Annotated in this window: 297 protein-coding genes, 11 tRNA genes and 1 pseudogene (1 of these 309 running past the window's edge); 167 read left to right on the top strand and 142 right to left on the bottom strand. The window is 38.6% G+C overall.

The genetic code is table 11. The features are described 5' to 3' along the window. The 6 genes from FEDK69T_RS06660 to clpX all read left to right on the top strand — a co-directional run. A protein-coding gene (locus FEDK69T_RS06660; protein ID WP_023573387.1) for an OmpP1/FadL family transporter crosses the window boundary here: on the top strand, positions 1-750 show its 3' portion. Its footprint begins 519 nt before the window's first position; 750 of the gene's 1,269 nt are visible here — the last part of the coding sequence; its start codon lies beyond the left edge, outside the window; it ends in the stop codon at positions 748-750. 20 nt (positions 751-770) lie between these two features. Next, a complete protein-coding gene (locus tag FEDK69T_RS06665) occupies positions 771-2,360 on the top strand; it encodes an SGNH/GDSL hydrolase family protein (RefSeq protein ID WP_023573388.1) in 1,590 nt (529 codons plus the stop codon). Positions 2,361-2,508: 148 nt separating this feature from the next. Continuing rightward, positions 2,509-2,853: a phage holin family protein gene (locus FEDK69T_RS06670; RefSeq protein WP_023573389.1), complete on the top strand. Its 345-nt coding sequence runs from the start codon at positions 2,509-2,511 to the stop codon at positions 2,851-2,853. A gap of 200 nt (positions 2,854-3,053) precedes the next feature. Continuing rightward, complete coding sequence (gene tig / locus FEDK69T_RS06675) at positions 3,054-4,379, top strand: trigger factor (protein ID WP_023573390.1); 1,326 nt, start codon at positions 3,054-3,056, stop codon at positions 4,377-4,379. A gap of 84 nt (positions 4,380-4,463) precedes the next feature. Next, positions 4,464-5,123, top strand: coding sequence for an ATP-dependent Clp endopeptidase proteolytic subunit ClpP (clpP, locus tag FEDK69T_RS06680; RefSeq protein ID WP_023573391.1), 660 nt, complete (start codon positions 4,464-4,466; stop codon positions 5,121-5,123). Between the two features lie 72 nt (positions 5,124-5,195). Further along, on the top strand, positions 5,196-6,428 hold the full coding sequence (gene clpX, locus FEDK69T_RS06685; protein ID WP_023573392.1) for an ATP-dependent Clp protease ATP-binding subunit ClpX: 1,233 nt from the start codon (positions 5,196-5,198) through the stop codon (positions 6,426-6,428). Between the two features lie 37 nt (positions 6,429-6,465). Here clpX and FEDK69T_RS06690 read toward each other — a convergent pair whose 3' ends face one another. The 4 genes from FEDK69T_RS06690 to mutS form a co-directional block, all read right to left on the bottom strand. After that, positions 6,466-6,807: a YegP family protein gene (locus FEDK69T_RS06690; protein ID WP_023573393.1), complete on the bottom strand. Its 342-nt coding sequence runs from the start codon at positions 6,805-6,807 to the stop codon at positions 6,466-6,468. A gap of 237 nt (positions 6,808-7,044) precedes the next feature. Next, positions 7,045-7,128 (bottom strand) — tRNA-Leu (locus FEDK69T_RS06695). A gap of 14 nt (positions 7,129-7,142) precedes the next feature. Beyond that, positions 7,143-7,215, bottom strand: a tRNA-Gly gene (locus tag FEDK69T_RS06700). Between the two features lie 143 nt (positions 7,216-7,358). Beyond that, positions 7,359-9,965 carry a DNA mismatch repair protein MutS gene (mutS, locus tag FEDK69T_RS06705; protein ID WP_023573394.1) on the bottom strand — a complete coding sequence of 869 codons (2,607 nt, stop codon included), beginning with the start codon at positions 9,963-9,965 and terminating at the stop codon, positions 7,359-7,361. 144 nt (positions 9,966-10,109) lie between these two features. Between mutS and FEDK69T_RS06710 the strand changes: the two genes are divergently transcribed. Both FEDK69T_RS06710 and FEDK69T_RS06715 read left to right on the top strand, forming a co-directional pair. Beyond that, positions 10,110-10,652, top strand: a complete 543-nt coding sequence (locus FEDK69T_RS06710; protein WP_023573395.1) for a DUF1573 domain-containing protein — start codon at positions 10,110-10,112, stop codon at positions 10,650-10,652. Positions 10,653-10,719: 67 nt separating this feature from the next. After that, complete coding sequence (locus FEDK69T_RS06715; RefSeq protein ID WP_023573396.1) at positions 10,720-11,250, top strand: RNA methyltransferase; 531 nt, start codon at positions 10,720-10,722, stop codon at positions 11,248-11,250. Positions 11,251-11,276: 26 nt separating this feature from the next. On the opposite strand, the gene folK is transcribed toward FEDK69T_RS06715, so the two are convergent. Next, positions 11,277-11,786: a 2-amino-4-hydroxy-6-hydroxymethyldihydropteridine diphosphokinase gene (gene folK, locus FEDK69T_RS06720; RefSeq protein WP_023573397.1), complete on the bottom strand. Its 510-nt coding sequence runs from the start codon at positions 11,784-11,786 to the stop codon at positions 11,277-11,279. A gap of 128 nt (positions 11,787-11,914) precedes the next feature. Between folK and sppA the strand changes: the two genes are divergently transcribed. Both sppA and FEDK69T_RS06730 read left to right on the top strand, forming a co-directional pair. Further along, on the top strand, positions 11,915-13,681 hold the full coding sequence (sppA, locus tag FEDK69T_RS06725; RefSeq protein ID WP_023573398.1) for a signal peptide peptidase SppA: 1,767 nt from the start codon (positions 11,915-11,917) through the stop codon (positions 13,679-13,681). Positions 13,682-13,780: 99 nt separating this feature from the next. Next, positions 13,781-16,411 carry an AsmA family protein gene (locus FEDK69T_RS06730; RefSeq protein ID WP_023573399.1) on the top strand — a complete coding sequence of 877 codons (2,631 nt, stop codon included), beginning with the start codon at positions 13,781-13,783 and terminating at the stop codon, positions 16,409-16,411. A gap of 27 nt (positions 16,412-16,438) precedes the next feature. Here the strand turns inward: FEDK69T_RS06730 and FEDK69T_RS06735 are convergent, their stop codons facing one another. Continuing rightward, a complete protein-coding gene (locus FEDK69T_RS06735; protein ID WP_023573400.1) occupies positions 16,439-17,236 on the bottom strand; it encodes a DUF2797 domain-containing protein in 798 nt (265 codons plus the stop codon). Between the two features lie 128 nt (positions 17,237-17,364). Between FEDK69T_RS06735 and FEDK69T_RS06740 the strand changes: the two genes are divergently transcribed. Both FEDK69T_RS06740 and FEDK69T_RS16145 read left to right on the top strand, forming a co-directional pair. Next, the gene (locus FEDK69T_RS06740) at positions 17,365-18,891 is read left to right on the top strand and encodes a GH3 auxin-responsive promoter family protein (protein ID WP_023573401.1); all 1,527 of its coding nucleotides are present in this window, start codon (positions 17,365-17,367) and stop codon (positions 18,889-18,891) included. Between the two features lie 3 nt (positions 18,892-18,894). Next, complete coding sequence (locus tag FEDK69T_RS16145; protein ID WP_262488002.1) at positions 18,895-19,023, top strand: hypothetical protein; 129 nt, start codon at positions 18,895-18,897, stop codon at positions 19,021-19,023. Positions 19,024-19,098: 75 nt separating this feature from the next. On the opposite strand, the gene FEDK69T_RS06745 is transcribed toward FEDK69T_RS16145, so the two are convergent. The 4 genes from FEDK69T_RS06745 to FEDK69T_RS06760 all read right to left on the bottom strand — a co-directional run bounded on the left by FEDK69T_RS06745 (position 19,099) and on the right by FEDK69T_RS06760 (position 23,420). Then, positions 19,099-19,347 (bottom strand): hypothetical protein, encoded by a 249-nt coding sequence (locus tag FEDK69T_RS06745; protein WP_023573402.1) that lies wholly within the window; start codon positions 19,345-19,347, stop codon positions 19,099-19,101. A gap of 206 nt (positions 19,348-19,553) precedes the next feature. After that, positions 19,554-21,710 (bottom strand): S46 family peptidase, encoded by a 2,157-nt coding sequence (locus FEDK69T_RS06750; RefSeq protein WP_023573404.1) that lies wholly within the window; start codon positions 21,708-21,710, stop codon positions 19,554-19,556. Positions 21,711-21,721: 11 nt separating this feature from the next. Continuing rightward, on the bottom strand, positions 21,722-22,186 hold the full coding sequence (locus FEDK69T_RS06755; protein WP_023573405.1) for a GNAT family N-acetyltransferase: 465 nt from the start codon (positions 22,184-22,186) through the stop codon (positions 21,722-21,724). Between the two features lies 1 nt (position 22,187). Continuing rightward, entirely contained in the window at positions 22,188-23,420 is a 1,233-nt protein-coding gene (locus FEDK69T_RS06760; RefSeq protein WP_023573406.1) for a 3-deoxy-D-manno-octulosonic acid transferase, read from the bottom strand. Between the two features lie 100 nt (positions 23,421-23,520). Between FEDK69T_RS06760 and FEDK69T_RS06765 the strand changes: the two genes are divergently transcribed. After that, positions 23,521-24,651 carry a DegT/DnrJ/EryC1/StrS family aminotransferase gene (locus FEDK69T_RS06765; protein WP_035630087.1) on the top strand — a complete coding sequence of 377 codons (1,131 nt, stop codon included), beginning with the start codon at positions 23,521-23,523 and terminating at the stop codon, positions 24,649-24,651. A gap of 67 nt (positions 24,652-24,718) precedes the next feature. Next, a complete protein-coding gene (galE, locus tag FEDK69T_RS06770) occupies positions 24,719-25,750 on the top strand; it encodes a UDP-glucose 4-epimerase GalE (protein WP_023573408.1) in 1,032 nt (343 codons plus the stop codon). Between the two features lie 90 nt (positions 25,751-25,840). On the opposite strand, the gene FEDK69T_RS06775 is transcribed toward galE, so the two are convergent. The 13 genes from FEDK69T_RS06775 to purT all read right to left on the bottom strand — a co-directional run bounded on the left by FEDK69T_RS06775 (position 25,841) and on the right by purT (position 40,823). Beyond that, positions 25,841-26,092, bottom strand: coding sequence for a hypothetical protein (locus tag FEDK69T_RS06775; RefSeq protein ID WP_023573409.1), 252 nt, complete (start codon positions 26,090-26,092; stop codon positions 25,841-25,843). Positions 26,093-26,203: 111 nt separating this feature from the next. Continuing rightward, positions 26,204-27,076, bottom strand: coding sequence for an ACP S-malonyltransferase (gene fabD / locus FEDK69T_RS06780; RefSeq protein WP_023573410.1), 873 nt, complete (start codon positions 27,074-27,076; stop codon positions 26,204-26,206). 234 nt (positions 27,077-27,310) lie between these two features. Beyond that, positions 27,311-27,841: a YceI family protein gene (locus FEDK69T_RS06785; RefSeq protein WP_023573412.1), complete on the bottom strand. Its 531-nt coding sequence runs from the start codon at positions 27,839-27,841 to the stop codon at positions 27,311-27,313. Between the two features lie 202 nt (positions 27,842-28,043). Further along, the gene (locus FEDK69T_RS06790; RefSeq protein WP_023573413.1) at positions 28,044-28,574 is read right to left on the bottom strand and encodes a YceI family protein; all 531 of its coding nucleotides are present in this window, start codon (positions 28,572-28,574) and stop codon (positions 28,044-28,046) included. 97 nt (positions 28,575-28,671) lie between these two features. Then, positions 28,672-29,388, bottom strand: a complete 717-nt coding sequence (locus FEDK69T_RS06795; protein ID WP_035630166.1) for a pirin family protein — start codon at positions 29,386-29,388, stop codon at positions 28,672-28,674. Between the two features lie 249 nt (positions 29,389-29,637). After that, the gene (locus FEDK69T_RS06800) at positions 29,638-30,213 is read right to left on the bottom strand and encodes a Crp/Fnr family transcriptional regulator (RefSeq protein WP_023573415.1); all 576 of its coding nucleotides are present in this window, start codon (positions 30,211-30,213) and stop codon (positions 29,638-29,640) included. A 230-nt stretch (positions 30,214-30,443) separates the two neighbouring features. Continuing rightward, a complete protein-coding gene (locus FEDK69T_RS06805) occupies positions 30,444-33,497 on the bottom strand; it encodes a T9SS sorting signal type C domain-containing protein (protein WP_023573416.1) in 3,054 nt (1,017 codons plus the stop codon). A gap of 409 nt (positions 33,498-33,906) precedes the next feature. After that, positions 33,907-34,014, bottom strand: coding sequence for a hypothetical protein (locus FEDK69T_RS16150; RefSeq protein WP_262488003.1), 108 nt, complete (start codon positions 34,012-34,014; stop codon positions 33,907-33,909). Between the two features lie 50 nt (positions 34,015-34,064). Beyond that, positions 34,065-34,136 (bottom strand): DUF6370 family protein, encoded by a 72-nt coding sequence (locus tag FEDK69T_RS16185; RefSeq protein ID WP_262488080.1) that lies wholly within the window; start codon positions 34,134-34,136, stop codon positions 34,065-34,067. 338 nt (positions 34,137-34,474) lie between these two features. Continuing rightward, a complete protein-coding gene (locus FEDK69T_RS15825) occupies positions 34,475-37,954 on the bottom strand; it encodes a T9SS sorting signal type C domain-containing protein (RefSeq protein WP_023573417.1) in 3,480 nt (1,159 codons plus the stop codon). Positions 37,955-38,344: 390 nt separating this feature from the next. Further along, entirely contained in the window at positions 38,345-38,665 is a 321-nt protein-coding gene (locus FEDK69T_RS06825; protein ID WP_035630076.1) for a DUF6370 family protein, read from the bottom strand. Next, the gene (locus tag FEDK69T_RS06830; protein ID WP_131494753.1) at positions 38,665-39,594 is read right to left on the bottom strand and encodes a hypothetical protein; all 930 of its coding nucleotides are present in this window, start codon (positions 39,592-39,594) and stop codon (positions 38,665-38,667) included. The genes FEDK69T_RS06825 and FEDK69T_RS06830 overlap by 1 nt, the downstream gene beginning before the upstream one ends. Positions 39,595-39,656: 62 nt before the next feature. Continuing rightward, positions 39,657-40,823: a formate-dependent phosphoribosylglycinamide formyltransferase gene (purT, locus tag FEDK69T_RS06835; RefSeq protein WP_023573420.1), complete on the bottom strand. Its 1,167-nt coding sequence runs from the start codon at positions 40,821-40,823 to the stop codon at positions 39,657-39,659. A gap of 159 nt (positions 40,824-40,982) precedes the next feature. Here purT and FEDK69T_RS06840 point away from each other — a divergent pair, with 159 nt between their 5' ends. Then, the gene (locus FEDK69T_RS06840; protein ID WP_023573421.1) at positions 40,983-41,927 is read left to right on the top strand and encodes a peptidase associated/transthyretin-like domain-containing protein; all 945 of its coding nucleotides are present in this window, start codon (positions 40,983-40,985) and stop codon (positions 41,925-41,927) included. Positions 41,928-41,980: 53 nt separating this feature from the next. Here the strand turns inward: FEDK69T_RS06840 and FEDK69T_RS06845 are convergent, their stop codons facing one another. After that, entirely contained in the window at positions 41,981-43,183 is a 1,203-nt protein-coding gene (locus tag FEDK69T_RS06845; RefSeq protein ID WP_023573422.1) for a pyridoxal phosphate-dependent aminotransferase, read from the bottom strand. Positions 43,184-43,214: 31 nt separating this feature from the next. Continuing rightward, positions 43,215-44,309 (bottom strand): fatty acid desaturase family protein, encoded by a 1,095-nt coding sequence (locus tag FEDK69T_RS06850; protein ID WP_023573423.1) that lies wholly within the window; start codon positions 44,307-44,309, stop codon positions 43,215-43,217. A 111-nt stretch (positions 44,310-44,420) separates the two neighbouring features. On the opposite strand from FEDK69T_RS06850, the gene rsmG reads away from it, so the two are divergent. Further along, the gene (gene rsmG / locus FEDK69T_RS06855; RefSeq protein ID WP_023573424.1) at positions 44,421-45,050 is read left to right on the top strand and encodes a 16S rRNA (guanine(527)-N(7))-methyltransferase RsmG; all 630 of its coding nucleotides are present in this window, start codon (positions 44,421-44,423) and stop codon (positions 45,048-45,050) included. A gap of 67 nt (positions 45,051-45,117) precedes the next feature. On the opposite strand, the gene FEDK69T_RS06860 is transcribed toward rsmG, so the two are convergent. The 4 genes from FEDK69T_RS06860 to FEDK69T_RS06875 all read right to left on the bottom strand — a co-directional run bounded on the left by FEDK69T_RS06860 (position 45,118) and on the right by FEDK69T_RS06875 (position 49,069). Next, complete coding sequence (locus FEDK69T_RS06860; RefSeq protein WP_035630072.1) at positions 45,118-45,477, bottom strand: hypothetical protein; 360 nt, start codon at positions 45,475-45,477, stop codon at positions 45,118-45,120. Between the two features lie 146 nt (positions 45,478-45,623). Then, entirely contained in the window at positions 45,624-47,249 is a 1,626-nt protein-coding gene (gene pruA, locus FEDK69T_RS06865; protein ID WP_023573425.1) for an L-glutamate gamma-semialdehyde dehydrogenase, read from the bottom strand. Positions 47,250-47,353: 104 nt separating this feature from the next. Next, entirely contained in the window at positions 47,354-47,740 is a 387-nt protein-coding gene (apaG, locus tag FEDK69T_RS06870; protein ID WP_023573426.1) for a Co2+/Mg2+ efflux protein ApaG, read from the bottom strand. 75 nt (positions 47,741-47,815) lie between these two features. Continuing rightward, a complete protein-coding gene (locus FEDK69T_RS06875) occupies positions 47,816-49,069 on the bottom strand; it encodes a type IX secretion system plug protein (protein ID WP_035630070.1) in 1,254 nt (417 codons plus the stop codon). Between the two features lie 176 nt (positions 49,070-49,245). Between FEDK69T_RS06875 and FEDK69T_RS06880 the strand changes: the two genes are divergently transcribed. Further along, positions 49,246-52,056 carry a M16 family metallopeptidase gene (locus FEDK69T_RS06880; protein ID WP_023573428.1) on the top strand — a complete coding sequence of 937 codons (2,811 nt, stop codon included), beginning with the start codon at positions 49,246-49,248 and terminating at the stop codon, positions 52,054-52,056. Between the two features lie 60 nt (positions 52,057-52,116). On the opposite strand, the gene FEDK69T_RS06885 is transcribed toward FEDK69T_RS06880, so the two are convergent. After that, positions 52,117-52,887 (bottom strand): class I SAM-dependent methyltransferase, encoded by a 771-nt coding sequence (locus FEDK69T_RS06885; protein ID WP_035630065.1) that lies wholly within the window; start codon positions 52,885-52,887, stop codon positions 52,117-52,119. Beyond that, the gene (gene map, locus FEDK69T_RS06890) at positions 52,887-53,705 is read right to left on the bottom strand and encodes a type I methionyl aminopeptidase (RefSeq protein ID WP_023573430.1); all 819 of its coding nucleotides are present in this window, start codon (positions 53,703-53,705) and stop codon (positions 52,887-52,889) included. Before map ends, FEDK69T_RS06885 begins: the two co-directional genes overlap by 1 nt. 128 nt (positions 53,706-53,833) lie before the next feature. On the opposite strand from map, the gene FEDK69T_RS06895 reads away from it, so the two are divergent. Next, positions 53,834-55,108, top strand: a complete 1,275-nt coding sequence (locus tag FEDK69T_RS06895; RefSeq protein WP_023573431.1) for an acetyl-CoA hydrolase/transferase family protein — start codon at positions 53,834-53,836, stop codon at positions 55,106-55,108. A gap of 41 nt (positions 55,109-55,149) precedes the next feature. Here the strand turns inward: FEDK69T_RS06895 and FEDK69T_RS15425 are convergent, their stop codons facing one another. The 4 genes from FEDK69T_RS15425 to FEDK69T_RS06915 form a co-directional block, all read right to left on the bottom strand. Next, positions 55,150-58,752 carry a T9SS type B sorting domain-containing protein gene (locus FEDK69T_RS15425; RefSeq protein ID WP_023573432.1) on the bottom strand — a complete coding sequence of 1,201 codons (3,603 nt, stop codon included), beginning with the start codon at positions 58,750-58,752 and terminating at the stop codon, positions 55,150-55,152. A 267-nt stretch (positions 58,753-59,019) separates the two neighbouring features. Beyond that, positions 59,020-59,568: a thioredoxin family protein gene (locus FEDK69T_RS06905; protein WP_023573434.1), complete on the bottom strand. Its 549-nt coding sequence runs from the start codon at positions 59,566-59,568 to the stop codon at positions 59,020-59,022. A gap of 3 nt (positions 59,569-59,571) precedes the next feature. After that, positions 59,572-61,488: a 2,3-bisphosphoglycerate-independent phosphoglycerate mutase gene (gpmI, locus tag FEDK69T_RS06910; protein ID WP_023573435.1), complete on the bottom strand. Its 1,917-nt coding sequence runs from the start codon at positions 61,486-61,488 to the stop codon at positions 59,572-59,574. A gap of 4 nt (positions 61,489-61,492) precedes the next feature. Then, positions 61,493-63,916 (bottom strand): DUF5916 domain-containing protein, encoded by a 2,424-nt coding sequence (locus FEDK69T_RS06915; protein ID WP_023573436.1) that lies wholly within the window; start codon positions 63,914-63,916, stop codon positions 61,493-61,495. 204 nt (positions 63,917-64,120) lie between these two features. Between FEDK69T_RS06915 and FEDK69T_RS06920 the strand changes: the two genes are divergently transcribed. Continuing rightward, positions 64,121-64,831, top strand: a complete 711-nt coding sequence (locus FEDK69T_RS06920; RefSeq protein WP_023573437.1) for a murein L,D-transpeptidase catalytic domain family protein — start codon at positions 64,121-64,123, stop codon at positions 64,829-64,831. On the opposite strand, the gene FEDK69T_RS06925 is transcribed toward FEDK69T_RS06920, so the two are convergent. Together FEDK69T_RS06925 and FEDK69T_RS06930 are read right to left on the bottom strand one after the other, a co-directional pair. Then, the gene (locus tag FEDK69T_RS06925) at positions 64,820-66,379 is read right to left on the bottom strand and encodes a L,D-transpeptidase family protein (protein WP_051385086.1); all 1,560 of its coding nucleotides are present in this window, start codon (positions 66,377-66,379) and stop codon (positions 64,820-64,822) included. The two genes, FEDK69T_RS06920 and FEDK69T_RS06925, sit on opposite strands and share 12 nt — an antisense overlap. A gap of 109 nt (positions 66,380-66,488) precedes the next feature. Continuing rightward, a complete protein-coding gene (locus tag FEDK69T_RS06930) occupies positions 66,489-66,926 on the bottom strand; it encodes a GNAT family N-acetyltransferase (RefSeq protein ID WP_023573439.1) in 438 nt (145 codons plus the stop codon). A 171-nt stretch (positions 66,927-67,097) separates the two neighbouring features. On the opposite strand from FEDK69T_RS06930, the gene FEDK69T_RS06935 reads away from it, so the two are divergent. Together FEDK69T_RS06935 and FEDK69T_RS06940 are read left to right on the top strand one after the other, a co-directional pair. After that, a tRNA-Gly gene (locus FEDK69T_RS06935) sits at positions 67,098-67,173 on the top strand. Between the two features lie 34 nt (positions 67,174-67,207). Next, positions 67,208-67,283: transfer RNA gene (locus FEDK69T_RS06940), tRNA-Gly, on the top strand. Between the two features lie 56 nt (positions 67,284-67,339). Here the strand turns inward: FEDK69T_RS06940 and FEDK69T_RS15675 are convergent. Together FEDK69T_RS15675 and pepE are read right to left on the bottom strand one after the other, a co-directional pair. Next, positions 67,340-68,119 (bottom strand): RMD1 family protein, encoded by a 780-nt coding sequence (locus tag FEDK69T_RS15675; RefSeq protein WP_023573440.1) that lies wholly within the window; start codon positions 68,117-68,119, stop codon positions 67,340-67,342. 75 nt (positions 68,120-68,194) lie between these two features. Then, entirely contained in the window at positions 68,195-68,902 is a 708-nt protein-coding gene (pepE, locus tag FEDK69T_RS06950; RefSeq protein ID WP_023573441.1) for a dipeptidase PepE, read from the bottom strand. Between the two features lie 375 nt (positions 68,903-69,277). Here pepE and FEDK69T_RS06955 point away from each other — a divergent pair, with 375 nt between their 5' ends. The 8 genes from FEDK69T_RS06955 (at position 69,278) to FEDK69T_RS06990 (ending at position 76,451) form a co-directional block, all read left to right on the top strand. Beyond that, positions 69,278-70,003 carry a hypothetical protein gene (locus FEDK69T_RS06955; RefSeq protein ID WP_023573442.1) on the top strand — a complete coding sequence of 242 codons (726 nt, stop codon included), beginning with the start codon at positions 69,278-69,280 and terminating at the stop codon, positions 70,001-70,003. Beyond that, entirely contained in the window at positions 69,993-70,715 is a 723-nt protein-coding gene (locus FEDK69T_RS06960; protein WP_035630059.1) for a hypothetical protein, read from the top strand. Before FEDK69T_RS06955 ends, FEDK69T_RS06960 begins: the two co-directional genes overlap by 11 nt. 390 nt (positions 70,716-71,105) lie before the next feature. Next, positions 71,106-71,858: a hypothetical protein gene (locus FEDK69T_RS06965; protein WP_023573443.1), complete on the top strand. Its 753-nt coding sequence runs from the start codon at positions 71,106-71,108 to the stop codon at positions 71,856-71,858. Then, positions 71,848-72,642, top strand: a complete 795-nt coding sequence (locus FEDK69T_RS06970; protein WP_035630053.1) for a hypothetical protein — start codon at positions 71,848-71,850, stop codon at positions 72,640-72,642. Before FEDK69T_RS06965 ends, FEDK69T_RS06970 begins: the two co-directional genes overlap by 11 nt. Positions 72,643-72,668: 26 nt before the next feature. Then, positions 72,669-73,172 carry a DUF6702 family protein gene (locus tag FEDK69T_RS06975; protein WP_023573445.1) on the top strand — a complete coding sequence of 168 codons (504 nt, stop codon included), beginning with the start codon at positions 72,669-72,671 and terminating at the stop codon, positions 73,170-73,172. Positions 73,173-73,196: 24 nt separating this feature from the next. Next, complete coding sequence (locus tag FEDK69T_RS06980; protein ID WP_023573446.1) at positions 73,197-75,476, top strand: M1 family metallopeptidase; 2,280 nt, start codon at positions 73,197-73,199, stop codon at positions 75,474-75,476. A 106-nt stretch (positions 75,477-75,582) separates the two neighbouring features. Beyond that, positions 75,583-75,882, top strand: a complete 300-nt coding sequence (locus FEDK69T_RS06985; protein ID WP_023573447.1) for a Sec-independent protein translocase subunit TatA/TatB — start codon at positions 75,583-75,585, stop codon at positions 75,880-75,882. After that, positions 75,882-76,451, top strand: a complete 570-nt coding sequence (locus FEDK69T_RS06990) for a phosphatase PAP2 family protein (RefSeq protein ID WP_035630051.1) — start codon at positions 75,882-75,884, stop codon at positions 76,449-76,451. The genes FEDK69T_RS06985 and FEDK69T_RS06990 overlap by 1 nt, the downstream gene beginning before the upstream one ends. Before the next feature lie 38 nt (positions 76,452-76,489). Here the strand turns inward: FEDK69T_RS06990 and FEDK69T_RS06995 are convergent, their stop codons facing one another. After that, a complete protein-coding gene (locus tag FEDK69T_RS06995) occupies positions 76,490-77,131 on the bottom strand; it encodes an O-methyltransferase (protein ID WP_023573449.1) in 642 nt (213 codons plus the stop codon). Beyond that, the gene (locus FEDK69T_RS07000; protein WP_023573450.1) at positions 77,132-77,692 is read right to left on the bottom strand and encodes a hypothetical protein; all 561 of its coding nucleotides are present in this window, start codon (positions 77,690-77,692) and stop codon (positions 77,132-77,134) included. A gap of 71 nt (positions 77,693-77,763) precedes the next feature. Here FEDK69T_RS07000 and rlmN point away from each other — a divergent pair, with 71 nt between their 5' ends. Further along, positions 77,764-78,807 (top strand): 23S rRNA (adenine(2503)-C(2))-methyltransferase RlmN, encoded by a 1,044-nt coding sequence (gene rlmN, locus FEDK69T_RS07005; protein ID WP_023573451.1) that lies wholly within the window; start codon positions 77,764-77,766, stop codon positions 78,805-78,807. 56 nt (positions 78,808-78,863) lie between these two features. Here rlmN and FEDK69T_RS07010 read toward each other — a convergent pair whose 3' ends face one another. Further along, entirely contained in the window at positions 78,864-79,724 is an 861-nt protein-coding gene (locus tag FEDK69T_RS07010) for a hypothetical protein (RefSeq protein ID WP_023573452.1), read from the bottom strand. Between the two features lie 191 nt (positions 79,725-79,915). On the opposite strand from FEDK69T_RS07010, the gene FEDK69T_RS07015 reads away from it, so the two are divergent. From FEDK69T_RS07015 to dnaG, 5 genes are all read left to right on the top strand, one after another. Beyond that, entirely contained in the window at positions 79,916-80,896 is a 981-nt protein-coding gene (locus tag FEDK69T_RS07015; protein WP_023573453.1) for a polyprenyl synthetase family protein, read from the top strand. A 94-nt stretch (positions 80,897-80,990) separates the two neighbouring features. Then, on the top strand, positions 80,991-81,551 hold the full coding sequence (locus tag FEDK69T_RS07020) for an RNA polymerase sigma factor (protein ID WP_023573454.1): 561 nt from the start codon (positions 80,991-80,993) through the stop codon (positions 81,549-81,551). After that, positions 81,538-82,212, top strand: coding sequence for a hypothetical protein (locus tag FEDK69T_RS07025; RefSeq protein WP_131494752.1), 675 nt, complete (start codon positions 81,538-81,540; stop codon positions 82,210-82,212). Before FEDK69T_RS07020 ends, FEDK69T_RS07025 begins: the two co-directional genes overlap by 14 nt. Before the next feature lie 34 nt (positions 82,213-82,246). Beyond that, a complete protein-coding gene (locus tag FEDK69T_RS07030; protein WP_023573455.1) occupies positions 82,247-83,275 on the top strand; it encodes a porin family protein in 1,029 nt (342 codons plus the stop codon). 118 nt (positions 83,276-83,393) lie between these two features. Further along, a complete protein-coding gene (gene dnaG / locus FEDK69T_RS07035) occupies positions 83,394-85,370 on the top strand; it encodes a DNA primase (protein ID WP_035630158.1) in 1,977 nt (658 codons plus the stop codon). On the opposite strand, the gene FEDK69T_RS07040 is transcribed toward dnaG, so the two are convergent. Then, complete coding sequence (locus FEDK69T_RS07040) at positions 85,367-85,996, bottom strand: response regulator transcription factor (RefSeq protein WP_023573457.1); 630 nt, start codon at positions 85,994-85,996, stop codon at positions 85,367-85,369. The genes dnaG and FEDK69T_RS07040 overlap by 4 nt on opposite strands. A gap of 76 nt (positions 85,997-86,072) precedes the next feature. Further along, positions 86,073-86,894 carry an NAD(+) synthase gene (nadE, locus tag FEDK69T_RS07045; protein WP_023573458.1) on the bottom strand — a complete coding sequence of 274 codons (822 nt, stop codon included), beginning with the start codon at positions 86,892-86,894 and terminating at the stop codon, positions 86,073-86,075. Between the two features lie 85 nt (positions 86,895-86,979). On the opposite strand from nadE, the gene gldB reads away from it, so the two are divergent. Further along, positions 86,980-87,942, top strand: a complete 963-nt coding sequence (gene gldB / locus FEDK69T_RS07050) for a gliding motility lipoprotein GldB (protein ID WP_023573459.1) — start codon at positions 86,980-86,982, stop codon at positions 87,940-87,942. Beyond that, positions 87,942-88,277, top strand: coding sequence for a gliding motility protein GldC (gene gldC / locus FEDK69T_RS07055; protein WP_035630046.1), 336 nt, complete (start codon positions 87,942-87,944; stop codon positions 88,275-88,277). Before gldB ends, gldC begins: the two co-directional genes overlap by 1 nt. Positions 88,278-88,304: 27 nt before the next feature. On the opposite strand, the gene yihA is transcribed toward gldC, so the two are convergent. Together yihA and FEDK69T_RS07065 are read right to left on the bottom strand one after the other, a co-directional pair. After that, complete coding sequence (yihA, locus tag FEDK69T_RS07060; RefSeq protein ID WP_023573460.1) at positions 88,305-88,922, bottom strand: ribosome biogenesis GTP-binding protein YihA/YsxC; 618 nt, start codon at positions 88,920-88,922, stop codon at positions 88,305-88,307. Positions 88,923-88,967: 45 nt separating this feature from the next. Beyond that, positions 88,968-89,723 (bottom strand): alpha/beta fold hydrolase, encoded by a 756-nt coding sequence (locus FEDK69T_RS07065; protein ID WP_023573461.1) that lies wholly within the window; start codon positions 89,721-89,723, stop codon positions 88,968-88,970. 410 nt (positions 89,724-90,133) lie between these two features. Between FEDK69T_RS07065 and mraZ the strand changes: the two genes are divergently transcribed. The 20 genes from mraZ (at position 90,134) to FEDK69T_RS07165 (ending at position 114,094) form a co-directional block, all read left to right on the top strand. Then, positions 90,134-90,604 carry a division/cell wall cluster transcriptional repressor MraZ gene (gene mraZ / locus FEDK69T_RS07070; RefSeq protein ID WP_035630044.1) on the top strand — a complete coding sequence of 157 codons (471 nt, stop codon included), beginning with the start codon at positions 90,134-90,136 and terminating at the stop codon, positions 90,602-90,604. After that, positions 90,579-91,487, top strand: a complete 909-nt coding sequence (rsmH, locus tag FEDK69T_RS07075; protein ID WP_205622824.1) for a 16S rRNA (cytosine(1402)-N(4))-methyltransferase RsmH — start codon at positions 90,579-90,581, stop codon at positions 91,485-91,487. Before mraZ ends, rsmH begins: the two co-directional genes overlap by 26 nt. A 3-nt stretch (positions 91,488-91,490) precedes the next feature. Next, complete coding sequence (locus tag FEDK69T_RS07080) at positions 91,491-91,835, top strand: FtsL-like putative cell division protein (protein WP_035630041.1); 345 nt, start codon at positions 91,491-91,493, stop codon at positions 91,833-91,835. Then, positions 91,826-93,823: a penicillin-binding protein gene (locus FEDK69T_RS07085; protein WP_023573464.1), complete on the top strand. Its 1,998-nt coding sequence runs from the start codon at positions 91,826-91,828 to the stop codon at positions 93,821-93,823. Before FEDK69T_RS07080 ends, FEDK69T_RS07085 begins: the two co-directional genes overlap by 10 nt. After that, positions 93,823-95,283 carry a UDP-N-acetylmuramoyl-L-alanyl-D-glutamate--2,6-diaminopimelate ligase gene (locus FEDK69T_RS07090; protein ID WP_117612549.1) on the top strand — a complete coding sequence of 487 codons (1,461 nt, stop codon included), beginning with the start codon at positions 93,823-93,825 and terminating at the stop codon, positions 95,281-95,283. The genes FEDK69T_RS07085 and FEDK69T_RS07090 overlap by 1 nt, the downstream gene beginning before the upstream one ends. Positions 95,284-95,287: 4 nt before the next feature. Continuing rightward, complete coding sequence (gene mraY, locus FEDK69T_RS07095) at positions 95,288-96,511, top strand: phospho-N-acetylmuramoyl-pentapeptide-transferase (RefSeq protein ID WP_023573466.1); 1,224 nt, start codon at positions 95,288-95,290, stop codon at positions 96,509-96,511. A gap of 1 nt (position 96,512) precedes the next feature. Further along, positions 96,513-97,844 (top strand): UDP-N-acetylmuramoyl-L-alanine--D-glutamate ligase, encoded by a 1,332-nt coding sequence (gene murD, locus FEDK69T_RS07100; protein ID WP_023573467.1) that lies wholly within the window; start codon positions 96,513-96,515, stop codon positions 97,842-97,844. A 72-nt stretch (positions 97,845-97,916) separates the two neighbouring features. After that, positions 97,917-99,254, top strand: a complete 1,338-nt coding sequence (locus tag FEDK69T_RS07105; RefSeq protein ID WP_023573468.1) for an FtsW/RodA/SpoVE family cell cycle protein — start codon at positions 97,917-97,919, stop codon at positions 99,252-99,254. Positions 99,255-99,329: 75 nt separating this feature from the next. Continuing rightward, positions 99,330-100,424: an undecaprenyldiphospho-muramoylpentapeptide beta-N-acetylglucosaminyltransferase gene (murG, locus tag FEDK69T_RS07110; RefSeq protein WP_023573469.1), complete on the top strand. Its 1,095-nt coding sequence runs from the start codon at positions 99,330-99,332 to the stop codon at positions 100,422-100,424. A gap of 40 nt (positions 100,425-100,464) precedes the next feature. After that, a complete protein-coding gene (gene murC / locus FEDK69T_RS07115) occupies positions 100,465-101,823 on the top strand; it encodes a UDP-N-acetylmuramate--L-alanine ligase (protein WP_023573470.1) in 1,359 nt (452 codons plus the stop codon). Between the two features lie 72 nt (positions 101,824-101,895). Next, positions 101,896-102,618 (top strand): cell division protein FtsQ/DivIB, encoded by a 723-nt coding sequence (locus FEDK69T_RS07120; RefSeq protein ID WP_035630155.1) that lies wholly within the window; start codon positions 101,896-101,898, stop codon positions 102,616-102,618. A gap of 8 nt (positions 102,619-102,626) precedes the next feature. Then, the gene (gene ftsA, locus FEDK69T_RS07125) at positions 102,627-104,024 is read left to right on the top strand and encodes a cell division protein FtsA (protein ID WP_023573472.1); all 1,398 of its coding nucleotides are present in this window, start codon (positions 102,627-102,629) and stop codon (positions 104,022-104,024) included. Positions 104,025-104,036: 12 nt separating this feature from the next. Then, positions 104,037-106,046, top strand: a complete 2,010-nt coding sequence (gene ftsZ, locus FEDK69T_RS07130) for a cell division protein FtsZ (protein ID WP_023573473.1) — start codon at positions 104,037-104,039, stop codon at positions 106,044-106,046. Between the two features lie 315 nt (positions 106,047-106,361). Beyond that, on the top strand, positions 106,362-106,811 hold the full coding sequence (locus tag FEDK69T_RS07135) for a GatB/YqeY domain-containing protein (RefSeq protein WP_023573475.1): 450 nt from the start codon (positions 106,362-106,364) through the stop codon (positions 106,809-106,811). Between the two features lie 84 nt (positions 106,812-106,895). Further along, positions 106,896-106,969: transfer RNA gene (locus FEDK69T_RS07140), tRNA-Arg, on the top strand. A gap of 243 nt (positions 106,970-107,212) precedes the next feature. Then, positions 107,213-108,013, top strand: coding sequence for a zinc-dependent peptidase (locus FEDK69T_RS07145; protein WP_023573476.1), 801 nt, complete (start codon positions 107,213-107,215; stop codon positions 108,011-108,013). Between the two features lie 108 nt (positions 108,014-108,121). Continuing rightward, positions 108,122-109,180 (top strand): efflux RND transporter periplasmic adaptor subunit, encoded by a 1,059-nt coding sequence (locus FEDK69T_RS07150; protein WP_023573477.1) that lies wholly within the window; start codon positions 108,122-108,124, stop codon positions 109,178-109,180. A 16-nt stretch (positions 109,181-109,196) separates the two neighbouring features. After that, the gene (locus FEDK69T_RS07155) at positions 109,197-112,286 is read left to right on the top strand and encodes an efflux RND transporter permease subunit (protein WP_023573478.1); all 3,090 of its coding nucleotides are present in this window, start codon (positions 109,197-109,199) and stop codon (positions 112,284-112,286) included. A 4-nt stretch (positions 112,287-112,290) separates the two neighbouring features. Next, positions 112,291-113,598: a TolC family protein gene (locus FEDK69T_RS07160; RefSeq protein ID WP_023573479.1), complete on the top strand. Its 1,308-nt coding sequence runs from the start codon at positions 112,291-112,293 to the stop codon at positions 113,596-113,598. 73 nt (positions 113,599-113,671) lie between these two features. Then, positions 113,672-114,094 (top strand): CBS domain-containing protein, encoded by a 423-nt coding sequence (locus FEDK69T_RS07165; RefSeq protein ID WP_035630150.1) that lies wholly within the window; start codon positions 113,672-113,674, stop codon positions 114,092-114,094. A gap of 32 nt (positions 114,095-114,126) precedes the next feature. Here the strand turns inward: FEDK69T_RS07165 and rpe are convergent, their stop codons facing one another. From rpe to FEDK69T_RS07220, 11 genes are all read right to left on the bottom strand, one after another. Beyond that, positions 114,127-114,792: a ribulose-phosphate 3-epimerase gene (gene rpe / locus FEDK69T_RS07170; RefSeq protein ID WP_023573481.1), complete on the bottom strand. Its 666-nt coding sequence runs from the start codon at positions 114,790-114,792 to the stop codon at positions 114,127-114,129. Positions 114,793-115,007: 215 nt separating this feature from the next. Next, positions 115,008-115,871 carry a sigma-70 family RNA polymerase sigma factor gene (locus tag FEDK69T_RS07175; protein WP_023573483.1) on the bottom strand — a complete coding sequence of 288 codons (864 nt, stop codon included), beginning with the start codon at positions 115,869-115,871 and terminating at the stop codon, positions 115,008-115,010. Positions 115,872-116,005: 134 nt separating this feature from the next. Continuing rightward, positions 116,006-116,731, bottom strand: coding sequence for a hypothetical protein (locus FEDK69T_RS07180; RefSeq protein WP_023573484.1), 726 nt, complete (start codon positions 116,729-116,731; stop codon positions 116,006-116,008). Between the two features lie 113 nt (positions 116,732-116,844). After that, positions 116,845-118,587: a hypothetical protein gene (locus FEDK69T_RS07185; protein ID WP_035630037.1), complete on the bottom strand. Its 1,743-nt coding sequence runs from the start codon at positions 118,585-118,587 to the stop codon at positions 116,845-116,847. Continuing rightward, the gene (locus FEDK69T_RS07190; protein ID WP_023573486.1) at positions 118,584-119,822 is read right to left on the bottom strand and encodes a DUF4249 domain-containing protein; all 1,239 of its coding nucleotides are present in this window, start codon (positions 119,820-119,822) and stop codon (positions 118,584-118,586) included. Before FEDK69T_RS07190 ends, FEDK69T_RS07185 begins: the two co-directional genes overlap by 4 nt. A gap of 11 nt (positions 119,823-119,833) precedes the next feature. Beyond that, entirely contained in the window at positions 119,834-121,093 is a 1,260-nt protein-coding gene (locus FEDK69T_RS07195) for a DUF4249 domain-containing protein (RefSeq protein WP_023573487.1), read from the bottom strand. 16 nt (positions 121,094-121,109) lie between these two features. Then, entirely contained in the window at positions 121,110-123,884 is a 2,775-nt protein-coding gene (locus tag FEDK69T_RS07200; protein ID WP_023573488.1) for a TonB-dependent receptor, read from the bottom strand. Between the two features lie 3 nt (positions 123,885-123,887). Then, positions 123,888-124,640: a hypothetical protein gene (locus FEDK69T_RS07205; RefSeq protein ID WP_023573489.1), complete on the bottom strand. Its 753-nt coding sequence runs from the start codon at positions 124,638-124,640 to the stop codon at positions 123,888-123,890. Positions 124,641-124,818: 178 nt separating this feature from the next. Beyond that, positions 124,819-126,969: a polyribonucleotide nucleotidyltransferase gene (locus FEDK69T_RS07210; protein ID WP_023573490.1), complete on the bottom strand. Its 2,151-nt coding sequence runs from the start codon at positions 126,967-126,969 to the stop codon at positions 124,819-124,821. Between the two features lie 148 nt (positions 126,970-127,117). Then, positions 127,118-127,387, bottom strand: a complete 270-nt coding sequence (gene rpsO / locus FEDK69T_RS07215; protein ID WP_023573491.1) for a 30S ribosomal protein S15 — start codon at positions 127,385-127,387, stop codon at positions 127,118-127,120. Positions 127,388-127,490: 103 nt separating this feature from the next. Further along, on the bottom strand, positions 127,491-127,946 hold the full coding sequence (locus FEDK69T_RS07220; protein WP_023573492.1) for a GAF domain-containing protein: 456 nt from the start codon (positions 127,944-127,946) through the stop codon (positions 127,491-127,493). Positions 127,947-128,017: 71 nt separating this feature from the next. Between FEDK69T_RS07220 and xrtF the strand changes: the two genes are divergently transcribed. From xrtF to FEDK69T_RS07255, 7 genes are all read left to right on the top strand, one after another. After that, positions 128,018-128,575: an exosortase family protein XrtF gene (gene xrtF / locus FEDK69T_RS07225; protein WP_035630148.1), complete on the top strand. Its 558-nt coding sequence runs from the start codon at positions 128,018-128,020 to the stop codon at positions 128,573-128,575. Next, positions 128,550-128,993: an exosortase F system-associated membrane protein gene (locus FEDK69T_RS07230; protein WP_035630033.1), complete on the top strand. Its 444-nt coding sequence runs from the start codon at positions 128,550-128,552 to the stop codon at positions 128,991-128,993. Before xrtF ends, FEDK69T_RS07230 begins: the two co-directional genes overlap by 26 nt. Positions 128,994-129,027: 34 nt before the next feature. Then, positions 129,028-129,885 (top strand): restriction endonuclease, encoded by an 858-nt coding sequence (locus tag FEDK69T_RS07235; RefSeq protein WP_023573494.1) that lies wholly within the window; start codon positions 129,028-129,030, stop codon positions 129,883-129,885. A 3-nt stretch (positions 129,886-129,888) separates the two neighbouring features. Then, positions 129,889-131,247, top strand: coding sequence for an MBL fold metallo-hydrolase RNA specificity domain-containing protein (locus tag FEDK69T_RS07240; RefSeq protein WP_023573495.1), 1,359 nt, complete (start codon positions 129,889-129,891; stop codon positions 131,245-131,247). A gap of 58 nt (positions 131,248-131,305) precedes the next feature. Continuing rightward, positions 131,306-131,740, top strand: coding sequence for an HYC_CC_PP family protein (locus tag FEDK69T_RS07245; RefSeq protein ID WP_035630146.1), 435 nt, complete (start codon positions 131,306-131,308; stop codon positions 131,738-131,740). A 62-nt stretch (positions 131,741-131,802) separates the two neighbouring features. Next, positions 131,803-134,049 (top strand): TonB-dependent receptor, encoded by a 2,247-nt coding sequence (locus FEDK69T_RS07250; protein ID WP_035630031.1) that lies wholly within the window; start codon positions 131,803-131,805, stop codon positions 134,047-134,049. A gap of 27 nt (positions 134,050-134,076) precedes the next feature. After that, on the top strand, positions 134,077-134,415 hold the full coding sequence (locus FEDK69T_RS07255) for a heavy-metal-associated domain-containing protein (protein ID WP_023573497.1): 339 nt from the start codon (positions 134,077-134,079) through the stop codon (positions 134,413-134,415). A gap of 356 nt (positions 134,416-134,771) precedes the next feature. On the opposite strand, the gene FEDK69T_RS07260 is transcribed toward FEDK69T_RS07255, so the two are convergent. From FEDK69T_RS07260 to FEDK69T_RS15835, 15 genes are all read right to left on the bottom strand, one after another. Continuing rightward, positions 134,772-137,219: a hypothetical protein gene (locus FEDK69T_RS07260; protein ID WP_023573498.1), complete on the bottom strand. Its 2,448-nt coding sequence runs from the start codon at positions 137,217-137,219 to the stop codon at positions 134,772-134,774. 119 nt (positions 137,220-137,338) lie between these two features. Beyond that, complete coding sequence (locus tag FEDK69T_RS15830; protein WP_023573499.1) at positions 137,339-137,482, bottom strand: hypothetical protein; 144 nt, start codon at positions 137,480-137,482, stop codon at positions 137,339-137,341. Between the two features lie 264 nt (positions 137,483-137,746). Further along, positions 137,747-140,125: a hypothetical protein gene (locus tag FEDK69T_RS07265; protein ID WP_023573500.1), complete on the bottom strand. Its 2,379-nt coding sequence runs from the start codon at positions 140,123-140,125 to the stop codon at positions 137,747-137,749. A 92-nt stretch (positions 140,126-140,217) separates the two neighbouring features. Then, complete coding sequence (gene groL / locus FEDK69T_RS07270; protein WP_023573501.1) at positions 140,218-141,849, bottom strand: chaperonin GroEL; 1,632 nt, start codon at positions 141,847-141,849, stop codon at positions 140,218-140,220. Between the two features lie 65 nt (positions 141,850-141,914). After that, complete coding sequence (locus FEDK69T_RS07275; RefSeq protein ID WP_023573502.1) at positions 141,915-142,190, bottom strand: co-chaperone GroES; 276 nt, start codon at positions 142,188-142,190, stop codon at positions 141,915-141,917. A 139-nt stretch (positions 142,191-142,329) separates the two neighbouring features. Continuing rightward, positions 142,330-142,716 carry a preprotein translocase subunit SecG gene (gene secG, locus FEDK69T_RS07280; protein WP_023573503.1) on the bottom strand — a complete coding sequence of 129 codons (387 nt, stop codon included), beginning with the start codon at positions 142,714-142,716 and terminating at the stop codon, positions 142,330-142,332. An 11-nt stretch (positions 142,717-142,727) separates the two neighbouring features. Continuing rightward, on the bottom strand, positions 142,728-143,606 hold the full coding sequence (locus FEDK69T_RS07285) for a hypothetical protein (RefSeq protein ID WP_023573504.1): 879 nt from the start codon (positions 143,604-143,606) through the stop codon (positions 142,728-142,730). A gap of 72 nt (positions 143,607-143,678) precedes the next feature. After that, positions 143,679-144,182: an LptE family protein gene (locus tag FEDK69T_RS07290; protein WP_023573505.1), complete on the bottom strand. Its 504-nt coding sequence runs from the start codon at positions 144,180-144,182 to the stop codon at positions 143,679-143,681. A 22-nt stretch (positions 144,183-144,204) separates the two neighbouring features. Next, complete coding sequence (locus tag FEDK69T_RS07295) at positions 144,205-145,470, bottom strand: sigma-54 interaction domain-containing protein (protein ID WP_023573506.1); 1,266 nt, start codon at positions 145,468-145,470, stop codon at positions 144,205-144,207. Positions 145,471-145,515: 45 nt separating this feature from the next. Then, positions 145,516-146,967, bottom strand: a complete 1,452-nt coding sequence (gene miaB, locus FEDK69T_RS07300; RefSeq protein ID WP_023573507.1) for a tRNA (N6-isopentenyl adenosine(37)-C2)-methylthiotransferase MiaB — start codon at positions 146,965-146,967, stop codon at positions 145,516-145,518. Positions 146,968-147,125: 158 nt separating this feature from the next. Then, positions 147,126-148,694, bottom strand: coding sequence for a glycerol-3-phosphate dehydrogenase/oxidase (locus tag FEDK69T_RS07305; RefSeq protein WP_023573508.1), 1,569 nt, complete (start codon positions 148,692-148,694; stop codon positions 147,126-147,128). Positions 148,695-148,811: 117 nt separating this feature from the next. Further along, positions 148,812-149,273 (bottom strand): hypothetical protein, encoded by a 462-nt coding sequence (locus FEDK69T_RS07310; protein ID WP_023573509.1) that lies wholly within the window; start codon positions 149,271-149,273, stop codon positions 148,812-148,814. Positions 149,274-149,302: 29 nt separating this feature from the next. Then, entirely contained in the window at positions 149,303-149,773 is a 471-nt protein-coding gene (locus tag FEDK69T_RS07315; RefSeq protein WP_023573510.1) for a hypothetical protein, read from the bottom strand. Positions 149,774-149,797: 24 nt separating this feature from the next. Then, entirely contained in the window at positions 149,798-150,898 is a 1,101-nt protein-coding gene (locus tag FEDK69T_RS07320; RefSeq protein WP_023573511.1) for an outer membrane protein assembly factor BamB family protein, read from the bottom strand. A gap of 424 nt (positions 150,899-151,322) precedes the next feature. Further along, positions 151,323-151,478, bottom strand: coding sequence for a hypothetical protein (locus FEDK69T_RS15835; RefSeq protein ID WP_023573512.1), 156 nt, complete (start codon positions 151,476-151,478; stop codon positions 151,323-151,325). Between the two features lie 250 nt (positions 151,479-151,728). Between FEDK69T_RS15835 and topA the strand changes: the two genes are divergently transcribed. The 7 genes from topA (at position 151,729) to FEDK69T_RS07355 (ending at position 161,346) form a co-directional block, all read left to right on the top strand. After that, positions 151,729-154,230 carry a type I DNA topoisomerase gene (gene topA / locus FEDK69T_RS07325; protein WP_023573513.1) on the top strand — a complete coding sequence of 834 codons (2,502 nt, stop codon included), beginning with the start codon at positions 151,729-151,731 and terminating at the stop codon, positions 154,228-154,230. A gap of 2 nt (positions 154,231-154,232) precedes the next feature. Continuing rightward, positions 154,233-155,381 (top strand): formimidoylglutamase, encoded by a 1,149-nt coding sequence (locus FEDK69T_RS07330; protein ID WP_023573514.1) that lies wholly within the window; start codon positions 154,233-154,235, stop codon positions 155,379-155,381. A 141-nt stretch (positions 155,382-155,522) separates the two neighbouring features. Beyond that, a complete protein-coding gene (gene porK / locus FEDK69T_RS07335; RefSeq protein ID WP_023573515.1) occupies positions 155,523-156,926 on the top strand; it encodes a T9SS ring complex lipoprotein PorK/GldK in 1,404 nt (467 codons plus the stop codon). 51 nt (positions 156,927-156,977) lie between these two features. Continuing rightward, positions 156,978-157,610, top strand: a complete 633-nt coding sequence (gene porL / locus FEDK69T_RS07340) for a type IX secretion system motor protein PorL/GldL (protein WP_023573516.1) — start codon at positions 156,978-156,980, stop codon at positions 157,608-157,610. 47 nt (positions 157,611-157,657) lie between these two features. After that, positions 157,658-159,211 carry a type IX secretion system motor protein PorM/GldM gene (gene porM, locus FEDK69T_RS07345; protein WP_023573517.1) on the top strand — a complete coding sequence of 518 codons (1,554 nt, stop codon included), beginning with the start codon at positions 157,658-157,660 and terminating at the stop codon, positions 159,209-159,211. A 41-nt stretch (positions 159,212-159,252) separates the two neighbouring features. Next, positions 159,253-160,230, top strand: coding sequence for a type IX secretion system ring subunit PorN/GldN (gene porN, locus FEDK69T_RS07350; protein WP_023573518.1), 978 nt, complete (start codon positions 159,253-159,255; stop codon positions 160,228-160,230). A gap of 66 nt (positions 160,231-160,296) precedes the next feature. Continuing rightward, positions 160,297-161,346, top strand: a complete 1,050-nt coding sequence (locus FEDK69T_RS07355) for an NAD(P)/FAD-dependent oxidoreductase (protein WP_023573519.1) — start codon at positions 160,297-160,299, stop codon at positions 161,344-161,346. Here the strand turns inward: FEDK69T_RS07355 and FEDK69T_RS07360 are convergent, their stop codons facing one another. After that, positions 161,347-161,733, bottom strand: a complete 387-nt coding sequence (locus FEDK69T_RS07360; RefSeq protein WP_023573520.1) for a DUF983 domain-containing protein — start codon at positions 161,731-161,733, stop codon at positions 161,347-161,349. 65 nt (positions 161,734-161,798) lie between these two features. Between FEDK69T_RS07360 and FEDK69T_RS07365 the strand changes: the two genes are divergently transcribed. Beyond that, positions 161,799-163,706, top strand: coding sequence for an ABC-F family ATP-binding cassette domain-containing protein (locus FEDK69T_RS07365; protein ID WP_023573521.1), 1,908 nt, complete (start codon positions 161,799-161,801; stop codon positions 163,704-163,706). Between the two features lie 251 nt (positions 163,707-163,957). Here the strand turns inward: FEDK69T_RS07365 and FEDK69T_RS07370 are convergent, their stop codons facing one another. Beyond that, positions 163,958-165,106, bottom strand: a complete 1,149-nt coding sequence (locus tag FEDK69T_RS07370) for an 8-amino-7-oxononanoate synthase (protein ID WP_035630029.1) — start codon at positions 165,104-165,106, stop codon at positions 163,958-163,960. A 63-nt stretch (positions 165,107-165,169) separates the two neighbouring features. After that, the gene (locus tag FEDK69T_RS07375) at positions 165,170-165,658 is read right to left on the bottom strand and encodes a DUF1761 domain-containing protein (protein WP_023573523.1); all 489 of its coding nucleotides are present in this window, start codon (positions 165,656-165,658) and stop codon (positions 165,170-165,172) included. 215 nt (positions 165,659-165,873) lie between these two features. Here FEDK69T_RS07375 and FEDK69T_RS07380 point away from each other — a divergent pair, with 215 nt between their 5' ends. From FEDK69T_RS07380 to FEDK69T_RS07420, 10 genes are all read left to right on the top strand, one after another. Continuing rightward, the gene (locus FEDK69T_RS07380; RefSeq protein WP_023573524.1) at positions 165,874-166,383 is read left to right on the top strand and encodes a c-type cytochrome; all 510 of its coding nucleotides are present in this window, start codon (positions 165,874-165,876) and stop codon (positions 166,381-166,383) included. Between the two features lie 61 nt (positions 166,384-166,444). Next, complete coding sequence (nosZ, locus tag FEDK69T_RS07385; protein ID WP_023573525.1) at positions 166,445-168,418, top strand: Sec-dependent nitrous-oxide reductase; 1,974 nt, start codon at positions 166,445-166,447, stop codon at positions 168,416-168,418. Positions 168,419-168,559: 141 nt separating this feature from the next. After that, positions 168,560-169,138 carry a membrane protein gene (locus FEDK69T_RS07390; protein ID WP_035630145.1) on the top strand — a complete coding sequence of 193 codons (579 nt, stop codon included), beginning with the start codon at positions 168,560-168,562 and terminating at the stop codon, positions 169,136-169,138. 1 nt (position 169,139) lies between these two features. Continuing rightward, complete coding sequence (locus tag FEDK69T_RS07395; RefSeq protein WP_051385089.1) at positions 169,140-169,592, top strand: nitrous oxide reductase accessory protein NosL; 453 nt, start codon at positions 169,140-169,142, stop codon at positions 169,590-169,592. Then, positions 169,589-170,824, top strand: coding sequence for a nitrous oxide reductase family maturation protein NosD (locus tag FEDK69T_RS07400; RefSeq protein WP_023573527.1), 1,236 nt, complete (start codon positions 169,589-169,591; stop codon positions 170,822-170,824). Before FEDK69T_RS07395 ends, FEDK69T_RS07400 begins: the two co-directional genes overlap by 4 nt. Then, the gene (locus FEDK69T_RS07405) at positions 170,821-171,543 is read left to right on the top strand and encodes an ABC transporter ATP-binding protein (RefSeq protein WP_035630026.1); all 723 of its coding nucleotides are present in this window, start codon (positions 170,821-170,823) and stop codon (positions 171,541-171,543) included. The genes FEDK69T_RS07400 and FEDK69T_RS07405 overlap by 4 nt, the downstream gene beginning before the upstream one ends. Next, entirely contained in the window at positions 171,527-172,078 is a 552-nt protein-coding gene (locus FEDK69T_RS07410; RefSeq protein WP_244875459.1) for an ABC transporter permease subunit, read from the top strand. The genes FEDK69T_RS07405 and FEDK69T_RS07410 overlap by 17 nt, the downstream gene beginning before the upstream one ends. Next, positions 172,079-172,294 carry a hypothetical protein gene (locus tag FEDK69T_RS16090; protein WP_023573531.1) on the top strand — a complete coding sequence of 72 codons (216 nt, stop codon included), beginning with the start codon at positions 172,079-172,081 and terminating at the stop codon, positions 172,292-172,294. It begins immediately after the preceding gene. 18 nt (positions 172,295-172,312) lie between these two features. Next, on the top strand, positions 172,313-172,687 hold the full coding sequence (locus FEDK69T_RS07415) for a group III truncated hemoglobin (RefSeq protein ID WP_023573532.1): 375 nt from the start codon (positions 172,313-172,315) through the stop codon (positions 172,685-172,687). Next, positions 172,684-173,127 (top strand): hypothetical protein, encoded by a 444-nt coding sequence (locus tag FEDK69T_RS07420; RefSeq protein ID WP_035630024.1) that lies wholly within the window; start codon positions 172,684-172,686, stop codon positions 173,125-173,127. The genes FEDK69T_RS07415 and FEDK69T_RS07420 overlap by 4 nt, the downstream gene beginning before the upstream one ends. Here the strand turns inward: FEDK69T_RS07420 and nadB are convergent. Together nadB and nadA are read right to left on the bottom strand one after the other, a co-directional pair. Next, on the bottom strand, positions 173,095-174,648 hold the full coding sequence (nadB, locus tag FEDK69T_RS07425; RefSeq protein ID WP_035630023.1) for an L-aspartate oxidase: 1,554 nt from the start codon (positions 174,646-174,648) through the stop codon (positions 173,095-173,097). The two genes, FEDK69T_RS07420 and nadB, sit on opposite strands and share 33 nt — an antisense overlap. Then, positions 174,648-175,577, bottom strand: coding sequence for a quinolinate synthase NadA (gene nadA / locus FEDK69T_RS07430; protein WP_023573535.1), 930 nt, complete (start codon positions 175,575-175,577; stop codon positions 174,648-174,650). The genes nadB and nadA overlap by 1 nt, the downstream gene beginning before the upstream one ends. A 116-nt stretch (positions 175,578-175,693) precedes the next feature. Between nadA and ric the strand changes: the two genes are divergently transcribed. From ric to FEDK69T_RS07445, 4 genes are all read left to right on the top strand, one after another. Next, the gene (gene ric, locus FEDK69T_RS07435) at positions 175,694-176,419 is read left to right on the top strand and encodes an iron-sulfur cluster repair di-iron protein (protein WP_023573536.1); all 726 of its coding nucleotides are present in this window, start codon (positions 175,694-175,696) and stop codon (positions 176,417-176,419) included. A gap of 28 nt (positions 176,420-176,447) precedes the next feature. Beyond that, positions 176,448-178,538 carry a ribonucleoside triphosphate reductase gene (locus FEDK69T_RS07440; RefSeq protein WP_023573537.1) on the top strand — a complete coding sequence of 697 codons (2,091 nt, stop codon included), beginning with the start codon at positions 176,448-176,450 and terminating at the stop codon, positions 178,536-178,538. A 101-nt stretch (positions 178,539-178,639) separates the two neighbouring features. After that, complete coding sequence (nrdD, locus tag FEDK69T_RS15840) at positions 178,640-178,804, top strand: anaerobic ribonucleoside-triphosphate reductase (RefSeq protein ID WP_117612548.1); 165 nt, start codon at positions 178,640-178,642, stop codon at positions 178,802-178,804. Further along, a complete protein-coding gene (locus tag FEDK69T_RS07445; protein WP_023573538.1) occupies positions 178,798-179,475 on the top strand; it encodes an anaerobic ribonucleoside-triphosphate reductase activating protein in 678 nt (225 codons plus the stop codon). Before nrdD ends, FEDK69T_RS07445 begins: the two co-directional genes overlap by 7 nt. Before the next feature lie 14 nt (positions 179,476-179,489). Here the strand turns inward: FEDK69T_RS07445 and FEDK69T_RS07450 are convergent, their stop codons facing one another. From FEDK69T_RS07450 to FEDK69T_RS07475, 6 genes are all read right to left on the bottom strand, one after another. Then, positions 179,490-181,301: a hypothetical protein gene (locus FEDK69T_RS07450; protein WP_023573539.1), complete on the bottom strand. Its 1,812-nt coding sequence runs from the start codon at positions 181,299-181,301 to the stop codon at positions 179,490-179,492. A gap of 64 nt (positions 181,302-181,365) precedes the next feature. Further along, entirely contained in the window at positions 181,366-182,697 is a 1,332-nt protein-coding gene (locus FEDK69T_RS07455; RefSeq protein WP_023573540.1) for a cbb3-type cytochrome c oxidase subunit I, read from the bottom strand. Continuing rightward, positions 182,690-183,121 carry a c-type cytochrome gene (locus FEDK69T_RS07460; RefSeq protein ID WP_051385091.1) on the bottom strand — a complete coding sequence of 144 codons (432 nt, stop codon included), beginning with the start codon at positions 183,119-183,121 and terminating at the stop codon, positions 182,690-182,692. The genes FEDK69T_RS07455 and FEDK69T_RS07460 overlap by 8 nt, the downstream gene beginning before the upstream one ends. A gap of 139 nt (positions 183,122-183,260) precedes the next feature. After that, positions 183,261-183,812 carry a fasciclin domain-containing protein gene (locus FEDK69T_RS07465; protein WP_023573541.1) on the bottom strand — a complete coding sequence of 184 codons (552 nt, stop codon included), beginning with the start codon at positions 183,810-183,812 and terminating at the stop codon, positions 183,261-183,263. A gap of 67 nt (positions 183,813-183,879) precedes the next feature. Then, positions 183,880-185,127 carry a hypothetical protein gene (locus tag FEDK69T_RS07470; RefSeq protein WP_051385092.1) on the bottom strand — a complete coding sequence of 416 codons (1,248 nt, stop codon included), beginning with the start codon at positions 185,125-185,127 and terminating at the stop codon, positions 183,880-183,882. After that, the gene (locus FEDK69T_RS07475; RefSeq protein WP_023573542.1) at positions 185,127-185,717 is read right to left on the bottom strand and encodes a Crp/Fnr family transcriptional regulator; all 591 of its coding nucleotides are present in this window, start codon (positions 185,715-185,717) and stop codon (positions 185,127-185,129) included. Before FEDK69T_RS07475 ends, FEDK69T_RS07470 begins: the two co-directional genes overlap by 1 nt. A 506-nt stretch (positions 185,718-186,223) precedes the next feature. Here FEDK69T_RS07475 and FEDK69T_RS07480 point away from each other — a divergent pair. Next, positions 186,224-186,658: an RrF2 family transcriptional regulator gene (locus FEDK69T_RS07480; RefSeq protein ID WP_023573543.1), complete on the top strand. Its 435-nt coding sequence runs from the start codon at positions 186,224-186,226 to the stop codon at positions 186,656-186,658. 204 nt (positions 186,659-186,862) lie between these two features. Here FEDK69T_RS07480 and FEDK69T_RS16190 read toward each other — a convergent pair whose 3' ends face one another. The 16 genes from FEDK69T_RS16190 to FEDK69T_RS07565 form a co-directional block, all read right to left on the bottom strand. Next, positions 186,863-187,150: a cytochrome C oxidase subunit IV family protein gene (locus FEDK69T_RS16190; protein ID WP_394330678.1), complete on the bottom strand. Its 288-nt coding sequence runs from the start codon at positions 187,148-187,150 to the stop codon at positions 186,863-186,865. Next, the gene (locus FEDK69T_RS07490) at positions 187,111-187,692 is read right to left on the bottom strand and encodes a cytochrome c oxidase subunit 3 (protein ID WP_023573545.1); all 582 of its coding nucleotides are present in this window, start codon (positions 187,690-187,692) and stop codon (positions 187,111-187,113) included. The genes FEDK69T_RS16190 and FEDK69T_RS07490 overlap by 40 nt, the downstream gene beginning before the upstream one ends. 24 nt (positions 187,693-187,716) lie before the next feature. Continuing rightward, positions 187,717-188,400: a carbonic anhydrase gene (locus tag FEDK69T_RS07495; protein WP_023573546.1), complete on the bottom strand. Its 684-nt coding sequence runs from the start codon at positions 188,398-188,400 to the stop codon at positions 187,717-187,719. 45 nt (positions 188,401-188,445) lie between these two features. Continuing rightward, positions 188,446-189,423, bottom strand: coding sequence for a DUF438 domain-containing protein (locus tag FEDK69T_RS07500; RefSeq protein ID WP_023573547.1), 978 nt, complete (start codon positions 189,421-189,423; stop codon positions 188,446-188,448). 4 nt (positions 189,424-189,427) lie between these two features. Beyond that, complete coding sequence (locus FEDK69T_RS07505) at positions 189,428-191,203, bottom strand: nitric oxide reductase activation protein NorD (protein WP_023573548.1); 1,776 nt, start codon at positions 191,201-191,203, stop codon at positions 189,428-189,430. A 64-nt stretch (positions 191,204-191,267) separates the two neighbouring features. Next, complete coding sequence (locus FEDK69T_RS07510; RefSeq protein WP_023573549.1) at positions 191,268-192,050, bottom strand: CbbQ/NirQ/NorQ/GpvN family protein; 783 nt, start codon at positions 192,048-192,050, stop codon at positions 191,268-191,270. A 107-nt stretch (positions 192,051-192,157) separates the two neighbouring features. Further along, the gene (locus FEDK69T_RS07515; RefSeq protein WP_023573550.1) at positions 192,158-193,543 is read right to left on the bottom strand and encodes a cbb3-type cytochrome c oxidase subunit I; all 1,386 of its coding nucleotides are present in this window, start codon (positions 193,541-193,543) and stop codon (positions 192,158-192,160) included. 27 nt (positions 193,544-193,570) lie between these two features. Further along, complete coding sequence (locus FEDK69T_RS07520; RefSeq protein WP_240473165.1) at positions 193,571-193,915, bottom strand: c-type cytochrome; 345 nt, start codon at positions 193,913-193,915, stop codon at positions 193,571-193,573. Between the two features lie 926 nt (positions 193,916-194,841). Beyond that, a complete protein-coding gene (locus FEDK69T_RS07530; RefSeq protein ID WP_023573553.1) occupies positions 194,842-196,122 on the bottom strand; it encodes an alginate export family protein in 1,281 nt (426 codons plus the stop codon). 9 nt (positions 196,123-196,131) lie between these two features. Beyond that, complete coding sequence (locus tag FEDK69T_RS07535) at positions 196,132-196,725, bottom strand: SCO family protein (RefSeq protein ID WP_023573554.1); 594 nt, start codon at positions 196,723-196,725, stop codon at positions 196,132-196,134. Between the two features lie 17 nt (positions 196,726-196,742). Beyond that, positions 196,743-197,480: a formylglycine-generating enzyme family protein gene (locus FEDK69T_RS07540; protein ID WP_394330680.1), complete on the bottom strand. Its 738-nt coding sequence runs from the start codon at positions 197,478-197,480 to the stop codon at positions 196,743-196,745. Positions 197,481-197,545: 65 nt separating this feature from the next. After that, the gene (locus tag FEDK69T_RS07545; RefSeq protein WP_023573556.1) at positions 197,546-197,932 is read right to left on the bottom strand and encodes a c-type cytochrome; all 387 of its coding nucleotides are present in this window, start codon (positions 197,930-197,932) and stop codon (positions 197,546-197,548) included. Between the two features lie 18 nt (positions 197,933-197,950). Continuing rightward, a complete protein-coding gene (gene nirK / locus FEDK69T_RS07550) occupies positions 197,951-199,426 on the bottom strand; it encodes a copper-containing nitrite reductase (RefSeq protein ID WP_023573557.1) in 1,476 nt (491 codons plus the stop codon). A gap of 339 nt (positions 199,427-199,765) precedes the next feature. Continuing rightward, positions 199,766-200,218, bottom strand: a complete 453-nt coding sequence (locus FEDK69T_RS07555; protein WP_023573558.1) for a KTSC domain-containing protein — start codon at positions 200,216-200,218, stop codon at positions 199,766-199,768. A gap of 128 nt (positions 200,219-200,346) precedes the next feature. Continuing rightward, a tRNA-Met gene (locus FEDK69T_RS07560) sits at positions 200,347-200,419 on the bottom strand. Positions 200,420-200,451: 32 nt separating this feature from the next. Continuing rightward, positions 200,452-200,524: transfer RNA gene (locus FEDK69T_RS07565), tRNA-Met, on the bottom strand. Between the two features lie 117 nt (positions 200,525-200,641). Between FEDK69T_RS07565 and era the strand changes: the two genes are divergently transcribed. The 3 genes from era to FEDK69T_RS07580 all read left to right on the top strand — a co-directional run bounded on the left by era (position 200,642) and on the right by FEDK69T_RS07580 (position 205,828). Next, positions 200,642-201,526: a GTPase Era gene (era, locus tag FEDK69T_RS07570; protein ID WP_023573559.1), complete on the top strand. Its 885-nt coding sequence runs from the start codon at positions 200,642-200,644 to the stop codon at positions 201,524-201,526. A gap of 117 nt (positions 201,527-201,643) precedes the next feature. Beyond that, positions 201,644-202,954: a ribosome biogenesis GTPase Der gene (der, locus tag FEDK69T_RS07575; protein WP_023573560.1), complete on the top strand. Its 1,311-nt coding sequence runs from the start codon at positions 201,644-201,646 to the stop codon at positions 202,952-202,954. Positions 202,955-203,068: 114 nt separating this feature from the next. Beyond that, positions 203,069-205,828: an outer membrane beta-barrel protein gene (locus FEDK69T_RS07580; protein WP_023573561.1), complete on the top strand. Its 2,760-nt coding sequence runs from the start codon at positions 203,069-203,071 to the stop codon at positions 205,826-205,828. Positions 205,829-205,875: 47 nt separating this feature from the next. On the opposite strand, the gene FEDK69T_RS15930 is transcribed toward FEDK69T_RS07580, so the two are convergent. The 6 genes from FEDK69T_RS15930 to FEDK69T_RS07610 form a co-directional block, all read right to left on the bottom strand. Next, a complete protein-coding gene (locus FEDK69T_RS15930) occupies positions 205,876-206,130 on the bottom strand; it encodes a hypothetical protein (protein ID WP_051385094.1) in 255 nt (84 codons plus the stop codon). Positions 206,131-206,306: 176 nt separating this feature from the next. After that, positions 206,307-207,116 carry a TPM domain-containing protein gene (locus FEDK69T_RS07590; RefSeq protein WP_023573563.1) on the bottom strand — a complete coding sequence of 270 codons (810 nt, stop codon included), beginning with the start codon at positions 207,114-207,116 and terminating at the stop codon, positions 206,307-206,309. Positions 207,117-207,135: 19 nt separating this feature from the next. Continuing rightward, positions 207,136-207,573, bottom strand: coding sequence for a TPM domain-containing protein (locus FEDK69T_RS07595; protein ID WP_023573564.1), 438 nt, complete (start codon positions 207,571-207,573; stop codon positions 207,136-207,138). A 3-nt stretch (positions 207,574-207,576) separates the two neighbouring features. Further along, positions 207,577-208,170: a LemA family protein gene (locus FEDK69T_RS07600; RefSeq protein ID WP_023573565.1), complete on the bottom strand. Its 594-nt coding sequence runs from the start codon at positions 208,168-208,170 to the stop codon at positions 207,577-207,579. Between the two features lie 64 nt (positions 208,171-208,234). After that, positions 208,235-208,564: a MerR family transcriptional regulator gene (locus FEDK69T_RS07605; protein WP_023573566.1), complete on the bottom strand. Its 330-nt coding sequence runs from the start codon at positions 208,562-208,564 to the stop codon at positions 208,235-208,237. 80 nt (positions 208,565-208,644) lie between these two features. Next, positions 208,645-209,622 carry a M23 family metallopeptidase gene (locus tag FEDK69T_RS07610; protein WP_023573567.1) on the bottom strand — a complete coding sequence of 326 codons (978 nt, stop codon included), beginning with the start codon at positions 209,620-209,622 and terminating at the stop codon, positions 208,645-208,647. Positions 209,623-209,894: 272 nt separating this feature from the next. Between FEDK69T_RS07610 and alaS the strand changes: the two genes are divergently transcribed. The 5 genes from alaS (at position 209,895) to FEDK69T_RS07635 (ending at position 216,222) form a co-directional block, all read left to right on the top strand. After that, positions 209,895-212,531, top strand: a complete 2,637-nt coding sequence (alaS, locus tag FEDK69T_RS07615) for an alanine--tRNA ligase (RefSeq protein ID WP_035630136.1) — start codon at positions 209,895-209,897, stop codon at positions 212,529-212,531. Between the two features lie 130 nt (positions 212,532-212,661). Beyond that, positions 212,662-213,453, top strand: coding sequence for a hypothetical protein (locus FEDK69T_RS07620; protein ID WP_023573569.1), 792 nt, complete (start codon positions 212,662-212,664; stop codon positions 213,451-213,453). A gap of 291 nt (positions 213,454-213,744) precedes the next feature. Beyond that, the gene (locus FEDK69T_RS07625) at positions 213,745-214,539 is read left to right on the top strand and encodes a hypothetical protein (protein ID WP_023573570.1); all 795 of its coding nucleotides are present in this window, start codon (positions 213,745-213,747) and stop codon (positions 214,537-214,539) included. Positions 214,540-214,577: 38 nt separating this feature from the next. After that, complete coding sequence (locus tag FEDK69T_RS07630; RefSeq protein WP_023573571.1) at positions 214,578-215,534, top strand: GSCFA domain-containing protein; 957 nt, start codon at positions 214,578-214,580, stop codon at positions 215,532-215,534. Positions 215,535-215,574: 40 nt separating this feature from the next. Next, entirely contained in the window at positions 215,575-216,222 is a 648-nt protein-coding gene (locus FEDK69T_RS07635; RefSeq protein ID WP_051385102.1) for a DUF4230 domain-containing protein, read from the top strand. A gap of 48 nt (positions 216,223-216,270) precedes the next feature. On the opposite strand, the gene FEDK69T_RS07640 is transcribed toward FEDK69T_RS07635, so the two are convergent. After that, positions 216,271-216,579, bottom strand: coding sequence for a rhodanese-like domain-containing protein (locus FEDK69T_RS07640; RefSeq protein ID WP_023573573.1), 309 nt, complete (start codon positions 216,577-216,579; stop codon positions 216,271-216,273). Between the two features lie 93 nt (positions 216,580-216,672). Here FEDK69T_RS07640 and FEDK69T_RS07645 point away from each other — a divergent pair, with 93 nt between their 5' ends. The 16 genes from FEDK69T_RS07645 to FEDK69T_RS07720 all read left to right on the top strand — a co-directional run bounded on the left by FEDK69T_RS07645 (position 216,673) and on the right by FEDK69T_RS07720 (position 233,790). After that, positions 216,673-217,242 carry a TetR/AcrR family transcriptional regulator gene (locus FEDK69T_RS07645; protein ID WP_035630012.1) on the top strand — a complete coding sequence of 190 codons (570 nt, stop codon included), beginning with the start codon at positions 216,673-216,675 and terminating at the stop codon, positions 217,240-217,242. Positions 217,243-217,404: 162 nt separating this feature from the next. Continuing rightward, positions 217,405-218,478, top strand: coding sequence for a 1,2-phenylacetyl-CoA epoxidase subunit PaaE (paaE, locus tag FEDK69T_RS07650; protein WP_023573575.1), 1,074 nt, complete (start codon positions 217,405-217,407; stop codon positions 218,476-218,478). A 79-nt stretch (positions 218,479-218,557) separates the two neighbouring features. Further along, positions 218,558-219,514, top strand: a complete 957-nt coding sequence (gene paaA / locus FEDK69T_RS07655; protein WP_023573576.1) for a 1,2-phenylacetyl-CoA epoxidase subunit PaaA — start codon at positions 218,558-218,560, stop codon at positions 219,512-219,514. 69 nt (positions 219,515-219,583) lie between these two features. Continuing rightward, the gene (gene paaB, locus FEDK69T_RS07660) at positions 219,584-219,868 is read left to right on the top strand and encodes a 1,2-phenylacetyl-CoA epoxidase subunit PaaB (protein ID WP_240473168.1); all 285 of its coding nucleotides are present in this window, start codon (positions 219,584-219,586) and stop codon (positions 219,866-219,868) included. 56 nt (positions 219,869-219,924) lie between these two features. After that, a complete protein-coding gene (gene paaC / locus FEDK69T_RS07665) occupies positions 219,925-220,677 on the top strand; it encodes a 1,2-phenylacetyl-CoA epoxidase subunit PaaC (protein ID WP_023573578.1) in 753 nt (250 codons plus the stop codon). Positions 220,678-220,703: 26 nt separating this feature from the next. Beyond that, on the top strand, positions 220,704-221,204 hold the full coding sequence (gene paaD, locus FEDK69T_RS07670; protein WP_023573579.1) for a 1,2-phenylacetyl-CoA epoxidase subunit PaaD: 501 nt from the start codon (positions 220,704-220,706) through the stop codon (positions 221,202-221,204). A gap of 47 nt (positions 221,205-221,251) precedes the next feature. Then, complete coding sequence (locus tag FEDK69T_RS07675) at positions 221,252-222,037, top strand: enoyl-CoA hydratase-related protein (protein ID WP_023573580.1); 786 nt, start codon at positions 221,252-221,254, stop codon at positions 222,035-222,037. A 101-nt stretch (positions 222,038-222,138) separates the two neighbouring features. Continuing rightward, complete coding sequence (locus tag FEDK69T_RS07680; protein ID WP_023573581.1) at positions 222,139-223,293, top strand: 3-hydroxyacyl-CoA dehydrogenase NAD-binding domain-containing protein; 1,155 nt, start codon at positions 222,139-222,141, stop codon at positions 223,291-223,293. A 35-nt stretch (positions 223,294-223,328) separates the two neighbouring features. Continuing rightward, on the top strand, positions 223,329-223,736 hold the full coding sequence (locus FEDK69T_RS07685; RefSeq protein WP_023573582.1) for a PaaI family thioesterase: 408 nt from the start codon (positions 223,329-223,331) through the stop codon (positions 223,734-223,736). Between the two features lie 184 nt (positions 223,737-223,920). Beyond that, entirely contained in the window at positions 223,921-225,123 is a 1,203-nt protein-coding gene (gene pcaF, locus FEDK69T_RS07690; protein ID WP_023573583.1) for a 3-oxoadipyl-CoA thiolase, read from the top strand. Positions 225,124-225,180: 57 nt separating this feature from the next. Further along, positions 225,181-227,673: a phenylacetic acid degradation bifunctional protein PaaZ gene (gene paaZ, locus FEDK69T_RS07695; RefSeq protein ID WP_023573584.1), complete on the top strand. Its 2,493-nt coding sequence runs from the start codon at positions 225,181-225,183 to the stop codon at positions 227,671-227,673. Positions 227,674-227,821: 148 nt separating this feature from the next. Beyond that, the gene (locus tag FEDK69T_RS07700; protein ID WP_023573585.1) at positions 227,822-228,571 is read left to right on the top strand and encodes an enoyl-CoA hydratase/isomerase family protein; all 750 of its coding nucleotides are present in this window, start codon (positions 227,822-227,824) and stop codon (positions 228,569-228,571) included. A gap of 85 nt (positions 228,572-228,656) precedes the next feature. Beyond that, the gene (locus FEDK69T_RS07705) at positions 228,657-229,253 is read left to right on the top strand and encodes an acyltransferase (protein ID WP_023573587.1); all 597 of its coding nucleotides are present in this window, start codon (positions 228,657-228,659) and stop codon (positions 229,251-229,253) included. A gap of 64 nt (positions 229,254-229,317) precedes the next feature. After that, on the top strand, positions 229,318-230,607 hold the full coding sequence (locus FEDK69T_RS07710; protein WP_035630010.1) for a dihydrolipoamide acetyltransferase family protein: 1,290 nt from the start codon (positions 229,318-229,320) through the stop codon (positions 230,605-230,607). Positions 230,608-230,626: 19 nt separating this feature from the next. Continuing rightward, entirely contained in the window at positions 230,627-231,700 is a 1,074-nt protein-coding gene (locus FEDK69T_RS07715; RefSeq protein ID WP_023573589.1) for a branched-chain amino acid aminotransferase, read from the top strand. Next, the gene (locus FEDK69T_RS07720) at positions 231,700-233,790 is read left to right on the top strand and encodes an alpha-ketoacid dehydrogenase subunit alpha/beta (protein WP_394330679.1); all 2,091 of its coding nucleotides are present in this window, start codon (positions 231,700-231,702) and stop codon (positions 233,788-233,790) included. The genes FEDK69T_RS07715 and FEDK69T_RS07720 overlap by 1 nt, the downstream gene beginning before the upstream one ends. A 57-nt stretch (positions 233,791-233,847) precedes the next feature. Here the strand turns inward: FEDK69T_RS07720 and FEDK69T_RS07725 are convergent, their stop codons facing one another. The 5 genes from FEDK69T_RS07725 to FEDK69T_RS07745 form a co-directional block, all read right to left on the bottom strand. Next, positions 233,848-234,897: a DUF6340 family protein gene (locus tag FEDK69T_RS07725; RefSeq protein WP_023573591.1), complete on the bottom strand. Its 1,050-nt coding sequence runs from the start codon at positions 234,895-234,897 to the stop codon at positions 233,848-233,850. 71 nt (positions 234,898-234,968) lie between these two features. After that, positions 234,969-235,355 carry a group III truncated hemoglobin gene (locus FEDK69T_RS07730; protein ID WP_023573592.1) on the bottom strand — a complete coding sequence of 129 codons (387 nt, stop codon included), beginning with the start codon at positions 235,353-235,355 and terminating at the stop codon, positions 234,969-234,971. Positions 235,356-235,449: 94 nt separating this feature from the next. Further along, positions 235,450-236,001 (bottom strand): DUF4136 domain-containing protein, encoded by a 552-nt coding sequence (locus FEDK69T_RS07735; protein WP_023573593.1) that lies wholly within the window; start codon positions 235,999-236,001, stop codon positions 235,450-235,452. A 71-nt stretch (positions 236,002-236,072) separates the two neighbouring features. Continuing rightward, complete coding sequence (locus FEDK69T_RS07740; RefSeq protein ID WP_023573594.1) at positions 236,073-238,064, bottom strand: urocanate hydratase; 1,992 nt, start codon at positions 238,062-238,064, stop codon at positions 236,073-236,075. A gap of 302 nt (positions 238,065-238,366) precedes the next feature. Then, positions 238,367-238,552: a DUF5522 domain-containing protein gene (locus FEDK69T_RS07745; RefSeq protein ID WP_023573595.1), complete on the bottom strand. Its 186-nt coding sequence runs from the start codon at positions 238,550-238,552 to the stop codon at positions 238,367-238,369. Between the two features lie 28 nt (positions 238,553-238,580). Between FEDK69T_RS07745 and FEDK69T_RS15680 the strand changes: the two genes are divergently transcribed. Then, positions 238,581-238,907: a hypothetical protein gene (locus FEDK69T_RS15680; RefSeq protein WP_023573596.1), complete on the top strand. Its 327-nt coding sequence runs from the start codon at positions 238,581-238,583 to the stop codon at positions 238,905-238,907. A 1-nt stretch (position 238,908) separates the two neighbouring features. Here FEDK69T_RS15680 and FEDK69T_RS07755 read toward each other — a convergent pair whose 3' ends face one another. The 3 genes from FEDK69T_RS07755 to FEDK69T_RS07765 all read right to left on the bottom strand — a co-directional run bounded on the left by FEDK69T_RS07755 (position 238,909) and on the right by FEDK69T_RS07765 (position 248,215). Continuing rightward, complete coding sequence (locus FEDK69T_RS07755; RefSeq protein ID WP_035630006.1) at positions 238,909-241,290, bottom strand: hypothetical protein; 2,382 nt, start codon at positions 241,288-241,290, stop codon at positions 238,909-238,911. A gap of 166 nt (positions 241,291-241,456) precedes the next feature. Beyond that, positions 241,457-247,222, bottom strand: a complete 5,766-nt coding sequence (locus FEDK69T_RS07760; protein WP_131494751.1) for a GEVED domain-containing protein — start codon at positions 247,220-247,222, stop codon at positions 241,457-241,459. Positions 247,223-248,014: 792 nt separating this feature from the next. Continuing rightward, positions 248,015-248,215 carry a hypothetical protein gene (locus tag FEDK69T_RS07765; RefSeq protein ID WP_023573600.1) on the bottom strand — a complete coding sequence of 67 codons (201 nt, stop codon included), beginning with the start codon at positions 248,213-248,215 and terminating at the stop codon, positions 248,015-248,017. A gap of 333 nt (positions 248,216-248,548) precedes the next feature. Here FEDK69T_RS07765 and FEDK69T_RS07770 point away from each other — a divergent pair, with 333 nt between their 5' ends. The 4 genes from FEDK69T_RS07770 to hemL all read left to right on the top strand — a co-directional run bounded on the left by FEDK69T_RS07770 (position 248,549) and on the right by hemL (position 253,489). Next, positions 248,549-250,369 (top strand): T9SS sorting signal type C domain-containing protein, encoded by a 1,821-nt coding sequence (locus tag FEDK69T_RS07770; protein ID WP_051385095.1) that lies wholly within the window; start codon positions 248,549-248,551, stop codon positions 250,367-250,369. Between the two features lie 80 nt (positions 250,370-250,449). Further along, positions 250,450-251,352 carry a 1-aminocyclopropane-1-carboxylate deaminase/D-cysteine desulfhydrase gene (locus FEDK69T_RS07775; RefSeq protein ID WP_023573603.1) on the top strand — a complete coding sequence of 301 codons (903 nt, stop codon included), beginning with the start codon at positions 250,450-250,452 and terminating at the stop codon, positions 251,350-251,352. Positions 251,353-251,453: 101 nt separating this feature from the next. Further along, positions 251,454-252,203 carry a glucosaminidase domain-containing protein gene (locus FEDK69T_RS07780; protein ID WP_316949029.1) on the top strand — a complete coding sequence of 250 codons (750 nt, stop codon included), beginning with the start codon at positions 251,454-251,456 and terminating at the stop codon, positions 252,201-252,203. Continuing rightward, positions 252,203-253,489: a glutamate-1-semialdehyde 2,1-aminomutase gene (gene hemL, locus FEDK69T_RS07785; protein ID WP_035629998.1), complete on the top strand. Its 1,287-nt coding sequence runs from the start codon at positions 252,203-252,205 to the stop codon at positions 253,487-253,489. The genes FEDK69T_RS07780 and hemL overlap by 1 nt, the downstream gene beginning before the upstream one ends. Positions 253,490-253,545: 56 nt before the next feature. Here the strand turns inward: hemL and FEDK69T_RS07790 are convergent, their stop codons facing one another. The 3 genes from FEDK69T_RS07790 to lysS form a co-directional block, all read right to left on the bottom strand. Next, on the bottom strand, positions 253,546-253,911 hold the full coding sequence (locus FEDK69T_RS07790; protein ID WP_023573606.1) for a hypothetical protein: 366 nt from the start codon (positions 253,909-253,911) through the stop codon (positions 253,546-253,548). Between the two features lie 86 nt (positions 253,912-253,997). After that, a complete protein-coding gene (locus FEDK69T_RS07795) occupies positions 253,998-254,423 on the bottom strand; it encodes a hypothetical protein (RefSeq protein WP_023573607.1) in 426 nt (141 codons plus the stop codon). Between the two features lie 116 nt (positions 254,424-254,539). Further along, positions 254,540-256,243: a lysine--tRNA ligase gene (lysS, locus tag FEDK69T_RS07800; protein ID WP_023573608.1), complete on the bottom strand. Its 1,704-nt coding sequence runs from the start codon at positions 256,241-256,243 to the stop codon at positions 254,540-254,542. A gap of 316 nt (positions 256,244-256,559) precedes the next feature. On the opposite strand from lysS, the gene FEDK69T_RS15435 reads away from it, so the two are divergent. Further along, positions 256,560-257,366, top strand: a complete 807-nt coding sequence (locus tag FEDK69T_RS15435; protein ID WP_131494750.1) for a hypothetical protein — start codon at positions 256,560-256,562, stop codon at positions 257,364-257,366. A gap of 6 nt (positions 257,367-257,372) precedes the next feature. After that, positions 257,373-258,065, top strand: a complete 693-nt coding sequence (gene lipB, locus FEDK69T_RS07810; RefSeq protein ID WP_023573610.1) for a lipoyl(octanoyl) transferase LipB — start codon at positions 257,373-257,375, stop codon at positions 258,063-258,065. Between the two features lie 92 nt (positions 258,066-258,157). Here the strand turns inward: lipB and FEDK69T_RS07815 are convergent, their stop codons facing one another. Continuing rightward, entirely contained in the window at positions 258,158-258,757 is a 600-nt protein-coding gene (locus tag FEDK69T_RS07815; protein ID WP_023573611.1) for a ribonuclease HII, read from the bottom strand. Positions 258,758-258,956: 199 nt separating this feature from the next. Here FEDK69T_RS07815 and FEDK69T_RS07820 point away from each other — a divergent pair, with 199 nt between their 5' ends. From FEDK69T_RS07820 to FEDK69T_RS07845, 6 genes are all read left to right on the top strand, one after another. Continuing rightward, entirely contained in the window at positions 258,957-262,031 is a 3,075-nt protein-coding gene (locus FEDK69T_RS07820) for a SusC/RagA family TonB-linked outer membrane protein (protein ID WP_023573612.1), read from the top strand. Positions 262,032-262,041: 10 nt separating this feature from the next. Beyond that, complete coding sequence (locus FEDK69T_RS07825) at positions 262,042-263,580, top strand: SusD/RagB family nutrient-binding outer membrane lipoprotein (RefSeq protein ID WP_023573613.1); 1,539 nt, start codon at positions 262,042-262,044, stop codon at positions 263,578-263,580. A gap of 23 nt (positions 263,581-263,603) precedes the next feature. Next, positions 263,604-264,380, top strand: coding sequence for a hypothetical protein (locus FEDK69T_RS07830; protein WP_035629995.1), 777 nt, complete (start codon positions 263,604-263,606; stop codon positions 264,378-264,380). Positions 264,381-264,403: 23 nt separating this feature from the next. After that, the gene (locus FEDK69T_RS07835; protein ID WP_023573615.1) at positions 264,404-265,423 is read left to right on the top strand and encodes a hypothetical protein; all 1,020 of its coding nucleotides are present in this window, start codon (positions 264,404-264,406) and stop codon (positions 265,421-265,423) included. Between the two features lie 99 nt (positions 265,424-265,522). Next, a complete protein-coding gene (locus tag FEDK69T_RS07840; protein ID WP_023573616.1) occupies positions 265,523-267,433 on the top strand; it encodes a putative porin in 1,911 nt (636 codons plus the stop codon). Positions 267,434-267,627: 194 nt separating this feature from the next. Next, positions 267,628-268,989: a pyridoxal-phosphate dependent enzyme gene (locus FEDK69T_RS07845; RefSeq protein WP_023573618.1), complete on the top strand. Its 1,362-nt coding sequence runs from the start codon at positions 267,628-267,630 to the stop codon at positions 268,987-268,989. 43 nt (positions 268,990-269,032) lie between these two features. Here the strand turns inward: FEDK69T_RS07845 and FEDK69T_RS07850 are convergent, their stop codons facing one another. Further along, positions 269,033-270,712 (bottom strand): GLPGLI family protein, encoded by a 1,680-nt coding sequence (locus tag FEDK69T_RS07850; RefSeq protein ID WP_035629992.1) that lies wholly within the window; start codon positions 270,710-270,712, stop codon positions 269,033-269,035. A gap of 65 nt (positions 270,713-270,777) precedes the next feature. On the opposite strand from FEDK69T_RS07850, the gene FEDK69T_RS07855 reads away from it, so the two are divergent. From FEDK69T_RS07855 to FEDK69T_RS07960, 22 genes are all read left to right on the top strand, one after another. Then, positions 270,778-272,046 carry a DUF2851 family protein gene (locus FEDK69T_RS07855; protein ID WP_023573620.1) on the top strand — a complete coding sequence of 423 codons (1,269 nt, stop codon included), beginning with the start codon at positions 270,778-270,780 and terminating at the stop codon, positions 272,044-272,046. Between the two features lie 13 nt (positions 272,047-272,059). Beyond that, a complete protein-coding gene (locus tag FEDK69T_RS07860; protein WP_023573621.1) occupies positions 272,060-272,287 on the top strand; it encodes a hypothetical protein in 228 nt (75 codons plus the stop codon). 11 nt (positions 272,288-272,298) lie between these two features. After that, positions 272,299-273,183: a helix-hairpin-helix domain-containing protein gene (locus tag FEDK69T_RS07865; protein WP_023573622.1), complete on the top strand. Its 885-nt coding sequence runs from the start codon at positions 272,299-272,301 to the stop codon at positions 273,181-273,183. A 46-nt stretch (positions 273,184-273,229) separates the two neighbouring features. Beyond that, on the top strand, positions 273,230-274,402 hold the full coding sequence (locus FEDK69T_RS07870) for an acyl-CoA dehydrogenase family protein (RefSeq protein WP_023573623.1): 1,173 nt from the start codon (positions 273,230-273,232) through the stop codon (positions 274,400-274,402). Positions 274,403-274,604: 202 nt separating this feature from the next. Further along, positions 274,605-274,799, top strand: coding sequence for a 30S ribosomal protein S21 (rpsU, locus tag FEDK69T_RS07875; RefSeq protein ID WP_023573624.1), 195 nt, complete (start codon positions 274,605-274,607; stop codon positions 274,797-274,799). Positions 274,800-274,867: 68 nt separating this feature from the next. Beyond that, entirely contained in the window at positions 274,868-275,764 is an 897-nt protein-coding gene (locus FEDK69T_RS07880; protein ID WP_035630126.1) for a tyrosine-type recombinase/integrase, read from the top strand. Between the two features lie 31 nt (positions 275,765-275,795). Further along, positions 275,796-276,098, top strand: coding sequence for a ribosome hibernation-promoting factor, HPF/YfiA family (hpf, locus tag FEDK69T_RS07885; protein WP_023573626.1), 303 nt, complete (start codon positions 275,796-275,798; stop codon positions 276,096-276,098). 96 nt (positions 276,099-276,194) lie between these two features. Then, positions 276,195-276,268: transfer RNA gene (locus FEDK69T_RS07890), tRNA-Thr, on the top strand. A gap of 33 nt (positions 276,269-276,301) precedes the next feature. Then, positions 276,302-276,383, top strand: a tRNA-Tyr gene (locus tag FEDK69T_RS07895). Positions 276,384-276,498: 115 nt separating this feature from the next. Continuing rightward, positions 276,499-276,570, top strand: a tRNA-Thr gene (locus FEDK69T_RS07900). A gap of 52 nt (positions 276,571-276,622) precedes the next feature. Further along, positions 276,623-277,810: an elongation factor Tu gene (gene tuf / locus FEDK69T_RS07905; protein ID WP_023573627.1), complete on the top strand. Its 1,188-nt coding sequence runs from the start codon at positions 276,623-276,625 to the stop codon at positions 277,808-277,810. Between the two features lie 53 nt (positions 277,811-277,863). Then, positions 277,864-277,934: transfer RNA gene (locus FEDK69T_RS07910), tRNA-Trp, on the top strand. A 15-nt stretch (positions 277,935-277,949) separates the two neighbouring features. Beyond that, positions 277,950-278,150: a preprotein translocase subunit SecE gene (gene secE, locus FEDK69T_RS07915; protein WP_023573628.1), complete on the top strand. Its 201-nt coding sequence runs from the start codon at positions 277,950-277,952 to the stop codon at positions 278,148-278,150. Positions 278,151-278,160: 10 nt separating this feature from the next. Then, positions 278,161-278,712, top strand: a complete 552-nt coding sequence (nusG, locus tag FEDK69T_RS07920) for a transcription termination/antitermination protein NusG (protein WP_023573629.1) — start codon at positions 278,161-278,163, stop codon at positions 278,710-278,712. A gap of 66 nt (positions 278,713-278,778) precedes the next feature. Then, positions 278,779-279,216, top strand: coding sequence for a 50S ribosomal protein L11 (rplK, locus tag FEDK69T_RS07925; RefSeq protein ID WP_023570837.1), 438 nt, complete (start codon positions 278,779-278,781; stop codon positions 279,214-279,216). Positions 279,217-279,235: 19 nt separating this feature from the next. Then, positions 279,236-279,925, top strand: a complete 690-nt coding sequence (gene rplA, locus FEDK69T_RS07930; protein WP_023570838.1) for a 50S ribosomal protein L1 — start codon at positions 279,236-279,238, stop codon at positions 279,923-279,925. 22 nt (positions 279,926-279,947) lie between these two features. Further along, positions 279,948-280,445, top strand: a complete 498-nt coding sequence (rplJ, locus tag FEDK69T_RS07935; RefSeq protein ID WP_023573631.1) for a 50S ribosomal protein L10 — start codon at positions 279,948-279,950, stop codon at positions 280,443-280,445. A 54-nt stretch (positions 280,446-280,499) separates the two neighbouring features. Beyond that, on the top strand, positions 280,500-280,871 hold the full coding sequence (gene rplL / locus FEDK69T_RS07940; protein ID WP_023573632.1) for a 50S ribosomal protein L7/L12: 372 nt from the start codon (positions 280,500-280,502) through the stop codon (positions 280,869-280,871). Between the two features lie 262 nt (positions 280,872-281,133). After that, positions 281,134-284,946: a DNA-directed RNA polymerase subunit beta gene (rpoB, locus tag FEDK69T_RS07945; protein ID WP_023573633.1), complete on the top strand. Its 3,813-nt coding sequence runs from the start codon at positions 281,134-281,136 to the stop codon at positions 284,944-284,946. A gap of 253 nt (positions 284,947-285,199) precedes the next feature. Beyond that, positions 285,200-289,504, top strand: a complete 4,305-nt coding sequence (rpoC, locus tag FEDK69T_RS07950; protein WP_035629989.1) for a DNA-directed RNA polymerase subunit beta' — start codon at positions 285,200-285,202, stop codon at positions 289,502-289,504. Between the two features lie 89 nt (positions 289,505-289,593). Then, complete coding sequence (locus FEDK69T_RS07955; protein WP_023573635.1) at positions 289,594-289,905, top strand: DUF3467 domain-containing protein; 312 nt, start codon at positions 289,594-289,596, stop codon at positions 289,903-289,905. A gap of 237 nt (positions 289,906-290,142) precedes the next feature. Next, a complete protein-coding gene (locus tag FEDK69T_RS07960; protein WP_023573636.1) occupies positions 290,143-293,502 on the top strand; it encodes a T9SS sorting signal type C domain-containing protein in 3,360 nt (1,119 codons plus the stop codon). A 55-nt stretch (positions 293,503-293,557) separates the two neighbouring features. Here the strand turns inward: FEDK69T_RS07960 and FEDK69T_RS07965 are convergent, their stop codons facing one another. Beyond that, positions 293,558-293,773, bottom strand: a complete 216-nt coding sequence (locus tag FEDK69T_RS07965; RefSeq protein WP_035629987.1) for a hypothetical protein — start codon at positions 293,771-293,773, stop codon at positions 293,558-293,560. A 62-nt stretch (positions 293,774-293,835) separates the two neighbouring features. Then, a complete protein-coding gene (locus FEDK69T_RS07970; protein ID WP_023573638.1) occupies positions 293,836-295,425 on the bottom strand; it encodes a peptide chain release factor 3 in 1,590 nt (529 codons plus the stop codon). A gap of 250 nt (positions 295,426-295,675) precedes the next feature. Here FEDK69T_RS07970 and FEDK69T_RS07975 point away from each other — a divergent pair, with 250 nt between their 5' ends. The 3 genes from FEDK69T_RS07975 (at position 295,676) to FEDK69T_RS07985 (ending at position 300,083) form a co-directional block, all read left to right on the top strand. After that, the gene (locus FEDK69T_RS07975; RefSeq protein ID WP_035630125.1) at positions 295,676-297,643 is read left to right on the top strand and encodes a peptidylprolyl isomerase; all 1,968 of its coding nucleotides are present in this window, start codon (positions 295,676-295,678) and stop codon (positions 297,641-297,643) included. 44 nt (positions 297,644-297,687) lie between these two features. Further along, the gene (locus FEDK69T_RS07980) at positions 297,688-299,052 is read left to right on the top strand and encodes a peptidylprolyl isomerase (RefSeq protein ID WP_023573640.1); all 1,365 of its coding nucleotides are present in this window, start codon (positions 297,688-297,690) and stop codon (positions 299,050-299,052) included. A gap of 77 nt (positions 299,053-299,129) precedes the next feature. After that, positions 299,130-300,083, top strand: coding sequence for an AAA family ATPase (locus FEDK69T_RS07985; protein WP_023573641.1), 954 nt, complete (start codon positions 299,130-299,132; stop codon positions 300,081-300,083). 31 nt (positions 300,084-300,114) lie between these two features. Here the strand turns inward: FEDK69T_RS07985 and FEDK69T_RS07990 are convergent, their stop codons facing one another. Beyond that, positions 300,115-301,257: a hypothetical protein gene (locus tag FEDK69T_RS07990; protein ID WP_023573642.1), complete on the bottom strand. Its 1,143-nt coding sequence runs from the start codon at positions 301,255-301,257 to the stop codon at positions 300,115-300,117. A gap of 33 nt (positions 301,258-301,290) precedes the next feature. Between FEDK69T_RS07990 and FEDK69T_RS15440 the strand changes: the two genes are divergently transcribed. The 6 genes from FEDK69T_RS15440 to FEDK69T_RS08020 all read left to right on the top strand — a co-directional run bounded on the left by FEDK69T_RS15440 (position 301,291) and on the right by FEDK69T_RS08020 (position 311,081). Then, positions 301,291-302,472: an acyltransferase family protein gene (locus FEDK69T_RS15440; protein ID WP_023573643.1), complete on the top strand. Its 1,182-nt coding sequence runs from the start codon at positions 301,291-301,293 to the stop codon at positions 302,470-302,472. A 200-nt stretch (positions 302,473-302,672) separates the two neighbouring features. Beyond that, on the top strand, positions 302,673-305,444 hold the full coding sequence (locus tag FEDK69T_RS08000) for a bifunctional aconitate hydratase 2/2-methylisocitrate dehydratase (RefSeq protein ID WP_035630120.1): 2,772 nt from the start codon (positions 302,673-302,675) through the stop codon (positions 305,442-305,444). Between the two features lie 126 nt (positions 305,445-305,570). Continuing rightward, a complete protein-coding gene (locus tag FEDK69T_RS08005; protein ID WP_023573645.1) occupies positions 305,571-307,835 on the top strand; it encodes an aconitate hydratase in 2,265 nt (754 codons plus the stop codon). A gap of 103 nt (positions 307,836-307,938) precedes the next feature. Then, complete coding sequence (locus FEDK69T_RS08010; protein ID WP_023573646.1) at positions 307,939-308,487, top strand: TlpA family protein disulfide reductase; 549 nt, start codon at positions 307,939-307,941, stop codon at positions 308,485-308,487. Between the two features lie 65 nt (positions 308,488-308,552). After that, entirely contained in the window at positions 308,553-309,941 is a 1,389-nt protein-coding gene (locus FEDK69T_RS08015) for a C40 family peptidase (protein WP_023573647.1), read from the top strand. Between the two features lie 129 nt (positions 309,942-310,070). Beyond that, on the top strand, positions 310,071-311,081 hold the full coding sequence (locus FEDK69T_RS08020) for a sphingomyelin phosphodiesterase (RefSeq protein WP_023573648.1): 1,011 nt from the start codon (positions 310,071-310,073) through the stop codon (positions 311,079-311,081). A 54-nt stretch (positions 311,082-311,135) separates the two neighbouring features. On the opposite strand, the gene FEDK69T_RS08025 is transcribed toward FEDK69T_RS08020, so the two are convergent. The 4 genes from FEDK69T_RS08025 to FEDK69T_RS08040 all read right to left on the bottom strand — a co-directional run bounded on the left by FEDK69T_RS08025 (position 311,136) and on the right by FEDK69T_RS08040 (position 315,587). Next, a complete protein-coding gene (locus FEDK69T_RS08025; RefSeq protein ID WP_035629978.1) occupies positions 311,136-311,657 on the bottom strand; it encodes a GNAT family N-acetyltransferase in 522 nt (173 codons plus the stop codon). Next, complete coding sequence (locus tag FEDK69T_RS08030; RefSeq protein WP_023573650.1) at positions 311,657-312,526, bottom strand: alpha/beta hydrolase; 870 nt, start codon at positions 312,524-312,526, stop codon at positions 311,657-311,659. The genes FEDK69T_RS08025 and FEDK69T_RS08030 overlap by 1 nt, the downstream gene beginning before the upstream one ends. Before the next feature lie 87 nt (positions 312,527-312,613). Further along, complete coding sequence (locus tag FEDK69T_RS08035) at positions 312,614-314,062, bottom strand: glyceraldehyde-3-phosphate dehydrogenase (RefSeq protein ID WP_023573651.1); 1,449 nt, start codon at positions 314,060-314,062, stop codon at positions 312,614-312,616. A 130-nt stretch (positions 314,063-314,192) separates the two neighbouring features. Then, positions 314,193-315,587: a Do family serine endopeptidase gene (locus FEDK69T_RS08040; protein ID WP_035629976.1), complete on the bottom strand. Its 1,395-nt coding sequence runs from the start codon at positions 315,585-315,587 to the stop codon at positions 314,193-314,195. 140 nt (positions 315,588-315,727) lie between these two features. On the opposite strand from FEDK69T_RS08040, the gene dapF reads away from it, so the two are divergent. The 5 genes from dapF (at position 315,728) to FEDK69T_RS08065 (ending at position 319,956) form a co-directional block, all read left to right on the top strand. Further along, the gene (dapF, locus tag FEDK69T_RS08045; RefSeq protein ID WP_023573654.1) at positions 315,728-316,513 is read left to right on the top strand and encodes a diaminopimelate epimerase; all 786 of its coding nucleotides are present in this window, start codon (positions 315,728-315,730) and stop codon (positions 316,511-316,513) included. Between the two features lie 152 nt (positions 316,514-316,665). Further along, positions 316,666-317,202 (top strand): GNAT family N-acetyltransferase, encoded by a 537-nt coding sequence (locus tag FEDK69T_RS08050; RefSeq protein ID WP_023573655.1) that lies wholly within the window; start codon positions 316,666-316,668, stop codon positions 317,200-317,202. Between the two features lie 13 nt (positions 317,203-317,215). After that, positions 317,216-318,256, top strand: coding sequence for an endolytic transglycosylase MltG (mltG, locus tag FEDK69T_RS08055; RefSeq protein WP_023573656.1), 1,041 nt, complete (start codon positions 317,216-317,218; stop codon positions 318,254-318,256). Positions 318,257-318,271: 15 nt separating this feature from the next. Next, positions 318,272-319,216, top strand: coding sequence for a DUF2279 domain-containing protein (locus tag FEDK69T_RS08060; protein WP_240473163.1), 945 nt, complete (start codon positions 318,272-318,274; stop codon positions 319,214-319,216). 98 nt (positions 319,217-319,314) lie between these two features. Beyond that, a complete protein-coding gene (locus tag FEDK69T_RS08065) occupies positions 319,315-319,956 on the top strand; it encodes a hypothetical protein (RefSeq protein ID WP_023573658.1) in 642 nt (213 codons plus the stop codon). A 4-nt stretch (positions 319,957-319,960) separates the two neighbouring features. Here the strand turns inward: FEDK69T_RS08065 and FEDK69T_RS08070 are convergent, their stop codons facing one another. From FEDK69T_RS08070 to dnaA, 3 genes are read right to left on the bottom strand one after another with little or no spacing between them, the layout of a single operon-like run. Next, complete coding sequence (locus FEDK69T_RS08070) at positions 319,961-320,686, bottom strand: SAM-dependent methyltransferase (RefSeq protein WP_035629973.1); 726 nt, start codon at positions 320,684-320,686, stop codon at positions 319,961-319,963. Then, the gene (locus tag FEDK69T_RS08075; protein ID WP_035629971.1) at positions 320,686-321,150 is read right to left on the bottom strand and encodes a low molecular weight protein-tyrosine-phosphatase; all 465 of its coding nucleotides are present in this window, start codon (positions 321,148-321,150) and stop codon (positions 320,686-320,688) included. The genes FEDK69T_RS08070 and FEDK69T_RS08075 overlap by 1 nt, the downstream gene beginning before the upstream one ends. A 1-nt stretch (position 321,151) precedes the next feature. Continuing rightward, positions 321,152-322,579, bottom strand: a complete 1,428-nt coding sequence (gene dnaA / locus FEDK69T_RS08080) for a chromosomal replication initiator protein DnaA (RefSeq protein WP_035630113.1) — start codon at positions 322,577-322,579, stop codon at positions 321,152-321,154. A gap of 190 nt (positions 322,580-322,769) precedes the next feature. On the opposite strand from dnaA, the gene FEDK69T_RS08085 reads away from it, so the two are divergent. Continuing rightward, entirely contained in the window at positions 322,770-323,180 is a 411-nt protein-coding gene (locus FEDK69T_RS08085) for an acyl-CoA thioesterase (RefSeq protein ID WP_023573662.1), read from the top strand. 95 nt (positions 323,181-323,275) lie between these two features. Here FEDK69T_RS08085 and FEDK69T_RS08090 read toward each other — a convergent pair whose 3' ends face one another. The 5 genes from FEDK69T_RS08090 to ribD all read right to left on the bottom strand — a co-directional run bounded on the left by FEDK69T_RS08090 (position 323,276) and on the right by ribD (position 328,692). Beyond that, positions 323,276-324,592: a hypothetical protein gene (locus tag FEDK69T_RS08090; RefSeq protein WP_035629969.1), complete on the bottom strand. Its 1,317-nt coding sequence runs from the start codon at positions 324,590-324,592 to the stop codon at positions 323,276-323,278. Beyond that, complete coding sequence (locus FEDK69T_RS08095; protein WP_023573663.1) at positions 324,576-326,126, bottom strand: NAD(P)/FAD-dependent oxidoreductase; 1,551 nt, start codon at positions 326,124-326,126, stop codon at positions 324,576-324,578. Before FEDK69T_RS08095 ends, FEDK69T_RS08090 begins: the two co-directional genes overlap by 17 nt. 286 nt (positions 326,127-326,412) lie before the next feature. Then, positions 326,413-327,021: an IMPACT family protein gene (locus tag FEDK69T_RS08100; protein ID WP_023573665.1), complete on the bottom strand. Its 609-nt coding sequence runs from the start codon at positions 327,019-327,021 to the stop codon at positions 326,413-326,415. Between the two features lie 7 nt (positions 327,022-327,028). Continuing rightward, positions 327,029-327,628, bottom strand: coding sequence for an HAD family hydrolase (locus FEDK69T_RS08105; protein WP_035629967.1), 600 nt, complete (start codon positions 327,626-327,628; stop codon positions 327,029-327,031). Continuing rightward, positions 327,625-328,692: a bifunctional diaminohydroxyphosphoribosylaminopyrimidine deaminase/5-amino-6-(5-phosphoribosylamino)uracil reductase RibD gene (gene ribD, locus FEDK69T_RS08110; protein WP_023573667.1), complete on the bottom strand. Its 1,068-nt coding sequence runs from the start codon at positions 328,690-328,692 to the stop codon at positions 327,625-327,627. Before ribD ends, FEDK69T_RS08105 begins: the two co-directional genes overlap by 4 nt. A gap of 109 nt (positions 328,693-328,801) precedes the next feature. Between ribD and FEDK69T_RS08115 the strand changes: the two genes are divergently transcribed. The 3 genes from FEDK69T_RS08115 to prmC are packed head-to-tail and all read left to right on the top strand — an operon-like array spanning position 328,802 to position 331,066. Continuing rightward, positions 328,802-329,287 carry a GNAT family N-acetyltransferase gene (locus tag FEDK69T_RS08115; RefSeq protein WP_023573668.1) on the top strand — a complete coding sequence of 162 codons (486 nt, stop codon included), beginning with the start codon at positions 328,802-328,804 and terminating at the stop codon, positions 329,285-329,287. 14 nt (positions 329,288-329,301) lie between these two features. Continuing rightward, positions 329,302-330,201 (top strand): hypothetical protein, encoded by a 900-nt coding sequence (locus FEDK69T_RS08120; RefSeq protein ID WP_035629965.1) that lies wholly within the window; start codon positions 329,302-329,304, stop codon positions 330,199-330,201. 7 nt (positions 330,202-330,208) lie between these two features. After that, complete coding sequence (gene prmC, locus FEDK69T_RS08125) at positions 330,209-331,066, top strand: peptide chain release factor N(5)-glutamine methyltransferase (RefSeq protein ID WP_035630112.1); 858 nt, start codon at positions 330,209-330,211, stop codon at positions 331,064-331,066. A 101-nt stretch (positions 331,067-331,167) separates the two neighbouring features. Here the strand turns inward: prmC and FEDK69T_RS08130 are convergent, their stop codons facing one another. Together FEDK69T_RS08130 and FEDK69T_RS08135 are read right to left on the bottom strand one after the other, a co-directional pair. Beyond that, positions 331,168-331,527: a four helix bundle protein gene (locus FEDK69T_RS08130; protein ID WP_035629964.1), complete on the bottom strand. Its 360-nt coding sequence runs from the start codon at positions 331,525-331,527 to the stop codon at positions 331,168-331,170. Between the two features lie 126 nt (positions 331,528-331,653). After that, positions 331,654-332,901, bottom strand: a complete 1,248-nt coding sequence (locus FEDK69T_RS08135; RefSeq protein ID WP_023573671.1) for an ABC transporter permease — start codon at positions 332,899-332,901, stop codon at positions 331,654-331,656. A gap of 386 nt (positions 332,902-333,287) precedes the next feature. Between FEDK69T_RS08135 and hisS the strand changes: the two genes are divergently transcribed. Next, positions 333,288-334,658, top strand: a complete 1,371-nt coding sequence (hisS, locus tag FEDK69T_RS08145; RefSeq protein WP_023573673.1) for a histidine--tRNA ligase — start codon at positions 333,288-333,290, stop codon at positions 334,656-334,658. A gap of 34 nt (positions 334,659-334,692) precedes the next feature. Here the strand turns inward: hisS and FEDK69T_RS08150 are convergent, their stop codons facing one another. Beyond that, positions 334,693-335,292, bottom strand: a complete 600-nt coding sequence (locus FEDK69T_RS08150) for a hypothetical protein (protein WP_023573674.1) — start codon at positions 335,290-335,292, stop codon at positions 334,693-334,695. Positions 335,293-335,768: 476 nt separating this feature from the next. Between FEDK69T_RS08150 and FEDK69T_RS08155 the strand changes: the two genes are divergently transcribed. Both FEDK69T_RS08155 and FEDK69T_RS08160 read left to right on the top strand, forming a co-directional pair. Beyond that, positions 335,769-336,215 carry a hypothetical protein gene (locus FEDK69T_RS08155; protein ID WP_023573675.1) on the top strand — a complete coding sequence of 149 codons (447 nt, stop codon included), beginning with the start codon at positions 335,769-335,771 and terminating at the stop codon, positions 336,213-336,215. Next, complete coding sequence (locus FEDK69T_RS08160) at positions 336,212-336,673, top strand: hypothetical protein (protein WP_035629960.1); 462 nt, start codon at positions 336,212-336,214, stop codon at positions 336,671-336,673. The genes FEDK69T_RS08155 and FEDK69T_RS08160 overlap by 4 nt, the downstream gene beginning before the upstream one ends. A gap of 19 nt (positions 336,674-336,692) precedes the next feature. Here the strand turns inward: FEDK69T_RS08160 and FEDK69T_RS08165 are convergent, their stop codons facing one another. The 5 genes and pseudogenes from FEDK69T_RS08165 to FEDK69T_RS16195 all read right to left on the bottom strand — a co-directional run. Further along, positions 336,693-337,640 carry a tRNA dihydrouridine synthase gene (locus tag FEDK69T_RS08165; RefSeq protein ID WP_023573677.1) on the bottom strand — a complete coding sequence of 316 codons (948 nt, stop codon included), beginning with the start codon at positions 337,638-337,640 and terminating at the stop codon, positions 336,693-336,695. A 16-nt stretch (positions 337,641-337,656) separates the two neighbouring features. Then, the gene (locus FEDK69T_RS08170) at positions 337,657-338,355 is read right to left on the bottom strand and encodes a carboxylesterase family protein (protein WP_023573678.1); all 699 of its coding nucleotides are present in this window, start codon (positions 338,353-338,355) and stop codon (positions 337,657-337,659) included. A gap of 101 nt (positions 338,356-338,456) precedes the next feature. Then, positions 338,457-344,018 carry a T9SS type A sorting domain-containing protein gene (locus FEDK69T_RS15445; protein ID WP_023573679.1) on the bottom strand — a complete coding sequence of 1,854 codons (5,562 nt, stop codon included), beginning with the start codon at positions 344,016-344,018 and terminating at the stop codon, positions 338,457-338,459. 410 nt (positions 344,019-344,428) lie between these two features. After that, positions 344,429-350,041, bottom strand: coding sequence for a PKD-like domain-containing protein (locus tag FEDK69T_RS15450; protein ID WP_211234592.1), 5,613 nt, complete (start codon positions 350,039-350,041; stop codon positions 344,429-344,431). A gap of 117 nt (positions 350,042-350,158) precedes the next feature. After that, positions 350,159-350,761, bottom strand: a pseudogene (locus tag FEDK69T_RS16195) (PKD-like domain-containing protein); the annotation flags it as partial. Positions 350,762-350,768 lie beyond the last annotated feature (7 nt).

The following is a 350,768-nucleotide window of genomic DNA, read 5'->3' on the forward strand; positions in this document are numbered from 1 at the left end:
CTGAACAGAAGTTTGACCGATGAAAGCGGAAACCGATCAGACGTGTCACTGGATGCCAACGGGATTAACGCTTGGGGCTATGCTGCCGGATTTATGTTAAATCCTTGTAAAGAGATGCGTCTAGGGGTGAATTATCGTTCTGAAATTATTATGGAAGCCCGTGGAGGTATGGCTGCTTTTAATGAAATTCCAGTTTTTTTGCAAGAAAAGTTTTCGAATACTACTTTCAGCGCTGATTTGCCGTTGCCGGCTGAATTAACGGCGGGTTTGTCTCTTAATCTTACGGATAAATGGATGATTGCTTTCGATTACAACAGAACGATGTGGAGTGCTTATAAAGACTTGACCATTGATTTCGATAATAGTGTAGAGACTTCAGTAAATCCAAGAAATTACCAGAATACTAATACGTACCGTGTAGGAACGCAGTATGAAGCAACTGATAAATTTACGTTCAGAGCGGGATGGTATAAAGATGAAAGTCCGATTGCGTCAGGTTATTTTGCTCCTGAAACACCTCGTAACGATTCAATGGGGTATACAGGAGGTTTGACTTACCAAATCAATAAAAATTTAGGTGTTGATGCTTCATTCTTGTATTTACATTTTGATGAGATTGATGCGTCTTATGATCATTACCAGGAAACGACTTTGGTTAACGGACAAGCTGTTACCAGTACAATTCCGTTTGGAGGTACTTATAAGTCAACGGTTTTCTCTCCGGGTGTTGGTGTAACGTATAGCTTCTAAATCATTTAAAGGAAATTAAGATGAAAAATAAATTTATATATTTTGCAGTAATTGCAGCTTTGGGTTTGGCATCGTGCGAACCTGAATTTGAGACTGAGGTTAGCGATGCTTCTTACTCATCCGGAGAGGCGGATTTCTCTTCTTATGTGGCTATCGGGAATTCCCTTACGGCTGGTTTTATGGATAATACGGTTTCCCGCGGTGGTCAAGCGTATTCTTATCCAAACCTTTTGGCCAAGCAGTTTAAGATTGTTGGAGGTGGTGAATTTACTCAGCCTTCGTTTGCGGACGACGTGAATAATCTGGGAGGCCTGACTTTGGGCGGACAGGTGATAAGAGGAACCCGACTGGTAATTGACTACTCCGTAAAACTTCCTGAACCTATTGCCGGAACCCCGACAATTGAAGTTTCAGCAGGCGTTCATGGGGCAGTTAATAATATGGGTGTGCCTGGTGCAAAATCGTTCCATTTATTGGCGCCGGGTTATGGTAGTCTTGATGGCGTGGTTCCAGGGACGGCTAATCCGTATTTTGTTCGACACGCCTCATCTCCGACTGCAACGGTCTTGGGAGATGCGATGTCTAAAAAACCAACGTTTTTCACTAATTGGATTGGTTCAAACGATGTGCTGTCTTATGCTACTTCCGGAGGTGTTGGAGTAGATCATAATGCAACCGGAAATATGGATCCTTCGACTTATGGGGGTAATGATATTACGAATGCTACTGTATTTGGAGGTGTTTATACGCAAATAGTTAATACCTTAACTTCTGCAGGGGCGAAAGGAGTGGTCTGTACTATTCCGAGTGTTACAGCAATTCCGTTCTTTACAACTATACCTTATAATCCGTTAACTGTCGTAACTGTGGCAGGAGGTAATCAGGCAGCTTACGAGGCGACTATCAATGCTTTGAATACGCAATTGTATGGTCCGCTAAAACAAGTTTTGACTGCTTTCGGTGCCGGAAACAGAATTAAATTATTGTCTACCACATCGGCAAATCCTTTGTTGATTAAAGATGAAACACTTCCGGATTTAAAAGATCAGTTGACAGCGGCACTTACTCCGATGTTTGGTCCGGAAGTTGCTGCGGATTTTGGTGAGGCGTTTGGGCAGGCAAGACAGACCACTGCCCAGGATTTAGTTCTTTTAACTACAAGACCGGTAATTGGAACAGCTCCTGAAGATGTTCCTGCTCTGATTAACAAGTATGGTATTACCTATCCGTTGGAAGACAATCATATTTTGATTCCATCTGAAAAAACGGCTATTGCAGATGCAACTTCGGCTTATAATGCGGCAATTAAATCAGCTGCTGCTACCAAAGGTCTTGCGGTTGCCGATATGAATGCAGTTATGAATAAGTTGGCAAACGGATTGCGATTGGACGATGGTCAGATTTATACGGCTGATTATTTTACATTAGCTGGTAGTCTGAATAACTACAGTACGGTATTGTTCTCTTTGGATGGAGTGCATCCGAATCCGAGAGGCTATGCGGTGCTTGCCAATGAAATTATCAAAGTAATCAACTCTCATTATAAAGCGAAACTGCCGATTCATGAAGTAGGAGGCTTCCCGGGGATTACCATATTGGGATCCAACTAAAAAATATTAGTTTGAAAAAAGCGCTGAATTTTCAGCGCTTTTTTTATTTTTACCGCCTTTAAAATAATTCCGTGAAACCGGCTGATTGTAAAATACAAATTAGAGTATCCTCTGATATTCCGGTTTCTGAAAAAAACACCATTTACATATGAAAAATTTACTTGTCCGACTTTTGATTACAACAATTCTGATTATTGTTTTGTCGTATTTTCTACCGGGTATTGACGTTACTTTCAAGGCGGCTTTAATAACAGCAGTAGTGTTGGGGTTGCTTAATACATTTCTGAAGCCTATTTTGGTGTTTTTTACCTTGCCAATCACCTTGATGACGTTGGGGTTGTTTTTGTTGGTTATCAATACCTTTATGGTTTTGCTGGCAGACTATTTGATTGACGATTTTACAGTCAAACCGAACATATTTGTTAATGCTTTTATTTTTAGCGTTGTGCTGTCTTTGAGTCAGTGGTTTTTGAATCTGTTTGTTAAAGATTAATTTTAAGGCGGTGTTGTTTGTCTTATGAAAGACAGTTTTTCTGCTAAGAATAGTGAATATTTATTCGTTTTTTGTTGTCTTTCGGCCTAAGAAATGCGAATAATTATAATCAAATGAATGACAATAAGTTAAAAACTTGGTTGGGTTGTAAAAAATCTATATTTTTGCGACCCTATTTTAGTATGTAAAAAAAGTAAATAATGAATATTACAAGAAACAACGTAGACGCGTTAAATGCGATTGTAACGGTGGAAGTTACAAAAGACGATTATGCAGGTCAGGTAGAAAAAGTATTGGCTGATTACCGTAAGAATGCTAGTATTCCGGGATTCCGTAAAGGTGCTGTGCCAATGAGTTTAATCAAAAAGCAATATGGTAAAGCAGTTCTTTTGGATGAGGTGAACAAGTTGTTGCAAAATTCATTAAACAATTATTTGGTTGAAGAGAAATTGGATATTTTGGGGAACCCACTTCCTAAAGTAACTGAAGATTTCAACTGGGATGCTGAAGATTATAAGTTCGAATTCGAATTAGGTTTGGCTCCTGAGTTCAATGTGGATTTAACTGCAAAAAATAAAATTACAAAATATACCATTGTTGCTGACGATAAAATGTTAGACGAACAAGTGGAGCGTATTCAGAAACAATACGGTAAATTGATTTCAAAAGAAAAAGTTGAAGAAGGTGATGATATCAGAGGAACTTTCTCTAACGAAGAAAAAGGAATCAACAATTCTGTAAATATTTCTTTGGATATTTTCAAAAGAAAAACAGATGTTAAGAAATTCATCGGTAAAAAAGTTGGTGACGTAGTTGCTTTAGGAACAAAAGGTCTTTTTGACGATGATCACAAATTAATGGATTACCTAAGAGTAGATCACGACGATGTTCATGGATTGGATGTCGAAGTTAACTTTACTGTTGAGGAAATCAACACATCAGAGAAAGCTGAATTAAACCAAGAGTTATTCGATAAATTATTTGGAGCTGGAAACGTGACTTCAGTTGAAGAAGTAAAAGCGAAAATCAAAGAAGATGCAGAACAGCAATTCGCTGCTCAGGCAGATCAGAAATTCTTAAACGATGTTACTGAGTTCTTAATCGAAAATACAAAATTTGATTTACCGGCTGAATTCCTTAAAAAATGGATCCAAACTGTTGGTGAGAATCCTTTAACTGAGGAGCAGGCAGAAGAAGAGTATGCAAAATCAGAAAACGGGTTACGTTACCAGTTAATCGAAGGAAAAGTTATCGTAGAAAATAATTTACAAACTACTTTCGATGAATTAAAAGACTTCACTGCTGATTTGATCAAAAAACAAATGGCGCAATTCGGTCAAATGAACCCGACTGATGCTGATGTTGATGGTATCGTGGCACGAGTGTTGTCAAATCAAGAAGAAGTAAAGCGTCTTTCTGAGCAGATCATGAGTCAGAAGATGGTAAACTTGTTCAAAGAAAAAGTTTCTGCTACCACTAAAGAAGTTTCTTATCAAGACTTTATTAAAGAAATGTACGGAGAATAATTTTTCATAAAAAATAAGTATATTTGAGCGTCAGACATTTGTTTGGCGCTTTTTTTAACCTTATAAACCAATAAAGTTTACGATATGAATTACGGTAAAGAATTTAAAAAATATGCCACGAAGCATCACGGAGTGAACAGTATGTATTACGATAAAATCGTAGGAAGTATGACTCCGTACATTATAGAAGAACGTCAGTTAAATGTAGCGTCAATGGATGTGTTTTCCCGTTTGATGATGGACAGGATCATTTTTTTAGGTACAGGTGTTGATGATTATGTGGCAAACATTATTCAGGCGCAATTGTTGTTTTTGGAAAGTGTGGATGCTTCAAAAGATATCAGTATTTATATTAACTCGCCGGGAGGTAGTGTATATGCCGGATTGGGGATTTACGATACCATGCAGTTTGTTAAACCGGATGTGGCAACTATCTGTACAGGAATGGCAGCTTCCATGGGGGCAGTTTTGTTATGTGCGGGTGCGGACGGAAAACGTTCGGCATTACCGCATTCTCGAGTGATGATTCACCAGCCGTCAGGAGGGGCACAAGGTGTTGCTACTGATATGGAAATTAATTTGAAAGAGATGTTGAAATTAAAAGAAGAATTGTATCAGATCATTTCGCATCATTCAAAACAACCTTTCGAGAAGGTGTTTAAAGACAGTGAGAGAGATTACTGGATGAAGTCTGAAGAGGCTAAAGAATACGGTATGATCGATGAGGTTTTGAGAAGAAGTTAAATTAACGCAAGTTAAAAGTTAAAGGGCTTAAAGTCAGGAATATACTTTGTAAATTTGCACAAAAATAAAAATATGGCTAAAGAAGTTTTAGAGTGTTCTTTTTGCGGAAGGAAAAAGCCAGAAACCAATTTGCTGATCGCTGGTATCAATGCGCACATCTGTGATAAATGTATTGAACAGGCACACGGCATTGTATTGGAAGAATTAAAACAAAGCGGAGCCTCCGGATTGCTTACCGATTTGGTATTGAACAAGCCGAAGGAAATCCGTGCGTTCCTGGATCAATATGTGATTGGTCAGGATCAAACGAAAAAAGTATTGTCCGTAGCGGTGTATAATCACTATAAGCGTTTGTTGCAAAAGCAATTTGACGATGAGGTTGAAATTGAAAAAAGCAACATTATCATGGTTGGGCAAACGGGTACCGGAAAAACTCTGGTGGCTAAAACGATTGCCAAAATGCTTAATGTTCCACTTGCCATCGTTGATGCTACTGTATTAACAGAAGCTGGATATGTGGGAGAGGACGTAGAAAGTATTTTAACCCGATTGTTGCAGGCGGCCGATTATGATGTGGCTAAAGCCGAAAGAGGAATCGTTTTTATCGACGAAATTGATAAAATCGCCCGTAAGAGTGATAATCCATCTATTACACGAGATGTTTCCGGAGAAGGCGTGCAACAGGCTTTGTTGAAGCTGCTGGAAGGGACTGTTGTGAATGTTCCGCCTAAAGGTGGTCGTAAGCATCCGGATCAGAAGTTTGTAGAGGTAAATACCCAGAATATATTATTTATTGCCGGAGGAGCTTTTGATGGTATTGATCGTATCATCTCCAAACGTCTGAATCGTCAGGCTGTTGGATATGGTTCGTCTAAAAACACAGATGCTATCGATAAGGATAATTTGCTGCAGTATATCATTCCGAAAGACATTAAGGATTATGGATTGATTCCTGAGATTATCGGACGTCTTCCTGTGTTGACTCATATGGATCCGTTGGATAAAGCTACGTTGAGAGCAATCTTAACAGAGCCTAAAAATGCCTTGGTGAAACAGTATAAAAAACTGTTTGCTATGGACGATGTGGAGTTTGCGATTTCGGACGATGCTCTGGATTTTATAGTGGATAAAGCTTTAGAATACAAATTAGGGGCACGTGGATTGCGTTCGCTTTGTGAGGCTATCTTAACCGATGCGATGTATGATTTGCCAAGCTCTGATGAAACCAGTTTGTTTATTGATAAAGAATATGCGGAACATTCGCTGAGTAAAAATTTGCTTCAGCGTTTGCAGGCTGCATCCTAATAAAAGAATCCCGACTTGTTCGGGATTTTTTTATGTTTTAATCGAAAAATATTTCCTCCGAGAAGTCCAGGATTTCAGATTCAGCGAAGTTGTTTTTCATTTCGTCCAATCCTTTGGAAAGAAGTCGCTCGGTAGTGAATTTTCTGCTGATGCCGTGTATGTGGTCTTTGTATATCAGTTTAAAGAAAAACTTTCCTGCAGGGGTCTTGAATTTCAAAAAAGCGGTATTTATGATGCGCTCTTTTAGAAAAAGGATGTCTTTCTCACAGTCTTGCTTGGTTTTGTAACTCTGACTTGTAAAAATGGTTTTTCCTCTTCGGGAATTGAATTCGAATTTGATAAGTCCGTTCTCTTTTCTGCTGATGACGAAAGTTCCCATTTGTAGTGCTTGTTTAAAGGCTGCAAAAATATAAAAGTCTCGATATAACACGAGACTTTTTATTTAACTAAATGTTGTTTTTTGTTCTTTTTGATTCGTTAGGTTTTTACTGTCCGACTGATCTGTTTGTTAGGCAGGTTTGCTTCGTGTCTGCAAAAAACTTGAACAATTTTACTTGTGACAAAAAATGAAAATTATGGGAATAAAAAAAGCTCCAAACATAGTTTGAAGCTTTTGTACTCAAGGCGGGACTTGAACCCGCACGGACTAATGTCCACTGGATTTTAAGTCCAGCGTGTCTACCAATTCCACCACTCGAGCATTATATTGGTTTGAGCGAAAAACGGGGTTCGAACCCGCGACCTCAACCTTGGCAAGGTTGCGCTCTACCAACTGAGCTATTTTCGCATTGTCATCTTTTTAAAGAACCGCAACACTTGTTCTGTATTGCGAGTGCAAATGTAACACATAAATTTAATTCTGCAAGTGTTTTTGCTAAAAAAAAATAAACTTTTTTTTAATTCTTTGATAACGTATGATTTACAAATCGGTTATTTTTTAGCCAGCATGCGCTTGATTTCATTCAGCTTCATTAAAGCTTCAACCGGAGTCAAGGTGTTAATGTCTAAATTCAGAATTTCTTCTTTGATTTCTTCCAAAAGTGGATCGTCTAAATTGAAAATACTTAACTGCATTTCTTCTTTGTCTGATTTTATTCCTGCCAGTGCTTCTCCGGAATGATCCTTTTCCAGCTTCTTAAGGATTTTTTGCGCTTTCTGGATCACGGTTTGCGGCATTCCGGCCATTTTAGCCACATGAATACCAAAACTGTGAGCGCTTCCTCCTTTTACCAGCTTTCTGATGAAAAGTACGGTGTCTTTTAATTCTTTTACGGAAACGTTGAAATTCTGAATGCGTTCAAAAGTAAGTTCCATTTCATTCAGTTCGTGATAATGGGTGGCAAACAGCGTTTTTGGTTTATTCGGATGTTCGTGCAGGTATTCCGCAATCGCCCACGCAATCGAAATTCCATCATAAGTAGAAGTTCCTCGTCCGATTTCATCCAATAAAACTAGGCTTCGGTTCGAAATGTTGTTCAAAATAGAAGCCGTTTCATTCATTTCCACCATGAATGTGGATTCTCCCATCGAAATATTGTCGCTGGCACCCACACGAGTGAAGATTTTGTCTACTATGCCCATACGAACGTTTTCTGCCGGAACAAAGCTTCCCATCTGTGCCAACAAAACAATCAAGGCGGTTTGGCGAAGAATGGCCGATTTACCCGACATGTTCGGACCGGTGATCATGATAATCTGTTGGGTTGCGTTGTCAAGGAAAACATCGTTTGAAATATAAGGTGTTCCTACAGGTAATTGTTTTTCAATCACAGGGTGGCGGCCGTTTTTAATGTCTAAATCGAAACTCTCGTCGATTTCCGGGCGAATGTAATTGTTTTCAATTGCCAATTGGGTGAAAGAACACAAGCAGTCTAATTGGGCAACCAGGTTAGCATTCAGCTGTACTGGTTTGATGTAAGTGGAAATCCAAAGGACCAGTTGTTCGAATAAATCGGTTTCAAGTTTGTGGATTTTTTCCTCAGCCCCTAAAATCTTGGTTTCGTATTCTTTCAGTTCTTCCGTGATGTAACGCTCGGCATTTACTAAAGTTTGCTTGCGGATCCACTCGGAAGGCACTTTGTCTTTATGTGTGTTTCGGATCTCAATATAGTAACCGAAAACATTGTTGAATGATATTTTTAAGGAAGGGATTCCGGTTTTCTCGCTTTCGCGTGCCTCCATAGCTTCCAGGTATTCTTTCCCGGAAAAAGCAATGCTGCGCAATTCGTCTAATTCCGGGTGAATTCCTTTGGCGATTGCATTTCCTTTGCTGATGGCAACCGGCGCTTCCGGATTTAAAGTGTTTTTGATTTTTTCACGCAATAAATCGCAGGAATGCAAGCTGTCGCCAATTGTTTTCAAGGCTTCATTAGTGCTTTCCAAAGCTTGTGTTTTCATTGGGATGATGGCGTCCAACGAATTACATAGGTAGACTACTTCACGTGGACTCACTTTGCCTGTGGCAATTTTCGAGATCAAACGCTCCAGGTCGGAAATCTGTTTGATTTGGGATTGCATATTTTGCAGTACTTCCGAGTTGGTTTTCAGGTAATCCACCACTTCATGGCGCCCTTCGATTTTCTTTGCATCTTTCAACGGAAGCGCTAACCAGCGCTTCAGCAAGCGTCCTCCCATTGGTGAAAGGGTACGGTCGATAACTTCCAAAAGGGTAACCGCGTTCGGATTGTAGCTGTGGTATAATTCAAGATTTCGAATCGTGAACTTGTCCATCCAAACGTAAGCGTCTTCGGCTATACGATGGATGTTGGTGATATGCTGTATTTTATTGTGTTGTGTTTCGGATAAATAGTATAAAATCGCTCCCGAAGCAATGACGCCCTCTTGTAATTCTTCAATTCCGAAACCTTTTAATGAATTGGTCTGAAAATGGGAGGTAAGGCGTTCGAAAGCGTAATCTTCTTTGTAAATCCAGTCTTCCAGAAAGAAGGAGTGGAAATCTTCTCCAAAATGTTCTTTAAACTGGTTTTTATAATGTTTCTGAACTAAAATTTCACTCGGATTAAAGTTCTGTAGCAATTTGTCAATATATTCTTCGTTCCCCTGTGCCGTTAAAAATTCTCCGGTAGATACGTCCAAAAAGGCAACTCCGATGTTTTTCTTTCCGAAATGAATGGAAGCCAGGAAGTTGTTGGATTTCGAATGTAGTACTTCGTCATTTAAAGCTACGCCTGGCGTTACCAATTCCGTCACTCCTCTTTTTACAATGGTTTTGGTCATTTTCGGATCTTCCAACTGATCGCAGATGGCTACGCGAAGACCGGCCTTCACCAATTTTGGGAGGTAGGTGTTCAGGGAGTGGTGCGGAAATCCGGCTAAAGCGGTTTCCGAATCAGAACCGGCACCTCTTTTGGTTAAGGTGATTCCTAAAATGCCCGCGGCTCTTATGGCATCGTCTCCAAAAGTTTCATAAAAATCGCCCACACGGAATAAAAGACAAGCATCGGGATATTTGTTTTTTATCTCGTTGTACTGCTTCATTAACGGTGTTTCCTTCGGCGCTTTTTCTTTTGTCGACATAATACTAGGTTTGTTTGCAAATATACATGAAGACTTTATTTCAGAAGTGGCTGTCTTAAAAATTAATTAAAATTATGATTTCGTATAAATCGAATAATCTTTTTTTAATAGATTTGCGTTCTAAATGTTTAAAAACAAAAAGTTATGAAAAAAATATTGTTACTAAGCGCATTTTTTGTATTCGGTCTTACGGCTGCTACAGCGCAGGAAACGGCGAAAACAAATAAAGCTACTACTGAAGTAAAAAAAACTAAAAAATCTAAGAAGTCTACAAAGGCTGTTGCTCCTGCAGTTAAAGGGCCTGGTATCGTTTTTGAAAATGAAACTATTGATTACGGAACAATCAATCAGAACGAAAACGGTCAGAGAGAATTCGTATTCACTAACAATGGTGATGAGCCTTTGGTGATTAAGAGTGCACAAGGATCTTGCGGATGTACAGTTCCTGAAGCTCCAAAAGAGCCAATCGCACCAGGAGCAAAAGGAGTTATTAAAGTGAAATATGATACTAACAGAGTAGGTGTGTTTACTAAGAACGTTACAGTTACAACAAACGCTTCTGAAACTCCTAAATTGTTAATGATCAAAGGTGATGTGAAAGCAGTTGCGGCTCCGGCAACACCAGCTACTCCGGCAACACCTGCTACTCCAGCAGCACCTATAAAAATTCAGGAAGTAAAAAGCTAATTTTTATAAAAAATAAATTTGAAGCCTTCAAAATGTTTAATTTTGAAGGCTTTTTTAATGCAATAAAATGAGAAAACTGGAGAATAGCGAACTGGAGCGCAAAAACATAGAAGAATTCAAACAGGCAAATAAGACGCCTTTAATTATTGTTTTGGATGATATCCGAAGCCTTCATAACATCGGTTCGGTTTTTAGGACGGCCGATGCATTTTTAATCGAGAAAATCTTTTTATGTGGAATAACGGCGACACCTCCCAATAAAGAAATCCATAAAACAGCTTTGGGGGCTACCGAAACCGTAACATGGGAATATGCCAAAGATGTTTTGGAAGTTATTGATAGTCTGAAAAAAGACAACGTTGTTGTTTATGCTGTGGAACAGGTTGAAAATTCAGTGATGCTGAACGATTTTCAGGTGAAAGAAAACCAAAAATATGCTTTAGTTTTTGGAAATGAAGTCAAAGGAGTGGCGCAGGAAGCCGTTCATTTGTGTGATGGTGTTATCGAAATTCCTCAATTAGGAACCAAGCACTCGTTAAATATTTCGGTAAGTGCCGGAATTGTGGTTTGGGATTTGTTTCAAAAGATAGCAAAATAGCGTTGGTTTTGAATAGCGAAATTTTCTCAGGGAGCCTTTAAGTCGCCTATTGCCACACAGTCACTGCTGTCTTTTGTTTCTGTTATTAGTTCGGCTATTGATTTATTCGTTTTCGGATGGTGCCAGTCATGGTTTAAATCCTGCATAGGTAACAAAACGAACAGTCGGTTTTGCATCTGCGGATGCGGAATATGTAATGTTTCGGTCTCAATTACAAGGTCGTCAAAAGTGATAATGTCGATATCGATGATTCTCGCCTGATACCCAAGTTGACCGTTTCGGATACGGCCAAGTTGTTTTTCGGCTTCCAGAATTTTGGTTAAAAGCTTTTCAGCCGGCAAGACAGTATGCAGCAATAAGGTACAATTGTAAAAATCCTCGCTTTCAAATCCCCAGGAAGGTGTTTCATATACTTTCGAAACACGAATAACGGTACCTACGGTTTTGTGGATTAAGGAAATACATGTTTGGATGTTCTCCAAACGGTCTCCCTGATTGCTCCCTAATGATAAAACGACTTGATGCTGACGGTCCATACGGCAAAATAACTAAAAGAAATTCAGAATTGGAGTGTTTTTTTTTATTCTTCTTTGGGAATTAATTTTTAGCCCTTACCTGTAACATTTTTAACATTTTGGCTACCTATCTTATAAAATAAAAAGCGATGAAATTTTTAGGGAATGTATTGGCGACAGTCGTTGGATTGTTTGTGTTTTTTATGATTTTCTTCTTTGGGATTGTTTTGATCGGCGCCATTTTTGGTGGTGATGGCGATCATGTCAAAGTGAAGAAGAATTCGGTTATTGAATTGGATTTGAAGGAAGTGACGCAGGACTATGGAGGACAATTCAAGTTCACGGATTTTGATTATTTTGAAACCAAACACGATGGCGTAACTGATGTTTTAAATGCTATCGATGCAGCCAAAACCGACGATAAAATTAAAGGGATTTCGATTTTGAACGACGAATCCGTAGTAGGATTAGCGCAAAGTAAAGCCATTCGCCGTAAACTGGAAGAATTCAAGAAATCGGGGAAATTTGTTGTAGCTTATGCTAATGCGTTTTCACAGAAAGAATATTATCTGAATTCCGTTGCCGATACGATTTATCTTAATCCGGTAGGGGAAATGGAATTTAAAGGATTGTCTGCCGAAGTGTTGTTCTTTAAAGATTTCGAAGATAAATCCGGAGTTAAAATGGAAGTCATCCGTCACGGTAAATACAAAAGTGCAGTTGAGCCGTTTTTGGAAAATGAAATGAGCGAGGCAAATAGAGAGCAAATGAGCGCTTTGTTGAATTCAATGTGGACTTCAGTGGTTGCTGATATTTCCAAGAGCAGAAAGATTTCCGTAGATAGTTTGAACGCCATTGCCAACTCACTTGGAGCGCGTACCCCTGAATTAGCGTTGCAGAAACATCTGATTGATAAAATAGGGTATGAAGACGAATACCACAACGGTATCCGTAAAGCGCTGAAGGTTGAAAAAGATGAAGAGTACAACAAAATAAGTATTTTGGATTATGCCGAGGGCGTAGCTAGAACCAACAGCGATTATTCCAAGAAAGACAAAATTGCCATCGTCTATGCTCAGGGGGAAATACAATCTGGAGAAGGCGATGTAAGTTATATTGGAGAAGGTTCGATGCGCCGTTCATTGGAAGAAGCGAGAAATGACGATGATGTAAAAGCTGTGGTTTTACGCGTGGATTCTCCAGGGGGAAATGCGTTGACTTCCGAATTGATCTGGAGGGAAATTGAGCTGACTAAAAAAGTAAAACCGGTTGTTGTTTCCATGGGGAATTTAGCGGCTTCAGGGGGTTATTACATTTCGTGCAATGCTAATACGATTTTTGCCGAAGCCAATACGATTACTGGGTCTATCGGGGTTTTCGGGGCCTTGCCTAATTTCCATCCGTTGGCTACTAAACTGGGGATTAATGCCGAACAGGTAAAAACACATCAGAATGCAAGCGGTTACAGCATTTTTGAACCAATTGATGATAAATTTAAGGAAGTGGTAACGGAGAGTATTGAAACTATTTACACCACATTTTTAAAGCGTGTGTCGGCAGGAAGAAAAATGACTGTTGAACAGGTTGATGCCGTTGCGCAAGGACGTGTATGGACTGGGGCCGATGCTTTAAAATTAGGATTGGTGGATAAAATCGGCGGAATGGATGCGGCGATTAAACATGCGGCTACATTGGCAAAAATAAAAGAATACAGAACAGAAGATTTTCCGGAATACGAAAAAACCTTTGAAGATTTGCTTCGTAATTTAGGAGGTATTTCGATGTTTCAGTCAAAAGAAGCTTTGATTAAGGAGGAAATCGGTGAGGAAAATTATCAGGTTTTAGACCGAATCAGAAAGGTAAACCAGCGAAGAGGCGTTCAGGCGGTAATGCCTTTTGAAATGAATATTCAGTAAAAATCAACGACCATAAACAACTAAACCAGCTTATTTACGTTTTATAGATAAGTTGGTTTTGTTTTTTGTAGTATTTTCGTAAGATTAATAGTTTTAAAAATGGCAAAGAAAATTTTGAAGATAGCAGGGATTTCTCTGTTGGTTATTATTGTCGCTTTAGCAGCTACTCCTTTTTTGTTCAAAGACAAAATAAAAGAGCTGGTAACTAAATCCATAAACGAAAAAGTTGATGCTAAAATAGCTTTTGAAGATGTTGGGTTAAGTCTTTTTAAAAACTTTCCCAATGCCAGTGTAACTATTGATAAGCTGAGTATTATCAACAAAGCGCCTTTTGAAGGGGATACGTTGTTTTATGCCGGTGAAGTCAACCTGAAAATGTCGGTAAAAGAGTTGTTCAAAGGGGAAGGCGAAGCCATGAACATTGAAGGTTTCTCTTCAAAAGACGGATTGGTGAACATTATTTTTAATAAAGACGGTATCGGCAATTTCGACATCGCTTTAAAAGAAGAAAAGCCTGAAGACGAGTCTAAGAGCAAGCCGTTTGCCATGAGTATCCAAAAATATTCGATCGAGAATCTTCGTTTCCGTTATACGGATGAAAAATCGAAAATCAAAATGGTTATCGATAGCCTGAACCATGAAGGAACAGGTGATTTAGCAGCGGATAATCTGGATTTAAAGACCAAGTCGACAGCTAAATTGTCATTGGATATGGATAAAATGAATTACATGAATAATGTAGCCTTGTCCCTTGATGCAGTTTTGGGAATCGATATGAAAAATCAAAAGTATACGTTCCGAAACAATAAGGCGTTAATTAATCAATTGCCATTGGAGTTTGACGGGTTTATCCAGATGGTGGAAAAAGGACAGGTGTATGACTTGAAATTTAAAACACCGACTTCTGATTTTAAAAATTTCTTAGGACTGATTCCGGCGGCTTATGCGGGTAACATCAGTACGGTAAAAACTACCGGTGAATTCAGAGTGGATGGAACTGTAAAAGGTGAATTGACCGATACAACTATTCCAAAATTCAATATTGCTATCGCTTCTGATAATGCTTCGTTCCAATATCCTGATTTACCAAAATCGGTTCAGGATATTAAAATAGATACTAAAATCATCAACGAAACCGGTTTAATGAATGATACTTATGTGAATCTGGATAAATTGTCATTCCGTATCGATCAGGATATTTTCAGCGCAAAAGCCAACATTAGAAATGTAGCCGAAAATGCCTTGGTAAATGCTGAATTAAAAGGTGTTGTTAATCTGGCCAATGTGACGAAAGCTTATCCGGTTAAATTGGATAAACCGCTTTCCGGGATCCTGAAAGCCGACGTGGTTACGAAGTTTGATATGAAATCGGTAGAAACGAGTCAGTACCAGAATATTCAGAATTCAGGGAATATGACGCTTACCGGATTTAATTACACGGGTCCGGAAATGGCGAAACCTGTTCAGATCTCACAAGCAGTTGTGGCGTTTAATCCGAATCAGATTCGTTTGAATCAGTTGGATTTAAAAACAGGTAAATCAGATGTACATCTAACGGGAACTTTGGATAATTTCTATGGATTTGTATTCAAAGATCAGATTTTGAAAGCGAATTTCAATATGAGTTCTAATCAGTTTTTGGTTTCAGATTTCATGGCGCCATCAGCTCCGTCGTCTAAAGAAGGAAAAGAAGGAGCAGTTAAAAAAGAAGCGGTTAAAATTCCGGCCTTCCTGGATTGCGCCGTTACTGCTAAAGCGAATACCGTTGTGTATGATAATCTGACGTTGAAAGATGTTTCCGGAAAAATGATTATCCGTGATGAAGCTGTTACGCTGCAAAATTTGAAAACCAGTCTTTTCGACGGTGTAATCGGAGTAGATGGTGTGGTCTCCACTAAAGGTAAAGTGCCGTCATTTAAAATGGATTTAGGATTGAATAAAGTGGATATAGCTAAGTCATTCACTCAGTTGGATATGTTGAAATCCATAGCTCCTATAGCGGGGGTTATCGATGGTAAATTGAATTCTACCATTAAACTTTCCGGGAATCTGGATGCGATGGAGATGACGCCGGATCTGAAAACCATTTCGGGGGATTTATTCGGACAGTTATTGAGCACTAAAGTGAATGCGCAAAATTCACAGCTATTGTCTTCATTGGCATCAAACGTGAAATTTGTTGATATAAACAAGTTGAGTCTGAATGATGTAAAAGCCGCTCTTTCTTTTAGTAACGGTAGGGTTAACGTGAAACCGATTGACTTAAAATATCAGGATATTAAGGTTACAGTTGGTGGTTCACACGGTTTTGATCAGTCGATGAATTATAATTTAAAATTTGATGTGCCTGCAAAATATTTGGGTTCGGATGTGAATAAATTATTGGCAAAGCTGACTCCGGCAGAACAAGCAAAGCTGCAAAATGTACCGGTAAATGCCATGATGACCGGAACTTTCAAAAACCCGAAAGTAACTACAGATATGAAACCGGCAATAGCTAATATTACTAAGCAGCTGGTTGATTACCAAAAAAATAAGTTAATCAATCAGGGAACTTCGGCTTTAGGGAATATACTTAGTGGTACTAAGGGGAACGCGGCTCCAAAAGATTCAACTAAAACCCAAACTACTCAGCCAAAAGAGGATATTAAAAACGCAGCAACAAATGCTATTAAAGATCTGTTAGGTAAGAAGAAGAAGAAAGAAGAGCCAAAACAACAGACTCCATAATTTAAAAGCCCCATAAAGGGGCTTTTTTTATGATAAACTTATTTTTACTACATATCCTTCAAAGGTTCGCACATTGAATACCGTGCCGTCTTCAAAGATGAGGTACTGACCTTTTACGCCTGAAAGTTTTCCTGTAAATTGAGGGGTTTTGTCTAAATTCAAACTGTTCACTTTTTTTGGATATTCTAAAACAGGATAGACTAATTCGTATTTTTTTTCAGGAACAGCTTCAAAATAAGGCTGGACTTCTTCAGGAATCAGATTGCCAAGACCGTTTCTTTCGGTCACCAAATCCACCTCTGGAATTTCATTTTTAAGCATCTTCTGCCAGTTGGTTTTGTCGGCATAATGATTTTTTAAAGCTACCTCTGTAATACCTGCTAAATAACGGTTTGGAACTTCTACGATGGGTACTGCCTGAACGGCACCCTGATCAATCCATCGCGTAGGGACTTGTGTTTTTCGGGTTACTCCAACTTTTATTTCGCTCGATAAGGCCAGATAAACAATGTGCGGTTGCAATTGAACTAGTTTTTCGTATTCTAAATTGCGGTCTTCAATGTCTAAATGGGCTGTGCTTAATTCCGGTTTCATGATCCAATCTCCTGCGGCTGCGCTCGACATGAAACAATCGTAACAGAATCCCTGGCGGAAAATTTTCTTTTTCTTTCCGCAATTTAGGCATTGATATCCTTGAAAGGTAATTTCCAATTCCTTGTTGAGCAGTTGGTTGATGTTTAAAAAGCTGTTTTCGAAAACCAGATAGTACTGAATCGGGTTTCCGAACTCGGTTTGCATTTTTGTTAGTACGCCTTCGTAAGTCATTTTTTTAGGATTAGAAAATTTAGGAATCGAGCCATGCGGGCAAAATTATCGCTAAAATTTGTTATATTTGGTAATGTTGTAAAGTTATAATTCATAATTTACAATTCATAATTCATAATTGCGAAAAGATGCCGTTAACGATCATAAATTCAATTGCCAGCTGGATTCTGAAGAAGCGAATTCATCAGATGGAATTGTTTTTGAAATATCCCAATGAAGTACAGGAGGAACTGCTTTTTAACCTGCTTCGAAGTGCTGAAGGAACTGTGTTGGGAAAGAAGTATGAGTTTTCAACCATTAAAAGCTATAAAACCTTTTCCGAAAGAATTCCGGTATCAACCTATGAAGAGTTGGAGCCTTTGATAGAACTTACCCGAAAAGGGGAGCAGAACGTTTTTTGGGGTACGCCTATTAAATGGTTTGCCAAATCCAGCGGTACAACAAATGCAAAGAGTAAGTTTATTCCGGTAAGTAATGAAGCGCTTGAGGATTGCCATTACAAGGCTAGTAAAGATTTGTTATGCCTTTATCTGAATAACAACGAGGAATCAGAGTTGTTCACTGGTAAAAGCCTTCGCTTGGGAGGAAGTAAGCAGTTGTATGAGGATAATAATACCTTCTTTGGGGATTTGTCGGCTATTCTTATTGATAATATGCCTTTTTGGGCGGAATTCAGCAGTACACCAAGTAATAAGGTGTCTCTAATGAGTGAATGGGAAACCAAAATTCAGGCGATTATTAACGAAACCAGGAATGAAAATGTAACCAGTTTTGCCGGTGTCCCTTCCTGGATGCTGGTACTGCTGAATAAAATGCTGGAAGTGACCGGAAAAGAGAATCTCCTGGAAATATGGCCGAATCTTGAAGTGTATTTTCACGGCGGGGTGAGTTTTGAGCCGTATCGCGAACAATACAGAAAAATAATACCGAAGGCTGATTTTAAATATTACGAGATTTACAACGCATCCGAAGGGTTCTTTGCGATTCAGGATCTTAATAATTCCAGTGATTTATTGTTGATGTTGGATTACGGGATTTTCTATGAATTCATTCCGATGGATACTTTCGGAACGCTTAATCAACGTGTGATCCGACTTGCGGAAGTGGAACTAAATAAGAATTATGCCGTGGTAATAACAACCAATTCCGGTTTGTGGCGATATTTGATTGGTGATACTATTCGTTTTACGTCCTTAAGTCCTTATCGTATTCGCGTTTCCGGAAGGACTAAGCATCATATTAATGTTTTTGGAGAGGAACTGATGGTGGAAAATACCGATATGGCCTTGGCAAAAGCATGTCAGCAGTTGAATTGTGAGGTAATCGATTATACGGTTGCCCCTATTTTTATGGAAGGAAAAGAAAAAGGAGCACATGAATGGATGGTTGAGTTTAGAAAACATCCGGCCAATATTGAAGAATTCAGTAAGTTATTGGATCAGTGCTTGCAGGAAGTGAACTCGGATTATGAAGCGAAGCGTTATAATAATATGACATTAAATCCGTTGGTTTTAAATGTGGCACGCGCTAATTTGTTTTATGATTGGCTTAAAGAGCAGGATAAGTTAGGCGGTCAGCATAAAATCCCAAGATTGTCAAATCAAAGAGAGTATTTGGAGCAGTTAAAAGCAATGCAGCTCTCTGAAATTATTTAATATATGAGAAAGGTATTGTTGATTGTCGCCTTGATAGGGTTGATAGTGTCTTGTGGCCCTAAAAGATTGGGTTGCGGACCGGGAAGATGTGAGTTGGCAAAAGAGAAAACGGCTTTTGTGAAACCTTGTTAGTTTTTAGTTTAGTATACTGCAAAAAAAAAGTCCTGCAAAAGCAGGACTATTTTTTTTCTTACTGTATTTAAAATACTAGTGAGCAGCTGGAGCTTCAGCAGCTGGAGCAGCAGCAGGAGCAGCAGTCTCAGTAGCTGGAGTAGCTTCTGTAGCTGGAGTAGCAGCAGCAGCAGAATCAACAGTTTCAGTTGTAGCTTCAACAGCCTCTTCAGTAGCTGGAGCAACTTCTTCAGTTACAGTTTCTTCTTTTGCAGTTTCTTTACATGATACGAAAGAAACACTCATCATAGCTACTAAAGCTAAGCTTAAAACAACTTTTTTCATCTTACTAAATTATAAAGGTTAATTATTAATTCGGGGCAAAGATATAAATTTTTTTATTGCATGAAATATTTTTTTTCATTTTTTCAAAAAAATATTGCTTTGGATCCCAGGACTGTAAAAACAAATTTCATGCCAATAAAAGAAAATTGTAATTGTAAGTTAAGTTTTCTTTGTTTTTCGGTATGTATTTGATTTACAGTTTTATGTTATTTTTTCTTCTTAGTTGTCGGTGTAACCAATTTCATTTCTTCAATCAGGTTTTTGGCTCCGGCATATTTGTCGATTACGAATAAAACATAGCGCATGTCAACCATAATATTCCTACATATTGAAGGGTCGTATTGGATGTCGCTCATAGTTCCTTCCCAAACACGGTCAAAATTCAATCCGATTAGGTTGCCGTTGGCGTCTAAAGCAGGGCTTCCAGAATTTCCTCCTGTCGTATGATTCGTTGCAATGAAAGCCACTGGCATTTTTCCGTTTTTATCAGCATACTGACCATAATCTTTCGCATTGTATAAATCGATCAGCTTCTGAGGAACGTTGAACTCATAATCGCCTGGGATGTGTTTTTCCATCACTCCGTCCAAATAGGTCATTGGTTCGTAGCTTACTGCATCACTTGGTTTATAGCCTTTTACTTTTCCGTAAGTAACACGAAGGGTGCTGTTGGCATCCGGGAAAATACGTGCTGATTTCGGGCTTAATTCCAAGATTGCTTTCATGTATGTGCGTTGCAGTGCGATGTTTTTTAGGTTTAATTCGTCGTATTTCGGAGCAACATTTTTATTGTAAGCGTCAGCAATGGTTTTTACAAGTGCAAATCCCGGATCCTGATTCATTTTAGCGATTACGGATTTTACATCGCCTTCCAATAATCCTTTTAGCCCATCATAAGAAGTCAGTTTCGAATTGGTAAAAATGGATTTGGCTGTGGCTTCAGGGTTGATGTTCTTAATGCTTTCCGGTAAAAATTGTTGCGGTGATTTTTTAGAATACAATTCGATCAATTGCTCGAAAACTTTTTCGTCCACTTTAGCATTGAAATCTTTGTACAACGGTTCGAATCCAGCAATAAGGTTTGCTTTTCTATCTTTAAAAGCCTGTTCGCCTTTGGTGTTGTAAACCTGTTCTAATTGGTATAGTTTGTATCCGAAACTTAATATTTCGGTATTTCTTAAAACAACTTCCGAAAAGTAATCACGGGCCAATGCATAAGGAGCAATAGCGTTGTAAGTGGTTTTGAAATCGGCTAACACATTTCCGTATTCTGCTTGCTTACCTGCTTTTTCAACTTTAGAAGTGAAGTCTTTTTCAAATTGTTGTTTGTTGGCTACCGCATTTGTTTTTTTTAGGCCTTTTGATTCACCAATCCATTTTTTCCAGTAGTTAGCCACTTGTGCATATTTGGCGGCGTACTGAATTTTGATGGCATTGTCTTTTCTCATAAAACCGTCCTGCGTTTTTAAGGCGCGGTCACGGATTTCAATTTTAGCAGGATTTAATGAGTTAACGATTTGCTCTACGGCATACGAAGGCAGATATTCCTGTGTTCTTCCAGGGTAACCCATAACCATGGTAAAGTCGTTTTCTTTAACTCCTTTTATGGAAACCGGGAAGAAATGTTTCGGAGTGTAAGGTATGTTGTCTTTAGAGTATTCTGCCGGGCGGTTGTCTTTTCCTGCATAAATGCGGAACAATGAAAAGTCACCGGTATGACGCGGCCAAACCCAGTTGTCTGTATCGGAACCGAATTTTCCGATAGATGAAGGCGGTGCTCCTACTAAACGTACATCTTTATATGTTTCGGTAACGAATAAAAGATATTGGTTTCCGTCGTAGAACGTTCTGATGCTGTTTTCCTGCCATGTTTCTTTTGGAAGGTTCTTGTTCAGCATCGCAATGTTTTCCTGGATTTTCTTTTGTTTTTCTGTTTCTGACGGAAGATTAGCAACGCCTTCCAAAACTTTATTGGTAACATCGTCAATGCGGATGATAAAGGTTACGAATAAATCTTTGTTAGGAAGCTCGTCTTCCATTTTATAAGCCCAAAAACCGTCAGTTAAATAATCGTGTTCAACCGAAGAATGGCTCTGGATGTTGTCAAACCCACAGTGGTGGTTGGTCAGGATTAATCCTTTCGGAGAAATTACTTCGGCAGTACAGCCTCCGTCAAAATGCGGAACCGCATCTTTTAAACTGGAATGGTTTACGGAATAAATATCTTCAGCCGAGATTTTCATTCCCAAATTTTTCATTTCGGTTTCGTTCATTCCTTTCAGTAAAGAAGGAACCCACATGCCGCCTTGCTGAGCGTAGATTGGCAGAACGAATAAAATAATAAGGAGTCTTAAAAATTTCATTGTTTTGGTTATTAAAGGTGTTGTTGTACTATATGTTTCATTATTTTCCGATGATGTACCGTGAAATCGTTGGCAAGATACAATTTTTGCGCGTTTTCATTGTGTTCTTCTGTTTCCAGATAGATTATTTTCAGCTTCAGTCTTTGGGCTTCTGCTTGTGTAAATTGGACGGCTTCTTTCCCGATTCCTTTTCCCCGCATACTTTCAGAAAGGTACAATTCGTCAAGAAAGGCAATGGTTCCGCCGTATTCAAAACTGAAAACAAATGTCAGGATTAGATAGCCGATAATTTCTTGCTCACGGTAAATAAGCCATGCTTTTCCTAAATGTTCATTTTCGATAAATTCCCTGAAAAGCATTTTCGATTTTTCTGTATCAAATGGATAATTATCGATGGCGTAAAACTGCTGCATCAGTGGGATAATCTTCTCGATGTCTGATAAAGTCAGTGCTCTGAATTCTGTTTTCGGATGCATCTTACGGAAGAATATGTTTCAGAATCGTATTTGTTGCGCCTTTATTCATCTGAACAAAAGTCGAGCAGACATGTCCTTTTTCGTAGCGTTCGTCTTCATTTTGCACTAGTAAGTCAAAAGCCTGATTCAGTTCGCTTTGGTTGGTGATTGAAATACAGCCTTCAATATTTACCAAAGCCGTGGCTTCTGCAAAATGGGAATAATTTGGTCCAATCACAATCGGGATTCCGAAAGTTGCCGGCTCTAAAATGTTGTGTACGCCCGGGTTTCCGAAGCCTCCGCCCACATAGGCGATGTCAGCATAACTGTAAATTTTGGTCAAAATACCGATAGTGTCAATGATGAAAACCTGATATTCGGCAAGATTCTGACTGTCTTTTTCCGAAAATAAAACCGTTTTTTTGGCGATTTGCGATTTAAGATTGGCAATCTGCTCTGCTTTAATATTGTGTGGTGCAATGATGAATTTTACACTGCTATCCGATTGATTGATGTAATTTGTTAATAAAGATTCGTCTTTGGGCCACGAACTACCAATAACAATGGTTGTGGAGTCATTTTTGAATTCTTCGATGAAATCCAGTGAATTGTCGCGATCCAAAATGGAAACCACGCGGTCAAAACGGGTGTCGCCAGATACTTTTATGTTTTGAAAGCCGATACTTTGAAGCAGTTTTTTTGAGCTTTCATTCTGAACAAAAAAGTAGTTAATGTTTTTCAGTGCCTTTCGGTAAAAACCACCGTACCATTTAAAGAAACTTTGTTTTTCTCTAAAAATCCCCGAAATCAAATAGGTTTTGATATTCTGGTTTTTAAGTTCATTCAGGTAATTGGGCCAAAATTCATATTTGATGAAGAAAGCCATTTCCGGACGCGCCAGTTTTAAAAATTCCTTCACATTTTTTTGGGTGTCCAAAGGAAGATAAACGGTAGCGTGTGCTATATTGTTGTTTTTGCGGACTTCATACCCGGATGGTGAAAAGAACGTTACCAGAATTTTATGGTTTGGGAATTTTTCTTTGATCTGTTCCATGACCGGAAGTCCCTGTTCGTATTCTCCTAGCGAGGCGGCATGAAACCAGATGGTTTTGTCGGAAGCTGAAATTTTAGAGGATAGCGTATCGAAAACTGACTTTCGGCCATCTACAAATAATTTAAGTTTTGAACTGAATAAGGCCGCAATCTGCAACAGAAAACCGGCTATTTGAACCACCAGATTATAGAGGAAAAACATAACTTTTCTTTTGTCGCGCTAAATTACGGTTTCTTTTCGTTATCCATAAATCATTCTGGTTTAATTCGTACTTTTGCGTGTTTTAAAAATCGTTTTTCAAATGAGAAAATTACAAATGGTTGACCTGAAAAGTCAATACGAAAAAATAAAAGATACCGTAAACGCTTCTATTCAGGAGGTTTTAGATACTAATACTTACATTAACGGACCGCAAGTACAGAAGTTTCAAAAGAGTCTTGAAGATTATTTAGGAGTTAAACATGTGATACCGTGTGCTAATGGTACTGATGCGCTTCAGATTGCCATGATGGGGTTAGGACTTGAGCCTGGTGATGAGGTAATCACGGCGGATTTTACTTTTGCTGCGACAGTTGAGGTAATCGCTTTGCTGCGCCTTACACCTGTTTTGGTAGATGTGGAAATGGATAATATGAACATTTCCATTGAAGCCATTAAAAAAGCGATCACTCCAAAAACCAAGGCAATTGTTCCGGTTCATTTGTTCGGTCGTGCGGCTAATATGGATGCCATAATGGATATTGCCAAAGAACACAATTTATATGTAATCGAAGATAATGCTCAGGCAATCGGTGCTGATTTTACCGGAAGAGATGGTGCGAAACGAAAAGTGGGAACTATTGGTCACGTAGGGGCGACATCATTCTTTCCTTCTAAAAACTTGGGTTGCTATGGTGACGGCGGTGCAATTTTTACCAATGATGATGACTTGGCTCACACACTGCGCGGTATCGTAAATCACGGTATGTACGTTCGTTACCATCATGATGTGGTTGGTGTGAATTCTCGTTTGGATAGTGTACAGGCAGCAGTTTTGAATGCTAAATTGCCTTTTTTGGATTTGTACAATGAGGCGAGACAAAACGCGGCCCGAAAATATTCAAAAGGATTTGAAGGTCATAAAAATATCATTACGCCAGTTATTCCGGATGAATGCGATTGGCATGTTTTCCACCAGTATACGTTACGTATCATTGATGCAAATCGTGATGCACTAATGGATCACCTTCAGGCAAAAGGAATTCCTTGTGCCATTTATTACCCGATTCCGTTGCACAGTCAGAAGGCTTATTTGGATTCAAGATACAAAGAGGAAGATTTTCCGGTAACAAACCAATTAGTAAAAGAGGTGATATCATTGCCGATGCACACTGAGTTAGATGACGAGCAAATCAGCTTTATTGTCGATTCAGTTCTTGAATTTTTTAAATAACAGGTTATAAAGTGTATTTTTGTAACAATGTAATCGATTATTGTTTAAATTCAAAACACTTCACGAGATGAAAATATTGGTAACTGGAGGATTGGGTTTTATCGGATCGCATACAGCGGTAGAATTGCAAAATCAAGGTTTTGATGTTGTTATTGTTGATGATTTATCGAATTCTTCTCTTGATGTTTTAGATGGGATTTCAAGAATTACGGGTAAGACGCCTATTTTTGAGAAATTGGATTTGCGCGAGAAAAATACCGTTCAGAATTTTTTTAAGCGCCATTCTGATATTTCCGGTGTGATTCATTTTGCTGCGTCAAAAGCAGTAGGGGAAAGTGTTGAAAACCCGTTGATGTATTACGAAAACAACATCAGCTCACTAGTGTATCTGCTTCAGGAGTTGGAGAAAAAAGGCAATGCTAATTTTATTTTCAGTTCTTCGTGTACAGTTTATGGTCAGGCTGAAAAAATGCCAATTACCGAAGATGCACCTGTTCAGCAAGCTATCTCGCCTTATGGAAATACGAAGCAAATCGGAGAGGAAATAATTAAAGACGTTGTAAAAGTGTCCGATATCAATGCTGTTTTACTTCGTTATTTTAATCCGATAGGTGCGCATCCTAGTGCCGAAATTGGTGAGTTGCCAATAGGTGTACCTCAGAATTTAGTGCCGTTTATTACACAAACAGGAATTGGATTGCGCCAGGAATTGTCTGTTTTTGGAGATGATTATCCAACACCGGACGGAACCTGCATCCGCGATTATATTCATGTGGTTGATTTGGCAAAAGCCCATGTGGTAGCTTTAAGACGTTTGCTTGAAAAGAAAAATGTGGAAAAGACAGAAGTTTTCAATGTAGGAACAGGGAAAGGGAGTTCTGTTTTAGAAGTTATTCACGCATTTGAAAAGGTAAGCCAGCAAAAATTACCATATAAGATAGTAGGGAGAAGAGAAGGGGATGTTATCTCCGCTTATGCAAATACAGATAAAGCTAATAAGGTTCTGGGATGGAAAGCTGAATCTACCTTAGAAGAGGCATTAAGCAGCGCCTGGAAATGGGAACAGAAAATAAGAAAAGCGATAAAAGTAAATAGCTAATAAATAAAAACTCCCAAATCAACGATTTGGGAGTTTTTATTTGTAAAGATTTATTTTATAAAAAAGACCGGATAAACCGGTCTTTAAAAATTACTTTTTAGCATCTTCTTTAACTTCTTTTGCAGCTTCTTCTACTTTTTGAGCACCAGCAGCAGCAGCATCAGCAGCCTTAACAGTAGCAGTGTCAGCAGCAGCTTCAACAGCAGCAGCAGCAGTATCTACAGTTTCAGTCATTTCTGTTGCAGCAGCATCAGTTGCCTCTTCCATTTTCTCTTCAGTTTTTTCTTTACAAGAAACCATCAATGCTCCAACAAAAGCTAAAGCTAAAAGTGTTTTTTTCATTTTTTAATTTTTAAGAATTAATAATTATTTATACTTATGGGTAAAATTAATTTTTTTTTTTAATTAAAAACATTTCGAAGTAAAAATTTTATCCAAATTTTGTTTCTAAAATTAAGCCGAAATGGTTTGTGCTTCTTTATTGATTTTGTTAACCAATCCAACCAATACTTTTCCAGGGCCAACTTCTGTAAATGATGTTGCTCCATCGGCAATCATTTGCTGTACTGACTGTGTCCATTTTACCGGGGCTGTCAATTGGATAATCAGGTTCTTTTTGATTTCATTCGCATCGGAAACAGCACTTGCCGTTACGTTTTGGTATACTGGGCAAACAGGGGTGTTGAATGTTGTAGCTTCGATTGCAGCAGCCAGTTCTTCACGTGCCGGCTCCATCATAGGAGAGTGGAATGCGCCACCAACCGGTAAGATTAAGGCGCGTTTTGCTCCGGCTTCTTTCATTTTTTCGCAAGCTTCTTCTACTGCTTTCAATTCTCCGGAAATTACCAATTGTCCCGGACAGTTATAGTTAGCCGCTACTACGACACCGTCAATAGAAGCACAAATGTCTTCTACAATTTTATCTTCTAGATTTAATACAGCGGCCATAGTAGATGGAGTGATTTCACAAGCTTTCTGCATCGCTAAAGCACGTTGTGAAACCAGTTTCAATCCGTCTTCAAACGATAAAGTTCCATTGGCAACCAAAGCTGAAAACTCACCTAATGAGTGTCCTGCTACCATTTCAGGTTTGAAATCTTCTAACGTTTTCGCTAAAATAACCGAGTGTAAAAATACCGCCGGTTGTGTAACTTTGGTTTCCTTTAGTTGTTCAGCCGTACCTTCAAACATGATGTCGGTGATGCGGAATCCTAATATTTCGTTGGCTTTTTCGAACAGTTCTTTCGCAACAGCCGAATTTTCATATAAATCTTTGCCCATTCCGGTGAATTGTGCACCCTGACCCGGGAATACATATGCTTTCATCTTTTCTTGATTTAGTTTTATGATGCAAAAATAAGGTTTTTTTTAGAAGCGTAAACATTCGGGCATTTTTGGAATCGTCGTTCCCGCTGTCCGCTATATCCCCGCTTTTCGGCGGGGGATGTCACTCCCATCGGGGCTATGGAGAAAGCATCTTTTGTGTCAATAAAAAAAGCCTGCCATTCAAAGTGAACTACAGGCTTTTCATCATCAATCAAAAAGTTTTCTTCTGAAATATTATTGTCTTACCAGTTGTATTTCGATGTCGAATTTTACAATGTCACTTAATAAAAAGCCTCCGTTATCCAGTGGTGAGTTCCATTTTAATCCCCAGTCATTTCGGTCTACTTCTCCGAAAATATTGATGCCTACTTTGGTAGTGCCCCAAGGGTCGGTCATCAGTCCGCTGAATTGGGCTGGTAATTTTACGAATTTCGTAACGTCCCTGATGGTTAAATCACCGGCTAATTCATAATTTTCATTATCTACCTTGGTGAATGAGGAGACTTTGAAAGTTATTTTTGGATATTTTTCTACATTAAAGAAATCGGCACTTTTTAAGTGATTGTCACGGTCAGGGCTCCTTGTATCTACCGAACCGGCGTCGACATAGAATTCAATCACCGCTTTGCTGAAATCATCGTCTTCGGTAATAATGTTTACATCAAAACTGCTAAATCTTCCGGATAAGTTGGTAAACATCATGTGTTTTACCCTAAAGGTCACTTCGGAGTGTATGGGGTCGATTATCCATTTTGTTGTTGCCATGACTTTGATTTTTTAAGTTTTTATCTGGTACTACAAAGGTACTTAAGTATTGATATTCATTTACTTAACCTAGGTTAAGAAATTCAGTCTCCGTCACAGTTTTTAGTAAGAATGCTGTTGACTGTGGTTTCGACTGAAAACTCCTTCATTACAAAGCAATGGTTTTCTCATCAACCAAAACTTGTTTGCCTTGAAAAGCTGTTTATTGTTTTACAAACTGTAATTCGATTTCCAATTTTACCTCTTCACCGACTAAAACACCACCTGCTTCCAAAGCAGAGTTCCAGTTTAACCCCCAGTCTTTTCGGTTGATTTTTCCATTAATGGTAAATCCTGCTTTGGTATTTCCCCAGGGATCGGTCATAAGACCGCTGAATTCTACAGGAAGTTTTACGAATTTGGTTATACCTCTCAATGACAAATCGCCTGCGATTTCGTAGTTCTCACCACTAGCTTTCGTGAACGATGATGTTTTAAATGTCATTGTAGGATGGTTTTCTGCATCGAAGAAATCGGGACTTTTTAAGTGGTTGTCACGGTCTGCGTTTCTGGTATCTACCGAGTTGATATCAGCTGAAAACTCTATTGTCGATTTTGTGAAATCATCTCCTTCGGTAATTATATTCGCATCATAAGTAAGAAATTTTCCGGATACGTTAGTAAACATCATGTGTTTTACTTTAAATCCTATTTCTGAATGCGTTGGGTCAATTGTCCATTTTGTAGTTGCCATAATTTTATTTTTTTAAATGTTGTTATTGTAATTTGATGAGGCAAAATTACGTTGTGATTGTTGTTCAGGTACTTAACCTGGATTAAGAAATTATTTTTTAGAATTGCATAGGAACTTCCATAAGTAAAAATTCAGCTTCCGAATCCGCTTTGATGGAAACTTTGTCAATATCCCAGATACCAAATCCGTCTCTTTTGTTTAATGCCTGTCCGTTTACAGTTATGTCGCCATTCAGCACGAAAACATACAACCCGTTGCTTTGTTTTTTGAAATGGTAATCAGTTGTAATATCCTTGTCGAATTTCCCTAAGTGAAACCAAGCGTCCTGATGAATCCAAACTCCCGCATCGTCTGGATTAGGAGAAAGAATTTGTTGCAATTTGTTGTGACGGTCTTCTTGATTAAGTGTAATTTGATCGTATCTTGGTTTTACACCTCTTTTATTTGGGATTACCCAAATCTGAAGAAATTTCACCTGCTCATCTTGATTCTTGTTGTATTCGCTGTGCTGTACTCCGGTTCCGGCGCTCATCACCTGAATGTCACCGTTTTTAATCACGGTTTTATTGCCTATACTGTCCTGATGCTCCAAATCACCTTCCAACGGAATACTGATGATTTCCATATCTTGGTGCGGGTGTTTTCCGAAGCCCATTCCGGCTGCAACGGTATCGTCGTTCAATACACGAAGGGCTCCAAAATTCATGCGCTCCGGGTTGAAATAATTAGCAAAACTGAAGGTGTGATAACTTTGCAGCCAACCGTGATTTGCATTTCCTCGTGTATCGGCTTTGTGTAAAATGATGTTTTCCATGATTTTAGAATTGGTGTTTTGAATATGATTGAACCCTACAGTTTCTTCTGTGGATTCAGAAGTTTCTTTAGCAAGTGCAGAGCCTGTAATTATCGCTCCGCTGCCTAAAAGTGTTTTTCGGATAAAATCTTTTCGGTTCATAACTTTGATTTTGATAGGACAAAGTTATGTTGTTGATAGGGCTGAAGCCCTTAACCTAGATTAAGAAATGTTTTTTGGAGATGTTGAGGCTCTAAGGGACTATGATCATTATTTTTTCAGAAGCCTGGCTTTCATTTTGCTGAAAAACTCCGGGGTAACTCCAATGTAAGAAGCGATCTGCTTTTGAGGAAGGCAATTGACCAGTTCTGGATATTTTTTAGAGAATTTGTCGTATCGGGCTTCGGCGGTAAAAGTCATGTTGTCAATTAATCGCTGTTGATTGGCAATTAAAGAGTTTTCAATAAGGATACGGAAAAAACGCTCCATTTTAGGAACCTGAAGGTATAATTTCTCCTGATTTTCTTTTGAAAGCAAAATGACTTCGGCTTCTTCGTTGGTTTCTATGAAGAGTTGTCCCGGTCGTTGTGACAGAAAACTGTACATGTCGGCAATCCACCAGCCTGGGCAGGCAAAATTCATTACGTGTTCCACGCCGTTTTCGTCTATGGTGTAGCTTCGAAGGATTCCCTTTAGCACAAAAAAAGAATGTGTGCATATTTTTCCTTCCTCCAAAAGTATGGTCTTTGCCTTATAATGATCGGTTTCGATTAATGACAAAACACTTTCCTGCTCCTCATTGGTTAGCTCAACATGTTTGGCGATATTTTCTAATAAGGTCTTCATCGGATGAATCCAAATGTACGAAAAAGTTGGTGTAAATATATGTAAGGAGAATCTTGCTTTTTTGAAAACTGTTATCTTTTTCAGCCTGTGGGTTGCTTTTGCTTATTCTTAGGTCTGTAGTCCTCAAATGTTTATTCAAAAAAAAACACCCCGTTTTACATCAATTTATTTAGAGTAAAACGGGGTATAATTTTATTTGTAATTCTTTGTCCTGTGGCTATCTTTTCAGACTAGGGCATCAAAACTTTTCTGGTGACAGTCTTTTGGTCTTCTAAAGTAACCTTCACGATCAGCATTTGTGATGTTGCCGGAATAGCATCGGTGTCGAATTCATTTGAGTGAATGCCTTTTTTAGAGAAAACCAATTTTCCTAAAAGATCACGAACTTCGATACTTGAAATGCTTGAAGCGCCTGACAATACAGAAAGATGTTGTGCTTTGGTAATAATTCTGATATCAGTATTGTTATTGTCTACTGTGTTAACCCCTAGCGTTCCTCTATTGAAACGTAATTCAAAACGATCATTGAATGTTCCGCTGGTTGTTGTAAATGTAAATGAACCAGCTTTTAAATCGTGATAAATTCCTGTTGTTTTGTCCAATAAGTAAATATCCTGATTTGCGAAAAGACCGTCAAAATTTTCTAAATTAACTGTCAGGTCTCCACTGACAGATGTCGTATATCCAATAGGTACAATATCTGTTGTCTGGAAAGGTAAACTACGTCCCTGAATAGATAATTTTTCGTTAGACAACAATGAGTAAATTGAAATTACATTTTCTGATGGAAGTGTTTTTCCATCGAATAATCTGTCTAATCCGTTTGTAGCTTCCTGAATGTAACCTACTAATGCTTCGTTGTATTTTCCTTGTGTGTTGCTTAATGAAATCCAAACACGGTGTTTTTCTAAAGCTATCGGTGTTGTATTGGTGTTGTTGCCGTTTTCTCCATTTCTGAAGAACTGGTTATTGTCACCCTGTACACGCATGTTGTTTTTAAAAGTAGCCCAGTAGGTGGTGTTGTTATTCAAAGCAGGATTAGCATCAATAAAGAATCCCTGGCCGGCTGCTACTTTTCCTGTCGGTACAATACCGCCTCCTGAAAGTGCTTGAGATCCTGTTCCAACCCCACCGGTAAGATTGTATTTGGCATAGTCATTTACGTCATAATTGTAAGTCCAATCTCCTTGCGTATTGCTGCTGATCGGGGTATTATGTGTCCAAAGATAAATAGTACCATTTACAATATCTTTATTAGCCGGATCGGTTAGGAATAAGTCAATATTAATTGCAGATGGATAAGGGTTTCCGATTAAGTTAAGGGTTCCTGTTCCTCTTTTTATTGGTGTTGTTATGATACCGTTGTTAGGTATGCCTGCGAAAGAGGTTTCTACAACTTGTGGTGATGTGTAAGTGCCTGGAGCTCTTCCAATATAACCTAGTCCCGGAGCCATAATATTGTTTCCGTACTTGCGTACCCAACATTGTGATGCAACATTACTAATGGTTGGATCGTAAGCGTAAAACAGGGAGTTTGTTGCCAGCTGACTTAAGGTGGCATCGGCTACCGGTGCAGACCAATAGGTGTAATCATATTTTTTTAACGGGGTGGTTTTTCTTTTGTAAGTGATATTTCCAATGTTTGCAACATCATTGGTTTGCAACAAGCTACTATCGTCTTCAAAAGTTAAGGAACCGCCCGTTACGGTGATTTTATCCGTTACGGTTAGGGTGTGTCCTTGTCTAATTACCACGTTTCCTGAAACTATCTGGCAAGAGCAAGCCGAAATATCTGTAGGTAAATTATAATCTCCATTGAATACTATTATTTCGGTGCCTGTCGGTGCAGAGCCTGATGACCATTCAGTTCCGTTCCATGTGTTTGTGTTAATAGGGCTAATAGTTACGCTTGAAGATGCTGGAGAGGTACAAGTTCCTAAAGTAGCTGTCACGGTATACGTTCCCGCCGGAGCTGTAACGATACCTGCTGAGTTGCTTACCCCTGTTGATGGAGAAAAAGCATATGTATAAGTTGCGTTGTAATTCGTAATAGTGAAACTTCCTGTTGAAACCGTACACGTTGGTTGTGTAACAGAACCTAATGTTGGTTGAGCCGGAGTTACGGGTTGTGCATTAACCGTTACGCTTGAAGATACTGGAGAGGTACAAGATCCTAAAGAAGCTGTTACGGTATACGTTCCTGTCGGAGCTGTTACGTTCGCACCAGTTATCGTAGCTCCAGCTGGTGCTATGGTATAGGCGTAACTAGCGTCATAATTTGTAATAGTGAAGCTTCCAGTTGAAACTGTACAGGTTGGTTGTGTAACCGAACTTAAAGTTGGTTGTGAAAGAGCAGCAGTTACCGTTAATTCACCAAAGTGGCCATTTTTTGCACATCCGCCACTTGTTATTTTAAGTCTGTACTGATAACCGTTCATCGTCATTGTGACAGCATTAATGGTAAGGGCAAGAGTATTTATTCCTGAATATGCTGTGTCCGCAGTTGTCAAGTCCTTCCAGCCTGTTCCGTTATTGATTTGCCACTGATAGGTAGCGCCGCTTACTCCTGTTAAAACGGTAAAGGTAGTATTGGATCCTTCGCACACGGGGCCGCTGTCTGAAGGGGCATTTGCTGTGAAAGGGCAAGTCCCACCAAGTATAACTGTGTTTATTAAGTCTATCAAAGTAGAATTCTCACCGCTAATGGGAGCTCCCGGATTTGCTGTTTCTATATCTGTGATTACCGTTGCATTTGGGTTCATGGGATAGATCTGATTAGTTCCCTGTCCTCCAGTTAGGTTAATATTACCAATAATATTTCCGCCTACAATTACGTTTCCTTGATTTTGTATTGCAGAAATCGCCGGACTGGAGAGATTCCCTGTGATAATAACGTCTCCTTTCCAAAAATTAGTCTTGCCTTCATTGGTGTAATTTCCATAGACAATTAAAGTGCCGCTTTGGGTTATATTGAATTCCCCTGTTGACTTTACTGTAAAATTTCCATTGACTGAACTGCTGCCAACGGTAAGTCTTTTGGTGCCAGTTAAATTAAGGATTCCGTGAATGGTTACGCTTTTAGCAAACGCATCTACATCAATGTCGACTGTTATTCCTTGAGGGATAATAACGTCGTCGGAACTTGTCGGTATCCCAGTTGTATTCCAATTGTTTGGATCACTCCAGTTTGTTGAAACAGAACCATTGAAGGTTTTTTGGGTTGCAAATGCAGAAAGACTAATAAGTAAGGTAAAAATCGATAGAAGTAACAGATTTTTCGTCATGATATTTTGTTTTTTTTGAAATATTCACTTAGGGGTGTATTTCGATGCAAAGATACTTTGACAGCATTCACCTCTTTTAAAAAAATCGTTAAAATGTATTAAAAAGTCTTTGAAATACAGCACTTTAGGATTTTATAAAATTATTACTACTTTATTCTTGTGTATCTTTAACTTAAAGCGTGATATTTGTTTTAAAAAGCATGTTTATTGATTTTTTCTAACAGTTGGGTTTTGGTCTAAATAGGGGAAGATTTGAAAAATGGCACTTTTTTGTTCTTTGAAGATGAAATAATGATAATTTTTGAGGTTAAAAATGCGCTTATTTTGTCATATGTGTAATAAAAACACGATCACTTTAATCGGCAATTGAATGTGTTTTTTTAAAAATCAATTTTTTTAAATAGAGAAATTAATTTTTCTCTTCGATTAATTTGAAAGAAGTAGCTTTAAAGCGATCGTCAACGATGGTTCCGGATTTTTCTGCTTTGCGATTGTATTGCAAAAGTCGTCTTCGCATGGATGTCGCGTGTTGGTTTATGGAGGTTCCGTCAACGAAATATGATTTTCCTATATGCGGACTGCAAAATCACAGCCTTTTCCCTTCATCCCAAACTGATACTCTCCACAGGCTGTTTCCAAGATTTGGGTTTTGGTTTATTCTTTTTCTCTCGAGATAGTGCAATAGTTGTTGCTCCTATCAGAAATTAAAAAATTTGCCTTTCATTAAAATGTAAAAGTTCGATCTCTTAAGTAATTGTTTCGGTCTATATTATCATACTTTGAGGATTATAATTGTGGTGAGGTACTAGAGAATTCTGATACCTGTCAGAATTGTTAATTGGTGCTTTGCCTTTTTTTAGGTGTGCAGTCCCCAAATGTTTATTCAAAAAAACACCCCGTTTTACATCAATTTATTTAGAGTAAAACGGGGTGTAATTTTATTTGCAATTCTTTGTCCTGTGACTATCTTTTTCAGACTAAGGCATCAAAACTTTTCTGGTGACATTCTTCTGGTCTTCTAAAGTAACCTTCACGATCAGCATTTGTGATGTTGCCGGAATGGCATCGGTATGGAATTCATTGGTGTGGATTCCTTTTTTGGAGTAAACCAATTTTCCTAAAAGATCACGAACTTCGATACTTGAAATACTTGAAACGCCTGACAATACAGAAAGTTGTTGTGCTTTGGTAAAAATTCTAATGTCTGTATTGTTATTGTCTGCTGTGTCAGTCCCCAACGTTCCTCTATTGAAACGTAATTCAAAACGGTCGTTGACTGTTCCGCTGGTTGTTGTAAATGTAAATGAACCAGCTTTTAAATCGTGATAAATTCCTGTTGTTTTGTCCAATAAGTAAATATCCTGATTTGTGAAAAGACCGTCAAAGTTCTCTAAATTAATGGTCAGATCTCCGTTGATAGATGTCGTATATCCGATAGGTACTATGTCTGTTTCCTGGAAAGGTAAACTACGTCCCTGAATCGATAGTTTTTCGTTAGATAACAATGAATAAATTGAAATCACGTTTTCAGAAGGAAGTGTTTTTCCGTCAAACAATCTGTCTAATCCGTTAGTCGCTTGATGGATATATCCTACCAAAGCTTCGTTATATCCTCCTTGTGTGTTGCTTAATGAAATCCAAACGCGGTGTTTTTCTAAAGCTATCGGTGTTGTATTTGTGTTGTTACCGTTTTCTGCATTTCTGAAGAACTGGTTATTGTTGCCTTGTACGCGCATGCTGTTTTTAAAAGTAGCCGTGTACGTCCCGTTAGGTAAGCCTGCATTGGCATCGATAAAGAATCCTTGACCGGCTGCTATTTTTCCTGTCGGTTTAGGGCCTCCGCTACCTGCAGGAGCCGTTCCAACCCCACCGCTAAGATTGTATTTAGCATAATCATTAACTGTGTAATTGTAAACCCAATCTCCTGGAATAGTATTACTTATTGGGGTGTTATGTGTCCAAAGATAAATAGTACCGTTTACAATTGGTGCATTAGCCGGATCGGTTATAAATAAATCAATATCAATTGCAGAAGGGTAAGGGTTTCCGATTAAGTTAAGTTCAACCGTTCCTTTTTTTATAGTTGTGTTAATCACTCCGTTGTTAGGTGTTCCTGCAAAAGAGGTTTCTACAATTTGGGGTGTTGTGTATGCCGGCGCTCTTCCTATATAACCTTGTCCGAGAACCATACTATTGTTCCCGTACTTGCGTACCCAACATTGTGACGGAACACTACTAATGCTTGGATCGTAAGCATAAAACAGAGAGTTTGTTGCCAACTGACTTAAGGTAGCATTGGCTACCGGTGCAGACCAGTAGGTGTAATCGTATTTTTTTAACAGAGTGGTTTTTCTTTTGTAAACAATGTTTCCGGTGTTCACAGCGCTGTCATTGATCTGTACTAAACTACTTTTGTCTTCGAAAGTTAATGAGCCTCCTGAAACAGTAACTCCATTTGTTATTATCAGATTATTTTCGGAATTAATGACAACAGTACCTGAATTTACCTGGCAGGAACATCCTGCTAAATCCGAAGTAGAAGAAAAATCCCCGTTAAATACTATTAGTTCTGTTCCTGTAGGTGCAGATCCGCTTGACCATGCAGTTCCATCCCAAGTATTTGTGTCAATGGACTTAATTGCTGCACTTGCAGATGCTAAAGAAGTGCATGAACCTGAATTGGCAGTCACTGTATACGTTCCTGCCGGAGCTGTTACGTTCGCGCCAATTCTGGTTGCCCCAGCAGGTGATATTGTATAGGTGTAACTAGCGTCGTAATTAGTAATGGTGAAACTCCCCGTTGAAACAGTACAAGTTGGTTGTGTAACCGGACCTAATGTTGGAGTTGTTAAAGATGGTGTATTAAGCGTTACACTTGAAGAATCTAATGACGTACAGGGGCCTGTAGTTGCAGTTACTGTATACGTTCCTGCCGGAGCTGTTACGTTCGCGCCAATTCTGGTTGCCCCAGCCGGTGTTATTGTATAGGTGTAACTAGCGTCATAATTTGTAATGGTGAAACTTCCCATTGAAACAGTACAAGTAGGTTGTGTGACCGAACCTAATGTTGGAGTTGCCGGAGGAGGTGGTGTATTAAGCGTTACACTTGTTGAGGGTAGTGATGAACACGCTCCCCATGTTGCCGTAACGGTATAAGTACCCGCTGGAGCTGTTACGTTTGCACCAGTTCTGGTTGCACCAGCTGGTGATATCGTATAGGTGTGAGTCGCGTTGTAATTTGTAATAGTGAAACTTCCTGTAGGTGTAGCACAAGTTGGTTGAGTAACGGAGCCCAATGTTGGTTGTTGGGTCAGAGTAGGCGGATTAAGCACTACAGATCTTATTCCTGAAATACAACCTTCAGTATTTTTAGCTGTTACGTTATAAGTGCCAGCTGCTAAGCCCGAAAATATACCTGTAGTGTTAGTGTATGTGGTACCATCGATACTGTATGTTATTCCAACACCAGTTGGCGAAGTTAATGTTATAGTTCCCGTTGTTGTACTACAATTAGGCTGTGTAACTGAACCAGCTGGCGTTGTCGGAGTTGATGGTTGTGGGTTAACCGTTACACTTGTAGCCGTGGAAATACATCCTGCGGCACTTTTTACAGTTACGTTATATGGTCCGGGATTTACGTTGGTGAAAGTTGTGGAACTTTGGTATGTGCTTCCGTTAATGCTGTATGTCAAACCTGATCCTGTAGGACTGCTTATTGCAATTGTTCCTTTCGATATAGTACAAGACGGTTGCGTAACTGTTACAGTCGGTTGGGTAGGTATACTGTTGACGATTATGGTAATGGCTTTTCTAGGGGTAGTGATGAATCCTAAAGTGGTGGCTTCAGCATAATATGTAGTTGTAGTTGTCAAAACTGGTGTGTTGAACGTTGCGTCTGTGGAAACGACATTGTCGCTGGCATCATACCACTTAAATGTTGATGGGAAAAAGCTTGGAGTTCTTGATGCAGTTAATGTAGAGGTGCCAGAGCCACAAATTGAAGCAGGACTGGCGGTAGCAGTAACAACAGGATATCCTCCGTTAGTAACGAAATTGCTAAAATTACTTAGTGCCAAAGAGCCATTGCAATTGGCAACCCTGATGAGGCCAACCCAAATTCCTCTTGAAGCGTTGCAAGAAGAAGCTGTTACGTTTCCGCCATTTTGAACTATAACTGCTGAATTGTTATCCAAGGATAAATTACTGTCAGTTGTGAAATTAATAGTGGCGTTGTTTCTTATGACTAACTGAATTGAGCCTAAGCAAGTTAAGTCTAAACTACTATTCATTGTTAAAGTGGTGCTGGCAACCCCATCTCCTATGAAAATTGTGGAACAGCCACTATATGAAGCACAACTTAATGAACTTGCATTAACTGTTCCGGTGATGGTGCATTGTCCGATAGCATTAAAAGAAAATAAAATGAAGGCAAATAGTAATAGTAGGTTTTTTCTCATAATATTTGTATAAAATTACGAAGCTATAATTTCTTACAAAAATATTTTGACCTATTTTGAAGAGTGAAAAAAATCGACTAAGTGTGTAAAAACATCGACGAAATGCATTTATTGAAAATTAGTAATTTTAATCCTATGTTTTTTTTGCGTGTTTTAAGTTTATTTTCTGTTTATTTTACACCGATTAGAATTTTTGTTATTTCTTTAAGAGTGTATTTTTTGATTTTAGTATGCTAAAATCAGAATAATAAGTTTTTTTTGATTAAAATAATCGAATTTTGACAATATGAAGTGAGGGAATTCTTCCTTTGTTATATTCGCAAAAAAAACACGTTCACTTTAATCTGTAAGAGAACGTGTTTTTAAAATCAAATTTTTTTAGTGGAGGAATTATTTTTTCTCTTCGACTAATTTGAAAGAAGTAGCTTTAAAACGATCTTCAACGATGGTTCCGGATACTTCAGCTTTACGAATGGTATTGCAAAAACCGTCTTCCGCATGAGCATCTCCGTGATCGTCAATGGAGGTTCCGTCAACAAAATATGATTTTCCATCGATGCGGACTGCTAAATCACAGCCTTTTCCTTTCATCCCAAACTGACACTCTCCGCAGGCGGCTTCCACGATTTGTGCTTTTGGTTGTTCTTTTTTCTCTTGAGATAGTGCAGTAGTTGTTGCTCCTATCAGAAATAAAAATATTATGCTTTTCATCAATAACTAAATATTCGATCTTTTATATAATTGTTTCTGTCTCTATTGTCAATACTTTGTGGGGTGTAAATGATATGAGATGGGCCTGTATTTCTTTTCCTGTCGTCTTTGTAAATAGGTGCTTTTATATATCTGTTGTTTCCCTTTGCATTAAATGTCATCGGTAATGTATAAACTCTTTTTACATTCGTGACCAAGCTTTCAATAGGAGCAAAATTTGGGAGGCTTTCAAAGGCTTCAATTATTTTTTGCTCAAATTTTTCATCTACTAAGCCTCGACGTAAAATTTTAATATTTTCAGTTTTGCCAGATTCGTTAACAGAAAAATTGACCATTATTTGTACCATATGTACTCCTTCTGGGAGTGAGGGCTTGTGCCCCGATAGTTTATTGTATATGTGCTTGTATATTTTTGTGGTGCTACAACTTATTTTGTTGTGATCGAACTTTTCATTCTGACAGCCTTCCAAAATTGGAGGGATATTAGTAACTTCCTTTTTCTCGGCGAATATGGCTTTTAATTTTCTTTCATTAACTGTGAATTTTGCCTCCATATTTATCTTGTAATCCATGGCCTTATTGGTTTCAGGATTGAGTGCAGGGACAAATTTTGGAAGCGAATTAATCATCAATTTCATGTAATTGTCAAGTGTTTTTACACCTGTGTCTATTTGAATGGAATCCATCGGTGTTGTTCCATCCGAAGATATTAAATAGGCTACGTTAAAGCTGATGGAATCATTTTCTTTCAGTCCTAATCTTCTAATAAAAACACTGTCTGTTTTTGTTTCAATATGCTTAAGTGTTTTGAACCTAATGTCTTCAAGCTTTTTTTCCTTATTTGACTTTGCATCACTTCCATTAAAAGTTGGGGCTGATTTGCTGGCCGTTTGATAAGGGTTTTGAGAAAAACTTAAAAAGAAAAACAATAGGAATAGAAGTGTAAAAACCTTTTTCATTTAAATCTACATTAGAAAATAAGGCAGTAAAATTAAGAATTTACTGTAACTAATGCAGCGGTTTTTTTTGCTCTTTCCACTACTTCTTCCACTGGAGTATCCAAGTGGTCATTAGATAAAACAACTCCCATTCGTCTATAAGGTCTGGAAGTCGGCTTTCCGAAAACCCTAAAATCGGTTTTTGACAAACTTGCGACTTTTTCGATTCCGGTATACGTTGGGTTTTCTGAGTTTTCAGAAGCTAAGATTACCGCACTGGCACCTACTTTTTCAAGGGTGATTTCAGAAATCGGCCAGCCTAAAATAGCGCGTAAATGTAGTTCAAACTCGTTGAAGTTCTGAGTTCCAGACAAGGTAACCATTCCCGTGTCGTGAGGGCGTGGGGATAATTCTGAAAAATACACACCTTCATCGGTCAGGAAAAATTCAACGCCAAAAAGTCCGGCCCCACCTAAAGCTCCGGTTATTTTTCTTGCCATATCCTGGGCTTCCTCTATGTCTTTTTGGGAAACCCGCGCCGGCTGCCAGCTTTCCTGATAATCACCTCGTTCCTGTCTGTGTCCTATTGGTGCACAAAATAAAGTATGTTTGTTGTTCTGTGTAACGGTCAGTAAGGTGATTTCCGAATCGAAATTCACAAACGCTTCCACGATAACTTCAATGATGTCACCTCGGGAACCATCAACGGCGTAATTCCAGGCTTTTTCTATATCGGCTTCCGTTTTTATGGTAGATTGTCCTTTTCCGGAAGAGCTCATCAGTGGTTTTACCACGCAGGGAATACCTACTTCGGCTACAGCTTTTTCTAATTCTTCTTTGGTTGTGGCATATCTGTAATTGGCGGTTCGTAAGCCCAACTCTTTTGCGGCCAAATCTCGGATCGCTTTTCGGTTCATAGTGAAATTGGCTGCCTTGGCTGACGGAACTACAGTGATCCCCTGTTTTTCATAATCGTAAAAACGTTCGGTTCGGATGGCTTCGATTTCGGGAACGATAAAATCCGGCTGATGCTTGGCAACGATACGGTCCAATTCGGAACCGTCCAGCATGTTGATTACTTCAAATCCGTGTGCCACCTGCATGGCCGGAGCATTTTCATAACTGTCGACGGCAATGACTTTCTGGCCGATGCGTTGTGCTGCTATAACAAATTCTTTTCCGAGTTCCCCGGAACCTAATAAGAGTATCTTTTTTTGCATTTTTTTGAGATGGTTTAGGGTTTAAAGGTAAAAAGTTTAAAAGTTTTAGACAAGAAATGTTTTTAAGATACGATTTTAAGAATTTTGGAGTTATAATAGCGGTTTTTACACATCAATTCTATTTGCTTGTTTAATATGTTTAAAAAGATATTTTTTTTAATGGCGCTGTTTTTGGTGCCGGAGCTGTATGCTCAGGAAAAGTTTATTGTTGTAAAAGATTCGGTTACCAATGAAACGCTGCCTTATACAAGTATTGATTTTCAAAATGGGTATGGTTTGTTTACGGATGAGAATGGGAAGGCAGTTTTAAATAATGATATGCCGAATAAAATAAAAATTACGTATGTCGGTTATGCTTCAAAAATTGTTTCAGTCGATAAATTAATTGGGAATCAAATTTTACTCAGACCCGAGGTAAATATGCTGAACGAAGTAAAAATTTCAGCTTCGCGGAAAGAAGTAAAAAAGCAGAAAAAACTTGTTGTTAAACCTTCTTTGCACGATAATATAGATGAGATGTATTGGTCATCAATCGGACAGCAATTTGCGTTTTATGTCCCTTCAGAAAAAGCGAACGGTATTTTGAAATCGGTTACCATTCCGTTGATTGTAAAAGATTTGTATCAGGGGATAACCGAATCTTCTTTCGAAGATAATCCCTACGGAACTATGGTTCGGTTTGAATTTATGAGAAATTCAAACATGTTGCCGAATACTAAACTCTATGATTACGAGAAGATTTTCGTGATTCAGTCTGATAAAATTTCCAAAAAGATTGAGGTTGGTTTTGAGGAGAGTATCCCAATTCCTGATGAAGGTTTTTTTGTTGTGATGACCGTCATAGGAAAGACAGATATAAAAGGAGAATATGTGCCGGAATTACCTTTCGTAGTTAACGATAGACATGGGGAGAAAAAGAAAAGCATGAAAATCATACTTCCCAATTATCCGTTGGTGGAGTTGTCAAAAAGACAGTTGATGCTTGTCAGGAATTTGTTTAGCGATACCCCTAAATGGAACCGTATTGAAAGACCGATGGTTTACAAAAAGGATAAAAAATACCCACCGTACACTATAGGTATTGGTTATGTGATTTCCTATTAAGCAGGAGATTTGATGAAAAATAAAAAAGCCTCAATTTTATTGAGGCTTTTAATTTATGCTAGAACTTCAGTATTAGTAACTGCTTCTTTGATTCGGCGTAATGCTTCTTTTAGTAAATCTTCGCTTGTTGCGTATGAAAAACGGATGCAGTTCGGGTTTCCGAAAGCGTCTCCGGTTACTGTCGCTACATTGGCTTCTGCTAAAAGATACATAGAGAAATCGTTTGCATCTTTGATTTCGTGGCCTCTCAATGTTTTTCCGAAGAACGAAGAAACGTCTGGGAATACATAAAATGCACCTTCCGGAACATTGATTTTAATTCCTGGGATTTCTTTTAATAAACCAACAACCAAGTCACGACGACTGTGGAAAGCATCTACCATGTGTTTTAAAACCGATGGATCTGCATCAACAGCAGTGATGGTAGCACGTTGCGCAATTGAGTTCGCTCCGCTTGTTACCTGTCCCTGGATTTTTGTACATGCTTTAGCAATAAATTCAGGAGCTCCCATATATCCGATTCTCCATCCTGTCATGGCGAAAGCTTTCGCTACTCCGTTAACCGTGATGGTTTTTTCAAACATTCCCGGAATGGATCCGATACTGCAGAAAGTTCCTGAGAAGTTGATGTGCTCGTAGATTTCATCGGAAACCACATAAATGTTCGGGTATTTTTCCAATACTTTTGCCAAGGCGGTTAATTCTTCACGGCTGTATACCGAACCACTTGGGTTACAAGGCGAGCTGAACCACATCATTTTTGTTTTTGGCGTGATGGCAGCTTCCAATTGCTCAGGCGTGATTTTGAAATCGGTTTCAACAGAAGTTGGTACTTCTACCGGAACCCCTCCTGAAAGTTTGATGATTTCGAAATAACTTACCCAGTAAGGAGCAGGAAGGATCACTTCGTCTCCGTGGTTTAACATTACCTGCGCAATGTTGTATAAGGATTGTTTCGCACCTGTAGAAACTACAATCTGCGAAGGTGTGTATTCTAAATGATTGTCTCTTTTGAATTTTCTGCAGATAGCTTCTTTTAATTCCAGATAACCTTCTACCGGAGTATAGGTGCTGTAGTTTTCATCGATGGCTTTTTTTGCAGCTTCTTTGATAAAATCCGGAGTGTTGAAATCCGGTTCTCCTAAACTTAAACTGATAATGTCTTTTCCTTGAGCCTTTAATTCTCTGGCTAACGCAGCCATAGCTAACGTTTGCGACGTAGATAAATTGTTAATTCTGTCCGAAAGCGGGTTCATAGTTCTGATGTTATGTAGTTGTTTTTTTTATTTATGCTAATTGCGGTTTCTGTCCTAATTCCTTCAGATGTTTGAAGTGGGAATAAATAGCAGAACGCATTGTTTTAAATTCATAGTATGGCAGATTGCATTCGGTTGCCGTCTGTTTTACGATTTCACCTATTTTGCCATAATGAATATGGCTGATATTTGGGAAAATATGATGTTCAATCTGATGATTCAGTCCTCCGGTGTACCAGTTTATCAGCCAGTTTTTTGGAGCGAAATTCGCCGTGGTGAACAATTGGTGAATCGCCCAGGTGTTTTCGATTTCATTGTTTTCGTCCGGTTGCGGATGGTCGGTTTCTTCAACAATATGCGCCAATTGGAAAACGATACTCAAAATCAGGCCGGCAGTATAATGCATCACTAAAAATCCTAGAAGAACCTCCCACCAAACGATGCCGAGAATCATTGGGATTGCCAGCCAAATCGAAAAGTAAATGATTTTTGTGATAACCAAAGTGCTCCATAGCTTTATAGGACTCGGAAATTCACCATAGGATAATTTTTTCTTGATATAACGTCTGGTTTGTTTTATATCTGTAGTAATGGCCCAATTGAATGTCAGTAATCCATAAAGAAATACAGAATAATAGTGCTGGAATTTATGGATTGGGGACCAATCAGAGTGTTTTGTAAAACGGATAATTCTTCCGGCTTCCAAATCTTCGTCGTGCCCGTGGATGTTGGTGTACGTATGGTGTAAAACATTATGTTGTACCTGCCAATTGTATACGTTTCCTGCTAAAATATAGATGCTTCCTCCCATGATTTTGTTTAGCCATGGTTTGGAAGAATAGGATCCATGATTTCCGTCGTGCATTACGTTCATTCCGACTCCTGCCATGCCGATACCAATCACGATGGTTAAAAGCAAATGAGCCCAAAGCGGGAAATCCAGCGCCAGAATCAAAAAATAGGGGGTAAGGAACAGCGAAAACATAATAACGGTCTTCAGATGTAATTTCCAGTTACCGGTTTTTTTGATGTTATTCTCTTTGAAATAATCGTTTACGCGTTTATTCAGGATTCTGAAAAACTTCAGATTATCGGCCTTGGAGAAAATTGGCGTTTGTTTATTCATGCTCAAATTCATTAAATTCGAGCAAAGGTAACTATTAATGAAGTTGTAAACCGTTAAAATGATTAAAAAATTCATCGGTAAAATGCTTACTTTTGCATAAAAGACTGAATAATGCATGATATTGTAAAATATTTCCCTAATCTTACTGATAATCAGATAGAACAGTTTCAAAAACTGGAGGGATTGTATAAGGATTGGAACGCTAAAATCAATGTGATTTCTCGAAAAGATATCGATGAATTGTATACCAAACATGTGTTGCATTCTCTCGGAATAGCAAAGATCATGGAGTTCAAGCCCGGTACTAAAATTTTAGATGTTGGAACCGGTGGGGGTTTTCCTGGAATTCCGTTAGCTATCTTATATCCGGAAGTCGATTTTTACCTTATCGATGTGATTGCAAAAAAAATCCGTGTAGTAAATGAAGTGGCTAAAGGATTGGGGTTGCAGAATGTTAAGGCGGAACAGATGCGTGCCGAAAATGTAAAAGAAGAGTTTGATTTCATTGTGAGCCGTGCCGTTACCAACATGCCTGATTTTTACTCCTGGGTGAAAGATAAAATCGCTAAGAAGCAGAATCACGAGTTGAAAAACGGTATTCTATATCTGAAAGGCGGTGATTTAACCGAAGAGCTGAAAGATTTTCCAAAAGCAACAGAGTATAATTTATCGGATTTCTTTCAAGATGAATTTTTCGAAACTAAAAAAGTAGTTCACTTGCCGCTGAAGTATAAGGTTTAAGGATTGAGAATTATTTTTTCGATTCGCGATAGAAATTTATCCGTAATATTCTGATTGATTAGGAACTTTATTTAGTATTTTTTGCTTCTGAAATCTTTTTGTGCAATTTCGATCCGAGTATTGCTGTAAAAATTGTTGGAATTGATAATACAGCAAATGTTATTATCCCTACAGGCCAATAAGGACTGGGTTTGGATATGAGCGTCAAAGGTATGAGTTGAGAGATTGTACTCAAAAAACCCCATTTCCAGGGATTGTGCGGTGCAATATAGCCGAAAAATAAGTTGATTAGCATAAAGAGGGGTAGGCCAATTGTGTAATAGTAAGTGCTGTCCCAGGCTTCTGTCTGACCCGTAATTTTACACAGGACTATCCAATAAATCATGCCTGTTGCAATAGAAATGGGATACATAAATATATCTTTCATTGTGTGTTTGATTTAAAGTGACTTGTTTAAAATTAAAGAAAAGCGACGAGAATTCAAAATATTTAGAGCTACGAGGGATAAATGATAAGAATAAAAAAGTCGAATCAATTATGATTCGACTTTTTTGTTTTTATGATCTGTATGTCTTATTTTAAGAAAGCATAACGGTAATCTGTAGGTGTAACGAAAGTCTCTTTGATAGTTCTTGGAGAAACCCAACGCAACAAGTTCAAGATTGAACCGGCTTTGTCGTTCGTTCCGGAAGCTCTGGCGCCACCAAATGGCTGCTGGCCAACAACTGCCCCTGTTGGTTTGTCGTTAATGTAGAAGTTTCCGGCTGCATTTTCCAATGCTTTGGTAGCCTCAACAATCGCATAACGATCCTGGCTGAAGATAGCTCCTGTCAATGCATAGCTTGAAGTTCCGTCAACTAAAGCCAATGTTTCAGTCCATTTAGCATCTTCGTATACGTAGATTGTTAAAACCGGACCGAATAATTCCGTACACATAGTGTTGTATTTCGGATTCGTAGTCAAGATAACTGTTGGCTGAATGAAATATCCAACCGATTTGTCATAACCTCCTCCGGCAATAATTTCAGCATCCGAATCTTTCTTAGCTTGGTCGATGAAACCAGCTAACTTGTCGAAAGACTGCTCTGAAATAACTGAAGACATATAATTGCTCATGTCTTCCGGTGAGCCCATTTTAATGGAAGCTAAATCAGCTAACAATAATTCTTTGACTTCTGGCCAAAGTGAAGCCGGAATATAAGCTCTTGAAGCGGCAGAACATTTCTGTCCCTGATATTCGAAGGCACCTCTTGTTAAAGCTGTAGCTACTTGAGCCGGAATCGAAGACGGGTGAGCAAGAACGAAATCTTTTCCACCTGTTTCACCTACGATTCTTGGGTATGATTTGTATTTGCTTATGTTTTGACCAATTTTTGCCCACATGTCATTGAAAACTCCGGTTGATCCCGTAAAGTGGATTCCTGCAAAATCAGGACTTCCCAATAAAGTGTCTGAAATCATTGCTGAATTTCCTGTGATCATGTTGATAACACCAGCCGGTAAACCAGCCTGTTGGAAAACTTCCATAATTACGTTAGCAGAATATACCTGAGTCGCTGCTGGTTTCCAGATTACAACGTTACCCATTAAAGCCGGTGCAGCCGGTAAGTTTCCTGCAATAGCCGTAAAGTTGAACGGAGTGATGGCATACACGAATCCTTCTAACGGACGGTGCTCCATTCTGTTCCAGATTCCTTCAGATGAAATTGGTTGCTCTGAATAAATCTGCGTCATGAACTGTACGTTGAAGCGTAAGAAATCAATCAACTCACAAGCCGAATCGATTTCTGCCTGGTGAACTGTTTTTGCCTGAGCAATCATAGTTGCGGCATTGATTTTAGCTCGGTAAGGTCCTGCTAATAATTCAGCAGCTTTTAAGAAAATGGAAGCTCTTTGTTCCCAAGGCATGTCTGCCCATTTTTTCTTTGCTTCCAAAGCAGCGGCAATCGCTTTTTCGATATGCTCTTTTTCTGCTTCATGGTATTGTCCAACCACGTGTTTATGGTCGAAAGGTGGCGTCATGTTTTTGGTTTTTCCGGTACGGATTTCCTCTGCGCCAATATATAAAGGTACATCAACTGTACTGTTGAACATTTGTTTGAAAGCTGCGGCCACAGCTTCTCTTTCAGGGGTTCCGGGAGCGTATGTTTTAACGAATTCGTTATACGCTGTTGGAACATTGTAGATTCCTTTTGGCATAATTTGTTATAATTTGAGTTATCAAAAATTTCGCGTAGCGAAGATACAAATTATTAGCCAATTAGATAATCGGTGAATTGTTAATGCTATTGTAATTTTTAGGATTAATTTAAGGCGAACGGCGCGCTCAATTTGAAAGTGGGAATGATAACGCGGAAACTTCTCGTGGTTGTGAAATTCACCATGTTAAAATAGCCGTGCATTGCGCCGAAAGGGGATGAAAGCAGGCAGCCTGAACTGTAAGTGTGTTTTTCTCCGGGTTTTAAGACTGGTTTTTTTCCAATAACACCTTCTCCGTCAACGATTTCAAGATCATTAAGTGAATCGTAAATTTCCCAGTGGCGTGAATTTAACTGTACAGAATCTTTACTTTGGTTTTCTATGGTTACTTCATAACTGAAGGCAAAGTGAATCTTATAGTTTTTGAAGTATGTCCCCTCAAAACTAGTTAACACCGAAATCTTAATGCCGCTCGTTATTTGTGAAACCATATTTTTTGTAAAAATTGGGTTGTAACTTCAAAAATAGCAAATTATTTATTTTTGATTGTAAAAATTATGACTTTTTTAATTCGTTATGTTTGTTGAAGTTGCGATTCCTTTGCCAATAACGCGATCATAACGGTCATTGTTTCCGCGGTAATAGACAATAACAAAATAATTGTTTTCGGTTTGCCAATAGTTTCCGTCGACGGCATTTTCAAAATCGACTTTTCCGTTTTTATCTACAATCTCATATTGGTAATTCGTAAACCCTTGTTTGATTAAAAGTGCTTTCTCATACAATCCTTTTTCGGCATTGTAATCCATTTTATATTCCGGTGTGTGTGCAAAATTGTTGAACATTCCGCCGATATAGATATCGTTTTTATCCATGAAGGTATTCGTGTTTAGTATAAAGTATACCCAGGCATAGTCAGCTTCGATATTGTTGTCTTCGGCATTGATGTTGTTGGGCATGAAACTTCCGTTAATGTCCGGATAATAGGTGTACGAATTCTTTTTTCGCGAAGCATTCATGTACAGATGCGAATTGTAAAGATCGCCCGCACTTACATGTGCTACATTGTTAGCGACTGCCCTAATGTCTTTGTTTTCGAAATTTAAAAATTCATTTCCGCCCCAAAACCGCGTTTCTTTTTCATGACGGTAAATCAATTCGTTGCCAATGGTATATTGTGGTTTGATATTGTATATGCCATTATCCAGTCGCCCGTTTTGAAACAAGGCGATTTTAACATTCTGAATAGGATTTTGAAGAAGATAATTTACCGTACTGATGGTAAAATACAGATTTTGCATGTGGTCGATGATTTCCAAATCGCGGGAACGTTTAACCTGAACCGCTACCGGAACACGGTCTTCATAAATGATGAATTTGCGTGAAAAAACCAATTCTTGACTTGAATTAAAGATTTTCAGCATATAGTTGCCGGTCAGTAAAATCTGATTGAATTTATTCGGGAAACTTTGAGTGTAATGGGAGTATATCTGAAGCGTGTTAAACGAATTCTTGTAGTTAATGATGCGTTGATTATCGATTCCTCTCATGTATTCAGCTTTGCCTAAATCGGTTGGAGTCCAATCATAATTATATTGGGTGATGGTAAAGTAGTAATCGGCTTCGTTTCCGTAAACATCATCAAATTCCAATTGAAAAGGTTCGCCTAAACGGAATATCGGAATCGTGACGTTTTCGTTTTGCACAAATGCCACACTTTTAATGTTAAAAGGCGGAGCAACTTCGTTTTCAACCTGTGCAAAGGCATTGAAAAGACTCATGCATATTAGTAAAAGAGTATAAATTTTTCTTTGAGTCATCTTGATAAACATGAAGGGATTAAAGTGTAAATATAAGGATTAACATCGATTTCAAACTGTTTTTGTTTTCCTTGTTTTTGCCCTTTTCACGAATTGTGTTAAAGTAATTATAATAAAAAACCTACTTTTAAGTTATATGAATAGTTTTACAAAAAAATAACAACTTAATTGAAATCATGAAACAATTTAACAAACTAACCTTTGGATTGTTTCTGTTTCCGGCGATGATTTTCGCTCAGGAAATGGATCTTTCAAAGACAATTCCGTTTGATCCGGAAGTAAAAACCGGAAAATTGAAAAACGGACTCACGTATTACATCAAGAAAAATGCCAAGCCTGAAAGTAAAGTCGATTTACGTCTTGTCATTAACGCGGGTTCCATTCTTGAAGATGACGACCAACAAGGATTGGCTCACTTTATGGAGCACATGTGCTTTAACGGAACAAAACGTTTTCCTAAAAATCAATTAGTGGATTACCTGCAAAGCATCGGAGTAAAATTCGGTCAGCATTTAAATGCCTATACAAGTTTTGATGAAACAGTTTACTTCCTTCCAATTCCTACTGACAGTCCTGAAAAACTGGAAAAAGGGTTTCAGATTTTGGAAGATTGGGCTTTCAACGCTGTTTTGACTCCGGAAGAAATCAATAAAGAGAGAGGTGTTGTTTTAGAGGAATACCGCTTAGGGTTAGGTGCTCAAAAACGTATGATGGGGCGCTTTATGCCTAAACTGATGTACAACTCGCATTATGCAAAACGTTTGCCAATCGGACAAAAAGAAATTCTTGAAAAATTTAAGCATGAATCGTTAATCCGTTTCTATAAGGACTGGTACCGTCCTAACTTGATGAGCGTAATCGTAGTGGGAGACATTGATGTGGCGGAAATGGAGAAAAAAATCATCGACCATTTCTCGAATTACCAAAATCCGAAAAACGAAAGACCAAGAAAAACATTTGATGTGCCGAATCACAAAGAAACTTTTGTTGCCATTGAAAGCGATAAGGAAGCGTCAAGTGCTCAGGTGCAATTGATGTATAAAGATGCCGGTTTGCCAAAACCTTTAGTTACCCTGAAAGATTTGAAGGATGAATTGGCCGAAGGCTTGTTCTCATCCATGATAAACGCACGTCTTGATGAACTTACAAATTCGGCTACTCCGCCGTTTACATACGGATATTCGTTTCACGGGGGAACTTGGGCTAGAAACAAGGAAGCTTTCCAGTCGGTAGCCATGTCTCAGGAAGATAAGCAAATCGAGGCGTTAAAAGTTTTGGTCAGAGAAAATCAAAGAGCTAAAAAATTCGGATTCACGCAAGGTGAATTGGATAGAGCCAAAGCAGAAATAACGGCGGAAATTGAAAAACAATATAACGATAGAGATAAAACAAATTCGGCGAATTTTGTAGGCGAATATCAATTGCATTTCTTGAAAAAGGAACCAACGCCAGGAATCGAATGGACATATGCAACTGTTAAACAGATTTTGCCTTCAATAGAATTGAAAGATATTAATGGTTTGATGGATGGTTTTATTAAAGATGAAAACCGTGTGGTTGTTTTAACCGGTCCGGAAAAAGAGAATCTTAAAAAACCAACGGAACAGGAGGTTCTGAATGCATTGAAAGTTAATGATTCCGAAATTACCGCTTATCAAGATGTTGCTGTAGCCAAGGGATTGTTGAAAGCCGAACCAAACCCAGGAACTGTTATCCGACGCGAAAGCAATGAAAAATTGGGAACCAAAACATTGTACCTGTCTAATGGTACAAAAGTGACATACAAGAAAACGGATTTCAAAAATGATGAAGTAGTCTTTGAAGCAGTAAGTTTTGGAGGAACGAATTTGTATTCCGATGCGGAAATGAAAAAAATTCAGTTTGCAAACGGCGCTTTGGCTGAAGCAGGTTTTTCCGGTTTGAAACTGAACGATATCAATAAATTTATGACTGGTAAGATCGCGAATGTTGCTCCATACATTAGTAATACAACCGAAGGTTTAAGAGGGAATGCAACGCCAAAAGATCTTGAGTATTTATTCCAGCAAACGTATGCTTATTTTACCGATCTGAATTATGATGCGGAAGCTTTTGAAGGTTACAAGCAAAAACAGTCAGCGTTCTATAAAAACATGACATCTCAGCCGGCTTTTTATTTCCAACAGGAGTTTTATACGTATCTGAATAAGGAAAATCCAAGATTTAACGGTTTGGTTCCAACAGACAAAACATGGGCGGAAACCGATTATAAACTGGCTTATGATAAATTCAAAGAGCGTTTTGCGAATGCTGCCGATTTCGAATTTTTCTTCGTAGGAAACGTTGATGATAAGGTGATTGAAGACTATGCGGTAAAATATTTAGCGTCGTTACCTGCAGCCCCAATGAAAGAAAAAGCTAAAGATTTAGGTTACCGAATGTTGAAAGGAGAGCACAAAAAAGTGGTTAATAAAGGAAAAGATCCTAAGAGTACGGTGAATATCATGTATTATGGGGATGCGCAATATTCTGCTAAAGATGCTTTTGCCCTGCAAGCGCTTGGCGAGGTACTGACTATCAAATTAGTGGAGCAATTACGTGAAAATGAAAGCGGCGTTTATGGTGTGAATGCCCGAGGAAGTATGATGAAGATGCCTTACGGTTATTTTAATTTTAACATTAGTTTCCCTTGCGGACCTGATAATGCTGAGAAGTTAACGACTTCGGCTTTAAACGAACTTCAGAAAATCATCGCTAACGGCCCGGAAGCAAAAGATATGGAGAAGTTCAAAGAAGGGGAATTGCTGGATTTCAAAAAAGAGAGCAAAGAAAACAGATTCTGGTTGTCTAATTTTATCAGATCTTATACGAATGATCAAAATGCTGAAGAAGTATTGAAATACGAAGAAAAAGTAAATGCTTTAACAGCTAAGGAAGTTCAGGATGTTGCTAAAAAATATCTTACCAAAGATAAAGTGGTAGGAATGCTAATGCCTGAAAAATCTTAATCAATTCAATCATATCAAAAACGAATAGTTAAACAAAAAGCGCTGCCATGGCAGCGCTTTTTATTTGTAGCAAACCGGAATAATTTCTCCTTTTGCCAAACAATATTTTTCAACCAGTTCGGGTGCAATTTTGTTGGTGTAATCTTCTTCGGTAACTCTGAAGCCGATACTTCTTAATTTGTCGAAATAATCTCTTCCGTATACACGGACGTGGTCATACTGTCCAAATATTTTTGCCCGTTCTTTGGGATCCGTGATGGAATCATCTGAAAATGTAGTAGCTCTTGATAGGTCCTGTGGTATCTGGAAAATCCCTATGCCGCCAGGTTTTAATACACGGTATAATTCCTGCATGGCTTTGGTGTCATCCGGAATGTGTTCCAAAACGTGATTACAGAAAATAATATCATACGAATTTTCTTCAAACGGTAAATTGCAGATATCAGCCTTAACATCAGCCAACGGCGAAAACAAATCGGTTGTGGTGTATTCTATATTAGCTTGCTTTTTGAAACGCTTGTAAAATTCCTGTTCCGGAGCAAAATGCAATACTTTTTTCTTTTCAGATGCCGTAAAAAAATCGGTTTCGTTTTTTAGATACAACCAAAGCAAACGGTGTCTTTCCAACGATAGTGTGCTTGGCGATAAAACGTTGTTTCGCTGCGTCCCATAACCGTACGGTAAAAACATTCGGAAACTTTTCCCGTCAATGGGATCGGTAAAGGTGTTTCCTCTAAGTAAAAATGCCAATACCGGGCGCACCACAATACTTAAACGGATAAGAATCGGACGTGGAATAGTGTTTAAAATGAATCTGAAAATCTTCTTCATTAGATAGCTAACGGTTGTTTTCTGAATTCATTTTCTTCATCGGAAGTGATTCCTAAAGCCTGATAAACATATGCGAATGTGGAAAGTAATTCCGGTTTTCCGTCAATGATTGCCACATCATGCTCGAAATGTGCTGATGGTTTGTTGTCGGCCGTAGTGATTGTCCAGCCATCTTTGTGCTGCTTGATGTTTTTAGTTCCCTGGTTGATCATCGGTTCGATAGCTACGACCATGCCTTCAACAAGTAATTTGCCGCGTCCTTTTTTGCCGTAATTTGGCATTTCCGGAGCTTCGTGCATAGTACGTCCGATACCGTGCCCCACCAATTCGCGAACCACGCCATAGCCATGACCTTCACAATACTTCTGAATCGCGTTACCAACGTCTTCAGTGCGATTACCCACTTTTAATTCGCGGATACCTACATAAAGCGATTCTTTAGTGATTTTCAATAGTTTTTTGGTAGCTTCATTTACCTCGCCAACTTCAAAAGTGTAGGCGTGATCTCCGTAAAAACCGTTTTTCAACGCACCACAATCTACCGAGATAATATCTCCGCTTTCCAAAGGTTTGTCAGTCGGAATTCCGTGGACTACCTGTGAGTTCGGACTCATGCAAAGCGAATTCGGAAAACCGTACATGCCCAAAAAAGCAGGGGTTGCACCATGGTCACGAATAAACGTTTCGGCTAATTTGTCTAAATATAAAGTGCTTACACCTGGTTTGATTTCAGAAGCAATCATTCCCAGAGTTTTAGAAACGATCAGGGCGCTTTCACGCATCAATTCAATTTCTTCACGGGTTTTAACGATAATCATATCTTCAAATTATTGGTCAGCAAAAATACACAATATTCTGATGATAAATTTTTATTTGATATTTCGTTATGACTTTTGTCACGATTTCGTAACTTAATGGGGTTTAAATTTACTTAAAAATTCAGCGTATGAGTAAGTATGTATCGGCGGCAGAAGCTGTCAAAGTAGTGCAATCCGGAGATCGGGTTTATGTTCAGGCTGCCGCAGCGGCGCCGTCTGTTTTGACTAATGCGTTGGCTGAAAGGGCTTCGGAATTGCGCAATGTTGAGGTGTGTCACCTGCATACAGAAGGACCTGCACCTTATGCGAATCCTGAATTATCGGAAAGCTTTCATGTGAATTCGTTTTTTATCGGAAGTAATGTCCGTCATACATTGGCGGCGGGTAATGGTTCATATACACCTGTATTCCTGAGTGAATTGCCTCAGTTGTTCCGAAAAAAAGCAGTGCATTTAGATGTGGTCTTTATTCATGTTTCCCCGCCGGATAAGCATGGATATTGTTCATTAGGGGTTTCGGTGGAAGCTACGCTGGCCGCCATTGAAAATGCCAAAACTGTAGTGGCACAGGTCAATCCGAAGATGCCTAGAACTTTTGGTGACGGTATTCTGCATGTTTCCGAAATTGATTATTTGGTAGAAGTGGATGAAGTGATCCTCGGTCATGGGATGGCTGCGATTTCTCCGGAGGAAGAGAAAATAGGTGCTTTCGTGGCGAGTCTGATTGAAGACCGAAGTACACTCCAGATGGGTATCGGATCGATTCCGAATGCGGCGCTGGCAAAACTGACCAATCACAAAGATTTAGGTTTGCATACCGAAATGTTTTCGGACGGGGTAGTCGACCTTATTGAGAATGATGTTATTAATTGCAATTATAAAGGGGTTAACCGCGGAAGGGCACTGGCTACTTTTCTTATTGGTTCGCAGCGGTTGTATGATTTTGTGAATGATAACCCGTTTATCGAAATGAGGGAATCATCGTATGTGAATGATACTTCGGTAATCAGAAGAAATCCGAGAATGGTAGCGATAAATTCGGCTATAGAAGTAGATGTTACTGGACAGGTTTGTGCCGATTCGATTGGAGCAAGAATGTATTCTGGCGTGGGTGGTCAAATGGATTTCATTCGAGGTGCCTCTTTAAGTGAAGAAGGGAAGGCGATTATTGCATTGCCTTCGGTTACCAAAAGAGGGGAGAGCCGAATTGTTCCCTATTTGAAACAAGGTGCTGGTGTGGTTACCACGCGTTCACATGTACACCATATCATCACCGAAAATGGTATTGCCGATTTATACGGAAAAACATTAAAGCAGCGTTTGGCGGAAATGGTGAAAATTGCCCATCCCAATCATCAGGAATGGTTGGAAAAAGAATATTTTGCTATGCTGAAAGGCATATAAAGAAAAAGGGTTAGCTCATCCAGATGCTAACCCTTTTCGTTTTATCGTTTCATGGCAAAATGGCCTCTGAATTCTTTGGTGACATTGTCTTTTGTATAAATCAATTTGAACCAATAGTCATCGGAAGGAAGGGTGTTACCATTGTAAGTTCCGTCCCATCCAGGTCCGCCAGGACTCAATTCTTTCAATAATTTTCCGTATCGGTCAAAAATATGAATTGTAATCGCGTCCAGAACCTTAGATCCTTTGATGTTCCAGGTGTCGTGAAAGCCGTCTCCGTTAGGTGTGAAATAATTAGGGAAATCCACAACGCTGAAAGTGGTGCTGGTTTCTCCACATCCATATTTGTTTTTAACTTTCAGGATGTATTCAGCTTCATATAAGTTGGTAAAGACATTGCTTGTTTGCCATCCCATATCGTTTACAGAATAGAGATAATCTTCTGAAGGAGGGAATGCTATGGCTGTAATCGTGTTGTCAATGCCAAAGGCAATTAATTCAGACGGATTTGCAGTTATGGAAAACGGTACATATGAATTTTTAGTAGTGAAATTAAATACCGATGAACAGTTGGCACCATTTGAAATATTGGTCACTTTTACGGAATATGCGCCTTCGTTGGAAATGGTACACTGACTTGAGGTTTGGCCTGCAATTTCGTTTCCGGGTTGTGCATTAAAACCGCTGTGCCAGATAAATGAATAGTCGGTTTCAGATAAGTGAGTGTCTACTATGGCAGGGCTTGTTACATAGTTGTCTTTGTCAATGCAAATAATATAAGGATCAGTGTCTAATTTGTTTTCAGGATAAGGTCGTACGAAAAGTTCCAGTTCAAGAATTCTGAAGCATTTTAGATTAGTTTCACTGTCCGTATTAACCCTGCTGTTAAGTCTCACATAAATTTTCTGAAAGTTGGCAATGGTATTTGTAAACGTAGCTGGATTCACTATGTTATTTGCATTGTTTGTAATGGCATCATTTGAATTGATGTAGTATTTAAATTCGATATCCGATAGGGGCGTGGTTCCCGCCATTTGAGTTTCCCTTACTTTTAGATTGAAGGTTTCAAATCCCGGATTTCCGGAATTATTACAGATTTCGATTGGCGTCGGGTTACTGGTTGCTCCGGGTAAATCCAAAATAAATAATGCCAGAGTAGTTGTGCTGAAACAATTGTTGTTAGACGGATCCACTACTTTAACGAATACCGTAGTAGTCCCGGAAGTAAAAGCATTCGGAGTCGGTATTGCATTTCCGGCCATCAGATCAGCATTCGATTGATAAAAAGTAACCTGTAAAATTGGGTTGTTCTGTGTTATTTGAGAAATTCGGCTGGTTAAATCGAATGTTGCTGAATTTGTTCCGCACAGCTTAATTGGTGTTGGTTGTGAAAATTGTGGGTTCGGATAAACATGAATGTCGAAATTCACTACAGAAACACATTGCGTGAGGGAATCGTATAATCTTACGAAAATGGTTTTGGTGCCTACTGTAAGGGGGAGTGCAGTATTCGGGTTAATTGGGCTTATGTTATTTTTTGCATTGTCAAATGTTGTAAAATAACTTGCCTGGACCGTAGCATTTTGACCTAAAAGGGCTTCGGGGTCTTTACTGTTTAATAAGAATGTGTCTGACCCACAAAGATTTTCCGTTGAAATTAAGGTTTGAATCGGAGGTGTTTTAACCGTAATTGTAAAGGTTCCAATCCCATCGCAATTATTGTTGGTTTCGATTCTTGTGTAGATGGTTGTCGTGCCAATAGGCAATTGGGACGTATTACTAATCGGGTTTAATTCCGTTGAAGCATCCGATGGAGTTAAATAGAAGGCAATATCAACATTAGTAGTCGGGAAATAGGTGTTTTTAATGAACAGGCGTTGTGCATTAAAGTCGGCATAACCGTAAGTCATGTTTAATTCGGGACAGACCGGGGGCATGTCAGGGTATACTGTGATGCTGGTCGGATTCACATTTAAATTGATAATGCCAACTCCCGAAGATGTACAATTTGGCGTAATGTTTTCATTGACGATTTTTACATAAATAGTCTGTGAGAAAGGAGATGCCGTATTGATGTAATGAACAGGATCGGTTATAAGATTGGTCAAGCTAATGTCCTGATAAAAATAAAGCGTCAGGCCTGGCGTGTTGTTCGTTAAATAATTGTAGGCTTGGAGCAGATTGGTTTCCGCGATACCATCAATGGAAGGGGTTATATAATCACATTGTTGCAAAAGCAATGGTGCCGAATTGACAACTGGTGATGCATTGATGCGGACAACAACAGAATTTGATTGGTTTGTACACAAAGTTTGTTCCGTTGTCTGTACATAATAGGTTGCAGCCGAATTGATTGCCTGATTCGCTGCCGATACAATATAAGTGCTTCCGGTAGCACCAGGAATGGGATTACCGTCTTTATACCATTGATAGGTAAGTGATGAATTTATGGAGCTATTTGCATTAGAAGATGTTATGGTAAAATTATCGCCTTCACAAATTGTAGCGTCTGAGAAAATTGTAACATCAGGACTTGCAATAAGATGTATTGTATTGGAAATGGCTTCTGAACAAGGACTGTTGCTTACTTTTACAAAATAATCGCCGGGTAAGTTGGGGGTATAACTGGTGAATGTAGCTCCCGCAATAGCAACGTTGTTTAAGTACCATTGATAAGTTAAAATGTCAACCGCATTGTTTAATTGTGAACTGTTAGTTATGGAGCTGTTCAGTGCTGGATTAGTACTTAGGCATTGTGTGTTGGTATTCGAAATGCTTACAACTGGGATATTGTGGAATTTCAATGTTATTTCATCGGTGCTTTGTCTTAAGCCGGCTGTTGATCCTGAGGGATTAACGGTGATGTCATAGGCAGTAATCATTACTTTGTAAATGCCTGTGTCAGAAACGGTAATGGTGTTGGTGGATGAGGTGGAATTACTGATTGTAGCAATTACAGCACCATCTTTATACCAAGTATAGTTAAATCGCAAATTTGATGGGAGCCCAGGGAAATCAGAGGTGTCCACTCTTGCGAGAATATCTTTGGTTTGGGGTTTGCAGTAATCGAATTGTGTTATCTCAAGGTTTGAAGTGTCAAGGATGTCAACTGAAGAAAGGAAATCACAATTGGAACTGCCTGTACCTGCAATTTGCGTAATCTTAATATTTCCGGGGACATTGGAATAATTGTCAATCAAAAGTACATAAAGTTGCCCGGAAACTGCATTCGGAATGTTTACAATTTCAACGCTGTTGGGTAACCAACTGCAATCTGTTTCCTTGGGAATGTCAAGTTGGCTGCAAATATTGTTTAAGTTGGCAAAGGGGCCCCATAAGACAAAATCAACATCTGTTCCGTTACCTGATAAACTGGTTTGGCTTATCTGGAGCGTGATAGGGCCGCTGTTCTGAATCTCCAAAAAAAACCATGTAGGGCCGTGAAAAGGTTCTCTTATACAGGTCGTGTTAAAGGTTTCTGAATTGCCACCTGTAGAATTGGAGAAAGGAACATTGGTGGCGCAGGATTGATACAGTTGGTAATTCGCTTGAAGTTGTGCGCAGGAGGAAGCCCCTGCCTGTGCGGCCAGATTAATTGAAAAAAGCAACAGGAGTGCTGTAAGTAATTTAACAGTAAAGTTCATTTTTGTTATTTAGGGAATAACAAATGTATTTAAAATAATTTTAGCTTGTTTGGAATGTATTTAAAACTTTGCTTTATTCTCGATTGAAAATGAGAATGGATTTAATGAGATGCAAAACTGCTGTAATTGGGTTCTCTTATATAATTCTGATTTGCTGATGAATGAAGTTTCTTTTGGTAAAAAAAAAATCGCATGTAAAATTCTTACGCGCGATTTTTTATTGGTTTACGTTGATTGTAAAAGCTTTTTAAAAGCTACAAACAATATTTAGTTTTGATAAGCGTGCTTGTAATTTTGTCCCGAAAGAATTTTAAGCATGTCTTTCTCCAGTGTTTCCATTGGTCGCTCAACAATACGGTGAATTTCTTTTCCATTTTTGTAGAAAATAAATGTTGGGACATTGGAAATATCCATGCCTTTTTCAAATTGTTCAGGAGTCTTTTTGTTTTTGTCTACAGCAATCAAGGCAATCTTGGTGTTGTCGAATTGTAAGGCTTCCATAATCTTGAAAAAACCAGGAACTTGCAACTGACTGTCATCACACCATGTCCCCATAAATACCAAAACCGAAACGTCTTTTGTGTGCTTTTTTAATTCAGCTATAGACGCTATATCCAGTTTGTAGTTTTCGTGGTTTGGTGAGTACCAAAGGCTGTATGGGGTTTTTAACAACGCTTCTTTAGGTTGCTTCCCTATTAAAGTGTCTTTGGTTTGCACCAAAGTAGTTTCCGTAGTCATGCCTGGGATAGGTTTTGACTGCGCTTTACAGAAAGTTGCCGAAGCTGCTATTGCTAATAGTGTGATGATTGTTCTCATAGATTAGTGTGAGTAATTAGGGATGGCTTCTTCAATCATTTTATTGCCATCAGCATCATAATAGGAACAAGTCATGTCGGTAAAGTCGCAAACCCATTTGTAAGTTCCGGCAGCTGCTGCCTGAATGGCAAAAGTTTTGTAATCTGTTTGTCCTGCCTGATGGTTTTTAATGACACGCTCCAATTCTAATGTGGAAGGATCATCCGATATTTCGATGCTTTCGTATTTTGGTTTGCCAGTTAGTGAAAAATCATTTTTTCCGTAATAAACAGTAGTTCCGTCGACAACAAAATTTTCGTATTTCTGAACGCCCAGGTTTTTTAGTTCGTTTGCATAACGTGGGAAATCTGCTCCTGATTTTACAAAACTGTGTGCCTCATGGATTTCTTCCAATGAAAATGCTGTCAATAAGGAATGTCTTGTCATGGCTTTCGGTTTTTCAATTCCGATCAGCTCTAAAATGGTTGGAGCCACATCACCTAAAACACCGTCATAGATTTGTTTTAAATCCTTGTCCACCAAAATAAGCGGCACCGGATTGGTAGTGTGTGCGGTATGTGGACTTCCGTCCGGATTGACCATGGTTTCGCAGTTTCCGTGGTCAGCAATTACAAGGGTGGTGTAATTGTTTTCCAGTGCGGTTTCGATGACTTCCTTTACGCAGATATCCACAGCCTCACAGGCTTTAATGGCGGCCGACATCACGCCGGTATGTCCAACCATGTCCCCGTTTGCAAAATTCAAACATACGAAATCAACTTCACCTTTTTTAAGTTCGGGGATTAAAGCGTCTTTTAGTTCGAAAGCGCTCATCTCCGGTTTTAAATCGTACGTAGCTACTTTAGGCGACGGGCATAAAATGCGGCTTTCTCCTGTAAATGGTTCTTCGCGGCCACCGGAGAAGAAGAATGTTACGTGCGGATATTTTTCGGTTTCAGCGATTCTTATTTGCTTTTTGTTGTTTTTTTCCAGGATTTCACCCAATGTTTCGGTGATGTTGTCTTTGTCATAAATAACGTGCACATTTTCGAAAGTATCGTCATAATTGGTCATTGTAACATAATACAACTCCAATTTGTGCATGTTTTGTTCGTGGAAATCCTTCTGAGATAAAGCTTCTGTTAATTGACGCCCTCTGTCAGTTCTGAAATTAAAGAAGATTATCACGTCGTCTTCCTGAACAGTCGCAATCGGTTTGTTGTTCATGTCGACCATCAAAATCGGTTCGATGAATTCGTCGGTAACATGATTATGATAGCTTGTCAATATTGAATTTACAGCATCGATGGAATGGACTCCGCTTCCGTTTACGATAAGGTCATAGGCTTTTTTTACGCGTTCCCAACGTTTGTCCCGGTCCATCGCATAATAACGGCCAATAACCGAAGCCAGTTTTGCTGAAGAATTCTGCATATATTCTTCTAAATCCTGAATGTATTTTGCGCCCGACTTAGGGTCAACATCGCGCCCGTCAGTGAAAGCGTGAACGAATACATTTTTCAGTCCGAAATCCTGGGCAGCATCCAGCAAACCTCTTAAGTGAGATGTGTGGGAATGAACGCCACCATCGGAAACCAAACCTAAAAAGTGAACTTTTTTATTGTTTTCCTTCGCATAGGCAAAAGCATCATTAAGAGCTTTTTCCTGATTCAAAGATTTGTGTTCTACAGCCAGGTTAATTTTTGCAAGGTCTTGATAAACAATTCGTCCTGCGCCAAGATTCATGTGGCCCACTTCCGAATTCCCCATTTGTCCATCAGGTAAACCAACATTTAATCCATCGGTTCTTAATTGTGCATTCGGATATTTAGTGTACAAACTGTTTATGAATGGAACGTTTGCGTTGTCTATAGCGGAAACTTTCGGGTCGGGAGATTTTCCCCAACCGTCCAAAATCATTAAAATTACTTTCTTGTTCATGGTATTATAGCCAATTTTTGGCCTTATTATAATCAATAAAATATTTAACACTTACAGAAAACGTGTGATTCAAATCATTCTGTAAAGTATGTGCTAAGTTATCAATTATATTTTTATTTAAACGCTGTTCATAATGAGTGGCGTTATTTCGGTATAAAACTGATACCTGACTTCCCGGAGCAAACCACCATACATACGATAAATCATAATTCCAGGATTTGAAATTGTCATTGTTGTTTTCCTTATACTCGGTGTTAGGCTCGTAATAACCGTTTTCCAAAAGGGTCAGGTAGTTTTTTATTTCAGAATAGGACCAATAATAACGTACTTTCAGATTAAAAGTCATTCGGCTGTTAATCCCGTATTTTCCACCAACGGAATTCTCAATCGTAGTTACATTTCTGTTAGCAAAAATAATGTCGGTTTCCGTGTTGTCCACATAGCCTTTATCATCGTTGTCTCTTGCTATATTCAAGCCGTAGGTCAGGAAAAATTTATCACTGAAACGGTAACGAGGACTTAAGTTAAATCCATACGAATTGCGTTTGTCCTGTTCGTAAACGTAGAAGTATGGGTTGAAATCGATGGCGAAAGGATTGTTGTAATTGGATGAATAATAGATATAGCTTCCCACACTTTTCGGACGGTAAACATAACGGCCTGTTGTTCTGGGTTGGTAAAAATCATAGGTTATTATCGGATTTAAGTCGATTCCTATCCCGAAATCATCGTTCCTTTTGTTGGATGCATTCATACTTCCGCTAAACCAGGCATTCTGGACCAATCCTGTATCGTTCTGCCACTCAAGTGAAGTATTCGCATTCAGGTAAAATGAGTTGAAAAGTTTGGTCGGGTTTAAGATTCGGTAACTGAAATTGGCAAATGTGTTATGGTAATTGTTCGTGAAATTAATTCCCAGGTCATTGATGTCATAATCCTTCGAAACATAATTTGCGCCACCATTGAAACGGTATTTTCCGAACGTTTTGGCGAAATAAATATTGGTGTTAAACCCGTTTTTGTCTTCGATGTCGTTTATGTGATTGTATTTGAAATTTCCTGAAAGTTTATAGGTGTTTGCCTTGGTGTTCAGGTCAAAGAGTACCGCTGAAACATTTGCATCTTTAAAGCTGCCGTCTCGCATTACATTGGTATTTACAAAGCTGATGGACGAGTTTTTCCGAAAGCGTTGATCGAATACCAGTACGTTGTAATTGGCCAAGGGCTCTACAACCACACTTCGCCTGTCGCCGGTTTCTGTATTTACAACGGTTGCTTTCGTTTCTTTGGTGACAGCATTTAATACACCGATACCTAGTCCTTTGGATGTTCTTCCTGAAATTTTTAAAGCATTGAGCAGATCGATAGTGGTGGGCATTTTCTCGACCTCTTCGTTTTCGCCCAAGGTCACATCTCCGGAAGGCTCGCTTCCGATTCTTCGGGAATAGAACAATGAACCTTTGTTGAATAAATCGGTACCTTCAGTGAAGAAACCGCGGTTTTCATTCAACTGTTGTTCGAAAGGGCCAAGGTTCAGGATTTTATTGTCGAAAGTGGTCTGTCCGAAGTCAGGCACCAAAATGGCATCCAATGTAAAAGAATCGTTGATACCGTATTTAATGTCCATCCCTCCTTTAAAAGTGGTTTCTGTTCCTTCGTCATTGTGATTTACATATCCCGACGCGTACGGAATGAAAAATAATCGTATTGGAGGTTTTATATTTTCGATCCCATTCAGGATTCCTGCCTGTTGAAGTATGTTTCCAATGTTGGTGTCAATTTTGTTCCAGGCATATTTTTGTTTTTTGTACCGTACTTCCCTGAAAAGGTTCAGTCCCCAAACTTGTTTGTCTTTGGAAGAAAATCGGATTGCGGCATAAGGGATTTTCATTTCCACGATCCAGCCGAAATCAGTCTGTTTCACTTCACTGTGCCATACCGCATCCCAAGAATAATCTTCTCCGGTTTCCTGAGTGGCAATACAGTCCATTTGAGTTCCGGCGGCGCTTACAATCAGTCGGAAGTCCTGCTGTCCGTCATTATAGCCATTTAAAAAGACGCCGAAATGATCAGATGTTCCAAAATTATCCCTTTGGGTAATCTCTTTCAGAAGGTTTTCTTTTGCCTGATACATTTCTGCACCTACATAGATACCTTCATTGTCATAGGCTATTCTAACAATGGTTTTTTCTTCGGGAAGTTCCGGTTTTCCGTTGTCGGGCTGGAACATTATAAAGTCGGTAGCTTTTTCTGCCGTGTTCCAGAACGGTTCGTCTAATTTTCCGTCAATGGTAACGTTTTGATCTATTTTTAAGGCGGTAAGCGTTTTTTTTTCCGGATTAGCTGGTGTTGTATTCGTTGGATTATCTTGGGAAAAGACTAGGGAAGAACAAATAAAGCTTAATAAAATGGACAGCTTTAATTTCATTATTTTGATTTTTTGATGATTGACATGTCAAAGATAATTATTTCCCATATCCCTTAGAAATATTAAGAAATGTTTAACTATCAGGCTCTTAAAGTGTCGACGAAATGTTAAATTTAGCCGATTAAATGCAAAAAAAATTTGGAGGATTAAAATATTTACATACTTTTGGCTCATCAGAAATGAAGTATAACAAATAGAATATCAATGAGTTACAAGTTTTTCCCAATATTGTTTTCGTCTTTTGTGTCGTTTACATCTTTAGCGACAAATAAGATCGGTGATCCAAAAGTGCTGGCTTCAACTACCAGGGCTTCAATGGAAGTGAAAGTGAAGGAATTATACGGTTCTTTGAAATTGAATTCTTTTACAATGCCTAAGTTAGAAGCTTTTTCTAAAGCTGTAGAAGGATATTATCAGTTAAAGGAGCGTGGTGTGGTTCAGAGAGATATTTTGACAATTGTTGATTTTAGTTTGTCTTCAACACAAAAACGTCTTTGGGTGATTGATATGGTAACTAATACTGTTTTGTTACAGTCAGTTGTGTCACATGGGAGAAACAGTGGTGAAGAATTTGCGACTTCTTTCTCAAATGAATCAAATTCCAACAAAAGCAGTTTGGGTTTTTATTCCACGGGCGAAACTTATAATGGTAAGCACGGATTGTCCTTAAAATTGGATGGTTTGGAATATGGAATAAACAGTAACGCAAGAAACAGAGCTGTTGTGATGCATGGTGCGGATTATGCGGCTGAAACCATTATCAAACAACAGGGTAGATTAGGTAGAAGTCAGGGATGTCCTGCGGTTCCTTTTGCTATTCATAAAGAAATCATCAACCTGATAAAAAACAAATCGTGTTTATTTATCTATCATCCTTCGAGAACATATGAAAAACAATCAAAACTAATCTCGTAGTTTTTGATATAGCTCGGAATCGAGATTATAGATGTCGTTCCGGAATTGAAATTCATCCTTATTCATCCAAGCTGTCCAATACAGTAAGTGAATGTGGATGAATTTTTTTATAGGGATACCCGAAGTTTTTCCGCTTTCAATAATCTTTTCCACCCGTTTCTGGTTCATATAGTTTTCGTCGGTCTCGAGGATGTAATAGGCTAGATCTAGAGGGTTTTCTACACGTACGCATCCTGAACTTAATGATCTTCCGGTTAATTCGAATAATTCCTTATGGTTGGTGTCGTGCAGATAAACCAGATGTCCGTTAGGGAAATTAAATTTAACGAGGCCCAATGAATTATTGTCTCCAGGTTTTTGTACATATCTGTAATTGTTAGGTTTGGCTGCATTCCAGTTGTATGGATCTACTTCCTGGCCTTTTGAATCATAAATAGTTATTCTTGTTGCTGCAAAATAGCCTCTGTTTTGTGAGGCGGTCGGTCCTAAATCTTCTTTTATGATTGTTGGTGGAACCGTCCAGGTAGGGTTGATGACGAGATTACTTAAATGTGAAGACAAAACCGGTGTTCTTCGTGTGTCTTTCCCTACTACCACTTTATGAACCCTGGCTGTATCGTTGTCTTTAATGAAGTATAGTTTGAATTCAGGGATATTAATAATGATATATTCCTTGCCTAAATCTCTCGGAAACCATCTCCAGCGCTCCAGATTCGCAATGATTTGTTCTGTACGCTGTTTTTTTGAAACATTCATGGCTGTGACGGTGTTTGCGCCTATGACCCCGTCAGCCAACAATCCGTGTCGTTTCTGAAAATGTTTTACGGCTTCCACGGTTTTCTTGTCGTAAATGTTGGTTAAATTGGTTATTGTATCTTCTTTAGTATAGTCGCCCCAATATATCAACCTTTTTTTAACCGCTTTAATGGTTGCTTTTTTTTCATTGGGGTTTATTTTTTCTTCAATGACTATAGGGTCGAAGTCATCATCAGGCATTTCATTTATTTTTTTCAGGCTCTTTTTTAAAAGATGATAAACGGGATGGTTCGGTTTTAAAGTGTCTAATGTTTTTTCAACATCATGGCGCCTGATTCCTTCTTGAAGTAAATCGATCGCTTTTATTTTTTTATTGCCGGTTTCCCAATCGGTGTACAGTTGCTTGGGATTTAGTTTTCCGTTGTACAGGTGATTAGCTAGTTTGTGAAAGGATTCTGTTAAAAGAATATCGAAGTTTACGATCTCAGTCGAATTTAATTTTGTTTTTGCTTCTTCTTGTTTTTCAAGCGAGCTGAAATTATAGTCTTCTGGGATTAGTCCTTCGTCTGCCGAATTTTTTATTATATCGATAAGCGCTTTTCGGTCTTCGGTTTCCGTCCAAACCGTTTTGAAAAGATTATTGCGGTAGAATTCTTTTACGTGCTCCGGTTTGTCCCATAGCGCAGTACTGTCAAAAGCAATTGATTTTGGGGAATTTATGGGTATTACTTTTGTCTTTAAAGAGTCTTGTTGGTTATTATAAGCCAAAGCAACCTCTTTTTTACAATTCATAAAAAGCACCGGGAGTATGAAAAAGAGGTATTTGCACGACATGGTAAATAGCATTTTTGCGCTATGAAAGTTACAAAAAATACTGTGGCTGTCATTGTTTTTTAACATTTTAAAGACGTTTGTACATGACGAAATGCTTACCAATTTCAGTTATTTCGAATGGATTTCCGTAAATTTTATAACCCAGTCTTTCATAAAATGGAACGGCTATTTCTCTTGCATTGAACCAAATCAATTTTCCGTTTTTTTCTTTTACGAAGTGTTCCGCCTTTTTTACCAATTGTTCGCCAAAGCCCATGCGCTGGTAGTTTTCCAGAACAGCCATGCCTCTCATTTGGAATTGGTTCTCAATTGAGCAATTCGGATAATTTTTTTTGAAAAGCGAAACGACGGCCAATAATTCTTCGTTTTCCGAAAGGCCGAAGTGTGCAGTGGTTCCTAAATTATCGCCTTCGAAGTGACAACTTTCGATTGGTTTGCCCGGTCTTAAAATGGGTTGTCTGACAGAAAAAGTGTCCTCGGCTTCTATTTGACGGATTAAAATCATAAAATTTCAGTTGTGTTTAGTGAGGGTTGTCTGTATCTAATGGTTTAAAAATAAATCAATTATATATATGATGATTAAAAAGTTTAAAAGTTGCTTCAAGTTACATGATATTTTTTTAAAAAAAAGTTTGTTTTTAGAATAAAAATTTATCTATATTTGCACCGAAATAATGCGGAAGTAGCTCAGTTGGTAGAGCTCCAGCCTTCCAAGCTGGTTGTCGCGAGTTCGAGCCTCGTCTTCCGCTCCAAAACTTAGATGAAAGTTTTAAAAGATCATCACCTGCGGAAGTAGCTCAGTTGGTAGAGCTCCAGCCTTCCAAGCTGGTTGTCGCGAGTTCGAGCCTCGTCTTCCGCTCCAAAGCCTCAAGCGAAAGTTTGAGGCTTTTTTGTTTTTATCGGGTTTTGATGATTTCGCTAATGGAACAGTGCCATTATAATTTCGAAAGCAATCAAAATAATAATGATCCATTCCAAGCGATGGCTTTCCCGAACGTTTAAAACATCGGTAAACAGTGTTAGGTTATCTTCAACAATCTGCAGGCGGTAATCAAGGTCTTTAAAACGTGGGTGGATGTCGAAATTGTTCTTCAGGTTGCGGTTAAGCAGGTTGAGTTCCTCATTGTCCCAGACCAGATTGGGGTCGTCCAGTATGTATAAATTGTCGACAATGCTGTTTTTGACATTCAGAACCTTTCCAATATATTTCAGTAAATCGGTTTTTGAAATACTGAGTCGGCCTTTTTGTTCCAGTTCAAGAATATAGTGTTTGGAAGAAGTTATGAGTTCGTCTGTAAGTACTTCGTAATATTCCAGGGCAACGGATTGACCGGTGTTGAGCATCACGATGCGCAATAAGGAAGGGTCAATTTGCGAAGTGATGACAAAATTGTTTTTGACAATTATTTTATCGAGGGTTGCATCTGTTTTGATAATATATTCTTCAGATAAATTTAAATCGACCGGATTTATCGCATAATTTGTAACGAAGTTCAGGAATTCACTTTTGCCAATAGGATCATAATTGGCAAAAACAACTACGCCATAATCAAAAATATACAGATAACGGTTGCTGTCCGTAAGTGCATAAAATACCTCGGAAGTCGAGCCCGAAAAAGCTTCGGTACGAAATTCGGTGCGGAACTTTTTGATGTTAAATGACTCCGCAATCTGGATGGCCTCGATTCGAATCTCCATAACCAACTGATTTATACAAATTTAAGAAAAAATTCTTACTAAATTTGGATAAATCAGCGTGGATTTAAAATGGGCTTATTTTAAGTTTGATAAATCAGCTCCGGTTTCGAGTTCCACCGCTTCCTGATTCTGTTTGAATAAACGGGCTGGTAAAGCACCTTTTAGGGTTATTTTGCTGTCGTTCACTTCCAGCCAACTTCCTTCGCGCAATCCCAAAACGGGTTGCGAATTAAAATAATGGAATTCATTAATTCTGGTTTCGCGAGTTTCTCCCATGTGCGTGGAACCTTCAATAGGATCCAGATAATGCGGATTGATATTGAAAGGGACAAAAGCCAGAGTGTTGAAACTTGGCGGATAAACGATTGGCATATCGTTGGTGGTTCCCATGGTGAGTCCGCAGATGTTGCTGCCGGCTGAGGTTCCCAGATATGGTGTTCCGTTTTTTACCACTTTCTCAAGTGTTTCAATAATTCCGATTTTGTACAATTGAGTAACCAGTAGGAAAGTATTGCCACCGCCTGTGAAAATACCTTTCGCCTGTTGCAATGCCTCGACAGGGTTTTCAAATTCATGAATTCCTTTTACTGCAATGTCGATTTTTGCAAAAGCCTCATTTACTTTTTTTGTGTAATCATCATGCGAAATTCCGCCCGGTCTGGCATACGGGATGAAAAGAATTTTGTTGATTCCCTTGAAATGCGTTTTTAATGTGGGAAGTAAGTACTCCAGATAACTTCCTTCATATAGTGTTGAGGTGCTGGCAATAATAATTCGTTTCATTTTCAAATCTTTGTCGCAAAGTTAACTAATTTCAAAAATGAATTGATAGGAATCGAATTTCCCGTTTAACAAAAAATTACGAATCTGTTGGCATAAAATTGGCAAACCCGGGCAATACTTTTGTATTGTGGTAAAAATCCTTCTTTGTTGAAAGAAGAATGCTTTTTTGGACGTGCCGTTAATAGTTTATGTTTTGCATTGGTCGTGAAAAAAAAATAATTTTTTGTTTTGTGTATGTGTCAGGAATTCTGATGTTTAACGTAGATTTAAGGTGCAGCAGTTTTTACTCCAATTTAGAAACGTTTTTTTAATATTCGATGGTGGCAATGATCAGGTTTTTTATGATGTATAATGCTTGGTTTTAAATTAGGGTAGATGATAAATAAATTGCTTTTTTTAGTTTCTTTTTTAATTGTCACGATTTGTTCTGCTCAAAACATAAAACGATTAAACGGAAAAGTGGTTGCCGATGTTAAAGATTTACAAGGAATTAATATTATAAATCGTACTTCAGGAATAGAATTGGCTACTTCGGAAGACGGGTTGTTTTCAATTTATGCTAAACCCGGCGATACGTTGGTCTTTACTTCGGTTCAGTTAAATGAGAAACGGATTGTCATTGAAAAAGAAGATTTTGATTATCTGCCTTTTATAGTAAAAATGAGACAGAAAGTGATCCAGTTAAAAGAAGTTGTAATTACTGATAGTGGCATCAATGCCGTTAGTTTGGGGATTGTTCCGAAAGGGATGAAAACTTACACTCCCGCAGAGCGAAGATATTATACAGCAACTACAGGTCCGGGAATACTTCCCATTGATCCCATAATTAATGCCATAAGCGGAAGAACAAAACAACTGAAAAATGAAATTAAAGTAGAGCGGTCGGAAATGCTTCAACAGAAACTTTCCGCCATGTTTGATGAAAACTATTTTATTGAAGAATTAAAGATTCCGTCTGCTCAGGTAGATGGTTTTTTTGTTTTCGCTTCGGAAAATCCGGAATTGGCTAATCAGGTAAGGGGAAAGAAAAAACCGCTGATAGAGTTGGAATTGGCAAAACTGGCGTCGGAATACCTTAAACGATTATCCGATGAAAAGTAGAACGTTTTTTGTTTTCTTTTTGATTTCGATGGTTTGTTCTGCTCAAAATGTAAAGCTTTTAAGTGGGAAAGTGGTTGCTGATGTGAGAGATTTGCATGGCATTAACGTAGTGAATCAGGTTTCCGGAAAAGAAGTGGCAACCTCGGAAGACGGATCGTTTTCAATTTATGCAAAACCCGGAGATACTTTGGTTTTTACCGCTGTGCAGCTGAATGAAAAGCGAATAGTTGTCGAAAAAGAAGATTTTGATTATCTGCCTTTTTTGGTAAAGATGAAAGCTAAAGTGATTCTGTTGCAAGAGGTTTTGATCGAAAAAAGCAATATTACCGCAGAAAGTTTGGGTTTGGTGCCAAAAGGAATAAAAGTGCGCTCTCCGGAGGAAAGAGCTGTAAGAAGGTATTATACCGCACAAACGGGGCCGTTAAAAAGTCTGGTTTATGCCTTAGACGGGACGGCTAAACGGCGGAAGAAAGAAATTGTAGCCGCAGTTAAGAGTCAAAGGTTGCAGCATAAACTTGAACTGATGTTTAGTCAAGCTTATTTTGTTGACGAACTGAAGATTCCATCCGAGCACTTGTATGGGTTTTATATTTTTGCTGCCGAAAATCAGGGATTTGAGACTGTTATGCAGAAAAAAAATAAATGGCTGATAAAATTTGAATTGATAAAACTGGCTTCAGAATATATTAAAAGACTATCCGATGAAAAGTAAAGATCTTTTATTTTTTCTGCTTTTTTTTTGATTACAACAACTCAGGATGTGAATAGGATGGTGTTGAAAGGAATAGGATTACTCATTTAACAAAAAAAAGCGAATCTATAGGCGTTAAATTAGAAAAGCCATCCAATACTTTTGCGCTGTTGTAAAAATCAGTCTTTATAGAAGGTTGATTGCTTTTTTAGAAGTTCTGTCAATAGTGTGGTTTTTGCATCAGTCCTAAAAAAATAATTTTTCTGCGTATATATCAGTTATTCAGATAATTAACGTAACTTTAAGGTGTAATGTTTTCACTACAACTTAGAAACGTTTTTTTATATGTGCCTGATGGGCAATGAGCAGGGTTTCTTATGGTATATAAGGCTCAGTTTTAAATTAGTGTAGATGAAAAATAAATTACTTTTTTTAGTTTCTTTTTTAATTGTGACGGTTTGTTCTGCTCAAGATGCAAAACTTCTAAACGGGAAAGTTGTTGCCGATGTGAATGATTTGCAGGGAGTCAATGTAGTAAATCGGGCTTCGGGAAAAGAAGTGGCTACTTCAGAAGACGGATTGTTTTCAATTTACGCAAAACCTGGTGATACATTGGTTTTTACATCCGTTCAGTTAAACGAGAAGCGAATTGTCATTGAAAAAGAGGATTTTGATTATCTACCCTTTGTGGTGAAAATGCGGCTAAAAGTGACCCAGTTAAAAGAAGTTGTGATTACTGATAGCGGCATCAATGCGGTTAGTCTGGGAATTGTTCCGAAAGGGATGAAAACATATACCCCTGCAGAACGGAGGTTGCAAACGGCAGGTGATTTTAAGGCAATTCATTTGTTGGGGATTTTGGGAGGAAGTTTGCCTGTGGATCCGATAATTAATAAAATTAACGGAAGGACCGACAGGATTAAAAAAGAAATTAAAGTCGAGCGTTCTGAAATGCTTCAGCAGAAACTTTCCACGCTATTTGACGAAACCTATTTTATTGAAGAATTAAAGATCCCAACGTCTCAGGTAAATGGTTTTTTTGTTTTTGCAGCGGAAAATCAAGAACTGGCTAATCTGGTAACGGAAAATAAAAAACCGCTGATAGAGTTGGAATTGGTAAAGCTGGCGTCTGAATATCTTAAACGATTGTCCGATGAAAAGTAAAATGCTTATTTTTTTGATGCTGTTGTCGTTAACCGTAACGGCTCAGGACGTTAACCGCATATTGTTTCGGGGAATAGTGGTTGCTGATTCCTTGGACGTGGATAATATTGTTGTTAGAAATATTACTTCGAAAAGGATTACGATTACCGACAATAAAGGAAATTTCAGCTTGTTCGTGAAGGAAAGGGATACGCTGGTTTTTAGTGCTATCGCCTTTAATTCATCGGTTTTGATAATCAATAAGTCACATCTCGATAATGAAGTTGTCAAAATACGCCTTTCGGTTAAAGTTAACGAACTCGACGAGGTTGTGGTTCGACCTTACACGTTAACCGGTAACCTGGAAGCGGATTCCAAAAACCTCAAAATTAAAACGGTGGATGTGGATGAAAAAAAGATAGATTTATCTAATCCGTTGCCTAAATACAATAAGGTAGACAATTCTTTGGCACAGATCACTCCCGGCAGCGGAAACAGTTTCAGCGGTATGGATTTTGTGGCCTTAGGGAAAAAAGTACACAAAGCGATTTTTAATCCCAAACCTAAAGAAAAGAAGATTGATTACGTGACTGAAAAAATCTTCTCCGAAGGTGTGAAAGAAAAATTCGATCCGCAATTCTTTACTGAAACCCTTAAGCTTAAACCGGAAGAAATTGATTTGTTTCTGGCCTATTGTGATGATACTTCTCCTGAAAGCAGAGTGCTGCTTAATCCAAAAAAAGAATTCGAACTGATTGATTTTCTGCAGAAAAAAAGTGAAGAATATCATAAAAAAAATCAGTAAATAATTTCTTTTACTACTTTTGAGGCATGAGGAAATATTTTCAGTGCCTATTGCCGGTATTCCTTTTTGTTGTGCTGAGCTCTTTTGCTTTGCACAAGTTCTATGTTGGCATCTATCAGATAAATTATTCGGACAAGAAAAAAGAAGTGCAGATAACGGCACGGGTTTTTATTGACGATATCGAAAAAGCCCTTCAGACCAAATATAAAAGGAAAATATATTTGGCTACTCCCAAAGAAATTACTGAAACCAACGAACTTCTCAAAAGCTATCTTTCTGAAAAAATGCAGCTGACAGTTAACAGAAAGGCCAAAACCCTGAAATTTTTAGGCAAGGAAACCGAAGATAATGTCTTGATTTGCTATCTTACCACATTGGTGCCTGAAAAAATATCCTCGATATCGATACACAATTCCGTGTTAACGGAAATATACCCCGAACAACAAAATATCGTCCATTTCAATATATATGGTAACAAAAAAAGCTTGTTGCTGACAGATAGTGAAACAGAGGGCGAAGTAGAATTTTAGACAAAAACAAAACAATATAAAAACATGAGGAAATCAGTTTCAATTTTTTCATTGGTAGCGTTGGCAGTTCCTTTTATTGCCTTGGCGCAGGAAACAAAACCAGCCGATAAAAAGAGGGATCCGGGACATGGAGACACCAATAAATTCAGTCAGATGTACCATGAGATGGCGACACCGAATTCGTACCGAACGGCTTCAGGTGCTCCAGGTCCGGCATATTATCAGCAGCAGGCGGATTATAAAATTAACATCGAACTGGATGATAAAAATACCAAATTATACGGAACGGAAACAATTACCTATCACAATAATTCGCCTGAAACGTTAACTTATCTTTGGGTTCAGCTGGATCAGAATGAAAAGAAACGGGACGGTAAATCTCCGTTAACACAAGGACAAAGAGTTAGCAATGCTATGAGTTCTGGTGAGTTCTCAAGACAATTTATGCAGCCGCGCTTTGACGGAGGGTTTAACATTGAATATGTGAAAGACGCTAAAGGCAAACCAATGAATTACACCATCAATCAAACGATGATGCGAATCGATTTGGAAAAGCCGCTAAAATCTGGGGACAAAGTTTCTTTTGATGTGAAATGGTGGTATAACATAAATAATTATATGGTAGACGGAGGTCGTTCCGGATACGAACATTTTGATAAAGACGGTAACAATCTGTATGTAATCGCTCAGTTTTACCCAAGAATGGCCGTTTATAACGACGTGGAAGGATGGCAAAACATGCAATTCTGGGGCTCTGGCGAATTCGCGCTGCCTTTCGGGAATTTCGAAGTGAGCATCACTACACCTGCCGATCACGTTTTGGAAGGAACCGGAGTATTGCAAAACAGAAAAGAAGTTTATTCAGCCGAGCAGGTAAAACGTTATGAATTAGCGGAGAAAACCTATGACAAACCGGTTGTGATAGTAACTCAGGGAGAAGCGGAAGCTGCTGCTAAAGGATTTTCAACTAAAAAGAAAACCTGGAAATTTAAGGCAGACAATGTGCGTGATTTCGCATTTTCGACTTCAAGAAAATTCATTTATGATGCAATGGCCGTTAAATTGGAAAACGGCAAAACGGTAATGGCGATATCTTGTTATCCGCCGGAAGCCAACCCGCTATGGGGTGATTATTCAACCCGTGTGGTGGCACATACTTTAAAATCCTATTCAAAATATACATTTGATTATCCTTATCCGAAAGCTATTTCTATTTCAGCAGAAGATCAGGGGATGGAGTACCCGATGATTTGCTGGAACTACGGACGCCCGGATGAAAAAGGATATGTGAGCGACCGAATCAAATACGGAATGATGGGTGTGATTATCCACGAGGTGGGACATAATTTCTTCCCGATGATCGTAAACTCTGATGAGCGCCAGTGGACATGGATGGACGAAGGTTTAAATACGTTCCTTGAATATCTGACAGAACAAAGCTGGGATAAAAACTTCCCTTCAAGCCGTGGACCTGCCGCTAAAATTGTTCCGTATATGAGTGGCGACCAGAAGTTTTTGGAGCCTATCATGTCGAATTCAGAGACGATTTACAACTTCGGCGCCAACGGTTATTCAAAACCTGCAACGGGATTGAACATTCTTCGTGAAACCATTATGGGTCATGAGTTATTTGATCATGCTTTCAGAACCTATGCGCAACGCTGGAAGTTCAAACATCCGACACCGGAAGATTTCTTCAGAACTATGGAAGATGCTTCGGCAGTGGATTTGGACTGGTTCTGGAGAGGATGGTTTTATTCTACCGATTATGTGGATATCGCTATCAAAGACGTGAAACAGTATTATGTGACCGAAGATCCTTCTAAAGAAGTAAAAGAGCAGTTCAACCGCAGAGGCAGAAAAATAAACAATGGAGAGCCAATGGTGTATATGGTTTCTGAGACATCCGAAGATTTTAAACCGGAATTGAAGAAACCGTTGAATGTACAAGATGTAAAAACATTGTCGGAATATGTGAATAAATTGAGTCCTGAAGTTCGTAATGAATTGAAACAGCCAAAGTATTTCTACGAAGTGGAATTCGATAAGCCAGGCGGAATGATGATGCCGGTAATCGTAGAATTGCAGTTCGAGGACGGGACAACTGAAAATCATCATTTCCCAGTGCAAATCTGGAGAAAAGGGAACGATACGGTGAAACGCGTTTTCGCAACTGATAAACCGCTGAAGAAAATTCAATTGGACCCGAAACTGGAAACGGCTGACATCGATGTAACCAATAACGTCTGGCCAAAAGAAGAAGTGAAATCAAAATTTGATGAGCTTTCTCAGAGTGCAAAATAAATAGGAAAAAGACCATCTGAATAAGGTGGTCTTTTTTGTTTTTAATAACATATTCCATTTTAAAACTTTGTAACTTTGTCGCGTTACAACCTGTAATTACAAAATCATGTTCGGAATAGGAGGAGGAGAGATATTCTTCATTATATTGGTAGCTTTGATGTTGTTCGGATCGGATAAGATTCCGGATATCGCCCGTACTTTGGGTAAAGGTATGGCGCAGCTTAAAAATGCGACCAACGATATCAAAAACGAAATTCAGAAAAGTGCCGAATTAAACGGTTTGAATGATTTAAACGATTTGAATCCGATGAAACAATTGGATCTGACTTCAGATATTACCAAAGAAATCGACAAGGCAAAAGAGGATATCGAAGACATGACCGGACCGATTAAAAGACAGATGTAATTTTGGAGAAAATTATTCAGTTAGACAAACAGCTTTTCGTTTTTCTTAACGGACTGGGGTCTGAACAATACGATGGATTATGGCTTTTTATAACCAAACAGTTTTATTGGGCACCCATTTTTTTATATGTTTTTTATCTGTTGTATAAGAAAGTCGGATGGAAGCATTTGCTTTTGATTCTTGTGTCAATCGCAGTCATGATTACGTTCACCGATCAGTTTACTAATCTGATAAAAAATAGTGTACAGCGATTGCGTCCGTGCAACGATTTGGAAATAAAAGATATGATCCGAATTGTAAAGTCGAGCAGTTCCTTCAGTTATTTTTCAGGTCATGCAGGCAATTCAATGGCATCAACGGTATTTGTGTTTTTGATTTTGAGGAAATACTACAAATATGCCTTTTTATTGTTCTTGTTTCCGCTGATATTTGCCTATAGCCGAATTTATCTGGGCTTGCATTTCCCGGGTGATATACTTTCAGGATATTTATTTGGAATCATAGCCGGCTTTGGATTCTCAAAACTTTATGATATTTTCAGAAGGAAGCATTTTCCGGAAAGCATATAAAAATAAAAATCCCGATTCATAAATCGGGATTTTTATTTTTAAAGTACGCGGCTCATGGTTAAGCCATCGCGAATCGGGAGTAAAACGGTTTCCACTCTCGGATCGTTCTTTAATATTTCGTTATATTCCAGTAATACTTTGGTGCTTTTATCGTTGGCTTTAACTTCTTCCAATACTTTTCCGCTCCACAGTACATTGTCCGATAAAATTAAACTGCCTTTGTTCATCAACGGCACGATCATATTGAAATAATTGATGTAGTTTTCCTTATCGGCATCAATAAAAACCAAATCGAATTTTTTGTTCAAAGTAGGAATGATTTCCAATGCATTGCCTAAATGTTGCTTGATTTGGCTGTCCCATGGGGATTGCGCGAAATATTTTCTCTGGAAATCGTACAATTCTTCATTATTGTCGATGGTGTCCAATGTTCCATTCTCCGGCAAACCCTCGGCCATACATAAAGCAGCATAACCGGTATAGGTGCCTATTTCAAGAATGTTTGTCGGACGAATCAACTTCGATATCATGCTCAGGAAGCGTCCCTGAAAATGACCGCTCAACATTCTTGGTTGTAAAATTTTTTGATGGGTTTCTTTATTTAGGCGCGCTAACAACTCCGGTTCGTTTTCCGTGTGTAACGCTACATAATCTTCTAAAGTCTCGGATATAAAATGCATTTAGTTGATGTTTAAATTTGTAAAAAGAGTTAACAGGTAATCAAGGTTTTTGGTTCTATCTTTAAATTTAGGACGGAATGTTATTTCAATTAAGTAGTCGTTTTTTATTCCGACTATTGTCATTCCTGGCATATTGTTTTTATATTCGTTAAAAACATAGCAGATACTGTCGCCGTAAATTTTTTCAAAATAGCAGGTCTTTTCGTCGTGAATTTTTTCAAATAAGCTGCTATATGCCTTATGTCTTTTAGCTTCAAACTCAGCATCTTTACTTAATAACTCGGCATCTGTTGTGTTTGTCGTGTAAAACTGATTGTCTTTTTTTTCTGAAATTATTATTTCGATAAAGTCTTTATGCTGATTTTTTAATACTAAATAATGAGGAATAAACTTGTTTGTTGTTTTCCAATTATCATTTAAAGTAACGGTGCCTTCTTTAAAGTAATTTATGAGTACGGTTTTGTTTATTGCTGAATCATAATTAATCGCTTCTTTTTTCTTCTGGCTAAACGATTGAAAATTTATTGCGAACAGGCTAAAAAGGAGGAGTAAGTATCTCATTTGAAAAAGTTTCACACAAATTTACAAATTAACAGATAATCAAATCGATAAATTGTGATTAACTTTGCGCCATGCAAATGGAGAAGAAGGATATACGCGCATTAACGAAAGACCAGTTACGCGATTTTTTTGTTGCCAACGGAGATAAAGCCTTTCGTGGTAATCAAGTGTATGAATGGTTGTGGCATAAGCGTGCGCATAAGTTTGAGGACATGACCAATGTTTCGAAACACACACGCGAAATGCTGGAAGCGAATTTCGTAATCAATCACATCAAGGTGGATACGATGCAGCGCAGTTCTGATGGGACCGTAAAAAATGCCGTTCGTCTGCATGACGATTTGATCGTGGAGTCGGTTTTGATTCCGACCGAAACGCGGACTACTGCCTGTGTTTCAAGTCAGGTTGGTTGCAGTCTGGATTGTAATTTCTGTGCAACGGCAAGATTGAAAAGAATGCGTAACCTGAACCCGGATGAAATTTACGATCAGGTGGCGGCTATCGACAGTGAAAGCCGTTTGTATTACAACCGTCCGTTATCCAACATCGTTTTCATGGGAATGGGCGAGCCGTTGATGAATTATCCAAATGTAATGAAGGCAATCGACAAAATCACTTCGCCGGAAGGTTTAGGGATGTCGCCGAAACGTATTACGGTTTCTACATCGGGAATTTCGAAAATGATTATGAAAATGGCCGATGATGAAGTGAAATTCAAACTGGCGGTTTCTTTGCACTCAGCTATTGAGGAAATCCGGAATGAAATCATGCCGTTCACCAAAAGTTTTCCTTTGCCTGAATTAAAGGAATCTCTGGAATATTGGTACAAGAAAACGAAAAGTAAGGTGACTTACGAATACGTGGTTTGGAAAGGAATCAACGATGATAAGAAATCGATTGATGCTTTGGTAAAATTCTGCAAATACGTTCCGTGTAAAGTAAACTTAATTGAATACAATCCGATTGACGACGGTCAGTTTCAGCAGGCTTCCCAGAAAGCTATTGAAGATTATATTGTGGCTCTTGAGCGAAACGACATTGTGGTTAAAGTACGCAGAAGCAGAGGAAAGGACATTGATGCTGCCTGTGGTCAGTTGGCCAACAAAGAAGGATAAAGATAAAAAAAACGTTCGTCAATTAAGCGAACGTTTTTTTATTGGGTTACTTCGTGTTAATTCCTGAAAGTAAAAGTGTGTGGCGTTCCGCCATCAATAGAGATGGTTGCGTTGTTGTCGCAGTGTCCGTTTCCATAATTCAATACGGCAGTGTGTTCGTTGCGGTTTATTGTAATTACTCCTGAAACCAATTTATACAAACAAGCAATTTCTACTCTCAACGGAGTTGTTATTGTAGATGTGTAGGAATGGTTTGTGCCTGTAGTAGCCCAGTTTCCTGTAATGCGGTATACATTGTCATGGAAAATCAGCGGCGTGTCATATCCTTCAATTAATTCTCTTGTTCTTGTTCCTGTTCTGGAATAAGTGTTTCCGTTTGGAAGCGTGATGTCCAAATCCAAATCAATGCCCACAACTGGATGTGGGGTAGCAAGTGCATCGGTAGCCTGAACGGTTCTTGAAAGTGTTTTTGTCCCTTGTACCAAGATATTGTCATAGTAGAAAGAATGGAAGCTATAAGTCCATACATAAGGAGATTGATGGAAATCGGTGCTACCGCTAATGATGATTTGTCCTTTTAAGATAGCTCCGTTATGATATGTGCAACCTGTTGTGCCGAAGTCAATAATTCTGGTCCAGGTATTTCCTTCTACTGTTGTAGTAACCGTTGCGCAATTCGGAAGGATGGATTGATAGCTCTCTGCTCTTGCCGTGTTTTGTGCATTAAGCTGGTCTTCCGCTATTTCTGAAATGTCATTTGAAATGTCATCCATTTTGGCATTAGCGTTAAACTCTTCTGTGGTAAATTGACCGGTAGTGTTACTGTTGTTTTGTTCTTCTTGTTCTTCTTTGTTACAGCCAATTAGGGATAAGGCCAGTAAAACTACAATCGATTTGAATAAATTTCGTGTCTTCATAAAATTAGGTTTTGGGTGTAGTTAATAGATGCAAAATACATAAAAAGGTTTAACGGATTAACGGAAAAACAGTGTTTTTTATTTCATATAGAATTGTATCTTTGAATTCTATGAAACAAGTCATGACAGATATAGGTTCAAACGAAAATTACAAAAGTCATCTTGTAACATTGAAAAATCCAATCTCATAGATGAAAATCGTTGAACAGATAAAGGAGCCTATAAGCCTTGAAATGGAACTTTTTGAAACGAAGTTTCGCGATTCCATGTCTTCTAAAGTGGCGCTTTTAAACAGAATCACTCATTATATCGTAAACCGAAAGGGAAAACAAATGCGTCCTATGTTTGTTTTTCTAACCGCGAAAATGGTATCGGGCGGAACTGTAAACGAACGGGCGTATCGTGGGGCTGCTGTTATCGAGCTGATTCACACGGCTACACTGGTGCATGATGATGTGGTGGACGACAGTAACCGACGTCGCGGGTTTTTCTCTGTCAACGCTTTATGGAAAAACAAGATTGCAGTGTTGGTTGGTGACTTTTTGCTTTCGAAAGGGCTGCTGCTTTCAATAGATAATAATGACTTCGACCTGCTTAAAATCATTTCAGTTGCTGTTCGTGAAATGAGCGAAGGAGAATTACTCCAGATTGAAAAAGCACGCCGATTGGATATTACTGAAGAAGTTTATTACGAAATCATACGCCAAAAAACAGCTACGTTGATTGCCGCCTGTTGTTCGCTTGGGGCTTGTGCCGTTTTTCCCGAGGACAAGGAAGTAATTGAACGCATGCGTAAATTTGGAGAGTTAATCGGAATGGCTTTCCAAATTAAAGACGATTTGTTTGATTATACCGATGATGCCATCGGTAAACCAACCGGTATCGATATCAAAGAACAAAAAATGACCCTTCCGCTTATTTATGCCCTCAATAATTGTTCCTCCAAAGAAAAAAGCTGGGTGATTAATTCGGTTAAGAATCATAATAAAGACAAAAAACGCGTTCGTGAAGTGATTCAATTCGTAAAAGATAAAAACGGATTAACCTACGCCGAACAAAAGATGGTGCAATTCCAAAAAGAAGCACTTCAACTCATTGAAGATTTCCCCCATTCTCCCTATAAAGATGCCCTTACATTGATGGTAAATTATGTGATTGAAAGAAAAAAATAATTTTTTTTATTTTCATACAACCATTTTCAGACTTCACTCGTCTATGCTAATAGAAGTCGGTTATAAAGACCGGTTTTCGAAATACATTTTTTGAATGAAAGTAATAGACTTACATCAGGAGGAAAAAGAAATCATACAGTTGGCTGTCGACAACAACCGGCATGCCCAACATAAGATTTACTCGAAACACGCTCCCAAAATGCTAAGTGTCTGCCGGCAATATATAAAAGACGTGCAGCAGGCGGAAGATGTAATGATAACCGCTTTCATGAAAGTGTTTTCCAATCTAAAAAATTTCGAACACAAAGGCAGCTTCGAAGGATGGATCCGGCGGATTATGGTAAACGAGAGTATTTCATTTTTGAGAGTACAAAAACAGGTAAAGTTTACGGAAGACGAAAATTATTTTGAAGAACGTTACAATAACATCGAAAGCCAGTTTTCTGTTGAAGATATTCAGTTTTTGATTGACAGCCTTCCGGATGGCTACCGAATGGTTTTTAACCTTTACGCGATTGAAGGATACAAACATCAGGAAATTGCCGAAATGCTGAATATTAGCGAAGGGACTTCGAAATCGCAGTTGTCACACGCCCGAAAATTGCTCCAAAGTCAGGTGAATAAACTTAAAAATTATGAAAATGGAACCGAATAAAATGGAAGAGGAATTCAGAAAAAAACTGAATGCGAGGGAAATGCAGCCTTCAGATGCGGCATGGGACCGCCTGGATGCGATGCTTTCGGTAGCCGAGAACAAAAAACCGAAACGCAATTTCAGATGGTTGTACATTGCTGCGGGTTTGGCGCTTTTTTTCTCAATAGGCTTGTTTTTGTTTCAACAGGAAAGAGGCAATCCTGAAATTCAAATGAAAAACCCGACTGTGGTAACTTCTGATGAGGATCAGAAAGATTCAGAAGAGCCTGAGTCGGTTGTGTCCAATCCAATGTCCCCGATAGTAGGTAGTTCTGAAACCGTTGCAGAAAATAATTCAGTAACAAAATCAAAGACTGCTAATAAAACAATTGCAACTGTTGCTTCCGATACTAATCGTCAGATTGTAAAAGAAGAAGTTGCCGAAGTCATTACCCAAAAAGAACCTGAAATTACAAAAGTAGCCCCTGAATCCGAGTCAGAAAAACTTTTGGCTAATGTGGATGATGTTAAAGAAAAGCCTCAGGTGAAAGTTAATGCCAATTCATTGCTGAACAATGTGGAAGGTGAATTAAATCAGGAATTCAGAGAAACAACCTTACAGCGTCTGAACCGAAATTTTAAAACGGTTAAAACAGCTGTAGCAAACAGGAATTACGAGTAAATAATCAAAAATCGAACAGTTAAATTTTTAAATTATGCAAAAGATTATCTTTTATGTAGTGGTCATGTTGTGCTTTTTTGTAAGCAAAGTCACTGCGCAGGAAACCTTTGAGCAACGTGCTAATGCAATTGCCAAAAACATCGAGAATATCACTAAAGAAGAGAAGCTGGCTTTGAAAACGGAAGTTGAAGAGGTTAACGAACAACTTACAAAGGGCGAGCTGACTCAGGAAGAAGCTGATAAAAAGAAGATGCAATTAGCTACTGATCATGCTAAAAAAATCGAAGAAAGAGTAGCGGTAGAACAGGAAAAGCTTAATGCTTTGGTGCAGGAAAGAGTTGATGGGAAATTGAGTGATACCATCAAAATTAAGAAGAGATATTCGATTACCATTCCGGCAGATCATTACGACAGAAAAACAAAGAGAACTACTTCGCAGTTTGTTTTCGCCTTCGGACTTAATAATCTGGTAACTAATGGAGCTGTTGCGAATTCTGATTTTGGATATTGGCGTTCGACATTCTATGAGTGGGGGATTACCGGAAGAACGCGTTTGGGTAAAGAAGACAGTCCGCTTCATCTTAAGTACGGTTTCTCCTTTATGTATAATATTTTACACGCTACCGACAACCGTTATTTTGTGGATAAAGGATCAGAAACGGTGTTAGAGACATATCCGGTAAACTTAATAGATGATAAAACGTATTTTAAAAATGTATTTTTTGCAGTTCCGGTTCATTTGGAGTGGGATTTTTCGGATAAAAGAGAGATCAATGGAAAAATGTACCGCAGATCTCACGATGGTTTCCGTTTTGGAGCCGGTGGATTTATAGGGATTAATACCAATTCAAAACAGTTTTTAGGCTATGAAGTTGATGGTTATAAAATTAAGGAAAGACAAAAAGGGGATTGGAATGTAAATGAGTTTACCTATGGTTTAAGTACTTATGTAGGGTACAAAAGTATAAGTTTGTATGCGAAATATGATTTGCAGCCGATGTTTGAAAGTAATGCGGTAGATCAGCGTAATGCATCATTGGGATTGCGTTTTGATTTTAATTAATTTGTTTTAGTTAGATACTTTTATGCCCTTTCAGAGTTTCGATTCTGAAAGGGCTGATTATTTGTAAAACTTTGTACCTTTGAACCGTTCCCAAAAAAAAACGGAGCTTTTTAATAATTTGATTTCACAAAACACCATAGAAACCGTATTTGAAACCGCTCGTGTCGAGGAGGTTATCGGGGATTTTGTGCAGTTAAAAAGAGCAGGAAGTAACCTCAAAGGTTTAAGTCCTTTCTCCAACGAGAAGTCACCATCATTCATGGTGTCGCCGGTGAAACAGATTTGGAAGGATTTCAGCTCGGGCAAAGGGGGTAATGCTGTTACCTTCATAATGGAGCACGAGCATTTTTCATATCCTGAAGCTATTCGTTACCTGGCCAAAAAATATAATATCGAGATTGAAGAAACCGAACAGACGGATGCCGATAAGGCGGAAGCTAATGAAAAGGAGAGTATGTACCTGGTTTCGGAATTCGCCCAGAAATATTTCCACAATGTTTTAATGCATACCGATGAAGGAAAAGCCATTGGGTATTCCTATTTCAAAGAGCGTGGGTTTACGAAAGACACGATTGAAAAATTCGGATTAGGTTATTCTCCTGAAAGCTGGGATGCCTTCACTTTAGAAGCGCTCGGAAAAGGTTATAAACTAGATTATCTTGATAAAACAGGATTGACTATTGTAAAAGAAGGGAAACAGTTTGACCGTTTCAAAGGGCGAGTGATGTTTCCGATTCAAAGTATGTCGGGCCGTATTTTGGGTTTTGGCGGACGTATTCTGACTAACGATAAAAAAGCGGCAAAATACCTGAACTCGCCGGAAAGTGAAATTTACCACAAGAGTAAAGTGCTTTACGGAATTTTTCACGCCAAGCAGGCTATTGCCAAGCAAGATAATTGTTTTCTGGTAGAAGGTTATACCGACGTGATTCAGCTGCATCAGGCGGGAATCGAAAATGTGGTGGCTTCTTCCGGAACGGCTTTAACGCCTGATCAAATCAGATTGGTTAACCGGCTTACCAAAAATATTACAGTGCTTTTTGACGGTGATGCAGCCGGACTTCGTGCTTCTATTCGAGGAATCGATCTGATTCTGGAAGAAGGAATGAATGTGAAAGTCTGCACTTTTCCCGAAGGAGAGGATCCCGACAGTTTTGCAAAGAAAACGGCATACGATGATTTGGTTGCTTACCTGAGCAACAGTGCGATGGATTTTATTCAGTTCAAAGCTTCGTTATTAATGAAGGAAGCCAAGAATGATCCAATCAAAAAAGCGGAACTGATCAGGGATATGGTGATGAGTATTTCCAAGATTCCTGATAAAATCAAGCGTGAAATTTACATTCAGGAATGCTCCCGAATAATGGATATTTCAGAGGATGTGCTTTTCAATACTTTAGCGCAGCTTGTCCAGAAAGATATTCAGGAGGTCGGTAAGAAACAGAAAGCGGATCAGAAAGCCTTTGAGGTTGTAAAAAGCGATCCGGAAACAGTTTCAGCATCCGTAGACGTTCAATACGAATTGGAACGAAAAATAATCGAAATATTGCTTTTATACGGAACCGCCGAAGAGGAATTTGAGGATGTCTTACTCAAAGCCAACGAAGAAGGCGAAGCTGTAGAGGTAAAAGAGCTGAATAATTACAAAGTTTATCAACGAATTTATCTTAGCTTGCAGGAAGATGAAGTGGAATTGGCAAATCCTTTGTTTCGAGCCATATACAACGACCTGATTAACTATTTCCATCAGAACGAAACGTTTGAACTAGAACACTATCTTATGCGTCTTGATCCGGAATTGGCGCAAGGGGTAACTCATATCCTTATGGAAGAAGAACGTGAAGCATTGCATAATTGGGACGCACAGCAGATCGTGGTAAAACAAAAAAACCAAACGATTAGTCAATATGTCTCTGAAACTATATTGACTCTTCGCTGGTTTTTAGTTGATAAGATTATTAATGAATTAAAGAATAGTATATCAAGCGAACCTGAAGCAGATAACTCGGAAATTCTTTCTGCTGCTATGGATTATTACAAACTAATCAATTCTTTCTCGTCTAAGCTTGGTAGGGTTTTGTCCCGATACAGTTAAACGATTTCAAGCGTTTTGGCTTTATTAACTAAATCTACCAAATTTGTTACATGTAATTTTGTTAACAAACGTAATTTGTAAGTACTGATGGTTTTTTCGTTTAGCGTAAGCAATTTTGCAATCTCTTTGTTTTTCTTTCCGTCGCTCAAATAACGTAATACTTCAATTTCTCGTGATGATAATTTTCGGTATAAACGATCGGATTTTTTGCCTTTATTAAGTAACGCAAGGTTTTTCTTCACAGCGTCACTAAAGATAACAGCTCCTTCGTTTACTTTCTTGATAGCGCTTTCTAAATCTTCTAATTTTGAATTTTTATGGATATAAGCAGAAACACCCGCTTTTAATGCGTTTGGTGCATAAATTTGTTCTCCTAAATTAGTGAAAACCACAATTTTAGTGTCAGAGTAATCTCTTATAAGAGACTTCACCAGGTTGATGCTTGACAGTCCTTCCAGTTCCAAATCAAGAACGACTACATCCATCGATTTCTTTTTTAGTACTTCGTCCAAATCGTCCAAATTACTAACGACACCTACAAGACTAATATCCGGATTGTCTTTAAAATAGGCTTTCACCCCAAACTGTACGACAGGATGATTGTCGGCTAAACACACTTTTATCATTTCATCAAATATTAATAGTAATTATCTTGTAAAGATACAAAAAATATATAATGTACTGATAATCAATGAAGGAAATTTATTTCAATTCATTTGGGACCAAAAATACAGGAATCTTTGTCATTTTATGTTGATTTGTTATATTTAGTCGTGAGAATATTCTGAAAACCTCTTTTTCGCGCCCTTCAAAGTCTTTTTCGGTCTTTCCATCCGCTAATGCTTGCATAGCAATTTCAAGTTCGTCATAGGTTGCTCCGAGTTGTTCTTCGTCACTTCGGTCGCTTTCCTGAGCCGCATCCGTAAACAAGCCATCGGTCGGTTTTGCAACTAAGATGCTTTCGGGAACTTGTAAGTAAGCAGACAGTTTTCTGACCTCACTTTTTAATAAGTCGGCAATCGGACTGATGTCTACGCCGCCATCGCCATATTTTGTAAAGAATCCAACCCCAAAATCTTCAACTTTATTTCCGGTACCTGCCACAAGAGCGCTGTGTAAACCCGCAAAATAATAAAGTGTTGTCATGCGAAGGCGGGCACGTGTGTTGGCTAAAGTCAAATGTAGTAATGCTTCGTTTTCAGATGCCGGAACTTGTGTTTTGAATCCTTCAAAAACCGGAGTCAGATCTGCTGCAACACTTGAAACGTTCGGGAATCTCTTTTTTAACTGCTCAATGTGTTCTTTTCCTCTGGAAACCTGATTGGGTGCTTGGTGAATTGGCATTTCAACGCATAATGTTGGCATTCCGGTTTGTGCACAAAGTGTTGAGGTCAGTGCTGAATCGATGCCGCCCGAAATCCCTACAACAAAACCTTTTACTTTTGCGTTTGTTGCATAATCGCGCAACCAGTTAACTATTAGAGTATTGATTTTGTCGGCCTGAAAAGTGTCTGTTGTTGACATAATTATTTATGAAAATTTTTTAAAACTGTGGCGTATATTTGCGCCGAATTTATTTGCTATAAAAGTATAAATTTTGATAAAAATTATGAAGAAGTATTTATTGCTTGTTGTTTTTGCTGCTTTTGCCGTTTCCTGTAAAAAAAATGAGGATAAAGCAACAGAAGCGGCCGAAGCTATTCCTGTTAAAGTAAAAATCGAACGTTTTGATAAACTTTTCTATGAGTCGAAGCCTGAGGATTTAGGTCAGCTAAGGAGTAAGTATCCTTTTTTCTTTCCTGCAGGTAATCCGGATTCGGTTTGGACAAACAAAATAAAAAATCCGCTGTTACAGGAATTGTATGGGGAAGTAAAAAAGAAATATCCTAATGATGTTGCTTTTGAAAACGATTTGGAGCAGTTGTTTAAACGTATCCAGTATTATTACCCCAACCAAAAAACGCCTAGGGTAATTACTTTGATTTCCGAAGTGGACAAGGATGCAAAAGCAATTTACACAGATAGTATTGTGTTGCTTTCGCTTGATACTTATTTGGGTAAAGACCATCGTTTTTATGAAGGATTCCCGAAGTATATGCGTCAGGGATTTGAACCTTCGCAAATGATGTCGGATCTGGTAAGCAGTTTTTCAATGGGGAGAATTGCTCAGCCTACAGACAGAACGTTGTTGGCGCAAATGATTTACTTCGGAAAAGAATTGTATCTTAAAGATATGTTGCTTCCGGATGTTAGTGATGCGGCAAAGATTGAATATAGGGAAGATCAGATACAATGGTGTAAAGAAAACGAAAGTGAAATGTGGAAGTATTTCATCAACAACAAACTGTTGTATGATACGGATACCAAACTGATGCAGCGTTTTGTGGCGGTAGGTCCTTATTCCAAATTTTATCTTGAAATTGACAGTGAATCACCGGGAAGGGTAGGACAATGGCTTGGTTGGCAAATTGTGCGTTCTTATATGGAAAATAATGATATAACGCTGCAAAAAATGTTGGCTATGGATGCTAAAGGAATTTTCGATAACTCTAAATATAAACCCAAAAAATAATGGCAAAGACAATAACTTCCGAGATAAAACTGACGGTTGAATTAGATGAAAACCGCGTACCGGAAAAAATAAAATGGACAGCTCAGGATGGAGGCGTAAATAATGAAGAGGCTAAGGCTATGTTGCTTTCCATTTGGGATAGCAAAGTTCAGGAAACTTTACGTATCGATTTGTGGACAAAAGATATGCCGGTAGATGAAATGAAAATATTCTTTCATCAGACATTAGTAGCAATGGCGGATACGTTTCACCGTGCCACTGAAGATGAAAAAATGACGGCTACCATGAGGGATTTCTGCGATTACTTCGCTGAAAAACTGGAATTGAAGAAATAAAAAAAGCGGTCATTTGACCGCTTTTTTTTATAAATTATTGCTCTTAAATATTTCGTCATTCACGCCGTCAATAAATTCCAAAAGAGAATCCCTTCCGGTTTCTTCTGTAGACGAGGTAACGAAATACTGTGGCATTTCTTCCCAGTTGTTTGCTAAAAGCGCTTTTCGGTAGGCGGCTATATGTTGATCAATTTTTCCTCTACTGATTTTATCAGCCTTTGTGAAAATGATGCAAAACGGCACTTCGGTTTCGCCTAAATAAGTTATAAATTCCAAATCTATTTTTTGGGCTTCGTGACGGATGTCAACTAATACGAAAGCGCAAACTAATTGCTCTCTGGTTTCAAAATAATCGGTAATGAATTTTTGAAAAACTTCTTTTGTTTTTTTGGAAACGCGGGCATAACCATAACCGGGCAAATCCACTAAAAACCAATTGCTGTTTATTTTGAAATGGTTGATCAATTGCGTTTTTCCAGGTCTTCCCGATGTTTTCGCGAGATTCTTGTGGTTGGTCAGCATGTTGATCAACGATGATTTTCCTACGTTAGATCGGCCAATAAAAGCATATTCCGGCAAAGGCTCTTTAGGGCATTTGCTTACTTCGGAATTACTGATTACGAATTCGGCGGTATTGATTTTCATATTTTTTTAAATTTAAAAAGTTACAGTCGCCTGTAACTTTCTATATTATAAATTCTTTTTTTTTAACCAGTCTGCCAATATAGTGTTGAATGCATCCGGATGTTCCATCATGGCAGCATGTCCGCATTTGTCGATCCAGTATAAATCCGAGTCTGGCAACAATCGGTTAAATTCTTCTGCTACATTCGGAGGGGTAACAATGTCATTTTTTCCCCAGATGATACAGGTTGGTGTCGTCATTTTTGGTAAATCCTTCGCCATGTTGTGACGGATGGCGCTTTTGGCGATAGTAAGCGTTTTTATCAGTTTGATTCTGTCGTTTACTGTCGCATAAACATCATCAACGATTTCTTTAGTAGCTACTTTTGGATCGTAAAAAACATCTTCTGCTTTTTTTCGGATGTATTCGTAATCGCCTCGTTTCGGATAGCTTTCTCCCATGGCGCTTTCGTATAAGCCGGAGCTTCCTGTGATAACCAATCCGGCCATTTTTTCAGGGTACATTTTAGTGTGGTACAAAGCGATGTGTCCTCCAAGTGAATTTCCAAGTAGGATTACTTTGTCGAATCCTTTATAAGTGATAAAGTCCTTTACGAATTTCGAAAAAGCCTTCACGTTGGTTTTTAAAATGTTGTTGGTGTATAACGGCAATTCAGGAATCACAACCTGATATCCATGTTTTGGAAAGTATTCTGCAACGCCGTCGAAGTTGCTCAGTCCTCCCATAAGTCCGTGTAAAATAATGATAGGCGTGCCTTCTCCAGCTTCAAAATATCGGTATTTGCCTTCGTTTTTCAACATGTGTTTTTGGTATATAATTATCCAATTTAAATATTGGACAAATATATGATTTTCTCAGGAAATAGGAAGTGTTCAAAATGAAAATCGAAAATACTTTCTTATTAAAACCAAATAGGTGTCTAATTTGTTAATTGTCAATAAATTTCATTTTTGTAATCACAAAAATCAGCTTAATTCTGATTTTTTTGTATTGATAAGGAAATCTATTAAAAGGTGTGGTTTTTTGAATATTTTTTGATGATTCTTTTAAAATGATAAATTATTGCTAAATATTAAGGATGAGTGATTTAGCATATTTTCCTACGGATGGAGAATGAGGTGGGAAAACTTATCAACAAAGTGGGGGTTTGTGGTAAAAAGTGGTAAAAAATAGTTACTTTTGCTATAAATCATTTCAAATACGATTTCCGTTGACGAACATAATCGGGACATACGAATGTAAAATTGATGCAAAAGGAAGGCTGATGGTGCCTGCGCCTTTGAAGAAGCAATTGTCTTCTTTGGAGAGTGGTTTTGTGTTGAAACGTTCGGTTTTTGATAAATGTGTTGAGCTTTGGCCGAAATCGGAATGGGATGTAATGATGTTGAAAATCAACAAGCTGAATCGATTTGTAAAAAAGAACAATGATTTTATCCGCAAGTTTATGGCGGGTGTAAAAATGGTTGAAATTGATGATGCTGGCCGACTTTTAATCACTAAAGATCTGATTGATTTTGCCGGAATTTCCAAAGATTTGGTGCTGACTTCAAAAGTTAATATCATCGAAATCTGGGATAAGGATTTGTATGAACAGTCTATTTCGGGAGATGATATGGATTTTGCGGATTTGGCTGAGGATGTAATGGGTAATTTAAATGACGACGACAATGGAATATCATAATCCGGTTTTACTGAAAGAGACTGTGGATGGTTTGGATATCAAGCCGGACGGAATATATGTGGATGTTACTTTTGGTGGGGGAGGTCATTCTAAGGAAATTATGCGTCGTTTGGGGCCGAACGGAAAATTGTTTGCTTTTGATCAGGATACTGATGCTTTGGCTAATGCAATCGACGATGAGCGCTTTACTTTGATTAATGAAAATTTCAGATACATTAAAAGGTTCTTGCGTTTTCATGGCGTAAGACAAGTTGATGGAATTTTGGGTGATTTAGGGGTTTCTTCTCATCAATTTGATGTTCCGGAACGTGGTTTTTCAACACGATTTGAAGGGGAACTGGACATGAGGATGAATCAGAAAGAAGCTGTTAGTGCCTATAATGTAGTGAATGAATATGCTGAGGCTGATTTGCGCCGAATATTTGCCGACTATGGTGAATTGACAACGGCAAAAGGACTTGCAAGTGCGATTGTTCAGGCAAGGGAATCGCATCCGATAAAAAATACAGAGCAGTTAAAACAAGTGTTGAGCCGATTTTTACCGGCACACAAAAGCAATAAAATTTTAGCGCAGATTTATCAGGCCATCCGAATCGAGGTAAATCAGGAAATGGAGGTGCTGAAAGAGTTTTTGGAGCAGTCGCTTGAGGTTTTGAAACCGGGCGGAAGATTGAGCGTGATTTCGTATCATTCCCTTGAAGACCGATTAGTAAAGCGTTTTATGAAAAACGGAATGTTTGAAGGTGAGCCTGAGCGCGATTTCTTCGGAAGATTTGAAGTGCCGTTCAAATTGATAGGGAAAATGATTGTGCCTACCGATGAGGAAATTAAAATTAACAGCCGCGCGCGAAGTGCAAAATTGCGAATAGCAGAAAAGAAATAGAAGATGAAGGGCGGAGTATACAGTTTGCTGAAGGCGAAATTCCTAATCGACGATGATGCGTTAAAAAACTGGAAGTTTATCGTGTTCCTGATTTTGCTGGCCATGGTGATGATTGGAAATGCACACCGTTACGAGCAAAAAAATTACAGGATTACAGAACTGACAAATGAAGTGAAAGAGTTGCGTTCTGAATTCGTAGACCGACGCTCTGAGCTGATGGAACTCAAAATGGAATCAACCATTTCCAATCAGATGGAACCGCACGGAATTGTTCCGTCTTCCGTTCCTCCGAAGAAAATTGAAGTGAAAGAACAGGAAAGCAGTATTCTTAAAAAGATATGGCAGTAGAAAATAAAAATATTTCGTACAGAATTTATTTGGTAGCCTTCACGATTTTCGTGATGGCTATTTTCGTTGCTGTAAAACTGACTAACATCCAATGGGTAGAGGGTGACTATTATAGAAAATTAGCCAAAGAAAGAACGGTGAAAAATTTTGTGATTCCTGCCAATAAAGGGAATGTTTACTCTGCCGACGGAAGTTTGCTGGCTACTTCAATTCCGAATTATACCATTCGTTTTGATGCGGTGGCTCCTAAAAAAGAACATTTCGATGATAATATAAAAGGACTGTCGGATTCGCTTTCGGTGATGTTGGGCAAACCGTCTGGTTTTTATCAGAGAGAATTGCGAAAAGCCCGTGCGCATAAAAATCGTTATTATCTAGTGGCCAGAAAATTAAGTTATACCGAATACATGCGAATGAAAACTTTTCCGCTTTTCAATTTAGGTGCTTATAAGGGCGGAATCATTACGGAGCAAAAAACCGTTAGGGAACATCCGATTGGTAAAATTGCGGAGAGAACTATTGGTTATGAACGTTTTGATGAAAGTGGAAAGGAAACCCGTGTAGGTATCGAGGGAGCATTTGGAGAATATATCAACGGAAAAGACGGTAAGCGACTGATGCAGAAAATCGCTAAAAATCAATGGAAGCCGATTAGTGATAATAACGAGATTGAACCTCGCGACGGCTACGACATCATTTCAACTATAGATGTTTATATTCAGGATATCGCGCACCATGCTCTGCTGAAGCAATTGGAGTACTATCAGGCGGATCACGGTTGTGTGGTGGTAATGGAAACGAAAACCGGAGAAGTAAAGGCCATTTCTAATTTAGGGCGTGCAGAAAGCGGTACATATTACGAAACCATAAATTACGCTGTAGCGGAATCGCACGAGCCGGGTTCCACTTTCAAATTAGTGGATTTGATTGCATTATTGGATGATGAAAAAGTAGATACCAGTAAAGTATACGATTCGAAGGGTGGTGACATTACTTATAGGGGCAGACATGTTCGCGATTCAAACGGAAAAGGTTATGGGAAAGTTTCTTTAGCTCGTGGTTTTGAACTTTCTTCCAATACCATCATGGTTCAGGCGGTGTATGAAAATTATAAAAACAACCCGGAAGAATTCGTTAACCGATTGAATGGTTTAGGATTGAACAAACCACTCGGATTGCCTTTTAAAGGAGAAGGGAAGCCTTATATTCCGCAACCAGGTCAAAAGGGGTGGTCAGCAATTACATTGCCATGGATGGCTTTTGGATACAACGTTTCCATGACGCCTCTGCAAACGCTTACCTTGTACAATGCAGTAGCCAATAAAGGCGAAATGGTAAAACCGCAATTCGTACGTGAAATCAAAGAGTGGAATAAGACCATCAAAAAATTCGACAAACAAGTCATCAATCCGAAAATTTGTTCAGACGACGCTTTGGCAAAAATAAAAGCAGTTTTGGAGAATGTGGTTAAAAAAGGAACTGGTTCCAAATTGTATTCCAAAGATTTCTCTATGGCTGGAAAAACAGGTACCGCACAGATGAATTACCATAAAGGTGATGACAAAATGTATTATGCTTCCTCTTTTGTTGGTTTCTTTCCTGCGGATGAACCGAAATATTCTTGTGTGGTAGTAGTGCACAAACCTAATGTAGCTGCGGGTTATTATGGTGCGGATGTTGCGGGTCCTGTGTTTAAAAGAATCGCACAAAAGATTTTTACAGATGTTCCGTCTACCAACGAAATCAAAACACTAAACGTAAAAATCAAACATCAGGAAAAAAATTACGGTGAGTATTATAATAAAGAACAGAAGAAAGAAAATATAGTTCCGAATGTAAAAGGAATGGCTGGGATGGATGCTATCGCTTTATTGGAAAACTTCGGGATGAAAGTAAAAGTAATCGGTGTCGGGAAGGTAAAACAACAGTCTATTCAACCGGGGCAACGATTCAATAAAAATCAAATCATAACCATACAATTGTCGTGATGATTTTAAAAGAGATATTATATAAAGTAGCCATTGAAGCTGTAAAAGGTTCAACCGATATTGAGGTGAACAAAATCGAATTCGATTCGAGAAAGATCGTTTCCGATGATGTTTTTGTTGCCATAAAAGGAACCATTTCCGATGGTCATGATTTCATCGAGAAAGCCATCAGTCTTGGTGCGGCTGTGATTATTTGTGAGACGTTTCCAACTTTAATTGTTGACGGAATCACTTACGTTCAGGTTAAAGATACCAGCAGCGCGCTGGCTTTTATGGCGGCTAATTTTTACGAAAATCCATCTGAAAATCTAAAACTGGTTGGAGTGACCGGTACCAATGGAAAAACTACGATAGCATCATTATTATATCAGTTGTTTAAAAAAGCCGGATACAAAGTAGGTTTGCTTTCGACAGTAAAAATCCTGGTTGATGATATCGAATATAAAGCCACACATACCACGCCGGATTCGCTTACTATAAATCATTATCTGAATGAGATGGCAGAAGAGGGTTGTGAGTTTTGTTTCATGGAAGTGAGCTCCCACGGAATTCATCAGAAAAGAACGGAAGGGTTGCATTTTGTGGGCGGAATTTTCACAAACCTGTCACACGATCATTTGGATTATCATACAACGTTTGCGGAGTATCGCGATGTAAAAAAATCGTACTTCGATAATTTGCCAAAATCCGCTTTTGCGATTTCAAATATTGATGATAAAAATGGGGCAGTAATGCTTCAGAATACGAAGGCTAGAAAAGTTACCTATGCATTAAAATCGTATGCGGATTTTCGTGCTCAGATTTTAGAAAACCAACTCTCTGGCTTGTTGCTGAAAATCAACGATCAGGAAGTTTGGGTGCGTTTAATCGGATCGTTTAATGCTTATAATTTGCTGGCTATTTATGCAACAGCGGTTGAGTTAGGTTTGGAAAATCTGGAAGTGTTGCGCTTGTTAAGTGAATTGGAAAGTGTTTCAGGACGTTTTCAATTTATTGTTTCCGAGTCAAACATAACAGCTATCGTGGATTATGCCCATACGCCGGATGCTTTGGAAAACGTATTGAAAACCATCACCGATATCCGCACTAAAAATGAACAGTTAATTACCGTTGTGGGCTGTGGAGGTGACCGTGATACTGCCAAAAGACCAATTATGGCCAAAATCGCGTCCGAGATGAGTGATAAAGCCATCTTTACTTCTGATAATCCGCGAAGTGAAGATCCCGAAGCGATAATTACAGAAATGGAAAAAGGTGTTGAGCCTCAGAATTATAAAAAAACAATTTCTATTGTCGACAGAAAGCAGGCGATCAAAACGGCGTGTCAACTGGCGCAAAACGGGGATATCATCCTGATTGCCGGTAAAGGGCATGAAACGTATCAGGAAATTCACGGTGTTCGTCACGATTTTGATGATATGAAAACCGTAAAAGAACTATTAGAACAATTAAACAAATAAAGATATGCTGTATTATTTATTTCAATATTTAGATAAAACATTGGATGTTCCGGGAACAGGTGTATTCCAGTATATCACATTTCGTTCGGGCTTGGCCATTATTTTGTCGTTGATGATTTCGACGATTTTCGGTAAGCGCGTTATCAACTATTTGAGAAGGCTGCAAATCGGTGAAACGGTTCGTGAGTTGGGATTGGAAGGACAGACGCAAAAAGCGGGAACACCAACTATGGGAGGGTTAATTATTATTTTCTCCACATTGATTCCGGTTTTATTGTTGGCTAAACTCGACAATATTTATGTGTTGTTGTTGATTGTCACTACCGTTTGGATGGGAACGATTGGTTTTATTGATGACTATATTAAAATATTTAAAAAAGATAAAGAAGGCCTAAAAGGGATATTTAAGGTTATTGGTCAGGTTGGTTTAGGTTTGATTGTAGGTTCTGTACTTTATTTCCACCCTGCGGTTACGGTAAGAACTGATACTGCTAAAACGGATATTTTTAAGCAGGGAACTGTGGTTTCTGCTGTAGCCAAAGAAGAAAAATCTACGGCAACTACGATTCCGTTTTTCAAAAATAATGAAATGGACTATGCTGAATTATTGTCGTGGGCGGGAGATAACTACAAGGATTATGCGTGGTTGATTTTCATTCCGGTGGTGATTTTCATTATCACCGCGGTTTCCAACGGAGCTAATTTAACCGACGGAATTGATGGTTTGGCCGCGGGAACTTCGGCTATTTCGGTGCTGACCCTCGGAATTTTTGCATTTGTTTCGGGAAACATCATTTTCTCGAATTACTTGAACATTATGTACATACCCAATTCCGGGGAAATGACTGTTTACATTGCGGCTTTCGTAGGGTCTCTTGTCGGATTCCTCTGGTATAATACTTATCCGGCGACTGTTTTTATGGGGGATACCGGAAGTTTAACTATTGGTGGAATTATAGCCGTTTTGGCAATCGCTGTCCGAAAAGAATTATTGATACCGGTATTATGCGGAATCTTTTTGGCAGAAAATTTATCAGTAGTACTTCAGGTTTCTTACTTCAAGTATACCAAGAAAAAGTTTGGAGAAGGCCGAAGGATTTTCTTAATGTCGCCTTTGCACCACCATTATCAGAAGAAAGGCTATCATGAAAGTAAAATCGTTACCCGATTTTGGATTGTGGCCATACTGTTGTCTATATTTTCATTAGTATCCTTAAAATTACGATAAGATGCGATTAGTGGTTTTAGGTGGGGGAGAAAGCGGCGTAGGTACCGCGATTCTTGGAAAGAAAAAGGGATACGATGTTTTTGTGTCGGATTTCGGAGAGATAAAAAACAATTATAAAGAAGTGCTGCTCTTGAATCAGATTCCGTGGGAAGAAAAGCAACACACTGAAGAATTGATTTTAAATGCGGATGTTGTGATGAAAAGCCCTGGAATTCCGGATAAGTCAAACATCGTAAAGAAAATTATAAAAAAAGGCGTTCATATTATTTCTGAAATCGAATTTGCAAGTCAGTTTACCGATTTTATAACTATCGGGATTACTGGGAGCAACGGTAAGACAACAACAACAATGTTAACGCATCATTTGTTGAAGCAAGGTGGAATGAATATCGGAATTGCCGGGAACATTGGCAAGAGCTTTGCCTGGCAAGTAGCTGAGAACAAGTTTGAAGCCTACGTTTTGGAATTGAGCAGCTTTCAGTTGGATGGGATCATAAATTATCGCCCTCATATTGCGGTGATGACAAACATCAGTCCGGATCATTTGGATCGTTACAATTACGATTACGATTTGTATATCGAAGCGAAATTCAGAATAACAAAAAACCAAACGGAAGACGATTATTTTATATATGATGATGATGATGAGGCAATAGTGAAATGGTTATCGGAAAACAAAATACGAGCCAAAAAAATTCCATTTTCACTGATTAAAAAATTAGACGAAGGAGCATACGCAGACGAACAAAACATAACAACTCACATTAATAACGAAGAATTTACTATGGCAATCAACGAACTAGCACTAGAGGGAAAACACAATGTTAAAAACGCAATGGCAGCTACTACAGTGGCTCAGTTAATGCGTATCCGAAAAGAAACAATCCGTGAGAGTCTGTCAAATTTTCAAGGAGTTGAACACCGATTGGAGAAAGTGTTGAAAATTCAGAATGTGCAGTACATTAATGATTCCAAAGCAACAAATGTTAATGCGACTTTCTTCGCTCTTGACAGTATGAACACACCTACGATCTGGATTGTCGGAGGGGTGGATAAAGGAAATGATTATAGTGAGTTGATGCCGTTGGTTCGTGAAAAAGTAAAAGGTATTATCTGTTTGGGAGTGGATAATTCCAAAATAATGAAGGCCTTTGAAAATGTTGTTGATGTGATGATCGAAACGGCAAGTATGACCGATGCCGTTAAAATAGCCCAGCGAATGGCTGAGAAAGGCGATACGGTTTTGTTGTCGCCGGCCTGTGCAAGTTTTGATTTGTTTGAAAACTACGAAGACCGTGGGAAACAGTTCAAAAATGCGGTGCAAAACTTATAATAAGTAAGTAATAAACAATACTAAGAAAACTCAGTGCCTTAGTGCCTCAGTTACTTAGCAACTCAAAAAAGAATGAAAGAACTAATTGGAAAACTTAAAGGGGATAGAGGAATATGGGCATTCGTAGCCCTCTTGTCGCTATTTTCTTTTATGCCTGTTTTTAGTGCAAGTACCAATTTGGTGTATGTTGTTGGGAATGGTTCAATAATTGGACATTTGATTAAGCATTTAGTTCATGTATTTATTGGTTTCTGTTTTATCTATTTCGTGCATAGGACACCTTACCATTACTTTAAAGCTTTTTCCTGGTGGCTGATGCCTTTGGTTCTTGTGTTGCTTGCCTTTACAATGCTTCAGGGTAATACAATCGGAGGTGCCAATGCGAGCCGTTGGTTGCAGATTCCTTTTATCGGTGTTTCTTTCCAGCCTTCTGCTTTTGCGTTCATCGTGATGATGGTGTATGTTGCCAGGTATCTCTCTAAAATTGAAGAAAAAGAATATACGTTTAAGTCGTCTTTTTTTGAATTATGGATGCCGGTTTTCGGAATTATCGGTTTGATTTTACCGGCCAACTTTTCTACGGCAGCCCTGATGTTCTCGATGGTTTGTATGTTAGTGTTTGTTGGGAAATACAGATTGCAATACCTGTTTACGATAATAGGTATGGGTGTCGCTGGTCTGTTACTTTTCGTTTTAATTGCCAAAGCTTTTCCGGATAACAAATTAACGAGTCGTGTAAATACCTGGATGAGCCGTATTGAGCGCTTTAGTTCGGATGAGGAAAATGAGGACGATTATCAGATTGAAAAAGCAAAAATTGCAATAGCCTCAGGTAAAATCTATGGCTTAGGTCCCGGTAAAAGTGTGCAGAAAAACTTTTTGCCACAGTCTTCTTCGGATTTTATATTCGCAATTATTGTGGAAGAATATGGACTGTTGGGTGGATTTGCCATAATGGGATTGTACCTGCTGCTTTTTATACGATTCCTGATCACCGCACATAAAGCACCAACAATGTTTGGTAAGCTGCTCATAGTAGGGCTCGGTTTTCCGATCGTTTTTCAGGCTTTTACTAATATGGGTGTGGCGGTTGAATTATTGCCTACTACCGGACAGACGCTTCCGTTAATCAGTAGCGGGGGAACCTCTATCTGGATGACCTGTATCGCTGTCGGAATCATATTGAGTGTGACCAAGAAAGAAGAAGAAATCGCTCAGATAGAAGCGGAAGCTAAATTAAGGGACGAAGCGTTACAACGCATAATCGACCGTGAAGTGGCATTCGAAGCGGAAAAAGAAAATGAGATTGATGAGATAATCGAAAGAGCTAAGAAAACTGAATCCGGGGAAAATTATTCGATAGAAGACCAAACAGATAACCCGATGAATGCAGTTTTGAATAAGAAGTGAGAGATAGCTTCAAGAGTCAAGAATATAGGGAATAAAACTAGTAACTCAGATACTAAGTAACTCAGAAACTAAAAAATGAAAAAAAATCCAAAATTCATAATCAGCGGAGGGGGAACCGGAGGGCATATCTATCCTGCGGTGGCGATTGCAAACGAGTTGAAAAACCGTTTCCCGAATGCTGATATTCTTTTTGTGGGAGCCAAAGATAAAATGGAGATGCAAAAAGTTCCTCAGGCGGGCTATCCGATAGAAGGATTGTGGATTTCGGGCATTCAGCGAAAACTGACAGTGGATAATGCGATGTTTCCTTTTAAGTTGATTTCCAGTTTGTCAAAATCATTCGGAATTTTGAAAAGTTTTACACCTGATGTGGTTGTGGGAACTGGTGGATTTGCAAGCGGAGCTGTTTTAAAAGTGGCCTCTATGATGGGAATTCCGACGGTGATTCAGGAGCAAAATTCATATCCCGGAATAACAAATAAATTGCTGAGTAAAAAAGCCAATAAGATTTGTGTGGCTTATGAAAATTTAGAAAGATTCTTTCCCAAAGAAAATATGATTTTAACAGGTAATCCGGTGCGTCAGGATCTGATTTCGGTAAGTGAAAAGCGATTCGAAGCTATTGCTTATTTCAATCTTGATCCTTCCAAAAAAACATTATTGGTTTTGGGAGGAAGTTTAGGGGCAAGAAGAATCAATCAGTTGCTTGAAAAAGAATTGGATTTTCTGCTGTCACAAAACGTTCAGATTATCTGGCAATGCGGAAAATTATATTTTGAAGAATACAAACGTTTTTCGGATAAGGAAAATGTTCAGGTGCTTTCGTTTATTGATCGAATGGATTTGGTTTATGCTGCCGCCGATGTGGTGATTTCTCGTTCAGGTGCTTCTTCCGTATCAGAATTGTGTATAGTTGGGAAACCGGTAATTTTTATTCCGTCACCCAATGTGGCCGAAGATCATCAAACCAAAAACGCGAAAGCGATTGTTGATAAAAACGGCGCTATTTTATTAAAAGAATCAGAATTAGAGAATCAGTTCGAAACAGTTTTTCAGGATTTAATTTCCAACGGAGAAAAACAAAACGAATTGAGTAAAAATATAAAACAATTGGCATTGCCTAATGCCACCAAAGATATTGTGGATGAGATTGTGAAGTTGATAAAATAATCTTGAATTATTCATCTTTCAATCTTTAAAATAGAAGATTATGAACCTAAACCAAATACAGAACGTCTATTTCATCGGAATTGGAGGCATCGGAATGAGTGCCTTGGCGCGTTATTTTAAATTCATCGGAAAAAATGTGGCTGGTTATGATAAGACGCATACACATTTAACTGGCGAATTAGAAGAAAGCGGGATTTCGATTCATTTTGAAGACGATGTGAAACTGATTGGTGAGGAGTATTTGAATAAAGAAAATACATTAGTTGTAATCACGCCTGCGGTTCCGAAACATCACTCGGAATGGAATTATTTTCTAGATAACGGTTTTGTGGTTAAAAAACGCGCCGAAGTTTTGGGAATCATTACCAAAGATACATTCTGTTTTGCCGTAGCTGGTACTCATGGGAAAACTACGACATCCAGTATACTTGGCCATGTTTTGCATGAAAGCGGTGCTGATGTGACTGCTTTTTTAGGCGGAATTGTTGAAAATTACAATTCGAATTTAATCGGAAACGGGAAAACCGTAACGGTGGTGGAGGCAGATGAATTTGATCGTTCATTTTTGCATCTGTACCCGAATATTGCCTGCGTGACTTCCATGGATGCGGATCATTTGGATATTTACGGCGATGCAACGGCTATTGAAGCTTCATTTGTGGAATTTGCACACAAAGTGGAGGATAAGCAACATCTTTTTATTAATAACGGATTGCCTTTGGAGGCAATAACGGTTGGAGTGAACGATGGTTCTGATTTCGTGGCAAAAAATATAAGAATAGAAAATGGCTGGTATGTTTTTGATGTGAAAACGCCAACAGAAGAAATAAAAGATTTACAATTTGGCCTACCGGGCAGACATAATCTGACCAATGCTTTATTAGCTTTGGCAATGGCGCGTACATTCGGCACCCCAACCGAGGACATAGCCAAAGCTTTTTTAACTTTTAAAGGCGTAAGACGTCGTTTCTCATTCCAGATCCGAAAACCGGAATTGGTGTATATCGACGACTATGCGCATCATCCGACAGAAATTAATGCGGTACATCAGGCGGTTCGCGAATTGTATCCGGGAAAAAAAGTGCTGGCTGTTTTTCAACCGCATTTGTTTAGCCGAACGAAAGATTTTGCCGATGATTTTGCTAAAAGTTTATCGCAGTTTGACGAGGTGATGCTGATGGAAATTTATCCGGCCAGAGAATTGCCGATGGAAGGGGTGACCTCCCAATGGCTGCTGGATAAAATAGAAAACAATAATAAAAGGCTGGTTCAGAAAGAAGAACTGATTTCGCTTATGAAAGTGTCCGATGCTCCGGTAATTGTTACCATAGGTGCGGGTGATGTGGGTGAAATGGTTCCGGATATTAAAAAAGCGTTGGAAAATGACACAAGCCATTAAAAGATGGGTGTTGTTTACGATTGATTCAATTGGCGATTGCATCGAATATCGATGAAAAATAAAATTAATGAGATGAAAAAGATTAAATGGACAGATGTACGATTGGTGTTAATGATTGGCTTGTTGGCTTTTCTGTATTCCTTTTCTTCAAAGCGGAATGAGGAAAGAAAACTGTTGAAAACCGAGGTGAAATTCGCCGGGGAAAATATGCCTTTTGTAACCGATGAAATGGTTAATAACTTGTTAATACAAAATTTTAGCAGTGTTACGACTATACGAAAAGATAAAGTAGATTTGAATAGATTAGAGCGTGAACTCGATGATCATGAAATGATTGCCGATGCGCAGGTTTACGCCACTGTTGACGGAACTCTAAAAGCACTCGTAACGCAAAAGACCCCAATCGCTAGAGTGAGTAACGAAAGTAGTTCTTATTACATTGATTACGAAGGAAATAAAATGCCTTTGTCGGATAATTTTTCCGCTAGAGTGCCACTTGTTTTTGGGAAAATAAATGAGGAAAACAGAAAAGGTCTGACCGAGGTTTTTCAGAAAATCCACGATGATGATTTTTTGAAAAAAAATATTACCGGAGCCAAAATTTTGGAGTCGGGAAGCTTATTGATGACGAACAGGAATTACGATTACGGAATTCTTTTCGGTAAACCGATCAATGTTGATAAGAAGTTTAATAATTACAAAGCTTTCTTTCAGCATGCGATGAAAGACACCTTGATAGGCGAATATAAAATGATTAATTTGAAGTTTACGCAACAAGTTGTGTGCACCAAATAGAAGGAGATATGGAAAAAGAAAGTATTGCAGTTGGGTTAGACATTGGAACAACGAAGATTGTTGCAATGATCGGCAAGAAAAATGAGTATGGGAAGTTAGAGATTTTGGGCGTTGGGAAATCCAAAAGTCTTGGTGTGGCTCGTGGTGTTGTGAATAATATTACGCAGACAATCCAGTCGATTCAGCAGGCAATTGCTGAGGCAGAGGCGGATTCAGGTTACAAAATCAATGATGTGGTGGTAGGGATTGCCGGCCAGCACATTCGTAGTATTCAGCACAGTGATTACATCAGCAGAAACAATGCTGAGGAAGTGATCGGTGATGCTGATATTGATATGTTGGTTAATCAGGTAAGTAAATTGGCGATGTTGCCAGGTGAGGAAATCATCCATGTGCTGCCTCAGGAGTATAAAATTGACGGTGAATCCGAGATTAAAGAGCCAATCGGAATGTATGGCGGACGTTTGGAGGCCAGTTTCCATGTGGTGGTTGGGCAAGCTGCATCAATCCGTAATGTTGGAAGATGTATTAAAAGTGCCGATTTGGATTTGTCAGGATTGACCTTGGAGCCTTTAGCGTCAGCTGACGCGGTTTTAAGTCAGGAAGAAAAAGAAGCGGGTGTTGCGCTTATCGACATCGGTGGGGGTACTACGGATTTGGCTATTTTTAAAGATGGAATAATACGTCATACTGCAGTTATTCCTTTTGGAGGAAATGTGATCACTGAAGATATTAAAGAAGGTTGTTCGATTATTGAAAAACAGGCTGAATTGCTGAAAGTAAAATTCGGATCAGCTTGGCCTGGTGAAAATAAAGACAATGAGATTGTCTCTATCCCTGGTTTGAGAGGTCGTGAGCCAAAAGAAATTTCTTTGAAAAACCTTTCGAAAATCATTCATGCGCGCGTAGTGGAAATCATTGAACAGGTGTTTGCGGAAATCAAAGCTTACGGACACGAGGATCCTCGCAAAAAACTAATTGCAGGAATCGTGTTGACAGGTGGTGGAGCGCAATTGAAACATATAAAACAATTGGTGGAATATATCACTGGAATGGATACGAGAATTGGTTATCCGAACGAGCATTTGGCTGGCAATTCCGATGAGGAGATTTCAAGTCCGATGTATGCCACGGCAGTTGGATTGGTCATGAATAGTATTCGTAACAATACAAGAAGTGCAGTTCCTTTGGTGGAAATTAAAAACGAAGTGCCTAAAGTTGTGGTTAGTCCTCCGATAATTGTTGAAGAAACAGTGAAAGAGCCAGAAGAGGATAGGCGTCCTGAACCTATCGTGGTTGTGGAAGATGTTCCGAAAAGACCGGATACGCCTAATCCAGGGGTAAGAGGCGGCTTTTTTGATAAATATATAGATAGAATTAAAGAATTTTTAGATAACGCAGAATAAAACCGATACAGTATGGAAAGCAATTCAGATTTTGGAAGCATCTCATTTGATTTACCAAAAAATCAATCAAATGTTATTAAGGTTATTGGTGTAGGTGGAGGTGGTAGCAATGCCATCAATCACATGTTTAAGCAAGGGATTAAGGGTGTGGACTTTATTGTTTGTAACACGGATTCACAGGCGTTACAAAACAGTTCTGTGCCTAATAAAATCCAGTTGGGCGTTAATTTGACGGAAGGTCTTGGGGCAGGGGCAAATCCTGAAGTAGGACAACAATCCGCTTTGGAGAGTATTGAAGAAATTGAAAAAATGTTGGATGTTAATACTAAAATGGTATTCATCACAGCTGGTATGGGCGGTGGAACTGGAACAGGTGCTGCTCCGGTTATCGCGCAATTAGCTAAGGAAAGAGATATTCTTACTGTAGGTATAGTTACTATTCCGTTTCAATTTGAAGGAAAAGTTCGTCAGGACCAAGCGTTATCAGGTGTTGAAAGACTTAGGAAGCAGGTAGATTCTTTAATCGTTATCAATAATAATAAGTTAAGAGAAGTTTACGGAAATCTTGGTTTTAAAGCTGGATTCTCTAAAGCAGATGAAGTTTTGGCAACGGCTTCACGCGGTATTGCAGAGGTTATTACACATCACTACACGCAAAATATCGACTTGAAAGATGCTAAAACCGTTTTATCTAACAGCGGAACAGCAATCATGGGATCGGCAACTGCATCAGGTGAAAACCGTGCGAAAGAGGCTATTATCAATGCTTTGGATTCTCCGTTATTGAACGATAATAAGATTACAGGAGCTAAAAATGTATTGTTGCTAATAGTTTCCGGAACCAATGAAATTACAATTGACGAAATCGGGGAAATCAACGACCATATCCAGACAGAAGCAGGTTTCAATGCTAATATCATTATGGGAGTTGGTGAAGACGAATCGTTAGGAGATGCTGTAGCGGTTACTATTATAGCAACAGGATTTAATGTTGAGCAACAGGCGGAAATCGTTAATACAGAGCCAAAGAAAATTATTCACGCGTTAGAGGGTGAGCAAAAATTGGTTCAGGATTTAACTCAAAAACCAATGGTTCCGTCATTTGATTTTTCAATTCCGACTGAACAGCCAAAAGCAATGCCGGTTGTAGCGGAAGTTACTCCGGTAGTGGAAGAAAAGGTTGTGTTTACATTGGAAGAGGAGGTGGAAGTTGTTGAAGTAAAAAAGCCTGTAGCGGAAGTGGATTTGGTGCCAACTTCTGAATTCATCAATAACTTAGATGTGTTTTTTGAAATCGTATCTCCAGTAACGGAACAGCAGAAATTCGAAATTAAAGATGTTCGAGAAATTGAAGTTTTTGGAGCGGAGATCGTAAAGCCAGAAATCGTTACGTCTGAAATTGAAAAGGTTCAGGAGCAAATCGCTTTTTCTTTCGATTTGACAAACGGGGGTGTTTCAACCAACGACGACCGTATGGTTTTTGATTTAACGCAAGAGACTCGCGAGATGAAAGTGAACGAGCCTGTTCAGGTAGTTCCGGTTACCGAAGTAAACCAATCGGGAGTTATTCGTTATTCTTTGGACGATTATATGGAAAAAGAAAACGAACTGGCAAATTCAAAACCAGTAGTGGAAGAGGTGAAAGAAGAGCCAATTCCTGCGGAGTTGAACTTCACTATGAAAAAAACAGAGGTTGCTCCGGTAATGACTCCGGTGGCAACTCCGGTAGCAGCTCATGCACATTACGATGAAATTTCTCCGGTGGAAATGACAATCGAAGAAACATTGCGTATGCGTGCCGAAGAGCGTAAAAGAAAAATGAAAGAGTTCAATTATAAATTCAATAACAGTGCAACCCGTGTTAATGAATTGGAAAAAGAACCCGCTTATAAAAGAATGGGAGTAGATTTAAATTCGGCTGCCATCGATAACAGCAAATCCCGCATGTCTTTGGGAATGGATAGTAACGACGACATTCAGTTGCGTTCCAATAATTCTTTCCTTCATGATAATGTGGATTAACTAACCTTTTTTTTGAGAAACCTTTAACCCGAAGCAGTAATGTTTCGGGTTATTTTTTTATCTTCGCATAGCGAAATAAAAAATGGTTTTACAGCAAATGGTTAAGGTTTTAACATCCAGCCATTTTTCGCTTTTCTCCAATTTGCCATTGCAGGTTTTTCAAACTAGCTTACAATGCTTGGATTTCGGTGCAAAACTTTGTATTTATTGAGCATTGAAGATAATGCAGAGTAAAGGAATTGGATCTGGGGAGGAAATCATTTGTTTTTTGCAGTCAAAATAAAATAAGAATAATAGACAAACAAATACCTTACTATGAGTTTAGCAACAAAAATCATGGACGAAATGAAAAACGCCATGAAAGCAAAAGATACTGTAGCTTTAGAAGCTTTGCGTGCGATAAAATCAGAATTGTTGTTGGCACAGACAGCGTCAGGTTCAAAAGAAGAGATCTCGGAAGCAGATGAAATCAAATTGTTGCAACGATTGGTGAAAATGCGTAAAGACAGTGCGGCTATCTTTACAGAGCAAAGCCGTCCTGATTTAGCGGAACCGGAATTAGCTCAGGTGGCTGTTATCGAGAAATTTTTGCCTGCACAGCTTTCAGAAGAAGAAGTTGAAGTTGTTGTTGCGCAAATCATTGCTGAAACGGGCGCCTCCGGAATGGCTTCAATGGGTAAGGTTATGGGATTGGCTACTGAAAAATTAGGCGGAACCGCTGAAGGAAAAACGATTTCTACTATAGTTAAAAAATTATTAGTGTAGATATATATAGCTTGGACTTCTTAGATTTTTAGACAATGTTAGTTCTAATAATCAAAAAATATAAGAAGTCTAAAAAATATTAATGGCCTCGTAGTTCAACTGGATAGAATATCAGATTTCGGCTCTGAGGGTTGGGGGTTCGAACCCCTCCGAGGTCACAAATAAATAAGAACAACACAAAAATGTAAAGCTTGCTTTTAAATTTTTGTGTTTTTTTATTTTCAAAGGAGGATTTTGAGGTGAATGCTTTGTAAACTCCTTGGAGATCACAAATAAAAAAGAAACAAAATGTTGGTTTTTGTTTCTTTTTTGTATTTTTAGGCGTTCCGTTTTAAATGATGGTCCTTGTTTTTTAATGCAAGTGGAAATTAATTTAGCCCCTAATCTGTAAATTATAATTCTTGGAAAAGCTTCTGCTCGGTTTTGTTGCGCTTTTTTTTGTCGGAATGTTCCTTTTTAAGGCTTACGAGAAAGTATATGTTGCCGTCTATAAAAAGCCTCTTTATATTCATTTTTATCCGTTTTTAAAACGTTTAAAACGATCACAGCGTAATATACTAAAGAGTGAATCTGTTTTTTATAACAAGCTTACCAGAAAAGAGAAAAAGTATTTTGAACACCGTGTAGTAAATTTTATTGCCGAATATGAATTCGTGGGTAAATCAGGTTTGGTTGTGAACGATCGGATGAAAGTGCATATAGCAGCCACCTCCACGATGCTGACTTTCGGGATGAAAAATTATCTCTACGATGTTTTTGAACATATATTGATTTATCCCGACGAATATTATTCCATTACAACAGAGCAATATCACAAAGGGGAGTTCAATCCGTCGGTTAAAGTAATTGCGTTTTCCTGGAAAGATTTTCAACAGGGATTCAGTATTCAAAATGACAACCATAATCTGGGGCTTCACGAATTTGCTCATGCACTTAATTTTCAGGCGATGAAAAGCTATAATACCAGCATGAATTTATTCTCGGATATGTTTGATGAAATAATGCAGTATATCCATCATGTGCCTAATGCAAAACGCTTGATTGAATCAAACTATTTCCGTATTTACGCTTACACTAACAAGTATGAATTCCTGGCAGTTGTCCTGGAGCATTTTTTCGAGAGTCCGGATCAATTCAGAAGGGAATTTCCCGAATTGTATCACAAGGTGGAATTGATGATAAATTTCAAAGGCAGTCGCTAAATTTTTGTTAAATACTATCCTAAAGGGCTGTTAAAAAAAAGATTAAGAAGTAGCTTTGTTTAAACCAAATCTTAGAATTGGAGTCATAAAGCACATATCTTATATCTTATGAAACCCAAATACATAATTTACTTACTGCTTTCCATAGTTTTGGGAGGTTTGATTTTTTACAGAATATCCGAAAATAAGCAAAAAGAGGGAGGAGGAAAAGAAAAAGGCGGTGATAAAAAACCGGCTAAAGTTTCCGGCATTGTTCTAAAACCCCGAGTTTTTTCAGATAATCTTTCCCTTTCAGGTTCGATTGATGCTAATGAACAGGTGGAAATCCGCAGCGAAGTTTCCGGTATTGTTGAAAGTATCAACTTCGATGAAGGAACATTTGTTACTCAAGGGCAGCAACTTTTCAAAATTAATGATGTGGAACTTCGTGCTCAATTGTCTCAGGCCAAAACCAAACAGGCTTTAGCTTCGGAGAATGAAAGACGCGCCAGATTATTGTTGGCCAAAGAAGCTATTAGTCAGGAAGAATATGATGTCGCGAGCGCCGATTTTCGTTCGGCTAAAGCTCAAACACAACTAATACAAGCTCAAATTGCCAAAACGTCGGTAAAAGCTCCGTTTTCAGGTAAGATCGGACTTCGTTCCATCTCTAAAGGAACTTATGTTACGCCAACAATCATTGTTGCCAATCTTGTAAATACCAGTCAGGTGAAAATAACATTCTCGATTCCTGAGAAATACGCTACGCAGATGAAAATCAATACAGGCATTTCGTTTTCGGTAGCAGGTTCCAAAGACACGTTTGCGGCCAAAATTTATGCCATCGAACCGGGAATCGAGGTGGATACGAGAACTTTAAAAATGAGGGCCATCGCGAATAATTCAGACGGTAAATTGATTCCCGGAACATTCGCCAGTATTGCCCTGCCATTAGATAAAATCAACGATGCCATATTAGTGCCTACCGAAGCGCTTATTCCGGTACAAAACGGGAAAAAAGTGTTTGTGTCCGTCAATGGAAAAGCAAAAGAAGTTATGGTTGAAACCGGAGCCCGCACCGATAAAGAGGTTTTGGTTTTATCCGGACTTAAAGCAGGCGACACTCTTTTGACCAGCGGTGTTATGATGTTGAAGGAGGATTCTCCAGTAAAAGTGAATTTAAAGTAAGATAAAATTATTAGTTATGAGTTTATCCACTTTAAGTATAAAAAGACCGGTGCTTACCATAGTACTCAACCTGATGCTGATATTATTCGGAATCATAGGGTATACTTTTTTGGGAGTACGTGAATTTCCATCTATCGACCCGGCACAAATATCAGTTCAGACGAATTATTCGGGCGCAAATGCCGATATTATCGAATCGCAGATTACAGAACCTTTGGAGAAAGCGGTTAATTCCATTGATGGAATCAGGAATATATCTTCTTCCAGCAGTCAGGGGCGCAGTAATATCAATATCGAATTTGACCTTGACAAAAATCTAGAAGAAGCTGCTAATGATGTTCGCGATAAGGTGTCGCAGGCGGTTCGCAGTCTGCCGCAGGATATCGATGCTCCGCCTGTAGTTTCTAAAGCTGATGCCGATTCGGAGCCTATTATTACCATGACGGTTCAGAGTGATAATAAAAATGTACTTGAACTTACGGATTATGCTGATAATGTACTTTCACAGCGTTTGCAGACGATTCCGGGAGTTAGTAGCGTTCAGATTTGGGGACAACGAAAATATGCCATGCGCTTGTGGATTGATCCTGTAAAATTAGCCTCTTATGGTTGTACGGTGGCCGATGTGCGCGTAGCTTTGAATAAGCAGAATGTGGAACTGCCTTCCGGAAAATTAACTGGGGCCAACACAGAACTTACGGTTAAGACCCTCGGGAATATTTCTACCGAAGAAGAGTTTAATAATATAATCATCAAAGCGGAAAGCGACAGAATTGTCCGTCTTAGCGACATCGGTAAGGCCTCTTTGGAAGCAGAGAACCTGGAAACGAAATTGTCTGATTCCGGACAGCCGATGGTTGGTTTGGCTATTATTCCGCAACCTGGAACTAATTATCTTGACATTGCCGAAGTATTCTATCAAAAGTATGAGCAGTTAAAAAAAGATCTGCCGAAAGATTTCAAACTGAATATTGCTGTAGATAACACAGTTTTTGTGAAAAAAGCGGTTTTGGAAGTGGCGGAAACCTTGCTGTTGTCAATTATACTCGTAGTATTGATCATTTACTTGTTTTTCAGGGATTGGGCCATTGCCTTCCGTCCTTTAATTGATATTCCGGTTTCGTTAATAGCTACTTTTTTCATAATGTATTTATGCGGATTTTCGGTAAATGTGTTGACATTGCTGGCAATCGTATTGGCTACAGGTTTGGTTGTTGATGACGGTATCGTGGTAACTGAAAATATTTTCAAGAAGGTAGAGGAGGGGATGACTCCTATTGAAGCGGCAATTAAAGGTTCCAATGAAATTTTCTTTGCCGTAATTTCCATCTCAATCACTTTGGCTGCTGTTTTCCTTCCGGTAATTTTCCTGGAAGGTTTCGTTGGAAGGCTGTTCCGTGAGTTTGGTGTGGTAATTGGCGCTGCGGTACTGATTTCGGCTTTTGTTTCGTTAACGCTTACGCCGATGCTGAATGCATATCTGATGAAAAGCGGTGTGCAGAAAAAATCTAAAATTTATGATTTAACCGAACCGTTTTTTCAGAAAATGAATTCAGGTTATGCTGAAGCACTGATGGGCTTTTTAAAGAAAAAATGGCTGAGTTTTCCAATCTTGATTGGGTGTTTTGGTTTGATTTTTCTGTTTTTCAATGTTCTTCAGAAGGAAACGGCTCCGTATGATGACCGTAGTTTTATCAGCGTGAATGTAACGGCTCCGGAAGGTGCTTCCTATGATTATATGGATCATTTCATGAGTGAGCTGAACGACTTGATCAATGATTCGATTCCTGAGAAAAAAGTGAGTTTGATTGTTACTTCTCCGGGATTTGGTGCTTCTTCTGTAAATTCAGGACGAGCCAGAATTGCCTTGGTGCAGCCTGATGAAAGGGATAAGAAACAGAAACAAGTTGCGGAGGATCTCACCAAATGGACAAAACAATATTCCGAGGCGAAAGTCAGCGTTTCAGAGTCGCCGACCATTGCCGTTAACCGTAGAGGTGGAATGCCAATCCAGTTCGTAATTCAGGCGCCGAATTTTAAAAAACTAGAACAGAAGATTCCGCAGTTTATGGAAGAGGTAGAAAACGATCCGACGTTCTCCAATTCGGACGTCAATCTGAAATTCAACAAACCGGAAATTTATGTGACCATCGACAGGGAAAAAGCACAAAGTCTGGGAGTCTCGGTAATCGATGTAGCCCAAACATTACAGCTTTCTTTAAGCGGACAACGATTTGGTTATTTTATGATGAACGGCAAACAATATCAGGTAATGGGGCAATTTGATAAAAAAGACAGAAATGCGCCAATGGACCTGACATCGATTTTCGTAAAAAGTGACAAAGGTCAGTTAATTCAGTTGGATAACCTGGTTACTGTGGAAGAGCAGAGCAGTCCACCACAATTATATCACAACAATCGCTATATGTCGGCCACGGTTTCGGCAGGATTGGCTCCGGGAAAAAGTATTGGAGACGGAATTGATGCTATGGAACGCATTAAAGAGAAAGTGCTGGATGATACTTTTACAACCGATTTAAGTGGTGAATCCCGTGATTTTCAGGAAAGCAGTTCGAATACATCTTTCGCTTTCGGATTGGCTTTGTTGTTGATATTTTTGATTTTGGCAGCGCAGTTTGAAAGCTTTATTGATCCGTTTATTATTATCTTAACGGTGCCTATGGCGGTGGCCGGAGCTTTGTTTTCGCTTTGGTTGTTCGGTCAGACTTGGAACATTTTCAGTCAGATCGGAACGGTGATGCTGATAGGTCTGGTAACGAAGAACGGTATTTTAATTGTCGAATTTGCTAATCAGTTACGGGAACAGGGGAAATCAAAATATGAGGCTATTTTAGAGGCTTCCGAATCCCGACTGCGACCTATTTTAATGACGAGTCTCGCGATAGCATTGGGCGCATTGCCTATTGCGTTGTCTTTGGGAGCTGCATCAACAAGCCGAATCGGGATGGGAGTAGTTATTGTTGGCGGAACCTTGTTTTCGCTGATGTTGACTTTGTTTGTAATTCCGGCAGTTTACTTAATGTGGTCGCGAGAAAGAAAACACCGTCCGGAATTTGATAATATTAAAGAATACGAAAAGGAATAATTTCATGAAAAGGAACATTTTGTTTAAAATAGCATTGTTGTTAGCGGTCGCATTTAACGGTTATGGGCAAGAGGTCTTAACGGTTGAGGAGGCCGTGCAAATTGCGCTGAAAAACAATTATGATATCAAACTTGCTTCTAATGATTTGGAAGTCAGTAAAGAGAATAAAAGCCTTGCTAATGCAGGAATGCTGCCTAGGATAGATGGGACATTTACCCAAAATAACAACATTCAAAACACCAAGCAAACGCAGTCAACGGGTGAGGTTCGGGAATTGAACGATGCCAAAAACAACAACATGACTTATGGTGTGAATTTAGGATGGACTGTTTTCGATGGTTTAAAAATGTTCGCGCGTTACGATCAGTTGCAAACATTGGAAAAACAAGGTGAGGTGCAGTTAAAATCGACTATTTTGACTAAAGTCAGCGATGTGATGACCACCTATTACGATTTGGTGAAACAGCAACAACTGATAAAAGCCTTGGATACAACGATAGTAATTTCCAAGCAGCGTTTAAAGTTGGCCGAAAACCGGTTTTCCATTGGAAAGGCATCCAAACTGGAAGTGTTGAATGCTCAGGTTGATATGAATCAGGATTTGTCTAATCTTTTGCTTCTAAAACAGTTTTTTCAGATTTCAAAAGTAAACCTGAATGCACTTTTGGCACGCGATTCGGCAACCGATTTTAAAGTAGAAGAAGAAGTAACAATTGACGAAAATTTACAATTGCAAGAATTGCAGGACTTGGTGGAGAAGCAAAATCCGCAGCTGCAATTGGCATTGATAAATAAGAGGGTAGCTGAATTAGATTTAAAGCAGGTTCGGGCTGAACGATACCCATTAGTAAGATTGAATTCAGGTTACAATTTCAATAAGAGTGAATCCAGTTTAGGATTTGTTTCGCAATCATCAAGTAATGGATTCAACTATGGTGTGGCCGCAACACTGAATATTTTTAACGGGTTTCTCCAAACGAAAAATGAAAAAATTGCCAAGCTTCAGGTAGATAATTCCAGTCTTTTAATTGAACAGGAAAGACAAAGTATAAGTTCTGAGTTACATTCGACATATCAGACGTACCTGACCAATGTGGAATTGGTTAAATTAGAAGAGCATAACGAAGATATTGCTAAAAAGAATCTTGAAATCACGTTGGAAAAATTCAAATTAGGATCGATTCCAACAATTGAGTTCAGAAATGCACAGGAGAATTACATAAATGTTAAGGCCAGAAATACCAGTGCTAAATTTCAGGCAAAAATTTCTGAAGTAATGTTGAATGAAATTGCGGGCAACATCAAGTTTTAATTTTGTCGAATTTTAGCTAGCTATTTTGTAACTTTATAGTGATGAATTTATTCATTATCAAAACTTTATGGTTATGAAAAAACTTGTGGATGTGTCAACCATTATGACGCAAAATGTCGTGAAATTGAATTTGACCGACGATTTGACAAAAGCGGAAAGTTTGTTTAAGGAGCATAAAATCCGCCACATACCTGTGGTTAGTGGAAATAAAATTTTAGGGATGTTAAGTTATACGGATTTGCTTCGTATTTCGTATGCAGATGCTGCCGATGATGAAGATGAAATAATTGATGTGACCGTTTATAATATGTTTACAATTGAGCAGGTCATGACCAAAAGAGTGATTACGGTCACACCTGAAACCACAATTAAAGAGACAGCTGAAATACTGGCAAATAATGAATTTCATGCAGTGCCGGTTTGCGAAGGCGATTTACTGGTAGGGATAGTAACTACAACTGATTTGATTCGGTATTTGATTGAACAGTACGAATAAAAAAAGGCGCTGAATCTCAGCGCCTTTTTTTGTTATATTTCAGTGATTTTTTTCAAATCTGCGATGGTTGCGATAGGATCTTCTGCTCTGAAAACATAGCTTCCGGCTACCAATACATCAGCTCCGGCTTCCACCAGTTGTTTTGCATTTTTATTGGTTACTCCTCCATCAATTTCGATAAGGGTTGAAGCCCCGTTTCGCACGATGATTTCTTTCAGTTGTTTGATTTTTTTATAAGTGTTTTCAATGAAAGACTGGCCTCCAAATCCTGGGTTAACACTCATAATGCAAACCAAATCAATATCGTTAATAAGGTCTTCCAAAAGTGATACGCTGGTGTGAGGGTTTAAGGCTACTCCCGCTTTCATCCCTTCAGCTTTGATAGCTTGTAGGGTTCTATGTAAATGAGTAGAGGCTTCATAATGAACCACTAAAATGTCGGAGCCTAAGTCTTTAAATGTTTTGATGTAACGATCAGGATCAACGATCATCAGGTGTACATCGATAGTTTTTTTTGCATGTTTGTTGATAGCTTCCAAAACCGGCATTCCGAAAGAAATGTTTGGTACGAAAACACCGTCCATAATGTCAATGTGGAACCAATCTGCTTCACTTTGATTGATCATTTCAATATCGCGCTGTAAGTTGGCGAAATCTGCCGCAAGTACCGATGGTGCTATAATTGCTTGTTTACCCATTTTATAAAGTATTGTTGTGTTGTCGTTTTGTTGGTGCAAAGATAGTATAAAAAGCAAAACTCCGGTAATCAGCCGGAGTTTCAATCATCAATCAAAAAACGAACAGTTATTGAAACTGTTGTTATTTTCAATATTTTTAGGACTGGATGTCAAATTTTAAGTGCGTAAAGTTAAAATAAACAATTCAAATTACAACTTTTTTTTGACAATTCAAATTATCCTAAGTAAGTTTTAAGAATTTTGCTTCTTGAAGTATGTTTCAATCTACGGATAGCTTTCTCTTTAATCTGACGAACACGTTCACGTGTTAAATCAAAAGTCTCTCCAATTTCTTCTAAAGTCATCGGGTGCTGATCACCTAAGCCGAAATACAGACGAACAACATCGGCTTCTCTCGGTGTAAGTGTTTCCAAAGCTCTTTCGATTTCCGTACGCAATGACTCGTGTATTAATTCTCTATCCGGATTTGGTGATTCACCTGAACGTAATACATCATATAAGTTAGAATCTTCACCTTCCACAAGTGGCGCGTCCATAGATAAATGACGACCTGAGTTTTTCATGCTTTCTTTTACGTCATTAACGGTCATGTCCAACTCTTGTGCAATTTCTTCTGCTGAAGGAGCGCGCTCGTTAGATTGCTCTAACAAAGCGTACATTTTATTGATTTTATTAATCGAACCAATTTTATTCAATGGTAAACGAACAATACGTGACTGTTCGGCTAGTGCCTGAAGGATCGACTGACGAATCCACCATACGGCATATGATATAAATTTAAAACCACGGGTTTCGTCGAAACGTTGTGCGGCTTTAATTAACCCCAGGTTCCCTTCATTGATCAAATCGGGTAAAGTTAAACCCTGATTTTGATACTGCTTAGCTACCGAAACCACGAAACGCAAGTTGGCTTTTGTTAATTTTTCCAACGCTCTTTGGTCTCCCGCTTTTATTCGTTGAGCTAATTCTACTTCTTCATCTGCGGTAATCAAATCAACTTTTCCAATTTCCTGAAGGTATTTGTCTAAGGAAGCAGTTTCACGATTGGTAACCTGCTTGGTGATTTTAAGTTGTCTCATTTAAGAATCTCCTTGTCTTTTATGTTCAGTTTGTTATACGTATCAATTATCTAAAAAGTTACAAAGGTTTTGAAAAAAATAGCAGCTCCCCCGGAAAAACTCCTGAAAGAGCTGCTAAAACAGAATAACTAACTCTATAATTTTCGCTTAGCTGTCCAGCTTCCGCTTTGTGGTGTCTCGTCTTCCCAACTTCCTTTTATGGTGTTGTTTTTGATGGTACCTGTGAAGGTTCCTCCTTGGAATTTTCCGTTGATTGTATTTTTACTTACGGAACCATCTAAATATATTGCCTGGGTTTCTCCTTTAATAGTAGCTAATCCAAGGACATAATTGTTAGGGTTTTTCGGGTCAGAAGCTATAGCCAGATTATAGACCCCGTTTTTTTCACCGCTAAAAGTTCCCAAATAGCATTTTATTTGTTCAAAGGAGTATTCTTTAAGTATCTGCACAAACGGATTAGGGTGACCGCTGATGTTCATATTGTCCACAAAAGGATTTTCGCCATCGGCATCAACATTAAAATCAAAAGTTGAACTTCCGTTGGTAAACGTCAGGCCAACAATGGGTTGTCCTTCAATGATCTTTTCGGAGGTTTTAAAATTGTTATAGGTAACATCGTTTATTACCATTTTTGCTGAAATCGCACCTTTATTGTTGATGTTTACATAAATGGTACCTGACGAGCCTACAAAAATGCCTTTATATATTCCGTAATTACTTACGTCGTATTCCTCTTTCGCTTCCGGAGCGTTGGAAAGCTGGTCGTTCGTAAGCGTTGATTTTGATGGAGTATTACTGTTATCATCGGCGCAACCAAGTAAAGGTAAGCTGAAAATTAAAAGAAGAATAATTTTTTTCATGGTGCCCGATTTTAATATTGATATAAATTTAATTACTTTATTTTTTTCAATACAAATCCGACATCGGTTAATCGATTAAATGTCAGTTATTTCAGTTTATTTTTTTTTGGTTTTTATTCAACGGTTATGAATTCCTTCAACGAAACGGCCTCCCCTTTTTCCGTAAACCCTTCTAATGAAATTTCAAACTGGCCTTTTACGTCAGATGCGAAAAAAAACAGTGATGTTTTTTGTCCGGCAAGGTTGATTTCCGGTTCCCACAGCAACTGATACCTGAAATCCGGAATTCGTGCAAAATCATTTTCGGTGTAATTCGGAGTAAAGTATTTTTTTCTTGTTTGTGGTCTGTCAATAATGACTGTTTTAATGAAATCACCGGTTGTTTTTGTTTCGTAATCATTTTTTTTAGTGACAAAATTGATAACGCCGCTATAAATTTTGGAGCCGTAAACATAAGCATGATTGACCAAGCTTACTTTGTAAATGTTTTGAGTATCATAGTCAAATAATTCTGTATTGTCCTGAAGTAAAAGACCATTCACCATAACCAAAGCTTCTCCGAAAGAATCCTCCTGAGAAGAACTGGTTCTCAGGCGTATTGAGTACCCGTTTTCATTTTTTGTGTAATAGACATTATCCAACACTTCAATAATTGTTTCTTTTAAGGTTGGGAAACGGGTGTAATCGTCCAAAATGTATTCTTTTTCCAATGGATGGAAGAAAGGTGATGTTTTAGATATTTCAGCTAGGCTGTCTTTTTTCTTCTGGAAATAACTGTTTTCTATCTGATTCGCAATGGAACGGTTCTCAATGTCGATTTTGTTTTTCGGATTCAGCTGTAAAGAGGTTATATTGGATAACATGCTTAAATCCGGTTTGATTGCATCTTCAAGCGCAACAGTATATTCCTTACGGTCATTTTCAACAACCTGAATTATTGCGTTGGAAGACCCTGGATGTTCGTCAAGGATGAAATTGAATTTTCCGTTTTCATCTGTTTTAGCCATTTTGATTCCGAAATATTTTCCGGGAATTGATAGCGACACGATTTTGTCTTTCAAACTTTTGGAGTTGTCTTTTGATGAAATCTTTCCTGATATGATTTCACCGCGCATTTCAGGTAAAAATCTGCTTTTCTCACTATTTGAATTGTTTTGAGGGGCAGTCATATTTAAAAAATCGATGGACGTAGCTGTCTTATGTTCAGGCAGACTATCTGTTTTTCTGACAGAGATGGAAAAGTTTCCTTTGATTTCGTTCTTTACATTACTTTGAATAGTGAGATTTATTTTTTCCCTGACAGCATATTTGGATTTATCTGTTTTTATTGACAATAAACTGTTGTCCGATTTAATGTTGTCTATTCGTTTTTCAGAAAGTACATTGTTTGATGGTTGTTTTAAGGTACTTTCTTCTAAAGGGACTCTTTCAAATGGATTGATAATGAAAATGTCGGTTTTGTAAATCCCTTTTTCACCCTTGTTGAGTGTCCAGTTTGTATAGGCTATGAGCTTATAATTCCCGGTTTTTAATGAGGTTGAGATAAAGAAGTCTCCTTGGCCTGTCCCATTTTTTATTACGATTTTTTGTTTTAAAACACTACTGTTTCGGTTGTCAACTAATTCAACGTACCCTATTTTACTTGTTGCACGAAGTGTTTTTTGTTTGGTGTTTAAGGCATAAACTTTAAATAAAAGAGTTTCGCCGCAAAGGAGTGTAGTGGTGCTGCAATGCAAATAGACAGATTCATCAATAGTATTAATCTGATTTATAGGTGTTATTATACGAGTGCTCTGCCCAAAAACAAAGTTGCTGGTAACAAATAGGAGTGCTAGGATGTGAATTATTTTTCTCATTGCCAAAAAGGAGGTACTACGTTAGATGCAAATCTGGAACAATCGCCACAAGGTGGGATAACCATAATAAAGATGGGAAATCGATTTAAATATAAAAGCTTTCGACCGGCACGAATCTCGCCTCTTAATGCACCACCTGGCCCGCCGGTTCCGCAAGGAACCTCTGGGGTTGGATGTAGATTAATGCCAAAAAACATGCTGTCATATGAATACTCAGTGCAGTCGTAAGGATATAAAGGCAAGGGTGTGTTTGGGAAAATATCTTGAAAATTGAAAAAGATTCTTTTAGATGATGCCGAAGCCACTTCGAAAAAACCAATGACCTTCTCTTTTGGATTAGTTGCCGATTTAATATTGCCATTGAAAAAACCAGGTTGGTTAGGAGATAAAAGACTTCCTGATCCCGACATGTCTTTCAGTGTTTTGTAAAAAGTGTAAGCTTCGAAACTCTGAACATAATGTGTTACCTGGATGCTGTAGCGTTCGGCGATCGTGTAATCCGTATTGGCTATAAAGCGTACAGGGAAGTTGGTCACCCGGTCTTCGTTAAAAGCTGTGGTGGTAGTGAGTAAAATGTCGTTTGAGTTTTTTGTCTGGTAACAAATCCGGGTATCTGCTGGTCTCGGTTCAAACCCGATGGTTTCAAACCCGGGGAATTCGGTGCCCGCACATATCCTGGGTTGGTCTAATAAGATAGTATTAAAAGGGTTCCATTTTGGAGCGGTAATTCTTGATGTTTCCTCATACACATAACGATAATACTTTGAAGTACCCGAAGGGTCATAACTGTTTACTCCTATTTCAACTCCGGTTTGACCATCTTTCGTTACAACCGTTGTGCTCAGACTTTCGATTTCGGTGGGTGTCGTCAGGGTTTCTTTTGTGGAAACATATTCGTCGCCATTTGCCGTGGTGACAAACAATTGGTATTTTCTTTCCGGGACAGCCTGAAATTCTACGGTGGATTCGTAAACTTTGTCTCCCTCGGTAAATTCGTATTGATTGCCCAAATCGTCTTCCATATAAACTTCAGCTCCTGCTTCGAAAGTGGGGCCATTTTCTTCAAGTCGATATGTTTTGCTGACTTTTATCTGTTGTTTTTTTAATTCATTCGTAATGGTAGCTTCAATGACGATAGCCTCTTCGAAGGTGTTTGTTTCTAGCTGATAAGGTTCGGTGCAGTTGATCATCGATAATACAACTGCCAAGAGTAGTAGATATTTGCAAAATTTCATATACTTTTTTTTCATTGCCAGAAAGGTGGTACTACGTTAGATGCAAAGGAAGAACAATCGCCACAAGGAGTAATAACCATAGTAAAGAAGGGAAAGGCTGACTTGTAATGGAGTTTTCGGCCGGCACGGATATCCTCTCTCAGGGCTCCACCCGGGCCTCCTGATCCGCAAGGGTATTCTTCGTTATAAGGAGGTTCGCCAAAATTCCTGCTGTTAAATTCATATTCAGTGCATTCATAAGGATAGACGGGCAGGTGGGTATTCGGGAAAATATCCCGGAAATTGAAGAAAATCCTTTTGGATGACATGGAAGCCACTTCAAAAAAACCGATTACTTTTTCTTTTGGATTGGTTGCCGATTTAATGTTTCCGCTGAAAAAACCGGGTTGGTTAGGAGATAAGAGGCTTCCTGAGCCCGACATGTCTTTCAGTGTTTTGTAAAAAGTGTAAGCTTCGAAACTCTGAACATACTGTGTTACCTGGATGCTGTAGCGTTCGGCAATAGTATAATCCGTATTGGCGATAAAGCGTACAGGGAATTTGGTTACCCGATCTTCGTTAAAAGCAGTGGTAGTAGTGAGAAAAAGTTCGTCAGATTTTTTTGTTATGTAACAAACACGTGTATCTCGTGGTCTCGGTTCAAATCCGATGGTTTCAAATCCAATAAATACACCAATGCTACTACCTATGCTGGCACATATCCTAGGTTGGTCTAGTAAGATAGTATTAAAGGGATTCCATTTTGGAGCTGTAATTTGTGATGTTTCTTCATATTCGTAACGGTAATATTTTGAAGTGCCTGATGGGTCGTAACTGTTAACTCCTATTTCAACTCCGGTTTGACCGCCTTTCAGCACAACAGTTGTGCTCAGGCTTTCAATTTCGGTGGGTGTCGTCAGAGTTTCTTTTGTGGAAACATATTCGCTGCCATTAGCCGTGGTGACAAACAATTGGTATTTTCTGCCCGGGACAGCCTGAAATTCTGTGGTGGATTCGTAAACATTCTCTCCTTCAGTAAATTCGTATTGGTTACCCAAGTCGTCTTCCATGTATACTTCAGCTCCTGCTTCGAAAGTGGGGCCATTTTCTTCAAGCCGATATGTTTTGCTGACTTTTATCTGTTGTTTTTTTAATTCATTCGTAATGGTAGCTTCAATGACGATAGCCTCTTCGAAGGTATTTGTTTCTAGCTGATAAGGTTCGGTGCAGCTTATGATACTTGTGAAAAACAGCAGTGCAGCTATGGTTTTCAAAATGTATGTTGCTTTCATTTTTCTTGTTTTTAAATTAAAACTTGAAATTGTAGGTTATGGTAGGAACCGGTACAGAAAATATGGAGGTCTTGTATGCTTTTATGTCTCCGTTTTTGGTTACAAAAAATATGGAATACGGATTATTTCGTCCCAAAACATTATAAACGGATATGTTCCAAAAACTGTGTGCCAGTTTTTTTATTTTGTGGTTTCCTTCAATGTTTACGCCTAAATCCAAACGGTAATAATCAGGAACCCTGAATTGGTTTCGGTCGCTGTAGACTGTGTATTCGGCATTTCCGTAAGTGTATTTTCCAACAGGATAAGTAATCGGTCTTCCGGTTTGGTAAATGAAATTTGCGGAAGCACTGTATCGTTTGGTGAATCGGTAATTTAAAACAGCACTCAAATCATGCGGTTTGTCGTAATTGGCAGGAAAATATTCTCCATTGTTTACTTTATCGCTGTCAAATTTGCTGTCCAGTTTAACAAAGCTGCGAGAATAGGTGTAGCCCAACCATCCGTTTAGCCTTCCTGAATTCTTTTTCGCCAGAAATTCGATACCGTATGCTTTTCCTTCTCCCTTCAAAAGTTCGGTTTCAATGTTTTCATTCAGTAATAGATCGGCACCAACTCTGTAATCCAAAAGATTGTTTGTTCTTTTGGTGTATCCTTCGATGCTTATTTCGCAATCTTCTTCAATAAAATTCTTGTACAATCCCAAAGAAAACTGATCTGCGTTCTGAGGAGCAATATTCAAATCGGATAGTTTCCAAGTGTCGGTTGGAGATTGCGTGGTGTTACTGGAGAGCAAGTGCAGATATTGGAAGGTTTTGTCATAACTGGCTTTTACAGAAATGTCTTTACTGATGAAATAACGTGCCGAAATTCTGGGTTCGAAACCGTTATAGGTTTTTATGACTTCATTGTTTCCGTATTGTTTGCTTTCGATTGCAGTGGCATCGGTTATAGGTAAGCCGGATTCATAAGTTCTTTGCGTTGAAGGTCCCAGCGCTGCATAAAACGAATAGCGTAAACCGGCATTGAGCAACAGCTTTTCTGAAATTTTATAGGAATCAGAAAGGTAGATTCCGGATTCTAATCCTTTCTCTTTATCGATGGTGACCGGTACAAGCACTGTTTCCTGAGCCGTCGGATTCAAATAACCTGGTTCTATTTGGTATAGTTTTGAACTGATACCGTAACTAATTTTGTGGTTGTTATTCAGATTATAGCCGAATTTAAGCTGAAAGTGGTTTTCATTGATCTTATACCCGAAATCAAACGATTTTGTAGGGTCGTTTTCTTTGTTGTATTCAATGTTGAATTTGTACTGACTGTTTGAGAATATTAAAGATCCTCTGTGTTTGACATTAAAAACGTGGCCCCACTTTAAAGAGAATAAGCGGTTGTCGTATTTGTACAATGAGTCGGATGATATGCTGAACTTATCATGGCTATAATATCCAGTCGCTTCTAAATCATTTTTCTCGTTTATCTTATGATTGTATTTTAGGACGCCATCATAAAAAGAAGCCTGGCTGTTCTCTAGAGATTTTTCGTCAAGTGTTCTTAATATCCAATCCGAATAAGTTGCTCTGGCACCAACCAGAAGGCTTGATTTTCCTTTAATGACAGGTGTGCTTACGGTGAGATTACCGGTGACAGGGCCAATGCCTCCTTCTCCGGAGATTTTGGTTGGGTTTCCGTTTTTGGTTCTTATGTCAAACACTGAGGAAAGGCGTCCGCCAAATTCGGCAGGTATGCTTCCTTTGTAGATATCTGCACTTGCGGTGGCAAACGGATTTATGGCCGAAAAGAATCCGAAGAAATGTGAAGGGTTATAGATAACTCCATTATCCAGAAGGATCAGGTTTTGGTCTGTTTTTCCACCACGTACATTAAATCCTGCCGAACCTTCTCCGGCTGTTTTTATCCCCGGAATTGTTGTGGCTACTTTGAAAAGGTCCCTTTCTCCCAAAACCATAGGAATGTTTTTCATGCCTTCCACATCGATAGAAGTAACTCCGGTATTGGCACTTTTAAGGGTTTCACTTTTTTTGCCCTTTACAATGACCTCTTTTAGTTGATTGATATTTTCAGAAACTGCCAGGTCTAATTTGCCGTTATTGTACAGTATTACCTTTCTGGTTTCTTTTTTGTAAAGAAAGTTTTCCGTTTCGATAATGTTTATGCCAACCGGTAGAGTAATGTTGTAAAATCCCTGCACATCTGTAATTGCTGTTGCTTCCGTATTTTTGGAGCGGATGATTATCTCAGGAAGCGGCTTTCCCGTTTTAGCATCTTTCACGTAACCGGAGAGTTGAAAGGTTTTTCCCTTTTGGGTTTTATTTTCTTTTCCTATAACACTGATGCCGTCATCACTTTCATTAGTGTCAAGTTCTTTTTTGAAAACCGGCGCGCCTTGGATAACCACAATTGTGTTGTTCTGTGGTTTGTTTTTTTCGTCGTTGAAATAATTCTCAGGTAATTTGTCGTAAATAATACTGTTTCTGGTAAGGATTATTTTTTTGTCTGAGATGTAGAAATTCAGGTTTGTGTTTTGAAATAAAGCATTCAAAACTGTTTCTAATGATGCATTAGAAAGTTGAAGGTTAATCTGTTCCGGATGGTTTTTGATCCAGTCTTTGTCAAAATAAAAGGAATAATCCGATTCCTGTTCAATGGATTCGATTGCCTTTTCGAGAGTTATGTTTTCAAAGTTAAAAGTGAATTTCTTTTCTTCAACCTGAGCCGTGATTATTTGATGTAACAGCATAACCACTATGGTAAAAAAGATTTTTTTCATGGGTTAGTTGCTCGGGTTGTTTGCTGTTTCATTGTTCAGATAGGTCATCATTTTCTCGTAGAACAGGGGTTCGTCAGATTTTAGTATTTTTTTTGATGAAGAATAAAAATCATTGATTTTTCTTTTGTATTCGGGGAAGAGTTTGATAAGATCTTTTTTGGAACTTATTTTATTGAAAGTTCCGTTTTTTTCGAGGAGGTATTCATAATCGTTGTCAAACTCATAAAAAACGGATGATCCTTTTAAGATTTCTCTTTTATTCCGATGGTGCTTAATGTAAAAAATGAAATTTTTTCCTGAGATATTTTCTTCATAGTAACCTGGTTTTATCTGCATCATGGGAAAATAGATGTTGTTCAGGTATACGAATTTTTTATTGTTGATGCTAAACGCGGTTACCTTTTCGTGTATGAGTTCGATGCTGATGGCTTCCGATTCCTGCGGCCTGTAAATCAGTATGTCTTTGTAAATATCATACTTAAGTGGAATGTCGTAATAGTTTTGGCTGTTGTAAGTAGCGGAACCAATTTCAAATTTGTCGTTAGGGTAATAGCGGTGTTTGTTGTTTAAGATTCGAAATTCATTGATGTGGATGATTCCGTTATTGATGTCCAGGTTTTCTTTCCCTATTGCTTGGTCAAATGATTTGGTAAGTGTTTCTTCTGATGACTGACCCTGAATAAGGTTCAGGTTGAAAGCTATGATTGTGAATGAAAGTAAAAGTTTCAGGTAAAAGTTTTCGGGTTTGGTTTTCATCTTTTATTGCTACAAAAAAAAACATTGGATAATTCTTACGCAAAATAAAGATTAATTTGGTTTGAAAATGTTAAATATGGTTTTATTTTTAAAAATTACGTTTTATTATAACAAAAGAAAAACCCTGCTTCAAATCGAAGCAGGGTTTACTATGAATTAATTTTATTTAAAAAAAAAATTAACCTTTTTCAGAAACTTCTTTTTTCTCTTCACGCGGAGGTCTAGGCAATAAAGCTTTCTTAGAAACTTTTTCTTTTCTGGTTTTTGGATCGACACCTAAGTATTTTACCATAAACACATCGCCCATTTTAACTACGTCGGCAACATTTTCAGTGCGCTCCCAAGCTAATTCCGATACGTGAAGCAATACCTCGTTTCCAGGTGCAGCCGTATATTCAACAACCGCTCCGAAATCAAGCATTTTGATTACTTTCACTTCGTAAGATTCACCTAGAACCGGTTTGAAAATGATAGAGTCGATTTTAGCCAATACCGCTGCAATACCTTCAGGGCTTGTTCCTAAAATTTCAACCACACCTTGCTCATCCACTTCGTTGATAACGATAGTGGTACCTGTAGCTTTTTGTAATTCCTGAATAACTTTTCCGCCAGGTCCGATAAGGGCTCCGATGAAGTTTCCTGGAATGGTACGGGTAATGATTTTTGGTGCCTTTGGTTTTACTTCCGGTCTTGGTTGTGCAATCGTTTCTGTAATTTTACCTAAAATATGCAAACGTCCTTCACGAGCCTGATCCAAGGCTTGTTCCATGATGTCATAACGTAAGCCGTCAATTTTGATGTCCATCTGGCAAGCGGTGATTCCATCAGCAGTACCGGTAACTTTAAAGTCCATATCTCCCAAGTGATCTTCATCACCTAAGATATCTGACAATACTGCAAATTTCTGTCCGTCTGTGATCAATCCCATAGCAATACCGGAAACTGGTTTTGTCATCTGAACTCCAGCATCCATTAATGCCATTGTTCCTGCACAAACTGTAGCCATTGAAGAGGAACCGTTGGATTCCAATACTTCAGAAACTATACGGATTGTGTAAGGACAATCAGCAGGAATCATGTTTACCAAGGCACGTTGTGCCAAGTTTCCGTGACCTACTTCTCTACGTGAAGTTCCTCTTAAAGGTTTTGCTTCACCTGTTGAGAACGGAGGGAAGTTATAATGTAAGTAGAATTTCTCTTCACCTTGTTCTGATGGAGAATCAATTATGTTGGCTTCTCTGGAAGTTCCCAAAGTAACCGTAGCCAATGCTTGTGTTTCTCCTCTGGTAAATAAAGCCGAACCGTGTACGGAAGGTAAATAATCGGTTTCACACCAGATAGGTCTGATTTCGGTTGTTTTTCTTCCGTCCAAACGTAAGCCCAATTCAAGGATTACGTTACGAACCGCTTCTTTGTTGGTTTTGGAGAAATATTTGGATACCAAATCTCCGTTTTCGGCTAATTCTTCTTCTGTAAATAAAGCTTTTACTTCTTCTTTTACGGCAGCGAATTTTTCACTTCTTTCACTTTTTCCGGAAGCTTCTTTTGCAATTGCATAGCATTTATCGTAAGCCGCAGCTTTTACTTTGGCATAAATTGCTTCGTCTTCTTTTTCACCTTCATATTCTCTGTATGCAGGAGTTCCAACAGCGGCTCTTAAACGCTCTTGTGCCTGGATCTGAACTTTGATGGCTTCGTGTGCAAATTTGATCGCCTCTACCATTTCGGCTTCCGAGATTTCTTTCATCTCACCTTCTACCATGGCAACAGAATCCATAGAAGCACCAATCATCATGTCGATGTCGGATTGCTCCAATTCTTCTCTGCTCGGATTGATTACAAATTTACCGTCGATACGCGCTACACGCACTTCTGAAATCAAATTGTAAAAAGGAATGTCTGATACGGCTAATGCTGCAGAAGCCGCCAAACCGGCCAATGCATCCGGCATGATGTTATCATCATGTGACATTAACTGGATCATTACCTGCGTTTCTGCGTGGTAATCGTCCGGGAAAAGCGGGCGTAACACACGGTCAACAAGACGCATGGTTAATACTTCATTGTCGCTCGGACGAGCTTCTCTTTTGAAGAAACCGCCTGGGAAACGACCTGCGGCAGCAAATTTTTCACGGTAATCTACTGTTAACGGCAGAAAATCAACTCCTGGATTGGAGGTACGAGCGGATACCGCGGTAGCTAATAACATTGCGTCGCCCATACGAACAACTACTGAGCCGTCAGCTTGTTTTGCTAATTTTCCTGTTTCGATTGAGATGCTTCTTCCATCTCCTAAATCGATAATTTCTTGGAATACTTTAGGAATCATAAAATGTAATTCTTAATTAAACAATGGGTGTCAGTTGAGTTGTTGTGTTGTTGTTGTGTGTAGTTGTCTAATACCCAATGAAAAACCAAACTTTTTTCTTTTAAAATATACAAAACAAAAAGAGGCGCGCAGGCACCTCTTCTCATGATTATTTTCTGATGTTTAATTCTTTGATAATCGCACGATATCTGTTGATATCTTTTTTCTTTAAGTAGTCAAGAAGACTTCTTCTTTTACCTACTAATAAAACTAGTGAGCGCTCTGTGTTGAAATCGTGACGATTTTTTTTCAAGTGCTCAGTCAAGTGAGAAATTCTGAATGTGAATAACGCGATTTGACCTTCTGCAGAACCAGTGTTGGCAGCAGCACCTCCGTGTTTAGCGAAGATTTCTGATTTAACTTCTTTAGTTAAGTACATGCTAATATTTTTAAAATGATTATTATGTAAATTGAGACAGTCTCAATACGGGTGCAAAGTTAGTTTTATTTTTTAAACTCACAAACAAATTGCCGAAACATGCTTAAAAAAGTTTTGCAACTTCCTGATTTACAAATTCTAAAAAAGTTTCGTCTTCTTTTGTGAAAGGATCCAGTACATGACTGTCTATATCAATTTGTCCGATGTTTTTTCCATGAACAAAGAGAGGTACCACAATTTCTGATTTCACCGTAAGGCTGCAGGCAATGTAGTTATCCTGTGCTTTAACGTCAGGAACGACAAAGTTAGCATTGGATTCGGCAACTTGTCCGCAGATGCCTTTTCCAAAAGGAATGACGGTATGGTCGGTTTCGGCTCCTACGTAAGGCCCGAGATGCAATGTCCTGGTTTCGTGATCGGCAAAATAAAAACCTACCCAGTCATAGTGGCTGATAGTATCGCTTAATAAACCGCACAGGTTTTTTAATTTCTCATCGCGTGAAATGCCGCCTTGTGAAAGCAGTTCGGTAACTTTGGGTTGTAATTCCTGAAATGTCATGTTTTTTGGTTTTTAGCAAAAGTATTTAATTGCGCTCTTTTTATTTTTATATTTTTGTTAAAATCATTTCGGTGAAAGATCTCTTTTTGCAATACAAACCTTTTTTTATTTTCCTGATAAAGTTTTTTGCACTTTATGCATTGCTGACCGTTGGATACCGATTATATCTCAGCCAATATGATGCCGCCCGTTTCGAAGTGGACGGTTTTACCCGTTTGGTAGCTCATCAGTCTGAAAGCATTTTGCATTTTTTGGGCAAGGAAGTGAAAACGGAACAGAATGTCTCAGAACCGTGCATGAATTTAATCTACAAAGAAAAATTTGTTGCCCGTATCGTAGAAGGCTGTAATGCCTTAAGTGTAATGATTCTTTTTGCGGCTTTTATATTTGCTTTTTCCTCCAAATGGTTCAAGACGATGTTGTATATCGTTGTGGGATGTTTGATTATTCATGTGCTTAATGTTTTTCGGATAGCGTTGTTAGCTATGGCATTGTACGATCTGCCTCAATATGAGCATTTACTGCACGGTGTTGTTTTTCCGTTGTTTATCTATTCGGTAGTTTTTGTTTTGTGGGTTTTATGGATTCAGAAATTTTCAGGTTATGCTCAAAGAAGTGCTGAGAAATAAAGGTAAAATCCTTTGGGTTCTTGTTTTGGTTGTGCTTTTGGCGATGATTCGCCTATTTGAACAGAATTTGTTTTACGATCCTTTTCTGGCTTTTTTTAAAGAAGACTATCAGGGAGCTGAATTGCCGGAATATAATTCTGTATTGTTGTTTTTGGGCTTATTTTTTCGCTATTTTCTGAATTCGGCACTTTCATTAGCTGTGATTTATGTTGTGTTTAAAGATGTTCAGCTGACAAAATTCATAACTGTTTTATATCTCATTTTATTTGTAGTGCTGATGGTTTTGTTTTTCGGTCTTTTAAATTATTCTGAAAAAACTGATTTCATGATTTTGTTTTACATCAGACGCTTTTTAATTCAGCCATTGTTTTTGATAGTTTTTCTTCCGGCCATTTATTATCAGAAAAAAAACTTCTAAAAAAATTCGTACCTTTAAACAAACGAGTTAGGTTATGAAGGTCGTTAAACAATCCGGCGATATCGTATATTTCGATCGGGAGAAACTCCGCAATTCTCTTATGCTTTCCGGTGCCACAAATGAAAAAATCGAAGATATCCTAAGCATTATCGAAAGAGAGATTTATGATGGTATGCCAACGCGTAAGATTTACAAAATGGCATTTCAACTGCTAAAAAAAACTTCGAAAGCTCATGCGGCAAGATATAATTTGAAAACCGCTGTACAGGCTTTGGGCCCTGCGGGGTTCTTTTTTGAGAAATACGTTGCTTTGCTGTTCCGTACGGAAGGTTTTGAAACTAAAACCAACGTGATTCTCGAAGGGAATTGCGTTTCCCATGAAATTGACGTAATGGTAAAAAAAGGGAATGCCATTGCCATGGTCGAATGCAAGTTTCACGGTAGTAACGAAATTAAATCCGACGTAAAAATCCCGATGTACATCCTCTCGCGTTTCAACGATTTAAAAGGTAAAACCCATCCGGTTTTCAGTCAGGAGGATACCATTAATAAATGCTGGGTCATAACCAACAATCGTTTTACTTCCGAAGCAATTGATTTCGGTGAATGTTCTAATCTGAGATTGATCAGCTGGGATTTTCCTGTAAAGGAATGTCTGAAATATAAAATCGAGGAAAACGGTCTGTACCCGGTAACCTGTCTGACCACGCTGACTCAATATGAGAAAGAAAAACTGCTCATTCAGGATGTGCTTTTGGCTTCTGATTTGGTCAATAACAGTAAATTGTTGTCGAACATTGGCATCAATTACAAACGGATTAAAAACATTATCAGGGAAGCTTCAGAATTGTGTGAATACATAGGCGACAATAGTTCTATTTTTAATGACTAAACCATGAAAATTCAGTTTTTAGGAGCAGCCGGAACGGTAACCGGTTCCAAAACCTTAATAGAATCAAAAGGGATTCGCATTTTAGTTGACTGCGGTATGTTTCAAGGGAGTAGGGAAGTGCGTCAACTCAATTGGGAACCGCTTCCGATTTTGCCGTCAACCATCGATTTTGTACTGCTTACCCACGGGCATTTGGATCATTGCGGTTGGCTTCCGCTGTTAATCAGACAGGGTTTCGAAGGGAAGATTTTCTGTACTAGTCCTACAAAAGCCATTACTCGGCTGATTTTGATGGACAGTGCCAAAATTCAGGAAGAAGAAGCGGAAAAGGCCAACAAGGAGCATTATTCCAAACACGATCCAGCCGAACCTTTGTATACGGTTGAGGAGGCCGAAGAAGTCCTGCCTTTTTTTAGGGTGATTAAACCGGATACTTTTTTTGATGTGGATGCCGAAATTTCTGCCCGCTATTTTTCAGCCGGACACATATTGGGTGCCTGTTCTATTGAATTATTTATTGAAGGCAAACGACTTGTTTTTTCAGGAGATATCGGAAGAGATAATGACGACCTGATGTATGCTCCGGTGAAGCCCCAAGAGGCAGACTATGTTTTTTTGGAGAGTACCTACGGTAATAAACTGCATCCGGATAATGATCCTAAAGACGAATTGAAGCAGGCTATCAACGAAGCTTATGAAAAAGGAGGAAATGTTGTTATTCCAAGTTTTGCTGTTGAACGTGCCCAGGCGATCATGTATTTGATTTGGCAGCTTAAAAAAGCAGGCGAGATTCCGGAGATGCCTTATATAATAGATACGCCAATGGGGGTTAAAGTGATAGATATTTTTGAAGATAACAGGGAATGGCACAAATTAAGATCAGACCAATGTCAGGAGATGTGTGCCGTTTTTTCCATGATAACAGACTATGAAGATACTATTGCCGCAATTTATGATGATCAGCCCAAAGTAATAATTGCCGCGAGTGGGATGGTTACAGGCGGCCGTGTTTTGAGTTATCTGGAGCGGTATATCATTCGTCCTGAAACCACCGTGATTATTGTAGGGTATCAGGCAGAAGGAACCCGCGGAAGAAAATTGCTCGACGGTGAGAAAGAAATTAAAATGTATGGGAAATATTATCCTGTAGAAGCCAAAATAGTTGAAATAGAAGGGCTTTCTGCTCATGGCGATCAGGATGATCTGCTGAATTGGCTGTCGGAGTTGGAAGAAAAACCTCAGACCGTTTTTCTGGTCCATGGTGAAACGGAAGCCTTGGTTACGCTGAAAGAAAAAATCGAAACGCGTTACGCAATGAATTGCGAGATTCCTTATCAGGGACAGATAGTTGAAATCAATTAACAGCAAATTATGTTTTGAAATTGAAAAAAAGCGTTACTTTTGGTCAGATTTTAACAAAATGAAAATAAATAAGCATATTAGTTTCGTTTTAGCGCTGCTGATATTGGTTTCCAATGTCGGACTGGCGTTTAATGTGCATTATTGCGGCGGGGAACTTGCCGAAATTTCATTGGATTATAAAAAATCGGAGCCTTGCGAAGTAAAGAAAATTGAAAAGCAGGAGACTTGTTGTGGCTCTACAAACGAACACGACAGTTGTTGTTCTAACAGTAAGGTTGATTTGAAAAAATCACTTTCCGATGAGGTTATCGTAAAAAGTTTTCAGTTAAATTTAGGGTTTTTTACTTTCGTTGAAGGATGGAAAGCGTTAGAAGTACCTGTTGATTTTGAAGAAATCAAATTGAAAAGTGATGCTCCTTCATTTTATTGCGACAGTAATGCGCCGCCACTCTACAAACTCTATTGCCAGTATCTTTTCTACGACAGATTTTAATGTTTTTCAGATTTTCCGATTTAATCGGAGTAAACTTCTATTGAAACATTAAAATCAAAATCATGTATAAATATATTATGATTTTCCTTATGCTGACAGCCAATATTGCGTTAGCTCAGGAAAATGTGTCGGGAACCGTAACCGATGAAAAAAACAATCCTTTGCCCGGGGCTTCCGTCATATGGAAAGATACCGATAAAGGAGCAACGACCGATGAAAAAGGTTTTTTCAGTTTGCCGATGAATCCGGGAAGCCACGAAATAACTGTGAGTTATGTGGGATATCAAAGTGTTTCCCTGATGGCTCATGAGCCAAAAGAGATCAAGGTGCAACTTCAACCCAGTAAGAGCAAAAGTCTGGATGAGGTTGTAGTAACCACTAAACGAAATTCTCTTCAAAAGTCGTATGTAAAAACGGCAAACGTAACCACCATGAGCAGTAAAGAATTGCTCAAAGCGGCGTGTTGCAACCTTTCCGAAAGTTTTGAAACCAATCCGTCCATCGATGTAAATTTCTCTGATGCCGTTTCTGGAAGCAAGCAAATTAAAATGTTGGGCTTAACTAGTCCGTACATTCTAATAGCCGAAGAGAATATTCCTTCGGTTCGCGGAGCTTCTCAGGCATACGGACTTTCGTTTGTTCCGGGTACTTGGGTAGAGAGCATTCAAATTACAAAAGGAGCGGGGAGCGTGGTGAATGGGTATGAGAGCATTTCGGGACAAATCAATACCGAGTTGTTAAAACCAGCAAACGACATCCCATTTTACCTGAATGCTTATGGGTCTACCGATAGCCGTTTTGAACTGAATACGCATTTCAACAAAAAGTTTACCGATAAACTAAGCAGCAGTCTTTTCGTTCATGGTAGTACCCGTGTGTCTAAAAAAGATATGAACGACGATGGGTTTTTGGATAATCCGCTCGGGAAACAGATTAATATTATGAACCGTTGGCAGTATAACGATCCGGAAAAAGGTTGGGTGAGTTTTCTGAATGTCCGTTACATGAGAGACGAAAAACAAGCGGGGCAGGTTGCTTTTGATCCAGATGTTGACAAAGGAACAACTAACCATTGGGGGTCTGAAATCAATACTGATAAAGTGGACGTTTCTTCAAAAATAGGTTATGTTTTTCCGGACACGCCTTGGAAAAGCATCGGTTTTCAAAATGCATTTAACTATCACAGTCAGAAATCCTATTTCGGTTTAAACAAATATAATATTCAACAGAATAGCTTTTATTCTAATCTGATTTATAATTCCATCATCAGTAATACATTAAATAAATTCGCTACGGGTTTGAATTTTACATCTGATGATTACAACGAATTTGTAACTGTAGGATTACCGATGGATGTAAGCCGAAGAGATAATTCCCTGGGCGCGTTTTTTGAATATGCCTATGACAATGCTGACAATTTCAGTTTCGTTGCGGGAGGCCGTGTGGACATGCATAATCGTTTAGGGGTGTTTTTTACGCCAAGAGTCCATGTACGATACAATCCTTGGGAAAAAGCCGTGTTGCGTGCATCAGCGGGAAGAGGAAAACGCAGTGCTAATATTTTTGCTGAAAACCAAAACCTTTTTGCGAGTTCAAGGGCGTTTTCGGTTATCAATGCAAATGGAAATATCTATGGTTTGGATCCCGAAATTGCGTGGAATTACGGAGTTAGCTTTACACAAGGGTTTCAGCTGCTTGGTAAAAAAGCAGAAGTGACGTTGGATTACTATAGAACGGATTTCCAAAATCAGGCCATAGTGGATGTCGATTATAGTCCGCAAGCAGTGGTTTTTCATAATTTAGATGGGAAATCGTATGCTAACAGTCTGCAAATTGATTTCAATGTGGATTTAATGACTCATTTCTCAGTTCGTACTGCCTATAAGTTTTATGACATTCAAACCGACTATCTGACAGGAACATTGGAGCGCCCGTTACAGGCAAAACATCGTTTCTTTACTAATTTGGCCTATGAAACACACATCAGGGAAAAAGGGCAACAGTGGAAATTTGATTTTACCTATAATTGGATGGGAAAACAGCGTTTGCCAAATACGTCAACCAATCCGGAACCATACAAACTGAATCCGTATTCAAATCCGTTTTCGGTAATGAATGTTCAGGTAACACGAACTTTCTCCAGTGTGTTTGAGATGTACGTGGGCGGTGAAAATATTGGAAATTATAAACAAAAAAATGCTATTTTAGGTGCTGACGATCCTTTTGGCCCGTATTTTGACAGTTCAATGATATACGCGCCGGTTTTCGGACAGATGTATTATGCCGGAATCCGATTTAAAGTTAAATAAACAATAAACAGATAAACTTAAATTTTTATGAAAAATATTATTGTAATACTGCTGGTTTCCTTTTTCGGATTTACAGCGCAGGCACAAGACAAAAAGAACAAAAGCGCTAAAGCAGATGTAGAAGTGAAAGGGAATTGTGATATGTGTAAAAAACGTATCGAAAAAGCAGCTTATTCCGTTGCTGGGGTTAAGTCGGCGGTTTGGCATTCAGACGATCAGGTTTTACATTTGGTATACAACGAACAGAAATGTTCTTTGGAAGATGTTGAAAAATCTGTAGCCAAAGCAGGACACGATACTAAAGATGTAAAAGCGCCTGAAGATTCATATAATGATCTTCATACCTGCTGTCAATATGATAGATAATAGAATAAAATAAAAGCCGGCTGAATTACAAGTCGGCTTTTTTATTAAAACAAAATATGACTTTCATAAGATAATAAGTTTTCGATGTTTTTAACAGATATTATTTTATATGCTCAGGTGAACACAATTTAATTGAAATAACTACGTTAGTAGCTTATGTGTATGTTTAACATATCTATTAGAACCGATTAAATGAAGCAATGAATTTTTATTATGAAGGGATTTAATAGAGGGTTAGCCAGTCAAATTGTTCAAAAAGGACTGTGGTAACATGATATTAGGTTTGTTTTAATTAAAAGGTTGAGTTAGTTTTAAAAATTAAAAAGCCGTTCAGGATTTCTGAACGGCTTTGTTTTTTATGGGATTTCGATAATTTTTGTTTCAGAGATTATCTGTCCGTCTGAGGCTATGCCCTCAATGACTACCTTTGCTGTTTTTTGGTAGTAATTAGGGAATGAAAATTTGAAAATTCCATTTTCATCAGTTTCTACATTTGGCTCCCAGTGAATTGTTCCAAAATCTACGAACCCTTCGTCGTTGTAGCTGGTATATTTTGGGTTAGTAAATCGTTTAAGTTTTTCAAAACCATTTTTAACCAGGAACGATTGTGAATTGATTCTTGGCCCTATATTTTTACTAAATGTTTTTTTGGTATAAATACGGATTACACCGTTATGAGCCTCCATGCCCTCTCCGTAACCATTTTTGTTGACGTAAATCTCATCAACCCTGCTTAAACTGTAGTTCAATAACCAGCTAAAATCAGTAATAGGTGTGTCGTCTATGTAAATAAGAGGGGCTCTAGTTGCTAAAAAGGAGGATGGTCGCCTGCTGAGGATTGTTACGGTGAGTCCTTGGGCGGAAGTAAGGTTGCCTTTAGCTGCTTCCTTTGCCAATGCAAGACTGTCGACGATTGCTGGTTTTCCGATGGAAACATCATAACCACTAGCCGCTATAAACTGCAGGACGTCTCTGGTGTCATCTGCCTCTGTAATTTTATAGCCTTTTGCCATGGAATTATGATACTTTTTCTGGTTTGTAAGTTTAATTTTTTTCTCCTTGGTTCCGATTGAGATGGTATCCAGTTGAATGGCTTTTGCAATTTTCGGAAAGTGAAAGTTTGGACTTTCAGTGTTGTTTGATTTTGTTTCCAGGCAATTGCTTTTGGTTGTTTTAAAGGGCTTGATGAAAGTTCGGTTGTTGTTTAAAACCTGAGCAGTTGATTTTAGCTCGATACGTTGGTTTTTTTTGTTCAAAAGGGAAAAATGTATCAGGGTTGAATCCGAAACCAAAATGTTTTTAAAATAAAACTCATTTTTCTCATTGAGTTCCGAAAATTCATTCAGTCCGGATAGTATTGATTTCATTTGAACCTTGTAATTCTTATCCTTAACGGGAATATTGATGGTCCCTTTGAGGGTTAATCCGCTGTCAAAATCAAATTTGTTCTTAGGAGAAGAAGTTAGCATGGTTTCCCAATTGTATTTTGATTTCTGACATATAAGATATGTGTCGAGTTCATAATGTTTCCTCTTTGAAAAATTCGTCAGGAAATAACTTTCATTGGGAGTTTTTTCACTGAGCTGGTTGTCAAGTACAAAGGAATCGCAGATGGTTTTCTTACTGGTTAAAGTTTTGGTGTCGGTTGGTAAAACAGAAACGCTAAGCGTTGCCATCGGTAGTGTGCTTGTTCCGCTAATGATAATTGAGTCGTTTTGTTTTCTAAGTACTTTAAGAGTAATATTTTGATCAAGATTGGAAGGCTTGTAGAGTATTCTTTCGGCAATTTTTTTCTGGTTTTTATCGATTAAATAAAGCACATTGATTCCGGGTTTGAAATTTTCATTTGACAAAATAAATAATTGTTCTGTGCTGTTTTCTTTGAGTGTAAAAGGGGTTAAGGAGTTGTAGTTGTCCTGCTGGGTAACAAGCGTCAAGGTTTCGTTCTTATATTCGTCGAGACTGCGAGCGTTAGTTTTTATCTTCAATGTGGTTTTGTCTTCAAAAGTGTAATTGTTAACTGAAAACGTTATGCCTTTTGCTGTAGGCATTGGTAAACTCTTTTCGGTTTTACTATCGTCAATTTTAAAGATGGCTTTGTATAATTCATTTTTGGTCTGTAAAATTTCAAATTTACCGTAGCCCAATTCATTAGTCCTGAAATTTGTAACCGTAACTCCTTTAGAATCTTTTATTTCTCCATCCGTTATGCTTAAACCCTTTCCGTTGCAATCGGTTATTTTTATGGCAATCGTATTTGATGTTCCTACCAGAAATACATTGCTTTCCGGGAAAAATTCTGTAGTTAAGGTGTTGATGTCAAGTGTTTTGGTGTTTGGTATTGTTTTTCCATCATTAGGATTAATAATTTTAAACTCAAAAACCGATGATTCATCTTCCGCGAAATTATTCATATAGTTGGTATACACCTGAAGGTAATAGATGCCTGTGGTTGTATTTTTATCAAGTTTGATGTTTCCTTCAAAAGTGCTGTTTTCGGCATAAAACAAATAGGTTTTTAGTTTGGTTCCTTTTTCGTCAAGAAGGGCAATGTTGACATTTGACGTGGGTGAATACCCTTTTTTGCTTTTTTTTTCTATGATGTAGCCCTTGAACCAGATTTCATCATTAGGTAGAAATACATTTTTGTTCAGATGAAGATGAATGTTCTCCCTGTCCAGTTTGAAATACTCTGAAAGTACACTACTTGTTTTTTCATTGCTTTGACCGATTTCAGCCTGAGAAAAGGTTAGGTTTTGAAATGCAAGGGTTAAAAACAGCGGAATTATTTTTAAAAATTTCATTACTATGGGTTTTATCTTACTAATATATAAATTTCATGTAAGTTTTATCTTTAAAAGCAAATAAAAACTGCCTGAATAAAAATCCAGACAGTGTTTCATAAAAGATATTTTTTAATGGATTACATCATACCTGGCATTCCGCCTTCGGCGTTTTCTTCTTTGATTTCTACTAACGTGTATTCTTTAGTTGGGATCATTCCGGCAACTGAAACAGCGTTTACCAAACACGTCAACCAATCCGGAGCCATACAAGCTGAATCCATATTCAAATCCGTTTTCGGTAATGAATGCTCAGGCGACGAGAACTTTCTCCAGTGTGTTTGAGATGTATGTGTAAGTTTAACATGCCGATGACGACCGATTAAATGAAGTAATGAATTTATTATGAGGGATTTAATCGATGGTTAGCCAGTCAGATTGGCCAAAAAGGGCTGTAGTGACATAATATTAGGTTTGTTTTTAATTATAAGGTGAGTTAGTTTTAAAAATTAAAAAAGCCGTTCAGGATTTCTGAACGGCTTTGAATTTTATGGGATTTCGATAATTTTTGTTTCTGAGATTATCTGCCCGTCTGTGGCTATGCCTTCGATGACTACTTTTACTGTTTTCACGTAGTAATTAGGGATCGAGAATTTGAAAATTCCATTTTCATCGGTTTCCACATTAGGCTCCCAATGGATTGTTCCAAAATCTACGAATCCTTCATCGCTATAGCTGGTATATTTAGGATTGGTAAATTGTTTAAGTTTCTCAAAACCATTTTTAACCAAGAACGATTGCGAATTGATCCTTGTCCTTGGGTTCGAGCCAAACGTTTTTTTGGTATAAATCCGTATTATACCATTGGCGGCATCCATTCCGCCCCCGTAACCACTTTTATTGATATAAATCTCATCAACTCTGCTCATACTATAGCCTAACAGCCAGCTAAAATCAGGAACGGGGGTGTCGTCTATGTAAATAGCCGGGCTTTTAGTTCCTAAAAAGGAAGTAGATCTCCTTCCGATGATTCTTACGGTGAGTCCCTGGATTGAAACATCGTAACCATTTGCGGCTATATATTGCAGGATGTCTCTACTGGCATCCGCATCCGTTACTTTGTAGCCTTTTGCCATCGCGTTGTTAAAGCGTTTCAGGTTTTTAAGCTGAGTTTTTTTCTCTTTGGTTCCGATTGTGATAGTATCCAGTTGAATTGCCTTTGCAATTTTCGGAAAATGAAAGCTTGAATTTTCAGTGTTGTTTATTGTTGTTTCCGGACAGTTGTTTTGTGTTGTTTTGAATGGCTTGATGAAAGTCCTATTGTTGTTTAAAACCTGAGCGGCTGATTTTAGTTCGATACGTCGGTTTTTTTTGTCCAAAAGAGAAAAATGTACCAAAGTTGAATCGGAAACCAGAATGTTTTTAAAATAAAACTCGTTTTTCTCGTTGATTGGCGATAATTCACTCAGCTGAGATGTCAGGGAATTGATTTCTACTTTGGAATCCTTGTCATTTACCGGGATATTGATGGTTCCTTTAATGGTAAGTCCATTGTCAAAATCAAATTTCTTTTGAGGTGAAGAGGTTAGCATTGTCTGCCAATTGTATTTTGATTTTTGACACATCAGATAGGTGTCCAATTCATAATGTTTTCTTTTTGAAAAATCGGAGAGTAATTGATTGCCATCCGGAGATTTTTCGCTTAACTGGTTGTCAAGTAAAAAAGAGTTGTATATGGTTTTCTTTTCTGCTAAGGATTTGGTTCCAGCAGGTAAAACAGAAACGCTCAGTGTTCCTGAGAGAATGGTGCTTGTTCCGCTGATTACAATCGAATCGTTTTGTTTTCTGATAACTTTAAGGTCGATATTTCTTTCGAACTTCAACGGTTTGTATATTATTCTTTCGGCTACTTTTTTATGGTTTTTATCAACCAGATAAAGTGTGTTGATTCCGTTCAGGAAATTTTCATTGGGTAAGGCCAATAATTGCTCCGTATTGTTGTCTTTAAATGAAAAAGGGACATACGAACTGTAGTCGTCTTGTTGGATTACAAGTGTTAAAGGTTCGTTTTTGTATTGGTCCAGACTTTTGCTGTTGGTTTTGATTTTTAATGTAGTCTTGTTTTCAAAAGTGTAATTATTGGCTGAAAAAGTGATTCCGCTACTTTCCGGGAAAGGCAGTTTTTCTTCTATTTTAGTATCGTTTATTTTGAAAACGGCTTTATATAATTCGCTTTTCGTTTGCGTAATTTCGAATTTGCCGTAGCCTAATGCGTTAGTGCTGAAATTTGTGATGGTTTCGCCTTTGGGATTGAGTATTTCTCCGTCTTTTACGCTTATGCCGTTTCCGTTGCAATCGCTGATTTTAACGGCTATTGTGTTTGATGTGCCTTCTAAAAACACATTTCCTTCAGGAAAGAATTCTGTTTTTAGTGTTTTCAAGTTTACAATGCTCGAGTTGGGGATTGTTTTTCCATCTTTCGGATTGATGATTTTAACTTCGAAAACTGATGATTCGTTTTCTGAGAAATTGTTCATGTAGTTTGTGAAAACCTGCAGATAGTATTTGCCGGTACTTATGTTTTCGTCAAGCTTGATGTTTCCTTCGAAAATACTGTTTTCAGCATAAAATAAATGCGTTTTAATTTTAGTTCCTTTCTCGTCAAACAACGAGATAAGAACATTGGAAGTCAAAAAATAAGGCTTTTTATTTTTCTTTTCTATAATGTATCCTTTGAACCAGATTTCGTCGCTGGTTAAAAAAATGTTCTTGTTAAGGTGAAGATGGATGTTTTCCCTGTCAAGTTTGAAATACTCTGTAAGGGCATCGTTTATTTTTTCATGGCTTTGGTTTATTTCAGCTTGTGAAAAAACTGAGTTTTGTAGTGTAAGGGCGATAACTAAAAAGACTAATTTTTTTAAGTTCATTCTTTGTAAAATTTAAACCGCGAATGTATCAAAAAAAAACTGCCTGAAAGGAAAATCAGGCAGTTTTTGTGAGAAATATTCTAAATAAATGATTACATCATTCCCGGCATTCCGCCTCCCATTGGCATTCCGCCACCGGCGTTTTCTTCTTTGATTTCTACTAATGCACACTCTGTAGTTAAAATCATTCCGGCAACTGACGCAGCGTTTTCTAAAGCTACACGAGTTACTTTCTTAGGATCGATGATTCCTGCTTTCAACATATCTACATACTCATCAGTTTTAGCGTTGTATCCAAAATTGTCTTTCCCTTCAGCTACTTTTGCTACCACTACAGATCCTTCTAAACCTGCATTTTCAACGATGGTTCTTAAAGGAGCTTCAACAGCGCGGGATACAATCTGAATTCCGGTTGCTTCGTCTGCATTTTCAGCTTTGATTTTGTCCAATACTTTTTTAGCTCTCAACAATGCTACACCTCCACCGGCAACGATACCTTCTTCAACTGCAGCTCGGGTTGCATGTAGTGCATCATCAACACGGTCTTTTTTCTCTTTCATTTCCACTTCAGAAGCAGCACCAACATAAAGAACAGCAACACCACCGGCTAATTTAGCCAAACGCTCTTGTAGTTTCTCTTTATCGTACTCGGAAGTCGATGTTTCCATTTGAGCTTTGATTTGGTTTACGCGGTTTTTAATCATTTCGTGATCACCATCGCCGCTTACTACCGTTGTATTGTCTTTATCGATAGTAACTCGTTTACAAGTTCCTAATAAGTCTAAAGTTGTGTGCTCAAGTGTGAAGCCTCTTTCTTCAGAAATTACGGTACCTCCGGTTAAGATCGCAATGTCTTCTAACATCGCTTTTCTTCTGTCGCCAAAACCTGGAGCTTTAACAGCCGCAATTTTTAAAGCGCCTCGTAATTTGTTAACTACTAAAGTAGATAATGCTTCACCGTCTACATCTTCAGCAATGATTAACAATGGTTTTCCCGACTGTGCAACCGGCTCTAGTATTGGAAGTAATTCTTTTAAAGAAGATACTTTTTTGTCGTATAATAAGATGTACGGATTTTCCAGTTCCGCTTCCATTTTTTCAGGGTTTGTTACGAAGTAAGGTGATAAATACCCTCTGTCGAATTGCATTCCTTCAACCACATCCACATAAGTGTCGGTTCCTTTTGCTTCTTCAACGGTGATAACGCCTTCTTTTCCAACTTTTCCGAAAGCCATGGCAATAAGTTCTCCGATAACGTCATCGTTGTTAGCGGAAATTGAAGCTACTTGTTTGATTTTGTCGGTAGAGCTTCCTACTTCTTTTGCTTGTTTTTGCAGGTCAGCAACAATGCCTTCTACTGCTTTGTCGATACCGCGTTTTAAATCCATTGGATTAGCTCCTGCAGCTACATTTTTTAGTCCTTCTTTAACGATAGCCTGAGCTAAAACGGTTGCAGTTGTAGTTCCGTCTCCAGCTAAATCATTGGTTTTAGAAGCTACTTCTTTTACCATTTGCGCACCCATGTTTTCAAGAGTGTCTTTCAATTCCACTTCTTTAGCTACCGATACACCATCTTTGGTTACTGTCGGTGCTCCGAAAGATTTGCTGATGATTACATTACGTCCTTTAGGACCTAAAGTTACTTTAACCGCATTTGCCAATGCATCCACACCGCGTTTTAGACCATCGCGTGCTTCAATATCAAATTTTATATCTTTTGCCATTTTTTATTTATTTGTTGATTTGTTTCGCCAGTTTGCTGACTCTGTAGTTTTATTTTGATTCCGGATTAGATGATCGCAAGAATGTCGTCCTCACGCATGATAAGGTAATCTTTGCCGTCGAATTTCAAATCGGTTCCGGCATATTTTCCGTATAAAACAGTATCACCTACTTTTACAGTCATGGTGTGGTCTTTTGTTCCGTTTCCAACTGCAACTACCGTCCCTTTTTGAGGTTTTTCTTTTGCAGTGTCTGGGATGAAGATTCCAGAGGCAGTTTGTGTTTCTGCTGCCATTGGTTCTACAAGAACGCGGTCTGAAAGTGGTTTAATGGTTAATGCCATAATTATATTTTTTATGTGTTATTAATTTTGATGGTTTTCCTTTTTTCAGAAATTATGCCAAGGCCTATAAACTGACAAATTTACTAAATAAAAAATGCCAGCACTGACATGCTGGCATTTTAAAGTATTTTACAGAAAATTATTTTTTAGCTTCTTCTGTCGCAGCAGCAGGTTGAGCAGCATCAGTTGCAGCAGGAGCTTCTTGTTTTGAAGCCTCTGGAGTTGCTGGTGCAGCCGGAGCCGGAGTCGCAGCAGGAACAGCAGTGCTGTTGTCAATGATTTTTGAAGCATTTTCACCTAAGTTTCCAGTGAAGCTTAAACTTGATAATAAGATCAAAGCGATTAATAAACCAGCTAATGTCCAAGTACTTTTATCAAGGAAATCATTTGTTTTTTGTACGCCACCAATCATTTGTGATCCTCCGATAGAAGAAGATAAACCTCCTCCTTTAGGATTTTGAACCATAACTACCACTACAAGTAAAAAACATACGATTGTGATTAACACTAAAAAAATTGAAAACATATTATAATTCTTTAATTATTGTTTTGTTGTAAAAGTCTAATATCCGAAATACGGTCTGCAAAGAAACTACTTTTTTCTGGATATTTCAAAATTAAAATCTCATAAGCTTGAATTGCTTTTTGATATTTTTTCTGTTCAAGATATACTTTGGCTAAAGTTTCGGTCATTAAATAGGAGTTGTCCTGTGTGGATTTCTCAATGTTTATAGGGGTTATGACGGCATTTTTAACCGGCGCTATTTTTGGATTGCTTTCTATAAACTTATCAATGAGTTCTGATTTTTTCTTTTTTTCTTCGTCGGCTTCAGCTTCTTTTGGTTCGTTTTCTCTGTTAATTGGTGTAGCTTTTGCCAATTGTAGCCATTCCTGGAACGAATGTTTTTCCTGAACAGAGAATTCCAACGGTTTTCCTAATTCAAGTTTTTCCTCAATTGTTTCCGGTGCTTTTTCTTCGGCAGGAACTGGATCGGTCGAAACTGTTTCTGCTGTTTTTTCCGGTTCGGCAATCTGAATAGAGGAAAGAATGGATTGTTCGAGCGGGTTCGCTTTAGGCTGAACTTCTATCGCTTGAGGGATAACAATTTTGTATTGGTTGACAATGATGTTGTTGATAGCTGCTTCTTTTTCTTCCAGGAAAGCTTTCTGTATGGAAACAAAGTTTTCTGAAGTGATGAACTCAAATAAAACACTTCGGTCAGCTGTATAAGCAGCTGTTTTTTTTAATTCCTGATTGTAACGGAAACTTTTTTGATTGTAAAGCCCCTTCAGAAGAATGGCTCTGACCGGTTGGAAATATGGAAATTCACTCAAAACCGTTTCTAGTTCAGTGGTTTCCTGTCCGTTCAAGCTGTCGGGTTTATTAATCAGGTATGTTAAATCGTTTACGTTCAAAATGCAGTTTGAATTTATAATGGAACAATTTATGGATTTATTCAAATAGTTCCGACAGAATTATTTGAAAAATTACCATTTTGCCAATGAGGCATTAAAAATGTCCTGAGTAATCCTTTCAAAAATAACGTCCAGCGCTTCTGTTAAATTGGCTCCGACCAATTGTTCATTTGCGGGGAAATCATGATAAAATGAAAACGGTCTTTCGAAATCATCATCCGGATTTTTCTTGTTCGTAAAACGAACGTTTACCGTGATGGTAAGTCGGTTTTGTGCTGCCTGCTGATCGGCAGTTGCCGTCATTGGCGTGATTCGGTATTCTTTGATTTCGCCTTCATAAACCAAATCACCCCCTGTATTTGTCAGGCTCAGATTGGTCTGATTCTGTAGCAATTCCTGAAGTTCTATCGTAAAAGTACGTTCGATTCCGGGTTCGATCAGAGAGGCATTGTTCTGAAAGTAATTTACCTGAAAGGTTTTAGCGTCAATTTTCCCTGTTCCGGTAAAGTTGTAAACCGAACAATTGCTAAAAAGTAGCAGTGTTGCAACGGCAATGATATATTGTAAATGTTTCATCTGATTTTAAAATCCAAATATATTATAAATCGAATTGTTTTATTTTTCGGTACAATGTCCTTTCCGAAATTCCCAATTCATCGGCGGCAGCTTTTCGTTTTCCTTTGTTTCGCTCGAGCGCTTTTTTGATAAGTTCAATCTCTTTTTCGTCCAAACGAAGCGAATCTTCTTCTTCCACGGTTTCGGCAAAAAGATAATTCTGGTCATCATCCTCATCTTCAAATTCTTCCTGAAGATTTTGGTTTTGTACCGGGAATGCCGTTAAAGAAGGTTCTTCAAACGGCACTTCGCTTTCTTCTTTTTGTCCGTAAATGCGTTGAATAAGATTCTTGTTGGTTTCCTGAACGTTTTTGACATTACCGCCCTGCATCAGTTCCAAAGTGAGCTTTTTCAGGTCGTTCAGGTCACTTTTCATGTCGAAAAGGATTTTATACAAAATCTCACGTTCCGAGCTGAAATCGCTTTCCGATTTTTTAGTTCTGATTACCGATGGCAATGTACTTCCTTCTGCCGGTAAATAGGTTTGCAGGGTACTCAGCGTAATGTCGCGATTGGTTTCCAAAACAGAAATCTGTTCGGCCGCATTTCGCAACTGACGGATATTTCCGCCCCAACGGTATTTTGTCAGATACTGTATGGCATTGTCGTCCAGTTTGATGGGCGGCATTTTGTATTTATGAGCGAAATCCGAAGCAAATTTTCGGAACAATAAATGAATGTCGTCTTCTCTTTCGCGTAACGGCGGTAACATGATTTCTACCGTACTTAAACGATAATATAAGTCTTCGCGGAATTTTCCTTTTTCGATGGCGTCAAACATGTTGACATTGGTTGCTGCCACGATACGTACATTGGTTTTTTGTACTTGTGAAGAACCAACTTTGATGAATTCACCATTTTCCAAAACACGCAATAAACGTACTTGGGTGGTCAATGGTAATTCTCCCACTTCGTCCAAAAAGATGGTGCCGCCATCCGCAACTTCAAAATACCCTTCACGGGTGCCTGTTGCTCCCGTAAAAGACCCTTTTTCGTGTCCGAACAATTCACTGTCGATAGTTCCTTCCGGAATGGCTCCACAGTTCACAGCTATGTATTTTCCGTGTTTTCGGTGCGAAAGGGAATGTATTATTTTTGGAATACTTTCTTTACCAACACCACTTTCTCCGGTCACCAATACCGAAATATCGGTTGGGGCGACCTGAATGGCTTTTTCAATCGCACGGTTGAGCTTTGGGTCATTCCCAATAATCTCAAATCGCTGTTTTATGGCTTGAACTGATTCCATTTTTCGTTACGGGTTTGTAAAGCAACCTTTGTTTTGTTGAACGATTTAGTTCTGCATGTTTGAATACCCAACCGCTTCTCCAATTAGGGTGGCAGTAGTGCAATCGTTTACTTTTACCAACACGAAATCGCCTGGTTTGTAATCACCCTTAGGGAAAACTGTTACCATATTTTCAGAATTTCTTCCGCTCCAGTGCGCATCCGATCGTTTTGATTCTTTTTCGATCAAGACTTCTACAGTTTGGTTTAGGAAACGTGAGGTTCTTCTGTGGCTTAATTCCTGTTGTAAGTCGACAACTTCCTGTAAACGACGTTTTTTTACTTCTTCAGGGACATCATCCTCCATTTTTCGGGCAGCCAGCGTTCCTGGTCTTTCCGAATAAGCGAACATGTATCCGAAATCGTATTCAACATACTCCATCAGGCTCAAAGTGTCCTGGTGATCTTCTTCGGTTTCGGTTGGGAAACCGGTAATCATATCTTGTGAAATCGAGCATCCTGGGATAATCGCTTTGATTTTATCTACCAAAGCCATGTACTCTTCACGGGTATGCTGACGGTTCATTTCTTGTAATATACGTGTACTTCCGGATTGTACCGGTAAGTGGATGTAGTTGCATATATTGTCGTGTTTCGCGATAACATGCAACACTTCTTCATGCATGTCCTGTGGATTTGAAGTTGAGAAACGGAAACGCATTTTTGGGAACTGAACAGCACACATGTCTAATAATTGTGCAAAATCCACTGCTGTTGCCTTTTGCATCTCAGTAGCTTTTTCAAAATCTTTTTTCAGTCCGCCTCCATACCAAAGGTAGCTGTCTACGTTCTGACCCAAAAGCGTAATTTCTTTAAAACCTCTTTCCCACAGATCTTTGATTTCCTCCAAAATGGATTGTGGTTCACGACTACGCTCACGGCCTCGTGTAAAAGGAACTACGCAGAATGTGCACATGTTGTCGCATCCTCGCGTGATTGAAACAAAAGCATTGATGCCGTTACTTTGTAAACGTACCGGTGAAATATCGCCATAGGTTTCGTCTTTCGATAAAATTACGTTGATGGCATCGCGTCCTTCTTCCACTTCTTTCAACAGATTTGGCAGATCCTTGTAAGCATCAGGGCCCACAACCATGTCTACGATTTTTTCTTCTTCCAGAAACTGGCTTTTCAAACGTTCGGCCATACAGCCCAAAACGCCCACTTTCATGCCTGGGTTGATACTGCGTTTTACTGCATTGTATTTTTCCAGACGTTTGCGAACGGTTTGTTCTGCTTTATCGCGTATTGAACAGGTATTCACCAAAACCAAATCGGCTTCTTCCAGATTTTGGGTGGTGTTGTAACCTTGTTCGGTTAATATGGAAGCTACGATTTCACTGTCCGAAAAATTCATCGCACAACCGTAACTTTCAATAAAAAGTTTCTTAGTATTCTCTTCTTTTTGTTCTAAAACCAGGCTTGTACCTTGTTTCTTCTCATCAATTTCCTTTTCCATAAAGCACTTAAAAGTGTAAAATCTTAGGGCAAAGATAGTACTAAATTTTATTTTCTGACAAGATGGCAGATTTGTTTAACAAAAGTTTTGGGAGCTTGCCATTTGATTGCTTTAAAGCTATAGTAAGGGCACCAGATAATAGTCCTCTATTAAAGTGTTTAGTGCAGGAGATATCCTTGTGAAACTTTTCTAAAGTCGGCAATTTGTTTTTGTTCCCAGTCACTGTTTTGACTTAGTTCTTTGGATAGGAGGCTTGCGACTTTTTCAGCACATTCGATAGCTGCCTGAGCGTCTAAAAATAGCAGTCGAAGTCTTCTTGCTAAAATATCTTCCACTGTTCTGGCCATTTCGTTTCGGATGGCCCAAACTACTTCAGATAAAGTATAAGGGTAATTGGGGTGTAATTTTTCTTTTAGCTCAGGTTCGTTTTCCTGTAATTTTAAAAGTTCCGAAATATCGGTGCCGTAAACAGACAAATGATTTTTTCGTTCAGATTCTGTAACGGTTGTGTGCCCGTGAATAGCGATGCTTCGGGTTTTACATTCGGCTTTTGGTAAATAGTGAATCTCGATTACTTTGTCTACTACATCTTCAGCAATTTTGCGATACGTTGTCCATTTACCGCCAATGACTGAAATTAGACCTGAGTCCGAAACAATAATCTGATGGTTTCGGGATATTTCTTTCGGGTCTTGTCCTTCTTTTTTTGGTAACGCCAAAGGTCTTAATCCTACAAAAACAGACAGGACATCGCTTCGTTGTGGTTTTTTTGATAAAAAAATCTGAGCCGTTTCCAGAATGAAATTGATTTCTGTTTCTAATGGTTTGGGCTCCAAACTTGGTTCGTCAACAGGAGTGTCTGTTGTACCTACAATCAGTTTATCGTGCCAAGGTACCATAAAAAGCACTCTGCCATCGCGGGTTTTCGGAATTAAGAGCGCATTTTCGCTCGGCAGGAATGATTTGTCAAAAACCAGATGTATTCCCTGGCTTGGAATAACGAACTTCCTGTTTCTGGAACTGTCCAGACTCATGATGTCGTTCGTGAATACTCCGGTTGCATTAATTACTGCTTTGCCTTTCAGATCATATTTTTCGCCAGTTTCCTGATCCTCGATTATAATGCCTGAAATTTTATTTTCATCGTTTTTTAGGATGTTGACGGCTTTGGCGTAATTTAAAAGACAGGCACCGTTTTCAATGGCGGTGCGGGCTAGATTTATGGCGTAAAGAGCGTCGTCAAACTGACCGTCATGATAAAGAATCCCTCCTTGCAATCCTTCTTGTGCTATTGTCGGAAGTAATTCGATTGTTTTCTCTTTGGATATTGATTGGGAACTTCCGAAGCATGTGCTGCCGGCCAGTAAGTCGTATATCTTTAAACCTGTGGAGAAATAATAACCATTCAATCGGCTGTATACCGGAATGACAAATGCCTGACTTTTTACCAGATGGCCGGCATTCTTTAACATCAGTTCCCTTTCTTTTAAAGCTTCTCGTATTAGGGCAATATCGAGTTGTTCTAAGTAGCGAATTCCTCCATGTGCTAATTTTGTGCTTCTGCTGGATGTACCTTTGGCAAAATCAACCGCTTCAACCAAAACAGTTTTGTAACCCCTGCTGGCAGCATCGAGCGCAATTCCCAATCCGGAAGCGCCACCTCCTATAATAATAACATCCCACTCAGATGTTTTTTTTAATTGGGTTAGCTGCTCTTCTCGCTTCATGAAGTAGTTTTAATTGTTTTCGTTTTTTGAAGTATTAACAAATTTAAACTTTGCTGTTTGATGTACAACTAAATGGTGGGTTTTTTTGGTGTATATGTATTGGTGATAAGGGAAATGTTAATGCTTATTCTCTTTTTTGCACAAAGCCGTAAGTTTTTCAAACTGCTCTTTTAACAAAAATAAATCCTTTTCGCGAATTCCGTAAAACTCGCCATAAATTGTATTGTTTTTGCTCATTAACTTGGTATATGGGAAATGAATATCCCACTTTTTTATTTCAAACAGGTTAATAGATCTTACTGTTTTTTGGGGGCAACAATCCGGTAAAAGAGTCTGTTTACCTATAGTTATAGTTTTAACTGTCTCTGGAACACTGTCGGTGAATGTTACCGCCCCGTTTTTAGTAGCTTCAATGCGTTTTACAAAAGCGCCACTTCGTTTGTTGTCAATAAAATAAACCTTTTTGTTTGAGGTGATTATAGTATTGATACTGTCGACTGCTTTGTGAAATTCCGATTTTTGCTTTTGGGCAGAGACCGAGAACGTGATTAGGAATAAAAATAGGGTGGTGATTTTCACGATGGGTTGTCCAGAATTGTCAGTTTAGATTAAATTTTTTTCCATTTATCAGTAGTAATGTCATCGAGGCCGTCAAATTGTTTAAAATCTTTTTTAAATTCATTTAAATTGTCATTGCAGATTTTATCTAATTTTTCTAATAGTTTTACTAGTTGCTTTCCTTCATTTTTGTCTAAACCTGTTAGCTTTAGATATTCTTCTTCGTAATCATCATAAAAGACTACACTATTGTCATTGATAGAATAACCGTATATTTCCACTAAATGGAACATGGTCACAGGGTATTCAGGTAGCTCTTCAGAACTATTATGATAGATTATTCTGCCTAGCTCTTCTATTTTAAATCTATTGATATCATTGTGTTCCATTCCGTGACAAAAGACAGTAATTTTGTTTGCACCGAGTAACCGGTTTACTTCATTCTCTGTTGTTTGAAAATTTTGCGCTTTTACGGTTAAGGTTGTTGCTATTAAAAAGCAAATTGTAATTAGTTTTTTCATGATGTTTATATTTTGATAGAATGGTTATTCATTTTGATTTTCCAAATTTAATCCAACCAACTGCCCATCGTTTTTAGAAATAAGCCATATTTTGTTACCCTCTAAAACAGCCTGATGCGCATTCCACGCCGATAAATCATATATTTTCAGGGTTTTGTCTTTCTTAAAGTCATATGCGATCAAATGGTTTTCGTATAAAAGCCACAAGGTTTCGTTTTCCACCCGTAAAATTTCTTTGTATTCATTAATGCCGGTTTCCTCTAACTCGATCATTTTGTCAAAGCTGAGTTCTTTTTTTACTTTACCGTTATTCCCTATAAGTGCGATTTGGTTTTCGTTCAAAAGAAAAGTCATGTCGTCGCTGTATTTTGCCTTTACATCATGGTTACTCATTCCATACGGAAGCGAACGATTTTCAATTTCTTTTTGATTATGAGATAAGTATCGGAAATTCTTAGCGCAAACTGTTAAAGTGTCAAGGTAGATTTTATGTTTACAGTCGGCATTAGTATCCAGTAAATTTCCGTTGTAGTCCATTTCAATCCAATTGTCTCCTTCCGCATTGGCTACAATTTTATCTTTAAAATAGTAGGGTTGCACATCGGTACCGTGCGCAATGAACTTATGCCAAAGTACCTTGTTGTTTTTTAGGTCATATGCTAAAATATTTCCAAATTCATAAATAGCAGTACAATACATTATATCACCTTTAAATAAAGGTTCTGTTTTTATGGGTTCGATGTTTAGTATTTGTACTTCGGAACCGGTTTTTTTGTCAAGTTGTACATATCTGCTTACGTCATTGCCCATGTATTTCGCCGCAAAAAGATGGTTTTTATTATGTTTTGGGGACCTGTCGGATTTATTATTGGCATAGAAAGACCAATTTAAAGCACCCGTTTTTTTATCGTAAGCCCGGATGTTGTAGTCGTTGGAGTTAAAGTAAACCTGTGAACTGTCCATGGTGAAAGACGAATAAAAAATTTTCAAATTGTCTTCAGTAAATTCGATTTTAGAATTAAAAAACTCAGTTTGTGCTAAACCGGTGTAATTAGTGATTAAACAGCTAATAAGCAATAACTTACAGGTAGTGTTGCGGATAATTGAAGAGGGATGTATCGACATTTGATAACTTTTAGTGATGGTTGCAAATTTATTGTTTTATTTAAAATTCGGACAGCTGTGACGAATGTCCAACACTCTAAGCAGATCACTAATTTCTCTGGATGTCAGTTGTTTAGTGTCGTTTATCTCAAAAATAGGTAATATTTGGCTACAAGTTAATTTTGGTTGCGACAAAAATACAACACGAATATTCTTTTTGTTAAATATTTGTTAACAGGTTTTCCTGCAATGATGTCGGGTACTTACTGTCGGGTATAAAAAGCTGCAATCCTAAAGTTGCAACTTTACTTTTATAGATTTACACCGTTTAATCAGTGCCGATGTTTAAATAAGTGATAAAATGTATGCTATTTAGTGAACATTAGACAGTGCTATTCTCCTTAATCCTAACAACCTGCGTCTTGCTAATGGTGTGTGTAATATTTTATTCGTTTTTCTTAGTGGTACCATCAAAAACCAGTTTGCCTGCATCCGAAATTTTAACAATAAAACCATATAATTCTTTGTAGTGTTCCTTGTTCTCTGTCGTTAGTGTGCTGAGGCTGTCCTCCGATATCATTTTGCAATCGTCTGAAAGCATTCTGCAGCCGTTCTAAACCACCTTGAAATCCACCGAAAACATTTTAGAATTATACCTATATATATAAGGTGTAATTTTTTGATTTTTTTTAAGTGTATAAAACCATGCTGTAACCTTGTTAATACATAATTCTGTCTGCTGATTAAATCAATTTGGTAGCAACCGCTCAACGATAAATTTTACTTTTAAAAAGGGCAAAAACGCGATATTTAAAAAATTCCTATACTTTTGCGGCATAAATAAAAAGTAAATGGCAAAGAATTTAGTGATCGTTGAGTCACCGGCAAAGGCGAAAACCATAGAAAAGTTTTTGGGAAGCGAGTTTCAGGTAGAGTCCAGTTATGGGCATATCGCAGACTTACCTTCTAAGGAAATAGGTGTGGATGTAGAGAATGGTTTCAAACCGAAGTATGAAGTTTCCCCGGATAAAAAAGCCTTGGTGAGTAAATTAAAAACGTTATCTAAAGCTGCAGACACGGTTTGGTTGGCTTCCGATGAGGACCGCGAGGGAGAGGCTATTTCATGGCACTTAGCGGAAGAATTAAAATTGGATCCGAGTAAAACCAAACGTATCGTTTTTCACGAAATCACAAAAACAGCGATTCAGAAGGCAATTGAAAACCCGAGAAGTATCGATTATAATTTGGTAAATGCCCAACAGGCCAGAAGGGTGTTGGACCGTTTGGTGGGTTATGAATTGTCACCGGTTTTATGGCGCAAGATCAAAGGCGGTTTGTCGGCAGGTCGAGTGCAATCGGTAGCGGTTCGTTTGATTGTGGAACGCGAACGCGAAATTCAAAACTTTAAAGCGGTAGCCTCATATTCGGTTGTAGCGGAATTTGCCAACGAAGCTGGTAAAACGTTTAAAGCGAAATTGCCAAAGAACTTCAGTACGAAAAAAGAAGCCGAAGATTTTCTGAATAAGAATATCGGTTCTATATATAAGGTAGCGGATTTAGAAACCAAGCCTACCAAAAAAACTCCTGCGGCCCCATTTACGACGTCTACCTTACAGCAGGAAGCTGCCCGTAAATTGTACTTGCCTGTTGGAATCACCATGCAGTTGGCTCAGCGTTTGTATGAGGCCGGACTTATTACTTATATGAGAACGGACAGTGTGAACCTTTCAAAAGAAGCAATGGATGCGGCTCAGGCAGAAATCATAGCTTCTTATGGTAAAGAGTTTTCAAAACCAAGAACGTTTGCAAACAAGAGCAAAGGAGCACAGGAAGCGCACGAGGCAATCCGTCCGACAGACATGACACGTCACACAGTGAATATTGATCGTGATCAGGCGCGTTTATACGATTTGATCTGGAAAAGGACTTTAGCATCTCAAATGAGTGATGCAGAATTGGAACGTACCAACGTTAAGATCGAAGCCAATAATCACAGCGAACTTTTCGTGGCAACCGGTGAGGTTATCAAATTTGAAGGATTCCTGAAAGTATATCTGGAAGGTCATGATGACGATGAAGAAGAACAGGAAGGAATGTTACCTGCTGTGAAAGTAAATGAAAGACTTCAGAATAATTACATAACGGCTACAGAACGCTATACTCGTCCTTCTGCTCGTTACACCGAAGCATCTTTGGTTAAGAAATTAGAGGAGCTGGGTATTGGTCGCCCGTCAACTTATGCACCAACAATTTCCACTATCATCAACCGTCATTACGTTGAGAAAGGTAACTTGGAAGGTCAGGAAAGAAATTATACGCAGTTAACACTTCAATCCGGAAAAGTAGGGGAGAAGTCATTGAAAGAAAATACCGGTTCGGATAAAGGAAAATTAGTGCCTACAGATATCGGAACTATCGTAACCGACTTCTTGGTTAAGAATTTTGAAACTATCCTGGATTATAATTTCACAGCGAAAGTGGAGCAGGATTTTGACGAAATCGCCGAAGGGAATATCGAATGGGCTAAAATGATGAACGATTTTTATAATCATTTCCATCCGAACGTTAAAAATGTAGAGGAAAATGCTGAGAGAGAAAGTGGAGAACGTATTTTAGGTACGGATCCGAAAACTGGTAAGCAGGTGAGTGTTCGTTTGGGTAAATTCGGACCGATGGCACAAATCGGAGAAGCCGATGATGAAAACAAACAATTCGCAAGTTTACGTACTGAACAGAATATCGGCAGTATTACTTTAGAAGAAGCATTGAATTTATTTTTGCTTCCAAAAGTATTAGGTACATATATAGGAGAAGAAGTAGAAGTAAGCAACGGTCGTTTCGGTCCGTATGTGCGTCACGGAAGTGTATTTATTTCTTTACCGAAAGGGGAAGATCCATTGGATGTTACCATGGAAAGAGCACAGGAATTGATTGATGAGAAAGCAAAAGCGGATGCGCCAATCGCTACCTATAAGAATGAACCGGTTCAAAAAGGAGTTGGCCGCTTTGGTCCTTTCATCAAATGGAGCGGTTTATTTATCAATGTAAACAAGAAATACAATTTTGATAATCTTTCACAATCGGATGTAGAAGAACTGATTGAAGAGAAATTGCAAAAGAATATCGATAAGGTTATTCATAATTGGGAAGCTGAGGGTATTGTCGTGGAAAAAGCACGATGGGGCCGTTCGGTAATCATAAAAGGGAAAATCAAAATCGAATTGAGCAAAGATGTGGATGCGGCGGCAATGACATTGGAACAGGTGAAAGAGTTAATCGAGAAAAAGGCACCGGCTAAGAAGACTGCAGCAAAAAAGACAACAACTAAAAAAGCACCAGCTAAAAAGAAATAAATATGGTATTTGATTTTTTTCAGCCACTGGATTCTGATTTTTTTGAATTTGTTCAAGGTTTGAGCAGTCAGGCTTTGGGTAGAAAAGTTGTGTTTCATTCGGAAACCGATTTTCCGAATATTGAAAAAGCTGCGATTGCAATCATCGGTGTGACGGATAGTCGTGGTTTGGGTGACGGGAATTATGATGTTGATTTAACCCATGTCCGAAAAGAGTTTTACAGTCTGTTTCCTGGAAACTGGGAATCACAGATTGTGGATTTGGGAAATATTGTTCCGGGAAATTCATTGGAAGACACTTATTATGTGTTGAAAAATGCGGTAGCACATTTGATAAAGAATAGGGTTGTGCCAATTGTTATTGGCGGATCACAGGATTTAACCTATGCGATGTACCGAGCTTATGATCAATTGGAACAAATGGTGAATGTGGTTTCGGTGGACAGTAAATTTGATTTTGCAAAGGAGGACGGATTTCCGGCCAATTCTTTCTTGTCGGGTATGATTGTCGAAGAACCTTCTAATCTGTTCAATTACAGTAATATTGGGTATCAGACTTATTTCAATTCGCAGGAAGAAATCGATTTGATAGAGAAATTGTATTTTGATGCCTACCGATTAGGCGAAATTTGTAATAATTCGGCCATAGCAGAGCCGGTTTTTAGAGATGCAGACCTGGTTTCTATTGATTTAACCTCTGTAAAATCGGCAGATTCGGGAAATTTTGTGAAATTTAATCCCAATGGATTTAATGGAAAAGAAATTTGTGTACTTTCGCGCTACTCCGGAATAAGTGATAAAGTAACATCGTTTGGGGTTTTTAATCATAATGGTTCTGAAAAGGAGTCAGTATTGATTGCTCAGGTTTTGTGGTATTTCATAGAAGGGTATCATTATCGTTCCAAAGAATATCCTTTCGGTGCTAAAGAAGATTATTTAAAATACATTGTTCCTCTTGAAGACGAGGAACTGATTTTCTTTAAGAGCGATAAAACCGAGCGTTGGTGGATTGAAATACCTTTTTTATCGGGTATTAACAATAAATTAAGAAGAAGTACGTTATTACCATGTACATATGAAGATTATTTGGGTGCTATCGATCAGGAAATACCGGAAAGATGGTGGAAAGCCCAAAAGAAAAATTTAGTTTAGTCAGAAAAAAAAGCGATAAGCCTGTCTGTTTTGTGACAATTTGTTTTTTTTGAGTTTTTTTTAAAAAAAAATTGCTTTTTAAAAAATAAATAAATAGGTTTACGCCCTTAAAATGTAATATATAATTAACCCAAGATTTATATGAAGAAGTTCATTGCGTTTACAGCACTTGTTTCATTGTTCTTTAGTAGTTGTCATAAAAACGACAGAGGTGAACTAGTAGGAGTAAAAGGAAGAAAATGGCATCCAGAGAAGCCGTTTGGTATGACTTTGGTTCCAGGAGGTGCGTTTATTATGGGTAAATCAGACGATGATTTAGCTAATGTTCAGGATGCGCCTACTAAAACTGTTACTGTACGTTCGTTCTATATGGATGAGACGGAAATTACAAATAGCGAATACCGTCAGTTTGTGGAATGGGTAAAGGATTCAATTACCAGAACAAGATTGGCTATACTTGCTGATGAACAGGGTCAAAAACCTGGTGGAGGTAATGGGAAAACAGGAGGAAGTATCGGTGACTTTGCATTTAAAGATCAAGATCCGTCTAAAATGTCTGCATATGATAAATATATGTATGAAAACTACTATAGTGTAGGTACAGATGAAGATCCTTATGCAGGAAGACGTTTGAATAGAAAAGTTAAATTGCATAACGATGTTCAGAAATATCCGGATGAGTATTATGTAGAGGTGATGGATTCATTGTACTTGCCTGCTACTGAGTCATATAATGGATTGAGAACATTCGATGTTTCTAAGTTGAAATTCCGTTATACTTGGATGGATATTCAGGCAGCTGCAAAAGATAAAACTGTTGGTAGCAGCAGAACAAAGAGAAGTAAGTACATGAAAACTGAAAATGTCGAAATTTATCCTGATACTACAGTTTGGATTAAAGACTTTGCTTATTCTTATAATGAGCCAATGCATAATGACTATTTTTGGCACCAGGCTTACGGGGATTATCCGGTAGTTGGGGTTTCTTGGAAGCAGGCTAAAGCGTTTTGTGCTTGGAGAACTATGAACAAGAACTCTTATATTAAAAAGAAAAAAGGAAGAGATCAGGTGAATTCATTCCGTTTGCCAACAGAAGCAGAATGGGAATATTCAGCGAGAGGTGGTTTAGAATCTGGAACATACCCTTGGGGAGGTCCTTATGCTAAAAATGACAGAGGTTGTTTCTTGGCAAACTTTAAGCCTAACCGTGGAGATTATGCTGCAGATGGTGCTTTATATACAGTGGAGGCTAAGTCTTATGAGCCAAACGAATATCATTTGTATAACATGGCTGGTAACGTAGCTGAGTGGACAGATTCTTCTTATGATCCTGCAGCTTACGAGTATGTGTCTACAATGAACCCTAATGTTCCAGATTTATCTAACATGCGTAAGGTGACTCGTGGAGGTTCTTGGAAAGATGTTGCTTATTTCTTACAGGTAAGTACACGTGATTATGAATACGCGGATTCAGCAAGATCGTATATCGGATTCAGAACAGTTCAAGATTACATGGGAACAAGCAACACTAAAAATCAGAAATAAGAAAAATTAACCAATTTTTATATTAACTTAACTAACTAAAATTTATTTATTATGGCATTACCAAAAAGAGTGATGAGTTTCGCCTACGGTATGGGGGCAGCAGTAGTAATTATCGGAGCATTATTTAAAATTATGCACTGGCCAGGAGCAGGTACATTCCTTATCATTGGTTTGGGAACTGAGGCGTTAATCTTCGGATTGTCAGCTTTCGAAACAGAAACAGAATTAGATTGGACTTTGGTTTACCCTGAATTAGCAGGTGGTGAAGCTAAAAAGAGAGATGTTAAAAAAGTTGAAAACCCTACAGAGGCTCAAGGTTTGTTGTCTCAAAAATTAGATAATATGTTGAAAGAAGCTAAAATTGACGGTGAGTTAATGGCTAGCTTAGGAAACAGTATTAAAAACTTTGAAGGTGCTGCTAAAAATATGGCTCCTACAGTTGATGCTATTGCTTCGCAAAAGAAATATGCTGAAGAAATGGGCTTAGCTGCTACTCAATTGGAGACTTTAAACGGTATGTACAAAATGCAGGTGGAGAGCGCTACTCGTAACGCTGAAATCAACAAAGAAGTTGCTGAGAACAATTTGAAATTAAAAGATCAAATGCAATCATTGACTGCAAATTTATCTTCATTAAATAATGTATATGGCGGAATGCTTTCTGCAATGAGTAACAGAGGCTAATTAGTTTCAAAATTATTAACTTATTTTTTTAAAAAACTAATTAGAAAATGGCAGGAGGAAAATTAAGTCCTAGACAGAAGATGATCAACCTAATGTACTTGGTTTTCATCGCGATGTTGGCATTAAATATGTCAAAAGAGGTATTAACGGCTTTCGGTTTGATGAATGAAAAATTCGAAGGTGTTAATAAATTCTCAGACGAATATAACGGAAGTTTATACAGTCAATTAGAGAGTAAGGCTGGAGAAAATGCTGCACAGTTTGGTGCGCCATTTGCAAAGGCAAAAGAAATCAAGCCTATCGTTAAAGAATTTAACGATTATATCCAGGCTTTAAAAAATGACATCACTAAAGATATTGAAAAAGAAGCAGATGGTAAATTGCCATATGAGTCAATGGACAAAGGTGATAAAATTGATGAGTCTTGGTTTAGCGGTGACGGTTATTCTAAAAAAGGAAAAGAAATCATTGCACAGTTTGATAAATTCAAAAATGGTATTGCTGGCGTAATCGGAAAAGATGTGAAATTCCAACCGATTCTTAAAGATGTTAATGGTAAATTCAGTACAGCTGATGTGAAAGATAAAGAAGGTGTGACTAAATTGTTTTTAGATTACCACTTCAAAGGTTTCCCGGCAGTAGCTTCATTAACAAAATTATCAGCTATCCAAAGTGATATCAAAAAAACTGAGCAGGATATTTATAATGCTTTAATTGGTAACACTACAGCTCAAGCGGCTTCAATGTCAAACTACAAAGCAATCGTTGTTTTTGAAAAATCTGTAGTTTTCCAAGGAGAAGCTGTAAAAGGAAAAGTAGTGTTAGGTCGTTATGACGAATCAACTGTTCCTAACTCTTTCAACGTAAACGGAGCTAGCTCTAAAATTGAAAACGGTCAGGCAGTGTTCAATGCAACTGCTGGTGGAGTAGGTGAAAAAGAAATCTCTGGTAAATTTACGTTTATCGAAGATGGAAAATCTATCCCAGTAGAGTTCAAAGAAAAATATGTTGTAGTACCAAGACCAAACTCAGCTAACATCTCTGCTGATAAAATGAACGTTGTGTATAGAGGTTTACCTAACCCAATGACAATTTCATTTGCTGGTATTTCTGATGATAAAGTGAACGCTTCTGCTCCAGGTTTATCTAGAGCTGGTAAGCCGGGAACTTACAACTTGAATCCAGGTTCTGGTACAGAAGTAGTTGTTAATGTTACTGGTAAATTACCTGACGGTAAAACAGTATCTGACAAGAAAGCGTTCCGTATCAAAAATATCCCGCCGCCGGTTGGAGCAATTGGTGGGGAAATGGGATCTACTTCTGGAGCTAAATCCAGATTGGAAGTGTCTCAAGTTTCTGCAAAATTACCTGATTTCTTGTATGACTTGAACTTCCAGGTAACTCAGTTTACATTCAAAGCGCCAGGTCAGGCAGCGGTTATCGTAAACGGAGACAGAGTTAACGCTCAATGTAAAGCTGCGATGGCTAAAGCTGGAAGAGGTGATGTGATTATTATATCAGACATCAAAACTAAAATCGTTGGTGTGTCAGCAAATATCATGACTGGTAAAACAGCACCAGTTACATACGAAATAAAATAACCATTTAAGTACAGTAACTTAAATAACTTTAATTTTAGAACATGAAATTGAGAAATTTTTTAGTAGTCTTTTTTGCAGTGGCAGGAAGCTATGCATCATTCGCACAGTCTAACTTGTTGAATGCTAAAACTCCGGCTGAAATAGGAAAGAAAACCGCTGCGCAAATGAATGCCGATAACGATAAACCACTACCTTATGGTTATGTGCACGATCGTGACATCTTAATGGGTAAAGCAATCTGGGAAATCATTGATCTTGATGAAAGAGTTAACTTTCCATTGTACTATCCAATTGATTCGGTAAACATTGGTAGCGACAGACGTTCTTTGTTTGATGTTCTTTTAAAAGGTATTAGAAGTGGTAGAATAACAGAAGTATATACTGATGACTACTTTACTAATAAGAAGACACTTAAAGATATGTCTTCCTCTTTTACTTACATTGATACTACTCAGGCAGGTCGTGATGAGATTAATACTTATTATGATGACTACTTCCCGAAAGCTAAAACTGTAAAGAAAAAAGTGAACGGGAAATGGGTAACTGAAACAGTTCCTGGAACTCCAACTAAAGTTTTGGATCCTCAGTATATCGATAAAAGAGAATTAACAGGTATTGATATTTCTGGTTATAAAATTAAAGGATACTGGTACTTTGATAAAAGACAGGGTGAATTGAAATACAGAATGTTGGGTATTTGTCCAGTGTCTCCGGAAGCGAGAGAAATTGGAAATGAAAATGCCGACGTAATCGAATTGTTCTGGGTGTATTTCCCTTCAATCCGAAATGTGTTACATGAATCCAAAGCTTTCAATGATAAAAACTCTGCGATGCCACTTACTTTCGATCACTTGTTAAATGCTCGTCGTTTCAGCGCGGTAATTTACAAAGAAGAGAATGTGTACGGCGATAGAAAAATCGAAGAGTACATGAAAGAAAACTCTCAGATGCAGTTATTAGAATCTGAGCGTGTAAAAGAAAAAATCCGCAACTTCGAACAAGATATGTGGAACTACTAGTAGTAAATTCTTTTTAATTATATAAAAACTCTTACCATTACGGTAAGAGTTTTTTATTTTTGCAATATGATAGATTATTTAATTGTTGGTTCCGGTATTGCCGGGATATGTTTTGCTGAAACGGCGCTTCAAGGCGGGAAGTCTTTTCTTGTGGTTGAAGATTTTTCTTCATCTTCGTCTAAAGTAGCCGGAGGACTTTATAATCCTGTAATTTTAAAACGTTTCAGTCAGGTATGGCAGGCGACCCAGCAATTGGAGTACGGGCTACCGTTTTATGCTAAAATTGAGGAGCGACTAAATGTTACGTTCGATTATAAAATACCGGTCTATCGGAAATTTGCATCCATTGAAGAGCAGAACAATTGGTTTCAGGCGGCTGATAAACCAACACTGTCTCCTTTTCTTTCCACACGGATTATACAAAAGCAATATAAATCGATATCTTCTGATTTCGGATTTGGCGAGGTGCTGCATACGGGCTATGTCGATACTGCTGTTTTTATCAATTCTTATGTCGAATACCTTCAGAAGAATAATTTGTTCTTAAATGAGACGTTCGATTATTCGGCAATAACTTTTCTTGATAATGCCGTAAAGTATAAGGATATAGAAGCCAAACATATCATTTTTGCAGAGGGTTTCGGTTTGCAGCATAATCAGTATTTTAATCAATTGCCTCTTGATGGCACTAAGGGGGAGTTACTGATTATTAAAGCTCCGGAATTAAATCTGGATGTGGTTTTGAAATCAAGTATTTTCATTCTTCCAATTGGAAACGATTTGTTTAAAGTCGGAGCTACCTACAATTGGGATGATAAAACCGACCTGCCAACTGAAGAAGGCAAAAAAGAACTAATCGACAATTTGAAAGAGCTAATCGATTGTGATTTTGAAGTAGTAGATCATTTTGCAGGTGTCCGTCCAACAGTAAACGACCGCCGTCCCTTGGTGGGGACCCATGCGGAGTTTGGTCGTTTGCACATTCTTAACGGTTTGGGGACACGCGGGGTAATGCTTGGGCCAACTTTAGCCAAAGATCTTTTCGAAAATATTGAAAATCAGAAACCGCTTGATATGCAAATCGACATCAAACGGTTCATCAAAAAGAAAAAATAGTCACATTTTGTTTTTCCAGTCGCTGTCGTAATTGATAAAAATGTTTATCCAAATGTTTCTGGATAGTCGCATGATCACCGGCATAAAACCGACTAGGGTTGCAATAATCGCTATGAAAGAGGTTTTGAGATTGGCACCAAAAAACAAATGAGTAATTACAAAAGAGGCTACGCCAAACGCAATTCCGACAGCATAACTCACATACATGGCGCCGTAAAAAAAGGAAGGTTCGATTTTATATCGGGTTCCGCAATGGCTGCACGTCGTATTCATTTTAAGTGTATTCGATAAATGGTACGGATTTTTGTCAGAATACATGCTCTCTTCCTGACATTTTGGACAACTTCCTGTTAAAATGCTGTTTAGTTTGGATCCTTTTTTTAACATTTGCAAAAAATTTGATGTAAAGGTAATTCATTTGAGAATTTACCGGGTAACATTAGCTGTATAATATGCTTAATATTCATAATTTATCGGTTTCTTTCGGGGGGACATATTTGTTTGAGGAAGTAACTTTTCGATTGGGTGCGGGAGATAGAGTAGGTCTTGTTGGTAAAAACGGAGCCGGAAAATCAACCATGCTTAAAATCTTGTCTCGTGATTTACAACCGGATTCGGGAAGCATCGCCACAGAAAAAGAAGTGAAGATTGGTTTCCTGCGTCAGGATATTGATTTTGTGAAAGGCAGAACGGTTTTGGATGAAGCCTACCAAGCCTTCGAAGAAATCAAACTGGCCGAATTTAAAATCGACGAAATCAACCATCAGCTGGCCACAAGAACCGATTATGAAAGTGCCGAATATTCTGAACTGATTGAGCAACTAGGCGATGTTACTCATCATTATGAAATTTTAGGCGGCTACAATTATGTAGGTGAAACCGAAAAAATCCTCTTGGGACTTGGTTTCAAACGTGAAGAATTCAACAATCAGACCGATACGTTTTCGGGAGGTTGGAGAATGCGTATCGAATTAGCAAAGCTGTTACTTCAAAGCAACGATATTTTATTACTGGATGAACCTACGAACCACTTGGATATCGAAAGTATCATCTGGCTGGAAAGTTTCCTGCGCACTTTTCCGGGGGTTGTGGTAATCGTTTCCCACGATAAAATGTTCCTGGACAATGTTACAAACAGAACCATCGAAATATCTCTGGGTAAGGCATATGATTTCAATAAACCGTATACGGAGTATTTAGTGCTGCGTCAGGAAATCCGCGAAAAACAATTGGCTACGCAAAAAAACCAGGCCAAGAAAATTGAAGAGACTGAAAAGCTGATCGAGAAATTCCGAGCCAAAGCTTCCAAAGCTTCCATGGCACAATCCTTAATCAAAAAATTGGATAAGGTGGAGCGCATCGAGGTAGACGAAGATGATAACTCGGTAATGAGTATTTCCTTCCCGGTTTCGGTTACTCCCGGACGTGTGGTGGTAGAAGCCGAAAGCGTAACCAAAGCGTATGGCGAGAAAACCATTTTAAAAGATATTAACCTGTTGGTTGAACGCGGAAGTAAAATCGCTTTCGTGGGTCAGAATGGACAAGGAAAATCCACTTTTATGAAAGCCATCGTAAACGAATTCGAATTCGGGGGAACCATAAAATTAGGGCACAATGTTCAGTTGGGTTACTTCGCCCAAAACCAGGCGGAATATCTGGATGGTGAAAAAACACTTTTAGATACGATGATTGAAGCGGCAACCGACACGAACCGTTCAAAAGTGCGCGATATGTTAGGTGCCTTCCTTTTCCGTGGGGACGATGTCGAGAAAAAGGTAAAAGTCCTTTCCGGAGGGGAGCGAAACCGTCTGGCTTTATGTAGGCTGTTGTTGCAGCCCATTAATGTGCTTGTAATGGATGAGCCGACGAATCACCTTGACATAAAGTCTAAAAACGTCTTAAAAGCGGCTTTACAGCAATACGAAGGAACGTTGCTGCTGGTGTCTCACGACCGTGATTTCCTTCAGGGAATGTCCAATATCGTATATGAATTCAAAGATCAGAAAATAAGAGAGTATTTGGGCGATATCAACTTCTTCTTAGAGCAGCGCAAGATGGAAAACATGCGAGAGGTAGAGAGGAAGGATGTTGCGGTGAAAGAAACTCCGAAAGAGAATAAATCACTTTCCTACGACGAACAGAAAAAGAATAAATCACTGCAAAATCGTCTGAGCAAAATCGAAAGCCAGATCCAGCAGTTGGAGAAAAATATACAGAGCGACGACAAGGCCTTGGCGGATAACTACGACAAACACGCCGGCGACGCTAATTTCTTTGCGGCCTACGAAAAGAAAAAGAAAGATTTGGATCAGTTGCTGGAAGAGTGGGAAAACGTTCAAATGGAACTGGAAACGATATAAAATGTTTTAGGAGCGAATGGCTTGGGTTAAGAATAAACTATTTTCCCGCTGTTCGCTTTATCTTTTTTTGCCATTAATTAAAGCAAAAAAAGGATGTCGCTTCCATCGGGGCTAATTAACTACTTTAGTATTCTTTGATGTTTTTTAATTGCAAACTAAGGTTGTTTGTCCATTGCAGCCTGCTATCTGCATCCTGCCATTTGCCATCTGCAAACTGACTCTTCTGTCATCTGCATCCTGCAATCTGCCTTCTATTTAAAAGGATTCCGCTCCTGCCAAATGGTTTCCGGCTCCAATGATTTGAAAATCTTTCCGACATAACGGTTGATCAGAGGGTTGGAATGTTGCATAAAGCCTACCATTTCAACAGGTTTGGCGCCCACAGAACTTTTAATTTCCAAAGCGGTTCGGGCAAAAATAATTTCCTTGAATTGCTTCTTGATCGAGTACTTAACCATGTCGTAAAGCATGTTAAGGTATACCATCATTTCCCTTTGATGTTCGTCATCATAACCCAAAAAATACGTGTCAATGGTGCTGCCGTTTTTAATCAGGGTGTTGAAACCGATAAGTTTGTCTTCCAAAAAATAGCCATAAAAAAGGAAGTTGTGTCCCAAATGCTTTTTGAGTTCATAAAAATGATTTTCCGCCAAAAAGAAAGTGTTGAAGGGAGCATTTTTAGCCACATTTCGGTAGAGGAAGTTAATCGTTGTATTGTGCTGCTCAATTTCTATCAGGCTCATTTTTCGTTTTTCAACCCCGTTTAGTTTCTTATGGGCTCTTTTGTATTGGTCACGGTATTTTTTACTCAGCGCACTAACATAATCGTCTTCCGATTTCCAGTTTTCTGCTATCGAAAAAATCATGTTGGGCTGTGTGGAGAACTTGTAAAAAGATCCGAATTCAGGAGCTTCCAAAATATGTTTTTCATTGGTAAAAAAATCCTTGAAAGTGGTCAGGTGTATTTTTTTGCCTTGTTTTTTAAAACGGTTTTTAAGTTCCCGTGCGGCATTGTGCAATAAGTGGATTCCTTCGTTAGGTTTTAGTTCTTCCGAGAAAACAAAAGCGTTCTGTCCTGTAAGCATGTTGTTACCCATGAACAAAACGTGCGATGTGAAGTTTCGGAACACAAAATTTCGAACTGAAGTTTTGATACAGTTATCGCGTTCTCCAAAAGAATCCACCAGATTCAGATCGAGAAACTGAGAAAGTGCGATGCCTATCAGCTTGGTGTCTTTAAATAAGCCGATATAGTGGCAAATCATATTCTTTGGTGCCGAATGGTCCATTGCTTTCAGATAATCTGCTGAAAGGAAAATATTCGATACAGACAATTCGTCCCAAGTGCTGGGAAGCTCTGCAACAGAGGAGTAGATTTTATAATGATAAGGCTGCTTCACAAAGAAAAAATCGCTCTACAAGTACAAAAGTAGAGCGATTACACTATAATTAAATGTTAATTTTTATTTCCATCCGCAGATGATTGCACCCATGATGGTTAGGGAAACAATCCAATATCCGGCGTTAATCAAAATGTACTTCCATGATTTTTGCTCAAATAAAGCATTGATTGCAGTAATCGGTAGTGCTAAAAACAATCCCGATGTAAATCCGTGAAGTGCTCCGTGTTTGAACGAGCGGAAAGCGTCTCCGTAATCGGCCATGAAAGCGGCATAAGAAGGAAGAGCTTTGTCGGCAAAAGCTGGACCGCCTACCATTGCGAATGCTCCCATCTGATGGACTACTAAACTGGGGACAGCTGAGGAAAGCATTAATGAATAGAATATTGTTAATCCAAAAATTTTGAGCATGTTGCCCTGTTTGGCTTTTTCTTCTGTTATCCCAGATTCATTCATCCAGATCGTTCCGAAAACTTTAGGGTTGTACCATACAAATCCAACGAGTAAAGTGACCAGTGAAGCAACCAGTACGGCTACGAAGTTAAATTCCATAAAATATTTTTTTGGTTTATGCTCAAATATAAGAAAAAATACACAAAACTAAATCATTGTTTTTCTGAAGCTTAAATGAAACTTATGAATGTTGTTTGATATTCCAGTAAGTGTGAAAGCTATTTACTTTTGGTGATTTTCGGCTTATGATTACGGTCATAAAATAAAATCGGAGATATAAGTAAATTCGTCTTAACATCTTAAATCGTATTATCATGAAAAGATTATCATCAATTTTTGCGCTAACAATTTTATTATTCGTCTCTTGTGGGAAAAAAGAAAGTTCAGGGGATGATTTTTCTAAACCAACAACGGAAGCACCTTCAACGGAAGCACCTTCAAGTGAAACATCTTCGGCAGCGACCGATGCTGAAAAATATGATCCTCATCGAGGAGAAGGTAAATATGATAAAGTAGATCTGGGAGCAAAACTGGATCAGGCTATGGCTACTGAAGGAGAAAAAGTAGCAGGAGTAAAATGTACCTCATGCCACAAACTTACCGACGAAAAACTCGTTGGCCCGGGATGGAAAGATGTGACTACTCGTCGTAAACCTGAATGGATTATGAATTTTATCACAAATCCGGACCCTATGATTGATAAAGATCCTGCTGTTCAGGCACAATTAGAAATTTGTTTGGTTCGTATGCCAAATCAAGGACTAAATGATACAGAGGCAAGAAATATTCTTGAATACATGAGAAAAAACGACGGAGTAAAATAAAACAATATGAAAATCGCATTGGGATAAGCGCTGCGATTTTCTTTTTTTAATTCAAATCACTATGAAAAATAAATTTATACAGTCAATCTTTGTGATTGCAGTAGGGAGTATGCTCTTTACTTCCTGTAAGCCTAAAGATTCAGGGGACGCAGTGAGTGGTGATGCGGCTCAAAAAGCGTATGTCGCGCCAGGGAAGTACGATGAGTTTTACAACTTTGTTTCCGGTGGATTTAGCGGACAGCTTAGTGTTTACGGTTTGCCGAGTGGAAGATTATTCAGGGTAATACCTGTGTTTTCCGTTGATCCTGAAAAAGGATGGGGATATAGCGAAGAAACGAAACCGATGTTAAATACCTCGCACGGATTTGTACCTTGGGATGATTTACACCATACAGAAATGTCACAGACAAATGGCGAAGTTGACGGACGTTGGGTTTTTGCAAATGCTAACAATACTCCTCGTATTGCCCGTGTTGATCTTAAAACATTTAAAACTGCAGAAATAATTGAGTTACCAAATGTTGGCGGGAATCATTCTTCACCTTTTATTACTGAAAATACTGAGTATGTGGTAGCTGGTACCCGTTTTAGTGTTCCCGGTGATTATGTCAACGGTGATGTGCCTATAAATACCTATAAACAAAATTTTAAAGGACATATCAGTTTTGTAAAAGTTGGTAAAGAAGGAGAAATGGATTTGGCTTTTCAAATTGTTACCCCAGGGGTGAATTTTGACTTATCACATGCCGGAAAAGGAAAATCACACGGATGGATGTTTTTCTCTTGTTATAATACGGAACAAGCCAATACTTTATTGGAAGTGAACGCTTCTCAAAAGGATAAGGATTTTATCATGGCAGTAAATTGGAAAAAAGCTGAGGAATATGTCAAAGCCGGTAAAGCTAAAAAGCAATCTGTAAAATATGTACGGAACAAATGGGATGAAAAAACTCACACTGCAACTTCTGAAACGAAAAATGAAGTTCTTGTGCTTGATGCGACTGCCTTAAAAGATATCTGTTATATGATTCCTTGTCCAAAATCCCCTCACGGATGTGATGTTGATCCTACAGGGGAATACATAGTAGGATCAGGAAAATTAGCTGCTTTGATACCGGTTTTCAGTTTTGATAAATTGCAATCGGCAATTGCCAATAAGCAATTTGACGGAGATTATAGCGGTATTTCGGTTGTAAAATATGAAGCAGCATTGCATGGGGAAGTTAAAAAACCAGGTTTAGGGCCATTACACACAGAATTTGATGCAAAAGGAAATGCGTATACCTCTATGTTTGTTTCTTCTGAAGTTGTAAAATGGGATATCAAATCATTAAAAGTTTTAGACAGGGTACCTACCTATTACTCTGTTGGACACTTATGTGTTCCAGGCGGCGATTCTAAAAAACCATTTGGAAAATACATGATAGCCTATAACAAAATCACTAAAGACCGATATTTGCCAACCGGACCGGAGCTGGCACAATCGGCTCAGATTTATGATATCAGTGGAGATAAAATGCGGCTTATCCTGGATTTTCCAACTATCGGTGAACCTCATTATGCACAAGCTGCGCCTGCAGATTTAATTAGAAATAATGGTCAGTATAAATTCTATAAAATTGCAGAGAATAACCATCCTTTTGCGGCAAAAGGAGAAAAAGAAGCAAAAGTTGTACGCCAGGGGAATAAGGTTCATGTTTATATGACTTCTATTCGTTCTCACTTTGCTCCTGATAACATTGAAGGAATTAAAATGGGTGACGAAGTATATTTCCATATTACAAATCTTGAACAGGATTGGGATGTGCCTCACGGATTTTCTATTAAAGGAGCCAACAATGCGGAATTGTTAATCATGCCGGGAGAAACCACTACATTGAAGTGGGTGCCGGACAGAGTTGGAATGTTCCCAATGTATTGTACGGATTTCTGTAGCGCCCTACATCAGGAAATGTCAGGATATGTACGTGTATCACCTGCAGGAAGCAATGTGCCGCTCACGTGGAGCGTTGGTACTAACCAGCCAAAAATTTAAAATAACCTAACATAAGAAACTGTCCAAAATTTATTTTCTCTTTTCAAGCAGAAAAACAACAGATCTAAATTTGAATGGCCATTTATGGAAATTTCAAAATGCGAATGTTGTAATTTTTGGACAGTTTCTTTTTTTAATACTATGGAAACAACAAAAATTTCTAATTCGTCAAAAGTGTTGCTTTTAATGGTTGCAGCTTTATTTGCAGGATCTTTGTTTGTGCCATTATGGAGAATTGAGCTCGATGCTCCCCAATATCCCGAAGGATTAGTACTGCAACTGTATCCAAACAAAATAGGAGGGGATGTGGATGTTATCAATGGATTAAACCATTATATCGGAATGGCAACGCTACATACCGAAAATTTTTTCGAATTTTCAGTTTTGCCATATATTTTCGGAGCTTTTGCCCTTGTATCATTCGTTTTAATATTTATTGCCAAACGAAAAGCGGTACTTGGATTTTTTATAACGTACATGCTTTTTATTATTATTTCAGCTGCCGATTTCTATCGTTGGAACTATGAATACGGTCATAATTTGGATCCCAATGCTGCCATCAAAGTGCCCGGAATGGCCTATCAGCCACCCTTATTGGGATATAAACAACTGTTGAATTTTGCGGCATATTCGATTCCTGATACCGGAGGGTGGATGCTTGCGGGTTCTGCTTTACTGTTAATTATGATTGTTTTAAAAGAATTTAAATTCAGGAAATAAGATGGGGAAGTACTTGTTTTTTGTCATGGCTTTATTGTTATCGGCTTGCGGGAGTAATGGGCCGGAAGAGATAAAACTGAATTCCGATCATTGTGATTTTTGTAAAATGACGATTTCAAACGGGAAATTTGGAGCCGAATTAATTACGCAAAAAGGAAGGGTCTATAAGTTTGATGATTTGCTATGTATGATTTCCTATGCCAAGGGAGGAAATACAGAGGTGCCCAATGGAAATACAGCGGTGCACTATAAAGCGCATTATGTTGCAGATTATACGAAAGAAAATAAGCTGGTCCCTGCAGAAAAATGTTTTTACATAAAAGGCGGGACGATCAAATCACCCATGGGCGGTAATTTCGCAGCCTTTACCAACAACAAAGAACAAAATGAATTTCAGCAAAAGTATAATGCTGTACCAATGACCTGGAGCGAGGTATATTCGTCTATCAAATGAGAAAACTGTTATCGATTCTATTCTTGAGCGGCTTTATCTGCCTGGGTAATGCCAAAGTGATCACTGTTGGGAAAAATTCAGCGATTAAAAAAATTAAAAAAGCGTTGGAATTAGCCTCCGATGGCGATACTATCATTGTGGATGGCGGCTATTACAGCGAAGGAAATATCCGAATAGATAAAAAAGTCACCTTCATAGGGAAAAATTATCCGGTCCTTGACGGAAAACACAAGGTTGAAGTTTTATCGGTTAATGCCGATTATGTTACGGTCAAAGGATTTAAAATTATAAATTCCGGTCATGCATCGCTTGAAGATCCTTGTGGAATCAAAGTGTATGACCAAAAAAATGTGGTTATCGAGAATAATATCCTTGACAATAATTTCTTTGGGATTTATCTGCAGAATTCTACGAACTGCATTATAAGAAACAATAATCTCCGGGCCTACGGAAAAGGCGAACAGCTTATCGGAAACGGAATCCACTGCTGGAAAAGCAATAATCTGAAAATAATCGGGAATAAAATAATGGGGCACCGCGACGGAATTTATTTTGAATTTGTCACCGAGTCCTTAATCCAAAAGAATATTTCAAATAACAACATTCGTTATGGCCTGCATTTCATGTTTTCAAATGATGATTCGTATGTCGGCAATGTTTTTAAAGGTAACGGGGCAGGAGTAGCAGTAATGTTTACCAGAAACGTAAAGATGATTAACAATCATTTTGAACAAAACTGGGGCGATTCGGCCTACGGATTATTACTCAAGGAAATATCAGACAGCTATATTTTTAAAAATACATTCAGCAAGAATACGTCAGGGATTTATATGGAAGGGACTTCGCGAATTAAAGTTGAAAAGAATGTGTTCAGCGCCAATGGTTGGGGGATGAAAATTCAGGCTAGTTGCATGGATAATGTAATTACTCAAAACAATTTTTTAGGGAATACCTTTGATATCAGTACTAATGGGAGCTTAGTGCTCAATACCTTTAACAGTAATTATTGGGATAAATATGAAGGGTATGATCTTAATAGGGATAATGTCGGAGATGTTCCTTATCATCCACTGAGTTTGTTTGCAGTTCTTACCGAGAATACGCCATCTGCTATGTTGCTCTTCAGAAGTTTTATGATAACGCTTTTAGATAAATCGGAAAAAGTCCTTCCCAGCATAACACCTGAGAATTTTGTTGATAAAACACCACTAATGCATGCCTTGCCACTATGATCGAAATTAAAAATTGCTGTAAAAAGTTCGGGAAATTAGAGGTGCTGAAAAACGTTTCCTTATCCTTTCAAAAAGGCGAGTGTATTGCACTGATTGGCCCTAACGGATGCGGAAAAACCACACTGATTAAGTCGATTCTCGGAATGGTTTTGCCGGATAGCGGCGAAATCGACTTTGAAGGAAAATCTGTTTTAGGGGATTACCGCTACAGGGAAAAGATTGGTTATATGCCTCAGATTGGAAGATATCCTGATAATATGACTATTGGACAGATTGTGGACATGATTAAACAGATTCGAAACCATGATGCGGACATCGACGAAGAATTGATGAAAAGTTTTGAATTGGAGAAAATGTTTGACAAAAAAATGCGGACGCTTTCCGGCGGAACCACTCAAAAAGTAAGCGCTGTCCTGGCTTTTTTATTTAATCCCGATGTTTTGATATTGGATGAACCTACTGCAGGGCTTGATCCGCTGGCATCTGAAATTTTAAAAGAGAAAATTATCAGGGAAAAAGAAAAAGGAAAACTGATCCTGATTACCTCCCATTTGTTAAGTGAACTGGATGAACTGATTACAGAAATCATTTTTATTCAGGAAGGCGAGGTCTGTTTCCACAAAAAAGTAGCTGACCTGAAAGAAGAGATTCAGGTAGATAAGATATCAAAAGCCATCGCCAAAATATTAAAGAGAAAGCAGTATGAAAAGGTTGGTTAATATTATTTTACACGATATAGTGAGGAACAAAATTGTATTGGTTTACACTATTATTTTGGCGGCACTATCTTGGAGTTCCTTTGCTCTTGAAGATACTTCCTCCAAAGGATTGCTTACGATTCTAAATGTGATATTGTTTACTGTGCCATTGGTGTCAATACTTTTTTCAACCATTTATATTTATAACAGTGCAGAGTTTATCGAATTGCTTTTGGGGCAACCCGTCACAAGAGATAAAATCTGGAAAAGTTTGTTTGCCGGATTGTCTTTGTCCATGGTCTTGGCTTTTCTTATTGGTGCCGGTATTCCGTTGCTTTTATATGCGCCGGATGTCACTGGGTTCATGATGATTGTGGTTGGGAGCCTAATTACTGTAATATTTGTCGGACTGGCATTTTTAAGTTCAATTTTGACCAGGGATAAGGCTAAGGGAATTGGGATTGCAATTATGCAGTGGCTGTTTTTTGCGTTATTGTTCGACGGATTGGTCTTGTTTCTTTTGTTTCAATTAGCGGACTACCCAATAGAAAAATAGATGGTGTTTCTGTCTGCCTTGAGTCCGATCGATCTGGCTAGGATATTAATTTTATTGCAACTCGACGTTTCGGCTATGATGGGGTATACAGGGGCTATTTTTAAAGATTTTTTCGGAACCTCATGGGGGTTGGCAGCTTCTTTTGTATTACTGTTTCTTTGGGGAATCATTCCGTTTTTTATTTCATTAAGAAAATTTAAACATAACGATTTATAGTTTTTACAAGATAAAATAATGAAAACTGATATCAGGCATCGAGAAGACATCAAAAAATTAGTTGACAGGTTTTATGATTCCGTAAAACAGGACGAAGTTATCGGCTATCTGTTTAATGATGTGGCCAAAGTGAATTGGGAAACCCATCTGCCGAAAATGTACAATTTCTGGGAAAATATTTTGTTTTTCGCCGGTAATTATGACGGTAATCCCATGCAAAAGCACAAGGAACTTCATCAGAAAAGCACAATGAATAAGTTACATTTTGATCATTGGGTTGCATTATTTATTTATACGGTCGATTCCTTATTCCAAGGAGAAAAAGCGGAGGAAATCAAACATCGGGCCATGAATATTGCTTCGGCCATGATGTATAAAACTTTGTCGCAATGAGGCATCACATTCTTTTGGTTTTACATTTATTGGCAGCCTCAATATGGGTTGGGGGACATTTGTTTTTGTCGATTCGTTTTTTGCCTGAGGCAATAAAAAAGAGAGATGCCTCAATTTTAAAGAACTTCAAAGGTAAATTTGAACCTGTCGGAATGCCTTCACTCCTGATTCTGGTAATTACCGGAATTATGATGGCTTACGATTTTGATGTGACTTTTACCAAATGGTTTTCCTTTTCAAACGCTATTGAAAAAGTGGTTTCCACAAAATTGATTTTACTTTTAACCACAATGGTAATGGCAATATGTGCAGACATTTTTGTGTTTCCAAAGTTGAAGTCAGACAGATTACTTCCAGCTAGTTTACTGATTATTACAGTAACAGTGATTGGTGTAACCTTGCTTATTTTAGGGAGTTTGGTGAGAATAGGAGGTTTCTAAAATTTCAGATTTGATAAACCCGCCACGATTTTCTTTTCTCGCCATAGATTGCATCACTATCAGTAAACTAACCGTTATCATGTTTTTTAATTCATAGAATTCTTTAGTAACCAGAATTCGGTTTTCCAGCTTTAATAATTCTAATCGCCACATTTCCAATTTGTTTTTGGTTTTTTCCAAATCGAGATCATTTCTGGTGATTCCTGCGTTTTTACGCATTGTGTTTTGCAATTCGTTCTTAATATTGGAAAGATAGAATTGATCCAATTTTTTATCGTTATTTTTCTTTTTTCCGGGAAAGTAAGTTGTACTGCTATATGTTGTGCTGACTTTTTCCAGATACTTATATATTCTGTCTGAATAAACAATGGCTTCTAAAAGCGAGTTAGATGCCAGTCGATTGGCACCATGCAAACCGGTTCGAGAGCATTCGCCACAAGCAAATAGGTTGGTTATGGAAGTTTGTCCGTTTGTATCAACCGAGATTCCTCCGCACAGATAATGTTGTGCAGGTACCACCGGAATCCAGTCTTTTTCAATGTCAATTCCGGCCTCTTTGCATCGATTGTAAATCATGGGGAAATGTTTGATAAAGGCATTTATTTCAAGATGCGTACAATCCAGGTACACACAATCATCCCCTGATTTTTTCAACTCGTTTTCGATGCTTTGTGAGACAATATCCCTGGAAGCCAAATCACCTCTCGGGTCGTAATCTGACATAAAAGGAATGCCGTCTTTTGTTCGAAGAATACCTCCAAATCCCCTTACGGCTTCCGAAATTAAAAAGGTAGAACTTAGGTTTTCATCATACAAAGCCGTTGGATGAAACTGGATAAATTCCATGTCTGTAATTTTGGCATTTGCTCTTTTTGCCATAGCAATTCCATCGCCTGTAGCAATTGCAGGATTTGTGGTATGGCCATAGACCTGTCCAATTCCGCCTGTTGCCAATAAAGTGTAATCAGATAATAATGGGATTATCTCATTTGTTTTTTCATTTAAGGCATAAGCGCCAAAACAACGGTTATTTTTGGTGATTAATTCAAAAGCAAAATGATAATCCAGAATCTGTATGTTTTTAGTTTTATACACTTTCGCTAAAATGGCTCTTTCAATTTCATAACCCGTTTGATCTTTATGATGAACCACTCGGTTTGTTGAATGTCCGCCTTCCCTTCCTAAATCTAAATTTCCTTGTTCATTCAGGTCAAATTTGGCTCCCCAATTGATTAATTCCTGTAGTCTTTTTGGGCCATCAGTGACTACCATTTCAACAACTTTTTGATCGCACAATCCATCACCGCAGATCAGGGTATCCTCAATGTGTTTTCTAAAATTGTCGGCTACTTTGTCAATGACCACAGCAATTCCGCCCTGAGCATATTTTGTGTTGCTTTCATCTGCATTCGATTTGGTCACAATGGTCACGGACCTGTCGGGGAAACGATCGGCAATTTTTAAAGCAAATGTCAATCCGGCAATTCCCGAACCGATGACTAAGTAATTGTTCTGTGTCATTATTTTGATAATTCTAACATTCGTTCAATGGGTACTAACGCTTTTTTTATGAGTTTTTCCGGCAGTTCGATCTCAGGGCTTTCGTTCAGCAGGCAATCGTATACCTTTTGAAGAGTATTCATTTTCATAAAACCGCATTCGCTGCAGGCACAAGTGTTGTTTTCATTCGTTGGAGCCGGGATGAGTATTTTTTGCGGTACTTCCTGCTGCATTTTATGTAAAATTCCTGCTTCGGTGGCTATGATGAATTTGTTATTCGGACTTTCTCCGACATATTTTATCATTTCCGCGGTGGAGCCTATGAAATTTGCAGTTTTCAGAATATGGGATTCCGATTCGGGATGGGCAATGATTTCGGCATCCGAGTGCTGCTTGTACAGGTCAATTAATTTGTCTAGGGAAAAGGCTTCATGCACCACGCAGGAACCATCCCACAAAATCATGTTTCTGCCTGTTTTTTGGATAATGTGCCTGCCCAGATTTTTATCCGGTGCAAAAATTATCGGAGTGTCTTCAGGAACAGATCGAACAATTTTTTCAGCGTTGGAAGAAGTGCAGACAATATGGCTTAAAGCTTTGATTTCAGCGGAGCAGTTGACATAAGTAATGACAAGATGGTCCGGATGCGCCTGTATGAATTTTTCAAAAGCAGATGGCGGGCAGGATTCCGCCAAAGAACAACCGGCTTCTAAATCCGGAAGCAGCACCCTTTTGGACGGGTTTAAGATTTTTGCGGTTTCGGCCATAAAATGAACGCCGGCAAATAAAATGATATCGGCATCTGTTTTTTTTGCCTCCTGCGATAATCCAAGACTGTCACCAACATAATCTGCGATTTCCTGAATTTCCGGACGCTGATAATAATGAGCCAAAAGGACGGCGTTTTTTTTCTTTTTCAGTTCGATTATTTGATTCTGTAACTCGTTCATATTGTTTGTAATAAAATACAAAGTACGCATGGTAAAAAGTTTTTACATATGATTTAAGTCATATAATCAGGCTTGCTTATCGAAGTAATATTGTATAAACATTAAAAAGAAATATTATGAAAACACAAGAAAATACAATTGGCGAATTTGTAGCTCAGGATTTTAGAACAGCTGCTGTTTTTTCAAAATACGGCATTGATTTTTGCTGCAAAGGACATCGTACTTTAAGTGAAGTTTGTGAAAAAAAAGGACTTGATCATTCAGAATTGGAAAATGAGATCAACGAGGTTTTGAATCAGAACGATGATACAAATATAGATTATAAATCTTGGCCTGCTGATTTATTGATCGATTATATCGAAAAAGTGCATCACCGTTATGTGGAAGAAAAAACACCTGTGTTACTGACATTTTTAGATAAATTGTGTAAAGTCCATGGAGAGCAACATCCTGAACTTTTCGAAATTAATTCTCTTTTTCAAATCACTGCCGGGGCTTTAGCTCAACATATGAAGAAAGAAGAATTGGTATTGTTTCCATTTATCAAAAAAATGTGCGATTCCCTGCAGAATAAAACTCAGATAGAACAACCATTTTTTGGGAGTGTATATAATCCAATTGCTATGATGATGGATGAACATGACAGTGAAGGGGAACGCTTGAGAAGAATTTCTAAGCTGGCCAATAATTATACACCTCCGGCAGATGGATGTAATACCTATAAGGTGACTTTTGCCATGCTTGAGGATTTTGAGAAGGACTTACACAAACATATCCATTTGGAAAACAATATTCTTTTTCACAAAGCAAAAGATTTGGAGCAAAAATTTACGGTTTTATAACTGTTGTATAACATAAAAAGCCTAGAAAATGGAAAAATATGTTATCAAAAGAAATGGCGATTATAAACCGTTTGAGGATTTTAAAATCAAGGACGCCATAGAAAAAAGTTTTGCCAGTGTTTCAATTCCTTATGACGAACGAGTGTTTGAGGATGTAATGGCTGCTATGCCATACAGTGATGTTTGGGCTGTTGAAGAAATTCAGGATGTTATCGAAAAACTGTTTTTTGAAAGAGGACATTTTGAAGTGATGCGTTCCTTTATGCTGTATCGCCACACTCGAAAACTGCAGCGTGAACACGTTCAGGGATTGAATGACGATACCACTTATGTAGACAGCTCACAAACTATTGAAGAATATACGTCCCAAACCGACTGGAGAATTAATGCCAATGCCAATACTTCCTTTTCCAATGCGGGCTTGGTCAATAATGTAGCCGGTAAAATAATAGCCAATTACTGGTTGGACAAAGTGTATTCCAAAGAAGAGGGCTATGCACACAGAAATGGAGACATACACATTCACGATTTGGACTGCCTGACAGGCTATTGCGCTGGATGGAGTTTGCGTGTATTGCTTAATGAGGGGTTCAATGGCGTTCGGGGAAGGGTAGAGAGCAAAGCTCCGTCACACTTCAGGGAGGCATTGGGGCAAATGGCTAATTTCCTTGGGATATTGCAGAGCGAATGGGCCGGGGCTCAGGCATTCAGTTCTTTTGACACGTATTTAGCACCATATGTTTTTAAAGATAATTTGACATTTGACGATGTTTTAAAATCCATACGGAGTTTTGTTTACAATCTGAACGTGCCAGCCCGTTGGGGGCAGTCGCCATTTACCAATATTACTCTGGACTGGGTAGTTCCCGAAGATTTAAAAGAACAGATTCCGACTAAAAATGACCAGCATCTTTTTGTAAGCTGTAAGGATGAAATTATTCTGAAACGCGCCAAAGAAAGAGGCGTGACTGATGTAACCGAAATGCGTTATGAGCATTTTCAGGCTGAAATGGATCTGATAAACAAAGCATACTATACGGTTATGACTGAAGGAGATGCTAACGGACAGCCATTTACTTTTCCAATTCCAACTGTGAATATTACAGAGGATTTTGACTGGAATGGTGAGAATACCAATCTGTTGTTTGAGAATACCGCCAAAATAGGGTCATCGTATTTTCAGAATTTCATAGGCAGCCAGTATGTATTGGACGAAAACGGCAATCAGGTGGAAAATCCAAACGCATATAAACCGAATGCCGTGCGCAGTATGTGCTGCCGTTTGCAACTGGATTTAAGAGAATTGCTGAAACGCGGCAACGGACTTTTTGGTAGTGCTGAAATGACTGGAAGCATCGGCGTTGTAACCATAAACATGGCTCGATTGGGTTATCTGTTCAAAGGAGAAAAAGAAGAACTTTTTGAGGAATTGGATAAGTTGATGGAAATAGCTAAATCCACTTTGGAGAAGAAAAGAGCCTTTATTCAGGATATGTACGATAGAGGATTGTACCCATACACGAAAAGGTATCTTCCGCATTTCAGAAACCATTTTTCTACGATTGGCGTAAATGGAATGAATGAAATGATTCGGAATTTTACGAATGATACGGAAGATATTACGACGGTTTTCGGCAATGATTTCTGCATCGAAATTTTGGATTATATCCGTAATCGAATGAAAGAATTTCAGGAGGAAACCGGAAATCTGTACAATCTCGAAGCAACTCCTGCAGAGGGAACTACGTATCGCTTTGCCAAAGAAGACAAAAAACGTTTTCCTAAAATCCTTCAGGCAGGAATTGGTGAAAATATATACTATACCAATAGTTCCCAAATTCCGGTGGACTATACAAGGGACCCTTTTGACGCTCTTTTAATGCAGGATGAATTACAATGTAAATATACCGGAGGTACGGTACTGCATTTGTACATGAATGAAAGAATCAGTTCTTCTGAAGCTTGTAAGAACTTTGTGAAAACCGTTTTGACGAAATTCAAGCTGCCTTATATTACGGTGACTCCTGTGTTTAGTATATGTCCGAAACATGGCTATTTAAACGGCGAACATGAATATTGTCCAAAATGCGATGAAATTATAATTGAAAACCAAAATTAGTATGATTATGAAATCGCCATTAACTAATAGTTTGCGCAAGCAAATACCAATGAATAAAAGGCGATAACAAATGTGACCGCTAAAAAATAAAATTTACACATATGAAAACAAAGACTGACCAAATTTTAGAGGAGAATCAGGGTTTAAGGACGAAATGTCTTGTTTATACCCGTGTTATGGGATATCACAGACCCGTAGAAAGTTTTAATATAGGAAAAAAAGGTGAACATAAACAACGCACATATTTTAAAGAAGGTGGATGTTAAGTAAACCTATTTCTGATATTACTCCGTTTACGCTGCTGGATTATCCCGGGAAATCAGCTTGCATATTTTGGTATGCCGGCTGTAATATGAGATGTTCATACTGTTATAACCCCGAAATTGTTTTGGGAAAGGGACGAGTTCTCTTTTCTGAAGCAATTTCTTTTTTAGATACCAGAAGAGGATTGCTGGATGCCGTTGTTTTAAGTGGTGGCGAATGTTTGATCCATAAGAACATTCAGGAGCAGATCAAAGCAATAAAAAAAATGGGATATCTGATTAAAATAGATACCAATGGATCCAATCCCGGAATTTTAAGCCAACTCTTGGAAGAGGGACTTATTGATTATGTTGCACTCGATTTTAAAGCTTTGGATGATAAATACGAAATGATTACCAAGTCAGATCTGTTTTCGCCTTTTGAACAGTCACTACAGTTGCTGTTGAATTCAAAAGTAACATTTGAGGTGAGAACAACTTGTCATTCCGACTTGCTGGCTTCTTCCGATTTAAATAAAATGATTCACTATTTGGATAGTAAAGGGTATGAGGGGAATTTTTATATCCAAGGATTTAGAAATGATAAAGAAACGCTTGGGAAGCTGTCTTCTTCCCAAGCGATAAACCCTTCAGAATTGTTTTCTTTGCCAAATATCCAATTCGTTATCAGGTAATTTTAAAATGGTTTTTACGCCATTTCTAAGGCAAAAAATTCAATTTGAGCCAATTCTTTTCGGTATTGTGTCAACTGTCGCTGAACATCCTGCTGAACATCCTTAAAATATTTAGTCGACGAGAAAAGATTTTGATAATAATCGATTCCTGCCAGAAGATTACTTTTGAAAGAATTCCATTTTTTTGTCTGCCCTGCTGTTATCTCTCCGGAAAAGTCGCTAATCTCTTTTTTCAGATACTCCACATACATTTTCAATTCTTTTACAAATACATGCGGACGGTTTTTATCGGTCATGATATTCCCGTTTCCGTAAATGTGACGAACCATTTCGGCTAACGATACTTCTTTGTCAAAATACGCCAGATTTGGTCCAGGGCAAATAACAACGCCCTGCTGTTGGCCTTTTATTTCTATGTCGTTTTCCAGATAAGCGGCATTTACCAAACCTACGCACAGACAGGATTTTTCAGTAATTGCATTTTTTCTTTTATCAATTTCTGTAGGCGTCAGATCTTTTTCAATAGCTTTTAACTCATCCAGTTTGATGTCCTGAAATTTTTTGGAAGCGGTACAAAGGCCTTTGTGGTCATATTCTTTGTTTAATGCCAGCAGTCTTTTGGGGCAGGAACTTCCGGCTTTATTCTGATCGATTCTTTTTTGCTTCCAGAAATCGTTGGATACGCCCTTTACGGAATTAAAGGGAACACCCAGCGGAGAAATATTGCTTAGATAAAAATCGTCTTCTTTGGCTTTGGCCAATATATTTCTTGTTTCTTTGTCAAGTGAAGTAGCTTCGGGAACCAATAAAAAAGGCGACCCCCAGCCAACGGAATCCAGATTGTAATGCTCGAGCAAAAAGTCATGCTCTTCTGCAGTTCCGATGCCTCCCTGAGCGGTGATTTTCAGTTCCATTGGTTCTGTTGGTACATGCAGTTCTTTTAGTGTTAATGCTTTGATCAAAAGTTCTTGTGCCGATTGGATCAATTGGTCTTTTTTCTCTTTGAATTCTTCCAAAATCGGTCCCATTAAATAACCGTCTGTGGCAAAAGCATGACCACCGCAATTTAATCCCGATTCAATTCGGTATTCGGAAACCCAAAGTCCTTTTTTAGCAAGGAAATTACCTTGAATCAATGCGGAACGATAATCGCTGACTTTTAGAATAATCTTCTTTTTCAGGTTGCCGTGCGCATCAGGGAAAAAATCCTTGAAATTTTCAATGTAGCTGAATAGTCTTGGGTTCATTCCTGCAGAAAACACAACTGATGAATTCAGTTCGCTCTGGGCAAATCCTCTTAATGAGGCGTGGGCATCGTTGAATTCTACCGGTAATTGGGTGTCATTTTTAAAATTGTCCTTGTCCACTTTTGTCATGATGTTAACATCAATACTGCCGGGCGAGAAATAGTCTTCAAGAAAATTTTGAATGTTTTTCTTAATGGTACTTCCTTCATTGATGACCTTTTCCAGGTTGATCTTTAAATCGGAAGTGTTGGGCAGAACGGATATGAAATTTTCCAGTGAAGTTTTATTTTCGAGCAGTTCATTTTTAAAGTTCTGGAATTTTTCTTTTACCGTATCATTTACCATGTTCAGGTAGGCCGTAATTCTTTTTGCCCTGTAGTCAATGGTTTTTTGCGTAATTTCCAGATAAGGGATGTTGAATTTATCACAATAAAAAGCCCTCAATTTTTCGAGAATTTCATCATCGGTAATAGCTATTACGGAGGAAATGCCGTAATGGGCAACACGGATAGGACTGTCAATGGTGTAGGACAGTCCCATTACCGGTATGTGAAAAGTATGTAACTGTTTTGTTTTCATTCGTTTGAAATTGTATTAAGGATTCAAAGGTTGTAAAATATCAGCATTTAAAAGTTGATAAAAGTCATGTTCTGAATTTGTTGCGTATTAATTGTAAAAGTTTAAAAGAGATGAGGTATAACCCGGTCAGTAAACCGAATCCGAACAACACGAAAACAGCATAGATCCAATGCATTGAATTCTGAAATGTTCCAAAAGAAATGTTTTGGCTGAAGTAAGTCCAATGTCCTTTTTTAACGCCCAAAACCAATAGAGTGACCCAAAAACAGATAAAAGAAATATGGAAAATTTTGATTCCCTGTTTTATTTTTAAAAGTACGGTTGCGGTAAACATGAATTCCTTTTCAAGGATGTACGTTATTGATGAAAACAATATAAGCGTGTTTATCCCGATGGTTGTTCCCATGGAATGGGCTACGGTTATATGAGTTCCGTGCGTGAAAAGGTTTATTGACGGTATGGAAATCAATAAGGCTAAAATAATATTCAGAAACACCCAGAAATCGGCTAAAATCATAAACTGGTAAGCAATAAAATTGGCTTTCTTTTTTTCTTTACCAAGATTTTTTTTCCAGTCATAAATGATTGAGAAAAGAATGACCCATTCGGTCATGCTGATGGCATAGGCAACATATCTGATCCATGGACTTGTCGGTACTATGTAAATGTGGTGTGCCCAGCCAAACATTAAATTGGTTAATCCTAAAAAGTAAAAGAAAAAGGCTTTTTTTGATTTGGCATAGCTTTCATCACTGCTGATTTTTGACATAACAAATAATGCAGTTCCATATACCAATTGATTCCAGGCGCCCACATACGAGCCGCCAGCTTTCCATTGAATGGCGAAGTTTCGGAGAAAATTATCTCTGAAAGAGGAAAGCAGCCACAAATGCGCTTCTGTGAAATGGAAGATCATAAAAACTATTCCTGTTCCCCACATCCAGTAGTACACCGGCCAGGTTTTGAAATTTGGGAGCATGGTTTTGAAATAATTAATGCCTAACAAAATCCATCCGACAATAATTGGGAAATAAAAATAGGCTGGAAATTCAAGATATTCTTTGCCACCGAAATTATGGGTAACATATGAAATTGCAATTCCGATTCCAGTTAGCAGAAAAAGCCAGAAATGCCACTGGACAAACTGGTGGTTGAAAAATTTAATTTCCGGATTTTGACTCAGGTAATAGTAAATTCCTCCCATTGCCGATAACAGGATCCAGGAAACGACAAACAAAGTATGTAACGGACGTAACGAGTTAAAAGGTAATGTTTCTTTGATGAAATCCGGGACGATGTATTGAAATCCGGCTAACAGGCCGCAAAGCAACCCGAGTAGTAATGAAATTAATCCGGTGCCGATAAACAGGAATGCGTATTTTTTAACATTATTCATAATATTGATCTTTGTATTTAATGGTAACCCAACCATTGTTTTTGGAATTCGCCTGCAGATTAGGGTAAAAACCGGTCTGGTCAATTTCTTTTAAGAATTGGACCAATTGATTCTTTTCTTCTTCGTTAAAATGAAATTTAGGCATAGCTTTCACGCCACTGTTAAACATGGCCTTGAGATAATCTTCGCTGGAGATCCTTGAGTAGGCGTTGGTTAAATCCGGACCAAGGTATCCGCCAAGCCCATAAATCTGATGGCAGGAATTACAGTTGTTTTTAAGCCAGATATTTTCGCCTTCGATTGCTTTTTTTGACAAATGCACTTCGCCAAAATCCGAATCTGAAGTGTATAAAATACTATTGTAGACAAGGAATACTGATACCAGACAAAGTAAAAAAATGGAATATTTCCGATAGTGTTTCATAACGAATCAATTTGAATGTTATGTTACAAATTGAATTATTATTCCATGAATCCCTTATGATTGCAATCACAAAAAAAGCGTAAACACTTTTTTGTTTACGCTTTTTTGCTTCCGTGGAAGTGGTTGAATTAATAATAACCTATTTCTGACTCAGGACATCGCCAATTACATGTATAATTCCGTTCGAGGTTTCAATGGAGGCGGTAATTTCGGAGCCGTTTACTAAAGTTTTATCTCCTTGTTTCGTAATATTTACTTTGCCGCCCGAAACCATTTCAAATGACTGTCCGTCGCTCATATAGTCTGTTTTTAAAGAACCTACATAAGTGTGGTACTCTAAAATGCTTTTTAATTTGTCTTTGTTTTCCGGTTTTAACAGATCTTCCACTGTTCCTTTGGGAAGCTTGTCAAAAGCCGCATTCGTCGGAGCAAAAACGGTAAAGGGGCCTGCGTTGGAAAGCGCATCTACCAAACCCGCCGCTTTTACGGCCGTAACCAATGTTGTGAAATCTTTACTTCCGGCTGCAGTCTGTACTATATTTGGCGCCGATGTTTCATCTTTTACGCCGGATTGTCCAACGCTTTCAGTAGCGGTGCTTTCTGTAGTTGCATCTGGTTTGGTTTCTTCGGCTTTCTTACATCCAATAGCCATGAGTAGACCTGCTAAAACAAAAAATTTAATTGTTTTCATAATAATAAATTACTTGGTTAGTACTTGTAAAGTAACTGATTATTAGATTGTTTTACTATGAGCGTAATCATAAAACAGACTCGCTTTTGACTTTTTGTAAAGAATTAGCTGTTATAAAAATGATTCCGAAGACCATTATGATCGAAACCCCGAAAAGGGTTTCATTTATACCGGGGATTAAAGTATAGCTGAATGATGCAATGCCTTGAATGGCCAGCACGGTCTCATTTAATAATACGCCGGTTGAAAAAATAATCAGGCCTTGAATAATTTTTTTGTTTACGGCTAAAAATTGATTAGAGAAAATATAAAACAACAGGAATAATGAAATTATGGCAAGAAGGACCAAGTGTAAATAGGCTATAACGATGGGCCTGAAGCCAAAAGCCAGCTTACTGACGGAAGGGATTGTCGACCCCAATTGGAGCAGTAACTTTAAGCTTGTGGCAAATCCAATGAAAAGGATTATCCAGCGAAAAACAGACAGATTGTTTTTTAGTATATGAAGTTTGGTTTTTACTAGTATGGACAGGAATCGGAACCATGCATATACCTGGATAAGGGCGGAAAGAGCTGTAATTATGTAAACTCCTAGAGGTAGTTTCATCCAAAGTGTCGAAAGAAAATAAGCCGGAATGCACGCTACGAAAAGCAAATAAAATGTTGTCTTGAAAAATGTATGGTTTTCTTTCTTTATGTCGAGAAAATCATAAAATAATCCCATGCAGGCAAAGAAAAACCATCCGTTATACTGAAAATGCAAATAGTAATAAATAGATGCAAGATACATGTCCTGCTGGATGCTTTTTGTCATCATCATATAGGCCAAAGCAAAAGTACCCAATGAAGAAATAATGTTGAAAAATATGGCAGCGCGGAACCATTTTATGGAAAGATTGTCCGGATTTATTTGCCTTAAATCTTTGATGAAATGGTAACTGAAAATGTAGAAAATAAGTATTGTTGCAGTTGAAAAGAATATTGAAATTGGCCCGTATCCCTGATAAATGAAGGATATCAGCATACCATAGGAACAAAATAAATTGGAGATGATTATCTTATTGTATTTTGAGAAACTGAGCGTCTCTTTATCAGTATTTCGCGTTCTTTTTTCTAAAAAAGCAATCATCAAGACAGTCAGCGTATGACTTATCCATCCGGCAAAGGCAAAATGGGAGTGTGAATGCTGGAGGCTTTTTTGATCGAAGTGGGGGAATTCAAAACCTATTTTATATCGCATCAATAGACCTACGGAAGCAACGATAAGCAAGTTTATCAATGAGATTTTTAACCAAAATTTGCTGTTGAAATACATTAGAAATAAATTTTATGGTTTACTATTTCAACTTTTTCGCATTGGTTCATTTTGGATAAAGCTCTTATAACTGTTTCTACGCGGAGTCCTGTAAAATTGGCAATTTCCTGCCTTGTAAATGGTATAAGTTCTTTTTCGAGATTTTTTTTGCTTTTTTTGTAGTCATTCAGAAAGGCCATGATCCTGAATTCCGGCTTTTGGTTTATAATATCCTTTGATGTTTTCGCTTTCGAGTGGATTCTTTGGCACATCAGATTTAAAAAATCTTTTTGTACGGATGGATATTCTTCCAGAATCTTCAAAAATTTATCTTTTGATAATTTTATGATCGTACAATCCTGGAATGCCGTGGCAGTAGAGGGGTAACTTTCATTTATGAATAAGGGAGGCTCACCAAAACTTTGTCCACTATAAAAATAACCTTGGGTGAATTCTTTTCCGTCGTCATTAGCGTTAAACATCCTGACTATTCCTTCAGCTATTTGATAATAAAAATTAGCCTGATTATTTTCTCTGAAAATAACTTCGCCTTTCTTATATTCTTTCGCTATTGCACCCCATGTGAAGAGTAAATCGATGTCTACAAGCATATTTTGACGGGAAATATTTTGTGGTTAGTAAAGGTGGTTTTGGTCGGTATTTTTACATCAATTACAAAATTATTATAGTAAATATAAAGAAAATATGATATAAATCAGCATTGGGAATGAAATTTTTAAGCGTTATACTTACGTTATTGGTTGTGAGTTGGTTAGTGTTTAAAGTTCGAAAGACATTAATTTTTAGTCATCTCTAAAAGCCTGATCTTAAGTGCTGTATATCATATCGTTTTGGAGGGAAAAAATTATGTCGGATTTGGGAAATGAAATTGAGGTTTGGCTTTTAAATGATGATGAAGAGTTTTGTCGACAATGCCGGGTTTATGATTGAGACGTTTGTTTTTGTGATTTAATCTTAAAGTTTTTTATAAATTGCCAATAATTTTTGTAATAGATTGGATGCTGTTTTTATGATTTTGTTTAAAAAGACAGAAACAATCTTTATTTCTGACCTTTAGTGAATTTGTACATATTCGAATTTTAAAAATAATGTAATTATGTTTTCAAAAACATGTAAATACGGGATTAGGGCGGTTATTTTTATAGCTTCAGAATCTTTACATAATAGGAGGGTAGGGATAAAAGATATTGCGGAAAGGATTGATTCTCCCCAGGCATTTACAGCAAAAATTCTACAAACTTTAGTCAGGAATGAGATCATCCGTTCCGTTAAAGGAGTTGGAGGTGGTTTTGAAATACCTGCCGAGAATTTGGCAAAAATAAAACTGTCTCAAATTGTGACGGCTATAGACGGAGAAGACATTTTTACAAAATGCGGTTTGGGATTGACCCATTGTTCAGATGAGCATCCTTGCCCTATACACAATAAATTTAAGTTTATCAAAGTAAAGCTAACGGTAATGCTTGAAGGGACCACTTTGGAGGAGTTAGCTTTGGGTATTAAAACCGAGGATACTTTTTTACGGTATTAAGAGGTCTTGCAGTAGTAATATTATATCTGATCGATAAAGGAAAAATGGGGAAGCAAAATTTAATAGCTTCCCCATTTTTATTAACTACAAAAAACAAAAATTAATTACTAATTAAGCCGCTGTCAAAAACTTTCAGTAGGTAGTGACAATCCGAGAGGGGGCGATTGATGGATTATAATAATCAGAATCACTTTTGAACGCGGCTTAGAAACTTATCAGAATGATTGGTAATATCGTAATCCCCACAACAAAAAGAAGCGAGATTTTCCAAGTGAGATTCGCTTTTTTGAGTTCCATGAAATTAAAAGCAACCAAATAGAATTTGATAAACGATATTCCCATGATCAGACTGATAAGGAGTCCCGATAGAGTTACAGAATTTGATAGGATTGCGGCCGTAATAGTCAAAAGAATTAATAGGCCATAACAAAGTGTGAGCGGATTTTTCATCATTAAAAAAGTAAATAAAGGGTTGGAAATACCAATAACCATATTAAGTCACACATATGCCAGAAGGCGGCGCAGGCTTCAACGTCTTCAACCGAAGTGTCTGAGTTTTTTTTCATCATACCGTAATGTGTCAACATTAAAATGACCAAGCCGACGATAACGTGGATGAGGTGAAAGCCGGTAACAAGCCAGTAGAAGCTGTAAAAAAGGTTTGTCTCTATGGAAATTCCCATTTCGATTTTGTGATAATATTCAAATCCTTTTACAATTAAGAAAAGGAGCCCTCCCAAAAACGATAATTTGAAAAAAAGCGAGGCTTTTGCCAGATTATTGTTTTTGAATTTTTGCACAGCCTGGGCCATAAAATAACCGCTGGTAAGAAGGAAAACTGTATTTAAAGTGCCCAAAGCTGTGTTGAGCTGCATTCTGGAATCATGGAAAACCTCCGGTTGTTCTTTTCCATAGAATACAAATGCCACCAATGCCATCCCGAAAGTAATGAGCTCCAGGAAAATAATGATCCACATAAGGATACCGCCCGGGGGATAGTAAAAGTTGCTATGATTGATTTCTGCCGTTTTCATTTTTTTAGATTGAATATGGTTGCTTTATATGAAAATCACTTCGCCCGTTGCTATGTCGTAGTAGGCACCAACGATTTTGATTTCGCCTTTTTCAGATTGGTGACGAAGCGTTTGGCTTTTTTCCAAAATGCGTTTGATGGTCATGCGAACGTTTTTCCGGGCTGTCTCATCCGTCATGTAATGAGGGAGAGGATAGGTTTCATGCTTGTTGATGGCGGGTTTTATCTGGTTGGTCAGCTGCGTCAGATGTTCCAACTCAACATTGGCCATAGCTCCGGATACCGCTCCACAGTGCGTGTGTCCTAAAACTACGATAAGTTTGGTACCCTTGAGTTTTGTGGCAAATTCCATGCTCCCCAAAATGTGGTCGTCTTCAATGTTGCCGGCCACACGGGAAACGAAAATGTTGCCGATTTTTTGGTCAAAAATGATTTCCGGCGGGACACGTGAATCTACACATCCTAAAATAAATGAATGTGGGTGCTGCCCGTCTTTTGTTGCCTGAATTTGGGCATGGAAATCAGAATTGACGGTTTGTTTGTCTAAGAAACGGTTGTTGCCGTACTTTAATTCAGCCAGTGCATCGTCCGGGGTTTTTATTTCATGACCATGCTTTGCAATAACAAAGCTGCACAGAAGAAGGATGAATGCTGGGGAAATAGCAAAAATCAGTAGGTTTTTGTTTTTCCATGAAATTTTTCGAACCATGATAATCAGTTGTAAAGTTTGAAACTTTATTTATTGTCTGGAATCTTACTTCCATTCTAGAAGCCTTTTTTCGCCTTCGATGGTTTTCATGTCGGTGATGTCCTGTGACATTTCGATGACTCCTCTGTAATTCTGTTTGTCGTCGCGTACCGCAAAATAACGGATGTAAATCAGGCGTTCTTTATAATTTATCCAAAAAGAGGCTTCGCTTTTTGTGCCTTTCCTGAACTCTTCCAGTATTTGCAGTACGGTTCCAACGCTTTTCGGAGGATGGCAAAATTTGACTTCACGGCCAATGATACCGGCACTTCTTGGGAAAACCCTTTCTTCGCCGCGGTTGTAAAATATTACCTTGTCGTTTTCATCTACATAAGTCAAATCGGCAGGGATGGTTCTGAAAAGAAGATTGACTTGCTCGACGGTCATATACCCTTCATCAAAATGATGGGAATTACCATGTTTACTGTCTGTAATTGGTTCTTTGACTTCAATATTCATAAAGTCTGTCGTTTGCTGCGGAAACGGTGCGGGTACACGGGATAACATCCAACCAATTTCTTCTTCTCCGGAACGCATTTCAATCCAGTCGTTCTCTTCTAAAATAGCTAGAGCATTGGGAAATAAAGTGTTTTCTTCAACATGCATCAGTCGATATATTCCGTCAACCAGATATTTAGTGTTTTCATTTATTTTAGGTGCATTCTGAGTTTTGATGTAGTATTTAATCAGGCGGATCTGATCTCTCAAATTATCATGGAAAGACCACATGCCTTTGGAAGGGCCGGTCCAGTGTCTTTTTTCTAAAAAAGGGAACAGCTGATTCTCTTTTCGGGCAAATCGTTTCTCAATAGTACATAAATGATTGAATACGTTGAAGTATTTCTGAAAATCTTCAGAAGCATCTGTTGATAATAATTCTGCTAAAAGTGTTATGATTAGATCGCGTTCTTCAAAATAGATCTGTACCGGGTGTCCTTCGGGTAGCGTAGCGAATTTTGGATCTTGGTTTATTGTTGTTTGCATGATTTTATTTCTGATGTTTGATTTTGTCGTAGAGTTTTACCATCGACTGCAGTAATTCTCTGGGGGTTGTTAGTATCTGATAATGGTTTTGTCCGAACATTTGCGGAAGGTAGTACTGAGCCTGGGTTTCAATGGCCAATGCATACGAATTGATGTTTTTGGAATTAAGTTCGCGCAACGCCTGTTTTATGTCGTTGATTCCGTATTTCCCTTCGTATTTGTCATAATCGTTCGGCTTACCATCCGAGAGCAGGATAATCCATTTATTTTTGGTACTTCTTTTTTCCAGTCTTGCTCCGGCATGGCGCAGTGCGGCCCCGATCCGGGTATAGCCACAAGGTTCAACAGCTCCGATTTTGTGTTTGGCGCTGTTCCAGTTTTCGCCAAAATCCTTTAGTGTGAGATATGTCGAGAAATTGCGGGTTTTAGAATAAAAACTGTCGATCGAGAAATCGATGTTGAACTCGTTCAGAATTTCACCAAAAAGGATTGAAACTTCCTTTTCGACATCGATAACCCTATTTCCGCCGGCATAACTGTCACTTGACAGGCTTATGTCGAGCAGGATTAAAATGGATAAATCTTTTTCTTTTTTTCTATTCGCAATATAAACGTTCTCGGTTGGAGTTCGTTTGGAATGCACATCCACATACAAATCGGTTATGGAGTCAATATCAAATTCGTTACCTTGGGTCTGGCGTTTTTGTTGTTGTATTTTATTATTAACGGAAGTGAGCATTTTTCGCAACCCCATCAAAGTGGAAGCGTTGTTCGAAATGGTGTTTTTATAGTAGTCAGGATCTGTTCTTTGTTGTAGTTTAGGATAGACTTTACAGAAATTTTCTTTGAAAATGCGTTTGCCGTAATCCCATTCATCATAAGTGAAATGCAGTCCGCTGGCATCCACTTCGGCACTTTCGGAAACAGAAGCATTTTCTATGAAATCTGCCTGATAAACCGAATGGGCTGTATCGTCAACGCGAACGGTGTGTTTCATGTTCAGTTCGTCAAGGGCGTCCTGATGGTCTTCCAGTTCGTCTGTCCCGTCAAAGTCGCGCCAAGTGCCGTTAAACTCTTCTGCCGTTTCAACTTTTTCGAAATTATGAAGAAGTACGTAGTCTTCCTGTTGTTTTTTATCAAGTTGGGCAATATTTACTTCTTCAACGGCTTTCGATTTTACCGTAGTGGTAGGCTGGTTTTCGTCTGCCGATTTGGTTTTATCGGAGAAGTTTTGAAGAATGTCTTCCGAATCTTGGACAAAGTCATTCCGCATCCATTTTCCATACAAAAAGGTGAAATCTGGTTCGTCAGGGTTTTCGGCGACTTGTATAAAATGTTCCCGGGTTTTGTGATATGTTTTTTCTGCTGAAGGAAATTCTTTAAGTAGTATTTCCATTATTTGGGAAGAACTGACTATCGCCTTTTGACGGGATATTTCAAGATCTGGTTCTTTTTCGTCGGGAGTCCAGTTTAAATTCAGTTGCTGTTGGATGCTTAAGTATAAAACCCGAAATACGTAAAAATCATGATTTTCAGCCGGGGTTGAAAGTTCGGCAAATGATACCGGAAGGAAAAAATTGTTGTTTTTGTAACCTCCTTCTCTTTCGGCTGGAAAAATCTCGATAGCTTTTCCTGTAAGTGCTCTGGCAAGAATTGTGAGTTTTGGCCTGATTTTTTCCAAAGTGATTCGTCGGGCTTCTGTCTCGGGATCTATTTTTTTTCTCTTTTTCAAATGCTTGAAAAATTTCTCCACTATATATTCATCTATCTCAAATCCCATTTTGTGTAATTTTAGATTTGTATTTTGCAATCTTGTTAGGATCGCAGTGTTTTGGCGTAGTGAATTAAATCACCAAATCGCAGAGATCTTTCAGTGCTTCCAGCGTTTGCTGGTCATCTGTCAGCGGTTCAATAACAGCTGCATGTACAGAAAGTCGTTTCGGTAATCCGCTGTGGATAAGTTTTGAAGCATCTACCAATAATCGGGTTGAAACAGTTTCTGTTAAGCCTAACTCGGTCAGATTTCGGATTTTGTTGCCGATAACTACCAGTCGTTTTGCAGATTCAGAATCGACATTAGTTTCTTTAATCAGGATTTCAGATTCTATTTTTGCTTCAGGATAATCAAATGAAATGGCCACGAAACGTTGTCTTGTCGAAGGTTTCAGTTCTTTAAAACCTCTTTGATATCCTGGATTAAAAGACGCAACGAGCATGAAATCTTCATGAGCTTTGATGGTCTCGCCCAGTTTGTCTATAAAAAGTTCCCTGCGGTGGTCTGTCAGCGAGTGTATGGCTACAATTACATCAGGTCGGGCTTCAGCAACTTCATCAAGATAGAGGATAGCGCCTTCTTTTACAGCAGTGGTCAGAGGTCCATCAATCCATACGGTTTCAGCTCCTTTGATAATGAATCGGCCTATCAAATCTGTTGAAGATGTTTCCTCATGACAACTGATGGTGATGATTTTTTTGTTCAATACATGAGCCATGTATTCGATAAATCTTGATTTACCGGTTCCGGTAGGCCCTTTCAGCAAAAGGGGTAATTTGTTTTTGAAAGCATGCTCAAAGACTTCCTGTTCCTTGCCGACGGCATGATAAAAAGGGATATTTAGTGTTTCCATAATCTTTTGAGTAAAAAAACCTGAACGTTAAAACAATCGTTTTCTCGGGGAGATGAGTGCGGAAAAAGTCGTCTAGCGTTCAGGTATAGAAAAACATTTTTTTATTATTAATTTAATTCGAAGACTTCTTCTTTGCTTGAAAATTCAGGAGCTTTCGTTTTTTGGTCAACCAAAGCTTCGTCAGTTGGTCTTCCATATTTAATGAAGTCGTAGATAAACATGATAATTCCTGTAGTAAACATTGCGGCACAAAGTAACAATATCACAAAGTGAATACTGATTTCGTTTTGTACGGTCATGAATTCCATTTTCATTTTTCTTTCCATGTATACTTGAGCTATCCCGGCTACTCCAAAAGCAGCTGTCATTCCCAAGATTCCGATGTTAGAGAGCCAGAATGCCGCCGAACCTGTTTTCATCATATAACGTTTGCGGCCAGTCAGGTTTGGCATAGCATAACTTATCATAGCCAACACAATCATGGCATAGGCTCCCCAGAAAGCATAGTGTCCGTGTGATGCGGTAACCAGCGTGCCGTGTGTATATAAGTTGGCCTGAGGTAAAGTATGTGCGAAACCTAGTATACCTGCACCAATGAATGATACAATAGAAGAACCGATTGTCCAGAATAATGCAACTTTGTTAGGATGGCTTTTTTCACCTTTTCTGTACATGTTGATTGCGAACAGTGCCATTGCTAAGAAAGCTAAAGGTTCTAATGCTGAAAATATACCTCCGACGATCAGCCAGATTTTATTTACACCGATGTAATAGTAATGGTGTCCTGTGCCTAAAACCCCTGAAAGGAATGTCAGTCCGATAATTACATACAGCCATTTCTCAATTACTTCACGGTCTACACCTGTCAATTTGATTAGAAGGAAAGAAAGTATACCTCCCATAATCAATTCCCAAACACCTTCAACCCATAGGTGGACAACCCACCAGCGGAAGAATGAATCCATTACCTGGCTGTCAAACCAAATCATACCCGGTAAATATAGTAAAGCGGCGAAAAGCAATCCCATTGACAATACCAGTGCAGTAGTGGTTTTGCGTTTTCCTGTAAAGAGTGTTCCTAAGATTAGGCCAAGGAAGAGCAATACGTTTACGACGACCAAAAAGTCCAGTTCTCTTGGAATTTCCAAGAATTTACGTCCTTCCCAATGATTAAAGTGGAATCCCACAATAGCGATAACACCTACCACAGCAAGTGAGACTAGCTGAACTATGGCCAGCTTCGGACTGATTAATTCTCTTTGTGCTTCTTCGGGGATTATGTAATAGGCTGCACCCATGAATCCAGTCAGCAACCATACAACGAGTAAGTTGGTATGCACCGCTCTTGCTACGTTAAATGGGATGATGTCGTGTAAACCTTGTATACCGATTCGGTCAAAGCCCATGATAAAACCATAGACAAGCTGCAATGCGAATAAAAGCATGGCCAATGCAAAGAACCAGTAGGCGATTTTTTGTGATTTATATTTCATTTTAAAAAAAATTAGAATTGATATTTTTTACTGATTAGCCTTAGCTAAAGGCGAAACAACGCGGTCAAAACCGTTTAAGTCTATATTGCCCACCCATTTGAGATATGCGATCATTGCTTGAGCATCTTTCTCGTTCATGTTGTAGGCAACCATTTTTCTTCCGTTTGGAGCCCACGGTATTGGTGACGTTAATACTGCTTTTACGTAGCCTTCGCCTCTTCGGTCGATTACTTTTGTCAGTTCCGGAGCATAATATCCACCTTCTCCCATGATAGTATGACAACCCATGCAGTTGTTGGTTTCCCAGATTTCTTTTCCTCTTACAACCTGCTTGTCAAGCTTGGTGTAATTTGATTGGTCCTTGTTGGGCATAAACGAGTATATGGTCAGACCGATGAAGATGGAGAAGGTGACGACCGTACCGCCTAAAAAGAATGCCCGCGCTTGTGATTTTGAAAGCATAATTTGTGTAGTTTTTATTTAATATTTTATTTCCTTTAATAAAGGATGTTTTTATCCTTTATTCTATAGAGCGAAGTTAATGGTTAAAAAATGCTTTGAACATGATAAATGTCATGTTGGAATAAATGTTTTTTTGATTATATTTTTCTTAATGAATAGGGTATCTGAATGGCGATTGAAGTTTTAAAAAAAGACGTTTTTGAAAAAAGATTTGCAGGCGGCAAGCATCTTTCAATGAAAGTGCTTTTTAGAAAATGTGATTCAGCAACTGTGTGTCAAAAAATGATGGTTGACTGAAGAGATTGAGGGTTTGGCTGAGAAAATGCTTTTTAAAACTGATGTTTCGCAGTTAACTGCAACCTACGCGAAGCGACGGTAAATAGCAATCACAAACAAATTCGATATCTAGCAAAAGTTCCTAACCGCGCGGAAATAATTCCTTTCTGTACAGAGTGAATTACTTTCTGCTACGAGCGAATTTATTTTTGTATCTCGTGAATTTATTTCTGTACCTCGCTAGTTCGTTTCTGTATCTAGCGAATTTGTTTCTGTATCTAATGACTTTGTTTTCGTTACGAGTGACTTTGTTTCTGTATCTAACGACTTTATTTCTGCTACGGGCGACTTTATTTTCGTATCTAGCGAGTTTGTTTCTGTATCTAGCGACTCTCTTTCTGCTATGAGTGAATTTGACATCTGTCCTAAATGAAAAGGTTTGCGAACAAAATCCCCACCTCCACAAAGCCAGTGGGTCAATATAAAAGACCACCAAGAGAATCAGCGTCAGCAGTACAAATTCAATTGGCGGTCTTATCAATAACAGCAATTATGGCGAATTACTGGTTGGGTTGTGGCTGTTTTGCAGAGAAAATACGCGGGTTGATGTTTATCATAAACCAAGCCCAGTTATTGTTCGCTACATTATTGCCTCCTTTTAGTATATTCATAGTTGAAGTTCCAAACATTTGGGAGAATCCTCCTGTGGCAGCAATAAACTTGTGCAACTGGTAACCTGCCGTAAAGTCGATCTCGGTTCCTAAATAGCTGTCCATTTTTTCACCGTTAGTGTCTATAACCGATGCTGAAGCTGCGAATGCATGTGGCATTAAGTTAAATTGCCATTTGTCTTTTGCATAGGTAAGTTTTAAATAGGCATCTTGCAAACCCACACTGTTTTTGTGGTTTCCGCCAACGTAGAAGTAGTCCATGTAACCGTTAAAGGCGTGGTTAGTACCAAATAAAGGGTAGAACGATTTTATGTCTGTACTGGTGTCGTTTTGGTCTTTACCTGAGAAATATTCATAACCGGCTCCTAATTTAAAGTTACTGTCAAAAGCATATCCCACGAAAGCTCCGGCGTAAAATCCGTTTACTTTGTTGTTGTTTTCTTTACCGGATTGTCCGTAAATTCCAAGGTTCGCATCCCATGCTTTGTTTTTGAAAGTTAAGTATGTACCAAAAGTTTGTTTGTAATCTGTTTCAAGAGTAGTGGCAGTTTTTTGGTATTCATAGCCCGTGTTTAATAACAGCAAGCTTAGACCCACTTTGTCAATATTAGTATGATACCATCCGTATTGAAATGTTTTATAGTTTGTTGTATAAGGAGTTGAGGGGCGGATTTGGTTCTCTGCATTTGCATTATAGGCTGCCCCTAAATCCAATCGGTGATTGGCAGGATGGTAGCTCACCAATAAGGCATCATGACTTTGTCCTTGTTGTAGCCAGTCAATTTCACCCATGATACGCTCGTTGTCATAAGCGATTACCTGACGCCCAAAACGTGCACTCCATTTGTCTGTGAAATCATATTGGCCCCAAGCTTCAAACAATGCAACTCCATTTTTGTCTGCAGTGGCAGTTGTGGGAACATCTCCCCAGGTACGTATGTTTTGTAAAGATACCTTCGTTGAGAACTGATCCAGTTTGAAATCGAATTTTAAGCGAGTACGCTGAGAGACAAAGGAAGTTGGCAATTCTCCGTTTTTTAGAGGGGCTTTATAACCGTTTCTGTATTCATAGCGGGGTCTTAACTGAAGATCGGCATTAAATTCTTGAGCATAAGTACCTATGCCTACCATCGCAAAGAACGATAAGCTGATTTTTTTAAAGGTTTTCATATAAATTATTTAAGATTTTTGCGCTTCTTCAATAATTTTTTGAACAGTCTCGTCAGCATTTACATTAAGTCCTTCCTGCTGATAGGTTAATTCGCCGACATTATTGAAAACGCTTATGATATTTGAGTGAGAGAAATCCATAGGGGAGATTTTTTTGTAATTTACAGCCAAAACTGCAGCAAATTCTCTGGTGTTGTCTTCGGATGAACGAAGGAAAGTCCATTGGTCGCCCTCCATTTGGTTTTCTTTGGCAAATGCTTTTAGACGTTCAGGGGTGTCAACTTTCGGATCGATGCTTATCAGTACGAATTCTACATTTTTGGTATCTTTGGGAAGACGGCTTTCGATATTTCTCATATCGGCAACGAGTCTCGGACAAGCTGATTTGCATGAGGTATAAATCATAACCATCACAAGTACTTTGCCCTTCATGTTTTTCATCTGGATGTCTTTTCCATCCTGATTGGTCCATTTGGAAGGAAGGTGATAGATAGAAAGGTCGGAGATGCTTTTGGATTTAGGTGCATCACTGGCTTTTTTGTTTGAATCGCAACTCTGAAAAATCATAAGCAGCAATGCTAAGCCTAAAATTATCTTTTTCATATAGCTGTTTTTTTTAGTTATTTAAAATCTTTGGCACAGCGGAATCCCAGATTTCTTGTAGTGTATTTGGCTTTGAGACTTCCTCTGAAAGCATAGCGCATAAAAGCTGCATAATTCATGAGGTCGGTGGCGTTTACCGATCCGCTTCCGCAAAAGAGATTTTTATCTGTGTCTTTGTCTTTTCTTGATTCTCCGGATAAAAAAATGCTGTTGAAATCTGATGTCCATTCCCATACCAGTCCGTGCATATCGTAAACACCCCAATAGTTTTTGAAGGTTTGCCCTACAGGATTTGCATAGGTTTTTGATTTTTCATACCAAGAGAGTATGTATTTCGTATATGATTCTTTGGTTCTCGCGTCAGTGCGTTTTTCATCTGCCATGGCAGCATATTCCCATTCGTCTAATGTTGGAAGGCGTTTACCTTGACATTCGCAGTATTTTTTGGCAACAAACCAAGAGACATTAGTTACGGGAGCATTGCTCAAGTTGTTTTTTCCGTAACTGAAGTCGCTTTCCCAATGTGATAAATAGCTTTTGTCGGCAAAGATCCCTTTGATTTTAGCTTTACTGTACTCAGGGTTTTTTTTGAGAAAATCCTGAAACTGGGCATTGGTTACCGGATAAATGTCTAACTGAAACTCGTTAACGGTTACCGGTTTTTTGTCAACAGTTCCGTAAAGGGGGACATAAGCCCCCTTTTTTACCAGAACCATTTTTGAGTTTTGTGCCCAAAGGGATGCCGCAATAAACATTGAAAAAAGCGACATATATATTGTTCGTTTTAACATTGCGTGCATCTTTTTAAAGTTTTAATTGATTACGATTTTCTTTGAGCTTTAACCATTGCAGGAGTAACTTTCTTTTTGTTGTTACCCCAGTTGCTGTAAACGTAAGTCAACACGTCTGCAACTTGTTGATCAGTTAGTGTGCTCTGAGGAGGCATAGCCCCGTTGTATGTTTTTCCATTAACAGTCATCGGTCCGGATGATCCTTTAATGATTTGTTTAATTGAACGATTATGATCTTTGTTTAACCAGTCTGATTTTGCTAATGGAGGAAACGCATTGGGAATACCTTGTCCTGCCGCCTGGTGACAAGCTACACAGTTTGAGTTATAAACAGCTTTTCCTTTGGTGATGTCTTGTGCTGATGCCGAGAAACTGAAGATGGTTCCTAATACGGCGCCTAATAAATATTTGTTCATGATTGAATGTTTTTATAATTAATGTACATTTTGCTCTCTTTGAGCTTTAACCATCTCTGGTTTTACAACTGTTTTATTGTTGCCCCAACTGTTGTATACATAAGTCAGTACATTGGCAATTTCTTCATCGGTCAGGTTTTGGCTGGTCATGATATTGTTGTACTTGTTGCCATTTACAGTGACTTCACCGCTTAATCCGCTCAATACGGTGTTAATTGCTCGCGTATGGTTCGCATTTAGGAAGTCGGATTTAGCCAGTGGAGGAAATACAGTTGGAATTCCTTGTCCTTCGGATTGGTGACATGCAAAACATGTTTTTCCGTAAATTTCTTTTCCTGCGGCAATTTGTTGCGGAACAGTAAGGCTAACTTTTGGTTTTTCAGTTGTTTTTACTTTAGGCATATTTTGGATAGTACCTCCTTCCGGTAAGTAGATGCCTTCCTGAGTAGTTCCAGAGTAAATAGTTTTGTCGCCAGGTCCTTCAACTTTCAACATGCCTAAGGATCCTTTGTTGAACGTTCTGAAGATAGAGTGGTCAACCAAAATAAGTGTTCCAGGAACGTCAACTTTGAAGTCAACGATTGCAGAACCGCCGGCAGGGATCAGTGTAGTCTGAACATTTTTGTTGATCATTTCTCCGCCTTCGACATGAACTTTGTCAAAGATTTCTCCAATCACGTGGAATGACGATACTAGGTTTGGACCTCCATTACCAACAAATAAACGTACTGTTTCCCCAACTTTGGCTGTAATAGCTTTGTCGCCAACCAAAGATTTTGTACTTCCATTGAATACCACATAATCAGGTTGTTCTTTGACTGCTTTGTTCATGTCGAAAGGTTGTAAACCTGATTCTCCGTTAGCACCTTTGGTGTAGAAGTCACCCTGCATTACATAATACTCCTTGTCAACCGGTGGTAAACCTCCTTCTGGCTCTACCAGGATTAAGCCGTACATACCATTTGCGATGTGCATCCCTACAGGAGCTGTGGCACAGTGGTAAACGTAAAGTCCCTGGTTGATCACTTTAAAGTTGAAAACTTTTTCGTGGCCAGGTGCAACCAATGATGATGTAGCTCCTCCGCCTGGGCCCGTAACAGCATGTAAGTCGATGTTGTGCGGTAATTTGTTGTCAGGATGGTTTCTCAAGTGAAACTCTACTTCGTCACCAACTCTTGTTCTGATGAAGCTTCCTGGGACAGAACCTCCAAATGTCCAGTAGGTGTATTTTACACCATCGGCCATTTCTCCCTCCATTTCCTTGATCTCCATATTGACAATCAATTTTTTGGCAGGTCGGTTTCCAACCGGCTTGGGAACGAAAGGAGGTGCGGTTAGTTCGGCAATCATTTCTCCTTCAACAGGAACTTTTTTGTAGTGGTCTGCATCATTTTTTGTGAAATTGATTCCAAATGCAGTTAAGCCCACTGAAATCAGGGTGCAGCAAATTGCGGCGACTCCTGTTTTTGTGCGTTTTGTTAAATTTGTTATCATAATAATTTGTGTTTTGAATAAGACTTAAAATCTTGATGTAAACTTAGAGGACAAAAATGTCTTTTATTATGATAAATATCAGGAATATGAAAAAAAAGTATATTAAATTAAAGCGTGATTTTTTTCGGAACGTTAATACGTAGAGTAATGTTTTTTGCAGACATACAATTGTAGGGAACAAAATTACAACTCTAAAAGAAACTTGAAAAAGGATATGTCGTAAGTTTTTGAAAACGATAACGGAACTTAAGAGATTGTAAATAGTGTTTGATGTCTTTGTAGAAAAAAAGAAAACCATCAACTCTCGCTGATGGTTTTGTTTCATATATATAGGTAGGCTTATTCAGCGGCTACCAGCTTGCTTGCACTTCGGTAAGTGAATTCATTAAAGATGTGTCGTTTTGCAAAACGATTTGGTGATTCCGCATTGATCATTTTGATATAGGTGTTTTTTGGAACGCCAAAATATTCAAACTGATTGCCATCCAGGAAGCTGATGTACAAAACACCGTTGTCCATGTAGAACTCCAATATATTGGATGTAGTGGTGGTTTTGATGTATTCGTCCTTATCTTTTTCAAGTGTTTCAGGTGCAATACTTACTAAAAAGTGATAAGCTTCAATTACTTGTTTGCTTCTTTCTTCCGCCTCTAAACGTTCAACAGGATCAGCAATAGTATCGGGATGGTCTTCCTTCATGCTTTTTCTGTAAATTGTTTTCAATTCTTTTAATGTTGCTGTTTTAGTAACATCTAATAATTTTCGGTACTCGGCAATTTTTTTTGTGTTCATGAGTAAAAAATAAAAGCGATTCTTTAGCGAAACGTTTTGATTAACAGTATGATAAATCTTAAAACATAAGAAATAAGCAACTTCAGTTTATTTAAAAAAAAAGAGAACCAAAATGATTCTCTTCTTAGTAGCGGGAACAGGACTCGAACCTGTGACCTTCGGGTTATGAGCCCGACGAGCTGCCTACTGCTCTATCCCGCGATGTACGGTTTGTATTCTCAATATTTTCTTAGTAGCGGGAACAGGACTCGAACCTGTGACCTTCGGGTTATGAGCCCGACGAGCTGCCTACTGCTCTATCCCGCGTTATTTCGAGTGCAAAGATACGGTGAAATTTGACACGTACAACAAAAAGATAAAAAAATTTTAAAATTTCTACTATATCACATGTTATGACTACCTTTGTAGGCTAAAATTTTTACTATGTCACACAAAGCAGGTTTTGTAAACATTATCGGAAATCCGAATGTAGGGAAGTCAACACTGATGAATGCCTTCGTGGGGGAACGCCTGTCAATCATTACATCTAAGGCACAAACCACACGCCACCGTATTCTTGGTATCGTGAATGGGGAAGATTTTCAGGTGTTGTTTTCAGATACGCCCGGAATCATAAAACCGGCGTACGAATTACAAAATTCGATGATGGATTTTGTGAAATCCGCTTTTGAAGACGCCGATGTGTTGGTGTATATGGTAGAAGTAGGGGAAAAGGAACTGAAAGACGAAGCCTTTTTCAATAAAATCATACATTCCAAAATCCCGGTGCTTTTATTGTTGAATAAAATCGACAAATCCAATCAGGAACAATTGGAAGAGCAGGTAAACCTGTGGAAGGAAAAAGTGCCTAATGCGGAGCTTTACCCGATTTCGGCATTGGAAAATTTTAATGTGAAAGAGGTTTTTGACCGTATATTGGAATTACTTCCAGAGTCGCCAGCCTATTATCCGAAAGATGCTTTAACGGATAAGCCGGAGCGTTTCTTCGTAAACGAAACCATCCGTGAAAAAATCCTTTTGCATTACGATAAGGAAATACCATATGCCGTAGAAATCGAAACGGAAGAATTTAAGGAGGATGACGATATTATCCGAATCAAAGCCCTTATTATGGTGGAACGCGAAACGCAGAAAGGAATTATAATCGGTCATAAAGGCTCTGCAATTAAAAGAGTAGGGATAGAAGCCCGTCAGGATTTGGAGAAATTCTTCGGAAAACAGATCCACATCGAAATGTTCGTGAAAGTCAACAAAGACTGGAGAAGTAATGCGTATCAATTGCGCCGTTTCGGATACAATCAGAAATAAATTTTAAAAATAAAATAAAGGTAAAGCTTTTATTTTCAGAATAATAAACGCTGCGATTTTACATTTTAGTGACTTTGCCACTTTTTATATGTACTTTTGCGCAAAATTTAATAGAAAATGAACAATATCGTAGCCATAGTAGGAAGGCCAAACGTTGGAAAATCAACCTTTTTCAACAGGTTAATTCAAAGAAGAGAAGCTATCGTTGACTCGGTGAGCGGAGTAACCCGTGACCGTAATTACGGAAAAAGCGAATGGAACGGAAAAGAGTTTTCGGTCATAGATACAGGCGGATATGTTAAGGGTTCGGATGATGTTTTTGAAGGTGAAATCCGCCGTCAGGTAGAACTGGCTATTGATGAAGCTGATGCTATCATTTTCGTGGTGGATGTGGAAGAAGGAATCACGCCGATGGACGAAGAAGTTGCCAAATTACTTCGCAAAGTGACCAAGCCGATTTTGTTGGCGGTTAACAAAGTGGATAATGCGATGCGTGAAAAAGACGCCATCGAGTTTTATAATTTAGGTTTAGGAGAATATTACACTATAGCCGGAATGAACGGAAGCGGAACCGGAGAACTTTTGGATAAGTTGGTGGAAGTCCTGCCGGAATTGCCGGAAGCTGTGGAAGAAGAAAATCCGCTGCCTCGTTTTTGTGTAGTAGGTCGTCCTAACGCAGGTAAATCATCTTTTATCAATGCTTTGATCGGTGAAGACCGATTTGTGGTAACTGATATTGCCGGAACAACCCGTGATGCCATCGATACCAAATACAACCGTTTCGGATTTGAATTTAACTTAGTGGATACTGCGGGAATCCGTAGAAAAGCTAAAGTAAAAGAGGATTTGGAATTCTACTCCGTAATGCGTTCGGTTCGTGCCATTGAGCATTCGGATGTTTGTATCCTTATGATTGACGCCACACGTGGTTTCGAAGGTCAGGATCAGAATATTTTCTGGTTGGCGGAGAAAAACCGTAAAGGAGTAGTAATTCTTGTGAACAAATGGGATTTGGTGGAAAAAGATACCATGTCGGCCCGTGACTATGAGGCGAGAATCCGTAAAGAGCTTGAGCCGTTTACCGATGTGCCGATTCTTTTCGTATCTGCATTGACAAAACAGCGTTTGCTGAAAGCTTTGGAAACGGCTGTTGAAGTTTTTGAAAACAGAAAACAGCGTATTTCGACATCCAAATTCAATGAAACGATGCTGCCTATTATCGAGCGTACGCCGCCACCAGCATTGAAAGGTAAGTATGTGAAAATCAAATATTGTATGCAGTTGCCAACACCAACACCTCAGTTTGTGTTTTTCTGTAACCTGCCGCAATATGTGAAAGATCCGTACAAACGTTTTATCGAAAATCAGCTGCGTCAAATCTATAATTTTGAGGGAGTGCCGATCGATATTTATTTCAGACAGAAATAATTTGTTAAAAAACACTTAATGAGTAAAATTCTGACATAATAATAACTTTAATTTGCGGTTTTAATGAGAAATCATTTTAACCGCAATTTTTTATTGATGCCAAAACAATTTATAATGTTCGTTCTTACACTGTTTTCAGTGTGTGCCTTTTCGCAGAATTCCTTTTATATCAAAGGGAAAATTATTGAGGAAGCTACCAAACTTCCAATGGAATCAGCTACAGTTTATCTTTCCCTAGCCAAAGATTCTTCTCTTGTTGATTATACCATTACAGACAAAAACGGGAATTTCTCACTACCCGTGAAAAAGATTACACAGCCTGTCTTCCTGAAAGTGTCGATGGAAGGTTTTGAAGCACATAAGCAAAGCTTTAACGAACTTTTGAAAACCACTGATTTTGGTGTAATTGGTTTGAAAGAGCAAGCCAAAATGCTGAACGAGGTGATTGTAAAAGCAGAAGCACCACCCATTCGTATTAAAAAAGATACTTTAGAGTTTAATGCGGCTTCGTTTAAAGTCAGACCTGACGCGAATGTTGAAACGCTGTTGAAACAATTGCCCGGTGTAGAAATCGATCCGGAAGGTAAAATCACCGTAAACGGAAAAGAAGTAACCCAGATTATGGTAAACGGAAAACCGTTTTTTGACAAGGACGGTAAAGTAGCGCTACAGAATCTGCCTTCAGATATCATCAATAAGATCCAGGTTTCGGATCTTAAAACCAAAAAGGAAGAGCTTTCAGGTCAGGCTGCAAGTTCCGATAAGGCCAGTATCAACTTAACCATAGACGAAGACAAGAATAAAGGTCTTTTTGGCAAATTTATGGGGGGATACGGGACGGATGAACGCTATGAAGCCAGTGGATTGTTGAACTATTTTAAGAATAAAAGGAAGTTCAGTGTTTTAGCATCATCCAACAATATTAATTCCGTTGGTTTTTCAATGGATGAAATCTTTGATAATATGGGGGGCGGGCGCAGCCGTTCCATGTATTATAGTGATAATGGTTCTTTTGGGATGAATGGAATGCGTTTCGGTAGTGGTGCCGGAATTACGCAATCCGATATGATTGGGGTTAACTATTCAGATGAATGGGTTAAAGATTTGGAATCTTCCGGGAGTTATTTATTTTCAGATCAACATACCAAAAATACGCGTAAGGTAAAACAAGCTAATTTTCTTCCGACGGGAGGGATCATCACCGATGGGACTTCACAGACCAGTTCGGATCGTTTTGGTCATAATTTGAATTTTGAATTTGAATTCAAGATTGATTCTACGACAACTTTGGGAATAACTCCTGTCTTTTTAAAATCACATGGAAAAGACAGGGATAAATCGTTTCAGATATCAACAGATGAAAATAATAATCTGTTAAATGAAAGCAATTCAGATGTTTATGATGAAAGTGACGGAGTCAGTTTTAAGAATTCACTTTATTTCAATAAGGCATTTAAGCGAAAAGGACGTTATGTGAATTTTACATTTGATAACGAAAATACAAAAGACGAAATCAACTCAACTAACACCTCGGCAACTATTTTCTATCAGGGAACTGAGCCGGATGATATTCGTGACCAGCTTAAGAAGAACAGGAATTTAAAGGATAATTACCATTTTGATTTCACCTATTCGGAACCAGTAACCGATTCCTTAAGCATAAATATCGGACTAGGGCAGGAGTGGAAACAAAGCTCGGAAGACCGTGAAGCTTTTGATTTTGATCCGACAACACAATCGTATTCAAACCCGAACGTGTTGCTGACCAATTATATGTCTTCGTTAATCAGGACAGCACGCCCGAATGCTGGGTTTTCCCTTAATAAGAAAAATTTCAATTTGAGTGCATCGGGAGGTACAGCTGTTTCACAGTTTGATGCCCACTCTTTATATCTTGGAACTGTTACCGATTTGAACAAGAATTACGTGATTCCCTTCGGTAGTATGTATTTTAATTACAAATTGGATAAATCCAAGCAAATCTATTTAAATTATGATTTTCAATTCGAATTTCCGACCGCCAGTCAGATATTGCCAGTTTTGGATCAGGCCAATCCGTTGAATACGTTTGTGGGAAATGCTAATTTAGATTTGAATAAAACCCATAATGTGTATTTGGGTTTTAATGATTATGATTACGCCAGTCGTTCGGGGTTTTACACGTATTTGGGGGGGGATTATTACGAAGAGCAAATCGTTTCTGCAACATTATACGATGTTAGCGGAAAACGAACTACTACTTACAGAAATGTGTCTGATACCTATTCGTCTTGGTGCGGAGCGAGTTGGAGTAAAACTATAAAAAAAGAAGAGCACAAGTACCGATTCGGACTTGGAGTTAATACTAGTTTCGGACTTTCAAAAGGATTTACGAATACCGAAATGTATGAAGCTCAGGCTTTACGATTGATGCCAAGAGTGTTTTTTAACTATGATTATGGTGAATTGTTGACCATTGCTCCATCGTATAATTTTTCATATAACGAAACGAATTATGCTAATTATACGATTAGTTCGGCATTTAACAGAATCCATAGGTTTAATATCCAAACCACAAATTACTGGCCTAAAAACTGGGTTTTTGGAAATGATTTTGGCTATACTTACAATTCTAATATTTCAGATGATTTTAAAAATGCTTTTTATTTGTGGAACACCAGTTTGTCCTATAGTTTTTACGATAAGAAGTTTACGGCAAAGGTTAAGGTTTATGACATGCTGAATCAAAATCAGAGCGCTACAAGAACGATTTCAGCAACAACCATCAGAGATGAAGAAAATACTGTTTTGAAACGCTATGCAATGTTTTCCTTAACCTATAAGATTGAACGATTTGCAGGTAAAGAAAAACCTTCCAGAAATTGGAATCACTAAAAAAGAGGCTGCTTTCGTGGCCTCTTTTAAAATGATTTTGTGGAATTTTAGTGTTTTATTTTATGTAAATGCTTTTTTTGCAAATGATGCTTCTCGGGTCTGTCGCTATACCAGTCTTTAAATTTCTTATCGGTTTTATAATCATCTGTAAGTACAGTGTAAACCATGTAAGGTACAAGAAAACTACCCAAAATAAACAAACTGCTTATTAATGGTAACGGAACGTTTGTTTGACATAGCCCCGCAAAAATAAAGGCAAATATTGTGGTAAACCATACCAGCTTAATTGCATAATTTTTCATGACCTTAATACTTTACTTAAAGGTACGCTGATTAGTTGTTGTGTGGTGTTAACGATAGTACAATGAGTTCTTAAAAGGATTTAGTACGGTAAGTAGGATGAAATAAAAAAAGAGATTGCAAAAAAGCAATCTCTTTTTTTATCTGTTTTATTTTATCTGCAATCTGCTGCGTGAAGTTACCAGCTTCCGCTGGCACCGCCGCCGGAGAATCCGCCTCCGCCAAAGCCACCACCAAAGCCTCCGCCGCCAAAACCACCGCCGGAAGAACTTCCTCCTCCAAAACCGCCAAAGCCACCACGGCCCAAGCTGCTCAGAATTATGATGTCGCCCAGATCTGGTCCGGCAAAACGTCCTGTGTTACCACCTCCACCACCACGTTTGTTTCTGGAAAGAATCGCAATGATGATGATAAACAAGATTATAAAGAAAATTATTTTTCCACCTCCAGGTGATTTTCCGCCTTTACGTTCGCCTTTATATTTTCCTTTTAAAGCTTCGAATATAGTATCGGCTCCTTTATCTAAGCCATTGAAATAGCTTCCGGCTTTAAATTCGGGAGTTATAACGTTTCGGATAATTTCGCCACAGGTACCTGCTGTCAGACGGTCTTCAACACCATAGCCCGGTCGGATACTTATTTTTCGGTCGTTTTTTGCAACTAAGATGATAATGCCATTATCCTCGTCTTTCTGTCCGATTCCCCATTTATGCCCCCAGTTGGTTGCCAATACGTTAATGTCTTCGCCTTTTAAATCGTTAATGGTAATCACTACAATTTGTGTTGTAGTGGAATCCGAATAACGAATAAGTTTTTCTTCCAGTTGTTTTTTCTCTGCGGCATTCAATAAATTGGCATTGTCGTAAACGCTCGTTTGAAAACTAGGCTTTTCGGGAATGGTAAATTGCGAAAAAGCAAAACCGCTGTTAAACAATAAGGAGATAAGAAGGATGAATTTAAAAATCCCTTTTAAATTTGAAATTTTCATGATTTGGATTTTTTATTAATTATCCTTTGGATATTTCGTTAGATAACTCGTTGGCATCATCGTCCTGATATGGGAAATATTTCTTTAGGCGATCACCGGCTCTCAGTATTCCTTCAACCAGCCCTGTTTTGAACTGTTTGTTTTTAAAATGCTCAATTACCACATCTTTGGTGCAATCCCAAAAATCTTCTTCCACCAAATCGTCAATGCCCTTATCTCCAATAATGGCAAAGGAATGATCCTTTACGCCAACGTAAAACAATACGCCGTTTTTGGCTTCGGTTTTGTCCATTCCCAATTGATGAAAAACCTCCTTGGCTCTTTCGAGTGGAGGTTTTTCAGTATGGGCTTCAATATGGACTCTGATTTCGCCGGAAGTGTTTTTCTCAGCCAAAGAAATTGCATGCACAACTTCTTTTTCTTCGTCCGGGTTTAGAAAATCTTCAGTTAGAGACATTGTTTATTTGTCAAAGTTAAATTCTACATCTACCGGTTTTTCAGCACCTGCTACTGCGTCGAAGAAAGGTTTCTCCTTGTACTCACCCAAGAACCAGTTGTTCGGGATTTTCAGGATATAGTTGTTGTAGCTCTGAACTGATTCGTTAAAACGGGTTCTTGCTGTTAAAATCTGGTTTTCCGTACTGGCCAATTCGTCCTGTAATTTTAAGAAGTTCGCGTTGGCTTTCAACTCAGGATATCGCTCAACTGTTACCAATAATCGTGATAAAGCCGAAGAAACACCGCCTTGCGCCTGTTGGAACTGGGCTAATTGCTCTGGAGTCACGTTGGTTGGATCTACGGTTACCTGAGTAGCTTTTGCTCTTGCTTCGATAACGGCTGTTAAAGTTCCTTTTTCGAAATCGGCAGCCCCTTTTACGGTTTTAACCAAATTCCCGATAAGGTCATTTCTTCTTTGGTATGCAGTTTCCACGTTACCCCATTCTTTTCCTACTGCCTGATTTTCACGGATAGCCCCGTTTTTGATGCCAACGTACCAAAATCCGATAACGGCCAGAATAGCTACAATGATTAATATTGGTGCAAATTTTCTCATTTTTTTTTAAATTTAAAGTTGATTTTCTTTGATAGTATTAGTCGTTGTTTAAGTAGATTGTTACTTATAATTCATTTTTAATGTTTGTCAGCTGTGTTTTAATAGCTTCCAGTTTGCTGATGATTTCAAACTTGTCCAGTGTTTTTTTCTGGCCTTCTTTCAAATGTACTTTTGCGCCGTCTAAAGTGAAACCGCGTTCTTTTACCAAATGGTAAATCAGCTGAAGGTTTTTTACGTCTTCGGGAGTGAACATACGATTGCCTTTCGCATTCTTTTTTGGTTTTAATATATCGAATTCCTTGTCCCAAAATCGGATTAAGGAAGCGTTTACGTCGAAAGCCTTGGCTAGTTCGCCAATACTGTAATATCTTTTTTCAGGTAAGTCTAAATGCATTTTTTGTTTTGAGTTATGAGTTTTTCTCCAGACTCCTCTCTTTTCTATATTCTTTGTTCTATACTCTGTTTTTCTTCAGCTTAATCCAACGATTGGTTTTCCTGGTTAGCAATTTGTGAAATTAAAACATATTCTTTGGCCGAAATCGATCCGTAATAAAAATTCAACGGATTGACGACCTTTCCGTTCTGATACACTTCGTAATGTAAATGGGGTGCCTCACTTCGTCCGGTACTGCCTACATAGCCGATGACATCTCCACGTTTAACACGCTGCCCTGGCCTAACTTTGTACTTGCTCAAATGGGCATACAGCGTTTCATACCCAAAACCATGACGTATTTCAATATGGTTTCCGTAACCCGAAAGCGATGCGTCTGCTTTTTCCACAACACCGTCGCCAGTGGCATATATCGGAGTTCCGGTTCGTGCCGAAAAATCCATTCCTTTGTGAAATTTCCTGACTTTGGTAAACGGGTCACTTCGGTAACCAAATCCGGAAGCCATCTGTTTCAATGCTTCATTTTTAATCGGTTGTATCGCCGGAATCGCTGCCATCAGTTTTTCTTTTCCTTTGGCTAATTTAATGATTTCATCCAATGACTTTGACTGAAAGACCATCTGGTTCGAAATAACATCCAAACGTTTCGTAGTGTTGATTACCAAATCGGAATTATCATAGCCTTCCAGCTGTTTGTAGCTAAGTGCACCTTCGCTTTCTCCCTTGCGTTTTTTTTCATCCACTGGCGAACTGTTGAAATAAGCGCGGTAAACATTATTGTCCCGATCTTCCAGATTGTCCATCGTTTCATTCAGCTGGTCGACCCTTTTATTGAGAAGCGCATAACTGATTCGCATGTTTTCAATTTCACGGGCCAGGATTCGGTCTTTCGGAGTTTCAAAATACGTAGTGTTCAAAAGTATCACGAAACACAAAAAGCCAAACAATGCCGACGCCAGCAAAAACAAGGCAAAATAGCCCAGCTTTCGCCCTTTCTTCGGTTTGATTTTTAGAAAGGCTAATTTTTCGGAATCATAAATATATTTTACCTTCGACATGTTCTAAAATATACTATTTTTGCAGCTTGTAAAATGGTGCTTTTGAATCGGTTGTAGGGGTTATACGAACAAATTTAAAAAATGTTTCAAAGCAATTGATTTTTTGGAGCGAAACATTTGGCTTATTTGTAAACCTTTTTCCTGCTATCGCTACTAGTCGCGATTGTAATCGCGAGCTAACCGCTCTATCAGGGCTAGGGGAACAGTCATTTTACCTTTTGGAATTGAAATAAAAAATAGTGCGAATCACAATCGCGGAAATAAATAAAAAAATGAAATCACAAGACATTCGTAAAGCTTACCTTGATTTTTTTGAAAGCAAAGGACACTTAATCGTGCCTTCTGCACCGATTGTTTTAAAAGACGATCCGACGTTGATGTTTAACAATTCCGGGATGGCTCAATTCAAAGAGTTTTTCCTAGGGAACGGAACACCAAAATCACCAAGAATAGCCGATACGCAAAAATGTCTTCGTGTATCCGGAAAGCACAACGACTTGGAGGATGTAGGTTTTGATACGTACCACCACACCATGTTCGAAATGTTAGGTAACTGGTCGTTTGGCGATTACTTCAAAAAAGAGGCATTGGCTTGGGCTTGGGAATTCCTGACCGAAGTATTGAAACTGGACAAAGACCGTTTGTATGTTTCCGTTTTTGAAGGAAACCCTTCAGAGAATGTGCCGTTCGACCAGGACGCGTTCGATATCTGGAAGCAATATGTTTCGGAAGACCGCATCATCCTTGGAAACAAAAAAGACAACTTCTGGGAAATGGGCGATCAGGGACCTTGCGGACCTTGTTCCGAAATCCATATCGATTTACGTACAGATGCGGAAAGAGCTGCTGTTTCCGGTCGTGAGCTGGTAAATGCAGATCATCCGCAGGTTGTTGAGATCTGGAACAACGTTTTCATGGAATTCAACCGTAAAGCGGACGGTTCTTTGGAAAAATTGCCGGCACAACACGTAGATACCGGAATGGGCTTTGAGCGTTTGTGTATGGCGATGCAGAGCGTAACATCGAATTACGATACCGATGTGTTCACTCCGCTAATCGAAAAAGTAGAACAAATTACGGGTAAAAAATATACCAACAACGAAATAAAAAATATCAGCGAAGAGCAAAACAAAACTAATATTGCCATTCGCGTAATTGTAGACCACGTTCGTGCCGTGGCGTTCGCTATTGCAGATGGTCAGTTGCCTTCCAACACCGGAGCCGGTTATGTAATCCGTCGTATTTTGCGTCGTGCCATCCGTTACGGGTTTACGTTCCTGAATACAAAAGAACCGTTCATCTATCAATTGGTAGAGGTATTGAGCAATCAAATGGGGGCTTTCTTCCCGGAGATTGTGGCTCAGAAAAATTTGGTGTCTAACGTAATCAAAGAAGAAGAAGCATCTTTCCTAAGAACGTTAGACCAAGGTTTACAGTTGTTGGAAAATGTAGTGGCTGAAACGAAAGGAAACGAAGTTTCAGGTGAAAAGGCATTCGAATTATACGATACCTTCGGATTTCCGAAAGACTTGACAGCCTTGATCCTGAAAGAAAAAGGGATGTCGTTCAACGAAGGCGAATTTGAAAAATCGATGCAGGAACAAAAGAACCGTTCACGTGCTGCTTCGGAAGTATCTACAGAAGACTGGAACGTTTTGGTTCCGGGTAATGTGGAAACTTTCGTGGGTTACGACCAAACGGAAAATGAAGTGAAAATTACCCGCTTCCGTAAAGTGGATTCTAAAAAAGACGGTAAATTATATCAGATCGTTTTAGACAATACTCCGTTCTATCCGGAAGGAGGAGGACAGGTTGGTGATAAAGGGGCTTTGGTGTCGGCAAACGAAACCATCGAAATCATAGACACTAAAAAAGAAAATAACTTAATTCTGCATTTCGCGAAAAGCTTACCTGAAAATGTAAACGGTAGTTTTGTCGCAAAAGTAAATGCTGATTTAAGAAGCCATACAGCAAGCAATCACTCGGCGACCCACTTATTGCATCAGGCATTGCGTTCGGTTTTAGGAACGCATGTGGAGCAAAAAGGATCTTTGGTAGCGCCTAATTACCTGCGTTTCGACTTCTCACATTTTGCAAAAGTGACTGATGAAGAATTGCAAAAGGTGGAAGATTTCGTAAATGTAAGAATTCAGGAGCAGTTACCATTAATCGAAAGAAGAAGCATTCCTTTTGCACAGGCGATTGAAGAAGGTGCGATGGCGTTATTCGGAGAAAAATACGGAGACAATGTTCGTGCTATCAAATTCGGAGAAAGCATGGAGTTGTGTGGAGGAATCCATGTGAATAATACGGCAGACATCTGGCATTTTAAAATTACGAGTGAAGGTGCCGTGGCGGCCGGAATTCGTCGTGTTGAAGCGATTACCAATGATGCGGTGAAACAATTTTTTGCGGCTCAGGAATCGGCTTTAAAAGAAATTAAGGAAACGTTGAAGAATCCACAGGACGTTATCAAATCGGTGGTTTCTTTACAGGACGAGAATGCCAAACTGAAAAAGCAAATCGAACAGTTGCTAAAAGAGAAAGCGAAAAACCTGAAAGGGGAATTAGCTTCTCAATTGCAAAATATCAACGGAGTAGATTTCTTAGCGGTACAGGTGGATTTGGATGCAAACGGCGCTAAAGATTTGGCTTATGAATTAGGTCAGAATAAAGACAACTTGTTCTTGGTTTTAGCAACTGCTGCGGATGACAAGCCAATGTTGACTTCTTACATTTCCAAAGAATTAGTGGAAAGCAAAGGGTTGAATGCAGGACAGGTAGTTCGTGAGCTTGGGAAGTACATCCAAGGCGGTGGTGGAGGGCAACCGTTCTTCGCAACTGCGGGAGGTAAAAATCCTGGAGGGATTAAGGAAGCTTTGGAGAAAGCGGTTGAGTTCGTGAAGTAAGATTTTATATTATAGTTATTTAAAGCCCAAATCGTTATCGATTTGGGTTTTTTTGTAAAAAAAATCTTTATTAATTTTGATGAAGGTTTGTTTTTATTAATCTTTGTTGAAAATTTAACAAAAAATAAAAATGAAAAAATTTTTCTGTTTATTCAGTGTTTTAGCATTGTTAATCGGTTCTTGTTCGGATAACGATGGAACTTCATCCGATTCAGGGTTTAATATAAATGGAACTAAATTAAAAAGAGCAATATTAAATTCAAATGCAGCTTCCGGTGCTATTACTTATGATTATTTCTATAATGGAAACAGGTTAGCCAGAATTGTTTCTTCTGATATGAGCTATTTTAAATATACTTATACGGATGAATTAATAACTAAGATTGAATTTTTTAAGAATAATGTTTTGAAAAATATCGATTTTCTCGAGTATAATAATGACAATAAGTTAATTACCCGAAAACAAATAAGAGGTAACACAGGATATAAAGTTGTGTATACTCATAATAACGATGGAACAATTTCAATTTTTGGCTATACCGGTGATTCGGTTAATCAAAACACGCCTACCGATTTGAATAAAAAAGTTTTTTTTGTAAACGGATTGGTGAGCAAAATTGAAAGTTATTCAATCATTGACGGGAGTTTGGAAACCTTGTTTACAAATTATACTCATGATACGGCAAATACACCTACCAGTCTAATCTTGGGGTATGATAAATTAACTTATTATGATCAAGGGAATTTTCAAAATGTTCATAATTTAACTTCAATCACATATAGTAGTACTGTTAATGATATTGTAGATGTAGATGAAATAGTAAATGTTTACAATGCGGATAATTTTTTGTCAAAAGCGACAGCTGTAGATCTTGAGGATAATAATGGTCCTCCTTTGATTTTTGAATATTTCTATGAGTAAGATTTTAGAATATTTTTTAAAAAACCAAAATCATTTCGATTTTGGTTTTTTTTGTTTTTTAAAGACATGAAAATCAAATATTTATAATTTCATTGTGATTTAGCCTCCTTCATTAAGTTATCTTTGAGGCTTTAGTGAAAACTTATGAAATGAAAAAGGCTTTTTTTAATAAGATTTTTACATAACTTGTTGAAAATTAATCGATTAAAGTCAAAAAAAATCGTTAAAAAGCACCTTAGAATAACTTTTTTTTATTCCTTTGCTGAAGTTTAATCAAAAAATCAAAAATTTATGAAAAGACTTAGTATTGTTTTGGGGGTGGCTGCGATAGCTTTGTTGGCATCTTGTTCTAATGATGAATTTGTTGATACTATAGATGATTCAAGTTCGGAAATTGATGGGAAATTAAATCCAAATGCAGTTTTGGTAAAGAGAATAGTTGCTACAAGCAATAATGGAGGAAGTGTTACTACCGATGATTATGTATATAATGGCAGCAAACTTTCCAAGGTTGTGTCTACAGATGGGAGACAGGTTAGCTATATATACACAGGAAACCTGATTACGGAAAGAGACTATTTTAACAACAATGTTTTAAATTCCAAGGAACTGTATGAGTATAATGCAAACAACCAGCTTACTACTTATAAGAGAATAAATTCGTCTAATACGGTAACGTATAAAGCGGTATTCAGTTATAACAGTGACGGAACAGTTACAGTAAATGGTTATCGTGGCGATGTTGTCAGTCAGTCCAATATGAAGGTAAACAGAAAGATTTTCTTCTCAAACGGAAAAGTTTCCCGAATGGAAACCTATAGAACTGTTAACGGAAGTCCGGTTACAGAAGCCCATGATTTTTCTTATGACACTAAAAACTCACCTTTTAAAGGAATACTAGGGTTTGATAAACTGACGTATCATGATATAGCATTAAACGGAAATGTAAACAACGTTACTTCGATTGCTGTTTCGGGAGTTTCTGCTGCAAATTCAGTTAGCGATCAGATTCAGTATACGTATAACTCGGGTAATTATCCGGTAAGTGCCAACAGAGGGTCAGTAACATTCCAATATTACTATTAATAATATTTCCTAAGTTTGTATAACTAAACAAACTTAGCATGCACTTCAGAACCCAAATACCTATTCCGCAAAGTAATTTTCCAATAGATTATACTTCAAGGATAGTGTCTTTGGGTTCTTGTTTTGCTGAAAATATCGGAGATAAATTCAGTTATTTCAAATTTCAGCATACAGTTAATCCTTTCGGGATTATTTTTAATCCGGTTTCTATTGAGAAAATAATACAAAAAACGATTTCAGGAAAACGATTTTCCGAAGCCGATATTTTTTTTCATAACGACTTATGGAACTGTTTTGATGTGCATTCCGAGTTGAGCTCTTCTGATAAAGAAACATTCCTGGAGCGACTCAATGCAACTACAGAAACGTTCCGCAGCCAACTAGAACAGGCTACCCATTTTTCTCTTACTTTAGGAACGGCTTGGGTATATCGCAATAACGATAGTGGTGAAATTGTAGCCAATTGCCATAAAGTACCGCAAAAGCAATTTACAAAAGAGCTGCTCTCTGTGGCGCAAATTGAAGAGAGCCTTCAAAACATAATTTCGTTGATTACTTCCGTCAATCCTAATTGCAAATTTATTTTTACCGTTTCACCGGTAAGGCATATTAAAGATGGTTTTGTGGAAAATCAGCAGAGCAAATCGCATCTGATAACGGCTTTGCACACTGTCTTGCAAAAGGTTCAAAATCCGCAAAACACTGTTTATTTTCCCAGCTATGAAATCCTGATGGATGAACTTCGTGATTACCGTTTTTATGCCGAAGACATGCTGCATCCCAATCAGGTGGGAATCGATTATATCTGGGAACGTTTTGTTCAGTCGATGGTTGCTGACTCTTGCCGCTCAACAATGGACCAGGTAGATTCTATTCAAAAAGCATTGCTCCATAGACCATTTAATCCGAATTCTGAACAACATAAGATTTTTTTGGAAAAACTCAATCAAAAGATTAGTAAATTAGTGGTAGAAAATCCGCTAATCCAATTTTAAAATGGCCAGTAATTCCTCTGAAGAAAACACTTTAAAAAATATGCTTGTGCCTTTGGTACAGATCATTGGTCGCGCCGGGAAACTTATCTGGCTGATTATCTTCATTGTCATCGGCGTCGTACTGTTTAAGTATTTTACATCTGAAAAGCCCACAGAAACTACCGAATACAATACTGATCTGATTGAACAACAAATCAAAAATGTAGGGAAACTAGTAGTAACCGAAGGACATTATTCGCAGGTTATGACCTATAAAGACCAACAGAAATACCTGATGAATCTGGTTACCTTCGAGAAAAAAGCGCTAATTATCATTAATGCCGATGTAACTGTTGCCTATGATTTGAGTAAAGTGAAGTACGATATTGATCAAAAAAATAAAACCATTACCATAGTAAGCATTCCGAAGGAAGAGATTAAAATCAGTCCGGACATACAGTTTTATGATATAGATCAGAGTACAATGAACCCGTTTACCGGTGCTGATTACAATAAAATCAATAAAAAAGTAAAATCAGATCTGGCTCGGAAAATTGAAAAGTCAAAGCTGAAAACCAATGCGGAGAACCGTTTGGTGAGTGAACTCGCTAAAATTTTGATTTTGACCAATACAATGGGCTGGAAATTGGAATACAAGAATCAGGTCATACAGACGGAAAGTCAGTTGGGCAAAACCCTTAACTTATAATAAAAAATCCCTCTTTTGAGGGATTTTTTATTGATCGGCTTATAAAGATTACAGCTTACGTTGTAAACTTTCCCATCCGCCACCGTTTATGGCTTCAATGCCATTTTGTTTCAGAATGGAAGTCGCCTGTGCACTTCGCATTCCGGAACGGCAACAGGCAATTACCGGTTTGTTTAATTTTTTGATTTCCTCTATTTTTGAAGCAAGTGTGTCGAGTGGAATATTTTTGGAACTTTGAATATGTCCCGAAGTAAATTCACTCACAGTCCTTACATCGATAATCACGGCTCCTTTGGTGACAAATTCTGCGATGGCATCTGATTTACCTCCTAATCCTAACAAATCTAATAATCCCATAGTATTTTAATTTTAAACAAAGGTACAATGGCAAAAACAATTAATTTGTAGCAAATGTTACCAAAGCTGAAATAAATCCTATTTTTGCAGCCGATGAAATCACAAGACCGAAAAAAAGAAATAATTGCCATTGCAGCTAAACTTTTTAAAGAGAAAGGCTACAGCGCAGTAACCATGCGTGATATAGCACAGGCAATGGATATTAAAGCAGCCAGTTTGTACAATCATATTAGGTCCAAGCAGGAAATTTTGGTGCTGATTATTATTGAAATTGCAGAGGAGTTTACCAGTGTGATGAACGAAATCATGTTGTCGAACGAAACCTGTATTCAGAAAATTGAAAAAGTAATTCAATTGCATATTGATATTACGGTTCGGGATACAGATGCTTTGGCTTCCCTGAATTCCGACTGGATGCATTTGGCGGATGACGAGTTGGCATATTTCATCAAAATGCGTGAAGAATATGAAGAAAATTTCCGCAAAATAATAGTGAAAGGAATCGCTGACGGTGAGTTGAAGGACCTGAATACCGAAGTGATTATTTTTTCACTACACTCCACTTTAAGAACGCTTTACCTTTGGTACGGCAGAAAAAAAGGCTTCAACGCGGCTGTTTTAAAATCAAACATGACACAGGTCTTACTGCACGGGATTGTTTAAACCTTGCGGAAACATTGCCTTTAAATCTACCTGTCTGTTAATATTTAACACATTTGTCAATTAAATTTATTTTTTTTAATCATTGATGCAATCCGTATCGAAATAATACTTATTTTTGCACTACAAACTAACATTTGTTAGTTAGAATTAACAGCTATTGCAATGAGTAAATTTCACAGTATAAAGGTTTCTGATATTTACAAAGAAACCAAGGATTGTTCGGTTATCGAATTTGAGATTCCGGAAGAATTAAAACATGATTTTGTATTCAAACAAGGACAACATCTTAATATAAGAACTATGATTGAAGGTGCGGAAGTGCGTCGTTCGTATTCCTTATGTTCCAGCCCGATAGAAAATAAATGGCAGGTTGCGGTTAAGCAAATGGATGGTGGCTTGTTCTCGGGTTTTGTGAATGAGACTTTGAAAAAAGGTGATTTTCTTGAAGTGATGACGCCTAGTGGTGTGTTTTTCAAAGATGTTAATCCGAAAGTTGCAAAAAACTATATTGTTTTTGCAGCCGGAAGCGGAATTACTCCGATTTTATCCATCATCAAAACACATTTGGCGCTTGAGCCGGAAAGTACTTTTCAATTGTTTTATTTGAACAAAACAGTAAAATCAATTATCTTTAAGGAGGAAATAGAAGCGTTGAAAAACAAGTACTTAGGTCGTTTTGAGGCGTTCTTCTTCTTGACCAAAGAACATCGTAATGTTGAGTTGTTCAATGGTCGTTTTTCAAAAGAAAAATTACAGGTTCTTACTTCTAAAATTATTGATGTTCCATCGGTTGATGAATGTTTTATCTGCGGTCCTGAAGAAATGATTTTCTTGATTCGCGATGAAATGGTGGCTGCCGGTTTGCCAAAAGAAAAGATTCATTTTGAATTGTTCCATTCGGGAGGTTCTGAAGCAGACAAACAACGCACCAGTCAGATTTTGGAGAAAAAAGTGGAAGGAACCGAGGTTACCATTATTGATGGTGGAAAAGAATTTCACTTCACAATGGAAGATGATTTCGATAATATACTTGACGGAGCATTGGCCGCTGGTGCTGATTTGCCGTTTGCCTGTAAAGGTGGTGTTTGCAGCACATGTAAATGTAAAGTCCTTGAAGGTACAGTGGAGATGAAAATCAACTATGCTTTGGATGAAACTGAAGTAGCTAAAAATTATGTGTTAAGCTGTCAGGCCGTACCTACTTCCAAAAATGTAGTTGTTGATTTTGGCGTTTAATAGCAACGGAACGACATCAGTTTTTAACGATAAATAAAAATCTACTCCCGACAGTTTCGGGACAAAAAGAATAAATGTTATGTCAGAACAGGAAATAAAAAACTTAGAGGCAATCTTCGATTTGCGTATTGCAAACGATGAGAAAATCGAGCCGAAAGACTGGATGCCGGAGAAATACCGTCAGACGCATATTCGTCAGATTTCACAACACGCTCATTCTGAAATTGTGGGAATGTTGCCGGAAGGAAACTGGATTACTCGAGCTCCTTCTTTGAGAAGAAAAGTGGCTTTGCTGGCAAAAGTTCAGGATGAAGCCGGACACGGATTGTATTTGTACAGCGCCTGCGAAACCCTTGGTGTTTCCCGTGAAGATTTGTATGAGCAATTGCATTCCGGTGCAGCCAAATATTCAAGTATTTTTAATTACCCAACGATAACTTGGGCTGATATGGGAGCTATCGGCTGGTTAGTGGATGGCGCAGCGATTATCAATCAGGTGCCATTAACAGCGACTTCTTACGGGCCTTATGCCCGTGCGATGGTGCGTGTATGTAAGGAGGAAAGTTTTCACCAACGTCAGGGGTTTGAAATCATGATGACATTGGCTAACGGAACGCCGGAACAGAAAGAGATGGCTCAGGACGCTCTAAACCGTTGGTGGTGGCCGTCTTTGATGATGTTAGGTCCAACAGATGCTGCATCTGTTCACACTGAGCAGTCGATGAAATGGAAATTAAAGCGTAAAACCAACGACGAATTACGCCAGCAGTTTGTAGACCAGACTGTGCCGCAAGCCGAATTAATCGGACTGACTATTCCAGATCCAAATCTGAAATGGAACGAAGAAACCAAACGTTATGATTTTGGAGAATTGGACTGGGAAGAATTTTGGCAAGTGGTAAAAGGACATGGTCCTTGTAACAAAAAAAGAATTTCCGACAGGGTTAATGCCTGGGAAAACGGAAAATGGGTGCGTGATGCTGCCATGGCTTACGCAGAAAAACAAGAAGCAAAGAAATTAGAACAAGCAATTTAAAATTTAGTTTTTCAATCGCAGTTTACAGTTTTCAGACTGTGACTGCGTCTGTAAACTGTAAACTATAAGATTATGAAAAACTGGCCACTTTGGGAAGTATTTATAAGAAGTAAAAACGGATTGGAACACCGTCATTGCGGAAGTCTTCACGCAAGTGATGCGACAATGGCTTTGGAAAACGCACGTGATGTTTACACTAGAAGAAATGAAGGTGTAAGTATCTGGGTTGTTCCTTCAGCTCAAATCACAGCTTCAGATCCGGATGACAGTTCTGAGTTATTCGAACCGGCAAAAGACAAAGCTTACAGACATCCGACCTTTTACGAACTTCCGGAAGAATTAAAGCATATGTAATAAATACTTCTGCGTTTTTTTCTAGGAAAAACTAATGCGGATTTAAACACAAAAACATGAATAATAATTTAGTTCAATATATATACGGGATTGCAGACAACGCACTGATTTTAGGTCAGCGCCTTGGTGAACTTTGCGGTCACGGTCCGAGTTTGGAAACCGATATCGCGATGACCAACATGTCCTTGGATTTGTTGGGACAAACCCGTAGTTACTATCAGTACGCTGCTCAATTACTTGGTGAAAACGCGACTGAAGATACAATCGCTTTCCTTCGCAGAGAAAGAGAGTACAAGAATGTATTGTTGGTAGAGCAGCCTAACACGGATTTTGCCTATTCCATCGCGAGACAATTTTTGTTTGATATCTTCCATCTTTCACTTTTGGAAGGATTGAAAAACAGCGAAGACGAAACTTTGGCGGCAATTGCCGAAAAAGGAATCAAAGAAGTGAGTTACCACACTCGTTTTTCTTCCGATTGGATTCGTCGTTTAGGTGACGGAACTACGGAAAGTCATGACCGAATCCAAGCCGCTATTGACGATTTGTGGGTGTACACCGATGAATTGTTCCATCAGACGGATGCCGATAAAGTTATGGTAACCGAAAACATCGGAGTGGATACGACCAAACTGAAAGAGGCTTATTATAAAAAAGTAAGTGCTGTTTTGGAAGAATCGACTTTAAATACTCCTGTTATGGAATATTTCCAAAAAGGAGGAAAACAAGGTATCCACAGCGAACATATGGGGTATTTGTTAGCCGATATGCAGTACATGCAGCGTGCTTACCCTAATATGAACTGGTAAAAGGATATTCCTTTTTAGCTTACATCATGACGGAACAACTTCAACATATCGATAAAAAACTGCTGGAAATTCTTGGTTCGGTTTCCGATCCTGAAATTCCGGTACTTTCCATTTTGGATATGGGAGTGGTACGTTCGGTAAATGTTGAAAATGACATTATTGAAATAGCAATTACGCCTACTTACAGTGGTTGCCCTGCCATGGATGCGATCGGCGACGATATAAAAAAAGCATTCAAAGAAAAAGGCATGGAAGCCAAAGTGAGTTTAGTGCTAGCGCCTGCCTGGACCACCGATTGGATTACGCCAAAAGGACGAGCGGAGCTGGAAAAATATGGTATTGCCGCTCCGTTAAGTGCGGAAGCGGATAAGGAAGCATTGCTGGGAAATAAGAAGTTGGTTAAATGTCCGCAATGCGGTTCATTCAACACAAAACTGATCAGCCAATTTGGTTCGACGGCATGTAAGGCACTGTTTCAGTGTCAGGACTGCCTGGAGCCGTTTGACTATTTTAAATGTTTAAAATAAAAACAACCCGCAGGGTTTTCCTTGTGGGTTTTTAAATAAAATAAGGTATGAGCTCAAACTCAATTGAGGTAAAGATTGAAAATAATGTTGCGTGGATTGCACTCAACAGACCTGAGGTATTCAACAGTTTCAACAGAGAAATGGCGTTGTCGCTTCAGGATACGCTTGACAATTGCGCTGCCGATTCAAATGTCCGCGCCATTGTGCTTACCGGAAATGGAAAGGCATTCTGCGCCGGACAAGACTTAAAAGAAGTAACAACCCCGGAGATCAATCCGGGATTCAGAAGAATACTTGAAGAGCATTACAATCCGATTATCCAAAAAATCAGAAACATCGAAAAACCGATTGTGGCTGCCGTAAATGGTGTGGCTGCAGGCGCAGGCGCCAATATTGCTTTGGCCTGCGATATCGTTGTGGCGGTAGAATCAGCGAGTTTCATCCAGGCTTTCAGTAAAATAGGTTTGGTTCCTGATAGTGCGGGAACATTCTTTTTACCGCGTCTGATCGGATTCCAAAAAGCATCGGCTTTAATGATGTTGGGAGATAAAGTTTCTGCCGAAGAAGGCGTGAACCTTGGCATGATTTACAAAGTTTTTGCTGCTGATTCTTTCGAAGCGGAAGTGAAAAAAGTAGCCGAAAATTTAGCGCAGATGCCAACTAAAGCATTAGGTCTGACAAAAAGACTGCTGAATCAATCGATGACCAATTCATTGGAGGAACAATTAGCACTGGAAAGCGATTTGCAGATTGAAGCCAGTTCTTCTTACGATTACAATGAAGGAGTTACCGCATTCGTGGAAAAGAGAGTACCGGAATTTAAAGGAAATTAATTCAGAATATTAGAAAATTAGACTTCTTAGATTGTTAGATATTTAGAAATCTAAAAAGTCTAAGCAAGTCTAATAAATCTAAGAAGTCTAAGAAAGTCTAAATGAAAAAAATAGCAGTTATAGGCTCAGGAACGATGGGAAGCGGTATTGCACAAGTGGCAGCCACAGCCGGATGTTCCGTAAAATTATACGATACCAATCAGGAGGCGCTTTCCAGAAGTAAAGGCAGCCTTGAAAATACCTTATCCAAATTAGTGGAGAAAGGAAAAATTGACGACGCCGAGAAATCAAGAATTCTAAACGCAACTTCGTATGTAACCACATTGCAGGATTTATCCGATTCTGATTTGGTTATCGAAGCCATCGTCGAAAATCTGGATGTCAAGAGAAAAGTGTTCTCGGAATTGGAAACCTTAGTTTCAGCAGAAACGGTTTTAGCTTCCAACACATCGTCGTTATCGATCGCATCCATCGCCGCTTCATGTCAGAAACCTGAGCGCGTAATCGGAATCCATTTTTTCAACCCCGCGCCATTAATGCAACTGGTTGAGGTAATTCCAGCGGTTCAGACAAGTGCTGAGGTGCTTCAGAAAACAACACAAACGATTTCCGACTGGAAGAAAGTAGTGGCAGTAGCTAAAGATACACCAGGATTTATCGTGAACCGCGTGGCCCGTCCTTTCTACAGCGAGGCTTTACGAGTTTATGAAGAAGGGTATGCCGATTTTGCGACTATCGACTGGAGCATGAAAACAATAGGAGGTTTCCGAATGGGGCCTTTCGAATTGATGGATTTCATCGGGCATGACGTGAATTACACCGTTACGGAAACGGTTTTCACTTCGTTCTATTTCGACCCGAGATACAAACCGTCATTCACACAGAAAAGATTGACCGAAGCCGGATTCTTAGGAAGAAAATCGGGTAGAGGTTTTTACAATTACAGCGAAGAAATGCCACAGCCAACAGAGGATACAACGTTGGCCAAAATCATTTTCGACCGCGTAATCGTAATGTTGATTAACGAAGCTGCCGATGCTTTGTTCTTAAACATCGCTTCAGCCAAAGATATTGACAACGCCATGACTAAAGGGGTAAATTATCCAAAAGGATTATTGGCTTGGGCAAACGAATTGGGAATCCAGTGGTGTGTTGAAAAGTTAGACGAACTGTACGGCGAATACCACGAGGATCGTTACCGCTGCAGTCCGGTTTTACGCAAAATGAATAGAGAAAATAAAGTATTTGAAGTGTAATGAAAACGGAAGAAATAGTAAATTCCAACTCGAAAATGCAAGGAGAAAAAATACCTTATAAAATGCTTTCCCTGGATCCGTTCAGTCAGTGGCTCGGAATCGAAATCCTGGAATGCGAAATCGGGAGCTGTAAAGTAGGGATGACCGTCCGTAAAGAAATGCTAAACAGCATGGGAAAAGCACACGGCGGAATAGCCTACTCGTTAGCCGATACCGCTTTTGGATTTACCGTGAATACCAACGGAAGGTTTGCCGTTTCCATCGAGACTTCGATTAACCACATCGAAGCCCTGGAAGAAGGTGATTACATCGTTGCTGAAGCGAGTCTGGAAAGCTTAAAGAATAAATTGGCCTTCTACATAGTAGAGGTGAAAAAAGGAGACGTTTTGGTAGCGCTTTTTAAAGGGGTTGCCTACAGGACTCCGAAAGAATGGGAAGAATAAATTTTTGCGGAAGCGAACGGTTTGGGCATTTTAGGAAACGCAATTCCTGCTTTCCGCGTTATCTCGTTATGAATAACGAGACTCCAATCAGGGCTAAAGAGGAAATGAATTGAATAGAAATTAGAGTTTTAAAAGAACATAAAATATAATAGACGGCGGTTTTTCTGTTGTCTGCAATCTGAAAATGGAAGCATATATCATAGACGGAGTACGTACTCCAATCGGAAGTTATCAGGGAACCCTAGCATCGGTTCGCCCGGATGATTTAGGGGCTTTGGTAATCAAAGCGGTAACAGAGAAAAATCCAAACATCCCAACAGACGCGTACGACGATGTGATCATGGGATGTGCCAACCAGGCGGGAGAAGACAATCGTAACGTAGCGCGTATGTCGTTGCTTTTGGCGGGATTGCCGTACACTGTTCCGGGAGAAACCGTAAACCGTTTGTGCAGTTCAGGTCTTTCGGCGATTATCGGTGCGAACCGTGCTATCAAAGCCGGAGACGGACACGTTTTTATCGCCGGTGGAATTGAAAACATGACACGCGGACCTTTAGTGGTGTCAAAACCATCTGCCGCTTATGGAACCGACAGCAAAATGTACGACAGCAGCTTTGGATGGCGTTTTATCAACCCGAAAATGCATGCTATGTTCGGTACGGATGCAATGGGGGAAACAGCCGAAAACCTTGTTGAGAAATATACTATTTCCAGAGAAGACCAGGATGCTTTCGCTTTGCACAGCCAGAAAAAAGCAACAGCAGCCCAAAATTCTGGCCGATTGGCAAAAGAAATCGTAAACGTTGAAATCCCACAACGAAAAGGAGACCCGATTCAGTTTTCCAAAGATGAATTCATCAAACCGTCTACGTCCATGGAAGGTTTGGCGAAATTACGTCCTGCCTTTAAAAAAGACGGAAGCGTGACAGCTGGAAATGCCTCGGGATTGAACGATGGTGCCGCTGCGACGATTATTGCGTCAGAAGAAGCAGTTAAAAAATACAACTTAAAACCATTAGCGCGTATCGTAAGTTCGGCGGTAGTGGGAGTTGAACCAAGAATCATGGGAATAGGACCGGTTGATGCGACCAAAAAGGCATTGGAAAAAGCGGGTCTGACTTTAGATCAAATTGATATTATCGAATTAAACGAAGCTTTCGCGGCACAAAGTATCGCTTGTATCCGTGAGTTAGGGTTGAAGGACAACGATCCGAGAATCAATCCAAACGGAGGTGCCATCGCTATCGGACATCCACTGGGTGTTACGGGAGCAAGAATCGCTTATTCCGCGGCATTGGAATTACAGTTAACAGGAAAACGTTATGCTTTAATTACCATGTGTATCGGAGTGGGGCAAGGTTACGCAGTAATTATTGAAAGAGTTTAGAAAAAAGCAAACTTAGCGTCCCGATAGCTATCGGAATAGCGGTTAAACAAAATAGGTATGAGCAAAATAGAAAATTACATTTTAGGAAATTGGGCATCCGGTTCCGGAGAAGGTGTTCCGTTATTTGACTCGGTAACCGGGGAAATCATCGGTAATGCCTCTACCCAAGGAATTGATTTTGCCGAAGTGCTTCATTACGGAAGATCCAAAGGAGGCGAAAAACTTCGCAAAATGACCTTTCAGGAGCGCGGGAACATGATCAAAAGCCTTGCGATGTATTTAAACAAACGCAAGGAATATTTTTACGAAATAAGTTATAGAACCGGTGCAACCCGTGTGGACAGCTGGATTGACATTGAAGGAGGTTTCGGAAACCTATTTGCCAATGCATCGCTTCGAAAATTATTTCCAAACCAACCCTATCATGTAGAAGGAGATCCAATCGATTTGTCACGCGGCGGCCGATTCATGGCGCACCACATCCTGGTTCCGAAAAGAGGGGTGGCAGTACACATCAATGCCTTCAACTTCCCGATTTGGGGAATGCTGGAAAAATGTGCTGTTAACTGGATGGCGGGAGTTCCTGCGGTGGTAAAACCTGCTACATCGACTTCATATTTAACGGAAGCAGTTGTTCGAGAAATCATCAAATCCAATATTTTGCCGGAAGGTGCACTGCAATTAATTTGCGGATCGGCACATACATTAATCGATTCAATTGAAAGTCAGGACGTGGTTACCTTTACAGGTTCGGCTACAACCGGACGCATGTTGAAATCGCATCCGAGAATCATCAGCGAAGCGGTTCCGTTCAATATGGAAGCCGACTCGTTAAATGCTTCCATCTTAGGAGAGGATGCGGTTCCGGGTACTCCTGAATTTGATTTGTTCATCAGTCAGGCACGAAGTGAAATTACGGTGAAGTGCGGACAAAAATGTACGGCTATCCGTCGTATGATCGTTCCTGAGAATTTAGTGGAGGATGTTCAGATCGCCCTTGGAAAAGCATTGGATAAAGTAACCATCGGAGATCCGAGACTTAAAGAAGTTCGCATGGGATCTTTGGTAAGCAAAGACCAGGTGGAAGAAGTGAAAAACAGGGTGAAGGAAATTGCAAGAACAGCTTCGATCGTATACGGTGATTTAGACAAATTAGACCTTATTGGTGCTGATGCTAAAGGTGCTTTCATCAGTCCGATGTTACTTCGTGAGGATAATCCGTTTGAAAATCTTACGGTTCACGAAACTGAGGCTTTCGGTCCGGTTTCAACCATAATGCCATACAAAAATCTAGACGAAGCTATTGAATTGGCCCAAATGGGTAAAGGTTCCCTGGTTTCTTCTATCGTAACGAACTCTGACGAAATCGCGAAAGATTATGTAATCAATGCGGCTACTCACCACGGAAGGATATTAGTGTTGAACAGAGAGAATGCGAAACAGAGCACCGGACACGGTTCACCACTGCCTTTATTGGTTCACGGTGGTCCGGGACGTGCCGGAGGAGGAGAAGAAATGGGAGGTGTACGCGGGATCAAGCATTACATGCAGCGTTGTGCCGTTCAGGGTTCTCCAACTACGCTTACTGAAATTACAGGCATTTATCAGCCAAATTCAAAATACAAAGAGACGCCTCAGCATCCGTTCCAGTACCACTGGGAGGATATTCAGCCGGGTATGTCGCTTAAAACACATAAACGTACGGTTACCGATACCGATATCATCAATTTCGCCAATTTAACGTGGGATCATTTCTATGCGCACACCGATATTACCTCTTTGAAAGGAAGTATTTTCGAAAAGCGTACAGCGCACGGATATTTCATTTTGGCGGCTGCAGCAGGATTGTTTGTATATCCGAACAAAGGACCGGTAGCGGCAAATTACGGATTGGAAGAATGTCGTTTCGTTCGTCCGATTTATCACAACGATACCATCTACGTTCGTTTAACGTGCAAACAGAAAATCGAGCGCGACAGCGTTGGAAAAGAACTGCCATGCGGAATCGTGAAATGGTTCGTGGAAGTGTTCGACCAAAACGACGAATTAGTAGCTATTGCTACGATCCTGACCATGGTTCAGAAGAAATCCCCGTTCGTGCAGATAGACAGAAGCAACATTGAAAGTTATTTAGCAAAATTAACCGAAAATGCTACAGCTAAGTGGGGAATGATGAAGCCGCAGCATATGGTGGAGCACCTGGAAAAATCCTTGAGAATTGCCTCAGGTGAAATTCAGGATTTCGAAATTTCGACTCCGGCAGAACACTTGGCAAAAGTAAACGAAATGGTTTTCAATCATAAACCGATGCCAAAAGATTTCAAACATCCGTTGATGGAAAAAGAAAGCACCGATGAATTGATTCATGCTGATTTGGCTACTGCGAAACAAAAACTAATTGAAGCTTACGATGCTTTTGAATTGTATTTCAAAGAAAATCCGGAAGCAACAACCAAAAACGCAGTATTCGGAATCTTGGATAAATTCGAGTGGGATTTAATGAATGTTAAGCACTTTAATCATCATTTTGAACAATTCGGAATTTTGTAAAAGTTATTAGAAGCTATTCCCGCTATCCGTTGCAAACGAAGTTCACTGAACTCCGCTTAAAATGGAAGTGCTGTGAAGTAATCTTTTCTTTTTTAAAGAAAAAAAGAAAAGGATTTCCACTACTATCGGGGCTAAAAAATAAACATAAATGGACGCATACGTAAAACACGACATACAAAACGGAATCGCTACAATAGCCTTTTTCCACCCGGAACAAAATTCATTGCCGGGAACCATTTTAGCCCAATTGGCTGAAACTATTACCACTGTTGGAAATAAAGAGGAGGTAAAAGTAATTATCTTAAAAAGTGGTGGTGACAGAACGTTCTGTGCTGGAGCCAGTTTTAAAGAATTAATCACCATCAACGACGAGCAGACCGGGAAAGTATTTTTCTCAGGTTTTGCCAACGTAATCAACGCCATGCGCAAATGCCCGAAATTCATCATCGGAAGAATTCAGGGTAAAACCGTAGGAGGTGGAGTAGGTATTGCCGCTTCAACCGATTACTGTATGGCGACTCAATTTGCAGCGGTAAAACTAAGCGAACTGAATGTTGGTATCGGTCCGTTTGTGGTGAGTCCGGCTATCGAAAGAAAAATGGGAGTATCGGCTATGTCACAAATCGCTATCGATGCGAATACCTTCTATGAGGCTTCATGGGCAAAAGAGAAAGGTTTGTATGCGAACGTATTTGAAAGCATTGAAGCCATGGATGAAGCGGTTCAGAAGTTTGCAGAACATCTGTGTACGTACAATCCGGAAGCGATGATGGAAATGAAGAAAATCTTTTGGAGAGGTACAGACGATTGGGATACATTACTAGCCGAAAGAGCAGCCATCAGCGGAAGACTGGTGTTGTCTGATTTTACGAAAGAAACGCTGAAGAAGTTTAAATAAAAGAAAATAGAACATAGAAAAAAGATAATGGATAAAACCGAAAAGTCTTTTTTCTATGCTCTATCATCTATATTCTAAAAAGAAAATGATTTACGAATTCAAAGGTTTTATACCGGTTGTTCACGAAAGCAGTTTTATCCATCCGCAAGCCGCGGTTATGGGTAATGTGATTATTGGGAAAGATGTCTATATCGGTCCGGGCGCTGCCATCCGTGGTGACTGGGGCGAGATTATAATCGAAGACGGCTGCAACATTCAGGAAAACTGCACGATCCATATGTTTCCGGGCAAAAGCATGGTGCTGAAAGCCGGAGCGCATATTGGCCACGGAGCCATTATTCACGGAGCCAATATCGGAGCTAACTGTCTGGTTGGAATGAATGCGGTGATTATGGATAATGTGGAATTGGGTGATGAATGTATCGTAGGAGCTTTGTCGTTTATCAAAGCCGATATGAAGATTCCTACCCGAAAAATGGTTGTCGGGAATCCGGCAACGATTATCAAAGACGTGAGTGATGAAATGATTGCGTGGAAAACCAAAGGGACGGCTTTGTACCAACAGCTGCCTGCCGAATGTCACGAAACATTAAGAGCAGTAGAGCCTTTGCGTGAAATTCCGAAGAATCGTCCAACTCAGGAAGCGTTTTATAAAACATTAAATGAATTTAAGAAAAAGTAAACAGTATCCAGTCGCAGTAAACAGTATTTGTGCGACTGAAAACTGTGACTGAAAACTATAAAAGATGTCAATAGTAGAGTTCAAAATGCCCAAGATGGGTGAAAGTATTTCGGAAGCGACAATCATCAATTGGCTGAAAAATGTCGGTGATACGGTTGAAGCCGAAGAAACCCTGCTGGAAGTGGCTACCGATAAAGTGGATAGCGAAGTTCCTGCTCCTTGTTCGGGTGTTATTACCGAAATCCGTTATCAAAAAGATGATGTGGTAGCCGTTGGTGAAGTGCTGGCGTTGATTGCATCGGACGGGGCATCGGAAGTGAAAACCCAAAAGACGGAAGCGGTAAAAGTAAATGCGCCAAAGCCGTCGGTTTCTCAAACTGAAAGCGCACCAAAACCGGTACAATTAAAAAGCAATCCGGACGCATTTTTGTCTCCGCTCATCATCAGCATTGCGCAGAAAGAAAACCTGTCACTGGAAGAAGTGCAGAGTATTCCGGGTTCGGGAGCAGAAGGAAGAATCCAGAAAAGCGATGTTTTCAACTATCTGAAAACCCGTAAATATCCATTACAACGTAATCCTCAATTCGCGGCTCCAAGCGCACCGGCTTCGACTTATCCAAAACCGGTAATCAACTATGTTGAAGGCAAAGACCGTATAGTGGAAATGGACCGCATGCGTAAGATGATTGCCGATCACATGGTATATTCGAAACAGACGTCGCCTCACGTAACGTCGTATATCGAAGTGGATGTGACCAATCTGGTGAACTGGAGAAATGAAATGAAAGACAAATTCCAGGAGAAATACAATGAGAAGTTGACCTTCACGCCGATTTTCGTGGATGCGGTAGCGAAAGCGATTCAGGATTTCCCAATGATCAATGTTTCGGTAGACGAGAAAAAAATCATCGTTCACAACGATATTAATATCGGAATGGCTACGGCACTGCCGACAGGTAACCTGATTGTTCCTGTGGTCAAAAATGCCAACGAAAAGAGTTTGTCCGAATTAGCGGCATCCGTAAATCATTTGGCGGAAAGCGCACGTAACAACAAACTGAAGCCGGATGAGGTGCAGGGAAGTACGTTCACCATTTCCAACGTTGGAACTTTCGGAAGTTTAATGGGAACTCCTATTATCAACCAACCTGAAGTTGCCATTTTGGCGCTCGGAATCATTAAAAAACGTCCGGAAGTGATTACGACTCCAAAAGGAGATGAAATTGCCATCCGAAGCATGATGTATTTGTCGCTGTCGTTCGACCACCGAGTGGTAGACGGTTTCCTGGGAGGTTCCTTCCTGAGAAGAGTAGGCGATTATTTAGAGAAATTTGACAGCAATACAGCAATATAACACTAGAAAAAAACAGACTATGTCTTACAATATAAAAATAAATCAAGTTCAGTCCTCAAGAGTAAGCGAAGTTGATATTAACAATATCGCGATGGGGAATGCTTTTACCGATCACATGTTTGTTTGTGATTATGAAAACGGTGCGTGGATTAATCCGAGAATCGAACCTTTAACAGCGATTCCAACGCATCCTGCTGCTATGGCCTTGCATTACGGGCAGGCTATTTTTGAAGGAATGAAAGCTACTTTGGGTAACGATAATGTGCCTTTGTTGTTCCGTCCGATGGAAAATGCAAAGCGTTTGAATTTCAGTGCTGATAGAATGGGAATGCCTTCGTTTCCGGAAGATTTGTTCGTGGAATCGTTAAAGCAATTGGTTGCCCTTGAGAAAAATTGGATCCCGTCTGAGGAAGGAGCCGCTTTGTATTTGCGTCCTTTCATGTATGCTGACGAAGCGTTCATCGGAATGCGTGCTGCTACAAGATATAAGTTTATCGTAATCGCATCACCAGCAGGTCCGTTTTTCAGCAAACCGATTAAATTATACGCAGAAACAAAATATATCCGTGCCGCGATAGGTGGAACAGGAGAAGCAAAAGCTGCCGGAAATTATGCAGGGGCTATCCGTCCGACGGAATTAGCTAAAGCGAAAGGATACGATCAGGTACTTTGGCTGGATGCGAACGAATTCGAATACATCCAGGAAGTAGGAACGATGAATGTTTTCTTCAAAATAGGAGGGAAGTTCATTACTCCGGATTTAAGCGGCTCTATTTTGGCCGGAATCACGAGAATGTCTGTGATTGACGTACTTCGTGATAAAGGATTCGAGGTGACAGAAAGACCGATCAAAATCTCCGAAATTATTGAAGCATCTCAAAACGGTACGTTGGAAGAAGCTTTTGGAGCAGGAACAGCAGTAGGAATTGCGATGATTGAAGAAATCGGATATAAAGACATGAAAATAAACTTCCCGAAAGCGAATCCGGTTTCTCACGATGTAAATGATACGTTAAATGCTATCAAAACTCAGAAAACGGCAGATAAATTCGGTTGGATAGTACCGGCGGTTACAACTGCCCTTAGTAAATAATGCTGAAGAAAGAAACAATGAATACGATTGATATGCCAGTACTTGTAGATAAATCAACCCTTAAAAAAGCGTTTTCAACCATGGCTGCTGCCAAAGCAATGGCCACTTTGTATGAAGATAATTTTAAGGTGGTTTCTAAATATGTTCACGCAACTTCCCGCGGTCATGAAGCGATTCAGATTGCAGTGGGGATGCAGTTGTTACCGCAGGATTACGCTTTTCCGTATTACAGGGATGATGCCATGATGTTGGGAATCGGGATGCAACCTTATGATATGATGTTGCAGCTGATGGCAAAAAAAGACGATCCTTTTTCGGGAGGAAGAACCTATTACTGTCACCCTAGTTTGAGAGATGCGGACAAGCCTAAAATTCCACACCAGTCTTCTGCGACCGGGATGCAGGCGATTCCTGCCACTGGTGCGGCGATGGGATTTTGGTATAAAGAAAATGTGGGGCTTGACGATACGACTGTAAATGAAAAACCGGTTGTTATTTGTTCGCTTGGTGATGCATCGGTAACCGAAGGTGAAATTGCAGAAGCCTTCCAGATGGCGGCATTAAAGCAATTGCCTATTTTATATTTAGTGCAGGATAACGGATGGGATATTTCTGCTAATGCAGCAGAAACCCGTGCGCAAAATGCATTTGAATATGCAAAAGGATTCCACGGTCTTGAAGCAATTACAATTGACGGAGCTAATTTTACGGAAAGTTACCTGGCGATTCAAAATGTGCTGAAAACAATACGTGAAGAACGCCGACCGTTTTTGGTTCATGCTAAAGTTCCATTGTTGAACCACCATACATCGGGTGTTCGAATGGAATGGTACCGTGATGATTTGGAAGAAGCACATTCGAGAGATCCGTATCCGGTTTTATTGAAACAGATGATCGATGCCGAATTTACATTGGATGAAATCGCGGAAATCGAACATGCGGCTACAGAGAAAGTTAAAAGAGATTACGAAAAAGCCTTAAAAGCAGAAGATCCGAAACCGGAAGATTTATTTACGCACGATTTTGCGCCGTCGCCTATTACTGAAGAAGCAGGCGAAAGAAATCCGGAGCGTGAAGACAAAGTAGTGATGGTGGATTGTGCTTTGTTTGCCGTTGAGGAGTTGATGCGAAAACATAAAGAATGCCTTTTATATGGTCAGGACGTTGGAGGACGATTAGGTGGCGTTTTCAGGGAAGCAGCTACCTTGGCTCAGAAATTTGGCGACGAGCGTGTATTTAATACTCCGATTCAGGAAGCTTTTATCGTTGGTTCTACTGTTGGTATGTCTGCCGTTGGTTTAAAACCGATTGTTGAGGTTCAGTTTGCCGATTACATTTGGCCGGGATTGAACCAGTTGTTTACGGAAGTAAGCCGTTCGTGTTATCTGTCAAACGGAAAATGGCCTGTGAGCATGATTTTGCGCGTGCCAATCGGAGCTTACGGAAGTGGCGGGCCTTACCATTCTTCTTCGGTGGAAAGTGTGTTGGCGAATATCCGCGGAATCAAAATCGCTTACCCAAGTAACGGAGCCGATTTAAAAGGATTATTAAAAGCAGCTTATTACGATCCGAATCCGGTAGTAATTTTAGAGCATAAAGGTTTGTACTGGTCAAAAGTGAAAGGAACCGATGAAGCGCGTACAAATGAGCCAAGCGAGGATTACGTTTTACCTTTCGGAAAGGCAAATGTCGTTCAGGAGATTTGGGAACAGGAAACCAAAGAAACGATTTCGGTAATCACTTACGGAATGGGTGTACACTGGGCCTTAAACGCTTCTTCAAAAATCAAGGATCAGGTAGAAATCATCGATTTGAGAACTTTGAATCCGTTGGATGAAGAAACTATTCTGAAATCGGTTAAAAAGACCAAAAAATGCCTTGTAATTACGGAAGAATCAATCAACAATTCCTTCGCAAGAAGTTTGGCAGGAATGATTCAGGAGAAATGTTTCAAATATCTTGATGCCCCGGTAATGACAATCGGTTCGGAAAACATGCCAGCCATTCCGTTAAACAGCGTTTTGGAGCAGACCATGATTCCTTCTGCTGAAAAAGTAAAAGCGAAAATAGAAGAGTTGTTAGCTTACTAATACTTTTCGATGCATATGAAAAAAAGAACCGTAGCAAATACTACGGTTCTTTTTTTTTTAATGGTTTTCGGCTACCAACTGCTCTTTTTTGGCAATTCGGTCTTTCAGGATGTTGAGATAGCGTAAAGCCAGTTTGTCTCCGTAGTCGCTGTAGGATTTTGAGGCCCAATTTACAGCTGTATCCAAATTTCCGTTTATTTCGTTTATGATGGCCATGTTGTAACAGGCTCTTCCTGCGATGGTAGGATCGGGGTTGTTGACTTCCTTCTCCCAAAGCTCGGCCGCACCGTCCCAATTGCCGGTTTGTGCCCTTCTTCTTGCAATTTCGAAATTAGGAGTTCCTTTTACGTAGTAATCACGGGAAACCCTGATTTTATAAGGTAATGTTTTTAAGGCGTAATCGACCCCCAAACGGTTGCTGATTTTTAAAACATTTTGTTTTCTTCCCATCACAGCTTCAGCTGCCTTAACCGGATTGATTCCTCTTCCTGAGGAGTTAATCACATTATTTGAGGCTATTTCATCTAAAATCTCCCTGTTTTTGACATCATAGATGCGCCAACCGTTTTTAATCATTGTGGCTATATTCACCTGATGTTCTATCATTGGGATTTTAATACCTACTACGTTTGCTTTTTCCACCGTAGCGGTTTTGTAATCCACTTTGGTGTCCGTGTCGTAAAAAGAGAGTTCGAAAAGATAGTCAACCTGATTTTTTTGAGCAATTTTTTCAACGTTTTCCCATTGTAGAGCTGCAGGAAAGACGCCCAAGCCAACATTTTTCAGATTGGCATCTTCAATCAATTTTACGGCTGCAAAACCATTGTTTTTGGTCAACTCGTTTTGAAGACCCAAAACCGATTCATTAGCACCGTCTTTATCTAAATCTTTTCCTTCGACCGACAAGATTTTGTCGATTACGTCAAAAGGTTCGTTTTTTGAGTTGGGCAGGCTTCGGTTAATGATACCTACCGATTTTCCTTGAGAAGGGAGATAAACAGGAGCAGGTTCTGTTACGCTTAAGGTAAGAAGATTCGTAGAGCTGCACGAGAACAAAAAACCGGAGAGCAGTATCCCTAAAGTGAGTTTAGAGTAATTTTTTATCATGATTTGCAATTAGTTAGTTTGGAGTTTAAAATAGCTAACTGCAAAATAGTCAAAAAAACAATGTAAAATACCTACGTGAGCGGTTTTTGATTGGCGTTTCTAAAATATTCAATTTTATAGTTGAACATTTCAGCCATTTTCCCGGCGCGCCATTTGGCTTCATCTGCTATAGGACCGGCAAATTGCTCGTCTATGTTTTGAGTGAAAATAACCATCCATCGGTCGAAATGTTCCTTCTGGATTGGAAGTCGGGCATGAGGCGGAAACGGACTGCCGGAGTAGGCATGGATATCCAACAAAACTGTTTGCCAGAATCCGTACATTTTTTCCAAATGCATTTCCCAGCGATCTTGAATTTGTTCATCGAAAATCGGTCCGATAAACTCATCCTGTCTCACTTTGTCATAAAAGGAATTGACCATCTGTTTGATATCGTCGAGGTTTTGAATGTCTTGCATTGTAATTTAATTTAGGCAAATTTAAGCGTATTGCACCACTTTAAATATGATAAATGTTGTCTTTTGTGAAAAAAGAAAAAAGCAGCCGTTACAGCTACTTTTTATCCTTTTTGTCTTTTTTGTCCTTTTTTGCTTCAGGTGGAAACTGTAATAGAATTCGATTGACAAATTCATTGATTCTTTGTTCTTTTTCGCTCATTTTCTCAGCTAAAAGACCTGCTCCAACACCTTGCCAAACAAGTTCTTTTCTCTTTGCATCGATCAGATCGATGTACAATGTGCCTTCGGTTGTGGTATAGGCGTAAGGATAGCCATAATAAGGATACCATCCCCAGCCATAACCCCAATAACCATAGTAGTTGCTTACGTTGACATAATCCATTTCTTTGGTAAAAAAGTTTACCATCAAATCGGGCGTTTCGCTTTTTGTATAACCTTTTGCCTGCATTTCAATGTCAATGGCATTAAGGATTCTTTTTTTATCCAAATCAGAAATCTCCACTTTGGCAATGCCGTCTTTCATGAAGTTATAAGTCTTATACTGACTGAAATCGGTGGCTTTGTCATAATCGGCATCTACTTGTATCGGGCTGCAGGCTCCTACTGTGATGAGCAGCAAAAGCAAAAATAGTTTCAGCGTTTTCATAGTAGTACATATTTCAGGTTTAAAAACTTTTAGTTTTAAATCTCTGCTTATGTACTACCTGAAACTTAAAACTAATCGTTTAATAACGCATCATCCACTAAATTCGGAATTGTAACTTTCAATAGTGGTTGTGTTTCCATTGCGCGTTTTATTGCGAAAACAGCACCTTCATTTCTTGCCCAGCTTCTGCGGGAAATACCGTTGTTGACATCCCAGAAAAGCATTGACTCTAAGCGTCTTGAGGCATCTTTACTACCATCAAGAACCATACCAAATCCGCCGTTGACAACTTCTCCCCAACCAACACCGCCACCATTGTGGATGGATACCCAGGTGGCACCTCGGAAACTGTCTCCGATTACGTTCTGGATAGCCATGTCAGATGTGAAACGGGAACCGTCATAAATGTTTGACGTTTCTCTATATGGTGAGTCAGTACCGGAAACATCGTGATGATCTCGTCCTAAAACCACATAGCCAATTTCTCCACGGGCAATTGCCTGGTTGAAAGCTTCTGCGATTTTAGTTCTTCCTTCTGCATCTGCATATAAGATACGAGCCTGTGAACCTACAACCAATTTATTTTCCTGTGCGCCTTTAATCCATTGGATATTATCGGCCATTTGCTGTTGGATTTCAGCTGGTGAGCTTTTCTTCATTTCTTCCAATACGTCACAGGCAATTTTGTCAGTTTTTGCCAAGTCATCCGGGTTTCCTGAGCAACAAACCCAACGGAATGGTCCAAAACCATAATCAAAACACATTGGTCCCATAATGTCCTGGACGTAAGAAGGGTATTTGAATTCTCTTCCTAATGTTGGATTTTCTGCCATTACATCAGCACCGGCGCGTGAAGCTTCCAGTAAGAAAGCATTTCCGTAGTCGAAGAAATAAGTCCCTTTTGCTGTGTGTTTGTTGATTGCAGCAGCATGACGGCGTAATGTTTTCTGTACTTCAATTTTGAATTGCTCCGGATTATTTGCCATCATTTCGTTGGCTGCTTCAAAAGAAATTTCTACCGGGTAATATCCACCAGCCCAAGGGTTGTGTAGCGAAGTCTGGTCGGAACCTAAATCGATGTGTAAGTTTTCTGTATCGAATTTTTCCCAAACGTCTACTATATTGCCTAAGTAAGCGATTGAGACAACTTCTTTATTTTCTAAAGCTTTGCGAACTCGAACCACTAATTCGTTGATGTCTTCAACGACTTCGTGTATCCAGCCTTGTTCGTGGCGTATTTTTGTGATTTTCGGATTTACTTCGGCACAAACGGTAACACAGCCAGCAATGGTTCCTGCTTTTGGCTGAGCACCGCTCATTCCTCCAAGCCCTGAAGTAACGAATAAACTTCCGCTTGGATTTTTCTTGATTTTTCTAAATCCGTTCAAAACTGTGATAGTGGTTCCGTGAACGATTCCCTGTGGACCGATGTACATATAGCTTCCTGCAGTCATTTGTCCGTATTGAGTTACCCCAAGTGCGTTGAATTTTTCCCAATCGTCCGGTCTGGAGTAGTTAGGAATCATCATTCCGTTGGTAACTACAACTCTTGGAGCATCCTTGTGTGACGGGAATAATCCCATCGGGTGTCCGGAATACATTACCAATGTCTGTTCGTCGGTCATTTCAGACAAGTATTTCATTGTCAGAAGGTATTGTGCCCAGTTGCTGAAAACCGCTCCGTTTCCGCCATAGGTGATCAATTCGTGCGGGTGTTGTGCCACGGCATAATCCAGGTTGTTCTGGATCATTAGCATGATCGCTTTTGCCTGTTCGCTTTTTCCAGGGTATTCCGAAATGGGACGCGCATACATTCTGTAATCCGGACGAAGACGATACATATAGATACGTCCGTATTTTTCAAGTTCTTCCTTGAATTCGGGGATTAGCTCGGCATGATGTTTTGGTTCGAAGTAACGAAGCGCATTGCGAAGCGCTAATTTCTTTTCTTCTTCCGATAATATTTCTTTACGCTTTGGTGCGTGATTGATATTGGTTTCGTATGGTTTTGGTTGTGGTAAAACCGATGGAATTCCTTGTGTTATTTGTTCTTGAAAAGTCATTTTTTATATTGCTAAGGTTCTGAGTTGCTAGGGTTCTGAATTTTGAAACAGAAATCGGAGCAACTGAGAATCGTTTTTAAAATTTAAGGTATTAAATATTGATTAATCTTTCGATATGTTCATTGGGATACCTAGGGATAGCGGATGTCCGACCGGTGGTAGGACTTGTATATTCTGACTCTATAATTTTGTAAATGGATGTCCATTTTTTATTGTTGACTTGTTATTTTGCAGTATTGCGTGAGGGGTAGAAGCAAAGTACCTTGTACTGCGGATAACCCGACCCGAAGGGGCACGCCCAACTATTTGTTTTTTTTATTGATCTGACCTGTTTTTTTATCGAAGCCGTAAGGACAGTGGCGGCATCCGCTTTTGCAGCAATAACCTCGTTTCAGGTGGTATTTTTCCGTGAAACATTTGTAGCCTTCGGGTGTATAATAAAAATCTTCCCCCTCTTTTAAATTATTTGGGTCAATTTGGTTATTCATAAGGGCAAATTTATGAACTTTACTGCTAATGATAATACTTGTAATCAAAAAATTAACGCCGAAAGGCTTTCGAGGAATCACCCTTTTTCCTTTTATTCTTCTGACGGATAAAAAGGATAGGGAGGATAAGGTGATTATCAACCATGAAATGATCCACATCCGACAGCAATTGGAGTTGTTGGTACTGCCTTTTTTTCTTTGGTACGGTATTGAATTTCTGCTTCGTTGGTTTCAATGTAGAAATCGTTATATAGCCTATCGGAATATCAGTTTTGAAAGGGAAGCTTATGCTAACGAAAAAGACCTTTACTATTTGAAGCAAAGGTCTTTTTGGGAATTTTTGAAGTATATGTAACTTATTTTTTCGGACTTTCTTTTTTAGCATATTGAATTTGATTTTCCGGGATTCTTTCAAAGCGAATATTCTGACCGTCAAAATAAATAGGCTTTCCTTCTTTTCCGGATCCGTCAGTGGTCATTACCCCATCCATGTTTTTGTCGAAATCCTGTGCAAGGATTGTTTTCGAAATTTCGATGCCGTTTTCATAACCTGCTTTCGTTCCGATTGCTACCCAATTGAATGAAGCATTGCTGGAGCCTCCTCTGTTTTCTTTAACGTAAAACCCGTCGGCCGTAACTCCGGTAACATAAACGCCGTTTGTTTCACTAGTCGGAGTTACGGTTACATTGATTTCTTCATTTTTGGAAACCAGGTTTTTAAAAGTATCTTTAAAAGCAATGAAAATTTCGCCGTTTGTTAGTTTTCCGGTTCCTCTAGTTGTCACATCAACAGTTGTAGATGCTGCAGTGTAAGATATTGTTCTCTCTGAATTTCCATTGTCGGTAAGTTGTACAACAGGTTTGTTAACAATAGTATTTCCTTGGACATACATTCCGAATTCTTGTCCTTTCGACATCATTCCGTATTGGTTTCCTTTTACATATCCCCCCATGAAACCGCCATTGATGCCAAGGCCAATTAAGTTGTTTGGAGTTGAAGTTATTGTTGCGGTTCTTCCGTTATTGTTTGCATTGGTATTATCATTGGCACCTCCACCATATACACTATAAAGTGTGCCATTTAAGGATTGATATCCCAATATTCCGAACTGAGAGGTGCCTCCTGAACCAAAAACTCCACCAGATCCATCAGGGATTGAGCCTCCGCCGGTGCCTCCCACAAGGATGTCTCCAGCTACTCCAAAGGCATACATGTTGGTTCCTGAAGAGATGTTTATTGCAGCATAATTTCCATAAGTTCCGCATGTTACGCCATTAGCAGTATAAGGGCCACTTTTGAACCCAATTCCTGGAGTTACATTGTTGTTTTCTCCGACGATTCCTGTAGATCTCCAGTTTCCGGCTGTGGTTTCATGTATGATTCCATGTGCGCCGATTGGAATTGTAGCTCCTCCAGTGGCTCCAGATGTTTGTCCTAAAACGCCTTCACCTGTTTGAACATAAGACGATATTGTGCCCGGCTGTGTAAGTCCGACTACACCATATCCGGTACGGTTTGCATATCCGAAAACACCCATGCCATTTGAGTCGGCATATCCTGAAACGGCTCTTGCTGCCGTAACGTTTGGATATCCAGTGATATTGCTATATGATGATGCAGAAGTGTGGACTGAAAATTTATCTCTGGAATCTTCTCCTGAAGCTTTTCCTATTACGGTTTGACCTTCTATTCTTAATCCGTTTGAGGGAGCTGCATTGGCAGATGCGTAAGTAGAGCCAATAGTAGTATTTGCGGCAACAGATAAAGTACTTGCCGGGGTTGTGGTTCCAAAACCTGTATTTCCGGTTTTTAAAACTCTGAAACGTTCTGTGCCATTTGTTTTTCCTACGAAATCAACTGCATCCGTAGTTCCGATAAAGTTCGTCCCGGCAGTCGTTCCTGAATTTCCAACTGTTGTCCAGTCAGTACTGCTGCCAGTAGCTATACTTACCCATTTGGCACCATCCCAATAGTAAAAGCCCGGGATTACATTATTAGGAGCTGAGCCCGCAGTAGCCGTGTTGTAAACTAATTCGGAAGTGGTTGGTGCTGTAAGGGGAGTGGCGGCATTCGTTGCTGTTAGTGCTACTCGTGGAATAACTAGGCCATCATTAGTTGAAGAGATATCTAATTTTCCAGCAGGAGTAGTTGTTCCAATGCCCATATTTCCGTTTGCAAGAATCCTTAATTTTTCTGTTCCGGCAGTTGTAATCGCTAAATTATCGGCTGCTGGGCTAAAAATTCCGGTATCCTGATCATTTTGGTAAGAATAGTTTGGCAAGACTGCTGTTCCTAATGAATAGGATTGTAATTGACCGTTATTGGCATTCGATATGTTCCAACGGTCGGTGGCTCCTGTTTTGAATCGTAGATCAACATTATCAGTTGTTCCTAAAAAATTGGTTCCGGGGATCGTTCCGGTATTACCTGACAAAGCCCAGTCGAAGTTAGTTCCAGTTGTCATTCTCACCCATTTTACACCATCCCAATAATAAAAACCCGGAGTTACGTCGCCTGAGGTTGCAGTATTGTATACCAACTCTGATGTAGTGGGTGTTGTTACAGTAGCAACATTAGTAGCGGTTAGAGAAATTCTTGGTATTAAAAGACCATCTGTTGCAGAAGTTATATCTAATGCTCCAGAAGGTGAAGTCGTTCCAATACCAACTTGAGCATTAATGCTAGCGGAAGTGAGTGGTATTGTTATAAAAACTAATAATTTAATAAAATTTCTCATAATTTAACAATATGTCTTTATTTTGTGTTTTTTAAGCGTGCAAATTTATGTTTTTTTATATCATGTACAAGCTTGAATGTGAAAATGTTAATAAAACTTTAAAAAATTAATAAAAAAAAGCCGCCTCTGTTTAAGAGACGGCTCTGTTAACATGGTTTAGTTATGTTTAGTAAACAACTTTTTTGTTGACCACAACATTGTTTTCCAGTGTAACTTTTACTACCAGCGTAGTTTGTGTAGGGCTTAACGTTTCCGCTACGAAATGATTTGAGTTTACATTAGAAGATTTTACCAAAATTCGACCTAGTACATCATATATCGTAATTTCTTTTATTGGTTCTAAAGTGGATTTTACATTCAGTTTATTGTCGTTGTAAAAAACAATAGAATTCTCAAAAGTGCTTAGATCATTAGTGCTAAGTGTAGTGTTGGTATAACGAAGCACAAAACGATCTTCAAAAGTGCCTGCAGCAGAGTTGAAACTATATGCTGCTGATTTTAAATCATGAATTATATTTAATTGTTTGTCTTCTAAATAGATATTTTGATTGTTGAATTCCGAATCAAAATGATTAATACCTATAGTGTAATTTCCTTGTGCTGTAGCTTTAAAACCTAGCGGAACCATGTCATCCTGAACAAATGGCCATGGACGTCCCTGAATGGTTAATTTTTTATCAGCTCCTAGCGAATAGAATTTAACCGCATTTCCTGCTAAAGATTCTCCGTCAAAACCTCGATCCCATGCTAAGGTTGCACCTTCTGCATAGCCTACCAGAATTTGGCTGAAACCACCATTGTTGTTCGACAGATTTAACCAAAGACGTTGTTTGTCGAATCCGGTAACTTCTACATTGTCAGATGTATTTTCTGAACGATAGAAGCCAGAATTGTTGTTCAATACCCTCATACTGTTGTTAAAAGTAACGTTACCGGTAGTTCCGTTTGCCATAGTATCATCCGCGCTGACAAAGAATGATTGTCCAGATGCAATGTAATGAGATGGCATAGTGCTGCCGGAAAGTGATGTGGTAGTTGATCCCAATGAATTTACTGTAGCATAATCGTTAACAGTATAATTATACATATAATTGCCATAGAATGGATCTGGTGCAGCGGTACTTGGCGGTGTGTTGTGCGTCCATATATATACAGTTCCGTCAACAACAGGAACATTGGCAGGCAAATTCAAGAAACTTACAATGTCAATTGCTGAAGGATATGGATTTCCGATTAAATTCCATTCATCATCAGCGTCTAAAATAATAGTTGAGTTTCCAGGTACTGTGCCTCCCATATTAGCATTTGTCCCTTTTTTAATAGGCACTGAAATGTTACCATTGTTTGGAGTTCCGGTAAAATTAACTGTAAACGTTTGTTTAGCCCCAGTGGAAGGGAAAGAGCCTGGAGCTCTGGCAATTATTCCATAAGTTGGATTCATAGCGGTCCCCGCGGCAACTTGTGTCCATGTTCCATTTCCATTGGCAACTGTAGGTGTGTATTTGTAGATGTGAGTTGTCCCAGAAGTCAGATTTCCAGCAGGGAAAGCTGAAGCCTGTGTTACTGGAGAATTCCAGTATGAGTAATCCAATCTGTACATTGGAGCGGATGTTCTCTTGATGTGAGCAGTACCAACATTAGCAATATTGTTTGTTTGTATCAAACTTGCATCATCTTCCAAGATGATGTCTCCACCTGTATTTATTGTAACTTTGTTTACGATTGATAAGTTGTTATTCGAATTTACAGTCAGTACAGCTCCGTTGTTAACCACTAAACTGTATCCTAAACCGGTATACCCTGATCCGTTGATGATTGGGTCGATTGTAACATCTGGAATGATAATGCAGTCAGCTGTTGTAGGAACTCCTGATGGCGTCCAATTGTCTGATTTGTTCCAGTCGGAGTCTATGGATCCGTTCCAAACTTTGGAAGTAGAAACAGTTACTGTAGTTTGTTCGGTTTCTTTCAGGGTAGATCCGTTACATAAAGTATATGTTACTTCAGCGGTATACGTAGTTGTTGCAGCAGGGCAAACAGTAATAACATCTGTGTTTCCTACTACAGGCCCAGTTGTCCCGGCACCTTCGTACCATTTTATCGTCGTGATTGCTGTTCCTGATGGCACAAAACGCCATGCTTCATTGGTTATAGACCAATCGGTGTCTAATCCGTTACGTCCTGGAGCCACTGTTGCGACAGTGCCGGTTGCATTTTGAACTCCTACAATCGCATTTCCTTCGTTCCAAGTTGCGCAAACATTTTTTTTCTGGATATAAACTTCTATGATGTTCGTGTTTTCGTAAAGTACCATCATTCCTGTGTACAGCATCGAATTACAAGTGGTTGAGTACATTGGGATGTCTTTCCATGAAGCTACTAAAGCTCGGCATCCTGAATTCAATGTGATTAATTCCCAGCCAACTTCTCCTCCTTTTTCAGGATCAATATCATGATAAACGCCGAATATTGTGTTCTTAAATAAAGATGTATCTGGAAGATTGTTTGCAAATCTCCATTCAGAATCTCCTCCTGGAGTATTGTTGGTTAAATCGAAAGTAAGTACGCCATTCGAACCGATTAAACATTGGTTGTAGTTTGAACCGTAAAAACAGAAGTTAAAAGGAAGATTTACAACCGGTGACCAGACGTCATCTGTATTAACACTAACAGGATTTGCCAAACATCCGAATTGGTATGGAGGGGTGTAGCTTATGCTTTGAGCGGTATAACTTGTCGTTTGTCCTAATTGTAAGTAGGTGGCCTCCAAATCTACACAGCCTGAAGCTGCTAAGCATGTAATTGTTGCCGGATCAGCTCCATATAAACCTAATCCTCCTGAAACTACTGATGGACATCCTAAAGAAGAAGTTCCGATTCCGTTTCCAGTAGAACAGTTGCGCACATAGAATGTAGTTGGCCCTACCCAAGCGCCTTGACCTAAACCGGCTCCACAGTTTGAACGAACCCAGATGTAGTAAGTGGTTCCTGGTGTTAGTCCTGTTAAGTTGGCAGTAGTAATTCCTTCTGCTGTACTCCCGGATGGTGTTGTTCCGGTTGATGGGGCAGTGGTACTGGTTGAATAATAGTATTGATAGCCATTAGTTGGAGCCGATGAAGCAGCGGTCCAGTTCACTGTAACTGTTGTTAAGGATGTAACTGTTGCCGCGATAGCAGATGGATTTCCGGAGCATGGTAATGGACCTAGACATGTTATTTTGTAATCTTCAGTTTCTCCATAGGCATGAGTGCCACAAGCGGGAGCAGGGTTGCTTAAGTAGGCGTTTCTTATTCTCATTCTGTAGTTTCCTGCTAGAGTTCCTGGGGGAATAGTTACAGAACCAATAGAGGCCGGTGAACTCAAATAGCCTGTTGTTAATACGCTTTCGCCACTATCTGAAAAATCACCGTCATTGTTCCAGTCTATCCATACCGTATAGCCGTAAGTACTTGATGGATGTGTAGCTGTTATATTAAAGCTTAAGCCTGTGTATTGCGAAACAGAATGAGTTGCTGTATAATCTATATAACCTCCAGCGCTAAAGTTGGTTCCAGTGTTGGAAATATTGGCAACTCCTCCGCTGGTTGTTACCCCGCTGATGTAATAAGTTGTATTGCTACCGTTGCTTGCAGCACAATAGGAAACAAGAGTAGTTACATTTCCGGTTAATGGCGATGTTGTTAAATATAAAGGACCGCCTGTACAAACTGCATTATTAGAGAAAATATAGAAATAGTAGGTTGTATTGGCATTTAATCCGCTTACGGAAAAAGTTGTGTTGGAATCTGTATCAGCAACAGTGCCTCCTGTGATGGTTCCTCCGGTAGTGTATGTTGTGCCGTTAGTGACAGTAGGTGCAATACCGGTAGTGTTGTATACAACCAAATAATTTGAGGGAGCTGGTGATGCCGCCGTAAAAGAACCGTTTATGGTTCCGCTTGACGGTGTCAAAACTAGTGCGCTTGGTTGAGCTGTTGGGGTTGTACATGCTGGCGCTGCTGTTACCGTAAAAGTATAGTCTTCAGTTTCTCCATCGGTAATTGAACCACAAGCTGATGGATTTGTTGCATTATAATTAGCAACAATTCTCATTCTATGGCTCCCGACGGGAGCGGTTCCTGGTACTGTAATTGTACCTGTTGCGCTTGAAACATAAACCCCAGAGCCGTATACTTTTTCTCCCGTATCGTTAAAATCGCCATCATTGTTCCAGTCTACCCAAATGTTGATGCCATAAGTATGAGTACCATTATAAGTAGCGATTGAGAAGTTAACACTCCCGAATTGTTGTTGTGTAACTGTTTGTCCGGTAAAGTTGCCATATCCGGTTGCAGAATATCCTGACCCATTATTTGTGATATTGGTGCTTCCTAACGTTGTCGAGAAATTGTTGATATAATATGTAGAATTCGTTGAAGTAGAAGTACAGTAAAAAATAGGCATTGTCGCATTTCCGGTTAACGGCGATGTTGTTAAGTGCAATGGTCCTCCCGCGCAAGCATTATTGTTGTAGGAATATACGAAGAAGTAATATGTTGTGAGAGCGCTTAATCCGGTTACTGAAAACGTTGTGTTTGTGTCCATATCTGCAACTGTTCCGCCTGTAATGGCTCCGCCAACAGCATAGGTTGTTCCGTTAGCAACTGTGGGTGGTGTTCCCGTAGTGTTGTAAACTACCAAATAGTTTGACGGGGCAGGCGATGCTGCCGTAAAAGAACCGCTTATGGTTCCGTTTGAAGGAGTCAATACAAGTGCGCTTGGTTGTGCAGTTGGGGTTGTGCATAAAGGTCGAGTAGAAGCACAAATGTTGAAAGTGCCGTTGTTGTCGTTACCTAATTCCCATACTCTCACCCATATGGTAGTTCCCGGTGTTAAGCCGGTTCGGGTTATCATTGACATGAAGCCGTTGTTACTGTCATCATCATCGCATTCCAGTAGTGTTAATGCTCCACATGTACCTGTGTACCATGCCATTCCGCTGTCTGTTATTGTTCCTGTTCCTGTCTGTGTATCTACAGTAACCTCTCCGCTTGGAGGAACTACAAAAGAAAACCATACGTCTCCTCCGGCATAGCTTGCACAGCCTGGTGCGGGTACGCCTGTACCTGCACTGTCTGTTGCTCCGGCATTAGTATAAGTCGCATAGGTGCATGAAGTGTTAACTGAAAGAGCTATTGCAGAGCAAGGATCATCGTTCGGTGGAGTTATGGTAATTAAAAGATAGCCATTTGCACCTGATGCACCGTCACTGATGGCACTGCCGCCGCCGCCGCCGCCGCCATATGGGTTACCCATTACTCCGTTACCGGTGTTGTTCTTTTGTCCGGCTCCGCCGGCACCTGCCATACCTCCTCCTGCAGACCCTCCTGCAATTGTTGATGAAGACAGTGGACTTTGTCCGTCTCCTCCATTTCCGTTAGGGCCGGCACAACCGCCGCCTCCACCAGATCCATAAAGAGAGCCGTTGGTGCCTGAAGAAGTTCCGCCGTTGCCTCCAGGATACGTTCCTGAAGCCCCTCCGATACCTCCAGTTCCTCCAGTTCCGCTTACCCATTTTAAACCGCCTTTACCACCGTTTGCAGTAATGGTAGTTGTGCCAAAAACGCCGGTTGTAGTTTCACCATCTGCTCCGTCTTTTGCGGTTAGTGAGGTATACATACCTCCGGTGCCACCAGTACCGATTGTTATGGAATAAGTGGTGCCGGGAGTTACCGGAACGGAATTGTTAACTGTATAAGCGCCGCCGCCACCGCCGCCGCCGCCTTTTTTATTGGAGGTGCCACCGCATCCTCCACCGCCACCGGCTCCATAGGCTTCCACTTTTATGGAAGTTACCCCAGCTGGGCATGTCCAGGAGCTTGAGGTCGTGAAAGGTATGGTTGTACCGGCTTGTGAAAAACCAGTTAAGCTTGTCAATACTAGCAGAAGCATAAAGACTGTTGGTCTTAGTGATTTGTCTTCATGACTTAATATGCTATTTAGTTCGGGATGCTCGTATTTTTTTATACGAGTCTGATGTAAAAATCGGTTAATAAAGTAATTTTTGTTCACAATTTATTGGTCTTTGTGTTAGAAAATAGGTGGTTAAGATTTAACAAAAAATCACAAATCGGTGAAATACATAATTCATCGATGAATATAATTTTTTGCTAATATGAAAAAAAAAATCTAAAAAAAACGTAATTATATAAAAAAATACGTTTGAAGAGTGTGTTTTGTGATTTTTCAAGCATTCAATTTGTTATATTTTGATTTTTTAGACTACTGATATAACAATTAGTTTTTTTTGTAATAAAAACCTGTGTTATTTATATGTAGTTCTTAGTGTGTGTTTATTTTAAAAATGATCATGTTTTTGTGAGAAATTATAATGGACTTTAGATTTTTTTTCAGATTAGAATGTTGATTCTGAGTCTTGAATGATAGGATAATCTTAATTTTTTTAAGGCGAATTGTTTGCTTTTCTTTTCGAAGTTGATTTACTATTTATTATAGTTGTAGGGTTGTCAGTTTTTTATTAAGCTAATTTGTGTCGTTTAATGCGTCTTTAGTACTGTTTAGGAAACGGGTGTTGTGATACTGTCAGTTGACTCATTTGAGATTAGGTATTAGTGGGGTGTAAGTGTCGGATTTGTCTATAGGGTTAATCTTCTGAGAGTTTTGTCTTTAAATGCTTTTGGTCTTGGCTTAGAGAAGGCATGGTTTATGTTATTGTTGATATTTTTATTGATTTTCTTTGTGTAATAATCCAATGAGGTAGTCTAATGTTGATTGACGACATGGCAATTTGTGGATGATAAGTGAAATAAGATAATATTTGGCCTTATAATGTTTTATGGTTGCGTGAATTTTGAAAACATGATTTGGCAAATAGGATGCATTATTTGAAAAATGTGTTAAAGCCTCTTTTTTCGGTGATTGCATTTTTTAATTTCTTTGTTTCTGTTTAAATATAGTTATATATATAACAAAATACATCAAATAAATATTTTTTATAACATATAAAGAAAGAAAAAACTTTCAAAAAAAAAGATTTTTATTTTGGTTTTTGTTTGAAAGAAGAGGTTTTGATTTTTTTTTGCATCTATTGAATAGCTGATGCCTGATAAAGAAGATGTGAATTAAGAAAAGTTTTTCTGGTATTTTATAAACGGATTTTTCGCACTTTTAGTCGAATTGGAAATATTTAATAAGAAGTTTATTAAAAAACAGGTTATATTTGTAATATTAGTAGAATAAAGTAATCCCCAAAAGTCTATGAAGTTAAAATTACGCAAAGGAACATTGTTGCTAGTAGTGGCGATGTTTAGTCAATCTGAGCTTTTTGCTCAAATGTATGTTAGCCCTAATAGCTATGTGTTCGTAAATAATGAACAATTGTTTATTAAGGGCGATCTTGAGTTGAACACAGCAACAAGTAACTTGTATCTGAGAAATGATGCCCAGTTGCTTCAGGGAACTACAGATCCTGGTGCCAATAGAGGAGTTGGGACTTTGTCGGTCTACCAAGAAGGGACTGCAGATGGTTTTGATTATAATTATTGGTGTTCTCCAGTAGGAAATGTGCTTTCTTCAACAGCAGTTAATAATCCTTTTGGGGTTAGTCAGTTAAAAGATGTGACTGGTTTAATTACTTCTGTAGATCCTTTATTGACAAATAATTTAAATGGTGTTGCTTCTCCACTGACTATTTCAAGGCGTTGGATATATAAATACATAACTTCCAATCAATATGGGAATTGGATTTATGTTGCAGGAGGAAATACAATTAATGCGGGTGAAGGTTTCACGATGAAGGGTACCGATGGGACTAGTGCTAATAATCCTGGTGCAAATCAGCGCTACGATTTTAGAGGAAAACCTAATGATGGGACTATTGGTATAACTGTTGCGCCCGGAATGAGGACTTTAACAGGTAATCCGTATCCTTCAGCAATTAATTTGAATCTTTTTTTATGGGATTCAGCGAATTTGGCACTTATGAAAGGTGAAGCTTATTTTTGGGAACATAATGATGCTGTTAATTCTCATTATTTAGTAGATTATCAGGGAGGGTATGGAACGTACATAGCAAATAATGGCCTATATTCACCTGGAACCTATAACGCTGCGACATGGAATACCTATGATGGTAACGGGACTTTAATTTCAGTAGGAGGTGCAACGGGTGGCGCTTATAAAAGAATGTTTACTCCAATCGGGCAAGGTTTCAAAATTGAAGGTAAAGCAGACGGTACTGTTCAAATGAAAAATAGTTACCGTGTTTTTGTGAAAGAAGACGTGACTAACAATTCTCAATTTGAAAGAAATGTAAAAGAGGAGAATGGTTCTTCCAAATGGGGAGAAATACAAAATGTTGCAAATGTCGACTATACACAGTATTCTAATAAGGAATTGCCTCAGATTAAAATTCATACGGTTTTGAATAATCAGTATTCAAGAGAGGTATCACTGGCATTTAACAATCAGGCAACTGATGGTTATGATTTGGGGATGGACGCAAGAGGTCCTGAATATAATTTGCCTAATGATGCTTATTTTCCTCTTGATGAGACAAATCAATATGTGATTTCAACGCTTCCTTTTGATGTTTACAAAAAGATTCCATTTGCTTTCAAGGCCGGAAGTCAGACTACTTTTAAAGTTACGGTCGGGAATCTGATTAATTTTACAGAAGCAGATAATATCTATTTGCATGATAAAACTACTGATCTGTATTATGATATTAAGAATAATTTCTTTGAAATTACATTGCCGGCTGGTATCGTGAAAGACAGATTTGAAATTACTTTCCGTAATGCTAATTTATCTACAGGTGAAAATGCATTGGCAGGAAGTTTGACGGTGTATCAGAATAACAATACTAAATCGTTAAATATTGCAAATCCTCAGATGATTGATTTGAAATCTTGTGCTATCTACGATGTTGCGGGTAAATCGATATTTACTAAAAATAAGTTAGGAACGAATGAAGAATATGAGTTTCCAACATCCAATTTAAGTGATGGTGTTTACATTGTAAGGGTAAATACCAACGATAATAGAGAAATGGGAATTAAAGTAATAGTGAAAAACTAATTTAATATCTTAATAAAAAGTAAATAAAAAGTGCTGCTTGAAAGAGTTGCACTTTTTTGTTTATATGTTATCTTTGAACTATGCAATCGTATAATCAGTTGGTTGAAAAAATTGATGAAAAAGGAATTTTTCTTTATTTGAAACGGGAAGATTTACTTCATCCGGAAATTTCAGGGAATAAATTTCGAAAGCTGAAATATAATTTGATTGAAGCTAAATCAGAAGGTGTGGATACCTTGTTGACTTTTGGCGGTGCATTTTCAAATCATATTGCTGCTGTCGCGGCTGCAGGTAAGAAATACGGTTTTAGAACAATCGGGATTATTAGAGGTGATGAGTTGATTGATAAAATTGATGAGAATCCGACTCTTTTGTTTGCTAGGGAAAATGGTATGAAGTTTGTTTTCGTTACAAGGGAGATTTTTCGTCAAAAAGACAGTCTTGAATTTATTGAAAAGTTAAGATTGGAATATGGTAATTTTTATCTTTTACCCGAGGGAGGAACAAATAATCTTGCTGTAAAAGGATGTGAAGAGATTTTGACAAATGAAGACGAAGATTTTACATATGTGTGCTGTGCAGTAGGTACGGGAGGAACTATTGCCGGTATAATTAATTCACTAAGGGAAAATCAAAAAGCAATCGGTTTTCCATCACTAAAGGGAACGTTTTTGTCTGATGATATTCGTAGTTTTGCAAAAAATAATAATTGGGAATTAATTTCTGATTATCATTTTGGCGGATACGGAAAAGTGTCTGAAGAATTAATCGTTTTTTTAAATGAATTTTACAGGAAAACCGGAATTCCTTTAGATCCGGTTTATACCGGAAAGATGATGTTTGGGATTTATGATTTAATAAAGAAAGGATATTTTAAGGAAGGTTCTAAAATATTGGCAATACATACCGGAGGTCTGCAGGGATGTAAAGGGATGAATCTTTTTTTGAAAAAGAAACATTTGCCAACGCTAAATTATATATGATGTTGAAAAGGATTTTTATTTTATTTGTTTTAGTGGTTTTTTACAGTTGTGGTTCGAGTTCTAAGGTTCGGATTACATCGTCGCGCCCACAAAAAACTAAAGTGAATCAGGCTAGAAAAACGCCGGTGACAACTACTAAACAAAGAGATAATTCCTCTTCGTCTCAAACCAAATCCGAAGTTTTGGAAGCGACGTCGAAGATTGCCGTTACTCCGGAATTAGTTAAGGAATACATAGCGCAATTCAAAGAGATTGCCAAGGATAACATGCGTAAACATGGGATACCTTCGAGTATTACTCTCGCTCAAGGTGTATTGGAATCGGGTGCGGGAACAGGAGTTTTGGCTCGAAAAGCAAATAATCATTTCGGTATAAAATGTCATACTGGCTGGACTGGAGAGAGTGTTCATCATGACGATGATGCAGCACAGGAATGTTTTAGAAAATATGATCAATCGGCAGAATCCTATCGTGATCATTCGTTGTTTTTGACCACTCGAAATCGCTATGCTAATTTGTTTAAACTAGATGAAGGAGATTATGTGGCATGGGCTAAAGGATTGCGTGCAGCCGGTTACGCAACAGATGTGAAATATCCTGAAAAACTCATTGGTTTAATAGAGCGTTATGAGTTGTATAAAATAGATGAAGAGGTATTGGGTTCTAATTATAAATCTGTTGACAAAGTGTCGGAAATGCCAATGGACGATAAATCATATAAAGTGTCTCAGGGTGATACGTTGTATTCCATTTCAAGAAGATTTAATGTTACTGTAGATCAACTGGTAAAGATGAATCAGCTCTCAGATAATGCTATATCCATAGGTCAAATTCTAAAAATAAAATCATAATGTTATATCAAAGAAGCAGTCAGCTTTTTGTAGAGGCTGCAAAAGTAATCCCTGGCGGCGTTAATTCTCCGGTTAGAGCGTTTAAAGCTGTTGGTGGAACCCCTATTTTTGCAAAAGAGGCAAAAGGGGCTTATTTGTACGATGAGGATGGTAACCGATTGATAGATTATATCAATTCTTGGGGGCCAATGCTTTTGGGACATGCTTTTGAACCGGTAGTGAATGCGGTTATTGAAAAAGCAAAAAAAGGAACTTCTTTTGGGATGCCTACGGCTTTGGAAACGGAAATTGCGGCACTTGCAGTTTCGATGGTTCCGAATATCGATAAAATACGTTTTGTGAATTCCGGAACTGAAGCTTGTATGAGTGCTATTCGATTGGCTCGCGGTTTTAGTAAAAGAGATAAGATTGTAAAATTTTCAGGGTGTTATCACGGTCACTCCGATTCGTTCTTGATTCAGGCAGGAAGTGGGGCTATCACTTTTGGCTCTCCGAATAGTCCTGGAGTTACTGCTGGCACGGCAAAGGATACGCTGTTGGCACGCTATAATGATTTGGGCAATGTGAAAGAATTGTTTGAAGCAAATAAAAATGAAATAGCAGCTATAATTATAGAGCCTGTTGCGGGTAATATGGGATGTATTCCTCCTGCAAATGGGTTTTTGGAAGGTTTGCGCCAACTTTGTGATGAAAATGGGGCTTTGCTTATTTTTGATGAAGTAATGACGGGATTTCGCTTGGCAAAAGGTGGTGCTCAGGAATTGTTTGGGATAAAGGCAGATATTGTGTGTTTTGGAAAAGTGATCGGAGGAGGTTTGCCGGTTGGAGCCTTTGCTGCCCGAAATGAGATTATGGATTATCTGGCGCCAGTAGGGCCGGTTTATCAAGCGGGGACTCTGTCTGGAAATCCATTGGCAATGGCAGCCGGATTGGCAATGTTGCAGGAAATTAATTCGGATGCAGAATTGTTTCAGCGTCTTGAAGAAAAAACAGCCTATTTGGAAAAAGGAACTGCTAAGGTGTTAGCCGATAATAACATAGTGTTTACCATAAACCGTGTCGGTTCTATGATTTCGGTACACTTTGATGCTAACCCGGTTTGTGATTTTCAAACAGCAGCAAATGGAGATAATGAAACTTTTAAAAAGTTCTTCCATGGGCTGTTGAGAGAAGGTATTTATATTGCTCCCTCTGCCTATGAAACATGGTTTATTACTGATGCTTTAACATATGACGATTTGGATTTTACCATTAATGCCATAAATAAAGTTGCTAAAGAACTATAATAAAAAAAACCACCGATCGGTGGTTTTTTTGTTTTGTTATTACAAGTAATAAATAATTATTTCTTTTCTTTAACCGTAGTTGTTGCGGCAGTTTCTGATCCAATTAGCTGCGCGTAAATCTCTTTGTTTTTTTCTAAGGCGGTGATTTGATCGTTTGTTAAAGAAGCTTTCATTTTGGCGTCGACTGTATGTGTTATTTGACTTCTTTTTGCAGGAGTCATGTCAGGAGCATTCAAGTCTTTATGTTTTTTTACAAAAAGGTTATAGATAGCATTTTGCATGTTGCCTTCAATAGGAATAACTGACAGTAATAATTCAAGATCTTTCTTAGCACTTTTTTTGAATTCAATTGATTTGTCTTGCGCAGACGCATTTATTGAAAAGGCAAAAAACAAAACAAAAAGAGTAATTATTTTTTTCATAATTTTTTATTGTAGTTTATGGTTATAGATCCCAAAACTAAATAAAAATATACAAAATCCAAAACTTTAGTGAAATAATTGCTTGTCTAGTGTTTTTTGTGATATCTATTTTTTTTCTGCTCCCGCATTTGTGTCATTCTTTTTTCTTTTAATTCTTCCCATTTTTCCATCTGTTTTTCAGACAAGATTTTTTTCATATCCGCTTTAAAAGCGATTTTGTCATCCAGCATTTTGTTCTTCATGGCAAATAACTCATCGCTGGTCAGTTTTTTATCAGAATCTTTCATTGCCTGGTGTTTTGCCTTGGCTTCTTCTCTTTTTTTGTTCTGTTCTGTTAAAAGGTTTTTTAAGTTTTTTTGCTGTTTATCGTTAAGATCAAGTTCTAGAGTCATTTTCTTAACCTGTAATTCCGTTTTTTGTTCCAGGGTAAATTCTTCATGCCTCATTTTTCGATCCTGTGCAAAAGCTGTCAATGAAATCATCATTACAACTGCTATAATTACGTTTTTCATCGTTTATGATTTTTTGTGTTACAGCTATAGGACAATCAGGAAGTGTAAAGGTTTAATCTGAAAAATAAAAAGGAGCTCAAAATGAGCTCCTTATATATTAAGTTTTGCAATTGTTGTTACTCTTTTAAGGCGACAATTTTACTGTCACCATTTATGCTTACTGAAGTTAATCCGTGCTGAGCTAATGTTTTCATTGCTTTGTCCCATTTCTTACCGCTAAGTGCCACTCTGATTTTAAGTTCTGACAATTCCATGGTGTTGTTGTGTTTTTGAAGTAATTCCACGATCAACTTTTCTTCTGCTTCCAACTCAATCTGAATTGCTTTTTTCTCCGGGCGCATTTGAGGGAAGAATAATACTTCCTGAATTGATGGGTTGTTGGTAAGGAACATAATTAAACGATCCATCCCTATTCCTAATCCGGATGTTGGAGGCATGCCGTATTCCAATGAACGTAGGAAATCTTCATCGATAAATTGTCCAGCCTCGTCATCACCTCTTTCAGATAAAGCTAATTGCGCTTCAAAACGCTCTCTCTGATCAATCGGGTCATTCAATTCGGAATATGCATTTGCGATTTCTTTTCCGCATACCATCAACTCGAAACGCTCGGTTAATTCCGGATTGTCGCGGTGTGATTTGCATAATGGCGACATTTCTTTCGGATAATCCGTGATGAAAGTCGGCTGAATGAAATTTCCTTCGCATTTTGCTCCGAAAATTTCGTCTATCAGTTTTCCTTTACCCATGGTTTCGTCTACTTCGATGCCCATACCTTTAGCAGCTTCGAAAATTTCTGCTTCTGATTTTCCTGAAATATCAAAACCGGTAAATTGTTTGATGGCATCGGTCATGGTAACTCTCGCATATGGCGCTTTGAAACTCACTTTGTGCTCACCGAAAGTAGCATCAGTGGTTCCGTTTACCTGCATCGCGCAGTATTCCAATAGGTTTTCAGTGAATTCCATCATCCAGTTGTAGTCTTTATAGGCTACATATATCTCCATGGCAGTAAATTCCGGATTGTGAGTTCTGTCCATTCCTTCGTTTCTGAAGTTTTTAGAAAACTCATAAACCCCGTCAAAACCACCTACGATTAGTCTTTTTAAGTACAATTCGTTCGCGATTCGCATGTATAAAGGAATGTCCAATGAATTATGGTGCGTAATAAACGGACGTGCTGCTGCTCCGCCCGGAATCGATTGTAAAATCGGAGTTTCCACTTCCATATAGCCTGCTTCGTTAAAGAAGGTACGCATGGCAGTGAACAACTTGGTTCGCTTCATGAAAACTTCTTTCACCTGTGGGTTCACCACCAAATCCACATAGCGCATACGGTAACGCAATTCCGGATCGGTAAACGCGTCGAAAACATTTCCTTCCTCATCCATTTTTGGTAATGGCAACGGGCGTAATGTTTTGCTCAGGAACGTAAAGTTGGAAACGCGAATACATTTTGCGCCAACTTGAGTAGTGAACAATTCGCCTTCAATTCCGATGAAGTCACCTAAATCGGTCAGTTTTTTGAAAACGGTGTTGTAAAGGGTTTTGTCTTCTCCTTCACAAATTACATCACGGTTAAAATACGCCTGAATTCGGCCTTCGCTGTCCTGAAGTTCTGCAAACGAGGCTTTTCCCTGATCGCGAACACTCATTAATCGCCCTGCTACAACAACCTTCTTGCCTTCTTCAAAAGCGTCCTTTATCTGCTTCGACGTGTGGTTAACGGGAAACAAATTAGCTGGATACGGATTGATGCCAAGTTCTCTCAACTTGCCCAATTTTTCTCTTCTGATGATTTCTTGTTCTGAAAGTTGCATAATTCTTATGTATTTTAAGGGTGCAAAGATAGGTATAATTTGAAAATGAGGCAATTTGAAAATCAATCAATTTTAATGTCTTAGTCTGGATGCTCTGCTACTGTCTTTAATCCGCTTTCTGAACACTTCAATCTGATGACTGCTTTTTGTTGATTTTTTTGAAGCAGAATGGCTTGGGGTCTTTCTGCAATCCATGTTCCTGCTGTTCGCTGTATCTTCTGCGGACACTTCGCGTTGTTTCGTGTCTGCAAAAGGATGCCGCTCCCATCAGGGCTATTTAGGAAACTATTTTGTACTTTTGGGGAAATTTAAAAAAATGAAAAAAGGGACCTTATTGCTGCTTTTGTTTTTTGCACTTTCGCTTACCAGTTGTGTTGTTACGGAAAGTGTCGGCTTTAATGCGAACGGTTCAGGTAAAATTAATTATAGGTTTGATATGTCCAAAGTCATGACCATGCTTGGAAAAGAAATGGGAGGTATGGGGACAGAATTGGCTAACGGAAAGTCGAAAGATATTGATACTACTTTTACAATGGCTTCTGTATATGAAATGAAAAAAGACAGTATTGCTAAGTTACCGAAAGAGCAGCAGGACAAAATCAAAAAGATGGAGAAGTTTACCTGTCATATGGTGATGAATGATAAAGATGGAACTTTTGTTTTTGACTTGTATTCCGATTTTAAAAACATAGCCGAATTCCAGGAGATGGTTTCTCCCATGAATACGCTTTCAGATATTAATCCGGCGGGGAATAACGTGGCGTCGGGCGTCATGCCAAAGAATGATGGTGTGACAAGTTATGTTTTCGACGGGAAAAAGTTCAGTAAAAAAGTTTCGGCAAAATCAAAAGATGAAATCAAATCGGAATATGTGAAAGGATTGGAGAAGGAAGGAGTGAATGGAACAGAAGCGGAAGCGTTGTCAAATCAGATGGCGCAATCGATGGAAATGATTTATGGAGAGTCAGATTATGTTATGGAAGTCAGTTTTCCGAAAAAGGTTAAAAAAGTTTCGGTGCCCAATGCTAAAATCAGCGATGATAAAAAAAAGGTGTCAATAACTTATCCGATGAAAGAATACATGGAGAGTAAGAATTTGAACTTTGAAGTTGAATTAGAATAAATGGTTATGAATAAGAAAGTACAGTTGCAGGATTTGGGTAAGAAAGATTATAAAGTTACCTGGGATTTTCAGGAAGAATTGTTTGCGGATATTGTTTCGCGAAAAGTAGCCAAAAGAGAAAATCCGGAAATCGTCACGCCAAATCATTTTTTGTTTGTCGAGCATCCGCATGTATATACGTTAGGGAAGAGCGGCGATTTGTCTAATTTGCTTTTAAATGAAAAACAATTGGCTGAAAAGGGGGCGACTTTTTATAAAATAAATAGAGGTGGGGATATTACTTATCATGGTCCTGGTCAAATTGTAGGGTACCCAATTCTTGATTTAGAAAATTTTTTTACAGATATTCATAAATACCTTCGCCTATTGGAAGAAGCTATAATTCAAACATTAGCCGAATACGGTCTGCAATCAGAAAGGAGCGAGGGTGAAACCGGAGTTTGGTTGGGTGTCGGAACTCCGTTTGCAAGGAAAATTTGTGCCATGGGAGTTCGTGCTTCCCGTTGGGTGACCATGCATGGTTTTGCTTTAAATGTAAATGCTGATTTGGGATATTTTGATAATATTATTCCTTGTGGTATAAAAGGTAAGGCGGTGACTTCAATGCATGTTGAGCTTGGAAGATCTGTTGATGAAAATGAAGTGAAACAAAAAATAGTGAAACACTTTGCAGAGCTGTTCGAGGCGCAGATGGTTTAGTGGTTTCAGGTTTGATTAAAAAAACAAAAGACAATTTTTTTTGGTTGTAAAAGGTAGGAGGTCTTCTTGACTTTTGCTTCTCCCTTCTTTTTTTAAAATTCAAGCTTCAGTTGTTCTGGTAATAAGCGGAATGACATTCTGTGATATTTGGTTACTCCATATTTAAGAATGGCCTCCCTGTGTTCTGCGGTAGGGTAGCCTTTATTTTTTTTCCAGTTGTACATCGGAAATTCTTCGTGGATTCTGTCCATATATTCGTCTCTGTGTGTTTTGGCTAAAACAGATGCAGCAGCAATGCTTAAGTATTTGCTGTCTCCTTTAACAATACAGCTGTGAGGTATGTTGTTGATGGGTTTGAATCGGTTTCCGTCTACAATAATATATTTAGGTGTTGGATTTAAATTGACTATGCATTCCTGCATGGCTTTGATGGAAGCGTTCAAGATGTTGATCTTGTCGATAATTATGGGTTCCAGATGTATAACCTTGTATGAGATAGCTTCCTGTTCGATAATAGGTTTGAGTTTTTCTCTTGTTTTTTCTGAAAGTTGTTTGGAGTCATTCAGCAGATCTAAGGTAAAGTCTTCCGGAAGAATAACGGCTGCAGCTGTAACTGGTCCGGCTAAGCAGCCACGGCCTGCTTCGTCTGTTCCGGCTTCTGGGAAAAAGTCTGAGAAATTTCTGAATAACATTTTTTAGGTTTTTGCAAAAATACAAAAAAGTAGATCGATTGTTGTGATGTTTACGGTCTATGTATTAGTTTCTTCGCTATTTTGTTTTTATTTCATAAAATATTTAACAAGTGTTAAATAGTATAATTCTGTAGTAATATTTGGTTATTTAAGAAATTATTAAGAAGTTTGCGAAATAACTAACTCAAATAAATTCAGTATGAGATCGAAGTTTAAATGGATTTTTGCGCTATTGCTGGCGTTTTCAATGCAGTTTTCCTTCGCACAGGAGAAAACTATTACTGGTACAGTAACCGAAGGAGGGTTGCCATTGCCAGGTGTAAGCGTTGTTGTTAAAGGTACAACTCGCGGAACACAAACAGACATGGATGGTAATTATTCCATCAAAGCTAAAACCGGCGAAGTTTTAGTGTTTACTTTCATTGGTATGAAAGAATCTACGATGACAGTTGGGTCATCAAACAAAATGAATGTTGCTATGGCTGCAGAGTCTACAACATTAGAGAATGTTGTTGTTACTGCTGTTGGTATTAAAAAGAGAGTAGATGAAATTACTTCTTCCAGTCAGCAAGTAAAAGCAAAAGAGTTAACTCAGGCAGCTAACCCGAACGTTGTTCAGTCATTGGCGGGTAAAGTGTCTGGTTTACAAATTAATACTACAAACACTGGAGTTAATTCAACTACTCGTATTGTGTTGCGTGGTAACCGTTCAATTACAGGTAACAACCAGGCTTTGGTTGTAATTGATAATGTTATCTCGACTGCGGGTGTTTTACAATCATTGGCTCCGGATATTATTGAGTCGACAAACATCTTAAAAGGAGCACAAGGTGCTGCGTTATATGGTGAGTTGGGTGTTAATGGTGTAATCATTGTTACAACTAAAAAAGGAGCTAAAAGCGGTAAATTGAATGTGAGTGTTAACTCTGCAATTGACTTCGAAGAGGTTTCTTTTGTTCCGCAAAGACAGAGACGTTATGGTCAAGGTTGGAACGGACAACACGTTACTTATGAGAACGGTGGTTGGGGAGCAGAGTTTGATGGCATGATCAGATCAGTAGGTATGCAACAAGCTGATGGTTCTTATATCATGGCTCCTTATGCTTCAATTAAAGACAATATCAAGGAATTCTTCGAAACTGGTACTATCATGCAAAATGGTGTGTCTATCAGTGGAGGTACATTAGAAGATGGGTATGCTTTGATGTCAGCTAACAACCAGAAAACAGAATTCGTAGTTGATGGTGATGAGTTGAACAGAAGTACATTCTCATTCAAAGGAGGAAGAAAATTCGGTAAATGGACAGTAGAAGGAAACGTTGTTTATGTGACTCAAAGAACAGAAACTACTTCTTCAGCCTTATTTACAGATTTATTGCAAACAGCTTCTAACATCCCGGTAGAGCGTTTTGAGCATTCAGGAAATGAGGGTCACTGGACTTCTTACTATAATAACCCTTACTGGTTAAGAGATAATGTTCGTAATACTAACAGATCTGATTATTGGACTGGTATTGCTTCATTAAACTATGAATTTAATAAAAATATCAACATTAACTATGTAGCAAACGTTCAGACTACTGCGGCTAACTCAATGTCACATACAAATGGTTATGTTGATTTAATTCAAGTTGGAGGAGGTAATCAGACTATCGTTTCTACTTTTGATTCAAGTAATTCAAACTCAAGAAGATACTATGGTGATTTGTTGATTAACTTTGATTATATGTTGACTGAAGATCTTAGTTTAAAAGCTAACATCGGTAACAATATTCAGGATGTGTACTCTCAGTCTACTAGTGTTGGAGGGGATAACTTGACTATTCCAGGTTTATACAATATTTCTAACGTAACTGGAGAGGTGAGAAGATCTAATGGTTTCACTAGACAGAGAAGATTTGCGTTTTTTGCTAACGTTGATTTAGGATATAAAGATTTCTTAAACATCAACTTAACAGGAAGAAATGACTGGAACTCTGCAATGGTGGAAACTCCGAAAGATAATTATTTCTATCCGTCTGTTGGGGTTTCGTTCATTCCTACAAAACTTGATTTCTTAAACAATAACAAAGTTTTGAACTATTCTAAGATTTATGCTAACTACATTGTTGTAGGTAATACTTCAGCTGTAGATGCTTATGGAACGAATGATCTTTACGGACCGTCTACAGGATATCCATTTGGAGCATTAAACTCTTTCACTTATACTCAGACTCCGATTGATAAAGATATCAAACCTGAGTTTATGTCAACTTTCGAGATTGGTGCTAATTTCGGATTCCTTAATGACAGAATTACTTTAGAAGGTGCTTACTACAACACAAAAACTGATGATTTGATCACTAGAAGAAGCGTTTCTGCTGCTTCAGGACTTACAAGTGTGTTGGCTAACGTAGGTGAAATGACAACTAATGGTTTTGAAATCGAATTAGGTTTCGCGCCTGTTAGAAATGATAAATTTGCTTGGGAAAACAGAATCTCTTATTCTCATTCTAAATCAGTTGTAGATAAAGCGGCTCCAGATGCAAAATCAATCGCATTGGTTAACTTCTCTGCAAATAGTGTAGGTATCTTTGCTGACGAAGGAGAAGAGTTTCCTTTAATTAAAGGTATTGCTTATCAAAGAGATGATCAAGGTAGAGTAGTTATCGATCCTAGTACAGGTAATCCTCTTAGAACTGGGGAGTACAAAAAATTAGGAAAAGCTACACCTGATTATATCATCAACTACAATGGTTCATTGGAGTACAAAGGAATCCGTTTAGCTGCTGTAATGGACTACAGAACAGGACACCAAATTTGGGCTGGAACTAAAGACTGGTTATCTTGGTCAGGTCACTTAGTAGAATCTGCTGAAGGAGGTCGTACAGGATTTATCTTCCCTAACTCAGTTGTTGATACAAATGATGACGGACAATATGAGCCTAACAATACTGTTGTTACTGGAGGAAATACATATACTTCTTATTTGAACTATTTCTCTAACGAGTACAGAGCAGTAACTGAAAATATGGTTTTAGATGCTACAGCATTTAAAATTAGAGAGTTGTCTTTAAGCTATGCTTTGCCAATTAAAATGATTGAAAGAGCTGGTTTAACTTCATTACGTTTTGGTGTTAATGCAAGAAATCCTTTGACTGTATTGCCTAAAGAAAACAGAGGATACCATGATCCAGAGCAGTCTAGATCTAGTGGGAATGATCAAGGTTTGGCAGTTACAGGTCAATATCCAGCAACTAGAACTTTTGGTTTCAACGTTAACCTAACTTTTTAATTGAAGAAAAATGAAAAGAATTAAATTTATATTACCGTTAATAGCTGGTTTTATGCTATTTTCTTGTAGTGATTATTTGGATATAAATAAATCTCCAAATAATGCTGACGGAAACTCAGTTACACCTGATTTATCCTTAGCTGCTGCGCAGTCTGATTCTTATAGAAACTTGACAAGACGTATGAATGAGTATGGTAACGTATTCATGAATAACTGGGGTGCAAACGTAAACTCTTTCACTGGAGGATATGCTGAAGAATTTGGAATCTTTGTGAGTAACAATTTCTATGATGATATCTGGGATGGTGTATACAGAGGAACTGGTTTGTACACTAAGATTATTAATCACCCTGCTCAAGGATATGATAACCACAAAGCAATTGCAAAAATTTGTAAAGCTTTCTATTTCCAATATTTAGTTGACCTTTATGGTGATGTGCCATATTTTGAGGCTCATCAAGGTGTGAATAATGCGACTCCTAAATATGATGATGATCAAGCAATTTACAGGGATTTAGTAAAACAGATAGACGACGCAATCCAAACGATTCAAAATCCGGTTGCTGGAACTAGAGCTGTAGGTACTGAAGATTGTATCTTACGTGGTGATATGGATGGTTGGGTTAGATTTGCCAACACATTGAAATTAAGAATTTTATTGAGACAGTCTGAGTTGACTGATCAAGATACTCTTGATTACTTAGCTTTAGAATTTCAGAAATTGGAAGGTGCTCTTTTCGTAGAAGCTGACGTTTTGATTAATCCTGGATATTCAAGCGGAAGTGATTCAAGACAAAATCCTTGGATGAATTTAATGGTTGAATTAAAGAAAAATTCAAGTAATCAATTTGTATACAGAAATGCTTTCAATTTCAGAAGAGCTTCTGCACATATTGCTGGTCAGTTAAATGCTACTCAGGACGGAAGAAGATCTAGAATCTTTGCTCCTGTTACGGGAAGTGATATCACTGGTGTTATACAGGGAGATCAATCAGCTCTAAACCAAGGAGGTACAGCGCCTCTTGCGATTTCTTCGTTAGGTCCAGGCTTAGTGAAGGATAACTCTCAAGACGGGTACATGATGTTACGTGCTGAAAGTTTGTTGTTGCAGGCTGAAGCTGTACACAAAGGGTTTTTAACAGGTAATGCTCAGACTTTGTTTAATCAGGCTATTACCGCTTCTTTTACGACTTTTGGAGCAACTGGTTCTGGTGCTTATATTACAAATGTTAATACTATTGTTGGTAAAGGATACGGTGCTCCGGGAGCTACATTGGATGAGCAATTGGAGGCTATTTTCTATCAAAAAGACGTTGCTTTAAATGGTATCAATGGTGCTGAAATCTTTATCGAGTATACAAGAGCTCGTAAAAACGGAAATCCATTGATTGACGAAAATATTCCAATGCCGTTAAATTCAACTACACCAACAGACAAAAAACCACGTCGTTTAATGTATCCTATTTCTGAATACGCTAGTAATAGTGCTAACGTACCTGTTCAGACTATTTCGGATGCATACAACACGGCTCCGTTCTGGTTTAAATAATATTTAAATAAAACTTAGTAATTATGAAAAAGTTAATGTCTTTAATTGTCCTGGCAACACTTGGATTTGCTTGTACTGATGATGATATCAGATCAGAGCATGTTCTTAATCAAGGACCTAAAATTGTTGGTTTTGCTAAATCAACTCAAAATATTGCTTATTTTGAAGACCTTGGTGTTCAAGAGAACAACGTTCAGGTTGCACTTATAGGACGTGGCGATGGTACATACCCTACATCTCCTTTGGAAGTGACATATGAGGTAGATTTAGTGAAATCAACAGCTCTTGAAGGAGTGGAATTCGAATTTGCTGATGATAGTCGTAAAGTTACGATTCCTGCTGGAGGTTCTTTTGTTAACCTTCCTCTTTTGGTAAACACTGGCGCATTAAACCCAACTCAAAAAACAGAATTGTATTTGAATTTGACTTCAACAACTAATGCGGTGCTTGGTGCTCAATATTCTACAATAAAAGTTGTTTTTGTTGGTTGTGATACGGCCTTGGAAGGTCCTTATGCTTATGGGTCAGTTCCGGTTACAATAACTAAGCTTACTCCGAATACTTACCATTCAAATTATTTCCCACCGTTTACTACAAGATATTTCTTTGATTTCTCGGACGTTTGTGGTGATTTAGAAATTATTGATTGGCAATTCCAAGCAAGTAATGCTATTACCGGTCCTGACGGAGGTCCAGGTACAGGATTTGTTGAAGACAACGGAAACCTTACTTTTGAAAATATTAATGTTGCTGGTGTAGCTGGCTATGTTAATAGAACTTGGACTTTAGTCAGACAATAGTTTTAATTTTTTAAATTATTTATATGAAAAAGACACTTAAATATAACTTTTTGTTTGCAGCTGCTGCAATAGGCTTGTTGGCATCATGTGATCAGGAAGATGATTCTACTCTTGTTCAAGGGTATAAGCCGACAATAAATATCGATAATACTCAATTTTCAGTTGCTGAAGGAGAAGATGTTACTATCAACCTTTCGACAAACGATCCATTTTATAAGACAATGGAAATGAAAATTGAATTGGTTGGAGGTAACGCTACTTTCAGAGACTATACAGTTGACGGTGATGGTGATCCTGCAACAAGCGAAGAAACTGGTGTTGATGATGGTATGGGAGCTATTGGGCACAAATTGTCCTTCCCTGCTTATGCATCGGACTATTCGTTTACAATCCAGCCAATAATTGATATGCTTCCTGAGGGAACTGAAACAATGAAATTGAGACTGTATTCAGCTGCTAATTCAAATGGTATTATCGATCAGGTAATCACCATTAATGTTGCAAACTACGCAAGCAATGATGTTGCTGTAGAATTGGATTGGACTCATACTACTGCTGACGCTCATGGTACTCTTGTAGGAGGAACTTACATCGGAACTGATGGTAAGGAACATGATTTTGCTGATTGGGATTTCGATTTCTATGTGTTTGATACTGATAACCCTACAGCTACTTCACCAGAATATACTGGTGGTGCCTCTGCAACAGGTGATGCTCCTGAAAAAGCTCTGTTATTAGAGACGGACTTGGTAGATGGTGATTACTATGTTTTTGTTGACTTTTTTGCAAGAGGAACAGCTCCAGCAAAAAAATTCCAATTTGATATTAATCTGAATGTTGCTAAAGTAGGTGTGTGGAATTACTCACTGCCATTAAAATACTTTAGTGATAGCCCACTTACAGGTGCTCCTGTAGCTAAGATTACAAAAACCGGAACTACTTACACTTTAGTTGATTATACTACAAATGAAGTGTTGATTACTGGAAAAATGTCAGATCTTACTTCGACAATCAGAACTTTCAAAAAAATGAAGAGAAATTAATTCATTCTCTGAAATTCTTAAAAGCCCCACTTCGGTGGGGCTTTTTTTATTTGAATAATTTATACAAATCTGATTACCTTTGTCGTCTAATCAAAATTTATGAAACAAGGGTTATTCTGTTTGTTATTTTTATTTTCGATTTCCTTTTCTGCTTTTGCACAGGATGATGATTTGAAGTTAGAAAAAAAAGGTGCTAATGACATTGCGGAAAAAAAAGCAACCGTTGATTTATACAAAATCATTTCTATAGAAAAAGATACGACTATAGTAGATACGTCGCTTACTATAAAAAGAGAATATAAATTCAATTATTTGCGTAAAGATATTTTCGGACTATTGCCTTTTCTTAATGAAGGACAAACGTACAATACGTTAGATTTCGGGTTGACCCATTTTAATCCATTTCCTGAATTTGGATTCCTGGCCAAACATTTTAATTATCTTGAAGTTCGTGATATCAATTATTATAATCTCCCAACTCCATATTCGGATTTGTATTATAAATCGGTTATGGAACAAGGTCAAAACCTAGATGCCTTTGTTTCTGCCAATGTAGCTGAAAATCTGAATTTCGCAGTTGGCTATAAAGGGCTTCGTTCATTGGGAAAATATCAAAACCAACTTGCAAGTACAGGTAACTTAAAATTGATTTCAAGTTACAATACAAAGGACAAACGTTATTTTCTTAAAGCCCACATGACCGCGCAGGACATGCTGAATCACGAAAATGGCGGAATAAAAGTACTTTCCCAATTTGAAAGCGGTGATGATTTGTATCAGGAACGATCACGAATTGATGTGAATTTCTATGATGCACAATCGATTTTAAATGGTAAACGTTTTTTCGTGGATCACTCGTTTAAGCTAAATAAGAGTCCGAGCAGTGTAGTGTTAAATCACCAGTTTAACTATGAGTATAAATATTTCGAGTTTTCCATGACAGCTCACGAGCGTTTTGGTGAGAGTTATACGTCTTTCATAAATAATAAGACGCGCTACAATCGTATGTATAATAAGTTTGGTGCTGCCTACTCGCATAAAACTTTCGGTGACTTTAATTTCTTTGTTGAAAATTATCAATACAATTATTATTACTATAGAACTGTCGTGCAAGATTCTGGAGCTTTTGTTCCGAATGCAATTAATGATAAAATCAACACTTGGGGTGGTCAGTATGTCTATATTAAAGGCAAATGGAAAGGAACATTCTTAGTTTCCAACTCGATTACCGATCAATCTCTTGCGAATCTTGATGCCAACATTCGGTACACGCTGAATGAAAATAATGTTTTCTCATTCAGGTATCAAAACATGAATAAGTTACCGAACCTGAATTATGTTCTTTATCAAAGCGATTACAAAGAATACAATTGGTTCAATAGTTTTAAAAACGAAAAAATCAATAATATTGAGGTAGAAGCAAAAACAAAATGGTTCGAAGCTTCAATGCAATATTCTGTTTTAAATGATCATTTGTATTTTGTCAACGAAAACCCAACCTATAACGAAGAGGGAATCGCCAACCAACTTATTGTAAAACCTTATCAATACGACAAAACAATCAACTATTTATCCATTAAGGCCGGCAATGAAATCAAGGTGGGTAAATTTGGTTTAGACAATACATTCCTGTTTCAACAGGTACAGCAATCGGATAATATTTTAAATGTGCCTCAGTTTACAACCCGCAATACTTTGTATTTCAATGATTATTTCTTTAAAAAAGCATTGTATTTACAAACGGGTTTCACGTTCAGCTATTTTACGAAATATAAGGCCAACGATTACAATCCGTTGTTAGGTGAGTTTTACATCCAAAACCAAAAAGATGTTGGCGGTTATCCTGTGTTTGATTATTTTCTTAATGCTAAAATCAGAACCTTTAGGCTTTTCTTTAAGGCAGAACATATTAATTCTAGTATGACGGGGTATAATTTTTACACCGCACCAAATTATCCTTACCGTGATTTCATGATCCGCTTTGGTGTTGTTTGGAATTTCTTCAGTTAATTTTTGAAGCGAATAGTTCGGGCTTATTTGGAAACCATTTTCCCGCTGTCCGTTCTATCCATCTCGTAGAAAAAACGAGATGGGATGCCACTCCCATCGGGGCTATTGGGTAAGCCTTTTTTCCTTTTGGAAACCTGGTTTAAATCAATATCTTTATGGCGCTCAAAATCCAAGGCAGTAAATTATAAATAGAAATGAAATACGCAAATAATATATTGGAAACCATTGGGAATACACCCATGGTAAAATTGAACAAAATAACTTCTGAAATAGATGCTCTTGTATTGGCTAAAGTAGAGTATTTTAATCCCGGTCATTCGTGTAAAGACCGAATGGCACTTAAAATGGTCGAGGATGCAGAGGCAGATGGCCGTTTAAAGCCAGGGGGAACCATCATTGAAGGTACTTCCGGAAACACAGGTATGGGATTGGCTTTAGCAGCAATTGTGAAAGGCTATAAACTGATATGTGTTATCACGGACAAGCAGTCCAAAGAGAAAATGGATATCTTGCGTGCTGTAGGCGCTAAAGTAGTAATCTGTCCTACTGATGTGGAGCCAAATGATCCGCGTTCCTATTATTCGGTGTCCAAACGCTTAGCTGAAGAAACTCCGAATTCTTGGTACGTTAACCAATATGATAACTTATCAAATACTCAGGCTAACTACGAGCAAACCGGACCGGAAATATGGGAGCAGACTGATGGTAAAGTTACACACTTTATAGTAGGTGTAGGAACTGGTGGCACAATCTCAGGGGTGGCTAAATTTTTAAAAGAGAAAAACCCGAATATTAAAATTTGGGGAGTGGATACCTATGGTTCTGTTTTTAAAAAATACAAGGAAACCGGAATCTTTGATGAGAATGAAGTATACTCGTATGTAACTGAAGGAATCGGTGAGGATATCTTACCACAAAACGTAAACTTCGATTTGATTGACGGTTTTACAAAAGTTACCGATAAAGATGCGGCCGTTTACACCCGTAAATTAGCTTTAGAAGAAGGTTTGTTTGTTGGGATGTCTTCCGGGTCAGCTATCAAAGGTTTGCTACAGTTAAAAGATGAATTCGGGCCGGACGATGTGGTTGTCGTATTGTTCCATGATTCAGGATCGCGTTACGTTGGTAAAATTTTCAACGATGACTGGATGCGTGACAGAGGTTACCTTGAAGATGAGATTACCAAAGCAGAAGATTTGATCAAAGAACATATTGACAAACCTCTTGTGGTTGTCCGTACAGAGGAGTTGGTTTCTCATGCAATTGACCGCATGCGCAAACACAAGATTTCGCAAATCCCGGTTATCGACGTAAACGGGTTTGTAGGTTCAGTAGATGAAACGGATTTGTTCCAAAGTTATGTGGCGGATAAAAATGTAGCCGATAAACCAATCCGCGAAGTTATGGGGGCTGCTTTCCCGATTGTGAAATTAGGAACACCGGTTGAAGAAGTTTCTAAGTTAATCAATAAAGATAATCAGGCAGTGTTGGTTGATTTAGGAAACGGAAAACACCATATCATTACCAAACACGATATTATCAATTCGATAAAATAATTAAAAATAAAAAAGCCACTGTTATTCAGTGGCTTTTTTATTTTTAATTTCCAATCAATACTCCGGAAACATTCCAGGCGCTAAACCCAGTTCCTTCAGGAGCGCCTTGAGGTATTTTTACGCGTATAGTATGTTTTCCGGCTTTCAAATCACCTAACTCAATCAGGTTGGGATTGGTTACCATGCCCGGGCACCAATTGGAACGGCTGTAGTCGGAAGAGGATAATCCGTTAGGGAAGTTCCCCGATGCAGGATTAAACAAACGATAAGACCCGCAATCCTGTCTCCACGGAACAAAACTGAAAGTTTCTTTCTCATCCAAAAGAATGGTATTTTTCTTTTGCACAAATTCATCGCCGTTTTCCCAGCCTCCATGTCCAGTAGTGATGTAACGAAGTTTAGCATTCTTAACGTCTTTGTCAAGTGTAAACGCAACTAAAAGTCCGTTGTCATTGTTGAACATTGTTGCGTATTCCTGTCCCGCCATTTCCATGATATTGGTAGTGTTGAAAAGGGGGAGGGTAAAAGTGTTTTTTACAGGTTGATTTTCTTCATTGTGAATGGTAATGTGCATGGAAACTTTATGTCCGCCTTTATCATAGTTTCCGATAAAAGTGCCTACCCAAAGTTCTTTATTGCTGAGCTGAGAATACAACTCTGAGATGTCCTGACGGTAAGGGACTATTTCATGCCACTTTTTATCTTTTAATTCTATATGGTTATACTGTTTGATGCCAAAAGGTGTAAAGAAACGCATCAGTTCAAGTAGCGAGGTATAATCGTCTGTACTTACAACTCCCTGATATTTTTTTCCGTTCCCGTTTTCGTAAATCGGAAGGGTTTTAGCGCCATTTTTTAAACCATCCATGAAAGATACTTTCTCATCCATCGGAATCACAAAAACAGAACCGGTGCGGTCGTAAGCATCTCCGTTGGATTGTTCCGAAACATCCACAAAAATCTGGCTGCCGCTTTTTATCTCAGGGAATTTTATTTTTCTCAGGATGATGGTCCCGTTTGCAAATCGTAAAATACTGTCGTTCGATTTTGAAGCATCCGAAAAGTTGATGACTTCGTTCTCAAAAACTGATATAGCTGTGAAACGGCTTTTCCATAACAAATCGCGATACGTTAATGGATCAACGTTTTTACCGGTAGTAGGGATGAGACTGGAAGTGTTTAGTTTTTTTACTGTTTCTATTTTGGAGGCCGCTACAGTATAATTTCCGTTACGTACCATCTCTAAAACCAATCCAAGGTCTTGTCCTAAAACGGTTGGGGCACCTTTTACTTTTAATTCATCGGTGTACCAAAGTTCTATAGTGTTCGAGTTGATAACGGTTTTTGCTTTTTTGCATTTGTGACCCAAAATTGTTTTGGTGTCTGGTGTTATTTCAAACGATTGTTTGGCTATGGCAACGCTGTCTGTAGTTGATGTTGTCTTTGTCGCAGATAGATTAGCCACCTGAACAAAATTGTTCTTAGGTCGGTTAACAATAGTCTGTTCAAAAGGGAAATCTGCTTTTTTGGTGTTTATTTTTTCGGAAGTTATTACTGTTTGGACGTCATTAGCAAATACCAATATAGGATCCTGATTTTCGATCAGTTTTCCGTTGGAACTTTTTAAATAAGTTATTTTTATTCCGTTAGCCTGTTTGGGCTTGTTTTGTCCGAAGGCTGACAGGAATCCGCAGAAAATCAAAATTGTAAGATTTTTTTTCATTTTTTTATAGAGTTGGTTCACAAAGATAATTTTTTTTCCTACATTCGTTTTTCATTTTATACGCCATGCAGGAAGATTTTTTACACCACATCTGGCAATACAGAAAGTTTGCCTATGAACACTTATATACTTTTAGAGGAGATGAACTCCGTATTCTTCATCCGGGCCATAATCTGAAAAAAGCCGGCCCTGATTTTTTCAATGCTCAGATTTTTATCGGAAATCAAAAATGGGCAGGCAATATTGAAATCCACCTCAAATCTTCCGATTGGTATATCCATCATCATGAAAACGATCCGGCTTATGATGCCGTAATCCTGCACGTTGTCTGGGAACACGATACCGATGTTTTTCGCGCAGATAACACCGAGATTCCGGTTTTGGAATTGCAGCACTATGTGGAGAAGGAAATTCTTGAGAGTTATTATTCTCTTTCCTCAACTAAATCATGGATTTATTGTGAAAAAGATTTAGCTTCTATCGATAGATTCGTCCTAAAAAAATGGCAGGAACGGTTGTTTTTTGATAGGCTCGAACGAAAAGCGCTTCTCATGCATGAACAATTGTTCAATAACAAAAATGATTGGGAAGCAACCTTGTTCTGTTTTCTGGCAAAGAATTTTGGTCTGAATTCCAACGGCGATTCCTTCTTTGCTATTGCTGCTAGCATTCCGTTTTCGATTATGCGTAAGGAAAAAGACGAAGTTAAAAATCTGGAAGCCTTGTTTTTCGGGAGAGCTGGAATGCTGGAAGAAGAAAAACAGGATGTTTATTATAATGATCTGAAGAACCGTTGGTGTTATTTGTCTGATAAGTACCAATTGGATAAAGTTTTTATAGCTCCAGTTCAGTTTTTTAAACTTCGTCCTGATAATTTCCCAACAATCCGTTTGGCTCAACTGGCGCAATTATACCATCAACAGGAGAATTTGTTTTCCAAAATGATGGCTTCAGAATCCGTTTCGGTTTTCTATGGCATTTTTGATGTGAAGGTTTCTGATTATTGGCAGGCCCATTATCAGTTTGATAAAGAAAGTCCGAAGAAACGAAAGGGATTAACTTCTTCCTTTGTGGACTTGTTGATCATTAATACCATCATTCCACTCCGGTTTGCTTTTGAAAAGCATTTGGGGGAAGAAGATGCTGATGATTTGATCGGTTTTTTGGAAGAAATAGAAGCTGAAAAAAATGTCATCATCGATAAGTTTTCAAATTTTGGAATCCGTTCCGAAAACGCTTTTGATTCTCAAACACTGCTACAGTTGAAAAATGAGTATTGCAATGTAAAAAAATGTTTGCAGTGCGAAATAGGTATTGAATTGTTAAAGAAATAATTACATTTGTATTATGGGATTGATAACCAATATACGTCACTTTTTCGAGAAACACGGTTTCGAAGTGTCTTCCCGTTTGGCGGATCGCCTTGGTATGAGAACCACGAGCGTTCGTCTTTTTTTTATTTACATTTCTTTTTTTACTGTCGGACTTTGGTTTGGAGTGTATCTGACACTTGCTTTTTTATTCAAACTGAAAGACATGGTTTATACCAAGCGCAGTTCTGTTTTTGATTTGTAAATCCCTCTATCATGAAAATTACATCTGATTTTAAATACACCCGCGAACAGCGGAGTGGGATCGTTGTGCTTATTTTATTGATGATAATTGTTCAGTTGGCCTATTGCTTTTATTTCTCGGAAATCACTTTTTCAGGTCAATCGGAAAGTAAAGAAGCAAAAGAATGGCTGGCTTTACAGTCGGAAATAGATAGCCTGAAAATTGAAAAGAGCACCGTTAAGTACAAGGTCTATCCGTTTAATCCCAATTTTATTTCTGATTTCAAGGGGTATACGCTGGGGATGTCTGTTGCCGAGATTGATCGTTTGCATAAATTTCGAGAAGGGAATCGATTTGTGAATTCCGCCGCCGAATTTCAAAAAGTTACCATGGTTTCCGATAAACTGCTGGCCAGCATGACTCCTTATTTTAAGTTTCCGGATTGGGTGAAAAATAAAGCTAATCACGATTTCGATTCTCGTTATTCGAAGAAAACAATCGATAAAAAGGCTAAGATAATTGTGGAGGATATTAATATGGCTTCCCAAGAAGATTTGATGAAGGTTTATGGAATCGGTACGGCGCTTTCAGAACGAATTTTAAAAGAACGTGAAAAACTGGGGGCTTTTGTGTCGATGAAACAATTGGATGATGTTTGGGGGCTTTCACCGGAAGTCATTGTAAACATCAATGAGTATTTTTCTGTTTTGTCTTCCCCGAATGTCAAGAAGATTGATGTCAATGAGGCTTCTGTAAAAGAGTTGTCCCAATTTCCGTTTTTTAAATATCATCTTGCTAAGGAAATTGTGACTTACAGAAGCATGCAGGGTACTATAAAAGGGAAAGACGATTTAAGAAAAATTAAAGATTTTCCTATTGATAAAGTTGATATAATTGCCTTATATTTGGCCTTTTAAAACAAATAAACAAACTATTGTAAGATAGTTAAATAATTCCAACTGTATGAATTCATTATACTTTACCGAAGAGCATCAATTATTTAGAGAGAGTTTGCGAGATTTTTTGCAAAAAGAAGTCGTTCCTCATATTGAAAAATGGGAAAAAACTGGGACGATAGAACGATTTATATGGAAAAAATTTGGTGAAATGGGCTTCTTCGGCTTGCGTTATCCTGAGGCTTATGGCGGATTGAATTTGGATTTATTTTACACGGTTATCTTTTTAGAGGAACTGCAAAAAATCAAATCCGGAGGTTTTGCTGCAGCTATGTGGGCGCATACTTATTTAGCGATGACTCATTTAAATGCCGAAGGAGATGAGCGGATTAAACAAGATTATTTAGCGCCAAGTATATCTGGTGATAAAATTGGGGCTTTATGTATTACAGAGCCTTTTGGAGGTAGTGATGTGGCGGGTATGCGTACAACGGCCGTGAAAAGCGGTGACAAGTATATCATTAACGGTTCTAAAACATTCATAACAAACGGAGTTTATGCTGATTATTATGTTGTAGCGGCCAAAACAAATTCAGAACTTGGAAATAAGGGGATAAGTATGTTTTTGGTGGATGCTAATCTGGAAGGAATATCTGCTACTAAACTTGATAAATTAGGCTGGAGAGCATCTGATACAGCCGAAATCGCATTTGATAATGTTGAGATTTCTGAAGAAAATTTAATGGGAGAGGAAGGAAAAGGATTCCCGTACATTATGCAACATTTTGCCTTGGAGCGATTAATTATGGCTATTAATGCACATGCAAGTGCTGAGTATGCAATTGAATACACTTTAGAGTACATGTCGGAGCGCGAAGCTTTTGGAAGAACAATCGATAAGTTCCAGGCATTAAGACATACAATTGTTGAGCATGCAACGGATGTAGAGCATTGTAAATTGTTTAATTATGCTACTGTAGCCCGATTGGATAAAGGGGAATACGTAGTGAAAGAAGCAACTATGGCTAAATTGAAGTCAACAAAAGTGGCTGATGAAACTATTTATAGTTGTTTACAGATGCTGGGAGGTTATGGCTATATGGAGGAGTATCCATTAGCGCGCTTATTAAGAGATAGTCGTTTAGGGCCAATCGGAGGTGGGACTTCGGAGATCTTAAAAGAAATTTTGTCTAAAATGATTATTGATAAGCAGGATTATAAACCGGCTGTAAAACATTAGTAGATTTAATTAAGAGAACAGAAAATAGAAATGAGAGCCAAGATGCAAAAGATTGTGTCTTGGCTTTTTTGTTTGATATTGACTTAAAACAATGATAAAGCAAGGAGATCTATCTATGTTCTTTTCTCTTTGTTCTTTTTTCTTTTTTAATTCAAAATAAAGTTATAGTTTTGCAGCCTAAATGAGAGGAGGTGTCTAAACAATGTTAATTATCCCAATTAAAGACGGAGAAAATATCGATAGAGCATTAAAGCGCTATAAGAGAAAATTCGACAAAACAGGAACTGTTCGTCAGTTAAGAGCACGTCAGGCGTTTACTAAGCCATCTGTGACAAGAAGAGCTCAAATTCAAAAAGCACAATATATTCAAGGACTAAGAGATTCTTTAGAAGCATAGTCTTTTTTGAATAATAATATTACCGTTAGTATATGAAGTTTTTTAACTTTGTGACTAACGGTTTTTTTATGGTTTCTACTCAACAAGCATATTGCGATTATCTTCAGAAAGAGAAAAATTATTCTCATCACACACTTACGGCATATCTTAACGATGTTTCTGAGTTTGAAAAATTCCTCGGCGAACATGATTCAGATGTAACTTTGGAGTCGGTTGATTATTCTCAGGTACGCAGTTGGATTGTTTCTCTGGTGGAAAACGGTATTTCCAATACTTCGGTTAACCGTAAAATATCATCGCTAAAATCGTTTTATAAATTTCTTTTAAAGACGAAGCAGATTGAGGAAAATCCGATTCAGAAGCATAAGTCCTTAAAAACACCCAAGAAGGTGCAGATTCCTTTTTCGGAAAAAGAACTTGAGCTGGTGTTTGAGGAAAATGACTATCCGGATGATTTTGAGGGGATTCGCAATCGGTTAATTATTGAGCTTTTTTATGCTACCGGGATGCGTCGGGCTGAATTGATTGCGCTTGACATGGGAAATTACAGCGCTTACGGCAAAACAATTAAGGTGTTAGGGAAGCGGAATAAGGAGCGGGTTCTTCCGCTTCTTGAGTGTACCGTTGCGTTATTAAATCGTTATATTATTGAGAGAAATCGACTAACTACAATCGCAGATCGCAATTTGTTAATATTGAATAAAAACGGTCATAAAATAAGTGAATCGTTTGTTTATCGATTAATAAATGATTACTTTAGTACTGTCTCTGAAAAAACAAAGAAGAGTCCCCACGTTCTTAGGCACACATTTGCAACCCATTTGCTTAACAATGGTGCCGATTTAAATTCAGTAAAAGAATTGTTAGGTCACGCAAGTTTATCTTCCACTCAAATCTACACGCACAGCAGTTTGTCTGAATTGAAGCGAGTTTATCAAGATGCTCACCCGCGAAACCGAAAATAATTCAAAGTGTAACCAAATAAAAATTTTTATTATGAAGGTAAATGTTCATGCTGTTAATTTTAACATTGACAGAAAATTGGTAGATTTTGTTCAGGAACGATTAGATAAGTTGGAAAAGTATTATGACAGGGTGGTGTCTTCCGACGTTTTCTTGAAGTTGGATAACACGAGTGATAAAGAAAATAAAATAGTTGAAGTGAAGATTATGGTGCCGGGGGATGATTTTATAGTTAAAAAACAAAGTAAGTCTTTTGAGGAGGCGGTCGATTTATCGGTGGATTCTTTGGAGCGTCTTTTGTTGAAGAGAAAAGAAAAAATCAGAGCACATGCTTAAAAAAAATAAAAAAAAAGAGAAAAATTATTTTGATTAAAAAATAAAATCTCTACATTTGCAGTCCGTTAGAAATAGCGGGCTTTTTTTATTGTAGTTGCCGGTGTAGCTCAGCTGGCTAGAGCAGCTGATTTGTAATCAGCAGGTCGTGGGTTCGAGTCCCTCCATCGGCTCTGGTTTTTAAGTAACGAAAAATAAAAGAAGTTGGGGAGATACTCAAGCGGCCAACGAGGGCAGACTGTAAATCTGCTGACTAAGTCTTCGCAGGTTCGAATCCTGCTCTCCCCACAAGCTTTTGATAAGAAGTTGTCTGAAATTTTGCTTACGGGTAATTTTTTCAAAAGTTTGAGTAAGGTAGCGCCTTACGGGATCACCGACCTGGCGGGAGGTAATCCAAATCCTTGCCGGTGTAGCTCAGGGGTAGAGTGCTTCCTTGGTAAGGAAGAGGTCACGGGTTCAAATCCCGTCATTGGCTCAATTTGAATATTTGAACACTAATTATATAACTAAGATTAAATTATTAAATCATGGCAAAAGAAACCTTTGATCGTTCGAAGCCCCATTTAAATATCGGAACTATCGGACACGTAGATCACGGAAAAACTACTTTAACTGCTGCTATTACTAAAGTATTAGCTGATGCTGGTTTATCAGAAGCTAAATCATTCGATCAGATTGATAACGCTCCTGAAGAAAAAGAAAGAGGTATTACTATCAACACTTCTCACGTAGAGTATTCTACAGCTAATCGTCACTACGCTCACGTTGACTGTCCTGGTCACGCGGATTACGTTAAGAACATGGTTACTGGTGCTGCTCAGATGGACGGTGCTATCCTTGTAGTTGCTGCTACGGATGGTCCAATGCCACAAACTCGTGAGCACATCCTTTTAGGTCGTCAGGTTGGTGTGCCTAGAATGGTAGTATTCATGAACAAAGTGGATATGGTTGATGATGCTGAGTTGTTAGAGCTTGTTGAGATGGAGATCAGAGACTTATTGTCTTTCTATCAATATGATGGTGATAACGGACCAGTTGTTCAAGGTTCTGCATTAGGAGCTTTAAATGGTGAGCCTCAATGGGTTGCTACTGTTATGGCGTTAATGGATGCTGTTGATAGCTGGATTGAATTGCCAATGCGTGATGTTGAGAAGCCATTCTTGATGCCAGTTGAGGATGTATTTACAATTACAGGTCGTGGAACTGTTGCTACAGGTCGTATCGAAACTGGAGTTGCTAATACTGGAGATGCTGTTGAAATCATCGGTATGGGAGCTGAGAAATTGACTTCTACAATCACTGGAGTTGAGATGTTCCGTAAGATCCTTGATAGAGGTGAAGCTGGAGATAACGTAGGTTTATTATTACGTGGTATCGATAAAGCTGATATCAAAAGAGGGATGGTTATCATTAAGCCAGGATCTGTTAAGCCACACGCTCACTTCAAAGCTGAGGTTTATATCTTGAAAAAAGAAGAAGGTGGACGTCACACTCCATTCCACAACAACTACCGTCCACAGTTCTACGTACGTACAACTGACGTTACAGGTACTATCTCTTTACCTGCAGGTGTTGAAATGGTTATGCCAGGTGATAACTTAACAATCGATGTTCAATTGTTGAGCCCAATCGCTTTATCAGTAGGTTTACGTTTCGCTATCCGTGAAGGTGGTAGAACAGTAGGTGCTGGTCAGGTAACTGAAATTTTAGACTAATTCATAGTCAATTATAATAAAAACCAGCGGTTCGCTGCTGGTTTTTTAAACAAACGGGCGTAGTTCAAGGGTAGAATAGCGGTCTCCAAAACCGTTGATGGGGGTTCGAATCCCTCCGCCCGTGCAAAAGGAATATACAATGACAAAAGTTGTTAATTACATATCGGAAGCATTTGAAGAGTTAAAGTCAAATGTTGCTTGGCCGGAATGGGCTGAAGTGCAAAAGTTAACTATAATAGTAGCTTTATTTTCTATTTTATTTGCGTTAGCAACTTGGGGAGTTGATTCCGTTTTTGCTAAAGCATTAGGGTTTTTCTTCAATTGGTTGTTAAAAGCTTAATTTTTTTGATATGATTGATAACAATGTCAAAAAATGGTATGTAGTTAGAGCGGTTAGCGGCCAGGAGAACAAGGTTAAAAACTATATTGAAACGGAAATTAACCGTTTGGGTATGGGTGATTATATTTCTCAAGTATTGGTTCCTACTGAAAAAGTAGTACAGGTACGTGATGGGAAAAAGATCAGTAAAGACCGTGTTTATTTTCCTGGGTATGTTATGATTGAAGCTAACTTAACCGGAGAAATTCCACACATCATTAAATCGATTACAGGTGTAATTGGTTTTTTAGGTGAAACAAAAGGAGGAGAAGCTGTACCGTTAAGACAGGCAGAAGTAAACAGAATGCTAGGTAAAGTGGATGAGTTATCTGTAAAGGTAGATCAGGGTGCTATACCATATTCGGTTGGAGAAACTGTGAAAGTAATTGATGGACCTTTCAATGGTTTTAATGGAACTGTTGAGAAAGTAAATGAAGAAAAGCGTAAACTTGAGGTAATGGTGAAGATCTTCGGAAGAAAGACTCCATTGGAATTGAGTTTTATGCAGGTTGAAAAAGTATAATATCGTTACATATATAAATCCACATCAATCGCTTCCAATTGATAGATGTGCTAAATTTTTTTAAAAATGGCTAAAGAAATTAGTAAAGTAGTTAAACTACAAGTTAAGGGAGGTGCCGCGAATCCTTCGCCACCGGTTGGACCTGCTTTGGGGGCTGCTGGGGTTAATATCATGGAGTTCTGTAAGCAGTTCAATGCTAGAACGCAAGATAAACCTGGCAAAGTTTTACCAGTACAAATTACTGTGTATAAAGACAAGTCTTTTGACTTTGTTGTTAAAACGCCACCGGCTGCAATTCAATTATTAGAAGCAGCTAAATTAAAGTCCGGTTCAGGGCAACCTAACCGTAAAAAAGTAGCAAACGTTACTTGGGATCAAATTAGAGCTATTGCTGAAGACAAAATGGCTGACTTAAATGCTTTCGAAATCGAGAAAGCAATGAGTATGGTTGCCGGAACAGCTAGATCTATGGGTATAACAGTATCGGGAACAGCTCCTTTTTAATCCTATAAAGAATTAAGACATGGCAAAATTGACAAAAAAGCAAAAAGAGGCTGCAGCAAAAATTGAGAAGAATAAATTATACTCTTTGAAAGATGCATCTGCATTAATTAAAGAAGTTGCTTCTGCAAAATTTGATGAGTCTGTTGATATCGCAGTTAAATTAGGAGTAGATCCTAGAAAAGCGAATCAAATGGTAAGAGGCGTTGTTACTTTACCTCACGGTACTGGAAAAGATGTTAGAGTATTAGCATTGGTTACTCCGGATAAAGAAGCTGAGGCTAAAGCAGCGGGTGCTGACCACGTAGGTTTGGATGACTATTTACAAAAAATAAAAGACGGTTGGACAGATATTGATGTAATCATCACAATGCCGGCTGTTATGGGTAAATTAGGTCCTTTAGGACGTGTTTTAGGTCCAAGAGGTTTGATGCCAAACCCTAAAACAGGTACTGTAACTATGGATGTGGCGAAAGCTGTTGAAGAAGTTAAAGCTGGTAAAATCGACTTTAAAGTTGATAAAACTGGAATCGTTCACGCTGGAATCGGAAGAATTTCTTTTGATGCTCAAAAAATCACAGAGAACGCTCACGAAATTATTCAAACATTAATCAAATTGAAACCAACTGCAGCAAAAGGTACTTATATTAAGAGTATCCACATCTCATCTACGATGAGTCCTGCAATTGCTTTAGATCCTAAAGCAGTTTAATTGGTAGTTAAAAATTTTTAGTATGACTAGAGAAGAAAAATCAATCGCGATTGAAGATTTAACTGCACAGTTGGCTGGTAGAAATGTTGTTTATTTAGCGGACATTTCTGGACTTAATGCAGATACTACTTCAAACTTAAGAAGAGCTTGTTTTAAAGCTGGTATCAAATTAGAGGTTGTTAAGAATACATTACTTGAAAAAGCAATGGAAGCTTCTGAAACTAACTTCGGTGAATTGACTACAGTTTTAAAAGGAAACACTTCTATATTAATTGCAGATACAGCTAACGCTCCTGCAAAAATCATCAAAGAATTCCGTAAGAAATCTGATAAGCCTTTATTAAAAGGTGCTTACATCAACGACGAGATCTACATTGGAGATAACTTACTTGATTCATTAGCATCTCTTAAATCGAAAGAAGAGGTTATTGGAGAAATCATCGGATTATTACAATCACCAGCTCAAAGAGTTATTTCTGCTCTTAAGAACCAATTCAAAGACGAAGAGGGAGCTGAATAAGTTTAGCACTAATTAATTATTATATTTTACAAATCATTTTAAAAGATAGAAAAAATGGCAGATTTGAAACAATTCGCAGAACAATTAGTTAACTTAACAGTTAAAGAAGTTAACGAGTTAGCAACAATATTAAAAGACGAGTATGGAATCGAGCCGGCTGCTGCTGCTGTAGTAGTTGCTGCAGGTGGAGGCGATGCTGGTGCTGCTGAAGAGCAAACTGAATTCACTGTAGTATTGAAAGATGCTGGTGCTTCTAAATTAGGAGTTGTTAAAGCTGTTAAAGAATTAACAGGTTTAGGACTTAAAGAAGCTAAAGATTTAGTAGATGCTGCTCCAACTAACGTTAAAGAAGGTATTTCTAAAGACGAAGCTGAAGGTCTTAAGAAAGCTTTAGAAGAAGCAGGTGCTGTAGTTGAGCTTAAATAAGCTGACTTAAGTTATAAAAACTAGGTTTAGGCCTTTGAGAGTTTTTCTCAAGGCCTAAACCATTTTGCGTATAATAATTATTTATTAAAAATTTACTTTAAAGATAGTTTGAAATACGTAATATTTTTAATCAATACGAAGAAAGAAAATGAAATTATAACTTTCTGTTCATTTTCGGAGATGTATTGATTATTAAGAAGAAAGTAAAATTATACTGTGTTTTTGCACAAAACTTTTTTTTTAATCAAAATTTTGTCCATTGATGTTAACAAATCAGACTGAAAGATTAAATTTCGCCTCGACGAAAAACATCCCAGACTATCCGGATTTCTTGGATATTCAGGTAAAATCTTTTAAAGATTTTTTCCAATTGGAAACCAAATCTGATGAAAGAGGCAACGAAGGTCTTTACAATACCTTCATGGAAAACTTCCCAATTACTGATACAAGAAATCAGTTCGTATTGGAATTCCTAGACTACTTTGTTGATCCACCCCGTTATACAATTGAAGAGTGTATAGACAGAGGTTTAACGTATAGTGTGCCATTAAAAGCACGTTTGAAACTGTACTGTACAGACCCTGAGCATGAAGATTTTGAAACAATTGTACAGGATGTATATTTAGGTACTATCCCGTATATGACACCAAGTGGTACTTTTGTTATCAATGGTGCAGAGCGTGTTGTTGTATCTCAGTTACACCGTTCACCGGGAGTTTTCTTCGGACAATCTTTCCACGCTAACGGAACAAAATTATACTCTGCCAGAGTTATTCCTTTTAAAGGATCTTGGATTGAATTCGCTACCGATATCAACAGCGTAATGTATGCGTATATCGATAGAAAGAAAAAATTACCTGTTACGACTTTATTCCGTGCTATAGGATTCGAGCGTGATAAGGACATTCTTGAAATCTTCGACCTTGCTGAAGAAATCAAAGTTTCAAAATCAGGTCTTAAAAAATATATTGGTCGTAGACTAGCTGCTCGTGTATTGAACACTTGGCACGAAGATTTCGTGGATGAGGATACAGGAGAGGTTGTATCTATCGAGCGTAACGAAATTATCTTGGATCGTGACACTTTGTTAGATAAAGATAATGTAGAAGAAATTGTTGACGCAAACGTAAAATCGATCTTGTTGCACAAGGAAGATAACAACCAAGCGGATTATGCAATTATCCACAACACCTTACAAAAAGACCCTACAAACTCAGAAAAAGAAGCTGTAGAGCACATTTACCGTCAGTTGCGTAACGCAGAACCGCCTGATGAAGAAACTGCTCGTGGTATCATTGATAAATTGTTCTTCTCTGATCAACGTTATAACTTAGGTGAAGTTGGTCGTTACAGAATGAACAAAAAATTAGGTTTGGATATCCCAATGGAAAAACAGGTTTTGACCAAAGAGGATATTATCACTATCGTGAAATATTTGATTGAGCTTATCAACTCTAAAGCGGAGATTGATGATATTGATCACTTATCAAACCGTCGTGTTAGAACAGTTGGTGAACAATTGTCTGCACAATTTGGAGTTGGTCTTGCACGTATGGCAAGAACTATCCGTGAAAGAATGAACGTTCGTGATAACGAGGTGTTCACGCCAATCGATTTGATCAATGCGAAAACATTATCATCGGTTATCAATTCTTTCTTCGGAACCAACCAGTTATCTCAGTTCATGGACCAAACGAATCCATTGGCAGAGATTACACACAAGAGAAGATTGTCTGCCCTAGGACCTGGAGGTCTTTCGCGAGAGAGAGCCGGATTCGAGGTGCGAGACGTTCACTATACTCACTACGGACGTTTATGTCCGATTGAAACACCAGAGGGACCAAACATTGGTTTGATTTCGTCGTTGGGTGTTTACGCGAAAGTAAACGGAATGGGCTTTATCGAAACACCTTACCGTAAGGTAACTAATGGTACTGTAGATTTAGTTTCAACTCCTGTTTATTTAAGTGCAGAAGAAGAAGAAGGTAAGATGATTGCTCAGGCAAACATCGAAATGGACCAAACTGGTAGAATTACGGCTGAGAACGTTATTGCTCGTGAAGAGGGTGACTTCCCGGTTGTTGATCCGACTGCTGTTCATTATACTGACGTAGCACCAAACCAGATCGCTTCGATTTCGGCTTCGTTGATTCCGTTCTTAGAGCATGATGATGCGAACCGTGCGTTGATGGGATCGAACATGATGCGCCAGGCCGTACCATTGTTACGTCCTGAATCGCCAATTGTTGGAACTGGTCTTGAGCGTCAGGTAGCTACTGATTCCCGTGTACTTATCAATGCAGAAGGAGAAGGAGTTGTTGAGTATGTAGATGCAAACATGATCACTATCAAATACGATAGAACTGATGCAGAGCGTGCTGTAAGCTTCGATCCGGATGAGAAAACTTATCAGTTGATCAAGTTCAGAAAAACCAATCAGAGTACATCTATCAACTTGAAGCCTATCGTTAGGAAAGGTGATCGAGTTGCGAAAGGACAAGTACTTTGTGAAGGTTACGCAACGCAAAACGGAGAGCTTGCTTTAGGTAGAAACCTACAGGTAGCGTTCATGCCTTGGAAAGGGTACAACTTCGAGGATGCGATTGTAATTTCTGAAAAAGTAGTTCGTGATGATATCTTTACTTCGATTCACGTAGACGATTACTCATTAGAGGTTCGTGATACAAAATTGGGTAACGAAGAGTTAACGAATGATATTCCGAACGTTTCTGAAGAGGCTACTAAAGACTTGGATGAAAACGGTATGATCAGAATCGGAGCAGAGGTTAAACCTGGCGACATTCTAATCGGAAAAATTACACCAAAAGGAGAATCAGATCCAACTCCGGAAGAGAAGTTATTAAGAGCTATCTTCGGAGATAAAGCAGGTGATGTGAAAGATGCTTCATTAAAAGCTTCTCCATCATTACACGGTGTGGTTTTAGATAAAAAATTATTTGCGAGAGCGGTAAAAGATAAACGTAAACGTTCTAAAGATAAAGATGATTTAGCGGTTCTTGAAACTCAGTTTGAAGTTAAATTCAACGAGTTGAAAGATAAGTTGGTTGAGAAATTATTCGAAATCGTTAACGGTAAAACGTCTCAAGGTGTAATGAATGATTTGGGTGAGGAAGTATTGCCAAAAGGTAAGAAATACACGCAAAAAATGCTTTACGCTGTAGAGGATTTCGCTCACTTAACTAAAGGTCAGTGGACTACAGATGACGAGTCAAATGCAATGGTAAATGACTTGATCCACAACTATAAAATCAAGCTGAACGATTTGCAAGGAGCATTGAGAAGAGAGAAATTCACGATCACTGTTGGAGATGAATTGCCATCAGGTATCTTGAAATTAGCTAAAGTATACATCGCTAAGAAACGTAAACTGAAAGTTGGAGATAAGATGGCAGGTCGTCACGGTAACAAAGGTATCGTTGCGAAAATCGTTCGTCAGGAAGATATGCCATTCTTAGAAGACGGAACACCGGTAGATATCGTATTGAATCCACTAGGGGTACCTTCTCGTATGAACATCGGACAGATTTATGAAACTGTATTAGGATGGGCAGGTAAGAAATTAGGAAGAAAGTACGCTACGCCAATTTTCGACGGAGCTTCTCTTGACCAAATCAATGCCTTAACTGACGAAGCAGGTGTTCCAAGATTCGGTCATACGTATTTGTATGACGGAGGAACTGGAGAGCGTTTCCACCAGCCGGCAACCGTAGGTGTGATCTATATGTTGAAATTAGGACACATGGTTGACGATAAGATGCACGCACGTTCTATCGGTCCATACTCATTGATCACGCAGCAGCCTCTTGGAGGTAAAGCGCAGTTCGGAGGTCAGCGTTTTGGAGAGATGGAGGTTTGGGCTCTTGAGGCGTATGGTGCGTCAAGTACTTTAAGAGAGATCTTGACAGTTAAATCGGATGACGTTATCGGTAGAGCTAAAACTTACGAGTCAATTGTTAAGGGTGAAACTATGCCGGAGCCAGGACTACCTGAATCATTCAATGTATTGATGCATGAATTAAAAGGTCTTGGATTAGACATCAGATTAGAAGAATAAGAAAGAATGCAGTATTCAGTTCCAAAATATCGGAACTGAATACTTATTTATAATAAGTTTTTAAGGATTTATACCCGTAACCCGTTCCGATTTTTTATAAGAATGCCGTGCATTTTATAACTAGCACTTCAAATTTGAGTTTGAAGTTTAGAGAAGTAATTCGAGGTAGTGACATAATGAATTGACTCTTTTTAAGAGTAAATTATAAGTCTAAAATCAATTTTTAATTGCAAATAAATCAATAGTAAAAACTATGATGAATAATAGAAATAAAGATAAAAATACGATCAAAAGATTTAACAAGATTTCGATTGGTTTAGCTTCTCCAGAATCTATCCTAGCGGAGTCAAGAGGTGAGGTTTTAAAACCGGAAACCATCAATTATCGTACCCATAAACCAGAGCGTGACGGTCTTTTCTGTGAGCGAATTTTCGGTCCTGTAAAAGATTTTGAATGTGCTTGTGGTAAATACAAAAGAATCCGTTACAAAGGGATCGTGTGTGACCGATGTGGGGTTGAAGTTACGGAGAAAAAAGTGCGTCGTGACCGTGTAGGACATATCAATTTGGTGGTCCCTATTGCTCACATCTGGTATTTCCGTTCACTTCCTAACAAAATTGGTTATATCCTTGGGTTGCCGTCTAAGAAATTAGACATGATTATCTACTACGAAAGATATGTAGTAATTCAGCCGGGTATCGCTAAAGGTCCAGACGGAGAAACTTTAAACAAATTAGATTTCCTTACTGAAGAAGAATACTTGAATATTCAGGATTCCCTTCCGATGGAAAACCAATATTTAGATGATACCGATCCAAACAAATTCATCGCTAAGATGGGTGCAGAGTGTATCATGGATTTATTGGCTCGTACCGATTTAGATGCATTGTCATATGAATTGCGTCACGCGGCTAACAATGAAACATCTAAACAAAGAAAAACAGAAGCGTTAAAACGTCTTCAGGTAGTGGAGTCTTTCCGTGAAGCAAATAATAACAGAGAGAACCGTCCGGAGTGGATGATTATGAAGGTTATTCCTGTTATCCCGCCGGAATTACGTCCGTTAGTGCCGCTTGATGGTGGTCGTTTCGCGACTTCGGATTTGAATGACCTTTACCGTCGTGTAATCATCCGTAACAATCGTTTGAAACGATTAATGGAAATCAAAGCGCCTGAGGTAATCTTGAGAAACGAAAAACGTATGTTGCAGGAATCTGTGGACTCGTTGTTCGATAACACAAGAAAAGCTTCTGCTGTTAAAACAGAATCAAACAGACCATTGAAATCCCTTTCTGATTCATTGAAAGGTAAGCAAGGTCGTTTCCGTCAGAACTTATTAGGTAAACGTGTGGATTATTCTGCCCGTTCGGTAATTGTCGTTGGACCGGAAATGAAATTGTTCGAATGTGGTCTTCCAAAAGACATGGCTGCTGAGCTGTACAAACCATTCGTTATTCGTAAGTTAATCGAAAGAGGAATCGTTAAGACGGTTAAGTCGGCTAAGAAAATCATCGACAAAAAAGAGCCGGTAGTATGGGATATCCTTGAAAACGTAATTAAAGGTCACCCGGTATTACTAAACCGTGCTCCTACGTTACACCGTTTAGGTATCCAGGCGTTCCAGCCAAAATTGATCGAAGGAAAAGCGATTCAGTTGCACCCATTAGTGTGTACGGCGTTCAACGCGGATTTCGACGGTGACCAGATGGCGGTTCACTTACCATTAGGGCCTGAGGCTATTTTAGAGGCGCAATTGTTAATGTTGGCTTCTCACAATATTCTTAACCCTGCCAATGGTGCGCCTATCACGGTACCTTCTCAGGACATGGTTCTTGGTCTTTACTATATGACCAAAGAGCGTTTGTCTACACCTGATCACAAGATTTTAGGTGAAGGTTTAACTTTCTATTCTGCAGAAGAGTGTAATATCGCTTTGAATGAAGGAAGAGTTGAGTTGAATGCTCGTGTTAAAATCAGAGCAAAAGATTTCAACGAGAATGGAGAATTGGTATATAAAATCATCCAGACTACTGCAGGTAGAGTATTGTTCAACGAAGTAGTACCTGAAGCAGCAGGATATATCAATGAGGTATTGACTAAAAAATCGTTGCGTGATATCATCGGTCACATTTTAAGTGCTACTGATGTACCTACAACGGCTGCCTTCTTGGATAACATGAAGGATATGGGATACCGATTCGCTTTCAAAGGCGGTTTGTCATTCTCATTGGGAGATATCCGTATTCCGGAACAAAAACAACAATTAATTGCAGATGCCAGAGAACAAGTTGCCGGTATCTCAATGAACTATAACATGGGTCTTATTACCAATAACGAGCGTTACAACCAGGTTATTGATATTTGGACTTCAGCAAATGCTCAGCTTACAGAGTTGGCAATGAAAAACATTAGAGAAGACCAGCAAGGTTTCAACTCGGTGTATATGATGCTTGATTCTGGGGCGCGTGGATCGAAAGAGCAGATTCGTCAGTTAACCGGTATGCGTGGTTTGATGGCTAAGCCGAAAAAATCAACTGCTGGTGGTGGTGAAATTATTGAAAACCCGATCTTATCAAACTTTAAAGAAGGTCTTTCCATCCTTGAGTACTTTATCTCTACTCACGGTGCTCGTAAAGGTCTTGCGGATACGGCTCTTAAAACGGCCGATGCGGGTTACTTGACTCGTCGTCTACATGACGTATCTCAGGATGTTATCGTTAACTCGGTAGACTGTGGTACTTTAAGAGGTGTTGAAGTTTCGGCTTTAAAGAAAAACGAAGAGATTGTAGAGTCTTTAGGAGAAAGAATCTTAGGACGTGTTGCTTTACAGGATGTAATTAATCCGTTAAATGGTGAGGTGCTGGTTCACGCAGGTGAAGAAATTACCGAAGCTATTATGAAAGCAATCGACGCTTCTCCAGTTGAAAAAGTAGATGTTCGTTCGCCGCTTACTTGTGAAGCTCCGAAAGGAATCTGTGCTAAATGTTACGGACGTAACTTGGCAACTGGTAAGATGACGCAGAGAGGTGAAGCGGTTGGTGTTATTGCAGCACAGTCAATTGGTGAGCCTGGTACACAGTTAACACTTCGTACGTTCCACGTAGGAGGGGTTGCTGGAGGTATCTCTGAAGAGTCTAGCATCATCACTCGTTTTGCAGGTAGATTGGAAATTGAAGATCTTAAAACGGTTAAAGGAGAAGATAACGAAGGAAACGCAGTGGATATCGTAATCTCCCGTTCAACTGAATTGAAATTGGTTGATGAGAAGACAGGAATCCTATTAAATACACATAACATTCCTTACGGATCGAGCATCTTTGTTAAAGATGGTCAGACAGTGGATAAAGGAGATGTGATCTGTAAATGGGACCCTTATAATGGTGTAATTATCTCTGAATTTACAGGAAAAGTTGCTTATGAAGATATCGAACAAGGACAAACGTTCATGGTTGAAATCGACGAACAGACAGGATTCCAGGAAAAAGTAATTACAGAGGGTAGAAATAAAAAATTAATCCCTACTTTATTAATCTACGGAAAAGATGGTGAACTTATTCGTTCATACAACTTACCAGTAGGAGCTCACTTGATGGTTAACGACGGAGAGAAGATTAAAGCAGGTAAAGTATTAGTGAAAATCCCTCGTCGTTCTTCGAAAGCAGGCGATATCACCGGAGGTCTACCAAGAATTACCGAGTTGTTAGAGGCTCGTAATCCTTCAAACCCTGCGGTAGTTTCTGAAATCGACGGTGTCGTTTCTTTTGGAAAAATCAAAAGAGGTAACCGTGAGATTATCATCGAGTCTAAATTTGGTGAGGTTAAGAAATACTTGGTGAAATTATCAAGTCAGATCTTAGTTCAGGAGAATGACTTCGTAAGAGCGGGTGTGCCATTGTCTGATGGAGCAATTACTCCGGATGATATCTTAAGAATTAAAGGGCCAGCTGCTGTTCAACAGTATTTGGTGAACGAGATTCAGGAGGTATACCGTTTACAAGGGGTAAAAATTAATGACAAGCACTTTGAGGTTGTAATTCGTCAGATGATGCGTAAGGTTCAGATTCAGGATCCGGGAGATACTTTGTTCTTAGAAGATCAATTGGTTCATACTTCTGACTTTATCATCGAAAATGACAAGTTATATGGAATGAAAGTTGTAGAGGATGCTGGAGATTCTGAAAACCTAAAAGCAGGTCAGATTGTTTCTCCAAGAGAGTTAAGAGACGAAAATTCATTGTTAAGACGTAATGACAGAAATCTTGTGGTGGCAAGAGACGTAGTTCCGGCAACGGCAACTCCGGTTCTTCAGGGTATTACAAGAGCTTCGCTACAAACAAAATCGTTCATCTCTGCGGCATCGTTCCAGGAAACAACCAAAGTATTAAATGAAGCTGCTGTAGCAGGTAAAGTTGACGGATTAGAAGGATTGAAAGAGAATGTTATTGTTGGTCACAGAATCCCTGCGGGTACTGGTATGAGAGATTACGACAACATCATCGTAGGTTCTAAAGAAGAGTTCAACGAACTTATGGCGGTGAAAGAAGAATTTAATTATTAGAAATTAAATTAATCACTATATTTATAAATCCTAACAGTGTCTTACTGTTAGGATTTTATATTTTAGCATAATTATTAAAAAGTAAGACGATGAGTGATAAAAACAATCAACAAGGACAAATTAATATTGAATTGGACGAACAAACAGCAGAAGGAATTTATTCTAATCTGGCAATCATAAATCATTCGAATACCGAATTTGTTATTGATTTCGTGAGTATCATGCCGGGTGTTCCTAAGGCAAAGGTGAAATCAAGGATTGTATTGACACCACAGCATGCAAAACGTTTGCTAATGGCTTTAGGTGAAAATATTCACCGTTTTGAAAACGCCCATGGTGAAATAAAGGAAGCGGAACCAACGCCAATCCCATTTAATTTTGGTCCTACAGGACAAGCATAATTAAAAAATAGATAGGCCTTTCATTACTGAAAGGCTTTTTTATTATAGGGTAATTTTATATTCTCCTTATTTGGGATTTTTGCCATAGAAATAAATTCCTTACATTTACTTGTTAAATTGTTGTGTCTGAATTGTCTTGTGTTTTAATGTTATTCAGATGGTTTAATAATGTAAATTGATGCCCCAATGATACAAATAAATACCCCTTTTATCCATCTCTTTGATAAACCAAAACAGATGAAAAGTAATTTTTTGTTTTTGTTACTCTCTTTTTTTGGTTTTTCATTTTCAGGTTTTTCGCAATCCATTCAGGTAAACAGTATAACTCCTAATCCCGTATGTGGCGGTGAAATAGTTACCGTTACATTTTCAACTACAAACGGAAATGGCCCTAACAGAAGGTATTCAACAGGTACAAACTTTGTGGTTTATTTAAGTAGCAATACAGGTGGAGCCCCTTATTCATCATTAGGGCCTTTAACGCTGCTTCCGTATACATTTACTGGCGGTAACGATGCTGTTAACACTAACGTTCAGGGGAGAATCACGTTGCCTGCCAATGCTGCGGGAACTTATAAAATTGCAATTGGGTCGACAAGTCCTGATTTTTCAGCTGTTAATGGAAACGGAGCTTCGCCTGGTTTCACTGTTAACGCAGCTCCTAATGGAGGGACGGTTTCAGGAGGTGCGACAGTATGTCCTGGTACCAATAATACTGTTTTGACATTGAGCGGTCATAGTGGAAGTGTTGTAAAATGGCAGTCAAGCCCGTTTAGTGACTTTTCTTCTTCCATAACTGATATTGCGAATACAACAACCAGTCTGACAGTTTCTAATATTTCAGCTTCAACTTATTTTAGGGCAGTGCTCACGAACGGTACCTGTTCATCAAGCAGTTCTGTTGCTGTCATAATTGTAGATCCAAATTCCGGTACAGTTTCTTCCAATCAGAGCATTTGTTCCGGAACTCAGCCAGCAAATATTGTGCTTACCGGCAGTGCAGGAATAATTCAATGGCAACGTTCTACCGATAATGTTGTTTTTTCTAATATTAACGGAGCTACCGCTACAATGCTTGCTTCTGCACAGATGGGGGGCTTAGCAGTGACTACATACTATAGGGCTGTATTAACCGGAGGATGTGGCACTGTTAACAGTCCGGTTGTTACGGTTACAGTTTCTCCTGCTACAGTTGGAGGTACGGTTTTGTCCGATGCCACGGTGTGTTCAGGGAATAATTCCACAGTGCTTACCTTAACAGGGTATACCGGAAATGTTGTTAAATGGCAGTCCTCAGCCATGCAAAATTTCAATAATCCGGTCGATATCGCTAATACGACAAATACTTTAACGGTTACGAATATAACATCAACGACATACTATAGGGCGGTTGTTCAAAGCGGGACTTGTACGGCGGCCAATAGTTCACATGTTAAAATTACAGTCCAAAACAGTCCAAATGGCGGGACGCTCTCCGGAAGCGCAACTGTATGTCACGGAACCAACAGCACGACTTTAACCGTAGCCGGTTATACTAATAATTCCATTCAGAAATGGCAGTCGTCTCCAGTGAATGATTTCTCTTCAGGTGTGGTGGATATTGCTAATACGTCGGCAACTTTAACTGTGACTAATTTAACTGCAACAACCTATTATCGTGTGGTAGTTGCAAATGCGAATTGTACGGCTTACAGTACCATAGCAACAATCACGGTAAACCCGTTGCTTATTGCAACGATTGTCTCTAGTAATAGTCCAATCTGTTCGGGAAGCAATGCTGTTTTTAATGTTAGTGGTACCTCTGGTGCAACCCTTACTTATACCATAAACGGAGGAGGTAATCAGACAATTGTTTTAACGGGAGGGACAGCAACTTTTACTGTAACAGGTGCTATTGTAGATCAGACGTTGTCTTTGGTTTCTGTAAGTTTCGGAACTTGTTCCAAAAGCATTGTTGGTAGTTCGACGGTGGTTGTCAATAATTCAAATGTGTGGACCGGCGCCGTGGACAATCAGTGGAATACCGCAGGAAATTGGAGCTGCGGAGCTGTTCCAACCCTTAGTTCAGATGTGATAATTAATTCAGGAAGCGTGTTTGTTTCAGGTAACGATGCTTTTGCAAATAAGCTGTCGCTAAATGGAACGTCTGCTTTAACGGTTAACTCCGGAAATAATATTACAGTTACAGATGCAGTGATTGTGGCAAGCGGTGCCAATATGACCCTGCAAAACAATGTTAATTTGATTCAGGTAAACAATGTTTCCAACTCAGGTTCTATTGTGGTGAACCGAAAAAGTTCTGCACTAATGCGTCTGGATTACACCTTATGGTCGTCACCGGTAGCTTCACAAAATCTATTGGCTTTTTCTCCATCGACATTGCCATCGAGATTTTATGTGTATAATTCGGCTACCAATGCGTACAGTGCAATAACGCCGAGTTCGAATGCATTTCAATTGGCTAAGGGATACCTGATTCGTATGCCGGACAACCATCCGACAACACCTACCAAATGGGATGGTGTATTTGCTGGAGTGCCTAATAACGGGAATGTTGATTTTACTGCTTATAATGGCGGATCTGGTTTGAGATTTAACGGTGTCGGAAACCCATACCCTTCCTGTGTAGATATGGCAAGTTTTGTACATGGGAATGCCGGAAATATTACCGGAACACTTTATTTTTGGCGCAAGACCAATAGCACTGCTACTGAGCCGGGTTATTGTACATGGACTACCGCCGGTTTTGTTGGCAATGGAGAAGCACAGGTAGTTGATCCTCAAGGTGTCTTAAGGAATGGGCAGGGTTTCTTGGTTGAAATGATTAATGGGGCAACCAATGTTTCTTTTACGAATGCGATGCGAGTGGCTAATAACGCAGACCAATTTTTCAAGAATGGCAATTTATCGGAGCAAAGATCATTAAGCGGGGATCGTATTTGGCTGAACGTGTCGAGTGTTTCAGGAGCAAATAATCAAATGCTTTTGGGGTATTTCCCTAGTGCAACATTAGGGGTGGATTATGGGGTAGATGGTAAAGCTTTAGAAGATTCACCTGTTTCATTAACCATGGAGATTGCTGGCGGTAATTATCTTATTCAGGGAAGGCCTTCTTTTGATTCGTCGGATATCGTTCCGTTGCGATTTAAGACTTCTTTTGCAGGGATGCATTCTATTTCTATTGATCATCTGGACGGATTGTTCTTAGGAGGTCAGAATGTTTATTTAAAGGATAATTTGCTGAATATCTCACATAATTTAAAAGTGTCAGCTTATTCATTCGCTTCCGATTCAGGGATTTTTGCCAGTCGTTTTGAAATTAGTTATCCTGCTTTGTTGAGTACAGATCATATCAGTTTTAATGAAAATACAGTTGTTGTATTTAAGGATAAAAATGGGGTTTTGAACGTAAATGCAAATGGTGTTGCTTTGGATAAGGTAGAAGTGTTTGATGTAAGCGGAAGAATGTTGGTACAGAAAGAGGCAAAAAGCAATACTACTGTTTTAGTTTCAGAAATTAGAGAAAAAAATACCGTTTTGTTTGTTAAAGTTGTAACTGAGGATGGGAGAATGGTAAATAAGAAAATTGTTTTTTAAATCAGTCTCAGATAAATACAAATAAAAAATCCGCCTTTTGGCGGATTTTTCTATGTTATGCAGTTTTGTTTTTTCTTTTTCGGAAGAAATTAAAAGCTAATATGATTCCAAAAAGTACCAGCCAAAACAATTTACTGTTTATTGGAGCAACTGGTGGATCTTCATCTTCCAGCCCGCCACCGCCATCATCTGTGCCGGGTTGTGCGAACATTGCAAAATCAGACATAAATAAAATGCTGAAAATGTATATTTTAATTAAATTCGACTTCATGTTATTTTAATTTGAGGCGTAAATTTGTGTTTAACTTCCAAAGTTGATTTTCGAAATGTTGCTTATTCGAACTCCGAAGTGAAATGTAATTTTACACTTGGATATTTACTTTGTGTCATCTGAATTGAAAAATCGGAATCGGCAAGGAAAACCAGCTGACCGTACTTGTCTTTTGCCAAAAACTTTTGTTTGATGCGTTTGAATTCAGCGAACTCTTCATTTTTAGGGTCTTCCGGTTTTACCCAACAAGCTTTAAAGGCCGGGAAGTTCTCATAGGAACATTTAGCCTCGTATTCGTGCTCTAAACGATACTGAATAACCTCATACTGTAAGGCGCCAACGGTACCAATAACTTTTCTGTTGTTCATTTCCAGAGTGAAAAGCTGCGCCACACCTTCGTCCATCAACTGGTCTACTCCCTTTTCAAGTTGTTTCGCTTTTAATGGATCAGCATTGTTAATATATCGGAAATGCTCCGGTGAGAAACTCGGGATTCCCTTAAACAGCATTAATTCGCCTTCTGTAAGTGTGTCGCCGATTTTAAAGTTTCCTGTATCGTGTAGTCCGACAATGTCTCCCGGGTATGAAATGTCAACAATTTCTTTTTTCTCGGCAAAGAATGCATTCGGACTCGAGAATTTCAGGTTTTTACCTAATCGAACGTGTAAATACGGTTTGTTTCTCTCGAATGTTCCCGAAACGATTTTCACGAAGGCCAAACGGTCACGGTGCTTCGGATCCATGTTGGCGTGGATTTTAAATACGAACCCGGAGAATTTGTTTTCGTCTGGTTTTACTTCTCGGGTATCTGAATCTTTTGGTCTTGGCGTTGGAGCGATTTCGATAAAGCAATCCAATAATTCGCGTACCCCAAAATTATTTAATGCTGAACCAAAGAAAACAGGTTGTAAATGTCCTGCTAAATAAGCTTCTCGGTCAAAAGTCGGATATACTTCGCTAATTAGTTCTAATTCTTCACGAAGTTTGTTTGCAGGTCTTTCTCCGATGATTTTTTCCAGCTCCGGATTTTCAATATCGGAAAATTCGATAGTTTCTTCTATGTTTTTACGACTGTCTCCTTCAAAAAGATTGATGTTTTTTTCCCAGATATTATAGATTCCTTTGAAATCATATCCCATTCCAATAGGGAAACTCAAAGGAGTTACATGAAGTTTTAGTTTTTTCTCTACTTCATCCATCAAATCAAAGGCGTCTTTTCCTTCACGGTCTAATTTGTTGATGAAAACAATCATCGGGATGTTTCGCATTCGGCAAACTTCAACCAGTTTTTCGGTTTGTTCCTCAACACCTTTTGCTACGTCTACCACAACAATAACGCTGTCAACCGCAGTTAATGTCCTGAAGGTGTCTTCTGCGAAATCCTTGTGCCCCGGAGTGTCGAGAATGTTGATTTTTTTGTCTTTGTAATTGAAAGCCAATACCGAAGTGGCTACGGAAATTCCTCTTTGGCGCTCAATTTCCATAAAGTCGGAAGTGGCTCCTTTTTTGATTTTGTTGCTCTTTACGGCACCTGCTTCCTGAATAGCGCCACCAAATAATAACAGTTTTTCTGTTAAGGTTGTTTTACCGGCATCGGGGTGAGAAATAATCCCGAAGGTTCTTCTACGTTGTATCTCTTTTTGAAAACTCATCAGACAAAATTTGTGGGTGCAAAAGTAATTATAATTTACGAGAACTCATTTCATTATCCGAAAAATAGCCTTACGGTAATGATATTCAATTTTGCGCATAATTTTTTGTTAATAGTATTTAGTATGGTTGTATAATAGCTTTGAATTGTTATTTTTGTTGGTTGCAAATCGAATGTTCTGTAAGAAGTACAGGCTTTTGTTTGCGGTTCAAATTTTAAAAATTTCAAAACTAAATAGTTATAAAAAAGAAATGAAATTAAAACAGGTTCTACTAGGTCTTTTCATGACTGCCAATGCAGTTTCTTTTGCTCAGGAAAATAAAAAAGAGGTTCTTTTTACGATTGATAACAAACCGTTTTATACAGACGAATTTACAAGAGTCTATAAGAAAAACCTTGAATTGGTAAAAGACGATTCCCAAAAAGATTTGAATCACTATTTGGATCTTTTTATCGGATATAAATTGAAAGTCGAAAAAGCTAATAAATTAGGACTTCAAAATAATTTAGCTTATCAGAATGAACTTAAATCGTATCGCGCCCAGCTTTCCAGAAATTATGTTACGGATACTAAAGTAACAAAAGAATTAATCGACGAAGCCTACAAGCGATCTTTAAAAGAAGTGAAAGCCTCCCATATTTTATTCAATCTGGATGAAAATGCGGCTCCTGCGGATACTTTAAAAGTTTATAATCAGGCTTTGAGTGTGCGTAAAAGAATTCTTGACGGCGAAGATTTCGAAACGCTTGCAGTGCAGAATTCCCAGGATCCATCGGTAAAAGAGAATAAAGGAAATTTAGGTTGGTTTAGTGTTTTCAGAATGGTTTATCCTTTTGAAAATGCGGCTTACAAAACCCCAAAAGGAGAAGTTTCCATGCCGGTAAGAACTCGTTTCGGATACCACTTGGTGAAGGTAAACGATATCCGTGATAACAGAGGCCAGGTTACCGTTGCTCACATTATGACATTAAATGGTCAGACTCCTGCTGAAGCAGCTGCGGCAAAATCTACTATAGATGATGTGTACAAAAAACTGAAACAGGGTGAGTCATTTGAGAGTTTGGCCCAGCAATTCTCCCAGGATAAGTCGTCTTCAGGTAAAGGAGGTCAGTTACAGCGATTTGGTTCGGGTGAGTTAAGTTCGGAAGAATTTGAAAATGTTGCTTTTTCATTAAAAAAAGATGGCGATATTTCAGAGCCATTTCAAAGTCAATTCGGATGGCATATCATCAAACTGATTGAAAAACATCCGGTTAAATCGTTTGAAGAAACTGATGTGGATTTTGACAGTAAAATAAGAAAAGACGATCGTTCCCGATTAATCAATGCTTCTTTGAATGAGAAACTAAGAAAAAAATATACGGTAAAAAGAGATGATAAAGTATATAAAAAAATCGTTCCTCTTGTAACGGATAAGTACTATAAGCAGGAGTGGGAACTTCCGGCTAATATGAAAGACCTGAATCAGAAATTGTTGACAATCAATAAAGAGAAAACTGTAGAAGCTCCTTTATTCTTAAACTATCTTTACGCACAACAGAGAAACAACAATACTTTAAAGCCAATAGGGAAATTGGTGGATAAGATGTATGGTAAATTTGTTGAAGAGCAGTTGGTAGGTTATTATAATGATAACTTGGAGAAAGAGTTTCCGGAGTTTTCATATGTGATGGAAGAATACAGAGACGGTTTGTTGTTGTTTGATTTGATGGAAAAAGAAATCTGGGCAAAAGCAAAAACCGATTCCATTGGGCTACAGAATTTCTACGAAAAAAATAAAGCTAATTATCAGTGGAAAGACAGAGTAGATGTTAATGTGTTTTCATCTACTAAAGAAGATGTTATCAAAAAAGCGCAACAATACCTGAAAAAGAAAAAATCAGTTGATTTTATCAAATCAAACCTTAATAAAAAGAATGTTGAGATTATGGTGAAATCGGGAGTTTTTGAAATTGGAAGCGATGCTTTGCCAAAGAACCAAAAATTTGAAGTTGGGGTTACGGACATCACTAAGGATGGAAATTATTACTTTATAACTCAGGTTAATAAAAAGATAGAGAAAGGGCCTAAAAAACTGGAAGAAACCAAAGGGAAGGTAATCAATGATTATCAGCAGTATCTTGAAGCGCACTGGGTAGATGAATTGAAAAAAGAATTCAATGTACAAGTGAATCAGGAGGTTTTTAACAAAGTAAAAAATCAGTTGCAGATAAAATAAACCATATAATTTAAGTAAAGCAAATGCTATTTAAAAAGAGAAAAATGAAGTTGATAAACAATAAAATTGCCCTGATTTTCGGATTGACAATCTGTGCTTATGGTTCAGTCAATGCACAAACCAGTCATAAAAAGAAAATTGATGGCGTTGTTGCTGTTGTTGGTGATTATGTGGTTTTGGATTCGGATATTGACAAAACTTTCATCGAATTACAGGCACGAGGTGTCGAAACAAAAGATATTCCTCGCTGTGAAATGCTGGGTAAGCTGCTGGAAGATAAATTGTATGCTCATCAGGCTGTTCAAGACAGTATTGTGGTGTCTGATGGTGAGGTGAATGAATTTATGAATTCGCAGTTGGATCAGATGGTCGAGCAGGTTGGTTCTATCGAAAAAGTAATCCAGCTTTACAATAAGAAAAATTTAGAGGATTTCAAGACTACTTTTTTCGATGTAGTTAAAATGAATAAGTTGACGGAGCAAATGCAGCGCAAAATTTTGGAGGACGTAGAAATTACTCCAGAGGAAGTCAGAATATTTTTTAATAAAATTCCGAAAGAAGAATTGCCTGTTTTTGGAGCGGAAATGGAAGTAGCGCAAATTGTCGTTAAACCGGTTGTAAGCCAGGCACAAAAGCAAAAAGCAATCGATAAGTTGAAAGAAATAAAGAAGGAAGTACAAGAAGGAGCCAGTTTTTTCAGCAGGGCAGTAATTTATACCGATGACAAAGCATCCATTCCCAATGGAGGATACTACAAATTAACTAAGAAAACACAATTCGTAAAAGAGTTCAAGGATGTGGCTTTCAGTTTGCAGGAGGGGGAAATCTCAGAACCTTTTGAAACAGAGTTTGGTTACCACATTATTTATCTGGAGAAAATACGCGGACAGGAATTAGATGTTCGTCATATTTTGATTACTCCTAAAGTAACCGATGAGGCTTTGAAGGATGCAAAAACTAAAATTGAAAACATCCGTAAGCGAATTGTTGATGGTCAGATTACTTTTGCAGAAGCTGCTAAGGCGTATTCAGATGAGAAAGAAACGCGAAACAGCGGAGGTGTCCTGGTTAATCCAAGAACTTTGGAAACACGTTTTGAGTTGACAAAAATGGATCCGTCTTTATATAGTGAAGTTGCGGACCTAAAAGATAATGCGGTTTCATTGCCGTTGATGGACCAGGAGCAAAACGGAAATAAAAAATACAAACTGATTACCGTAACGCATCGCTATGAGGAGCATACCGCTGATTTTGCGACAGATTATTTAAAGATAAAAGATCTGGCTTTGAAAGAAAAGCAGATTAAGGCGGTTGCAAAATGGTCTGAAGAAAAAATTAAGGAGACTTACATCAAAATTAATGGAGAATACCGCGATTGTAAGTTCACAAATAATTGGCTTAAGAAATAGTTGTAAATTGGGTGTATTGGAGCTTTTTGTTTTTTGACCCACCATTTATAATTCATAACTCATAACTATAACAGAATATGTCGGACGTAACAGCAATTCAAAATCTGGTTGAAAAACAGAAAGCCCTAAAGGAGGAGATCTCCAAAATCATTGTTGGTCAGGAGGAAGTGGTTAACCAGATTGTGTTAAGTATTTTTTCGGGAGGGCATGCACTTTTGGTAGGTGTTCCCGGATTAGCAAAAACACTGATGGTAAACACCATTTCACAGGCTTTAGGTTTGGATTTCAAGCGTATTCAGTTTACGCCCGATTTAATGCCGTCCGATATTTTAGGAAGTGAGATTTTAGATGAAAGTCGCAATTTTAAATTTATAAAGGGCCCGATTTTCTCCAATATTATTTTAGCTGACGAGATTAACCGTACGCCTCCTAAAACACAAGCGGCTTTGCTGGAAGCGATGCAGGAAAAAGCGGTTACCATTGCCGGTCAGCATTATCAGCTCGATTTGCCTTTCTTTGTTTTGGCTACGCAAAACCCTATCGAACAGGAAGGAACCTATCCGTTGCCAGAGGCACAATTAGACCGTTTCATGTTTGCCGTTAAGCTGGATTACCCTTCATTTGCAGAAGAGGTTCAGGTGGTAAAAAGTACGACGACTGATTTTACGGTTCAGGTCAATCCGTTATTTACCGCGGAAGAGATTATTAATTTTCAACAATTAATCCGACGGGTTCCTGTAGCGGATAATGTAATTGAATATGCTGTGACGTTGGTGTCTAAAACCCGTCCGGACAACCCGCTGGCGACCGACTTTATCAAAAACTATTTAGATTGGGGTGCCGGCCCACGTGCTTCTCAAAATTTAATTTTAGCTGCAAAAGCTAACGCAGCATTGAATGGTAAATTCTCTCCAGATATAGAAGATGTACAAGCTGTGGCTACAGGAATTTTACGTCATCGTATCATTAAGAATTATAAAGCCGATGCCGAAGGGATTTCGGAAGAAATGATAATAAAGAAATTGTTTTAAATAAAAAAAGGCTCGTTAATCGAGCCTTTTTTTATATTTTTTTCTGAATTTTCTCATCCAGTTCCTTGTCATAAAAAAACAAAAACATGCTTCCCATCATATCCTGATCCACTTTTGAAGTGTTGTTGCAAGTCATAATCAATTCGTATTCGTGTTTTCCGTGCAGCCAAATGCCTTTTTCGGAACTGAAAGTAGCAATATTTTCTAAACCGATTTTGTTTTTATAATTAGTAATGTTGCAAGTGAAAACCGTTTTATTTTCGGTTTTGTCAAACATGCTGATTGAAGTGGCAAAAGGATGTACGTGAGGAGCCGAAAAATGTAATCGGGCACTGTCTTTAATCTGTAATTGTTCTGTAATGGAACTTCTGAAGGTCCTTTTTCCTTGAGGGATAACCCAATGTCCGGATAGCATATTTCCTGCTTTATCGCAATAAGTGTGGTTTTTGGTTTCTACCGGAATGCATTGGTTGCTGGAAGGATCCAGCGGCTCTTTGAATGGATCATACTTGTCAAACGGCAACTGAATATAAACCGTTTTACTCATTAAAGGTTTTTGCGTTTTATTGTAGGCTTCATATTTTATGGAAACCTCGTGTTTTATCTTCTTAAAAATGTTTGGTTGATTGTGATTCAGGGTCTGTGTTGTGACAAACAAAAAATCGGTGCCGACAATTGGTACGCCGTACCCTTTCGGGAAATCGAAATGTTCCAATCCATGCGACAATGAAGTCATTCTAGGGTATTGTTTTCCGATGCGATCCTCTAATTTCCAATGATTGTAATATTGGGTGTCATTAATGTCGACATTCATGTGGCAGATATAATCGTTGGTAAGTGTTTCGTTGGTTTTGGCGTCGACGGCTTTTACATTAAATCCAGTAATCCATACGAGGCTGTCGGATTGGTTTAGCTGTATGTAGCGCGATGCTTTTGGTCCTTCCATTGACTTGTATATACCGTCAATTATAAAAGTAGGGGAGGCCATTTTATATTCTTTTTGATTATTGTCTATATGCCAGTCGCTATCAACCAAACCCGTTTTATGAAGAAGCAGTGTTTTTATAATTGCCTTGTGTCGATTGGTAAGTTGGGTGTAAATTACCGCTCCAAAAAGACTTGAAAGGATAAAACTAAAGGTTAAATATTTATATATCTTTGGACGTTTCAACATTGGTTTATAAGAATATTGGCAAAAATAACAGAAATGAAGTTAGAAAAATACAATAGTAACAGAATCTTTGGTTTGGATTTGGTAAGGGCATTCGCGATATTGTTTGTGTTGTTTTCTCATGTTTATTATCTGATTGGCAGCACAAATCCGCTTTTGATTTCAGTAAGTGGTCTGTTTGGTTTTGCCGGAGTGGAGTTGTTTTTTGTGTTGAGTGGTTTTCTAATTGGTTCCATTCTGCTTAAAATGTTTTTGTCGGAGGAATTCACTGCAAAGAGCTTGTTTGTTTTTTTGAAAAGGAGGTGGTTTCGGACATTGCCGGCTTACTACTTAGTGTTGTTAATCAATATAGTCATTGCATCTTTTTTCTCGTATGATATTAGCAGATGCTGGAAGTATTTCTTTTTTATTCAGAATTTTTCAAAATATGATATTGGAGTGTTTGCGGAGTCTTGGAGTTTGGCGGTAGAGGAATGGACTTATGTTGTAGCTCCTTTGGTGTTGTTTTTTGGATATAGGATGTTCAAAAACAATAAAAAAATTGGGTTTTTATTTATTTCCGTTATTCTAATACTGTTTTTCCATCTGTTGCGGTATGCTTTTTTTCTGAATACTAAGATTTCGGATATGCAAACCTGGAACCTGGCCGTGAAATCGTTGGTGGTTTTCAGAATCGACTCTGTTTTAACTGGTTTTTTGGTAGCCTGGGTACATTATTATTACAAAGAGATTCTTAAGAGGTATTGTGTTTACCTGTTTATCATTTCCTGCCATTTGTTCTTTCTGCAATTTGTTGTGCTCAATGTATTGGGTGTCGATATTATGACCAAACCTTTTTATTTTATTGTATTTTATTTTACATTTTCATCTCTGACCATTGCTTTGGGGCTTCCTTTTTTTGTTAACTGGGAGACTTCTGGCGGTGTGATTTCAAAGGTGGTCCTTTTTGTTAGTAAGGTTTCATATAGTGTTTATTTGCTTCATTATAGTGTGATCTCGGTCATTATGAAGTATTTTGTTGATGCGTCAAAATTTTCCGGAATGCAGCTTTGTGGTTTTGTCCTATGTTACTTATTTGTTGTTTTTTTTCTGAGTTATCTGCTGTATAACTACTTTGAAAAACCTATAATGGATCTTCGGGATAAAAATAATTCTGCCGATTTCTTAAAATTAAAGCCCGTTTTTTTACGATTTGACAAAATAAAATCTAAAAATTAAGTATTCGTAAAAAAATTACGTTTCTGGGTGATTTTGTTAAGTTATCTGCATTAAAATAGAATGTTTATAAATAATATTCTCTTGAAATTAATGAAATGCTAAATATTTTTTAATTAGGTTGAGATTGATTAAATTTGTGCCACTTAAAAATAAAACTAATAATAACATAACTTATTCATATTATGGCTTTTGATAATGAGATGGGTGTTTATAAAGATTACATCAAAGAAATTGAAGAACGTAAAGTTCAGGGGCTTAACCCAAAGCCAATTGATGGAGCTGAATTATTAAGCGAAATCATTGCTCAAATTAAGGATTTAGAAAGTCCACATCGTGAAGATTCTCTTAAGTTTTTTATCTACAATACTTTGCCGGGAACCACAAGTGCTGCTGGCGAAAAAGCTAAGTTTTTAAAGGAGATCATTCTGGGCGAATCAGTTGTAAAAGAGATCACGCCTGCTTTTGCTTTTGAGTTGTTGTCGCATATGAAAGGTGGTCCTTCAATTGAAGTATTGCTTGATTTAGCATTAGGTAATGATGCTTCTATTGCAAAAGAAGCGGCTAACGTTCTTAAAACACAAGTTTACCTTTATGATGCAGATACTGACCGTTTAAAGAAAGCATTCGAAAGCGGTAACGCAATCGCAAATGAGATTCTTGAAAGTTATGCTAAGGCTGAGTTTTTTACGAAGCTTCCGGCAGTAGCTGAAGAAATCAAAGTAGTTACTTTTATTGCCGGAGAAGGCGATATTTCAACGGATTTACTTTCGCCAGGTAACCAGGCTCACTCTCGTTCAGATCGTGAACTTCATGGTAAATGTATGATTACTCCTCAAGCACAAGAGGAAATCAAAGCTTTGCAGGCACAACATCCTGATAAATCTGTGATGTTGATTGCTGAAAAAGGGACAATGGGTGTAGGCTCGTCAAGAATGTCAGGAGTAAACAACGTGGCGCTTTGGACTGGTAAACAAGCTAGCCCTTACGTTCCGTTTGTTAATATTGCTCCAATTGTTGGTGGTACAAACGGTATTTCTCCAATTTTCCTAACTACAGTTGATGTTACCGGTGGTATTGGTCTTGACCTTAAAAACTGGGTGAAAAAGGCAGATGAAAATGGTAATGTGGTTCGTAATGAAAATGGAGAGCCAATTTTAGAAGAAGCCTATTCTGTAGCGACAGGAACTGTTCTTACAATCAATACGAAAACAAAGAAACTATATAACGGAGAGCAAGAGCTGATGGATATTTCTAAAGCTTTTACACCACAAAAAATGGAATTTATCAAAGCGGGTGGATCATATGCAATCGTATTTGGTAAAAAAATCCAAACATTTGCTGCGAAAACCTTAGGAATTGAAGCTCCTGTTGTATTTGCTCCGTCAAAAGAAATTTCTCACGAAGGACAAGGTCTTACAGCGGTAGAAAAAATCTTTAACAGAAATGCTGTTGGAACGACTCCAGGGAAAGTGCTACATGCCGGTTCTGATGTTCGCGTAGAAGTTAATATTGTAGGTTCACAAGACACGACTGGTCTTATGACTGCTCAGGAATTGGAATCTATGGCAGCAACTGTTATTTCGCCAATCGTTGATGGTGCTTACCAATCAGGTTGCCATACAGCTTCAGTATGGGATAAAAAAGCCCAGGCAAACATTCCGAAATTGATGAAGTTCATGAATGATTTCGGTTTAATCACTGCCCGTGACCCGAAAGGTGTTTATCATTCAATGACCGATGTTATTCATAAAGTTCTTAACGATATTACTATTGATGAGTGGGCTATCATTATTGGTGGTGACTCTCATACAAGAATGTCTAAAGGTGTTGCTTTTGGTGCCGACTCAGGGACAGTTGCTCTTGCATTGGCTACCGGGGAAGCTTCAATGCCAATTCCGGAATCAGTGAAAGTTACTTTCAAAGGAGGTATGAAATCTTATATGGATTTCCGTGATGTAGTTCATGCTACTCAATCGCAAATGCTTAAGCAGTTTGGTGGAGAAAATGTATTCCAAGGTAGAATCATTGAGGTTCATATTGGAACACTTACTGCTGACCAGGCATTTACATTTACTGACTGGACTGCAGAAATGAAAGCAAAAGCTTCTATCTGTATTTCTGAAGATGCTACTTTAATTGAATCATTAGAGATTGCAAAAGGAAGAATTCAGATCATGATCGACAAAGGCATGGATAATGCTAAACAAGTGTTGAAAGGATTAATCAATAAAGCTGATAAGAGAATTGCTGAGATTAAATCAGGCGAGAAGCCAGCTTTAACTCCGGATGCAAATGCTAAATATTACGCTGAAGTTATTATTGATCTGGATCAAATTGCTGAGCCAATGATCGCTGACCCAGATGTGAATAATGCTGATGTTTCTAAGCGATACACTCACGATACAATCAGACCGCTTTCTTTCTATGGAGGAACGAAAAAAGTAGATCTTGGATTTATCGGTTCTTGTATGGTTCATAAAGGTGATATGAAAATCCTTGCTCAAATGCTTAAAAATGTAGAAGCGCAAAAAGGTAAGGTTGAATTTAATGCTCCTCTTGTAGTAGCGCCGCCTACTTATAATATCGTTGATGAATTGAAAGCTGAAGGAGACTGGGAAGTTTTACAGAGATACTCTGGTTTCGAATTCAATGATAATGATCCTAAATCTGCAGCACGTACCGAATACGAAAACATGTTGTATTTAGAGCGTCCGGGATGTAACCTTTGTATGGGTAACCAGGAAAAAGCGGCTAAAGGAGATACTGTAATGGCAACTTCTACGCGTCTTTTCCAAGGAAGAGTTGTTGAAGATTCTGCTGAGAAAAAAGGAGAATCATTGCTTTCATCTACACCAGTTGTAGTGTTGTCTACAATTCTTGGTAGAACCCCTACAATAGCTGAATATACAGCTGCTGTGGAAGGTATTAACCTGACTAAGTTCGCGCCGCCTCACAAGCAGTTAGTTAAATAATTGCATGATTCGTTAATCATATAAAAAAGCCTAAGTTTATTGACTTAGGCTTTTTTTATATATCATCTATTTTTTGTATATTGTGATGTTTAAAATAAATAATATTAACAATTATACTTAAATATTATGGCTTTTGATATTGAAATGATTGAAAAAGTGTACGCGAATATGGCTTCCCGTGTGGATAAAGCACGTGAGTTGGTTGGTCGTCCGCTTACCTTATCTGAAAAGATTCTATATTCCCACCTTTGGGAAGGAACTCCTTCTCATGCTTTCACAAGAGGAAAAGATTATGTTGATTTCGCGCCGGACAGAGTAGCATGTCAGGATGCAACAGCTCAGATGGCTTTGTTGCAGTTCATGCACGCCGGAAAAAATAAAGTTGCTGTTCCGACAACAGTGCACTGTGACCACTTGATCCAGGCTAAAGTTGGTGCTAAAACCGATTTGGAGGTTGCAAACACACAATCAAAAGAAGTTTTTGATTTCCTTTCTTCGGTTTCTAACAAATACGGAATCGGATTCTGGAAACCGGGATCAGGTATCATTCACCAAATCGTATTGGAAAACTATGCATTCCCCGGAGGCATGATGATCGGTACCGACTCTCACACTGTTAATGCAGGAGGTTTAGGTATGTTGGCAATCGGTGTTGGTGGAGCTGATGCGGTAGACGTAATGTCAGGCATGTCCTGGGAGTTAAAATTTCCTAAATTAATCGGAGTTAAATTAACTGGTAAATTAAGCGGCTGGACAGCTCCAAAAGATGTGATTTTAAAAGTGGCTGATATCTTAACTGTAAAAGGTGGTACAGGTGCTATCGTAGAATACTTCGGCGAAGGTGCTGAGTCCATGTCATGTACCGGTAAAGGAACAATCTGTAACATGGGCGCGGAAATCGGCGCTACAACTTCTACTTTCGGTTACGATGATTCTATGAGAAGATATTTAGCCGCTACAGGTCGTCAGGCAGTGGTGAACGCAGCTGATAAAGTGGCGTCTTATTTAACTGCTGATGCTGAGGTTTATGCTAACCCCGAGAAATATTTTGATCAATTAATTGAAATCAATTTGTCAGAATTGGAACCACACATCAACGGACCTTTCACTCCGGACAGAGGTACTCCTGTTTCTCAGATGAAAGCAGAAGCGGCAGCTAACGGATGGCCGATAAAAGTAGAGTGGGGATTAATTGGTTCTTGTACAAACTCTTCTTATGAAGATATGTCAAGAGCTGCTTCTATCGTGGAACAAGCGGTAGCGCACGGAATTACCCCTAAAGCCGAATTCGGAATTAATCCGGGTTCTGAACAAATTCGTTACACTATCGAAAGAGACGGCATTATCGCTACTTTCGAGAAATTGGGAACAAAAGTGTTTACCAATGCCTGCGGACCATGTATCGGACAATGGGACAGAGAAGGTGCTGACAAACAAGAGAAAAACACTATCGTGCATTCATTTAACCGTAACTTCTCTAAGAGGGCAGACGGTAACCCGAATACACACGCATTTGTAACATCTCCAGAAATGGTTGCTGCCATAGCAATTTCAGGTCGTTTGGATTTCAATCCAATTACGGATTCTTTAATCAATGATAAAGGTGAAGAAGTGAAATTGGTTGCTCCAACAGGAGATGAATTGCCAAAAAGAGGTTTTGATGTAGAGGATGCAGGATTCCAGGCGCCGGCAGCTGACGGTTCTTCTGTGGAAGTGGTAGTATCTCCGACATCAGATCGTTTACAATTATTGGCTCCGTTCACGCCTTGGGACGGTAAAAACATTACAGGTGCTAAATTATTAATCAAAGCATTCGGAAAATGTACTACAGACCACATCTCTATGGCTGGTCCTTGGTTGCGTTTTCGAGGGCACTTGGATAATATTTCAAATAACATGCTAATTGGCGCTGAGAATGCTTTCAACGGAAGAGCAAACGCTGTTAAAAATCAATTAACAGGTGAGTATGCGGAAGTTCCTGCAGTTCAGAGAGCTTACAAAGCCGCAGGAGTTTCTTCTGTTGTTGTGGGTGACCACAATTACGGTGAAGGTTCTTCCCGTGAACATGCTGCTATGGAGCCACGTTTCTTAGGGGTTAAGGCAGTATTAGTAAAATCATTTGCACGTATCCATGAAACAAACCTTAAAAAACAAGGTATGTTAGCCTTGACGTTTGCTAACGAAACGGATTACGATAAGATTCAGGAAGATGATACCATCAACTTCTTAGATTTAACGGAATTTGCTCCTGGAAAACCATTGACTTTAGAGTTTGTGCATACTGATGGTTCTAAAGATGTAATTATGGCAAACCACACTTACAACGAAGGTCAGATTGGCTGGTTTGTTGCAGGTTCTGCGTTAAACTTAATTGCGGCTGGTAAAGCTTAATACTATTAAAATTATATTAAAAACGCTCCCATTAGGGGGCGTTTTTTTGTTGGTAGCAATGGTATTTCTATATTTACACCTTAAACTTGTATTAAGTCATAAAATGAAGAAAATAATTGTAATTGGTGTAATTCTTATAGGAATAGTCGGATTTTTAAATAGTGATAAAATTAAGGATGCGCTTTTTGGGTCAGATTTACCGGAGCCTACAAGTATAGCTTTTGAAAAGCAAATGCCGTTGTTTTCTTATAATTGGAACCTGATCGGTACATCAGGAACGATGATTTCCTTCGTGGAATACATGAATCGAGATGTAATTATTAACTATTGGTCACCGAATGTGCCTGAATCGGTAGAAGAACTAAAAGTCTGGTCGAAATTGTATGAAGATTATAAAAACGATGTCTTCTTTATTTTTGTTACTAATGATTCGCAAGCGGATGTGAATAAGTTCCTGAAAGATACCGGATATCTTTTTCCGTTTTATTATTCTGGCAGTTCGCCATTGAAGTCAATTATCCTGGATAAGGCTCCAAAAACCTATTTGATTACCAAAAAAGGAAGAATAGTCGTTGACCATGCAGGAGCAGCTAATTGGAATTCTGATGATTTCAGAAAAGTTCTTGATGGTGTGATAAAGAAAAAGGATTAAAAATAATTCCCCAAGAATTACGTTTACCTTAAAAAACTATCCCCAGAATTTTAATCCCCATCTCAATGAAATTATTAAAATCCCTTTCTTTTCTTTTTCTGTTCATGTCTGCTTCTGTTTTTGCTCAAAAAACAATCAGCCACAAGGTAGTTAGCGGAGAGTCTGTTTACAGCATTGCCAAAAAATACGATGTGTCAGAAGAAGAAATTTTCGATTTAAACCCAAAAGCTAAAGGGTTGTTGCAATTGGATATGGTGCTTTACATCCCAAAAAATTCCAAGAAGAAAACGGATGAGAAGAAAGCTAAATTTATTCCCAAAGGGTCATCACATAAAGTAGAATCAGGTGAATCGTTATACACCATTGCTAAAAAATATGATACTTCGGTAGAAAAGCTTAAAGATGCCAATCCGCAATTGGAATCTGATAATCTGCAATTAGGAGAGATTCTCGCTTTGCCGAAAGGGATTGCAAAACATGATGATGAAAAACTCTCAAAAACTGAAAGAAAGAAAATCGATAAACTTCAAAAAAAGCTGCAAAAACATAGTGTAGCTTCTGGAGAATCGTTTTATGTGATTGCGAAAAAGTACAATATTTCTGTTGAAGAATTGAAAATAGTTAATCCGCAAATCGAAAATGACAAGTTGGACGTTAAAGATGTAGTATTCATTCCAGGTACAGAAGAAATAGCAGTAAAAGAAAAGAAGGGTAGAGAAGAGAAAAAGAAAGAAAGAGAAAGCAACAGAATTGAAAACACAGAGGAGAAGACAAATAATGTAGATCCTGTTGTTTCAGTAGTTCATGAGGTGTCGCCTAAGGAAACGAAGTACGGTATCTCAAAACGCTACGGTATATCCATTGCAGAGTTAGAAAAGCTTAATCCTCAAATTGTCAATGGTTTGGATGTGGGGCAAAAGTTAACGATAAAAGGTGCAGCTAAAGGCGATGAGGTCGTGACAACTAAAGAGGTTGTTGTGAGTAATGATACAAACGAAACTGCTTCAACTTCCACGACCGAAACTACGGAAGGAAAGTTGGAGGTGTTGCCATTGTCTGCAGATGTTGCAATGAAAGCCGATTTTCTAATTGAGAAAGCGTCGGAAAATTTAGGAGTGCGTTACCGAGGCGGAGGGACTGATAAAAATGGTTTTGATTGTTCCGGATTGATGTTTTCAACGTTTAAGAATATAGATATGACCTTGCCTAGATCATCATCAGATATGGCAGCCAATTCGGGAGTGAAAATTGATAAAAGCCAAGCCCAAAAAGGCGATTTGATTTTCTTTGCGACGCGAGGAAGATGGGTAGGCCATGTGGGAATGGTTACTGAGGTTTTGGATGACGAAATCAAGTTTATCCATTCATCTACCAGTTCAGGTGTGATAATTTCGTCCACCAAAGAACCATATTATGCAAAACGATTTGTTCAGATTAACCGAGTTCTGAATTAAATTCAGAAATTCTGTCGTTTGTGGTTTTTTTTGAATGATTTTAATTGTTAAATTTTTGTTAATAAAACAATAAAGCTTTGATAACATGTGATTTGAGTTTGTAAGTTAGTTTTGATAAAAACTTAATTTATGAAAAAAATCCTTTATTTTTTATTTGTTGCAGCTATGGTTTCCTGTGATACCGAAGAGTTGCAGAATGGAGTCAATGTAGAAAAGACTTCATCATCTAAATTAGCAGAAGTAACCGAATCTCTTAAAGTGATGAGTTACAATGTTTATCAGTTGCCTTCGATCATGCCGCAATATAAAAGCAGGGACCGTGCAGCAGCTTTATATACCTATGTTTCAAATTTAGGAGCGAATTCCCCTGATGTTTTGGTGATCGAAGAAGGTTTTAATACCAATTTCGGCAATGAATTTTTAGCCAAAATAAAAACACTCTATCCTTATGCAACTCCTTTACTGGGATTGTATTGTGGTTCCGGAGGAGGAACAAGTCTGTATCCCAACGATTGGAACAGCTATAGTGGCGCATGTGGCAATTCGATTTTCTATGTTAATGGAGGGACTATTATCCTAAGTAAGTATCCGATTTTAGCAAAACATCAATTGGTGTATGTAAACAAAATAAGTTCTTTGGAGGGGAATTCCAACAGAGGGGTAGCTTATGCGGTTATTAATAAAAATGGAAAGAAATTCCATGTTTTCGGAACGCATACTGCTTCAGAACAGCCTGGATATCCCGGAAGAGCAACCCGCGAAAAACAATTTGCTGAAATGCGCGCTTTCAAAAATAAATTCCATATCCCGGTTTCCGAGCCCGTTATTTATGCCGGCGATATGAATGTTGAATATACGTTGACTTCAGAATATGAGGGAATGAAAGGTATTTTGAATGCAAACGTGAATTATTATTTCGATCCTTTGACCATAAGGGGAACGTACTCCAATCAAAATACGGTGGTGCAATATCAAGGGTATACAGATTATAATAATACACTGGATTATATTTTGTACAGCAATGAGCATAAATTGCCGTACCAGGTCGCTCCAATGCAGCAGTTAATAGCTAAATATCCAAATTTAGGTGATGTTTCCGATCACGATCCGGTGCTGATTAACTATGTTTTCAAGTATTGATTTTTGTGTCTTGTTATTGATTTTTTATAAAACTCCTTTTACGAGGGAGTTTTTTTATGCCCATTGTTCTTTCTGAATCCGATACTCAAAATTCAGTTTTTCGGGTTCTCCATGATAAGCAACTTCTATTTCGCGGACTTTAACCGCGCCAAGCCGCTCAATGGCTTTTTGGGAGCGGATGTTGTGTGCACCAATGTGAAAATAAACCATGTCCACAAATTGAAAAGCATAATCCAACATTAGTTTTTTTACCATTGGATTAAAAGTTGATCCCCAATAATTTCTTCCGTAGAAAGTATAACCTATTAAAACGCTTCTTGTTTCCGGATCCAAATTATAAAAACGAGTACTGCCAATTACAGCGTTTGTTTTTTTATCGATAATGATAAAAGCGCCTTTTGAGACCAAAGCACCCTCGAAAAAGTTTTGAAAAACTTCTCTTTTGTATCGGTCTTTGTTGGGGTGTTGTTCCCAAATCAGTGGATCGGAAGCTACTTGGTATAAGGCTTCAAAATCATTTAACTGAAGCGGAATTAATTTCACGATTTCATTTTCCAGGATGGGTTGTAGGTTCATCAGTTTTCTTTTTTGGGATATAAAAGTCGAAAAGCATTGAATAATGCGGGATGGGTTACGGTAGCGTGATCCTCTTCCGGCAGATAATCGAAATAAACCTGAATGTTTTTGCTTTCGGAATTTTTGATCTTATCGTATAACAGATTGGCATCGACTTCCATTACATGATTGTCAAAAACCGGCCCAAGCCCTTCTTTTCCCACGCCTATATAAATGCTGGTTTTTTGAGAAAAACTAGCTTTTGAAATCAAAGGTTTTGTTTTTAAAAGCGCACCGTCGTTCCACCATAGGCTCGGACTGACAATTATGTACTTGTCAAAAAGAAGTGGTTTAGTAAAAAGGATTTCGGTTGCCAAGAGTCCACCTAAGGATTGACCGATAATGGTTTTTGAATCATTGGTTTTGTATTTCTTAGCTATAAACGGCTGAAGCTCATTTTCAATAAAAGAAATGAATTTCTCTGAACCTCCGGCAGTGGGAAACTGTTCTTTTGTTTCCGGAAAGGTTGATGGTGAGGTGAAATCCCTACGTCTGTCAGTATTGGCAATTCCAACAACAATGGATTGCGGAATGCGGTTAATCCACGAGAAGGTGTTGTATTGAATCAACCCGACTACGTGAATAAAATCTTCGTCAGCAGAACCGTCAAGAAGGTAAATTACCGGGTATTTGATGGTGTCTGTTTCTTTGTAGCCTTCCGGTAAATAGATGTTGAGCGTTCTCTTCTCGGATAATATTTTTGAATTAATCTGTTGGATCTCGCCTAAAACAAAAGGTTGGGGTTCGATGAGATTTTTTACCTTGCTTTTTTGGGCGGACGTTGTGATTACTTCGCATATCAGCATAAAAAACAATAAAGCTCTTTTCATGAATAAAGATTGATGATGATTTTCAAAAATAAAAAATCCGCCTCAATTTATTGAAGCGGATTTAAATTATAATTTCATTTCTGACTACTAGTAGTACATGTAACGTCTAACTTTAGAAATGTATTTCGCTAAACGGATAACTTGGTGGCTGTAACCGTACTCGTTATCATACCAGATGTAAAGTACAACGTTTTTACCGTCTGCAGCAACAATAGTAGCATTGCTGTCGTAGATAGCAGGAGCCGAAGTTCCTACAATATCAGAAGATACTAATTCGTTGTTCAATGAATATTTGATTTGCTCTACTAAATTACCTTCTAAAGCATAACGTTTCATGATAGCGTTGATATCATCTTTAGAAGTGTTTTTGCCTACTTCAAGATTTAAAACTACCAAAGATCCATTCGGTACCGGTACACGGATAGCGTTTGAAGTTAATTTTCCAGCTAAACTAGGCAATGCTTTTGCAACAGCGCTACCAGCTCCTGTTTCGGTGATAACCATGTTTAAACCTGCAGCTCTACCACGACGGTATTTTTTGTGCATGTTGTCCACAAGGTTTTGGTCATTTGTATAAGCGTGGATAGTCTCCAAGTGCCCTTTAACAACTCCTAAAGTTTCTTCGATAGCTGCTAAAACCGGTGTAATTGCGTTAGTTGTACAAGAAGCGGCAGAGTAGATTTTTACTTCATCCGGGTTGTAATCTTCGTGGTTCACACCATAAACGATGTTTGGAACACCTTTGCCTGGAGCCGTTAATAATACTTTGTCAACTCCTTTAGAAGTCAGGTGACGGCTTAATGCTTCTTCAGTTGTGAACGCACCTGTGTTGTCAATCACTAAAGCATCATTGATTCCGTATTTTGTATAATCAATTTCTTCAGGAGAATTTGCAGTGATGATATGAACTGTAGAACCGTTGATGATCAAAGCGTTGTTTTCTACATCAGCAGTAACAGATCCTTCGAAGTCACCGTGAACTGAGTCATAACGTAATAAAGAAGCACGTTTTTCCAATAAAACAGCATCGTTTTTATCGCGGGTAACAATCGCTCTTAAACGTAATTGTTGTCCTTTTCCGATTTTCGACATCATTTCACGAGCCAATAAACGACCGATACGACCAAATCCGTACAATACCACATCTTTTGGTTTAATTTCAGAAGTGTCTTTAGCGTTTTTCAACTTGTCGATAACAAACGCTGTAGCGTCATTGTATTTGTCATCTTCTAGATGGTACTCGTATGTTAATTTACCAATGTCAATTCTTGATGGCGGTAAATCCAAAGCCTGGATAGCTCTGGCGATTTCCACAGAATCGAATACGTTGATTGGTTTTTGAACAAATTCAACCGCATATTCGTGCAGGTTGATAATGTCACTAACATTTCTGTCGATTAATTGGTTTCTGAAAAGTACCAACTCAATCGATTTGTCATACCATAAATCGCTGATAATCTTGATAAGTTCAACTCCAGCTCTTCTTCTGTCTGCCTGAAAAGCCAATTCTTTTTCGTATAAAACTGAATTGTCCATATATTAATGTGTGTTGTTTGAAATTGGTGCAAAATTATTGATTTTTAATCAGATTAAAGAAAATAATTTTGTGAAAAATTATATAAAAAAACCCGATCGCTTGATCGGGTTCAGTTAAAGGTTTCCCTGTTTATAATATCATTTCCAATTGTTTTCCGTTTTGGGTAATCAATACGACTCTGAATCTCTGGTTGTTTGTTTTGGAATTCAGAATTCTCGAAGCCTGATCCATCGATGTTATTTTATTTCCGTCAATACTTAGGATTATGCTTCCTTTTAAAATTTCTGCATATTCCAGGTATTCTTGATTAGTAACATCTTTGATTTTTATGCCTTCATTCAATTGGAAACGTTTTTTGTCCTGTGCGCTTAACTCTTCAAACTCAAAGCCTTTGTAATCAACATTGATCAGTTCTTTTTTAGTTAATTTTACGGGAACTGTTTTGTTTTCGTTGTTTCTAAGGATGCCTACCTGAACCACATCATTAGGTCGTTTGGTGTTGATATAGGATGTTAAGTCCGAAAAACTATTTACTGTCTGGTTGTCTAGTCTGATTATAATATCTCCTTTTTTCAATCCAGCTTTTTCAGCTCCTGAGTTTTTTGAAACGGAGTTAACATAAAAACCTTGAGTTTGTTTGATGTCAAATTCTTTAGAAACCGCACTGTTCAGTTCCTGTCCTTCAACTCCCAAGGCCCCGCGCTGCACATTTCCGTATTCCATCAGGTCTTCGATTATTTTTCGGGTGATATTTGAGGGAACCGCAAAGGAATAACCGGTATAACTTCCCGTTGGCGACGAAATCATGGTGTTGATTCCAACTAATTCTCCTCGGGTGTTAACTAGAGCGCCTCCACTGTTTCCGGGATTTACTGCTGCATCGGTTTGTATGAAGGATTGGATGCCGGTATTGCTCAAATCTCTGGCCTTAGCCGAAACGATTCCAGCAGTGACGGTTGAATTTAGGTTGTAAGGATTTCCAACAGCCAGGACCCATTCGCCAATTCTCATGTTGTCTGAGTTTCCGAATGTCGCGTAAGGCAGTTTCTCATCGGCATCAACCTTTAATAAGGCAATGTCCATCTTACTGTCTGTGCCTATTAATTTCGCTTTGTATGATTTGTTGTTGTTCAGGGTGACTTCTAATTCGGTAGCGTTCTGAATCACATGATTGTTTGTTACGATATAACCGTCTTGGGAAATAATTACGCCCGAACCGGTTCCTATCTGTGTTTGCTGCTGTCCTCCGCGGTAACCATAGAAATATTCCATGATTGGATTTGTAGGTACTTCCGAAACGGAAACGTTTTTTACGTGCACCACATAATGAACTGCGCTTTCTGCAGCAGAAGTTAAATCACTGTTCTCGGTTCCGCCCAGGTTTACGTTTCTTGCATAATTGTCTGAAGCGACCGATAATTTGCTTCCGAAGCCGTTATTCGGTTCGAAGAATAATTTGTATGCGCCAAGCGTTATAGTTCCGCTTAACAGAGATACGATCAATAAGCTTGAAAATTTATTCATAGTGTTGAGAAATATTTATTTAACAGTAAAATTAGATATTTCGTTAATTCGAAAAAATGCTTTAACTACGGTTTAACAATCTTTAACTTGCCTTTAATATTCGTTTTTATTCGTATTTTTGCTACTTATTTGAAAGTCAGATGAATTACATATTTTACAAATATCAAGGAACGGGTAACGATTTTGTCATGATTGATAATCGTGATTTACATTTCCCCAAAAATGATACCAAATTAGTCGAAAAATTATGCGACAGACGATTTGGCATAGGTGCGGACGGACTTATTTTATTAGAGAATGATCCGTCGACCGATTTCAGAATGGTTTATTATAATTCCGATGGAAATGAGAGCTCAATGTGTGGAAACGGTGGGCGTTGTCTGGTAGCATTTGCCAAGCAACTAGGAATTATTGATAATGAAACTACATTTATAGCTACCGATGGTCTTCATTATGCAACTATTAATGAAGAAGGCATTGTTTCGCTTCAGATGAAAGATGTGGATGAAGTTCAGGAACATGGAAATCATGTTTTTCTAAATACTGGATCGCCACATCACGTTCAGATGGTGGAGGATTTGCATATTTTCGACGTTCAGAACGAAGGGGCAAAAATCCGATACGGGGCATTGTATGGAAAAGCCGGGAGTAATGTGAACTTTGTTTCGCAAACCGGTGAAAATACTTTTAGATTGCGTACTTACGAGCGCGGCGTTGAAGGTGAAACCTTGTCGTGCGGTACAGGAGCTACTGCGGTGGCTATTGCAATGAAATCGACTGGAAAAACCGATAGTTCATTAATAGAATTGCAGGTAGAAGGAGGAATTCTTGAAGTTTCCTTTGTAGAGAAAAACGGATTTTTTACCCATGTTTTCCTGAAAGGCCCTGCGAATTTTGTTTTTAAAGGCGTAGTTTCGGTAGGATAGAAGAGGAAGAAAGAGATAAGGAAAAAGAGATAAGGGAGAAGAGAGAAGAGGCAAGGTGGAGATTTTTTTTTTTAATCAGTAATCCTATATCAAACAATCCAAAATCCAATAATATAAAAATCTAAGAAGTCTAAAAATCTAAGAAATCTGAATTGATTACACTCAAAGGAAATATCGTTTACCTTCGTGCGCTTGAGCCGGAAGATCTGGAATTCGTCTATGCAATAGAAAACGATGAGTCAATCTGGGAAATGAGCAATACGCAGACGCCTTACAGTCGTTTTCTAATACGACAGTATCTGGAGAATGCGCATCAGGATATTTACGAGGCAAAACAGCTTCGCTTGGCCATCTGTAAAAATGATGATTCCGAAGCTATTGGCCTGATTGATTTATTTGATTTTGATCCGAGAAACCAACGCGCAGGGGTAGGGATCGTGATTAAAGACCATGAGCATCGTAGTTTAGGTTTTGGAAAAGAGTCGCTGGAATTACTGATTAATTATTGTTTCGAACAATTGCAGCTTCATCAGCTGTATGCAAATATTGGTACGGAAAATACACCAAGTATCAACCTTTTTACTAATTTTGGCTTCCAATGCATAGGTATTAAAAAAGACTGGAACCGTATTAGAAATAGTTATGAAGATGAAGGTCTTTATCAGTTAATTAACCCAACAAATAAATAAAATAAATAAAGTTTTGAATCCGAAAAGAATTGTGCCGATTGTGTCGGTTGCTATCTTGATTGTGGCAACTGTTGTAGGGGTTGTTTATTATTTAAAAGCATTTACAGCCAACACGAAATTTAACGAAAATGAAATGTTTGTTTATGTTCCGACGAATTCCACTTATGAAGATGTAAAGAAAATTATATCGCCGTATGTGGAAAATATGGAGAAATTTACCTTTGTAGCAGAACAGCGTGGGTATAATGCCAATGTGAATCCAGGGAAATTTTTGCTGACAAAAGGGATGAGCAGTTTTAGTATAGTTTCGTCGTTGCGTCACAATGTACCGGTAAAACTGGCTTTCAATAATCAGGAATCATTGGGTAAACTGGTACAACGCTTATCTTCTCAGATTGAGCCGGATAGCACAACGCTTACAAAAGTATTTACGGATTCTGTTTTTATGGCAGAAAACGGATTCACTAAAGAATCGATACTGGCAATGTTTATTCCAAATACGTATGAGTTTTATTGGAATGTAAGTCCGATTAAAGTACGTGATAAACTGGCAAAAGAATACAGAAGGTTTTGGAACGAAGAGCGCCAGGCAAAAGCAAAAGCGTTAAATTTAACCCCTGTTCAGGTTTCAACTCTTGCGGCTATTGTGCACAAAGAAACAGCTAAAGTTGATGAAAGACCACGAGTAGCAGGAGTATATTTGAATCGTTTGAAAAAAGACATGCCTTTACAGGCGGATCCGACCGTAATTTACGCGGTTAAGGAACGAGAAGGGGATTTTGATACAATAATTAAAAGAGTGATGTATAACGATTTGAAAATCAACTCACCTTATAATACCTATATTCATACGGGATTGCCACCAGGACCAATCGCTATGCCTGATATTTCGGCAATTGATGCCGTGCTTAATGCAGAAAAGCATAACTACGAATATTTCTGCGCCAGCGTAGAGCGTTTTGGTTATCATGAGTTTGCAGAAACCTATGAACAACATCAGGTAATTGCAAAAAAATATGCTGAATGGGTTGCTAAACAAGGGTATCAGCGTTAATTTTTGAGAAGAAAATTGCAAATAATTATAAAAGGGTCGCAAGCATTTTTTGGTAGAAAGGTGCTTGCGATTCTTTTTGTATTGATAATATTTCCGGTTTATTCCCAATCTAAATTTGAAGCGTTTTTAACTCCCTCGGATACTTTAAATGTCAAGAGAAGAAATACGGTTTATATTTCTGAAGCCGGCTTTTTGGGTGTGACCTTAATAGGTCTTAACCAATTATGGTATAAGGATTACCCTAAATCGTCCTTTCATTTTATTAACGATAATAATGAATGGCTGCAAATGGATAAGGCTGGTCATTTGTATACGACGTATCACATGGGGCGTTTTGGAGCAGAAGCTTTGGCCTGGAGTGGCGCGGATAAAAAACATCAATTAATTTATGGGGCAACCGTCGGTTTTGCATTTATGACAGTTGTGGAGGTTTTCGATGGTTTTTCAGCTGAATGGGGTGCTTCCTGGGGTGATGTGGTTGCTAATGCGGCCGGAACGGGTTTGTATGTTTCTCAGGAATTACTTTGGAAGGAGCAACGAATGATGCCAAAATTTTCATTTCATACCACAGAATATGCAGCAATGCGTCCGAATACTTTAGGCAGCAGTTTGAATGAGCAGATTCTAAAAGATTATAATGGACAAACCTATTGGTTATCTGTTAATCTGCATAGTTTTTTTAAGGAAAGCAAAATACCGAAATGGTTTAATGTTGCCTTAGGTTATGGTGCTGATGGCATGTTGTATGGTGATAGTGAATCCGTCCCTGCTGACATTGAATCACAAAATAAACGGACACGTCAATTTTATCTTAGTGTGGATGTGGATTTAACCCGAATCAAAACCAAGTCTCCGGTTTTGCGAACACTCTTCTCGGTTTTCAATACTATTAAAGTGCCGGCTCCAACTTTGGAATTGGATCAATATGGTGATGTAAAAGGCTACTTTATTTATTTTTAACAAACTTTAACTGCCTGATTCTTAAGAGCATAGATTAATAGTGTACCTTTGCATCAAGTAATTTCATACTGGTGACAGCGGATGAGAAAATTTAATTTATGATAAAAAAATGGACGTATTTTTCGGGGTTAATAGTTTTGATTACTTTGATAAGTTCGGGTTTTAAAGCCTTTGAGCCTGAAAAATTAGAAGGTTTCCACGTTGAAAATGATGAGGTGATTACTTATCTGGTTTCTACTAAAGAAGAAAACGAAAAAGTTAATTTCAATTTTCCTTTCACTGGGAAGTCTTTCGTCGGTTTCAAACAGGCGGTTGCAATTAAGGAGTCCTCAGGGCTTTATGGTTTGGTGAATTCTTTTGGATACATGGGTAAATATCAATTTGGTAAAAGTACACTTCGTATGATAGGGATTCATAATACTGCTGATTTTTTGAAGAATCCGGCCTTACAGGAAAAAGCGTTTAAGGCATTACTTTCTTTAAATAAATGGGAACTGAGGGACGAGATAAGGCGTTACGAAGGCAGAATTATCAACGGTGTAAAAATTACGGAATCAGGATTGTTGGCGGCAGCCCACTTGGGCGGAGCCGGTTCAGTGAGAAGTTATTTGCGTTCGAATGGACGGGACGGCTTTAGCGACGGATTCGGAACTTCCCTGAAAAGCTACATTAAAAAGTTTGGAGGATATGATACCACAAACATCATTGCCAGCGCTGATGTAAAAGTAAAGATGAAGTAAAAGATTAATTCATTTTGTGAATTATAAAAATGCAAGGTCGGTTATGTAAATCGACCTTGTTTTTTTTCCATTGATTTACCGATTGCGTTTTAATGAATTCTGTTGGAAGGGTGATATCACAGGCAACACACAAAAGCGTGTTTGGCTGTAAAATCTGAAGTAAATCTTCCAGGAATTTATTGTTGCGGTAAGGTGTTTCAATAAATAATTGGCTTTGGTTTTTATCGTGAGATAATTTTTCCAGATTTTTTATTGCTGTTTTTTTATCCGATTTGTCAATCGGTAGGTAGCCGTTGAAGGCAAAACTCTGTCCGTTCATTCCTGAAGCCATCATGGCTAATAAGATAGAAGAAGGGCCAACCAAAGGTACTACCTGAATTCCTTTTTCATGTGCCAGTTTTACTATCACTGCACCAGGATCGGCAACTCCGGGGCAACCGGCTTCGCTCATTAATCCCATGTTTTTTCCTTCCAAAAGCGGTTTTATGAATTCATTATGCTCGGAAACATCGGTGTGTTTGTTTAAGGAGAAAAGTTTTAATTCGGGTTGTTTCTTTTCAGGATGAACGCTTTTTATGAAACGACGTGCCGTTTTTTCGTTTTCAACAATATAGTGATCTATGAAATCAATGGTTCTCTTAATGGTGTGTGGCAGAACCTCCTCAGGGTTCATTTCGCCCAAGGTGGTCGGAATCAAATATAATTTTCCAAAAAGAGTACTTGCTTTCATTAGTGTTTGGCTTTAAGTTTTTCGGCGATAATTTCACAGGCTTCATTAAGCAGCATGAAAACATGTTCAAATCCGCTTTCTCCTCCATAATAAGGATCTGGAACATCTACATTTTCCCCCGGAAAAAGCTCATCCAAAATCATGATTACTTTTGATTTTGCTTCAGTGCTAGGTGCTAAAGCAATAACGTCCTGATAATTAGAGATGTCCATTACGTAGATGTAGTCAAAGTTGTCGAAATCCGACTTTTTGATTTGTCTTCCCCGTTGATTTGTAATGTCAAGACCTTTGTTTTTGGCAATCAGAACAGAACGCTTGTCGGGTTCCTGGCCGACATGCCAACTGCCGGTTCCTGCAGAATCTACTAAAAAATGCTCTTTAGGGAGTTTTGATTGTAAAATTCCTTCTGCTAAAGGAGAACGGCAAATGTTTCCTAGGCAGACCATTAAAATTTTAACGGGCATATTATAACGATAACTTTTTATGGATGTCGTCTACGTATTTTTTGAACTGCTTGTCTGTTGAGACCAAATTGTCTACAGTCTTACAGGCGTGTAAAACGGTAGCATGATCTCGTGATCCAATTTGTGATCCAATATTTGCCAAAGAAGCTTTGGTGAATTTTTTAGCAAAAAACATAGCCAATTGACGTGCCTGAACCACATCGCGTTTTCTGGTTTTCGACTGTAATGTTTCTACATCAATTTGGAAATAATCGGAAACGATTTTCTGGATGTAATCGATGGAAACTTCGCGTTTTACGTTCTTTACGAATTTCTCAACTACTTGTTTTGCTAACTCAATAGTTACTTCACGGTGGTTGAAAGAAGACTGGGCAATCAATGAAATGATAGCGCCTTCCAGCTCACGAACGTTTGATTTGATGTTTTTGGCAACATATTCGATGATGTCATCCGGCATTTGAACACCGTCACGGTACAAAATGTTTTTCAGGATGGAAACTCTTGTTTCATAATCCGGTTGGTGAATCTCAGCTGAAAGTCCCCATTTGAATCGTGATAACAAACGCTGCTCAATATCCTGCATATCCACAGGGGCCTTGTCGGAAGTAAGGATTACCTGTTTTCCGTTTTGGTGTAAGTAATTAAAGATGTGGAAGAAAACATCCTGCGTTCCTGCTTTTCCGGAAAGGAATTGCACGTCATCTATAATTAATACATCAATCAATTGATAGAAATGAATGAAGTCATTTCGTGTATTCTTTTTAACCGAGTCTATATATTGCTGGGTGAATACTTCAGCAGAAATATACAAAACGGTTTTTTCCGGGAATTTCTCTTTGATTTCAACACCGATGGCGTGAGCCAAGTGTGTTTTTCCTAAACCAACACCTCCAAAAATAAGGAATGGGTTAAAAGAAGTTCCTCCCGGCTTGTTGGCAACAGCCATACCGGCAGAACGGGCTAAACGGTTGGAATCACCTTCAAGGAAATTATCAAAACTGTAATTTGAATTCAGTTGCGATTCGATCTTTACATTTCGGATTCCTGGGATTACAAACGGGTTTTTTAATTCCGGATTTTTATTTTGGATGGGAACATCAATCTCCTGAGGTTTTACTGCAGGACGATTGTTACTCGGCAGCTGTTCCGTAAAAGGAAGTTTGTTGCCAAGTTTGTTCTCCATTTTGATTTTATAAAGTAACTTTGCGTTCGGTCCAAGCTCTTTAGTAAGAGCCACTTTTAATAATTTAACATAGTGTTCTTCCAGCCATTCGTAGAAGAATTTACTGGGAACTTGAATATATAATGCATTATCTGTAAGTTCAACAGCTCTGATAGGCTCGAACCAAGTCTTGTAGGCTTGGTCTTGAATGTTATCTTTTATAAAAGACAGACAGTTTTCCCATACCGATTGCGCAGTTGTACTCATATATTCAGGCATGTTTTTTATAATTTGTTGTTGGACAAAAAGTTATTTGTAGGTAAGCTTTTTTTGATTGGGAAGACAAATATGTGGACAAAATTTTTCAAAAAAAAATCATTTGCATATTGGTTTTAATAAAAAAAAATTGTAAGCCTTTTTTTGATGATATTTAGAATAAATTAAGATAAAAAACCGTATGAAAATACATCAGTTTCAAGTACGTGTCCGTTATGCTGAAACCGACCAGATGGGGGTAGTTTACCACGGAAATTATGCACAATATTTTGAGATGGGACGCGTGGAATGGCTCAGAAACCTTGGGGTTTCTTACAAATGGATGGAGGAGAACGGGGTTATGCTTCCGGTGGTTTCGCTTTCGATGAACTACAAAAAACCGGCACGTTATGATGACTTGCTGACAGTCAAGACTATCTTTAAAAAACAGACCTCAGTTAAGATAGAATTTGACTACGAAATTTACAACGAAATGGGTGAGTTATTAACAATTGGAAACTCAGTTTTGGTCTTTGTTGACATGAAAACAGGTCGTCCGGTTTTTCCTCCAAAATACATTACGGAAAGATTAGTGGATTTTGTGGAAAACTAAAAAAAAATGAAACCATTTTTTATTCTTTTTCAAGAATCTCCACTTCAAACAAATTTGAAAAAATGCCGAAAAAAATTTCGGCATTTTTTATGGGATTAAGCGAAGGTTTGTTCTTTCTTATTTTGATAAAAACTTACTAAAGCAAAAGCAAATACTATTCCTTGTAAAGGCATCATGTACCTTGCGCAATTTACGGGCCCTGTTATGAGAATGTGATAAGCCACTAGTAGGATTAAATACCAATACCTAGTGTTGAGTCTGTTTTTGAATACAAACGTCGAAAAATAAAACCATTTAAGAATATTGAGAAGAAATATCGGTATTAATAAAAGATATATAACGAAATATTTGTTGAAAAATATACTCTTTAAGGGTTTTCTGCCGTTTAGAGCTTCCAATAATCCCTGATTTCCATCTTCTTTTTTGAAAAAAGTCATCAAGTCGAATCGGCCAGGGTCAAGAGTGCCCCTAATTGCTGTGTAAAAATGATAAAAAGAATAACTGATGAAGTTGTCTTTTATTTCTTTCGTGGCTAATGCTTTCAGGTAAATGCTTTGCCCTTTAAAGGTTTCGTCCTTAAGCTTTTTACTGTAAACCTGTTTTCGCCATTGTTCTGCTTCGTCGACGGATTGTGTAGAGGATTTAAAATAGTAAAGGTTGTAATTGATTAAGTTGATGTTTTCAATTGAAGAGAAATGCCTGTATCCGGTTTTCGATTCGTTAAAATTAAGATATAGCTGCAAAATAATAATCGGGACAAACAGCCAAAAACTGAAGATTTTTTTTCGGAGGAAGTATATCCCAAAAAACAAAAAATTAATATAGATAAATGGGTAAAAGACGGGTTTGGTAAAAGCCAGCAAAACGGTCAGTATCTGGATGTATTTGAAGTTAGACGTGTTCCAATTTTGGATAAGCAGTAATAACAGAATATTTAAAAACAGCAATATCAGCCAATCTGCCATTATTAATTGAGTGTAAATGAATATCGAGGGGGTAAAAAGCAACAGGAATACTATTAATTTTTTAATAGGTATTCCCAGTTTCTTAAATATTTTAAAAAGAATCAGATTGTTCAGAATACCAAACAGACTTTGAATAAAAAGAATTACTACGGTTTTTAAATTATAAACGATGGCAAGAAACAGCGGATAAACAAATGGGCGTTTTGTCAATAAAAAACCATCTGTGTCATTGTCGAAATATTTAAAATCATAAATAATGCGGGCTACTTGCAGGTATTCATATGAATCGCTCAAAAAAAAAGAATCCGAAATCAGTCTGAAAATGTAAAAAACGATCAGTAACGAACAGGAAATGAAAAAGATTCTTTTTTCTGCCGTTTCAAATTCTGATAAATTGAAAAAATCAAAAAGTTTTTTTGTTTCCTGAAGCTTAATTTTTGTGCTCATGATAGGTTTCTTCGGTGTTGATGGCCCAAATGACGTCTTTTTCAAAAATGTTGTTCTTAATGTTCTCAACGGTTTTGATGGCAGTGAGCATCGAATGATCCTGATTGTTGTATTTGTGCATACCGTTTCGACCAATTAAGAAAAGGTTTTCAAAGGTATTGGTGAATTCTTTAACGGTGTCAAATTCAGAATAAGTCCCGAAATAGGCCGGATAGGTTTTAGGGACCTTAATGACCTTGGCGTCTTCAGCGTCTTCTTTTTTATTGATAAATCCTAAGGCAATCAGTTCGTTTGTGGCCAATTCTGTCAGGTCTTTGTCGGTCATGTTCCAAATTTCGTCTGTTGTGTTGCAGAAATACTCCAAACCAACCCATATTTTATTCGGATCGTTTACCATATACGGACTCCAATTGTTGAAAATCTGCAGTCGGCCAACTTTTACATAGCTTTCCTGTATGTAGATCCAATTGTCTTCCAGCTCAAAATTGATTTTATTGAGTAACAGTCCTACGGTTATGAAATCACGGTATAATAAACCTTCCGAAATGTTTTTTACGTCTTTCGGAATCTGATAATCTAATACTTTTATCAGTTCTTTTACAGGCATTGTCGAGATGCAGTAATCCAACGGAATATGTTCTTTTTCGCCGGTAAGTGTGTTTAGGATATCCACACCGGTTATTTTGTTTTCAGTGGTTCTTATAGAGGTAGCCCTACAATGTTGCTTAAGTATTCCGTTTTGCTGATGTATTTTTTCGGCTACAGTTTCCCACATTTGACCCGGTCCAAATTTGGGATATAAAAAATACTCAATCAAAGAAGTTTCCGTGTCTTTTTGACTGATGTTGTTTTTCTTGAGATGAAAGGTGTTTTTTAGGAAATTGACAATCGATTTGGTTATTGACAACCCCTTTATTCTCTGTGCTCCCCATTCGGCACTTATTTTGCTGCACGGAACGCCCCATACTTTTTCGGTATAATCCTTGAAAAAAGTTAAGTAAAGTCGTTCTCCAAAACGATTGATGAAAAATTGATCGAGTGTCTCCGGATTTTTTATGGGAAACAAAACGGCCCTGATGTAGCTGATCCCGATTAAAAAAGAATTGAATATCCCAAGGTTTTTAAGGGTTTCAAAGTTTAATCGGATGGGATAATCAAAAAAAGTCCTGTTGAAATAAATCCTTGATTTTCTTTTACGTATTAAAAGGACTTTATCTTTATCCTCGGGATTTTTTTTATGGTTGACGGATATCGATTTGTTTTGATTCTGATAGGTGATGGTTAGTTCATTAACTTCAGAATCAATCGGCAGGATGTCTTGCCACCATTCCATGATTTCGTCTGATTTTGAAAAAAAACGATGGCCTCCGATATCTATTCTGTTGCCATTATGTTCTTCGGTTCTTGAAATTCCACCCCAAAAAGCACTCATTTCAATTACTATAGGTGTAATGTCTGTATGTTTTAAGAATTCGTAAGCCGCAGTCAAACCCGCAGGGCCGCCTCCAATGATAAGTGCTGTTTTCTTTTTCAAAATTCGGTCAGAAATGGGTAAAATTTATTTATGATTTCAGAATAAACATGGTCTAGATGTTTAATAGAAATATTGATTATTGGCATCTAAAAAAGCTGTTTTGTATGAAAAAAAGTTCTTTTGATGCTTATTCCGACAAAAAAACAATTAAAAAAATTAAAAAGCAATTTTTTTAAGGTTTGTGTTTTTTGATTTGACATCAGATTCGGAATAAAGATTGGTTTTGTGGATGTTTGATAGCACTTTTTTTAAGGAGTTTTTTCTTGCATTATATCGCAGCGGAAAATTATTCTTTTTCAACGATATCCACTTCAAACAAATTTGAGAAAATGTCGAAAGTTGTTTCAGCATTTTTTTTTCGGGTTGAAATCTCAATTTCGCAGCTCATTTCCATTTTCTGTGAAACGATATCGAGATTTTTTTCTTTGATGATGCGCATCACCTTGTTCATGTTTTTGTAGTCGAAGCGGATAAGGTAATGGATGTCTATGGTTTTTTCTATTATGGCTGATGTTTCTAATGCCATCTGTGCTGCCGTTTTGTATGCGGAAATTAATCCGCCAACTCCCAATTTGACTCCGCCAAAATACCGAACTATCACTACAAGTACATTGGTGACTCCAAACGACTGGATTTGTCCGTAAATTGGCATTCCGGCAGAATTGTTGGGTTCTCCGTCGTCGTTGGCGCGATATTGGATTTTGGTTGTGCCCAATTGGAATGCATAACACCAGTGTCGGGCCGAATAGTGTTGCTTTTTTAAGTCTTCGATAATGGTTTTGGCCTCTTCTTCGGAACTGATAGGATATGCATATCCGAAAAACTTACTGTTTTTTTCTTTATAAAGTACTTCTTCCGAAGCAGTGGCGAGGGTTTTGTACGAATCGGTTTCCAATGGGGATTTACCAGGTTTTATCAAACAAATCCACTACGTCTTCTTCGCCTACCTGAAGATTCCATACATGCATGCCCAGATTGGCAGCCACGTCAGTATGGTGTTTATTGTCGTCTACAAAAAGAGTTTTCTTCGGATTTAAATCGTGTCGGTTGATGATGTAATTGAAAACTTCCGGATCCGGTTTTCGTAAGCCTATTTCATATGAAAAATATACTTTTTCAAAACACTGATAGAATTCGCGGCAAAATGTCATGCCTACTTTGTGCTCAAATTTTTCGATATGTGTTTTGTCGGTGTTGCTTAACAGGAATAAGCGGTATTTTTTTGATAAACGTTGTAAAAACTCCAAGCGGTATAAGGGAAAGTCCAGTAATATGGCATTCCATGCTTCCCGTATTTCGTCAAGCTCTTTATTTGGGATATAGCGCTGAAACTCGGTAAAAAACTGAAATTCATCAATTTTTCCTTTTTCATAACGCTTGTTCAGACTGTCTAAATCTTCATTCCAACATGCTAATCCTATTTTTCGCATATGGTCAAAAGGGGCTTCCTGACTCAAATTGATAAAGACATTCCCAAAATCAAAAATAATTGTATCGATCATACATTCCTTAAAATTAAAAGTTCGTCATCCAAAACAGTTTGTTTTTTGATTAGGTTTCCTGTGAGATATGGAGCCGATATTCCTTTTTTAAAATCCACATTTCCTTTGAAAACCAGGGCTTCATCCCACAGGTTTGCATCGATAAATGTTTGTAACGTCTGTCTTCCTCCTTCCACGATTACCGATTGGATTTCATGCCTGAAAAGCACGTCAGAAATAGTGGATGCTAAAGAATTATCAAAGGTACAATTTTCGTAAAAAATATTCTCTGAATTCTTGAAATTTTGAGACTCAGTAATGATAATTGTCTTTGTTTTTTCGTCTTTTACAGAATAATCTTTCGAAATTTTTCCCGTTCTGTCCAGAACGATTCGAATCGGGTTTTCTCCACTCCAATTTCGCACATCCAGTTTCGGATTGTCATCTAAAACGGTTTGTGTTCCGACCAGAATGGCTTGTTCCTGACTTCGCCATTTGTGGACTAACTGTCTGGAATACGGATTGGTGATCCAAACGGGTTTTTTTATGTTTTCATTCTGATTCTGAATTTGTCTCGAAATTTCGTCCGGTGCAATAAATCCATCAGTCGTTTCTGCCCATTTCAGGATGATATATGGTCTCTTTTTCTGGTGAAAAGTGAAAAATCGTTTGTTGAGTTCATTGCATTCGTCTTCCAGAATACCGACTTTTACATTTCTTCCTGCTTCAATGAGTTTTTTTATTCCGTTGCCGGCTACTTTGGCAAAGGGGTCAATGGTACCAATAACCACATTCGGAATTTTATGAGCGATGATCAGATCACAGCACGGAGGTGTTTTTCCAAAATGACTGCATGGTTCAAGGCTTACATAAATAGTGGCTTTGGATAACAGCGATTTGTCTTTTACTGAATTCACGGCGTAGACTTCGGCATGAGGTTCTCCGGCTTTTCGGTGCCAGCCTTCCCCAATGATTTTTCCGCCATACACAATCACACTGCCCACCAACGGGTTCGGGTATGTAGTGCCCAAGCCGTTTTTGGCTAATTCGATGCAGCGTTTTATGTATTTTTCGTCTGTAGTCATTGTTTTGTCTGAAGTTGTGAGGAATTTCGTCGACTAATTTTAAATATCGCTTTTTTTTCGTGATCGTTTACTGTATCTTCACAGTGCAAAAATAAGCTATTTCTTAAGAATGGAAGAAGTCGTAATCAGGGAAATTCAAAGTGCTGATAATGTAACAGTTGCTAAAGTGATTCGGACGGTTTTGGAAGAATTCAACGTGCCGAAAGTAGGGACTGCCTATGCCGATCCGCAACTGGATTGTATGTTCGAAACGTATTCCGAACCTAGATCGGCTTATTACGTAGTGGAAAAAGATGGCAAGATTATCGGATGTGCCGGAATCGCGCCTTTGGCTAACGACGCTCCAAATGTTTGTGAACTGCAGAAAATGTATTTTCTTCCCGAAACCCGCGGATTGGGAATAGGAGCCAAGATGATGGAAGTCTGCTTAAACAAAGCTAAAAGTTTCGGTTTTGAACAATGCTATCTGGAAACGATGCCTTATATGACTGCCGCTCAGAAGCTTTATTTGAAATCGGGATTTAGTTATCTCGACGCTCCTATGGGTTGCACAGGGCATTCGTCTTGCCCGGTTTGGATGATTAAACAACTTTAGTTAATACTACCACTATGCGCCAAAAAATTGTATTGTTTTTTTCTTTTTTGCTTCTCGTTTCCTTTACAAATAAAGGTGAAGACAGCGATTATATTTCTAATTATTACCAGTTGGTATATGAGGCTCAAATAAAATATTTGGAAGGCAAAGATGCTGAAGCTTACAAGTTGTTGAAGCAGGCAGAAAAGAATTGCCCTTTATTGAATCAGACCACCATAAATGAGATTAAGATTCTTGCTGAATTGTCGGTGAAATTTAATAAAAAAAAGGAGGCATTTCATTATATCGAAATACTTATGAAACAATACGGGTTTACATTCGATTATTTTGCCAATGATTCTACTTTTTTACCTTTAAAAAATCGTAAGGAATGGAAGATGTTAGAGCGAGATTCTGAGAAAATACATAAAGAATATTTAGGTACCGTTAATTTAGAATTGCGACATGAATTGTTCCTAATGAAGCAGGAAGATCAGCGGGTGAGACAAAAGCCAATTGATTTTGAAGAAATGAAGAGGGTGGATGAGAAAAATGAAAAACGATTTAAAGAAATTGTTAAGCAATACGGTTATCCTACAGAAAGCGTTATTGGGAAATATAGCCTTCCAAACGAAAAGAGTCTAGATGTAGGAATATTTATTTTTCATTTTAATGATATTGAATACTGGAAACCAATTTTTCTGGATTTGATACGTAAAGGCAAAGCTCCTGCAGATATTTACGGTAATATAGTTGACAGTCATTGTCGCTCTTCCAATATTTTTGTATACGGTATTTACAGCAATGTGGACAGTACTGATATTTCCGAGTTTGATAAATTGGATGAGAGAAGAATGGCAGTGGGCTTGCGTCCATGGAAACAGGAGAAAAAACTACATGAATTGATTAAGAAAAAATATGGGTATGGGTTCTGATGGTACTATGCTTTTGAAAAACTACAAAATTGACTTTGAAAGGGAACTTTCAGCGCTCTATGATGAATATGAAATAGATAGTTTCTTCTATATCCTGTTAGAAGATTTTCATCATATGAAACGCGTGGATCTGGCTTTGAATCCGAATTTTGAATTGAGTCCCGAAATGCATCACCAATGGGAAAATGTCGTGTCGCAATTAAAGGAGCATCGTCCAATACAATACATTTTGGGTGAAACCGAATTTTTCGGGCTGCCATTTTATGTCAACGAGAATACGCTTATTCCCAGACCAGAAACGGAAGAACTGGTCGATTGGATAATTAAAGAAAATTTACAGGTTGAAAAAAACGAAGGTCTAAGGATTTTGGATATCGGAACAGGAACTGGTTGTATTGCAATATCACTGGCTAAGAATCTTCCGAATGCAAAAGTTTATGCTATCGATGTGTCTGAAAAGGCATTGGCTACAGCCCAAAGAAATGCGGAAAGAAACCAAGTGGCTATTACTTTTATCCATCAGAGTATTTTGGAAACAGATGATTTACAGCAAAAATATGATATCATTGTTTCGAATCCGCCCTACGTCAGAAATCTTGAAAAAGTGGAAATCAAGAAAAACGTTTTGGATTTCGAACCACATTCGGCATTATTCGTAGAAGATAATGACGCGTTGGTTTTTTACCGAAAAATTACCGAACTGGCCACGCAGAATTTATCCGAAAACGGACAATTGTACTTCGAAATCAACCAATATCTCGGAAAAGAAATGGTATGGTTGCTTGAAAAATACAGCTTTAAAAATATCGAACTGCGAAAAGATATTTACGATAATGACAGGATGGTGAGGGGAGTTTTTAGATAGCTGAAGGCAGAAGGCAGATTGCAGGTATCAGATACCAGAAGGTAGATATCAGATAGTAAGTGGTGATGATAGATTTTTAAAAACGGAAATTTGTAGAAAAGTTAATTGAATTTTTCGGGATTATTCATCATGTAGTTTAAAAGCCTTCCAACCTCGAGACTTTTGGATGTGAAATTGTCAAACGTTTCGGTATTTATGTAGTTGCAGGCTAAAGCGTATTCTAACCAAACCTGAGTTTCTGTATTTTCAGCATCACTGTCTGTGAGCTTCGAAATAAAATGATTAAGATATCTTCTTTTTCGAGTGGCTTCAGCAATATTTGCAGAAACACTTCGGGAGGAACGCCTGATTTGATCCGTTAATGAATATTTTTCTTCAGAAGGGAATGATTTTGCTATTTCAAAAATAGACATTACTAATTCAAACGACTTTTTATAGGCTAATAAATCCTGGAATCTCATAGTGGCGTATAATCAACGGTTATTCTAATCTTTATAAACTAAACGGTTTTCCTTTTCCGGTCCTCTGAAATCTGCCTTCTTCAATCTTTAGTCTTTAATCTGCAACCTGCCTTCTGCAATCTGAAACTACTCATAACGTAACGCTTCCACAGGATCCAATTTCGAAGCCTTAATAGCTGGATATAATCCGGAAACAATAGCTACAATGAAAGTTGTGATGAATGCTGCCATAATAGCCATCCACGGAATAACAAAGTTAAAATCGATGGCTTTGGCAATTCCGAAGCCAATTCCGATTCCCAGAATGATTCCCAGGATGCCGCCCATTTGCCCGATTACTAGTGTCTCGGTGAAAAACTGCCAGGCAATCGTACTTCTTTTGGCACCAAGCGATTTTCGAACACCAATTTCGCGGGTTCTTTCCGTAACTGAAACCAGCATAATGTTCATTAGTGCAATAGAAGAACCAAAAACGGTGATAATACCTATTACCCAGGCACTGATGCGAAGTACTTCAGTGTTGGAAAGTAAACGCTGAATCAAATCGTCGCTACGTTCCACACCAAAATTATTTTCCTGAACCGGACTCAGTTTTCTGATTTTACGCATCGCAATGGTTGCATTGTCTGATGCCATGGCTAAGCTTTCTTTTTTACTCACCATTACGTTAATATCGTAATTGATATTGGGTGCTGAAAAAAGGGAACGTGCCACCTGAATCGGAATCAAAACCCTCAAGTCCTGGTTGTTTCCAAAAGTGGAGCCTTTTTCTTTTAGTACGCCAATCACTTTAAACTTAGCTCCACGAACCGAAATCGTTTTGTCAATCGGATTCACGTCTTTAAAAAGTCCCTTTTCAAAATCAGAACCTAAAATACAGACATAATTATTATTAGAAATATCAAAACCGGTAAAATTTCTTCCTTTTGTAGCTTCCATTCCTTTGTTGGGCAGGAAATTTTGGTCGACACCCAGAACCGAAATTTCCGGATCGGTTTTTTCGGCTTCATATTTTACTTCGGCGCTTGATGTTGCCGTAAAAGAAAGGGAAGTGGTGGTAAACGGGAAAGTGTATTTGTCCTGAAAAGCTTTTGCCTGTGGATAACTGATAATCGGATTGATTTTCTGTTCCGCATTGTTTCTGTTCACTCTTTCCGAAAAATCGTATTGGTTTATGGAAAACGTATTGGCTCCCATCGAGGCAAAATCCTTCATGATGGTGTTCTCCAATGCCGAAACCACAGTCAGGATTCCCACCAAAGCGGTGATCCCAATGGCAATAATCATAACCGTTAAAATGGTACGCAAAAGCTGACTTCTAATCGCGCCTAATGCAATTCTCGTATTTTCCTTAAAAAGACCAATTCCTATCATAGTGATAATTTGTCATAAAAATAAGCTGTTTGTTACAAGTTTCCCGAAACAGATTTATGAAATTCTTCAAAAAGTAAGATATTTGCAAAGTCTTTGGAGCGAAACGGCAGTTTCTTATCCGGAAACCATGTTCCTGCTGTCCGTTGCAATCTGTCCTTGCGAGCTTGTAAAACAATCTCACAACGCCAGGATTTCTACTTCCATCAGGGCTAAAAGAGAAACTATTGGAATTGTCTGTAATCTAGAAAGCCTATCATTCTAAAATGTCTGATAATCTAATATTCTAAGATGTCTAATATTCTAAGATGTCTAATATTCTAAGATGTCTAAATAATCTAACAATCCAAGAAGTCTAATAATCTAACAATCTAAGAAGTCTTAAAAAAATGGCTCAAAAACCAAGCATACCAAAAGGAACCCGCGATTTTTCGCCTGCTGAAGTAGCGAAACGCAATTATATCTTTTCCATCATCAAATCGAATTTCGAAAAGTTCGGTTATCAGCCTATTGAAACCCCAACCTTCGAAAACTCCGAAACCTTAATGGGTAAATACGGAGAGGAAGGCGACCGGTTAATCTTCAAAATTTTAAATTCGGGAGATTATCTGGCGAAAACTAACGAGACATTTTTAACGGAGAAAAACAGTTTGAAACTGACATCGCAAATCTCGGAAAAAGCATTACGTTACGATTTGACTGTTCCTTTTGCACGTTACGTGGTACAACACCAGAACGAAATAGAATTCCCGTTCAAACGTTACCAGATCCAACCGGTTTGGAGAGCTGACCGACCTCAAAAAGGACGTTTCAGAGAATTCTATCAGTGTGATGCCGACGTGGTAGGTTCTACTTCATTATGGCAGGAAGTCGAGTTGGTACAATTGTATGACAGCGTGTTTTCGACTTTAGGATTGGAAGGCGTAACCATTAAAATCAACAACAGAAAAATCCTTTCCGGAATTGCTGAGGTGATTGGTGCTTCGGATAAGTTAATCGACTTTACGGTTGCTTTAGATAAATTAGATAAAATAGGGGAAGACGGTGTGAAAAAAGAAATGCTGGAAAAAGGTATTTCAGAAGCGGCTTTGGAAAAAGTACAACCGTTATTTAATTTCACAGGAACCATTTCTGAGAAAATTGAAAAGCTATCCGCATTGCTTTCTTCTTCGGCAGAAGGAATGAAAGGAGTAGAGGAGTTGCAGTTTATTTGTGACAACATTATGGCTTTAGGTTTGGATAAATCCGAATTGGATTTGGATGTAACCTTAGCCCGCGGGCTGAATTATTACACCGGAGCCATTTTTGAAGTGAGCGCACCAAAAGGAGTGGCAATGGGTTCTATCGGAGGCGGTGGACGTTATGATGACTTAACCGGTATCTTTGGATTGAAAAATATGAGCGGTGTCGGCATTTCCTTTGGATTAGATAGAATCTATTTGGTTCTGGAAGAATTGAATCTGTTCCCGCAAACGGTAACATCAACCTCAAAAGCTTTATTCTTAAACTTCGGACATGAGGAGGCTTTGTATTCGATGAAAGCTATTGCACAATTGCGAAAAGAAGGCATCAAAGTGGAAATGTATCCGGACAATGCCAAAATCGGAAAACAATTCCAACATGCGGATAAACGTGGAATACCATTTGCAGTGATAGTAGGCGGTGATGAAATTGCGAATAATCAATATGCGTTAAAAGATCTGGCTTCAGGCGAACAGAAAAAAGTGAGTCTGGACGAATTGAAAGAACTTCTTAAATAATAGAAAAGGCTGTCGGAAACGACAGCCTTTTTATTTAAAATTTATATCCGATTCTTGCCTGAATATCAAAAAGAACATCTTCATTATTATTGTTAACTAAATCGTCTTTTTCAAATACTTTTCTATATCCCAAACCTGTAGAAAGTTCATAGTTAAAATGCTTTCCTAAATTCCGTTTCATTCCCCAGGTTGGCATAATATGTAATTCGGGAACAATTTTGAATCCCTCGGTATTACCCACTGTAAAACTATCGGGATAATAGGTATTGCGTAACGAAATATAGTTTCCGGAATTGTCGCTGATGTCTTTTCCTTTTCGGTTCCTCTTGTTTAAATTATAATAAAAGCGGGGTTCCAAAGTGATTCCAGGGGCTAGAAATGATGCAGACTCATCGGTGCTACTGTTTTTCGCCGTATATAACACTAATCCAAGCTCCGATCTTAATGCTATTTTGTCGGAAAGTTTCAGTTCGTTGTAAATCCAGGTTCCGATAAAACCTATCTGAACGCCAAATAACGATTTTGTTACACTAACGTTTTCTGTCGTGTTTGTGTTTTCGATTTTGGTCTCATTGGTTTGGGAGAAAGAATGTAATGAAAGACTTAAAAGTAAGATTGTTGTGATTTTTTTCATTGAGGCTGTTTTTAAAGGCACAAAAATAACTTTTATTGTAGTATTTAAGCTTCTTTCATTGTTTTTTATTTACGATTTCAATTGTGAATAGAATGGTATTCCGATGAGGTAGGGAATCAAGTCAGATATGAAAAAATTTATAATCGTTCTTTCCGGTATCGCGGTGTTCACTTGTGTCTTTTTTTATTTTTATTTTTTTTTAGACACACTTTTTGTGTCTTTTTTTTAAAACATTTTTTTGACACATATGTGAAAAAACAAACAACAATCACTCGAGGAAGAATTCTTCATTTTCTTAGCACCATACAACGAAAAAAAATGATTTTTAACTACTTAATTTATCGCCTTTTCTTACATTTTGTAAATTAGTATGTTATATGCTTTATTTTAGAGCTGTTGATGTGTGAATGGTTTTGTCAAAGATGAAATTCGTGATGCCGTAAGTTTATCAGTTAGCAGAAATTAAATCATACTATATGGGCATTCAAAAACCAAACGAAGAAAGTCGGGTTACCGGTTATTTAAAAGTAGCTCCTGCTGTACTGACAACTGTAGGGGTATTAGTAGGTGCTCTGCAGTATAATAGTAATTATGAGAAAGAAATTCGTAAAAACACTTATAATACAACATTTGATATTTATCAGGAATTTACCGAAAAATGCGCTGTATTGTCCCATTATGAAAAGGATAGTGTAACTACAGAATCGTTTAATAGGGACTACAAGGATTTTGAAAAGATTTACTTCGGGAAGTTTTTATTAGTCCAGGATTCAACAGTTAGTGACCAGGCTCAAAAATATTATGACCTTGTCAATAATTTTAAACAGAAAGGTTCTCCTGTTTCCAATTCTGATCTTGAAGATGGTCTCTTAAATTTAATTTCCGCTTCGAGAAATTCTTTAAATAAAATAATAGAAAAATGAAAAGGCTATATTTTTTCTGCGCGCTGTTCTTCCTCATAGTTACTAAAGTATGTACGCTTCAGGCGCAGGAGGCAAAATTGGTAATCCTGAAGAATGGCACCCCAATAAAACAGAATGATATGTCGGTCAAGATGTCAGATGTAATTACAGTACAGATTTCAAATGAAAACCCAGCGGTAAAATATAAAATCAGCAATTTAAGTCTGGATATCAGAACCGCTAAATCGGAACAAATCAAGAACGTCCAAAAATCACCACGTTACCAGAAAAAAATTACCCTGAAAAACGACAAGTTTGAAGTCAGCCCTAAAATTAAAATTAATATTCAGAAATATGCCAACAGTGATGTAACACGATTCATCGTAAAATTAATTTTAGTTGAAGAAGAAAAAAACGGAATAAAGAAGAGTGTTGATTGGATCACGTATGGAAAAGAATATGAATTTTGGTATAAGTGACTCCTGAATTCTCTGATACCTATTTCTCCGATTTAAAAATTTCTTTAACAGCTTCTTCGTAATGCTTACTATTCCCGGCTTTCTTAATCTTTTTTAAGGTTTTTTGCGGGTTGGAAAACGATTCTGAAAAGTACTCCCAAAAGCCCAGCATTTTCATTTTGATTGGGGTTGGACCCTGCAAATAAGCATCATACTCACGGTAAATCGTTTCGTGGAATTCCTCAAAAATTTCAAATCGGTTTTCCGGGTATTCAGTCGTATTGTTTTTAATCATGCTCGGTAAAAATGGGTCGGCAATCAACCCTCGGCCAATCATGAAATGGTCAATAGATGGAAAGCGTTCCTGAAGGCTTCTGAATGCTTCCACCGAAGTGATATCGCCATTATAATACAACTTATGTTTGGAAACATCCAGGCATCTTTGAAACGAATCCAAATCGACTCCGCCTTTGTACAATTGTTTTCCGATTCGCGCGTGGATGGCGATATTTTTTATCGGAAATTGTTCCAAGATCGGAAAAACATCTAAAATTTCGGAAGGGTTTTCATAGCCCATGCGCATTTTCATCGAAACAATAATATCCGTTTCCGAATGAGCACGATCTAAAATTTCACGGATTCGTTCGGTATTACAGATCAAACCGGAACCCATTCCGGATTTGGCAACCATAGGATAGGGACAGCCCAGATTCCAGTTGAGTTCGTTGTAGCCCATTTGTTTGACGTACTTTGCCACAAACAAAAACTCTTCGGCATCGTTGGTAATAATTTGCGGAATAACCTGTAGTGTACTGTTGTTTTCCGGAAGAATATCACGTTCATAAGAACCTTTTACAACCAGTTTTCCGTTCAGTTTTATGTAAGGTGAATAAAATGTGTCAATACCTCCGAAATATTTGTGGAAAGCATTTCTGAATCGGAAATCGGTAAATCCCTGTAGGGGAGAAGATAGTAAAGTGGTATTCATTCGTTTGAAGGGAGATTTAAAATTCGCTTTCGGTTTTTGCTTTCTTTTGCCTTAACAACCAATCATACAAAGCATCTTGGTGAAACAAACGTTCCACATTTCCGTGATTCCCGCCGGGAATTACAGTGAAGGTAACATCGGCATCGGGTTTGCATTTTTTTATAGCATCTACTATTTTTTTCGATTCTGACATTCGAACGATATAATCCTTATCACCATGCTGAATCCATAGCGGAAGGGTTGCCAGTTTGCAGGCATCGTTTACATTTCCACCTCCGCAAATGGCTACGGCTGCAGTAATTTTATCGGCATGTTTCCCCGCAAAGTGTAAGGTTCCGTAAGAGCCTAAACTCATTCCGCATACATAAACGCGGGATAAATCGGTGTTATAGTTTTTCTGAACAAATTCTAAAAGCTGCAGAACCTTATCAGGATTCCAGGAACCGGAAGGTAGTTGAGGTGCCACCACGATAGCCGGAATGTTTCGTCCTTTTTCTATGGCGCGTAAAACTCCGTAACGCTTTACCCGGTTGATATTTGTTCCGGAAAGACTTTTTCCGTGAAGGAAAATCAGGACCGGTTGTTTTTCGGTTTTTTCGGCTTCGGGAACCTGAATCCAAAACGGATAATCGGTTTTTTCGACTATTGTTTTCAACTGTGCAATAGCTGTCTGTAATGTAAAAAATGTTAGAACGAATAGAAAACGTAATTTCATGGAAATAATCTTTTTGGGGCTGCAAAGGTACCTTTTTTGTTTCAAATGCTTTTTGAAACGGATGTTAAATAAAAAAGCCCCGGGGACCGAGGCTTTTGTTGTTATGGTATAATTACTTTTTTGCTGAGTGAACCATTGGAAGTTTTCAGCTTCACTATGTATGTTCCGGTGCGGATGTGCTCTACCGGAATTTTGATGTTTCGCTGATCTTCATCGGCTACGTTCCATTTTGTAATTGACTGACCAAGGATGTTATACAACTGGACAACTTCTACTCGGGCATCCTTAAAATTATTCTTGATATTCAGAATGTGGTTCGCATCGGCAAAAACCATAATCCCGTTGTTCACATTCATTTCATCAGTGCTCAAAGTTTCGGCGGTAAAGCGTAATTCGAATCGGTCCGGGTATTCACCTATAGGTAATTCGGCCACAAAATCCTCATTTTTAATATCGTGATACAATCCGGTTACGTTGTCAAACAGATAGATTTCTGTTGAAGCCGGAATGTTCTCCAATTCATCAATCTTGATTTTGGTCGTACCGGCAGTAGAAACTTTAATACCAACAGGGATTATTTGATCAATGTTGAAATTATTAAGAGCCTGGATCACAAATTTTCCTTCATTGAAATTCCAATACATATCGTCCGCATTTACGTCTATCATCGGTGCGTCATAACCCAGGTCGAAAAGGTTAGTGGCATGGGGGTCTGCACCCACCAAAAGCTGGCGTCGTAATCCGGAAGGAGCTTCAAAACTCAACCTGATTCTTTGTCGGTTATCAATATCGGAATCCACAGTCTGGTTTTCGTTTCTGATGAAAATTGAGTTTGAAGGCGATTCGGATTCGGTTTTAAAAACGCGCTGGCTGTTTTTAAAACTGATGGTTCCTCCGGTAATTAGGCCTGTAACTCCTTCCACACCACCTAGATCGGTTCTTACGAAAAATCCTTGGGCAACAGGAATGTATTGTTTCGGAATTTTTGACCCCATTGCCATATTGTTATTAATCAGAGGATCGGTTGAAGCGGCTGCAACACCTCCAGTTAAATTATAGACTGCATACCCTCCAACATATTCTGCTAAATAATGAGTTGTTGCACCAAAATGATCCCAGAAGTATAAGGCTCCGTTAAATACATTAGAAGTGGCTCGTCCTCCGTCTAAAATATTGTCTTTTATAAATTCATCGGCATCCAAAGCTGATGGATAAGGATTCCCAACCAGATAAAGCTGATTTGGTGCAATGTTGAGGTTGATATTTCCGTTGTTAGGTTTTCCGACAAAAGTATAATTTTGGGAATTAATATTTGGTCCTGAGCCTGTCACGCCTTTCATCGTGAATCCTTCACCAATCTTAACGCTTCCAGTACTGCCTATTGCCTGCCAAGACCAGTAACTTGTACTGATCTGGGTATATTTGTATAGCCATCGAGTACTTATTTTGATCGGACTTGAAAGAGGGCCGTCAGCAAAGTTAGCTCCAGCGCCAAATGTTATTAGATCCTTGTTGAATGGGTTGGCAGCAGCATTGGTTCCGTCTTTTAATACACTCCCAATGGTATAGCTTAGGTTATTGTTGCTAACCGGTGATGACCAGTAATTATAGTGGTAACTGCTTTTTGTTCCTTGTTGATCACGTAAAAGGACACCTGTTCCGCCGATTGGATTGGCCGATGTTCCGTTTTGAACCAATTCTGCTTCGCCTGTTAATCGTAAATCTCCGCTGGTTAAAACAAGGTTGTTGACAACAGTTAATGCAAATGCATCGGCAACATTTATTCCCTTCGCCCCGTTAGTACAGTTCAAAGTTAAATTGTAGAAAGACTCGTTTAGTTTGATACCGGAATTAATTAATTGCACCTGATTTGCAGTATCCCCGTTGAATGTTACGGTTCCGCTTCCAGGGATGAAACTTCCGCTATTTCTCCAATCTCTTTTAACATGTAAATCGGAATTGGCGGCCATCGTAATCGAAGCGTTTGTAGCGATTATTACATCTCTGGCAACTGCAATAGGACCGTTTGTAGCAGCAAAAGGACTTAGCGGGTCGATGACAGGCATTATTGCTGCTCCAGTCGGAATTTGTGCATCTATAGTGGCACTTGGTAATCCGCAAGTCCAGTTTAGAGTGTCAAACCAATCGGTACTGACTAAGCCGGTCCATAGTCCCGCGGTTCCACTTAAAACAGTAACCGTTGCAGAACCTGCGATATCAGTTGCAATGGCAGTACATATTGAGTCTTTCAGATATGTAATAGTATATGTTTCAGTATTGGTCATATCTGCAACAGTAAAAACATAAGGACTTATTAAAATATCGTTTACTGTTGTTGAGGTTGTTCCGTTAAAATATTTTAATTCCCAGGGACCGCTTCCGGTTAATGCAATGCTGAACGTAGCCGTTCCCCCATTACACACGGTCTGATTCTGGTTGATTACTGCTGTCGGTCTCGGATTTACCGTAACCGTAACATAAGCGATTCCCTCTGTTCCAAAACTGTTACAGCCATTCAATGATGAAGTCACGGCATAAGTCGTAGTTACTGATGGGGTAACGGTCACAGTGTTGCCACTGCCAATTACAACACCTGTCGCAGCATTTTTCCATTGCGTATTTAAGTTAGTAGGAACGTCAGGAATAGCAATGTTGTCTATAGCCCAGGAGCTGGCGGTATTTAAGCCATGGTAATAAAAACGAATTTTCAGATTTCCTTGCCCTAAATAAGCATTTAAGTCTACAGCCGTATCATTAGCCGGAGCAGTAAAGGGGTTAGTTGGAGAAAGGGTTCCGGTATAGGTTTGTATAGTGGTGTATGTGCTTCCGCCATCGACTGAAATTTGTATTTCTCCTCTGGCACCGGCTAAAAAATTATAAGCATGTTTAAAGGTGAGAGTAGCGTTTGTTAAACCGAAAGTGTTGAAAATCGGAGTATACATATAGGAGGTTATTCCTTCTCCATGCGCTATGGCAAATTTTCCGATTGAAGTATAATCGACTCCGGAATAGGTGTTTCCATTTGACGAGCTTAGTTGCCATGGTCCCGGGACGTCATTGCTTCCTCCGGAAATTAAACAATCTGCACAACCATCAACATACCATCCCGATGGAATCGGACTATCGAAAGTTCCTCCGGTCGCAAGCCCCATGCTTGTGGCATATCCACTCGTTGAGGATAGCTCAGAACTTTCGCCGGCGCATATTGTGGAGGCGGAAGCGGTTACAGGAGACGGTTTAATATTTGGTAAGACGGAAATTACACAACTGTTAGAAATAACGGAAGAACAGCCTCCGTTTTGTATTACTGCTCTGAAAATTGTACTTTGAGTAATACCGGAATAAGTAAGGGTGTTGTCCGTGTTTGCAATATCAACCCATGAAGTTCCTGTGGTTACTGAAGACTGCCATTTTATTATATTTCCAACATGTCCGGACAAATAAAGTGTTCCTGAAGCAGTAAAGCATTCCGTTACTGAACTAATTATACTTGAATTTGATAAAGATACGGATCCTCCAACAGGATCGGGGACAATAATTACGGTCGTAGTTACGGGTACGGCTGCACAACCGCCACTTGTTGGTATGGTATAAGTAACGGTATAGGTTCCTACGGTACTGGTACTTGGTGTAATTGTTCCCGCTAACGCATCAATGGTTAATCCTGCTGGTGTAACAGAATAGGTTCCACCATTATATGCCCCGGTTCCAATTAATGTCACATTTTTAGATCCAAGAGATTTACAAAATGGAGTTCCCGGATAGCTTATGGTTGCGATTGGTATGTCGGTGATGGTAATACTCGTGGTTACGAGTATGGCAATACAATCATTACTTGCCGGTATGGTATAAGTAACGGTATAGGTTCCTGCGATACTGCTGCTCGGTGTAATGTCCCCTGTCGATGCATTAATGGATAATCCCGCCGGCGCAGAGTATGTGCCTCCGGTATAGGCTCCTGTTCCATTTAGGGTTGTGCTTTGGGTACCTGCTATGGATTTACAGAACGGAGTTCCTGCATAACTTATTGTTGCTGTTGGTGCAGTGGTAATGGTAACACCTGTGGTCACAGATACGGCTGCACAACCGCCACTCGCCGGTACTACATAAGTAATGTTGTATGTTCCTGGGGTACTGGTACTTGGTGTAATTGCTCCCGTGGATGGATTAATCGTTAACCCAGCGCGTGTAGCAGAATAAGTTCCTCCGGTATATGCTCCAGTTCCGCTTAAAGTAACATTTTGCCCTGTTGTAACAGCTGTACATAGTGGAATTCCCGCATAACTTATTACAGCTGTCGGTAAAGCAGTGATGGTAACATTTGTGGTTACGGGTATGGCTGCACAACCACCATTGGCTGGTATGGTATAGGTGACGGTATAGGTTCCTGCGGTGCTGGCGCTTGGTGTAATGTCACCGGTTGCAGCATCGATAGATAAACCAGCAGGAGATGAGGAAAAACTTCCTCCAGTGTATGCATCTGTTCCGTTTAGGGTTGCGCTTTGTGTACCTGTTATGGAGGTACAGAAGGGTGTTCCCGCATAATTTATCGTAGCTGTTGGTGATTTGGTGATGGTAACACTTGTGGTTACAGATACGGCTGCACAACCTGCACTTGCCGGTGTGGTATAAGTAATGGAATATGTCCCTGCTGCACTGGTACTTGGTGTAATTACTCCTGAAGTTGGACTAATAGTCAACCCCGACGGTGCAGCAGCAAAGGTTCCACCTGTATATGCAGCGGTTCCGCTTAAAGAAACATTTTGTCCTGTTGTAACAGATGTACAAAACGGAGTTCCTGCATAACTTATTGCAGCTGTCGGTAGAGCGGTAATGGTAACATCTGTGGTTACATTTTTTCCGGCACAACCACCGCTGGCAGGTATGGCATAGGTAACGGTATATGTTCCTGCGGTACTGCTACTGGGGGCAATGGCTCCAGTCACTGAATTAATTGATAATCCTTGCGGCGCAGAGAATGTTCCTCCGGTATAGGCTGCTGTCCCAGTTAAGATTACGTTTTGTTCTGTTGTAACAGATGTACAAAACGGAGTTCCTGGATAGCTGATAGTAGCGGTTGGTTTTGCAGTAATGGTTACACTTGTGGTTGCAGCTATAGGGGGGCAAACGCCACGAGCAGGAATGGTATAAGTTACGGTATAGGTTCCGGGATTGGTGCTTCCACCTGTATTAATACGGCCGGTATCCGGATCAATTATTAATCCGGCAGGAGAAGCCGAGAACGTGCCGTTTGCATAGTCTAGTGTACCGATTAAGTTTATGTCATAATTTCCGCTCTTTTCGCAAAACGCACTTGAGGCATAACTGATTGATGCGGTTGCTGATGATGCTATGGTAACATTTGTTGTTGCAGATACCGCAGCACAGCCACCACTGGCCGGAATGGCATAGGTTACGATATACATACCTTCAATGCTACTGCCAGGCGTGATAGCTCCCGTTGAAGCATTAATGCTTAGTCCGGCGGGAGCAGTAAAGGTTCCGCCTGTATAAGTTCCTGTTCCGCTCAAAGTTACGGTTTGGACACCTTCTGAAGTACAAAAAGGAGTTCCTACATAACTTATTGTGGCTGTACAGCCTTGTCCGAAACAAAAGATTGAAATAAAGAGCAATAAAAACAGATAAAAGTAATTTTTTATCATACCGGATTCTTTTAATTAAACAAATAAGGTTTTCATTATTTGATTAATTCAAAAAAACTTTTGATAGAGTAGGTTAGGCAAAGACTCATGCTATGAATTATGGGTGTTAATTCATATGGAAACCATTCCTTTTAAGAAGGATCGTTAAATAAAGTTTAATGGGTTCTGAGAGTGGTTTTACCTTAGATCGAATTTGTTTTTGAATTAAGATATTTAAAACTAAATATTTAGGAGATAAGTTCATAATGATGTGTAAGGGTTTTCGATGAATTGCTTTAACATTAGATGAACTGTTCTTATTCTTTGAAATGTGATATTTTAGATTTAGGATTTCCTGTTGGGATGCTACTTTTTTTGTAGAATTTGAAGTATTTAGTTGAAAAAGCCTCGATTTTTCGAGGCTTTTGCTTTTATCGGATAATCACTTTTTTGCTGAGTGAACCATTGGAAGTTTTCAGCTTCACTATGTATGTTCCGGTGCGGATGTGCTCTACCGGAATTTTGATGTTTCGCTGATCTTCATCGGCTACGTTCCATTTTGTAATTGACTGACCAAGGATGTTATACAACTGGACAGCTTCTACTCGGGCATCCTTAAAATTATTCTTGATATTCAGAATGTGGTTTGCATCGGCAAAAACCATAATCCCGTTGTTTACGTTCATTTCATCAGTACTCAGAGTTTCGGCGGTAAAGCGTAATGCGAATCGGTCCGGGTATTCTCCTATAGGGAATTCGGCCACAAAATCCTCATTTTTAATATCGTGATACAATCCAGTTACGCTGTCAAACAGATAGATTTCTGTTGAAGCCGGAATGTTCTCCAATTCATCAATCTTGATTTTGGTCGTACCGACAGTAGAAATTTTAATTCCAACAGGGATTATTTGATCAATGTCGAAATTATTTACAGCCTGGATCACAAATTTTCCGTCACTGAAATTCCAATACATGTCATCGTTGTTTACATCTATCATCGGTGCGTCATAACCCAGGTCGAAAAGGTTAGAGGCCTGTGCGTCTGCACCCACCAAAAGCTGGCGTCGTAATCCGGAAGGAGCTTCAAAACTCAGTCTGATTCTTTGTCGGTTATCAATATCGGAATCCACAGTCTGGTTTCCGTTTCTGATGAAAATGGAGTTAGCGGCCGATTCGGATTCGGTTTTAAATGCGCGTTGGCTGTTTTTAAAACTGATGGTTCCTCCGGTAATTTGACCTGTAACTCCGCCCACACCACTTAGGTCGGTTCTAACGAAGAATCCTTGGGCAACAGGAATGAATTGTTTTGGGATTTTTGACCCCGTTGCCATATTGTTATTAATGAGAGGATCGGTTGAAACGGCAGCAACACCCCCCGTTAAATTATAGACTGCATATCCTCCAACATATTCTGCTAAATAATGAGTTGTTGAACCAAAATGATCCCAGAAATATAAGGCGCCATTAAATACATTGGTAGTGGCTCTACCGTTGTCCAGTATGTTGTCCAATATGAATTCATTGGCATCCAAAGCAGACGGATAAGGATTCCCAACCAGATACAGCTGATTTGGTGCAATGTTGAGGTTGATATTTCCGTTGTTTGGTTTTCCGACAAAAGTATAATTTTGGGTATTAATATTTGGTCCTGATCCTGTCACCCCTTTCATAGTAAATCCCTCACCAACCTTAACGCTTCCTGTACTGCCAATAGCCTGCCAGGACCAGTAACTTGTACTGATCTGGGTATATTTGTATAGCCATCGAGTACTTATTTTAATCGGACTTGTAAGAGGGCCGTCGGCAAAGTAAGCTCCAGCGCCAAATGTTATCAGATCCTTGTTGAATGGGTTGGAAGCAGCATTGGTCCCGTCTTTTAATACACTTCCAATTGTATAGTTTAGATTGTTGTTGCTAACCGGCGATGACCAGTAATTGTAGTGGTAACTGCTTTTTGTTCCTTGTTGATCACGTAAAAGGACACCTGTTCCGCCGATTGGATTGGCCGATGTTCCGTTTTGAACCAATTGCGCTTCGCCAGTTAATCGTAAATCTCCGCTGGTTAAAACAAGATCGTTGGAAACAGTTAATGCAAATGCATCGGCAATATTTATTCCTTTTGCCCCGTTTGTGCAGTTCAATGTTAAATTGTAGAAAGACTCGTTTAGTTTGATACCGGAATTAATTAATTGCACCTGATTTGCGGTATCCCCGTTGAATGTTACGGTTCCGCTTCCGGGGATGAAACTTCCACTGTTTTTCCAGTCTCTTTTCACCTCCAGATCAGAATTTGCATTCATTGTGATTGATGCATTGGTGTTAATGATTACATCTCTGGCGGAGGCAATAAAGCTATAAGCTGAGGCATATTGACTTTGTCGATCAATTACCGGCATTCTGATGGCTCCTGTCGGAATTACCGCGTCGATGGTGGCACTTGGCAATCCGCCGGCCCAGTTTTTACAGTCAAACCAATCGGTACTGACTAATCCGGTCCATAGTCCTGGAGTTCCGTTTAGAACGGTCACCGTTGCTGATCCAGTCATATCTGATGCCTGTGCAGTACATTTCGAGTCGCTAAGTGCTGTAATTGTGTAGGTACTCGTCGTAGTATTGTTTGGAATTGTAATTGTATATGGATTTTCGGTTATGTTATTTACTGATGCTGTAGCTGAACTGTTGCTATAGGCTATGTTCCATGGCCCTGTTCCAGTAAAGTTTACTGTAAGATTTGCTGAATCTCCATAACAAATAGTTTGATCTGTGCCTAAAACGGCAGTCGGTCTTTCATTAACGGTAACTGTTGCAGAGCCGGTGATGTCGGACGGCTTGGCAATACATGTCGAGTTGCTAAGAGCTGTAATTGTGTAAGTACTCGTTGCAGTAATGTTTGGAACTGTAATTGTATATGGATTTGCAGTTATGTTATTTACAGTTGTTGTAGCTGAACCATTGCTATAGGTTATGTTCCATGGTCCTGTTCCGGTAAAGTTTACAGAAAGATTTGCGGAATCTCCATAACAAGCAGTTTGACCTGTTTGATTTAGGCCTAAAACAGCAGTAGGTATTTCATTAACTATAACTGTAGTTGTTATTGGAATTCCGTTGCAACCATTCGCAGTAGGGGTAATGGTGAAGGTCACCGTTACGGGCGCATTGGTTGTATTGGTCAGCGTTCCGCTGATGTCACCCGTACCGCTTGCTGCAATTCCGGTTACGGCTACTGTATTGTCTCTGGTCCAGTTAAATGTAGTGGAAGCCACGCTGCCTGACAAGGCCATTGCAGTTATTTCCGTTCCGGAACAAATAGTTTGGTTGCTATTTGTCGCCGCCACATTAGGTGTTGGATTTACCAGAACTGTTGTTGTTATTGGTGTTCCGTTACAATTGTTCGCCTTAGGAGTTATTGTAAAAGCCACCGTAACGGGCGCATTGGTTGTATTGGTCAGCGTTCCGCTGATGTCACCCGTTCCGCTTGCTGCGATTCCTGTTACGGCTGCAGCATTGTCTCTGGTCCAGTTAAAAGCGGTTGAAGCTACACTGCCGGATAAAGCCATTGCAGTTATCGAAGTTCCCGAGCAAATGGTTTGGGCTGAATTTGTCGCCACCGCATTTGGAGTGGGGTTTACCAGAACTGTTGTTGTTATTGAAGCTCCTGTACAACTGTTAGCAGTCGGAGTGATAGTGAAAGTCACCGCTACCGGAGCATTGGTTGTATTGGTCAGCGTTCCGCTAATGTTTCCGGATCCGCTTGCTGCGATTCCGCTTACGGCTATGGTATTGTCTCTGGTCCAGTTAAAAGTGGTTGACGCTACGCTTCCGGATAAGGCCATTGTTGTTATTGGAGTTCCTGAACAAATGGTTTGCGAACTAGGAATTGCCACCACATTTGGTATTGGATTTACCCGAACCTTTGTTGTTATTTGGGTTCCGCTACAGCCATTCGCCGTAGGGGTAATGGTGAAGGTCACTGTTACCGGAGCACTGGTTGTATTGGTCAGCGTTCCGCTAATGTTTCCGGATCCGCTTGCTGCGATTCCGGTTACGGCTACGGCATTGTCTCTGGTCCAGTTAAAAGTGGAGGAAGCTACGTTCCCTGACAAGGCCACTGCAGTTATTGCTGTTCCGGAACAAATGGTTTGGTTGCTAATTGTAGCCACCGCATTTGGTTTTGGATTTACTAGGACTGTCGTTGTTATTGGAGTTCCGGTGCAACCATTGGCTTTAGGAGTAATAGTGAAAGTCACCGTTTTTGGGGTATTGGTTGTATTAGTCAGCGTACCGATAATGTTTCCGGTTCCACTGTTCGAGATGCCGGTTACGGCTGTTGTATTGTCTCTGGTCCAGTTAAAAGTAGTTGAAGCCACATTGCTTGACAAAACCATTGTTGTAATTGCAGTTCCTGAACATATGGTTTGCGAACTAGGAGTTGCCACCGCATTTGGTGTTGGTTTTACAACTACTGTAATATATTCTGTTCCGTCGGTTCCAAAACTATTGCAGCCATTTAAATAAGAGGTAATCGCGTAGGTTGTGGTTTGTGTTGGCGAAACAGTCATTGTCATGCTGGTGCTGACTACTTGTCCGGTCGCGGCATCTACCCATTGTGTGCTTAAGTTAGTAGGAGCGTCGGGAATAGCAATGTCATCTATAGCCCAAGAACTGCCAGTTGGATTTCCCGGAACAGTATCTATACCATAGTAATAAAAACGAATTTTCAGATTCCCTTGGCCTAAATAAGCATTTAAGTCGATCGTCACAGAATTGGCAGCAGCCGTAAAAGGGTCGGTCGGAGTAAGGGTTCCCGTGTAAGTTTGTATAGTGGTGTAAGTGCTTCCCCCATTTACTGAAAGTTGTATTTCTCCTTTGGCACCGGCTAAAAAATTATAGGCATGTTTAAAGGTGAGGGTAGCGTTTGTTAAACCAAAAGTGTTGAAAACCGGAGTAGACATATAGGAAGTTATTCCTTCCCCATGAGCTATGGCAAATTTTCCGTTTGACGTATAATCGACTCCGGAATACCTTTTTCCATTTGTCGAGCTTAGTTGAAATGGTCCCTCGTCGTCATTACTTCCTCCAGAACTTAAACAATTGTTGCAGTTTTCAACTTCCCATCCCGTTGGATTTGAATTGCTGAAAGAACCTCCAGTCGCCAATTGACTGCTTGTGGCATAGGAGCTCGATGAAGATAAGACCGAAGAATCTCCTTCACAAATTGTTGAAGGTGTAGCGATTACAGGTGATGGTTTTAAGTTTGGAATAACATTAATCATACTAAAAGTAGAGTATGCTAGTAAACAATTTGGTTCGTTTTTGATTACTGCCCTAAACATACTTGTTTGTGTCAAACCGTTGTAATTGTATGCAGCGGTAGTTGCTGTGTTTGCAATAGGTGTCCATGTATTACCTGCATCAGTGGAGCTTTCCCAACGAACAACATTCCCTATATGACCGCTTAGGTATAAGGTTCCTGTAGCCGTATGACATTCTGTTTTTGTTCTTACAACAGGTGTTATGTTTGGTTGTGAAATTGTTACCGCCCCGCCTTTTGTTGCTGGTTGTACCAAAACGGTCGCTGTTATTGAAGCTCCTGTACAACTATTAGCAGTTGGAGTGATAGTGAAAGTAACGGTAACGGGTGCTGAGGTTGTGTTGGTCAGTGTGCCGCTGATGTCACCGGATCCACTTGGTGCGATTCCTGTTGCCGCTACATTATTATCGCGTGTCCAAGAGTATGTTGCTCCGGCTACGGCACTTGAAAGCACTATAGGAGCAATACTATTGGTTGAGCAGATGGTTTGGTTGCTATTGGTTGCGATAGCATTAGGGATAGGATTCAGCCTAACTGTTGTTGTTATTGGAGTTCCGCTGCATCCGTTGGCTGTAGGAGTGATGGTAAAAGTAACTGTAACGGGAGCACTAGTTGCATTGGTCAGTGTTCCGCTGATGTCACCCGTTCCGTTTGCTGCAATTCCTGTTACAGATCCGTCATTGTCTCTAGTCCAATTAAATGTAGTGGAAGCTACGTTTCCTGATAAGGCCATTGCAGTTATTGACGTTCCCGAACAAATGGTTTGGGACGCGTTTGCAGCCACCGCATTTGGAGTAGGGTTTACCAATACTGTTGTTGTTATTTGGGTTCCGTTGCATCCGTTGGCAGTAGGGGTTATGGTAAAAGTAACCAAAACGGGAGCATTGGTTGTATTGGTCAGTGTTCCGCTGATGTCACCGGATCCGCTTGCTGCAATTCCTGTTACAGATCCGTCATTGTCTCTGGTCCAGTTGAATGTAGTGGAAGCTACGTTTCCTGATAGGGCCATTACAGTTATTGCTGTCCCGGAACAAATGGTTTGGGATGCGTTTGCAGCCACCGCATTTGGAGTAGGGTTTACCAATACTGTTGTTGTTATTTGGGTTCCGTTGCATCCGTTGGCAGTAGGGGTTATGGTAAAAGTAACCAAAACGGGAGCATTGGTTGTATTGGTCAGTGTTCCGCTGATGTCACTGGATCCGCTTGCTGCAATTCCTGTTACAGATCCGTCATTGTCTCTGGTCCAGTTGAATGTAGTGGAAGCTACGTTTCCTGATAGGGCCATTGCAGTTATTGCTGTCCCGGAACAAATGGTTTGGTTGTTATTGGTCGCCACTGCATTTGGAGTAGGGTTTACCAATACTGTTGTTGTTATTTGGGTTCCGTTGCATCCGTTGGCAGTAGGGGTTATGGTAAAAGTAACTGTAACGGGAGCACTAGTTGTATTGGTCAGTGTTCCG

Source organism: Flavobacterium enshiense DK69, from assembly GCF_000498495.1.
Classification (GTDB): Bacteria; Bacteroidota; Bacteroidia; order Flavobacteriales; family Flavobacteriaceae; genus Flavobacterium; species Flavobacterium enshiense.

Excerpts from the sequence above, each read along its gene's own strand:
- FEDK69T_RS06665 (WP_023573388.1), top strand. The coding sequence starts at position 771 with ATGAAAAATAAATTTATATATTTTGCAGTAATTGCAGCTTTGGGTTTG.
- FEDK69T_RS06670 (WP_023573389.1), top strand. The coding sequence starts at position 2,509 with ATGAAAAATTTACTTGTCCGACTTTTGATTACAACAATTCTGATTATT.
- tig (WP_023573390.1), top strand. The coding sequence starts at position 3,054 with ATGAATATTACAAGAAACAACGTAGACGCGTTAAATGCGATTGTAACG.
- clpP (WP_023573391.1), top strand. The coding sequence starts at position 4,464 with ATGAATTACGGTAAAGAATTTAAAAAATATGCCACGAAGCATCACGGA.
- clpX (WP_023573392.1), top strand. The coding sequence starts at position 5,196 with ATGGCTAAAGAAGTTTTAGAGTGTTCTTTTTGCGGAAGGAAAAAGCCA.
- FEDK69T_RS06690 (WP_023573393.1), bottom strand. The coding sequence starts at position 6,807 with ATGGGAACTTTCGTCATCAGCAGAAAAGAGAACGGACTTATCAAATTC.
- mutS (WP_023573394.1), bottom strand. The coding sequence starts at position 9,965 with ATGTCGACAAAAGAAAAAGCGCCGAAGGAAACACCGTTAATGAAGCAG.
- FEDK69T_RS06710 (WP_023573395.1), top strand. The coding sequence starts at position 10,110 with ATGAAAAAAATATTGTTACTAAGCGCATTTTTTGTATTCGGTCTTACG.
- FEDK69T_RS06715 (WP_023573396.1), top strand. The coding sequence starts at position 10,720 with ATGAGAAAACTGGAGAATAGCGAACTGGAGCGCAAAAACATAGAAGAA.
- folK (WP_023573397.1), bottom strand. The coding sequence starts at position 11,786 with ATGGACCGTCAGCATCAAGTCGTTTTATCATTAGGGAGCAATCAGGGA.
- sppA (WP_023573398.1), top strand. The coding sequence starts at position 11,915 with ATGAAATTTTTAGGGAATGTATTGGCGACAGTCGTTGGATTGTTTGTG.
- FEDK69T_RS06730 (WP_023573399.1), top strand. The coding sequence starts at position 13,781 with ATGGCAAAGAAAATTTTGAAGATAGCAGGGATTTCTCTGTTGGTTATT.
- FEDK69T_RS06735 (WP_023573400.1), bottom strand. The coding sequence starts at position 17,236 with ATGACTTACGAAGGCGTACTAACAAAAATGCAAACCGAGTTCGGAAAC.
- FEDK69T_RS06740 (WP_023573401.1), top strand. The coding sequence starts at position 17,365 with ATGCCGTTAACGATCATAAATTCAATTGCCAGCTGGATTCTGAAGAAG.
- FEDK69T_RS16145 (WP_262488002.1), top strand. The coding sequence starts at position 18,895 with ATGAGAAAGGTATTGTTGATTGTCGCCTTGATAGGGTTGATAGTGTCT.
- FEDK69T_RS06745 (WP_023573402.1), bottom strand. The coding sequence starts at position 19,347 with ATGAAAAAAGTTGTTTTAAGCTTAGCTTTAGTAGCTATGATGAGTGTT.
- FEDK69T_RS06750 (WP_023573404.1), bottom strand. The coding sequence starts at position 21,710 with ATGAAATTTTTAAGACTCCTTATTATTTTATTCGTTCTGCCAATCTAC.
- FEDK69T_RS06755 (WP_023573405.1), bottom strand. The coding sequence starts at position 22,186 with ATGCATCCGAAAACAGAATTCAGAGCACTGACTTTATCAGACATCGAG.
- FEDK69T_RS06760 (WP_023573406.1), bottom strand. The coding sequence starts at position 23,420 with ATGTTTTTCCTCTATAATCTGGTGGTTCAAATAGCCGGTTTTCTGTTG.
- FEDK69T_RS06765 (WP_035630087.1), top strand. The coding sequence starts at position 23,521 with ATGAGAAAATTACAAATGGTTGACCTGAAAAGTCAATACGAAAAAATA.
- galE (WP_023573408.1), top strand. The coding sequence starts at position 24,719 with ATGAAAATATTGGTAACTGGAGGATTGGGTTTTATCGGATCGCATACA.
- FEDK69T_RS06775 (WP_023573409.1), bottom strand. The coding sequence starts at position 26,092 with ATGAAAAAAACACTTTTAGCTTTAGCTTTTGTTGGAGCATTGATGGTT.
- fabD (WP_023573410.1), bottom strand. The coding sequence starts at position 27,076 with ATGAAAGCATATGTATTCCCGGGTCAGGGTGCACAATTCACCGGAATG.
- FEDK69T_RS06785 (WP_023573412.1), bottom strand. The coding sequence starts at position 27,841 with ATGGCAACAACAAAATGGATAATCGACCCCATACACTCCGAAGTGACC.
- FEDK69T_RS06790 (WP_023573413.1), bottom strand. The coding sequence starts at position 28,574 with ATGGCAACTACAAAATGGACAATTGACCCAACGCATTCAGAAATAGGA.
- FEDK69T_RS06795 (WP_035630166.1), bottom strand. The coding sequence starts at position 29,388 with ATGGAAAACATCATTTTACACAAAGCCGATACACGAGGAAATGCAAAT.
- FEDK69T_RS06800 (WP_023573415.1), bottom strand. The coding sequence starts at position 30,213 with ATGAAGACCTTATTAGAAAATATCGCCAAACATGTTGAGCTAACCAAT.
- FEDK69T_RS06805 (WP_023573416.1), bottom strand. The coding sequence starts at position 33,497 with ATGACGAAAAATCTGTTACTTCTATCGATTTTTACCTTACTTATTAGT.
- FEDK69T_RS16150 (WP_262488003.1), bottom strand. The coding sequence starts at position 34,014 with ATGCGAAGACGACTTTTGCAATACAATCGCAAAGCAGAAAAATCCGGA.
- FEDK69T_RS15825 (WP_023573417.1), bottom strand. The coding sequence starts at position 37,954 with ATGAGAAAAAACCTACTATTACTATTTGCCTTCATTTTATTTTCTTTT.
- FEDK69T_RS06825 (WP_035630076.1), bottom strand. The coding sequence starts at position 38,665 with ATGAAAAGCATAATATTTTTATTTCTGATAGGAGCAACAACTACTGCA.
- purT (WP_023573420.1), bottom strand. The coding sequence starts at position 40,823 with ATGCAAAAAAAGATACTCTTATTAGGTTCCGGGGAACTCGGAAAAGAA.
- FEDK69T_RS06840 (WP_023573421.1), top strand. The coding sequence starts at position 40,983 with ATGGCGCTGTTTTTGGTGCCGGAGCTGTATGCTCAGGAAAAGTTTATT.
- FEDK69T_RS06845 (WP_023573422.1), bottom strand. The coding sequence starts at position 43,183 with ATGAACCCGCTTTCGGACAGAATTAACAATTTATCTACGTCGCAAACG.
- FEDK69T_RS06850 (WP_023573423.1), bottom strand. The coding sequence starts at position 44,309 with ATGAATAAACAAACGCCAATTTTCTCCAAGGCCGATAATCTGAAGTTT.
- rsmG (WP_023573424.1), top strand. The coding sequence starts at position 44,421 with ATGCATGATATTGTAAAATATTTCCCTAATCTTACTGATAATCAGATA.
- FEDK69T_RS06860 (WP_035630072.1), bottom strand. The coding sequence starts at position 45,477 with ATGAAAGATATATTTATGTATCCCATTTCTATTGCAACAGGCATGATT.
- pruA (WP_023573425.1), bottom strand. The coding sequence starts at position 47,249 with ATGCCAAAAGGAATCTACAATGTTCCAACAGCGTATAACGAATTCGTT.
- apaG (WP_023573426.1), bottom strand. The coding sequence starts at position 47,740 with ATGGTTTCACAAATAACGAGCGGCATTAAGATTTCGGTGTTAACTAGT.
- FEDK69T_RS06875 (WP_035630070.1), bottom strand. The coding sequence starts at position 49,069 with ATGACTCAAAGAAAAATTTATACTCTTTTACTAATATGCATGAGTCTT.
- FEDK69T_RS06880 (WP_023573428.1), top strand. The coding sequence starts at position 49,246 with ATGAAACAATTTAACAAACTAACCTTTGGATTGTTTCTGTTTCCGGCG.
- FEDK69T_RS06885 (WP_035630065.1), bottom strand. The coding sequence starts at position 52,887 with ATGAAGAAGATTTTCAGATTCATTTTAAACACTATTCCACGTCCGATT.
- map (WP_023573430.1), bottom strand. The coding sequence starts at position 53,705 with ATGATTATCGTTAAAACCCGTGAAGAAATTGAATTGATGCGTGAAAGC.
- FEDK69T_RS06895 (WP_023573431.1), top strand. The coding sequence starts at position 53,834 with ATGAGTAAGTATGTATCGGCGGCAGAAGCTGTCAAAGTAGTGCAATCC.
- FEDK69T_RS15425 (WP_023573432.1), bottom strand. The coding sequence starts at position 58,752 with ATGAACTTTACTGTTAAATTACTTACAGCACTCCTGTTGCTTTTTTCA.
- FEDK69T_RS06905 (WP_023573434.1), bottom strand. The coding sequence starts at position 59,568 with ATGAGAACAATCATCACACTATTAGCAATAGCAGCTTCGGCAACTTTC.
- gpmI (WP_023573435.1), bottom strand. The coding sequence starts at position 61,488 with ATGAACAAGAAAGTAATTTTAATGATTTTGGACGGTTGGGGAAAATCT.
- FEDK69T_RS06915 (WP_023573436.1), bottom strand. The coding sequence starts at position 63,916 with ATGAAATTAAAGCTGTCCATTTTATTAAGCTTTATTTGTTCTTCCCTA.
- FEDK69T_RS06920 (WP_023573437.1), top strand. The coding sequence starts at position 64,121 with ATGAGTTACAAGTTTTTCCCAATATTGTTTTCGTCTTTTGTGTCGTTT.
- FEDK69T_RS06925 (WP_051385086.1), bottom strand. The coding sequence starts at position 66,379 with ATGAATTGTAAAAAAGAGGTTGCTTTGGCTTATAATAACCAACAAGAC.
- FEDK69T_RS06930 (WP_023573439.1), bottom strand. The coding sequence starts at position 66,926 with ATGATTTTAATCCGTCAAATAGAAGCCGAGGACACTTTTTCTGTCAGA.
- FEDK69T_RS15675 (WP_023573440.1), bottom strand. The coding sequence starts at position 68,119 with ATGGAGATTCGAATCGAGGCCATCCAGATTGCGGAGTCATTTAACATC.
- pepE (WP_023573441.1), bottom strand. The coding sequence starts at position 68,902 with ATGAAACGAATTATTATTGCCAGCACCTCAACACTATATGAAGGAAGT.
- FEDK69T_RS06955 (WP_023573442.1), top strand. The coding sequence starts at position 69,278 with ATGATAAATAAATTGCTTTTTTTAGTTTCTTTTTTAATTGTCACGATT.
- FEDK69T_RS06960 (WP_035630059.1), top strand. The coding sequence starts at position 69,993 with ATGAAAAGTAGAACGTTTTTTGTTTTCTTTTTGATTTCGATGGTTTGT.
- FEDK69T_RS06965 (WP_023573443.1), top strand. The coding sequence starts at position 71,106 with ATGAAAAATAAATTACTTTTTTTAGTTTCTTTTTTAATTGTGACGGTT.
- FEDK69T_RS06970 (WP_035630053.1), top strand. The coding sequence starts at position 71,848 with ATGAAAAGTAAAATGCTTATTTTTTTGATGCTGTTGTCGTTAACCGTA.
- FEDK69T_RS06975 (WP_023573445.1), top strand. The coding sequence starts at position 72,669 with ATGAGGAAATATTTTCAGTGCCTATTGCCGGTATTCCTTTTTGTTGTG.
- FEDK69T_RS06980 (WP_023573446.1), top strand. The coding sequence starts at position 73,197 with ATGAGGAAATCAGTTTCAATTTTTTCATTGGTAGCGTTGGCAGTTCCT.
- FEDK69T_RS06985 (WP_023573447.1), top strand. The coding sequence starts at position 75,583 with ATGTTCGGAATAGGAGGAGGAGAGATATTCTTCATTATATTGGTAGCT.
- FEDK69T_RS06995 (WP_023573449.1), bottom strand. The coding sequence starts at position 77,131 with ATGCATTTTATATCCGAGACTTTAGAAGATTATGTAGCGTTACACACG.
- FEDK69T_RS07000 (WP_023573450.1), bottom strand. The coding sequence starts at position 77,692 with ATGAGATACTTACTCCTCCTTTTTAGCCTGTTCGCAATAAATTTTCAA.
- rlmN (WP_023573451.1), top strand. The coding sequence starts at position 77,764 with ATGCAAATGGAGAAGAAGGATATACGCGCATTAACGAAAGACCAGTTA.
- FEDK69T_RS07010 (WP_023573452.1), bottom strand. The coding sequence starts at position 79,724 with ATGAAGACACGAAATTTATTCAAATCGATTGTAGTTTTACTGGCCTTA.
- FEDK69T_RS07015 (WP_023573453.1), top strand. The coding sequence starts at position 79,916 with ATGAAAATCGTTGAACAGATAAAGGAGCCTATAAGCCTTGAAATGGAA.
- FEDK69T_RS07020 (WP_023573454.1), top strand. The coding sequence starts at position 80,991 with ATGAAAGTAATAGACTTACATCAGGAGGAAAAAGAAATCATACAGTTG.
- FEDK69T_RS07025 (WP_131494752.1), top strand. The coding sequence starts at position 81,538 with ATGGAACCGAATAAAATGGAAGAGGAATTCAGAAAAAAACTGAATGCG.
- FEDK69T_RS07030 (WP_023573455.1), top strand. The coding sequence starts at position 82,247 with ATGCAAAAGATTATCTTTTATGTAGTGGTCATGTTGTGCTTTTTTGTA.
- FEDK69T_RS07040 (WP_023573457.1), bottom strand. The coding sequence starts at position 85,996 with ATGATAAAAGTGTGTTTAGCCGACAATCATCCTGTCGTACAGTTTGGG.
- nadE (WP_023573458.1), bottom strand. The coding sequence starts at position 86,894 with ATGTCAACAACAGACACTTTTCAGGCCGACAAAATCAATACTCTAATA.
- gldB (WP_023573459.1), top strand. The coding sequence starts at position 86,980 with ATGAAGAAGTATTTATTGCTTGTTGTTTTTGCTGCTTTTGCCGTTTCC.
- gldC (WP_035630046.1), top strand. The coding sequence starts at position 87,942 with ATGGCAAAGACAATAACTTCCGAGATAAAACTGACGGTTGAATTAGAT.
- yihA (WP_023573460.1), bottom strand. The coding sequence starts at position 88,922 with ATGAAAATCAATACCGCCGAATTCGTAATCAGTAATTCCGAAGTAAGC.
- FEDK69T_RS07065 (WP_023573461.1), bottom strand. The coding sequence starts at position 89,723 with ATGTTGAAAAACGAAGGCAAATACCGATATTTTGAAGCTGGAGAAGGC.
- rsmH (WP_205622824.1), top strand. The coding sequence starts at position 90,579 with ATGACGACGACAATGGAATATCATAATCCGGTTTTACTGAAAGAGACT.
- FEDK69T_RS07080 (WP_035630041.1), top strand. The coding sequence starts at position 91,491 with ATGAAGGGCGGAGTATACAGTTTGCTGAAGGCGAAATTCCTAATCGAC.
- FEDK69T_RS07085 (WP_023573464.1), top strand. The coding sequence starts at position 91,826 with ATGGCAGTAGAAAATAAAAATATTTCGTACAGAATTTATTTGGTAGCC.
- FEDK69T_RS07090 (WP_117612549.1), top strand. The coding sequence starts at position 93,823 with ATGATTTTAAAAGAGATATTATATAAAGTAGCCATTGAAGCTGTAAAA.
- mraY (WP_023573466.1), top strand. The coding sequence starts at position 95,288 with ATGCTGTATTATTTATTTCAATATTTAGATAAAACATTGGATGTTCCG.
- murD (WP_023573467.1), top strand. The coding sequence starts at position 96,513 with ATGCGATTAGTGGTTTTAGGTGGGGGAGAAAGCGGCGTAGGTACCGCG.
- FEDK69T_RS07105 (WP_023573468.1), top strand. The coding sequence starts at position 97,917 with ATGAAAGAACTAATTGGAAAACTTAAAGGGGATAGAGGAATATGGGCA.
- murG (WP_023573469.1), top strand. The coding sequence starts at position 99,330 with ATGAAAAAAAATCCAAAATTCATAATCAGCGGAGGGGGAACCGGAGGG.
- murC (WP_023573470.1), top strand. The coding sequence starts at position 100,465 with ATGAACCTAAACCAAATACAGAACGTCTATTTCATCGGAATTGGAGGC.
- FEDK69T_RS07120 (WP_035630155.1), top strand. The coding sequence starts at position 101,896 with ATGAAAAAGATTAAATGGACAGATGTACGATTGGTGTTAATGATTGGC.
- ftsA (WP_023573472.1), top strand. The coding sequence starts at position 102,627 with ATGGAAAAAGAAAGTATTGCAGTTGGGTTAGACATTGGAACAACGAAG.
- ftsZ (WP_023573473.1), top strand. The coding sequence starts at position 104,037 with ATGGAAAGCAATTCAGATTTTGGAAGCATCTCATTTGATTTACCAAAA.
- FEDK69T_RS07135 (WP_023573475.1), top strand. The coding sequence starts at position 106,362 with ATGAGTTTAGCAACAAAAATCATGGACGAAATGAAAAACGCCATGAAA.
- FEDK69T_RS07150 (WP_023573477.1), top strand. The coding sequence starts at position 108,122 with ATGAAACCCAAATACATAATTTACTTACTGCTTTCCATAGTTTTGGGA.
- FEDK69T_RS07155 (WP_023573478.1), top strand. The coding sequence starts at position 109,197 with ATGAGTTTATCCACTTTAAGTATAAAAAGACCGGTGCTTACCATAGTA.
- FEDK69T_RS07160 (WP_023573479.1), top strand. The coding sequence starts at position 112,291 with ATGAAAAGGAACATTTTGTTTAAAATAGCATTGTTGTTAGCGGTCGCA.
- FEDK69T_RS07165 (WP_035630150.1), top strand. The coding sequence starts at position 113,672 with ATGAAAAAACTTGTGGATGTGTCAACCATTATGACGCAAAATGTCGTG.
- rpe (WP_023573481.1), bottom strand. The coding sequence starts at position 114,792 with ATGGGTAAACAAGCAATTATAGCACCATCGGTACTTGCGGCAGATTTC.
- FEDK69T_RS07175 (WP_023573483.1), bottom strand. The coding sequence starts at position 115,871 with ATGAGACAACTTAAAATCACCAAGCAGGTTACCAATCGTGAAACTGCT.
- FEDK69T_RS07180 (WP_023573484.1), bottom strand. The coding sequence starts at position 116,731 with ATGAAAAAAATTATTCTTCTTTTAATTTTCAGCTTACCTTTACTTGGT.
- FEDK69T_RS07185 (WP_035630037.1), bottom strand. The coding sequence starts at position 118,587 with ATGAGAAAAATAATTCACATCCTAGCACTCCTATTTGTTACCAGCAAC.
- FEDK69T_RS07190 (WP_023573486.1), bottom strand. The coding sequence starts at position 119,822 with ATGAAATTTTGCAAATATCTACTACTCTTGGCAGTTGTATTATCGATG.
- FEDK69T_RS07195 (WP_023573487.1), bottom strand. The coding sequence starts at position 121,093 with ATGAAAGCAACATACATTTTGAAAACCATAGCTGCACTGCTGTTTTTC.
- FEDK69T_RS07200 (WP_023573488.1), bottom strand. The coding sequence starts at position 123,884 with ATGAAAAAAATCTTTTTTACCATAGTGGTTATGCTGTTACATCAAATA.
- FEDK69T_RS07205 (WP_023573489.1), bottom strand. The coding sequence starts at position 124,640 with ATGAAAACCAAACCCGAAAACTTTTACCTGAAACTTTTACTTTCATTC.
- FEDK69T_RS07210 (WP_023573490.1), bottom strand. The coding sequence starts at position 126,969 with ATGATTCCTAAAGTATTCCAAGAAATTATCGATTTAGGAGATGGAAGA.
- rpsO (WP_023573491.1), bottom strand. The coding sequence starts at position 127,387 with ATGTACTTAACTAAAGAAGTTAAATCAGAAATCTTCGCTAAACACGGA.
- FEDK69T_RS07220 (WP_023573492.1), bottom strand. The coding sequence starts at position 127,946 with ATGACATTTCAGGAATTACAACCCAAAGTTACCGAACTGCTTTCACAA.
- FEDK69T_RS07230 (WP_035630033.1), top strand. The coding sequence starts at position 128,550 with ATGCTCAAAGAAGTGCTGAGAAATAAAGGTAAAATCCTTTGGGTTCTT.
- FEDK69T_RS07235 (WP_023573494.1), top strand. The coding sequence starts at position 129,028 with ATGAAGGTCGTTAAACAATCCGGCGATATCGTATATTTCGATCGGGAG.
- FEDK69T_RS07240 (WP_023573495.1), top strand. The coding sequence starts at position 129,889 with ATGAAAATTCAGTTTTTAGGAGCAGCCGGAACGGTAACCGGTTCCAAA.
- FEDK69T_RS07245 (WP_035630146.1), top strand. The coding sequence starts at position 131,306 with ATGAAAATAAATAAGCATATTAGTTTCGTTTTAGCGCTGCTGATATTG.
- FEDK69T_RS07250 (WP_035630031.1), top strand. The coding sequence starts at position 131,803 with ATGTATAAATATATTATGATTTTCCTTATGCTGACAGCCAATATTGCG.
- FEDK69T_RS07255 (WP_023573497.1), top strand. The coding sequence starts at position 134,077 with ATGAAAAATATTATTGTAATACTGCTGGTTTCCTTTTTCGGATTTACA.
- FEDK69T_RS07260 (WP_023573498.1), bottom strand. The coding sequence starts at position 137,219 with ATGAAATTTTTAAAAATAATTCCGCTGTTTTTAACCCTTGCATTTCAA.
- FEDK69T_RS15830 (WP_023573499.1), bottom strand. The coding sequence starts at position 137,482 with ATGGATTCAGCTTGTATGGCTCCGGATTGGTTGACGTGTTTGGTAAAC.
- FEDK69T_RS07265 (WP_023573500.1), bottom strand. The coding sequence starts at position 140,125 with ATGAACTTAAAAAAATTAGTCTTTTTAGTTATCGCCCTTACACTACAA.
- groL (WP_023573501.1), bottom strand. The coding sequence starts at position 141,849 with ATGGCAAAAGATATAAAATTTGATATTGAAGCACGCGATGGTCTAAAA.
- FEDK69T_RS07275 (WP_023573502.1), bottom strand. The coding sequence starts at position 142,190 with ATGGCATTAACCATTAAACCACTTTCAGACCGCGTTCTTGTAGAACCA.
- secG (WP_023573503.1), bottom strand. The coding sequence starts at position 142,716 with ATGTTTTCAATTTTTTTAGTGTTAATCACAATCGTATGTTTTTTACTT.
- FEDK69T_RS07290 (WP_023573505.1), bottom strand. The coding sequence starts at position 144,182 with ATGAAACATTTACAATATATCATTGCCGTTGCAACACTGCTACTTTTT.
- FEDK69T_RS07295 (WP_023573506.1), bottom strand. The coding sequence starts at position 145,470 with ATGGAATCAGTTCAAGCCATAAAACAGCGATTTGAGATTATTGGGAAT.
- miaB (WP_023573507.1), bottom strand. The coding sequence starts at position 146,967 with ATGGAAAAGGAAATTGATGAGAAGAAACAAGGTACAAGCCTGGTTTTA.
- FEDK69T_RS07305 (WP_023573508.1), bottom strand. The coding sequence starts at position 148,694 with ATGAAGCGAGAAGAGCAGCTAACCCAATTAAAAAAAACATCTGAGTGG.
- FEDK69T_RS07315 (WP_023573510.1), bottom strand. The coding sequence starts at position 149,773 with ATGAAAAAACTAATTACAATTTGCTTTTTAATAGCAACAACCTTAACC.
- FEDK69T_RS07320 (WP_023573511.1), bottom strand. The coding sequence starts at position 150,898 with ATGTCGATACATCCCTCTTCAATTATCCGCAACACTACCTGTAAGTTA.
- FEDK69T_RS15835 (WP_023573512.1), bottom strand. The coding sequence starts at position 151,478 with ATGCTTTCAGACGATTGCAAAATGATATCGGAGGACAGCCTCAGCACA.
- topA (WP_023573513.1), top strand. The coding sequence starts at position 151,729 with ATGGCAAAGAATTTAGTGATCGTTGAGTCACCGGCAAAGGCGAAAACC.
- FEDK69T_RS07330 (WP_023573514.1), top strand. The coding sequence starts at position 154,233 with ATGGTATTTGATTTTTTTCAGCCACTGGATTCTGATTTTTTTGAATTT.
- porK (WP_023573515.1), top strand. The coding sequence starts at position 155,523 with ATGAAGAAGTTCATTGCGTTTACAGCACTTGTTTCATTGTTCTTTAGT.
- porL (WP_023573516.1), top strand. The coding sequence starts at position 156,978 with ATGGCATTACCAAAAAGAGTGATGAGTTTCGCCTACGGTATGGGGGCA.
- porM (WP_023573517.1), top strand. The coding sequence starts at position 157,658 with ATGGCAGGAGGAAAATTAAGTCCTAGACAGAAGATGATCAACCTAATG.
- porN (WP_023573518.1), top strand. The coding sequence starts at position 159,253 with ATGAAATTGAGAAATTTTTTAGTAGTCTTTTTTGCAGTGGCAGGAAGC.
- FEDK69T_RS07355 (WP_023573519.1), top strand. The coding sequence starts at position 160,297 with ATGATAGATTATTTAATTGTTGGTTCCGGTATTGCCGGGATATGTTTT.
- FEDK69T_RS07360 (WP_023573520.1), bottom strand. The coding sequence starts at position 161,733 with ATGTTAAAAAAAGGATCCAAACTAAACAGCATTTTAACAGGAAGTTGT.
- FEDK69T_RS07365 (WP_023573521.1), top strand. The coding sequence starts at position 161,799 with ATGCTTAATATTCATAATTTATCGGTTTCTTTCGGGGGGACATATTTG.
- FEDK69T_RS07375 (WP_023573523.1), bottom strand. The coding sequence starts at position 165,658 with ATGGAATTTAACTTCGTAGCCGTACTGGTTGCTTCACTGGTCACTTTA.
- FEDK69T_RS07380 (WP_023573524.1), top strand. The coding sequence starts at position 165,874 with ATGAAAAGATTATCATCAATTTTTGCGCTAACAATTTTATTATTCGTC.
- nosZ (WP_023573525.1), top strand. The coding sequence starts at position 166,445 with ATGAAAAATAAATTTATACAGTCAATCTTTGTGATTGCAGTAGGGAGT.
- FEDK69T_RS07390 (WP_035630145.1), top strand. The coding sequence starts at position 168,560 with ATGGAAACAACAAAAATTTCTAATTCGTCAAAAGTGTTGCTTTTAATG.
- FEDK69T_RS07395 (WP_051385089.1), top strand. The coding sequence starts at position 169,140 with ATGGGGAAGTACTTGTTTTTTGTCATGGCTTTATTGTTATCGGCTTGC.
- FEDK69T_RS07400 (WP_023573527.1), top strand. The coding sequence starts at position 169,589 with ATGAGAAAACTGTTATCGATTCTATTCTTGAGCGGCTTTATCTGCCTG.
- FEDK69T_RS07405 (WP_035630026.1), top strand. The coding sequence starts at position 170,821 with ATGATCGAAATTAAAAATTGCTGTAAAAAGTTCGGGAAATTAGAGGTG.
- FEDK69T_RS07410 (WP_244875459.1), top strand. The coding sequence starts at position 171,527 with ATGAAAAGGTTGGTTAATATTATTTTACACGATATAGTGAGGAACAAA.
- FEDK69T_RS16090 (WP_023573531.1), top strand. The coding sequence starts at position 172,079 with ATGGTGTTTCTGTCTGCCTTGAGTCCGATCGATCTGGCTAGGATATTA.
- FEDK69T_RS07415 (WP_023573532.1), top strand. The coding sequence starts at position 172,313 with ATGAAAACTGATATCAGGCATCGAGAAGACATCAAAAAATTAGTTGAC.
- FEDK69T_RS07420 (WP_035630024.1), top strand. The coding sequence starts at position 172,684 with ATGAGGCATCACATTCTTTTGGTTTTACATTTATTGGCAGCCTCAATA.
- nadB (WP_035630023.1), bottom strand. The coding sequence starts at position 174,648 with ATGACACAGAACAATTACTTAGTCATCGGTTCGGGAATTGCCGGATTG.
- nadA (WP_023573535.1), bottom strand. The coding sequence starts at position 175,577 with ATGAACGAGTTACAGAATCAAATAATCGAACTGAAAAAGAAAAAAAAC.
- ric (WP_023573536.1), top strand. The coding sequence starts at position 175,694 with ATGAAAACACAAGAAAATACAATTGGCGAATTTGTAGCTCAGGATTTT.
- FEDK69T_RS07440 (WP_023573537.1), top strand. The coding sequence starts at position 176,448 with ATGGAAAAATATGTTATCAAAAGAAATGGCGATTATAAACCGTTTGAG.
- nrdD (WP_117612548.1), top strand. The coding sequence starts at position 178,640 with ATGAAAACAAAGACTGACCAAATTTTAGAGGAGAATCAGGGTTTAAGG.
- FEDK69T_RS07445 (WP_023573538.1), top strand. The coding sequence starts at position 178,798 with ATGTTAAGTAAACCTATTTCTGATATTACTCCGTTTACGCTGCTGGAT.
- FEDK69T_RS07450 (WP_023573539.1), bottom strand. The coding sequence starts at position 181,301 with ATGAAAACAAAACAGTTACATACTTTTCACATACCGGTAATGGGACTG.
- FEDK69T_RS07455 (WP_023573540.1), bottom strand. The coding sequence starts at position 182,697 with ATGAATAATGTTAAAAAATACGCATTCCTGTTTATCGGCACCGGATTA.
- FEDK69T_RS07460 (WP_051385091.1), bottom strand. The coding sequence starts at position 183,121 with ATGAAACACTATCGGAAATATTCCATTTTTTTACTTTGTCTGGTATCA.
- FEDK69T_RS07465 (WP_023573541.1), bottom strand. The coding sequence starts at position 183,812 with ATGAAAACAATTAAATTTTTTGTTTTAGCAGGTCTACTCATGGCTATT.
- FEDK69T_RS07470 (WP_051385092.1), bottom strand. The coding sequence starts at position 185,127 with ATGTATTTCAACAGCAAATTTTGGTTAAAAATCTCATTGATAAACTTG.
- FEDK69T_RS07475 (WP_023573542.1), bottom strand. The coding sequence starts at position 185,717 with ATGCTTGTAGACATCGATTTACTCTTCACATGGGGTGCAATAGCGAAA.
- FEDK69T_RS07480 (WP_023573543.1), top strand. The coding sequence starts at position 186,224 with ATGTTTTCAAAAACATGTAAATACGGGATTAGGGCGGTTATTTTTATA.
- FEDK69T_RS16190 (WP_394330678.1), bottom strand. The coding sequence starts at position 187,150 with ATGGTTATTGGTATTTCCAACCCTTTATTTACTTTTTTAATGATGAAA.
- FEDK69T_RS07490 (WP_023573545.1), bottom strand. The coding sequence starts at position 187,692 with ATGAAAACGGCAGAAATCAATCATAGCAACTTTTACTATCCCCCGGGC.
- FEDK69T_RS07495 (WP_023573546.1), bottom strand. The coding sequence starts at position 188,400 with ATGGTTCGAAAAATTTCATGGAAAAACAAAAACCTACTGATTTTTGCT.
- FEDK69T_RS07500 (WP_023573547.1), bottom strand. The coding sequence starts at position 189,423 with ATGCAAACAACAATAAACCAAGATCCAAAATTCGCTACGCTACCCGAA.
- FEDK69T_RS07505 (WP_023573548.1), bottom strand. The coding sequence starts at position 191,203 with ATGGGATTTGAGATAGATGAATATATAGTGGAGAAATTTTTCAAGCAT.
- FEDK69T_RS07510 (WP_023573549.1), bottom strand. The coding sequence starts at position 192,050 with ATGGAAACACTAAATATCCCTTTTTATCATGCCGTCGGCAAGGAACAG.
- FEDK69T_RS07515 (WP_023573550.1), bottom strand. The coding sequence starts at position 193,543 with ATGAAATATAAATCACAAAAAATCGCCTACTGGTTCTTTGCATTGGCC.
- FEDK69T_RS07520 (WP_240473165.1), bottom strand. The coding sequence starts at position 193,915 with ATGCCCAACAAGGACCAATCAAATTACACCAAGCTTGACAAGCAGGTT.
- FEDK69T_RS07530 (WP_023573553.1), bottom strand. The coding sequence starts at position 196,122 with ATGAAAACCTTTAAAAAAATCAGCTTATCGTTCTTTGCGATGGTAGGC.
- FEDK69T_RS07535 (WP_023573554.1), bottom strand. The coding sequence starts at position 196,725 with ATGAAAAAGATAATTTTAGGCTTAGCATTGCTGCTTATGATTTTTCAG.
- FEDK69T_RS07540 (WP_394330680.1), bottom strand. The coding sequence starts at position 197,480 with ATGTTTATTGCGGCATCCCTTTGGGCACAAAACTCAAAAATGGTTCTG.
- FEDK69T_RS07545 (WP_023573556.1), bottom strand. The coding sequence starts at position 197,932 with ATGAACAAATATTTATTAGGCGCCGTATTAGGAACCATCTTCAGTTTC.
- nirK (WP_023573557.1), bottom strand. The coding sequence starts at position 199,426 with ATGATAACAAATTTAACAAAACGCACAAAAACAGGAGTCGCCGCAATT.
- FEDK69T_RS07555 (WP_023573558.1), bottom strand. The coding sequence starts at position 200,218 with ATGAACACAAAAAAAATTGCCGAGTACCGAAAATTATTAGATGTTACT.
- era (WP_023573559.1), top strand. The coding sequence starts at position 200,642 with ATGTCACACAAAGCAGGTTTTGTAAACATTATCGGAAATCCGAATGTA.
- der (WP_023573560.1), top strand. The coding sequence starts at position 201,644 with ATGAACAATATCGTAGCCATAGTAGGAAGGCCAAACGTTGGAAAATCA.
- FEDK69T_RS07580 (WP_023573561.1), top strand. The coding sequence starts at position 203,069 with ATGTTCGTTCTTACACTGTTTTCAGTGTGTGCCTTTTCGCAGAATTCC.
- FEDK69T_RS15930 (WP_051385094.1), bottom strand. The coding sequence starts at position 206,130 with ATGAAAAATTATGCAATTAAGCTGGTATGGTTTACCACAATATTTGCC.
- FEDK69T_RS07590 (WP_023573563.1), bottom strand. The coding sequence starts at position 207,116 with ATGAAAATTTCAAATTTAAAAGGGATTTTTAAATTCATCCTTCTTATC.
- FEDK69T_RS07595 (WP_023573564.1), bottom strand. The coding sequence starts at position 207,573 with ATGTCTCTAACTGAAGATTTTCTAAACCCGGACGAAGAAAAAGAAGTT.
- FEDK69T_RS07600 (WP_023573565.1), bottom strand. The coding sequence starts at position 208,170 with ATGAGAAAATTTGCACCAATATTAATCATTGTAGCTATTCTGGCCGTT.
- FEDK69T_RS07605 (WP_023573566.1), bottom strand. The coding sequence starts at position 208,564 with ATGCATTTAGACTTACCTGAAAAAAGATATTACAGTATTGGCGAACTA.
- FEDK69T_RS07610 (WP_023573567.1), bottom strand. The coding sequence starts at position 209,622 with ATGTCGAAGGTAAAATATATTTATGATTCCGAAAAATTAGCCTTTCTA.
- alaS (WP_035630136.1), top strand. The coding sequence starts at position 209,895 with ATGAAATCACAAGACATTCGTAAAGCTTACCTTGATTTTTTTGAAAGC.
- FEDK69T_RS07620 (WP_023573569.1), top strand. The coding sequence starts at position 212,662 with ATGAAAAAATTTTTCTGTTTATTCAGTGTTTTAGCATTGTTAATCGGT.
- FEDK69T_RS07625 (WP_023573570.1), top strand. The coding sequence starts at position 213,745 with ATGAAAAGACTTAGTATTGTTTTGGGGGTGGCTGCGATAGCTTTGTTG.
- FEDK69T_RS07630 (WP_023573571.1), top strand. The coding sequence starts at position 214,578 with ATGCACTTCAGAACCCAAATACCTATTCCGCAAAGTAATTTTCCAATA.
- FEDK69T_RS07635 (WP_051385102.1), top strand. The coding sequence starts at position 215,575 with ATGCTTGTGCCTTTGGTACAGATCATTGGTCGCGCCGGGAAACTTATC.
- FEDK69T_RS07640 (WP_023573573.1), bottom strand. The coding sequence starts at position 216,579 with ATGGGATTATTAGATTTGTTAGGATTAGGAGGTAAATCAGATGCCATC.
- FEDK69T_RS07645 (WP_035630012.1), top strand. The coding sequence starts at position 216,673 with ATGAAATCACAAGACCGAAAAAAAGAAATAATTGCCATTGCAGCTAAA.
- paaE (WP_023573575.1), top strand. The coding sequence starts at position 217,405 with ATGAGTAAATTTCACAGTATAAAGGTTTCTGATATTTACAAAGAAACC.
- paaA (WP_023573576.1), top strand. The coding sequence starts at position 218,558 with ATGTCAGAACAGGAAATAAAAAACTTAGAGGCAATCTTCGATTTGCGT.
- paaC (WP_023573578.1), top strand. The coding sequence starts at position 219,925 with ATGAATAATAATTTAGTTCAATATATATACGGGATTGCAGACAACGCA.
- paaD (WP_023573579.1), top strand. The coding sequence starts at position 220,704 with ATGACGGAACAACTTCAACATATCGATAAAAAACTGCTGGAAATTCTT.
- FEDK69T_RS07675 (WP_023573580.1), top strand. The coding sequence starts at position 221,252 with ATGAGCTCAAACTCAATTGAGGTAAAGATTGAAAATAATGTTGCGTGG.
- FEDK69T_RS07680 (WP_023573581.1), top strand. The coding sequence starts at position 222,139 with ATGAAAAAAATAGCAGTTATAGGCTCAGGAACGATGGGAAGCGGTATT.
- FEDK69T_RS07685 (WP_023573582.1), top strand. The coding sequence starts at position 223,329 with ATGCAAGGAGAAAAAATACCTTATAAAATGCTTTCCCTGGATCCGTTC.
- pcaF (WP_023573583.1), top strand. The coding sequence starts at position 223,921 with ATGGAAGCATATATCATAGACGGAGTACGTACTCCAATCGGAAGTTAT.
- paaZ (WP_023573584.1), top strand. The coding sequence starts at position 225,181 with ATGAGCAAAATAGAAAATTACATTTTAGGAAATTGGGCATCCGGTTCC.
- FEDK69T_RS07700 (WP_023573585.1), top strand. The coding sequence starts at position 227,822 with ATGGACGCATACGTAAAACACGACATACAAAACGGAATCGCTACAATA.
- FEDK69T_RS07705 (WP_023573587.1), top strand. The coding sequence starts at position 228,657 with ATGATTTACGAATTCAAAGGTTTTATACCGGTTGTTCACGAAAGCAGT.
- FEDK69T_RS07710 (WP_035630010.1), top strand. The coding sequence starts at position 229,318 with ATGTCAATAGTAGAGTTCAAAATGCCCAAGATGGGTGAAAGTATTTCG.
- FEDK69T_RS07715 (WP_023573589.1), top strand. The coding sequence starts at position 230,627 with ATGTCTTACAATATAAAAATAAATCAAGTTCAGTCCTCAAGAGTAAGC.
- FEDK69T_RS07720 (WP_394330679.1), top strand. The coding sequence starts at position 231,700 with ATGCTGAAGAAAGAAACAATGAATACGATTGATATGCCAGTACTTGTA.
- FEDK69T_RS07725 (WP_023573591.1), bottom strand. The coding sequence starts at position 234,897 with ATGATAAAAAATTACTCTAAACTCACTTTAGGGATACTGCTCTCCGGT.
- FEDK69T_RS07730 (WP_023573592.1), bottom strand. The coding sequence starts at position 235,355 with ATGCAAGACATTCAAAACCTCGACGATATCAAACAGATGGTCAATTCC.
- FEDK69T_RS07735 (WP_023573593.1), bottom strand. The coding sequence starts at position 236,001 with ATGAAAACGCTGAAACTATTTTTGCTTTTGCTGCTCATCACAGTAGGA.
- FEDK69T_RS07740 (WP_023573594.1), bottom strand. The coding sequence starts at position 238,064 with ATGACTTTTCAAGAACAAATAACACAAGGAATTCCATCGGTTTTACCA.
- FEDK69T_RS07745 (WP_023573595.1), bottom strand. The coding sequence starts at position 238,552 with ATGAATAACCAAATTGACCCAAATAATTTAAAAGAGGGGGAAGATTTT.
- FEDK69T_RS15680 (WP_023573596.1), top strand. The coding sequence starts at position 238,581 with ATGATAATACTTGTAATCAAAAAATTAACGCCGAAAGGCTTTCGAGGA.
- FEDK69T_RS07755 (WP_035630006.1), bottom strand. The coding sequence starts at position 241,290 with ATGAGAAATTTTATTAAATTATTAGTTTTTATAACAATACCACTCACT.
- FEDK69T_RS07760 (WP_131494751.1), bottom strand. The coding sequence starts at position 247,222 with ATGCTTCTGCTAGTATTGACAAGCTTAACTGGTTTTTCACAAGCCGGT.
- FEDK69T_RS07765 (WP_023573600.1), bottom strand. The coding sequence starts at position 248,215 with ATGCAATCACCGAAAAAAGAGGCTTTAACACATTTTTCAAATAATGCA.
- FEDK69T_RS07770 (WP_051385095.1), top strand. The coding sequence starts at position 248,549 with ATGAAGTTAAAATTACGCAAAGGAACATTGTTGCTAGTAGTGGCGATG.
- FEDK69T_RS07775 (WP_023573603.1), top strand. The coding sequence starts at position 250,450 with ATGCAATCGTATAATCAGTTGGTTGAAAAAATTGATGAAAAAGGAATT.
- hemL (WP_035629998.1), top strand. The coding sequence starts at position 252,203 with ATGTTATATCAAAGAAGCAGTCAGCTTTTTGTAGAGGCTGCAAAAGTA.
- FEDK69T_RS07790 (WP_023573606.1), bottom strand. The coding sequence starts at position 253,911 with ATGAAAAAAATAATTACTCTTTTTGTTTTGTTTTTTGCCTTTTCAATA.
- FEDK69T_RS07795 (WP_023573607.1), bottom strand. The coding sequence starts at position 254,423 with ATGAAAAACGTAATTATAGCAGTTGTAATGATGATTTCATTGACAGCT.
- lysS (WP_023573608.1), bottom strand. The coding sequence starts at position 256,243 with ATGCAACTTTCAGAACAAGAAATCATCAGAAGAGAAAAATTGGGCAAG.
- FEDK69T_RS15435 (WP_131494750.1), top strand. The coding sequence starts at position 256,560 with ATGAAAAAAGGGACCTTATTGCTGCTTTTGTTTTTTGCACTTTCGCTT.
- lipB (WP_023573610.1), top strand. The coding sequence starts at position 257,373 with ATGAATAAGAAAGTACAGTTGCAGGATTTGGGTAAGAAAGATTATAAA.
- FEDK69T_RS07815 (WP_023573611.1), bottom strand. The coding sequence starts at position 258,757 with ATGTTATTCAGAAATTTCTCAGACTTTTTCCCAGAAGCCGGAACAGAC.
- FEDK69T_RS07820 (WP_023573612.1), top strand. The coding sequence starts at position 258,957 with ATGAGATCGAAGTTTAAATGGATTTTTGCGCTATTGCTGGCGTTTTCA.
- FEDK69T_RS07825 (WP_023573613.1), top strand. The coding sequence starts at position 262,042 with ATGAAAAGAATTAAATTTATATTACCGTTAATAGCTGGTTTTATGCTA.
- FEDK69T_RS07830 (WP_035629995.1), top strand. The coding sequence starts at position 263,604 with ATGAAAAAGTTAATGTCTTTAATTGTCCTGGCAACACTTGGATTTGCT.
- FEDK69T_RS07835 (WP_023573615.1), top strand. The coding sequence starts at position 264,404 with ATGAAAAAGACACTTAAATATAACTTTTTGTTTGCAGCTGCTGCAATA.
- FEDK69T_RS07840 (WP_023573616.1), top strand. The coding sequence starts at position 265,523 with ATGAAACAAGGGTTATTCTGTTTGTTATTTTTATTTTCGATTTCCTTT.
- FEDK69T_RS07845 (WP_023573618.1), top strand. The coding sequence starts at position 267,628 with ATGAAATACGCAAATAATATATTGGAAACCATTGGGAATACACCCATG.
- FEDK69T_RS07850 (WP_035629992.1), bottom strand. The coding sequence starts at position 270,712 with ATGAAAAAAAATCTTACAATTTTGATTTTCTGCGGATTCCTGTCAGCC.
- FEDK69T_RS07855 (WP_023573620.1), top strand. The coding sequence starts at position 270,778 with ATGCAGGAAGATTTTTTACACCACATCTGGCAATACAGAAAGTTTGCC.
- FEDK69T_RS07860 (WP_023573621.1), top strand. The coding sequence starts at position 272,060 with ATGGGATTGATAACCAATATACGTCACTTTTTCGAGAAACACGGTTTC.
- FEDK69T_RS07865 (WP_023573622.1), top strand. The coding sequence starts at position 272,299 with ATGAAAATTACATCTGATTTTAAATACACCCGCGAACAGCGGAGTGGG.
- FEDK69T_RS07870 (WP_023573623.1), top strand. The coding sequence starts at position 273,230 with ATGAATTCATTATACTTTACCGAAGAGCATCAATTATTTAGAGAGAGT.
- rpsU (WP_023573624.1), top strand. The coding sequence starts at position 274,605 with ATGTTAATTATCCCAATTAAAGACGGAGAAAATATCGATAGAGCATTA.
- FEDK69T_RS07880 (WP_035630126.1), top strand. The coding sequence starts at position 274,868 with ATGGTTTCTACTCAACAAGCATATTGCGATTATCTTCAGAAAGAGAAA.
- hpf (WP_023573626.1), top strand. The coding sequence starts at position 275,796 with ATGAAGGTAAATGTTCATGCTGTTAATTTTAACATTGACAGAAAATTG.
- tuf (WP_023573627.1), top strand. The coding sequence starts at position 276,623 with ATGGCAAAAGAAACCTTTGATCGTTCGAAGCCCCATTTAAATATCGGA.
- secE (WP_023573628.1), top strand. The coding sequence starts at position 277,950 with ATGACAAAAGTTGTTAATTACATATCGGAAGCATTTGAAGAGTTAAAG.
- nusG (WP_023573629.1), top strand. The coding sequence starts at position 278,161 with ATGATTGATAACAATGTCAAAAAATGGTATGTAGTTAGAGCGGTTAGC.
- rplK (WP_023570837.1), top strand. The coding sequence starts at position 278,779 with ATGGCTAAAGAAATTAGTAAAGTAGTTAAACTACAAGTTAAGGGAGGT.
- rplA (WP_023570838.1), top strand. The coding sequence starts at position 279,236 with ATGGCAAAATTGACAAAAAAGCAAAAAGAGGCTGCAGCAAAAATTGAG.
- rplJ (WP_023573631.1), top strand. The coding sequence starts at position 279,948 with ATGACTAGAGAAGAAAAATCAATCGCGATTGAAGATTTAACTGCACAG.
- rplL (WP_023573632.1), top strand. The coding sequence starts at position 280,500 with ATGGCAGATTTGAAACAATTCGCAGAACAATTAGTTAACTTAACAGTT.
- rpoB (WP_023573633.1), top strand. The coding sequence starts at position 281,134 with ATGTTAACAAATCAGACTGAAAGATTAAATTTCGCCTCGACGAAAAAC.
- rpoC (WP_035629989.1), top strand. The coding sequence starts at position 285,200 with ATGATGAATAATAGAAATAAAGATAAAAATACGATCAAAAGATTTAAC.
- FEDK69T_RS07955 (WP_023573635.1), top strand. The coding sequence starts at position 289,594 with ATGAGTGATAAAAACAATCAACAAGGACAAATTAATATTGAATTGGAC.
- FEDK69T_RS07960 (WP_023573636.1), top strand. The coding sequence starts at position 290,143 with ATGAAAAGTAATTTTTTGTTTTTGTTACTCTCTTTTTTTGGTTTTTCA.
- FEDK69T_RS07965 (WP_035629987.1), bottom strand. The coding sequence starts at position 293,773 with ATGAAGTCGAATTTAATTAAAATATACATTTTCAGCATTTTATTTATG.
- FEDK69T_RS07970 (WP_023573638.1), bottom strand. The coding sequence starts at position 295,425 with ATGAGTTTTCAAAAAGAGATACAACGTAGAAGAACCTTCGGGATTATT.
- FEDK69T_RS07975 (WP_035630125.1), top strand. The coding sequence starts at position 295,676 with ATGAAATTAAAACAGGTTCTACTAGGTCTTTTCATGACTGCCAATGCA.
- FEDK69T_RS07980 (WP_023573640.1), top strand. The coding sequence starts at position 297,688 with ATGAAGTTGATAAACAATAAAATTGCCCTGATTTTCGGATTGACAATC.
- FEDK69T_RS07985 (WP_023573641.1), top strand. The coding sequence starts at position 299,130 with ATGTCGGACGTAACAGCAATTCAAAATCTGGTTGAAAAACAGAAAGCC.
- FEDK69T_RS07990 (WP_023573642.1), bottom strand. The coding sequence starts at position 301,257 with ATGTTGAAACGTCCAAAGATATATAAATATTTAACCTTTAGTTTTATC.
- FEDK69T_RS15440 (WP_023573643.1), top strand. The coding sequence starts at position 301,291 with ATGAAGTTAGAAAAATACAATAGTAACAGAATCTTTGGTTTGGATTTG.
- FEDK69T_RS08000 (WP_035630120.1), top strand. The coding sequence starts at position 302,673 with ATGGGTGTTTATAAAGATTACATCAAAGAAATTGAAGAACGTAAAGTT.
- FEDK69T_RS08005 (WP_023573645.1), top strand. The coding sequence starts at position 305,571 with ATGGCTTTTGATATTGAAATGATTGAAAAAGTGTACGCGAATATGGCT.
- FEDK69T_RS08010 (WP_023573646.1), top strand. The coding sequence starts at position 307,939 with ATGAAGAAAATAATTGTAATTGGTGTAATTCTTATAGGAATAGTCGGA.
- FEDK69T_RS08015 (WP_023573647.1), top strand. The coding sequence starts at position 308,553 with ATGAAATTATTAAAATCCCTTTCTTTTCTTTTTCTGTTCATGTCTGCT.
- FEDK69T_RS08020 (WP_023573648.1), top strand. The coding sequence starts at position 310,071 with ATGAAAAAAATCCTTTATTTTTTATTTGTTGCAGCTATGGTTTCCTGT.
- FEDK69T_RS08025 (WP_035629978.1), bottom strand. The coding sequence starts at position 311,657 with ATGAACCTACAACCCATCCTGGAAAATGAAATCGTGAAATTAATTCCG.
- FEDK69T_RS08030 (WP_023573650.1), bottom strand. The coding sequence starts at position 312,526 with ATGAAAAGAGCTTTATTGTTTTTTATGCTGATATGCGAAGTAATCACA.
- FEDK69T_RS08035 (WP_023573651.1), bottom strand. The coding sequence starts at position 314,062 with ATGGACAATTCAGTTTTATACGAAAAAGAATTGGCTTTTCAGGCAGAC.
- FEDK69T_RS08040 (WP_035629976.1), bottom strand. The coding sequence starts at position 315,587 with ATGAATAAATTTTCAAGCTTATTGATCGTATCTCTGTTAAGCGGAACT.
- dapF (WP_023573654.1), top strand. The coding sequence starts at position 315,728 with ATGAATTACATATTTTACAAATATCAAGGAACGGGTAACGATTTTGTC.
- FEDK69T_RS08065 (WP_023573658.1), top strand. The coding sequence starts at position 319,315 with ATGATAAAAAAATGGACGTATTTTTCGGGGTTAATAGTTTTGATTACT.
- FEDK69T_RS08070 (WP_035629973.1), bottom strand. The coding sequence starts at position 320,686 with ATGAAAGCAAGTACTCTTTTTGGAAAATTATATTTGATTCCGACCACC.
- FEDK69T_RS08075 (WP_035629971.1), bottom strand. The coding sequence starts at position 321,150 with ATGCCCGTTAAAATTTTAATGGTCTGCCTAGGAAACATTTGCCGTTCT.
- dnaA (WP_035630113.1), bottom strand. The coding sequence starts at position 322,579 with ATGAGTACAACTGCGCAATCGGTATGGGAAAACTGTCTGTCTTTTATA.
- FEDK69T_RS08085 (WP_023573662.1), top strand. The coding sequence starts at position 322,770 with ATGAAAATACATCAGTTTCAAGTACGTGTCCGTTATGCTGAAACCGAC.
- FEDK69T_RS08090 (WP_035629969.1), bottom strand. The coding sequence starts at position 324,592 with ATGAGCACAAAAATTAAGCTTCAGGAAACAAAAAAACTTTTTGATTTT.
- FEDK69T_RS08105 (WP_035629967.1), bottom strand. The coding sequence starts at position 327,628 with ATGATCGATACAATTATTTTTGATTTTGGGAATGTCTTTATCAATTTG.
- ribD (WP_023573667.1), bottom strand. The coding sequence starts at position 328,692 with ATGACTACAGACGAAAAATACATAAAACGCTGCATCGAATTAGCCAAA.
- FEDK69T_RS08115 (WP_023573668.1), top strand. The coding sequence starts at position 328,802 with ATGGAAGAAGTCGTAATCAGGGAAATTCAAAGTGCTGATAATGTAACA.
- FEDK69T_RS08120 (WP_035629965.1), top strand. The coding sequence starts at position 329,302 with ATGCGCCAAAAAATTGTATTGTTTTTTTCTTTTTTGCTTCTCGTTTCC.
- prmC (WP_035630112.1), top strand. The coding sequence starts at position 330,209 with ATGCTTTTGAAAAACTACAAAATTGACTTTGAAAGGGAACTTTCAGCG.
- FEDK69T_RS08130 (WP_035629964.1), bottom strand. The coding sequence starts at position 331,527 with ATGAGATTCCAGGATTTATTAGCCTATAAAAAGTCGTTTGAATTAGTA.
- FEDK69T_RS08135 (WP_023573671.1), bottom strand. The coding sequence starts at position 332,901 with ATGATAGGAATTGGTCTTTTTAAGGAAAATACGAGAATTGCATTAGGC.
- hisS (WP_023573673.1), top strand. The coding sequence starts at position 333,288 with ATGGCTCAAAAACCAAGCATACCAAAAGGAACCCGCGATTTTTCGCCT.
- FEDK69T_RS08150 (WP_023573674.1), bottom strand. The coding sequence starts at position 335,292 with ATGAAAAAAATCACAACAATCTTACTTTTAAGTCTTTCATTACATTCT.
- FEDK69T_RS08155 (WP_023573675.1), top strand. The coding sequence starts at position 335,769 with ATGGGCATTCAAAAACCAAACGAAGAAAGTCGGGTTACCGGTTATTTA.
- FEDK69T_RS08160 (WP_035629960.1), top strand. The coding sequence starts at position 336,212 with ATGAAAAGGCTATATTTTTTCTGCGCGCTGTTCTTCCTCATAGTTACT.
- FEDK69T_RS08165 (WP_023573677.1), bottom strand. The coding sequence starts at position 337,640 with ATGAATACCACTTTACTATCTTCTCCCCTACAGGGATTTACCGATTTC.
- FEDK69T_RS08170 (WP_023573678.1), bottom strand. The coding sequence starts at position 338,355 with ATGAAATTACGTTTTCTATTCGTTCTAACATTTTTTACATTACAGACA.
- FEDK69T_RS15445 (WP_023573679.1), bottom strand. The coding sequence starts at position 344,018 with ATGATAAAAAATTACTTTTATCTGTTTTTATTGCTCTTTATTTCAATC.
- FEDK69T_RS15450 (WP_211234592.1), bottom strand. The coding sequence starts at position 350,041 with ATGGCCTTATCAGGAAACGTAGCTTCCACTACATTTAATTGGACTAGA.